Origin of the sequence: Paraglaciecola marina, assembly GCF_004360155.1 — a bacterium.
Taxonomy (GTDB): Bacteria; Pseudomonadota; Gammaproteobacteria; order Enterobacterales; family Alteromonadaceae; genus Paraglaciecola; species Paraglaciecola marina.
Genome location: NZ_SAIS01000004.1, coordinates 1 through 337045, shown reverse-complemented (window position 1 = coordinate 337045; position 337045 = coordinate 1). Strand labels below are relative to the sequence as shown.

The 337045-nt window shown below is 40.0% G+C and carries 304 protein-coding genes, 3 tRNA genes and 1 riboswitch; of the genes, 172 read left to right on the top strand and 135 right to left on the bottom strand.

Annotated elements, in window-relative coordinates:
- Positions 1 to 735: 735 nt before the first annotated feature.
- The gene (locus tag EOK74_RS10870) at positions 736 to 1314 is read left to right on the top strand and encodes a hypothetical protein (RefSeq protein WP_133470021.1); all 579 of its coding nucleotides are present in this window, start codon (positions 736 to 738) and stop codon (positions 1312 to 1314) included.
- A 243-nt stretch (positions 1315 to 1557) separates the two neighbouring features.
- Here the strand turns inward: EOK74_RS10870 and EOK74_RS10865 are convergent, their stop codons facing one another.
- The 3 genes from EOK74_RS10865 to rtcR form a co-directional block, all read right to left on the bottom strand.
- Entirely contained in the window at positions 1558 to 2577 is a 1020-nt protein-coding gene (locus EOK74_RS10865) for a patatin-like phospholipase family protein (RefSeq protein WP_133470020.1), read from the bottom strand.
- A gap of 127 nt (positions 2578 to 2704) precedes the next feature.
- A complete protein-coding gene (gene plsB / locus EOK74_RS10860; RefSeq protein WP_133470019.1) occupies positions 2705 to 5137 on the bottom strand; it encodes a glycerol-3-phosphate 1-O-acyltransferase PlsB in 2433 nt (810 codons plus the stop codon).
- Positions 5138 to 5252: 115 nt separating this feature from the next.
- Positions 5253 to 6842, bottom strand: a complete 1590-nt coding sequence (gene rtcR, locus EOK74_RS10855; protein WP_133470018.1) for an RNA repair transcriptional activator RtcR — start codon at positions 6840 to 6842, stop codon at positions 5253 to 5255.
- 256 nt (positions 6843 to 7098) lie between these two features.
- Here rtcR and EOK74_RS20840 point away from each other — a divergent pair.
- The 11 genes from EOK74_RS20840 to EOK74_RS10805 all read left to right on the top strand — a co-directional run bounded on the left by EOK74_RS20840 (position 7099) and on the right by EOK74_RS10805 (position 14085).
- Positions 7099 to 7168: transfer RNA gene (locus EOK74_RS20840), tRNA-Phe, on the top strand.
- Between the two features lie 2 nt (positions 7169 to 7170).
- A tRNA-Leu gene (locus tag EOK74_RS10850) sits at positions 7171 to 7240 on the top strand.
- Between the two features lie 2 nt (positions 7241 to 7242).
- Positions 7243 to 7309: transfer RNA gene (locus tag EOK74_RS10845), tRNA-Lys, on the top strand.
- Between the two features lie 183 nt (positions 7310 to 7492).
- Positions 7493 to 8647 (top strand): slipin family protein, encoded by a 1155-nt coding sequence (locus EOK74_RS10840; RefSeq protein WP_133470017.1) that lies wholly within the window; start codon positions 7493 to 7495, stop codon positions 8645 to 8647.
- 76 nt (positions 8648 to 8723) lie between these two features.
- Entirely contained in the window at positions 8724 to 9947 is a 1224-nt protein-coding gene (locus EOK74_RS10835) for an RtcB family protein (protein WP_133470016.1), read from the top strand.
- 28 nt (positions 9948 to 9975) lie between these two features.
- Positions 9976 to 11013, top strand: a complete 1038-nt coding sequence (gene rtcA, locus EOK74_RS10830) for an RNA 3'-terminal phosphate cyclase (protein WP_133470015.1) — start codon at positions 9976 to 9978, stop codon at positions 11011 to 11013.
- Between the two features lie 3 nt (positions 11014 to 11016).
- Positions 11017 to 11841 carry a nucleotidyltransferase domain-containing protein gene (locus EOK74_RS10825; RefSeq protein WP_133470014.1) on the top strand — a complete coding sequence of 275 codons (825 nt, stop codon included), beginning with the start codon at positions 11017 to 11019 and terminating at the stop codon, positions 11839 to 11841.
- A gap of 51 nt (positions 11842 to 11892) precedes the next feature.
- Positions 11893 to 12354 carry a hypothetical protein gene (locus EOK74_RS10820; protein ID WP_133470013.1) on the top strand — a complete coding sequence of 154 codons (462 nt, stop codon included), beginning with the start codon at positions 11893 to 11895 and terminating at the stop codon, positions 12352 to 12354.
- Positions 12300 to 12914, top strand: a complete 615-nt coding sequence (locus tag EOK74_RS10815) for a hypothetical protein (protein WP_166638754.1) — start codon at positions 12300 to 12302, stop codon at positions 12912 to 12914. Before EOK74_RS10820 ends, EOK74_RS10815 begins: the two co-directional genes overlap by 55 nt.
- Positions 12915 to 13055: 141 nt before the next feature.
- A complete protein-coding gene (locus tag EOK74_RS10810; protein ID WP_133470011.1) occupies positions 13056 to 13391 on the top strand; it encodes a PadR family transcriptional regulator in 336 nt (111 codons plus the stop codon).
- Positions 13384 to 14085 carry a hypothetical protein gene (locus EOK74_RS10805; RefSeq protein WP_133470010.1) on the top strand — a complete coding sequence of 234 codons (702 nt, stop codon included), beginning with the start codon at positions 13384 to 13386 and terminating at the stop codon, positions 14083 to 14085. The genes EOK74_RS10810 and EOK74_RS10805 overlap by 8 nt, the downstream gene beginning before the upstream one ends.
- 68 nt (positions 14086 to 14153) lie before the next feature.
- On the opposite strand, the gene EOK74_RS10800 is transcribed toward EOK74_RS10805, so the two are convergent.
- From EOK74_RS10800 to EOK74_RS10790, 3 genes are all read right to left on the bottom strand, one after another.
- Positions 14154 to 14486, bottom strand: coding sequence for a low molecular weight protein tyrosine phosphatase family protein (locus EOK74_RS10800; RefSeq protein WP_133470009.1), 333 nt, complete (start codon positions 14484 to 14486; stop codon positions 14154 to 14156).
- 73 nt (positions 14487 to 14559) lie between these two features.
- The gene (gene prfH, locus EOK74_RS10795) at positions 14560 to 15186 is read right to left on the bottom strand and encodes a peptide chain release factor H (protein WP_133470008.1); all 627 of its coding nucleotides are present in this window, start codon (positions 15184 to 15186) and stop codon (positions 14560 to 14562) included.
- Complete coding sequence (locus tag EOK74_RS10790) at positions 15183 to 16373, bottom strand: RNA ligase RtcB family protein (RefSeq protein WP_133470007.1); 1191 nt, start codon at positions 16371 to 16373, stop codon at positions 15183 to 15185. Before EOK74_RS10790 ends, prfH begins: the two co-directional genes overlap by 4 nt.
- A 349-nt stretch (positions 16374 to 16722) precedes the next feature.
- Here EOK74_RS10790 and EOK74_RS10785 point away from each other — a divergent pair, with 349 nt between their 5' ends.
- Genes EOK74_RS10785 through EOK74_RS10765 form a run of 5 tightly spaced genes read left to right on the top strand, consistent with a single transcriptional unit; the run spans position 16723 to position 20747 of the window.
- Complete coding sequence (locus EOK74_RS10785; RefSeq protein ID WP_239024085.1) at positions 16723 to 18198, top strand: FAD-binding oxidoreductase; 1476 nt, start codon at positions 16723 to 16725, stop codon at positions 18196 to 18198.
- Positions 18191 to 18856: a phytanoyl-CoA dioxygenase family protein gene (locus EOK74_RS10780; RefSeq protein ID WP_133470005.1), complete on the top strand. Its 666-nt coding sequence runs from the start codon at positions 18191 to 18193 to the stop codon at positions 18854 to 18856. Before EOK74_RS10785 ends, EOK74_RS10780 begins: the two co-directional genes overlap by 8 nt.
- A 12-nt stretch (positions 18857 to 18868) precedes the next feature.
- A complete protein-coding gene (locus EOK74_RS10775) occupies positions 18869 to 19564 on the top strand; it encodes a serine aminopeptidase domain-containing protein (protein WP_133470004.1) in 696 nt (231 codons plus the stop codon).
- The gene (locus EOK74_RS10770; protein WP_133470003.1) at positions 19564 to 20061 is read left to right on the top strand and encodes a metal-dependent hydrolase; all 498 of its coding nucleotides are present in this window, start codon (positions 19564 to 19566) and stop codon (positions 20059 to 20061) included. Before EOK74_RS10775 ends, EOK74_RS10770 begins: the two co-directional genes overlap by 1 nt.
- On the top strand, positions 20058 to 20747 hold the full coding sequence (locus EOK74_RS10765; RefSeq protein ID WP_133470002.1) for a penicillin-insensitive murein endopeptidase: 690 nt from the start codon (positions 20058 to 20060) through the stop codon (positions 20745 to 20747). The genes EOK74_RS10770 and EOK74_RS10765 overlap by 4 nt, the downstream gene beginning before the upstream one ends.
- Positions 20748 to 20905: 158 nt before the next feature.
- On the opposite strand, the gene EOK74_RS10760 is transcribed toward EOK74_RS10765, so the two are convergent.
- Positions 20906 to 21289, bottom strand: coding sequence for a hypothetical protein (locus EOK74_RS10760; protein WP_133470001.1), 384 nt, complete (start codon positions 21287 to 21289; stop codon positions 20906 to 20908).
- A 217-nt stretch (positions 21290 to 21506) separates the two neighbouring features.
- Here EOK74_RS10760 and lexA point away from each other — a divergent pair, with 217 nt between their 5' ends.
- The 5 genes from lexA (at position 21507) to EOK74_RS10735 (ending at position 26688) form a co-directional block, all read left to right on the top strand.
- Positions 21507 to 22130: a transcriptional repressor LexA gene (lexA, locus tag EOK74_RS10755; RefSeq protein ID WP_133470000.1), complete on the top strand. Its 624-nt coding sequence runs from the start codon at positions 21507 to 21509 to the stop codon at positions 22128 to 22130.
- A gap of 355 nt (positions 22131 to 22485) precedes the next feature.
- Positions 22486 to 23595, top strand: coding sequence for a cytochrome c oxidase subunit II (coxB, locus tag EOK74_RS10750; RefSeq protein WP_133470041.1), 1110 nt, complete (start codon positions 22486 to 22488; stop codon positions 23593 to 23595).
- Between the two features lie 11 nt (positions 23596 to 23606).
- On the top strand, positions 23607 to 25214 hold the full coding sequence (gene ctaD, locus EOK74_RS10745) for a cytochrome c oxidase subunit I (protein WP_133469999.1): 1608 nt from the start codon (positions 23607 to 23609) through the stop codon (positions 25212 to 25214).
- A gap of 19 nt (positions 25215 to 25233) precedes the next feature.
- Positions 25234 to 25791 (top strand): cytochrome c oxidase assembly protein, encoded by a 558-nt coding sequence (locus EOK74_RS10740; RefSeq protein ID WP_133469998.1) that lies wholly within the window; start codon positions 25234 to 25236, stop codon positions 25789 to 25791.
- Positions 25792 to 25809: 18 nt separating this feature from the next.
- A complete protein-coding gene (locus tag EOK74_RS10735) occupies positions 25810 to 26688 on the top strand; it encodes a cytochrome c oxidase subunit 3 (protein ID WP_133469997.1) in 879 nt (292 codons plus the stop codon).
- Positions 26689 to 26704: 16 nt separating this feature from the next.
- On the opposite strand, the gene EOK74_RS10730 is transcribed toward EOK74_RS10735, so the two are convergent.
- On the bottom strand, positions 26705 to 26914 hold the full coding sequence (locus tag EOK74_RS10730) for a DUF2909 domain-containing protein (RefSeq protein ID WP_133469996.1): 210 nt from the start codon (positions 26912 to 26914) through the stop codon (positions 26705 to 26707).
- Between the two features lie 32 nt (positions 26915 to 26946).
- Between EOK74_RS10730 and EOK74_RS10725 the strand changes: the two genes are divergently transcribed.
- The 6 genes from EOK74_RS10725 to EOK74_RS10700 are packed head-to-tail and all read left to right on the top strand — an operon-like array spanning position 26947 to position 31472.
- Positions 26947 to 27678 (top strand): SURF1 family protein, encoded by a 732-nt coding sequence (locus EOK74_RS10725; RefSeq protein ID WP_239024084.1) that lies wholly within the window; start codon positions 26947 to 26949, stop codon positions 27676 to 27678.
- Positions 27665 to 28234, top strand: coding sequence for a hypothetical protein (locus EOK74_RS10720; protein ID WP_133469995.1), 570 nt, complete (start codon positions 27665 to 27667; stop codon positions 28232 to 28234). The genes EOK74_RS10725 and EOK74_RS10720 overlap by 14 nt, the downstream gene beginning before the upstream one ends.
- 10 nt (positions 28235 to 28244) lie before the next feature.
- Entirely contained in the window at positions 28245 to 29222 is a 978-nt protein-coding gene (locus EOK74_RS10715; protein WP_133469994.1) for a COX15/CtaA family protein, read from the top strand.
- A gap of 9 nt (positions 29223 to 29231) precedes the next feature.
- Positions 29232 to 30143, top strand: a complete 912-nt coding sequence (gene cyoE / locus EOK74_RS10710) for a heme o synthase (RefSeq protein ID WP_133469993.1) — start codon at positions 29232 to 29234, stop codon at positions 30141 to 30143.
- A gap of 20 nt (positions 30144 to 30163) precedes the next feature.
- Positions 30164 to 30811 carry an SCO family protein gene (locus EOK74_RS10705; protein ID WP_133469992.1) on the top strand — a complete coding sequence of 216 codons (648 nt, stop codon included), beginning with the start codon at positions 30164 to 30166 and terminating at the stop codon, positions 30809 to 30811.
- A gap of 37 nt (positions 30812 to 30848) precedes the next feature.
- Positions 30849 to 31472: a GNAT family N-acetyltransferase gene (locus EOK74_RS10700; RefSeq protein WP_133469991.1), complete on the top strand. Its 624-nt coding sequence runs from the start codon at positions 30849 to 30851 to the stop codon at positions 31470 to 31472.
- On the opposite strand, the gene EOK74_RS10695 is transcribed toward EOK74_RS10700, so the two are convergent.
- Positions 31469 to 32512, bottom strand: a complete 1044-nt coding sequence (locus EOK74_RS10695) for a polysaccharide deacetylase family protein (RefSeq protein ID WP_133469990.1) — start codon at positions 32510 to 32512, stop codon at positions 31469 to 31471. The genes EOK74_RS10700 and EOK74_RS10695 overlap by 4 nt on opposite strands.
- Positions 32513 to 32613: 101 nt before the next feature.
- On the opposite strand from EOK74_RS10695, the gene EOK74_RS10690 reads away from it, so the two are divergent.
- Positions 32614 to 33888 carry an MATE family efflux transporter gene (locus EOK74_RS10690; protein ID WP_133469989.1) on the top strand — a complete coding sequence of 425 codons (1275 nt, stop codon included), beginning with the start codon at positions 32614 to 32616 and terminating at the stop codon, positions 33886 to 33888.
- 242 nt (positions 33889 to 34130) lie between these two features.
- Here EOK74_RS10690 and nfuA read toward each other — a convergent pair whose 3' ends face one another.
- A complete protein-coding gene (gene nfuA / locus EOK74_RS10685) occupies positions 34131 to 34709 on the bottom strand; it encodes a Fe-S biogenesis protein NfuA (protein WP_133469988.1) in 579 nt (192 codons plus the stop codon).
- 149 nt (positions 34710 to 34858) lie between these two features.
- On the opposite strand from nfuA, the gene EOK74_RS10680 reads away from it, so the two are divergent.
- On the top strand, positions 34859 to 37405 hold the full coding sequence (locus EOK74_RS10680) for a M14 metallopeptidase family protein (RefSeq protein ID WP_133469987.1): 2547 nt from the start codon (positions 34859 to 34861) through the stop codon (positions 37403 to 37405).
- Here the strand turns inward: EOK74_RS10680 and EOK74_RS10675 are convergent.
- Positions 37386 to 38060 carry a ComF family protein gene (locus EOK74_RS10675; RefSeq protein WP_133469986.1) on the bottom strand — a complete coding sequence of 225 codons (675 nt, stop codon included), beginning with the start codon at positions 38058 to 38060 and terminating at the stop codon, positions 37386 to 37388. The two genes, EOK74_RS10680 and EOK74_RS10675, sit on opposite strands and share 20 nt — an antisense overlap.
- 98 nt (positions 38061 to 38158) lie before the next feature.
- Between EOK74_RS10675 and bioH the strand changes: the two genes are divergently transcribed.
- The 3 genes from bioH to EOK74_RS10660 all read left to right on the top strand — a co-directional run bounded on the left by bioH (position 38159) and on the right by EOK74_RS10660 (position 40365).
- The gene (gene bioH / locus EOK74_RS10670; protein ID WP_133469985.1) at positions 38159 to 38929 is read left to right on the top strand and encodes a pimeloyl-ACP methyl ester esterase BioH; all 771 of its coding nucleotides are present in this window, start codon (positions 38159 to 38161) and stop codon (positions 38927 to 38929) included.
- Between the two features lie 134 nt (positions 38930 to 39063).
- Positions 39064 to 39387 carry a hypothetical protein gene (locus EOK74_RS10665; RefSeq protein ID WP_133469984.1) on the top strand — a complete coding sequence of 108 codons (324 nt, stop codon included), beginning with the start codon at positions 39064 to 39066 and terminating at the stop codon, positions 39385 to 39387.
- Positions 39388 to 39402: 15 nt separating this feature from the next.
- Positions 39403 to 40365, top strand: coding sequence for a putative metalloprotease CJM1_0395 family protein (locus EOK74_RS10660; RefSeq protein ID WP_133469983.1), 963 nt, complete (start codon positions 39403 to 39405; stop codon positions 40363 to 40365).
- Positions 40366 to 40435: 70 nt separating this feature from the next.
- Here EOK74_RS10660 and EOK74_RS10655 read toward each other — a convergent pair whose 3' ends face one another.
- The 3 genes from EOK74_RS10655 to fkpA form a co-directional block, all read right to left on the bottom strand.
- The gene (locus EOK74_RS10655) at positions 40436 to 42748 is read right to left on the bottom strand and encodes a Tex family protein (RefSeq protein WP_133469982.1); all 2313 of its coding nucleotides are present in this window, start codon (positions 42746 to 42748) and stop codon (positions 40436 to 40438) included.
- 144 nt (positions 42749 to 42892) lie between these two features.
- Positions 42893 to 43384 carry a transcription elongation factor GreB gene (gene greB / locus EOK74_RS10650; RefSeq protein ID WP_133469981.1) on the bottom strand — a complete coding sequence of 164 codons (492 nt, stop codon included), beginning with the start codon at positions 43382 to 43384 and terminating at the stop codon, positions 42893 to 42895.
- A 502-nt stretch (positions 43385 to 43886) separates the two neighbouring features.
- On the bottom strand, positions 43887 to 44633 hold the full coding sequence (fkpA, locus tag EOK74_RS10645; RefSeq protein ID WP_133469980.1) for an FKBP-type peptidyl-prolyl cis-trans isomerase: 747 nt from the start codon (positions 44631 to 44633) through the stop codon (positions 43887 to 43889).
- A gap of 107 nt (positions 44634 to 44740) precedes the next feature.
- On the opposite strand from fkpA, the gene EOK74_RS10640 reads away from it, so the two are divergent.
- The 5 genes from EOK74_RS10640 to EOK74_RS10620 all read left to right on the top strand — a co-directional run bounded on the left by EOK74_RS10640 (position 44741) and on the right by EOK74_RS10620 (position 48191).
- Positions 44741 to 45700, top strand: a complete 960-nt coding sequence (locus tag EOK74_RS10640; protein WP_133470039.1) for a WD40 repeat domain-containing protein — start codon at positions 44741 to 44743, stop codon at positions 45698 to 45700.
- Positions 45700 to 45912: a SlyX family protein gene (locus EOK74_RS10635; protein ID WP_133469979.1), complete on the top strand. Its 213-nt coding sequence runs from the start codon at positions 45700 to 45702 to the stop codon at positions 45910 to 45912. Before EOK74_RS10640 ends, EOK74_RS10635 begins: the two co-directional genes overlap by 1 nt.
- Before the next feature lie 56 nt (positions 45913 to 45968).
- A complete protein-coding gene (locus EOK74_RS10630) occupies positions 45969 to 46274 on the top strand; it encodes an NIPSNAP family protein (protein WP_133469978.1) in 306 nt (101 codons plus the stop codon).
- Between the two features lie 109 nt (positions 46275 to 46383).
- Positions 46384 to 47022: a LysE family translocator gene (locus EOK74_RS10625; protein WP_133469977.1), complete on the top strand. Its 639-nt coding sequence runs from the start codon at positions 46384 to 46386 to the stop codon at positions 47020 to 47022.
- A gap of 632 nt (positions 47023 to 47654) precedes the next feature.
- Entirely contained in the window at positions 47655 to 48191 is a 537-nt protein-coding gene (locus tag EOK74_RS10620; RefSeq protein ID WP_133469976.1) for a GNAT family N-acetyltransferase, read from the top strand.
- A 56-nt stretch (positions 48192 to 48247) separates the two neighbouring features.
- On the opposite strand, the gene EOK74_RS10615 is transcribed toward EOK74_RS10620, so the two are convergent.
- Both EOK74_RS10615 and EOK74_RS10610 read right to left on the bottom strand, forming a co-directional pair.
- Positions 48248 to 49546: a ribonuclease J gene (locus tag EOK74_RS10615; protein WP_133470038.1), complete on the bottom strand. Its 1299-nt coding sequence runs from the start codon at positions 49544 to 49546 to the stop codon at positions 48248 to 48250.
- Positions 49547 to 49678: 132 nt separating this feature from the next.
- Positions 49679 to 49885 (bottom strand): YheV family putative zinc ribbon protein, encoded by a 207-nt coding sequence (locus EOK74_RS10610; protein WP_133469975.1) that lies wholly within the window; start codon positions 49883 to 49885, stop codon positions 49679 to 49681.
- Positions 49886 to 50029: 144 nt separating this feature from the next.
- On the opposite strand from EOK74_RS10610, the gene EOK74_RS10605 reads away from it, so the two are divergent.
- The 4 genes from EOK74_RS10605 to EOK74_RS10590 all read left to right on the top strand — a co-directional run bounded on the left by EOK74_RS10605 (position 50030) and on the right by EOK74_RS10590 (position 56481).
- A complete protein-coding gene (locus tag EOK74_RS10605; RefSeq protein WP_133469974.1) occupies positions 50030 to 51940 on the top strand; it encodes an ATP-binding cassette domain-containing protein in 1911 nt (636 codons plus the stop codon).
- 43 nt (positions 51941 to 51983) lie between these two features.
- A complete protein-coding gene (locus EOK74_RS10600; RefSeq protein WP_133469973.1) occupies positions 51984 to 52190 on the top strand; it encodes a DUF3565 domain-containing protein in 207 nt (68 codons plus the stop codon).
- Between the two features lie 806 nt (positions 52191 to 52996).
- Positions 52997 to 54649 carry an ATP-binding protein gene (locus tag EOK74_RS10595; RefSeq protein WP_133469972.1) on the top strand — a complete coding sequence of 551 codons (1653 nt, stop codon included), beginning with the start codon at positions 52997 to 52999 and terminating at the stop codon, positions 54647 to 54649.
- The gene (locus EOK74_RS10590; RefSeq protein WP_133469971.1) at positions 54646 to 56481 is read left to right on the top strand and encodes an ATP-dependent nuclease; all 1836 of its coding nucleotides are present in this window, start codon (positions 54646 to 54648) and stop codon (positions 56479 to 56481) included. The genes EOK74_RS10595 and EOK74_RS10590 overlap by 4 nt, the downstream gene beginning before the upstream one ends.
- A gap of 299 nt (positions 56482 to 56780) precedes the next feature.
- Here EOK74_RS10590 and EOK74_RS10585 read toward each other — a convergent pair whose 3' ends face one another.
- Together EOK74_RS10585 and EOK74_RS10580 are read right to left on the bottom strand one after the other, a co-directional pair.
- The gene (locus EOK74_RS10585; RefSeq protein WP_133469970.1) at positions 56781 to 58169 is read right to left on the bottom strand and encodes a HipA domain-containing protein; all 1389 of its coding nucleotides are present in this window, start codon (positions 58167 to 58169) and stop codon (positions 56781 to 56783) included.
- Positions 58153 to 58473 (bottom strand): helix-turn-helix domain-containing protein, encoded by a 321-nt coding sequence (locus tag EOK74_RS10580; RefSeq protein WP_239024083.1) that lies wholly within the window; start codon positions 58471 to 58473, stop codon positions 58153 to 58155. Before EOK74_RS10580 ends, EOK74_RS10585 begins: the two co-directional genes overlap by 17 nt.
- Before the next feature lie 882 nt (positions 58474 to 59355).
- Here EOK74_RS10580 and EOK74_RS10570 point away from each other — a divergent pair.
- The 4 genes from EOK74_RS10570 to EOK74_RS10555 all read left to right on the top strand — a co-directional run bounded on the left by EOK74_RS10570 (position 59356) and on the right by EOK74_RS10555 (position 61678).
- Positions 59356 to 59814 (top strand): carboxymuconolactone decarboxylase family protein, encoded by a 459-nt coding sequence (locus EOK74_RS10570; RefSeq protein WP_133469968.1) that lies wholly within the window; start codon positions 59356 to 59358, stop codon positions 59812 to 59814.
- A complete protein-coding gene (locus EOK74_RS10565) occupies positions 59771 to 60574 on the top strand; it encodes a helix-turn-helix domain-containing protein (RefSeq protein WP_239024082.1) in 804 nt (267 codons plus the stop codon). Before EOK74_RS10570 ends, EOK74_RS10565 begins: the two co-directional genes overlap by 44 nt.
- A gap of 173 nt (positions 60575 to 60747) precedes the next feature.
- Positions 60748 to 61173: a GNAT family N-acetyltransferase gene (locus tag EOK74_RS10560; RefSeq protein ID WP_133469966.1), complete on the top strand. Its 426-nt coding sequence runs from the start codon at positions 60748 to 60750 to the stop codon at positions 61171 to 61173.
- Positions 61174 to 61210: 37 nt separating this feature from the next.
- Positions 61211 to 61678, top strand: a complete 468-nt coding sequence (locus tag EOK74_RS10555) for a DUF2314 domain-containing protein (protein WP_166638753.1) — start codon at positions 61211 to 61213, stop codon at positions 61676 to 61678.
- Between the two features lie 356 nt (positions 61679 to 62034).
- On the opposite strand, the gene EOK74_RS10550 is transcribed toward EOK74_RS10555, so the two are convergent.
- Positions 62035 to 63030, bottom strand: coding sequence for a hypothetical protein (locus tag EOK74_RS10550; protein WP_133469964.1), 996 nt, complete (start codon positions 63028 to 63030; stop codon positions 62035 to 62037).
- Between the two features lie 186 nt (positions 63031 to 63216).
- On the bottom strand, positions 63217 to 63900 hold the full coding sequence (locus EOK74_RS10545) for a helix-turn-helix transcriptional regulator (RefSeq protein WP_133469963.1): 684 nt from the start codon (positions 63898 to 63900) through the stop codon (positions 63217 to 63219).
- 125 nt (positions 63901 to 64025) lie between these two features.
- On the opposite strand from EOK74_RS10545, the gene EOK74_RS10540 reads away from it, so the two are divergent.
- Positions 64026 to 64412 carry a VOC family protein gene (locus EOK74_RS10540; protein ID WP_133469962.1) on the top strand — a complete coding sequence of 129 codons (387 nt, stop codon included), beginning with the start codon at positions 64026 to 64028 and terminating at the stop codon, positions 64410 to 64412.
- Positions 64413 to 64490: 78 nt separating this feature from the next.
- Entirely contained in the window at positions 64491 to 64907 is a 417-nt protein-coding gene (locus EOK74_RS10535) for a GFA family protein (protein ID WP_133469961.1), read from the top strand.
- A gap of 315 nt (positions 64908 to 65222) precedes the next feature.
- Here the strand turns inward: EOK74_RS10535 and EOK74_RS10530 are convergent, their stop codons facing one another.
- Entirely contained in the window at positions 65223 to 66842 is a 1620-nt protein-coding gene (locus tag EOK74_RS10530) for a di-heme oxidoredictase family protein (RefSeq protein ID WP_133469960.1), read from the bottom strand.
- Positions 66843 to 67153: 311 nt separating this feature from the next.
- Between EOK74_RS10530 and EOK74_RS10525 the strand changes: the two genes are divergently transcribed.
- Together EOK74_RS10525 and EOK74_RS10520 are read left to right on the top strand one after the other, a co-directional pair.
- Positions 67154 to 68191 carry a hydrolase gene (locus tag EOK74_RS10525; protein ID WP_133469959.1) on the top strand — a complete coding sequence of 346 codons (1038 nt, stop codon included), beginning with the start codon at positions 67154 to 67156 and terminating at the stop codon, positions 68189 to 68191.
- Positions 68188 to 68433, top strand: coding sequence for a YheU family protein (locus tag EOK74_RS10520; RefSeq protein ID WP_133469958.1), 246 nt, complete (start codon positions 68188 to 68190; stop codon positions 68431 to 68433). The genes EOK74_RS10525 and EOK74_RS10520 overlap by 4 nt, the downstream gene beginning before the upstream one ends.
- Here EOK74_RS10520 and EOK74_RS10515 read toward each other — a convergent pair.
- The 3 genes from EOK74_RS10515 to nudE are packed head-to-tail and all read right to left on the bottom strand — an operon-like array spanning position 68430 to position 70427.
- Entirely contained in the window at positions 68430 to 69011 is a 582-nt protein-coding gene (locus EOK74_RS10515; RefSeq protein ID WP_133469957.1) for a YceI family protein, read from the bottom strand. The two genes, EOK74_RS10520 and EOK74_RS10515, sit on opposite strands and share 4 nt — an antisense overlap.
- Before the next feature lie 7 nt (positions 69012 to 69018).
- A complete protein-coding gene (gene cysQ / locus EOK74_RS10510) occupies positions 69019 to 69864 on the bottom strand; it encodes a 3'(2'),5'-bisphosphate nucleotidase CysQ (protein ID WP_133469956.1) in 846 nt (281 codons plus the stop codon).
- Positions 69864 to 70427 (bottom strand): ADP compounds hydrolase NudE, encoded by a 564-nt coding sequence (gene nudE, locus EOK74_RS10505; protein ID WP_133469955.1) that lies wholly within the window; start codon positions 70425 to 70427, stop codon positions 69864 to 69866. The genes cysQ and nudE overlap by 1 nt, the downstream gene beginning before the upstream one ends.
- Before the next feature lie 87 nt (positions 70428 to 70514).
- Here nudE and yrfG point away from each other — a divergent pair, with 87 nt between their 5' ends.
- From yrfG to EOK74_RS20835, 4 genes are all read left to right on the top strand, one after another.
- Entirely contained in the window at positions 70515 to 71192 is a 678-nt protein-coding gene (yrfG, locus tag EOK74_RS10500) for a GMP/IMP nucleotidase (protein WP_133469954.1), read from the top strand.
- Between the two features lie 206 nt (positions 71193 to 71398).
- Positions 71399 to 71809, top strand: a complete 411-nt coding sequence (locus EOK74_RS10495) for a hypothetical protein (protein ID WP_239024081.1) — start codon at positions 71399 to 71401, stop codon at positions 71807 to 71809.
- A gap of 4 nt (positions 71810 to 71813) precedes the next feature.
- The gene (locus tag EOK74_RS10490; protein ID WP_133469953.1) at positions 71814 to 72131 is read left to right on the top strand and encodes a helix-turn-helix transcriptional regulator; all 318 of its coding nucleotides are present in this window, start codon (positions 71814 to 71816) and stop codon (positions 72129 to 72131) included.
- 46 nt (positions 72132 to 72177) lie between these two features.
- A complete protein-coding gene (locus EOK74_RS20835; RefSeq protein WP_166638752.1) occupies positions 72178 to 72336 on the top strand; it encodes a hypothetical protein in 159 nt (52 codons plus the stop codon).
- An 88-nt stretch (positions 72337 to 72424) separates the two neighbouring features.
- On the opposite strand, the gene EOK74_RS10485 is transcribed toward EOK74_RS20835, so the two are convergent.
- The 12 genes from EOK74_RS10485 to gspC all read right to left on the bottom strand — a co-directional run bounded on the left by EOK74_RS10485 (position 72425) and on the right by gspC (position 83890).
- Positions 72425 to 73168 carry a type II secretion system protein N gene (locus tag EOK74_RS10485; RefSeq protein WP_133469952.1) on the bottom strand — a complete coding sequence of 248 codons (744 nt, stop codon included), beginning with the start codon at positions 73166 to 73168 and terminating at the stop codon, positions 72425 to 72427.
- Entirely contained in the window at positions 73165 to 73644 is a 480-nt protein-coding gene (gene gspM / locus EOK74_RS10480; RefSeq protein ID WP_133469951.1) for a type II secretion system protein GspM, read from the bottom strand. The genes EOK74_RS10485 and gspM overlap by 4 nt, the downstream gene beginning before the upstream one ends.
- Before the next feature lie 5 nt (positions 73645 to 73649).
- Positions 73650 to 74846, bottom strand: coding sequence for a type II secretion system protein GspL (gene gspL, locus EOK74_RS10475; protein WP_133469950.1), 1197 nt, complete (start codon positions 74844 to 74846; stop codon positions 73650 to 73652).
- A gap of 110 nt (positions 74847 to 74956) precedes the next feature.
- Complete coding sequence (gene gspK, locus EOK74_RS10470) at positions 74957 to 76003, bottom strand: type II secretion system minor pseudopilin GspK (protein ID WP_133469949.1); 1047 nt, start codon at positions 76001 to 76003, stop codon at positions 74957 to 74959.
- Positions 76003 to 76635 (bottom strand): type II secretion system minor pseudopilin GspJ, encoded by a 633-nt coding sequence (gspJ, locus tag EOK74_RS10465; protein ID WP_133469948.1) that lies wholly within the window; start codon positions 76633 to 76635, stop codon positions 76003 to 76005. Before gspJ ends, gspK begins: the two co-directional genes overlap by 1 nt.
- A gap of 2 nt (positions 76636 to 76637) precedes the next feature.
- The gene (gspI, locus tag EOK74_RS10460; protein ID WP_239024080.1) at positions 76638 to 77015 is read right to left on the bottom strand and encodes a type II secretion system minor pseudopilin GspI; all 378 of its coding nucleotides are present in this window, start codon (positions 77013 to 77015) and stop codon (positions 76638 to 76640) included.
- Complete coding sequence (gene gspH, locus EOK74_RS10455; protein ID WP_133469947.1) at positions 77005 to 77634, bottom strand: type II secretion system minor pseudopilin GspH; 630 nt, start codon at positions 77632 to 77634, stop codon at positions 77005 to 77007. Before gspH ends, gspI begins: the two co-directional genes overlap by 11 nt.
- Positions 77635 to 77652: 18 nt before the next feature.
- Positions 77653 to 78108 carry a type II secretion system major pseudopilin GspG gene (gene gspG, locus EOK74_RS10450; protein ID WP_133469946.1) on the bottom strand — a complete coding sequence of 152 codons (456 nt, stop codon included), beginning with the start codon at positions 78106 to 78108 and terminating at the stop codon, positions 77653 to 77655.
- Positions 78108 to 79328, bottom strand: a complete 1221-nt coding sequence (gene gspF / locus EOK74_RS10445; protein ID WP_133469945.1) for a type II secretion system inner membrane protein GspF — start codon at positions 79326 to 79328, stop codon at positions 78108 to 78110. Before gspF ends, gspG begins: the two co-directional genes overlap by 1 nt.
- On the bottom strand, positions 79329 to 80900 hold the full coding sequence (gene gspE / locus EOK74_RS10440; protein ID WP_133469944.1) for a type II secretion system ATPase GspE: 1572 nt from the start codon (positions 80898 to 80900) through the stop codon (positions 79329 to 79331). It lies immediately after the preceding gene.
- A gap of 2 nt (positions 80901 to 80902) precedes the next feature.
- Positions 80903 to 82876: a type II secretion system secretin GspD gene (gene gspD / locus EOK74_RS10435; RefSeq protein WP_420818928.1), complete on the bottom strand. Its 1974-nt coding sequence runs from the start codon at positions 82874 to 82876 to the stop codon at positions 80903 to 80905.
- A gap of 72 nt (positions 82877 to 82948) precedes the next feature.
- Entirely contained in the window at positions 82949 to 83890 is a 942-nt protein-coding gene (gene gspC / locus EOK74_RS10430; protein WP_133469942.1) for a type II secretion system protein GspC, read from the bottom strand.
- A 140-nt stretch (positions 83891 to 84030) separates the two neighbouring features.
- On the opposite strand from gspC, the gene hslR reads away from it, so the two are divergent.
- A complete protein-coding gene (hslR, locus tag EOK74_RS10425; protein ID WP_133469941.1) occupies positions 84031 to 84429 on the top strand; it encodes a ribosome-associated heat shock protein Hsp15 in 399 nt (132 codons plus the stop codon).
- 18 nt (positions 84430 to 84447) lie between these two features.
- A complete protein-coding gene (gene hslO / locus EOK74_RS10420) occupies positions 84448 to 85338 on the top strand; it encodes an Hsp33 family molecular chaperone HslO (RefSeq protein ID WP_133469940.1) in 891 nt (296 codons plus the stop codon).
- An 85-nt stretch (positions 85339 to 85423) separates the two neighbouring features.
- On the opposite strand, the gene EOK74_RS10415 is transcribed toward hslO, so the two are convergent.
- Positions 85424 to 86128 carry a haloacid dehalogenase type II gene (locus tag EOK74_RS10415; protein ID WP_133470034.1) on the bottom strand — a complete coding sequence of 235 codons (705 nt, stop codon included), beginning with the start codon at positions 86126 to 86128 and terminating at the stop codon, positions 85424 to 85426.
- A 444-nt stretch (positions 86129 to 86572) separates the two neighbouring features.
- Between EOK74_RS10415 and EOK74_RS10410 the strand changes: the two genes are divergently transcribed.
- Complete coding sequence (locus tag EOK74_RS10410; RefSeq protein ID WP_133469939.1) at positions 86573 to 88195, top strand: putative bifunctional diguanylate cyclase/phosphodiesterase; 1623 nt, start codon at positions 86573 to 86575, stop codon at positions 88193 to 88195.
- 110 nt (positions 88196 to 88305) lie between these two features.
- Here EOK74_RS10410 and envZ read toward each other — a convergent pair whose 3' ends face one another.
- The 3 genes from envZ to EOK74_RS10395 form a co-directional block, all read right to left on the bottom strand.
- Positions 88306 to 89601: a two-component system sensor histidine kinase EnvZ gene (gene envZ, locus EOK74_RS10405; RefSeq protein ID WP_133469938.1), complete on the bottom strand. Its 1296-nt coding sequence runs from the start codon at positions 89599 to 89601 to the stop codon at positions 88306 to 88308.
- A 46-nt stretch (positions 89602 to 89647) separates the two neighbouring features.
- Complete coding sequence (ompR, locus tag EOK74_RS10400; RefSeq protein ID WP_133469937.1) at positions 89648 to 90373, bottom strand: osmolarity response regulator transcription factor OmpR; 726 nt, start codon at positions 90371 to 90373, stop codon at positions 89648 to 89650.
- Positions 90374 to 90553: 180 nt separating this feature from the next.
- Complete coding sequence (locus tag EOK74_RS10395; RefSeq protein WP_133469936.1) at positions 90554 to 90970, bottom strand: BLUF domain-containing protein; 417 nt, start codon at positions 90968 to 90970, stop codon at positions 90554 to 90556.
- Between the two features lie 101 nt (positions 90971 to 91071).
- Here EOK74_RS10395 and EOK74_RS10390 point away from each other — a divergent pair, with 101 nt between their 5' ends.
- Positions 91072 to 92862, top strand: a complete 1791-nt coding sequence (locus EOK74_RS10390) for a sensor histidine kinase (RefSeq protein WP_133469935.1) — start codon at positions 91072 to 91074, stop codon at positions 92860 to 92862.
- 5 nt (positions 92863 to 92867) lie between these two features.
- Here EOK74_RS10390 and EOK74_RS10385 read toward each other — a convergent pair whose 3' ends face one another.
- Positions 92868 to 93770 carry a phosphoribulokinase gene (locus EOK74_RS10385; RefSeq protein WP_133469934.1) on the bottom strand — a complete coding sequence of 301 codons (903 nt, stop codon included), beginning with the start codon at positions 93768 to 93770 and terminating at the stop codon, positions 92868 to 92870.
- Between the two features lie 251 nt (positions 93771 to 94021).
- On the opposite strand from EOK74_RS10385, the gene EOK74_RS10380 reads away from it, so the two are divergent.
- The 7 genes from EOK74_RS10380 to EOK74_RS10350 all read left to right on the top strand — a co-directional run bounded on the left by EOK74_RS10380 (position 94022) and on the right by EOK74_RS10350 (position 102156).
- A complete protein-coding gene (locus EOK74_RS10380; RefSeq protein WP_133469933.1) occupies positions 94022 to 96163 on the top strand; it encodes an FAD-dependent oxidoreductase in 2142 nt (713 codons plus the stop codon).
- Positions 96163 to 97008, top strand: a complete 846-nt coding sequence (locus EOK74_RS10375) for a DUF547 domain-containing protein (RefSeq protein ID WP_239024079.1) — start codon at positions 96163 to 96165, stop codon at positions 97006 to 97008. The genes EOK74_RS10380 and EOK74_RS10375 overlap by 1 nt, the downstream gene beginning before the upstream one ends.
- The gene (locus EOK74_RS10370) at positions 96989 to 98158 is read left to right on the top strand and encodes an ABC transporter substrate-binding protein (RefSeq protein ID WP_133469931.1); all 1170 of its coding nucleotides are present in this window, start codon (positions 96989 to 96991) and stop codon (positions 98156 to 98158) included. The genes EOK74_RS10375 and EOK74_RS10370 overlap by 20 nt, the downstream gene beginning before the upstream one ends.
- On the top strand, positions 98134 to 99774 hold the full coding sequence (locus EOK74_RS10365) for an ABC transporter permease family protein (protein WP_133469930.1): 1641 nt from the start codon (positions 98134 to 98136) through the stop codon (positions 99772 to 99774). Before EOK74_RS10370 ends, EOK74_RS10365 begins: the two co-directional genes overlap by 25 nt.
- Positions 99768 to 100424: an ATP-binding cassette domain-containing protein gene (locus EOK74_RS10360; RefSeq protein WP_133469929.1), complete on the top strand. Its 657-nt coding sequence runs from the start codon at positions 99768 to 99770 to the stop codon at positions 100422 to 100424. The genes EOK74_RS10365 and EOK74_RS10360 overlap by 7 nt, the downstream gene beginning before the upstream one ends.
- Before the next feature lie 12 nt (positions 100425 to 100436).
- Complete coding sequence (locus EOK74_RS10355; protein ID WP_133469928.1) at positions 100437 to 101066, top strand: CDP-alcohol phosphatidyltransferase family protein; 630 nt, start codon at positions 100437 to 100439, stop codon at positions 101064 to 101066.
- A gap of 118 nt (positions 101067 to 101184) precedes the next feature.
- Positions 101185 to 102156: an alpha/beta fold hydrolase gene (locus EOK74_RS10350; RefSeq protein WP_239024078.1), complete on the top strand. Its 972-nt coding sequence runs from the start codon at positions 101185 to 101187 to the stop codon at positions 102154 to 102156.
- Between the two features lie 118 nt (positions 102157 to 102274).
- On the opposite strand, the gene EOK74_RS10345 is transcribed toward EOK74_RS10350, so the two are convergent.
- Complete coding sequence (locus EOK74_RS10345; RefSeq protein WP_133469926.1) at positions 102275 to 104155, bottom strand: DUF885 domain-containing protein; 1881 nt, start codon at positions 104153 to 104155, stop codon at positions 102275 to 102277.
- A 286-nt stretch (positions 104156 to 104441) separates the two neighbouring features.
- Here EOK74_RS10345 and EOK74_RS10340 point away from each other — a divergent pair, with 286 nt between their 5' ends.
- Positions 104442 to 104639: a CPXCG motif-containing cysteine-rich protein gene (locus EOK74_RS10340; protein ID WP_133469925.1), complete on the top strand. Its 198-nt coding sequence runs from the start codon at positions 104442 to 104444 to the stop codon at positions 104637 to 104639.
- A 145-nt stretch (positions 104640 to 104784) separates the two neighbouring features.
- Complete coding sequence (locus EOK74_RS10335; RefSeq protein ID WP_133469924.1) at positions 104785 to 105774, top strand: YeiH family protein; 990 nt, start codon at positions 104785 to 104787, stop codon at positions 105772 to 105774.
- Here EOK74_RS10335 and EOK74_RS10330 read toward each other — a convergent pair.
- A complete protein-coding gene (locus EOK74_RS10330) occupies positions 105765 to 106583 on the bottom strand; it encodes a sterol desaturase family protein (protein WP_239024077.1) in 819 nt (272 codons plus the stop codon). The two genes, EOK74_RS10335 and EOK74_RS10330, sit on opposite strands and share 10 nt — an antisense overlap.
- Positions 106584 to 106688: 105 nt before the next feature.
- On the opposite strand from EOK74_RS10330, the gene EOK74_RS10325 reads away from it, so the two are divergent.
- The 7 genes from EOK74_RS10325 (at position 106689) to EOK74_RS10300 (ending at position 118570) form a co-directional block, all read left to right on the top strand.
- Positions 106689 to 107393, top strand: a complete 705-nt coding sequence (locus EOK74_RS10325; protein WP_133469923.1) for a DUF1499 domain-containing protein — start codon at positions 106689 to 106691, stop codon at positions 107391 to 107393.
- 231 nt (positions 107394 to 107624) lie between these two features.
- Positions 107625 to 108257, top strand: coding sequence for an OB-fold-containig protein (locus tag EOK74_RS10320; protein WP_133469922.1), 633 nt, complete (start codon positions 107625 to 107627; stop codon positions 108255 to 108257).
- A gap of 39 nt (positions 108258 to 108296) precedes the next feature.
- A complete protein-coding gene (locus EOK74_RS10315; protein WP_133469921.1) occupies positions 108297 to 110315 on the top strand; it encodes a flotillin family protein in 2019 nt (672 codons plus the stop codon).
- A 57-nt stretch (positions 110316 to 110372) separates the two neighbouring features.
- Complete coding sequence (locus EOK74_RS10310) at positions 110373 to 115454, top strand: DNA repair ATPase (RefSeq protein WP_133469920.1); 5082 nt, start codon at positions 110373 to 110375, stop codon at positions 115452 to 115454.
- Positions 115455 to 115515: 61 nt separating this feature from the next.
- Complete coding sequence (locus EOK74_RS10305; protein WP_133469919.1) at positions 115516 to 115923, top strand: hypothetical protein; 408 nt, start codon at positions 115516 to 115518, stop codon at positions 115921 to 115923.
- Between the two features lie 144 nt (positions 115924 to 116067).
- Positions 116068 to 116205 (top strand): hypothetical protein, encoded by a 138-nt coding sequence (locus EOK74_RS20830; RefSeq protein WP_166638751.1) that lies wholly within the window; start codon positions 116068 to 116070, stop codon positions 116203 to 116205.
- Positions 116206 to 116545: 340 nt separating this feature from the next.
- Complete coding sequence (locus tag EOK74_RS10300; protein WP_133469918.1) at positions 116546 to 118570, top strand: PAS domain-containing hybrid sensor histidine kinase/response regulator; 2025 nt, start codon at positions 116546 to 116548, stop codon at positions 118568 to 118570.
- Between the two features lie 115 nt (positions 118571 to 118685).
- On the opposite strand, the gene EOK74_RS10295 is transcribed toward EOK74_RS10300, so the two are convergent.
- Both EOK74_RS10295 and EOK74_RS10290 read right to left on the bottom strand, forming a co-directional pair.
- Complete coding sequence (locus EOK74_RS10295) at positions 118686 to 119633, bottom strand: alpha/beta fold hydrolase (RefSeq protein WP_239024076.1); 948 nt, start codon at positions 119631 to 119633, stop codon at positions 118686 to 118688.
- 221 nt (positions 119634 to 119854) lie between these two features.
- Entirely contained in the window at positions 119855 to 120397 is a 543-nt protein-coding gene (locus EOK74_RS10290) for a TetR/AcrR family transcriptional regulator (protein ID WP_133469916.1), read from the bottom strand.
- A 135-nt stretch (positions 120398 to 120532) separates the two neighbouring features.
- Between EOK74_RS10290 and EOK74_RS10285 the strand changes: the two genes are divergently transcribed.
- The 3 genes from EOK74_RS10285 to EOK74_RS10275 all read left to right on the top strand — a co-directional run bounded on the left by EOK74_RS10285 (position 120533) and on the right by EOK74_RS10275 (position 122618).
- Positions 120533 to 120967, top strand: coding sequence for a VOC family protein (locus EOK74_RS10285; protein ID WP_133469915.1), 435 nt, complete (start codon positions 120533 to 120535; stop codon positions 120965 to 120967).
- Positions 120968 to 120975: 8 nt separating this feature from the next.
- On the top strand, positions 120976 to 121917 hold the full coding sequence (locus EOK74_RS10280; RefSeq protein ID WP_133469914.1) for a pyridoxamine 5'-phosphate oxidase family protein: 942 nt from the start codon (positions 120976 to 120978) through the stop codon (positions 121915 to 121917).
- A gap of 110 nt (positions 121918 to 122027) precedes the next feature.
- Positions 122028 to 122618 (top strand): LysE family translocator, encoded by a 591-nt coding sequence (locus EOK74_RS10275; protein ID WP_133469913.1) that lies wholly within the window; start codon positions 122028 to 122030, stop codon positions 122616 to 122618.
- Positions 122619 to 122623: 5 nt separating this feature from the next.
- Here EOK74_RS10275 and EOK74_RS10270 read toward each other — a convergent pair whose 3' ends face one another.
- From EOK74_RS10270 to EOK74_RS10230, 9 genes are all read right to left on the bottom strand, one after another.
- Positions 122624 to 123454, bottom strand: a complete 831-nt coding sequence (locus EOK74_RS10270; RefSeq protein WP_133469912.1) for an AraC family transcriptional regulator — start codon at positions 123452 to 123454, stop codon at positions 122624 to 122626.
- Positions 123455 to 123617: 163 nt separating this feature from the next.
- Entirely contained in the window at positions 123618 to 125018 is a 1401-nt protein-coding gene (locus EOK74_RS10265) for an endonuclease (protein ID WP_133469911.1), read from the bottom strand.
- A 271-nt stretch (positions 125019 to 125289) separates the two neighbouring features.
- Positions 125290 to 126573, bottom strand: coding sequence for a phosphoribosylamine--glycine ligase (gene purD / locus EOK74_RS10260; protein WP_133469910.1), 1284 nt, complete (start codon positions 126571 to 126573; stop codon positions 125290 to 125292).
- Between the two features lie 11 nt (positions 126574 to 126584).
- Positions 126585 to 128195, bottom strand: a complete 1611-nt coding sequence (gene purH / locus EOK74_RS10255) for a bifunctional phosphoribosylaminoimidazolecarboxamide formyltransferase/IMP cyclohydrolase (RefSeq protein WP_133469909.1) — start codon at positions 128193 to 128195, stop codon at positions 126585 to 126587.
- Between the two features lie 117 nt (positions 128196 to 128312).
- Positions 128313 to 128606 (bottom strand): DNA-binding transcriptional regulator Fis, encoded by a 294-nt coding sequence (fis, locus tag EOK74_RS10250; protein ID WP_133469908.1) that lies wholly within the window; start codon positions 128604 to 128606, stop codon positions 128313 to 128315.
- Between the two features lie 31 nt (positions 128607 to 128637).
- A complete protein-coding gene (dusB, locus tag EOK74_RS10245; protein WP_133470032.1) occupies positions 128638 to 129651 on the bottom strand; it encodes a tRNA dihydrouridine synthase DusB in 1014 nt (337 codons plus the stop codon).
- A 227-nt stretch (positions 129652 to 129878) separates the two neighbouring features.
- Complete coding sequence (locus EOK74_RS10240) at positions 129879 to 130196, bottom strand: Mpo1-like protein (protein ID WP_133469907.1); 318 nt, start codon at positions 130194 to 130196, stop codon at positions 129879 to 129881.
- 158 nt (positions 130197 to 130354) lie between these two features.
- Positions 130355 to 133099, bottom strand: coding sequence for an ExeM/NucH family extracellular endonuclease (locus tag EOK74_RS10235; RefSeq protein ID WP_133469906.1), 2745 nt, complete (start codon positions 133097 to 133099; stop codon positions 130355 to 130357).
- A 146-nt stretch (positions 133100 to 133245) separates the two neighbouring features.
- A complete protein-coding gene (locus EOK74_RS10230) occupies positions 133246 to 134154 on the bottom strand; it encodes a LysR family transcriptional regulator (protein ID WP_133469905.1) in 909 nt (302 codons plus the stop codon).
- 168 nt (positions 134155 to 134322) lie between these two features.
- Between EOK74_RS10230 and EOK74_RS10225 the strand changes: the two genes are divergently transcribed.
- Positions 134323 to 134889 (top strand): FMN-dependent NADH-azoreductase, encoded by a 567-nt coding sequence (locus EOK74_RS10225; protein WP_133469904.1) that lies wholly within the window; start codon positions 134323 to 134325, stop codon positions 134887 to 134889.
- Between the two features lie 44 nt (positions 134890 to 134933).
- The gene (locus EOK74_RS10220; protein ID WP_133469903.1) at positions 134934 to 135773 is read left to right on the top strand and encodes a pirin family protein; all 840 of its coding nucleotides are present in this window, start codon (positions 134934 to 134936) and stop codon (positions 135771 to 135773) included.
- 67 nt (positions 135774 to 135840) lie between these two features.
- On the opposite strand, the gene EOK74_RS10215 is transcribed toward EOK74_RS10220, so the two are convergent.
- Positions 135841 to 137025, bottom strand: a complete 1185-nt coding sequence (locus tag EOK74_RS10215; RefSeq protein WP_133469902.1) for an alpha/beta hydrolase — start codon at positions 137023 to 137025, stop codon at positions 135841 to 135843.
- 302 nt (positions 137026 to 137327) lie between these two features.
- Here EOK74_RS10215 and EOK74_RS10210 point away from each other — a divergent pair, with 302 nt between their 5' ends.
- The 3 genes from EOK74_RS10210 to EOK74_RS10200 all read left to right on the top strand — a co-directional run bounded on the left by EOK74_RS10210 (position 137328) and on the right by EOK74_RS10200 (position 139433).
- Positions 137328 to 138173 (top strand): thioredoxin family protein, encoded by an 846-nt coding sequence (locus EOK74_RS10210; RefSeq protein ID WP_133469901.1) that lies wholly within the window; start codon positions 137328 to 137330, stop codon positions 138171 to 138173.
- Between the two features lie 16 nt (positions 138174 to 138189).
- Entirely contained in the window at positions 138190 to 138360 is a 171-nt protein-coding gene (locus EOK74_RS21280; RefSeq protein WP_133469900.1) for an SEC-C metal-binding domain-containing protein, read from the top strand.
- Between the two features lie 119 nt (positions 138361 to 138479).
- A complete protein-coding gene (locus EOK74_RS10200) occupies positions 138480 to 139433 on the top strand; it encodes a hypothetical protein (RefSeq protein ID WP_133469899.1) in 954 nt (317 codons plus the stop codon).
- A 162-nt stretch (positions 139434 to 139595) separates the two neighbouring features.
- Here the strand turns inward: EOK74_RS10200 and EOK74_RS10195 are convergent, their stop codons facing one another.
- Together EOK74_RS10195 and EOK74_RS10190 are read right to left on the bottom strand one after the other, a co-directional pair.
- Positions 139596 to 139805: a hypothetical protein gene (locus EOK74_RS10195; RefSeq protein WP_133469898.1), complete on the bottom strand. Its 210-nt coding sequence runs from the start codon at positions 139803 to 139805 to the stop codon at positions 139596 to 139598.
- A 10-nt stretch (positions 139806 to 139815) separates the two neighbouring features.
- Positions 139816 to 140598 carry a hypothetical protein gene (locus EOK74_RS10190; protein ID WP_133469897.1) on the bottom strand — a complete coding sequence of 261 codons (783 nt, stop codon included), beginning with the start codon at positions 140596 to 140598 and terminating at the stop codon, positions 139816 to 139818.
- A gap of 216 nt (positions 140599 to 140814) precedes the next feature.
- On the opposite strand from EOK74_RS10190, the gene arsC reads away from it, so the two are divergent.
- The 6 genes from arsC to EOK74_RS10160 all read left to right on the top strand — a co-directional run bounded on the left by arsC (position 140815) and on the right by EOK74_RS10160 (position 144447).
- Positions 140815 to 141231, top strand: a complete 417-nt coding sequence (arsC, locus tag EOK74_RS10185) for an arsenate reductase (glutaredoxin) (protein WP_133469896.1) — start codon at positions 140815 to 140817, stop codon at positions 141229 to 141231.
- 133 nt (positions 141232 to 141364) lie between these two features.
- Positions 141365 to 141652 (top strand): hypothetical protein, encoded by a 288-nt coding sequence (locus EOK74_RS10180; protein WP_133469895.1) that lies wholly within the window; start codon positions 141365 to 141367, stop codon positions 141650 to 141652.
- Between the two features lie 120 nt (positions 141653 to 141772).
- Positions 141773 to 142573 carry an alpha/beta hydrolase gene (locus EOK74_RS10175; RefSeq protein WP_239024075.1) on the top strand — a complete coding sequence of 267 codons (801 nt, stop codon included), beginning with the start codon at positions 141773 to 141775 and terminating at the stop codon, positions 142571 to 142573.
- Between the two features lie 45 nt (positions 142574 to 142618).
- Positions 142619 to 143110 (top strand): DUF7000 family protein, encoded by a 492-nt coding sequence (locus EOK74_RS10170; protein ID WP_133469894.1) that lies wholly within the window; start codon positions 142619 to 142621, stop codon positions 143108 to 143110.
- The gene (locus EOK74_RS10165; RefSeq protein ID WP_133469893.1) at positions 143103 to 143933 is read left to right on the top strand and encodes a hypothetical protein; all 831 of its coding nucleotides are present in this window, start codon (positions 143103 to 143105) and stop codon (positions 143931 to 143933) included. Before EOK74_RS10170 ends, EOK74_RS10165 begins: the two co-directional genes overlap by 8 nt.
- Positions 143934 to 144003: 70 nt before the next feature.
- Positions 144004 to 144447 carry a hypothetical protein gene (locus tag EOK74_RS10160; protein ID WP_133469892.1) on the top strand — a complete coding sequence of 148 codons (444 nt, stop codon included), beginning with the start codon at positions 144004 to 144006 and terminating at the stop codon, positions 144445 to 144447.
- Between the two features lie 9 nt (positions 144448 to 144456).
- Here the strand turns inward: EOK74_RS10160 and EOK74_RS10155 are convergent, their stop codons facing one another.
- A complete protein-coding gene (locus EOK74_RS10155) occupies positions 144457 to 145056 on the bottom strand; it encodes a LysE/ArgO family amino acid transporter (protein WP_133469891.1) in 600 nt (199 codons plus the stop codon).
- Between the two features lie 139 nt (positions 145057 to 145195).
- Here EOK74_RS10155 and EOK74_RS10150 point away from each other — a divergent pair, with 139 nt between their 5' ends.
- Positions 145196 to 146080 carry a LysR family transcriptional regulator ArgP gene (locus EOK74_RS10150; RefSeq protein WP_133469890.1) on the top strand — a complete coding sequence of 295 codons (885 nt, stop codon included), beginning with the start codon at positions 145196 to 145198 and terminating at the stop codon, positions 146078 to 146080.
- Positions 146081 to 146122: 42 nt separating this feature from the next.
- Positions 146123 to 146491, top strand: a complete 369-nt coding sequence (locus tag EOK74_RS10145) for a VOC family protein (RefSeq protein WP_133469889.1) — start codon at positions 146123 to 146125, stop codon at positions 146489 to 146491.
- 125 nt (positions 146492 to 146616) lie between these two features.
- On the opposite strand, the gene EOK74_RS10140 is transcribed toward EOK74_RS10145, so the two are convergent.
- The gene (locus EOK74_RS10140; RefSeq protein ID WP_133469888.1) at positions 146617 to 147471 is read right to left on the bottom strand and encodes a LysR family transcriptional regulator; all 855 of its coding nucleotides are present in this window, start codon (positions 147469 to 147471) and stop codon (positions 146617 to 146619) included.
- Positions 147472 to 147568: 97 nt separating this feature from the next.
- On the opposite strand from EOK74_RS10140, the gene EOK74_RS10135 reads away from it, so the two are divergent.
- The 5 genes from EOK74_RS10135 to EOK74_RS10115 all read left to right on the top strand — a co-directional run bounded on the left by EOK74_RS10135 (position 147569) and on the right by EOK74_RS10115 (position 150854).
- Positions 147569 to 147790, top strand: coding sequence for a DUF2798 domain-containing protein (locus tag EOK74_RS10135; protein ID WP_133469887.1), 222 nt, complete (start codon positions 147569 to 147571; stop codon positions 147788 to 147790).
- Positions 147787 to 148083: a putative quinol monooxygenase gene (locus tag EOK74_RS10130; protein ID WP_133469886.1), complete on the top strand. Its 297-nt coding sequence runs from the start codon at positions 147787 to 147789 to the stop codon at positions 148081 to 148083. The genes EOK74_RS10135 and EOK74_RS10130 overlap by 4 nt, the downstream gene beginning before the upstream one ends.
- Positions 148084 to 148257: 174 nt before the next feature.
- Positions 148258 to 149316, top strand: a complete 1059-nt coding sequence (locus tag EOK74_RS10125; RefSeq protein ID WP_133469885.1) for a YHYH protein — start codon at positions 148258 to 148260, stop codon at positions 149314 to 149316.
- A gap of 25 nt (positions 149317 to 149341) precedes the next feature.
- Positions 149342 to 150280, top strand: coding sequence for a hypothetical protein (locus EOK74_RS10120; protein WP_133469884.1), 939 nt, complete (start codon positions 149342 to 149344; stop codon positions 150278 to 150280).
- Between the two features lie 52 nt (positions 150281 to 150332).
- Positions 150333 to 150854 (top strand): DUF3750 domain-containing protein, encoded by a 522-nt coding sequence (locus tag EOK74_RS10115; RefSeq protein WP_420818927.1) that lies wholly within the window; start codon positions 150333 to 150335, stop codon positions 150852 to 150854.
- On the opposite strand, the gene EOK74_RS10110 is transcribed toward EOK74_RS10115, so the two are convergent.
- The 4 genes from EOK74_RS10110 to EOK74_RS10095 form a co-directional block, all read right to left on the bottom strand.
- Positions 150851 to 151780: a DMT family transporter gene (locus EOK74_RS10110; protein ID WP_239024074.1), complete on the bottom strand. Its 930-nt coding sequence runs from the start codon at positions 151778 to 151780 to the stop codon at positions 150851 to 150853. The two genes, EOK74_RS10115 and EOK74_RS10110, sit on opposite strands and share 4 nt — an antisense overlap.
- Before the next feature lie 152 nt (positions 151781 to 151932).
- A complete protein-coding gene (locus tag EOK74_RS10105) occupies positions 151933 to 152640 on the bottom strand; it encodes an AraC family transcriptional regulator (protein ID WP_133469882.1) in 708 nt (235 codons plus the stop codon).
- Positions 152641 to 152725: 85 nt separating this feature from the next.
- Positions 152726 to 153511 carry a type I methionyl aminopeptidase gene (gene map / locus EOK74_RS10100; RefSeq protein WP_133469881.1) on the bottom strand — a complete coding sequence of 262 codons (786 nt, stop codon included), beginning with the start codon at positions 153509 to 153511 and terminating at the stop codon, positions 152726 to 152728.
- Positions 153504 to 153710: a ParD-like family protein gene (locus EOK74_RS10095; RefSeq protein ID WP_133469880.1), complete on the bottom strand. Its 207-nt coding sequence runs from the start codon at positions 153708 to 153710 to the stop codon at positions 153504 to 153506. Before EOK74_RS10095 ends, map begins: the two co-directional genes overlap by 8 nt.
- Positions 153711 to 153918: 208 nt before the next feature.
- Here EOK74_RS10095 and EOK74_RS10090 point away from each other — a divergent pair, with 208 nt between their 5' ends.
- The 10 genes from EOK74_RS10090 to EOK74_RS10045 all read left to right on the top strand — a co-directional run bounded on the left by EOK74_RS10090 (position 153919) and on the right by EOK74_RS10045 (position 162633).
- On the top strand, positions 153919 to 154617 hold the full coding sequence (locus tag EOK74_RS10090) for a spondin domain-containing protein (RefSeq protein WP_133469879.1): 699 nt from the start codon (positions 153919 to 153921) through the stop codon (positions 154615 to 154617).
- Positions 154618 to 154627: 10 nt separating this feature from the next.
- Entirely contained in the window at positions 154628 to 155368 is a 741-nt protein-coding gene (locus EOK74_RS10085) for a spondin domain-containing protein (protein WP_133469878.1), read from the top strand.
- Positions 155369 to 155456: 88 nt separating this feature from the next.
- Positions 155457 to 156191 carry a response regulator transcription factor gene (locus EOK74_RS10080; protein WP_133469877.1) on the top strand — a complete coding sequence of 245 codons (735 nt, stop codon included), beginning with the start codon at positions 155457 to 155459 and terminating at the stop codon, positions 156189 to 156191.
- A 74-nt stretch (positions 156192 to 156265) separates the two neighbouring features.
- Positions 156266 to 156463: a DUF2065 domain-containing protein gene (locus EOK74_RS10075; protein WP_133469876.1), complete on the top strand. Its 198-nt coding sequence runs from the start codon at positions 156266 to 156268 to the stop codon at positions 156461 to 156463.
- A gap of 119 nt (positions 156464 to 156582) precedes the next feature.
- Complete coding sequence (locus EOK74_RS10070) at positions 156583 to 157881, top strand: adenylosuccinate synthase (protein ID WP_133469875.1); 1299 nt, start codon at positions 156583 to 156585, stop codon at positions 157879 to 157881.
- Positions 157882 to 158023: 142 nt separating this feature from the next.
- Positions 158024 to 159061, top strand: coding sequence for an energy transducer TonB (locus tag EOK74_RS10065; protein WP_133469874.1), 1038 nt, complete (start codon positions 158024 to 158026; stop codon positions 159059 to 159061).
- Positions 159062 to 159167: 106 nt separating this feature from the next.
- Positions 159168 to 160577 (top strand): aldehyde dehydrogenase family protein, encoded by a 1410-nt coding sequence (locus EOK74_RS10060; protein WP_133469873.1) that lies wholly within the window; start codon positions 159168 to 159170, stop codon positions 160575 to 160577.
- 8 nt (positions 160578 to 160585) lie between these two features.
- Positions 160586 to 161005 carry a VOC family protein gene (locus tag EOK74_RS10055; RefSeq protein ID WP_133469872.1) on the top strand — a complete coding sequence of 140 codons (420 nt, stop codon included), beginning with the start codon at positions 160586 to 160588 and terminating at the stop codon, positions 161003 to 161005.
- A 163-nt stretch (positions 161006 to 161168) separates the two neighbouring features.
- The gene (locus tag EOK74_RS10050) at positions 161169 to 161636 is read left to right on the top strand and encodes a Dps family protein (RefSeq protein WP_133469871.1); all 468 of its coding nucleotides are present in this window, start codon (positions 161169 to 161171) and stop codon (positions 161634 to 161636) included.
- Between the two features lie 25 nt (positions 161637 to 161661).
- Positions 161662 to 162633, top strand: coding sequence for a hypothetical protein (locus tag EOK74_RS10045; protein ID WP_133469870.1), 972 nt, complete (start codon positions 161662 to 161664; stop codon positions 162631 to 162633).
- 13 nt (positions 162634 to 162646) lie between these two features.
- On the opposite strand, the gene EOK74_RS10040 is transcribed toward EOK74_RS10045, so the two are convergent.
- From EOK74_RS10040 to EOK74_RS10005, 8 genes are all read right to left on the bottom strand, one after another.
- Positions 162647 to 163294 carry a YitT family protein gene (locus EOK74_RS10040; protein WP_133469869.1) on the bottom strand — a complete coding sequence of 216 codons (648 nt, stop codon included), beginning with the start codon at positions 163292 to 163294 and terminating at the stop codon, positions 162647 to 162649.
- 218 nt (positions 163295 to 163512) lie between these two features.
- On the bottom strand, positions 163513 to 164289 hold the full coding sequence (gene agaR / locus EOK74_RS10035; protein ID WP_133469868.1) for a transcriptional repressor AgaR: 777 nt from the start codon (positions 164287 to 164289) through the stop codon (positions 163513 to 163515).
- Between the two features lie 121 nt (positions 164290 to 164410).
- The gene (locus EOK74_RS10030) at positions 164411 to 164908 is read right to left on the bottom strand and encodes a TlpA family protein disulfide reductase (RefSeq protein ID WP_133469867.1); all 498 of its coding nucleotides are present in this window, start codon (positions 164906 to 164908) and stop codon (positions 164411 to 164413) included.
- 19 nt (positions 164909 to 164927) lie between these two features.
- Complete coding sequence (locus EOK74_RS10025; RefSeq protein ID WP_205964611.1) at positions 164928 to 167045, bottom strand: glycoside hydrolase family 36 protein; 2118 nt, start codon at positions 167043 to 167045, stop codon at positions 164928 to 164930.
- A 28-nt stretch (positions 167046 to 167073) separates the two neighbouring features.
- Positions 167074 to 167973, bottom strand: a complete 900-nt coding sequence (locus tag EOK74_RS10020) for a DMT family transporter (RefSeq protein ID WP_205964606.1) — start codon at positions 167971 to 167973, stop codon at positions 167074 to 167076.
- A gap of 67 nt (positions 167974 to 168040) precedes the next feature.
- On the bottom strand, positions 168041 to 168784 hold the full coding sequence (locus EOK74_RS10015) for a SapC family protein (protein ID WP_166638750.1): 744 nt from the start codon (positions 168782 to 168784) through the stop codon (positions 168041 to 168043).
- 1 nt (position 168785) lies between these two features.
- Positions 168786 to 170327 (bottom strand): tryptophan halogenase family protein, encoded by a 1542-nt coding sequence (locus tag EOK74_RS10010; RefSeq protein WP_133469864.1) that lies wholly within the window; start codon positions 170325 to 170327, stop codon positions 168786 to 168788.
- Positions 170328 to 170403: 76 nt separating this feature from the next.
- Positions 170404 to 173136, bottom strand: a complete 2733-nt coding sequence (locus EOK74_RS10005) for a TonB-dependent receptor (RefSeq protein ID WP_133469863.1) — start codon at positions 173134 to 173136, stop codon at positions 170404 to 170406.
- Positions 173137 to 173426: 290 nt separating this feature from the next.
- On the opposite strand from EOK74_RS10005, the gene EOK74_RS10000 reads away from it, so the two are divergent.
- The 6 genes from EOK74_RS10000 to EOK74_RS09975 all read left to right on the top strand — a co-directional run bounded on the left by EOK74_RS10000 (position 173427) and on the right by EOK74_RS09975 (position 184010).
- Positions 173427 to 174704 (top strand): D-tagatose-bisphosphate aldolase, class II, non-catalytic subunit, encoded by a 1278-nt coding sequence (locus tag EOK74_RS10000; RefSeq protein WP_133469862.1) that lies wholly within the window; start codon positions 173427 to 173429, stop codon positions 174702 to 174704.
- 27 nt (positions 174705 to 174731) lie between these two features.
- Positions 174732 to 175883, top strand: a complete 1152-nt coding sequence (locus tag EOK74_RS09995; RefSeq protein WP_133469861.1) for an SIS domain-containing protein — start codon at positions 174732 to 174734, stop codon at positions 175881 to 175883.
- Between the two features lie 29 nt (positions 175884 to 175912).
- The gene (locus tag EOK74_RS09990; RefSeq protein ID WP_133469860.1) at positions 175913 to 176875 is read left to right on the top strand and encodes an N-acetylglucosamine kinase; all 963 of its coding nucleotides are present in this window, start codon (positions 175913 to 175915) and stop codon (positions 176873 to 176875) included.
- A 468-nt stretch (positions 176876 to 177343) separates the two neighbouring features.
- Positions 177344 to 180226, top strand: a complete 2883-nt coding sequence (locus EOK74_RS09985; protein ID WP_133469859.1) for a TonB-dependent receptor — start codon at positions 177344 to 177346, stop codon at positions 180224 to 180226.
- 101 nt (positions 180227 to 180327) lie between these two features.
- Positions 180328 to 181539 (top strand): hypothetical protein, encoded by a 1212-nt coding sequence (locus EOK74_RS20955; RefSeq protein WP_205964603.1) that lies wholly within the window; start codon positions 180328 to 180330, stop codon positions 181537 to 181539.
- A gap of 260 nt (positions 181540 to 181799) precedes the next feature.
- Positions 181800 to 184010: a DUF4832 domain-containing protein gene (locus EOK74_RS09975; RefSeq protein ID WP_133469858.1), complete on the top strand. Its 2211-nt coding sequence runs from the start codon at positions 181800 to 181802 to the stop codon at positions 184008 to 184010.
- Between the two features lie 90 nt (positions 184011 to 184100).
- On the opposite strand, the gene EOK74_RS09970 is transcribed toward EOK74_RS09975, so the two are convergent.
- Positions 184101 to 185375: a DUF4832 domain-containing protein gene (locus EOK74_RS09970; RefSeq protein ID WP_133469857.1), complete on the bottom strand. Its 1275-nt coding sequence runs from the start codon at positions 185373 to 185375 to the stop codon at positions 184101 to 184103.
- 263 nt (positions 185376 to 185638) lie between these two features.
- On the opposite strand from EOK74_RS09970, the gene EOK74_RS09965 reads away from it, so the two are divergent.
- The 9 genes from EOK74_RS09965 (at position 185639) to EOK74_RS09925 (ending at position 196476) form a co-directional block, all read left to right on the top strand.
- Positions 185639 to 186268: a hypothetical protein gene (locus EOK74_RS09965; protein WP_133469856.1), complete on the top strand. Its 630-nt coding sequence runs from the start codon at positions 185639 to 185641 to the stop codon at positions 186266 to 186268.
- Positions 186269 to 186381: 113 nt separating this feature from the next.
- On the top strand, positions 186382 to 187953 hold the full coding sequence (locus EOK74_RS09960) for a DUF4832 domain-containing protein (protein WP_133469855.1): 1572 nt from the start codon (positions 186382 to 186384) through the stop codon (positions 187951 to 187953).
- A gap of 127 nt (positions 187954 to 188080) precedes the next feature.
- A complete protein-coding gene (locus EOK74_RS09955; protein ID WP_133469854.1) occupies positions 188081 to 189397 on the top strand; it encodes a sugar MFS transporter in 1317 nt (438 codons plus the stop codon).
- Positions 189398 to 189501: 104 nt separating this feature from the next.
- Entirely contained in the window at positions 189502 to 190410 is a 909-nt protein-coding gene (locus EOK74_RS09950; protein ID WP_133469853.1) for an ROK family protein, read from the top strand.
- A gap of 51 nt (positions 190411 to 190461) precedes the next feature.
- Positions 190462 to 191610: an N-acetylglucosamine-6-phosphate deacetylase gene (gene nagA / locus EOK74_RS09945; protein ID WP_133469852.1), complete on the top strand. Its 1149-nt coding sequence runs from the start codon at positions 190462 to 190464 to the stop codon at positions 191608 to 191610.
- A gap of 129 nt (positions 191611 to 191739) precedes the next feature.
- Positions 191740 to 193095, top strand: a complete 1356-nt coding sequence (locus tag EOK74_RS09940; protein WP_133469851.1) for a Gfo/Idh/MocA family protein — start codon at positions 191740 to 191742, stop codon at positions 193093 to 193095.
- 316 nt (positions 193096 to 193411) lie between these two features.
- Positions 193412 to 194302, top strand: a complete 891-nt coding sequence (locus EOK74_RS09935; RefSeq protein WP_133470028.1) for a dienelactone hydrolase family protein — start codon at positions 193412 to 193414, stop codon at positions 194300 to 194302.
- Positions 194303 to 194392: 90 nt separating this feature from the next.
- Entirely contained in the window at positions 194393 to 194608 is a 216-nt protein-coding gene (locus EOK74_RS09930; RefSeq protein ID WP_133469850.1) for a hypothetical protein, read from the top strand.
- 158 nt (positions 194609 to 194766) lie between these two features.
- Positions 194767 to 196476: a S8 family peptidase gene (locus EOK74_RS09925; protein ID WP_133469849.1), complete on the top strand. Its 1710-nt coding sequence runs from the start codon at positions 194767 to 194769 to the stop codon at positions 196474 to 196476.
- Between the two features lie 344 nt (positions 196477 to 196820).
- Here EOK74_RS09925 and EOK74_RS09920 read toward each other — a convergent pair whose 3' ends face one another.
- The 4 genes from EOK74_RS09920 to fadB form a co-directional block, all read right to left on the bottom strand.
- Positions 196821 to 198599: a GMC oxidoreductase gene (locus tag EOK74_RS09920; RefSeq protein WP_133469848.1), complete on the bottom strand. Its 1779-nt coding sequence runs from the start codon at positions 198597 to 198599 to the stop codon at positions 196821 to 196823.
- Between the two features lie 403 nt (positions 198600 to 199002).
- Complete coding sequence (locus EOK74_RS09915) at positions 199003 to 201144, bottom strand: TonB-dependent siderophore receptor (RefSeq protein ID WP_133469847.1); 2142 nt, start codon at positions 201142 to 201144, stop codon at positions 199003 to 199005.
- 265 nt (positions 201145 to 201409) lie between these two features.
- Positions 201410 to 202573, bottom strand: a complete 1164-nt coding sequence (fadA, locus tag EOK74_RS09910) for an acetyl-CoA C-acyltransferase FadA (RefSeq protein WP_133469846.1) — start codon at positions 202571 to 202573, stop codon at positions 201410 to 201412.
- Positions 202574 to 202591: 18 nt separating this feature from the next.
- Positions 202592 to 204742 (bottom strand): fatty acid oxidation complex subunit alpha FadB, encoded by a 2151-nt coding sequence (fadB, locus tag EOK74_RS09905; RefSeq protein WP_133469845.1) that lies wholly within the window; start codon positions 204740 to 204742, stop codon positions 202592 to 202594.
- 292 nt (positions 204743 to 205034) lie between these two features.
- On the opposite strand from fadB, the gene EOK74_RS09900 reads away from it, so the two are divergent.
- A complete protein-coding gene (locus EOK74_RS09900) occupies positions 205035 to 206963 on the top strand; it encodes a lytic transglycosylase domain-containing protein (protein ID WP_239024073.1) in 1929 nt (642 codons plus the stop codon).
- A gap of 103 nt (positions 206964 to 207066) precedes the next feature.
- Positions 207067 to 208386 carry a Xaa-Pro dipeptidase gene (pepQ, locus tag EOK74_RS09895; protein ID WP_133469844.1) on the top strand — a complete coding sequence of 440 codons (1320 nt, stop codon included), beginning with the start codon at positions 207067 to 207069 and terminating at the stop codon, positions 208384 to 208386.
- A gap of 94 nt (positions 208387 to 208480) precedes the next feature.
- Here the strand turns inward: pepQ and EOK74_RS09890 are convergent, their stop codons facing one another.
- The 6 genes from EOK74_RS09890 to EOK74_RS09865 form a co-directional block, all read right to left on the bottom strand.
- Positions 208481 to 209479 carry a zinc-dependent alcohol dehydrogenase family protein gene (locus EOK74_RS09890; protein ID WP_166638749.1) on the bottom strand — a complete coding sequence of 333 codons (999 nt, stop codon included), beginning with the start codon at positions 209477 to 209479 and terminating at the stop codon, positions 208481 to 208483.
- A gap of 37 nt (positions 209480 to 209516) precedes the next feature.
- Positions 209517 to 210842, bottom strand: a complete 1326-nt coding sequence (locus EOK74_RS09885) for an MFS transporter (protein ID WP_239024072.1) — start codon at positions 210840 to 210842, stop codon at positions 209517 to 209519.
- A 9-nt stretch (positions 210843 to 210851) separates the two neighbouring features.
- Positions 210852 to 211388 carry a peptidylprolyl isomerase gene (locus tag EOK74_RS09880; protein WP_133469842.1) on the bottom strand — a complete coding sequence of 179 codons (537 nt, stop codon included), beginning with the start codon at positions 211386 to 211388 and terminating at the stop codon, positions 210852 to 210854.
- A 13-nt stretch (positions 211389 to 211401) separates the two neighbouring features.
- A complete protein-coding gene (locus tag EOK74_RS09875; protein ID WP_133469841.1) occupies positions 211402 to 213057 on the bottom strand; it encodes a hydantoinase B/oxoprolinase family protein in 1656 nt (551 codons plus the stop codon).
- The gene (locus EOK74_RS09870; protein WP_133469840.1) at positions 213047 to 215128 is read right to left on the bottom strand and encodes a hydantoinase/oxoprolinase family protein; all 2082 of its coding nucleotides are present in this window, start codon (positions 215126 to 215128) and stop codon (positions 213047 to 213049) included. Before EOK74_RS09870 ends, EOK74_RS09875 begins: the two co-directional genes overlap by 11 nt.
- A 78-nt stretch (positions 215129 to 215206) precedes the next feature.
- Positions 215207 to 217477, bottom strand: coding sequence for a TonB-dependent receptor (locus tag EOK74_RS09865; protein ID WP_133469839.1), 2271 nt, complete (start codon positions 217475 to 217477; stop codon positions 215207 to 215209).
- Positions 217478 to 217692: 215 nt separating this feature from the next.
- Here EOK74_RS09865 and EOK74_RS09860 point away from each other — a divergent pair, with 215 nt between their 5' ends.
- On the top strand, positions 217693 to 220395 hold the full coding sequence (locus EOK74_RS09860; RefSeq protein ID WP_133469838.1) for a winged helix-turn-helix domain-containing protein: 2703 nt from the start codon (positions 217693 to 217695) through the stop codon (positions 220393 to 220395).
- A 106-nt stretch (positions 220396 to 220501) separates the two neighbouring features.
- Here the strand turns inward: EOK74_RS09860 and EOK74_RS09855 are convergent, their stop codons facing one another.
- Together EOK74_RS09855 and EOK74_RS09850 are read right to left on the bottom strand one after the other, a co-directional pair.
- Complete coding sequence (locus EOK74_RS09855; protein WP_133469837.1) at positions 220502 to 222823, bottom strand: bifunctional diguanylate cyclase/phosphodiesterase; 2322 nt, start codon at positions 222821 to 222823, stop codon at positions 220502 to 220504.
- A gap of 33 nt (positions 222824 to 222856) precedes the next feature.
- A complete protein-coding gene (locus EOK74_RS09850; protein ID WP_133469836.1) occupies positions 222857 to 223396 on the bottom strand; it encodes a hypothetical protein in 540 nt (179 codons plus the stop codon).
- A gap of 263 nt (positions 223397 to 223659) precedes the next feature.
- On the opposite strand from EOK74_RS09850, the gene EOK74_RS09845 reads away from it, so the two are divergent.
- Both EOK74_RS09845 and wecB read left to right on the top strand, forming a co-directional pair.
- A complete protein-coding gene (locus EOK74_RS09845) occupies positions 223660 to 224787 on the top strand; it encodes a hypothetical protein (RefSeq protein WP_133469835.1) in 1128 nt (375 codons plus the stop codon).
- Positions 224788 to 224901: 114 nt separating this feature from the next.
- Positions 224902 to 226029: a non-hydrolyzing UDP-N-acetylglucosamine 2-epimerase gene (gene wecB, locus EOK74_RS09840; RefSeq protein WP_133469834.1), complete on the top strand. Its 1128-nt coding sequence runs from the start codon at positions 224902 to 224904 to the stop codon at positions 226027 to 226029.
- Positions 226030 to 226044: 15 nt separating this feature from the next.
- Here wecB and EOK74_RS09835 read toward each other — a convergent pair whose 3' ends face one another.
- The 4 genes from EOK74_RS09835 to pmbA all read right to left on the bottom strand — a co-directional run bounded on the left by EOK74_RS09835 (position 226045) and on the right by pmbA (position 233904).
- Complete coding sequence (locus EOK74_RS09835) at positions 226045 to 226884, bottom strand: DUF4434 domain-containing protein (RefSeq protein ID WP_166638748.1); 840 nt, start codon at positions 226882 to 226884, stop codon at positions 226045 to 226047.
- Positions 226885 to 226936: 52 nt separating this feature from the next.
- Positions 226937 to 229969 (bottom strand): NfrA family protein, encoded by a 3033-nt coding sequence (locus EOK74_RS09830; protein WP_133469832.1) that lies wholly within the window; start codon positions 229967 to 229969, stop codon positions 226937 to 226939.
- Positions 229966 to 232179: a glycosyl transferase family protein gene (locus tag EOK74_RS09825; protein WP_133469831.1), complete on the bottom strand. Its 2214-nt coding sequence runs from the start codon at positions 232177 to 232179 to the stop codon at positions 229966 to 229968. Before EOK74_RS09825 ends, EOK74_RS09830 begins: the two co-directional genes overlap by 4 nt.
- Positions 232180 to 232578: 399 nt before the next feature.
- Positions 232579 to 233904, bottom strand: coding sequence for a metalloprotease PmbA (pmbA, locus tag EOK74_RS09820; RefSeq protein WP_133469830.1), 1326 nt, complete (start codon positions 233902 to 233904; stop codon positions 232579 to 232581).
- A 144-nt stretch (positions 233905 to 234048) separates the two neighbouring features.
- Here pmbA and yjgA point away from each other — a divergent pair, with 144 nt between their 5' ends.
- Positions 234049 to 234588: a ribosome biogenesis factor YjgA gene (gene yjgA / locus EOK74_RS09815; protein ID WP_133469829.1), complete on the top strand. Its 540-nt coding sequence runs from the start codon at positions 234049 to 234051 to the stop codon at positions 234586 to 234588.
- 133 nt (positions 234589 to 234721) lie between these two features.
- Here the strand turns inward: yjgA and tldD are convergent, their stop codons facing one another.
- The 14 genes from tldD to EOK74_RS09745 form a co-directional block, all read right to left on the bottom strand.
- On the bottom strand, positions 234722 to 236164 hold the full coding sequence (tldD, locus tag EOK74_RS09810) for a metalloprotease TldD (protein WP_133469828.1): 1443 nt from the start codon (positions 236162 to 236164) through the stop codon (positions 234722 to 234724).
- Positions 236157 to 236984, bottom strand: a complete 828-nt coding sequence (locus tag EOK74_RS09805) for a carbon-nitrogen hydrolase family protein (protein WP_166638747.1) — start codon at positions 236982 to 236984, stop codon at positions 236157 to 236159. Before EOK74_RS09805 ends, tldD begins: the two co-directional genes overlap by 8 nt.
- Positions 236977 to 240867: a YhdP family protein gene (locus tag EOK74_RS09800; RefSeq protein WP_133469827.1), complete on the bottom strand. Its 3891-nt coding sequence runs from the start codon at positions 240865 to 240867 to the stop codon at positions 236977 to 236979. Before EOK74_RS09800 ends, EOK74_RS09805 begins: the two co-directional genes overlap by 8 nt.
- 33 nt (positions 240868 to 240900) lie before the next feature.
- The gene (rng, locus tag EOK74_RS09795) at positions 240901 to 242364 is read right to left on the bottom strand and encodes a ribonuclease G (RefSeq protein WP_133469826.1); all 1464 of its coding nucleotides are present in this window, start codon (positions 242362 to 242364) and stop codon (positions 240901 to 240903) included.
- Positions 242354 to 242938: a Maf family protein gene (locus EOK74_RS09790; protein WP_133469825.1), complete on the bottom strand. Its 585-nt coding sequence runs from the start codon at positions 242936 to 242938 to the stop codon at positions 242354 to 242356. The genes rng and EOK74_RS09790 overlap by 11 nt, the downstream gene beginning before the upstream one ends.
- A gap of 2 nt (positions 242939 to 242940) precedes the next feature.
- Complete coding sequence (gene mreD / locus EOK74_RS09785; protein ID WP_133469824.1) at positions 242941 to 243417, bottom strand: rod shape-determining protein MreD; 477 nt, start codon at positions 243415 to 243417, stop codon at positions 242941 to 242943.
- Positions 243414 to 244268: a rod shape-determining protein MreC gene (mreC, locus tag EOK74_RS09780; RefSeq protein ID WP_133469823.1), complete on the bottom strand. Its 855-nt coding sequence runs from the start codon at positions 244266 to 244268 to the stop codon at positions 243414 to 243416. The genes mreD and mreC overlap by 4 nt, the downstream gene beginning before the upstream one ends.
- A 110-nt stretch (positions 244269 to 244378) precedes the next feature.
- The gene (locus EOK74_RS09775) at positions 244379 to 245425 is read right to left on the bottom strand and encodes a rod shape-determining protein (RefSeq protein ID WP_133469822.1); all 1047 of its coding nucleotides are present in this window, start codon (positions 245423 to 245425) and stop codon (positions 244379 to 244381) included.
- A 254-nt stretch (positions 245426 to 245679) separates the two neighbouring features.
- Positions 245680 to 246216, bottom strand: a complete 537-nt coding sequence (locus EOK74_RS09770) for a type II secretion system protein (RefSeq protein ID WP_133469821.1) — start codon at positions 246214 to 246216, stop codon at positions 245680 to 245682.
- Between the two features lie 282 nt (positions 246217 to 246498).
- Positions 246499 to 247029: a hypothetical protein gene (locus tag EOK74_RS09765; protein ID WP_133469820.1), complete on the bottom strand. Its 531-nt coding sequence runs from the start codon at positions 247027 to 247029 to the stop codon at positions 246499 to 246501.
- A 354-nt stretch (positions 247030 to 247383) separates the two neighbouring features.
- Positions 247384 to 247626, bottom strand: a complete 243-nt coding sequence (locus tag EOK74_RS09760; protein WP_133469819.1) for a hypothetical protein — start codon at positions 247624 to 247626, stop codon at positions 247384 to 247386.
- Between the two features lie 238 nt (positions 247627 to 247864).
- The gene (gene ssb / locus EOK74_RS09755) at positions 247865 to 248455 is read right to left on the bottom strand and encodes a single-stranded DNA-binding protein (protein ID WP_133469818.1); all 591 of its coding nucleotides are present in this window, start codon (positions 248453 to 248455) and stop codon (positions 247865 to 247867) included.
- Between the two features lie 12 nt (positions 248456 to 248467).
- Entirely contained in the window at positions 248468 to 249808 is a 1341-nt protein-coding gene (locus EOK74_RS09750) for an MFS transporter (protein ID WP_133469817.1), read from the bottom strand.
- Between the two features lie 124 nt (positions 249809 to 249932).
- A complete protein-coding gene (locus EOK74_RS09745; RefSeq protein WP_166638746.1) occupies positions 249933 to 251606 on the bottom strand; it encodes a serine hydrolase in 1674 nt (557 codons plus the stop codon).
- Between the two features lie 142 nt (positions 251607 to 251748).
- A riboswitch (TPP riboswitch) is annotated at positions 251749 to 251869 on the top strand.
- A 163-nt stretch (positions 251870 to 252032) separates the two neighbouring features.
- On the opposite strand from EOK74_RS09745, the gene thiC reads away from it, so the two are divergent.
- From thiC to EOK74_RS09705, 8 genes are all read left to right on the top strand, one after another.
- Positions 252033 to 253997, top strand: coding sequence for a phosphomethylpyrimidine synthase ThiC (gene thiC / locus EOK74_RS09740; RefSeq protein ID WP_133469815.1), 1965 nt, complete (start codon positions 252033 to 252035; stop codon positions 253995 to 253997).
- Positions 253998 to 254000: 3 nt separating this feature from the next.
- The gene (locus tag EOK74_RS09735; RefSeq protein ID WP_133469814.1) at positions 254001 to 255587 is read left to right on the top strand and encodes a bifunctional hydroxymethylpyrimidine kinase/phosphomethylpyrimidine kinase; all 1587 of its coding nucleotides are present in this window, start codon (positions 254001 to 254003) and stop codon (positions 255585 to 255587) included.
- Positions 255584 to 256447 carry a HesA/MoeB/ThiF family protein gene (locus EOK74_RS09730; RefSeq protein ID WP_133469813.1) on the top strand — a complete coding sequence of 288 codons (864 nt, stop codon included), beginning with the start codon at positions 255584 to 255586 and terminating at the stop codon, positions 256445 to 256447. The genes EOK74_RS09735 and EOK74_RS09730 overlap by 4 nt, the downstream gene beginning before the upstream one ends.
- On the top strand, positions 256444 to 256659 hold the full coding sequence (thiS, locus tag EOK74_RS09725) for a sulfur carrier protein ThiS (RefSeq protein WP_133469812.1): 216 nt from the start codon (positions 256444 to 256446) through the stop codon (positions 256657 to 256659). Before EOK74_RS09730 ends, thiS begins: the two co-directional genes overlap by 4 nt.
- A gap of 3 nt (positions 256660 to 256662) precedes the next feature.
- The gene (locus tag EOK74_RS09720; protein ID WP_133469811.1) at positions 256663 to 257433 is read left to right on the top strand and encodes a thiazole synthase; all 771 of its coding nucleotides are present in this window, start codon (positions 256663 to 256665) and stop codon (positions 257431 to 257433) included.
- The gene (gene thiH / locus EOK74_RS09715; RefSeq protein WP_133469810.1) at positions 257420 to 258538 is read left to right on the top strand and encodes a 2-iminoacetate synthase ThiH; all 1119 of its coding nucleotides are present in this window, start codon (positions 257420 to 257422) and stop codon (positions 258536 to 258538) included. The genes EOK74_RS09720 and thiH overlap by 14 nt, the downstream gene beginning before the upstream one ends.
- Positions 258539 to 258647: 109 nt before the next feature.
- A complete protein-coding gene (gene uvrA / locus EOK74_RS09710; protein WP_133469809.1) occupies positions 258648 to 261476 on the top strand; it encodes an excinuclease ABC subunit UvrA in 2829 nt (942 codons plus the stop codon).
- Between the two features lie 16 nt (positions 261477 to 261492).
- Positions 261493 to 261888, top strand: coding sequence for an acyl-CoA thioesterase (locus EOK74_RS09705; RefSeq protein ID WP_133469808.1), 396 nt, complete (start codon positions 261493 to 261495; stop codon positions 261886 to 261888).
- 121 nt (positions 261889 to 262009) lie between these two features.
- Here EOK74_RS09705 and EOK74_RS09700 read toward each other — a convergent pair whose 3' ends face one another.
- Positions 262010 to 263629: a methyl-accepting chemotaxis protein gene (locus EOK74_RS09700; protein WP_133469807.1), complete on the bottom strand. Its 1620-nt coding sequence runs from the start codon at positions 263627 to 263629 to the stop codon at positions 262010 to 262012.
- A 133-nt stretch (positions 263630 to 263762) separates the two neighbouring features.
- A complete protein-coding gene (locus EOK74_RS09695) occupies positions 263763 to 264221 on the bottom strand; it encodes a DUF3299 domain-containing protein (protein ID WP_133469806.1) in 459 nt (152 codons plus the stop codon).
- A 396-nt stretch (positions 264222 to 264617) separates the two neighbouring features.
- Here EOK74_RS09695 and EOK74_RS09690 point away from each other — a divergent pair, with 396 nt between their 5' ends.
- On the top strand, positions 264618 to 266468 hold the full coding sequence (locus EOK74_RS09690) for a DUF885 domain-containing protein (protein WP_205964601.1): 1851 nt from the start codon (positions 264618 to 264620) through the stop codon (positions 266466 to 266468).
- A gap of 209 nt (positions 266469 to 266677) precedes the next feature.
- Complete coding sequence (locus tag EOK74_RS09685; protein WP_133469805.1) at positions 266678 to 268264, top strand: methyl-accepting chemotaxis protein; 1587 nt, start codon at positions 266678 to 266680, stop codon at positions 268262 to 268264.
- A gap of 68 nt (positions 268265 to 268332) precedes the next feature.
- Here EOK74_RS09685 and EOK74_RS09680 read toward each other — a convergent pair whose 3' ends face one another.
- Positions 268333 to 269304, bottom strand: coding sequence for a class 1 fructose-bisphosphatase (locus EOK74_RS09680; RefSeq protein WP_133469804.1), 972 nt, complete (start codon positions 269302 to 269304; stop codon positions 268333 to 268335).
- Positions 269305 to 269541: 237 nt separating this feature from the next.
- Here EOK74_RS09680 and mpl point away from each other — a divergent pair, with 237 nt between their 5' ends.
- From mpl to EOK74_RS09665, 3 genes are read left to right on the top strand one after another with little or no spacing between them, the layout of a single operon-like run.
- Entirely contained in the window at positions 269542 to 270939 is a 1398-nt protein-coding gene (mpl, locus tag EOK74_RS09675) for a UDP-N-acetylmuramate:L-alanyl-gamma-D-glutamyl-meso-diaminopimelate ligase (protein ID WP_133469803.1), read from the top strand.
- Positions 270940 to 270953: 14 nt separating this feature from the next.
- On the top strand, positions 270954 to 271730 hold the full coding sequence (locus EOK74_RS09670; RefSeq protein WP_133469802.1) for a S1/P1 nuclease: 777 nt from the start codon (positions 270954 to 270956) through the stop codon (positions 271728 to 271730).
- An 18-nt stretch (positions 271731 to 271748) separates the two neighbouring features.
- A complete protein-coding gene (locus tag EOK74_RS09665; RefSeq protein WP_133469801.1) occupies positions 271749 to 273659 on the top strand; it encodes an alkaline phosphatase D family protein in 1911 nt (636 codons plus the stop codon).
- Here the strand turns inward: EOK74_RS09665 and hemE are convergent, their stop codons facing one another.
- Entirely contained in the window at positions 273660 to 274724 is a 1065-nt protein-coding gene (hemE, locus tag EOK74_RS09660) for a uroporphyrinogen decarboxylase (protein ID WP_133469800.1), read from the bottom strand.
- Positions 274725 to 274961: 237 nt separating this feature from the next.
- The gene (gene nudC / locus EOK74_RS09655) at positions 274962 to 275804 is read right to left on the bottom strand and encodes an NAD(+) diphosphatase (RefSeq protein WP_133469799.1); all 843 of its coding nucleotides are present in this window, start codon (positions 275802 to 275804) and stop codon (positions 274962 to 274964) included.
- Positions 275805 to 275994: 190 nt separating this feature from the next.
- Here nudC and EOK74_RS09650 point away from each other — a divergent pair, with 190 nt between their 5' ends.
- From EOK74_RS09650 to EOK74_RS09635, 4 genes are all read left to right on the top strand, one after another.
- Positions 275995 to 276447: a transcriptional repressor gene (locus EOK74_RS09650; RefSeq protein ID WP_420818926.1), complete on the top strand. Its 453-nt coding sequence runs from the start codon at positions 275995 to 275997 to the stop codon at positions 276445 to 276447.
- Positions 276448 to 276475: 28 nt separating this feature from the next.
- The gene (locus tag EOK74_RS09645; protein WP_133469798.1) at positions 276476 to 276940 is read left to right on the top strand and encodes a chemotaxis protein CheX; all 465 of its coding nucleotides are present in this window, start codon (positions 276476 to 276478) and stop codon (positions 276938 to 276940) included.
- A gap of 10 nt (positions 276941 to 276950) precedes the next feature.
- Positions 276951 to 277382, top strand: coding sequence for a secondary thiamine-phosphate synthase enzyme YjbQ (locus EOK74_RS09640; RefSeq protein WP_133469797.1), 432 nt, complete (start codon positions 276951 to 276953; stop codon positions 277380 to 277382).
- 86 nt (positions 277383 to 277468) lie between these two features.
- On the top strand, positions 277469 to 278587 hold the full coding sequence (locus EOK74_RS09635; protein WP_133469796.1) for an OmpA family protein: 1119 nt from the start codon (positions 277469 to 277471) through the stop codon (positions 278585 to 278587).
- A 96-nt stretch (positions 278588 to 278683) separates the two neighbouring features.
- On the opposite strand, the gene dnaB is transcribed toward EOK74_RS09635, so the two are convergent.
- Both dnaB and recQ (EOK74_RS09625) read right to left on the bottom strand, forming a co-directional pair.
- Positions 278684 to 280081, bottom strand: coding sequence for a replicative DNA helicase (gene dnaB, locus EOK74_RS09630; protein ID WP_133469795.1), 1398 nt, complete (start codon positions 280079 to 280081; stop codon positions 278684 to 278686).
- Positions 280082 to 280167: 86 nt separating this feature from the next.
- Positions 280168 to 281997, bottom strand: coding sequence for a DNA helicase RecQ (gene recQ / locus EOK74_RS09625; RefSeq protein WP_133469794.1), 1830 nt, complete (start codon positions 281995 to 281997; stop codon positions 280168 to 280170).
- Positions 281998 to 282242: 245 nt separating this feature from the next.
- Between recQ (EOK74_RS09625) and EOK74_RS21190 the strand changes: the two genes are divergently transcribed.
- The 4 genes from EOK74_RS21190 to rarD all read left to right on the top strand — a co-directional run bounded on the left by EOK74_RS21190 (position 282243) and on the right by rarD (position 284710).
- A complete protein-coding gene (locus EOK74_RS21190) occupies positions 282243 to 282377 on the top strand; it encodes a hotdog family protein (RefSeq protein WP_275404688.1) in 135 nt (44 codons plus the stop codon).
- A gap of 27 nt (positions 282378 to 282404) precedes the next feature.
- Positions 282405 to 282560, top strand: a complete 156-nt coding sequence (locus EOK74_RS21035) for a hotdog domain-containing protein (protein ID WP_239024086.1) — start codon at positions 282405 to 282407, stop codon at positions 282558 to 282560.
- 202 nt (positions 282561 to 282762) lie between these two features.
- Complete coding sequence (locus tag EOK74_RS09615) at positions 282763 to 283692, top strand: GGDEF domain-containing response regulator (protein ID WP_133469793.1); 930 nt, start codon at positions 282763 to 282765, stop codon at positions 283690 to 283692.
- A 127-nt stretch (positions 283693 to 283819) separates the two neighbouring features.
- Positions 283820 to 284710, top strand: coding sequence for an EamA family transporter RarD (gene rarD, locus EOK74_RS09610; RefSeq protein WP_133469792.1), 891 nt, complete (start codon positions 283820 to 283822; stop codon positions 284708 to 284710).
- Here rarD and EOK74_RS09605 read toward each other — a convergent pair.
- Both EOK74_RS09605 and uvrD read right to left on the bottom strand, forming a co-directional pair.
- Positions 284707 to 285945 (bottom strand): GGDEF domain-containing response regulator, encoded by a 1239-nt coding sequence (locus EOK74_RS09605; protein WP_133469791.1) that lies wholly within the window; start codon positions 285943 to 285945, stop codon positions 284707 to 284709. The two genes, rarD and EOK74_RS09605, sit on opposite strands and share 4 nt — an antisense overlap.
- A gap of 8 nt (positions 285946 to 285953) precedes the next feature.
- Positions 285954 to 288122, bottom strand: coding sequence for a DNA helicase II (gene uvrD, locus EOK74_RS09600; protein ID WP_133469790.1), 2169 nt, complete (start codon positions 288120 to 288122; stop codon positions 285954 to 285956).
- Positions 288123 to 288351: 229 nt separating this feature from the next.
- Here uvrD and cysE point away from each other — a divergent pair, with 229 nt between their 5' ends.
- Positions 288352 to 289131, top strand: a complete 780-nt coding sequence (gene cysE, locus EOK74_RS09595; protein ID WP_133469789.1) for a serine O-acetyltransferase — start codon at positions 288352 to 288354, stop codon at positions 289129 to 289131.
- A 37-nt stretch (positions 289132 to 289168) separates the two neighbouring features.
- Here cysE and EOK74_RS09590 read toward each other — a convergent pair whose 3' ends face one another.
- The 8 genes from EOK74_RS09590 to EOK74_RS09555 form a co-directional block, all read right to left on the bottom strand.
- Positions 289169 to 289885: an HAD-IA family hydrolase gene (locus tag EOK74_RS09590; protein WP_133469788.1), complete on the bottom strand. Its 717-nt coding sequence runs from the start codon at positions 289883 to 289885 to the stop codon at positions 289169 to 289171.
- 39 nt (positions 289886 to 289924) lie between these two features.
- A complete protein-coding gene (locus tag EOK74_RS09585; RefSeq protein WP_133469787.1) occupies positions 289925 to 290818 on the bottom strand; it encodes a tyrosine recombinase XerC in 894 nt (297 codons plus the stop codon).
- Between the two features lie 14 nt (positions 290819 to 290832).
- On the bottom strand, positions 290833 to 291531 hold the full coding sequence (locus tag EOK74_RS09580) for a DUF484 family protein (RefSeq protein WP_133469786.1): 699 nt from the start codon (positions 291529 to 291531) through the stop codon (positions 290833 to 290835).
- Positions 291528 to 292358, bottom strand: coding sequence for a diaminopimelate epimerase (dapF, locus tag EOK74_RS09575; RefSeq protein WP_133469785.1), 831 nt, complete (start codon positions 292356 to 292358; stop codon positions 291528 to 291530). The genes EOK74_RS09580 and dapF overlap by 4 nt, the downstream gene beginning before the upstream one ends.
- 177 nt (positions 292359 to 292535) lie before the next feature.
- Entirely contained in the window at positions 292536 to 293786 is a 1251-nt protein-coding gene (gene lysA, locus EOK74_RS09570; protein ID WP_133469784.1) for a diaminopimelate decarboxylase, read from the bottom strand.
- 1 nt (position 293787) lies between these two features.
- Positions 293788 to 293997: an LPS translocon maturation chaperone LptM gene (gene lptM / locus EOK74_RS09565; protein WP_133469783.1), complete on the bottom strand. Its 210-nt coding sequence runs from the start codon at positions 293995 to 293997 to the stop codon at positions 293788 to 293790.
- Between the two features lie 75 nt (positions 293998 to 294072).
- Positions 294073 to 295140, bottom strand: coding sequence for an MJ1255/VC2487 family glycosyltransferase (locus EOK74_RS09560; RefSeq protein WP_133469782.1), 1068 nt, complete (start codon positions 295138 to 295140; stop codon positions 294073 to 294075).
- 11 nt (positions 295141 to 295151) lie between these two features.
- Positions 295152 to 295661 carry a phosphatase PAP2 family protein gene (locus EOK74_RS09555; RefSeq protein ID WP_133469781.1) on the bottom strand — a complete coding sequence of 170 codons (510 nt, stop codon included), beginning with the start codon at positions 295659 to 295661 and terminating at the stop codon, positions 295152 to 295154.
- A gap of 185 nt (positions 295662 to 295846) precedes the next feature.
- Here EOK74_RS09555 and rraA point away from each other — a divergent pair, with 185 nt between their 5' ends.
- Positions 295847 to 296332: a ribonuclease E activity regulator RraA gene (gene rraA, locus EOK74_RS09550; RefSeq protein ID WP_133469780.1), complete on the top strand. Its 486-nt coding sequence runs from the start codon at positions 295847 to 295849 to the stop codon at positions 296330 to 296332.
- Positions 296333 to 296436: 104 nt separating this feature from the next.
- On the opposite strand, the gene EOK74_RS09545 is transcribed toward rraA, so the two are convergent.
- The 3 genes from EOK74_RS09545 to fldB form a co-directional block, all read right to left on the bottom strand.
- Positions 296437 to 296844, bottom strand: coding sequence for an ExbD/TolR family protein (locus tag EOK74_RS09545; RefSeq protein WP_133469779.1), 408 nt, complete (start codon positions 296842 to 296844; stop codon positions 296437 to 296439).
- A gap of 115 nt (positions 296845 to 296959) precedes the next feature.
- Positions 296960 to 297745 (bottom strand): CLCA_X family protein, encoded by a 786-nt coding sequence (locus EOK74_RS09540; RefSeq protein WP_133469778.1) that lies wholly within the window; start codon positions 297743 to 297745, stop codon positions 296960 to 296962.
- A 3-nt stretch (positions 297746 to 297748) separates the two neighbouring features.
- Positions 297749 to 298291 (bottom strand): flavodoxin FldB, encoded by a 543-nt coding sequence (gene fldB, locus EOK74_RS09535; RefSeq protein ID WP_133469777.1) that lies wholly within the window; start codon positions 298289 to 298291, stop codon positions 297749 to 297751.
- 250 nt (positions 298292 to 298541) lie between these two features.
- Between fldB and EOK74_RS09530 the strand changes: the two genes are divergently transcribed.
- Complete coding sequence (locus EOK74_RS09530; RefSeq protein ID WP_133469776.1) at positions 298542 to 299651, top strand: hypothetical protein; 1110 nt, start codon at positions 298542 to 298544, stop codon at positions 299649 to 299651.
- Positions 299652 to 299700: 49 nt separating this feature from the next.
- Here the strand turns inward: EOK74_RS09530 and msrA are convergent, their stop codons facing one another.
- Positions 299701 to 300237, bottom strand: a complete 537-nt coding sequence (gene msrA, locus EOK74_RS09525) for a peptide-methionine (S)-S-oxide reductase MsrA (RefSeq protein ID WP_133469775.1) — start codon at positions 300235 to 300237, stop codon at positions 299701 to 299703.
- Positions 300238 to 300414: 177 nt separating this feature from the next.
- Between msrA and EOK74_RS09520 the strand changes: the two genes are divergently transcribed.
- The 5 genes from EOK74_RS09520 to EOK74_RS09500 all read left to right on the top strand — a co-directional run bounded on the left by EOK74_RS09520 (position 300415) and on the right by EOK74_RS09500 (position 304760).
- Positions 300415 to 300747 carry a YciI family protein gene (locus EOK74_RS09520; protein WP_133469774.1) on the top strand — a complete coding sequence of 111 codons (333 nt, stop codon included), beginning with the start codon at positions 300415 to 300417 and terminating at the stop codon, positions 300745 to 300747.
- 32 nt (positions 300748 to 300779) lie between these two features.
- On the top strand, positions 300780 to 302006 hold the full coding sequence (locus EOK74_RS09515) for an RNA polymerase sigma factor (RefSeq protein WP_133469773.1): 1227 nt from the start codon (positions 300780 to 300782) through the stop codon (positions 302004 to 302006).
- A gap of 61 nt (positions 302007 to 302067) precedes the next feature.
- Complete coding sequence (locus tag EOK74_RS09510) at positions 302068 to 302475, top strand: thiol-disulfide oxidoreductase DCC family protein (protein WP_133469772.1); 408 nt, start codon at positions 302068 to 302070, stop codon at positions 302473 to 302475.
- A complete protein-coding gene (locus EOK74_RS09505; protein WP_133469771.1) occupies positions 302468 to 303205 on the top strand; it encodes an SDR family NAD(P)-dependent oxidoreductase in 738 nt (245 codons plus the stop codon). Before EOK74_RS09510 ends, EOK74_RS09505 begins: the two co-directional genes overlap by 8 nt.
- Positions 303206 to 303332: 127 nt before the next feature.
- The gene (locus tag EOK74_RS09500) at positions 303333 to 304760 is read left to right on the top strand and encodes a sodium-dependent transporter (protein WP_133469770.1); all 1428 of its coding nucleotides are present in this window, start codon (positions 303333 to 303335) and stop codon (positions 304758 to 304760) included.
- Between the two features lie 66 nt (positions 304761 to 304826).
- Here the strand turns inward: EOK74_RS09500 and EOK74_RS09495 are convergent, their stop codons facing one another.
- Positions 304827 to 305642, bottom strand: coding sequence for an NAD-dependent epimerase/dehydratase family protein (locus EOK74_RS09495; protein WP_133469769.1), 816 nt, complete (start codon positions 305640 to 305642; stop codon positions 304827 to 304829).
- 40 nt (positions 305643 to 305682) lie between these two features.
- Positions 305683 to 306465, bottom strand: a complete 783-nt coding sequence (locus tag EOK74_RS09490; RefSeq protein WP_133469768.1) for a DUF2884 family protein — start codon at positions 306463 to 306465, stop codon at positions 305683 to 305685.
- 250 nt (positions 306466 to 306715) lie between these two features.
- Here EOK74_RS09490 and EOK74_RS09485 point away from each other — a divergent pair, with 250 nt between their 5' ends.
- Positions 306716 to 306913, top strand: a complete 198-nt coding sequence (locus tag EOK74_RS09485) for a hypothetical protein (RefSeq protein ID WP_133469767.1) — start codon at positions 306716 to 306718, stop codon at positions 306911 to 306913.
- Between the two features lie 6 nt (positions 306914 to 306919).
- Here EOK74_RS09485 and EOK74_RS09480 read toward each other — a convergent pair whose 3' ends face one another.
- Entirely contained in the window at positions 306920 to 308161 is a 1242-nt protein-coding gene (locus EOK74_RS09480; protein ID WP_133469766.1) for a mechanosensitive ion channel family protein, read from the bottom strand.
- 39 nt (positions 308162 to 308200) lie between these two features.
- The gene (locus EOK74_RS09475; protein ID WP_133469765.1) at positions 308201 to 309115 is read right to left on the bottom strand and encodes an acyltransferase; all 915 of its coding nucleotides are present in this window, start codon (positions 309113 to 309115) and stop codon (positions 308201 to 308203) included.
- A gap of 215 nt (positions 309116 to 309330) precedes the next feature.
- On the opposite strand from EOK74_RS09475, the gene EOK74_RS09470 reads away from it, so the two are divergent.
- Positions 309331 to 312210, top strand: a complete 2880-nt coding sequence (locus EOK74_RS09470; RefSeq protein ID WP_133469764.1) for a M16 family metallopeptidase — start codon at positions 309331 to 309333, stop codon at positions 312208 to 312210.
- Between the two features lie 124 nt (positions 312211 to 312334).
- Positions 312335 to 314539, top strand: coding sequence for a DNA helicase RecQ (gene recQ / locus EOK74_RS09465; protein WP_133470022.1), 2205 nt, complete (start codon positions 312335 to 312337; stop codon positions 314537 to 314539).
- 59 nt (positions 314540 to 314598) lie between these two features.
- On the opposite strand, the gene EOK74_RS09460 is transcribed toward recQ (EOK74_RS09465), so the two are convergent.
- Together EOK74_RS09460 and EOK74_RS09455 are read right to left on the bottom strand one after the other, a co-directional pair.
- Entirely contained in the window at positions 314599 to 316431 is a 1833-nt protein-coding gene (locus tag EOK74_RS09460; protein ID WP_166638745.1) for a tetratricopeptide repeat protein, read from the bottom strand.
- A 5-nt stretch (positions 316432 to 316436) separates the two neighbouring features.
- Entirely contained in the window at positions 316437 to 316724 is a 288-nt protein-coding gene (locus tag EOK74_RS09455) for a hypothetical protein (RefSeq protein ID WP_133469762.1), read from the bottom strand.
- 334 nt (positions 316725 to 317058) lie between these two features.
- Between EOK74_RS09455 and dusA the strand changes: the two genes are divergently transcribed.
- On the top strand, positions 317059 to 318075 hold the full coding sequence (gene dusA / locus EOK74_RS09450; protein WP_133469761.1) for a tRNA dihydrouridine(20/20a) synthase DusA: 1017 nt from the start codon (positions 317059 to 317061) through the stop codon (positions 318073 to 318075).
- Between the two features lie 213 nt (positions 318076 to 318288).
- The gene (locus EOK74_RS09445; protein WP_133469760.1) at positions 318289 to 318570 is read left to right on the top strand and encodes a hypothetical protein; all 282 of its coding nucleotides are present in this window, start codon (positions 318289 to 318291) and stop codon (positions 318568 to 318570) included.
- Positions 318571 to 318792: 222 nt separating this feature from the next.
- On the opposite strand, the gene EOK74_RS09440 is transcribed toward EOK74_RS09445, so the two are convergent.
- Positions 318793 to 319038, bottom strand: coding sequence for a hypothetical protein (locus tag EOK74_RS09440; RefSeq protein WP_133469759.1), 246 nt, complete (start codon positions 319036 to 319038; stop codon positions 318793 to 318795).
- A gap of 765 nt (positions 319039 to 319803) precedes the next feature.
- Here EOK74_RS09440 and pspA point away from each other — a divergent pair.
- From pspA to EOK74_RS09395, 9 genes are all read left to right on the top strand, one after another.
- Positions 319804 to 320463: a phage shock protein PspA gene (gene pspA, locus EOK74_RS09435; RefSeq protein ID WP_133469758.1), complete on the top strand. Its 660-nt coding sequence runs from the start codon at positions 319804 to 319806 to the stop codon at positions 320461 to 320463.
- Between the two features lie 66 nt (positions 320464 to 320529).
- The gene (locus tag EOK74_RS09430; protein ID WP_133469757.1) at positions 320530 to 320730 is read left to right on the top strand and encodes a PspC domain-containing protein; all 201 of its coding nucleotides are present in this window, start codon (positions 320530 to 320532) and stop codon (positions 320728 to 320730) included.
- Between the two features lie 5 nt (positions 320731 to 320735).
- On the top strand, positions 320736 to 321068 hold the full coding sequence (locus EOK74_RS09425) for a hypothetical protein (RefSeq protein WP_133469756.1): 333 nt from the start codon (positions 320736 to 320738) through the stop codon (positions 321066 to 321068).
- A 110-nt stretch (positions 321069 to 321178) separates the two neighbouring features.
- Positions 321179 to 321610 (top strand): copper chaperone PCu(A)C, encoded by a 432-nt coding sequence (locus tag EOK74_RS09420; protein WP_133469755.1) that lies wholly within the window; start codon positions 321179 to 321181, stop codon positions 321608 to 321610.
- A 10-nt stretch (positions 321611 to 321620) separates the two neighbouring features.
- On the top strand, positions 321621 to 322613 hold the full coding sequence (locus EOK74_RS09415; protein WP_133469754.1) for a DUF2333 family protein: 993 nt from the start codon (positions 321621 to 321623) through the stop codon (positions 322611 to 322613).
- Positions 322614 to 322616: 3 nt separating this feature from the next.
- Complete coding sequence (locus tag EOK74_RS09410) at positions 322617 to 323384, top strand: TIGR04219 family outer membrane beta-barrel protein (protein WP_133469753.1); 768 nt, start codon at positions 322617 to 322619, stop codon at positions 323382 to 323384.
- Between the two features lie 111 nt (positions 323385 to 323495).
- Positions 323496 to 325301, top strand: a complete 1806-nt coding sequence (locus tag EOK74_RS09405) for an assimilatory sulfite reductase (NADPH) flavoprotein subunit (protein ID WP_133469752.1) — start codon at positions 323496 to 323498, stop codon at positions 325299 to 325301.
- A complete protein-coding gene (gene cysI, locus EOK74_RS09400) occupies positions 325301 to 327031 on the top strand; it encodes an assimilatory sulfite reductase (NADPH) hemoprotein subunit (RefSeq protein ID WP_133469751.1) in 1731 nt (576 codons plus the stop codon). The genes EOK74_RS09405 and cysI overlap by 1 nt, the downstream gene beginning before the upstream one ends.
- Entirely contained in the window at positions 327009 to 327758 is a 750-nt protein-coding gene (locus EOK74_RS09395; RefSeq protein ID WP_133469750.1) for a phosphoadenylyl-sulfate reductase, read from the top strand. Before cysI ends, EOK74_RS09395 begins: the two co-directional genes overlap by 23 nt.
- Positions 327759 to 327804: 46 nt before the next feature.
- Here EOK74_RS09395 and EOK74_RS09390 read toward each other — a convergent pair whose 3' ends face one another.
- Positions 327805 to 328701, bottom strand: coding sequence for a TIGR03899 family protein (locus tag EOK74_RS09390; protein ID WP_133469749.1), 897 nt, complete (start codon positions 328699 to 328701; stop codon positions 327805 to 327807).
- Between the two features lie 162 nt (positions 328702 to 328863).
- On the opposite strand from EOK74_RS09390, the gene EOK74_RS09385 reads away from it, so the two are divergent.
- On the top strand, positions 328864 to 331095 hold the full coding sequence (locus EOK74_RS09385; RefSeq protein ID WP_133469748.1) for a bifunctional diguanylate cyclase/phosphodiesterase: 2232 nt from the start codon (positions 328864 to 328866) through the stop codon (positions 331093 to 331095).
- Positions 331096 to 331112: 17 nt separating this feature from the next.
- Here EOK74_RS09385 and EOK74_RS09380 read toward each other — a convergent pair whose 3' ends face one another.
- A complete protein-coding gene (locus EOK74_RS09380) occupies positions 331113 to 331670 on the bottom strand; it encodes a uracil-DNA glycosylase family protein (protein ID WP_133469747.1) in 558 nt (185 codons plus the stop codon).
- A 60-nt stretch (positions 331671 to 331730) separates the two neighbouring features.
- Positions 331731 to 332867 carry an acyl-CoA desaturase gene (locus EOK74_RS09375; protein ID WP_133469746.1) on the bottom strand — a complete coding sequence of 379 codons (1137 nt, stop codon included), beginning with the start codon at positions 332865 to 332867 and terminating at the stop codon, positions 331731 to 331733.
- Between the two features lie 127 nt (positions 332868 to 332994).
- Here EOK74_RS09375 and fabR point away from each other — a divergent pair, with 127 nt between their 5' ends.
- Positions 332995 to 333639, top strand: coding sequence for an HTH-type transcriptional repressor FabR (gene fabR / locus EOK74_RS09370; protein WP_133469745.1), 645 nt, complete (start codon positions 332995 to 332997; stop codon positions 333637 to 333639).
- 1 nt (position 333640) lies between these two features.
- On the opposite strand, the gene trmA is transcribed toward fabR, so the two are convergent.
- Positions 333641 to 334738: a tRNA (uridine(54)-C5)-methyltransferase TrmA gene (gene trmA, locus EOK74_RS09365; RefSeq protein WP_133469744.1), complete on the bottom strand. Its 1098-nt coding sequence runs from the start codon at positions 334736 to 334738 to the stop codon at positions 333641 to 333643.
- Between the two features lie 169 nt (positions 334739 to 334907).
- On the opposite strand from trmA, the gene EOK74_RS09360 reads away from it, so the two are divergent.
- Positions 334908 to 336287 (top strand): DUF5610 domain-containing protein, encoded by a 1380-nt coding sequence (locus EOK74_RS09360; RefSeq protein ID WP_133469743.1) that lies wholly within the window; start codon positions 334908 to 334910, stop codon positions 336285 to 336287.
- Between the two features lie 91 nt (positions 336288 to 336378).
- On the opposite strand, the gene EOK74_RS09355 is transcribed toward EOK74_RS09360, so the two are convergent.
- The gene (locus EOK74_RS09355) at positions 336379 to 336828 is read right to left on the bottom strand and encodes an RNA recognition motif domain-containing protein (protein ID WP_133469742.1); all 450 of its coding nucleotides are present in this window, start codon (positions 336826 to 336828) and stop codon (positions 336379 to 336381) included.
- Positions 336829 to 337045: the final 217 nt, after the last annotated feature.

The following is a 337045-nucleotide window of genomic DNA, read 5'->3' as shown; positions in this document are numbered from 1 at the left end:
TTGGGTATTTTATTGCCATGCGTGTCTTAGTAAAATTTTTAGTTGGTTACCTAAAAGTGGTGTGCAAAGCGGTTAGTTTTTTAGCGCATTACGGTCGGTAAAAGTAGTTCACGTAAACAACAAGTTCTGGCAATATAAATCATCAAATGCTGACAAACCAAAAGGCAAGGATATGCATCTACTCAATTCAATAATGGAAGTCACAGTTTGTTAGTTCATCAACCAATTCAAACAGCAGCACGCCATGCGGCTGCTAACAAAAAGCTTAATCAGAAAACCACTCGCTGGCCTTCGGCCAAAATGCGTCGTGTTTTCTGCTTAGCTTAAGCGTTAGTGTTCTTGGAGAATTGAACTGAGAGTTAAGGCCAGTAAAAAGCTTAAAGGTAAGATGCTTAAAAGAGTATTAATAGCTTTTGGCCTCTTTGCAGTGCTGATTTATATATTAGCGTCCCCAAATGGTGTTTGCTTTGAAGTTTTATCTCGTGACCTTTGTAACGGAAAAGATAAATCTGTTTTATTATTTTGGTTTTTTATATTCGATGGGATTTTGTTGGCTTACGTAGCATCACCATTCGTATACTACGGAGCTATGAAGTTCCTATTGAAGGTTAAGAACACTAACAAATGAATTATGTTGTTCGTAAACTCACGGGGACAAATACTCGCTGGCCTTCGGCCAAAGCGCTCATATTTGCCCCATATTCAAAGCGTTAGGCACTAAAAGGAATTTTAAACATGTTTAGTTTTTTAAAGAAAAAAGAACCTCAGTACATTGTAGTAAACCTCAATGCAAGGCTTCAACCAATGCACCGAGGGGAACTATATGAAGAGGCTCTTGAAAAGTTGCTTAGGGAAAATAAACTAGGGGAAGTATCAGGTGGTGGCACATTACAGTCTCAATCTGGAGAGATCGAATCGTGCGACATAGAAATTGAGGTAAAAAACTCAAATTCATCAACCATAGAACAGATTCGACTTTCTTTAGAAAAAATAGGAACGCCGAAAGGCTCAAAAATAGTGGTTGAAAAAACAGAAGAAGAAATCCCCATAGGTGAGCTGGAGGGACTTGCGATCTATCTTAATGGAACAGATTTACCAGACAAAATCTACGAGGAAAGCGATTCAAACTTTGTCTATAACGAATTGGACAGACTTACGGAAGGTCATGGAAGTGTTGCAAGCTATTGGCAGGGACAATCAGAAACCGCATTTTATTTATACGGTAAATCCTTTGAAACAATGGATAAACTAATACAGCCTATAGTGGCGTCATATCCACTTTGTCAAAAATGTAGAATCGAACGAATAGCGTAAACGTGCCTAACAAGCGTTCAACGCTCGCCCTCAATCGGGCTGGACCTTCACTGCGTTGCTGAATAAAGGGGCCCTAGTTATTCCTTGTCTATCTGTAGAGTTTTCAGAGAAAATAAAGATTAATCTCTTTGATGCTAGCTGTCAGGCGATGGATTAAATCACAATCAATTGCTTCGTCCGTTTTTTGGGCAAAGCAATAATCCCATTGTTTACAAGTTGCTCATAGCAGCCCTAATTTAACAATTAAGGCTGATAAACAATCGGCTCGCCTGTTGTTGGATCAATCCTATCCAAAGACGGGCCATCATAACTATCGTTTAGTAGTTCTACCGTTGCATCGCCATAGCGTTTAAACCAAAAGTCCCCTAAAGCTTTTAATCTTTTTATATTGGTTTTACTAATATCGTCCATGGCGTCGTCAGGGGCTTTGAGGAGGCCGGGCTGGGTACGCATTTCTGCATTTACTCGAATATATTTACCTGGTTGGGTAATAGTAATGGCTTGGTAGGCGACGACTTTTTCGTCTGACAATAAATCTATAATTTGGCCCTTTAACATCCATTGTACTGCGCCCCATTTGCGTGAGTCTGGGCCATTAATTTTGCGAGTGTGGGTACCTGTGCCTATGGTTAATACTCGTTTTTCAAGTGTGGGCCATAAACGGCTTGCCTCTGCATACGCGCACATAGTGGGGTTGTTGGCTACCACACCGCCATCAATTAACCAGTGTTCTTCGTTATCAGGGGGCAGTAACAACTCCTTTGTGGGGAAATAGGTAGGTGCTGCACTCGATGAGTCTGCCACTTGGTAAGAAAGTAGTTTTTGATATTCAGGTTTAGTGGACTTAATCACGAAGGGGCGACGTTTTTCAACTCCATAAGTCACTGCAAGTACGTGTTTTCCTTCAGGCACATCACCCAAGGTTGCTGCGCCTAGCTTGTCTTTTAAGGTAGAAGACTTGCCCCTTGCTTCGTACTTGGGGGCGTTAATGCCATCTAGCTCGAACACGCCTTTGTTGTCGGTAAATATCTTTTTGGCATTGGTGACATTATATAAACTATTGATGTCATCCATAGACATATCTGTGGTGGCTAACGCCAAAGCAATGATGCTACCTGTGCTGGTGCCGGCATAAAAATCAACACAGTCACGTACCGACTTTTGATACTTGGCTTGTAGTTGAGCTTCTACTTGGCTTAAAAATTGTGTGGTGGCAGCACCGCGAATACCGCCGCCATCCAGTGATAAAATAAGTTTAGACATGGTGAAATCCTTTTGGTCGTTGAGCGCCAATGTAAATATTGACGCTAATAATCATAGTCAAAAAATACAAAGTTATAGTGTTGGCTTTGTATTCTTTATCTCACTCCTAGAGTTACTTTTTTACGCTTTATATTTGCTGTAGTCGCAGCGCGATTTCTGGCTCTATTAGCGCAGTCACCTCATTTTTAAGTAGGTCACTTTGTTTGGCATAGCTCAATTGCCCTTGTTCATCTGCTTCTACTAGGCCGTTTTCTTTTAACGCGTTAATAAAGGTCGCGAGTACTTTTTTGTCAAAAAACTCAGGAGAGTTAATGCCGTTCAAAGCTGACAACCGAGCTGCAAACTGTGTACTTTGTTTTTCTAGCTCTTTACGGTTTATTTGCTCTTCTTTGCACAGCAAAGTGAGTACAAGTGCGTAACGTTGCAGGGTTTCTTGAATGCTGCGATTAAGTAAATACACAGAGTAAAAGGCATGGCTTGAAGGTGTGGCGTGCTGAATTTTTCCATTTTCGTCAACTAACAAGCCCATGCTCAACATCTGATCGATAAGTGACTCTATGTATCCTTGTGCCTCTTGATGATCCATGTACATGAAAAGCTCTTGCTTAAGCAATGGGTAGAGGTTTCCGGTTAGTTTAACTATTTGTGATTTGTCTAGCTCGTCGTGTGCGAACACTATGGCAGCTATTAGTCCGGGTAAAGCGAACAAATGTAGAATGTTATTTCTGTAATAGGTTTGGGCCACGGCAGTGCTTTCTTTTAGAGAAACGATTTCGCCAAAGCTGTCTTCGGTCACTGTGAGCTTGTTGAGTTTTAAGGTATTGGCTAGTAACTCGGCTCCGCTTGTTTCTGGTATTGTTACCATTTCGCTGTATGGAGAGTCTTTGAGTAGCGCAATAAAATGATCCATTGCTGTTTCTAACTCTATCCTCGACATGGCATGTTTATTCGATGACAACAAACATAACGAGCAAAGTGCCATGCCATTTACCGCCGCCGCTTGGTTAATTCTGCTCATCACCTCTGTGGCAAGGCTGTTCACTACAGGTGTTAACCACTGAGGCTTTTTGTCGATATTGGCTTGTTGGTCATCACGCCAATCTGGGGCTTGTTGATCTAAAAAGTTTGTAAGGTTGATGGGTTCGCCAAAGTTTAAAAAACCAGTTCCATAATTTTTAAGTTTTTTAATGGCTGAGAATATTTGGAAAAAAGATTCTTTCTGCTTACTTTTTCCATGGAGCTCTTTAACGTAACTCGATACTTCCATTACGTGCTCGTAGCCAATGTAAACAGGCACAATGCTCACTGGGCGGTTTATACCTTTTGCCACGGCTTGCATGGTCATGGCTAGCATGCCCGTTTTAGGGGGTAATAAACGCCCTGTTCTACTGCGACCACCTTCAGGAAAATATTTCACTGAATTACCTTTTTTGAAAAGCAACTCAAGGTATTCACGAAACACTGCTGTGTATAGTTTATTGCCAGCAAAACTGCGGCGTAAATAAAATGCTCCAGCTTTACGCAAAATGCCGCCAACAGGTGGAAAGTTCAGATTAATCCCTGCAGCTATTCTTGGAGTCACTAATCCTTGATGGTAAATAACATAGGTGAGTAACAGATAATCCATATGGCTACGATGGCAAGGAACATAGATAATTTCGTGGCCATTTTGTGCTAGGTTTCGGACTTTTTCGGCGTGATTAACTTCTATGCCGTTGTAAATTTTGTTCCATATCTTGGTTAAGATCCTTTCGCTAAGGCGTATTAACCCTGGTCGGTAATCTGCGGCAATTTCATCTACATACTTTTTGGCTTCTAGCTTGGCTTTTTGCTGGCTAATATTTTTTGTTTTGGCGCGGTCATCTATGGCTTTAAGTACAGATTCAGAGCCTAACACGCCGTTATATAATTCGTGCCTTTCTAAAATATTTGGACCAGTAAGGGTTTGTTGCCTGCGATGAAAGTGAGTACCGGCGACTCTAATTAACTTATGGGCAATGGTATGGTCGTCGCCTTTGAGTTGCACCATGGAACGAGATGACACTGCTTTGCTGTAACAAACAAAGTTATCGCGCCCTAAAAACAGCACAATAAAGAATTTACGCAGCCAACTAGGTGATACCTGATTGGCAATAATATCAGACCAACTTGATAGTGTTCTGTCGGGCGCACGGCCCCACAGAATAGATACAGGGACTATTTGAATGTCTAATTCTGGGTTTTCTCTGTGTAATTTAAATAAGGTGCTGGCGTCTTCAAGAATATCGGTATTACTTTTTTTACGATTGAGTACTGACCTAGGCTTTTGTAAAAACAAACAAGAAGCATGGCTTTCCCCTGCGACTTCAATCGTGTCTGTTGGTTTAGGTAAGCCTAAAGTTTTTGCAGACATTTTTAATGCAAGGAGATCAGTAATTGAATGGGTACGCAGTAAATAAACAATAGGCTTAGACTTATCTATACCTAACTCACCTTCGATATCTGTTGGTGTACTGTTTGCTTTCACAAGCCATTTAACAGGAACCGCTATCACTGCAGATAACAATTTATGCAACCACATTTTTTATCTCAACTTGTAAACTCTAGAACAGGCAAAGGATACCACAGAGCACAACCACTTTGCTTTTGCTGTTTTATCTACACAGTAAAAAATTGTCGGTTTAAAGTCGATTTTGTTATGAAATATCACTCCACTTCAGTCCATATTTATTTAGGTATTTCTGCAATCGACTAGAATCATTAGGCTGAGATTTTAATGTGCGGCTGACATCAAATAACTCCCTACCAGCAGATGCCATAGTGTTATGCCGTTGACAGATATCTATTACATAACCAAGTTGATTACTATCAAAGCTATCGAGTTTGTCGAGTTGCTCTTTTGGTAGGTAATTTTGTAGATTATCCCCTGATGGTTCAAGAGTTGGCCTCCACGAGTACTTCAACCTTTCGATTTCATCTTTTACATCGTCTACTGTAACCCTTGATGAGTCAGCTAATGTACATAGCCGAGTAATTGCCGAGCTTAGGTCTCGAAAATTTCCAGACCACAAGGCCTCATTTGAGGTAGCAAAATCGATAAATATATTCTTTGCCTCCTTGTTAAATTGCACGCGATGGCCTGACTTCTGGGAAAATAAATCAAGTTCGTACTCAAGGTTGACAGGTATATCTTCTTTTCGATTTTTTAATGCGGGTAGTTCATATGTCCAAAGGTTGATACGGGCAAGTAAGTCTTCACGAAAAGCTCCTTTTTTTATCTCTTGTTTCAAATCTCGATTGGTGCCAGCGATTAATTGAAAGTCACTTGAAACTGTTGCGTCGCTGCCTACAGGGTGAAATTTTTTGTTTTCAATGGCATGCAACAACATGGCTTGTTCCTCTAAACCCAGCTCTCCAACTTCATCTAAGAATAAGACACCATTATGAGCGGTAAGCAAAAAGCCATCCCTAGATTTTAATGCTCCGGTAAAGGCTCCTTTAGTATGCCCAAACAGCGCAGCCATAGCATTTTCACCTTTTAAGGTTGCGCAGTTCACAGAAACTAAAGCGCCTTTTAACATCGAACGTTTCTTCTTTAATTGAAATATACGTGTTGCTAGTTGGCTTTTACCTGCACCTGTAGGTCCAGTAAGTAACATGGGATCTTGTGACCGTATCGCAACTTTCTCTATCTGAGTTATTAGCTTATTAAAGGCTTTATTTTTAGTTTGAATTCCACCTTTTAAGAAGTCTTTGCCTTCTTGATGTTCAATATCAAACCGTGTTGCCAACTGATCATATTTAGATAAATCTAAATCAATGATTTGTATTCGTCCAATCGACTTATTTTTATTGTTGTGGTCTGGGGAAGTCTGAATAAGGCGCCCTGGGAAATGGCGGCTTTCAGTAAGCAAATAACTACATATTTGTACAACATGGGTACCCGTTGTTATGTGAAATAAGTAATCATTTTTGTCGGTATCAAACTCTTGTTGTTGGCACCAATCAAACAGCTTGGCGTAAACCTCTTCAAAGTCCCATGGGTCTTTGAAATTTGTGGTGTGCAGGATCATCTTAGTTTCAGGAGAAATAGACGAAATATCCACAGCAACGTTGTTCGCTAGCCGGCTACTATGATTGTCATGGAGCATATGAAATTCATTGACAATTAGATCTTGTTGGCTGCACAAACTGACATTGGGTCGCCACTTAGCCCACCTATCTACCCTTTTACCTACATAGTCCAATTGGGTTCCAATTAAACTTACCACAACAGTATTTTTCATTTTTATATATATCCAAATGGATAGTTTTAATATCTATAATGCTATCAAATTTGATTTTTAGTTTCATCGAAAAGTATACATGAAATGAAAGTTTTCAATTTTGTTGTTTAATAACAGTGGTTTAGGTTTTATTTTGGGGTTGGTTTTAAAGTGGCACATGACTTGTAAATACCTAGGTGTCTGATTAATAAGAAGTGATTCAAAAAGTCACTCTGGTGCGCTGAACAATGTGACTGTGTATACCTAATCAAACAAATATTAAGTAGCTCAGAGGTAGAGCAGCAAAGAAATTTTGCCGGACATGGGTTCGAATCCCATCTTAATAACCGTTTAAGTAGCTCAGAGGATAGAGCAACAGTTTAGTGCTGTTGGCGAAGGTTCGAATCCTTCCTTAAATACGGGTAGCTCAATTGGTAGAGCATCGAACGTTTAATTCGATTGTTGTGGGTTCAAATCCCACCCTTTATACAAAAATGTATGTAATGAAATGTTAGTAAGTCGTTGGTACCAATGTTTGATAAACGCTAATTGAGAACAAGTTTTGGCAAGCTGGATGCTCCCCACAACTTTAGATTTTGAAGCCTTTACCAAATAAGTGCATAGCCCTTACCAACACCACCTCTAACGAGGTGAAAATAAGGAATTTAATAATGTTTAGAAAAACTAAGTTAGTAACAGAAAATCAAAGAGTTCTGGTATTCAAAAATCAAGAATTAGAAAAGGTATTAATGCCTGGAAAATACAAAGTTTGGGATATTAAAAACGAATTGGATTTTGCCACTTTTGATATTAATTCGCTGTATTTTTCAGAGAAAAATGCCGAACGTCTGTATCGAAATAACGAGCAATTAAGTAAACATATTTCTCACTGGAAATTAGATAGTACGGAAGTCGGCTTACTGTATGTCAACGATTTACTTAGAGGCATAGTTGCGCCGAGTGAGCATTTGTACCTTTGGAAAGATGCGGGCGAGATTAGATTGGAAAAAATGTCGATTGATGAAGACATTGCAATTGATGATAAAACATATTTCCTAATCAATCGTGCGGGAGCGAATACTTCTTCACGATTAATTAGAAGTGAACGTACAGTTGCGGTTAAGCCTGTTGCAGACCTAAATGTAGCAAAAAACCACATTGGTCTGTTGTATGTGAATGGTCAATTAACCAAAAGGTTGGAACCTGGTCAACATGGATTCTGGCAGTTCAACCATACAGTGGAACTAAAGTCATTTGATTGTAGAACGCAGTTACTTGAAATTTCTGGGCAAGAAATTTTGAGTAAAGACAGAGTTAGTCTTCGTATCAACCTTAGTGCCAGTATCAAAGTTAATGATGCCGAATTAGCTGCGCGTAGTGTCGATAAAGTTGAAGACTTTGTTTACAAAACATTGCAATTGGCTTTAAGAGAAGCGGTAGGCACAAAGTCGTTGGATGACATTCTATTAGACAAGTTATACGTCAACGAAACCGTAAAAGAGCTAGTGAAAGACAGATTGTCAGACATTGGTATCTCACTGTTAAGTGTTGGTGTAAAAGACATCATATTGCCAGGTGAAATGAAAGCGATACTGAATCAAGTGGTAGAAGCGCAAAAAGCCGCTGAAGCAAATGTGATTAAAAGACGTGAAGAAACCTCAGCCACTAGGAGTCTTCATAACACTGCAAAAGTGATGGAAAACAATCCCACGTTAATGCGATTGAAAGAACTTGAAGCCCTTGAAAAAGTGGCTGAGAGAATTGATAGCTTAACGGTTTATGGTGGTTTAGATGGTTTGATGAATGGTGTTGTGAAAATAGCCTAGTTAAAGATTCTGAAAGGGCTACAGAATAGGCTGTAGTCCGCTAATCGAACAAGTAAAAATTATAAAGGGAAAGATAATGTGTAGAAATTATAACGTTATTGAAAATGAAGGTAGAGCAACAATAAAAGCGTGGACTAAAGGAGTGCCGTTTGAGGAGCAAGCACAGTTACAACTAAATAATATTGCGTCCATGCCTTTAGTTCACTCGCATATAGCGGTAATGCCAGACGTACATCTAGGCAAAGGGGCAACAATTGGTAGCGTCATTCCGTCAGTTGACGCGGTGATCCCAGCCGCTGTAGGTGTCGATATAGGATGTGGCATGGTAGCTACTAAAACTACTCTAACAGCGAGTCAACTGCCAGATAACCTATCAGCTATTCGACATGCTTTCGAAGCAGCTGTACCCCACGGTAGAACCAGTAGTCGTGGACAGAGAGATCGAGGCGCTTGGCATAATATCCCTGAAGTGGTGTCTAAAGAATGGTTGAAATTGCAACTAAGATTCGAACGAATTTGTGAGAAGCATCCAGCCATAAGAAAAAGCAACCACGTAAATCACTTGGGTACTATGGGTACGGGGAATCATTTTCTAGAGCTTTGCTTAGATGAGAATGATGCAGTTTGGATCATGTTACATTCGGGAAGTCGTGGAGTAGGAAACCGAATAGGTACCTATTTTATCGAGCTTGCAAAAAAAGAAATGCAGCGTCACCAAATTAACTTGCCAGATACGAACTTGGCTTACCTAGAAGAAGGTAGTGAGTATTTTGATGATTATGTTGAAGCCGTTGAATGGGCACAAGACTTTGCGGCTAAAAACCGAGAAATTATGATGTTTAATGCAATAGCTGCATTAAGAAAGGAGTTGCCTGTGGAGTTTTCGACTGCTGAGTTAGCAGTAAATTGTCACCATAATTATATCTCTCGTGAGCGTCATTTTGGTAAGGATTGTTATGTCACACGAAAAGGTGCAGTGCGAGCTGAAAAAGGTGAGATGGGGATTATTCCTGGCAGCATGGGGGCACGTTCTTTTATTGTGAGGGGGTTAGGTAACCCAGAAAGCTTCAATAGTTGTAGCCATGGAGCGGGGCGAGTGATGTCGAGAACGAAAGCTAAAAAAGTGTATAACGTTGATGACCAAATTGCAGCGACTCAAGGCGTTGAGTGTCGAAAAGATGCGTCAGTTATTGATGAAATACCCCATGCCTATAAGGACATTGAAAAAGTGATGGAAGCGCAGAAAGATCTGGTGGAAGTGGTGTACACCCTCAAACAAATTGTATGTGTGAAAGGGTAAAAGCATAAATAGTAGTAAAGGAAAAATAATGTCGTATCTAACGATAGATGGCTCTCAAGGAGAAGGAGGTGGTCAGGTGTTAAGGACGGCACTGACACTGTCAATTCTAACCCAACAATGCGTTGAATTGATTAATATTAGGGCGGGCCGTAAAAAATCAGGGTTGTTGCGTCAACACTTAACTTGTGTGTTAGCCGCGCAAGAAATTTGTGGCGCAACTACTGAAGGAGTAGAGCTTGGATCTACTAGAATTTTGTTCTCACCTGGGCAGGTAAAATCTGGGGATTATCATTATGCCATTGGTACCGCGGGTAGTACGGTCTTGGTGTGCCAAACTATTTTTCCTGTATTAGCTTTAGCAAAAGGTAATTCAACTATCACGTTTGAAGGTGGAACCCATAACGGTATGTCACCTTCATTAAGTTTTTTTGAACACTCGTTTTTACCATTATTAAAAAGTATGGGTGTGAATGGAGTGGTAAATATTTTTAGTTTAGGTTTTTATCCTGCTGGTGGAGGAAAATGGCAGATAAAAATAGAACCTACTAATAAGCTGGCGCCGATTTATCTAACGGAAGCTGGCTGCAATTTTGCTAAGTTGAGCCAGAACTGTTCAGTACAGGCCCTGGTGAGTTTGTTACCAGAAAATATAGGGCAGCGAGAAGTGGACACGGCGAAAAAGATACTGAATTGGCCTGATGCACTGAGCGAGGTTCAGAGTGTAGTAACAACCGGCCCAGGTAACAGTTTGCAGTTAGGCATTAAAACTGACACTCATCGTAATATTTTTGAGCTTGTGGGTGAGCTAGGTGTTTCTGCAGAACGAGTCGCAAAACGCGCAGCTGGCCGAGTAAATAAATTTATTCATGCTGAGGCAGCCGTTGAGGAGCATCTAGCAGATCAATTATTAGTGCCCATTGCACTAGCAGGTGTGGGAAGCTTTACGACCACTAAACCTAGTTTACATACTACAACCAATATCGAAGTGATTAAGCTGGTATTGGGAGTTGAGATACAAACCAAGCAATTAAGTGATGTACTTTGGAAAGTATATTTGGAGAAGTAAAAAATGGAAACTAAACAAAAGAAAGGGAGTGTGGAATTAGCCAGCCCAATCTCCCTAGAGGTGCGAGTTGAGATCTTACGACGAATCAAAGCTGCAGAATCAGAGCATGGAGTAAAGGTACTCTACGCCATAGAGTCTGGTAGCCGTGCATGGGGTTTTGAATCACCTAATAGCGATTATGACGTCAGATTTATATACGTCCACCCTAAGGATTGGTATTTAACCGTTGATGTTGAAGATAAGCGAGATGTGATTGAATATCCGATAGTGGATGAAATTGATATTAACGGCTGGGATATCCGAAAAGCGTTAAAACTATTTTGGAAATCCAACCCAGCTTTTATCGAGTGGTTACAGTCACCCATTGTGTATGCAGATGATGGTCACTTTGCCAATAAAGCCCGTGAATTAATGCCTTCAATTGCATCTTCTCAAAAAGGGATTTATCACTACCTGCATATGGCAAAAGGTAACTTTCGTGAATACTTGAAAAAAGACTTGGTACCTCTGAAAAAGTACTTTTATGTACTGAGGCCATTACTGGCTATCATGTGGCTTGAAAAATTCAACAAGCCAGCACCAATCGAGTTTGAAGTGTTACGCAAACTAGTATCTGACAATAAGCCTTTAGATGATGCCATAACAGATTTGCTGCTTCGCAAAAGAGCAAGTTTAGAAAAAGAATATGCACCAGCAGTACCTGTAATAAATGAGTTTATCGAATCAGAATTAGCAAGGCATGAGAGTTACTCTGCGAAAATGAAAGGGAGGGAAGCAGATTTTGAATCTCTGAACATGTTATTTAAAGCTGTATTAGAAAGGTACTAAAAGCTGGTCAGCTAGGCCGGATAACTTATTAAAGATATTAAGGATTGAGTTGTGACTGAAAAAACAGAGCTAGAGCTCAAGGTATCTGTCGCACTAAAAGAATTCGTAGAAACGAATAGACCATCAAATAAAGTAAAGCCTAATTTATCTGCAGTTACTACGGCTACCTCTGAATTACCTTTAACAAAGCTAGAATACTGGGAAAGGTATATTCGAGATGAATATGATAATGCTTTAGCGTCTAGTCATTCGAATAAATGGGCCTTTTGGCAAAAAAATACACCACCAGTTACGCTGCTTGATTTGTGTAGCTGGGATGGATTCAGACGAGAAAAAGCACTAAGAGCTATTGGCCAAACAGTGCTAAATAGGTTCTTTTTAGCGCTTGTGCTTAGAAGGCTTAATGATTGGGTGCCCCAAGTAAGGCAAGCCAAGCTGCGCAAGGCATTCTTTCCAAAGTGCTTGTTAACTCTGAACCTTCTTATGTTGCGGATGCGATTTTTTTCACTCTAAGTCACTGGTCTTCTTGGAAAAGAATTGACGATTCAAATAGAAATACGTTACTCAATACTTTATCGAATAGAGAAATAACTAATCACCTTAAAATGAAGTTACTTTATTCAAGCTCTGGACCTTTAGTCTTAGTGATGTCTGAGATTGGTCGTACTTGCTTCTTAGATAGTAGCTTGGAGGTGATTGCTGTAAAAGCAATTCAACCTTCTTTGAGAGCTAAAGCTTATCGCAGTCTGTTTGAGGGGAAAAGTAGTTGGTTTGCAGGCAGAGAATGGGAATGGACAGACCGCAGGTACGGAGAAGGTCGTAGAAAGGCATTGGTTGCCACCCGCATATTAACAATAAAAATTCAGCGTTTACCGACCCTACTTTTGGCAGCTAATGACCGCTCCTCTTTGGTAAGAAGGGTGGCTGCTGAAATGCTTATTAAAGAACTGGATAATCTCAGTGATAATGAGTCATTAGGCTTAGCCAAGAAATTTTCAAACGATCCTTCTATCGCCGTTGCTGAAAGAGGAAATTTCGCACTGAAAAAACTGGCTGGTGGCACTCTTTTTTAAGTGAGCCGTGTCTATCAAGTTCTATTTTACCCCGTATTGCCCTGCATACCTTGGTATATATTAAAATTACTACAATGTAGTTATTTGTTTTGCAAAGCCTATTTTTAAAAACTACATTGTAGGAAATATCAGGAGGGTGTAATGAATCAGAAAACGTTAGGTGAATTTGAACAAGTTGTTTTGCTCGCATTGTTGCGCTTAGAAACTAATGCATATGGTGCGGCTATTCGTCAGCTTTTACAGCGCGAAATAAACAGAGATGTTGCTTTAGGGGCTTTGTACTCAACACTAGAGCGAATGGAGAAAAAAGGTTTGGTCGTGTCTAAACTCGGAGAGGCCACCGCGCAACGTGGCGGAAGACCTAAGCGCTTTTTTTCGGTAACAGCTGAAGGCAAAGCCGCACTTAAACACGCTAAGCAAACCATGGATACCATGTGGCAAGGTGTTGTACTTACAGTGGGAGGTGAACATGCTTAATACTCATTCATCTCAAAAACAGCACTCGACTATGCCCAAGTTGGCGACTTGGCTGTTGTCACGATTAGCTAATCCAACCTATCGTGACGAGCTAATTGGCGATATGGAGGAAGAATACACAGAGCGCCAGCAGACTAATCAAGATGCAAACAACTGGCTACTAAGACAAACCACATTGGCGATTTGGGATGGGCAAAAAGCGATGATTAGAACAACAGGTTTTGTAAAAACACTCAGCATTCTTTTATGTGTACTGGCGTTGCCAACCATTGCTTTATTTGTTGGTTGGTTGTCAAACATGCATATGCCTTCAGAGCATTTGTGGCAGCTTTTGATGGCGGGTGAAGTGCACTACATATTGTTTAATAGCGAATATTGGGGAATTGCATGGAACGAAAGTGGTGTATCTCGCCTAGAGGTTGACATGTTTATGCATATCCCATCCATACTTTGGGCAATGATATTTGCAGTATCGGCTTACTTGTTCTTGAAAAAATCAAACCCGTCTGTCTGGATGTTTAGTGCCTTTACCTTGGTGTATATATTGTTGCCTTATCTGTTTGGATACGGGGTGATTAGTTCGTTTGAGCCGCCTCCGCAAAAAGTAGGGCCGATTCTAGCTTTTATGATGTTGGCACCGTTTTTCACTTTACCTATGTCTGTTGGTTTTTTGTTGAAAGGGTTTGCAAAGTAAAGCTAGGTACTAATGAATTAGCACAGCCGGCAAATGCCGGCTTTGTGTTTAAGTTTGCGTAAATACGCTTACATCTTTAAACCCAAATAACTCCCCACTGTTTGCTCTACAATTTCTATTAACTCTTTACCCATATATTGATACTCATCTGGGATATCGAGTACTTGAGTTGGTTTATGGTCTAATAGCCTTGTAAATTGCGCCTTGAGTCTGCTTTTGTGTTTTTCTTCCATCACAAAAATCACGTCAGCCCATTGAATGTCTTTGACACTTACACTTCTTTTCGCTCTTGGGCTCGTACCTGCTGACCTGACGTTTAACTCTGGGCGATTCTTCCAAACCTTTTCAGCAGTTGGGCTGCGCCATTGGTTCCGGCTACAAATGAAAAGTATGTTCTTCATTTGATTCTCCTTAATCGATTGTTCTTGTTTTGAGGTTTGCCTCCACACTTTGCAGAGGCAACCAAAGTGTGTGTTAATGGTTTAATACAAAATTTTCGCCTTTAAACGTTTTTACTGGGTTGCCCCTTTGTACATCCCAGTGTTGTTGCCAACGGGCTTTTTCTTGCTGTGTCATTTGCTGTAACTTTGACTCTTCTAGTTTTTGAAACAACAAGGCTTTGGCAAGTCGCTTATTGGCATGTTGACTGCGCTCGCTTTCAACCCGAACTGAAATTCCTGTCTCAGTATGTACAGCACGAACAGCCGAGTCTGTGGTGTTTACATGCTGGCCACCTGCACCAGAAGCCCTGCATGTTTGAAATTTCACTGTGTTGTCTAGCTTGGCTTCGTTTACCTCATACATTTGCCCGCTAAAAAACCAGTTTTTGCGTTTATGTTTGGGACGAAACTTACTTTGGCACACCCACAACAAGGCACCTTGCCATGACTCAGCTAATTGTTTAGCTGAGTCATCTTGCTCTGAATCAAGTTGTACTATTGCTGATTTAAAGCAGCCTTGCTTTGCTGCCGAGATGGCTTCTACAAGGTTGAGGTTTATGTTGTTTTCGCGGCACTGCTTCTCAATGGTTTTTAAGGCTAAACCAACGGCGTAGCAGCATTCGATTGGGCCTTGCCCTGCGGACAGTTGCAGTAATATCATGATGAACAATCTCCATTTGTTTTAAAGGTTAAAACTGGTCGTAGCTTTGCGACCACTGTAATTAACCTTGCATCTACCATATCGCTGATCACAGTTTCACATTTTTTATATGCTTGCGGTGCCTCATCGTATAGCAGCTCTTTATTGCCACAGATCACACGGCTTCCAAGTGCTGTTCGATATAGGTCTTCACGTTTATATTTGTGACCTAATCGACCATGACACTCCCCACGTTTCCATTTTCTGCCTGCGCCATGGGCTAGAGAAAATAGACTTGTCTTGAGGTTTTCAGCATTGCTTTGGTCATCCAATAAAGGTTTGACTAGATAGCTATAGTCTCCCCGTGAGCCAGGTATCACTGCGTAACCTTTGTCACTGGGGGTTGCTCCTTTTCTGTGTAACCAACCATTACAACCATTAATATTTTTAGGTGAAACTAAGTTATGGTTAATGTCTAAAACACAACTGCCATTTGCTCGGATAGCGTCTAAAAATCGCTTGGCAATAAGCTCACGATTTAATTCAGCCCAGCGTACCGCTTCATCGTGCTTGGTTAGGTAATCTTTAAAGTCATAGTTACTGTTGTTTTCAGCATCAGTAACTAACCCGTCATGGTTGTGCATAGTTATATGCTCAACCAAAATAGACTGCCCTAACCCTCTAGAGCCAGAGTGAACAAGAAGCTGCAAATGCTTTTTATTAAGCCCTAACTCTTCTAGTACTGCTTGGTCATACACTTCATCAATAGCCTGAAATTCAGCAAAATGATTACCGCCTCCAATAGTGCCTAAAGCGTGGTCATAACTATTGTTAGAAATACATTTTTCAGATTTTCGTTGTTCAATTATTGCTGACCAAGTTTTATCTAATGGCTGCTCTACATGCTCAAATTTTTTGGCCAGTTTATCTAAATTAACCTTGGATACTTTTGCTGAGGTTTGCCAAAACGACATACCACAGCCAATATCATTGCCCACAAGCGCAGGGTATATTTTGTTTGTTGTAAAAAATGCCGCACCTATGGGATAACCTCTCCCTGGGTGCAAGTCAGGCATACCCGCAACGCGATGCATGCCATCTAATTCTGATGTTTTAATCAGTTGTTGAATTGCTAGCCCTTCGACCCACGTATCGGTAGATGCAATAAGGCTAACGTTTTCTGTAATTTTTTGGACGGATTTGCCCATAATACCAATTCCTTTCTCTTAATTAGAAAATTAGGATTTAAAACGTAATACGTATTGGCAGGTCTTTTTATACGGGGAAGTGACCGAGGCGCAGCTTTAAAAAGCTACAAAATAGTAGATAGCTTTTGGTTTTTAGCCGAAGCGGACAAGACCTGCAAAGGATAATAAAGTTAATTTCATGTTTTTTACTCCTTTACAGTTAGTGGTTGAATCCACCTAAAATATTTTAGGTGATGAATAATTAAGCGGTCGCATAGTAATCAGCTTTTAGCGGTAAAGCAAATAATTAGTTGAAGGCTCTGCATTAATGTGTGACTTTTTATGGATTAATTTTAAAAGGAAAAGTGTTTTGATTAAGTTGCTTACTAAGGTGTTATTTGTTTTTCTTTTATTTTTCTGCCTACTCTTCGCCTATATTTTTGTTGATTTAAAAGGCCCTGAGCCAGATCCTTATACTAGCCCAACGACTATTAACGACATTACTCAGTTAAATTCTATCGAAGTTGATCGTGTTATTACTCCCACAAGCATTGAAGACATTGTGACTGCTATTAAAACTACGTCAGGTCCAATTTCGATCGGTGGTGGGCGATATAGTCAGGGCGGACAAACGGCATATCCTGATAGCCTGCATTTAGATATGCGAGCATTCAATAAGGTTTTGAATCTTGATGTAGCCCAGAAACAAATTACTGTGCAAAGTGGGATCACTTGGCGTGATTTACAAGAGGTTATCGACCCACAAAACCTTTCTGTAAAAATAATGCAAACTTATGCCAATTTTACTATTGGCGGTTCACTAAGTGTCAATGTACATGGTCGTTATATTGGTGAAGGGCCTATTATTCGTTCCGTTGAATCAATAAAACTAGTGACTGCTGATGGAGAAATTAAAGACGCTTCTGCAACTGAGAATTCAGAAATGTTCTACAGTGCCATTGGTGGCTATGGTGGTATCGCTGTGATTGCTGAAGTTACATTAAATCTAGTGGATAATGTCAAAGTAAAACGAGTCACCCAAAAAATGACTTTGCATGAATATGCTGAATATTTTTCCAACAATATTCGTAATGATGAAAGCATTGTTTTTCACAATGCAGATATTTATCCTCCTAACTTTATGGATATACGTAGCGTAAGCTGGATAAAAACTGATGAAGAATTAACGATAAAGCAAAGATTAATTGCTAAAAACAAAGACTATACTTGGCAGCCCAAGTTGGCAGAGTTTGTGGCCGATTCTAATTTTGGTAAATGGCTACGCCAATATGTTTTAGAGCCAGTACTGTATTCGTTTGACGCTGTGCAATGGCGAAATTACGAAGCAAGTTATGATGTAAATGAGCTTGAACCCAAAAGCCGCCGTACTCATACGTATGCTTTACGAGAATATTTTGTACCAGTAGAAAGCTTTGACAGATTTGCAATAGAAATGGCTGATATATTTAAAAGGCATAATGCGAACATTATCAATGTTTCGGTTCGGCATGCATTACCTGATAGCGGCTCCTTATTAGCTTGGGCTAGAACTGAAGTTTTTGCTTTTGTTGTGTATTACCGACAAGGTATCAGCAATGGAGCCCAACAAGAAGTGAAACTCTGGAGCCAAGAAATGATCAATGCAGCGATAGCTGAACAAGGCGCTTATTATTTGCCCTATCAGTTAAACGCAACCACTGAACAATTTATGAATGCCTACCCAAACTATCAACAATTTTTTGAGCTTAAACAGAAAGTTGATCCGAACTATCGTTTTAGAAACAAGCTTTGGCAGCAACACTTTGAGGTGTATAAAAATGCAATTTCCGATTTGAAATATGAATAACTTAGAACAGGGTTTTGCATTTCATGACGAGTTTTTATCTCAAGTAGAAGTTGCAGCTTTGATTGATGATCTAACCTTAAGTGATAGCAATGAATCTATGCATGGGGTTCGTAACGCTGAAAAGAAATTTGCTTGTATTTCCAATCTTGTTCAGTCAGAAAAGGTGTTAGCCAAAGCCAGGTTATTTCTGGGTAAAGAGCCGCAACTTGTTAGGGTGATTCTATTTGATAAAACACCAGATAAAAATTGGTTAGTCAGTTGGCATCAAGATAAAACGGTATCGGTTAACAAAAAACAAGATATTGATGGTTGGGGACCTTGGACGGTAAAAGATGGTATTCATCATGTTCAGCCAAGTGTGGATGCTTTAAATGACATGATTGCTTTTAGGGTTCATCTAGATGATTCAAATGCTCAAAACGGATGTTTAAAAGTGGTCCCAGATAGTCATCTGCTAGGGGTATTAAGGCAAGGCGACATAGATGATGTTGTAAATAGAGATGAATCTATTGAGTGTGAAGCCAAAGCCGGTGACATGTTGATTATGAACCCTTTAATATTACATGCGTCAAGCAAGGCCATATCCCCAAATCACAGGCGAGTTATACATATTGAATTTAGTGGGCATAAATTGCCCGATGGTCTTAGCTGGGAATAAAAGGTCTATATTTTGAAATTAGTATTATTGCCAGGAATGGATGGTACAGGAGACCTATTTGAAGAATTTTTGTCATGTTATGACGGTGAGAAATTAGTTATTTCTTTGCCACAATGCGGTCCCCAAGATTATTTGTCTTTAGCTAGAGCAATAGAAATGCAATTACTAAATGAAGACTTTATATTACTAGCTGAGTCGTTTTCGGGTGGCATTGTGCCAGAGTTACTTAAGCGAAGCCCCTCTAATATAAAAGGTGTTATTTTCGTAGCTAGCTTTCTAAGTTGCCCTAACAGGTACCTACTACCAATAGTTAAGGTTTTACCACTAAAAGCATTGGCGTCAGCCCCGTTATCCAAAATTGGCCATAAAATTTTATTACTTGGTCAAAATGCATCAGAAGCACTTTTGTCAAAATTTATAACAGTAATTAAATCTATCCCAGAGCAAATTTTAAAAAGTAGATTAGCTGTTATGAGTCAACAGAGGCTCCCTCAGGCTAACTTTGAAGTGCCTACTGTTTATATTCAAGCAATGTCAGATAGGCTTATCATGCCAAGAAAAAGCCGAGAACTTTGTAATGTATTCAAAAATATTGAGTACATTGAAATTGATGGGCCTCACTTTGTATTACAAGCCAAACCTAAAGAATCATCACAACTAATTTCTAAAGCGGTTGCTTTAATAATGAATCATAAAGGAAATTCTTAATGCCTTTTACACCAATTCATATGGGGCCGGGAATTTTCATTAAATCATTGCTACGGGGTAGCTTTAGCTTGATGGTATTTGGTTGGACTCAGATTGTAATGGATATTCAACCCCTAGTCGTTTTACTTTCTGGTGAAGGTCATTTGCATGGTTTTAGTCATACTTATATTGGCGCCACTATCATTGCCATTCTTGCTGGAATATCAGGCAAATATTTATCTGAGTTTGGTTTGAAGGTACTCAGGATTTCGAAGTATGAAAATCCTATTTCAATTGCCTGGTGGGTGGTGTTTTTGAGTGCTTTCATTGGTAGTTTTAGTCATGTTTTACTCGATAGTATTATGCATTTAGATGTTGAACCCTTCTTTCCATTTACCTTAGATAATCAATTTTTAAGTTTAATATCGGTAACAATGTTACATAAAGTATGTCTGTACAGTGGCTTAGCCGGCGCGGCTATTTTTTACAGTGTTAGCTGGAGATTAAAAAGGCCATGAGAAAGGCTCTAAAATTTTTAGTGATGGGCTTGAGTCTATTTTCTTATGTTGCCTCTGCAGAAAAAAGCAGTTGTTATGGCACGACCGCAAAAGGGCGGCTGGAAAATGGTGTTGAGATGCCAAGTTCTGGAGATAATTATGTTACCTATAGCAGAGTAGCGCGTCTTGCTGGAAGGACATATGTTCACTCAGAAGTTATAAGTATTCTGGTAGATGCCTACAAATCTTTAGGTGAAGAGTTGCCCTATAAAGTATTCAAATACGCCGAAACTGGGTTTGCGGAGGGCGGTGTATTTAAACCACACAAAACTCATCAAAATGGCTTGTCGGTTGATTTTATGACTCCTGTTGTTAATGAGTTGGGAGAGTCAGTTCATTTACCTACACATGTCTTCAACAAGTTTGGCTATAACATTGAGTTTGATAACGACGGAAGTTACAAAAATTACTCTATAGATTATATTGCATTGGCTGCACATATTGTTGCTCTGCATAAAGCAGCGCTTGCTCACGGTGTAAATTTGTGGCGAGTGATATTTGATCCTAAGCTGCAACCTGAACTATTCAAAACATCCTATGGGCCATATCTAAAGAAATATATCCAGTTTTCTAAGACGCCCTCTTGGGTCAGACATGATGAACACTACCATGTTGACTTTGATATTCCATGTAAGGCTTTGCCGTAAAAAGTGTTGCCATCGGGTTGACAATTATTTCGCAGGGAAAGGTAATTGGCTTTCGCAGAGAGAGATTAAAAGAGGGGCAGAGGTTATCTGGCATTGGGTCATTTTCCGTAAGTAATCACATTCCCTGTGTCTCGTAAATGATCAACGCCAGCTCTTCTTCAAAAATAAGAATCAAAAACTTGACTGCCGTTTCCGCACCGAGCATATATACCATAGGGGAGATTATATAAGCTTGCGTCCATGTCACCAGTATCTTCATATGGTCTTAAATTGTAATACTTCTCAGTGCCGTCTTCGTTAGTCACTCGAGCTCGGCAATATTCATCGCCTGTGTTATCTAGCGAAAAGTATGCATAGCCGTTCCACACTCCTCTTATAAACTTGACGTCACCCGCATAAGAGCTATCACTTTGATTCGGATAGTATACTTCCTCACCATTTTGCTCTGCCATTGCATCCCTAACGGCCCTTAAGTGGCCCAAAGAGCATGCCTGTAGTGTGGAAACTAGTACCACTATTAATAAAATCTGAATAATACGCATCGCCAGTTCCGATTGGTAATTGATTAAACGAAAAAAAGTTAAGTTGTAAACAGAACTTTATTAAAAAGTGTTTTTATTTTCGGTATTAAATATTTAACTTTGGTATGTATTCAAAACAGCTTTTAGCTGTTTGTTTAAACTATCAATGTAAAACAAATTTGAGGTTTTTAAATAACTGTATATACTCACACTAACTGTATAGATAAACAGGCTGGTTATGCGTCCATTAACGAAACGACAAGAAGAAGTTTTACAACTCATAAAAGATACTATGTTAGATACAGGTATGCCCCCCACCCGAGCTGAAATTGCCAGAAACCTTGGTTTTAAATCAGCCAATGCAGCTGAAGAGCATTTAAAAGCTTTGGCACGTAAAGGGGTTATCGAAATTTTACCGGGAACTTCTCGCGGTATAAAACTCAACACACCTATTGAAGACCAACTTGAAGATCTTGGTTTACCACTAATTGGTCAGGTTGCTGCTGGTGAGCCTATCTTAGCTCAAGAGCATGTTGAGGGGCATTATCAAGTTGATCCTAGTTTGTTTAAGCCCAGTGCTGATTTTTTATTGAGAGTAAACGGTATGAGTATGAAAGATATCGGTATTTTGGACGGTGATTTATTAGCCGTGCATCGCACTACTGATGTCCATAATGGTCAAGTTGTTGTGGCTCGTGTAGATGAAGATGTGACAGTAAAACGCCTAGAGAAAAAGGGCCGTGAAGTGTTACTGCATGCTGAGAACGATGACTTTGCGCCTATTAAAGTTGATTTGGCTAATCAACCTTTCAATATCGAAGGTATTGCTGTTGGTGTAATTCGTAACGCTGATTGGATGTAAATAAGCTATTTTGGCGCAATTGCCCAGGTTGCGCTTTTCTTTATCTTTTGTTTTCCTCGCTATAATTCTTTGATTCTATTGAGCAATATAAGTTTTTTAACATTTAATTGTTTAAAAAATAACCATTAGATTGTATTTTATACAAAAAAGCTAGACTAACCCCCATAAAGTAAGTCATTCTTAACACTCTCGTATCAAGATGTAACAATAAATTAACGTATTATTAACCATTGTTCCGCGTGATTTTTCGCTTCTAATGTTTTTTACAATGAATAAATAGAAATACGTTTCCTGTTTGTGAGGTGTCAAAGTGAAGAGAATTTTACCCAAGGCTGGAGTATTGCTGTCCTTGTTAATGACCACTCCAGTGTTTGCAGAAGCCACGGATAATATTGATCAATATCAGTTAAATATGACTAAAGGCGTGACTGATATCAGCGCTGAAGTTTATGACATGCATATGTTGATGTTCATTATATGTATCGTCATTGGTGCGGGCGTGTTTATCGCCATGTTTATATCTATGTATTTTCATCGCAAATCTAGAGGGGCTAAGCCCGCTAATTTTCACGAAAGTGTGAAGGTGGAAATAGCCTGGACGGTTATCCCTTTTATCATTTTAATTGCTATGGCAGTGCCAGCCATGAAGCTATTGATCGACATGGAAGATGCGAGTGAACCCGGTGTCACGGTTTTGGTAACGGGATCTCAGTGGAAATGGCATTACAAGTATATGGATAATGATGTGGAATATTATTCAAAAATGGCCACCCAAGCCGAACAAATATCAGGAAAATTTGAAAAAGGTGAAAACTATCTTCTTGAAGTTGATAGGCCTTTAGTTATCCCCACAGGTGAAAAGGTCCGGTTTTTAATTACTTCTGATGATGTTATCCACGCTTGGTGGGTACCAGATTTTGCAGTTAAACAAGATGCCAACCCCGGGTTTATTAATGATGCATGGGCGTTAGTTAACGACCCCGGTATTTATCGTGGCCAATGTGCTGAGTTATGCGGAAAAGACCACGGTTTTATGCCTATTGTTGTGATTGCAAAAGAGCCAACTGATTATAAGAACTGGATTACAGAGCAAGAAGATATTCAGTTAAAAGCAAAAGAAGAAGAGCAAAGATTACTGGCAATGAATATGACCATGGCTGAAGCTATGGAGCAAGGTGAAAAAATTTACAATGCCAACTGTGCCGCCTGCCACATGCCAAATGGTGAAGGGCTACAAGGGGTGTTCCCAGCCTTAAAAGGCAGTCAAATTGCTATTGCTGACCAGCCTAAACATATCAGTATTGTGCTCAATGGTGTATCTGGGACCGCCATGCAAGCTTACGCCAAGCAGTTAACCATGTCTGAATTGGCTGCTGTTATCACATACGAGCGTAATGCTTGGGGTAATAACACAGGTGACTTGGTGCAAGCTAAAGATATTAACGCCGCATTAAACGGACAATAGGAGAGGTGACCATGACTGCAACAACAAATGACACTCATCATGATGGCCCTCATGACGAAGAGCACCATGAACATCATATTCCAACAGGTATAAAGCGTTGGTTATATACCACTAACCATAAAGACATAGGTACTTTGTATCTGTGGTTTGCGTTTATTATGTTTCTAACCGGCGGCGCGATGGCTATGGTGATTCGCGCTGAATTATTTCAACCCGGTTTGCAAATTGTAGAGCCGAACTTTTTTAATCAGATGACCACTGTTCATGGTTTGATCATGGTGTTTGGAGCGGTTATGCCCGCTTTTACAGGTTTAGCTAACTGGTTGATCCCTATGATGATAGGGGCGCCAGATATGGCTTTGCCTAGAATGAATAACTGGAGTTTTTGGATCTTGCCTTTTGCCTTTGCAATTTTGTTGTCTTCGTTATTTATGGAAGGTGGCGGACCTGCATTTGGTTGGACATTTTATGCACCTCTTTCAACCACTTACAGCAATGATGGCACCGCTTTGTTTGTATTTGCGGTGCATATTATGGGGGCGTCTTCGATTATGGGCGCAATCAATGTGATAGTTACAATCTGGAACATGCGGGCGCCGGGTATGACTTGGATGAAAATGCCCTTGTTTGTTTGGACTTGGCTGATTACTGCGTTTTTACTTATCGCCGTTATGCCTGTTTTAGCGGGTGCTGTAACTATGGTACTCACAGATAAGTTCTTTGGTACCAGCTTTTTTGATGCTGCTGGTGGTGGTGACCCTGTCATGTTCCAGCATATCTTTTGGTTCTTTGGGCACCCAGAAGTGTACATAATGATTTTGCCAGCCTTTGGCATTATTTCGCAGATCATTCCAACTTTTGCCAGAAAGCGTTTATTTGGTTATGCCTCTATGGTTTACGCCACAGCTTCTATTGCTTTGTTGTCATTCATTGTTTGGGCACATCATATGTTTACTACGGGTATGCCAGTGGCTGCCGAGCTGTTTTTTATGTTTGCTACTATGTTGATCTCGGTACCTACTGGGGTAAAAGTGTTTAACTGGGTTGCCACTATGTGGCGCGGCTCAATGACATTTGAAGTGCCTATGCTATTTGCCTTAGCCTTTATTGTGTTATTTACCATAGGGGGCTTGTCTGGCCTGATGTTGGCTATCACTCCAGTGGATTTTCAATACCATGATACCTATTTTGTGGTGGCTCATTTTCATTATGTATTAGTAACAGGTGCAATCTTTTCTATTATGGCGGCAGTGTATTATTGGCTACCTAAGTGGACTGGGAAAATGTTTGATATTGGCTTAGCTAAATGGCATTTCTGGTGTTCACTTATTTCAGTCAATGTGCTGTTTTTCCCTATGCATTTTGTAGGGTTGGCGGGCATGCCTAGGCGAATTCCTGATTACGCCTTACAGTTTGCCGATTTCAATAAATGGATAAGCATTGGTGGCTTTGCATTTGGTTTATCACAACTTATTTTCTTAGCCTTATTGATTAAAGCCTGTAAGAAAAAAGGTGAGCCTGTATCGGACCAGGTATGGGAAGGCGCTGAAGGGTTAGAGTGGGAAATCCCCTCTCCTGCACCTTATCACACCTTTGAAACTCCACCTGAAGTGAAGTAGACACAGTAGGGCAATTCCTATGGATAAGCAGCAAGCGCAACGCAAAAATAGCAAAATGGTAGTGAAGTTAATGGCTATCGTTCTGGGGATGTTTGGCTTTGGGTTTGCCTTAGTGCCGCTTTATGACGTGTTGTGTGATGCATTGGGGATAAACGGCAAAACATCCGAAGTAGCAGCGGTTTACGAGTCAGTTGAGGTAGATACAAGTCGGCTCATTACAGTGGATTTTATCACTCGTATAAATACAGGCATGCCCTGGGAATTTAAAGCCAAAACCAGACAAGTAAAAGTTCACCCGGGTGAAATGAGCCAAGTAAACTTCTATGTTCGAAACCCTACTAAGTCTTTAATTGTAGGGCAGGCTGTACCTTCTGTATCTCCTGGACCTGCAGCACTTTACATGAATAAAACAGAGTGTTTTTGTTTTGAGCAACAAACCTTACAGGCTGGAGAAGAAGTGCTCATGCCAATGAAGTTTTATGTTGACCCACAACTACCTAAAAATATTACTTATTTTACCGTTCAATACACCCTATACAACGTCACGGCTTCAGCAGAAGTTGTGGCGATGAATTAAGGGGTTAGGAGAGCAAAAATGTCAGAAAAATATGAAAAGTATTATGTACCAGCAGAAAGCCCTTGGCCATTTATGGGAGCTGTTGCTTTGTTTCTTATCGCCGTTGGTGCTGGAAATTTTGTAATTGAGACTACTCGAGATAAAGAAGGTTACGGCGGTTATATTTTGGCTGTAGGGTTAATAACCTTAGTGGTGATGTTATTTGGTTGGTTTAGAAATCAAATACATGAATCGATGAGTGGTATGTATAGCTCCCAATTAGGGCGTTCTTATCGGCAAGGGATGGCGTGGTTCATTTTTTCTGAAGTGATGTTTTTTGCGGCGTTTTTTGGGGCCTTATTTTACGCAAGAGTTATTGCGGTTCCATGGTTAGGTGGGGCGTCTAATAATGACATGACAGGTGAAGTCTTGTGGCCAACTTTTAATGCGATTTGGCCATTGATTGAAACGCCAGGTGGCATAAAAACAGAAGCTATGGGCTGGTATGGTTTACCTCTCATAAATACCATTATATTGATGGTTTCATCGGTAACTTGTCATATGGCTCATGTTGCCTTAGAAGAAAACAAACGAAAAAATCTAAAAATCTGGTTAAGCCTTACTGTGATTTTAGGTTGTATATTTTTAGCTCTGCAGGTTGAAGAGTATATCCACGCTTACACAGAAATGGGTCTTACTTTAGATGCAGGGATTTATGGCAACACTTTCTTTATGTTGACCGGGTTTCATGGGTTCCACGTAACACTAGGAACTGTCATTTTATTCATTATGTTACTTAGGGTCTTTAAAGGACATTTTACTCCAGACAACCACTTTGCTTTTCAGGCGGGTAGTTGGTATTGGCATTTTGTAGACGTGGTTTGGGTGATGTTATTTTTCTTTGTTTATATTTTATAAATTGATGAGGATATTTTTAATAGGGTGATGGGTTTGGTGTAATCAAACCTGTTGCCATAGCCACCAATATTAATAGGATAATAACTGCTGATATCATGACTCTGCGGCCAATGAATTTAGTCATTGAAGGTTGAGTCGGGTCGTTTTTTAACATGATCATCATGGCTTTAAATAGGTTGAACAACATAAACAACAGTAATGCGCCAATGAGAATTTTGATGATCATCCAATTACTCCTAAATATTGATTACTAAGGGTATGAAAAACTCTAAATTGAATTTTTTATCGGTAGCTAGCTTAGTAACATTCTTTGCAGTTGTCATTATGTTTACATTAGGTGTTTGGCAGATTCAAAGAGCACAGGAGAAAACTGACAGGTTGTTGTCAATTCAAGAAGCGGAAAATGCAGGTCAAATGACCTTACATAACCTGCTAAAGGATAACAGCAACAATATGCTAGATATGCCGATCTCCATGGAAGGTGAAACAGACCCCTTTAGGTACTTTTTAGTTGACAATAAAATTCACCAAGGTCGGGTTGGTTACCACGTTTTAGTTCCAATCAAAACTCTACAAGGTTGGGTACTGGCTAATTTTGGTTGGATTGCGGCGATGAATAGTCGCAATACTTTGCCCGCAGTAAAGCTGCATTCAGATTTAACAGAATATTTTGGCATGGTAGCCATCCCAACTAAAAACGTAATGGTACAAGAAACCGCAAAGCTCGATGGTGAGTGGCCAAAGCTTTTACAACAAGTGGACATAGAAATTATGCAGCAACATTTGCAACAGGATCTCTTACCTTTTGTGGTGCTATTAAACCAAGATCTAGAGTCCGGTTTTGAACGCCATTGGCAAAGGGTCGTGATGCCACCAGAAAAGCACCTTGCCTATGCAGCGCAGTGGTTTTTATTAGCGATTGCTGCAGTTGTAATATTTGTAGTGGCACATCGCAAAAAGCAACAAAGGAATACCTATGAGTCCCGTTAAAAAATCAACTAACAAAAGTACTATTTTTATCTTTATAACAGCTTTTATATTGCCGGTTATTTTAGCGAAAGTAGCTTTAGACAATAACTGGTTTAATCAAGCTGCAACAAATAAAGGTGAGTTAATTCAACCAGCTCTTGATATGACTAGCTTACAAGGCGGCTCTAAAGAGCCTAAATGGAAGTTACTCTATGTGTTACCAGAGCAATGCAAAGAAGCATGCGAAAATGCCTTGTATAGCGTAGCTCAGGTTCATAGCGCTTTAGGAAAAGAAAGTGATCGAGCTGAAGTGGTGGTGCTGGCCTATGACCAAAGTGATAGCGAGCAACTTGCATTGATAAAAGAGCAGCCTAATTATCGTTTACTAAATACTAACTTAGACAGCTTAAATCAAGTGTTTGATGGTGCTAGTACTCAAGGTGTTTTTATAGTTGATACTTTAAACAATATTATTTTGCGTTACCCCTTATACATTAACCCTGAAGATGCCATTTTACATAGTCGCGATATATTGTCTGACATGCGTAAAGTACTTAAGTTATCTCGCATTGGGTAAAGGAAAGGTGATGAAAAAGCTAGTAGTTGTGAGTATATTTTTAGCTTTAGTTGTTATTGTCTTAGGGGCCTATGCTCGTCTTACTGATGCCGGCTTAGGTTGTCCTGATTGGCCAGGGTGTTATGGGCACTTGAGCTTTAGTCAAACCACAAAAAACATAGAGATAGCTCAACAAGCCTTTCCCGATAGGCCATTTGAAAAACACAAAGCTTGGAATGAAATGATCCACCGCTACTTTGCAAGTGGCCTTGGTTTTATGATTTTGGTTATTTTTGTGACAAGCTTATTTAAAAGAGCTGAAAACGCCCCCGTTAAACTCCCATTTTTCCTGTTGTGCTTAGTGTGTTTTCAGGGTGCTCTGGGAATGTGGACTGTGACTTTAAACTTGTTGCCGATTGTCGTCATGGGGCATTTGTTAGGAGGGTTTACCTTACTTTCGGCTTTATTCTTACTATATTTAAAACTTAGCTCTTATCGAATACCTGGTGGTGACCATAGTGTTAAAGAGTTTCGAAAGTTTACTATTTTTGGGATTGCGATTGTAACAGTTCAAATTGCTTTAGGGGGCTGGACGTCAGCCAACTATGCAGCTTTAGCTTGTACTGAACTTCCAATATGTGAACAAGGCTGGCTACAACGGCTGGATTTTTCAGGAGCTTTTAGCATTCCTGATGTAGAAAATTATGAGTATGGTGCTCATGATTATAATGAGCGAATGACTATGCACATAATGCATAGAGTCGGCGCCCTAATTACCTTTATATACCTGTGCTGGTTAGGCATGCGTTTGTTTGCATTGGCCAGCTCTAAATTAATTAAACGGTTATCAGCAATAATGGTAGTAGTGTTAGGGGCACAAGTTATTTTAGGTGTGAGCAATGTGGTATTTAGTTTACCTGTGGTTATAGCGGTAATGCATAATGCAATGGCTGCATGTTTGTTACTGTCATTAGTGGCCATCGCATACACCTTATATCGAAAAATATAGGAGAAGGTTATGAGTAAAGTTATGACTGTGGCACAGCGAACTATCACATTTAATTTTTATGCTACATGTAAAGATTATTACGAAATGACTAAGCCTAAGGTTGTTTTACTACTGTTGTTAACTGCTTTGGTAGGTATGTGTTTAGCATCTGAAAGCTGGATTGAATGGCAGGTATTTACTGCAGGGTTATTAGGTATTGGCTTTTTGTCTTCTGCGGCAGCAGTGGTTAACCATGTAGTGGATCGTAAAATAGATAGTCAAATGGCTCGAACCTTCAATCGCCCTGTAGTTAAAGGAAAAGTTACACCCCAAAAAGCGTTGGTTTTTGCAGCTCTACTTACAATCGTGGGTTACGTTATTCTTGAGTTTTGGGTGAACCGTTTAACTGCAGTGTTAACTTTAGCTGGATTACTTGGTTATGCTGTTGTTTACACTATGTATTTAAAAAGGGCGACGCCACAAAATATTGTTATTGGGGGCTTAGCTGGAGCTATTCCACCTTTACTTGGGTGGACTGCAGTCACTGGGGAAGTGCATGCCAATGCTTTGTTGTTAGTTTTAATTGTATTTACTTGGACCCCCCCGCACTTTTGGGCTTTAGCTATCCATCGTGAAAAAGATTACGCCCGAGCTCAGGTTCCTATGTTACCTGTTACCCATGGAATTGAGTTTACGAAAACCTCTATATTGCTATATACGGTTTTATTGAGTGTAGTGTGTATGTTGCCCTACCTAATAGGTATGACAGGTATAATTTACTTGATAGGTTCGATAGTGTTAAATGCGGCATTTTTGTATTACGCTTGGAAACTGAAGTTCGACGCTAATGATAAAACTGCTATGGATACTTTTAGATTTTCTATCATTCACTTAATGGTATTGTTTGTAGTGTTATTAGTGGACCATTATGTACAATTTTAAAAATAGAGTAAGTTATAAAAATGAGTAAAGTTCAAGCAGGAGTGGTTGCCTTAGTTGCTTTGATAGTGGGGTTGGTTGCTTCTGTTTATATAGCACCACCACAAGTAGGGCCTCAAACCCAACATGTTAGTTTGTATCCCCAAGCTCGAGTATTGCCTGACTTTGAATTAGTGGCAAATGATGGTCAAAAAGTGACACCACTCACATTAAAGAATCACTGGAGTTTAGTGTTTGTAGGTTATACTTATTGCCCTGATATCTGCCCAACTACTCTGGCAGAATTAAAAGGTATTTATCCTGAGTTGCAAAAAATTCCTACCGATAACCCAATTCAAGTCATGTTTATTTCAGTAGATCCTAAACGCGACTCCACTGAAAGGTTAAATGAATATATTAACTTTTTTAATCCTGATTTTATTGCAGCTAGCGCCGAGCATGTGCAACTGTTTCCTTTAGTAAGAGCAATGGGGATGATGTATTCAATGTCAGAAAGTACCGACAACCCTAATTACTTAGTGGACCATAGCTCTTCTGTTGTGGTGGTAAATCCAGAGGCGCAAGTCATAGGACGATTTAAACCAGACTTTGAAGTGGGGAAATTACCTATTAGCGAAGGCCAAAAAATTCTAGAAGATATGCCCGCTATTATTGCTAGAGCCCAGTCCTGACTATGGGGTGTAAGGGTAGCCTAAGAAAACATAATAAGTGAACATTAGACGAGCTAGGCAATCTGATGCGCTAGCGTTAGCGCCCCTTATTCTTGCTTCTGGTCCTGAAACTCTTGCTGCTATCTTAGATATTAATACCGACCTAACCGCTTTAAAATTTTTATCTAAAAGTTTAACTGAGCCGGAGGGGCAATATGGTTACCTTAATCATTGGGTTGCTGTGGCTAATCTAGAAACGGTAGCTTGTGTCTCAACTTGGCATAACAAACTCAGTGCAGCTTTTCACCAAGCCACCCTTAGTAGTTTACTTGAGTTTTATGGGACCTCCCATGTTCATAATATTCTTCGCAATAGTTTAATTACCCAAGATTGTATTCCCAAGCCAGCTGCAAATGAATGGTGTGTTGGTCACTTATCTGTGACACCTAAACATCAAGGCCAAGGTTATGGAAAAGCGTTATTAGATTTCGTTGAGCAGCAAGCTGTAAATGCCAAAAAGACTTTTTTAAGTCTAGATGTGGCGGTTAATAATACCCAAGCTTTAGCGTTCTATGAGCGTCAGGGCTTTGCAAAAAGCACAGGGTCTGGTGTTACACAGCGTATGCTTGATTTAGGTATTGGTGCACATTGGCATTTGCTAAAGGAATTAAAGGTTTCTTAGTCTATCCATTTTCCATCTGTTGTAGCCATAAAAAACGGCTGTGAGAACCAGTAGTATCTTGAGTTGTATTTTTTACTAGGGGCAGTGCAATTTATTCTATGCCTACCTGCTGTACTTATTGGGTTAAGGGTTAAACGTATTTGTTTACCTATTACCTTTTTAGGCACTACTTCATTGCTTTGAAAGCAATTAATCTGCTGTGAGTTTAGATCTGCATCGTCTATATTAAATGTTAGGCTTTGTGGTGCTGAGATAATAACTGGATCATCAGGATTTACGTTAGAAACCGGCATAGCTAAGCTATTTAATTTGGCCTTTAGGGTTTTGATATTGCTGTAAATGCCTGCAGCAGGGAATCGTGGCAAGGCTGAAAAGTCACTATAAGAGGCAATCGCGCCACTATGTTGAGCAAAGCTTATATACCCTAATTCTGTTAACCGATTTTTAAGTTTGTTGTTGAACTCGCCATAAGGATAGGCAAAGTATTTCAGGCTATAGCCTAGTTTTTCAGTTAATTGTTGCTCAGCTTGCTGCACGTCTTGGACTGATCGTTGTAGCCAACTGTCCTCATACTCGTTGGCAGCACGTGTCAGCATATGGCTATGGTGATTACTATGGTTAGCAAAACTAACACCTTGTGTTGTCATCTCTATTACCTGCTCCCAATCTAGCTGATAATGGGCCTTGCCGATTAGTGGTGGGTTCACAAATATGGTGTAAGGAAACTTAAATTCTTGCATGATTGGGTGGGCATTATCGTAAATATTCTCGTATCCATCATCAAATGTAATGGCCACTGCTTTATCGGGTAATGGTTGATTATTTTGTAGGCTCTCTACAACCTGCTGTAGTGGCAACACTGTATGGTGTTTGTGTAAATAACTCATGTGCTCTCGGAAAGTCTCTGGTGAGACAGAGGTCACCGGTGGTGTAGAGGTACTTACATGGTGATACACCAAAATGACTGCGTTATCATTAGCCCATAACTGTATGCTAAACAAAGTGAATGTTATGCTGATTAAGAATGATCTTATGTCCATAAATGGGCCCGCAATAAAATGGTGTAAAAATTAAAGCACGTATTCTATCAAACTTCTGGAAGTTCAGCCTGCATAAGCAGATTTTGCTTATCGCATTTCCAATGATCCTTAGCAATATCACTACACCTTTAATGGGATTGGTAGATACGGCCGTTTTAGGTCATATGTCGGGTAGCTATTTTTTAGCTGGCGCGTCGGTTGCCACTTTGTTGATTACCCAAATTTATTGGGTATGTGGTTTTTTGCGAATGACCAGTACTGGTTTGAGTGCACAGGCTAAAGGCACTGCTAAAGTATCTCAAATTAACCAATCTTTGTTTCAAAGTATCTTGATTGGGCTGCTATTAGGGCTAGGAATACTTGTGTTACAGGATGTAATTTTGAGCTTAGGTTTGCGTTTCTCAGAGACAACCGAGCTAGTTGAACAAGCTATGACCGATTACTTTAAAGCGCGCATTTGGGGTGCCCCTGCCGCTATGTTAAACCTTGCATTAGTGGGCTGGATGATAGGTCAACAACAAACCAAACAAGTATTGGCAATTCAAGTGGCCGGTAATCTAATCAATGTGGCGCTGAGTTTATGTTTTGTGTTTGTATTTGGTTGGGGGGTTGAAGGCGTGGCATTAGCAACTGTTGCCAGTGAATACACCATCACCGTAGCAAGTTTATGGTTGGCCACAAAAAAATTACATAAATTGGAGTTCGATAAACACTGGTTAACTTTTTCACAGTTGAAGCCCTTACTACATTTAAATGGTAATACATTTTTTCGAAACTTAGCGTTACAGACCTGTATTGCATTTTTGATTTTTAAAGGAGTAGGGTTCAGCCCTACCAATGCTGCTATTAATGCCATTCTTATGCAGTTTTTTACGCTTATCGCCTTGGGGTTAGACGGTGTTGCCTTTGCGGCAGAAGCATTAGTGGGTGAACAAAAAGGCCGTAGTTCAAGGGAAGGCATTAAGCAAGTTACTCTGCATGGATTAATTTGGTCTAGTTTGTTAGCGATTGCTTATAGTTTAGTTTTTATAGTGTTTGGAGAAAGAATTGTTAGTTTACTCACAGATCAAAAACAGCTGCAATTGGCTATTACAAATTACCATTGGTTTATTTTTAGTTTACCTATTATCGCCCATTGGTGCTTTTATTTTGATGGGGTCTTTGTTGGCTTAACCCGCGCAGTAGCGATGCGAAACAGTATGCTATTTTGTGCTTTGGTTGTGTACTTTCCGTCTTTTTATATTTTTTCAGAGTGGCAGAATCAAGGCTTATGGATTGCTATGGCTTTGTTTTTACTGGCAAGAGGTATGAGCCTAGGAGGTTACTTTATTTATCTTTATCGCTATGATTTTCAAAGTCAGCAGACGGTGGTTTAAAGCTGACAGTCATACGGTGAGCGAAAATACCAAGGTAGCCTTTTATGGCGTATAGGCAACCTATTGCGAGAATTAATAAACCAGGTATTTGAATGAGAGCATTATATTTTGCCCCCACTAATATCAATACTGCCCCTACACAGAAAATCCCTAAACCCCGCTTAAACTCTGTCCAGCTTTTAGTGGGGTTTTTGGCTAGCTGTTGTAACCAGTTAATTGGGATATCCTTTGGTTAGGTGTTTTTAGTAATAAGAGTGTTCACCAGCTTGATGTTCTGTGGCATCTTTCACCGCGGTAAGCTCGCCGGGGAACTGATCTAGCATCTGTTTTTCAATACCGTCTTTTAAGGTGACGTCAACTTGTGCACAACCATTACAACCACCACCAAACTCCAGAATGGCTTCTTTGGCTTCAGTGATTTCAACTAACATAACTTTACCGCCGTGGCTGGCAAGTTGTGGGTTGATTTCAGACTCAATCATGTAAATCACACGCTCGTTTAATGGTGCGTCACTGTCGACTTTTCTGGCTTTCGCATTAGGCGCTTTAAGAGTCAGTTGTGAGCCCATCTGGTCAGTCACAAAATCGATTTCCGCTTCTTCAAGGAAAGGGGCGCTTTCTAAATCAACAACAGCATCAAAGCCGTTAAACTCTAAAACTGTATCTGAAGCTTCGATTGCATCTGGTGGACAGTACGATACTCCACACTCTGCACTGGGCGTGCCTGGATTGACCACAAATACACGGATATTGGTGTCTGGCTCTTGCTTCTCAAGTAGTTTGCCAAAATGGGCTTGAGCTGTATCAGAAATTGTAATCATTGATCAAATACCTTAAAAACATTAATGACTACAGGATAACAAAATTACTTGACTAAAACACTCGGGTAATAGCATTTCCTTATGTTAATTTTAACTAAAACGTGCGACCCTTTTCTAAAAACTTCTGCTTTTTCACCGGATCGAACTTTATGAATTTAATGCTGCGACTTTTCGCTTATTTCTTTTTAGTTATTAGTCACTACGGTTTTGCCGTCAGTGATAGTGCCTATTTACCTAGAGATACAGAGTATAATCCTAATATTACTTCACCCACACAAGCTTTGGGAGCCGAAGTAGGTGAATGGCATGTGCGTCATGATCAACTGGCAAATTATATGCAGTTACTGGCAGCTCAATCAGACAGGGTGAGTATTGTTGAAACAGGCCGAACCCATGAAAATAGACCGTTGTTTTTATTAGCATTTAGCTCTCCTGATAATCAGAAAAATCTAGCAGCTATACAAGCAAAGCACATGAAAAATCTAGGAAAATCAGCAAATGAAAATGATCCACTCATTCTTTGGATGGGGTACAGTGTTCATGGCAATGAGGCTTCAGGAAGCAATGCAGCATTGTTGGTGGCTTATTATTTAGCGGCTGGCGAAAGTCAAAAAATAGATGACTTATTAAATAATAACGTGGTGTTATTAGACCCAAGCCTTAACCCTGATGGCTTGTCTCGTTTTGCTCAATGGGCCAATATGCATAAAGGCAAAACCTTGGTGTCTGATCCACAAAATAGAGAACATCAAGAAGCTTGGCCATCAGCAAGAACTAACCATTATTGGTTTGACTTAAATCGAGATTGGTTGTTGCTCACTCACCCTGAATCTAGAGCAAGAATTACCCAGTTTCATCAATGGCGTCCACACGTACTGACCGATTTTCATGAGATGGGATCAAACAGTACTTACTTTTTTCAGCCAGGTATCCCCTCCAGAAAAAGCCCATGGACACCTAGAAAAAACGTTGAGTTGACTGCCAAGCTAGGAGATTTTCATGCTGCAGCGTTAGATAATACTCAGCAGTTCTATTTTAGTGGTGAGTCTTACGATGATTTTTACTATGGTAAAGGCTCAACTTACCCTGATGCACATGGAAGTATTGGTATTTTGTTCGAGCAAGCCAGTAGTCGCGGTCATGTTCAAGATACTGTAAACGGAGAATTATCATTTTCTGACACCATTCAAAATCAAGTGACGACATCCTTATCTACTTTCGAGGGGGCATTAGCCAATAAGAAAGCCCTGTTAGATTATCAAATTGAGTTCGTTGAGCAGACAAATGACTTAGTGAAAGATGATGATTTGGCCGGCTATTTGTTGCAGGAAAAGCTCGATAATACCCGTCTCAATAAAATGTTATCAATATTGGCAGCCCATAAAATTGAGTATTGGCCACTAGCTAGAAATACCAAGGTAGATGAGCAAACTTTTGAAGCACAACACAGTTATTTTGTGCCACTGAATCAACCCCAATACCGTCTGATTAAGTCCTTGTTCTCGACTCGTAAAAGCTTTGACGATAATACCTTTTATGATGTTTCAAATTGGAATTTACCACTGGCATTTAATATTCAATATGTCGAAGTAGAGAGAGTCCCAAGAATCAATAAACAAAGTGCTTCTGCGTCGCAAGCTATTTTACCTAAGTTACAATCAAGCGCGTATGCCTATGCTTTTTCTTGGGATGATTATAATGCCCCTAAATTATTACAGCGATTACTTGCCAACAATGTAAAAGTTAAAGTGGCTGGTGCGGCCTTTTTTGCTAAAACAGATCAAGGTGGCACTAGTTTTTCTGCAGGTGCGGTTATTGTACCTATGGCATTAAAGCAACCCGATAATGTGATGACTATTATCGAACAACAAAAAGCAGGTTTGGGGATTTCGGTTCATTCTATTGTTTCAGGCTTAACCACACAGGGTATAGATTTAGGTAGCCGTAAAATGCTCAATATACGCCAACCTAAAGTATTATTAATTGGCGGAAAAGGCACATCACAATATGAAGTAGGTGAGGTATGGCATTATCTTGATCAGTACGTTGATATGCCTGTGACAATTACGGATGTATATGAACTTGATTCATTTAACCTAGAACCCTATACCCATATGATTTGGGTTCAGGGGGCATATAATAACCTTTCTGACGGAGTGACTTTAAATATTGATACCTGGCTTCGTAAGGGCGGAGTTCTGATTGGGCAAAAATCAGCGGCGACTTGGTTTTCAAACAAAAATTGGCTTCAAGTTGCAGTTAAAAGTGCTAGTGAGATTAACTCAGCATTTGCAACAGACGATTTAACCTATAAAGATAAAGAAAACTTATCAGCTAAGCAGCGTATTGCAGGTGCCGTTTTTGAAGCTCAATTAGATTTAAGCCACCCACTTGCTTTTGGTTATCACACTAAAACTTTACCTACTTTTCGTAATAGTACTTTAGTGTTTCGTCAACCCGCCAAACCCTTTATTTCAGTCGCCTCCTATCCTCAAACCCCTCTTATGGCGGGCTATACTGCCCAAGAAATACAAAACCAAATAGGTGGGAGCGCAGCTGTTGTAGCGCATAATGTTGGTAAAGGAAAGGTTATTGCCTTTGCTAATAATGTTAACTTCAGAGGTGTGTGGTATGGCACAAGTAGGTTACTGACTAATGCCATATTTATGTCTCAATTTATCGATTCTCAAGGGTAAGGCAGATACACCAAATGTCTATCTTTAGGTGGGGGTAGGCTGCTTTTAAGGTGTTGTAGGCATAATTCATTGTAGTACCTGTAGTAATCACATCATCAAATAAAGCGACATGTTGATATTGCATTAAGTTATTGTTGATACTTATTTTAAAAGCATGTTTTAAGTTTTGCCTACGTTTAGCTGCACTCAAGTTGGTTTGTGCATGTGTGGCTTTGTGACGGTACATAATTGATGTATTTAAAGGAATATTCGTTAGTTTATTAATGTGCTTAGCCAGCTCAATACTTTGGTTATACTTTCGCTGCAAATAACGATTTTTATGTAGTGGTATGGGTATTATGAGCTGGGGAAAGGTATTACTTTCTTTAATACAATGCTCAACAAATAAGGTCGCCAGTGCCTTGGCATTGGGTATATAAGCTGAAAATTTCAGCCCAGTCAGTAATTTTGAAAGTGGCCATTGATAATCGCCCAAGGCCACTAAATGGCTAAAACTCGCCTTTGTTAGTCCCTTTTTTACTTTAGGGAATAACATTAGATTGTATTCATATGCTGCCAGTTCAAATAAGGCTAAGTCTTCTTTACAATAGCCACAAATAAGCTGGGTGGATGATTGTTTGCATATTAAACAATCTTGCTCAAAGGTTGTGAACATTTTCTGGCCATCCTTGGTCGGTTTTTGCTTCACTTTGATATCGCTCAATAATTCTAAAAAGAGATTGCTGTTAACCCTCAATTAAGTGTAGAAGAAATATGTCGTTTAGTTTAAATGTCACAACAGTTGGGCAAGGTCACAATATTGCGTTTTTGCATGGTTGGGGGGTAAACAGTGGCGTATGGCAACCTTTGGTAGATATACTTGCTAACGATTACTGTATTACTACTATCGATCTTCCTGGGTACGGGCAGAACCATGAAAGGATGCCAGACCCATACAATATAAATAGCGTATCTCAAATGATTGCAGAACATTTACCTAACAACTGCATATTAGTGGGTTGGTCGTTAGGAGGCTTAATTGCGCAGCAAATCGCTTTTGATTATCCCGATAAATTGAAACAGTTGGTTCTAATATGTTCTAGTCCTAAGTTTTCAAAAAGCCCCGACTGGCCGGGCATAGATACTGATGTACTGGCACTCTTTGCCAGTCAATTGGCATTAGACTTTTCTAAAATGCTGGAGCGATTTTTAATGATTCAAGCCATGGGAAGTGAAAACGCTAAATTTGATGTAAAGACAATTAAGCAGAATGTGCAACAGTATCCGAATCCTTCCAAAAAGGCCTTAGTTGCCGGCTTGAATATGCTTGAAAATGTTGATTTAAGGGAGCAACTTAAACAGCTAAAAATGCCTTGCCAGTTGTTTTTAGGGCGCCTTGATAGTTTAGTTCCAATTAAAATAGCTGATTTAATTAATACATATTCGTACTTAGCTAATGTTGAGATTATTGCGAAGGCATCACACGCACCTTTTATTTCCGATACAGAGGATTTTGCTAAACGACTACGGGCAGTTTTAATTTGATAGCCTTAAGCAGGTATAACTGCTTAATATAATTACAATCCTTTTCATTTAAACATAGGCTAAGTAAATGCTTTCATTATTCTGCTAAATGATTAATAATTGCACAGTTAAGGTTGAATTGTGGGGACGCGCCTGTGAATGTAAGTAATAATATTAATTCTGCTATTGTCAGTGGTACTTTCGGTATTCAAACTGCTTCTGATAATATCACGGAAAATGCCTATAATTTGGCTAGCCTTTCGGTTCAGTCTGCCCCATCAAGTGATCCTCAAGAATTTTTAGCGAATGCTACTGTTAATCAGCTCAGCAGTGTTAAACAGCTTCTACCAGAGAGTACATCTGGGATAACTTCCGATTTAGTGGGCATGTCGATTAGTGCAAGTAATGCGGAAGCGTCAGCTAAGGTTCTAGATGTTGCCAATGGTACAGTTGGGACCCTACTCGATATTTTTGCGTAATTACACTTTAATACCATGAATATTATTCCGCCGGTTCCTACCCCTACAATTTTTAATGCAGGCACAGTTAATACTGAATCTGTCCGTAGGGATAATATTCAACGAGAAACCGTTCCAGCCATTAGTTCGGCTGAAAACTCTGCGGCAGAATCTGGTGTGGGGTCGGACGCTGACAAAGTCAAAACGCCAGGGCAAGCTCCACAACCACTTACCTATGAAAAACCGACCCCTCAAGCCGGGCAACCACTCAATAATCAAAATGAATCTAACCAAGATAATGGGCAAGATCAAAGTGCTGGCAAAGAAAGCGCAGAACAAAAGCAACAACAACAGGCAGATGAACAGCAAACTAAAGAGTTAAAAGAACGAGATGCTGAGGTTCGAACCCATGAACAAGCTCATGCTTCTGTAGGGGGGCAATACGCGGGTTCGCCAAAGTATGAGTATGAAATTGGTCCAGACGGTAAGCAGTATGCGGTAAGTGGAGAGGTTTCTATAGATGTTTCTAAAGAGTCGACTCCTGAAGAAACTATACGTAAAGCCCAACAAGTTAAAGCCGCTGCGTTAGCGCCAGCAGAGCCAAGTGCTGCAGATTTGAGAGTAGCAGCAGAGGCCTCTCAAATTGCTCTTGAAGCCCGTACAGAAATTGCTTCTGAAAAATCTGAGCAGGCTCATGTCGCGTTTAGGGAGTCATCACCTAGCATTTCAGAAGAAAGTAACAGTAATATTTTTGAAGGGCCGGAGTTAGATGAAATTGTTGATGCTATCGATGAAGGACCTCATACTCGCGCTTTAGATAACAGCTCTGTTTTAGTCGACAATGAAAGTGGGCAGCAATCTTTTGAGTTTGTTCAAGATGCCGCTAATCAGGCTCTACAGAATAGAAGTTTAGAAATAATCCGTAGGGTGTCTGTGATTGAAAATTTTTATCAGCAGGTGAGTAATCCAAAAGGCGATAATTTACGCCAGTCAGCATAAAAATAAGCCCTCATGAAGAGGGCTCATTTGTTTTAGAGTTCTTAATATCTAAGACATTTATACGGAGGGATTATTTTTTAGCTTTAGCAAATGCATCTGCAAATGCGTTCCCCATCATTTGATTACTTTGCTTTGCGGGTTTAGATGATTGGTGACCGCCATTGGAACGCTGATTATTTTGTTTGGCTTTGGTGTGCTTAGGTTTGTTAGCCTGATTAGGGGTATCTCCCATACGCATAGTGAATGATACCCGCTTGCGATCTGCATCAACTTCCATCACTTTAACTTTTACGATATCACCGGTTTTTACAATCTCACGTGGGTCAGAAATAAACTTATCTGTCATCGCACTGATATGAACTAAACCGTCTTGATGTACGCCAACATCAACAAATGCGCCGAAGTTAGCCACATTACTCACTACGCCTTCCAAAATCATACCGACTTTCAAGTCTTTAAGAGAATGTACATCGTCTTTGAAGTTAGCTGTTTTAAACTCTGGGCGAGGATCTCGGCCTGGTTTGTCTAGCTCGTTAATGATGTCGGTAACTGTGGGTAAACCGAACTTGTCAGTGACAAAGGCTTCAGGTTGCAATTTTTTAAGGACATCTGAATTACCCACAATATCGTTTACCGCAATTGATGCATGTTCAATAATTGAATTTACCACAGGGTAAGCTTCTGGATGCACAGCAGAGGCGTCGAGTGGGTTATCGCCATCCATAATTCTTAAAAAACCTGCTGCTTGTTCGTAGGCTTTAGGCCCAAGCCTTTCTACCTTAAGCAAAGCTTTTCTATCTTTAAAAGCGCCACTTTGGTCACGGAACTGCACTATATTATTTGCTAAAGTACGATTTAAGCCAGAAACATGGCTAAGTAGTGCACTAGAGGCAGTATTGATATCCACACCTACGGCGTTTACGCAGTCTTCAATCACGGTATTTAGAGATTTACCTAGATTGCTTTGGCTGACGTCATGTTGATATTGTCCCACCCCAATGGCTTTAGGCTCTATTTTTACAAGCTCTGCAAGTGGGTCTTGTAAACGTCTAGCTATGGATACCGCGCCTCGCAGTGATACGTCCATATCTGGCAGTTCGTTCGATGCAAGCTCAGAGGCAGAATAAACCGAGGCCCCAGCTTCGCTTACTACAATTTTACTTACGCCAAGTTCTGGATTAGCTTTAATCATCTCTGCAACCAGCTTATCGGTTTCTCTTGAGCCAGTGCCATTGCCTATACTGATAAGTTGCACTTTATGCTGCTTGCATAAAGTGGCGATAGTGCGCAGTGATTTATCCCACTGATTTTGTGGTACATGGGGGAAAATAGTACTAGTCGCTAATACCTTGCCTGTTGCATCTACTATGGCTACTTTTACCCCTGTCCGTAAACCTGGATCTAAGCCCATAGTCACTTTAGGTCCAGCGGGTGCAGCCATTAAAAGGTCGTTTAAGTTTTTAGCAAATACGTTGATTGCATCTTGTTCGGCTTGCTCTCGTACTGCGCCAAATAGCTCGTTTTCCATGTGTAGTAAAATCTTCACACGCCAAGCCCACTGTACAACTGAGCCAAGCCATTTATCTGCTGGTTTATTAGCAAATTTTATATTGAAGTGCTCGGCTATGATTTGCTCACCGTAAGAGCTTCTATCGTTTTCGTCTTTTTCAGGATCGGCATCTAGGCTTACTTGCAGAATGCTTTCATTTCGCCCTCTGAACATGGCGAGTGCTCGATGAGAAGGAACCTTCTTCAATAACTCAGTGTGAGAAAAGTAATCTTTGTATTTGCTGCCTTCACTCTCTTTGCCTGCTACTAGCTGGCTCTTAATATGTGCATGCTTATTAAGGTACTGACGGACTTTTTGTAATAGCTGAGCATCTTCAGCAAACCGTTCCATTAGAATATATTTAGCACCATCTAAGGCTGCTTTAGTGTCTGCAATGGTATCTTTGTTTACAAAACTGTTGGCTTCGGTTTCAGGATCTAACTGTGGATCATTAAACAATTTGTCGGCTAAGGGTTCAAGCCCTGCTTCAATAGCTATTTGGCCTTTAGTACGACGCTTAGGTTTGAATGGCAGATAAATATCTTCTAGCTCGGTTTTGTTGTCAGCGGCGAGTAAGCTGGCTTCTAAAGCAGGTGTCATTTTTTCTTGGTCTTGAATCGATTTGATGATGACCTTTCTTCTATCTTCTAAGTCACGCAAATAGGTTAGGCGTTGTTCTAGCTTTCTTAAATCTGCGTCGTCTAGACCGTTGGTGGCTTCTTTTCTGTAACGAGCGATAAAGGGAACGGTAGAACCTTCATCTAACAAAGTTACGGCTGCTTTTACTTGTTGTACTTGCACCTGTAACTCTTGTGCGATTTTTTCCAATATCATATTTGATGACCCTAGTTGCCATTCATTTTTTATCTAGGCAACTATATAGGGTTTGAGTCGTCAAATTACTAGCAAAAAAACAAATAAAAATGAAAAATCAGGCTCTGCAAGGTACTTTAGTTAAGTAAACCTTAGTAACCATCATTAATTTTTATCAAAAGCCTCTTTATACTCAATGGAATTGATAAACCACTCTTTGGTTCCTGCTGGAGTTTTAACTTCAAACGCCTCATTAACACTCTTTTTAAGTAAGGCTCTTGCCATAGGTGAGTCGATCGATATAACGTCTTTTTCTTCGCCATAAATCTCTTCAGGCCCTACTATGCGAAAAAACATAATGTTGCCTTCTTCATTTTCAATCTCAACAAACGCACCAAAAAATACCTTGCCATCTTGTTGAGGTGAATGATGCACCACCTGTAATTCAGGAAGTAACTTTCGAAGGAAACGAACACGCCTGTCTATTTGTCGTAATAAACGTTTATTGTATTGATAATCTGCGTTTTCAGAACGGTCTCCTAGGCTTGCTGCCCATGTTACAACTTTGGTGATTTCTGGGCGCTGTTTAGTCCACAAGTACTCATGCTCATCATGGAGTTTTTTGTAGCCTTCAGGGGTAATTAATTTTGTTTTCAATTTGGTGGTGTTTACGTTAATTGATTCATTGCTAGTGATTTTCTAACGCTTTTGTCATTGCTACAAGAGGAATCGAGCAGTAGTTAAGTTCAGCTGTAAGTATCCTTAGTCAATATTCTTAAATTTGTAATATTAAGTTGTCATAAGTAGCGTTTTGTTAGCGCAATTTATTACAAGAAATGTTGTCTTTATAATTGGTATTAATGGATTGCTCGGCTAAGCTTTGAAGTAACAAATAGGGGTGGTTAGCAAGTAAATATTCAAGCTATCACGTAAAGTCAACTCCAACTTGAGGTAAGTTTAGTTATATCTAAAAGAATAGTTTTACAACCGACGAATAGTTGTTTTGATTCACCCGATTTAATCGGGATTAACGCTCTTTTTAAAGGGCAATAGTACTGAGGGAATAAGGTTTAGCAAGGAGATTAGCTAATATATCATTATGATAGTAGTAGGCCGAGCATGACAACATGTTCGGCTTTTTTATTAGGTACGCATTAGGTTAACCAGCTGGAGTAATTTCCAATAATTCCACTTCAAATATTAAGGTTGAATTGCCCGGTATTTTACCTGTAGTGCGAGCACCATAAGCTAATTCTGAAGGAATATAGAATTTAAATTTCGCTCCCTTTTTCATTAATTGTAATCCTTCAGTCCATCCTTTGATTACACGGCTTAAAGGAAAGCTAGCGGGGTTATTTCGAGCATAAGATGAGTCGAACTCTGTGCCGTTAAGTAAAGTACCTTTATATTGGACTTTAACAGTATCAGAGACGAGAGGTGAGCGACCTTCACCTTGCCTAAGTATTTCATACTGAAGTCCAGATTCTGTTTGAATAACTCCAGTACGTTCAGCATTTTCTGTTAGAAAGGCTAGCCCGGCAGCCTTGTTCTCTGCTGTTTGTTGTGCCCTAATCGCTTTGGTTTTTTCTCTCACTTGAGCATCTAATATTTGGTTTAGTGTTTTTACTTCTTTATCAGTTAACTGTGATTTACCCTGCATGCCAGCAATAAAACCTTGCACAAGTAATAAATGGTCTAGCTCAATTTCTACTGCTTTTTGTTTATTAAGCTTATCTTCTACAATTTGACCAATGCTGGCACCTAGCGCGTAAGAATGTTTTTCCAGATCTGACTCAAGGGGAAGAACTTCAACTTTTAACGGATCTTTGAGTGGTTTGGGCTGTGGCTGACATGCACTTAAGATGACAAAAGATAGCGTTAGCATGGTGAAAATAGACTTTTTCATTATAATTCTCGCAAATGTGAATGATTCGCTTAGGCCATGAGCATATACTATGTACCTCACTAGAAAAGAGAAATCCATTGAAGAAACTCCTTCCTAACCCAAGTGTTATGTTTGTCGTCATTATGTTGTTCATACTGGGTTGCAGTGGGACAAATGACACTCCTGTAAGTTCAGTTAGCCATGCTTCTGGTGGGTCTCATGCTGCCAACATTTCACCTGATAGCAGCCTTGCTGTGGTTTCGAGTATTGATAACGGTATTACGGTTTGGGATGTAACAAACAATAGCCAAAAATATGTGTGGCGTCATCAAGACGATGGTAATAATTCAGTGACCAATATCCATATTGCTTATGATAACTCTTATGTAGTGACTTCAGATAGAGAAGCCTTTGCTTTATGGAATATGGAAATTGGTGAGCCAGAGGGCTTTTGGCGCATAGATGAATCGAGCATAAGAGATGTTGCGGTGTCAAACCAAGGTCGTGGCATATTAGTGGGTCGTGGTAGTGGTAAAGTGATGTTTTTTGAGCCAAAAACTGGTCGCAGGTTAGAGTTTTTGGGTCATCAAGAAAAAATCAACAGTGTAGATATCTCACCTAATGGCTTTTATGCGTTAACTGGCGGTAACGATTATGTTGCTTACTTATGGGATACCCGTACCGCACAAGTTATTCATAAATTTGAACATTCTAGCCGTGTAACTGAAGTCGCACTTGATGATGAAGGTCGCTATGCTTTTACTGCAGATAGTAAACGAGCAGCTAGAATTTGGGACTTAACAACTGGTGAAGAGGTCAGCAGCTTAAAATACTTAGCGAGACAAAGAATATTCACCACTGCGATTTTTTCAGCAGATGGCAAATACCTATTAACAGGGTCTCCATCCAGAAGAATAAATCGTTGGGATGTCAAAACAGGGGAAGAATTAAACGAATGGCGCGTTACCCCCAGAGAAGGCAGTAAGCCTGCATCAGCAGTGGTGCATAGCGTTGGTTTTCTCAATGCGACTGAGATTATATCCGAAAGCAGTAATGGCAAATTAGAAAAGTGGAATACGGAAAATTAATGAGTATATTAGAAGCAGATATAGAACAATTACAAATGAAAGTGGCGTTTCAAGAAGACACCATAGAAAGCTTAAACCAAGCGTTAATTGAGCAGCAAAAACAAATAGACTCCCTGCAGTTTGCCCTCAAACGCCTAGACTCAAAAGTCAGTGCCATAGAGCCAAGCAATATGGCGTCAGAAAAAGAAGAAGCGCCACCTCCCCATTATTAACCCCCAAATTTTGGCCCGTAAATAGAGTTTTTGTTGAAGTAGAGAGGAATGCGAAAGTGGTAACCTGTTATCTCAGATATGTAATTGACCCAGAAAAATTAACTGAATTCGAAAAATACGCGAAAATGTGGATCCCATTAGTGAATAAGTTTGGTGGCATCCACAATGGGTATTTCTTACCATCAGAAGGGGCGAACAACATAGCTTTAGCTCTATTTACCTTCCCTAGTTTAGCTGCTTACGAGCAATATCGTGCCGATTCATTTGCAGATGCAGATTGCATGACGGCATTTCAATATGCAAAAGACACTAGGTGCATTATTAGCTATGAACGCAGCTTTTTCAGGCCTGTTTTTGAGTAGTGCTGTAAAACAAATAGCCTGTCAGGCTTTTAACTTTACTAAAAGCTATATTAGATAAGTCAAAATAACGGATTTATTTCGTTTCAGTCTAAAATATTAAGGAGTCAAAATGGATATAAATAACCTCATCACTTTTATTGCTGTGGCATCATTATTGGTGATATCTCCGGGGCCTAATGGATTTTTAATCGCTAAAACCGTGCCTTTATTGGGGCAAAAAGCAGGGTTTGCCAACATAGCTGGGTTTGTGGGCGCGTTTTATCTTCATGGAACACTATCTATATTCGGTATATCTATATTACTCGTGCAATCGGGAACGGCCTTTTTAATCTTTAAAATGCTCGGTGCGGCTTATCTAGTATGGATTGGTATTAAAGCGATAAGAAGTGCATTTAGTCAAACATACACACCTCCAATTGAAGCTCCTCAAGATATGCAAAAAAATGGCTCAATTCGTAGCGCGTTTTTCGAAGGTTTGATAACAAACACCCTAAACCCCAAAGTGTCTATGTTTTACCTAGCTGCCTTTCCTCAGTTTATCTCTCATGGTGACAGTGCCTTAAATGCGTACGTGCTTGTATCGGCCCACGCAATTGTTAATCTTATATGGTTTTCGATTATGGTAATGGCCCTGGCTCGTGTTAAAAATGTGGCTAACAGTACAAGCTTTAAAACTTGGTTAAATTCAATTACTGGTGTGGTATTCATAGGCTTTGGTGCAAAATTAGCCTTGATGAAAAGTAACTAACAAAACAGTTCTTAGCCCCCTGACTCGTGAAGTGTACTGATATAAAGTGCCTCAGAAGTTATATGTTGAATATAGGTGAAAATAAAAGTCGCAGGCGCTTGGTTTTTACTAAGCGCAAGGTTGAATGCTGAGCCTTTTACCGTAATGGTTGAGGCTAATGTTTATGTTTTAGCTCCTAGTGATTAATTAGTTTTTATTTTTTTAAAATCAAGACAGGACAATTGCCACAATTGAGACGCTTACGGTTCTTAATATTTATTTGTGTATTCGTTGGCTGTGATAACACTAATGTCGTAAATGACCGCGCACTTTATTGGAAGAACGAGCTAGAAACACTTGTTCCAATTGGCACACCCAAAGAGCATGCACTTAGGTTAATCTAAGAGGTTGATCCCACCGCGTCCGAAAATCTATTCTCAGGTCATATATATTCAAATTTAGAAATTTTAGAAAGTGATTCTCTATCATGTAAAAATTGGGCTATTACTGGTACCACTACAATCACTAATAATATTGTGTATGAGCACTCCATTGCGAGTGTTGGACGCTGTTTGTAGTTGAGAATTAACTCTTAATTTCAACCCTATTTGTTGTAGCATGATTTCTATGTTGTCTTGCTGGTTACTACACTTATGAATATCACCCCGTCAGAGCGTTTACATTATAAATTGATGACCAAGGCCGATGCTGAGCTTTTATTTCAGCTTGACCAAAACCCAGAGGTAATGCGTTTTATTAATGGCGGTAAGCCGTCTTCGATGCAAACTATCAATGAGGTGTTTATCCCGCGAATGGAAAGCTACACCAATATTCACAAAGGCTGGGGGTTATGGCAAGTCAATATCAGTGCTACCAATGAGTTTATCGGGTGGATATTAGTGCGGCCCATGCTGTTTTTTTCTGATACCCCAGAGTTTGATAATTTAGAACTAGGCTGGCGGTTTTTGCAATCATCTTGGGGTAAGGGTTACGCCACAGAAGCGGCACTGCACATTAAAAAGTCCTTAGCTAAAAACAAGGATATTAAGCACTTTTCTGCCATTGCCGATGAAGACAATTTAGGCTCAGTTGGGGTGATGAAAAAGATAGGCATGACTTACGTGAAACGTTACTTACACCAAGACCCGTTATTTGAGTGCGAAGTTGTTTACTATCAGGTGGAAAATTAAGCTTAATTGGGAGCCTGTTTAATACCGTCAATCACGATGAGCAAAAGCTAATGTCGTTAATTTTGCTGTAACGGGACTCTGCCTGCTTTTACCGCTTGTTTCACTAATTTTACTTCTGGTGCCAGTTTAAATAGGTCACCATTCAGGCCTGTTAGGCTTTGAGGAACATGGCTTTGACTTGCCATTTCAGCATTGGCTTTTAAGTGCTGTGCTTCGCCATGGGTTGGCACAGCAATGTCGGGGCGCACCCAGTTATACATTTGCTTGAGCTCTTCTTGGCAAGGATGCCCAGATGCATGAATAGGAAGTGGTGAATCTTCAGAAGTCAAAGTGTGTATTTTGCGGACTTTAAAAGCTTTTAGTAGGTTTTCTATTGGTTTTTCGTTACCTGGAATAACGATAGAGCTAAACACAACCCAATCCCCTTCATCTAAGGAGACATCTCTGTAGGTGTCTTTTGCTAATTGATTTAATGCGGCTCTTGGCTCACCTTGGCTACCGGTTGCCACTGCAAGTACTTCTTCGGGCAGTAAGTACCCAGTATTGAACGCGTCTAGTACGGGTAAATCGTCTGGCCAGTGCCCCGTTGCTTTTGCAGCGCCGACAGTATTTTGTAATGAGCGGCCAAGTAGTGAAAAGTATCGCCCTGTTTCTTTGGCGATTCTGGCTAAAATAATCAACCTTGCAATATTGCTACTAAAACACCCTACCACCACACGGCCTGTTGCCCCTTCTACCGCTTGCTTTAACCCTTGATAACAGGCTTGTTCAGAAACAGAGTATCCTGCCCGTGTCGCATTAGTGGAGTCGCAGACCATGGCTAAAATATTCTGTTTTGACAACAGCTTAAATGGTTGCGCATTAAAAGGGTTGTCAGTGACAGGTGCTAGGTCTATTTTCCAGTCGGCGGTATGAAACACATTGCCCGCTTCTGTTCTGATTACAAATGCATGAGCTTCCGGTAAAGAATGGGTTATTGGCAACCATTCCACATTAAATGGACCAATATCTATACGCTGGCCGCTATCAATTTCGATTATAGGTATGTTGTCACCAAGCCCGCCCCTGGCCAACTTACGTCTGAGAATTTCTGCAGTGTATTTAGTGGTATACACAGGGCATTTAAAGCGTCGCCATAAATAAGGTAACGCCCCTAAATGATCTTCGTGGGCATGGGTAATGACTATTCCGGCAAGGTCTTCTTTACGCTGACTAATAAACTTAGGGTCTGCGGCGACCACATCGTGCTTATGTTGACCCGGCAAGTGAGCCTGCGCCTCTGGGCACAGCGGGCTATTAAAAGTAATACCACAATCTAACATTAACCATTGCCCAGCATGACCATACAGGTTCATGTTCATACCTATTTCGCCTGTGCCTCCTAAAGGTAGAAACCACAGGTCTTTATCACTGGGAATGAGAGATTGAATACTTAACTCCGAAAATTAAAATTAAAATTGAATAGCTAAAAGGTAGGCCTTTGCTACTTACTCTGGCTTAAAAACACCAATAACGCTTTCGCTAGTGCGGGTGGCTTTAGTGACATTTTTATCAGTTTGAGACTCTGAATAATCACACTCTACGCACTGCAATTTTTCTACGTTGTTTTCAAAGTACAACATAATTGTGTCTAACGCCCGGCACTTTGGACAAGTTGCACCGGCGACAAAGCGTTTTTTTGTTTTGTTAACCATTTATTTTAACCATATTAGGGATTTTTTCGTGTTGCCATCTTGCTATGATACCTGCAATTAAAATGTAGTGTTATCCCTTGTTTTCACAAAGCTTTGATATATACGAGCAAAATAAACATAGGGGTCAGTCTTAAACAGGTTTTCATGATTCAATTTTCTGATGTTTCTTTAATGCGAGGTAGCAAAATGCTACTTCAAGATGCCAATGCTGTGGTGTACCCAGGCCATAAAGCAGGCCTTATTGGCGCAAATGGCTGTGGTAAATCTACCTTATTTGCCTTAATCAAAGGTGAATTACACACCGAACAAGGTGATTTTAATATTCCTAAAGATTGGCAAATAGTGTCTGTCGCCCAAGAAACTCCTGCCGTTGAACGCTCGGCCCTTGATTACGTAATAGACGGGGATAAACAGTACAGACGTTTACAAGCCCAACTAGCAGAGGCAGAGCAAACCCAAGACGGAGAAAAAATTGCCACCTTACATGGACTACTAGAACAAGCTGGCGGCTACGATATTGACTCACGGGCCGCAACCATATTGGCAGGCTTAGGCTTTGCTAACAACGCCATGAAAAACCCAGTATCAGCGTTTTCGGGTGGTTGGCGTATGCGCTTAAACTTAGCGCAAGCTCTGTTATGCCACTCTGACTTATTATTACTCGATGAGCCTACCAACCATTTAGACTTAGACGCCGTTATTTGGTTAGAAAAATGGCTACAAAGATACACTGGCACATTAATGCTGATATCCCACGATAAGTCTTTTCTAGACAGCACAGTAAACGAGATTATCAGCGTTGAACAACAGCAACTCGTTAGTTACACAGGTAACTATGATGCTTACGAAAAACAAAAGGCTGAGCGATTACGCTTACAAAGTTTGCAATATCAAAAGCAGCAAGACCAAATTGCTCACCTAGAGTCTTTTATTAATCGCTTTGGTGCCAAAGCCAGTAAGGCCAAGCAGGCTCAAAGCCGCGTAAAACAATTAGCCAAAATGGAAGCCCTTGCCCCTGTGATGGCGGCATCTGAATTTAGCTTTGCCTTTTTTACCCCTCCTAAGTTACCTAACCCTTTGGTGAAAATAGAACAGGTAAAAGTAGGATACGACAGCACCATCATTTTAGAAAAACTCCACTTAAACCTAGTGCCCGGCAGCCGCATTGGGCTGCTTGGTAAAAACGGCGCCGGTAAATCCACCTTAATCAAATTACTCGCCGGCGAAAAGTCCCCCATGGAAGGCATTTACGAAACCTCGGCAGGTTTACGTATTGGGTATTTTGCCCAGCACCAGTTAGAATTTTTACGGGGTGACGACACTGCCCTTGCCCATATGCAAAGGCTAGATAACAAAGCTACGGAGCAAAGTTTACGTGACTACCTAGGTGGCTTTGGCTTTAGGGGCGACAACGCCCTTAGTAAAGTCGCGCCTATGTCGGGCGGAGAAAAAGCACGGCTAGTATTAGCCATAACCGTGTACCAAAAACCTAACCTGTTACTACTCGATGAGCCCACCAACCATCTAGATTTAGAAATGCGCCACGCTTTAAACATGGCATTGCAAGGCTTTGAAGGCGCCATGGTACTGGTATCTCACGACAGGTTTTTATTAACCTCTGTGTGCGATGACTTTTATCTAGTAGACAGCGGCCAAGTGCAACCCTTTAATGGCGACTTAGACGACTACAAAGACTGGATCTTAAAAGGTGATAAAACCAAAGACAGTAACGATGAAAAGCCCGCCGCAAAAATCGACCGTAAAAATGTTAAACGCCTAGAAGCAGAATTTAGACAAGCCACTAAACCCATACGTAAAGCCATAGAAAAACATGAAAAAACCATGGCTGACGCCCAGAAAAAGCTCGCCACACTCGAAGAGCAACTAAGCGACACCGAACTGTATAACGCAGACAACAAAGAGCAACTTAAACAAGTCCTAGCTGATCAGGCCAAGCAAAAATCAACCCTAGAAGACGCAGAAATGGAATGGCTTGACCTACAAGAACAGCTTGAACAAAAGCAACAAGACTTCGATCAAAGTATGGCCGAATAACTCCGCTAGCTATTAGTAAATCAAAAGGTAAACAGACCAAACCATGGAACAAGCCATTGCGGGTTATCACAAAGATGAAGAAGATGATTGGGTGGCCGAATTAGCCTGCGGCCACTTTCAACATGTAAGACATAACCCACCTTGGACCAGCCGCCCATGGGTAACCACCCCTGAAGGCCGCCACGCCATGCTTGGCCATAAACTTAACTGCAAAAAGTGCGACGAAGGCCAGCCACCAGATAAACTCTAACCACAAATAAGGGAGTGTACCCCTTAACCCAAAGTTCTTTCCCCCAAAAAGAAGACTATAAAGACCTTGTAGATCGGGCTGTAAGCCACCAGCTAATTTTCTTGGATGCTCATATAAGTACCCTTTTGTAGGTCGGGCTTGAGCCCGTCAGCTTATCTAGCAGTAACCATTAACTGCTAATTCAACTTATCCGGTTGAACGCCCTAGGCTCTTAAACCGTTAATTATCTTGGAAGCTCATATAAGTACCCTTCTGTAGGTCGGGCTTCAGCCCGTCAGTTTATTTTGCAGTGACCATTAACTGTTAACTCAACTCCTCCGGTTGAACGCCCTAGGCTCTTAAACCGTTAATTATTTTGAAAGCTCATATAAGTACCCTTCTGTAGGTCGGGCTTCAGCCCGTCAGTTTATTTTGCAGTAACCATTAACTGCTAATTCAACTTATCCGGTTGAACGCCCTAGGCTCTTAAACCGTTAATTATTTTGAAAGCTCATATAAGTACCCTTATGTAGGTCGGGCTTGAGCCCGTCAGTTTATTTTGCAGTGACCATTAACTGCTAATTCAACTGCTCCGGTTGAACGCCCTTGGTTGTTAAACAGTTAATTTTCTTAACAAATTATAATTAGCGAACAAGCCGAAGAATAACACTTGGTAAAGGCTGGATAAATTTGATACAAAGGATACAAGGATAAAATGAGGCAAACAGCCAGTAGAAAAACAGGTAAATTGCATCATATTAAATCGTCTTGCATAACCTCAGCTGCAAACTGTGGCGAAATACTCTAACTAATAAGGAAGTTATAAATTGACAACATCATTAAGAGAAGATGCTTTAAAATTTGGTAAAATTAAAGAAGTTGACGGTGCCGCAATTATACTACATGCAGATGTTCTAGAGCGCGAGTTTCAAGGTATAAAGCACTGCGCTGAGGTTGGTGCTTATGTTAACTGTGGCGGAGCACACGGTAATACAATTTGTACCATAAACAAAGTTCAGATCACTGAAATTGAGAAAACAAAAAGATCAGTTGATGGGCTTGAAATTGTTAGGGAAGAGAGGAAAGTTGTAACTCTTTCGATATTAGGTTGTGCTATAGATGGGAGATTTAATAGAGGCACTAAACGGCTTCCTACGATAAATTGCAACACATACTTTCTTAGCAGTGACCAAGTAAACCAATTAATAGGAATAGATTTAAAAGAAGATAAAGAGCACTTTTGTGTTACCGACCCAAGTGATGACGACCAAACTTATTTAAACTTAGATAAGTTAATGGGGCGACATACTGCCATATTAGGTACAACAGGTAGCGGTAAAAGTTGCACTGTTGCATCGATAGTTCAATCGATTTTATCGAGTTATGAGTGCCCTAGAATATTATTTTTTGATATTCATAATGAATACCCTTCAGCATTTGGCTATAACGATAAAGCACCAAACGAGGACTTTAAAAATAAAACAAATGCAATTCCTTGGAATGAGTTTACGCTTCCATACTGGTTTTTAGATTTAGAAGAGTTCTTTGGTGTTTATAATCTTGAACCTGGATCTAATCAGAAAGCCATAATAAAAAGGCTTATTACGAAACAAAAAGAAAAAGAGGCTAAAAAGAAAAATATTGATGGCGTAGTAGTTTCTGCAGACTCACCAATATTTTTCAATATTGATACTCTTTTAGATGAAATAGTAATTGAAAGGGACTCTCAAAGTAATGCCACTGCCAAGAAGCCATATGAGAGTATTATCCTAAAGCTCCAAGCTATTCGATATGATACTCGCTACTCATTTCTTCATAGACAAATTGAGAATGAAACCTCAATAGTCGAATACTTTGAATTTATATTAGGCTTAGCTGAATCTGAAGCATACTTAAACATATTAGATTTAAGTGGTTTGCCAGCAGAAGTAAGAGCTGTATGCGTTGGTGTTATTTCAAGATTATGTTTCGACTTTAAATATTGGGATTTAGACCCTGAAAATATTCCTCTTAACTTAGTATTAGAAGAAGCTCATACCTATATTCCAGAAGAAAACGATTCAAAGTTCAATATAGCAAAAGAGCGGGTTGAGAGAATTGCGAAAGAAGGGAGGAAGTATGGTATTGGTTTGACCGTTGTTACTCAACGCCCATCCAATGTTTCAACGACTGTCTTATCTCAATGCGGAACATATATATCCCTTCGGCTTACTAATGATCTGGACCAAAACAAGATTAAAAGGTTGTTGCCAGATACATTAGCTGGTCAAGTTGACTTCTTGCCTAGTCTTAGAGACGGTGAGGCATTTGTTTCTGGAGACTCAATTAACTTACCAAGAAAAGTTCAATTTAGGGAGCCAAACCCAATGCCTAGAAGTAATGACGTTAGATATCATAAATCTTGGAAACTAGGGAAGCCTGAGAACTATTCATTAACAGCCTTAGTTGACTCTTGGCATAATCAGGACAAATCTAAATGAAGATTGACTCTATAAAACTTTGTGGTTGGCGCTCATATGATTTAAATGGCGTCTATATAAGCGGATTAAAGTCAATCAACCTAATTATTGGGCCAAATAACTCAGGGAAATCTAATTTAGCAAAATATTTTAATTACTTAAAAAGCATAGCTAGTGGTGAGTTGTCTTCTGGAAAACTTATTACAGTTGCGGCTGAGCTTGATGAGAGTCAAACATGGGCTTGGAGAAAGGACAAAATAAACTGCGAGATTACACTTTCTAGCGATAATGACTTTACGATGGATGATAAAGTTTCTTATAGAGTGGATGAAAATCAAGTTACTTTAAATTGCTCTCATGATGTTAGCTCTAACACATCTGTTTTAAACATGAAGGTTAATGATAAACCGATCTACGATGAACGTAATTTAATCTGTTCTGACTTGGATAACTGTAAATGGGTAGATCCGACTGATGATGTTGCAGGATTTAGTGATAATGAATTCTATTGGAGTCTTTTCTTAAGCTCTTTAGTATTTGTTGACCCCATTCGCCATCACTCTCGTAATTCAACTAATAAACAAAGCTACTATTTTGATGGCGCAAAAATAATTGAAGAGCTGGATAAGTTAAGACTTGATAGGGCAACACCATCAAACTGGGCTGGTTATAAAAAACAAATTAAGCAGTGGCTAACCGAAATTTTATCTGAAGAAGTAACCAATATTGAAATAGTGGATAAGGATTTAAGCCTTGATTTTAAGTCAGGATTATCCTTTTCTTTAGATCAGCTAGGTACTGGCGTAGCACAGATAGTGATGTTGCTTTCACACCTTTGGATTAACAAAGATATGAATTTAAATGTATTTCTGGAGGAGCCTGAAGCTAACTTACACCCTGAAGCTGTCGTCAAGCTTGTGAGCATATTCGAGAAAGAATTAGTTAACCATAGGTTCTTTATAACTACACATTCGCCATCCCTTATTGACTGTCTAAATGAAAACTGGGCTGTTTACAGAACTTTAAAATTACCAAATGGCGCAAGCTCAATTACTCCGAATGATAATGTAATCAAGTATTATGAAACATTAGATTCACTGGGCGTAAAAGCTTCTCAAATACTTCAATCTAATACCGTTTTATGGGTTGAGGGTCCAAGTGATAGGATTTACTTGAAAAAATGGATTGATATATATTCAGACGAAGAACTGAAAGAAGGAATAGACTATTCCTTCTTATACTTTGGTGGTACTAACTTAGCTTCTTTCACTGCACTAGATGATATTGATGACAATCTAATTAACATTTTGAGTACCAGTAGAAAAGCATACCTAATAGCCGATTCTGATTGTTCTTCACAAGTAAACCGAGATGATGGAGATTTTAAAGCCTATCTGGCTTCAATGTTAACTAGGCTTAAAGCAGCTAATACTGAGAATATAGGTTTAGATTCAACTGTAGAAGACTATGTCAAAGTCTGGATTACGGAAGGTCGCGAAATTGAGAATTATATTTGCAAAGATCTATTTTTTGATATTTTAACAAGTTCAGGATTCAAGCGTGAGTCAATTGGTAAGGGAAGTGAAAGGAAGGAGCTGGAGTTAAAATCAACCCAATCCTCTAATTTTAGTTTTGAAAAATTTGATTCGTTCGATAAAGCTATTTCAGATTGTTATCAATTTGGTGATGCTACTCAGCTAGATGCATCTTCATTGAATAATATTGCTTTAAGTTATGCAAACAAGAAGGTACCTATTGCCAAAGCGCTAGTGGATAAACTTGATAAAACACATTGTTCGATGTTTGACTTAGAGAATAAAATTAAACATTTAGTTGAGTTTATTCGGAAATAGTTTAGTTGGAATCGGCCATTTAATCGAATAATCGAGACTGTCTAGCCTACTGTACAATTAACACTGCCGCTTTAACCACTTCCCTACAGCTTTAAATTGCTTGAATAACGAAAACTAGTTATAAAACACCTTGCATAGGTCGCCTACTAATCTAGTTACATCTTTTAAGGAACGTTATGGTTCAGGAAATCACTGTAAGCTCAAACCATAAAGACTTAGACATAGAGTTAGTTCACTCTTTTCTAGCCAAATCTTATTGGGCTAAGAATATTCCTTTTCATACCTTGCAGAAATCCACACTAAATTAAGTCGCTCATTTCCGTTATTTGATCCACTTCTGCACTTAGCTCTTCAACTGATTCACCAATGATTTGAATACAGGTATCAAGATGCTGTATTTCAGAATCAGTTAACTGCTGTTTATGTACATCAGCTTTGGCTAAATCAACAGATGCTTGCACTTGCTTGATCATTTGCCTCATCAACAATTGCAGACGAGGGAGTGATATTCCAAATTCATGGGCAAAATCAGCCAACATGTAAGCAGTAAACGGGTAATTAAAATTACCGGCACTGCCAGTACCATATTCACCTATCGACATCGCGAAATGGTTTGCCATTGGCGCATTAGAGTTTTCATCAGCTTGCCTTGCCCGGATCTCTCGAATGATGGCCTCAATATTTACCAAATCGTAAAATGGCGTAAGACTTAAACCCTGTTTACCTACAAAGAAACTGATGTTCTTACCGTGAGCATCATAGTTACGCACTAAAATATTAAAAGTCATCCAGCGTATAAGTTGCGTTTGATACGCTTGGGCATTGGTTGTTTCTATATTAAATAGCTTCGAAAAAGACACACCATCACGAATATAAATACCGTCGCCTTCATCACCGTGTTGACGCTCGTATTTGTAGGAAGGGGGTAGGTTGGTTGCTTGGCAGCCATCGATCACGTGACGACGCATAACACGCTGTTGCTCAGCTATTAACTTACGGTCAAAACGGTCAATGACAAACGCGCTGACTTCTCCATATTTTCTTACAGCGACCTCTGGTACATCAATACCCGAATGTTTTGCCAATAACATGGTAAATAACTCATTCACGGCAATAAAAGGCGCTTTTCCCGTTTCAAACTTAAAGATCTTATTGGAGCAAAGCTGACCTTCACCAAAGCCTAATTTGCCATCTATTTCTAATAAGTTAAGTTTATCTTGTACACCCGCGACTGATAGCCTTGTTCGACCATCCCAATAGGTAATTGATTCTCCGGCATTCTTAAAACGAGCTAACTTTTCGATTAGTTCTTCATTAGTGACTTCTCGAAATGAAGTTTCGATTTCTTCATGGCTTTGACGGGTAAATGATAACGCGCCAGATGTATCAGCGCCGATGATCTTGATAAGCCCAAAGGTGTTATTTTTGGAGATAGTGGTATGACTAGTAATCTCTTCTAACCCTTTACCTTCAGGTAACAAGTTTTGTAGAAAGTTCCGAACCGCCCTGTGATCAAACTCACCATTCAAAGGCAGGTGGGGCGAGATAGCAAAACCCTCTTTAATCCAATCAGGCTCGTAAGTTAAGGTTAATTCGGTTTCGGAGCCTACAGGAATGGTTATTGCCGCAACTCTACGACCATGACCGATATAAACGTTCAGGATATTTAGATCAGTACCAGTCATCACTTACCCCTGCTTCTTCTTTGGAAGTAGCATCATCACAAAGAAGGCAGAATGAAAGACCAAGGTATTCCATTACCTTGAGAAGGTTCGCTAACTTTACATTGGTATCGCCTTTTTCTATTTTCACCAGTGTAGGCTTTGAAATAGACAATGCTTCAGATACATCTACGAGAGACATCTTCATACCCGTTCGCTTTGCAGTGATCGCCTCAGCGAGCTGACTAGGAGTGAAGCGTTCTGATAAGTTAGGCATCACTGTTGCTTTAACCGCTTTACCTGTTCTGTTTGTCTTGGCAAGATTACTCATATAAGTTAACTATTATTTACTTTTAAACATAAAATAATGCCGAAACATCTATAAGTCAAATATAATTAACTTATAGTTTCTGAGAGCATTTTTCTCATTAAAAGTCACTTATAATTTACTTTTAATGCTCTACATAAAAGTCTAGGGAAGCTAGTTCACTTTTAATAGCTCGCCTGACTTCAGCACTCTAATGATCTGTATAGCCTAACGAGTATTCTTGTATCCAATCATGCGCCTCTCCAATAGAAAGAACATGCATTGAATGCATGTCATCACGCAAAATCTCATAGGCTACATCTAACCAGGAAGGGGCATCATTTAACCGAAAATGTTCTACATTATTTCCATATGGGTCAAATGATGCTTCGATAACTTGACCGCTACAGCTCGAGCTCTAAGAAAATGTAAAGGCGTTGCTAGTAACGATGAAATACAAAAACTGATAAGTAACAATGAATTAGAGAGGCATTTTATTGAGTCTATTCAAGCCCATACTTCTTTCTGCTCAGGCCTCATAGAAGTTAAGACCACTTGGGAGCTAAACGAATGGGAGTTGGCTATTTGCAAAGTAAAAATGATGTGCAATCAAAATATAATGGAAGCTTACATTGAATATTAAAATGACTCAGCAACATTATACGCAATAAGAAAAAAGTCAGAGATTATTGCTGATGCTATTACAAATAAGGATAGAGAGTTACAAGAGTTATTTGAAAACCACAATTAACAAGTCATATATCGCTAATAACAAGACAGCCGCTTTTAAAAAAAGTAAAAACAGCGTCCCAGTGTCATTTTGAACTGGATAGGTGTCGAAAATATTCAATACCTGTTTTGAGTCATAACTTATCTTAGCTCTAACAACTATTATGGAGATAAGATATGACTTTACGTGCAAACTACTTCGAACTAGCATCCAAAGCAATGCAGATTCTGATAAATCAAGAAAGCTATTTGCGTGAACAATTTAGCATTTCAGAAACACTGACGGTCCAAACCTGGGAATTGGTTAAGTTAAGATTGTCACAAATAAACCAGTGCGCCTTTTGTATTGATATGCATAGTAAAGAAGCGTTGAGTCAGGGTGAAAATCAAGAGCGTATTATTGGTTTAAGCGCATGGCGTGACATGCCTTTTTACTCTGACACAGAGATTGCTGCACTGAATTGGGCTGAGCATTTGAACTCTGGTAAAGCAGTGGATGATAATAGCTATCAGAAAATAGTAGAGGCTTTGGGTGAACAAGCCGTAGTGGACTTGACTATTGCGATTAATGCAATCAACAGCTGGAACCGGATTGCTAAAACATTTAGGCCTGAGGTGGGAAGTTATAAACCGTAATAAATCAATTAAAACGGCGTTGAATTTAAAGCTGTCTCAGCCCTCGGGACAGCTGTCTGCTTTTATTCAGGGAATATGGTCAGCGTCTGTAGATCAATCAAATTCGGTTGTGAAACCACTGTATTCTGATGCTGGAAGCGGCATTATTTTTAATCTTTCTGGTGATGTCATGATTGGCAATAAAACTCTACCAGAAGGTGTGATCATGCTCCCAATACAGAAGAAAGCTGAAAACATTGTGCTGTTACCTAGTGCGCAACTCGCAGGTATTCGCATCCATCCGGCAATTGGTTATGGCGTTTTAGGACATCACTACGACAAGCCAACGTTACTATTACCCGAACGAGATAAGCTATATAACCTCTACCAAATTTATTATGAACTCAGAATGCAAAAAAACAGCGAAAGGCAAATTGAAGCCTTGTACTTATGGGCAGAAAAAAGCTTAAATTTTACCAATGTAATTCCAGATTCTCTGGAAAAAGCACTAGAATTTATCGAACAAAACGAAGTCCTTGGGCACCTAAATGAAAGCATTGAATTGAGTCAGAGACAAATAGAGCGCCTTTTTAAACTCTGGCTAGGGATGGCACCAAAACATTACCAACGCATTTTGAGGGTAAAGAAAACAATCAGCTTTTTACGGCTGCATAAAAACGTTAGTCTGGCAGATACTGCTCAACAATTCGGATTTAGTGATCAAGCTCATATGACAAGGGAGTTCCGCACTATTGCCTGTATTACTCCAGGAAAAGTATAAAGTGGGCTGACACCGACTAACGCTATGCCTCATTAATAACAAAGCCTCAATTTTAAAAAAGTAAAAAGCCGGGGTGAGTATTTTGCGAATTTTTAGAATGGGCGTCATGATTAGCTGATACAACACCATGTATAGGTCGCCTACTAATCTAGTCACATCTTTTAAGGAACGCTATGGTTCAGGAAATCACTGTAAGCTCAAACCACAAAGACCTAGACATAGAGTTAATTCACTCTTTTCTAGCCAAATCATATTGGGCTAAGAATATTCCTTTTCATACCTTGCAGAAATCCATCGAAAATTCGTTAGTATTTGGAGCTTACGATCAAAGCAAAAACCAAGTAGGCTTTGCTAGAGCAATTACAGATAAGGCAACATTTGCTTATCTCGGTGATGTGTTTGTCATTGAAAAATATCGTGGTAAAGGAATTAGTAAATTACTTATGGAAGCCGTTTCGTGCCACCCTGACCTACAAGATCTACGTAGGTTCATGTTGGCAACAAGCGATGCTCACGGTTTGTACTCAAAGTTTGGATTTGTTCCAGTGGAAAACCCTGAGAAACTCATGCAAATATTGAAGCCCGGTATTTATGAATAGCGCACTAATAATGCTAACAGGACAACCATTTAACCCTATGAAATATTTACTATTTATATTCCTTACTCTGTCAAGCGCTGCAGTATTAAGTGAAGATGATGACTTTTTTCTTAAAGAACGCAATGATCCAACGGTAGAGAATGCATTCGCAGCCGCGAAAGCAAATATAGATGTGTTTTTAGATGCTCTGAAGGCAAGGGGTTCTGACGGTTCTAAGTATAACTATTACGGCGCGTACCTTAAGTTCACTGAGGGTGATACCGTAGAGTTTTTGTGGTTGGCCGACGTGCAAGAGTATAAGGATTTTTATATTGGCGTCATTATTAGTGAACCCCAGCTATTAACCGATACCAAATATGGTAAAACTATTGGGTTCCATTCATCAGATATATACGATTGGCAGTTAAACGAAAAAGAATCAGGCAGGGTTTTAGGGACATTTTTGGCTTGTGCCACTTCCAGTGAAGACTACCTTAATGAAAACGGGTTTATCTGTAGCAAGTGATATTCATAACAAAGTTATCAACCCTTTCCAGCAAGCTAACCGGACCCCAACACCTTGCTTCATAGAAGCGCATAAAGGTGTCGAAGTCCTTTTAAAACCAAGCCAATAACACGGCACCCACTTTTAAAAAAGTAAAAAACAGCGTCTTAGATTCTAATTGGAAGTGCACCACCTAGTTCATTATAGACTCCCATATTACATCTCCGTAATTAATAGGTTAGCAAAGGTGGTGCACTTCTGCCTTGAAGCTGGGGCGAGTGTTTTGCCATTTTTTAGAGTGGGTGTCATGATTAACTTTCTACTTATTATTGTGTGTAGATCCAAAGCTGGCGGATAGTCGGCCTATGGTAGAGGTATTAAGGTGCTTTTCCCTTCCCAAAAGCAGGTGACTCACACTGTATGACCTGATAGCTATAGCCTACTTCTAATTCATCGTTGGGTTCGATTAATAATATTTCGTAGTTATTAATTTCGACAACGCGTGAATTTGCAGGATGGGCGCACCGCGATTTACTATCTGCTTCGTAGTTAAACAAAAAACTGGCCAGCAACTCTTGTTGAGCTGACTTATAGTTGGCGAATTTAGACAAAATACCGTTTAACGCTGCTTTTGCTTCTGATGATATATTTTCTTCAGTTAACGGTTCGGTTTGGCCCAACTCTCTGACGTCGGGCGTTGCTACTTGCATATCTACGTTTGTGTTAGGAAGGAAATCCAGCACTCCAGACTCTACTGAAACAACGGCTACTTTTACTAATAGTGCAATTAACCACGCATATCTGACTACTGCTGTGGTAAAAGGATATTTGTAATTGGCATCATGCCATAGCGCTCGGGAGCCAAAAGGTTTCAAAATCAATAAGATAATTAGATATATTGGCATGAATACTTGAACTAAGAGCAGGCCTAATAATGAAGTGATAATGAACCAGCCTGGGACCATTAAGATCATTGCATAGTTGTGTGTGTAAGGAAGGGCTTGTGCTGATATGCCTGTAAGTGAATTTACCATTGAACCGGCACTTGCTAGTGCAAAGTTTGCTACCACAGCGTATATAAACAATATTAGGGCTTTACCGGGAAGTAGATGCCACAAAGCCGCAAACTTCGGGAAAACTTCCTGAACTAAACCAAGAATAACCAGAGAAAATACGATAAAAAAGCTAAGGTTACTGGGAACACTTAGTATTAGACCAGCTAACCAAATAAGGATTGCTAAAAAATAACACTTTTGAGCAAAGCGCAATTCACTCAGTCTTTGTCTAATACTGTTCCAAGGGCCATAAAACTTGGTCTTAACACCTTGTGTAATAGGTGCAATGGGCAGAGTAATCCGTTGATACCACTTCATATTATCATTTTTCTTATTGAGTTATTTATTGCTGAAAGACCGGAGTTTAAAAATGATACCGTTGATCACCCTAAGGCTATTTTTTATCATAGTTCGATTCATAAACGCAAATTGCGCTCTTTGGACGAAATGGCAACTCGTTTTTACTATGGATACAGTGTTAACTGGACAGTCACTTTAATCGCTTCAATCGTGAGTAATTTGTGCTTGATAGGCAGTTAAATTTTTATCTCTATCATTTGGATAACGGATAGTTTGCGGAGTAAAGTCGGATATTCTGTCTAGCCTAAAATTGCGAAATGATTGCCGAAGTTCACACCAGCCCGCAAGTAACCATACCGGGCTAAATGAGATCAGTGCCAGCGGCCAAATAATTCGCTGGGTTGTATGGTTTTTTAAGTCCTGATAGGTGAATTGAACCTTTTTGTTACTCCGAATGCACTCTCTTACTTGAGTAAAGCTTACTTGCCATTGGGTTTTGTAATGGCTAGGGGCTGAGAATGTGCTGATTTGATGCAAATCGTGAATCAGCGGTGCGGGTAAGGTAGCTTGAATTTTTTTGTAAGCACTTTGGGCTTTAGCTGCAAACTGATCGTCGGTGCCGTTGCCGACCATACCAATCCCTAAAGCTATGGCTTCTAACTCGTCGGCATCAAACATGATCGGTGGTAAATGATAGGTCTTATCTATGACATAGCCGACACCCGCCTCCCCATTAATTGGTACACCAGAATCGACTAAGTTTTGAATATCTCGGTATATAGTGCGTAGCGAAACTTCAAAGGTGCCGGCCAAAGACTGCGCAGTCACTGCTTGGTGCATTCTTCGTAAATGATGGACAATTTCGTTTAGTCGCTCAGCTCGTTGCATGGCAAAACCCCCTTAAGGTGGTGATTGGCGTAGTGAGTAGTGTATTGAAACACTACTGACAAAGACTGTCAGTAGTTAAGCAGTAAGATGCTGGAGTTCTAACAATCAACCCACTGGAGAATATTATGATTGGTTACGTTACCCTAGGGACAACAAGTTTAGAGAAATCGGGGGCATTTTACGATGCATTACTTAGCACAATAGGTGCAACAAGGTTTATGGAAGAGCCGGGGTATTTTATCGCGTGGGCGACTGCTGAAAACGAGCCCTCACTTGGCGTGTCTATTCCTTTTAACAACGGACCAGCAACGGTCGGTAATGGCACTATGGTTGCTATTGCTTTGGAGACTTCTGCTCAAGTTACTGAGTTTTATAATAAAGCCTTAGCGCTAGGTGCTGCCTGTGAAGGTAAACCTGGGTTTAGGCCAGATGGCGCCTCTACAGGGTTTTATGGTGCCTACTTTAGAGACTTAGATGGCAATAAACTCAATGGTTTTTGTGTAGTGAAATAAATATACGAATACACATTATACACCGGATGAAAAGCGGTATCCGGTGTATATAAACAACTAAACAGGGGAATAAATTTAATGCTAAGTTCTAATGCAAGCTGTCTTTGTGGTGCTGTAACTATGTTAGCTCGTTCTATCAATCCTAAATTCACAGTGTGTCACTGTGAATCTTGCAGAGGATGGGGTGGTGCCCCATTTTTTGCTGTTCAATGTGGAACAAATATTGAAATAGAAGGGGCTAGCAAAATTAAAATGTACAATTCATCATCTTGGGCATCTCGCGGGTTTTGTACTGAGTGTGGTACCCATTTATTTTTTAAGTTTAATGAAAGTGGCGATTACAACATGCCTATTGGAATATTCAAAAATATTGAAGGCCTAGAGATGGACATGCAATATTTTAGCGACCAAAGGCCAGACTATTATTGCTTCTCAAATCAAACCAAAGAAATGACAAAAGCGGAGATCATGGCTCATTTTGCAGCGGCCATATAGCCGCATCCAGTATACCTGACATGACTTGATATGCTTTTCTATGTTCAGTAGCAGGACGGTCACTTTAATAACTTCAATGAAAAATTACAGGATGACCTAGTTTCTAAGAGGGAGTGCACCACCTTGTTCATTGCCGGTTTCAAGTATGTGCTAATCAAAAATAAGTCCATTTATTGCTCGATAATCAAGCCTGAAAGTGATTGCTCCGGAGATTTTTGAGATCTGCGAGAATTTAGTGGCTAATTTTTAGGTAACCATAGGGAGCAGGTATAGAGAATGCCTGCTCCCTTCATTATGTCGAATCAATTGAGGGGGTTATTCTCCTTCTAGATACAAAACTAAGCTGTTTAAAAATGCCAATAAGTCTTCTTGATTATCTTGGCTAGCGTTTGCAAATAGGTTTTTGCTATCTTGTGCATCGCCACCGTGATACATAATAGCCTCAGTTAATGTTGTGGCTCTGCCGTCATGGAGGTAAGGTGCGGTACTTGCCACTCCCCATAAATTCTCTGTTAAAAATACCGATGCACCTACATTTCCTTCATCAAAGTCTTCTGCTAAGGGTGCGCCCATATCATGACGTTTCATATCGCCATACAAACGAACAATAGCTGAGCCATTTTCATCTTTTTCGAACTCTCCTAAAGTTTGACCCGAAGATAACTCTAAAGGATTCACAAAAATATCTTCGGTAATATCAAATTCAATCGCGACATTGGGTAAAGGTATTTCTTCGCCAGCTGGGAATATTTCATCTCGATAATCAGTATGTAAAGAGGGTTCATAAAACCTAGGTGTATTTACAGTTAATGCAGGTGTATGGCAAGACGCACACTGCATGTCAGAAAATACCTCTGAGCCTCTTTCAATACTCTGAATCTCAGTTAGTGAGAGGGGTAAGCCATAGGTTTCACGTTCCTCAAGTGTTAATTGAGTGATGACTTGGTTGAGTTCTAATGTAGTCACTGGTCTTTGCTGGCCTGCAGAGTATATGGATAGCGCGGTAATATCCCCCACAGTAAATTCGTTTGTTATACCATCAAAATCTAGGTCTTTATCTGCAACTAGTTCTGTTGCTTGCATACCTAGTTCTTGGTGAGCAGCTCCTCTTACAAAGTCACGGGTAAAAGCGGTAAGACCTTTCCATTCAAAGGGCTTAACAACAAGATCTTTGTCAATACCAGCCAAGTCGCGGTAATTAATTCGTTTACATAAAACATGTAGGCTACCAAAATTAATGTCTTTGGCAGTCATAGATATTGATAACCTTGTTTTGGTTTTACAGCTATCAATAATGGCTTGATCTCGTAGTAACTGTAATTCTGTGGTCATTTCTTCTGCTAGTAATTGTAGTCCCCCTAAGCCAAATATATGTGGAGCTTGCCTTTCGATAAATCCACTTTGAATACGCTCAGGGTCGATACGTATTGTATTATCATTAACACCACCTGCACCATCAGAGATAGGCTGGTTATGACATGATAGGCATGAATTTCCATTGGGGCCTGTTGCTCTTGTAGGTAAAACGTTGGCCCAAGCCATATCACCAGTAAGATCTAAACGTGGAATAGATGAAAAGCGTTTGCCGTTACCTACATTTATGCCTACACCGTCGAGAGCATTAAACTCGATTTCAAACAGTTCATCCCCTTCTTCAAACGCTTCTGTGAATGCGTCAAGTTGCCCAAGAGATTCTAAGTCGGCCTGTTCAACATGTTGACCTAAATGTTCTTCAACAGCTCCTTGATTAAGAATATTTAAAAGAGTAGATACATCATTGTAATCGAATGGTGTTTCGTTAATTTGTGTAGTTGGAGTATTTTTATCTCTTTTATGTTTATCTTTATGTTTAAAGCCGATATCGGCATATGCGAAAGCTGATGCGAAGGTCATGGTAGCTATAGCGAGTGGGGTGATTAATTTTTTGTAATGCATGTGTTTCTCGAATACTTATTATGATGGGTGAGCAACACATCTATAGGAAGTTTAATGCCAAAATTTCAAAACTCTGAATTAAAATTTAAAATGCTTTTTATTTACTATTAACCCTTTGTATTTACGGAATATTATTGTAATACGCTGCTTTAAGAAAACTACAAATAGGTGTAATAAACAAACAGGTAGCAATGAGAGAGTGATGACCTTTTGTATCGAAACGAAGACAGCTGTAGCCATGTTTTGCGGTATTCGACTTTTATGTAGTTTGCGGTAAGATAAAGCAACCTTAGTTAAACATTTTGTAGTAAATGTCCGTACAAGCTCCCCCTGCCGATAAAGTCCGTTACGGTGAAATTGTTGAAAGTGATTTTGTTCCGCCTTGGTGGGCCAGAAATCGTCATGTGCAAACTATTTTTCCTCGATTTTTTCAAAAACGCGCCAAAGTAGATCTTCGTAAGGAGAAGTTGGCCTTGCCCGATGGCGATTTTGTTAATTTAGTTTGGCTTGGCGATGTAAAAAGGTCTTTAGGTTTAGTTGCTATGTTTCATGGGCTAGAGGGGTCGATACGTTCCCATTACAGTAACGATATGGCTGCCAACTTGGTAAAGCAAGGTTACGCTGTAGTGTTAATGCACTTTCGCGGCTGTGGCGGCGAAATCAACACTAAACCTAGGTCTTATCACTCTGGTGAAACCGAAGACGCATGGTACTTTTTAAATTGGTTAGAGAGAAAATTTCCAGAAACCAAAAAGACGGCTATAGGATTTTCCCTAGGAGCTAACATGTTGCTAAAGTTGTTAAGTGAACACCCTAAACAGCAGATCATCAGAGCAGCAATGGCAGTTTCTGCTCCTTTTAAATTGGATGTGTGCTCTTTGAGCATTAACCAAGGCTTTTCTAGGGTATATCAAGCTTATCTATTGAAAAGTATGGTTAAAAACCTTCTGCTTAAAATGGGAGCTATTGATTTTGGAAACCTAATAAAGGTAAATGAATCACAAATTAAGGCTTTTAAAAGCTTTAGAGATTTTGACCAACATGTGACCGCTCCATTACATGGCTTTAAAGATGCAGATGATTATTATAAGAAATCTAGTGCCGGCTTGTTTTTAGGTAAAATAGCGACCCCCACCTTAGTATTGCATGCCAAAGATGATCCTTTTATGCATGAAAGTATTCTTCCTGATGTTACGAATTTATCTCCTAGTGTGTGCTTAGAGGTAAGCAATAAAGGTGGTCATGTTGGCTTTATGCAAGGCGCTCCTTGGCGTCCTAGAATTTGGATGCATCAACGAGCTAACCGCTTCTTTGCATCTTTCATGAAGCTTAAGGAGTTAAACCAATGATTATCCCAATTGCTGATGTAGAGTTAGAAACGCTGTTAAATATTATTGAAAGCTTTGTGCTTCGTGAGGGTACTGAATATGGAGAAGCGGATGTATCGCTTGATGATAAAGTGCAACAAGTTCATGAGCAGTTAAAAATTGGCGAGGTGTTGTTGGTGTATTCTGAGTTACATGAAACTGTGAATATTATCCCCAAGCAACAGCTTGGGGAATTTGAGGCTGCAGAGGTTAATGAATCTTAGTTTGACTTAAAAACTAGGTTAAAAGTAACCGGAACCGTTAACCCTATTCCGCTTAATCCTGCTAACTTCTGTAATACTTCGATACCTGGTGCTAAATCATAGTCTTTCGCTGAAATAAGAATAGGTTTAGTGCTAGTGGCTACTATGCCATTGTCTGCCTTACGGGTAACTTGCACACTAACTTGAATTTCATTGCTGTGGCCAAATAAGCTTAATGTTGCCGGTAAGCTGACTAACCTGGTTTCACCTTTAGGTAGCGCTAAAACTGCTTTTGGTAATTGCGCGATTAACTTAGCTGTTGGGAATTTGTCTACCATAAATAGCTTTTCACGCATCCGTGTATCGCGGATTTCAATACCAGAGTCAATGCTCGCCAAATCGATATCAATGGCTAATTTTCCATCACTTCCAAACTCTCCATCAAGCTTAGTGAATTTTTGAACTTCGCTAATGTGTTGGTTTTTAGTGGATACAAAGTTTACGCTTGATTCATCTTCTACTAGTTTCCAATTTGCATTGGCGCTGCCACAAATAAGACTTAGGCTAATAAACGCAGAACTCAAAATTTTAGATTTCATAAGTCTCTCATTTAGGTTGGTTGTTGTTACCAAACTCTTGCTTGACAATATTTAGCCAATCAACATTTTGGTCTCCGGTAATAAAAAAGTCAGGGTTAATGATACTTTCTCTCTCGTTATAGCTTAAAGGCTCAAAGTTGCGGGATAAAATTTTGCCTCCGGCTTCAACAACTATGCATTGTGAAGCGCCAGTGTCCCACTCCCCTGTAATGCCAAAACGTAAGAAAACATCAGCTTTTCCTTCTGCAATAAAACAGGCTTTTAGAGAACAGCTACCGGCTGGTAGAGTCTGATAAATTCGATCTTCACTGAGGCTAGAAATAACTCTTTCTCTAGGTTGCCTGCGGCTAATTGCGATAATTAATGGGTCGTTACTTGGTTCATCTAATTTACGTACATGGATAGGTTTGTGTTCAAGTGGGCATTTTTTGAATGCTCCATGACCCTTTAAAGCAGAATATAAGGTTTCACCTGAAGGCCAGTAAATCACTCCCATAATAGGGACGTTGTTTTCTATTAAGGCAATATTCACTGCAAAATCACCACTACGGGCAATAAACTCTTGGGTACCATCTATGGGGTCGATTAACCAATAACGTGTCCACTTTTTTCTTCGTTCTAAGGTGCCTAAATCTGTTTCCTCAGACATAATAGGAATATCTGGGGTTTCCCGTTTTAATATATCTAAAATTACTTCATTGGCTTTGTAATCAGCGGTAGTTACAGGTGAATCGTCGTCTTTCTGGTAGCTGGTGAAATCACCACTGTAATAAATTTCTAGTACTACTTTTCCCGCCTCTACAGCCGCTTGCTTTGCTACTTCTAATAATTTCTGTGCGTCTTGGATGGGCATTACTGTCCTCTCTTCCACTTTTCCGCCAATAATAAGGCTGCAATACACCTTGCTTCAATAAAATCTGTACGGGCCATCAGTGCGTCTAACTCATGTATAGACCATCTGACCACTTCTAAAGGCTCAGGTTCATCGCCTTTTAAACTTTCAGGATATAAATTTTCAGCAATAAATATATGCATTTGTGCGTCAAAAAAAGCCGTCGCTAAACTTAGTTTCTGAAGAGGGTGTAAAAGCTCAGCCCCAAAGCCCACTTCTTCTTTTAATTCACGATTGGCAGCTATATCAGAGGTTTCTCCAGGATCAATTAAACCTTTAGGAAAGCCTAATTCGTAGCTATGTGTACCAGCGGCATACTCACGTACCAACAAAAATTCATGGTCATTAATAAAAGGCACTATCATCACGGCTCCTCGACCGCTGCCACACATCCTTTCAAATATTCGCGTTTCTCCATTCGAAAATTCAAGATCAAGTTGTTCAATCTTCATCAATGAACTTTCGGCAACGATTTTACGTTGATGGATTATTGGTAGTGTTTTATTTTTGTCTATGTTGCTCATCTGATGTTTCAAGTAATATAGCTAACTGCTTCATCATTAAGCAGTTTTAGTTAATTGAATATACCTGTTAAATAGAGGACTTGCCACTTGTCTACGCTTGCTTGGAAAGAAATTAATACTGTTTTATTAGATATGGACGGTACTTTGTTGGACCTACATTTTGATAATCATTTTTGGTTAGAGTACGTGCCAATTAAATTGTCTAAAAAACGGGGTATTTCTATAGAAGATGCAAAAGCGTTTATGGTTGCCGAGTATGAAAAAGTGATCGGCACCTTGAGTTGGTATTGCCTCGACTTTTGGGCTGAAAAGTTAGACTTGGACATCATGGAGGCCAAACGAGAAATTACTCACTTAATAAGTATGCGAGACGACAGTATTCCTTTTATTGATGCTTTAAAAGCCTCGGGGCGGGAAGTGATCCTGGTGACTAATGCTCACCCAGATGGCCTTAGCTTGAAGGTAGAACATACCCAATTAGATGCTCATATCGACCAGCTTATCTCTACCCATGAGTTTGGGGTAACCAAAGAATCCCAAGAGCTGTGGCAAAAACTGCAAGCTAAGCTTGGGTTTAACCCTGACACCACTTTATTTGTTGATGACAGTTTAGGGATTTTACAGGCTGCAAAAGAATTTGGAATTAAACACCTACTTGCGGTGAGTAATCCTGATAGTAAAAAGCCTATGCGAGAGATAACTAATTTTCCTACGGTACAAGATTATCGATATTTATTGGATGATATTAGTGCTACAGAACTTTAAAAATAACTATTTTATGTTTGTTCAAAACGACAGTTACTAATTTTAAATATCTATGTTGAAAAATTAAATAAATCTTATTAAACAATAGTTTAACTTCGCATGACAGTGCAATTGTCATACGACAAAACATCTACTGGCATACTGCTGACGGCGTAAAAAATAAATTTATAACGTAAATTAGCATCATCAACTGAACAAGGATAACGATGATGAAAAACGACATATTAAATACTAAAAAAATAGGCTACAAATTTTACTTTCAAGATGGCGATAATCAAATAGCTTGTTTTGGTAGTTTCTTCACAGGCAAGGAAGAAGTCTATATCAATGATGATTTAGTCAGTAGTAAACGTAGTATGGGATTGAAAAGTAAGCATCAATTTGAGTTCGCAGAACAAAGTTATCAAATTGAATATGAGATGATAAATATGCTTACTGGCAAGGTTGAGTGTAGCTTTTTTAAAAATGAGCAGCTTTTGGAGCAGCAACAACAAACACTGATATCCCTGATTAAAAACCCTACACAAGCTCTATTGTTTATTGGCGGAAGCTTTGCTATTGGGTTTTTGAGTGGGTTGGTTGGATATGTTCTCGTATCTACAATAATGGGAGGTTAATGGAATGCAGTTAAACCCCAACACCATAAAATTGCTTAGGCAAAAACATAACTGGACTCAACAGCTTTTGGCTGATGCTTGTGATGTAAGCCTGCGCACCATTCAGAGAGTTGAAAAAGAAGGTGCTGCATCTAAAGAAACCACTATGAGTTTATGCTCTGTATTTGAAGTTCGCCAAGGCGAGTTAATTAAACTCGACAATACCGAAACAGCCGTAAAAGCAGACCATAAGAAAGTACAAAAGCTATATCTGATAATCATTTTAAGCTCTTTAATTAGCTTTGGGTTGGGCATGAGCAGTGTGTTGCTCTTTGTAAAATAGACTAATAGATTGTCATAGCCGTTTGTTAAATAGGAGTTTCCAAATAATGAAAAAAATACACAATAATTACACTAACAGCGCTGCAATGCTAATTTGCTGTAGCTTGGCATTAAGCACTTCTACTCCCCCCTTCTATTTGGATATTGTTCTCGCTTTTATTGCAGTAATATATGGAATAGTTGGTTATCAAAAAGGTGAAAGCTAAGCTCGGTACTTAGTGTTACAGAGAGTAATGATATTTACGCCCATCCGAGCATTTTGTTAATGGGCGTTCTATATGGGGAGATGCAGGGTTACAATTTAATAGGGTAGTAACCGTTTGCGTCAGGCTTTCCGAAAAAAGTAGCGGCTTGATGGACTTCATTGGGTAAATCAGCATCAGGTTTAAAGCGCCCATTCACTTTAAATTTCATATTTGCCGGTAGTGTGACTGTAGCCGATAAACCAAAACTGTTGGGCTCTTTGACATCTACAATGATATTTTCATCTAAGCAGCTTAAGTCTGCATTGAAGTTACCTAAATTAATCACATCTTTAGGCCCAGTAAAACTGGCATTTAACCATTGCCCAGCACCATCAATAATCTGACAACTTTTAGTATAATCAAGGGATTTTAGCTGTACTTTAAAACGGCCATTTGCTTCAACTGGTATGGGTAAGGGTAAAGCACTCACTACAAACTCAGCAGGAACGTAAGCAACTAAATCTTCAGCCTGAACTCTTTGTTGAGAAATTGTGACCGAACCATTTAAGGATATTTGCTCTAAATCACGAATGCTTCCGGCGTTTATTTCTGCGCTAGCTTTACCTGTTAAAAGTGAAAAAAACGATAAAGACCAGTTTACGTCATTTAATGGAATACCATTTACAACCACTTGTTCTAGTTGCCCTTCCCAAATAGTGCCAGAAATACCACTTATTTTAAGATCCTTACCTAAATCTATCCGAGTAAGCACTTGCACTGCAGGCAATTTAACAACTAAAAAAATGGCATAAGCCACTAAAGCCAAGAGGCTCCACTTCAATACTGACTTCATGATTTTCCTAGTTTTAAGCGACGAATTTTAACATGACCGGGTAGGTCTGATTCAGCGATATCTATATCTAGAATGATAATTCCCATTTTTTCTAGGCTTTGTAACCAGCTCAAAACATCATTAAAAGGGGCTTGATCTACCCATACTTGGATTTCATTGTTCTGAGGTTGCATACGTGAAATAACAATTTTTAACCTATTGGCAGCCTGATTTACTGCTTGTGGTAATGAGCCAGAAAAGCCACTAACACGGCCCGAGCTACTGCGTAACTGTGCTGCTCGATTGGCATTTTTTTGGACCCAAGTTAGTAGGCTTCTTTGGCTATCTATGGCGGCTTGGCCTTTTTCAATAGAGGTGGTTAAAGGTGACCAAATACCCCAATAAAATATCGCCACTATTAGAAATACAGCAGATATTAAAACTAGACGCTTTTCTCGCTCATTTAATTGCTGATAAATGCTTTTGATTTTTTCCATAGTGTTTAGCTCCTCACCGATAAGGTGCCGACAACTTGGCTGCCTTTTTGATTAATGGCCCCTTGCTCTACTTCAAAACCTTGGGCTTCAGCTTGGCGCTTAAATTTGTCTAGTGCGTCAATGTTAGCGGCAATCACTTGGAGACGAATTTCAGTGCGTTTTTTATCAAATCGCAGGGTTTGTGGCTTAACTTTAGACTCTCCAAATGCAGACTCTAGCTGGTTCAGCATCACTAACATTGATGTTCCGCCGCCACCTTGTTCGAGGCTTTGCATTTGACGAGTCATAGTACGTCTTAAATCACGGTAAGCACCAGAGTTTGGGAAAGCGCTTTTGTAAGCTTTATCTGTTTGTTCTTTTAAACTGGCTAGCTCTTTAGAAACTCTTTGTTGTTCAAGGCTTTTGTCAATTAAGGTTGTGCTTAAAGCAATGATGGCTAATACCGCAGCAACACGCCATTTTCTCCACGAACCAGATTTTTTGTTATTAACCTTAAATTCGCCCTGTAACAAATTGAAGGTGCTATTTTTAGCACCGCTGGCGAGTACTTTCATGGGGAGGTCTAAAGGCTGGCTAGTGACTTCTAGATTATCAATATCTGCTAAATCTACACCAGAATAGTCACTGACTTGCAAAGGCGTTTCATTGCGTCTGGCCTGATGGTTTAGTGCTTGTTTTAACCAGGTTACTTCACCTTGCAGCCCGGCCCAGTCATCTTGGCGAATTAAAAGTTGTTCGCCTAGCTCCAAAATAGACCAAGCTTCTTTATTAGCTCTAGGTAAAGCTAGGATATCCGGCAACATTTGGTCGCAGTTTAGCCCAGCTTCTTGAATTAACTCTAACCAAGCGGTAATAGTGGTTTTTTGCATAATAGCGACAGCTTGTTTATCCCCTTTTTTGGGGCCTAAAGCAAAAAACTGCTCGTAAATGTCTCCGCTTATATCTTCTTCTAACATAAACGGGATGGCTGCAATGGCTTTACGCCCGGCTTTAGCAGGTAAAGTCACCCACTTAAGTAAAATATCACTAGTAGGTACTAAGGCGCATATTGGCCTGCCTCCCGCCCTGTCAGCTAAAGTGGCAAGATGCTCGGCTGAGGGTAACTCACCGGATGCAATAATCTCATTTTGTTGGCTGGACCACACAAGCCAATGAATTGGCTCTTGTGAGCTGGCACCTAAACGCACCACTAACTGTTCCATTTGGTTACATTACCTTTTGACTTATCATGTTAGTTTAACAATTTGAATATCCGATTATATACTCAAACCACCTCTAACTCGCGTACTTTGTAGTGGCTTGACTATATAGCTTAGAATCCGCTAAATTCTCTGCTAACAACTGTTACGCTGTTATCTTCATTTATTTTTAACACACTTTGCATTGCGAAAGTGGCGTTATTGTACTTAGTTCTGGTGTGCAACATAAAATACGAAGTTGTGACATCGAACCATTCTTTTTGTTCATCACTGAGTGACAAGGCTGTTATAGCAGGCTCTGCTAAAAAATCTGTAGCTTCTTGAAACCCCTCTGCCCCGCGGTTTGCTAAAACAGACTGGGCATCGGCTAAGCTTAACCCAGTTGCAGCCCCTATTACTGCTGCGTTTTCTTCGGTAACCGTATTTACATTGATTAAAAATAAACTATCACTCGGGAGCACGCATACCAGTTCTAGTAGTTTTTCTAACCATTGCACTTCAACACCGTGTATTAAACGTAATTCTGATTTATGGGCCATAAAATTATTGGCTGGTAAATATGGAAATTGACGGCTTTCATATTCACCATCTTCTGCCCCAAGTTGAGTAGGTTGGTCATCTTCATCTAACCAATCCAGTAAGGAATCACGAATGGTTTCTACGTTATAGGTGGGAATATCACCCTCAACCAATTCTAATAACCTTTGAAAGGCTAATACTCGATCTGGCAAAGCCGTTGTGGCAGTGGAAGCTGCAGTTGTAGTTGTATCGGAGTTCGCCTCCGCAGTTGTGCCGGTATTGTTATTTGATGTACCGCCAGGATCTCTCAAGGCATTCAGATTAAAGCAGCTTTGCATATCGACCAGTTTGGCTTCAATGCCACCACCATCAACAGGGAATACAAATTCTTGATTCCATGCCTGATCCAAATAAATTAAATCTCTGTCATTCTCGACTAAATCTTTTATTGATTTACGTGCGTATTGCTCTGCACTCATGGCATACCAATACGCTTGATTATTGTCTTTTATATTTGAGGCGCGTTTGATTTGCAGTTGTAATCTAGACCCCATTTCTGTGGCTAATATGCTTACTATCGCGACTATCATTAGCACTATAATAAGGGCTACTCCACCTTGCTTTGAAGGCCTACGATGCATTATTCACTGCCTCCCACCAAAAACTCTCGGCGTATTTCACCAAAGGTTTTACTAGAAATAGTGACAGATATTGCAAGTGGCAACGCCTCACTTGAGTATATCTCTTCCCAGTCTTCGGCATCTTCTAGCTTTGTTTCATCGGTCAAAAAGCTAACTTGAAAGTCCTCTATGTCTGACAATAGAACCCTAACTTTAGGTTCATATCCAATTACATTGTCAACATAGTTACCATAGACACGCTGCAACTCTTTTTCTTGTAAACGATAGCCGACACTTTGTAAGGTACTGCGGGGGAGTAACATCTGAGGGTTATGCCATCCAGATCGTACAAAGGCTAAACCTCCTGCATCACTAGACATTACATCTTCACCACCTGACACAACTACACTGTTTGCTTCACCATTAATTCTTACTGAGCGATTAGTCATTTGCATGATGTCCCGCTCTATGGTCAACATGGCCCGTTGTAATTCTTCTAGTTTGGCGAACCTCTCTTCTGATAATTGATCGCTCTCAATTACCGAGTTTAAAACACCAGTACTTGCTACCCCAATTAAGGCAAAAATCGCAATAGCAACCAGTATTTCAAGTAGTGTAAAGCCACGGTTACCTCTTAACTTAATAGCAGCCATGGTTAATCTTGTTTCGCTATAAATGTGACGGCAGAGCTAACAACCCCTTCGTAGTCTTCATCTAAACCAACTGACACTTCAACTTGAACCATTTCAGAATCACTGGTTTTTTCTACTGTTTGTTGCCAATACCAAGTACGACCGGCCATCTCTTGAGAGCCTTTCTTGTTGTTTTTGACAGGCCAGCTAGTATCAACATGCAACTGAGACAATCGATTATTAGCCACCCAAGTGGCAAAGGTAATATCCTCTATTTGAGAAACACTGGTTAAGTGTTCGCTGGCGGCTTTCATAATAGCAGTAGCGGTTAATGCAAATATAAGAAGTGCCACCATAACTTCTAGTAACGTCATGCCTGCAGAGCTATGTTTATAGCTCATTTAAAGGACCTTCCATATCGATTGGGCTTATATCTTGGCCATTAACTCTAAAGTAAACAGGTTGCTCATTACCAAAGTCAGCTTCGTAAGCTAACGACAGAGAAAAGGGAGTGATTTCGCCACTAGAGAAAATAAAAACTTGAGGTGGGTCGAGGGGTTTGTCTTCCTCGTTACCAATTTCAGTGCCATCTTCAGAAAGAGAAAAGTCTTCTTCAAATAGGTCGTCGTCACTAAATAAGCTTTGACCTGTATCCCAAGGTAAATCCGTTAGAGACAATTCAATGGAAAATTCTTGTGGCAAAGTATGGTCACTTAATAACTTGTCATCTTCGAGTTTTTGCCAAGCTTGCTCTTCATCTAAATACATAAAATAATATGTATTCTCGTCTTCTTCTATTCTCAACCCTAATTGTCTTTGATTCAGTACCGCGAAATCTGCGGCCATATTAAAGACAATCTGCAAACGTTGGGTTTGTTTTTTCAGTCTGTCCTGAGCGCTTTCACCTGAATAGTTGAGTACCACAGCCCCTACTGCCAAGCCCATGATAAGCAATACCAGCATTACCTCTATTAAGGTAAAACCAGTTTGCTTTTGATGCTTGGGGGAGTATTTGCACATAGAGGGCGCTCAAACTGATTAGTTTAAGTAGTCGTTAAGGTTCCAGTTACCAATATCGTCTTCTGTACCTGGTTCACCGTCTGGTCCGTTTGAAAAGATATCAAACTGACCTAATTCACCTGGACTTAAAAGCTGATAAGGATTACCCCAAGGATCATTAGGTAAACGTGTGATGTAGCCGTTTTGGCGATAATTACGTGGAATAGGGTCAACCGTAGGTTCAGTGACTAGGGCCTCTAACCCTTGTTCAGTGGTAGGAAATACATTGTTGCTTAACTTATATTGAGTTAATGCGTTTTCTAAGCTTTGAATATCAATAGCTGCTGTTTTAACTTGCGCTTCTTCTTGATTTCCTAATATTTGCGGCGCAATCATACCTGCCATAATGCCGATGATAAGCAGTACCACCATGACTTCTATTAATGTGAAGCCTTGAGATTTAAGAGATGCAATAGGTTTTAAGTGTTGTTTCATTAGATATTCACCATAGAGTTTAAAGCCATAATTGGTTGTAAAATTGCTACGACTATTAGCAAAACCACCACAGCCATAGTCACAATTAAAATAGGTTCAAATACTTTGAGTGAAACACTCACCAAAGATTCAAATTGTCTGTCTTGATTATCGGCCGCCCGGCCTAACATTTGTTGAAGTTCGCCACTACGCTCACCCGATGCAATCATATGCATCATCATAGGTGGAAACATTTTTGTTTGTTCTAAAGACGCGCGTAAACTAGAGCCTTCTTTTACATGGCCTGCAGCTTCTTTAATTGCTTCTTTGATATGTAAATTTTCTAACACATCACCGGCAATACGCATGCTTTCAAGTAAAGGTACTGCACTAGATGATAAAATACTTAAAGTGCGGGCAAACCTAGCGGTATTTAGGCCTTTAGATATCTTGCCTAGCATAGGCATACTCAAAATGGATTTGTGGTAACGCATTTTCATAGTGGGTTGTTGTAGCACTCGATTAATGATGACTATGATGAGTACCAAAGCGATAAATACAAAAATACCGTACGCCTGTAAGAAATCACTGACGTTAATTAATGCTTGGGTAATGGTAGGTAAATCTTGCCCCATATGCTGAAACTGCCCCACAATTTTGGGTACAACTTGCGTCAATAGTAACAACACAATTGCAAAGGCAAAAAACAGCATAATGCAGGGATAAACCATAGCTTGGGTAATTTGGCTTTTGGTTTGCTGGCGCTTTTCTGTGTAATCGGCTAAACGATTTAACACTGTGTCTAAGTGTCCTGACTTTTCTCCGGCGGCAACCATGGCTCTGAATAAGTCATCAAAAACATGAGGGAATTCTGCCATAGCGTCAGCCAGAGTATGACCTTCTACAACCTTACTACGAACCGCCATCATCATGTTTTTCTGACGTGGTTTTTCACATTGCTCAGCCACAGCTAGTAAGGCTTCTTCTATTGGAAGAGCGGACTCTACAAGTGTTGAAAGCTGCCTAGTCAATAAAGATAAATCAGAGGCTGAAATGGTATTTTTAAATAAGGTGAAACCTTGCTGAGACTTACGCTCTTTTTCAGCGACTTGGTCCACCTGCATGGGAATTAACCCTTGCTCACGCAACAATTGCCTTACTTGCCTAGGGTTGTCGCCCTCTAAAACACCATTTTTGGTTTTGCCACTTTTCTCCATGGCTTGATAAGCATATGCAGCCATTTAGTCTTCCCTAGTTACACGCAACACTTCTTCAAGTGATGTATATCCTAACAATACCTTATTACAGCCATCATCACGGATACTGGGAGTTGACTGGCGAATATACTTCTCTATCGCCTGCTCGCCATGGCCACTATGCATTAACTCACGAATACCTTCGTCGACTATTAGTAGCTCGTGAATACCTGTTCTGCCTCGGTAGCCTGTTTGGTTACAAGCAGCACAACCTTTAGGGGAAAATACAGTTTTAGCCTCAGCTGCGGAACTAATACCTAAAATTTGGCATTCTTGTTCGCTAGGTATGTGACTAACTTTACAATCTGGGCATAAGGTTCTGACTAGTCGTTGTGACAACACCGCTAGTAAACTGGACGATAACAAAAAGGGTTCAATACCCATGTCTTCTAAGCGTGTGATTGCACCTGCTGCTGTATTGGTGTGTAAGGTTGACATCACTAAGTGCCCAGTCAAACTGGCTTGAACACTAATCTGCGCGGTTTCTAAATCACGTATTTCCCCAACCATTACCACATCAGGATCTTGCCTTAATATTGCACGTAGGCCCCGAGCAAAGGTCATATCAACCTTGGCATTTACTTGGGTTTGCCCGATGCCTTGTAAATCAAATTCGATAGGATCCTCTACCGTGAGAATGTTTCTGTCCTTTGAGTTGATTTCACTTAAACCGGCGTACAAAGTAGTAGATTTACCAGAACCAGTAGGACCGGTTACCAGAATAATACCGTGGGGTTTACGAACCAAGCTTGAAAAATACTCTCGGTTTACCTTGGTCATACCCAAGTCTTCAAGGTTTAGCCTGACATTGTTTTTGTCTAACAAACGTAAAACCACCCGCTCGCCATGACTAGATGGCATAGTTGACACCCGCACATCAACGGCTCTACCAGCAATTCTTAAGGTAATACGACCATCTTGTGGCACACGTTTTTCGGCTATATCCATTTTAGACATAACTTTTATACGGGACACCAACATAGAGGCCATTTTACGATTAGGCCGTAATATTTCTCGCAGCACACCATCAACTCTAAAGCGCACCAATAGCTGGGTTTCAAAGGTTTCGATATGAATATCAGAAGCCCCTTCTTTAATCGCTTCACCTAACATGGCGTTGATTAATTTGATGATGGGCGCATCATCTTCACTTTCCAGTAAGTCTTCGGTATCCGGCAGTTCGTCAGCTAAGCTAAACAAGTCTGTCTCGTTGCCAATGTCTTCCATCAACTGTTTTGCGGCCGAGGAATCACGCTGAAAAGCATTAGTTAGCAAAGATTCAAACTGGTCAACTTCAATCTCTTTAAGGCGGAACTCGGCTCCCAAAAATCGTCTAACCTCAGCAAATACGGGGAATTGAGTTTCTAAGGTATGGTATAAAATTGCAGGCGTCTCGCCTGTATCTAGTAATACTTGATGCCTTTTTGCAAAACTAAACGCCAGTTGCTTATGCTCAGGCTCATCAATAGGGGCATTAATATCAGCCCCCGCTTCTAATAATGACTGCTCCTCTGCTTCTAAAGCACTTCGTTCTAAAGTTTCATCGACATCAGGCATAACTATTCGTCATCCTTTTCTAGATCTTTGCTTTCGATATAGTCGTTAAACGAAGGAGGCAAGCTTAATGAGTCGTCCCACTCTGGTAGTGACGGTGCATCACTAAAGGGCATTAAAGGAATGCCATCAGCTTGATGCTCTAATTGTTGAGCTCGTATGTATTGATATTTTTGCTTGCTGATTTCATTCATAGTCACGCCATCACGAATAATAGTAGGGCGAATAAATACCATTAAATTACGTTTTGCTTTGCTAGTGGTTGTAGACTTGAATAAGTGACCAATAATAGGAATATCCCCTAACAAAGGCACTTTAGACACACTTTCTTGTACGTCTTCATCTATCAACCCACCTAATACGATTGTGCCGCCATCATCTACAATAACCGATGTTTTGATCTCACGTTTATTGGTAATAATATCAACACTAGTGGCACCACTCAGGCTAGATACTTCTTGTTCAATCAATAATTGAACTGCATCACCTTCATTAATTTGAGGCGTCACTTTAAGTTTGATACCCACTTCTTGACGGTCAATGGATTGGAATGGATTAGCGTTATTAGTGCCAGTTGTTGAACCTGTGATAATGGGAACTTCTTGGCCAACAATAAAGTAAGCTTCTTCGTTATCCATGGTTGTTAGGTGTGGTGTGGCTAGGATATTGGCATTAGTATCGGAGCTTACTGCTTGTAACACGGCCCCCCAGCCATCAAATACTCCTCCTACTAGAAAGCCACTAACACTACTCATTAGAGAAGCTAGAGTAGAATAATCGCCTTCTGTCGTGGAGTCGTAAGAGTACGGGTCACCGTCATCATCGAAACCTGTGGTAGTGGTTGTGGTATCAGAAGCTTCTTCAACCCCTACCGCCAATGAGCCAATACCCACTACACCATTCGAAAATTGTGTGCCACCGTAATCTTCACTGGCCCATTGCACCCCTAGTGTGGTGCCGTCACCTTCGTACACTTCAACAATAATGGCTTCTACTTGTACTTGCGCGCGGCGTACATCTAGCTTGCGGATTACGTCTTCGAGAGAACGCATCATATCTGGCTCTGCAGTAATTACTAATGCGTTTGAGTCTTCGTGCGAGTCAATGCTGACTTCGCGATTGCTGGTTGACTTTCCTTTGGTGGCTCCGTTTTCTTCAGCCTGAATACTGGCACTCACACCTTGTAGAACTTTGACTAAATCTTCTGATTTTGCATAGTTCAAAAATATAACCCGAGTATTACCACTGGTTTCTAGCTCTTGGTCCATACGCTCAATTAAATTGACGATACGCTGACGGGCTTTTATGTCTCCACTGACAATGATGCTGTTAGTCCTATCATCGGCAACGACTCTTGGGTCAGACTTTCCTGAGGTATTGGCCTTACTTTGTGATTTGTTAATGCTTTCAATAATGCGCACTATTTCAGTGGCAGATGCAAATTTTAACTTAACAATTTCTACTTCTTCATCTCCGGCTTTGTCTACACGTTCGATGATTTCTACTAAACGATTCACCACCGCAGCACGGCCTGTAAGCATCATAACGTTTGATGCATCGTGACTTACAACATTGCCACCGCCAGCTGTATCATTAAGTTGGCGCAACAAAGGCGCAAGCTCACGAACGGGTACATTGTATACAGGCATAACACGGGTGATCATTTCATCACCATCGAAAGGACTGCCTTCTACTACCGGAATATTAGAAGCCTTGGCGTCTTTTGAACGAATAACTTTGATAACACCGCTTGGCATAGACACAGCTGAGTAGCCATACACTTGCAATACATTAAGGAAAAACTGGTAGTACTGCTCTTCGTTAAGTAAGTCGTAACTACGTACAGTGATTTTTCCCCTAACATTAGGATCAATAATAATGGTTTTTTGTAGGTTTTTACCCACAATATTAATGAATTCGCCAATATCTGTGTTTTTGAAATTTGGAGAGTAGTCGGCGGCTGCCACTAAGCTAGACATTGCATAGAAGGCACCACTCGCGATGGCGAGTAATGCTCTTGATGTAGCTAAGCGTATAATAGACTTCATATTTTATTGTTCCTCTTCCCGTTCGGGCAAATCAAGGTAGATGGTAAGTAACTCATCTTTACGTTGTATTGTCATTTGTAAAGACTCTAATTCTCTTAATAAATTCATTGCTTCAAGGCCTTGTTGAATATCTGTTAGATCTAAGCCGTTAATATCAGTGATAACGTCACCAGACTTTAAGCCTACTTCTTTAAATAAAGATGAGTTCTTACCTGGACTCACACGATATCCTGTTAGCTCTCCATTTTCTCTATTGGGGGCAACAGCAATATAGTCGGTAAAACTGCTGGGTTTTTGCTGTAATTCTCGCCTAGCTTGTAATGCATCTGAAGATAAAGTGCGCCGATTCTCATCTTCATCCATTGGAGACTGTGCTTGGGGTGTTGGGCGTGGTTTAGCTGCAGAACGACTAGATGGTTTGTTGTAATCTACGCCATCTAACATTAGGGTTTCATTTACCCCATTGTTACTAATAATTACTCGGTCAACGTGAACTTCTTCTAAGGTAGCATTGGTGCCTTCAATTTCATCATTCACACCATAAGTTTCTTGTTGGTTGCGGTTTTCTATAATTGCAGCACCGTGGCCTTCTTCGGTACTTGTCACCACACCTGTAAGGATTAATTTTAATCTAGTAACAGGAGCATCGGTTACTTTCTCTTTTTTCTCTTGAACTGGCTTAGTGGTTAAGTCGCCGAATAAATTCAATCTTTTTAGGGCAGCTAAATTAAGAGTTTGAGGACTATTCGAGCGAGTTGGTTTATTTGATGTAAGTGTGCTTTGGCCGCTAGTTTGTTCTGGGTGCGGCCATAATCGCCATGTTAATTCAGCCGCATAGGCTAGAAGAAAAATACTCAATAGTACAACCACCACAAAATTAATTTTATGTTGATTTTTAACTAATTGGAGCCATAGTTGATTGAAGTTATAATTTGCGACTGTCATTGTCTCTCGGTGGGACTGATTAAAATGTCAAAACATGCTTGCTAGATTATTAGTTAAGCAAATAAGTCCTAATAATAGCGAGTAGGGGCGAGCGCTACAACTCTAATCCCTAAACGTTACAAAAAAACGATAAATTTATCATGAAAAAAAATATTGATATCCCTGCAAGCATTCGTCTAGACAAATGGTTATGGGCCGCCCGTTTTTTCAAAACTCGCGCCTTAGCTAGAGATGCAGTGCAAGCTGGTAAAGTACATTACAATGGTCAGCGCAGCAAACCTAGTAAAATTGTAGAGCTTGGAGCTTCTATAAAAGTTCCCCAAGGTTTCGATTTTAAAGATGTGGTGGTGCAACAAGTAAAAGAGCAGCGACAAGGCGCGCCCGCTGCACAACTTATGTATCAAGAAACAGAAGACAGTGAAAAGCTGCGTGCAAGTAACGCTGAAGCGCGTAAACTTAGCGCCTTTCATAGTCCTAAGCCTTTACATCGGCCTGACAAAAAACAGCGTCGTCAAATTATCCAATTTAAGCAACAGTAATATTCAAGGTAAACATACATGGCATTTGATCAACTTCATCGTTATCTATTTAATCAAGGGAATGTCAGAGGAGAGTTAGTACGTTTGCAATCTAGTTATCAAGCTATTCTAGATTCTTACCCTTATCCCTCAGTGATTCAAAAACTATTGGGTGAGTTAATGGCTGCCACTAGTTTGCTAACAGCAACCTTGAAATTTAAGGGGGATATAGCCATTCAAATTCAGGGAAAAGGCCCTTTAAGTTATGCTGTAATAAACGGTACTGATAAGCAACAGATGCGTGGTGTGGCAAGATGGGATGAAGAGTTAGCCGAATTGCCAGAAGAGTTTGCTGAATTGGTACAAAAAGGTGTTTTAGTGATTACTATTACCCCTGAAAAGGGAGAGCGTTATCAAGGCATGGTGGCGTTAGATAAACCTACTTTAGCTGAATGTATTGAAGGTTACTTTGAACAGTCAGAACAGTTAGCTACTAAGGTCATTTTACGAACCCAGCTTTCTGATGACGCAGCTAAAGCTTGTGGCATGTTTTTACAGATATTACCCACTAGCAGTCAAACTACAGAAAAAACAGATACAGATTTTGACCACTTAAGTACTTTAACCGACACCATTAAAGATGAAGAGTTATTCTTGTTATCAGCCGAAGATATTTTACATCGCTTATATCATCAAGAAGAAATAGAGCTGTTTGAGCCTACAACTGTCATTTTCAAATGTAGTTGCAGTAAAGAGCGCAGTGCCCAAGCATTAACCAGCGTGAGCAAAGATGAGTTATTAGATATTGTGGCCAAAGATGGCGATATAAAAATGAATTGCCAATATTGCCAAGCAGAATATAGCTTCGATAGTATCGACGTTGAAAGTATCCACGCCGGTACTTATGGTCTTCCTGCTGGGCTGGCTTAATTCACTTAATGCTTTTAGTGTTTATAAACAAGCGGCCAGTATTTAGGCCGCTTTTTGGTATTGATTCGTGCTATCCCGAACGAATTTATTCAGGGTACGCGTTGTTTAACTCTTTAACTAACTCCAATAAATCATTAACCAAATAATCTGGTTGCGGAGCGAGTGGATAAAGTTGCTTATTTGGGCGAGCAATAAAAGCGGTTTGTAAGCCGGCAGATTTTGCTCCAGCTATATCCCAGCCATGTGCTGCTACCATAAGTACCTCTTCTGGTTTAACACCCATTTCTTTGAGTGCCCATTCGTAACTGCGTAAATCTGGTTTGTAGATACCTATATCTTCCACACTTAAGCGCTCAACAAAAAACGGCGTTAAGTTAGCGTGTTTAAATTGTGCTTTAACTCCCGCATTAGAACTATTGGTTAAGCTGATGATCTTATAACCTGCATCAGTTAACTGAGTTAAACCTTCACGAACATCTGGATGTGGAGGAAGAGATAGCAAGGGGGGCACTATGGCTTGTTTTGCTTGTTCGTCAGTTAAGATAATACCGTTGTTTTTAGCCACCATTTGTAACGCAGCAACACCAATTTTTCCAAAGTCATGAAACTCCCCTCTAGTGGTATCTACCAGTGAGTAATGCAGCATAGTAGAAAACCACAAAGGTAAAAGGCTTTTGTCATCATTCAGCGCTTTACCCACTGAAGTACGCATTGACTCAAGATCAAGCAAGGTTTCGTTTACATCAAAAATGATGAGCTTTGGTTTTTCGTTTGCTTGTAGGTTAGCCATGGTAGCTATCATTAAAAATGTAGCGATAAAAAAGCGTGTACAGATTTTCATTGTTACTCCTGTGAGTGATTTTAAAGGTGGCTTTAACACTTTGAATAAAACTGAGGTTTAGCTTCAGACAACATTGACCAGAGAAGTTAAAATAAGGTTTCATTATTTTGTAGTCTTTATTTTCAAACCTTTACTAAAACTGCATACTTAATAGACTAAAAGCATAAGTGATTAGCTTGAATTTACTTTAATATTTAATAACTATTGATTTAGCCGCAATGGGGTTTTACGACTTACATTCGTTAAAATTATTGAAGGCTGTGAAGTGATTCATTTTACATGATTTAAAACAAGGATGAGTTTCTCCTCTAAAAATACCTATGAAAAAAAGGTTATCCATCTAATAGCTATATTTATTTAAGTTTATACACCTGAAAAGAGATTTATGAATCCATGATAGAAGCTGCTTCAGTATTATTTGTTTTGTGTGGCTTAGTCTTTTTGGCGTTAGCGGTAAAGCCAACCTATCGAATTTGTCAAAATATTGAGTACCGAAGTTGGTATCTACTATTCATACTTATTTTGACTTTCATATTAGGTTACTCGTTCTTTTTATCAGTATTATTATCCAATCCAGTCACATTTTTGGAGTTAGGGCTTTCTGCTATTTTGGCTGCTGGGGGAGCTTTCGTCATTATAGTAATTCGTTTGAGCTTAAGTTCGATGACGCAAATTCAAAAGAATGCAGATGCCCGTTATGTAGAAGCTCGGAGCGACCCTTTAACTAAACTATACAACCGTTTGTATTTTTCAGAATACTTAAATCAGGCTATTTCTAAGGGCGCGCCTTTTGCGATTATTATGGCTGACTTAGACCGCTTTAAAGAAATTAACGACACCTTAGGCCATGCCGTTGGAGATAAGCTTTTAATTCAAATTGGTGACCGTATACAAAACAGCTTATTAAAATCTAATGTCATTGCTCGTTTAGGTGGAGATGAGTTTGCTTTAATTATTAATAACGTAGATGAAGGCTCATGTTTAAGTGAAGCTCAAAAGTTAACCGACGTCATGGAAGATGCTTTTGCTATTGATGACCACCTGTTGGTCATTGATATGAGCATTGGTATTGCTATGTTCCCTGAAAATGGCTTAGATAGTGAAGCACTATTGAAAAATGCAGACATTGCCATGTATGTGGCTAAACAGAATAATCAAAATTATGTATTGTACGACCCTTCAATTGACACTCTATCTCCCAAAAAAATAAGTGTGATATCTAAAATTAATGATGCGCTATTGGAGCAAGAGTTCGAATTATATTACCAACCTATCTTGAGTCCTGCTGACAACCGCTTGAAAGGTTTTGAAGCGCTTATTCGCTGGCCGCAAGCTAATGGTACTATTATTTCTCCCGCAGAGTTTATACCATTAATTGAGCAGAGTCGTTTCATTGGCAAAGTCACACGCTGGGTTATTTTACAAGCCATACAAAAGGCTTATGGCTGGAATCGAGATTACTTGCCGGTATGTATGAGTGTTAACCTTTCATCTTCAGATGTATTAGACAAAGAACTAGTACCTTATATTCGTGACTGCTTAGACCGCTACCCTATTTCACCCTCATTATTGTGTTTTGAAATTACTGAAAGTGCCATTATGTTGAATATGGAAAGGGCTAAATATGTAATTCATAGTTTAACTTCAATGGGAGTTACTATTGCATTAGATGACTTTGGGACTGGTTATTCTTCCTTGTCTTTGCTGCGAGAGCTACCTGCTCAAATCATTAAAATTGATCGCTCATTTGTTATGCAGATTACAGCTAACTTGGAAGACTTTTCTATAGTAAAGTCAATGCTAGAGCTCTGCCACAGATTAGGGAAAAAAGTTGTCGCTGAAGGTGTCGAAACGCAAGCTATATATGAAAAATTGCAGAATATTGGGTGTGACTTTGTTCAAGGATATTATTGTTCTATGCCAATAAATTATGATGATACTTGCGTTTGGTTAGATAGTTACATTAAAAATAATCAAACTGTAATTACTATGGGGTATGAACCGAATACTTCTTGATGATTAACTCATTTGCAAAAAGCTTTAGAGGCTGCTGGGTAACATTGCATATCGACATGTAATGTTACCCAGCTAATTGTTCGCGTTATGCTAGTAAGTAAATAAACTATCTAAACATTTGCACTTATAAATATAGTTGCGATAAGTCCGCCTTCAGGGTGGTTTTCTAAGGTGACATGGCCTGAGTGCATATCCACAATACGCTTAATAATAGCCAGTCCCAGGCCTGACCCTAAACTTCCTCGAGCCTTATCACCCTGAGTGAAAGGTTCAAACAGACTCTGGATACAATCATCTGGTATGCCTGGCCCAAAATCTCGCACCGAAAAATACAACTGATTATTTTTTTTATTATGAGCTGAGCTAATTTCGATATTGTTACTGCCATAACGATAGGCATTTTCGATAAGGTTATCTAACACTCTTTTTAATGCTACTCGTCTAATTAAGGTGTTAGGTAGTGGTTTCAAATTTAATTTAATATCATGATTTTCTTCGATATTTCTAGCTTGTACGGCTTCATTAATCAAATCATTCAAGTTGCCGTTTTCTAGGCACTCTTGTTGATCTTGACGCACATAATCAATGAATTGATCGATGATTTCGTTCATATCTTCGATATCATGCACTATGCCCTCTTTAATCCACTCTTGATCTTCCGGCAACATCTCTGAAGCTAACCTGATCCGTGTTAATGGGGTGCGTAAGTCATGGGAAATACCCGCCGTTAATAATGCTCTGTCATCTTCTAGTTGTTTAATACCCTTGGACATTTGATTAAAAGCTCGGGTCACAGCAATAAGCTCTGTTGAGCCTTCTTCTTTTAAAGGTTTAGGCACCAACCCTTTACCTACTAACAATGCAGCGTCTTGTAGGGCTTGTAATGGCCGATTAAGTCTTCTTACAAATATCAAACTGCCACCAACACTTAGGATACCTATCATTAATAAATACACTAGGTGAGGGGAGCCGTCTCCCTGTCCTAGGCCAACCATAGGGATGGTAATCCAAGTTGATGGGTTTTGAGGAGGGTTTATCCAATATAGATAAGGCGTATCTTGGCTGATCCTAACTTGCGCTTTGCCACCTAGAACTTCAGACATCTGATTAGACCAAGATTGATAATGGATCGCCTGGTCTAGCCCGTGTGCGATGGCTTCTTCTTGAGTATAAATTTGCATGCCAGCCACCTCATGTAATTGAGGCTGTAACGCTGAATTTTTAGAGTCTATACCAGCGACATATGCCATTTTTATTTGGTTAGCCAGTAGGTGGTTGATTTGCTTAACGTTTGGGCTGACAAAATAAAAAGTGACTGACACCAAAGACACAATTTGGTTAATTAGCAATAAAATGGCAATCAATAATACAGTTTGCCCAAAAGCACTTTTGGGGAGTAACTTCATAGTATAATTGCCTGCTTTTTAGATATTGAAATAAATATATTCAAAACTAACTTGCACTGCCACCATCGGGTACAAATACATAACCTAGTCCCCAAACTGTTTGAATATATCTAGGGCTAGTAGGGTCTTCTTCTAACATGCGGCGTAACCGGGACACCTGCACATCGATACTGCGCTCTAAAGCACTATAATCTCGACCACGGGCAAGGTTCATAAGTTTGTCTCTTGATAACGGTTCTCTGGGGTGGGTAACTAAAGATTTGAGTACTGCAAACTCTCCGCTTGTAAGTGTCATTGGCGTATCATCGGCAAGCATTTCTCTGGTACCCAGGTTAAGTGAGTACTTGCCAAAGTTTACTATTTGTTCTTCTAACGACGGTGCGCCAGGGGCTTCGGTAGTTTTGCGTCTTAATACTGCTTTGATACGAGCTAGTAATTCCCTAGGGTTAAATGGCTTAGGTAAGTAGTCATCGGCGCCCATTTCTAAGCCAATAATTCTGTCAACCTCATCACCTTTGGCTGTTAACATCACTATAGGTATTTGGTGTTCTTTTTGTCTGAGACGGCGGCAAATAGACAAGCCATCTTCACCAGGAAGCATTAGATCTAGGACCATCAAGTGAAAGTTCTCCCGTTCTAATAAACGGTCCATTTGTTCAGAATTGGCGGCAACCCTTACTTGAAAATCTTGTTCAACTAGATAGCGCTCTAACAAACTGCGTAGACGCATATCGTCATCTACCACTAGAATTTTTGTTGTTTCTTGTCCCATAACCTTTCCAGAAAGTGTTACATACTTAAACACACTATATGTGAAAGCCTATAAATTCAAAAGGTTGCAATCATGACTAAACGCTATGGATTGTTACAAAGTTTGTCATAGGAGGGTATGCAACCTAAGTTAAGGTTGCAGAGTATTGCTAATCTAACTATCTGCAAAAGGAGTGCTGGCTTACACTTCTGACTGAAATTTTGACATTTTTTGTAAAAATGTAAGTGCCTGTTGTGGTGTCATATCTGCTGGAGCAAAGTCTGTTTGCCCGAGCTCTTTTAACAAAGTCGCAAATTGAGCTGAACTGGCGGCATATCCCATTTTCCATTGTGGGAAGCTCGGCTGAGTCACTTCGTTATAACTGATAATGACTACTTCGTCATGTCTGGCGTCATCTGCTATATCTAAATATAACTCGTTGAGTGTTTCTCGCTCCCCTTCTAACGCTTGCAAAAAGTATTGTTTGTCGTAACAAAGCATGCCGCAAATGTTTAAGCTGTCGTTGTTATTTCTAGCGGTATCTAGAACATCTTTCAAATCTGCTAACGACATTTCTCGAGAGGCTCTGCTGTAATAGAGTAGTCTAACTAGCTTCATATATGTAATCTCCTGCTTAATGTCTAATATTAACAATAACTTGCGGAACAAAAAATCTAATCTAGGCTATATACTCTAGCAGGTTTTTTAGGATCCGTGAGATGGCAGAGGCGAAAAACATAGCAGCATTGGTTTTTAGTGTGGGTAATCTAGAGCTACACCAGAAAGCTTTAGGAAACTGGTGTGACTTTAAGCACTATGACAGCTTTCGCCAATTCAAAAAACAATTTAGGCATGCTAAACCAGCTTTGATAGTAGCAGGTATTGGTAGCGATAAAGATGAAGCATTATGTAAAGAAGCAACTCAGTTTGTCCGTAGCGGCTTGGCTAATCAAGATTCACGTATCGTTATCTTACGAGACCCTAGTTTTGATCTAGATGAAATACATTGGATGGAATCTTTACAAGTAAATGCTTGCTTGTCTGGTGAGACTGAAAAACAAAGTGTTAATATTACAACTCTTAGGCGAGAAATAGATACATTTCAATACATTGACAACCATAAGCGTCAGCACGACGCCGAAACAGAGATGTTAATGTGTATTACTAAATTTTCAAGGAGCAATGAATCACTTACTAGTTTGTTGCAAATGTTCTCTTCTTCCTTGTCTGCTTTGTGTTACGCATCTTGCGCATTTCATATAAAAATACTCAATGATAACCAAGGTGAGATTGAGTTTTGTGAAAGTAACGCAGGAGACATTAAGGTTGAATTAAACCTAGTGTTAGGTTTACCAAAAATTTCCCACTACTTAAAAAGTGCTCTTGATGAAAAACTGCCACAAATTAATCTTCTATCAGAAGACATTAATCTCACATCTTTAGAAGAAAAATTGCCAGAAAAAGTTGGTAGTTATTTAACCTTTCCCATCATTGTATACAACAAGCCCTTGTACCTACTTGTTTATTTTATTCCTGAGAGTGAAATGGATAAGGTGTCCATGAAACAAATCAATGTAATCAGTAAGGCATCTGAGCAGCTCACTATGTTGTTAGAGCGCAGGCAAGCTGAAACTAGCTTAAAGAAGCAATATACAAGATTAAAAAGTACATTAGTTGAACTAAAGACCACTAAACAAGCATTACAACATCAAGAAAAAATGGCCAGTATAGGGCAGATGGCTGCAGGTATAGCCCATGAAATAAATAACCCCTTGTCTTATGTTATGAGTAACTTTTCTTCTATGGATGATTACCTAGACAGTATTTTAAAGTTACAGGAGTTGCAGTCAGAGTTTTTAAGCTCCATTGATCTGGGGCAAGATAATAAGGTCGTACAATTAAAAAATAATATCTCAAAATTTGCTGAAGAAGAAAATATGGCCTTTGTCTTAGAAGATATTCGAGCTGTCATTAGTGACTCTCATAGTGGCTTAAAAAGAGTGAGGGATATCATTACTGATCTGAAATCTTTTACTTATAGTCAGTCCACTGAATTAGAAATTTGTGATTTACCAAAAGTAGTCGAAGATACCCTCAAAGTTTTAAGTTATGACCTTGGGCAGGCAATTGCAATAGATACACGACTAAATGAGTTACCAGAATTTATGGCTCACAATGGTTTAATGCAACAAGTACTCACCAATTTAATTAAAAATGCAGCACAAGCTCTAACTGAAGCGGAAACAGATAAGGCTAAAATTTCTATTAACGCTGAGCAAAAAGACCAGAGTATATACATTGTAGTAAGAGACAATGGTCCAGGAATTCCCGCTGATACTCAAGAAAAGATATTTGAACCCTTTTTTACAACTAAAACCGTTGGAGAAGGCACAGGTCTGGGACTGTCTGTAACTTTCAATATTATTAAAAAGTTGGGCGGGACGATTAACTTAAATAGTAAAGAGGGGGAATTTGCAGAGTTTGTAATTGTTTTTCCAATTGAGACTTAGGCTTGCTATTTTTCGCTAACCCAGTCCATTTGAAATCCCGCGCGACGTTTTTTATCGAGAATTTCCTCTAATAGTGGCATCAAAATCAGCTCCATGGCTAAACCCATTTTGCCGCCAGGCACTACTATGGTGTTGATCCTCGACATAAACGACCCTTCAATCATTTGTAACAGATAGGGGTAATCAACGTTTTTCATTTCACGGCGAAAACGTACCACAACAAAACTTTCATCTTGGCTGGGAATTTCTCTGGCACTAAAAGGGTTGGAGGTATCAACTGTAGGCACTCGCTGAAAATTAACATGTGTGCGAGAAAACTGTGGTGTAATGTAGTGAAAATAGTCGTCAAGACTACGCACTATACTACTCATTACTGCTTCTCGAGAATGGCCTCTGTCTGTGGTGTCTCGTACAATTTTTTGAATCCATTCTAAGTTTACAATTGGTACTGTACCCACTAATAAATCTACGTGTTTAGCTACATCCACTTCATCATTTTTTACACCGCCATGGAGACCTTCGTAGAATAAAACATCGGTTTTCTCAGGTAAGTCTTGCCAAGGTGTAAAGGTGCCGGGCATTTGATTAAAAGGCACGGCCTCGTCAAATGAGTGCAGATATTGCCTGTGTTTGCCCATGCCTGTTTCAGCGTATTCTTTAAACAGGGTTTCGAGCATTTCAAAATCGTTAGCTTTTGGACCAAAGTAACTTATGTGTCTACCTTGCTCTTGTGCTTTACGGATTTCTACTTCCATTTCTGGGCGAGTAAAACGATGAAAACTATCCCCGGCTACTACCGCCGCGTTCACCGATAAATTTCTAAAGATATGGCGAATAGCATTCGTGGTCGTAGTGGTACCGGCCCCAGAGGAACCAGTAATCGCAATAATGGGATGTTTTACAGACATTAAAAATTCTATGTGAAGAAAAGAGCATCATTTATAAGCAAGCTTGGCTACGGGGTCAAGTACAACCTAATATCCTTAAGGGTTTTTTATGTTAAATATAGGAACTAAAACGTAAGTGAAACCCTAAAGAACCCTAATTGTTTTGGATATGTAGTGAAATAAATAACATACTGCATAGGTCTTCAGTGAGCAGCAATGGTATTTATGCCATTAACATTGATTATTGTTTTGGAATAAGGTTTGTAAATACCATGAATGTAAAACGCGGAATTCTTTTCGTCCTGATATTAAGTTTAATAGGCGCTTTTTTTGTTTTTGACTTGGGACAATACCTAACTCTAGACAGTTTAAAAGCTAACCAAGAAACGTTAGCCGAATTTATTCAAGAAAATTGGCTGCAAGCTTTCGTTGCGTACCTTATTTTGTACATCATAGTGACAGCCTTGAGTTTACCTGGTGCAGCAATATTAACCTTAGGCGCTGGTGCTTTATTTGGCTTAGGCTGGGGCTTAGTACTCGCATCGTTTGCCTCAACTATTGGTGCTACTATTGCCTTTTTAGTGTCACGTTTTTTACTCCGAGACTGGGTTAAAAATAGTTTTAGTCAAAAGATTGCATCGATCGATGCTGGTATCGAAAAAGACGGGGCGTTTTACTTACTTAGCTTACGTTTAGTGCCTTTATTCCCATTCTTCATTATTAACCTAGTGATGGGGGTGACTAGTATTCGCATTATTACCTACTACTGGGTGAGTCAAGTAGGTATGTTGGCGGGGACCTTTGTGTTTGTGAATGCAGGTACTCAATTAGCAAATATTGAAACCTTATCTGGTATTGTTTCGCCTAATATTATCTTATCTTTTGTGTTGTTAGGTGTGTTCCCACTTATCGCAAAATTAATTTTAAACATCATTAAGGCACAACGTGTTTACAAAGGCTGGGAAAAGCCAAAAACTTTCGACCGAAACATGGTGGTGATTGGTGCAGGTTCAGCAGGTTTAGTTACGGCTTATATTGCAGCTGCTGTTAAAGCGTCGGTTACGCTTGTAGAAAAACACAAAATGGGCGGCGACTGTTTGAATACCGGTTGTGTGCCGTCTAAAAGTTTACTTCATGCGAGTAAGCTGGCCCATATGCACAAAGGTGCTGAAAAATCAGGTGTAAACTACCAAGCGCCAGAAGTCGACTTTAAAGCTGTAATGGGCCAAGTGCACAATGTTATAAAAGCCATTGAGCCCCACGATTCTGTAGAGCGTTATGAATCACTTGGTGTAAACGTAGTGACAGGTAGTGCAACCATAGTGTCGCCTTGGCAGGTTGATATTCAAACCGAAGATGGTGTGCAATCACTTACTACTAAAAATATCGTTATCGCCACAGGTGCCAGTGCCTTTGTGCCCCCAATTCCTGGATTGAAAGATGTCGATTATTTAACAGCTGAAAACCTCTGGAATCTAACCGAACAGCCTAAGCGTTTAGTGGTACTAGGTGGCGGCCCTATAGGTAGTGAACTTTCTCAAGCCTTTGGTCGTTTAGGTACGCAAGTTACACAAATTGAAAAACATAACCAATTGTTAAGTAAAGAAGACCCAGATGCAGCAGAGCATTTGTATAAACAGCTTATAAAAGATGGGGTTGATGTACGTCTAAATACCACAGCTAAAGCGATTGAAAAAACCGCCGAAGGACAGGTTATTGTACTTGAAAAAGACGGTGTAGAAGAGCGCGTAGCCTTTGATAAAATTTTAGTGGCTGTGGGCAGACAAGCAAACTTAAAAGGGTTTGGTTTAGAAAAACTAGGCATTGAAACGGATAGAACCATAGTCACCAACGAAATGTTACAGACTAAGTACCCTAATATTTTAGCTGCGGGTGATGTGGCTGGCCCTTATCAGTTCACTCACACCGCCAGTCATCAGGCTTGGTATGCTGCGGTTAATGCATTATTCAGAGGCTTTAAAACCTTTAAAGTAGACTACAGCGTGATCCCTTGGGCTACGTTTACTGAGCCAGAAATTGCAACGGTTGGCTTAAACGAAACCGCTGCGAAAGAGCAGGGTATAGAATACGATATAAGTCGTTACGATATTGGCGGTTTAGACAGAGCGCTTGCAGACGACCACGCTAGAGGTTTTGTAAAAGTACTCACTATGCCAGGCAAAGATAAAATCTTAGGGGCGACTATTGTTGGCGCCCATGCAGGTGAGCTATTGGCTGAATTTGTATTAGCAATGAAGCATAACTTAGGCATGAACAAGTTATTAGGTACTATTCATATTTATCCGACTATGGCTGAAGCGAATAAAAACGTGGCTGGGGTGTGGAAAAAAGCCAATGCACCAGAAGGCCTATTGAAGCTTGTAGAGCGTTTTCATAAATGGAGAAGGTCATAGTGTCTGACGTATACACAATTACTAAGCGAGCCACCAAAAATTCGCTACTAATTGCAGGGTTAATAATGTTATCAAATACAGTGCAGGCCTTTGAACATCAACACACTGAGTTTACAAAAGTACTAAAAAATGTCGTGGTGTCTGATGATGAAAAGCAAACACGAGTTGATTACGCCAAGCTGAGTGCTAATCCATCTTCGCTTAATGCTTATTTGGCAAGCTTGTCTGCGGTTTCTGAGCAAGAGTATGAAACCTGGTCTGATATGCAGCAATTAAGCTTTTTGATGAATGCATATAATGGTTTCACCCTAAAGTTAATTGTTGATAACTATAAAGATTTTGCTGCTGGTGAGGCTGAATCCATAAAAGATTTAGGTAGCATATTTAAAAGTCCATGGAAGAAAGAGTTCTTTACTCTCTTAGGTAAAGAACGCCATCTCGATGGTATTGAACATGGGATGATCAGAGAGTGGTTCACGTACCCGAGAATCCATGCCGCCTTAGTGTGTGCTGCTGTGAGTTGTCCGCCATTACGTAATGAAGCATTTGTAGAAGACAAGGTCATTGCCCAACTGGATGAGCAAATGAAGTTATTCTTAAGTGACGACTCCCGTAATAAGATTAACCTTAAAGAGAAACAGCTTGTGTTATCGCCAATCTTTAATTGGTACTCGGATGATTTTGAAAAGGGCTATCAAGGTTTTAATAAAATAGAAGATTTGATACAGACTTATCAACTAGATATTGCGAACGATCCGCAAGAAGTTGAGTTTTTAAAGACTCAAAAATTTACGATTGATTACTTTGATTATGATTGGCGATTAAATGATATCTCGACGTTTTAGCACTAAGCTAATCGGTTTAATTCTACTGGTTAGTTTGAGCATATCTAATGTTATGGCTGAAGATTTAGTCGCTGAAACGTTAGATGAAACGAGTGCTAAGTGGCAGCAAACCCTTAAAGTAGCAAAAGGAAAGTCGGTATACTTTTATGCTTGGGGTGGCTCTAAAGCCGTTAACGAATATTTACGTTGGGCTAAGCGAGAAATAGCAAAGCAGTATGGCGTGAGGTTAATACACGTAAAAGTTACCGACCCGGGTGAAGCGGTGGCTCGCTTGAAAGCTGAAAACGGCCGTACCAGTGCTATTGATTTAACCTGGGTGAACGGTGAAAACTTTGCCTATTTAAAACAACATGATCATTTGCTGGGTAATTTATGGTCTAGCATTCCTAATGTCGCAAATTTAGCCATAGATACTCTGCCTATTACTGTTGATTTTGGGGAGTCTATGGATGGTTATGAGGTCCCTTGGGGCATAGGCCAGTTCAATCTAATCGCTGAAGAAGCGGTGTTTTCTAATGCTCAGTTTAGTGCAGATGACTTATTAACTATTGCTCGTAATAACCCTGAAACCGTGACGTATCCAAGACCGCCTGAGTTTCATGGTTCTACCTTTTTAAAGCAGCTTTTGGTGAATTTAACCCAAGGAGATGAGCGTTTATATATGGCAGCTACTGAGGTTGCGCAACAGGATTTATTACCAAAACTTTGGGCCTACTTAGATACGTTACATCCATATTTATGGCAGCAAGGTAAGGCGTTTCCTACATCGTCTTCAGAGCAATTTTTGTTATACCAACAAAAGAGTCTGTCTATGGCGGTGTCTTTTAACCCTAATCAATGGATAAAAGAAAAAGCCACCAAACAGATACCAGAATCAAGTGTTAGACGTTCGTTTATCGATGGTGCTATCACTAACAGCCACAACCTAGCTATTCCCAAATTTGCTCCTAATTCAGAAGCTGCAAAGGTGGTGATTAACTTTATGTTAAGTGAGCAGGCACAGCAGCTGAAATTTGCGGGTGAATGGGGAGACCCTTCAGTTCTAAAGTCGATGTTTGATAGCCGTTCATCATTACCAGCCCATGGAGAGCCTCATAGTTCGTGGCAGTTAATTCTTGAGGATGCATGGCAACAACGTTACGGCGGTTAAGTCGAGTATTAGGCTGGTGGCTCGTTATGTGTATAGCCAGTTTACCTGTGTGGGGTATTTTATTTGGACTTTGGCCTGATGAAGATACCTCAATTGCTGACCTTTCAAGGTTACTCGCTTATCAAGGGTTAGGGTTATCACTTTCGCAGAGCATGTTTAGTGCGCTGTTTAGCAGTCTTGTGTCTTTGTACCTGGCTTTTTTAATTTATAGTCAATACCAGTCTCATTCAAAAGTCGGCGGCCCTTGGCTTGAAAAATACCTCTCGCCGTTACTGTCGTTACCTCACTTAGCAATTGCGCTAGGATTAGTTTTTTTATTTAGTGAGTCGGGTGTATTTTTTGTAAATGGTGATATTGGTCTGCCTCGCAAAGGGCTCTCTACCTTTATCATGGCCATTATCATAAAAGAAGTGCCATTCTTTCTGCTTATTTTGATTGCTGTGGGGCGGCAACTTCCCTTGCATGGTTGGTTATTGCAAGGACGAGCATTAGGCTACGATATAAGTACAAGCTGGTGGTTGTTGGTTTTCCCGAATATGTTGAAACAAATGCGTTTGGCGTTACTCGCCGCCTCTGCCTATACCTTGTCTGTGGTCGATATGAACTTACTGGTTGGCCCTAATATACCTGAACTGTTTGCTGTATCTGTGTATCGTTGGCAAGGCAGTTTTAGTGAGGGTGATCAAGCCTTAGGGTTTTGGGCTAATGTACTCCTGTTAGTGCTGTTGGCAGTATCCATTATTTTTTTATACTGCCACGAAAAACTGGCGATCAAAGTATTACAGCATTGGACGGTTTTGGGACGACGCATTCGTTTAGGTTTTGTAGATACTCTAGGTCAAGTGTGGCTGCCTGCTTCAGGGCTATTAATTTTGCTTATGGTGCTGGTATTTACTCTCTGGTCTTTAGGGTTCAATTGGCGCAGCGATACCTTTAGTTTACGTAATTTGAATACTCATTTATGGCAAGACGAATGGTTGTTTGTTGCTTTACCCCTTCAAAATGCCCTGCTCATTGGAGTAAGCGCTGCAATACTTGGTATTATGTTTACTTTGTTAGCCCTTGAGTTACAGCGACAAAAGGGTCGTTATTTACCAGATTACATTTGGTTATTAGGTATTTTACTACCGCAACTGAGTATGGTGCTAGGGTGGCAGGTGTCGCATATTTGGTTAGAGGGTGGATATCATAGTGGCTGGGTTGTTTTTGCCCATTTCCCCTTTACCTTTGGTTATGCTTATTTAGTATTAAAAGGGCCGTTTCAATCAATTGACGCTAACTATGAGTTAATTGCGGCAAGCTTTGGGTATTCGCCTTGGCAACGCTGGTGGAAAATACGCTTTAGATTACTATTTCCTGCTACTTTGTCAGCGTTTGCTATTACCTTTGCGGTGAGTATTGCTCAGTACATACCTACTTTAATGATAGGGGCTGGTCGAGTCACTACTATTACCACAGAAGCTGTTGCTATTGGCACAGGTAGCCAACAAGATGTGGCTGCACTTTATATTTTGTTGCAATCTTTATTGCCTTTAGCCGCTTTTTTAATTACTGCACTTTTGTCTAGTAGGGTTGCAGGGCCAAAACATTCAACATTGGAAATTTCTAGATGTTAAGTATTAAAAATTGCCTAATTGATAGTGAAACCTGGCAAATCAGATTTCCAGATATGCAACTAGACCCAGATGATTTATTAGTGATTATTGGCCCAAGCGGTATTGGTAAGTCAACCTTGTTACATTGGTTGTTAGGCAATCAGCCTAAGCATGTAAACATAAGCGGTCAGGTTTTGATTGATGACCAAGATGTGAGTCAATTGGCTGTGGAAAACCGCCATATCGGGTTACTTATGCAAGACGTTTTTTTATTTCCTCATTTAAGTGTTGAGGATAATATTAGCTTTGCTTTACCTAAAAGCCCTGATTTAAATTCAAAAAAGCAGCGCCGTACTAAAGCTCACAGTATGCTTGAACAAATTAATTTAGAACATCTCGGTAAGCGTTACCCACAATCTTTAAGTGGAGGGGAGCGCTCCCGGGTTGGCCTAGTTAGAGCGCTAGCGAATCAACCTAAGGTTATGTTGCTTGACGAGCCTTTTGCTGCTCTTGATCCAAGTAATAGAGAAAAAATTGGAAAATGGACGTTTCAACAACTAGCACAACAAGCTATTCCTAGCATAATGGTAACCCACGATCTTAAGGATATACCTATCTTTGCTAAACAACTTAATCTGGCTGATTATTATCAGTCCAAAGAAACGCCATAGAGTGACTGATTTATGATAGACCCATTGTTAAATAAATTACTAAGGCCACCCTTAGCTTTAGTGGTTAAACCTTTAATTGCCTCGGGTATTAGTGCAAATCAGGTAACAGTAGCTGGGTTTGTTTTAGGTATGTTAGCAGTGCCAGCGGTTATTTCTGAGCACTTTACCCTAGCCCTTACTTTAATTTTAATTAATCGAATTTGTGATGGATTAGACGGAGCAATTGCTAGGCAAACCCAAACATCAGATGCTGGTGGCTTTTTAGATATCAGCTTAGACTTTATATTCTACTCTGCCGTTGTCTTTGCTTTTGTGGTGAGTCACCCGGAGAAAAATGCCATTGCGGGTAGTTTTCTAATGCTGTCTTTTACTGCCACAGGAAGCTGCTTTTTAGCGTTTGCATCCATGGCCTGTAAATACGATATGCAAAATCCTGAATACCCTAATAAAAGCCTGCATTACATGGGCGGTTTAGCAGAAGGCTTCGAAACCATAGTTGTATTGTGTTTGTTTTGTATGTTCCCGCAATACTTTGTGCCAATAGCTCTGGTCTATGCCGTCATGTGCTGGATAACTACTGGAGTCAGAATTATCACTGGGTATCAGACTCTCAAAAAAGTTAACGTCACTGAATCAAACTGAAGGTAGCGAGTACGAATAGTAAGTTAATGGCGCTTCAACTATCTAAGCTCAGCTCAACCCTCTATTATAGGTGGCTGATTATAAGTCATTTGTAAGAGAAGTAGTCTTGAATTTAAGCTTGCCCCGGTTATTCCTATTTATATGTTTGTTAACAGCTTGCGAGCGAGCACAATTTAAAGACCAAGTTACCCAAACTTACGGTCTTGCTGATAGAAGTTCAGAATATCGTGATCTAGTAAGCAAAAACCCAAAGGAGCTCAGTGGTGAGCAGCTTTACAACCGCGCGCTTACCCTTTGGGATATCCCTTATCGTGAATTAAAGCTCCCCACTTCAAACGGCAGTGCCCACGTTTTAGTTTCAGGACCTGTTGATGGAAAACCTATTGTGTTACTCCATGGAATGAGCGTAGATTCTACTATGTGGTACCCCAATATTAAGGCCCTTTCAGAGCATTATAGAGTATACGCCATTGATGATATTTGGGGCGCCGGTAAATCTACACCTAGCCATGAAGATACAGAGATAACAACTTTAGTGGCTTGGTATTTTGAAGTATTTGAACTGCTACAACTGCAACAAATAAATCTGATTGGCGCATCTCAAGGGGGGTGGATAGCCACAAACTTAGCCCTTAGCGCCCCAGAACGATTTGATACTCTAGTTTTACTAAGCCCAGCTCAAACTATCACTTGGCTTGAACCCAGTTTAGATATTCTTGCTAATATGTGGTTTAAATTAAATCCAGACCGAGATGGCCTTGAAGATAATTTAGAAACCTTGTCTAGTCGCGCAGAGAATATTGATATTCTGTATAAAGATCGTTTTTTTAGCACCATTAAAAACGAACCAAGATCGCCTATCCTCTTGGATATGCAACCTTTTAGGGATGCGCAATTATCAAGGTTATCTATGCCAGTATTACTTTTAGTAGGGGATGATGATTTAGTTAACGATTTGGACACAGTGCAACAAGCCAATAAAATATTGCCAAATGTTCAGGCTGAAATCATTCAGGAAAGTGGCCATTTTATTAACGCTGACCAAGCAGATTTAGTAAATAAAAAAATCCTTACTTTTTTACAGAAATAACGGCTTTTACACGTTTGACTATGACAATAAACTTATAAATAGGGGCTGTGGATCTTTTGAGTATGAATGCAGCCAATTGACTGCAAACATTTCCTAAATCAATTGCCCCTAATTAAAGTTAACTTTTTAGTTTTGATGCAACCCAATCTTCTACCTTGGTTTGCAATACATTGAGTGGTAATGGGCCATTCTTAAGCACTTGGTCGTGATATTCACGAATATCGAACTTATCACCCAACTCTGCTTTAGCGTCTTCACGTAATTCGAGAATTTTAAGCATTCCGATTTTATAAGCTGTGGCTTGCGAAGGCATTACAATGTGACGCTCTACCATTTTCACACCATCTGAAACCGCATTAGGCGTGTTATCAGTGTAGTAAGCGATACCTTGTTCACGAGTCCACTTCTTAGCATGTATACCTGTATCAACAACTAAACGACAAGCACGCCATAACTCCATGGCTAAACGCCCGAAATCAGAATAGGGGTCTTGATAGGCACCAAATTCTTTGGGCAGATATTCTGAGTACAGTCCCCAACCTTCGGTGTAGGCTGTATAACCACCAAATTTCCTAAATTTAGGCACATCTTTTAGCTCTTGTTGAATAGCTAGTTGCATATGATGTCCTGGAATACCTTCGTGATAAGCAAGGGCTGCCATTTGATAAGTGGGCATGGCTTTCATGTCATACAGGTTGGCGTAGTACAAACCTGGGCGAGTTCCATCTTCGGATGGTCTCTGATAAAAAGCCTTACCTGCAGATTGCTCTCTAAAGGCTTCTACTGCTTTTACATTAAGATCTGCTTTAGGTTTAGTGATAAACATATCATCTAGCTGCCCCTTCATGTCATCAATCAAAGTCGTTGCTTCGCTCAAATAGCGGGCTTTTCCTTGTTCGGTGTTTAGGTAGTAAAATTGTTCATCATTACGCATAAACTCCATGAACGCTTTTAGGTCGCCTTCAAACTTTACCTTATCTTTGATAACGCGCATTTCATCATGAATACGAGTCACCTCGCTTAGACCTATTTGATGGATTTGGTCAGAGGTGAGGTCGGTAGTGGTGGTGCGTTTTAGTGCAACGTCATAATAGGCATCGCCATCTTTCCATTTCCAAATACCATCATCAGTTGTGGCTTTGGTTTCTAATTCAATTAAATGAGCAATTAGTTTTTCATACGCTGGTTTAACTGAGTTAGTCAGGGCAAGGCTAGCCTGAGACATTAATTGCGCTTTATTAGCACTGGTTAACGGGCTATCTGTTTTTAGGCTAAGTGCATCTAACTTTTTAGTGAAATCGACCAGTAATGCACTGGGCTCGCCATCGTCAAATGGCGCACCTTTGATAATGTTTTTGCTGTCACGTATTACATGGGGGAAAACAAACTTTGGAGGAATAATATTAGCTGCAGTGCGAGCTTCTATATTGGCGATTAGTTGGTCAAACAATTTTGGTACACCATTTAAGCGAGCGATGTAATTCTCTGCGTCTTTCACATCATTTATCCTGTGTTGATTAATCAACAAAGAAACAACGCCAGAATGACGACCGAACATTTGATTAACTGGATAATTGTATAGTCGCCATTTGTCGTCTGCGATTTGGTTTTCCATTGACTGTACTAATAAATCATAACTTAGCGCAGTGGCTTGATCTAATTTGGCTCGATCAAACGTAAGCAGCTCAGCAAGCTGTTGCTTGGTTATCTCAATCGTCTTATCAGCATAAGCTGGAGATAAATCGTTCCACTCATCAGCACGCTCTTTGCGCCCTAGAGCAGTTAAATACTCAGGGGAGCGAGCAATATTTTCTTCAAAAATACGTTCAAAAAAACCATTAACCCGTTCTGACTCTGACATCTCTGGTTTAACACTTGTAGTCTGTGCAACAGCTGTTGCTTCAGCATTTGCAGGTGATGTTGTTTTTGGAGTTGATGATTGATTACAGGCTGCTAGAAAAAAAGCAGCACTTATGGTTGCGATATATGGCTTGCGCACTCGTAGTACCTTTACTTATTAAGATTACAAAAATGATAAAATTTAGGCCTAGTTGAAGCAATAGACCTAGTCGTGTATCTGAGGAGGTCTACCGCAACTCTAAGGTGACTCGACTTAAAAATGTTATAATTACTGAGGTTTCGGGATTGTGAACGCTAATAAGTGCAGTTTGGATTAATATGGGGTCAATAAGTCAAGAGTTGTAAAACTCCAATATCAGACCTGATTTTAAACTAAGTCAGTCCTATCACATTGGGTATTAATAAAAGCATAGGAGAACTACATCTTGAATGAATTAACACCAAAATCTATAGGGTGCCCATATTGCGGTGAAACCATCAAAGTTCTACTAGACGCATCTGATGTTGCCGAGCAATACATTGAAGATTGCCAAGTATGCTGCAGACCAATTAGTTTTTTGGTTTATGAAAGTATGGATGGCGAGCTTGATGTTAATGTTTACAGTGAAGATGATGTGTTTTAGCACTACACCATTAATGCATTTACAAAGCCCACCAATTGACCCGCTTCTTTAATTATAAAAACCACTGGTACCATAACGGGTTACACCAGTTATCACTTTAGGTTAGAGTCTCTTGGCTTGTTTCTATTTTTAGGCTTATTTTAGCATGTCGCACGTTTTATCTGTAAAAGCTGTCTTACCAGGGCTAACTGTTTCAATCATTGTGGGCTTCGCAGCGCTATTTTTAAGTGAGCATTATGGCGCGCCAGCCATGTTATTTGCCTTATTACTGGGCATTGCCATGTCATTTTTATATGAAGACACCCAATGTAAGCAAGGTGTTGAGTTTGCTGCAAATCATGTATTACGAATAGGTGTTGCTTTACTAGGGTTTAGGGTTGCATTTGGTGACTTGCTAACACTAGGGTGGAAAACCGCACTGTTATTAGTGTTTGCTATCCTAAGCACAATTACCATAGGCGTAGTCTTGTCCAAAGCCCTAGGTTTAAATAAACGCTTTGGGGTGTTAACTGGCGGGGCTGTAGGGATCTGCGGTGCTTCAGCAGCTATGGCCATTTCGGCAATTCTTCCTAACGACAAACATAAAGACAGAGACACCCTTTTAACTGTGATTGGGGTCACCTCTTTATCGACCATATCTATGATTTTGTACCCAGTTATTGCCGATGCTTTAGGGTTAAACCATACCGAAACTAGCATCTTTTTAGGGGGAACAATCCATGACGTTGCGCAAGTAGTAGGGGCCGGGTACTCAGTGTCTGAACAAACCGGAGATCTCGCCACCTTAACCAAGTTAGTAAGAGTCTCTTTTTTAATGCCAGTAGTACTTTGTATATTGTTGTTATTAAAACTAAATTTAGATAAAGATCTTGAAGCTAAAAGCCCCAAACTCCCTGCTTTTTTAATCGTATTTGTATGCTTAATGACATTAAACAGTATGTTAGACATTCCAGCTTTTGTTACCCAAGCAGCAACTGATTTTTCTCGCTATGCACTGGTCATTTCAATTGCCGCCATAGGTATGAAGTCAAACTTAAGACAAATTTTAACCGTCGGCCTTAAACCTATTTTCTTACTGTTATTTGAAACTATTTGGATTGCCCTAGTGATTCTATTGGCGTTACCTTATTTGTAACCTGTAGGCTTATTTTTAAAAGGCATCAACAATAAATGTACTAAGTTGCTATTCGATTTTTGTGTTGGATATTCTTTCAAACCAATATTTATACCCATGTCGCCGTTTTTCGCAGTTTGGGTATAACTAGCAAATAACCTATCCCAAATTGATAAATTAAACCCAAAGTTGCTATCTGTCTCACTCACAATTTGGCTGTGATGAATACGATGCATGGTTTGCGTCACTATGACTTTACGAAGTAGCCGCTCTATATTTTTAGGAAGCGCAATATTTGCATGGCTAAACATAGCGGTGGCGTTGAGTAGCACTTCAAAAATTAGAATCGCCATTAATGGAGCACCCAGTAGAACAACCGCCACTAACTTAATGGCAATACTCAGCCCAATTTCTATTGGGTGAAACCTAAGGCCAGTAGACACATCAATATGTGGGTCGGCGTGGTGTACTCTGTGTAGTCGCCAAAGCAAAGGTACCCGGTGAAATAACCTATGTTGCCAATAAATCAGGCAATCAAATAACACCACAGTAATAGGTATAGACCACCACAAGCTTACAGAAAATTGATTCCATAAACCTATATTGTGCTGTTGTGCCCACAGAGCTACCGCCCCTAAACCTGCAGGTATGAGCAAGCGAACCACCAAGGAGCCAAGAAAAATTAACCCAAAGTTTGAGGTCCAACGTGCCAGCTTAGATACCGGAGATTTGCGGTTAGGTGTTAATGCTTCCCAGCACATCATCAGTGCTAAAACGCCAATAAACACACCTAGCCTGATCCAAACTTCTGTGGTGCTATCAATCATCATGTTTGTTTATGCCTCAACCTTAGTTGGAACAATTCGCATTGCCGCAACCATTTATATATTATCATCTGCATATATTGCTACTTATCATGACAGGACCGAGTTTTTATGAAAGTTATTACCTTAATTGCAGGTATTTTATCTGTACTTATTTTGATGTTATCTGGCCCTTTATATCAAGCCGAAGTTTTAGAACTACGACAAGCCTTTATGGGATTTCGTGTGGCACTTATTGTGGGCGCAATTGTTTTGGTCTTAGTGTTGATTCAAGTTATTTTTATGCGTAAAAATATAGTATGGAGTACCACTATTTTTTCAGCTTTGTTAGCACTTGTGGCTGTAGGTTTCCCCTTAGGTATGATGAACAAAGGAAAATCTGTGCCCGCTATTCACGACATAAGCACTGATTTAGTTAACCCTCCTAAATTTAATGCCATTCTTGCTCTACGCGCAGACGCCCCCAACCCTGCAGCCTATCAAGGTGAAGAAATTGCCAGTCAGCAACGTAGCGCATATCCAGAGTTACAAACGCAAACTTACTCTCAGTCTAGCGTTCTAGTCTTTGATGCTGCTCTAGCTTCTGTAAAAAGTATGGGCTTAGAAGTCGTTACCGCAGACAAGGCCACAGGGCAAATAGAGGCATATGACACTACTGCTTGGTTTGGTTTTATAGATGACGTGGTAATTAGAATTCAAAGCCAAGCAGACAAAACAATATTAGATGTGCGTAGTAAGTCACGTATCGGCCGCAGTGACTTGGGTAAAAACGCTGAGCGTATTCATGATATTTTAGATGGTATCGCATTAAACTAAACATTAGCAGTGTTTCTATAGGGGGATCATAGCAACACTGTTTTATATAAGATTTGTAATAAAAAGCTATGAAAAATGGGGAATTACCTTCTTCATATAAGCGAATTTTGTTACAAGTCTTCAGTACGAATAGAAACTCTTCTCATTGACAAATCTATGTTTTAAAAGTAATTTCAATCTTTAATGACCTGATTAGTTTGATTCTCAAACGTAGTTACGGAGCAGAACAAAATGGAACTTTTTTTAAACGAAGTGTTTAGCTTCCCCACCATCATATTCACAGTTCCTTTAATTGTTTTTATGCTGTTTTGGCTTATGGCTTTTGCAGGATTAATTGATATTGAAATTCTTGATTTTGATAGCGACAGTGATGCTGACGCTACCAGTGGCACTTGGATAGAAAGCCTTGGTTTAGACGGAGTACCGCTAACCGTAGCATTAACCCTTGTTGATATTTATGCCTTTGCCTTTACCTATTTGGCCCGCAAATATTTGATGCCCTTGCTCGATGGCGTGTTAACGGCCACTGCCGTAGGTTTTATTGTGGCGATATTTGCAGTAGTGATTGCTATTCCTTTTGCTGCGGTATGTTGTAAACCTCTTCGTAAAGTATTTCATACTCATGAAGCTCTCTCGAAGAAAGACTTACATGGTGTGATATGCACGGTTACCACACAGACAGTTACCGAGTCTTTTGGTCAAGCAACGGCAGATGACGGCATGGTATATAGCATCAGAGCGAATACCCCCAACGATTTATCTAAAGGCAGCCGTATCGTGTTATTAGAGTTTTCTGAAGAAACCGATAGCTATACAGTCGCCAGCGAAGCAGAAGTAATGGCAATGTCATCTTCTAGCCTGTAACCCCTTTCCCCAATAAAAAGTAGTTAATGGAGTCAACGTATGAATACTGAAAGTGATGTAATTTTTTGGATTTCTCTTGCTGTAGGCATTTTTGTATTAATTATGGGGGTCACGCTTATGCTTGCTCGCTTATACAAAAAAGTGGAGCAAGGCCGTGCCATGATCATCAACAAAATGGGTAACGAACCTACGGTTACTTTTACCGGCGGTGTGGTGATACCGGTATTTCATAAAATGGAAATTATGGATATCTCTTTGAAAACTATTGAGGTAGACAGAAGTGGCTCTGATGGCTTGATTTGTAACGATAATATTCGTGCAGATATCAAAGTTGGCTTTTTTGTTAAGGTTAATAAAAATCGCGATGATGTAATGAAGGTGGCACAAGCTATTGGTTGTGAGCGAGCGTCTAACATTGCCACATTAGAAGACTTGTTTAGTGCCAAGTTCTCAGAAGCTCTAAAAACCGTCGGTAAATCTTTAGAATTTGAAGAGCTATACGCCAAACGTGACAAGTTCCGCGACATGATTATCGATAACATTGGCACCGACCTAAACGGTTATGTACTTGAAGATGTTGCTATTGATTACCTAGAGCAAACGCCACTTGAAAAGCTTGACCCAAATAATATCTTAGACTCCCAAGGTATTCGTAAAATCACTCAACTTACCGCAGAACAACATATTCAAACCAATGTGTTTGAGCGCGACGAAGAGATGAAAATCAAGCGTAAAGACGTTGAAACCCGCGAAGCAATTTTAGAGCTAGAACGCCAGCAAGCTGATGCTGAAGCGAAACAAAAACGTGAAGTAGAAACCGTAATCGCACGCGAGACTGCTGAAACTGAGCGAGTACAACACGAAGAAAAGCTGAAGTCTGAACAAGCTCGTGTGCAAGCCGAGCAAGAAATTGAAGTGCAAGAGCAAAACAAACAGCGTGAAGTAGAAGTGGCTGAAAACAATCGTTTACGTGCTGTTGCCATTGAAGAAGAACGTGTCGTAAAAGCCCGAGAGCTTGAGCAAATTGAACGTGAGAAAGAAGCGTCGTTACAGCGTATTGCCAACGAAAAACTCCTAGAGCATGAAAAGCGTGAAATTGCCGATGTTATTCGCAGTCGAGTAGAAGTAGATAAAACGGTTGCCGAAAAAGAAGAAGAAATTAATGACGTACGTGTGGTTTCTGAAGCTGAACGCTTGAAAAAAGCGAAAGTGATTGCCGCCGAAGCAGAAGCTGAAGAAGCCTTAGTGAAAGACATTAAAGCTGCTGAAGCTGCTGAGAAATCTGCGGAGTACATTGCCAAAGAGAAATCTGTGATTGCGATGGCTGACCTAGATGTGGCCGAGAAACTTGCTTTGTCACAACGTAAAGAAGCAGAAGGTAAAGAGGCTCTTGCGGCAGCTACCGGGTTAGCAGAAGCTAAAGTGATGGAAGCCCAAGCTATTGCCAAAGAGCAAGAGGGCATGGCTGAAGTAAGAGTACAAGAAGCCTTAGCCGATGCCGTTGAAAAAACCGGTGTGGCTGAAGCAGAAGTCATGGCGAAAAAGGCAGCTGCTGAAGCAGAAGGTATGACCAAGAAATTTGAAGCTATGGGCACTATGTCTGACAGCCAGCGTTCACACGAAGAGTTCAGAATGCGTCTAGACAAACACCACGAAGAAAACATGGAGTCAATTACTACCAACGTAGAAATTGCTAAACAACAAGCACTGGTGTTATCCGAAGCGTTAAAAGAAGCCAATATTGATATCGTAGGAGGAGACACCAGCTACCTAGATAGCTTTGTTAAATCCCTATCTGTAGGTAAAGCCATTGATGGCACAATAGGCAAGAGTGAAACACTGCAAACTGCATTTGCAGACCACTTTAACGGCGATGCCAGCTTTGTTGAAGATGCCAAAGAGCTGATTGCAGGCTTTGGTGGTGCCAGCGGTAATGCTAAAGACACGGCTATTACCGCACTCGTAGCTAAATTTTTAAAAGAAGGCGGAGACAATCCCCAAATTATGGATTTAGTTGCCAAAGCGCTAAGTAAAAAGAGCGACAGCACTTCAAGCTAATAAACAGTGTGTGGGCAGTGATTTCACTGCTCGTTTTCATTAGCTGGGAGAGGCTTTATGGCAGAACAAGCTACAAGAGATCAAAACCAAGTTGACCAAGCGGTTGCCGAGGGCGGGGCTTATGAAGTTATTCGCGCTCGCTTAACCGAGCAAGCGTCAGCTCTTAAACAAAAAGTCGATGCCCTTAATCAAGCCCGCATTGATGAGTTTGGTCAAGCGAAATTAGATGTACTTAGTCGAGTACGGGTCAGAACCGAAAATAACTGTGTTGCTAGGGATATAGTGCCAGTTGGTGAGCATATTTTATTTGGCTACAACGTATTCATTGGCCTTAAAAAAGAAACCAAAGTACAAGATGTATTTGGTTTGTTTAAGCTCAAGCAAAGTGACGCAGGATATGATCTTGAAGCCCAAGACCTAGCAGGTAGTTTTTTAGCAGATGCTAACTTTGTTAAAGAATTCAGTGAGTTATACGTTTATTACAAAGAAGCTCGCTTAATTCAGCTTAAAGTACAAAATCAAACCCTTTTTGCTGTGTTTCAAATTGGCCGAAAAATTGAAGACACACGAGTTTTTCAATGGCGAGTAAACAAAGACGGTAGTGCTACCTACATAGATAACCGCGGTGAGCGGGTAATTAAAGTAGCTCCCTCACATGATTTTGAATGGCTAAAAGCTGGGCGCGAGCAACACGAAACGGGCCAACATCCCCACGTTAATATTCTTGATTCTGTGTTTGTTGAAACCCTAAGCGGTCAGCTCACTATCAAGATCGAAAATAATACCGAAGACGGTTTGGGGATCTATAACGAACCGGTAGACGATCAAACTCAAAGCCTAGCAGATGCCGATATTCACTACGCAAAAATTGGCACTTTGATTCTGCTAAAAATCCAACCTTACCGCGAAAAGCAGTATCGTTATTTGGTCTTTAACACTCGAACAAATCAGGTTAATCGTATTGATGCCATAGGTTTAGCTTGTGTGTCGTTACCAGAAGACCACGGCATTATTTTTCCCGGTGGTTATTACCTACAAAATGGTGAAACAAAGTCTTTCCCTGACGAAATAGAAGGTTTACGTTTTAAGCGTACTATCCGCTCACCTAATGGCGAGGATGTGCTTTACGTATTTTACGAGCCAGAATCTGGATTGGTTGGCTTGTATTCTTATAACCTTATTCGTAAAGAGTTACAAAACCCTATTTATGCTCATGGCTATAGCGTATTTGAAAATGGCACTATGGTGGTGTTTGTAGCTGAAGACGAAGCGACTCGAGTACACCCTATGCAAGTATGGGAAACCCCATACTTCAGCCAAGAGCATGCTGCTAAACAACCCACAACCGATAGTTTTTTTAGCCGCATTGGCAATAAAGAATTAGTGCGGGGTATTTCAGATTTGATTGCCATTAATCGCAGTGTGGCAAACCCAAATCCCAGTCGTAATTTATACGAAGACTTAATCAAAACCTGCCGCACTATGTTCGACAGTTATTATTGGTTATCAGAGCCAGAAGTTAACGGCCTAGGTGAGGTTATACAAAGTATTACTGCTACCGCTGAGCTGGTAATTGATGAGTTTATTAAGGTTGAGCAAATACGCTTGCAGGCTGACAAGGCCCTAGTTCACGCTGAGCAAAAACAAGCTGAAGTATTAGCGTCAGTTAAAATCAATGATTGGCAATCTCCCGAACAATACGTGAACTGTTTGACTGCATTACGTCAGCAGCGGGGCCACTTAATCACCTTGAAAGATCAGCGGTATATCAATAAAACGCGCATCGCCGAATTAGATGCTCAAGTAACTGAAAAATTCGAAGAGGTGAGCAGTGCTACCGTAGCGTTTTTAGCAGCTGATAAAGCGTTGCAACCATACCATGAAAAAGTCTCCGCTTTAGAAAATAGCGTGGCTGAAGTAACACTAGTAGTAGATATTAAGCCACTGATTGATGAATTAGACAGTTTATCTGTTGGCTTAGATTTATTGACCGAAATTTTAAATGGTTTAAAAGTAGACGACGCTACAGTAAGAATAAAGATTCTTGATGATATATCTGAAATATATGCCAAATTAAATCAAGTCAAAGCCCAAGGTAAAAATCGTCGTAAAGAGCTAGGAACTGGCGAATCTTCTGCCGAGTTTGCAGCGCAATTTAGATTGTTTTCTCAAAGCATCAATAGCGCCATTGCCATGGTTGACACACCAGACAAAGCCGACGAGCAGTTATCTCGCTTGATGATCCAGCTTGAAGAGCTAGAGTCTAAATTCAGTGAGTATGATCAGTTTTTATCCGACATAATGGATAAACGAGAAGAACTTCACAGTGTATTTGAAAGCCGCAAACAAAGCCTGATTGAAGACCAGCAACGTCGCTCACAAAATTTATATACTGCTGCAGAGCGTATTTTAAAAGGTGTATCTAGGCGAGCTGCTGGCTTTAACGATGCCGATCAGCTTAATACTTACTTTGCTTCTGACCCTATGGTTATGAAGCTAGCTGACTTAGTCGCACAGCTTCGTGATTTGAACGATCCGGTTAAAGCTGATGATTTAGAGGCTCAGCTTAAAGCTGCCAAAGAACAGGGTATCCGTAGTCTGCGAGATAAACAGGATATTTTTGAAGACGGTGGCGCAGTAATTAAGTTGGGTAAACATAAGTTTAGTGTGAATTCGCAAAATCTAGATTTAACTTTGTTACCCCGTGATGACGGCTTGTATCGACACCTGGTTGGCACTGACTATTTTGAACAGCTCGACAGTCAAGAATTAAACGAACTCAAACCCTATTGGCAACAGGCCTTAGTGTCTGAAAATGACCAAGTCAGCCGTATTGAATATCTCGCCTCTTTAATTATTCGTGATGCAGAGCTGCAACAGAATGGACAGTCTATTAAGGGTTTGTACGAGTTAGCTAATGATTCAAAAGCGTTATTAGATCTAGTACGCGGCTATATCTCTGAGCGTTACCAAGAAGGCTACGAAAAAGGTGTTCACGACTCGGATACGATAAAGGTATTACAGGCTATTTTGCCTGTGCATCAAAAAGCAGATTTATTGCGTTACTCACCAAAATCCAGAGCGTTGGCCATGATGTTTTGGGGGTTTTCTAGTCGAGAAAAAAACCAAGAAAAAATCTGGCAAAGCCATGCCTTTAGCGCCCAGCTGTTGGCTAATTCTTTTAATAGCCTTGAGGGTTTTGAGCAATTACAACAAAGCTTGCAACACAAACTACAAGAGTTTTGTAAGCGATTTGCTTTAACCTTTACCCACAACGAAATTGAGCAAAGTAGTCATTATTTAAGCGCTGAACTAGCTCAACCTAAATTGGCCTTTATCAGCAGCCAGCCTGCCAAGGGGTTAGCAGCAAACTTTGCCAAGCAATTGGACACTCTAGGTCATGGTCATGAATTCCAATCTGTCATGGCTCAGTTTAATCAATTAATTGAGAGTTCTCCGTCTAATGGTGTTGTTATATATGGATTAGAGGAGCAGTGGTCGCTTACTAATGCATGGTTAGCCGCTACTTTGTCAGAAAATGATAAGGCACAATTAGCCCATTATTTACCAGAGGCTGCTGCACTTATTATTTGCCAAGATAAGCTCAATACTCGGCCTAGTAAAGTAGACTTAAATATCACCATTGATGGGTTACTTAGCGATCATAAAAATATTAAAGATAGTCAGTTACACATTGCTTTAGATGAATATAGTGAAAGGCTTAATCAGTATCATGTGCAACATGTGGCTAACTTTCATCGATATCATGAGTTACGCCAGCAACAAATGCTGCTAAGCAAACAAGAGTTACAACTGGATGCCTACAAGGCTAAGCCGTTAAGTTCCTTTGTACGTAATCGTTTAATCAACGAAGTATATTTGCCCATTATTGGCGATAATTTAGCGAAACAAATGGGTACAGTAGGTGACAATAAGCGTACCGATTTAATGGGGTTATTATTATTAATATCGCCTCCCGGTTACGGTAAAACCACCTTGATGGAATATGTAGCCGACCGCTTAGGTTTGGTGTTTATGAAAATAAACTGTCCGTCTCTTGGCCATGATGTGACCTCTATTGACCCAGAGAATGCACCTAACGCCACCGCCCGCCAAGAACTTGAAAAACTCAATTTAGGTTTAGAGATGGGTAGCAATGTGATGTTGTACTTGGATGATATCCAACATACCCATCCTGAGTTTTTACAAAAATTTATCTCGCTATGTGATGGTACTAGGCGTATCGAAGGGGTATGGAAAGGCCAAGCTAAAACTTATGACATGCGAGGTAAAAAATTCTGTGTGGTCATGGCGGGTAACCCTTACACGGAATCAGGGGATGTGTTTAAAGTGCCTGATATGTTGGCAAACCGCGCTGACATCTACAACTTAGGGGATGTGTTAGGAGGCAAAGAAGAGCAGTTTGCACTGAGCTATATCGAAAATGCCCTGACGTCTAACCCTGTTCTTGCACCTTTAGCATTAAGAGATATGCAAGACGTTTATAAATTTGTCGCTATGGCGCAAAATGGAGAAAGCACTAGTGGTGACCTAAATCATCAATATAGTGGCGCAGAAGTAAACGAAATCATCAGTGTCTTAAAGCACCTTAGCGCCATTCAAAATGTGATTTTGAAGGTGAACTTACAGTATATTCAATCAGCTGCTACCGCAGAAGACTATCGCGAAGAGCCCCCGTTTAAATTGCAGGGTAGTTATCGAAATATGAACAAAATGGCCGAAAAAGTCTCGGCTGTGATGAATCAGGATGAACTGATGCAATTGATTGGCGACCACTATACGGGTGAAGCACAAACACTCACCTCGGGTGCCGAAGAAAACCTACTTAAACTGGCAATGTTAAGGGGCGTAATGAGTGCAGAGCAAACTGCTCGTTGGGAACATATTTGTAGCGCTTTTAGTAGTAAGCAAACCTTACAAATTGAAGGTGACCCCACTACCCAAGCAGTGCAACAACTTGGTCAAATGGCGAATTCATTAGAAGCCATCAAACTAGATATGCAGCAGTCAGATACTACAGACCTCATCAAACCGATAAATCGCGTTGCCACGGCTATGCATTTGTTAAGTAAAGTGTGGTCCGGAGCATCAGAAGAAGATTTTAAAAAGAATAAATAGTTTCAAAGCTTAAACAGGTTAACCAAGGTGTGTTATCACCTAAGAATAGAGAGTCTTAAATATGAATGGTGCAGGCGGCAGTTCTGGTGGTATTGGTCAGTTTTTTATTGGCGTGATTATGATGTGTGGTGGTTTTTATATGCTACTTAATGCCATTACTGTTTCGTCAAACTTCGGTCTTAGTTCAAGGTTGTTTGGTTTTGGCAACAACTTTGGTGTTACCGGGGGCATGATCATGATCCCCTTTATTTTTGGTATAGGTTTAGTGTTTTTTAATGCTAAAAATATCTTAGGATGGTTGTTAACCCTAGGTTCAATTACTGCCTTAATCTTTGGTGTGGTCTCTTCTGTTCGTTTTAATTTAAGAACCATGACATCTTTTGAGTTGATCGTCATTTTGGTATTAGCAGTGGGTGGGTTGGGGTTGTTTTTGCGGTCGCTTAAAAAAATCGATGCAAAATATAGTTGAGTCAGTAAATATTGTGTTTAGTGATGGCTATTGTTTCAGTATTCGGTAAAAAGTGCGGGTTAAATCACTCCTCCTAATGACCATAGGCTCCAGTAATAAAATGTCCCAATGAATATTAAGGCCTTTAAGAGCAATTATAAGGTGATGGCTGAAAGTGTTATTACTCACAAAGTGGCAGTTTGGTTAATGCCCAATAAAGTAAATAAAATACCCAATATTAAGCCTGTTTTATTAGTTATGTTGCGTGATGACCGCAGTACACCATCAATTATCCACGATTAACTTGAAATTCAATATAGTTTAAAATTGGCCGATATAATACTGGGCTATGGCATAGCATTCGATTAGAACAATTATAATATTTACGACTTCTACTCGCTGTTGTTCAGCTGTAAAGTAGTCTCGGTGATTAGGTATATTGGAGCCCGAGTGAAGCCTATTAAGTCTCTAATTATCTGTACGCTCAATTTTACTGTTAGTTTAAGTGCCAGCTACGCTAGCAGTTGTTGAGTTTAAAGTTACAGTATTGAGCACCAACATAGTTTCGTTTTACAGTTTATTTTAATGGGTAATTTATAATGAATTTTTTGCTCCAATGACGATATAAAATGGATATATTGAGATGAACGAGTCCGAGTACAGGGCGTTGGTAAATGAAAATAAGAAGCTAAAAAGTCAACTTAATGAAGTTTGTTTCGAAAGGGACAAATATAAAAAGCTGTTTGACATTTCTGCTGATGCCCTCTCAATTATTGATATGAGTACAGGTACTTATGTTGAATGTAACTCGTCTGCCATTGCTATGCACGGAGTTGATAGCCAAGAGAGTTTTCTTAAGTTAACACCAGCTGACTTATCTCCAGAGCTCCAACTTTGTGGTCGAAAATCTAACTACATGGCAATGGAATACATTCAAAAGGCCCTGCAAGGTGAGCCGCAAGTTTTCCAGTGGCAGTATGTAAAGTTAGATGGTTCGACATTTCCAAGCTTAGTGTCGTTAACTGCCATACCTCTTGGAGATAGGCCCCTTGTTCTTGTTGCCGGCAGAGATGTGTCTGATTTAGTAAAAACCCAGATAAAATTGGTAGATGCTCACCTTGATGCGAAAAACTTTGAACGAGCTTACTTATTAGAAAAAGAAAAATTTAAACAGTTTGTTAATTTAGCCCCAGTTGGGGTGGCCATAAATAGAGTAGAAGATGGACAATTTGATTATGCTAACCAAGAGTTAATTCGTTTTTCTGGTTATCAGCCGGAAGAGCTTAACAGGTTATCTTATTGGCAGCTCACCCCAGAGAAATATAAAGAATTAGACGAGGAACAGCATCGTTTATTAACAGTTACTGGGCGCTACGGACCTTATATAAAAGAGTATATTCACAAATCAGGACATAGCTATCCTGTACAATTATCAGGTGTAAAAATTAAAGGAGAGGATGGGAAAGATTATACTTGGTCAGTGATTCAGGATATAAGTGAGCGGCACCAGACTGAAAGCTTGCTGCGAGAAGCGAAACAACAGGCGGAGAGCTCGAATAATGCTAAAAGTTTATTTTTATCAAATATGAGCCATGAAATACGCACCCCTTTAAATGCAATTTTAGGCATTTTGCAGTTGTTGCAACGGGATATTAATAATCCTAAAAATCAAAAATTGATCCCTCAAGCTATTTTTTCTGCTAACTCTTTATTAAGGATAATTAACGATATTCTTGATTACTCTAAGATTGAAGCAAACCAGCTGACGGTAGAGAATATTGAGTTTTCTATATTGACTATAACTGAGTCAGTTATCTCGGATATGTTACCTGTTGCTCTGGAAAAAGATTTAGGCATTAATGTCTATTTTGAGGAAGACATTCCTAGGGTTTGGATAGGTGATCCGGTAAGAATTAGGCAAGTTCTGCTTAATTTGGTTTCAAATGCTATTAAGTTTACTGAAGACGGTGGGGTAACTATTGGCCTTAGCGAGACACATAAAAATAATATACCTGGTGTGGCAATTGAATTAACAGACACGGGTATAGGCATGTCTGAAGAAGCTTTAAGTGTGTTATTTGAAAGGTTTACACAAGCAGATGTATCAATAACCAGAAAGTTCGGTGGCACTGGGCTTGGTATGTCAATTACTAAAGATTTAGTCTCTCTGATGGGGGGGGACATCAGTATTAATAGCACCGAGGGAAAAGGAACTAAGTTTACTATTTTCTTACCTCTAAAAAAATCGACTAAGGTTGAAGGGCCAAAAACTCAAGTCATTAATATTGAAACTCCTAACCTTAGCGGTAAGCGAATTCTTATTGCAGAAGATAACATAATCAATCAAGAGATTATAAAGTCGATGCTAGAAGAAACGAATGCGGAACTTTATTTTTCTGAAAATGGAGAAGAAGCCGTTAGTATGTTTGGTTTATGTCATCCTGATATCGTTCTTATGGATATTCAGATGCCAATCATGGATGGAAAGCAGGCATTTAGAGTTATTAGGCAACACAACACAAGTGTTCCAATTGTTGCACTTACGGCAAACGTTATGTCAGAAGATATTGAAGAATATAAGTCCATGGGATTCACTGGCTTTTTAGGTAAGCCTTTTGATTTGCAGAATTTATATTCTTATTTGAAAGGTAGCTTTCAGAGTAAATAGATAAATTAAAAGGGTAAATTACATTTAGCTATATAAATGCTTGTGAGCTAATGAGTAGTTTAGTCATTTGCAAAGTATATTAGGTAGTCTATATAGACTACCTCTACGTTTTTGATTATGGCTTTGAAGTTTTTTGAGTTTCTAGAGACGTCATAAAAGCAGTTATATATTTGGCGACGACTACTGGTTTTTCTTCTACTGTAAAATGCCCTGAATCTAACAAGTGTAATTCTGCATTAGGTAAATCTTTTAAATAGGCTTGTGCACCAGCTGCGATAAAAGCTGGATCTTTTTTACCCCATATAATTAAAGTTGCTGGTTGGTATTGCCTTAGATAAGCCTGCCATTTGGGGTAATCTAGTAAGTTATTGTAATAATCTTGCAGTAGTTTAACTTGAATTAGCCTGTCTTTTTGAGTCTGTAAAAAATGTAAATCGTGGGTCCAGCTATCTGGGTTCATAATACTGGTATTACCGGTTACATCTCTTAGGTATTGCTTGTAGATGATTGCTTGCTCACCGGTGAACGAATAAAGTTTATCTAGTTGTGCTTGTGATCTGTCTAGATTGGCTTGCTTGAAAAATGCTTGACGTTGTGGTGTTAATCCTTCGAGATAAGTATTGCCATTTTGCACGATTAAAGCGTCTAGTTTCTCTGGATTTTTCAGTAACATTCTAAACCCAACGGGCGCCCCAAAGTCTTGAAGGTATAGGCTATATCTCTCTACTTTGAGGTGTTGAAGTAATGCGGTTACATATTTGGCTAATACCTCAAACGTGTAATCTTGTTTTGAAGGGGCAGGTCGGTCACTGAAACCTGATCCTAAATAATCAGGCGCAATCACATGGTAACGGCCAGATAAAAGTGGGATAAGTTCACGATAGGTATGCGACGATGAAGGATAACCATGCAACAAAACTATGGTTTGCTTATGTTGTGTGCCAGCTTCTCGGTAAAATATTTTTTGTTCTTTGATTTTAGCGTAATGGTACTGGGTCTTTGTAGGCCAAGTGGCATCAACTGCCTGTACGTTAAATGCAAATAAATATAATACGATGAGCACTAAACTACTGAAGGTTGAAAGCTTGTTGAATGCGTCCGTCGGGAGCCTTATTTGGTTAACAATAAAACTAGTGTGTGTCTTCACTAAAGAGAACGGTTTGATTGCTTTAAATTGGAGCATAAATTTTTTCTAAGAAAGTATTTAATGATTAAGACCAAAGCATGGCTTGTTTTAATTCAAAAACATTCCTTTATCTTTAGATAGTATGTAAGTATTTACTTCTAACTGGTGCTAATTAAATATTGAGCCATGATTTTAGCTGTTAAGGCTGAATTTTTAATACCTCTAGTGTGTGCCATGACAATCGCCCCCTCTATGAGCAAGCTAATTTGCTCTGCTTGATTTGTCTCTGTAGCAGTTAACTGTGTTTTGATAAGGTCGACAATTGCTTGTTTATGTTGCGCAGCAAACACATGAATAGGGTCTAGGGAGGCTGCATATTCAGCACTAGCATTTATAAAGTTGCAGCCATAAAATTCATCACTATTGAACCATTCATCTAGTGCGTCAAATATTCCAAGGAGTGGATGCGAGCCTTTAAGAGCTGCCTGCTCAACCTTGCTGTTGAACATGGCTAATATTTGGTTATGGCGCTGTTCTAATACCGCTAAAATTAACTCATCTTTACTTCTAAAGTGTTTATATAGGGTTGCTTTTGACACTTTTGATTGGGCTAAAATTAAGTCGATACCAGTAGCGTGATAACCATATTGATTAAATAAGGTTAATGCGGTGTCGACTAAGTGTTGTTTTCGTGGCTGCATTTTATCTGGTCTTAGTTTTTCTACTTTTATAAATTATAAACATTTTTGCCTTGACGTAAACAAGTCTGTTCACCTATCATGGGTGTACAGATTTGTTCACCCATGCAGATAACATTAATATTAAGGTCATTCTCTATGTGCAGTTCATCTACTCTAGTTGTTGTTGATACAACTCCAATTTCCACGTTGGGCATTCATCACTTAGGCCTAAACGTGCCAGATATTAAACAAACCGCAGCGTTTTTTATTGAGCAGCTGCAGTTTGAACGGGTAGGTGAAAAGCCTGATTACCCCGCAATTTTTGTATCTGATGGCACAGTCATGCTAACCCTTTGGCAGGTTGCTGATAGGGATAATATGGTGAGCTTTAATCGCAAACAAAATATTGGTCTACATCACTTTGCACTTAAGGTGGCAAACATAGAGGCTTTAAATAGTTTGTATCAAAGATTTAAGCTGCTTGATAATGTTGAAATTGAATTTGCTCCAGAGCAATTAGGTGATTTACCCATTCAACATATGATGTGTTTTATTCCTGGTGGGATCCGCCTCGAACTCATTACGGCATAAGATTTATCATGAATAACGATGCAGGAACGGTATGGCATAAGGGCGAAGTGAGTATACAAAAATTAGCTGGCACCTATGAGCGTATGGTTGATATTGGGCCTAAGTTTATCCGTGAGTTTATGCCGCAACAGCATCGAGATTTTTTTAGCGCTTTGACCATGATTTATATCGGCTATATGGATCATCGTATGCAGACACGGGCTAGTTTGTTGTTTGGGGTACCGAATTTTATCCAATCACCGTCAGAGACTGAATTAATTATCAATACTCAAAGCTCGTTAGGAGATTTCATTAACGATGACATCAAAATAGGTGATCGAGTGGGGTTATTGGGTATTGAATTTGACACAAAAAGGCGTAATCGTGCTAATGCTGTAATTACTGATATCAATCAGAAAAACATTCGCTTATCGATATTACAAAGTTATGGCAATTGTCCTAAATATATACAGCCTAAAACTTTGGTGCATAATCAAGGTTATGGTGATTTTTCTTTAACCACAGACTCACATCTTAATCAGGTAGATAAAGACTTTATATCTAGCGCCGATGCCTTTTTTATTGCGAGTCATTTTGATGATGGTCAACAAGGGAATGATCGTGGTGCCGATATTTCTCATCGTGGTGGCAGTGCTGGTTTTGTATCTATCAATCCAAAAGGACAATTGTTGATAGATGATTACCCTGGAAATGGCTTTTTTAATACGCTAGGTAACTTAATAGAAAACCCGCTTGCAAGCTTGTTATTTTGTGATTGGTACAGTGGCAATGCATTGCATATTAGCGTGTCGAGTAAAGTCATTTGGCATGATGACGAAAACCATCGCAGCCATTTATTGACGACAACAAAAGATACTGGCAGCGAACAGATTAAACGCACTTTATGCTTTACGCCAAGTAAGGTTGAGCGTTTTGTTAATGCCTTGGCTTATCGTACTGCTAGCTATTAGACTTTATTGGCGGTGGTTCAAAAGACTCTTAAGGTCATTTTTGTTCAATACTCTTAGCTGTCATTCATCCATGATTAACACTTCATCCAACTTCAATAAGTGTTTTAAAAATGACGGTATCTCTTCTTGTTTCCATGAGCCTATTTGCGCTTGCGGCTTCACTTTCGCCCGGACCTGTAAATATCTTATCTTTGAGTGGTAGTGCTCGTTATGGGCTAAAAGTTGGCCTAGTGTTTGTAACTGGAGCGACGTTTGGATTTATTGCACTATTTTTGTTTATTGGTTTTAGCTTACATTATTTAAATCTAGTATTGCCTTGGATTACACAAGCGATTCAATGGTTAGGTATTTGCTTTTTAATTTACCTTAGTTACCAGCTTTTTATGGATAATGGTGAACTTCAAGTTAACAATAATGGCCATGCTCCCTCTTTTATAACCGGCACTGTCATGCAATGGCTGAACCCTAAAGCTTGGTTAGCTTCGATGTCTGGTATTTCGGCTTATATTCCACAAACTAAACCAAATGAAGTACTGGTATTTGCCGGTATATATTTACCTATTTGCTGGTTATCGCTCGCTATATGGGTTGGAGTAGGCATTGTAGTGGGGCAGTATTTTCAAAGTCATCAAAAAATGCGCTTTATGAATAAAACATTAGCTTTATTGCTAGCGGGTAGTTGTTTTATGCTCTTGGTTTGAGTTTTTTAACAAACCGTGTGGCGGTATTGATTTGGCGTAGCCGCAACACGTTGTTTGAATACTCGTTGAAAATGGGCTTGATCACTAAAACCTGCATCATGTGCCACTTCAACTATGGTATTGCCTGCTTTTAAGGCTTCTTGAGTCGATTGAATTCGGCAGTTCAATCGATATGCATGAGGGGTCATGTTGAATTGTTGCTTAAATGTGCGGTTCAAATACCCAGTACTTAGTCCAAACTCTGCACTAAGACGTTTAATCGGAGTGTTTTCTAGGCAATATTGATTTAGGTAATTTGCTACTTTGTAAAGGGTATTAATAGGTGGAATAGGGGGAGGATTTTCTATTGTGTTATATAAATGGGTGAATAAGCTCAGCAAATAATTTTGCAGACTTTCATGCTTCTGATTGGATGAAAAACTCGTCGACATTAAGTGTGTACATACGGTTGTGAATTCCTCATAAAAACTGGGAATATCTAAGGTGTCGAGAGGCGTATCTTGCCATTCAGCTCTAGCTGTTACTTTCGTATTTGATAATAATGAACTAAGCCACTGTTTGTCTAAATGCATCATGTAATAGGCCCAAGGGGAATCTTGTAAAGGGTTGCAAGCGTGCACGACATTTGGGTTCATCATAACTAATGTCCCAGCTTTAACCTTATGCAAACGCCCTTCACATACAAATTCACTTTTACCCGCTAAAATAGCGCCAATTGACCATTCTTTATGAAAGTGAGGGGTATAACTCACATGACGACCATCTGCTACTTGCCGTAGCTCGACAAAGGGTAATGCTGTGTCACGCCAAAAAATCGGATGTGTTGAGGGTGGCATTTTGTAAAGTATGTCTAAAGAAATATGAATAAAGTAGAGAGTTTAACATAACCAATATTCTTGTTAAAAACCTCAAAAATTAAGGATTAAAAACTTTAAGGTTATTGATACATCCATTTAATCTTAAATTCAGATACTAATATGCTCAGTAGCTATTTTTCGCTTAGAAAGACTGGCCGTTATTTAACGAACCAGCTGTACTTGTTACGGCGGATTTCCAAATGAAGTCATTATAGTTTTGCCCTGTTCCAGACAACTGCAGAGAGTATCCTAAACGAGTTGAACTAGTTTCACTGACATTAATATCTATTGAAGTTAATCCATTCGCTTCACCACTGGTGGCGGTTAAGGTACCTTCGTAACTTAAGAATTGAATCACGCTACCTTTGCCATTGATTAAAGCTAAGCCGTCTGCTGAACCATTTTGTAAGCCACTTATATTGAATGACAAAGTGCCAAATCCGTTTTGTTGATTGCTGATGGTGCCAGACAAAAGAGTGGTCTTGTAAGGCTTGCCATTGTTGCCGTTGTAGGCCACTAATATCCAGCCATCTAGGTTGCTATTGGCAGTACCTGCAATCTCAACAAATTCATTTTGGTCTGTGCCGCTATTGTCATAATGAAGTTCATTTATCCATACATTGCTTGGACTTGTTGCTGTGATATCAAGAGCCGAGTTCGTTCCAGAACAATTGTTTTCGAATACACATATGACATATTCAGGGTGGTCGATAAAGGGATTGCGATTGCCTTGATAGGAATAAACAGTATCGTTGTGGCGGCGTTCAAAGTCATCGACTGGATCGTCTTTGTGCCATTGAATTAAGGTGCTTCTTAGTCCCATGTAGGCGATGGATAGATTATCCCCAGTATTCGACTGGCCAATTAAGGTGCGGTTATCGGTTAATCTAAGATCGGGCTCGGGTTTGCCTGTTACTGAATGTGTGCCGCCCTCGTACCTGACGGCTAAGTACATAAGAGCGCGAGCGGTGTCACCTTTACGTTCGCTCCATGTTTCCCAACTTCCTGTAAAACCTGAGCCGATAGTCCAATTAGATTCACTGTCATCACCCCCTCGGTTATGGTTTGCTGTGGTGACTTTTTCAGCACACCCAGAGTCACATTCGGCATAGGGTTTATTATTACGACTAGAGTTGTAACCGCTGTCTGCCAAAAATAGGTGGTGAGCATCCGTATATGGATAATTACCAGAGCTGTTATCAGGAAATCCATAGGATTTTGGCCAAGCATGTTCGCGGTTGTAATGGCTATTGCCTCCACCGGCTTTTGGGTAGGTTCTGTTGGTATAAATACTAATGATTTGCGCCTTGTCATCAGGGTTTTCATCTGCTTGTTCGAGTATGTCCCAAGTATCAGTGGCACTAGATGTGTACGGAAACCTTTGGTGATCATTAATTATCTGATGCAAAGAGCCTCTTAAGGTTTGTGCTGATTCCGTGTTGACTGAATCATAATAACCAATAGGTATAGCGGCGAAAGATGTACTTGATACGCCTAATGCTAAGCATATTAGCATTAACGTCTGACGTGTTTTTTGGAGCATGATCCGCCTAGTGGTTAGAAAACAATAATTCTTTATAGTGATTTTGAAGTGGTAAAAACAGTATTACAAGTTTACCTATTTACTAATCAGGAAATATACGTTCTTTAATTAAAAACTCAACAAATACAGTAGGTAAAGAGTCAAATAAGGGGGTAACTATTTTATGATACAAGGTAACTTATTTAGCTAAGAATAAATGTTTTACTTGTTGGGTAGATAAACAAAAAGCGCCGAAGCGCTTTTTGTTTATAATGAATTTACTCACTGGTACTTAACTTTGCTCTCGGGCAATAGCACGGTACGCAATATCATCACGATAAAACATGCCATCCCAGCTAATGGTTTTTACTAGTTCATAAGCGTTTTGTTGCGCTTCGGTCACTGTATTCCCTAAAGCGGTAGCACAAAGTACACGGCCACCATTAGTTGTGACCTTGCCGTCAATGTTTTTAGTGCCAGCATGGAACACCTTAGCTTCGTTATTACCTAGCTCTAGGCCAGATATCACATCGCCTTTGTTGTAACTGCCTGGGTAACCACCTGCGGCAAGTACCACACCTACCGATGCTCTGGGGTCAAAAGCGGCTCGAATCTGGTCAAGTTTGCCATCAAGGGCTGCTTCAACCAATTCGACCAAATCAGATTGTAAACGCAACATGATAGGTTGAGTTTCAGGATCACCAAAGCGGCAATTGTATTCAATGACTTTAGGTGTACCGTCAGCCATAATCATCAGGCCAGCGTATAAGAAGCCAACATAGGTATTTCCCTCTGCTGCCATACCATTCACGGTAGGATAAATGACTTCTTCCATTACACGTTTATGAATCTCTGGAGTCACAACGGGTGCTGGAGAATAAGCTCCCATGCCGCCTGTGTTTGGACCAGAGTCGCCATTACCGACACGTTTGTGATCTTGGCTAGTGGCAAAAGGTAAAACGTTTTTACCGTCAACCATAACGATAAAGCTAGCTTCTTCACCATCTAAAAACTCTTCGATGACTACACGGCTACCAGCTTCACCAAATACGTTACCCGCTAACATATCGCGAATCGCATCTTCAGCTTCATCTAGTGTCATCGCGACTATTACGCCTTTACCCGCTGCTAAACCATCAGCTTTAATAACAATAGGTGCGCCTTTTTGCTGCACATAAGCAATAGCTGGGTCTATTTCAGTAAAATTTTGGTAGTCGCCAGTGGGTATCTTATGACGTTCTAAAAAGTCTTTAGTGAAGGCTTTAGAGCCTTCAAGTTGTGCAGCGGCTTGAGAAGGACCAAAGATGGCTAAACCTCCAGCCTGAAACGCATCAACCACGCCTAATACTAAAGGTACTTCTGGGCCAACTATGGTTAAGTCCATGTGGTTTTCTTGAGCAAATGCTAGCAATGCAGGCACATCTTCGGCCCCTACATCAACATTGACTAATTTATCTTCAAGGGCCGTTCCAGCATTACCTGGTGCTAAAAATACTTGAGTAACTTTGCTAGATTGCGCTACTTTCCAAGCTAGAGCATGTTCGCGACCGCCGCCGCCAATAATCAATACTTTCATCAAAATAGCCTTTAATGCTTAAAGTGACGCATACCAGTGAAGACCATAGCAATGCCATGTTCGTCTGCGGCATCAATTACTTCTTGGTCACGCATTGAGCCACCGGGTTGAATGATCGCGCTAATACCCGCTGCTGCAGCGGCATCAATACCATCTCGGAACGGGAAGAATGCATCAGATGCCATAACCGACCCTTCAACTTGTAACCCTTCGTCAGAAGCTTTGATACCGGCAATTTTGGCTGAGTAAACACGGCTCATTTGGCCTGCACCTACACCGATTGTCATGCTGTCATTGCAGTAAACTATGGCGTTAGATTTAACGTATTTGGCGACTTTCCAAGTGAACATTAGGTCTTTAAGCTGTTGCTCAGTAGGTTTTACTTTAGTGACAACTTCTAAGTCTTCTTGTTCAACCATGCCAAAGTCACGGTCTTGAACTAATAAACCACCGTTAACACGTTTAAAGTCATGGCCTTCGGTTAATTGTCCTTGCCAATCACCACATGCTAGTAGACGCACGTTTTTCTTAGCTGCGACCACTTCAACAGCTGTATCACTAACCGTTGGTGCGATAATCACTTCAACAAACTGACGGTCAACAATTGCTTGGGCGGTTGCTGCATCTAACTCGCGGTTAAAGGCAATAATGCCGCCAAAGGCTGAGGTTGGGTCTGTCTTAAAGGCTCGTTCGTAAGCGGCTAATATGTCGTCGCCTAAAGCTACACCACAAGGGTTGGCGTGTTTAACGATAACACAAGCAGGTACATCGAATTCTTTAACGCATTCTAAGGCTGCGTCGGTATCGGCGATATTGTTGAAAGATAACGCTTTACCTTGTAGCTGAGTCGCAGTCGCAACCGAGGCTTCTTGAATGTTGTTTTCAACATAGAACGCTGCTTCTTGATGGCTGTTTTCACCGTAACGCAAATCTTGCTTCTTAGTGAATTGCATATTGTAAGTACGTGGGAACTGGCTGTACTCAGGCTCGCAACAACCTGTTTCACATTCGTTTTCTTCAATCATGGTGCCAAAGTAGTTAGCTATCATGCCGTCGTATTCAGCAGTATGCTCAAAGGCAGCTATGGCTAAATCAAAACGTGTGGCTTGGGTAACGGCATTGCTGTTGGCTTGCATTTCTTTTGTTACGCGTGCGTAATCTTTAGCGTTTACAACAATCGTCACATCTTTATTATTTTTAGCTGCGGCGCGCACCATAGTCGGTCCGCCGATATCGATGTTTTCAATAGCATCTTCTAAGCTACAATCGTCGTTAGCAACCGTTGCTGCGAACGGATACAAGTTTACTACCACCAAATCGATTGGCTGAATATTGTTATCTGCCATGACCTGTTCGTCTTGACCACGACGAGCTAAAATTCCACCGTGAATCTTAGGGTGTAAGGTTTTCACGCGGCCGTCCATGATTTCAGGGTGGCCTGTATAATCAGAGGCTTCAATAACTGTTAATCCGTTGTCGCTAAGTAACTTTGCGGTACCCCCAGTAGATAGCAACTCTACCCCTTGGCTCGCTAAAAATTGGGCAAACTCTAATAAACCTGTTTTATCAGATACGCTGAGAAGTGCTCTACGGATGGGTGTTACTGGTGAATCGTTTTGCATGCTGGTTCCACTATTAATTAAAGCCAAAATACGAAGATAGGGTTTACTTGACTATTTGGTCATAGTCTTTACAAACAAAAAGAGCACCATGAGGTGCTCTTTTATATACAGACTGACTTAGTTCATGCCGTACTGTTTTAATTTCTTGCGTAGTGTACCACGGTTGATACCTAACATGATTGACGCACGGGTTTGGTTACCGCGTGTGAAGGTCATGATTTCTTCTAGCATTGGCGCTTCTACTTCAGCCATAACTAACTCGTATAAGTTTTCGATGTTAGTGTTATCAAGTTGCTTAAGATATTTGTTCACAGCTTGTTTTACAGAATCACGCAAAGGTTTTTGAGCCTGAGTTTGCGAAGGAGTCGTTACCGTAGTGGTAAAAGGAGAAGTTACATTTTGTTCGAACATATAGAAATCTTGCTCTTTAAGTTAGTCGTTATCATACAGCAGTTGAAGCAAGCGCGTCCGAGGACGTAGTTGCTTGTTCATCTGCCAATCTATCAAAGTACACCGCCAATTCATCGAGTTGCTGCCTTGCATCTTCGATAACATTAAACTTTGCACGGAACAGCCGTTGCTGATCTTTTTCTGCCAAATACCAGCCCACATGTTTGCGAGCGATTCTGCATCCCATAAAATCACCATAAAATTGATGAACATTGGCGACGTGTTCTAGCAATACGCTACTCACTTCTTCAATGCTGGGGGCAGCCAGTACTTGACCTGTTTGCAGGTAATGTAAGATTTCTCGAAAAATCCAGGGGTGACCTTGGGCGCCTCGACCAATCATTACAGCATCTGCTTCGGTGTATTCCAGAACATACTTAGCTTTAAGGGCATCTGTAATATCACCATTGGCGACAACAGGTATCGACACAGCTTGTTTAATAGCCTTAATGGTGTCGTATTCTGCATCGCCTTTGTACATACAGGCTCGGGTGCGACCATGCACCGCTAATGATTGAATGCCGTTGTCCTGTGCAATTTTAGCTATTAACAAGCCATTGCGATTTTCGACATTCCAACCTGTGCGTATTTTTAAAGTAACCGGAACATTTACTGCTGCAACCACCGCCTGAATGATTTTTTCAACCAGAGCTGGGTCTTGCAATAAAGCTGAACCGGCTAACTTTTTATTTACTTTTTTAGCGGGACATCCCATGTTGATATCAACAATTTGTGCCCCGTTTTTAACATTAAATTGTGCCGCTTGTGCCATTAGCACGGGATCAGACCCGGCAATTTGCACAGAACGTAAGCCTTCTTCACCTTCATGGTCCATACGTTGTTTGGACTTATCTGTGTTCCAAACCTTAGGATTAGAAGAAAGCATTTCTGATACCACTAGGCCCGCACCTAAACGTTTACATAATTGTCTAAACGGGCGATCAGTTACTCCAGCCATTGGCGCGAGCATTAAATTGTTTTCTAACTTATGCGGACCTATCTGCATCATATAAGGAGTTGTTTGCCTTTATTTAAATCGTGCAAAAAATGTTCGTCATGTCAAAAAGGGGCGCAAGTTTACGGTTTTTTTGTGAGCTTGAAAAGGCTCCAAATCAAAGATATTTGTACTTTTTTTAGTCAAACCATATTGACTTTAAAAAAACACAGGTTTTTTGAGGGATTATTTGGTTTTATAGAAGGGCTAACTAAAGAAATGGCTAATCTCAAAATACCTTAAAACGGAATTTTTCCAAATAATATATCTCTGAACATGACCCAATCACCTAATAGGCTGTAAAAAGGATGTTTAAACGTTGCGGGTTTGTTGTGTTCAAAAAAGAAATGTCCAGCCCAAGCAAAGCCATAACCTAAAGCGGGTAAAAACCATAACAGTGACCACTGAGCAGTTACTAAAGTGTAAGCAACTAATATTAAAATTAATGCTGAACCAACAAAGTGTAAGCGTCGACAAGTGTTGTTTTTATGCTCTGACAAGTAATAAGGATAAAACTCAGCAAAGTTTGTGAATGGGGGTTGTGTGCGTGTAGTCATAATGAACTGTCCGTAAAAATACTAACATTAAACTAACATGTCGGGTTCAGTTCGAATGTCTAATTAGCGACAATTCATATAATCATCAGGTGAAAAAAAGCCACATCAGTCAATTTGATTGATGTGGCTTTTTTAAACATGATTCACATCATGTCATGTTAACGAGTTACTTTTCTACGAAGAAACAAGGCGGCTAAGCCTAGTAATAAGAACCCTAGGCCAGTTGAACCACCTGAACCATTGTTAGATGAGGTGTCATCGTCCTCAGGTTCCTCTTCTGGCTCGTCAGCGGCAAAGCTTACAGATACGATGAAAGGGTCGTGGTCTGAGCTTCTATATGGGCCAAGGTCAGTAAAGGCATAACCATCTTCAACACTGTAGTAGCTTAGAGCTTGGTCGTATTGCAGTTGGTAAACTTCAACTGAGTTAATGTTCCAGTGTGTGGCATCAACAATGTCATCCATAAATGCACTACTAGCTAAAATGTGGTCTAAACTGCCCACTTGCATAGAATCATAATACCAATAAGAGAAGCCATCGGCGTCAAAGGTTTCAGCTACGTTTTCATAACCATAGGTTGTGGTAACGTCTACCGAAGCACCTTCATCTAACTCTGTACGAGCTGCTGTGGTGATAGTGTATCCACGCTCTGCTGGATCGTAATCAGTTAGTACGGCAAGAGGATCTTCAGCTGAGTATGCATTCAAATCACCTAAAATCATCACTCTGTCTGGTAAATCAGCGGCTTCTAGGGCATCACCTAAAGTCACGGCTGCTGATACACGTAGCGCATTACAACTACCTTGAATGCTGTCAATATCTGTTGTTTCTACAGAATCTTCATAACATCCTGACCCTTTAGACTTAAAGTGGTTAACCACTACTGCAAATGACTCACCGCTTTCGTCATGGGTGAAACTTTGTAATAAAGATACGCGCATTTGTGCATAACTAGTGTCATCAGATAACAACTGTGATGGCATATCAATTTTAATTGCTTCGCTTGATGGCGTAACAACAGATGCACGGTAAATTAAGCCTACTGCAATGGCATCTGTACCAATTAAGCTATCGTCAGCAGTGGTGATGAAGCTATAGGCATTATCATCTGACTGTTCGGCGTTAACCGCATCAACCAAGGATTGAATTGCGCTATCGTCACCAAACCCATCGTTTTCAATTTCCATTAGGCCGATAACGTCCGCATCCATTGCAACAATTGCTTCTACGATTCGTCCTTCTTGTAGCTCAAACTCTTCTTCGCTCTCGGCACCGCGGTTAGCGTCATAATCAAATGTCACACCACCGTTACCGTCGTCGTCACCATTGAAGTAATTCAGTACATTGAAAGTTGCAATTTTTACGTCACCTTCATCAATGCTAGGAGATGCTTCACGGGCGCTTAACACTGTGAAGTCTGCTGCTGTGGCATTTATACGGTATTTACTGAATGAGTAGTTTAGTGGTCCAGTTGCTGTGACAGTATCACCTACACCAATGGCATTGGTATAACTAAAGTCACTGAAAAAGCTTAATGTATCTGGGTAACTGTTGGAGTTATCATCTTCAACATAAATAATGTTGGCAGCGTTATCTATAATTTGTTGTTCGTACTCAGCCGTAAGTGGAGCATTAAGATCAGTTGGTTGGCGTTTAAGCTCATTGCTCAATCCAAGCTCACCATATTGCCATAGGGTATCAGTATCGAAAACAGTGAGGTCGCTTACACTTACCATCATGCCTTCGTAATGCTCTAAGTCGTCTGTTTCAGCCATTGGAAAGGACACATTAGCTGTGGTAATAGATGCAGTGGTTTCGCCACAATCTAATAAACTAGTAACACTTGTTACTTGGGTAAGGTCGTAATATTCGTCTACTGTTCCTAATATTCGCACAGTGTGATTAACAGTCGGTAAAGTATCAGTGTAATAAACAAAAACTCCTTCAGATGTACTGCTATCTTGGTCTTCATCTGAGACTTCTTCTTGCATGAAGAATCCATTGTCACGAAGACCTGTCACAACACCTTCTACTATAACTTCTGAGCCATCCAATGGAGAAGCCGTATCAGAACCTTGAACCGCGCTGATATACGCTAAGCCTTCAGAGTCAGTGGCAAAACATGCGCCTATTTCAATTGGCTCTTCGATTTCTTCTTCATCTTCCTCTTCTTCAGAACTTAAAGCTGAAAATAGGACATCGTCAAAAAAGATGTTTTCATTACCAGAGTTGATGTCTGCACTTACCGTTAGAGTTAAGGTCTCACCTAAGCTGTTGGTAGAGATAAGATCATCCAAATCGACGGTTAATGTTTGCCATTCAGAGGCTACACCAGCGTCTCCATTAGATAAGTTTTGTAAAACCGTTTCACTAACAGAGTAAAGCTCTATATTAGATGTGCCATCTGAGATAGATACTGTAAAAAAGTCATCGCTTTCGAAGGTGTCTTCATTTATCCAATAGTTAATTGTAAGCTGACGGTTTTCGTAACCGCTTACATCTACTTCTTCGAAAACAACATCTAAGCGGCCATCTGTGTCATTAAATTCAAAGTTATGCTCTATCCCATCTGCTATAGGCACACCTGCTGCACTTACATCGGGTGAATTAGTGGCGTTATAACTATTCACACCGATAAAATCACTACCGTCTGAACCTTCAGAGGTATCAATTGGACCATCGCCTACACTGCGGCTGTCAAACCAATAGGTTTGAAAATCTAGGTCATCACCTCCAATATTAAATGCGCCAGTGTTACTTAAAGCGGTACCATCGGTTACGGCTTCTGTGGTGTATGTGCCATCTGAAGATAGGCCATTAAAATTTTGCTCTGCAATTATATCGTCAGCGTAAGCTAAAGGCGAAATAGCCAAAGCCAAGCAAGTTGGTATAGCTTTTAACATGTTCATCTCTCTTAAATATTATGTTTATTTTTTGTGTTGTAGCTAAAATTCTTAACAACTGCGTGAGCCATTAAGCACGTGAGATTAGATAAACTGAACCGTTTGGTCAAGTATTGGATGGGCGACAAAAAGTACTCCGAGAGTAATTAATTAACTCGCCAATAAGGAGTGTCTCCATAGTACTTAGCTAGGAAATCGATAAGTCCCCTGACCCTTTGCGATAGATGCCGAGTCTTAGGATAAACTGCATAGGCATTAACAGCCTTACCTTTTAGTTGCTCACGAAATAGCGGTATTAGTTGCCCGGCGCTTATGGCTTGATAACAAATAAAGTCTGGTCCTAACAGTAAGCCTCTGCCGGCAATGGCTTCTTCACATAAGTAGCTGCCATTATTTGAGCTCACTGTAACAGGGATTTTGATTGTCACTTCTGCACCATCAACTGAAGTAAACCGCCAAGCATCGGGGATCAGGTTGTACCTTAAGCGAACATGTCCATTATTTAAATCGCTAGGGACTTTAGGTTCACCATACCTTTTTAAATAAGCGGGGCTAGCGCATAAAACAGGGGTCATAGAGGTTATCTTTCTGGCTATTAGGCTAGAGTCAGCCAAATTAGAAATTCTGATGGCCAAATCGTACCCATCCTCTATTAAATCCACTTTTCGATCGTTAAAATCCACATCAAAAAATATATTGGGGTGCGCATCGTTAAATTGGCGTAGAGCTGGGGCTAGGTGTTTAAGCCCGAAGGAAAAGGGTACTGAAAGTCTAATTTTACCTGCGAATGAACAATGCTCATCTTTTATGCTTGATTCAACTTCGGCTAAGTCTTCTATGATACGAATACATTCTTGGTAGTAACTGCGGCCTGAGTCAGTCAAGGTTTGCGAGCGAGTTGTGCGGGTTAACAAAGTAACACCTAGACGCTTTTCTAACTCGGTTAACTTGCGGCTCACCGCTGATTTCACTATATCTAGTTGCTCTGCGGCTTTGGTAATACTGCCTGCCTCGACAATACGCACAAAGGTCTGCATATCTTCAAATTGATTCATTCGCACTTTATCCTGCTTTTTTCACCTAGCTATAATAAATAGCCTAGCACTATTGTTCATAATTTAAGAACAATGATTTTGATTTTAGATTGTTTTTCTTTCTCAAATCAACAGTAATATAGCTGTCAGTTCAGAATCATTCCTTAAACTTTATTGGAGAATACAAAAATGAAAACAGTTTTATCAATTAATTCCAGCGGTCGTTACCAAGATTCTTTAACCAGACAAGTGTCTGCAAAGTTAATCACAGAACTTAAAAATCAGCATACAAATTTGCAAATAAATGAACGGGACATAGCCTCTGGTTTATCTTTTATCGATGAGCAGTGGATTGGCGCAAACTTTACTGACCCAGAGCTAAGAGAGCAGCCTCAGAAGGAAGCGTTAGCATTCTCCGATGCTCTAGTGAAAGAACTGCAAGATGCCGATGAAGTTATTATCGGGTCACCTATCTATAATTTTGGTGTACCTGCCGTGCTTAAAGCTTGGATTGACTTAATTGCCCGTGCTCGCGTCACTTTTCGTTATACCGAAAATGGTCCAGAGGGATTACTAAAAAATAAAAAAGTGTATTTGGTTATGGCTTCAGGTGGTGTACCAATTGGCAGTGCAATGGACCTAGCGACTCCTTACTTAAAGCAGGTAATGGGCTTTATCGGGATCACAGACGTTACTGTCGTAGATGCGACTAAAATAGATTTAGTCAGCGATAACATACTTACCCACTCGCAATGAACTTAATCGTCCATACTTTTTAATTTGAAAAAAGGAGCCCCTAAATGGCTAAATTTAGAAATGTTCAACAGGTGTTTAGAGGGCTCCCAGCTTCAGATGGCGCTGGGGTGCAATTGACTCGTATTATTGGTACTCCTTATATCAATATGCTTGACCCTTTTTTATTGTTAGATGCTTTTGGCTCTGATCAGCCACAAGACTATATTGCAGGGTTTCCACCGCATCCTCATCGAGGCTTTGAAACTGTAACTTACATGTTAGCTGGCAAGATGCGCCACCAAGATAGTGTTGGCAATGAAGGCATAATTGAGGCTGGTGGCGTACAGTGGATGACTGCCGGTAAAGGTATCATTCATTCGGAAATGCCTGAGCAACAAGATGATTTACTAGCCGGGTTTCAATTGTGGGTGAATCTACCCAAGTCACATAAAATGACTGAGCCGGCTTACCAAGAGAAAACACGGAATGATATCTCAGTGGAAACTCGCCAAGGATTGAGCCTTACCGTGATTGCTGGGCAAACTCAAAATGGCACAAAGGGTGTTATTGATAACCCATTTGTGGACCCCATTTATTGGGATGTGCAACAACAGCCTGATAGGCTTTTCACAGAAAATATCCCAGCAGGACACAACAGTTTTATTTATGTATACCAAGGTGAAATTCAACTTGTTGGCTCTCAAGAAACCATTCTTAAGGGCCATCTTGTGGTGTTAACCGATGGCGATACAATTGAAATTAATGCTTTAAGTGCGGCTAAGTACTTATTGATTGCAGGTAAACCTTTGAATGAACCTATTGCTAGAGGTGGCCCTTTTGTCATGAATACCCGAGAAGAGATAAACCAAGCATTTGTGGATTATCAAATGGGAAAACTTGCTTGAACTCCTAGTTATTAAACTTTAGTGTACAGGTAAGTCGTTTTTATTGCCTGCGGCTGGTTTTATTTCATCAATGAGTAATTAAATAGTTCTTATTAAGCAACCAAAAATTATTTTCAATATTTATAAGGGGTCTTTTTACTGAACCAGGGTGAGCGTTGTATAAAATTAGATTAATTAAATCAGAGCTTACCGCAGGGTTACTATGAAAGTAGTCATGGCCAATTAAACTATTAGATGTGGGCACTTTGATTAGACTTACATTTCCCGCTGCTTTAAACACTTCCCTTTCGTTGAGGTTGATATCTTGCGTGTTTAAACGTCCAAAGCTAATAGTGTTAGTTAACCATTGAGATAACCCAAGTGCGCTATCTTCTTGAGAGGTATAAATGGTTATCTTTCCAAATGCAGGCCCAAATTGCTCTGCCATGAGCCGTTGTTTGATGATACCAAAATCTAAATCTGGGGCAGCGAGTATTAAGTTTTCAATACGTAAATCTTGTCTAGGGTTTCCGCCCCCAGCTCTATTTTGGATGATAAGCTCTCTTAGTGTTGTTGTGACTACATCGGTCCCGCGGCTGTGGGCAATAATATGTATATTTTCTACTTTTGGGTTGTTGAACAATGCCCGTAAGGTTTCTTTCAAATGAAAGATAGTAAACTGACCAGATTCTTTATCCGCAAGGTAGCCAGTTACACCACCAGCCGCAGCAGGCCATGAATACACAATAGGCACCCCTTGACGCTGTAAAAAATGCCAAATTCCTGCAAGGGTGAAAACAGACTCATCAAAAGTGTTATTAAACCCATGTACAAATAGAATAACGTCTTTCTTTGTCGACCCCTCTAATTGTTCATTGACTATTTGATTAAATTTATTTTCATGGTGTTGCTTTTTTTCTTTAACAGATTTATCAATCGCTAGTCGACCATGAACCTTATGAAACTTATATGGCGACACTGGATAGCGCCCTAACTCCTTCACTTGTTCTAATACATAACTTAAATCAACAGAACGTTTTGGGGCATTGCTTTGAGCCACTAGTTCATGCCAATGTAATGAGGGCTCTTCAAAATTAACCTTAGCTAAACCGTAAGCCATTGATGGTGAACGTTTTGCGTTATAGTTTTGCCCCGCTTTCTGAGAAATTGCACGGTCAGTGACATAAATTAACTTCATACTTGTTTCACGAAGTGAAACGGGGACATCACTTTCTAAATACGGTTTATTAAGAAATACATTAGGTGTAGGCATCAAGGAAGGCTTTGAAGTACAAGCAGATAGAAGCAAGACAAGTGCAGCAAAAAATATGTAAGAAGTACATTTACAATGACCAAGCAAGTTTTGCCCCTTAGTAACTCTATATTGTTATCTAATAGTGAAATATATAGATGTGAAAGGCCAGCTAGTTATTTTCATTCAACGAATGAGTAAATTAATTTTTAATTCACCACGCTTTTTGGTTAATGTTAACATTGAATATATAACTTCTTGTTCCTTGAAATCAGCGTTTTTGACCCCATCCCCTTTTCAACTGAATATCTATGGATACCAATATGAATAGTGTAATCAACATCACCCCAGAAAACTTCCAGCAAGTTATCTTGCAAGACTCACAAACTAAAGTTGTGATGGTAGAGTTTTGGGCGGAAGGTTACGAACCCAGCCAGCAACTAGCTCCGGTATTACAAAATGTAGCGGCAAAGTTTAGTGATAGCCTCATTCATGCCCGAGTTGATTGTCAAACTCAACAAGAAATTGCTGGCCAATTTGGCATTCAAAATTTACCTACGGTAATGTTGATTAAAGAAGGCCAACCTATTGATGGGTTTGCAGGTATTCAAACCGAAGAACAAATTATCGCCAGCTTTGAAAAACACCTACCTAAACCTGAAGATGGCTTGTATCAACAAGCTGTTGACTTGGTGACCAATGGTGATTACCAGCAAGCTTATACCGTTTTAAAGCAAGCCCATGAGCTTGACGATACCCGTGCTGATATCAAGTTATTACTTGCTGATTGCCAAGTAGAACTGGGTCAAATTAAACCGGCTAAAGCTTTGTTAGAGACAATCGGTTTAGTTGATCAAGACGCCCTGTATAATAGTATTTTAGGTAAAATAGAATTAGCCGAACAAGCCGCTGAGTCTCCTGAAATTAAAGCCTTACAAGCTGAGCTTGTAGCCAATCCTGATGACTTGGAGCTTAAAGTAAAATTAGCAGTGCAATTACATCAGGCCAATCAAACCGAAGAAGCGTTAGAGCTTATTGTTTCTGTATTGCTAAAAGACTTAAATTTTGGTGAAGCTAAAAAACTGACCTTAGATATGATTAATGCATTGCCAGATGGCGACCCATTAAAATCAAAATACCGCCGTAAAATTTATAGCTTGTTGTATTAAGAAAAGTGTTAAAGATATGAATGAAACAAATAAAGTAAATACACCGCAAGAAACAAGCACAGGTTGCACCAACACAAGTTGCTGCCCTCCTAAAACACCAGGTACTCGGGATACTCCAAAAGTTGGCCGTAACGATCCTTGTATTTGCGGTAATGGCCGTAAATTTAAAAAGTGCTGTGGAAGGTAAGAGCATAGTTTAATTAAAGCTAAAGCTAAAGCTTTACAAGCTATTGTATTAGGAATTCAAATTTATAATTGGTAAGGTATATTTTTTACACCAATTATAGATTTGAAACGACACGGATTATGTTAAAAGTATCAAAGGCAGTAAAACTAAGTTTACAGTTATTTTGTCTCTCAACGGCTTTCTTACTTGTCCCGCTAACCCAAGCAGTTACCTCAAAGCCTATAAAAATCGTGGTACCTATAGGTTTTTTAAAAAGCCTAGAAGGCTTGCTGGAAGAGCACCCTTCATTTACAGATGGTCGAGATTACTTATTACCAGTCAACAAATGTATTCCTATTTCCAAGATTAAAGAGTTTAATTTTGGTCGACCTGTATTAGATTTTTTGATCCATTGTGAAGTTGTCCGTTTCAATAAACTCGGAGATACCATTCAGGTTATACAAGCGCCTAATAATATTAGAGCGATTAAAATGCTCTCAGTGGGCGTTGCCGATGCCTTTTCTATGAGTGAATTCCCGTCGGTAATTAATCAGCTTAAAGAAACCAACCTGTCGCTCTCGGATCCTGTGCTGCGACAAGGTGAATTTGAAGTGGGTTTTTTCACTGCTCCCAATAGGCCAGAAGTATTAGCTATTACAAGTGTTTATGAGCTCATGAACCTTACGAGTATCACTGCGACCCAATGGATTAGAGACGACTCCGAGTTGAGTAAGTTAACAACTAGACCTCATGTTTTAGTTTCTAATCACCGTAAAATCCCCAATATGATTGCCAAAAAAAGAGCCGACTTTACGACAAACGCGCTAAATAAAAAATATGTTTACAATCTAGATGGTGAGGTAGTGTTAACGCGAATAGATGGGTTTAAGCTTAGTTTACCTGGTACTAGGGTTTTTGTGGTCAACTCAAAAAGTAAAGACTACTTTGATGCCTTGCAGGCATATATTCGTGGTCATAGAAATCAGACTAATAGTAATGAAGATGGAATATTTAATGCCTTTAAAGACATAGGCTGGATTTCGCCTCATTATAAAGACTGGATCCTTTTAAATGATTATTTTGAGAATAAGTGACCAACAAATAATTAAAGTTTACTCTGTTCTAATGACTAACTGCCCTTTCAAATCAGTGTTTTTAAAAATATTTTTTGCAGCCAAGTACTCCCAACCCATAGAAAAAATGTGGCTGCAAAGTTATCTGTAATTTATATATCTACATAAAACTTACTTTGATAATTAGGGCGTAGCGGGGGCAGCTTTAAGTAGGGTTACTATATTTGGCGTTTTACAATGCTCAGCCCACTTAATCAAATATTCTTTTTGTAATTCGTCAAAAATTATATTAGTTAAAAGCATTTTTAGTTTGCTTTCCTCGCCTTTAGCAATAGCGACTTTGATAGCTTCTATGTTTGATTCAGAATCTAGTTTTAGCGTGTTGTTAGCCATAATTTATTCCTTATTTAGTTTTTTGAGTTTGCTTATAAAGCATATTGACCATAGCCATTATTTTATAATGGTTGGCTTTTGCTGCGTGATGGAACTCTGCATGCTGTGCATGTATTTGAGATTCCTTTCTGTGCAGTGTTTGTAGTGTTTCATCTGCAATTTGTGACGTTTGATTACTTGGGTCTTTTTCAGCATCTGCGATAGCGATTTCATGCTTATGTTCTAAATTGCTATGAGCTTTAATAACCTGAGAATGCTCAAGTAGTGCCTTTTCATGTTGTTTTAATGCGGCTTCTATCATTACTAATTTCTTTAGGGCATTGTCATGGTCTTTTTTCCAAAGTTCGATTTCATCAAGCCACAGTGCGTGCTCTGAATTCCATTGATTATGCTTTTCATGGACAGACATATGTGAGTCTGCCGTTGCTGTTTGGGCTTGTTCTTTAAGTTTTGTTGTAAATTCAATTAATTGAGCTGTGTTTGAGTTAGCAATATTCTTGAATTTGTCTGAAAAAGAGCTACTTGCGAAGGCCAAATCAAAGTTAATTTCATCTTTATAAGCTTGATTAATTTCTTCAGCTGTTTCTACCCAAATACGTAAATTGTCTTTTAGATGCTTACTTGCTTCTCTTATGGCATCTAGGCTTATTTCTTTGGCATTCTCAAGTGTTGTTTCAGCAGTATGGATAGCCTCTTGCAAGCTTTTTCCTTCCTTCACTACAAATTTTTCAACGTTATTTACCATACCTTGATAACTTTTCTGTAATTCTTTCGCCCATGTTGAGGTTTTCATTGGGAGTATCCTTTAAAAAATTTCATAGACCTTTGAATTATCATTAATTAAAGTCTTAGCGGATACTATTCGGGGTTTTACCTAATTTGTTGTGGTAATTACTTAGCTTGTAAATGGTTTGGTGGTGTCCAAAAAAGTTTTTAAAGGTGTGACAAAAATGTCATTGTTGCTAGGTACTATGAAAGGAAAGTCATACATAAATAACAGGTCCCTAAGATGATAGTAATACACCATAACCCTGAATGTGGCACCTCTAGAAACGTACTTGCTGTTATCAAAGCGGCAGGTTATGAGCCAATGGTCATTGATTATTTAAAGCATGGTTGGACTCGGCCTCAACTACTCGCTTTATTTGCCACAGCTGGCTTAACCCCTAGAGCTGCATTGAGAAAGACTAAATCTCCCGCAAAAGAATTAGGTTTATTAGATGAAAAGGTAAGCGAAGATGAAATCTTAGAGGCCATGCTAGAGCAACCTATATTAGTAAATCGGCCTATAGTTTGTAGCCCCAAAGGTATCAAACTTTGTAGGCCCAGCGAAGTGGTACTCGACTTATTAGAGCAGTGGCCACAGGGGCCTTTTGCAAAAGAAGATGGTGAGTTACTGATTGATGCGCTAGGCAGCAAACAGTAACTAAAGCCGCATATCAGAGAGTTTTGTATGTAAGTTTAATTAGCTTGCTTAATAGCAGTAAACTATAAGCTTGTTCATTATAGTGAGTTTGGTTTTTTTACTAAAAAGCTATTCTATACGCCCCCTAAGTAACATGCTAAAACTGATCCTGCAGTATCGACTCAATGTCGTGTTTACTACTGAAACGTCTCAAAAATCAAAACTTACCATTGCTTTGTTAATTGCTCAAAAGGTTTTGATTAAAAAGGGGATGATGGTAGAAGCTCATTACTCAGCTAAGCAAAGGCTAGCTAATGCAAGCATTATTGCGGCCATTCCGTTTATTTGGGGAATATTGAGCAATCAATATTTTATGGTGCTTTTAGGTATTGGAATGGGTGTCGCCTGTTACCGTAGAGAATCATGGTACAAGTTTAAATAGCCCCAAGGAACAAAGCATAAAATAAAAAATTGTAGTGCTTCATTAAGAATGCAGCACTTTTTAGCTTGGCGGGTACTTTACTGCTCATTGGTGCTAGATATTTGAAAGGAATTATTAGTCTTGAACGTTTTTTTGTTATTACTATTTAGTCTTGTATCTATGGCGGTTGCCGCTGTTGATGTAGAAGTGACTAATGGCATATTTTCGGAAGTACTAAACGAAAAAACTAAGATTACCGTAAAGCTGCCACTTTCTTACACAAATAACAAAAACAAAACTTATCCAGTGTTCTATGTATTAGATGACGGCATCAATACTGAGCTTGTAGATAGTATGAACCGACATCTTCACAGCTCTAATGGTGCTAATGAACATATAGTGATTGGCGTAAACACTACAAACCGCTTACGAGATTTTGCACCTAGGGTAAATATGGATCCTAGGGGCCCTGTCGGTGAAGGTGGTGGTGCAGATAGATTTTTAGATTATATCGAAACAGAACTCATGCCTCACATCAATAAAGCTTATCGTACTAACAATCACAATGTTGTCGCTGGACACTCTATTGCTGGTCTGTTTGTAGTACACGCATTTCATTCACGGCCAAACCTTTTTCAAGCTCACTTGGCGTTTAGTCCTGCGGTGTGGTGGGGAGCAAGAGAAGCGGCTACAGCGGCACAGCAATCTGTTATAAAAGGTGTCAGTGTTGGCAGTTTTCTTTATTTTAATATTGGAACTGAAAGTGGCGAAATGCGAGAGGTATATGACAATTTAACGCAAACAATATTACGCAACCGTTCCAGTGATTTGATTCTCTATTTAGATGTGTTTGATAATGAGAGTCATGATTTTACTATGGCTGCTGGCTTATATAATGCCTTAAAAGGCTTATATAAATATCAACAAGATAAGGGCATGTAACTCGAGTATAGTCCTGTTGGTTTTGAATAAAAATAGAGGGTAGAGATGTCAAAACAAAGTCTAGCTGCACGTATTCCGACCTACAAAAAGGCTTTTGCAAGTGGTGAGATTCAGCAAACCTATCAAAGCTTGGTTGGTATAGTTCAAGCCCTTAGAACGGAGTTTCACAAACAATACAAAGGTGAGCTGTCGGTAGCTAATGTGCTGCACGGTTACATAGACTTTACTTATTTTTACCTGCAAAACGTTTATCTAAAACAACACAAACTCAAGTTGGCAATTGTACTTAATCATCATAAGGCCCACTTTGAGCTTTGGTTGCTGGGACAAACAAAAGGCGTGCAACTAAGCTATTGGCAAAAGCTAAAAGATGTAAAGTGGGTAAACAAAGAGGTAATGCCTGAGTACTCTATTTTTGAAATTGTGATGGAGCCTGATCCAGACTTTGATAACCCCAAACAATTATCAGGCTCTATTCTCAGTTCATATGAGACGCTATCTAAAGAAATTTTAGATACATTAAAGGCTTATGAGTAATATTTTACTGCTACTCATATCTTTGGCATTCAGTACTTTTGTGCTCTCAACTCCTATGGTTTCTACCTTAAAAGCTGACGGGCCTAATCAAGGGTTAACGGCCTACGAGTTAATTCAGAATTTTGGCGGCAAACGTTCGATTGAATCACCCGATTTATACCCAGATAATCATCCTAGTGAAAAACATATTTATGAAGATACCGACCATATAGTAGGTAATCACTTTGTATTTGTATTGCACCGCGATCTAGATAAAGACAGAGATAAATATATTAAATTTAATGACAGACAGCGTAATGAGATAAAAGCTTACGGGGGGTCTAAAGCTAGTTTAAAAGGCTTTGAAGGTGAAACCATGACGTACCGCTGGAAGTTCAAGCTTGAAGCCGATATGTCGCTTTCTAAAAATTTTAGTCACTTTTTTCAATTAAAGTCGGTGGACGATGGTATTGGTATGCCTATTTTAACGATTTCAGCGAGAAGTTATCGTGGTGACAGATGGTTAGCTTTGTCCCATGCGCCAATAAAAAAAGCCGTGATATTAGATAAGACTCTTTGGCCAGAGGTTGCAGAGGTATGGTTAGAGGCTGAGTGTACAGTGACTTATGGTAATAATGGCGCATTAGATATCACAGTTAAACGCATGTCTGATAGACAAATCGTATTGACTTATCAATCGGAAAATTTAGACATGTGGCGTGGCACACAAAAAGATCATTTTGTAAGGCCTAAATGGGGTTTTTATCGCTCTCTAAAAAGCAAGCATATGTTAGTTAATGAGCAAGATTCTATTCGCTTTGCTGATTTTGAAGTGATTAAATAAATTTACTTTGTTAACTCACAATATATGCCTTGAAATCAATTCACTTCTTTTCAACAAACGGAGATTGCATATGAAGCTCATTAGGTGCCTTTTTTGTTTTTTAATATTAACTAGTTGTACATCTTCATATCACAATAACCAAGAACAAGGAGAAAATCCGTTTGGAGGAGGATTTTCTGATTTTAAAGTAGATGATGGTCTTTTCTCTATTATTTCAAAAACCAATTTTGCACCTTGGACTGACTTTCCTGCTGCTCATGCAACGTTTACTAAAAGAGCAATGGAATTATGTAAAAGTCCTAATTTCAAGTCGATGAAACTGCGTGAGACCCAATATGAGCATGGCTATACACCTGCAGCAATTAAAAACATAATCTCACAAGTCGATGGCTATGTTAATTGTAACCCTATGATTTTATTAGATTACAAAGCTAATGAAAAAATTAAAGAATACGAGTCTAAAGTCAAAGCATCATCATCGTTCATTTTGAATAATACTAAACCACAATATTAATTCGCTGATCTAAGCCATGGTCCAAAGCTGTAGTGCCATGAATATTAGAATGATGGCCATTAGACTATCAAATATTCTCCAGCGTGTAGGTGAGCTAAGTAACACTTTTAGTTTTGGGGCAAAAGCCGCAAGGCTGCCAAACCAAAAGAGAGAAGCTACGCAAGCTCCCACTGCAAATAAAGCCGGACTGGGCTGTAAAGCCCCTAGGCTTCCTAGTAATACCACAGTGTCTAAGTAAACATGTGGGTTTAATAAACATATGGCAAAAGCTGCAAGGGCAGTTAGTTGCCAGTTTTTCGCCTTACTTTTCTGAAGTTTTAAACCAGAGTTACCTCTAATTGCACGCATTGCAGAACCAAATGCTATGTATAAGAGCACCCCTACGCCAGCATAGGTTAACCAGGGTATAAGTGATGGCATCAGTAGTTTAATTTCGTTGGCCGAAAATACTCCTACTATGATAAGCAAGGCATCACAAAAAATACATACCAGAGCAATGACTAAACGGTTGGCGCCCGACATACACTGACTCAAGACCCATACATTTTGCGCCCCAATGGCGACAATCAAGCTCAAGCCAAGCATGATCCCAGAAAAAAAAGAGCCCATTTAAATCCTATATTTAATTGTGTGGTAAATAGGGCAAGGAGTTAACCCGCTGCACCCAGAAGATATCAATGACAGCAATAATATCTTCTGTATCATCAGTAGTATAATGAATATAAATCCTGCTACATGAATTAAAATTATGATTGATTATCAACTTTTACAAGCATTATCTGCTGTTATAACTGAGAAAGGCTTTGAGAAAGCCTCTAAAAAACTCTTTATCACGCAGTCCGCTGTGAGCAGAAGAATACGCCAGCTTGAGTCTATTCTAGGAGAGCCAGTTTTAGTGCGCTCGCAACCTCCTAAACTAACCCTAACTGGGCAAAGGTTGTTGAATCACTTACAGCAAGTTATGCAGCTAGAGGTGGCGTTAGGCATGACGAGTATTGCTGAAGACTCACATTACGACAAACCGCTAACAGTGCGACTTGCTGTTAATGCCGATTCTCTCGCAACTTGGTTGCCAGAGGCTTTAGCTGTGCCAGAGTCTTCTGTGGTAGGTAAGTTGAAGTTTGAGCTGGTGGTAGAAGATCAGTCTATAACCTTAAATAGAATGAAAGCAGGTGAAGTGATGATATGTATATCCTCTAACCCAGAGCCAGTGAATGGCGGCTCGGTTGATAGGTTAGGGGCGCTGCCGTATAAGGCGGTGGCAAGCCCAGATTTTGTACAAAAATACGGGGTTGATGCAGACTTATCACAACTGCCATGTCTAGTGTTTGATGAAAACGATACCTTGCAGCATGACTTTCTAGAAGACTTTAAGTACGGCGAGCCTAAATACATTCATTCGTGCCCATCTTCTGAGGGCTTTAAACAAATGATAGTGGCTGGGCTAGGGTACGGTTTATTACCAGAGTTACAAATTGGAAATTCACTAAATAACGGTGAATTAGTAGACTTAAAGCCTAATTATGTAATAGAAACCCCATTGTTTTGGCATTATTGGCACACCGAAAGCCCTCAGCTAAAAGCGCTCCGGGAACATGCTTTGCGCATTGCCAAACAAAAACTTAAACACTAAATACGCAAAATTATAGTTTGCTTAATCACTAAGGAAGATAAGTTGAATCTAAACCAAGTTACCTTACCGGTGGCAGATATGCCCAAAGCCGTTAGTTTTTATAAAACGTTAGGATTTAATCAAATAGTAGATACGCCCCATTATGCACGGTTTGAATGCCCTGAAGGTGAGGCTAGCTTTTCACTAGTATTGGATCAGAACGCTGAAAATGGCGCAGTGATCTACTTTGAGCATCAAGCTTTAGATGCATGGGTAGAGCAATTAATAGCTAAAGGAATAGAGTTTAAGCAGTTACCCACAGACCAAACCTACCTCTGGCGCGAGGCCATATTATTTGACCCGTCGGGTAATAAAATTAAGTTGTATTGGGCTGGCGAAAACAGACTCAACCCACCATGGCGGGTGAATTGATCCTTGTTTTATAGGTATGTAACTAAGAAAGCCTGAACCTAGTAATCCATACAAGGTTTATTATGGCTTTTTTAGGCATTAATTCAGCTAATAAGCAGGTTTATAGTTGAATGTTATGATTTAGCTTAAAGCTTTAATAGTTGGCCGTTTAGCGCAGTAGGTTTACTCACACGTAACACATCTAATAATAATGATGCTGTCCCAGTGGGCACTTGGGTATTTGGCCAAAGTGCATATACGGGGCGGTTGAATAGTATGTCAGACATGTACTCATATTCGCCTTTTGAGTCTTCAAGCAATTGTTGTACTTCTGTCATGGGCAGTAAACCCACACCCATTTTATCTTGCACCATGAGCCTGGCGACTGTGATGTCGTTGGTTTTTATTGTTCTTGTGAAGTCGTTATATGTATTTTGTAAGGCTTTATTGTGTTCGGGAAACTTATCATAAGGGGTAACTAACACCTCCTTTGATAAACAAGCTTTTGAGCAAACTAATGCTACAGCTATTTCTCCAACAGCCTTTTGATAATAAGCAGAATCTTTCTGTTTACCTACGCGAATAGCCATATCAAACGATGTTTGACTAAGCAGTACATTGGCGTTTGCAGGCTCTAGAGTAATATCTGTAGCGGCAAGTTCTGGTAAGGCAACAAATTGTGATAAGGCACTATAGAGTGGGCCTTGCATTAGGTTTTGCGGACAATGTAGGGTAAATCGGCTAGGTAAAGAAGTATCTTTTACAAGCAATGCATTATTTATTTCGAGTACCTCATTGGCATACTTCTCGAACATATCTTGGCCGTAACTGGTTAATGATAAGCCCCTAGAAGAGCGAATAAATAAAGGAGTGCCTAAGCGGTCTTCTAAAAAGCTAATCCGTTTTGATAAGGTCGGTGACGTTAACCTAAGTACTTTGGCTGTTTTTGAAAAACTGCCCCTTCTGGCAACTTCTACAAACAACAAAAAATCATCTAACATGTCAAATTCCTCACACTTAAGTTTCCAAAAACCTTGTTCTAGAAAATTCTAATTTCTATAACCTAGCATCTATTCTATCGCTAAATAGGTACGAGCAATGGTTCGATTTATTTTTACATTTTTGTTTTCTTTTTGTTTGTCTTTACTGATGTCTGCGTGGGTGACCTTTATCAATCTAGGCTTGGTATCAGACTTTTTGAACTACTGGATGATAGCGTTCATCAACGCTTGGCCTGCAGCATTCTTTACAGCGCTTATTTTAACCAAACCCGTATCTAAGGTTACGGCTTTTCTCACTACAAAATTGAGGTTCTCATGATTGATATTGTTGCATTTATCCAACCTAAACCAGAAAAATTTGCACATTGCCGCAGGCTAATAACAGAAATATTAGCCCCCACTCTCCTAGAGGAAGGATGTAAACGCTTTGAATTATTTACCGAAAACAATAATACCCTAGTGCTAGTTGAAACGTTTGAAAGCCAAGAGGCATTGGATTTTCATTACAACCAAGATTATGTGAAATCTGTATTTACAGAGTATGAGTTTGCTCTCGAAAAAGAACCTGAAATACATAAATTGTTGAGAGTTAATGACGATTCTAAGCATTAAGTTCATGATTATTTAATCTTGTATGGGGTTTGTTAAAGCGTAAATAAATCGTAAAGCCCCTCGTATTAATTCATCGCCTTAAGCATCATAACGCTATCAACTAGATTTTGAATCTTTTGTGGGCTTTTGGGGCTGTTATTACAGAAGTCTGCTTAAATCTTTAAAAGAGAGCATATGAATTTTATAGGAGTATTTACGCCCATTGCACTGTTAGGGTTATTGTCATGTTCCCCTGCAAAAAATACTGTTGAGTTGGGTAATGAGCGGAGTTCACATAGCCATAAAAGCTTTTCTCACTTTAAACAGGTGAACACCAGCCAAGATGATGACTACTTTATAGTTGCATCAAATGGTATTCCGGACCACCCAGTGATGGAAGGGATAACCAATTGGCAGCAGCAAGTTGTATTGCCACAAGGTTATACTGCTAATAATGCTTGGAAAATCCCGCTGCACCCAGAACTTGCCGAAACACCATTGTTGACTCAGGAGCATTTTCATCGAGGAGCCATAGCGGTTGCGGTTAATGGCGTGCCCATATTTAATGCTATGAATAACAGAGGGGAATTTGCTACCGAAATTGGTGAGCTAGATCGTTGGGGCGGACATGCCGGTAAAGCCGACGATTATCACTATCACTTAATTCCTGAACATTTAGAACAGGTGGTTGGTGAAAATAACCCAGTGGCTTTTGCTTTAGATGGCTTCCCTGTATTTGGTCAAACAGATGCACAGCTTGATGAATATCTTGGTAGGTTTACTGAAAGTGGCAGTTATCAATACCATGCTGTTGATTACGCTCCGTATTTTATAGCAGGCCTAAGGGGTAAGGTAAGCACTGACTCACCAAGAAATGCCCCTGAGGATCAAATTGTTCCTCAGCCATTTACACGGCCAGTAAGAACGGCTGATTACGGCCCATTACGCGGTGCAGAAATCACCCATTTTATAAAGCATCAAGCCCACAGTTACTCTTTAGAGTATCAGTTAAATGGCCATAGTCATCGTATAAATTACAATTGGGATCAAGAGGGTTTATATCAATTTGAATATGTTGATGCCGACGGAAATATCACAACTGAAGTATATAAAAAGTCAGACTCATCATTGCAAGGGCAAAGTAAAGAGAGCCCTAACACTAATATCCGAGACGTTGATGCAGGTAAAAAATACTGTGGTGATGGTATCTGTGATAGCACAGAAACCTCACAACAGTGTCCGGCTGATTGTTAGTTTCATCATAGGAGTACAAGATCAAATGAAAATCACTCGCCTTAGTTACGTTTTCACTTTAGGTTTTTTAGGGGGCACGACTTTCAGTGTTTTAGCTGAAAAAGTGATAGTGATTGAAGGGCCTGCAGAAGTCCTTTCTAAATCACAATTTACCTGTGAACATGGGCGTTCGCGCTTGTCTCCCATTGGTATAAAAAAAGCGGGAGAGAAAAGTTATCTAGTCCCAGCACAAACCCTATATAAAGAGGAAAATTTTGTAACCAACCTATATGACCAATGTTCTAAGGTGGAGCCAAAGTCTCTGGCTGATGTAGATGTGGCTACAGTACCTATAATCGAGGTCGACAGCGATGGTGAGGTGATCACAGGTTACATATTCGCAGATAACTACTTTGAACTCTTTATTAACGGAAAATTAATAGGGGTAGACCCAGTGCCTTTTACGCCGTTTAACTCTAACATTGTGCGCTTTAAGGTTAAAAAGCCTTACGATATTGCTATTAAGGTGGTGGACTGGGAAGAAAACTCTGGTTTAGGTAGTGAGAATAACAGAGGTAAGCAATATCACCCCGGAGACGGTGGCTTAATTGCGAGCTTTTCTGACGGTACACTCACCAGTTCAGATTGGAAGGCTCAGACTTTTTATACCGCGCCTATATACGACTTAAACTGCGTTGAAGAAACAGGCCAGCAAAGGTTAACCAGCACCTGTGACACCAAAGGTGCTTATCAATATCAAACGACTTATTCATTACATTGGGATATTCCAAGTAATTGGATCTTAGATAATAGCTATCTAGATTGGCCTAAATCTTTAGAATATTCCGAAGATGAAATCGGGGTAGATAACAAGCCTGCTTATATGAATTTTCAAGAGCAATTTACCGGCGCTGGTGCAAAATTTATATGGTCGAGCAACCTTATATTAGATAATGTGATCTTGTTCAGGTACACAGTTAAATAATTCAAATTTAAGTTAGGTAATGTCATAAAATTTGGGAGCATGTGTGAGAAAAATAGCCGTTGTTATAGTGCTAATTGGATTGTTGGTTGCTTGTTCAAATACCAACTGGCGAGAAGCCAGTCGCGAGCCAGCGGGCCTAGCGGTAGACCCAGCCATTACCAAAGATGCAGTAATTGAGTTTTACGCCGCAGATGCGTTTAGCTGGCGAGGTTGGTTTGCGGTGCATACTTGGATTGCCATTAAACCTGCTGATGCAGCTGAATATACAGTCTATGAAGTTGTAGGCTGGCGAGTGAAGCATGGTCTGCCTGCTTTAAAACAATATCAAACCGCAACGCCAGATCGCTACTGGTACGGAGCTAAGCCCGATAAGCTGTTATCTATTCAGGGTGATAAAGCAAAACGGCTAATACCCGAAGTAACCGCAGCCATAAATCGTTACCCTTGGGCGAATGAATACACCTTATTCCCCGGCCCAAATAGTAATACCTTCCCCCAATGGGTGGGGTTGCAAGTCCCTGAACTTGAATTGGAGCTACCCTTTAGAGCCATAGGTAGTGGTTATGCTGATTAGGCATTGTTGACCTTTGGTGGAACTTTTAGCATTTGCAACATTAAACACACTAAAATTAACACCATACCCAACCAGCCCCAGCTATTAAACTTCTCACCTACCACTATTACCGCCAGCAAGGTGGCTAACACTGGCTCTAATAATGTAATCAAGGTCGCTTTGCTTGCTTCAATATGTCTTAAACCATAACCAAATAACAAGTAGCCAATGAACATGGGTACTACAGCCATGTAAATAGACACTGCAGTGTTTGTAGGGGTAGCAAACAAGTTATTCCCTGTAATCAGTAACGAGGGCAGTAATAACATAGAGGCAAAGCCAAACATACTCGCCATAGAGGCGTTTGAGCTAATGCCCTGAACAATCATTTGCTTGGCAGCCCATGCATATACAGCATAACTTAGCCCAGCGATAAGCCCCAGTATCACCCCAAAGTGCATGGTACTTAACCCTAAATACTCGCTGTTGTTGACAAGTGTTGGCTGCCCGTGAACTTGCTTGCCCATAGCAATTAAGGTAACACCCACCACTCCAAATATAAAACTTATGGTCCAGCGTAATGAAATAGACTTTTTGTTGATGAGACGTTCAAACACTATGGAGAAAAAGGGGGCTGATGCTAAAGACACGACTGTGCCTATTGCTACCCCTGCGAGTTTCATTGAGCTGTAAAATGCCAAGGGGTAGATGGCGATAGATATGCCACCAAGCACTAAAAGGACGGGCACCTTACTGAGTTTAGCCCGCTCTTTAATGACTGTTTTGGAAGCGGTTATCAATAATAATAAGCCCGCGACACCCATGGCAAAAGAACCTATGGCTAATGGGCTAATGCTAGGGGCTAAATTGGCGGCTGTGCCTGTGGTTGCCCACAGTGAGCAGGCAATTATGATACAGATAACCCCACCTGTGGCGTTGTTTCCCAAGATTAACTTCCTCTATTAAACATACTACTGAGCTTTTATAGCGCTATGATTTTATGTAACTAGTTTACCTTGGATAATAACTATAAATATTGCAGATAAGACGCTTTTGTGTGCCAGCTAGACGCAATTATATGTAATTCTAAAGGAGCTGGTTAATTAGAAATTTTAGAAGGGGGCAAACCAAAGTGCTGGGTAAAGCGGCGGCTAAAGGCTGTGTAATCAGAATAACCTACTTGTTCGGCAATGATCTGAGTGGGGTAGTCGGTGTGAATAAGTAGCGCTTGGGCTTTTTCCATACGCAGTTTAATTAGGTATTGCATGGGCGTGATCCCTAACTGGGCTTTGAATAGCTTTTTAAATTGGGTGGGGCTTAAACAGGCTATTTCTGCAAGAGCTTCTATGGGCATAACCTTAGTGATGTGCGCATCTATATGCTCAATAACACTTTTTAGTCGTTTATCTATTTGTTTAATCAGTCTTTGCTCGCCTAATAAAGCAAATAGGGTGTTGAAACACATGTGTTCTAATTCTGTATTTACTTGGTGTTGTAGTTGCGCTTCTACAAAGCTTAAAAAATGTAACAAAGGCGCGTTAATAGTAAATACACTGGATTGGCTGGTGGTGATATTTTTAGGTAACTCAGTTAAATCGGCTACCACAAATCTAGCTTGGGTTTCGGCGGTGAATTGATGCAGGCTGTGGGCTGTAATAACCACACACTCCCCTGGTGCTACTTTGCCTTTGTAGTCATCAATTTCAAGATGAATTACCCCCCGTAGCGGCAATACCACCTGATGAAAATCGTGGCTATGCTTTACTTTTTGGCGGCTGTAAGAGCGTATCGATAATGTGTTCTGCATACGTATTGCTTATGTAACTAAGTGACTGCAAAAATAAACTAGCTTAAAATTAAAAGCTAGCAAAGCCATTTTAGAAAGGGCGAATTTAAGTAACGATTGGTGGTGTTTCTTCTTGGCGTAGGGTGAGTACTTCAAAGCTTGATTCGGTAACGAGAATAGTATGTTCCCACTGCGCCGATAGTTTCTTGTCTCGTGTGATAACTGTCCAGCCGTCTTTCTTTTGCTTAGTACGATACGACCCCTGATTAATCATTGGCTCTATGGTGAATATCATGCCTGCTCGTAAGGCTAAGCCGGTATGAGGTGTGCCAAAGTGCAGAATTTGCGGGTCCTCATGCATTTCTTTACCAATGCCATGGCCGCAATATTCACGTACTACGCTAAAGCCGTGCTTTTCGGCATAAACTTGAATTGCATGGCCTATATCACCTGTAGTGGCGCCTGGTTTTACACACTTAATGCCTTGCCACATGGCATCATAGGTTGCATCTACTAACTTTTGAGCCAAAGGTAAAACCTCACCTATGGTGTACATTTTGCTGCTGTCGGCGATATATCCATTCTTTTCTAGGGTAATATCGATATTAACAATATCTCGTTCTTTTAACTTTTTGGCTGGTGATGGTACGCCATGGCAAACCACTTCGTTGATAGAGGAGTTTAGAACGTATTGATAGCCGTATTGCCCTTTACTTGCCGGCCTAGAGTGCAATTTGGTGACGATATAGTCTTCAACAAAGTCGTTAATCTCCATAGTAGACATGCCAACTTTGATTACCTTATCTAACGCCGCAAAAACTTGCGCCAGTAATTTGCCTGACTCTCGCATTAGCTCTATTTCTTGCGGTGTTTTTATAAGGGCATTACTCATTAACTAGCTTCACTGTGGTGACATTTTGAGTTTTCATTTCACGGCGCAGGATTTCTTCATAGGTTAAGGTTGGGTTTTGCTCCGCTAACCTACCTATTTTAAGCCAGAATTCTGCTTGAGAGTTGATAGAGCGCTCCATCACTGTGCTGTTTTTACGTACTTCTTCGTGAAGTTCGTCTGAAATTTTTACGATGCCCATAATGCCAATATATGTTTTGTAGTGATATGTATCATATCGTATGCTTGTGGGTCTTGCTACTGCATTAATCTTGTTTAAAGCATATAGGTATTTTCGATAATTTACTTACTTTAGAAATTTGTACTTTTTTCGTGATACTTTCGGGATACTTGTTTGTAAAACTTCTCCTCGTTCTAACAACAAATCATTCTTTAGCGAGGAAACATAAATGAAAACTTTACAAAAATTCTGTGCTGCCACTGCCTTGGCTGTGACTGCCCTACCAACAATGGCAGCCGATGTCACAGTTGAAATTCAAAACATTACTCAAGGGCTTTATTTTACGCCTATCGCAGCTGTTGCACACACTCCTGACACTAGTTTATTTGAAGTAGGTGAAATGGCCAGTGCAGAGATTCAAGAAATGGCAGAAGGTGGCAGTTTAGCCGGTATTACTACAGTAGCTACAGCAATAGGTGCTGACATGTTAGCGGAGCCTACTGCTGGACCTTTAGCGCCAACTGAAAAAGTTGCTGGGACATTTATGACCACAGACGGCAACAGCGTACTATCTGTCGTTGCAATGATTTTACCTTCTAACGATGGTTTTATCGGTTTAGATAATTGGGAAATCCCAACCGAAGTAGGCACGTACACTATTTACTTAAATGCTTACGATGCGGGTACCGAAGCCAATGATGAGTTGGTCGGTAGCGGTGAACCAGGTATGCCGGGTATGCCAGCTCCACCTTTCTTAACTCTAGGTACGGGTGGTTCGGGTGTAGCGTCTACAGAAGCTAATGCTACTGTACATATTCACCCAGGTAATATAGGTGATGATTCTTTAACAGATGGTGCCAGTGATGTTACTAACTCAATTCACCGTTGGTTAAACCCTGTTGCCAAAGTAACAGTAACCGTTAACTAAGGAGACTGTTATGTTAAATCAATTTAAGAATAAACCTTTTCGCTCAGCATTACTATTAGCCTTACCCCTTGCTATTAGTGCTTGTAGCGATGATGTCAGAGAAGTCGAAGTACCGGTAGAAGTTATTGTGGAAGTACCGGCACCTGAGCCTGTCCCTGTTGATGTAAGTTATGAAATTACCGTAACTAACTTGACTAAAGGGCAGCCGGTTTCACCAATTGCGGCTGTGTTGCACACTGATGATGATTCTATTTTTACTGTGGGCGAGGTTGCATCAGTTGAGCTAGAACAGCTAGCTGAAAGCGGTATGAGTGAAGGTATGTTAAGTTTAGGAATGACTTCTGCTTCAGGTACTGGCCCCATTTTGCCTGGTGAAAATGAGACAGTTACGATAACCATTCAAGATGTAACCGATGCAAATTTGTCAATAACCGCTATGTTGGGGAATACAAATGATGCGTTTACCGGTCTTAATGCTCTAGACTTAAGTACTCTAGAAGTGGGTGATACTTGGAGCGGAGTGGGTAGAGCTTATGATGCGGGTACTGAAGTCAATTCAGAGTCTGCAGAAACTGTTCCTGGTCCTGCTGCTGGTGGTGAAGGTTATAACCCTAATCGCACAGATACAGGTTATGTAGCCATGCATCCTGGTGTTGTTTCAAGTGATGACGGTTTATCAACATCTGTATTAACTGTTGACCATAAATTTGACAACCCAACTGTGAGTATAGTTGTAACGCGCACAGAATAAGGTATTGAGCAAACTAAAAACGCTCAATATTAAAGTATTGAGCGTTTTTTAGTTTTGACTCAAATAAAAAGTAGTAGGAGTGAATAATATGTCTGACACTGTGTTGTTAGTAGAAGATGACCGTGATATTGCGGAGCTAATTAGTGTTAATTTACAAGAGTTGGGGGTCGAAGTTAGCATTCAAGAAAATGGCGCTCAAGCATTAATGCTTGCGACACAAAATGACTACTCCTTGTTGATACTTGATGTAATGTTGCCTGGGGTGAGTGGCTTAGATATTTGCCGTCAAGTGCGTGATAAAAAGCCTTCACAAGCGATTATTATGTTAACTGCCAAAAGCTCAGAAACCGACAGAGTGTTGGGCTTAGAGTTAGGGGCTGACGATTATATGACTAAACCATTCAGCGCCCGCGAATTGCAGGCAAGGGTGCGATCGCAACTACGAAAAGTACATGTGATGCAAAATGTAACTAGTCAGGCTACACCAACTAGTGATGAAAAAATATTGACTATTGGTAACTTACAAATCAATCAAAAAAACCACCAAGTGGTGCTGGCAGATAACACCTTAGAGTTGACTGCCACAGAGTTTGAATTGTTGCATCATTTAGCGAGTCATCCTAATCAAGTATTCAATCGTAGCCAACTTTTAGAAACGGTTTGGGGTTATCACCATAGCGGTTATGAGCATACTGTTAACTCTCATATCAATCGGTTGCGCGCAAAAATAGAAGCTGATGCTACCTCACCACAAATAGTTCAAACCGTATGGGGAGTGGGATATAAGTTTAATCCTGAAGGAGTGGTTGATAGTCATATTTGAAAAAGTGATGCATTGGGCTTAATACATAGAATGGGTTAACCTGTGCCCTTCATTATTTTGCTGAGCACCATTTCATGAGTTACACCTTAACCGACACCCTACTAATAGCATTGGCTGCAGTGTTAGTGATTGAGGGGTTTGGGCCTATGTTATTTACTAAAAAATGGCAGCAATATTTATTGCAGATGTCATTGCAGCCCTCAAATCATTTAAAAACTACAGGGGGAGTTTTAGTCACAATTGGCTTGGTAAGTTTGCTGTATCTCATTTAGCCCTTTTTTATCCAGTCATATTTCCGTTAAATTGATTATAAGCTGCACGATTTAGCTATTTAGCTGCTCAATGTTTTTTGGTAGAATCCTCGCCTAATTTTTCTGACCCATCCAATTCCATGGCTAAAAATGTTGTTGTACTCGGAACCCAATGGGGCGACGAGGGTAAAGGTAAGGTTGTTGATCTACTAACAGATCAGGCAACGTATGTAGTGCGTTATCAAGGAGGCCACAACGCGGGTCATACTTTGGTAATAGATGGCGAAAAAACAGTTCTACATTTAATCCCTTCTGGTATTTTGCGTGAAAACGTAACCTGCGTTATCGGAAATGGTGTAGTACTTAGCCCAGAAGCACTCCTTAAAGAAACCGCTATGCTCGAAGAGCGAGGTGTTCCCGTTAAAGAACGCTTACGTATCAGTGAAGCTTGTCCGTTAATTCTGCCGTACCATATCGAACTTGACGTTGCCCGTGAAAAAGCGCGCGGTAACAAAGCAATTGGTACAACAGGTCGCGGAATCGGTCCAGCCTACGAAGACAAAGTTTCTCGTCGTGGTTTGCGTGTGGGTGATTTGTTTAATCCAGAAGATTTCGCTGTAAAACTTAAAGAGATACTTGAGTATCATAATTTTATGCTGACTAACTATTACAAAGTAGAGCCAGTAAGTTATGAGAAAGTTCTAGCAGATGCACTTGCAGTAGCCGATATTTTAAAAGCTATGGTAGTAGACGTAACAGACGTCTTAGACAAAGCCCGCGAGCGTGGCGACTGTATTATGTTTGAAGGTGCACAAGGTACTTTGCTAGATATCGACCACGGTACGTACCCTTATGTAACCTCATCTAACACTACAGTAGGTGGTGTTGCCACTGGTGCTGGTTTTGGTCCGTTAAACCTAGATTACGTCTTGGGTATTGTTAAAGCCTATACCACTCGCGTCGGTTCTGGCCCTTTCCCAACTGAACTAGACTGTGAAGTTGGTCAACACTTAGGTGTTAAAGGTCATGAATTTGGTGCCACTACGGGTCGTAAGCGTCGTACTGGTTGGTTTGATGCCGTTGCCATGAAACGCGCCGTACAAATCAACTCAATCACAGGTTTTTGCTTAACTAAGCTAGACGTACTTGATGGCCTTGAGAGCTTAAGCATTTGTACTGGCTACAAAGACAAGCAAGGCAATATTAGTGATGTACCGCCTATGGCCGCTGACGGCTATGAGTTAATCGAACCAGTATACGAGTCTATGCCAGGCTGGAGTGAAAACTCTTTTGGTGTAACGGAATACGACGAGTTACCTCAAGCGGCTAAGAATTATATTAAGCGCCTAGAAGAACTGACAGGTGTGCCAATTGATATTATTTCTACCGGCCCTGATAGAAACGAAACTATTGTGTTGCGTCACCCGTTTGATTCATAGTTAGTTAATACTCACTATTTAAAGAAAGGCTGCAACTTGCAGCCTTTTTTGTACTTGTATATAAAACAGTTCCTAGGGTATTGTGCGCCTGTCGTTACTTTGGTATTTTTTTATACAGTATTTAGTCAAACAAGGATTGCATGTGAAATATTCACTCTTAGGTTTATTGGTTTTACCTCTCTTAAGTCAGGCAGAAAGCCCTGTAAAAGCCGAAATCTTTGATACAGTCATTGTGGCTGAGCCCATTGAACGCGTACCTCCTAAATATCCAATGAGTGCTGCAAGGTTGAAGCAAGAAGGTTGGGTGCAAGTTAGCTTTGTGATTGGTGATGATGGCAAAGTGCTAGACCCGATAGTCACAGATTCTAGTGGCATTGCTAGTTTAGAAAAGGCAGCGTTGCGTTCTGTTGAAAAGTGGCAATATAACCCAGCCACGCGAGGCGGTGAAGCCATTGAACAGTGCCAAACTCGAGTGCAACTGGACTTTAAATTAGACAATAATAAAGAATCTGGCGTTCGTCGAAAATTTCGTAACAAGTATATAAAAATATCTAATGCCATTGCCGAGCAGGACTTTGAGAGTGCAGAGTTAGGTTTACAAGAATTTAAAGAAGATAAGTTATGGAATCGAACAGAGAGTGCTTGGTATTGGTTGCTAGATGCAAATTTCGCGAATGCGACGAAAGATAGCCACCGTGAATTAGCATCTAGTTTTCGAGGAGTGCTAAGTGGAGAAGATGCCTTAGGCACACAAAACTATCAGTATCTGCAATCTCGTTTGTTTATACTGCAACTACAAGATAACCAGCTTCCTGCAGCATTAGAAACCTATAAACATTTGGTTGAATCGAAAAATGGTGCTGAGGCTGCGAAACCTTTAGAGGTGTACGTAGCTAAAATTAAAGAAGTGCTCAATAGTGACCAACCAATTGCCCGAGCAGCCAGATTGCAAGGCAGCCGTAATTGGACCCATCAGCTAACTAGAAATAGCTTTTCCATGAATAATATTAACGGCCAGTTAGATGAAATGGAGATCCGTTGCGATAACAAGCGTTCTCGTAGCACCATAGCTAATGATTTGACATGGACGATCCCGGAAAGTTGGGGGCAATGTACTGTCTTTGTCAAAGGAACTGAAAACAGTAGTTTCACTCTAGTAGAGCAAGTCAATCAAGTGTGATTGGACTAAAAATTTTTCGTGGGCTATTCGTTAAGTCGTAAATTTCATCTAGCTCACAATGTGGGTTAACATGGCCACTTAAATGTACTTGAGACACAAGTGAGCTATGTTAACCGACTCCTCTTCCGATAGATGCACCACCAATTTATCTCTTATAAGCCCTAAAATTGAGGGCTTACGTCAGACCTTTGCTGCCGGCCATACAAAAAATATTGAGTGGCGCATAGCGCAGCTGCAACGAATCAAAAAATTGGTTGCTGAAAAGCAAGAGCCAATTTTATTAGCACTACAAAAAGACTTAGGTCGCTGTGATATGGAGTCATGGACTGCGGAGCTAGGTGGTGTGATAAGTGAAGTTGAGCATACAGTAAAGCATTTAAAAAAATGGATGAAGCCTCGCAAAGTCTCTACTCCTATTGCAGCCCAGCCGGGGAAAAGTTATGTATTACCTGAACCTTTGGGCACAGTTCTCATAATTGGAGCATGGAATTACCCTTTACTCTTGGTATTAGGGCCTTTGATTGCAGCCATTTCAGCTGGTAATTGCGCACTGATAAAACCATCAGAACTCTCACCAAATATCTCTGGGTTATTAGCGGAACAAATTCCTAAGTACTTAGATCAACTAGCTGTGGAGGTGGTTGAAGGGGCGGTAGATGAAACCTCTGAGTTATTGCAAAACCAATTTGATCACATCATATACACAGGCGGTGAAGTGGTGGGTAAAATTGTGATGCGTGCTGCTGCTGAGTTTTTAACTCCAGTTACCCTTGAGTTAGGGGGTAAAAGTCCTTGTATTGTTGATAGTAATACCGACCTTGAGGTAACGGCGTCACGGATTGTGTGGAGCAAGTTTATGAACGCAGGGCAAACCTGTGTGGCTCCAGATTACGTTTTGGTAGAAAAGTCTTTTGCACCTAAGTTAATCGACGCCATAAAAGTAAAGATTGCAGAATTTTATACTGCTAAGGTTTCAGCAAGTGATGATTATGGGCGCATTGTAAATGCACGACACTTTGCGCGTATTGTTAACTATCTTGATGGACAAAATGTTGTGTATGGTGGTGAAAGTGATGAGTCGACTAAGTATATACAACCAACCATAGTGCTGGAGCCAGCAGAAGATAGCCCTCTGATGGAACAGGAAATTTTTGGTCCTGTTTTACCCATTATCACCCTTGATAATATCGAGCAGGCAGTGCCCTTTGTGAGTAAAAGAGCTAAACCTTTATCTCTATATTTATATACAAAAAATAAGACCTTTGAACAAACTGTATTACAGCAAACGAGTGCAGGTATGGTTGGTATAAATGATGGTTTTATGTTTGCGCTTAACCCTAATTTACCTTTTGGTGGCGTTGGGGCCAGTGGTATGGGGGCCTACCATGGTAAAATTGGCTTTGATAATTTTAGCCATTTAAAAACGGTAATGAAGCGCAGTTTTTGGTTTGATGTCCCCCTTAGGTACCCGCCTTTTACATCGAAAAAATTTAAAATTCTTAAAAAACTACTCTAGGTGACCTTATGTCAGTTGCTCCTTTTCACTTGGCTATTCCTGTAACAAATTTACAAGATTCAGAAGTTTTTTATGGACAGTTATTAGGCTGTTCCAAAGGCCGTAGCTCGCAGCAGTGGATTGATTGGAATCTTTTTGGACATCAACTGGTAACCCATTTGGTGGCAGAAATGCCGAGTTTACCGCAGCATAATATAGTCGATAGTCATGCCGTGCCTGTGCCACACTTTGGGGTGGTGCTTGAGTGGCAAGATTGGCAAGCTTTAAGTGAAAAATTGCAGTCGGCCCTTGTAGATTTCGTGATAGAGCCCCATATAAGATTTAAGGGGCAAGTTGGCGAGCAAGCCACCATGTTTTTTCTTGACCCTTGTGGAAATGCCCTAGAATTTAAGGCATTTCAAGATATTGAGCAATTATTTGCAAGCTGAAGATCTTGCTTAATATGGAATACTCAGAATACCTTCAGTCTTAGTTAGCTATCATTTTTTGATTATTGATAGGTTTTATAGAAGCTGAAGTTTAATTTTATTCAATGGTTAAAAGACTCCGCAAGGTCTATGCTTTTATCCAATCAAATAAGAGGACAACACAATGAGTTCAATTAACATTGGTATTAATGAGCAAGACCGTGGAGTTATCGCCCAAGGGTTAAAGTGCTTACTTGCCGATTCATATACCTTGTATCTTCAAACCCATAACTTTCATTGGAACGTAACAGGTGCACAGTTCAGAGAGCTTCACCTAATGTTTGAAGAGCATTACACCGAACTAGCCGTTGCTGTAGATGATATCGCAGAACGTATTCGTACCCTAGACGTGGCGGCACCCGGAACATATAAAGAGTTCGCTAAGTTGAGTTCAATTGCAGAAGTTGATGGTGTACCTTCTGGTACTGAAATGGTAAAAATCTTATTAGCTGGCCACGAAGCTGTAGTGAAGACGTGCCGTAAAGTGTTAGTGTCAGCTCAAGAAGCTGATGATGAGTCTTCTGCGGCGCTTGTCTCTGATAGAATGCGAATTCATGAGAAAACAGCTTGGATGCTAAGAGCGTTAAGCTAATCGACCTCACTTAACTTGCAGGATCTTGTTTATTCAAATTATAGATGATTCCTTAACCACATTAAAACGGCCAAAGCAGGTCAAGCTGCTTTGGTCGTTTTGGTTTTCAGGCTTTTTATTTCTTAGTGTGGCTAATAGTGCTGAGTTTTCTGGAAAACTCGATACGCAGATAAGGCTAGATGAACGTTCTGGTAAAGACTTGCGTTATCAATATCGTGTTCGGGCTTATCCGTCGTTGGTATTCGGTGAAAACAGCGATTGGAGTGTTAATGGCTTTGCGGTAACCGGTGATAGTTTTTCGTCTAGTCATAATACTTTCAACCATAGTGTCAGTGACAATTTGTATTTACGGCGGTTATTTTTACGCTACGCATCCAAAGATGGTAAAACTGAGCTAGGGGTTTTGCCTACCTATAAAGGTAGGGTTTCATCTACTGGGTTATCGAAAGATGGTTGGATTAAAGGCTTACGCCACGTGCAAAATGTGGCTCATGGGCAGTTTGAAATTGTGTTTGGTGAACTTAAAAATACCCAAGCTAGCTCAGCTTTACATTTAGCCAAAGACCTTAATTTTTTTGAATTAGAATACTCAGGAAATATTAACTCCCATTTTAGTTTTGAGGTAAGCGCAGAGCATCTATTGACCGATAATTTTGCGTCTGGTGAAGTGCGTTACCAAGCAGGCATAGGTGTAACCTACGCAACAGAGCTTATCCATAACGTCTCGTCTGACGGATTAAAATTGGTGCTTAGTGCAGCAACTACTGTGGAGTTGTTTTCGCAACAGCTGGAGGTGTTTGGCTACTACAGCTATGTGTCTGAAAGCTTTGGAGCTAGAGCCGAACTCACAGAAGACTTTTTAGCTACGGGCCATGGTCTAGCTATAGAGGTTGAGTCTAGCTTAAATTTTGTACCTTTAGATTGGTTCGCTAAATTTGAAGTGCATGATGACAACACGCGGGCCCAATTGGGGATAAAATACGCCTTGAATTTCTAAGCCGTTTTAACGTCTAGGTCTGTGTCGCTGTGTCGGTTATTTTAGACTCGTTTTTAGGTTCAATGTAAGCCTGATAACGTCCCGGTTTATGATTAACGGCAACGAGTAGGTTTAAGGTTATTGCTCCAACAATAGAGAGAATGACCAAGTCAAAGCTAAAAATAAAAATCGATGAAGATAAAATCAATGCATCTATCAACAACCCAAATTTACCTGCGCGAATATTGAATTTATTTTGCAGGTACAGCGCTAAAATTCCTAGACCTCCTAAGCTAGATTTGTGTCTGAACATGATTAACACACCGACACCAATTAATATCCCGCCTACTATGCTAGAAAAGAGCGGCTCAATATGAGAAATAGTGATAAAAGAGCCCATTTTCTCTGTCATAACCGATACCACAGTCACTGATATAAAGGTGTTAATGGTGAAACGTTTACTTAAACGTGTCCATGCAATGTAGTAAAAGGGAATGTTCACTAGAAAAAATAACAGACCAAAACTAAGGCTAGTTAAGTGAGTACCTATGATTGCAATACCCGCAGTACCACCGGTAAGTAAGTTGTGTTTTTCAAATAAAACAATGCCAAAAGACACTAAAACTCCAGCACAAAACAATGCGATTAGATCTTCATAAAATCTGTGGCTTGGAAAATTCATGTGGGTATCCCTTCGTCTTTTCTTGAGTGGGTAACTTTGGCGCGGATTTTACACAAAGCGTTGTGGTTGAATAGCCTACCCCTAGAGATAGGTAAAAGGATTTTTAGCGGAAGTGTATAACTTTCTTTACGAATTACTGGTTAATAGTGGCACTAGCGTGATTTTTAGTCTGAGAGCATTTAACCCTCTAAATGCTTCCTTATTGACGACTAACAAATTTAGATTTCTACAATGGTGACTTCTATTCCTAGTCGTCTCAAGCCATCTAAATAGTCTTGAGGGATATTTTGGTCTGTCACTATTCTTCTAACACCTGCGGGTTCTAAAATTTTATGTAGGCAAACTTGGCCAAACTTTGAAGAGTCAGTGACGACGATTACTTCACTAGCCACTCTGCACATAAGTTTATTAAGTAGAGCTTCCGCCTCAAAATGAGTGGTGATCCCTCGTTCCATATGGAAGCCATCTACCCCTAAAAATAGTTTATCTACATGTAGATCTCTTAAGGTGTTTTCTGCACAACTTCCAAAAAAAGACTGGCTCTTACGCCTAAGAGTGCCGCCTAATAACATGACATTAAGTTTTTCATGATGGGATAGTTCATTCAAAATGTTTAAGCCGTTAGTCACAATAGTTACATTTTCTTTATTGGCTAAGTGTGTGGCTATTTGTAGCGTAGTAGAACCAGAATCTAAAATGATAGAGTCGCCATCTTTAACTAAGTCTGCCGCTACCGTTCCTATGCATGATTTTTCTTCAGCGTGTAAAGTTTGTTTATCATTGACAGTGACTTCAGTTTCGATAATACCGTTTTCTTTAAGCATCGCGCCACCGTATGAACGAGTGGCAATGCCTTGCTGTTCCAAGAACCTTAAATCTTTTCTGATGGTGACAGTTGATACGTTATATATACTAGCTAGGGCAGGCACTTGAACACTGCCTTTATCTTTGAGCATTTTAGATATTTCTACTCGTCTTTGGCTAGTATCGCGCATTAAATTTCCTTATGGTTCTTTCGGTGTTAAGTGTTTTGGTCGATATCATACCCACAATGAAACTTTTATTCAATAAAAGGTTTCACTTCGCTTGGCTGCCTTTCAACTTTATAAGTTTGAGTTACACTTCAGAAATTAATTTTTGTAAAACAGCTTCAATAAATGGCTTATGGTTTGGTTTAAATCCCCTATGTATAAGTCTTACCTTTCCTTTGGCATCAATGAATATACCGGTAGGCATGGCATTAACGCCATAAGTTTTGTCAACTTCGGAGCCAAAGCCACTAAGATGCTCAAAAGATACTGGATATTGTTGCAAAAATGCTTCGGCGAGCTTAGGTTTTTCATCCAGGTTAATCGATACGATTTCAAACCCCTGTGCGTGGTAATTTTGATAAAGTTTAGACAGAATAGGGAAAGAGGTTCGACAAGGGCCACACCAAGAGGCCCAAAAATCCAGATACACCACTTTTCCTGCAAAATCGCTTAGTTTAACAAGATTTTCATTATGCATAGATGAAAGCGAAAAATTGGGAGCGAGATCACCAACTTGCAACGCATTCACCTGCTTGCTAAGTCCTACACTAGTAAACAGTATTAATAAGATAGCTAACTTCATGGCCTTAATTCCTAATTATCTAGTGAGTGATGGGAATGAGTTCGAGTAGCAGATAATCATTAAACGCTACTTCTAACATTGCATTGGGCCCACTGACTGTACCTAGATCTTGGTCATTGATGTAATCATAGACTTGATAGTGACCGGTTTGTAAACCGCGCAGTTCAATATCACCATTCCACTGTTTGGCATAAAATCCATAGTATAGGCGCTCACCTTTGGTGATAGCGTGAGCTTCTGGTAGGTCAAAACCAATATCGTAAAGCTCACCTAGATATTCACCTTTAGGCAGCATTTTTTCGTTGTACAAAGCAATCCATTTACCCCACTCTTGTTCTTGCTGGGTATTTAATAGAAAAGCTTCAGCTGCCTTGTTTTCTGAAGGAATGGTAAACTTTGTGCCTACTACTGCCCCTATTCCTAATGATGAAGCAAAATCACTGGCGTTATCACTTAATTCGACATGGTCACCATAATAAGGGGCTGACTCTCCCATTAATCCTTTCAATGTTTTGCCCTTGAGACGAACTTGCCATGATGTCAGTGGGTCTGAGCTAACGGCTTGGTTCATGTAAGGTAAGTTATGAAACGCGTAAGAAGTGCCACATGGACATATTTCAACTACCGCTTGCTTGTCTATTTCAAGGGCAGTGTCGTACACCATTTTCCAAAACTCGGCTAATTTTTCTACAGATTCGTTTGGTGATGCATGATTGTGTTTAGGGTTATAACAAGGGGGAACCCCATTTAGGTGTTGGCCATCAATCTTTAACCCTGAATAACCCCAAGTTCCCATCATTTTCTTAACCAGTTCTTTGGTATATTCAATGGTGCCTTCATAGGCTGGGCAGAGGTAGAAGCTATTCCACCACGTCACATCATGCACTGCACCGTTTTCGTCAAGGAGTAGCATATCTGAATGTTCATGTAATAAGTCGGTACCTGGATCCACTGCTAATGGCGCCCACCATAACTTAGCTTTTAAACCTTGGTCGTTAATTGCTTTTACAAAGGCTTGCATATCTTTGTCGCCATTCGGAAACTTCTCTGGGTGTAAATACCAGTCACCTTCTGCTGTTTGCCAACCATCATCTAATACAGCCCACTTTAACCCCATTTCTTTGGCTTTAGGCAGAGTGGCCAGCACTTCGTCAACACTAAAATCTCGTTCGTAACCCCATGCACACCATATGGATTCGTAGGCTGAATCGGGAATGTCATCCATTTTTAAGCCTTTATCAGCCATAGTGTTTCGATAATTTTTGAGAGTGGCGTAGTAGTCGCCTTTGTGCACATTGACGAAGGTTTCAATTGTTTGAGTCGATTGTCCTGGAGCCAGCCGAACGGTTTGCTCTAGCTCTATGTGTAACTGCGCAGCGTGACTATTTTCTGGGTAGCTAACGGGAATCGCTACCAGTTTAGGGTCTACTTCACTATGACCTACAGCTAGCCCTATGTCTTTTCTCCATATATCCGAAATTGCTGTACCGCTACCATAATCTGAAGCATTCATGCCCATATAATTTTGTTGCGAAAAGCCAGGTTTTAAAGGCATAACCCAATCACGTCTGTCAGAGAATGAAGCCCCTTGGTATGACCAAAATGCAGCTTGTTGTGACGTATTATCTGAATCGCTAGTCAGTGCGTAGTGATTATTGACCCACTTTATAATTTTCATCGGTTGGTCTGAGGTATTGTCATAAATCAGGCTGAAAAATAGCATCGAAGGATATGCATCGAAACGTTTTATTGAGATTGTTTTTCGTAACCCTAAAGTCGAATCTCCAAGTATAGTAACTTGCTTTCCTGGGCCTAGTTCAGTGTCAATGTCATGTTCAGAACGACTTATAAAAGCAAACTCACTGATGACCTTGCCCCCTTCCAAAATTACATATTCACTGGCTTGAAAATTGCCAATCTTCTGCATGGTGCCATCTAGGTTAGAGATGACTCGGCTGTGTAAATTTTGGTCGAACTCAATGCTAATTAATTCGTTCGTGACTGTGTAAGTAGTTTGTGGCCTAGCGTGGTTTTTCTCTACTAATGATTGGCTGGTGTGAGTGCATCCAATTATGCTTAATGTCAGCAAACTGCTGAACAACAAAATTACCACATTCTTTTGCAGTGTCATCTTCATAATAACGTCCTATTGTAAAATCGTAAGATTAGTGTTTTTCAATATTGGTTTTGTCTTCGGGTTCAATGGCGAGAATAACAGCGGCAATGATTGCCAAGGCTATACCTAGCATTTTTGCGTCTGAGGGAACTACACCCATTAATATTATGGCCAGCACAGCTGATATAAGCGGAGCACCAGCATTTGTGAGGGGAGAAACTAAAATAGCTTTGCCGTGCCTAAACGCATAGACCAAGCAAAGCGCGCCAACCGAATTCAGGACTTGGATGCCTGCAGTGGTTAATAATACCGAGCCACTGGTGTTTATCTCTTGAGTGAAGTCCGTCATGGCATATGCCACTGGGATAAGCGCTAGTGCGGTGATTGTCATGTAAAAGAAAATACTTTCAGCACTCATGCTTTCATTTGAGAATTTCATAAAGAATGCTTGTAGCCCCCAAGCAGCCATCACAAATAAAGCTAAGGCAAACCACAGCAAGCCTTGACTCTGAGACTCTGCTGGCCCAGCCGAGTATTCAAATAAAGGTAAGGCAATGAGCGCTAACACTATACCTAATGCCCCAAATTTTCCGGTGCGTTCCCTTAATAGCCCAAAAGATAAGGCAATGGTGATAATGGGAGAAAGAGAAACAATGGGAAATATTAAATAAGCAGGGCCTACATTGACGGCTTGAAATAACAACATCTGGCCACCGGAGCCAAGTAAGCCAATTGAGCATCCAAGTATCACTGAGCGTTTATCATAATCTAGTTTCCAAGCAATGAGCTTTAGAGCAATAAGGCAGGGGGGGATCATCGTTAGTGCCCATATTGAATAGACCAAAGTAGAAGGGATGGTTTCATTTGCGAACAAGCCTGTCATCGCCCCCCATAAACCCCAAGATAAGGTGGTGATCAAGGCAAATACTAGCCACTTTTTTGATTTCATTTTTTTCTCCATAACATGCTATTTATTATCCGCTAAAAAATATAAACATCGTTTTATTATAAAATTTTCACTCGCTCTCAATAAGCTGTAGTGAGCTAATAGGTCGCTTTGAAAATGTTTTTTTAAGACGGATTAAGTCGTATAAGTTGTAATGAGATGCAAGTAACGCATATATAGGTGCTAGGTATCCATGCTTATGGCCCAAGCTTAGTGCGTCTGGTGGGAGTTGCTGTAAAGCGCTTGCGTCGATGCTGTACATCCCATTAATGATACTTTTTTCACCAGATAAATATTTCATACCTAAACGCACAGGTTTCAGCAATTTTAATTCTAAAAGCCATTCAACGAATGCCATGCTCTGCAATTTTTGTTGATAGGATTGCTGTAAACGCTGCAAGGTGGTGTTTAGTGTTTCACTAGGGCGACCGGACTTATAGAGTAGCTGCCCTTGATCATTGGATAACAGTGGGCTGCTGGTATCGATATGGGGTGACCATTGGTTGTCAGATGTTTTTGCCATAGTAAAAGGCCAACATTGCATACTTTCAGAAACATAACTTGCCCGCCATTGTGTATCGCTATAGAACAGGTTTTCTTTTTCTTCTAGTCCGAATAATGCCACACTAAACAGCTTTCCCGTTGCTCTATCCTTAATGAAGTAAATTGGGTAACAGGTGCTGGCTGGAGCAAATTCATTTACATGTAATGGAGTAAACTGAATAGTCTTAGTGTAGGTAAATAGAGGGTCGACATTTAATTTTAAGTCTTTGTGGGTGCTAGGATTTAGGGCTTGTATATGAGAATTTGCCATCTTAAATTTCCATGAATCCATACTGATGAATTTTATCTATTAATTCTCTGTGTTTAGGTAGCCTAATAGATAGTTTTTGTTGTTCCTGTTGTCTCAAGTCAAAAAACTTATTCGCAAGTTCTGAATTGTCTAATGTGTGCTTGGCGGCGGCAAAGTTAGTTTTAAACCCCATACCATAGAGTACATATTGGTAACTTGGGGCTCGAAATAGGTCTAGTTGGCTAGCAAAGTCAATATCTGAGGGAGGCATATGTTTCCAGTCTTCTAGTAGCGCTTGCAATGAGGTTGGTATTGAGCTGGCTTCGCGGTTATCACGCCAATATTGCTCTGAGCGTTGGCTTAAAACGTAATGTAGTTTTAGAAAATCAATGACTCTGTGCCATCGATAGATAAAAGCATGGTTGAACCGCTTGGCACAACTCGGCATAGACTCATACGTAGCCGGAAATTGATCAGCGAGCATAGTGGCAGCGGTTTCTACAAACATTAATGCCGATGCCTCTAAAGGCTCGAGAAAGCCAGCAGATAGTCCAATGGCAACGCAATTATTTTTCCAAGATACCTCCCTGTGGCCCGCTTTAAATGAAATTTTACGAAATTCAGTGGGTACTGATTGCGTACCTATATACATCTGTAACTGCTTTTTAGCTTGTGTGTCAGAGCAGTGCTGGCTTGAATAAACATACCCCACACCTCGGCGGTGGGGTAAACCGATATCCCATATCCAGCCTGCAGGTTGGGCGCTAGAACGAGTAAAGCAAGGAATAGACTGGTCTTCACTCGCATAGGGAACATGTGCGGTTATGGCGCTGTCGTTAAAAAGGATATGCTGTTTAGAGATAAACGGCACATCAAGTGCCTTGCCTAACAAAATACTTGAAAAACCACTGCAATCTATAAATAAGTCTCCGTGCACAGTTTGATGATGCTGGGTAACTACCGCGCTAATATTTCCTGCTATACAGGTTTTTACGTCGACGACTTGGTCTTCAATATGTTTGACATTAAGCTTGGTTAAACAGTGATTTTTTAAAAGAGAGGCAAATTTCGCCGCATCTAAATGGTACCCGTAATTAGCCAAGTCTTTGTATTCTGCGGTACTAATTAACTTGGGCGCTAAACCTTGTTCACATAATGATTCTTGGCAACTTACAGCCCTAGAGAATGAAGCGTCAATCTCACTATCTTGCCCCCAGAAATTAGCTAGATTAATACGTGGATATCCCTTAGTACTATTGAATGGGTGAAAATAAACATCTGATTTATCACCCGTTACCCATCCCTCAAATTTACTGGCTTGTTTAAAGGTAGCATCGCATTGGGTGATTAAATCAGTTTCGGTAATGCCTATACGTTTTAAGGTATTGCGCATGGTGGGCCAGGTCCCCTCACCCACTCCTATAGTAGGCACACTCTTTGACTCAATTAAGGTGACTTTAGGTGCTCCTTGGATTGAGGCGAATTTTTTTGCCAAAATGGCTGCGCTAATCCAACCTGATGTTCCGCCACCTACAATGATTATGTTATTGACTGATTTATTCATGACAAAGGAGGAAACTTTTATTGATTAACTCAAATAGCAGCAAAATGGGTGAGCATTTTGCTGCCAGCTATTGTTGTTAAAAAGTATAACGAGCGCCGAATTTTAAGGTTCTACCGTAGACTTGAATATTGCCTGGCAGATCGTTGCGACCTTGGAATGTGCGGTTTGACTCGCCTAATAGATTGTTTCCTTCAACGAACAATTGGGCATTGTCATTTACGTTATAATTAAAAGAAGCACTTACCATGGACACGGCATTCGTCGTACTTTGATAGTCATCTCCAAGAGGACTGAATGAATCGGCAACTAACTCACCCGTGTAGTCCAATGCTATTTGTGTACTGATTTTGTCTTTCTCGTAAATTAGAGATAATGAATAAGAATTGTCAGCCACCCCAACTAGTGCTCCGGCATCAACGCCATCGACTACTGTGCTAGAGTCGGTATAAGCATAACTTGCAGTTACACCAAAACCATTTTCAAAAAACTTCTGAATACCTAATTCAAACCCTTTAACTTTAGCCGTATCGCCATTAATTGGCTGAGTCACTGTAAAGTTTTCACCTGCAATAACTACATTGGTGGTATTCAAGGTGATAAAGCCATCTAAATCCTTCCAAAATAGAGAGGCGCTGAGTAAGCTGTTCTCTTCAAAATACCATTCTAATGCAGCATCGATTTGATTTGAGTAAACGGGCTCAATGTCAGGGTTACCGCTAATATTCATAGTGAATAATCCTGATTGAGCATTGTCTGTTGTTAAAGGAGCCATTTGGTCAATTGTGGGGCGAGATAGTGATTTTGCAGCAGCAGCTCTAAATAATAAATCTTCTTGCAGGTAAATGCCGAAGTTGGCCGCAGGTAAGAACTTTGTATAACCTCCTTTTGCAGTTTGCGCGGAACCATCAGAATATTCTACATCCCATGAAGGATTTGACGAGTCTGGATCAACAACGTCTATCGACAGAATGTTGTTATACGAATATGCGGCAGTCACATCGGTATCTATTACCCTTGCGCCAATATTTGCGTACCAATTGTCACCTTCTAAATTGGCTTGGGCATATAAGGCTGTTGTATCTTCTGTTATGTCATAAGAATTAACTGGGTTGTAGACTGGCTCCCAAAGAGCTGATTCATTTTCGCCAAATGTACGAGTGTTGCCGTTATAGTCTGTTAGTGTCATTCCGTCAGATGCAGCAAGTCCTAAAGCATAATCAGGAATACTGAAAATAGGAAACGATCTAGGAAAGTTGCCTGATTCGCCGTCGAAAAGGTTGTCGTAAGGAAAAGGTAATACAACATCAGCGCCCACTTCACCAAAAGTAAAAGGGTATCCACAATAATTACATGCTCCTGCGCTGTAGTTATCATAGGCTGTATTTGTTTTATTTCGACTGGTATATGCAATGCCAAAGTCTACACTCACCAAATAGTCATGACTGAATTGCCAATCACCATCCAAGGTATAACCAGTGACTTCATCTTCTATATCACTGCCATCACGTGCTGCCCAATGAGGTGAAAAGTCATCATTTCCAAAGTCATCGGAGCTACGGCCTTCGGTCCAGTTAGGGATGTAATCTGGTAAGCCACCCGCATTTAGGCTATATGTACCTGAGTGCGCACCAGGCGAACCCGCTACTACAAAGGTGTTTTTTCCTCCAGAATCACGCTCAGAGCTAGACCGGTAAATATCACCTTTAATGGTTAGATCATCAGTTACCATATACTCAGCACTTAAGGCGAACATACTACTATCTACTGTGCGGTGTTCATCTAATGTTACTACTTCCATAGTCACATCTGCGATATCCATTTGAGTGACTACGTTACCATCTAATACAATGTTGGTAAGGCGGTCTTGTGCAGCACTTGCATCTACCATATAAAATGATTGAGTGTAGCCTGTAGAGTCCGCTTCTAATTGAGTTATCATCATATCTGCAGTGACTTCTAAACGGCTATTTGGGCGCCACTGTAATGAAGAGGTTAGGCCATTGCGTTTGAAGTCTGTGGCATAAGCACCTAGAGCGTATGACCCCGGGATCACCAAATTTTCTTCATCTGAGCTAATCGTGCCGTCATTGTTGACGTCATAACTCAAACCATCATTTACGCCAAACACATAGTTGTCTATCATCTCATCAGCTCTTTCAGTACCTGATGACGAACTAAGACTGACAATAAAGCCAAGAGTGTCATCCGCAAAAGTGTTACTGAATACACCATTGAATTTTTTACCTACCTCTTCAGAAAGGTCATTGTAATCGCCTGTGACAGATACAACTCCCTGCATGCCTGGATTATCAAATGCGCGGGCTGATTTGAGGTTTACCGCACCACCAATGCTGCCTTCAACATTTTTAGCTTGAACTGTTTTCCATACATCTGCACCGCTTATCATTTCTGAAGGGATAACGTCGAAAGCAAAATTACGCCCTCCATCGTCGGTCGCTAAAATTCGGTTGTTGAGGGTAACGATACTAAACTCTGGTCCTAAGCCTCGAATATTAACGTACTGAGCCTCCCCACCACGGGTCCTACTTACTGTAATACCAGAAATATGAGAAAGAGAGTCTGCGACATTGTCATCTGGAAAGCGTCCTAACTCCTCAGCTGCTATTGAGTCTACAAGAGATTTTGCTTCCTTTTTGTTAGACAAAGATTCTGCCAAGCTACTTCTCACTCCAGAGACTGAGATGACTTCTGTATCATCCTGTGCAATAGCCTGTGGAACTGACATAACGGATACAACCGCTATGGATAGTGCTGTTCTTCTAAACTTTCTTTCCAGTATTTTTATCATCTCTTCACCCTCTCATTTTTATTTCAGTTTGTAATGTTGTTCTAGTAGTCAAACAAAATTTGATAAGCTGGAATTGATAATGAAGCCAAATGAAACTCAAGTCAAGGCAATAGGAAATAAAATGAAGTTGTATAGGTTTTTCGTTTCATTGATTGTTCTTATGTTTAGCTTTATTATACTTTTACTTAAAAAAAGTAAGCATATGAAACATTGTGTGTTATATTCTATTTGTTTTTGTTTCACTTTGATTCCTTTGGTGGAGTTTAATCGTTAGATAAGAGGTAAAAGATTTGGAAGCATTATTACAAATGGTGCAAAGGCACAAAGCAGGTGAGATAACCGGTGTTTATTCGGTATGTTCTTCTCACCCTTTAGTCATTGAGGCTTCAATGCGTCATGCGTTGAAGCAAGGCGAAACCTTAGTTATTGAAGCAACTTCTAATCAAGTAAACCAAGATGGTGGTTATACGGGTATGCGCCCTAATGACTTCTGTAATCTGGTTTTTTCGATAGCAGATACAGTAGGTTTACCACGAAACCGTGTCATTATGGGAGGCGATCACCTAGGTCCAAACTGTTGGCAAGATTTAACTGCCGAAGAAGCTATGCAGAAGTCAGATATATTAATTGCAGAGTATATCAAGGCAGGCTTTAGAAAAATTCACTTAGACTGTTCAATGTCATGCAGTGATGACCCTGTGCCTTTAGGTGATGATTTGGTTGCATTAAGAGCGGCTAGGCTTTGTGCGGTTGCAGAACAAACGTGGCAACAAGTGGGTGGCGAAGCACCCGTATATATTATAGGAACTGAAGTGCCAGTTCCTGGTGGTGCTCAGGAAGGTTTAGATGATCTGACTCCCACTTCAGTAGAGGCGGCAACCGAAACCATTGCAATTCATAAACACGCTTTTTTTGATGCAGGCCTTAAATTAACATGGCCGAGGATCATTGCATTGGTTGTGCAGCCAGGTGTTGAATTCGATCATCATAAAGTGATGGCGTTTAAGCCAGAAAAAGCCCAGGCACTCAGTCAAAATATTGAAAATGATCCCCTTATGATCTACGAAGCGCACTCAACAGACTATCAAACTGCTGAGCACTTGGCTGATTTGGTTAAAGGACACTTTGCCATTCTCAAGGTTGGACCATGGTTAACCTATGCTTTACGTGAAGCATGTTGGGCGCTAGATTTAATCGAGCAAGAGTGGATTGAGCAGGCAAACCGTGCAAATTTGAAACAAACTTTACTGCAAGCCATGCAGGACAAGCCTGTCTATTGGAAGAAGTATTATTCACAAGACACCAAAGAACAGGCATTGGATTGTCAATATAGCTTGAGTGACCGTATTCGCTACTACTGGCCACAACCGGAGGTCACAGCTAGTTTGAATAAACTGATTGAAAACTTAGATAACACTCCACCACCTCTTACATTAGTGAGCCAGTACTTGCCTAATCAGTATGGCGCTATAGTGAATGGAGAGATAGGTACCAGTACTCAAGAACTGATTTTTCATAAAATATCAGAAGTGTTAGCACAATATTCAGCTGCTTGTCATAGCAATTAAGCCGAACTACGAAGGAGGTGTAAAATTATGACCTATTTAGATTACTCAGAAGCAACATTACGAAGTATGGATGCTTATTGGACTGCCAAAGAAATTGAGCAGCAACCCGCGACATGGCAAAAAACTTATCAAATGCTAGAGGCTAACAAAGGCAAAATAGAAGCGTTTTTAAGGCCAGTGTTAGACACCAAAAATATTCGCATAATTTTGACTGGTGCAGGTACTTCAGCATTTGTAGGTGCCAGTATTGCCCCTGCTATTTTAAAAAGCTTTGGTGGCCGAGTTGAAGCCATTCCAACTACAGACTTGGTGTCTAATCCCCATGAGTTCTTTCAAGAGGATGTACCCACTTTATTAGTGTCATTCGCTCGTTCAGGGAATAGCCCAGAAAGTGTTGCAGCATTTGAGTGTGCAGAAAAACTGGTAAAAAACTGCTCTCAAATTGCGATTACTTGTAATGCAGAAGGGGCCTTGTATAAACGTTGCCAAGGTGACAATAAACTTGCGTTGCTTATGCCAGAAGAGACCAATGATAAGAGCTTCGCTATGACTTCAAGTTTTAGTTGTATGTTGTTGACTGCTCTTTACGTGTTTTGCCCCTCGGATGCTTTCGAACAGCACTTAACTGCAGCGATTAATGCGACCTCAGCATTATTGAAAACCTACAATATGATGTTGAAAAGTGTGGCAATGAAAAAGTTCGAGCGTGTGGTTTATTTGGGTAGCGGTGTATCTAAAGGCTTGGCTCAAGAGGGAGCTTTGAAGTTACTTGAACTAACAGACGGGCAAGCATTGTCTACCTTTGATTCACCTCTAGGGTTTCGCCACGGGCCGAAAGCAGTGGTTAATGATAAAACCTTAGTGATTATTTTTATTTCAAACGATCCATACACTCGACAATATGACCTAGAGTTACTCGCAGAATTACAGAATGATCAAGAAGTTGGGCAGATTTTATCAATTACGGCTAAAAGTGACCCAGTGTTTAAACAAGGTGAGTGTGTGATGTTGGATAATATGTCTGAGGTTGACGATACTTATTTAATGTTCCCATTTATTGCGTCTGCTCAGGTGTATGCCTTACAACATTCTTTGGCGATAAATAATACGCCAGATAATCCAAGTTCATCGGGTACGATTAATCGTGTGGTTCAAGGAGTGCATATCCACGCCTTGTAAGTGAGATATGGTTAGAAGAGGTAAGTCTCATGTTTTTAGGTGTTGATGGCGGGGGCACAAAAACCGCGTTTGTGCTCATTGATAAAAATGGTCACATTTTAGCTGAACATTCAGAGCCAACCTGCTATCACATCCAAGTGGGACTTGATGGAGCAAGGAATGTCATTGAAAGTGGCATTTCAAAGACGCTACATTTAGCTAAAAAAAACGTTAATGACCTTACTTACGCTTTCTTTGGGTTACCCGCTTTCGGTGAAGATAGTGAAGTCGATAACCGCATCTCCGAGTTGCCCAGTAGTATATTGTCAGCAAAGCAATACCAATGTGACAATGATATGGTGAACGGCTGGGCAGCTGCATTTGGTGGGCAGGACGGCATTAATATTGTAGCTGGAACTGGATCTATTGCTTACGGCGTGCGAAAAAATCAGCGTGCTCGTTGTGGTGGTTGGGGAGAACTGTTTAGTGACGAAGGCTCAGCATATTGGGTTGCCATAAACGGGTTGCGTGCATTCTCACAAATGTCTGACGGTAGATTAAAAAAAGGGCCTTTATACGAAGTCATTAAACAAGACTTAGCTATTGGGCAAGATTTAGATATTACCGGACTCGTATTGTCTAAGTGGCAAGGCGAGCGTAGCCGGATTGCAGCGGTATCAATTTTGGTGAGCAAAGCTGCGGGTTTAGGGGATTATGAAGCTTTGAGGATCATGGAAGAAGCCGGCAAAGAGCTAGCTAAAATTGTACTCAGTACCCGTGAAGTGCTAGGTTTTACTGAAAATGAGCATGTTAACCTTTCATTTTCGGGCGGTGTGTTTCGCTCGGGCTCATTGGTTTCTAAGCCAATGAAAGACGCCCTTAATCAAACTACATTGCGTTTTTCTATTTCATCACCTTTGTATAGCCCTGTAATTGGCTCGGCTTTGTATGCTATGCATTTATCAGGTGAAACTGCCTCTAAGTCATGCTTACATAAGTTGCAAAACCTCTAAATTCAGAGTCATGCTAGCCTATCAAGTAACAGTCAGAAAAGCATAGTAAATGGTCATAGGTAATTTCTGACATCTGACTTTATCAAGATGAATCTAATTCTATTACCCCCATCCAATATGAACCACGCTTTTAGGGTGGTTTGCGTTACGCACAGATGAGCCGCTCTATCACCAGAGTATGTTTGGAAACCTCAATAAATCTGCAGTTATGATACGTTTCTTGAATGGGATTTAACCTTAACTTTAACGATATTCCCTAATTGCTGCAAAATGAAATTTACTATGTCTTTTCTATATAAAAAATCATTTTTTAATGTCACTTTTTGTTTCACTTGCGTTTTTTTTGACTATTTATGTTTCGTTTCGATAATGTTTTGAAATTTCATTTGATTTCAGTGTTTCTTTTTGATAAAAAGTTTATGACATATTGATTACACATAATAAAAAACTAAATCGAGTGGTGAAAATATGAATAATAAATTTAGGAAAACAAGACTGACTCTGGCAATAAGCCTGCTATGTAGTTCGGCATTTACTTATGCTGCTGATGAAGAAGTCATGGAGGATGAATATGAAGTCATCACAGTGACTTCTTCTCAGAAAAGTCTTATCAAGGCGTTGGATGTGAAACGTGAGAGCGATTCTATTGTCGATGGCATTACAGCAGCTGAGTTAGGTGTTTTCCCTGATGCTAACGTAGCAGATTCGTTATCACACATCACAGGTATCACCATAGATAGAACATCTGGAGGTGAAGGACAAGGCGTGAGTATTCGTGGTTTGGGGCCAGAATTTAGTATTGTTACAATCAATAATCGTATTATGGCAACAGATTCATCAAGTCGTGACTTTGCTTTTGACGTTTTACCTTCTTCGGTTATTTCTGAAGCTTGGGTGCATAAATCAGTTACCGCTTCGCAATTAGAAGGCAGTATTGGTGGCGCTATCAATCTTAAAACTGCTCGACCGTTTGACAACGCTGGTACTCATGGTGCTTTCGGAGCTGAAGGTATATATCGAGAACAGGCAGATAAATATGGTTACAAGTTAACAGGCGTAGGTAGTCATACATTTAATGATGACACTATGGGTATTTTAGTTTCTGCCCTATATAGCAGAGCGCCAACTCGAACTGATGAATTGTCAGATAATTGGTGGGAGCCTTCAACCAGTACAAATTGGTCTTGGGATCGAAATGGTGATGGCCTAACGAACGACCCAGCGGATAACGAGTTAATTTTCCCAGGTACCATTGCCTATACTGCTCGTGAAGAAAATAAAGAGCGTACAGCGATTTCTGCCGCATTCCAATACAGACCTAATAGTGATTTAGATATTGTTGTTGACGCATTATGGACTCGTTTAGACACGCCCAGTAAAGGTTATACCGAATCTTATTTTTTCCCAGACGTTATCGCAAGTGGCACAGATGCTACATATGGTGGAATAAAAACTGAGTTGAATCCGCTAGGCACATTAGTTACCGGTCTAACCGTGCAAAATCTCTTACCGCAATTGGTGACGCTTGAAGAGCATCGTGTTGTAGACACTGTCAATTTGGGGGCAAACTTTACCTATAACGTGACTGAAAACTCAGTGTTAACCGGTGATGTATATATGTCTAATGCAACTCGCGAAGCCGGTGGCAAAGATAGATTTGTTGTTTCTGTGCCTGTAGTTGCTGGTGAGACAACCGCTAGGATGGAATTAACAGATGGCGGTTTACCAAGCATTACCTTAGATTTTGCTGATAATGAGGGGGGGATCACTGAAGTCAGTGACATTGTTGGAAATGGTCAATTTGGTCCTCATTTTACTCGGTTAGAAGGCATTAATATTGACGATGAAGTGATAGGAGCTTCATTGGAACATCAGATTTTTTTGGATTTGGACGTTATAAATAGTGTTGAATACGGTGTGGTATACAACAAACGAACTAAAGAACGTGAGCAGTATGACAATAGCGCCAACATGTCATTGTATAGCGGAGCGCCATTTACATGGGACGATGTTGATGCTGATGTAGTAAAAGCTTTTCCGTTTGATAATTTTCTTGATGGCGTAAGTGGAGATTTTCCTCGCGAGTTTGCGATATTTGATGTTGCCAATGCATTTGAAGCAATCAAGTCAGCAGATGGGAATGCGAATGTTATCAACCCTCTTACGGGTGAGCCCTATGTCGATGGCTACTCGGATACATTGTTTCCCGTTTTTAACTCTAATTTGTCAGGCGCTGTTGAAGAAGAAACTGTGTCTATCTTTGTACAAGCTAACTTTAGCACCGAATTCGATTTTGTGAACATCTCCGGTAATCTAGGTGTGAGGTATGTGCAAACTGATGTGACATCCACTGGTTGGGATAGACCCATTTTAAGCGTATCAGAGGCGCCTGAAACTATTTGGGCTTCTGTAGTTGATTATGGGCCTACCGTTGCAATTTCGGTCGAAAATGATTACGACAAACTATTGCCTTCTATGAATCTTCAGTTCGAATTTTCAGAAGAGCTACTTGTACGTTTGTCGTACGCCGAAGTGATGTCAAGGCCGGGCATAGACCAGCTATCAACACAGGTAGATCATGACGCCCTTACTTATAATCAATGGTACATCACTAATATTGGTGACCCCAATTTAAGCCCTGTAACCGCTCAGCAAGCCGATATATCTATTGAATGGTACTACAAAGAGGGTTCTTCGATTAGTGCTGCTGTATTTCAAAAAGACATTAGAGGCTTTGTGCAATCAGGTATAGATCTTTATCAAGATAATCCAGAAGATAAACCTACTTATCTTGTGGAGAACCCAGTACGTTGGGCCCCATCAGGTATGTATGAAGAAGTGGCCTTTACGATTGCAGGACCAAGAAATTTAGACCAAGCAAAAATCTTAGGATATGAATTTGCCTTGCAACACTTCTTTGATTCAGGTTTTGGTATTACATCTAATTATACTTATATCGATACAGAGTCTATCGTCAGTGGATTTTCAGTCGGTGTTTTAGAAAATATACCAGACACCTCTTACTCTCTCAGCCTGCTGTATAACAACGATAAGATGAGTTTAAATTTATCGGCTTATCATTCAGAGGCTTTTGTAACCAGTCATTGGTCGCCACTCAATGTTTATGATGCAGATGGTAGTGTTACCGATACCTATAAAAGTATGGCTTCGCCAACTACATGGGCATCTGCATCGGCAACCTTCTATGTGGCTGAAGGTCTAGAAGCTTACGTGCAACTAGATAACTTATTAGATGAAGGCTGGCATGGTTTCAGTGGCACCACTAACTTACCGGGTAGTTATGCTGAGTGGGGCCGAACCGCAAAAGCAGGTGTACGTTATAAGTTTTAATCAATATACCCGATCCCTTAAAAATCATGATGGACACCCATAAAAAGTTGGCGTCTATATTAGGCGCCCATCAATAAACATATACAGCAGAGCAATTTCTTATGAAGAGTTTAAAATATATATTTGTACTGAGTTTACTGTCTATAACGTTAAGCGGTTGCTGGGAGCAAGAGCTAGAAAGTAATGTAGAGCCAGTTGATGAAGCGCTTGTCGCTGCTATTGCAGAAGCAGAAGCAGAAGCCGCTGCACAGGCGGAAGCAGAAGCCATTGCCGCAGCAGAAGCTGCAGAAGCCGCAGCCTTAGCCGCCGCAGAAGAAGCCGCAGCAAGTGCAGAAGTCGCACTACTTACCGAAACCGATGATGATATTAGCCCACTTGGAAATGATATTGACTATGTGTCTTATAAAGTTGTCGATACTGACTTAGTCATAACACAAGCCCATAAAGCTGCTAAAGACGCATGGCATACCATTCGAGTATATGTAAATACCGATGACACCGATACCACAAGTACGCCGATAGCGGGCGGGGCGGCAAGCTTAACTGGCTTAGTTGCCGAATATGGATATAACTTTGAATATACTGGAGAAGGCTGGAACGCTTCGAAAAAAGACGTAGATCAAGGTGGTTGGGTTGATGCAGATACAACTGCAACAGCGACAGGTGGTGACACTGTAATTACGACTATCACAATTCCATTAAGTGAAATTGGCGAACCAGTGGACGTCGCAGCATTCGATATTATGTTTGTAGGCACCGGAGCTGGGTGGGGAACAGATCAAGCCCCCAATGATGCAATGTTTCAATTTGATAAACCAATAACCATTGAAATTGAGGAAGCAGATGATGATATTACCCCTCTTGGTAATAACATTGAGTCAGTGACCGTTAATATAGATGACAGCGACTTAGTCATTACACAAAAGCATAAAGCTGCCAAAGATGCTTGGCATACGATCAGTGTATATTTGAACACAGATGATAGTGATACCACTACTGAACCTATGGCTGGCGGTGCGGCAAGTCTAACAGGCTTAGTTGCTGAATATGGATATAGCTTTGAATATACCGGAGAAGGCTGGAATTCTTATAAGAAAGTTGTGGATCAAAGCGTTTGGGTCGAAGCAGAAACCACAGCAGCTGCACAGGGCGGTGATTCTGTTTACACGACCATGTCTATTCCGCTAAGTGAAATTGGTAATCCTACAGATATAACGACAATCAAAATGATGTTTGTAGGAACAGGAGCTGGGTGGGGAACAGATCAAATACCTGATGCTGGTATGTATGATTATACTGCTGAAGCACCTTAAATCTGTCTATTAAGCTAGATAAAACGGTGCCTTTGTTAGGTGCCGTTTTTCTCAAAGCTTAATTATGTTAATCCTCTTCTTGCGCTCAAAATATCACTGGTGTGCAAAGAAATAGGTTTTTTATCGAAAACAAAGACACCTGTTCGTATTAGCTTCAACCTAAAGTCTTTTACTCACTGGCTATTTTCATTGGCAAAATCACCGACCTTATATCTGCACTCAGGATAAAACTGATTTAAACAGACGTACATTAGGAACTTATGATAATTCTTCAAAATATATTGATATTTAGTTTATTGATCGCTGCTTTATCTAGTTGTAGCGGCAGCACTGGTTCTGGTCAAGAAGTAGGCGGCAATGAGACGCCAACTATTCCGAGTGTTTCTGAGCCTGAAACAGCACCAGAAGCTGAATTATTAGGGGGCTTCACTGTAACGAACAAATATTATATTAAATCTGATGAAGACATTGCTAACCCTAGCAGAGGTTTCTATCAGCACACAGAAACACAAACCAGTGCGTTTATACCTTTAAATAAAGACGATTTGGTCGCCAATAGAAATGGCTATCAAGCAGCTGATGCGAGTTATAGCGTTAATGCCACCATTATTTTAAGAGCTTTTATTTTAGATAACTACGTTGACAACGCAACGTTGTCGAGCCAGACCTTAAGCCAAACTCAAACTGATTTTGATACCGCCCGAGAAGCTGGCATTAAGATGGTGGTACGTTTTTATTATCATAAAAATGCTAGTGAGCCTTATGGCGATCCTGATAAAGCCACAATTCTTGCTCATATTGAGCAACTACAACCCATTTTGACCGAAAATGCTGATGTTATATTAACCATACAACAAGGTTTCATTGGTGCGTGGGGCGAGCAATACTACACCGATAACTTTAGTCCCGCCGGAGACGTTAGTGCTAGCTATACTGACCAAAATTGGCTTGATAGAAGTGAAGTATTGGCCGCGTTGTTAACGGCAACTGCTGAGTCGACTATGGTGCAAGTAAGAACACCACAAGCGAAACAAAAGCTTATATACGGCGCTGATGCGCCAATTACTGCTGGACTTAGTGGAACAGAGGGTAGTTTAACGGCTGATGGTGCTTTTAGTGGTGGAGATATTGCCCGGATTGGTTTTCATAATGACTGCTTTTTGACAGACGATTCTGATACTGGTACCTATGCTGATTATGGTACTGCCGGAGGAGAAAAACAGGGTAATGCAGTGGGTATTCTAAAGAGTTACCACCAAAACGATAGTCAATTTGTTATTGTGGGAGGTGAGACTTGCAAGGATGAGGATTGGGCTATTCCACCAGTGTCTTATGCAAATGATTGTAGTGATGATGTGGTTAATACCATGGATGAGCTTAATTATAGTTACCTCAATACTGATTATAATAATTCCGTCAATAACGATTGGACCGAGGGTGATGATGCCTGCATGGACGAAATTAAAAATAGATTAGGTTATCGCCTAGCGATGACTAGCTCTACAGCAGTGGCTACAGCCAATGCTGGCAATTATGTACCATTTTTGCTGACTGTTGATAATGATGGTTTTACGTCTGTCATTACTGCTATGGAGTTACGACTTATATTGAAGCATCAAATCACAGGACTAGAAACGACTATTGTTCTAGAGGCTACAGGCAATGATATACGCACTTGGCAATCCGGTACCACAGAAATAGGTGAGTACATTAAACTACCTGATAATTTGGCCATAGGTAGTTACGATTTATTCTTACATATTGCAGACGTGTCGAATCATGGTGTGATAGCCACACGCCCTGAATATAGCATTCAACTCGCTAATGTTGGCTTATGGGATGAGTTAAACGGTTATAATAATCTCGAGCAAACTATGACTGTCTCGGCATATGTGGAGGGGGAGGATAAAAACACAAGGCCAACAGAACCTTTAATTGAGCTTGAATCCGAACCGTCCATTCAGCCCGTGGTTGTGAATATTTCAATTGATGGTAATGCTAATGATTGGGATAGTATTTCGCTACTCGCTAGTGCCGAAAATCAACAAGTCACATCATTAAAAGTGATTGCTGATGAAACATATTTATATATAGCGATGGAGGGTAACGAGATGGGGCCTTATTTTGACTTGTTTATCAACTCTGACGGCGACAATTCTACAGGTTTCCAATCATCTGATTGGGCGTTGTCAGGTGCTGATTATTTAATTCAACAAGGCACTGGTGACATAGTTACTTTATATAAATCAACGGGTTCAGATTGGAGCTGGGAGCCACAAAATACACATAGTATTGAAGCTAACAGTTCAACTAACTTTATTGAGCTAAGTATAGAACAGAGCGATATTGACCCGATTAACTCGAGCATTAATATCGGGGTAAATGATGTTGATGTTATGTGGCAGGTTCAATCACGGTTGCCGCTGGCCGATGAAGTCATGTCGGCCTATAGTTTGCCTCTCACCGATTGAAATCAATCAGTGAACTATCGGTACCTTCAGAGGTTTTTAAATAGGGCGTCATCTTAAATTAAAACGTATTTTTAAGGCAATTTACGCCCTTTAATCTGCTGAAAATCCAATTACTTGACCCTCAACCAGATACTCACTTTCTATCGTGAAACTGGGTTTGTCACCCCCTGATTCTATAAGAAACTCTATAGTCTGATTTGGGAGTAACCCTTTTAATGATATGTTCGATCGCACACCATTAACAGCAGGGTAGGCGTCGTAATAGAAAGGAGCTACGCCAATATTGGAAATGCTGATGCGACTTTGCTCGTTAGAAGCCTCAAAGCTATTAACATGAAACTTGTAGCCCATTGACATAGAAGCTTCTCTAATTCGCCCTGGCACTTGGTAACGAAACTGATCATTGCCAATGATGTAGCTAAGATGAAATTGTGCGACAAAAGATTCAAAGCTTCTGCCCCAAGCACCATCGGGATAGGTAAGTACGCTTTTTTGGTCATAATCAGAGTAGTAACTGAATTCACCACCCATCATATTTTTTTTGTAGCGTTCAATTCCAAAAAACTTCCAAGACGATAGGTTGTATTCATCTTCAGTAACAGAGTGGGTTTTATGCATCATTGAGTCATCAAATAAACCAAAGTTAAGGTTTGCATGTTCAGCTTTTTTGGAAAATGGACCGTATTCAGAATTCGCTGCGTCAATAGACACTGACCACTGTGTTGTATCGAACTTGTCATTCATTGTTTTAAAAAAAGTCTTCTGAAATTTCTTTGTAGGGAAGGTTTTACCGAGAACTCTCGGCCCATTATATAAGTGGTATTCTGCGTAGGACCCAAAGCCTACTTGAATCATGGCCAACCTAGGATCACCGTCGAAGCGAGCTGCAAAATTGGCGAAAAATTGAGTGGTGAACGTCTCTAGTTCTTTAAAACTCCAGTCAGGCACAAAAGTCTTTTTATTTTCGATTGTTGCTGAGGTGCGGGCGTAATCTTCATCATTAAAGATATAAGCAGGTACTGATATTTTGACTTTACCGGGGTAAGTATAGTGAAAACGTAAGATTGCTTGATGTTTACGACTGGCAATATCATTGAGTAAATTGTCGATGACTTCCCATTTGTAATGACCTTTAGTTTCAATAACATCACTATAAGTTAAGTAAGAATACTCTAACTGTACAGTGTCTCCAAGGGCTTCAAGAGCTTTGTTGTTATTTGCCCAAAAGGCTATACCCGTCATGGGTTGAACTTTGTTTATTGATGTCGACAATCGAATTGGGCTAAAGGTGTTTTCAGTACCGTATAAAAAACCTTGATAAAACAATGCGATTAAATAAATCAGCTGGATATGTTTCTTTTTCACCTTTATCACTCTCTATGTTTGAATCAGTCTCTGTAGCTGTGGTCATTGCTAGTTTCACAGATTTATCTGGTTAATTTGGTGCACTTCTCAAATTAGAAATAGCGGTCTTATATTTCACTTTGGGTGATTTTTCTTTCAAGTGTTTGACTTTTTCAACCCTAAAGAGTTTCATTTGATTGCGTTTGGTTGGTTTTTAGGATTATAATATTTAAAAAGAAATAAAAGAAACATAAAAGTTAATTGTTTTCGTGAGAGTAAATATTATGTCGTCATTTTTTAACCTGAAAAAACTATTACTTCCAATCTTCATTGCTTTAGCTGTCATTGCTACGTTGACGGCTTCTTATCAAGTGAAAGCAAAGCAAACTCCAGTTAAAAACTCAGATCAGAATCTTTATTGGTCGATTTATACAGATGGTGATGATATTGCCGAAGGATACAATAATCTGTTAAAGAATCGCCTAGTGAATGACAGTCAATTTTTGTACTTCTCTTTTGATAACAAAGATAATATTGCTAGTTGGCACCGTCATGAATTGTATTTCAGTATGGATACTAGGGGGCGCACTGCCAATCCTTTACCCGCAGGAGCTACGAGTCTTAAACAGTTAGATGCAAGTTATGGTTTTCGTTTTATAACTAACGATAGCATGCAATGGGTGGTTGAGCGTTATGAGGCTCAGTCTGGTAGCTGGTCATCTGCCCTACAAAGCAATGCATTAACTTCAAGTGTTGTGGATACTCCTAGGCAAATTAAAGGAAGAATTCCTTTGAGTGAATTGGGTTCACCCGTTAAAGGTACTGCCATTAAAGTAAAATTTGTATCTACAGGAGAAGGCTGGGCGACCGATGAAAGTCCAGATAAAGCGATGGCAACATACACCTTTCAATAAAATTAGACCAAATCACTCGAAGAAAATATCTAAAAATGAAACCGTCGAGTCCTTATTTGGGATGAGGTGACCTTTACCATGCTCTCAAATTTTATATCAGAAATAGGTATTCTATGTTTAAAAAATTTTACGGCCCAGTTATAAACGCTGCTTGCCTAATCAAATCGCTTCTAGTTTTAGGTCTGTGCTTGGTGTTGTTCAGTTGTAGCTTAAGTAGCAGTACCGGTCCTACCCATCAAGTAAAATATACTGTTTCTGACGAAGATATCATGAACCCAGGTCGTGGCTTCTATTATCCTTATGCAACGAAGGCCAGTAGTTTTGAGGCGGTCACTGAAGAGGAACTGCTTAGGCTGCGGAATACGTACTCAACGCCCGTAGGCGGAAATTATCAAATCAGACATGGACTTTTTCTTAGGCAATACATTTTAGATAGCTTTGTTAACACTAAAGAGCTGTCAGAGACCTTTCTACAGCAGTTACAAAGTGACTTTGATACAGCCAGAAAAACTGGGGTTAAATTTATTGTTAGATTCTCCTATAACAATGTTCCACCAACGGGTGATTGTGGTTCCTGGATATGCCCTCCTTATGGTGATGCCAGTAAAGATATTGTCTTGGCGCATATAGAGCAAGTCTCGGAGGTGTTGAGTAAAAACCATGATGTACTTTTGACTTGGCAGGCTGGCTTTATAGGTACATGGGGAGAGATGATGTTCACCGATCATTTTGGTGACTTTGATGCACAAGGTAGGATTTACAATGAAAATTGGGATGACCGAGTTGAAATGGTTAAAGCAATATTAGACTCTGTACCAAAAGACATAACTGTGCAAGTTAGGAAACCTCAATTAATTCAAAAGTTTATGCATGGAGCTGAGGCTCCAGTCACTGCCGCCCCATTACGCGAATTTCAGGCATTTAATGGCTCTGATGCTTCTAGGTTAGGTTTATACAATGATTGTTTTCTTGCTACATCAGATGATTGGGGAACATTTGCCGACTACGGATCATCTGCTAAAGCCCCAGTTAATAACGAGAAAGTAGTAAATGCATTAAAAACTCATCAAGCTCAGCACAGTCGTTATACTATTGTGGGCGGGGAAACCTGTGATGACGGCTACTCTCCTCAAAACAACTGTAGTCATAATGTAGTCGATATTATAGATCGATTTAATTATACCTATTTAAACTCAGCGTATAACAATCAAGTCAATAATGACTGGCAGGACGAAGGCTGTATGTCGGATATCAAACGTCGTCTTGGTTATCGTTTAGCCATGGTGAAGGGTGAGTACTCTAGTGCTGCGAATGCTGGTGGACTTATGCTTTTCTCGTTAGATATAGAAAACCTAGGTTTTACGTCTCCAATGTTCCCAATGCAGCTTAGGGTTATATTTACTCATAATACTAGCGGGCAAGAGTATGCAGTTGTGCTCGATCCTGAACGTTATGATATTCGAAGCTGGCGTCCAGAGAGTAACGTTAGAATTGAAGAGACCTTGCAACTGCCTGCCTCTATGGAGAAAGGCCAATATCATATATCGCTGCACATAGCTGACGTGAGTAATGGTGGAATAATAAGTCATCGTCCTGAGTACAGTATTCAATTTGCTAATCAAGGTACATGGCAACCTCAAAAAGGGTATAACTCGCTACTTCAAAGTATACAGGTAAAAAATTGATTTCGTTTTCTTTCGTTATCCAGTCTTGTGAAAGATAATGAAGGGTGGTAAGGTTTCTTTCATTATGTATGTAGGTAATGATTACCATATTACCTTTTTTTATTTTATGACTTAATCGGTGTTCTCCATGACAAGCACAAATAATCAACCTTCTAGTAGTTTGCTCCCTATGCTGATTATCGGCATATTATTTTTTATGTTTGGCTTTGTGACTTGGCTCAATGGCTCTTTGATCCCATTTTTAAAAGTAGCTTGTGAATTGAGCCATTTTGAAGCTTTGTTAGTGACATTTGCTTTCTATATTTCATATACAGTGATGGCATTACCCATGTCTTATATTTTACGCCATACGGGTTTTAAAGACGGTATGGTGCTGGGATTGTTCGTGATGGTAGTGGGAGCCTTAATGTTCATACCAGCCGCTTATTTTAGAATGTATAGCATTTTTTTAGTGGCGTTGTTTATGTTAGGTGCTGGTCTAACGATTCTACAAACTGCTTCTAATCCTTATATTGTACTACTGGGTCCACGAGAAACTGCTGCTGTTCGTATCAGTATTATGGGTATTTTAAATAAAGGTGCAGGTATTGTCGCCCCACTTGTATTTACTGCATTTGTGCTAACAGACATGTCTCAATTTACCGAAACTAGATTAGCCTCATTGGATATGGAACAAAGAGCAGTGGAACTTGCAGAGCTGTCATCACGTTTGATCACGCCTTATTTGATTATGGCCGGGATGTTATTCGTACTTGGCTTGTTTATTAAATCGGTTCCTTTGCCTGATATCAATTCAGATGAAGAAGCAAGTGAAGATGACGACAGCAGTATTTTGCAAAAACCACAAGTCATACTTGGAGCTATTGCTTTGTTTTTCTACGTCGGAGTAGAGGTGCTTGCTGGTGATACAATTGGTTTGTTTAGTAAAGAGCTGGGTGTCACTAATTTTGGTGAGTTAACCTCCTATACTATGGGTTTTATGGTTGTTGGCTACGTGTTAGGTATGTTGTTCATCCCTCGCATGCTCAGTCAAAGCTTTGCTTTGGCAATTTCTGCAATCGCTGGGGCGACCTTTACAGTATTACTGCTTAACGCAAGCACAGTTTCAACAGACTTATGGGACTTACTGTTCGGTTGGACAGGTGTTCCGGCTATTCCAAATGCAGTGTTATACGTTGCCTTACTTGGTTTAGCTAATGCCTTAGTCTGGCCAGCTGTATGGCCATTAGCTCTTAGCGGTTTGAATCAGAAAGATACTAGTACAGCATCTGCATTATTAATTATGGGAATTGCCGGTGGTGCAATTATTCCTTTGATTTATGGTTATCTAGCTGATGGTTCGGGTGATTTGCAAAGCCCATATTGGATCATGGTGCCTTGTTATGTGTTTATTGCTTTTTACGCAGTCAAAGGACACAAGTTAACTCACTGGCGAGCTAGTTAATTGGCTTAAACGAGTACATTTTGCGACATAGCTATGAGTCACGTGTCAACTAGATTGGCAACTACAGTTACTCATATTAGAAAAATATAGGTAAGAAGAAAAATATGCATTACGGTCTGGACGTGGGAGGCACAAAAATCGAAATAGCGATTTTTAATGCTGACTTCACACTAAGCAACTCATGGAGAGTGGCGACACCTGGGGATAATTACCAACACCTTTTAGCAACCCTAGCTGAAATGGTTGATAAAGCGGATCAAACAACTGGTTGTCAAGGGTCAGTAGGTATTGGCTTCCCGGGTATTGTAGACAGTCTAGGATGTGCTGTTTCTGCCAATATTCCAAGTATTAATGGCCAGCCTCTGGTGGCAGACACCCTTAAAGTACTGAATCGTCCAGTGGGATTTGAGAATGATGTAAAAGCCTTTGTGTTATCTGAGGCCAATGGCGGTGCAGCACAGGGGCAGAAAAATGTACTGGGTTTAGTTTTGGGTACGGGAGTCGCAGGGGGGGTGTGCATTGATGGGCAACTTTTTCGCAGTAAGCAAAATGTGGCTTGTGAATTTGGACATATACCACTTCCTGCTATTTTGCAGCAGCGTTATCAATTCCCTCTGCGCCAATGTGGTTGCGGCTTACTTAGCTGCGTTGAAGAATATCTAGCTGGCCCAGGATTACTTTGGATGTGCACACACTTTGAGGCAGGTTATACATCTGTGCCAGCACTCATAAAAGGGTTACAAGCAGGCGAAAGTAAAGCCCAAAAAACCTTTGATGCTTACATCGACTGCTTAGGTTGTTATTTAGCACAACTAACCCTGATGTATGACCCTGACATCATAGTATTAGGTGGTGGTCTATCAAATATTAATGAACTCTATCCTCCTTTATCTGCGGTAATGAAACAGTATTTGTTTAAAGGGGTTATGCCTCCTAACGTTGTCGCCCCTATATTTGGAGACTCTAGTGGTGTTAGAGGGGCTGCGTATCTCGGGAAATGTGCAGGTGAGTAAAGCGACCGCGCTACAAAGAACAACCAATACACAAAAAAGAAAAAACAAGCTATGACTTCAGCACTTATTAATACTCAAATATTTACAGGGCAATCAGTACTTCAAAACCATGCCGTTATTGTAGATAGCGACAAAGTTGTTGCGGTCATGCCCCAAAGTGAACTGCCAGCTACGATAGAAAGACGATTCGACTTGTCGGGGCGTTACCTCGTTCCTGGGTTTATTGACCTTCAGGTTAATGGCGGTGGTGGTGTGATGTTTAACAATGCCCCTACTGTTGAAGGGTTACGAACTATCGCCAGTGCCCATAGGCGTTTTGGTACTACAGGCCTGATGCCAACCCTAATCACAGACAGTTTTGACGTAATGAGACAGGCCATTTCTGCGGTAAAGCAAGCTATTGATGAAGGGGTACCTGGTATTTTGGGTATTCATCTAGAAGGACCGTTCTTAAACCCTGAACGCAAAGGGGCACATGCAGAAGAAAAATTTTGCCTAATTGATGAAGAAGGCTTAGAAGTCATTAGTTCATTAAATGTAGGCAAAACCATAATCACCATTGCACCTGAATTGACTACCACGGATATGATTAAGCGAATCTGCGATAAAGGCATCACTATTTGTGCAGGTCATACAGGAGCGGATTATGAGCAGACGTGTGATGCATTAGCTGCCGGTGTAACAGGCTTTACTCATTTATATAACGCCATGACACCTCTTCAAAGCCGTGCCCCAGGGATGGTAGGAGCCGCACTTAACGACGAAAATAGTTGGTTTGGAATTATTGCCGATGGTTTTCATATGCACCCAGCTGCGTTTCGTGTTGCTGTTGCAGCGAAGCAAACTGGCGGGGCGGTATTGGTAACTGATGCGATGTCAACCGTGGGGGCAATTGATAAGTCTTTCGTGTTAGATGGTGAAACTATTTATGCAGTTGATGGGCGCTGTACTAATGCTGCGGGATCACTAGCTGGTTCAGACTTAGATATGAATGCGGCTATTAAAAACGCGATGAAATTTGCGCGGGTAAGTTGGGTCGAGGCGGTTCGCATGGCGTCTCTCTATCCAGCTCACGCTATCGGCTTAGAGCATCAATTTGGACGCATTAAATCAGGCTATCAAGCGAACTTTGTCGAATTAGATGAGGAACAAAATGTGATCGGCACTTGGATTAGCGGCCAGAGATATCTCAGCGAATGAACATTATGCTGTCATCTTTGATTAAAGAATAACGCTGATTTACCTGTTGTTCTCTTTAGAAGATGTTCTTGTTTTTTAATCTGCGTTGGGCTTTGGTCTTGCGTATTTCTCAACGGATAAATATTGATTATGAATAGAAGAAAATTTTTAGTTAACACCGCTGCTAGTGCAGCATTAGCCCTTTCAGCTACGCCATTTTCTTATGCTACATCATCGACTGCTAGCAAATTACGTTTAGGTTTTATTGGGATTGGTGCGCGGGGAACAGGGCAGCTAGCCCTTACCTTAAAAAGAAAAGATATTGTTGTAACTGCCGTTTGTGATGTAGACAAAGAGAGACTCGAAAATTCAGCAAAAATGGTTGAGAGTGCAGGCATGGCTAAACCTGCCATGTTTGGTGCAGGCGATGAAGATTATAAGAACCTTTTACTTAGAGATGATGTTGATGCAGTGATTATTTCAACACCTTGGGTTTGGCATACGCCTATGGCGATTGATGCAATGGAAGCTAAAAAAGCAGTTGGCCTTGAAGTAGCCGGTGCCTTTGATATTGAAGAATGTTGGGCATTAGTCGATGCTTATGAACGAACTCAAACGCCTTTCATGATCTTAGAGAATGTAGCTTATCGCCGTGACGTGATGGCTGTTTTAAATATGGTAAGACAAAACCTTTTTGGTGAAATTGTTCATCTTCAGGGGGGCTACCAACATGATCTTCGTCACGTTAAATTTAATAATGGTAAGCAATTGTATGGTGGTGGCGTAGAATTTGGTCAAAAAGGCTACAGTGAGGCGCGCTGGAGAACCAACCATTCGGTGCTTCGAAACGGAGATTTATACCCTACTCATGGGTTAGGTCCAGTTGCTAATTGTATTAATAATAATAGAGGTAATCGCTTTGAATATCTAACATCGACAGCTACTAAAGCTCGAGGATTAAATGAGTACATTGATGAGCATCCAAATGGAGGTGAGTCTCATCCCAATGCTTCTGTTGATTTTAGATTGGGGGATATTGTTACCACCGTTATTAAATGTGCCCAAGGTGAAACCATAGTGTTAACCCATGATACAAACTTACCTCGACCTTATTCTTTAGGGTTTAGGGTACAAGGCACTGATGGTATTTGGATGGATTTGAATAACAGTATACATATTGAAGGTAAGAGTCCTGCACATGAGTGGGAAAACGATGCTGCGTATATGGAAAAATACGATCATCCATTATGGAAAAAATATCAAGGCGATGCGCAAGGTGCAGGTCACGGTGGTATGGATTTCTTTGTTATCCATGCTTTTGTTGAGGCATTAAAAAGGAATGAGCCTATGCCGATGGATGTGTACGATCATGCGTCTTGGGCTGCGGTCACTTGTATGTCTGAAAAGTCTATCGCTAGTGGCGGTAAGCCTATGCACTTTCCTGATTTCACCCGTGGTAAATGGTTAACTAGACAACCTATATTTGGATTAGACGACAGGTATTAAATCTAAAAAATCGTGTGCGATTAAATACACGCTATGTTCTGTTACTTATATGCTTTTGTTAACAATAATAAGGGCAATTGAAATATCGTGGTGGCCTGAAATAAAAATGAAAGTAAATTTCAGGTTTTTGTATCTAATGGATGTTAACTGAACATTCGAGCAGCTATGAGTTACGCTTTAACATAAAAACCTAAATAAAAATGACATGAGGTTTTTATGTGTAATATTTTGAGTGGACGAATCTAAACTAACAGTAAATTTTAGAATGCCATGATATGTTTCTCACCTCTGAGAGATGACTATAAGGAACAAAATGATGACACACATTTCTAACGAACAGATCCCCCAGCAAGCATTTGATTGGTACGATGATTATGCTCATGGTGATATCGACCGCCGTACTTTTATGAGTCGTTTAGCGACATTGCCTATTGCTGGCCTAACATTTGGTGCGGTAGCGGGTGCACTCACTCCTAACTATGTATTGGCTGAGCAAGTATCTTTTAATGATTCAGCTATTAAAGCAACTTATGAAACGTTTGAATCTGCGAAAGGGCACGGTACTGGTCAGGGGTATTTGGTTGTACCTACTGAGCTAAAAGCTAAGGCTCCAGCGGTTTTGGTGGTTCATGAAAATAGAGGTCTCAATCCGTATATTAAAGATGTCGCTCGCCGTTTAGCTAAACAAGGCTTTATCGCCTTTGCTCCTGATGCTTTATTTCCGCTGGGTGGATACCCAGGTAACGACGATGAAGGTCGTACTATGCAGCGTGGAATGGACCGTTCTAAAATAGAGCAAGACTTTATTGCTGCGGCTGAATTTTTGAAAATAAATGAGGCTACAACGGATAAATTAGGAGTGGTAGGTTTTTGTTTTGGTGGTTATATAAGCAATATGTTGGCAGCCGTAGCACCAGAGTTAATTGATGCCGCCGTACCTTTTTATGGCACTCCAGCTAAAGGTGAGTTAGTGAAAAATGTCAAAGCACCTATTATGATTCAGTTTGCTGAAAATGATAAAAGGGTGAATGCAAGTTGGCCTGATTATGAAGCAGCATTAAAAGCTAACAAGGTGGACTTCATTGCCCATACTTACCCAAAAACACAACACGGTTTCCATAACGACTCTACTAGCCGTTACAATCCTGAAATGGCAGAGCTAGCTTGGTCTCGTACCTTAAGTTTTTTTAAAGAACATTTAAGCTAAAAATTCAAATGAAACCCTGTTATCAGGTACTCTGTGACAGGGTTATATAAATGAACACTATTAAGAAAAGGACAAAGGAGGAATTCACTGATGAGTAAAGAAATAAAAGGTATGTGTTTATTTTTGGGTATGATTGGATTGGCTTATGTGGCGATTTTAATCTTGGTGATGGCTTTTACAGGTGTGAAAATTTTAAAAAGCATCATATTTATCAGTGCTTTTTCTTCATTTTTGGTGAGCCTTGGTTTAACACCACAGGTTAAGCAGCGCCTTATGCAGGCTGTTAAAGATAAACTCATAAAATAGTTGTATTTTAGCTAGCGTTAAAAAGTTAGTTCTCTCATCTTCTTGTGTGGTTAATATAATTACCTATTAACATTGCGTTTTAGCAAAATTTTGCCTATTTTATTTTGGGGTATATTTATTACCCTAAATTTAAAAATAATAATTATCAGGCAGAAAAAATGAAACTATCAAAACTATCTACATTAATACCACTAACACTTGTTGCTCTCTCACTCGGTACATACTCTCATGTCGCTGTTGCTGAAGGGCTCAAGCATAATAGAGTGATTATTAAGTTCATAGAGAACGAAAATGATCTTAGTACAGAAAGCCAAAGAAGAACTTCAAGAGCACTAAAGGTTTCCAATTACCTATCAAAAAAAGCTAAACATTTGAAACGCACAGCTCTTGGATCTGACGTGTTTGAAATAGAAGACATGACAGACTCAGACATGCAAGAGATGATAAACAAGTTAAGCAGTATGGCTGGCGTCTTATACGCTGAAGAAGACAAGCTTATGCAGCATCAACTGCAACCCAATGACACCTTATATAGTAATCAATGGCATTATTTTGATTCAGGTACCAGCATCAATGTTGAACCTGCTTGGGACAAGGCTACAGGCAATGGCGTAGTTGTTGCTGTGCTGGATACTGGATATCTGGCTCATGCAGATTTGGCCGCTAATGTTTTGCCAGGTTACGATATGATCAGTGATTCCTTCATTGCTAATGATGGTGATGGCAGAGACAGCAATGCCTTAGATCCAGGCGATGCAACTGCCGCTAATGAATGTGGTTTTGGGTATCCCGCGTCATCTAGTTCTTGGCATGGTACTCATGTAGCAGGAACAATTGCAGCGGTAACTGATAATAATTCAGGGGTAGCAGGGGTCGCTTTCGATGCACAAATTCTTCCGGTACGTGTATTAGGCAAATGTGGTGGTTACACCTCAGATATTACTGACGGAATAATTTGGGCTGCTGGCGGCAGTGTATCTGGTGTGCCTACTAATACTACACCTGCACAAGTTATTAATTTGAGTTTAGGGGGATCTGGTAGTTGTTCACAGTCTTACGTTGCAGCGATTAGTTCAGCTAGAGCGAATGGCGCAACGATAGTCATTGCGGCTGGAAACTCAGGAGTTAATGCATCAAATGCAGTACCTGCAAACTGTGCCGATATTATTTCAGTTGCTGCAACTGGGCCGACTGGTGCAAGTGCTTATTACACTAACTATGGTAACGTAGTTGATGTAGCGGCGCCGGGTGGTGATTTATCTTTTGGTACCTCTAGTGGTGTATATTCTACTTTAAATACCGGAACAGGAAGCCCAGTTTCCGATACCTATGCGTATTATCAAGGTACGTCAATGGCAGCACCACATGTAGCGGGCATTGCCGCACTATTATATGAGGCCGACCCTAGTGCCACGCCAGATGAGATTGAAGCTGCAATTGTAGATTCTGCTGCTGCTTTTCCTGGAACATGTAGCCAATGTGGTTCTGGTATAGCCGATGCAAGTGCTGCAATCGATGAGTTACTAGATACAAATGATGATGGAGGTGGCGATGATGGTGACTTTGAACCTGTTACTTTTTCAGTAAATATTCCTGATTTGTCACGTCGTAGTTGGGCGCATTATACCTTGGATGTTGAGCCGGGTGCGTCGACATTGAGTGTAGATATTTCTGGGGGGACTGGAGATGCTGATTTGTATATACGTTATGGTGCACAGCCCACTGTAGGAAATTGGGACTACCGTCCATACTTAAATGGTAATAACGAATCAGTAACTGTGAGTTCCCCTCAAACGGGCACATGGTATATTAGTGTTAGAGCTTATAGAGCAACGACTGGAGTTACCTTGTCAGGCTCAGTTAATTAGTCAGTTTTAAGTGTTATTCTAAAGCTCCTAAGGGAGCTTTTTTTATAATAGCGCCTAAATGATGTGCTTTAATTCTCTTACGCTAACGGGGAATTTTACTCCGCCATCATGGCATCACTCAGGCAATATAATATATATTCTGACGGGTTCAATTTTTCCTTAAAAATATGCCTTTAATCGCCAATTATTCACTGTTACGCAATGAATAAATAGCAGGCTGATTTATATACTGACGCAGTGGCCAGTAGCAGGCGAATAGGGATAACAAGCCAATAGCAAGTCCTGAATTGGGACGGTTTATTGAGGGATAAATCCTAGTTTTTATTTGGATTAGGATGTGGCGACTAGGGAGGCATATCCTCTCGAAGTGTATCTGCCAATCGTAGGGCTAACGCGGCTAATGTTAGGCTCGGGTTTGCGGCAAGTGAGTTAGGGAAAACAGACAAATCGCAACAGTACAAGTTTTCATATTGATCAAATTTGAGCTGGGTATCAACCACACCTTGAGCATTTTCGCCTAGTCGCAATGTTCCAACTTCATGAGCAACTCCTCCCAATGGCGCTAGATTTAAAAAATGATTGTCATTTTCAAGTACGGTCGCATTTAGTTTGTTAAGGACTTCATTTTTTATTTGGGTCATTTCATCGATAAGGTTATTTGCAGACTGACTAGCCTGCATCGTTATGTCTACGTCTTCGTAATCTGGTCCATTTTGCGTGACTTCATTCTCTTCTACTAAAGGGCTTTCACATAGAAACACAATTTCACAAAGCATTTCATCGTTTCGATCTTGAGTATGTTTTTCAGCAAATTCGGGGTCAATGTAACGCCCTTGATTAAAATCGGCGCCGAGCTCAATAACAATTAAAAATCTATGGGCTGTGTCGTCATCGGTTACCGTCATCCTAGCTGTGATTTTAGAAGATGCTTGTCTGTCGTATAGCGGGTGGCTAACTGGGATAGCAAAGTGGGTGAAGAATATGGGGTGGTCGGTAAAACCTTTGCCCACTTTGTTTGATTCAGTTTGTAGACCACTAAGTTGTACTATTTTAGAACTTTCAATGGACCCTGCGGCCAATATGACCTTATCGGCTTGATAAGTCCTGTTTTGCCGAGCGATTAAATCATATGCACGAACGCCAGTTATTTTATCTTCATCGACTAATAATTGGTTTACAGCATGATTTAAATTTATGGTTAAATCAGTATCGTCAGTCATGGCTGCCTCCATTAACAATGAGGCTGTATTGAATACTCCTGCGGATAAAGTCCTTGCTTCTCCATCTCCTCGCTGCACGGCCATTGGGGCAGTGGTGACATGCCAATTAGGAAACTCTTGATTGAACCAGGTTTTAGCCTTTGATTGATATGAGCTTTCCAATCTACTTAATTTCATCAAGTTTTCAGCTTTATCGAAGTATACATCTTCTAATTGATAGCGAATTTCATCTGGCCATGGTTCCAGTTCCCACCAAGCTGGTCTGGGGATCAAGGCACCCCAAAAAACTGAGCGCCCACCTAAATTAAATCCAGCGGCACCTTGGTAAACGTGAGCCTCGGGATTTTTAAAATTTTTTGTTTGAAAATCAGGCCATAGTTGCCAAAGGTGCTTGTCGAATTTTCCAGAAATATGTCGACGTGGTAAGTTTCCTACATGAGTTGGAAACAAATAGGAACCAGCCTCCAGTACCAGTACCTTTTTACCAAAATCAGCAAGTTGTTCTGCAACTATGCCTCCACCCATACCAGAGCCGATTACTATCACATCATATTGTTCAGATTCATCTAAGTTGGGTTGCAGAAAGTGCCTTTGTAAACGACTATTTTCCACAAATATTTCGGTTGTAGCCGGAAAATTCACATTGGCCTCAGTGTAATCAAACACAGCTCCGTCGAAGGGAATTATCACGTTATTGTTTGCACCCTCTTGCCAATATTGGCAATCTAATCTGAATTTAAATTCGATCTGGTTAGGATAATTATCCTTTTCAAAGGTGAATATCCAGGCACCTTCTTGATAGAGTCCTGGAACGTGAATTCCCCAGTTATTGAATGCACTGCCGGAAATTGTTATTGAGTGATTGGGGCGAAACTGCTGCGTGTAAAATCGAATTGTAAACATTAGGTTGCCACCTTCGAGTTTTTCGAGCTTAGGAGATAGAAGTCTTACTTACTTTTTCAAACTCTCAACTTGAATGCAATGTTTTTTTGGTTAAAAAACATACAATTTATGTGTTTGTTTTTTCTATTTATTCCTAATTTAGGACGACTGTCCTCAAGTTCATTTGTTTAGGGTGTAACCAATATTTTTAAAATCTTATTATTATATTAGCAAGAGAGGAGTCGATATGTTTGTTAGTCTTTTGTTTTAAAGTTGTCTTAGTAACCTCAAGTTAGTTGCAAGGCTTACCCACAGAGCTAGGCAGAGTGACTAATTCCAATAGTATTGCAACAAGTATAGCGGCCAGCGACCAGTGGTGTTTGGGCTGCGTAATTAGAGCAACCCAAACGTGTCAGTTAGTCACTTAAAAATCATATGATGCTTGTAAGTAGATACGACGGCGTTCGCCAACAATGGCACCGGATACCTCATTGAAACCTGCAAGAGCAAATTCTTTATCAAATAAATTTTTGATATTCAGTTGAAGTTTCCAATCTTGCACTGCGGTCTGCCAAGACAAATCGTAAATAGTGTAAGGCTGAATAGTGAAAGGTGCGTCATAGCTGGTAGTTCGGTCGGTTCTTTCACCTACGTATTCAGCGCCAAAAGCGATAGAAGATGAAATAGCTGGGAACTCATAACGGGTCCATACCCCTACTTGATGATAAGGGTTGTTGGCTAAAATACGATAAACAGTGTTGTCTTCAGATATATCATCTGCTTCAACATCTGTATAGGTGTAATTGATACTAGCAACCCAGCGTGGGGTAATATCCATAAGCGCATCAACTTCAAAGCCTTGACTACGTACTTTACCAATTGCAGAGGTATTACCATCTTCATCTGCGGATATGGTGTTTTTGCGATCAATATGATAAATCGCAGCGTTCAGATTCAGGATGTTGTCTAACAGATAGCTACGCACCCCTACTTCAAACTGTTGCGCTTCCTCAGGATCAAATAGCTCACCATCTAGCGAGTCTTCTTGATCAGATGCAGTTTGTGGGGTTAAACCGGTAGAGAAAGAAGTATAAGGTTTGATCTGCGCGTTTAGATCATAAGTGGCGCCTAGACGAACTGAGTAACCTAAGTCATTGTATGAGGTGTTGTCGGCATTATCTTCATTATCGATATAATCTTCAGAAAAATAATCGAGTCGTGCACCGGCCAATACATTTAGTTTAGCTGTTGCTTGCCACTGGTCTTGAATGTAAACACCTATTTGGTCTAATTCAGTTAGCCTGTCTCGGTTTAAGGTTGCATTGTAAGCACTGATATCAGAGTCGTAACTTGGGTTTGTGAGGCTTAAATTAGACACGCCGTTATTTACACCATTAGCATAATAAAAGACTTCATCTTCACTAGCGAAATGGTAATCAGCACCCGCTACTACAGTGTGTTCACCTAAATCGGCAACAAGGTAAGATGCTAGATCTATCCCTTGGTAAATACGGGTTTGATCTTGGTAGCGGCGCGTTATTTCGTCGTAGACACCGTCATCATCGTTGTCTACCAAAGCCCTTGCTTGATGAAACTTGATCACTTCTTCCGTGTCGTAATAACGCACAGTAGAGTTACTGCTTAGCCAATCATTGAAAGAGTGTTCGAGGTTAACTTGAAAAATGTCTGACTGAAAATCTTGCTCATCGTCAGGTTCGTTGCTATTCCAAGATATATCCGTTAAAAAATTACCATTTTCATCAATGGGTACGCCACGTAAGCGCTCACCTAACTGGTCAAAATGTGTGTATTGAACCGTTAATGTACTATCGTTACTAAAATCCCAAGCATAGCCTAGGTCAAGAATTAGGTTATCTTCTTCAACATTGTTACGGTAAGAGTCTTCTGTGCTCGAGTAAACACCCACGCGATAACGCTGTGAGCTGTCTTCATTTACTGGCCCAGAAGATTCTATGCTGCCACTGAAGAACCCCTTGTTACCCAGTCTTAACTCAGCAGTATTTTCTTGCTCAAAAGTCGGCTTTTTAGTGACATAGTTAATGGCTCCACCTGCTTCCCCTGCTCCGTAAGCAGCACCAGACGGTCCTTTTAAGGTTTGAACTTGTTCAATATTAAAAAGTTGAGGAATAGTAAAGGTTCTAAAAGGGTCACCTTTTATGCCGTCATAAAACACTTGGCTTTCTTGCTCGAAACCGCGCATTTTAACAATGCCGTAATTTAAATAAGACACACCTGACATTGAACGGAATAGGTCGGATATTTCATAGGCAGCTTGGTCTTCAATGAGCTCTTGGGTGATGATTTGAACCGTTTGTGGGATTTTATCAATATCTGAATTAGTGCGTGTGGCAAATACAGCGCCATTGCCTTGATACAAAGATAAAGCTCGACCTTCTACAGTAAGCACTTCTAGCTCAGCGTCTTGGCTGGCTGAAGTTCCTTGGTTAACCGACGCATCTTGCGGTGTAGCTTGGCCAAAAGCCGAATTTGATATAAATAATACGCCACAGACTTGCATGGCTATTAACGTGATTTTTGCAGACACAGCACGGATTCTCCGAATAGAATTTGAGGCGCAGGACTATAATCTAAATAGTAATGATTATCAATAACCTACTTGCGCTCATTGACAATCTAAGTTAGTAACTCATAGTTTTTTGGTGTACACAGCAGAGCTACTTGACCTTGTATCGTGATGAAAATTTATAAGAGACGGTTGAAGTTACAAAAAGATTTGGCAATTTGATAATTGTATAAACTAAAAAAGCTCCGTAAGGAACTTTTTTAGTTTTTATTTGTTATTGGATTCTTTAGACGCGTTCAAACACTGTCGCAATACCTTGTCCTAAGCCAATGCACATGGTGGCTAGGCCAATTGATTTATCGTTAGCTTCCATCAAGTTGATTAGCGTAGTAGAAATACGCGAACCAGAACAGCCTAGTGGGTGACCTAGTGCTATGGCGCCACCGTTTAGGTTAACTCTGTCATCGTAATTATCAATCCAACCTAACTGTTTGATACAAGACAACGCTTGTGCAGCGAAGGCTTCGTTAAACTCAGCTAGCTCGATATCAGCCATGGTTAAGCCTGCACGTTTTAGAGCTTTTTGTGTGGCAGGAACTGGGCCAAAGCCCATAATTGCGGCATCACAACCAGCAACCGCCATGGCGCGGATTTTAGCTCGTGGTGTTAATCCAAGGGCTTTGGCTTTGTCAGCAGACATAATTAACATAGCTGAGGCACCATCAGACAAAGCGGATGATGTACCCGCTGTTACTGTGCCGTTAACCGGGTCAAAAACGGGCCTTAAGGCCGACATAGTTTCAACAGTTGAGTCAGGACGAATGACTTCATCTACGGTAATTGACTTTAATACACCGTCTGCATCATGGCCTTGGGTGGCTACGATTTCACTTGCCCAGCGGCCTTCAATGGTGGCTTGGTTGGCACGTTGGTGTGAGCGCGCACCAAAGGCATCTTGCATCTCACGGGTAATACCATTTTGACGACCTAGTAACTCGGCTGTCATCCCCATGCTACCAGACGCTTTTGCTGCGTGTTTGGCGATTCCTGGGTGAAAGTCTAGGTTAAAATCCATAGGCACGTGGCCCATGTGTTCTACCCCACCAATCATGTACACATCACCACGGCCAGACATAATACCGCTGGTGGCATCGTGCAGAGCTTGCATTGATGAACCACATAGACGGTTTACGGTTACTGCGGCTGTTGAGCGTGGGATATCAGTAAGTAATTGCGCATTACGGGCAATATTAAAACCTTGTTCTTTGGTTTGTTGCACACATCCCCAAATGATGTCTTCTATCTCACTTGGATCAAGGTTTGGATTACGTTCTACCAATTTTGACATTAAATGTGCAGATAGCGTTTCTGCACGGACATTTCTAAAAATACCGCCTTTAGAGCGACCCATTGGTGTACGAATACAATCGACTACTACGACTTCTTTCATGATCTTCTCCTTAGGCTATTATGCAAAGTATGATTTATTAGAGGCGGCCATGTCGCGCACACCATCTGATATTTGATAAATAGGACCTAAGTCTGCGTATTTATCTGCTAACGCCACAAAGTTGGTTAAGCCCATAGTTTCTATGTAACGGAATATACCACCTTTAAACGGAGGGAAACCTAATCCATAAAGTAACGCCATATCAGCTTCGGCTGCACTGGCGACTATGCCTTCTTCAAGGCAACGAATGGCTTCGTTAGCCATAGGGATCATCACACGTGCGATGATTTCATCTTTGTCGAACTCTTTTGTGGCAGCACAATGTGGAGCGAACAATTCATAGGCTTCTGGGGCAGCTGTTTTAACAGGACGGCCGCGCTTGTCTAAGCTGAAGTTGTAAAAGCCTTTGCCGTTTTTCTGACCAAATCGTTCTGCTTTGTATAGTAAGGTGACCGGGTCATTTGCAATTTTTTGCATACGCTCAGGAATGCCGTCAGCCATTACGCCTGATGCGTGATCTGCTGTGTCCATGCCTACTACGTCTAGCAAAAATGCTGGGCCCATGGGCCAACCAAATATTTTCTCCATGACTTTATCAACGGCAACAAAGTCGGCGCCGTCCATAACCAGTTTGCTGAAACCAGCAAAGTAAGGAAATAACACACGATTCACTAAGAAGCCTGGGCAATCGTTAACTACTATGGGGGTTTTACCCATTTTTAGGGTAGCGGCAACGACGGCAGAGATAGTGTCTTCAGTGGTTTTTTCACCGCGAATAATCTCAACTAATGGCATTTTGTGCACAGGATTGAAGAAGTGCATACCGCAGAAGCGTTCAGGCTTTTGTAAACTCTCTGCTAATTGATTAATTGAAATGGTAGAGGTGTTAGAACAGATAATGGCATCGTCAGCCACATGAGTTTCGGTTTCTGCCAACACTATGCCTTTAACTTTAGGGTTTTCTACAACCGCTTCAATCACAAGATCGACATCTTTTATGGCTGAATACTCAAGAGTTGGGGTAATGTTGTTTAGTGTGGTGGCCATTTTAGTGGCATCCACTTTACCGCGCTTCATACCTTTTCCTAGTATGGTGGCGGCTTCTTTTAAACCTAAATCTAATGCAGCCTGATTGATATCTTTCATGATAACAGGTGTGCCTTTAACCGCAGATTGATATGCGATACCGCCACCCATGATACCCGCGCCTAATACAGCGGTTTGCTTCACTGCTTTAGTGGCGGCTTTAGCTTGCTTTTTACCTTTACCTTTAACTAGTTGATCCGCTAAAAAGATACCCACTTGGGCCCTAGCTTCATCTGTTTTCGCAAGAGTTGCAAACCCTTGGTTTTCTAATTTAAGGGCGCCTTCTCTGTCTAGGTTTGCTGCTTTAGCTACAGTATCCACCATCATATGTGGAGCAGGGTAATGCCTACCTGCTTGAGCGGCCACCATAGCTTTTGCGGTTGAAAAGCTCATCATAGCTTCATTTTTGTTTAGCTTAAGGGGGGCTTTTTTCTCTGCACGTCGGGCTTGCCAATCAAACTCACCCGCAATGGCATCTTTAAGCATGCTGCTTGCGGCCTCTACTAGTTTGTCTGGAGCAACCACTGCATCCACGGCACCTTCTGCTAGGGCTTTCGCTGCCTTGCGATCCCGGCCAGTTGTCATCCACTCTAGTGCGTTGTCAGAGCCAATTAATCTAGGCAAACGAACGGTACCGCCAAAGCCAGGCATAATACCTAATTTGACTTCAGGTAAACCTAGGCTAGCCGTTGTATCGGCCACACGGAAGTCACAGGCTAGAGTCATTTCACAGCCGCCGCCTAGGGCAAAGCCGTTCACTGCTGCGATAGTAGGAAAAGGTAAATCTTCAAATCTATCAAATACTTGTGAGGTTTTAGATACCCAAGTTAATACCTCTTCATCAGGCATATCGAACAAGCCTGTAAATTCAGTTATATCAGCGCCAACTATAAAAGCTGGTTTAGCTGAACGAACTACTACACCTTTTACGTCAGTGTTATCTTTTAGTGCTTGAGTGGCGGCATCTAATTCGGCAACGGTTTGTTGATCAAACTTGTTGACCGAACCTGATGCGTCAAATACTAATTCTGCAATACCGTCTTGCAGCAAATTTACCGAGAGGCTGTTACCTTCGTATATCATTATCATCTCCTGTGATGTGAGCCAGAGCGCAGATTGCAACGCGCACTCTCGTTCTTAAATTTTTTGAGGCCAGTATTGTTAAAAATAAGTTTCACTTGAATCTAATTTTAACAATATTTACCAAGAATAATTACATGTGGGCAACTATACTGATTTCAACTGGTCATTCCAGTTAAACTTGAATGTTTTTGATAAATTTTCAGCTTTCTTTAATTAGCTACAAAAAGACCTAGGTAAATTTGTTACTATCATTACTTATCCTTGTTTAGTTTTTTTGTTGACTGTGGAATCTGTGATTACTCGCTATTTAATTTGGTTAGTCGTGTTTATTGTCTTGAAACCTCAGGTAAGTTTAGCTGCGTCGAAACTTACCTTGGAGCAGCAAAGAAATTTATTCATTGAGGCCGAAGCTTTCACTGATAAGCCTAATAGCAAGGCTTATCAAAGTTACATGCAGCAGTTAGATGGGTATCCATTAAAGCCCTATCTTGAGCTCAAGACGCTTACTAAATTCCCTTTTATGGCGAATAAAGCTCAGATTGAAGCCTTTCTAATCAAATATGAATCATCCCCCCTCGATAGACCACTCCGTAAAAAGTGGCTTAGCTATTTGCAGAAGCAAAATCATGATGACTTGTTTGTTGCTTCTTATCGTGACGTAGGTGATGTAAAACTGACCTGTCATTATGCGGAACTGTTAATAAAAGATGAAGACACAAGAGCCAAAGCGTCAAAGCTGGCAGAAACACTATGGGTGGTAGGAAAGTCACAACCTAAAGCTTGTGATCCTCTTTTTACTAAGTGGCAAAAATTAGGGCAACGCACTCCAGAGTTAATATGGAAACGATTAACTAAAGTAGCTATGGGAGGCAATCAAACCCTGATCCCCTATTTAAAAACCTTATTACCCCAAGAACAAAAGTATTTGGCTGATCTTTGGTTAAAAGTGCGCTGGGCTCCAAGTCAGGTGAGTCGCCTTTCTAACTTTCCCAATAAAATCTCTATCTTAGAAACTGAAATTGCTATTTACGGTTTAAAACGTTTGGTTTGGCAAGACAGGGATTTAGCGCTGCGTAGTTGGGATGAGCTTAGTAAACGACTTGTTTTTACTAAAGAACAGCAGCAACAAATATTTCATAGATTTGCTGTTGCTTTAGCTCTTAGCAATCATGATCAAGCGGATCTCTGGCTTGAGAAGGCCATTGAGTTTGGTGTTGATTCAGAACTGTCACGCTGGCATTTAGCTCATGTGATTAGAAAAAAAGATTGGCAGCATGCTCTGGTTGTGGCTGATTATGCCATCGAGCAAGGGGGCATAGATAATGTGTTTAGATATTGGCAGGCAATTGCTTATAAAGAACTGGGAGCTGATGAGTTAGCGGAGCAAGGATTTCAACACTTAGCCAAACAACGTCACTATTATGGCTTTTTAGCTAGTGCTCAATTATCGGTAAATACCAGCTTAAACAATAAGCCAGTTCAAATTCCCCAAGCAGAGGTTGATGAGCTGATGTCAGAGCCGGCGGCTCAACGGGCTTTTGAGTTTAGAGCTCTGGAGCGCAATTTAAGCGCTAGAAGAGAGTGGTATTACTTACAAGGTAACTTGAATGAACAACAAAAAGTGGCAGCTGCGGTATTAGCTGATCAACAAGGTTGGCACGCCCAAGCTATTTTTGGCTTTGCTAGGGTGGGTTATCTTGATGATTTAGATAAACGTTTTCCCATGCCCTTTGATAATGAAGTTCAAGTTAATGCTGAAAAAAATGATGTTGACGTGGCTTGGGCTTACGCCATTGCTAGAAGAGAAAGCTCCTTTATGGTTGATGCTGCCTCTGGTGCTGGAGCATTAGGTTTGATGCAACTGATGCCGGGTACTGCTCATTATTTAGCAAAGAAAAAAGTACAAAGAAAAGTGTTATTTGATCCACAGCAAAATGTAGAGCTAGGAACTCAGTACATGCGTTATTTGTTAGATAAAATGGATAATAATCCTGTACTCGCTACCGCTTCTTACAATGCTGGATGGCGTAAAGTTAAAGAGTGGCAACCTGAGACAGGTACTATGCCTTTGGATGTGTGGATTGAAACTATTCCCTACAAAGAAACACGAAACTATGTGAAGGCCGTTTTGGCATATCAGCAAATCTATCATCAACATCTAGGAAACAAAGATAATATGTTTCAAGACTGGGTGAAAATGCAAATAGCCCCTAAGAGTTAAGCTCCAGCTTATGGGAAGTCACAACTAACCCACCTGTTTAGGTAGTTTGGACATAAAGTACAGTGTGTTAATCTAGCCTATTATTTATTTTCGAGAGTAACTTATGTCTTTATTTGCGCAGACTTACCCTAGTCACCTAGCTGAATTACAAAAGCGAACACAGGAAGCCCTACAAAGAGAAAGCATAGATGGCTTAGTTATCCATTCAGGGCAAAGTAAGCGTTTGTTTTTAGATGACAATAATTATCCTTTCAAAGTAAACCCGCAATTTAAGGCATGGTTGCCTGTAATTGATAACCCAAATTGTTGGTTGATTGTAAATGGGGTCGATAAACCTAAATTAGTGTTTTATCGCCCTAAAGATTTTTGGCATAAGGTGCCAGATGAGCCTAATGACTTTTGGGCTGAGCATTTTGATATTGTGCTACTAACTCATGCCAATGCCGTTGAGAAGCATTTACCTTTTGATAAGCAAAAATATGCCTATATTGGTGAATATATAGAAGTAGCCAAAGCACTAGGGTTCGAGTTGGTTAACCCGGATAGAGTGATGCATTATTTGCATTATAAGCGGGCTTATAAAACAGATTATGAAATGCAATGTATGCGTGAAGCAAACCGTATAGCCGTAGATGGGCACAGAGCTGCCAAGCTAGCCTTTGATCAAGGGTTAAGTGAATTTGATATTAATTTAGCTTATCTATGTGCCGTAAGGCAGGGAGATAATCAGGTGCCTTATAATAATATTGTGGCCTTAAATAAGAACGCTTCAATATTGCATTACACCGAACTTGCGACTAACCCTCCTCAGAATTTAAAGTCATTTTTGATTGATGCAGGCGCTAACTTTAATGGCTATGCAGCAGATATTACTCGCACATATTGTCAGCAAGATAATCTGTTTGCAGAGCTTATCAAAGGCATGGATAAGGTGACCTTAGCTTTAGCGGATGAGCTAAAGCCTGGTTTGCCATATACCCGTATTCATGAGAGTGCTCACCAGAAAATTGCCCAAATTTTAACGGATTTTAAGATTGTTAATTTAGATTCTGCTGGTGTTTTAGAGCAAGGTATTGTCAGTACGTTTTTCCCCCATGGAATTGGGCATTTCTTAGGTCTACAGGTACATGATGTGGCAGGCCATGTGTCTGATGACAGAGGTACCCCAAACCCTTCACCTGCTGCCCATCCTTTTTTAAGAACCACAAGGATTATTGAATCTAGGCAAGTCTTTACTATAGAACCAGGGTTATATTTTATTGACAGTTTACTGGTAGATTTAAAAGGTAGCGAAAATTCCAAGTACATTAATTGGGATGTGGTCGATAGTCTTCGCCCGTGCGGCGGGATCAGGATTGAGGACAACATAATTGTGCATAGAGATAAAAACGAAAACATGACCCGTGAGCTAGGTTTAAATTAATATCATGGTGGTTGTTAGTTTTGGCCAATACACTCAAGTAATTGGCCTTTCTTATCTTAAATCTCAGATTGAGAGTTTAACCAATTTAGACGGATCAAAGCCCTGTTTTTACTACCACTTTACCATAACTACAGCGATTAGATGAAAGGTACTTCCAAGCCTCAATGTACTCTTCCATTTGGAATACCTTATCTACTTTGGGTTTTAACTTTCCAGACTTTAAGGCTTCATATACATAAGCCTTTCCTCGTTCGCAGCTCTCGGTGTTTTCCACATAGTTAAACAAAGAGTACGCATGAAACCACAAACTGTTTTGGATCATAGGTAAAAATGGAGGGTGGGAGTAGGTACCACTTAACCCCCCATATAAAATCAACATGCCTCCTTTGGCCATCGCATTGGCGTATCTTTCCATAAAATTGCCGCCCACGGGATCAAAACTTCCATGAATACCAACCGAGTGGGTGATTTCTTTCAAATATTGCTCAATATCTCCGCCTTCATCAACAAATACATGGTCAGCCCCGGCGTCATACAGATATTGCACATTCGCTTGAGAACGCGTTGTTGTAATGACGGTTGCATCTTGCAATTTCGCGATTTGAATCGCTGCCCAACCCGCAGTGCTTGTACCGGCAGGAATGAAAATGTTTTTTTCTGGTCCGGCTTTGCAAAGCTCTACGATAGGAAAATAAGCGGTCATAAATTGCATCCATACTGAAGATGCTTCGACGGCACTTAACCCCGATGGCGCTGGAGTAATGTACGCTTGATCAATGATGAGCGTCTCGCCGGATGCGCCAGAACGATCGTAGAAATGGGGGAGTGTGCAATATCGCTCACCAGTAGTCACTCCCTTCACATTACTTCCTACTGCTTCGACTATGCCGGCAGCTTCCATTCCAACTCGGGCGGGAAGCGATGAAAAGCTAAAAGAATAGCGGTCGTTCATCAAGTCGTTGTCTCCCCAGTTTAGGGCGAAGGCTTCTATTTTTAATCGCACTTCTGTTGCCCCTGGTTGTTCAATATTACATTCTGTTAAACGCAGGCCTTCGTAACCTACATATTTATCAATAACCCATTCTCTTGGCATAATCATTCCTAAATTGTTATATGTGTTCCAGTGGTATTTATTTAAGGGAAACACCTTCAGTTTCTTCTAAAAATAGCGTGGTGATTAATGTAAGAATGAAAAACAATGAAATAAACGCAACGGTAAAAGTAAAACTACTGCTGGCTAATATTGAACCAATAACTAAGGGTGCTATAGAGTTAGCGATGCGCTGAGAGACGACCCCTACTGCTGTGCCATTGCCTCGATTTCGAGTGTCGTAAATTTCTCCTACCCATGTATTCCAAACCCCCCATGCGCCTAGGCTAAAGAATGATAATGTGAAGTTCCATACATATAGTTCATTCACAGTAGCGGCATTAGCTAGTGCAAGCCCTGCTACGGCGGACATGAATACATAGGTCATCATGATCTTTTTTCTACCAAACTTTCCTGTTAGGTAACTTGCCGATATATAACCGGGAAACATGAAAAGTGCTGAAATAGCCAGAAAGCCAAGTCCTTCTGGGGTACTTAGTCCTTTTTTACTCAACAGCAATGGCATCCAGCTGGCCATTGCCCAATATCCCCATGAAAAACAAAAGTTTATAATAAGCTGTAAAAATGTGGTTTTAGCTACCACCCCTTTAAACAAATCTAAAAATGTACCTGACGCACTAGTGTGTGCGGTTTCTAATATTACCTTTGGCTCAACAAACTGCCCGTTACACAATGTTTTTAAGGCACTCTCCGCCCCTTCTTTATCATTGTTTTCAACTAACCAATAAGGTGACTCAGGGACAAATTTCCAAATCATTAATGCCCAAAGTGAAGTTAATGTACCCATGCCAATAATAACGCGCCACCCCATTGACTCCAGACTATAACTAATGCCAATGGCAATGAGCACACCAACAGGCCAGCCTGACGACAAATACACTGTGGCTCGGCCTCGAGAGGCAACAGGTACTAGCTCTTCAAAATAAGGGAAGGTAATGACTAGGCTTCCTACTAGGATCATGCCGCACATAAAGCGTGCTGCCCATAACATTTCAAATGAACTAGCAAAGGCACTGATAAGAGGAAAAATGCCATATAAACCTATACTTAAAATAAGGGATTTTTTACGTCCAATAACCCCCATTACTTTCCCCCAAATAAGCGCACCGGGTATCATGCCAAGGAATAGGGCGGAGATTAACGAACCAATTTGAGTGGTGGTCAGATTGAATTCTTTGGCTATCTCTGCGCTGTTATAAATGAGGATCATCATTTCCCAAGATTCCATGGCAAATGTGACGAAAAGACACAGGCCTATTAATAAATGTGCCCGATTAAACAAAATTTTTGTGTACCACTCACTTATTGAATGTTGCATGGTGTTGTTGGTCTTATTATTTAACATAGTGCCTACTTATTTCTTATTGATGGAGTCAGTTAAATGAAAGCTCTCAATCTTGATAGGTGGATTGAGGATTTCTTGTTGACCCGCTTGGGTGTAAAGTTTTTCAATTACATCATACCCACTGACTATTTCTCCAAAGCATGCAAACCCTTGTTTGTCTGGATGTCGTTCACCTTGGAAATCCAAACAAGGCTCATCTCGCATACAAATAAAAAAACTTTGGTAAAGCTCGCCTGGCGCATACCTTGCGGCAGATACACTCCATTTGCGATGAGCTAACCCTGTCATCTTTGTATGTTCATGGAGAATATGAGAACGAAACTCTGACAATGCATTATGACTCCCCATCTGCAAGGCGTGAATACGCGGTTCAGATGTTTGATTTTGGGCGGTTAGCACCCTAAATATCGTACCTTCTTCCAGTTTATTATTGTGAATAATATTCTGAAAATATTCACATGTATGAGGGGCCTCTTTTGCATTCAACTGAATGCAAAAGCTGCCTATTTTCGTGGATACTTTAATGTGGTGAATTTTAACATTCATGACTTGTATCTTTTTAAACCTTATAGATTTCTTTTGCCCGCTCCGGCGTGATGTAGCCGTTTTTCAAATCATTTTGAATAGCGTCTAACGACCGATTTTCAGGTTTACCATACCCACCACCATTGGCAGTGAATACTTCAATTACATCTCCTTTATTAAGCTGTAAGGCAGTACAAATCCGATAACGTGTTTTTTTACCATCTTTTTTGACTACATTAATGTAATTGTGTGAGCCTCTTAGCCCGCCGTCTAAGCCCCATGGGCCAACACAAGAGCGCACATAGGCCATAGTTATCCACCAGTTGTCAGCTAATATACGGTAGTAAAGCTTGATCCCTTTGCCGCCTATAAACTCGCCCTCTCCACCCGGTTCATCATTTAACTCCAAACGCTCGATCATGATCCCATTGCGTTGCTCGGTTACTTCTGCGGGGACGTTAAATGTATCCCCATGGTAACCTGTATATAGTGCATTCACACCGTCTCGACTGCGGCTTGCGCCCCATCCTCCAATTTGAGGCTCTACTATGCTCAGTGGTAAGCCTGTATCTGGATGAGGACCACCCAAGAAGGTGCCACATATTGAAGCGTAATGGCCAGCCGTTAAGGATTCAGGGATGGCCGGCGCTAGCGCTTTCCAAATTAAATCAAACAGCATAATACTGGTCTCGTAATAAACGCTCATCGCTGACGGATATTTAGCAGCAAACATTGAATTATCATCTACCAACAATTTAATTGGCTTAAAAGAGCCTGCATTAGCAAATGTCTGTGGGCTAGCAATGGCTTTAAAAATCATTTGTAAATCGACCATAGTCGCGTCATAGGAAGCATTCAATGCGTTGGCCTGCTGTGGAGGATTACCCGTTAGGTCAACTATAAATTCTTCTGGGGTAATGGTGACGGTCGCTTTGATATCGAGTCCGTCATCAGTGACTTCGTTTGCCTGATAGGTGCCCGCTGGCAATTTAGCAAGTGCATTTCTAGATATTTTCTCTGCAAGTTCAATATAGTCGGCTATGGCAAAATCTAGGGCATCAACACCATACTTTTTGGCCAAGTTGAGAAAGCGCTTTTCTCCTGCTCGCATTGACGCCACGCCTGCCCAAAAGTCACCTTGCGTGGTTTCTGGCTGCCTGCTGTTAATCATCATAATATCGAGCACGGCCTGATTTAATTCTCCTTTTGCTATGACTTTTACGCAGGGTAATTGCAGCCCTTCTTGATATATCTCAGTTGCTTCTGCACTAATGCTACCTGGAAATGAGCCGCCAACATCCACCCAGTGGGCTTTGTTGGCTAGCCAACCAATTCGTTTGCTTTGATAAAATACTGGGAGTATTAACACTACATCATTTAAATGGCTGACTCCCCCTTTGTGAGGAATATTGGTAATAAAAATATCACCTGGTGCAATCATGGTTTCATCGAATTTTTCCATAACGGATTGCACGCCTGGCTCCAACATACCGATAAAGCCGGGGATTCCTGATCCGGAGCTGGCGAGCTGGCCATTTGCGTCAAACATAGCCACACCAAAGTCGAGAACTTCATAGATAACAGAACTCATAGCAGTTTTTCGCATGGTCACAAACATTTCATCGGTTATCGCTTTCATCGAGCTTTGGATGATTTCTGTAGTAATGGGGTCTATAGACTTATTCATCATTATTTGCTCCTGTCTCTATATGCAAGTTTCCATATTCATCTACACGGACCTGTTGATTTGGTAATACGACTGTGGTGCTTCCTGATTCTTCGATGATTGCAGGGCCAGAAAAAGAGGCGTCTGCAAACAATAAATCGCGATTGTAAATAGGGGTAGGTAGTTGACCCAACTCATCAAAGTCGACAACACGTGTTTCTTTTATCGCATCACTGATGTTGCCATTAGTACTAATTTTGGCGAGCTCAGGTCGTTCTACTTTGGCGTAAGCCGTGACTTTGTAGCTGACAAGTTCGATTGGATTAGCTAATTGATAGGTGAATTTCTTTTTGTAGGCCTGATTGAAATCGTCTCTTAAATGACTCAAGTCTTGTTTACTGAGTTTATTGCCTCGTACATCTACCTGTACCGTATGCTCTTGTCCGACATAGCGCATTTCAAGGAGTTGTTCGAAATAGATATCTTGGCTGTCTACCCCTTCTGATTGGTAGGCCAATTCTGCTTCTTCACGCATTCTATCCAAAGTCGTTGAGATTGTTTCAATTTGGCTTTCATCTAATGCCATAGGTTGAGTACGAATATAATCTCTGCGCAAGTCTGACATGAGCATCCCCCATGCTGAAAACACCGAAGCACTAGCTGGAATAATGACTTTGGGTATATTGAGATCATCGGCTAACATAGCTGCGTGCATTGCGCCTCCGCCACCAAAGGCTAAAAGTGCAAAGTCTCTGGGGTCATACCCTTTGTTAATAGATATGAGCTTTAGCGCATTGCCCATATTATGGTTAGCTATTTGGATAATGCCTCTGGCTGCCTCAATGGCACTCAGACCTAATTTATTGCCTAATACCTCGAATGCTTGCTGAACGGCTTTCATGTCAGCTTTGATTTCACCACCAATGAAGTAATTTGGATTGATTCGACCTAACATTAAATTTGCATCTGTAGTTGTCGGCTCTGTTCCCCCATTTCCATAGGCGACAGGGCCAGGGTATGCGCCAGCACTTTGTGGCCCCACATGCATCTTTCCATAGTCATCGACCCAACCGATAGAGCCCCCTCCATTACCGATTTCTACAATATCCACTACTGGCGTCATAAGAGGATAACCAGCAGATAAACGGTCTTTTTCAATCATATATTGATTGGTGATATTGACGCGTCCATTGTCGATTAACGAACATTTAGCTGTGGTGCCGCCAATATCAAAAGCGATGATATTTTCTTCGCCAATGAGCTTTCCTAGGGATGCTGCACCTAATACACCGCTAGCAGGGCCGGATTCCACAATAGAAATAGGGGTCTTCTTAACCGACTCTACCGTATCTATGCCACCATTTGATTGCATCACATAGAAGGACCCATCGAATTTTTGTTCTTCTAATGCTGTTTGCATTTTGTCTAGGTATTTTGCGGCAATGGGTTGCACATATGCGCATAACGCGGCGGTATTAGAACGCTCGTATTCTCGCCATTCTCGGGAGATATTATGAGATGCAACTATGGCTACATCAGGCCAAATTTGCTGAATGTATGCCGTTGCTTGTTGTTCATGTTCGGGATTAATGTAGCTATGCAAAAAACAAATGCCGATTGCTTCTACGCCTTCCTTTTTAAACTGTTCAATAATGGGCAGCAGTTGTTCAAGATTGAGGGGGGTAATCACATTCCCCTTGTAATCCATCCGCTCTTCAATTTCCTGACGCAAATATCTAGGGATGAAAGGCTCTGGTTTTTGATACTGAATATTAAAAAAATCAGGTCTGTCACCTCTTGCAATTTCGATGACGTCACGAAATCCTTGGGTAGTAATAAATCCAGTTTTGACCCCCTTTCTTTCGGTTAGCGCGTTAATGACGACTGTTGAACCATGTGCGAAGAAGGCAAGTTCTTGCATGTCAATGGATGCTTTCTCAAAGGAATTTAACACGCCTTGTTGAAACTCTGACGGCGTTGTATGGGTTTTTACTGTCTGAATATTGGTGGCTAAACCAGTTTTTTCATCAACGGTGTAGTAAACCAAATCTGTAAAAGTACCGCCAATGTCGCTGGCAGCTCGGATTGACTTCATATATTTAACCTATTAGTGGCTGTAAAGGGGCGATGAGCGATGCGTCAAGCCCCTTTCGAGTTTTGATTGGAGAGTAAATTAGTCTAGGAAGTTATATCTAAAATCTAGACGCCAAATAGCAGGAGGTGCGGCAAATGCAAAGCCGCCTGTCACGTATTCTGCGTTGTATTCTTCGTCAAGTAGATTGTTGACTGAGGCTGTTAGGGTCCAAAGTCCTTCAGCATCTTCTACACCAACACGTACATTCACTAAGTTAACCGTGTCGCGTTCAGTTAAGTTGGCTGGATCCCAGAATTGTTTACCTCTAGCCTCGTAATCTACGCGGCTGAAAAAATCCAATCCCTCTGTCATGCTTGTTCTGTATTGAATACCGGCATTAATAGTTGATGAAGGAACATAAGGAGCCTTGTTTCCAATAGCAGTGGGATCAAGCTTGTATTGTTTTACCTCACTATCAGCTAACGCGTAACCAAAATAACCTGACAGGTCATCAGTGAATGCATAGGTCGCTTCGATTTCACCACCGCTAATATCGACTTCTTCAATACCGACTAATACTTGCGCGCCTAAATCACCCACAAAGACAAAGAAAGGAGCATTTTCAACAGAGGTTTGATACAAAGATCCTGCTGTTTTTAAGTCCCCTCCTAGGAAGTCTGCTTTAAAACCAATTTCTGCTGTTTCAGTGATTTCTTGGTCTAACACATCTGGGATCCCACTTAGGCCAAGTAATTCTGCAGCTTCACCCACGCCATTTTGATTAAACTGACCACTTCTAAAACCTTCACCCCAAGAAGTATAAATAGATGCTTCATCACTGAGTAAATAACGCAGGCTGACTTTCGGTTGAAAGTGAGAAAAGGTCGCTTTGTTTATAGCGCCCGCTTCACCAATCGCAAAAGCAAAATTGCCGTCTGCGTCATAACCACCTTGTAAAGGATCTACTCTTTGTTTTCTTTCATCTTTGTCATATCGCCCAGCAAAAGAAAATTCAAGTTCCTCGGTAATATCATAGGAAAAGTTAAAATAAGCGGCATAGGCAGTATTGTCGTTATCGTCTGCGGCAAAGGTGCTGGTGGGGTTGATTGAGCCGCCAAGTTCCGGGTCAGACATAATAGAAAGAATACCGTTGCCGTAATCTAGCCCTGTGGTTGATGCAATAAAGCGATCAGTGGTTAAGTAGTATGCACCAACCATCCATTTAAAAGCTTGATCATCATTAGATACAAAACGAATATCTTGGCTTAAGGTAGTCACATCTACATACTGTGTCTGAGTGCCATCAAAGAAAGAAATCCCCGGGTTAGCTGTGGTGTTGGCTGTATAAGGAAATTGGTCACCACCGTTTATTTGATCGATAGTATCGTAGGATGATACTGCCTGTAAGACCCCTAAATCAGTCTCATAGTTTACCCGTAAAGACAGTTGGCCAATCTCACGCTGATCAAAGCCTAGGTTATTGGCCGACAACCTTCTTTGCACTACATTTGAGTCAGCAATGCCGGTAAAACCATCTACTTCGCCAGTCGTTGGATCGGTTGAAACGCCTTGATAGGTGAACTGTAGAGCATCAGCAGTGGTATCTGTATAACTGGCTCTTAAATCGATCGTCAGGTCATCACTCATGATAAAACTTAAGTGACCGCGCAGGTTGAGTTCTTCTTTATAGCCAACATTTTGGCCAGTCGTCACGTTATTAAAGATGCCGTCAGTATCGTAATAACGCCCCGATAATCTAAATAACACATTTTCGCTAATTGGACCGGTAACCGAACCCTCAATTTTATACTCGTCCCCTCGGCCAATACCCGCTTCAACATAACCTTCAAGGTAATCTGTGGGTTTTTGGGTGTTGATAATAATGGCACCTTGGGTGGCATTTCTTCCATACAAAGCGCCTTGTGGGCCGCGCAATACTTCAATGCTATTTAAATCAAATAGCCCCTGATCAAATCCTCGTGCATTGGTTTGTATTACACCATCCACTATTACTGCGACAGGTGGTTCACCATTTCGTACCTGAGATACTCCGCGAATAGTAATAAAATTTGTACCTGCATCTTGAGAGTTGGCCATGGTAATGCCTGGCGTCAAGCCGATAAAATCATCTACCGCTTTAATTCTGGCATCAGAAATGTCCGCAGCAGAAAAATACTTTTCAGATAAAGGGACCTCTATGATCGTTTCCTTTCTTCCCCTAGCTTCAACAACAATTCGTTCGACTTCTTCGGTTTGTTCAGTCTCACTTGCTTCTTGAGCGGTGACATGCGCAGAAACGGGTAAAAGTGCCGCTGCAACTGACATTTTCAAAAGTGAATTTAACCTAGTAAATTTTGTTTTTGTTAGCATGTGTTTTCTCTCTTATTTTTTGTCATTACTTTGTTCGGTGACCTTCAAAATTATTGCGTTTTGAGTATTGCAATCTTCATCATAAGGAACAACTACCCAAAAGGGGGGGCAAATAAACTCTGGGGGGTAGTAGGTTGGGAACTGCGACAAATAAATTGCCAAATTCCCCCCTTTGATGTGTAATGAGTGTTTAGAAAGTGCCTAATAATTACCTTATGGCTAAACCGCAACAAAACTCCACTACCGAAGCTTGGTTTTTCGAGACAAAGTTAACTCCCCCTAAATCTACATCGTCATTGATGGACAGACGTGAGGCGTTATCGCGGGTAGAGGAAGCTAGCCGATATAAGTTAGGTTTAATTATTGCGCCTGCTGGATTCGGTAAGTCATCGATACTGGGGCAATGGTACCAAAATCGTATTCACGCAGATGATATTGTCGCTTGGCTATCTCTTGATTATGCAGATTCTGATGTGAAACGTTTTGCAAGTTACGTGATCATTGCATTAGATAGTGCTGGCGTTGATATGGGTACATTGCGATTTGCTGCGGAGCAATCCTTAATTGAGCTATCTATTCATGCCATTTTATCGAGGATGGTGCAGGCCTTAGTTAATACTAGTAGTCACACCTTCATCGCTTTGGATGACTTCTATCAAGCTGAGTGCCCTGAAATCATTGATTTTGTTACAAAGTTACTTGAACATGCCCCTGACAATTTACATATTATAATTAGTTCCCGTTCTCAACCAGACTTGCAGATTGGTTCTAGGGTTGTGAATGGAAGCGCGTGTGTGGTGGACAAGCAATCACTTTGTTTTAGCTTGCAAGAAATAAGAGATTACCTTGGTGATGGATTTAGTGAGGCAAGCGCTAACACTTTATTAGAACAAACAGAAGGCTGGGCCGTTGCCATTCAATTGGCAACAGTGGCTAATAAGGGGGAAACAGAAATTGTTAGTTTGTTCAGTGGCAAGCAGCAATATATCGTTAATTATTTTACTGAACAAATCCTTGATCGCTCCACTGAATTAGAAAAACGTTTTTTATTACTCACGTCTGTTCTAGATAAGTTCAATGGCAGTCTAGCCAAAGCCGTTACTGGGATCGAAAACGTATCTCAACTTATTTATGAGTCTAAAAATATCCAGTCATTGATTGTTACCTTAGATAAAGAAGAAACATGGTTTAGGTATCACCATTTGTTTTCCGAATTATTATTGACTCGTCTAAAAAGAGATGATGAAGATGCAATACCGGAGTTGTATAACAAAGCGTCTCATTGGTTCGAGCAAGCTAATAATCTTAATGAAGCAATCAAGCATGCTCGATTGTCTGGAGATGTTGATAGAGCCGCAGAATTATTTTTGGGAGCGGGTGGCTGGGAGTTAGTTCTATACGGCGGCGTAAGTTTAATGCGAACCTTACTCCGTAATTTTTCGTCAAAAGACCTTGAGCGCCACCCTGAGGTTCATATGGCCTATATTTATTTCATCTTGAAAGATGGAAATATTCAGGAAGCAGATGCGCGGTTTAGTAAGAGTAGGCCGTCTAAACAGGAATTACAGCAACATCCAGAGTTGAAGCGAACATACTATTTAGTTAGTTACTTTCTAAGAATTTATAAAGATGATTTCACTGACCCGTTTGAGTTTTGTTCTTTGGAGGAGTTGATTGATAGCTGGGATAAGAATGACTTCCTTGGTATCGCAGTATTACGTGCAGAACGAACCTTAAGTGCTATTACACAGGGGGATTTTACACAAGCGCATATTGCAGCGAAAGAAGGATTACGAGATATGCGTAAGGCGGGCTCAATTCTTGGGGAAAACTATTTATATATACATCTTGGGCAGATTGAATTGCATAAAGCCTGTTTAGATTTAGCCCAAGAGTATCTTTCAGAGGCCGCAAATATGGCTAAAGAAAACTTTGGTATAGATAGTCGTTTAAAAACTAATTGTGATATCAACTTACAATCGTTAAGTTTTTGGTGTTCTCCCGAACAGTTTGATGCTGAACAGATGTTAGGGTTGTTGACCAATGCGTGTGATACAGATGGCTGGTTTGAGATATATGCAGCGGGTTTTATATCGCTTGTAGAGCATGTGCGACTTTTTCAGAAAACAGAGCTTGCCGAAGACCTTATTGACTTACTTACGTCAGCGGCAAAAAAACGACAAATAGTCCGCTTAGAGCAATTGTCTATGCCTTTTGGCCTTACCATGGCCTTGAGTTCTAACGATAAAGCTAAGGCGTTGCAAATTATCGATAACATACAAAGTGACTTATTAGTGGAGGACAAGGATAAAGCACCAATTAATTGGCTACCTTTATGCGAAACCACTTTTGCACTGGGGGTGGCGAGTTTAAAAGGCTATGAAATTTCAGAGATAATGCCAAAAATCGATAAATGTATAACATTGAGTCAGTCATTTAATGCAAATATGTATCTTATTCGATTGTTAGTGTTAAAGGCGACCTTGTTCTTTAAGTGTGATCGAATAGAACCTGCAATAGCTACGCTTTTGCAGGCTGCAAAACTCGCTACTGCACAATCGATAAAAACGCCTTTCTTTGTGTTCCCTACCTCTTTAGCGTTGATGGAGAAAACAGTGAAGCAATACGCAGATTCAACAGACAATTTTATGGAAATCAACTTCCTAAAAAAATGTATCTTGCAATGTGCGCATTTAGATTTCATGCGATCAGCAATGAGTTCTGAGGATTGGTTAAGTAAGCGAGAAATGGACGTTATACATGAGCTGGCTAAAGGCATGTCAAATAAAGAAATAGCTAGAAACTTAGAAATGACAAATAACACAGTTAAATTTCACTTAAAAAATATATTCTTAAAATTTGATGTGGATAAGCGGATCAGTGCAGTTAATCGAGCACGTAGTCTAGGTTTGATTTAGCCCACTAGAGCAGTAATCATCTATCTTGCCTAAATTGCCTTAAACTCCCGCCAAATCAGTCTATATAGGTATAACTTGTAACTGCTTTTCTATAGATGTTAACTTGTTACAACCATTTTTTATCTTTGTTTTCATCCAACCATACAAGTAAATCATCTGCCTTGATTGGTCTACAAATGTAGTAGCCTTGGGCTAGTTCGCATCCCCACTTGGCTAAAAGGTGTAAGGATTCGAGATTTTCTACGCCTTCAGCCACCACATTCATATCAAAGCTGTGTGCAAGATTAATAACTGTTTGTACAATTTTTTTATCGCCTTCTTGCTCATGTAAGTTCAATACAAAACTTTTGTCTACCTTTAAGGTAGTAACGGGTAAGTTCTGTAGATAGGCCATTGATGAATAGCCTGTGCCAAAGTCATCAATGGCAAGCTCAAATCCAGCATCTCGGTAAGCTTGCATATGCGCAATCGCCTTGGCGTGGTCTTTAACTAAGTCTCCCTCTGTTAATTCGAAAGAAACACTCGTTCTGGGTAGACCACGAGCGTCTATTAGCTCAACTATTTGTGTAAGTAAAGCTGAGTTCATAATATCTTTGGCTGACAAGTTGATAGCCACTGATTGAGGGAATCCTCCATGATAAAATTTTGCGGCATCATTTATGGCTTGTTTTATCACCCACTGGGTAACATGTTGAATAAACCCTGCTTGTTCGGCAATGGCTATAAAGTCTTCAGGGGATACAAAACCTAAGTGTTTATTGGTCCAGCGAATTAGAGCTTCAACATGGGTGACTCTTCCTGTTTTAGTGTTTAATTTGGGTTGGTAATTAAGAGTAAGTTCTTGTGTTTCATTTTTAAGGGCATTTTTTAGCTCGGTAATGATAGCTAGGCGTCTTGAGTATCTAGCCTCTAAACTAGGGTCAAATGGCAAAATAAATTGTCGTGTTATTTGGGCTTCATCTAACACTATATTCATACTTTTGAATATTTCTTCAGGGGTTTTTGCATCTTTAGGACATGTCATTAAGCCTAATGCAACTTTAAGATCTATGTTGAATTCGCCAATGTTAACTGCGGTTTCTAACTCAGATTTCATTGCTACAATAAATGCATCACTAGGAATTTCATCTGGCAACCAAAGTAGTTCACCGCCAGTTAAGCGTGCAGATATGCCACCAAAATTGCTTAGTCTTTGGGCAAGTTCAGTTAAGCATTTATCTCCATTGTGGTAGCCAAAAATATCATTAATGCCCCTAAAGCCAAAAATATTGATACCAATAACTAAGAAGGAGCTACCAGTTTTAAACTTTTCTTCTATAAGGGTCTCTACAAACTGGCGATTGTATAATGAAGTTAAATTGTCATGACGGGCTTGAAAGGTGATCTTTTCTTCCCGTAATTGAATATTACCCTGCATTGAAGTAAACGCTTCTGATAACTGGTTTACTTCTTCGGTTGAACAGTGCATATCGATTGGATTGGAGTAATTTCCTACTGAAATTTCTTTTGCCTTGGTAGCCAATAAGGATAATGGCTTTGCCATTCGATTTGAAAATAATGCCCCTAATAAACTAGCAAGTAAAATGGCTAAGGTCCCGGTTATAAATAACCTTAGTTGTAAGTCTTTAAAGTCCGAAAATAGTTTCTGTACCTCTTCTGATAAGGTTAAAACAGTTTTATGGCCTAACTCATCGGCGAGTATGAATTGTCTCGAAATATAGGGAATATCATTGGAAATAGTGATAGATAACCAAGATGGTCGGGTTTCGACTTGTGATAAGGCTTGTTCCATCTGAGGAGCACTAAGGGTACTAATCTGATAGGTTTCTTGGTTATCGTTAATTACTTGAAGGCTAGTGTTTAATTTAGTTATTGCTGTTAACTCTTGCAGAGTGGCTATATCTAGTTTAAAGCCAATTAATGCTATAGCGATTGGCCTTGGCGCATCAACTGTTAACATTATTACTTGGTATAATTGCTGGTCTAGCATCATTAATACACTAGCGCCTCCACCCTTTACAATGTCATTGAATACAGACTTATATGGAAAATTTTTGGCTGGGGTTAATATTTCTGGAGCGCTGGTTATCGTCTTACCGTTTAGAGCGACAAGGGCCATAAGGTCAGCGTTTATTCTCGAACCATGGTTTTTCAAGGCGCTGTCTATGGTACCTTTGTCCTTAGAGGCAACGGCTTGCTTAAAGCCAAAGTCAGCGGCCAGTACATGGGCAGAGGTAAAGAGCAAATCCTCTCTACTTTTTAAAACTCGTTCTAGTACGTTTTGACCAATCTCTAATCCTGTATCAAGGCGTTTTTGGGTTTGCTCTATTGTTGCCAGCCAAACATTTAAAAATAATGTAATTGAAGTGAATACAATTAGACCAACCACGAGTCGAAATATACTTTTATTGAGGGATTTTCTAGCCAACTATTTATCCTTATTTACATCGTTAGGATTGCGTTAATACCATATAAATTTTAGCTGCTTGGCTAAAATTACAATTTCGTCAGCTTCCCGCTTTGGTGCAAAACCATTAATCTCGTCCAAGTTAAATAAAACTATATCATCAAATGAATTTATTAAGCTTTGCTTTATGGCTTTGATAATAGGTTCTGGTTTTTCAAAAGTGTTACTCTCTATACTGAACTTATCTTCATATAGCTCTTCAAATTGGTAGGCCTCAGTAAAGGAATCAAACTTTAAATTTCCCTTAAAACGAATTTTTGCTATGAATTTCGGGTTTTCACCCGAAGTTACCGTCATCATTAGTTTGATATTCTTATCAAGTACGTTGATTAATATCTCTGGCTCTGAAAAAGTGGCGCTAATGCCTTTAAAAGAACGAATTACAGGGAATTGAGTTTGTAATCCTTGATTGATCTTTTTAGCGGTTACAAGCTGGTATACCGATGATGCTTGACTACTGCTTGCTACAAATAGCCCCATTATTAGCAGTGAAATAATGGGTAAGTTAGCTATTAACTTTAGGCCTTTTTTCATTTTTCTCTCTTAGTTGCCCATCTTTATACTATTAAGAATGAGTCTTATTATGGTTACCATATCACTGTCCGATTAAAATCGCTAAATTTTGAATTTACTTGGTATTTATTCTAATACTTAAAAGTTGAAAACATCTAGTCTATTGATTGAGTAAAGACTCAAAGTATTGCTTTAGTTTCAAGTTATTGGCTCTTGTATTTCAGCGTTAAACCTCATATAAACGTCATAGCTCTTTTAATGAAAGTACAACCGTAGATTTTTAAATGGCCCGGCACAGACCCTTATTCAAACATATCAGAAATCATGACACCCTCTTTGCAGAGTTAGCAATTGTGAGAAACACTTATGCTCAGAGTTTAGGGTTAACCCATTACGATTATCATAAAACCCCTAAGTTTGTGACTGAGGATGGCCGAAGGCTTACAATCGAGCCAGAGCGCAGCATTGTAGTAAATAATTATCGTGATTTGCGAGGCGTGAGGCATGTCCTAGAGCGTCAGGTTCAAGGTTTGTATATCATTAATAATAGTGACATTGGGTTTCGTTACCCTACAGCTGCCATTGCTGGATTAGATGCACCGTTTATTAAACGCTTTCGGTCAGAGTTTTTTCACAAAGTAGATGAAGATAGAAGTATTTGTAGGCCTTTAAATCTGTCGTATGGTATTAAAAGTCGCGGTAAAGCTGATAATCGTCAAGAATATGAAGTTTGGGTGGCGAATGATAATTTGCAGCAAGACCCTTCACCTTTGTTTATAGATAAATATGGTGAAGACTTACCCGATGATATTCGTTTGTTTGCAGCCGAAAAACCAATCGTACATGGATGGATGGGAGTGAAGCGAGCTGCCTTTGAAGCCATCTATCAAGATAAGAAAAATATGGGGGATATTGCCATTAATATTGGGCTATCGGTTGATGCCTATAATATTGGGTCAATGCCTGATCTTTCATATTCGCCACTGACAGAAAGTTCTATTGCTGTTGGAAATGCAGAACTGGAATGGGAGGTTATGGGGTATTACGCACCCGCGGGTGTGCGACTTGAACATGACCAAGTATGGTCTGCTATTAATTATGCTATCGAAGCCATTGGTGGGCCAATGGGTGATAACTATGCAAATGTGACTTTAGCTATTAATGAAAGTAAAACAGAACGTATTCTAAGCACCATACGTGATCAACAAGTTACTAATGAACAGATTAGAGAGTTAGATTTGAAACCTTGGGAGTTTTTACAAACAGCAAGTGACCATAGGCGTAAAGCCCATGACCCATCACGAACTGTTAACCTGTTAGGGCGGCTCAATCGACTTTTTTATCAAGAATCTCATCAATTACCTTCGCTGAATGAAATCCATGACTTAATTGCTGATCCTATAGGTCGATAATCAATATTAATTAGGTTTAGTTACCTTTAAGTTCTTTATCTAACAATCTCAAAAGTGTAATGGAAATCACTTTATTTTAGGCTCTCATTGCCGTACCACAGGGCTTTCTAAGAAATGAAATTTAAGAAGATATTATTGGTATTTGGTACCCGTCCCGAAGCCATAAAAATGGCTCCATTAGTGCTAGAGCTGCAGAAACATTCAAAGTTGGATGTTAAAGTTTGTGTTACTGCACAGCATAGAGAAATGCTTGATCAGGTACTTGGTTTATTTGCAATCAAGCCTGATTACGATCTCAATCTCATGCAACCTGAACAGGATTTGTTTGATATAACCGTAGGGGCTCTGCAAGGGTTAAAAACTGTATTTGCCGAGGCTAAACCAGATTTAGTGTTAGTTCATGGTGATACAACTACTACCTTTTCAGCTTCTCTAGCCGCATTCTATCAAAAAATTTCAGTTGGCCATGTTGAAGCTGGCTTGCGAACGGGTGATATATACAGCCCATGGCCTGAGGAAATAAATCGCAAATTAACAGGCGCTTTGACTCAGCTTCACTTTACCCCTACAGAGCAGTCAAAATTAAATTTACTTAAAGAAAACATCAATAAAGATACTATTTTTGTAACAGGTAATACTGTTATTGATGCTTTGTTACAAGTTGTCAATCTTATAAAAACTAATACTAAGCTTAATGAAAGTTTGACTAAGCAGTTCGATTTTTTGGACTCAACTAAAAAGCTGATTCTGGTAACTGGGCATAGAAGAGAGAGTTTTGGTGAAGGATTTGAAAATATTTGCCAAGCTTTAAAGGCTCTAGCTATGCGAAATGATGTGCAAATTGTTTATCCGCTGCACTTAAACCCAAATGTGAAAGAGCCTGTTGAGCGTATTCTTGGTAATGTGACTAACGTGTTTTTGGTTAAACCAATAGACTATTTGCCTTTTGTTTATTTGATGAATCTATCTTATTTAATTTTAACTGACTCTGGTGGCATCCAAGAAGAAGCCCCTTCTCTGGGTAAGCCGGTGTTGGTGATGCGTACTACCACCGAGCGCCCTGAAGCGGTTGAAGCTGATACTGTGAAGTTGGTGGGGACTCAATTAGCTTGTATAGTTGAACAGACTGTTAACTTGTTAGATAACAAAGAAGCCTACAAAAAAATGTCAGTTGCACACAACCCCTATGGTGATGGCAGGGCCTGTAAAATAATTACCGAAGTCATTGTTTCGCAATGCTAGGCCTCTAAGCAACTTTCAGCCTAAGGGTAATGGACTATATGGCAAATATCGTAGTGAAAAAGTCAGAGATTTTTGACAGTGTTTTGAGTTATCACTAGGGCCTAAGTTGGGATTTTTTTTAGCTGTAAAGGTTTCATTATTTGCAGATGTTTGCAGAAAATTTTCAGAAATAACGCCGATATTACATCCAGTTTTTGCGATTACTTGATGGGCAATCGTATCTTTTGTTAATCCATTACCTTTCTGTAGCCATAACTTAAACCCCATGTTAGTTAATTGCTTTATGTCAAAAAGAGCGGCTTTGAGTGGTGTGCTCTCAGATAGAAAATAGCTAACGGCTATATTTTCATCAATGGTCAAAATGAAGGATTGTAAAGCATAGCTCAGGTCTGTCCGACTTTGGTTAGGGGGAGATTTTAGGTATTCATGGGTAAGCTCCATTGGGAGATACCAGCCAGCAAAGCTATCCTCATTAATTAAAGATAAAACCTCTAATAAACTAACTCGCCTGCTATTTTCTAATAATACTTTTTGGAAATATTCTTTAGAATCAGGCTTATTATTGCCCATTATTTGATAGTAGTCGTCAGGTAGGTATAGCCCTAGCCAAATACGAAAATGTTTATTTTCAGCTATGGTGAGTACTTCTTTTAAGAAATTGCCTTCGGTGACAAAGTTAGTAGGACCGTATTGGGTCCACTGGATCACGATTTCTCGGTAACCTTCTTCATAAACCTTATCAAGTAATGCATTCCATTGAGGAGCTGTTATGAGCGAGTCCTGGCTTAAGGGTTGATAAAATATGGTATTAGCAAATGTCTTATGAGAATGTAAACTAAAGCAAACTAACAGCACAAATAGACATTTGTTAAAGGAAGAAAGCAAGATGAGGTTGGTGGGTTTCATCCTAGTAAAAGTAACTACCAATTACAAATATGCCATGATTGTCATTGGTCAGGTTTCCTGAAACCGTTAGCCTCCATTCTAAAGCTAAGCTGTATGAATGCACTCTATCGTAGTAAAAATCTGGTGTGGTATACAAGTTCCATTTTAATCCTAAACCTAATGAGCTTTGATTATAGCTAGATAGAGCGCGTTGTGGGCCAATTTCCAGTCTACGAAAATCATATTGAGCCAACCCATAGTAGCTTATAGTTTGCTTGGATGAAGTCTTTAGGGCTTCTGTATGGCCAATGTCAAACCTGGCCAAACCTAATAATTGTTCTGATTTCGGAAGATATAAGACATCAAAATAGAACAGTCTTTGCCACCAAGCTTCCTCAAAGCGCCAACCATTGCGCCACTCTCCTTGATCGAACAAGCTACCATTTAATCGAACTATGGCTTCCCAGTCACCAGATACAAAGCGTTGCGCCCCTAAACTTGTTTTTATATTGTGTTGATCAAATATTTTGTAACTAACACCGAGTTCTTGGCTCCAATCACTCAATGGGCGAGAGTCACTACCGTTGGCTGATAGTTGAGCATATACAGACCATTTTTTATTAGTAGTGTTAAAAAAGTATTCAGCTCTGCTGCTAATATTGTTGGTCGGAAGCGAATCTACCCCTAAGTTACTATTTTCGTAAAACACCTCCCCTAATATGGCACCACTCCCCTGAGAGAAACTTGCACTGAAATGCCAATTTTGAGATAAATCTCGATAATATTGATGCATATTCCAGTTTAGTTCTGCTGTTTTTGGTTCACTACCTTGGGTGTTAGTTTCTATTCCTTTTTTTACATAATGGATGGCGGCATCTTGTTGATTATTTTTGGCTGCGATATACCCTAATTGTTGCCATATTATGGTGTCTATTTCAGCCTCTCTCTCAGACAGGTTTTGAAGAATTTTATAGGCTTGTTGAGGTTGTGAGTCAATTAAGCTATATGCCAAAGATAGTTGATAGGTTTCTTGTTCAGGAGCGAGTTCAGTGGCATTTTGCCAAGCTCGTATTTCTTTGTTTTTTTGCCCTGTACCCTGATAAATAATGGCTTGTCTGGCCCATTGCTGTTCATTAAATTCATTTCTTTGGTTAATAAGTTGAGTCGATAAAGCTTGGGCTTTAGTGTATTGCTTTTGCTGAATTGCTAGCTCAATACCAAAATCTAACCAAGTCTCAGTATCATTCTCTGCTAAGAGCCAGAATTCCTGGGCTTTTTGATAGTTTTGTTGTTGATAATACAATTGCGCTAAATACAGAAAATCAGCCTGATTCCAGTTCAGTTCACCTAGTTTATCTAGGCTGTCTATTGCTGCTGAATGTTTGCCTAAGTTACCTTGTGCATATGCTATGGCTCGCAATGTTTCATCACTTGGTGTTAGCTCATATGATTTTTGCCAATATTGCAATGCTAGTGCTGGGTCTTCGTTAGCACTACACAGTGCTCGAGTTGTCCAACTCAGGGCTGTATTTATATTAGCTTGAGTCAAGATCTCAACTGCACTATTACAATCTTGATTAAGCCTTAACATTTCTGCGACTGTATCTTGAGAAAAACTAACTTTGGCTAAGCTATCAATGGCTACAGAGGTGAGTGTGTTTGGTAGCTGTTGGTAGAGCTGACTTATACGTTCAACTAAATTCTGGGGCATGCTTTGGGGGGCTGCAATAAGTCGTTTTTCTAGCAGCGCTAAGGTTTCTGTATGTTTATTTTGTTTGAGCAAAAGGAAGCTAGCAGTGTCTAAATATTGGTCATCCTTAGCATCACGGTATAACGCTATGAATTGTTTTGTTGCTAAATCTAGTTGCCCTAATTTTTCATAACTAAAAGCTAGAGTTTCTATGTAGCTATCAGCCAGTTTTGCTTGATTTATTTGATTGACCGCTAGTTGATATTCTTGCTGTGCTACATATCTTGAAATGAGTATTTTAGATATGGATCTAGAGTACTTGGCTCCGCTGGTGATGAGATTCTGCAATTGTTGATTACTTAACAGTGTTGCTGCATAGCTTAACCATAATTCCTGTTGCATGGTGTTTTCACAGCTGAGCAAATCCAGTTTTGCTCTACTTATCCAATTAAAAGATAGGGCAAGATCAATACGTTTTTGACAGCTTTTATGAAGATGTGACATGACTGCAAAGGCTGTGACCTTATCTTTGGAGTGTATTGCATGTTCAAGTTTTTGTTCTAATAAGCTGGAATTCAGCTGATGATATTTTTCTATCCATGCAAAGGCAGTATTTGTTTCAGGTATATTGCTAGCGGCGATGTTAGCCTGTAAATATTGATAATAAATATCAAAACTAAGCTGTGATTTTGGATCTTCTTGGGCAAAATTAAGCGCCTCTTGAGTTTTACCTATCTTGAGTAATGTCAACGCATAAAGGCGTTCAGCATCTGCAGTGCGGTTCTCCAATGGAATTTGTAAAAAGTATTTCTCGATTTCATCAAACTCCCCTAATTTGTTCGCTAATCTCATTTGTACCTCTAGTAGCTCTGGAGGTAGGTTGTCAATTTCACTTAACCATTCATATGTTAAAGAGTCTTGCCCTTTTGCAATGAGTCTAGATGCAACAACTTGATAATGGTATTGACGTTGTTGTGGTGGAGTATCTTCAATTAATTGCTTAAGTTCATCAGTTAAATCTAAGTTATTGTCAATAATTTGAGCTTCGATTAGGCGGCTTAGTAAGGTACCTCTTGAATCTTTTGGTATTGCAGAATAGACAGCAAACGCTTCGTTAGTCTGACCATTCGCTAACAGTAATTCAAACAGTAATACTTGATAGGGTTGATGCTCAGGTGCAAATTCAATGGCAGATTTTAATTCTAAAATGGCAGAAGAGTACTTACCTTCAGCTTGCAAACGATAGGCTTTTTCAAGGTAAGGGTAAGATACAAATTGCTGATAATCGGTCAGTTTTGCAAGAGTAGTAGGGACAAATAAGAGTAACAAAATAACCGTAAGAGATTGGCTCGCTCGATAACTCATTCCTTCTCTCCTTGCAGGTTTTCATAATGGGAGATAAGAGAGTCGATGTTTTGCTGCCTCGATTTTTGGAGCTCAATAATATCTTTTACAACTTGTTCACTGATTATTTGTTGTTTTACTAAATAATCACCTAATCGCAGTTGACTAGAATAATCAAACCCTAAAATAATTTGATTGAATACCGCAGGTTCTATGAAGCCAGCTTGTTGTAGGGCATCACCAAACATAATTTGAGAGTTGTAGTATTGGTCTAATATGACTTGCTGCATATCACTGGTTAAGGTTCCAGCTGCAACTTTTTGTTTGATTTTTGCTGTTGGGTTACTTTCTGCATCACCTAGGTAGTGGTATCTAATGCCTACGGTACAAGCGCCTAGTTGGCACAGCTGATATTCTATTTTTCTGTCTAATTGCCTTTCAATTGAAGCTAGAGCAACGGGAGATAACCTATTTTCCCCCGTTAATATAAGTTGGTCTTGTTCTTCCCTTAAAGGGAGTATGCGATACTTAAGTACTATGTCTTTGGGGACCAATTTGATGATGTCGTCTGCAATATCGAAAGGTGCTATTCGCTGATACTTTTTGCTAGCTTGTTCAGCTAGTGCTTCACCTAAGGTATCCATATCAATAAAGGCTAAACGGATCAGAGACTGGCCTAATTTTTCATCTGGTAAACGTTTTTCTAGTGCTAGTGTAATTTGTTGTTCAGTTACCTGGTGCTTTGATTTGAGAATACTACCTAGTGATTGCGTGTAGACCCGCTCGCTGACAGTGGGGTATTCGTGATCGGTATTATCCCAAGCAACCCTTCTTGGGTTTCCACCTTGGGCTATTACCTGTTTGATTGCCCGACAGTTTGCCAAGAAGTTTATTAAATTCCCCCAAACTAACCTAAATGGGCTAACCAATGCCTCGAGCATACCGTAGTATCTTCTGACAAAAATTATCCTTTGTATTATGCGGTTTACAAAAAAGCAGAAGTTTATTTGTATTAATAAAACAGTTAATTCATCATCCATGAAGATAGACATGAATCGGTATCCGTCTTGGGTTGTGTGCTCAAAAAGCCAGATGACTATTGCTTGCAGCGAAATTAAGGTGGCTAAAAAACTAAGAAAATGTGCGATCACTCCTTTGCGATCTCGCCACAAAAAGTAATTGAGTTTCCAATCCTTTGACCATTTATGTACTAGGGTACCTTGAAAAACAATGCCTACTATCCAACGGCTTTTCTGCCTCACTGAGGTGCTCAGTGTTTTAGGAAAATATTCTCTTACGCACACTACATTTCCGTCTCGCTTATTTCTACTTATGGACTTTTCAGCATAACGCGCATATTTTTTATCAGTGACTGAAAAACGCACAAATATTTCTTCCATGCCCCAAGCTTTCATCCTAAAGCTAATATCGTAATCTTCGGTTAAAGATTGAATATCAAATGGTAAGCCATCCCCTTCTTCGGTTAGTTTGATAATCGCACGGCGGCTAAAGCAGGTGCCGACTCCGGCGCTAGGTACTTGGCCGACAAAAGATTCACGTACAATAATATCTTTGCCGTGCATTTCTGAAAACTCATCTAAATAATGCCCTGCGGTGAAGTGAAGGGGGCCTCTGGAGAAGGGATAAACTGGTAATTGAATAAGGTCTTTATTTTCTAATAGATGGTTAAAAAGTCTTAATTCCATGGCTGATACAACATCTTCAGCGTCGTGGATGATAAAACCGTCAAACTTAACTTTGGTTTTTTCTTCAAAAGATAGGATAGAGGCTATGACATTGTTCAGGCAATCGGCTTTACTGGTTGGCCCAGGACGAGCACAAACAACTTTGTGGACATTAGGGTACTGTTTACAGACTAGATCAACATCATTTTGCGTAGCTGGGTCGTTTGGGTAAGTGCCAACAAATATTTGGTAATTTTCATAATCTAACTCGGCTGCAGTAAATTCTGCCATCCTAGCTACCACGCCGACTTCCTCCCAAGCGGGCACCATAATCGCCAAGGGCTTCTCTTTGGCTTTTAATAGGGATTTTTCATCAAATGTGGGGCGCTTTCGGTATATAAATATAGCTCGCCAAGCTTTGCGAGACCAATAATATATATCGATGATCACATCATCTACAGCGGAGATTAACAGTAATACCATCAAGACAACGGCTATATAACGCAGCGCGAACAGATAATTCGCAAATATATCTACCCAACTCATTTAGGATTCAAAGGCCTAATGCCTATTTTATATGGCCAAAAATGTACAATCCATGAACTTTAGGCAAACTAAATCTACAGTGACTACATGTCAGCTATGTCTTATTACTATATTATTCATTGAAGCTAACAGGTTCGGCAATCTACTTGTCTGAGATGTTAGATAGTTAACTAACACTAAGTATAACTGCTACCAAATACAGAGTTTTACAAATATTTAGGCAGTGCATTAGTTTGAATCTAGCAAAGAACAATGAAATCAATACAGGTGTGTACTGAGCAGCCTAAATTAGCAAAATTATAGCTAATGAATTATTCTCTTTAATTGAAAAATTATGCCAAACTATTTAATAATTCAAAAGCTATCTCTTTAATTTTATTGTGGTTTTATGAAATAAAGCTATTCCCCAGCAATTTGCATTTCGTCAATAAGCACTGAACCGGTGTGGATACTTCCGCGGGTTTCTTGTACAGAACCTATTGCGACTATATTCTTGAGCATGTCGGTTAGGTTACCGGCGATAGTGATTTCGTGAACTGGGTATTGAATGATGCCATTTTCTACCCAAAAGCCCGCGGCACCACGTGAATAGTCACCCGTTACAATATTAACTCCTTGTCCCATGAGTTCGGTAACAAGTAAGCCCGTGCCTAGTTTTTGCAGTAAAGCTTGGTCTGATTCACCTGTGTGCTTGATAAACCAGTTATGGATGCCACCAGCATGTCCTGTAGTTTGCATCTTGAGTTTGCGGGCGGAATAACTCGTTAATAGGTAATGATTGAGTATTCCTTCGCTGATTACATTCATGTCTTGGGTTTTTACACCTTCATGATCAAATGGAGAGCTGGCTAAGCCTTTTAACAAGTGAGGTCTTTCGTTAATTTCAAACCAGTCTGGTAAAATTTGCTGTCCTAATTTGTCTAGCATAAACGATGATTGCCTGTATAAGCTGCCGCCACTAATTGCACTGATTAGGTGACCGAATAATCCCGAGGCAATTTCACGATCAAATAATACTGGGACCTTACAGGTTTTTACTTTACGAGCTCCCAAGCGATCTATTGTAAATTTAGCGGCTTCCTTACCAATTTGCTCTGGGCTAGCTAACGATGATATTTCGCGGCCAACTGTATAGCTATAATCACGCTGCATATCTCCGTCTTGTTCGCCTATGACGACGCAGCTTAAGCTGTAACGACTGCTGTTATAGCCAACGTTAAGGCCGTGACTATTCCCATAAACTTTGGCGCCCAAGTTGGCATTGTAGGATGCACCATCAGAATTGCTGATGCGCTCATCAGCTGCTAAAGCACTGGCTTCAGCTGCTATTACTTGTTTAATGGCGTTTTCGGTATCTAGCTCAATGGGGTGAAATAAGTCTAAGTCGGGTGCGTCAAAGGCCATTAATGATTTATCAGCTAAGCCTGAACAAGGGTCGTCACTGGTGTGTTTAGCTATTTCTATGGCTTTTTCAACTGTAAGTTGTAAGGCTTTTGGTGACAAGTCTGCAGTAGAAGCGCTGCCTTTTTTTTGGCCTTGATAAACGGTAATACCTAAGCCGCCGTCGTTAGTAAATTCTACGGTTTCGACTTCTTTTAGGCGAGAAGAGACTGCTATACCTTCTACCTTTGACATGCTGGCTTCGGCTTGAGTTGCACCTTTCTGTTTTGCTAGCTTTAATACGTCTTCTACTATGTTTTGAATTTCTGTTAATTGTTGTTGCATGAGACCTTCGTTATTTGGCTACCGCTATTTTTCAAAACTCCGCCTCGAAACAATGGATTGGCTGAGCGTTGATTGATTTTCTGAGTAGTTTATTCTTGCATAGGGGGTTACAATCTCCCCTAGTGTATCACTAAAGATAAAGTCATGGTTGCCCCGAGAAAAAACAAAGATGTCGAAAATGAATTCGACCTTGTAGATGAAGCTGAACAACTCAGTAAAACTCAAATTAAAGCCCAAATGCTAGAAAGGCAAAAACTAGGTGAATCCCTTGTGCATCTTGGGCAGTCGTCTTTAGCAAAAATTCCTATGGAAGCTGAACTATTAGATGCCGTAATGCTTGCTCGTAAAATTTTGCGTAAAAAAGAAGGTTATCGTCGTCAACTGCAATTAATTGGTAAGATTATGCGTCATCAAGATATTGCTCCTATCGAGCAGGCGATGCTAAATATTAAATCAGCCCATAAAAAGTTAAATGACGCTTTTCATGAACTTGAGTTACTTCGCGACGCTATTTTGGCCGAAGGAGATAGTAAAATTGAAGAGGTGATTACAGATCACCCAATACTTGATAGACAAAAGTTGCGGCAGTATGTACGTCAAGCAAGTAAGCAGAAATCTGAAAATAAACCGCCTAAAGCTTCAAGAGAGCTCTTTAAGTATTTAAAGGAAGAAATAGGCGCATAAACTAGTCGTTAATGCATCTTAGTCATTTTGAATAGGCAGGTTTTTCTGTTTTTCCAAAATGACTATAGTGTATAGCTTGAACTAGATACCGTCGCTTCGATAGAGCAAACCACCAAAACTTAGGGTAAATATATTAAGCCGTTCCGCCCACGGTTAACTCGTCGAGTTTTAGAGTGGGTTGGCCTACGCCAACTGGGACACTTTGTCCATCCTTTCCACATACACCTACACCTTTATCTAGCGCTAGATCATTTCCTATCATAGATATTTTCTGCATAGCTTCTGGGCCATTACCAATAAGTGTTGCGCCTTTTATAGGTGTACTGATTTTGCCGTTTTCAATTAGGTAAGCTTCTGAAGTAGAGAATACAAATTTACCTGATGTGATATCTACTTGTCCGCCGCCAAAGTTGGGGGCGTATATGCCTTTATCGATAGAGGCAATAATTTCTTCGGGGCTATGTTCGCCGCCCAACATGTAAGTGTTCGTCATTCGGGGCATTGGCAAGTGGGCATAAGACTCACGTCTGCCATTTCCTGTTGGAGCAACACCCATTAAGCGCGCATTTTGTTTATCCTGCATGTAGCCTTTCAGTATGCCATCTTTAATTAGTACATTGTATTGAGTGGGCGTGCCTTCATCATCAACACTTAGTGAGCCACGTCTGTTTTCAAGGGTGCCGTCATCAACTACGGTACACCCTTTAGCTGCGACTTGCTCGCCAATACGGCCACTAAAAGTTGATGCGCCTTTACGGTTAAAATCACCCTCTAAACCATGACCCACTGCTTCGTGTAATAACACACCAGGCCAACCAGAGCCTAATACCACAGGCATTTGACCTGCAGGGGCGGCTATGGCTTGCATGTTGACTCTAGCCATATGAATGGCTTCATCTGCTATTTGCTGATATCTAGGTTTACCGTCTTGGTCTGCTGCAAAATAATCATAGGCGTAACGCCCGCCAGCGCCAGAGCTCCCTCGCTCTCTACGGCCGTCTTTTTCCATTAAAACAGAGCAGTTCAAGCGGATTAATGGACGTATATCGGTACAAAAAGTGCCATCTGTAGCAGCGACTAATATTTCTTCGTAAACACCGCTAATGCTAATGATCACTTGTGTTAATGATGACTCTTGTTGGCGTATATAGCTATCAACTGAGCGAAGCAGGGCTATCTTCTCTTGATCTTGCATGCCAAGTAATGGGTTTTCTGAATGATAACGCTGAATTTGTGAACTTGGTGTAAGTGATTTTACTTTATGCTTGCCACCAGAGGCTGAAATACTGCGAGCCGCTTTTGAGGCTTTTAATAATGCACTTGGAGAGATTTCATCTGAATAAGCGAAACCTGTTTTTTCACCACTTACCGCTCGAACACCAACACCGCGCTCAATGTTATAACTACCCTCTTTAATGATGCCATCTTCGAGAACCCAAGTTTCATGTTGGCTGGCTTGAAAATATAAGTCAGCAAAATCGTTGTCGTGCTTGTATATGCTATCTAGTGCTGTTTCAAGGTTGGAACGAGTTAAATCTGACGCATCCAATAAATTTGTTTCCACTAGATTAGACAAGGTGACTCCTGAATTTGTTATGTTGGTAGACTGGCATGTTATTGCGAATTTCAGTCAATAAATTATGGTCAATTGGGCTTTGTATTAACCCTGTTTCGGTGGGGAGTTCTGCGAGTTTTTCACCCCAAGGAGAGATGATACAGGAGTGCCCGTAGGTTTGTCGCTTATTCCTGTGTTCACCTGTTTGATTTGCCGCCACTAAATAGCATTGATTTTCGATAGCTCTGGCAGTTAATAGCGCTTCCCAATGTGCGCTGCCGGTCTTCTTAGTAAAAGCAGCTGGTAGGGTTAAAATATCTAACTTGTGTATTTCAGCCATGGCCTGAAACATAGCTGCAAAGCGAATATCGTAACAAATAGCTAGCCCTAAGGTACCGAAAGGGGTGTCAACCACAACTAGTTTGTTACCAGCTTGGGTGTTACGAGATTCAAAGTAACTGCCTGTATTGTCGGCAACTTGTACGTCGAATAAGTGAATTTTTTGGTACTCTTCAACCAGCTCTCCTTCACTGTTAATCAGTAAGCATGAAGCTGTATATTTTTCCTTTAAGTTACAAGTGATTGGCATGCTGCCCGCCACTAACCAAACATTATATTGTTTGGCTAAGTCCTTGAGTTTACTTTGAATGGGCCCTAGGCCAAGATCTTCAGCAATGTCGAGTAGCTGATGTTCTTTACCTCCGAAACACGCAAAACACTCGGGCAAAACCACTAAACATGGTTGCTCAGCCTGTAAAATTTGTAATTGCTGCTCCACAAATTGCAAGTTTTCTTCAACCGTATCTGAAGAGGTCATTTGAATGGCTACAAGGTTACTCACTAATCGGCTCCTCTTCTGGCATATTGATATCTGTTGGGATATCCAGTTCTTGGTCTACTGGTTGTAAAGATTCAGGCACTTTTTGAGCCGGTAGTGCGACTTCGCGACTATCGCGGCCTAATTCTGTGATGACAGGTTCGTCTATGGTGCCCGTTAGTGAAAAGTTAATGTTAGATATGACTTTTGCAGAGGTTAACATTTGGTCTATGGCTAATGCGGCAATGGCTGTAGCTGGGTTAACCATCCAAGCGACGATTACCGGCAAGCTTGAGGTAATCTTTGGTGTAAATTCGATATTATAGTTTAGTTCTCTGGCCGTTAAGTCTGTGTATCCTTTCATAATGATTTCACCCGCCCCGCCATCAACTACTGTGTCTCTGGTGTCGGCTATACCATCATGAATTTGAAAACTGCCGTTAATTTCGTCGTAGAAAAAGCCTTTTGCGAATACATCTCTAAAATCCAGCTTTAATTTGCGGACTAAAGATTCAAAACTGAGAATACTAAAGATTCTAGAGCCTTTATCTGTAATTTCAGTGATGTAACCGTCACTCAAGCTCCAATCAATTTGACCATTTAGGGTATCGAAATTAAATTCGTAAGGCGCTTTTTGCCAACTTAAATCAAAGGTAGATTGAGCTTTTGAATCTTTCACTCCTGAGTTTACTTTGAAGCCTTTTAGTAGTGCACCAAAGTCTGAACTATTGAATTCACCTTGCAGCCTAGTGCTACTTTTACCGCCTGTTATAAACCAATCCCCCGTTCCAAAAAACAGGCCGTGGTCGTTATCCACACGAATATCATCTATTTTCATTCCTGTTGCAGCACGGGATAACTTAAGGTCTATTTTCCCTAGGTTATTTTCCATAAAGCTACAACGCAGACATGAAAAATTAATAGGCGGTAAAGAGTCGATCGAGTCTTCGATTGCTACTGTGTTTGTGGGGGGGTCTTCACTAGCCGCGGCAGATTGCCAAGTATCTAGGGCTATAAAATCAGCATTAATGTCTATGCCTTGCTCTAACCAATCTTTATGTAATGCGATGTCCATTCTGGCTTGCTTGGCATTGATATCTAACAACCAGCTGTCAGTGTTGTTTTTGGCCACAACCTCAAAATCGGTCAGTTGTTGCGAGGAGAAGGTGGCGATATCAGCATTAATAAAAATTCTCTTTGGTGCTTCAAGTATAGGTTTGTGGTCACTTGTTGATTTTTCACTCAATAAGGTTTGCATGGTGTTAAGCCAAGGTGTTGCATCAAACTCGGCTACGTCTGCTGAGATGCTGAAACCCAGCCCCATGCCAACTAAGTCACTTTTACCTATAGACAGGTGTGCCCGTGAAAACTGTTTATCTTGATGGGGCAATATGCCATTAAACTCAATTTCCTCTCCAAGGGTGAGCTTTATAGTTGAGGCTTGTTGATTGCCTTCGCTTGTTATAATTAAAGGTAAGGCTTGCTCAGCCTGTTTAGCAAAAGGCTTAGGTAATGAAGACTGTACTGCCATCAAGTCACTGCTGAGTTTTGCTGTAAATTGAAAACCTTGACTAGGGATAGTTAATGCTACATTGGCTTGCCATTCTCCGGTTCCGCTAAGGTAGTTGGCAAGCTGAGGATGATACTCTTCTAGTATGGGAGTGACTTTGCAATTTCCGGTTATATCTATATTTGTATGATAGCCAGAGGTTTGTTGGTCTCCAGATAGTGTAAGAGAAATGGGCTGCTTGAATAACAGGGCATCTATTTTTTCAATATTAATTTTGTCATTTACAAAGGTTAGTTGCCCCTGACTTTCAGATAAAGACAAATTCAAATTCGGAATGGTGACATCATTACCCAATAGGTTCACTGCGCCTTTTGCGACAATATTTTTGCCTGTCAAGGGGATGTTTAAATCTAAGTCTGTAGTGACAGGGCCTTCAACAATAACTTGTTGTAGGACTTTACCTAAGGTACTTGCCAAATTACTTTGTGATATCAGCAGGCTAGCTTCTTGCCCAGTGGCTTTTGCTTTTGCTGCTATCGTTAGCGTGGCATTTTGTGTGAATGAGGGAATAGATGCGCTTAAATCTACTAAAGCCGCATCCATTAAATTAGCCTGCTTGCTTTTAATTGTTAGGCTCTCGTTAGTAAATAGCAGGTTAGCGGATATATTGCTTAATGCTGGCCATTGCGGAGCAAATTTAAATTGTCCATCGGTAACATCAAACTGCGCTTGAAATACCCCCTGATTGTCTGTAAATGGAAAATCTGTCAATACGCCGTGCCACAATAATTGGGCATTGTTAATTTTTCCATCTTGTATGGCATTGACTAAGTAGGCTCTGGTTTTTTTGCCCATTTTCTCTGTCGGGTAGAGTTGTGTCAGAGCCTCAACATGCATAGTGTCAATGGTGGATTTGAATGCCAAATAACCATCCATAGTATTAAATGAAAAGTCTGGATTTAAGGTGATGAGCTCACTTTTAAATACTGCATTATCAGTGTCAAACTGTATCCCTTCAGAGGATTTTTGAATGTGTAAGTCAGCATGAAATCTTTGATAGTCTATGTTTTCAGGTAATAAGTTATCTATAAAGAGAGTGCCACTTTTACTTTTTATTGATACCTTGCCGCTGTCATTATTCCAATTAAAGTCTGCGTCTAAGCCACTCACCCCTGGTAGATAATTATTTTGCTGCCAAGATATATCGCTAATAGCGGCATGAATGGTTAAATTACCATTAAGCGTACGCTGGATAGAAAGATTATTTAAGGTCGCGTCTGGCTGGATTTTCTCGAGTCGCAGCATATCTTGGTGTTTGAGACTCAACGCTAACATAGGTAACAGAGTGTCAAGTTTAAGGGGCGTAAGGTGCTGTATCGACGCGGTACCTTGGGCGTCTATTTTTCCTTTCCAATTTGATACTGATACTTGATCGTTTACTTGCAAGGTTAGATTGTCAAAATTGAACACCCAATCATCATTAATAGGGCTACCATTGATTTGACCTTGTAATACGTTGGCTTCTAAAGTTTTAGATGGTTGGCTACCTTGGGGTGTTTGCCATGCAAAACGACTATTAGATAGATCCAGTTGCACAGATTGAATGGCTTTATTTTGTATGTCGGCCCACATCACAAAACTGCCTCTACTTTCAACTAATTCGTGTTTACTGGTTACCCATTGTTGAACCCATGGGGAAAGATCTACTTCTTCACCTTCAGCAAAAAAAGTCCCGTATATTTCGCTGCTTTTACCGTATAAGTCCAATACAAATGAAGCTGAATTTTTGGCTATTTCTTCAATTTGTAATTGACCTCTACCTTGGTGATGTTCCTCTCTATTTAACCAAGATACTTGGTCAATTAAGACAACCTGTTGTCCTTTTAGAGTATTGAGAATTATTTTACTGTCACTCACTGAAAACGATTGAAGTTGCTGTAAAAACAATTCTTCTAAAGCTTCTACTATAGGGTAATCGGATTTACCTGTTTTTAAGGTAGTTAGGTCTAAGGAGAGCTGCATATTACGCAAATCAAATTCATTTGATTTAATTTGCATAGCAAGTATAGATTGCCAAAAATCAACTTCAATGGCGGTTTCATCAATTAACAGGCTTACCGGAGATTGTTGATTTTGGGTTAACTCTATATTTCGCAATACTATTGCGGGCCCTAAACCTCTCCACTGAGCACTGATTTCAGCTATGGTAAGTTCAGCGCCTACCCTTTCAGACAACCAGTCTTCAAGGTGATGCTTTTGCTCATTCATGTAAGGCAAGGAATAACGCAACAAAGTAAGACAAACTGCAACCAACACAAGGCATAGAGCGGCTAAGCCCCAGAGCTTTTTCAATATGTATGCGACGTAAAATGACGCAGATTTTTGGTTAGTTTTCACTTTTTTTGATAGCGTTTTGGGTATTTGGTTTAATTACATCATCACCACGTCAAACTTGTCTTGGCTATACAAGGATTCTGTGTGGACTTTTATTTGTTTACTTACAAACAGTTCTAATTCAGCCAGCATATGTGACTCTTCACCTAGTAAAGCTTCTGTTACATTAGGTGCGGCGTATACAACAAACATATCAGCATCATAAGCACGATTGACTCTAACTATTTCTCGCATAATCTCGAAACAAACTGTTTCAATAGTTTTTACTGTGCCCCGACCTTTACAGACTGGGCACTCTCCACATAGTACATGCTCTAAGCTCTCTCGAGTACGCTTTCGAGTCATTTCGATTAGACCAAGGGAAGTAAAACCGTGAATATTAATCTTAGCCCTATCGTTAACAGTAGCAACTTCTAAGCTATGCATTACTCGTCTTTTGTGATCTTCGACTGTCATGTCGATAAAATCGATTAATATCATGCCTCCTAAGTTTCGGAGTCTTAATTGTCTTGCAATGGCCTGTGTTGCTTCAATATTGGTATTAAAAATGGTTTCTTCTAAGTTACGATGCCCCACAAATGCGCCGGTATTGATATCAATAGTCGTCATGGCTTCAGTTTGATCGATAATCAAATAACCTCCAGATTTTAGGTCGACTCTTCGCTCGAGTGAGCGTTGTCCTTCATTCTCAACATCGTATAAGTCAAATATAGGGCGGTCGCCAGGATAGTATTCAAGTAATTTATTAAGTTCAGGTACATAGTCCTTAGTAAACTGTTGTAACTCTTGAAAGCTTAGTTTGGAGTCTACCCTTATACGGTCAAGTTCTGTGCCTACAAAATCCCGTAAAACCCGCCTTGCCAAAGGAAGATCTTCATAGAGCATGTGTGTTTTATTTTTTAGTCGAGAGCCTATCTTTTCCCATAAGCGTCGTAAAAATTTGGCGTCTTGTATTAATTCTTGCTCTTTCACACCTTCGGCAGCTGTGCGTAAAATGAAGCCGCCATCTTCACTGCAAAAGTCTTGGACGATTTTTTTTAATCTTTCTCTCTCTTCTTCTTCTTCGATACGCTGTGAAATACCTACATGCTCAACACTGGGCATAAATACTAAATATCGTGAAGGAATTGTAATGTCTGTGGTGAGTCTTGCTCCTTTAGTACCAATCTGATCTTTTACCACCTGTACAACTATATTTTGACCATCTCGGACTAGTTCGCGTATATCAGGCTTTTCAATATCATTAGGTGAAACCGCTTCTTCTACTTCGTTGTGGAAGGCGATATCTGAGGCATGTAAAAACGCGGCTTTGTCGAGGCCTATATCCACAAACGCTGCTTGCATACCAGGCAGTACCCGACTTACCTTGCCACGATAAATGTTTCCTACTAAACCACGTTTAGTATGTCGCTCAATATGAATCTCTTGCAGAATTCCGTTTTCTATTAATGCCACCCTTGATTCAGAGGGCGTGACGTTGATTAATAATTCAGCACTCATGGGTGATCCCTAGCTCAGCTAATAAGGTTTTAGTTTGATACAAGGGTAACCCTACTACTGCGCTATAACTACCTTGAATATGTTTCACAAATTGTCCTCCCAACCCTTGGATAGCATAACTTCCTGCCTTATCTTTAGGCTCACCCGTTTGCCAATATTGCTTAATTTGTTTTTGACTCAAAGGGCCAAAGGTCACTTGCGTCGGTACCACTATATGTTTGTGTTGTGTCGCGGTGACAATGGCTACTGCCGTTAATACTTGGTGGGTATTATCCGACAATATACTTAGCATACGCATTGAGTCGGCTTGGTCTTTTGGTTTTCCAAAAATCTCACCTTCTATGGCAATTGCTGTATCTGACCCTAACACTACATCTTTACTTTCACCTATGTGTAAAGATGCTTTGGCCTTTTCTAAGGCCATCCTTAGCACATAAAGTTCAGGTTTTTCGTCTCCAATCGGTTTTTCGTCTATAGCGACAGCTCTTTGTATAAAAGGGATTTTAATCTGTTTTAGTAGCTCTACTCGCCGAGGGGACTGTGACGCGAGTATTAATGAAGGTTGATTTAGCATAGTTACTTTAATCTTAATTGACGGCGTATTTTACGTAATAGCCAGAATAGCCAAGGCCAAATGATCATTGAGCTCGCTACGGGCCATAAGTATTCGAACAAAAAGTAAATATCGGTAAGTAAGTGTTGAAACCAAAAAACCACTAGATTATACAAAGCAGACATGATGCCAATAATCATAGATTGCTGCCAAACTGAGTAGTTTCGTAGGCGCTGATAATTGGCAGCCAATATGTAAATACACAAGCACATAGCAAAACTGTGGATACCCATACTTGTACCAAGCAATATATCTAATATTAGCCCAGTGATAAATGCGACTCCGACACTGACTCTATTTGGGAGTGCTAAAGCCCAGTAACTTAACACTAACAAAACCCAATCTGGACGATATAGATCTACCACTGATGGCATGGGTGTTATTTGTAATACAAGAGCAATGATTATACTCAGTGGAATAGTATAGGTGCGTAAACTCACGGGTTAACGTCCTTTGTTGATTCGTCGCTGTCGGTTTCACTCCATAACAGTAAAAGGTATTTAAGTCTGTCTAATTGGGCTATTGGTTTAGCTTTTACTTGTAAAAAAGGGCGACCTTCATCACTGACGATAGAGGTGATTTCGGCTACGGGGTAGCCCTCAGGGAAAACTCTACCTAAGCCTGAAGATAATAATAAGTCACCTTCATTTAGGTCAGTACTGTGGGGCACATGTTGAATAATTAACTCATTTAAGCTACCTGTTCCAGATACAATCAGGCGCACATTATTTCTTGCAACTCTTACGGGGAGAGCGTGAGTGACGTCGGTAATGAGTAATACTCGGCTATTGGTAGACCCCACCTGCATAATTTGCCCAACTATACCTTTATCATCGAGGACAGGTTGGCTTTCATATACGTCATTTAATGTGCCTTTGTTTATAATTATTTGTAGGCTATAGGGGTTATTATCAACTGCCATTAGCTCTGCAACTTCTCTGTGGGTATTATTTTTTACAGGAGAATTTAATAAGCTTCGAAGTCGATCATTTTCAGCTTCCAAGAATCTAAATTTTTGTAATTGTTCACTCATTAAAAGTGCTTCGCGAGTTAACTGGGCATTTTCTTTGAATAATTGCTCATGGGAGACTAAACGACTAGCACTGACACTTAATAATTCGCCTGGAAGGTTAGCTAAATATTGTAATGGACTGACAAAAGAGTTGAGGTATACGCGAGTGGTCGCAAACCCATTTAATTTATGATCAAACAAGATAAGAAAAACGGAAAGCAACAAACCTAATACTAGACGATTAGGTAGTGAAGGTCCTTTGGAAAACATCAAGTTCATTTATGGGCCTTGATTAAGTACTTGTAAACTATCGCAGGTGATCACTGACTATAATGTAAAGTGATATTAGGTGGTATTACACCACCTAATTGTTTAAGACATGTTTAAAGCTACTCTTCGTAACTAAAGAGGTCGCCTCCGTGAATATCTATCATTTCGAAAGCTTTACCGCCGCCTCTGGCTACACAGGTTAAAGGATCATCAGCTATAACTACTGGTATACCTGTTTCTTCCATTAATAAGCGATCTAAATCTTTTAATAAGGCCCCACCGCCGGTTAGTACCATGCCTCGCTCTGAAATATCTGAGGCTAATTCTGGGGGAGACTGTTCTAAAGCAACCATTACTGCAGATACAATCCCTGTTAACGGTTCTTGTAAAGCTTCTAAAATTTCGTTGCTATTAAGGGTGAAACTTCGGGGTACCCCTTCTGCTAAATTACGACCTCGGACTTCAATTTCTTTAACTTCTTCGCCTGGGTATGCAGCGCCAATTTCATGTTTAATACGTTCGGCAGTTGCTTCACCAATCAAAGAGCCAAAGTTACGACGTATGTAGGAAATAATGGCTTCGTCAAACTTATCCCCACCGATACGAACTGATGAAGAATACACAATACCATTCAAGGAAATAATCGCGACTTCGGTAGTACCACCACCGATATCAACTACCATGGAGCCAGTGGCTTCAGAAACTGGTAACCCTGAACCAATTGCCGCAGCCATAGGTTCGTCTATTAGATAAACTTCACGAGCTCCAGCACCTAGGGCTGATTCTCTAATGGCTCTGCGTTCAACCTGAGTTGAACCACAAGGCACACATACTAGAACTCTAGGACTAGGGCGCAAAAAGTTATTATCGTGGACTTGTTTTATAAAATGCTGAAGCATTTTTTCGGTTACATAAAAGTCAGCAATTACACCGTCTTTCATTGGTCTTATGGCTTTAATGTTGCCTGGCGTTCGGCCTAACATTTGTTTTGCTTCAACACCTACAGCTGCAACACTTTTAGGACCGCCAGTACGCTCTTGACGAATGGCAACAACAGAAGGCTCATTTAGAACTATACCCTGATCTTTAATATAGATTAGGGTATTTGCTGTACCGAGGTCGATTGACAAATCGTTGGAAAACATTCCCCGAAGCTTTTTAAACATGAAAAAACCGCACTTTTATTGATAAGTTAAATATTGCGCTAACTGTACCAATGCACTGTGGTTTGGGCAAGTAGAGTAGATCAACCTCGCAATAAAAAAGAGGGTTTAGGGGGTAATTTAGATAATTGACTACAAAATCAACAATATTTCAGGGGTTTAGGGGCGTTAAATACTAAAATTAGTAATTAATTCAAAGTGTTTCTAAGTTTAGTCTTTAAGTGTGACTCGCAATACCACTTTAAATTAATGCATATTTAACAACTACCAGTAACGACTGTTACTATTGGCGGTGTGTATTCATTTGCAGCTTCTGTGTATAAAGCATGGCAGCTAAGGCCTGACTCACCTGTTGCTGTAAAATCTACATGAGCATTGCCTGTGGGGAAAAAGGCGACAGTACCGCTGGCTGGCGTCTCTTTTTGGGGATTTGATAAAGTTCCAGCTATGAGAGTCAATTGAGTCGAGTGAATATTTCCCCAAGACTTAACTGAGGTAAATGTAGCCGCTTCGGCATCAGGGTAGCCAAAATCTGTTTCGATAGGGTTTTTACCTAATGTTATTTGAGAGGAGGAATTGAAAGTTGATGGATTCTTTTGTTCTCCAGCGACTACTGACTTAGCATAAACTAGTTGAGAACCGACTTTCAGTGCAGCTTGCACGCCTTTTAGGGTTGCTGCATGTACATCACTCTTTGTATCAATAAATTTAGGTGTAGCTGATACCGCAGCAACCCCTAAAATAGTCATCACTATTATGAATTCAATAAATGTAAAGCCATCTTGTTGTTTCATTTTTATCTCAAAGGTAAGGTTTAGATTAAAACTAATCTTAGGTTGGTTGTTATTTTAACCTCGGGCAGGTTTGTAACAAGTTAGGTTATCTATACCTCTGTATATTCAAGTCTAATTAGCGGCACTTACTTTTGTTGGGTGAAATTTGAGTTGCCCTTAAATGGTGTTTTTTAAAATTTTAGCTTATACAGCTGTGTTGGAGCCTAAAAGTCATATCTGGCAAAAACAGAGAAAAGTTCCCATTTATGCCCTGTGACTTTAAAGCCTTTATGACTTCAATGCTTAAGACTTAACTTGCGATACTAGCCCTGAGTGCGGTTTGTATTCAAAATATGGACCGGTTGAAAGCCTAAACCTACAGGTCGAATCTAACGGGTTATTTGTCAGTTTCAATCCATCATAATATTCTGCAATTACTTTAAAACCTTCAATTTTCATAGGAGCATTGAGTACCATATCCCAAATTTTTGCACAGCCTTTTGACGTTGAGGCCGCTTTAGGCCAACCATCGTGAGTCATAAATATTGGTTTTCGAGAAGTCTCGGTTACCGTTTCTTTTTCACCTATTTGACTCGTATAAGACACTAACATTAATATTTCAGGCTTGCCTTCACCTTGCCATTGCCAATGAGCATTTTGGATATTTGTAGCAAATTGCTCGGCTAAGTTTTCTAATGCGATACGTTTTATGTTTGTTGAGCCCGAATACAAATAAACTATAATGCCCAGCATTATGCTACTAAAAACGACTATTGCGGAAATGCTTACAAACACACTTTGAGTATTTTTGTCAGGCTCTTGACCTTTCTTCATAATTTCGCTCGGGAATTAATGTAGCTCTATATCTTAAACAGAGGTAAATATACCCCAAGTTGAGGACAACACCAAAAAGGGTTACCGGGTAACTCGACCATTAGAAGAGCACCTTATGCCAATCTGTATGAGGATTTATCAAAAAATTACAACAGTAGGCATCCCAATCTGCACTTACGCTATTTTATGAGAATGAGAAAATTTAAAAGGTACATTTGAAAAACTGTTGGTTCGATCATAATTTTATTTTTTTTTTGGGGGGGGGGGGGATAAAGCGCAGCATTAAGAATTATTACTTAATAATAGGGGTAAGGGCAGATTTTTATGAAAGATAAATCTAGCCCTTAAGAAATATTACTTGGTAACCAATCCTGATTTCAAACAACCATCTTTGAGCTCTTCAAACATCTCGATGTTTGCTCGAAGTCGTTTAGCATGTTTAGGTGTAGAAGAACCTACTTTTTCACGGGCTTCCATTGAATCGAGTTTTTCTTCAACAATTTTGCAGTTATGTGCAGAAACAGGAAGTTGTGTTTTAGCGAAAGCACCTGTTGAGAAAATAGCTATACTGATTAAACCTACATTTATTAATTTCATATTTTGGCTCCTTGGGTTGAGAAGTAAATACTAGGCTAAATTTTCAGAAATGGTTATCAATTAATCCATACACGGTTACCCAAAACGATACCTTTAAATAAGTAGTAAATTGCTCTTGGTGTAAACATTGACTAATCAGCAATAATCTAAGTTATCCATCTCTAAAAAAGCCTCATTTAACTTAACAGCTAAAAGGGGCTTTAATTAAACTAGCAACAACTTAACATTTTGTCTTAGGTCAAAACGGAATGTCGTCATCAAAGTCAAAATCAGGCTCAGGTGCAGGATTCGGTTTGCCTTGAGCCGGAGCTTGATTAAACCCTTGGTTTTGAGCTGGTGCTTGATTGAAGCCTTGATTTTGAGCTGGCGGCTGTTGATATTGAGGCTGCTGTTGATAACCTTGGTTTTGCTGAGGTGCTGCTTGTGGTGCAGACCGCTGCTGTCCTTGGAAACCGCCTTCAGATTGTGATTGTCCGCCACTTTTGCCGCCCAACATTTGCATTACGCCATTAAAGGGGTCGAGAACAATCTCTGTGGTGTAACGGTCTTGACCTTGTTGATCTTGCCATTTACGGGTTTGTAATTTGCCTTCAACATATATTTGGCTGCCTTTACGTAAATATTCGCCAGCTATTTCAGCTAACTTGCCAAACATTGAAACTCGGTGCCATTCAGTTTTTTCTTGAATCTGACCACTTTGGTCTTTCCAGCTCTCTGAGGTGGCTAAAGTTAAATTAGCGACCGCTTTGCCATTAGGGGTATATCTGACCTCAGGATCTTTACCTAAGTTACCTACTAAAATTACTTTATTTACGCCTTTACTCGCCATTATGACTCCTAATTATTCTGGTATGTTCAACAAGTCTCTAGCTTGCTGAATATCGAAATGTTTACCATCTGCTTTTAAGTAAACAACTTGCTCACTAGGGACTAGGGTGATATCCATTACACCTTCTAATTTGGCAAGTTGTTGAAACGCTAGATCAGTGGTTTGATTTTGTGTTTTAAGTGTATATCTTTTTAAGCGATTAGTCGCCTGTAAACCGCGTATTAAAAATAGCCAAAGAACACATACAAGGCTGGCAATTACAAATACCCACTGCAGACCAAAATACTCGCTTATGCTACCGGATGTTACTCCACCTATGAATGCACCAAAAAATTGAAAGCTAGCATAAATGCCCATTGCAGAGCCTTTCTTTCCGGCAGGAGCAATATTAGACACCATAGCTGGAAAGTTGGCTTCAAGATAATTGAAACAGGTAAAAAACAAGCTTATTAATATTATTAAATAGACCAAAGAATGATGGCCAAAAATCATACATATGAATACTAGGGCGAGACCTAATACACTAATTTGTAATATGCCACTTGGGTGTTTAGCCGCTACCTTCATTAAACCTAATAATCCAATTATGGAGGCAACTAAGACCATTAAATAAACCTGCCAATGGCTAGCTAGGGGCCAGCTTAAGTCCACTAACAATATAGGAATTTGCACAAATACTAAGGTGATCATCATGTGTAGCAATAATACACTAATATTTAGACGTAGCAGTTGTGGGTGGATAAATAGGTTTTTAATATCATCAATAACTGGCAGTGTGTCTCCCTTAGGGGCTATATTAACCGCATTGGGTACCGCAAACATAACTAATAAAATACATCCTAAAGCCAAAAAGCCGGTGGCCATAAATATACCACTTAAGCCGAATTTACCCGCAATGATAGGGCCTAATAACAAGGCTAGATAAAATGAAAAACCAATTGAAATACCTATTACAGCCATTACTTTAGGGCGCTGGGGTTCGCGGCTTAAGTCACCTGCTAGGGCCATGATTGCTCCGGCAATTGCACCAGCACCTTGTAAAAATCTACCTATTACTATCCAAGTCAAACTTTCAGATAAACCAGCTAATACACTGCCTATGGAGAATAATATTAAGCCTCCTACAATTACAGGTTTACGACCTATTTTGTCTGAAAGTACCCCCATAGGAATTTGTAATATTGCTTGGGTTAGGCCATATCCACCAATAGCTAAGCCTACTAAAAATGCTGAGTAATCAGGGTAACTTGTGGCGCTTATCGCTAATACAGGCATCACCATAAACAAACCAAGCATGCGTAAAACATATACAAATGCTAAGGAAAATGCGGTGCGAAGTTCTATGGAGTTCAATGTAGAGAGTATCTGTGTTAGTTAATTTATAAGTGTGTTTAAACACGGGAAAAACTGGCCGAATAGTCTAACATAAGTTTTTGCATGACTCACCCAATTAGCGCTGTGCTAATTGGGTTGCAGTTTAGTCAATTTTAATAAAAAACATATCTAAGTACTCGTGGTTTTCAGGCTCTTCTACTTTAAAGGGCGCCAAAGTGAATGAGGTTACAACACTGTTTATGTCAGTATTAAAGTGGATAAATGCATTGCTAGCGGCATTTTGATTGTCCCAAACTATTTTAAAGCTATGTTCATTAAATGGTTTTAGTGTTCCTGTAAGACTCAGCATTCGGTCTGAATAAATACGTAATTTACCTTTAGTGTTTTCTATAATTATCTTTCCAAACCACTTGTCTTCAAAAGTACCCAGATAGTTTGATGGAGCTAACAAAACAGTGTTAGTGCCCTTGGGCTCTTGCCAATTCGCTAAGTACTCTTGCTTGCGAACTTCACGATACTCAAATTCATCTTGTACCCAATCATAGCCATCATTTGGACTTACAAATGCCTTTAATATGGTTTGCATAATCGATGCCCTAGCGCCTGAATTTGAGCCATTACTAAGCAAAACAATGCCTAACTCTAATTTTGGCACTAAAGTAACAAAGGCCTGAAAGCCTGATATGGTACCGGTATGTGAGACTAACTGTAGGCCGTCAGCATCAAATAATCGCCAACCTAAACCGTAGGTTTTAATGTGGGTTTGATTGTTCTCTCGCTCTCTTTTCGCTAAAGGTAATATGGTGGTTGGAGACCACATTTCTTTGAGTCTCTGGGGGCTAAATACTTGAGTTTCAAATACTTCATCTTCTGAATTAAGCTGTTCGTTTAGTGTTAATAAGTAATTTACCCATTTCAACATGTCTTGTGCATTACATACTATGCCGCCAGCAGCAGCTGACATTAATGTTTTGCCATTGATGCCATTACGGGGTATCTCATAAAAATCAATTGACGAGTTAACGTCATAGCCTTTGGCGACATTTTTAAGTGCTTGTGCAGCCATGTCTCCGGCATAACAATTCATATTCAGTGGCGCAAATATACGGGTATCTACGAAACGCTCCCAAGGCATTTGGGTTATCTTTGCAACGATTTCAGCAGCGGTTATATACATTACATTGCTGTAAGCATATTGGGATCTGAAGCTATATCTTGGTGTTAGGTAGCGTAGCTTAGAGATAACTTCTTGACGAGAAAAGCCTGAAGGCTCTGGCCAAATCATGCTGTCACCGGCACCACTCACTAAACCACTTTTATGAGTGAGTAAATCTCGAATGGTAAACTCAGCTGTTACCCAAGGGTCCATCATTTTAAACTCGGGCAGATGATCTGTGACCTTGTCTTCCCAGCTCAGTTTACCTTCATCTACCAATATCCCTAAGCTTGCCACGGTAAACGCTTTACTAGTGGAGCCAATACGAAATTGAGTGGTGGCAGTGACTGCTAAGTCATTTTTGATATCCCGTTTACCGTAACCTTCAAGATGAATTATTCTTCCCTTGTAGGCCACTCCTACTGCCATACCGGGGGTAGCAAACTTATCTAAGGCCTGAGCAACTTGTGCTGGCAAAGACGTTAAATCAACTGGTTCCGATAACTGCTCGTGAGCGTGAGTTTTTAATAGTCCAAGTGTGCTGATAATCAAAAAGAAGGTAATAGGTTTAAAGGTTTGGGTCATTGAAAATCCAGCTTGTTTATCATGAATAACGTAGGAGTCTGCGCTCAATATAGAGACGAATAATGAACTATTCATAGAGTAGAGTCTAACGTGAATTGTTCGATAGCAAATTTTTATTGCCACGGCTATTAAATTTGGTAAACACAGAATCACCCTCACTTTAGACATAGGGAATAAAAATACGCCTTGCACCTAAATTATTACTTTGTTTTAATATTCACTCTTGTCGGAGTGCGAGTATTTTTACTTAGGTAATGATGCAAGCTGAGACCGTTAATTCGGGATCCGTTGAACCTGATCGAGTTAGAACTCGCGAAGGAAACAAGCATAATCTTGTTGGATAAGGCTATTTTAGAATTAGCCTATCCAACAAGGTTACCGCCTACCAAAGTGTATTTTTATCCACAGTAGTCTCGTGGATATTACTCTTTGTTGGCGCTTATCAACATATAACCTCTCCAGACAAGCAACTTCATTTTTTAACACTATGAGAGATTGCTAATGTCAAACCGTCGTCAAACTCGTGCTAACGCACAACAATTTATTGATAATCTAAAACCACTGTTACATCCCAATTCTAACAAGGTACATCTGCCGGGGGCCTTGTATGACATCCAAGTAGGTATGCGGGCTATAACCCAAACCGATACTGTTTTGGGCGGGAGTGAGGATGCCCCCGTTACTGAACGAAATCCAGATATTATGGTATACGACTGTGCCGGGCCATATTCTGATCCTAATGCCAATATCAATGTGCGTCAGGGCTTGGTGAAATTGCGCCGTGACTGGATCATGCAACGTAATGATGTTGAGCAATTGAGTCACGCTAGTTCATGCTTTACTCAAGAACGAATGGCTGACGATGGCCTAGACCATTTACGTTTTGATTCTCTAGACAAACCCCTAAAAGCGAAAGCTGGCAAATGTGTCACTCAAATGCATTACGCCAAGGCAGGTATTATTACCCCCGAAATGGAATACATAGCCATTCGTGAAAACATGGCCCGCGAACAAATAACAGATGAAGTATTAACTCAAAAAGCCCCGGGTAATGCCTTTGGTGCTTTGGTTGGGCAAACAATCACGGCAGAATTTGTGCGTGAAGAAGTAGCCCGAGGCCGCGCTATTATTCCCGTAAATATTAATCACCCAGAAGCTGAGCCTATGATTATTGGCCGTAACTTTTTGGTGAAAGTTAACGCTAATATTGGTAACTCGGCGGTAACCTCTTCAATTGAAGAGGAAGTTGAAAAGCTTGTTTGGTCCACCCGTTGGGGCGCAGACACAGTAATGGATTTGTCCACAGGTCGCTATATTCACGAAACCCGAGAATGGATAGTACGTAATTCACCTGTACCTATTGGCACAGTGCCTATTTATCAAGCTTTAGAAAAAGTAAATGGTGTGGCAGAAGATCTTACATGGGAAGTATTTCGAGACACCTTAATTGAGCAAGCTGAACAAGGCGTTGACTACTTTACTATTCATGCTGGTGTGCTGTTACGTTACGTACCTATGACAGCTAAACGCTTGACAGGCATAGTGTCTCGAGGTGGTTCTATCATGGCTAAGTGGTGTCTGTTTCACCATAAAGAAAGTTTTTTATATGAACACTTTAAAGATATTTGTGAGCTATGTGCCGCTTATGATGTGTCGCTTTCGTTAGGTGACGGTATGCGCCCCGGTTGTATTGCCGATGCCAATGATGAGGCCCAATTTGCTGAGCTAGAAACTCTAGGTGAGTTAGTGAAAATTGCATGGGAGTACGATGTACAAACCATTATAGAAGGGCCTGGCCATATCCCTATGCAGTTAATTAAAGAGAACATAGATAAGCAATTAGACATATGCGGTGAAGCGCCATTTTATACATTGGGCCCGCAAACCACTGATATAGCTCCCGGTTATGATCATTTTACCTCAGGAATTGGCGCTGCCATGATTGGTTGGTATGGAGTCGCAATGCTTTGTTATGTGACGCCTAAAGAGCATTTAGGTTTGCCAAACAAAGATGATGTAAAGCAAGGTTTAATCGCTTACAAGATTGCCGCCCATGCTGCGGATGTAGCTAAAGGTCACCCCGGTGCGCAAATTCGTGACAATGCTTTATCTAAAGCCCGCTTTGAGTTTAGATGGGAAGACCAATATAACTTAGGGCTAGATCCCGATACCGCTAGGGCTTACCACGATGAAAGCCTGCCCCAAGAGTCTGCCAAAGTGGCACACTTTTGTTCTATGTGTGGACCAAAATTTTGCTCCATGAAAATAACCCAAGAAGTCCGTGAATACGCAGCCAAACAACAAATACAAGTTGAACAAGATGCTTCTCGTTTAGCAGTCAGTCGAGCTAGTTTGAGTTCGGTCGACATACAATCTGCCATGGCTGAAAAATCAGCAGAGTTTAAAGCCCAAGGTGCGCAAATTTATACTCCTGTTAGCAGTGAATTTACTACTGAATCCGAATAAAAAATGAACAATATAAGTAATGATAAGGGGCCAGTAAACACTGGTCCTAGTCGGCCCGTTGTTTGGAGTATAGCTGCGTCAGACAGTGGCGGTGGGGCAGGTATTCAGGCTGATAGTTTAACTATTCAAGATTTGGGTGGGCATGCTTGCAATATAGTCACAGCTGTAACAGCACAAAACTCTCAAAGAGTAGTCGAGGTAGATGCTGTTTCCACAAACATGCTGACCCAACAGTTAAATTGTTTACTTGAGGATATGCCGCCAAGAGCCATCAAAATTGGGGTGTTAGCTAATGTAGAACAAGTTAAATTAGTGCGGGATTGGTTAGCTGAAAACTTAGCGAGCTACAAGAAAAACCATGGTGTTGAGATCCCCATTATTTGGGATCCAGTCATGATGGCAAGTAGTGGCCAAGAATTATTGAGTGAAAACCAGAGAATACCAGCAGATCTATATTTAAGCTTGGCGAAGCAAGTCACTTTGCTAACGCCAAACCTACAGGAGTTGCAGGCCCTAACTAGTGATAATCATAACCAAGGTAATGGTGACCACGGAACTTTGGTTAATTTGAGCCAGTTAATAAACATCAACATCTTACTGACTGGGGGCGATAATCAAAGCTCATTGTCTGTGGATTGGCTTGCGGCTCATAATATTGCTCATACATCTTTGTACCACCAAGAGCAATTGCTTGGCTTTAAAGGCAGCAGAGTGGATACCTTTCATAACCATGGTACGGGGTGCACCTTGTCTTCAGCGATAGCCACGGCTATGGCATTAGGTCATCCGCTATTAGATGCCATTGTGATAGCTAAAGCTTATGTACATCAGGGGCTTGAGTATAGTTATGGTCTTGGCAAAGGCCCTGGTGTATTAGCCCGCAATGGCTGGCCCAATGATATGCGCTACTTTCCCGAAGTCATCATGCCTGCTTACCCTAAATTAGCAGTAAATAGTCAACTAGCGTATGCCAAGGTGCGTCAACCTTTGCAGGTGTATACAGTAACCCAATCGTTAGATGTATTAGAGCAGGTGTTAAAAGCAGGCGCCCGCACGGCTCAACTGCGCATAAAAGCGCCTTGTGATGAAAATCAGTTAGAGCAAGATATCCAACAAGCTGTGGTCTTAGGTAAAAAATATCAGGCTCAGGTGTTTATTAATGATCATTGGCAACTTGCGATTAAACACGCTGCGTTTGGTGTGCATTTAGGCCAAGAAGACATATTGCAAGCAGACCTAACCCAAATTGCTGCCGCAGGTTTAGCGTTAGGATTGTCCTCCCATGGTTATTTTGAAATGCTACTAGTCCAGCAATTATCGCCAAGCTATTTAGCAATTGGTCATATCTTTGCCACGCCCACCAAAAAAATGCCATCGCAGCCACAGGGCTTACTTAAATTGACTCGTTACTCTCAGTTACTGAAAGGCCGTTTACCCCTGGTGGCGATTGGGGGAATAAACCAAAATAACCTTGTTCAATTAAAAGCGACTCAAGTGGATGACGTCGCTATTGTCAGAGGGATTGAGCTAGCAGCAGACCCAGGTAAAAGCTGGCAAACATTACAACAAACATGGCAGGTAGCCCCATGACGATTGCTGCAACAGATATATTAACCAAGCAACAATTTATTCAGTACTACAGGCAAATACTCTTGCCAGAGGTTGCAGAGCAAGGCCAGAAAACCCTACTGAGCCAACATATTATGATAGTAGGTGTAGGAGGGCTGGGTACCCATGTGGCGCAGCAACTTGCGGCGGCTGGCATTGGTAATTTGTATTTGGTTGATGACGACAAGGTAGAAAATTCTAACTTACCTAGGCAAATCTTATTTAACCCAGAGTCTATCGGACAATACAAAGTGAGCTGCGCTGCTGCAGAACTTATTAAGTTAAACCCAGATGTAAAGGTTAATACTTACGCGGAACGTTTCAGCAAGGACTTTTCTGAAAGCTTATTTGCAGGTAACTCTGCCCTGAAACAAGCCAATGAAGATGAAAGATTTATATTACTTGATTGCTCAGACAATATGCCCACTAGGCAGTTGCTTAATCATTGGTGTGCCCGCCATTTTATTCCACTAGTAAGTGCGTCAGTTAGCGCTTTTTCTGGGCAACTTATGCTGATTGATGGCAAAAATACGCCTGAAGCAGGTTGTTACCACTGCGTGTTTTCAAGTTTAGACATACAACAAAACTGTCAGAGTATGGGCGTGCTTGGCACTGCAGTATCTTTGGTGGCCAGTATGCAAGCACTTACTGCGATGAAGCTAGTCTTAAATATAGGATCCTTAGATAAGTATTTACATATTTTTGATGGTGTAGCTATGTCGTGGCATAAGGTTATGAGACACAGGGATTTAAAGTGCCCAGTTTGCAGACACTGGCCCGAATCAAATAATACTGAGTCTGTGCACAGCTTGGCACTACCATCTGGGGAGACAAAATTATGATAAATGTTGTTGTAAATAGTCAAGTTCACCGAGTACTTGAAAACAGTAATTTGTTAATGACTTTACAGTTAATAGCAGAGTCTCAATCATTAGACCTGAGTAATATAGCAGTAGCACTCAATCAACATGTTGTGCCCAAAAGCCAATGGGCGGAGACGTTCTGTCAGCAAGGTGATCAGATTGATTTGTTTAATGCTGTGGCAGGAGGGTAGAAGATGTTAACCATTGCTAATCATCAATTTTCATCTCGTTTATTTAGCGGCACAGGGAAGTTCTCTAACAGTGTTACCATGCTAGATGCGTTACGAGCTTCTGGCACAGAGCTAGTAACTTTAGCCGTTAAACGTGTGGATTTAAAGCAGCGTACCGACAATTTGATGAAACCCTTAGACGACTTGGGCGTAAAGTTACTGCCCAATACCTCTGGCGCTCGTAATGGCAAAGAAGCGATATTTGCAGCCCAGTTAGCTCAAGAAATGTTTGCGACAAACTGGGTTAAATTAGAAATACACCCCGACCCTAAATATTTAATGCCTGATCCAGTCGAGACCCTAATCGCCGCGGAAGCCCTAGTTAAGTTAGGGTTTGTGGTATTGCCATATGTTCATGCGGATCCCGTTTTGTGTCACCGTTTAGAAGAAGTAGGCTGCGCAGCGGTTATGCCTTTAGCTAGCCCGATTGGCAGTAATCAGGGGTTACTCACAAAAGAATTCTTGAGAATTATTATTGAACAATCAAGGGTGCCGGTAGTGATTGATGCTGGAATCGGTTGCCCATCTGATGCAAGCGCCGCCATGGAAATGGGCGCAGATGCTGTGTTAGTTAATACAGCTATTGCTTCTAGCCCACAACCTGTGCCTATGGCTAAATGTTTTCAACAAGCAGTCATTACAGGTAGAGCAGCTTATCAAGCAGGTTTTGGGCAAGTGTCTTGTCAGGCCAATCATACTAGCCCACTCACGGGGTTTTTAAATGGCCTTAGTTAATAACTTTTCTGAAGTGTTCGCAGCATTAGACCGTGAGCATTTACGCTTGTCTATGTACAGCTGTACCGCTGCAGATGTAGAGCGAGCATTGTTGCATCCAACCGCTAATGTTGAGGCATTAATGGCGTTGTTATCGCCAGCCGCTGAGCATTATTTAGAACAAATGGCACAGCTTTCAATGCAAACCACTCAAAAGCGTTTTGGTCACAATATTAGTCTATTTGTTCCCATGTATTTATCGAACTTGTGTGCCAATGAGTGTGATTATTGTGGTTTTACTATGAGCAACAAAATCAAACGTAAAATTCTCAATTCACAAGAAATAGCGAATGAAATGGCAATTTTAAAAAGCCGAGGTTTTGATTCAATTCTGCTAGTGTCTGGTGAGCATGAAACCAAAGTAGGGGTAGATTATTTTGCTAAAGCTTTACCACAAATAAATAAGCATTTTAGTTATTTGGCGCTAGAAGTACAGCCACTAGAAACCTATGAATATGCAGAGCTAGCAGGTTTGGGGTTAGATGCAGTGATGTTGTATCAAGAAACCTATGCCCCTATAACGTATGCAAAGCACCATACTCGCGGTAAAAAACAAGACTTTCAATATAGGTTAAATAGCCCTGACCGAATAGGCCAAGCTGGAATTGATAAAACGGGCTTGGGGGTGCTACTAGGTTTAGATGACTGGCGCTTAGATGCTTTGTTGATGGGGCATCATTTAAACTACCTAGAGAATCGCTATTGGCGCAGTAAATATAGTATTTCGTTACCAAGGTTGCGACCTTGTACTGGCGGAATAGAGCCAAAGTCGCCGATTTCAGACAAAGGGTTAGTGCAAGTCATCTGCGCATTTAGATTGTTTAGTGAGCAATTGGAGATTAGCTTATCTACCCGAGAGCGCAGTGATTTCCGTGATAATCTGTTGCCCCTTGGAATTACCCATATGAGTGCAAGCAGCTCTACCCAACCGGGCGGGTATGCCAACCCGGATAGTCAATTAGACCAATTTGAAATCAGCGATGAACGTTCGGTATTACAAGTGGCAGCGGCGATAGAAAATAGGGGGTATACCTCTGTTTTTAAGGATTGGGAGACAAATTGGTAGTATATCTTTGTTACGTTGCAATAATTAACTTGCTTCATTAGCTTAATGTCCATAGAGCTAGTTTACAGATTGTGTAATACTTCTTCTTTTGCGGCGCATCTGGTAACCAATGGATAGAATAGAAGTACGTGGGGCTCGAACTCACAATCTGAAGAACATTAATTTAGATATTCCCAGAGACAAGCTGACAGTTATCACTGGTTTGTCTGGCTCAGGTAAGTCTTCTTTGGCTTTTGATACCTTGTATGCAGAAGGGCAAAGGCGTTATGTAGAATCTTTATCGGCCTATGCTCGTCAGTTTTTATCCATGATGGAAAAACCCGATGTTGATCACATCGAAGGGTTGTCACCCGCTATTTCTATTGAGCAAAAATCCACATCTCATAACCCACGTTCAACCGTAGGTACCATTACCGAAATATATGATTATCTAAGATTGTTATATGCCCGTGTAGGTGAGCCTAGGTGTCCGGAACATCATGTTCCTTTAGATGCACAAACGGTAAGCCAAATGGTCGACCGTGTACTAGACATGCCTGCAGATACTAAATTAATGCTACTAGGTCCAGTAGTGCAAGACAGAAAAGGCGAGCATGTAAAAACCTTAGAAAACCTAGCCGCACAAGGTTTTATTCGCGCCAGAATCGATGGCAATGTGTGTGACTTGTCTGATCCCCCTGAACTCGATTTACATAAAAAACACACTATAGAAGTGGTGGTTGACCGCTTTAAAGTGCGTGAAGACTTAAAGCTTCGTCTTGCTGAGTCATTTGAAACTGCATTAGGTTTATCTGGTGGTACCGCAAAAGTGGCTTACATGGATGAGCCTGAAAAAGATGAACTGGTATTTTCTTCAAACTTTGCTTGTCCGCACTGTGGTTATAGTATGGCGGAACTTGAGCCTAGATTATTTTCGTTTAATAACCCTGCTGGAGCTTGTCAAAGTTGCGATGGTTTGGGAACCAGACAATTTTTTGACCCACATCGTATTATTGCTAATGATGAAATTAGTCTATCAGGTGGTGCTATTCGTGGGTGGGATAAGCGCAGCTACTATTATTTTCAAATGCTGCAAGCTGTCGCGGACCATTATGATTTTGATTTGACTGTCCCTTTTGGTGAGTTAGATGAAGCTGCCCGAGAAATTGTTTTACATGGTAGTAAGGGCACATCTCTTAAGTTTAAATATATTAATGACCGTGGCGACATTATGGAGCGCAAACATCCTTTTGAAGGGATTATTCCGAATATGGAAAGGCGCTACAAAGAAACTGAATCTAATGCAGTCCGTGAAGAGTTATCAAAATACTTAAGCCAGCAACCTTGTTCTAGCTGTTCAGGCTCTCGTTTAAGATTAGAAGCGCGGAATGTTTTTATTGCTGATACCCCTTTGAACCTGGTGTCTGACTTATCGATTGCAGAAGCTTTAGACTTTTTCTCTAATTTAACCTTAACGGGGCAGCGAGAGAAAATAGCTGAAAAAATATTTAAAGAAATCAACGACAGATTGAGCTTTTTAGTGAATGTTGGTTTGAATTATTTATCCTTGTCTCGCAGTGCCGATACTCTATCTGGCGGCGAAGCTCAGCGGATTCGTTTAGCGAGTCAAATCGGAGCTGGGCTAGTAGGCGTGATGTATGTGCTTGATGAACCATCAATAGGCTTACATCAAAGAGATAACGAACGCTTACTTAAAACCCTTATTCACCTTCGTGATTTAGGTAATACAGTGCTGGTGGTAGAGCATGATGAAGATGCTATTCGAGCTGCTGACTTTGTTCTTGATATTGGCCCAGGTGCTGGTGTTCATGGGGGAGAAATTGTTGCCCAAGGAACAATAGATGACATAAAAAACAGTGAGCATTCACTGACGGGTAAATACCTTTCTGGCCGAGAAAAAATTGAAGTCCCAATAAAGCGAGGTTCGGTTGCTGACGACAAATGGTTAGAGTTAAAAGGTGCGTCGGGTAATAATCTACAAGATGTGACTTTTAGAGCGCCAATAGGTTTAATGACCTGTGTTACTGGGGTCTCTGGCTCAGGGAAGTCGACGCTAATAAATGATACCTTCTATAAAATTGCCCATCGTGACTTAAATGGCGCTACAACAGGTGAACCGTCTCCTTATACCTCAATTACGGGTATGGAGATGCTAGATAAAGTTGTGGATATAGATCAAAGCCCAATTGGCCGTACACCACGCTCTAATCCAGCTACTTATGCAGGTATTTTCACTCCAGTACGAGAATTATTTGCTGGTACCCAAGAAGCGAGGTCTCGGGGTTATAAAGCGGGTCGTTTTAGCTTCAATGTTAAAGGCGGTCGCTGTGAAGCTTGCCAAGGTGATGGCGTAATCAAGGTCGAAATGCACTTTTTGCCAGATGTTTATGTACCTTGCGATATTTGTAAAGGCAAGAGATACAACCGCGAGACTTTAGAAATTCAATACAAAGGCTTGAATATTCATCAAGTCTTAGAAATGACCATAGAAGAAGCCCGTCCTTTCTTCGATGTAATCCCTGCAATTGCAAGAAAACTTCAAACCTTAATGGATGTGGGCTTGTCATATGTGCGTTTGGGCCAGGCTGCTACTACTTTGTCGGGTGGTGAAGCTCAGCGGGTTAAATTGGCGAAAGAGTTGTCGAAGCGGGATACCGGACAAACCTTATATATTTTGGATGAGCCAACTACTGGTTTGCATTTTCACGATATTAAACAGCTTTTAGAGGTGCTACATAGGTTGAGAGATCATGGTAATACGGTTGTGGTTATTGAACATAACTTAGATGTGGTAAAAACTGCTGACTGGGTGGTTGATTTAGGCCCTGAAGGTGGTTCGGGTGGTGGGCAAATAATTGCGCAAGGAACGCCTGAGCAAGTAGCTGAAGTTGAAGGCTCTCATACAGCAAGATTCCTAAAACCTTTACTAAATAATTAGAGTGTAAGGGGCGAGTATGTATTCAGAGGAGTTTAATGTTCGATTTTACGAAACTGATGCATTAGCTCATGTTAGTAATACAGTCCTCGCTGGTTGGTTTGAAGCCGCACGAGAACCTATTTTTAGATTGTTTACTCCAGAACTAGACTTAAGAAATTGGCCGCTGATTTTAGCTAGCTATAAGATGGACTTTTTACAGCAAATTTTTTACGGCCATAAAGTTGAAGTTAGAACCACCATTTGTAGGATAGGGAGTAGTGCATTTGATGTTCACCAAGAACTATGGCAAAACCAAAATAAATGTGCAGTAGGGGTCACCACTTTAGTTCATTTTGATTTTAAGACAAATAAGTCAAAACCTATTTCAATAGACATAGTTGAAGCGTTGCAAAAACATATTAAAGAAACCTAAGCTTCTTAGCATTAGAAGGTGTCGATGAGTTCACATTGGTGGCAGGAAGATTCGTAACTTTATAAGACCCTTATCAGAAAACTTGATTGCTTTTTGATAAGGGCTAGCCCGATCCCGATATTTATACTTTAAATTGTGTGGCTATGCCTTCTAAGTGCTTCGCCAGTTGAGCTAGTTCGCCACTTGCCGAGCCAATCTCTTTAGAGCTAGTCGCAATTTCTTCGGTCTTCTGATGAATTTCATCTACATTTGAACTGATGGTTTGTGCCACTGCCTGTTGGTCCCCTGTAGAGAGAGCTATTTGATCATTCATATTAGTAATACGGCTAATAGTATCAGTAATAACCGTTAAGCTAGCGCCCGCTGTATTTGCTGTTTCAACACTAGTAGTGGCTCGCTCGGTTCCTTTTGCCATAGCACTCACCGCTGAACGAGCGGCATCTTGTAACTGCTCAATAGTGCTTTGAATTTGTTCAGTCGATTGTTGGGTTCTAGAAGCTAGGGTTCTTACTTCATCTGCGACAACTGCAAATCCTCGTCCTTGTTCGCCGGCTCTAGCGGCTTCAATTGCGGCGTTTAATGCAAGTAGGTTAGTTTGTTCTGCAATACCTTTTATCACATCAAGCACCACACCCACTTGATTAGAGTCAGCTTCAAGCTTGCTAATTACTTCTGCTGTTTCTTCAACATTAGTTGCTAATTCTTGAATACTCATAACAGTGTTATTGACAACGTCTTGACCGTCGTTAGCTGCAGTTGATGCATCTCCTGCTGCCGTAGCGGCTTCCGCTGCGCTCGATGCCACCGCACTAACACTATTTGTCATATCATCTACAGCTTCTTTAGCTTGTGAAGCGGAGCGTTGTTGTACAAAAATGGTTTGATTAGTGTCTTCTGTTAGTTTATTTAGATTTTGGGCTAATTGTGACAAAGGTAAGGTAGAGTCAACTATGTCTTTCACTACCCCCTGCAGCTTTACCATAAATTGGTTAAACCAGTTAACTAAATCGCCTATTTCGTCTTTATTTTTCGAGTTGAGTCTAACTGTTAAGTCGCCATCACCTTGGGCAATATCTTTTAATGAACTAACCACTTCTACTATGCTGCCCTTTATACCGTTTACAATTGGAATTGCCGTTGCAAATAGTAACACTATAGTAAATAGGGCTAAAATGAAGCCAATTAAAATCATGGATTCACCGTTTGAGCTAGCTTCTTGTATGTCAGTTTGAAATGAGTTGACTCTGGCATCTTTGAACGCTGTTAAGCCTTTGAATGCACTATCATAACTGTTGTTCATCTTAGTCGACATTTCGCCTAATTTAGAGTAATCAGCCGTGCCATCAATCATAGACTTTGATACTGTGAACGCTACCTCATAGTATTCATTAAATGAGTTGAGTATTTTGCTGATTTCAGAACTGAGAATAGGGTCAATTGATTTAATATCTTGCAATAATTTTTTTGTTTCAGAAGCGAAAGTCTGAGCATTACTTAAGGTATCTTCATCAGCGGTAGTAACCGCACTTGTTAATGCTTCTTTGACTTTTTCCATTTTAACCAAGGCAGTTTTGGATAAGTCAACTGAAGGATATTCAACTTCAATCACGTTCTCTAAAATTTTAACGTTGTTTAAAGCATTGGCTGTTGTAATGCCCAAGTATAAAATAAAAGCTACGGTTCCTATAATAGGAATAAGAAATAACTTTTGTGCAATAGACATGTTTTTTAAAAAGCTCATATTTTACCCTTGTAAGTCTTCGCACCTGATTTTTAGCCGTGCGCTTGCTCATTATTAACTAATATTGATGCTATTTAATATAGTAACCAATAAACTTAAGTGCTAATCATTAATTAGATTTTTTTCATAAATATTAATCATATACGTCAATATTTAGACCTTGTAACGTATATCCAACAGTGGCTAAATCACCCTGCCAAGTACTGGTTGATAAGGTTCCTGTTATCCATACCGCATCATATAAGTTGTTTATCGACACATCTTTAGAAAACTTCACATATACAATTTGATTAGGTGGCGGGGGGGGGACATGTACGCAGGCACCAAAGTAGGGTACTAACAAAAATTCTGTTATTTTTTCATTATCTCCTTCTAGTGGCACCACGAACCCAGGTATTTTAACAAGCTTTCCGTTTAGCTCTGGCACTATGGGCGCGTCAAGGTTTTGCTGTTGCATACTATTACTGTGAGCAAGTGGAATATCAGACGCAACATAGTCTTTAGGGATCATATCTTCCCAATACAATTCTAATGGCTCACCAAAACTCAATTGAGTTATTAACAGTAATGTTGAAGTAAATAATTTATACATTTTATCGTGTGTACTTATTCTGTTTTGTTGTTTGCCTATGATAAAGGGTTTTTAACAAGCTTGTTACTTATGATGCTTGGTATATCTGGGGTGTGAATTAACAATCATAGTGAATATACTGCAAACTTAGCCGAATATAAAATATCATGCTATGAGACTCTAGTGATATTAACCTTTAGTAGAGTAGCTTAATGAGAAGCCTGCTAATTACATACAATTGTAAGCGTGTTGAATAAAATTTATGTAATTGACTCTTGGTACTATTTGATATTGTCTATTAATCCTACTTTGCTGCTTATAGTCAGTACGCACTTTAAATACCTTCTAGCGATGCTGTCTTAAAAGCTATATTCTCAGATTTAAAAGAACAGAATAAAAATATGACAGGAAAACCTAATGATGACTAGATTAAAATTTATTCCCTTAAGTATACTAACTATCGCAATATCTGCGTGTTCTCCGCAGCCAAGTGAGCAAACAGAGAAACCAATTGTGCAAGCCGAGCAAAATGTCTTACAGACTGAATCTGAAAAGTTAGCCCAATACTTTGCGGATATGTTTGAACAAGATTTAAAACGTTCACCCATAACGCAGAGCTATTTAGGTTATAAATGGGATTACGATAAATGGAATGATATATCCGATGCCCATCAAGATGAGACGGTTGCTATTCAAAAGGCACGTCTAGATGATTTACAAAAATTTGATCTAAGTCAATTGACTGAGCAAGAGAAGTTAAGCATTGATGTCGCTATAACTGATATTCAGCGCCGTTTAGCGAATGATAAATTTCGTGACCACACATACATAATGCATCAGTTCAGAGCCTATCACACTATTGTACCTAGCTTTTTAATTAATATTCACAGAATCAAAAGCATAGACGACGCTGAGGCCTATGTGGCCAGGTTGAATAATGTAAAACCTCTATTTACTCAAGTGATTCAGCAACTGAAAAAACGTCAAGAGTTAGGGGTGTTTCCGCCTAAGTGGGCTTACGATCAGATGATCCAAGCGTCTCATAATGTGATTAGCGGTAATCCATTCGAAGAGTCACCAGAAAACTCAACTATTTGGGATGATTTCACCACTAAAGTGGATGCATTAGGGCTAACTAATATGGAGACCGTTGGTTTAATAGCCGAGGCTAGAGCGGCTATTGAAGAGTCTGTTTTACCAGCGTACAGAGAGCTCATTGATGAGTTAAAAATTCAACAAAGACTAACTCCTGAAGGAGATGGAGTATGGCGATTACCAGATGGAGAGACGTGGTATAAAAACCGTTTAGAGTGGTTTACGACGACAGATTTAAATGCCGATCAAGTTCATCAAATTGGTTTAGAAAATGTTGAACGAATTCACAACGCAATGAAAGCCATTAAGCAAGAAGTGGGCTTTGAAGGAGACTTAGCTGCATTTTTTGAGTTTATGCGTACCGATGAGCAGTTTTATTATCCTGCGACTGATGAAGGTCGTGCTCGTTATATGGAAGAGGCTAAAACCTTAATTGATACCATGGAAGAAAAAGTGCCTGAATACTTCGGGTTAACGCCAAAAGCGCGAATGCAGGTAAAACGAGTTGAAGCATTCAGAGAAAAGTCAGCAGGTAAGGCTTTTTATCAAAGTCCTTCTAAAGATGGTTCACGACCGGGTACTTATTATGCAAACCTTTACAACATGAAGGATATGCCCACTTATCAAATGGAAGCCTTGGCTTATCATGAAGGTATTCCTGGCCATCATATGCAGCGCTCAATTGCTCAAGAGCTAGAGGGAATTCCAGAATTTCAAAAGTATGTGAGCTTTACTGCGTATACAGAGGGGTGGGGCTTATATACTGAAGAATTAGCCAAAGATATGGGCTTTTATGAAAATCCTTACTCAGACTTTGGGCGTTTGGCCATGGAATTATGGCGAGCCTGTCGTTTAGTGGTAGATACAGGAATTCATGCTAAAAAATGGAGTCGCGACCAAGCCATTGATTATTTGATTAAAAATACCCCTAATCCTGAAAATGACTCTGTTAAAGCCATTGAGCGTTATATCGCCATGCCCGGGCAAGCAACGGCTTATATGATTGGTAAGTTGAAGATTATGGAATTGCGAACAAAGGCAAAAGAAAGTCTAGGAGATAAATTTGATATTCGTGGTTTCCATGATGAAGTGTTAAAAGATGGGCCGGTACCTCTGAATATTTTAGAAAGCAAAATCAATAATTGGATCGAGCAACAGAAGAACTTAATTTAATAGTAACCTTAGTTTTAGTCGTAACCTAACTAATGCCGTTTACTGTGAGTGAGCGGCATTTTTTGTTAAAGATATCTTATTGGGAAATTCGCTTATATTGTCTTGTAGGGTTTATTCCCAAGTACTGCGTGTAATACCGACCTTAGTCTTATTGACCAACTTGAAGAGTTAGCCAATGCTTTAAGGAAATATTTTCTCGGAAAATTCGTATGAAACGCCTACTACTGCTTTTTTGTTTTTTTCCTTATCATTGCGCTTCTGCTAGTCCTCAAGGAGCAGATATAGGCTACGGGATCTCCAGTATTATTTTGGCGTTTATATTTGGATTATTACTTGCCTTTATGAGTTTTTTAGCGATTAAATTTATTTCGAAAAAGCAGCACTTACCCGAGATAGATAAGGATGCAATAAGCGAAATAAGTGAGTTACACTCTCGGGCTGCTTTGGTCGGCTCGACTGTCGGAAAAATAGCTATCGGTGGAGCCAATGTCTCACATTTTATTGATAAACTTTCTATATTATTTGGTGAACAAGTTACTCAAACGGAACAAGCTCTTAAAGATATCCAAAGCCTAGAAAGTGCAAATGATTCATTAATAATACAAGCTGATTTAGCTATGGCGAAGATTGGTGTTTCAGATGATATGGCCTCAAATAGTAATGCCATGCTAAGAGATTTAATACCTAAACAGTCATCTTTGAACGAGCAAATTTCTTTATCAAAAACCTTACTTAATGGCTTACTAGCTCAAGCTGCATCAATTGGAAATATCATTACAACCGTAAACCAATTAGCTGATCAAACTAATTTGTTGGCTCTAAATGCAGCTATAGAAGCCGCCAGAGCTGGGGAGCAAGGACGAGGCTTTGCAGTAGTGGCTGATGAGGTTAGAGTGCTAGCTAAGCGAACCTCAGAAGCAATAAGTGGCATTGAAAATGTATTGTCTGAAATAACCTCAGGCACCTCTGAATCCGCCAAAACTATTGATTTGGTTTATAGTGAAGGCCAGAGTATGTCAAAGGTGATAGAGGATGTTTCTGAGTCGATTGAGGCAAGCACTTTGTCAACCAGTGAAGCGAGCGATGCTATGAAAACTGTAAAAATCACAGTGGATGGGCAAAAACAAACAAATCAGGGAATAACCGATACCATGAAGCAACTGCTTCAAACTTCTCAAGCGTTTCAGCAAGATTTTTCAGATGTTTCTAATAAGGTATTAGGTTTAAGCCATCATACTGAAAATATTTTTAGAGTACTTAGCGTATTTGATTTTGAGAACAGGAACACTTATGTACAAGAAATTGCAGAGCAAACTGCGTTAAAAATTGGGCGAGTGTTTGAACAAGCAATTGCTAATAATGAGATTACCGAATCCGCACTTTTTGATTTATCTTATTCAGAAATACCTGATACAAATCCAACTAAATTTACCACCAAATTCGATACCTTCACGGATAAGTGTCTGCCAGACATTCAGGAACCCATTTTAGTTAAAGATGATTTTATAGTGTTTGCTGGTGCTGTAGATAAAAATGGTTATTTTCCAACCCACAATAAAAAGTTTAGCCAACCTTTAACTGGAAATTATGAGAAAGATTTAGTTTCTAATCGTACTAAACGAATATTTGACGATTATACAGGTAGTCGTTGTGGTTCAAATACTCAAAGCTTTTTACTGCAGACCTACAAGCGAGATACTGGCGAAGTGGTGCATGACCTGTCGGCTCCAATATATGTAAAAGGCCGACATTGGGGAGGGTTTAGAATAGGCTATATGGCCGAAGTATCATCATAGCTTTGCCTAAAAATAAGAAACGAGTAAAGGTGAGCGACTGCTCACCTTTTTTGAATAAGTAGAGTTTACTATTTATTAACGTAAGTTAAACAAGTCTCTACTTCTTCTTTAGAGCCAATTAAAACTGGTACACGTTGATGGATTTCTGTTGGCATGACTTCCATTATACGGCCAGCTCCTGTATCTGCTAAGCCCCCAGCTTGTTCTACCAAAAATGCCATTGGGTTTGCTTCATATAATAAACGTAATTTTCCAGGCTTACTTGGGTCACGTTTGTCGTAGGGATACATGAAAATTCCCCCACGAGATAATACTCTATGAATATCACCTACCATTGCCGCTACCCAACGCATATTGAAGTCTTTTTTGCGAGGGCCTTCGGTTCCTGCAATTAGATCGCTTACATATTCTTGTATTGGAGCTTCCCAGTGACGCTGATTAGATGCATTGATTGAATATTCAGAGGTCTCTTCTGAAATTTGTATATTGGGAGTCGTCAGTAGGAAACCACCATGGGTCTTATCTAGTGTATACAAATGTGTGCCCTTACCTGTAGTAAGTGCAAGCATGGCTGATGGGCCATATAAAACGTAACCTGCAGCAACACTTTGTGTACCTGGTTGTAAAAATGCAGATGGATCATCGGCATCCATCCATTGTGGAGCGTGAGTGATAGAGAAAATTGTCCCTATCAAGCTATTAATGTCTGTATTTGAAGAGCCATCAAGAGGGTCAAAGCTAACTAAGTATTTACCATCTGGGTTACAAGCTACAACGTCATCTTCTTCTTCTGAGGAAATTGCTTTTACATAGCCTGATTCACTTAGGATGTCTTTCAATATTTGGTTTGAAATTACATCTAACTTTTTCTGCGTTTCACCTTGTACGTTTTCACTTAAGGTAGAACCTAACACACCTGCTAATGCTCCCTGACTGACCCTAAAGGATATTTCTTTACATCCCGCTAAAATAGTTCTCAATAGCAGGATTAGCTCCATTGGAGCACCGTCTTCTTGTAGTTGCGAGTTAAGTCTTTTCATGCTTTTTTACGCCTTGTGTTGTAGGAACAGAGTTGGTGACAAGTTTATTTTTTATTATTTTTGCCACCAGTTTCACAGATTGTACCTTCAAAAAGCAAGAAACTCAGCAACCGAAACGTATTCTTTATAACCGAATGTTAAGTCAGCTGAAAATGGCACATATTTTTACATTCAAGATTGGGTTCACCTTTACTGTTCTGGTAACCTAAGAATATTGATTATATTGAACGACGAACTATGCATATACACATTCTTGGCATTTGCGGTACTTTTATGGGAGGCATCGCTGCATTAGCGAAGTCAATGGGACATAAAGTGACAGGTGCAGATGCAAATGTTTACCCTCCTATGAGCACGCAACTAGAGTCTCTTGGTATTGAGTTATTTGAAGGCTGGGATCCAAGCCAATTTAAAGTTGCATTAGATTCAAGTGACGGTTCAGAGACTCAATACGGTGAGCCAGACTTTGTCATTATTGGTAATGCTCTGTCCCGTGGTAACAAAGCCGTAGAATACGTATTAGACAGAAACTTGCCTTATATAAGCGGCCCTCAATGGCTATTAGAAAATGTTTTAAAAGATCGCTGGGTACTGGCTGTATCTGGGACCCACGGAAAAACGACTACCTCAAGTATTTTGGCGTGGATATTAGAATATGCGGGGTTAGCACCGGGATTTTTAATTGGCGGTATACCACAAAATTTTGATGTGTCAGCGCGATTAGGTAAACACCCGTTTTTTGTTATTGAAGCCGACGAATATGATAGTGCCTTTTTTGATAAGCGCTCTAAGTTCGTCCATTATCGTCCTCGTACTTTGATCATGAATAACCTTGAGTTTGACCATGCAGATATTTTTGAGGATTTAGGCGCTATTCAAAAGCAGTTTCATCATTTACTTCGTATGGTGCCTAATAATGGACTCGTGCTATCGCCTAAGTCAGATAAAGATCTTTTGAGAGTATTAGATATGGGCTGCTGGACACCGGTTCAATTTACAGGGACAGATTGGCAAGCTAATAACTTGATTGCTGATGGTAGTAAATTTGAGGTCATGTTCAAAGGGGAGAAGCAAGGAATCGTAACATGGGATCTGGTGGGGGAACATAATGTTAATAATGCACTTATGGCGATCGCTGCTGCTCATCATGTTGGAGTGCAGTGCTCTATAGCTATTGAGTCGCTTGCCGAGTTTGTAAATGTTAAGCGACGCATGGAAGTAAAAGGTGTAGTAAATGAGGTTACTCTGTATGACGACTTTGCTCACCATCCTAGCGCTATTGCTACAACCATTAATGGATTAAGGGCAAAAGTAGGAAAGGCTCGTATTTTAGCTGTGCTGGAGCCTAGATCTAACACAATGAAAATGGGGGTGCATAAAGATACCTTGGCGAAGTCATGGAGTAATGCGGACCATGTTTTTATTTTTGAACCTTCCAATTTAACTTGGTCAATGGACGACTTATTAGCCGAGAGTGATGTCACAGCCATGTTGTATAAAGATATGGATGTATTGATTAAATCAATTTTATCTTACGTACAAGCAGGTGACCATATTGTGGTGATGAGTAATGGTGATTTCGGTGGGATCCATAAGGTGTTGCTAGAACAGCTTGCATTAATTAAAAACGATTAACTGAAGAAATAAATATGAAATTGAAACCAATAATTTTAGGTGTAATGGTTGCTGCAATGAGTTTTCAGGCATTGTCTTGGGGGCAAATAGGACACAGGGTAACGGGCGCTATTGCTGAAAATTACTTAACTGCCGAAGCAAAATTAGCTATAGCAAAAATATTACCAAATGAAACCTTAGCTGAAGCCTCTACTTGGCCCGATGAAATGCGTTCTAACCCTAGCGAGTTTTGGAAAAAAATAGCAGGTCCCTACCATTATGTAACTATCCCAGATGGCAAAGCCTATGGCGATGTAGGCGCGCCGGAACAAGGTGACGGTTTTAGTGCTTTGCAAGCTTTTACAATGCAGCTTAAAAACGACAAAACCAACATCGAGCAAAAGCAATTAGCATTACGTTTTATTATCCATATTATTGGTGATTTACATCAACCATTTCATGCTGGAAATGGCACCGACAGAGGCGGTAACGACGTAAAGCTTAAGTTTTTTTGGCAGGACTCAAACCTACATAGAGTATGGGACTCAGGGCTAATTGATAGTCAACAACTTTCATACACAGAATGGAGTGCGATATTACTTGCTAAGATCAGCAAGCAACAAGCACAGCAGTGGATGGGTGTAGATCCACATATTTGGATTGCTGAAAGTGCTAAGCTACGGGCTAAACTTTACCCTGATTCAGATGAAATCTCATGGGACTACCAATATCAGAACTTACCTATTGTTAAAAAACGTTTGCAAATGGGCGGCGTGAGAATAGCGGCTTATTTAAATGAGTTGTTTAAGTAGGATTGGGGTGCAGCTTAGTTGAGTCAGTCTACTTTTCAGCCTTTACCGGAAGTTTTAGCCGGGCCTATTGTTAGGCAGGTACATACAAAGCAAGTTAACTTTTGGTTAATGACCTCCAAACCTTATGAGTTTGAGGTGCTGTTACATAATCTAATTAATCAAGAAGTGCTGTTTGATGGGGCTGCTAGTACACCTGAATTATTCTCACAGGTACAGGTAGGAGAACATGCTTTTGTAAACTTATTGACAATACCTGTAAATGTTGACGTGAAGTGCGGTACCAGAATTTACTATGATATTAAATTATGCAATGAGAATGAGCTGCCGTTAACAATATCAGAGCTATTACCAGATTTACTTTATCAAGGGCAAACCCTGCCCAGTTTTGTGTTTAAACAAGCTGTCCGCCAGATTTTACATGGTTCTTGCCGCAAGCCTCACCATGACAGTGGTGATGGTTTGTTGGTAGTTGATTCACAGCTAGAAGCGGCGCTTGAAGATGCTCAGTGTAGCCCTGACTTATTAATGTTATCGGGAGATCAAGTATATACAGATGATGTAGCTGGCCCCATGTTAGTGGCTATTAAGCAAACCATTGGTCATCTTGGTTTGTTTAATGAAGCCCTGTCAGGTGCGGTAATCGAAAACAGCCTAGATGTCTTTGAGCACCCAGATTGCTACTACCAAAGACCTAAATTATTACCCGATGATCCAATTGCAGAGAACACTCAAAAAAAGTTTTTTGGCGCTAAAAAGAAACCTATATTCACTTCTGTTAATGCTAACAATCATCTTATTTCGTTTGCTGAAGTCATGGCTATGTACATTTTGACTTGGTCACCTGAGATGTGGCGCTTGGTTAATATTGATGACAAAGATATACCTATTCCTTTTCGCGCAACCTTTGCCAAAGAGAAGGTTGCAATCGACCAGTTTTCGAGAGGCTTATCAAGAGTTAGGCGAGCACTGGCTCATGTTCCTGTTTATATGGTGTTTGATGATCATGATATTACCGATGATTGGAATTTAACCCGAGGCTGGGAAGAGGCGGTTTACGGTAATCAGTTTGCAAAACGGATAGTAGGTAATGCATTAATAGGTTATTGGCTATGCCAAGGATGGGGGAATAATCCTCAAGGTTTAGCTGGGTTATATCAGAACTGTAGAGAGCATTTTAGTAAGACGGGGATAGTTGAACACGATAAATTAGTAGACCAAGTTTTAGGTTGGGAGCATTGGCATTATCATTTGGATACCTCTCCAAAAATTTTGGTGCTGGATACCCGAACCCAGCGTTGGCGTTCTGAGTCAAATAAGAATAAGCCATCTGGTTTGATGGACTGGGAAGCTTTAAGTGAATTACAGCAAGAGTTAATAGGTCAAGAAGCCGTTATTATGATTTCTGCGGCTCCTGTTTTTGGTGTAAAGTTAATTGAAACAATTCAAAAAGTGTTTACGTTTTTTGGAAAAGCACTGACCGTTGATGCTGAGAATTGGATGGCTCATAAGGGCACGGCTAGTGTCATCCTGAATATCTTTAGGAATCGAAAAACACCCCCTAACTTTGTGATTTTGTCTGGGGATGTTCATTATTCTTTTGTATATGACATAACTCTAAGGTTTAGGCACAATTCTCCCAACATCACTCAAATAACCAGTAGTGGCATTAAAAACCAGTTTCCAAATAGCTTATTGCAATGGTTCGACCGTTTAAATAGGGTGTTGTACAGTAAATATTCACCGTTAAACTGGTTTACCCAAAGGCGAAATATGTTGGTTAAACACCGCAGGCCAGATAACCATCAAATGCGAACCTTGTTAAACGGTTCAGGTATTGGCTTGTTAAAAGTGGATGGGGATTGTTCAAAGGTTGAGGCGCAACAATTGTGCGCCTCGGGTAAGGTAGTGACTTTTAAGAAAGGAGACTAATTACTGATGGTAAGGTTTACTGTATTTGTGAACCGCATCAATAAATATTTTGGCATTTTCTGGTGGAACATCTAAATGAATGCCGTGGCCTAGATTAAATACATGACCATTACCTTTTCCAAAGCCTTCTAGTATTGTTTGTACTTCTGTTTCAATTCGTTCTGCTGGTGCATACAACATTGATGGGTCCATATTGCCTTGCAGGGCGACTTTATCGCCTATTCGTTTTTTAGCATCAGCCATATCAACGGTCCAGTCTAATCCAACTGCATCACAGCCTGTATCGGCAATAGACTCCAGCCACAGGCCTGCGTTTTTTGTAAATAGAGTAACAGGTACTCGTCTACCATCGTTTTCGCGAATTAACCCATCTACAATTTTATGCATATATTGCAATGAAAACTCTTTGTAATCACGCCCAGACAACACGCCACCCCATGTGTCGAATACCATAACAGATTGAGCACCAGCTTTAATTTGCGCGTTTAAATATAAAATAACCGAGTCAGCTAATTTATCTAATAATAAGTGAAGCGCTTGAGGATCACTAAATGCCATTTTTTTGACTTTAGTAAAGGCTTTGCTTGAGCCTCCTTCAATCATATAAGTAGCTAAAGTCCAAGGGCTGCCAGAAAAACCAATAAGAGGTACTTGGCCCTGAAGGTTTTTACGAATGGTGCGTACCGCATTCATAACATAACCTAATTCAACTTCTGGATCTGGGTTAGGCAGTTTTTGTATGTCGGCCATACAAGTTAATGGGCGTTCAAATTTAGGACCTTCACCGGTTTCGAAATACAAACCTAAACCCATTGCATCTGGAATGGTAAGAATATCTGAGAATAAAATCGCAGCATCTAACTCAAATCGGCGTAACGGCTGTAATGTAACTTCACATGCAAGCTCTGCATTTTTACACAAGGACATAAAATCGCCAGCTTGTGCTCTAGTCGCTTTATATTCAGGTAAATATCGACCAGCCTGGCGCATCATCCATACGGGAGTGAAATCAACAGGTTGGCGCAATAATGCACGTAAATATCGATCGTTTTGCAGTTCTTGCATAGGTTACCTCAGATAGAAATTATTGATTATAGCGGTGTGGCTTAAAAAAACGGCTGTATTGTAACGACTTTCAGAATATAAAGCTGAGTAATTTTGACAAAGTTTTTGAAATATTTACAAAGATTAACTGATTTTAAAGGGAAGTACCTGTTCAAAAACGTCATATGAAAATTGAGATATAAAAATATTTCGAGCTTTAACCAACCCACACTAGATAATTTAGGTAGGCATAGTTAATTAATTTTTCTGATTAATTTCGAGTTCAGCGTCGTGTTCAATTTCCTTTAATGTATGTTGAATAAGCTGTCCAGAAATTGAGCCTGTAGGGGGAATATTAGGTAAGGCTTTCGGATCGAACCACTCTGCCTGGAGGATTTCTTTACCGTCTACTTGTATATTGCCAGAGTCAAAATCAGCTAAAAACCCTACCATTAGTGAATGGGGAAATGGCCAAGGTTGGCTAGAAAAATAGCGTAAATTTTTAACTTTTATACCCACTTCTTCGAATACTTCTCTGTGGACTGCTTGCTCTAGTGTTTCACCACTTTCAACAAACCCAGCAAGAGTTGAGAACATCTGTCTCGCTCTTTGTGGCTTGCCTTGAGCTAATAAAATTGTATCTTCATGGCGGATAGAAACAATAATACAAGGTGAAATTCTTGGATAGCAACGGTGTTGGCACCTAGAGCATTGCAGCGCCATTTCCCAGTCAATTTGTTGCATAACACTCCCGCATTGACCACAGAACCTATGGGTTCTTATAAACAATGCAACCTGCCAAGCTCTAGATATTATGCTGAAAAAAGAGACGTCTACCTGAAATAACAAGGTACGAATGCCTACTAAGGTATAATCGTAATTCTCTATACATTCGCTACCCATATCAATTAAAAAACAGGGTAAATTTTCGTGACTGCCTACCTGAATGATTTGTTCTTGATAATGGTGAGCAAAGTGTAATGTTTCCCAAGAGCCTACGATAAGATCTGAGTTATCTGCTTTTTGGAAGATTTTGTCGCCACTAATAATTAACCAAATTGCTTTTGTATCTGGGGTAACAGATATATTTTGTTCTATCATACTGAGGTCTAAGAAAATGCTTTCCGGTTAGGTTAACATATCTATTACATTGGGTGTTTATTGGTTAATAGATATCGTGGTTAATATTTACCTTTCAGTTGTTATTTATTTGCACATTTAAACTGGCTATAAGTGGGAATCGGAAATTAAAAAGTGATAGTATTTAGTCGTTCATTTTGAAGGAAGTATTGTGGCTATCACTGATCAAGAATGTATAACTAACCAAGTATATAAGGCGCGGCAATTTTGTGAAGATAAAGGCGCAAGATTTACCCTGCTAAGAGAAAAAGTATATGGCCTGCTATTAGAGCAAGGCGGGGCTGTTGGGGCGTATGAATTATTAGATACGCTAAAATTAACGGAATCAAATGCAAAGCCTGCAACTGTGTATCGTACCTTGGACTTTTTATTAGAGTTTGGGCTGATCCATAAAATTGAATCAACTAATGCTTTTGTAGCCTGTCATCATTTTGACTGTCTTCATCCTGTACAGTTTTTAATATGTGATACATGTGGTGAAGTAACTGAAATCCAGTCTGCAGGCCTTAAAGATACATTAGATAAACAAGCATTAAGTGTAGGCTTTAATGTCGTAAAACAAACCATTGAGGCACACGGTACTTGTTCCGATTGTAGGGATTAACTTAACCTCTAATAAAAGAGCTAACTAAATGAATGCTGAATTTATTAACCCTTTTGTAGCTGCGCTACTGAATGTATTAAAGACTATGGCTCAAGTTGAGCTGGTGCCGGGCAAGCCACGTAAAAAAACTGATGAGAAAGCCGGTGGGGATGTGTCTGGCCTAATTGGTATGGTTGGAGACAATATCCAAGGCTCTTTATCTATATCATTTGAAGAAAGTTTAGTGCTTGAAATTATGGAAAAAATGTTAGGCGAGAAGCCTGAAAGCATAGACTCAGATGTAAAAGATATGGTGGGTGAAATAACGAATATGATTTGTGGCGGCGCTAAAAGTGACTTAGATCAAAAAGGATTTGATTTTGGAATGGCTACCCCTATTGTCGTTTCAGGAAAAAATCACAGTGTAGACCACCAAGTTGATGGTAAAAAAATGGTAATGCCTTTTTCCCACCCATCGGGAAAATTATATTTAGAAATGTGTTTTAACAAATAGGCTTTTATACATGTCTGTTTGGCTGCAACAAGCTATTGTGCTGAGTAAGAAATCCCGAGGGTATCACCTGATTACCAGCGAGGTCATTAAGCAGCTACCTTATATCCAGGAAATAGAGGTAGGCTTGCTACATTTATTTATTCAACATACTAGTGCGAGTATAACTATCAACGAAAATGCAGATCCAACTGTTAGAATTGATATGGAAACCCATATCAATAAAATGGTGCCTGAAAATATGGCCTACTATATGCATGACTATGAAGGTGCGGATGATATGCCTGCTCATATAAAATCCAGTTTGTTAGGGAGCAATTTAACCATCCCTATTTCTGGCGGGCACTTAGCCTTAGGCACATGGCAGGGCATTATTTTAGGTGAACATCGTAATTCAGCTGGAAACCGTCACTTAATTGCGACAATTTCAGGTAAAAAAATGTAAATATGCAATAAAGCGGTTGCTTTCATTTTAATCATATATATGATCGCGCCCATTGTTATAAATTGAGATACATAGGAATAGTAGAAATGAAAAAATTATTGATTGCCAGTGTAGTAGCTGCTGCTATGAGTACTACAGTACAAGCAGAAGAAAAAACTACAGACAAATGGGTTGCTGGATTCGCTGAGTATTATCTAACAGATGAAAGTGAATCAGGAGCTCCAAATTTTTTAGATAATGGTACTGGGATCGGTGCTGAGTTTGGTTATAGATTTGCGCCAGAATGGGCTACTAGACTTGAAATTTCTCATTTAAACATTGATGCTTCGCCTGCTGATGAATCAGGTAACCGTGTTGGTATTGATGCATTGTATTTTTTACCAGAAGATCTTTTATATGTTTTTGGTGGTTTAAAATACACTAAAATCGTAGATGGTGGTTCTATGGTAAACCTTGGTCTTGGTAAGCATTGGTCAATAAACGATAGCGTTGCTGTTATTACCGAAGTGGCTGCTTACCAAGGTTTAGATGATAGTAATGAAACTCATGTTGGTTTTAAACTTGGCTTAGCATATACCTTTGGTGGCTCTGCGACTTCTAGTGCAAGTACTGATACTGACAGTGATGGTGTTGCTGATGGTCAAGATAACTGCCCTAGTACAGCTTACGGTACCACTGTTGACGCGTATGGTTGTGCACTAGTTGCAGATGTTGCGCCTGCATCAGTAGTAGCAACTGATACAGATGGCGATGGTGTTGCTGACGATCTTGACGAATGTGCTAATACGCCAAGTACAGATGTTGTTGATGCAACGGGCTGTGGTGTATTTATCGAAGAAGAAGTTTCTTCTAATATCAAAGTATTGTTTGCAAATAACAGTTCTGTAGTAACTAACCCTAATGATTCTCAGTTCCAAGATTTCGTGGACTTTATGAATCGTTATCCTTCAGCTGATGCGCTTATTGAAGGACATTCATCTGCTCCAGGTGCAGCTGATTATAATATGTACCTTTCTCAGAAACGTGCTGATGCAATCCGTACATTGTTAGTAGAACAATACGGTGTTGATGCTGATAGATTGACGACTCAGGGTTACGGTGAAACTCAATTGTTAGATACTGCAAATACAGCAGAAGCTAACAAAAAGAACCGTCGTATCATTGCAATTGTATCTGCAAGCGAACGTGTTAAATTACAAAAGTAGTTTAAGCTTTTAAATAAAAAAGAGATGCAATTGCATCTCTTTTTTTTATCTTAAATTTAGTAGTTAGATAACCTATGACTCTATTGTAGGCTTTAATTAATACTCGTCATCTAAGGCAGGGCCTGCATAGTTATCAAATCTTGAGAACTGCCCTTGGAAAGTAAGGCGAGACGTTCCTATTGGTCCGTTACGTTGTTTTCCAATAATTATTTCTGCTATACCTTGTTCGGTACTTTGCTCGTTATAAACTTCATCCCGATAGATGAACATGATTAAATCGGCATCTTGCTCTATCGAACCTGATTCCCTCAAATCTGAGTTAATAGGACGTTTGTCACTTCTTTGCTCAAGGCTCCGGTTTAACTGAGACAATGCTACAACAGGTACTTCAAGTTCTTTTGCGAGTGATTTTAAGGAGCGAGAAATTTCAGCTATCTCTAATGTTCGGTTATCACTTAATCCGGGTACTTGCATGAGCTGCAGGTAATCGATCATGATTAAACTTATGCCACCTTTATCCCTAGCTAGTTTTCTTGCTCTCGTTCGAACTTCCATTGGAGTCAGGCCAGAGGAGTCGTCGATAAATAGGTTATCTTTGTCTTTTAACATTGCCATGGTGTTAGACATGCGAGCCCAGTCTTCGTCATCTAATTGTGCAGTACGGACTTTGGTTTGATCTACACGGCTTAGTGACGCTAACATCCGCATCATGATTTGTTCAGAAGGCATCTCAAGACTAAATACTAAAACGGGCTTTTCTTCCAATAACATGGCATTTTCACACAGGTTCATGGCGAATGTTGTTTTGCCCATTGAAGGCCTAGCTGCCACAATAATTAAATCAGATGGCTGTAAACCACTGGTTTTTTTATCTAAATCTGTATATCCAGTGGAGACACCCGTTACTTCTTTGTTGCTTTTAACTAGTACTTCTAATCGGTCAATGGTTTTGGTTAGTACTGCTTCTACATTTTTTGGGCCTTCGTCTTTACCTGTTCTTTTTTCTGCAATTTCAAATACTTTGCTTTCAGCCATATCCAGGATTTCGCCTGAGTTTCGGCCTTCTGGGTTATAACCGGTGTCGGCAATTTCATGTGCTACGCCTATTAATTCTCGAGTAACAGCCCTCTCTTTAATTATACTGGCGTAGGCTGAAACGTTGGCGGAGCTAGGCGTATTTTTTGCTAATTCACCTAAGTAGGCAAAACCGCCTGCATCTTCCAGCTCGTCTAATTCTTCAAGGTTTTCAGAAACAGTAATAAGATCTATTGGCTGATTTTTTGTAAGCAGACGTATGATGGCAGCATAAATGATCTGATGAGAGCGGTTGTAAAAATCTTCAACTACTACGGACTCGGCAACTTTATCCCAAGAGTCAGGGGCAATAAGCATACTTCCCAAAACCGACTGCTCTGCTTCGATTGAGTGAGGAGGGACTTTTAATTTTTCGACTTTATCGTCCGAATTTTTCTTAGGAACTGCTTTTACAGGCATTGTTTTTTCAGTTGAACTACGGGCGAATAGTATGCGTTAAAAGCAGCTCAAAAGTAAACCTTGAGAGGCGAAAGTATGTAGACCATTTACTTATTAAGATGTGCCGAAATAGTAGAAATGAATCGCTCACCATAACGGCTTAGCTTTGTTTGCCCTACGCCATGGATATCTAAAAACTCGACTTCAGACTCAGGGCATTTATTAGCCATGTCGGCTAAGCTTGCATCACTGAATACCACAAAGGGTGGCACGTCGTCTTGCTCTGCGATTTTCTTACGTAAATGTTTAAGCTTGGCGAATAAGGCTCTATCGTAGTCGGGAGTTTGCCAAGATTTTTGGTTGCCAAAGTTCATATCAAGCCTAGGCACTGCTAATTGTACATCCTGAGATTTTTGAAGGATGGGTCTGGCTTCTTCGGTTAATTTCAGCACCGCATTCTGTGTTATGTCGACCCTAATAAATCCCCTATGTATCAATTGGTTTATAATATTATGCCAGTAGGCATCAGATTTATCCTTACCTATAGCAAAAGTACTCAGTTCATTATGTTGTTGTTCAATTATTTTTTTTAATTGTTTGCCCCGCAAAACATCAATTAAATATTGGCTAGCAACGCTTTGTTTTAGTCTGAGGATACACGATAGGACCTTTTGTGCTTCAACTGTACCCTCAAACGCCTTAGGGGGGTCTAAGCAAATATCGCAGTTACCACAATGCCCCGCTGAATATTCTGCAAAGTAGTTGAGCAATACTTGTCTACGACAAGTTTGTGCTTCTCCAAAGGCTTCCATTGCTGCAAATTTCTGTAATTCGATAGCATTACGTTCTGGGTTTTCACCACTGGATATCCATTGTTTAATTCGACTTGTGTCTTTTTCATCAAATAATAATAGAGCTTCAGCAGGCATTCCATCTCGGCCAGCTCTGCCAATTTCTTGGTAGTAAGATTCAATGCTTCTTGGTAAATCAAAATGCAATACAAACCGCACATTAGATTTATCTATACCCATTCCAAATGCAACAGTAGCTACTATGATATCGATTTTATCTTGAATAAAATCTCTTTGAATAATATCTCGAATATTGGGTTCTAAACCCGCATGATAACCCGCGCTGTTAATACCCTTACGTGCAAGAGCCATAGCCAAGTCGTCTACTTTGCTGCGACTATTACAATAAATTATTCCGCTGCCTTCTTGCTGCTTTACAAAGCTAATTACTTGATCAGTTGCTTTATATTTTGTGACTTGGTTATAGCGAATATTAGGGCGGTCGAAACTGCCTTTAAAAATAAATGGGGAATTTAAGTTAAGTTGCAAACTTATATCAGCACGTGTTGCAAGGTCTGCTGTTGCTGTTAGACCCATAACCGGTACGTCAGGAAAGTGGTTTTTAAGTTGCCCTAGTAGCCGGTAGTCTTTTCTAAAATCATGGCCCCAATGGGATACGCAGTGGGCTTCGTCTACCGCAATTAAACTGATGCATAAGCCTTTTAAGCGTGTAATAAACTCCAGTTGCATTAATCTTTCTGGTGCTACATAAATTAACGTGTATTGGTTGTCCTGCATCCCTTTATATATCTTGAAAATGTCCTCGTATGATAGATTAGAGTTAATGTATGCGGCATTGACTCCATAGGTTAATAGTCCGTCAACTTGGTCTTTCATTAATGAGATAAGGGGGGATACTACTATGGTTAGTCCCGGCAGTAGTAAAGCAGGTATTTGATAGCAAAGAGATTTGCCACCGCCAGTAGGCATTAAAACTAAGCAGTCTTGTTTATCTAGCACCCTAGAGATGACTTCAGATTGACCGTCTCTAAATTGGTCATATCCAAAAGTATTTTTTAAAATCTCTCTCGCTTTGTCTAAGGGATTAATTGATGATGGAGAGTGATTAGGTGCTTGCTCAGACAAAGATTTCTCAATGGGAATAATTTATCTAGCAAGTTTACGTGTTTTTAACTGAGTGTTCACTTGCTATCACTTAAAAAAGCACTTTGAGTTTATGAGCGCGGGATGAAGAACATGACAACAGAAGAATTGCGAGCCTCAGTTATCAGTTTCTTCAATACTAAAATGCCGTTCAATCATGAGGATTTGAGGTTGAGTATGTTGAATGAGATAAAGTAAAAATTATCCTTCAATGAGGTGATAGATCAATGGGTAATCCTGTTCATAAAATCTTACATGGTGGTGTAACCGCAGCTGTTTTAGATACGCTAGGTAATTTAGCAGTGTTAATATTTGGGGTAGATGATTTACAAACTAAAGTCGAGAGCACACAGTATTATTAACAGTTAGCTAATGGTGGCACTTTGGATATGAGGGCAGATTACTTGCGCCCAAGTAAAGGAGGTAAGTCTATTGCATCAGCTGAAGTAATACGTAAAGGAAATAAAGTCGCTGTCTGCAAAATGAACTTACATAATCAATCAGGTATGCATATAGCAACTGGTACAGCTGCCTATGTTATCTAAGGCTTTGAAAAATAGCGTAATAATATATTTATGCTAGAAAGTTATCAGACGGGCAGGCGGTTGAATGAAAACCTCGTCTCTTTTTTAAAAAGAAAACACTTTATTGTTGCTGAATATTTAGACAATATGCAGGTGAGCATTTAGTTAATCTATTATCAGTCAATCGTGATCGGTAGCTTGTAGATTAAATTTCAGGGAAGTTATGACGGTTTTTCAACAAAATCTTACATTGCTGATTATTGATGATGATGTTGTGAATATTTCAACACTTACGTCCCTGTTCGCTCAATTGTTTAATATTGAGGTTGCTCATGATGGAAAAGCTGGGCTACAAAGTATCTTATTAAAAGATATAGATTTAGTGTTGAGCAAAGTGCACGCGCCAATGATTAGCGGTCAAGAGTTATGTACATTCGTAAAAGACAATCGTTTAACATCTCATATCCCAATAGTTTTACTTACTCCAAATGCAACGGCTGATGAAGAGGAAGCGTGTTTAAGTATAGGTGCAATTGACTATATAGACCTAAATGCCCGTCCAAAAACGATACTATTTAGGATTAAAAACCATATGAATATGGTGGCTCAGCAGAAAAGATTAGCTCAAGTATCCTGCACGGATGGCTTAACAGGGTTAGCCAATAGAATGCAATTAGACACTATGCTAAATAAAGAATGGTATGCCGCTGTTCGTGGTAACCATTCAATCGCTATCTTGCTGATTGATATTGATAACTTTAAATTATTTAATGACGAGTTTGGCCATTTAGAAGGTGACAAATGTTTAAAAACTGTGGCATCGATTATTGCTAAAAGTAAAAGACGAGAAAGAGATTTTGCAGCAAGGTACGGGGGCGAGGAGTTTGTATTATTGTTACCATTTACAGATTTAGAAGGTGCAATTCAAGTCGCTGATAGTTTAATTTCTAAAATTAGAAATAGAAATATCAAAGCTGCTAAAGATGCTCATTTTCCCATGGTGACAATAAGTGTTGGCATTACGGCTTATGTGCCTAAACATAATAAAGGAATAATCAAGAACCCAATAGACCTTCTTAATTGTGCAGACAAACATTTATTTAAAGCTAAACAAAATGGCAGAAATTGTTATTCAGCGTCAGAAGAATACTAGACGTTAGTTAAGTTTGCCCCTAGTGTTCAAAGAATAATAAATATTCATCCACCCTTGATTGCAATTCCTTTTGGCATAACTCACACTGCGCCACTAAATTATCCTGTTTTTTATTCGGTAAGTATTTTTGAACCAAAAATCTGTTAAATCTGGTGTGCTATTCGCTATTGCAGCTTATGTGATGTGGGGCTTGGCCCCCATGTATTTTAAAGCATTGAATGAAATGGCAGCCCCAGAGATTATGATGCATAGGGTGTTTTGGTCTGTGCCTGTATTGTTTATTCTGTTATTGGCTAGAAGAAAACTTGGTCAAGTTATTGTCGCTATCCTAGCCCCTAAAATTTTAAAAACGCTGCTAGTTAGCGGGTTCTTGTTGGCTGTTAACTGGTTGGTGTTTATTTGGGCTATCAATAATGACCGTTTGTTAGAATCTAGTCTTGGTTATTTCATTAATCCACTCATAAATGTGGCACTAGCTAGGGCCTTTTTAGGAGAAAAACTGACCCGATTACAAGGAGTGGCTGTTGCAGTTGTGTTTATTGGAGTGGTGAACGTTTTGGTCGCTTATGGCGAACTTCCTTGGGTGTCTTTGGTTTTAGCTGGAACCTTTAGCTGTTATGGCTTATTGCGCAAGAAAGTTGCTGTTGAATCAATGCCTGGTTTATTTATTGAAAGTCTTTTTATGTTTCCGTTTGCTATCGCCTATTGGATAGTAGTTCAACCGGAACACAGTAACTTATTAACCAATGATATTGAGTTAAACAGCCTTATTGTTTTGGCAGGAGTGATCACTACCGTACCACTTTTATGTTTTACAGCCGCCGCCAGACGTATTCGTTATACCACTTTAGGTTTCTTTCAATACATAGGTCCAAGTATCATGTTTGTTTTGGCTGTTGGGGTCTATAAAGAACCAATTGATAGTACCAAGATTTTTACTTTTATTTGTGTTTGGGCCGCTTTGATTATTTATGTGTATGATCTACTTAGAGTATATAAACAAGCTCCCAAAATTTAATCTGATACTACTTTATTGCGCCCACTGTTTTTGGCTGTATATAAGAGTTCATCAGCTTTACGTATCATTCCTTTTATACCAGCACTATTACTGTGGGTAAGACCAATACTCACGGTACAAGACAAAGTTTGTTTTTCAAACGTTAACTTTTTATTGCTCATAGCAAGACGAAATTTTTCAATTGTTTCTGCTACTTCATCTTTAGGGATATTGGTAAAATATACACAAAACTCTTCTCCACCAAACCTTGCTGCAGTGTAGTCAGAAAAGTAGTCCGCCACTAATTTGGCTATTTCTTTGAGGGTGTAATCACCACAATCGTGGCCGTAGGTATCGTTTATATTTTTGAAATGATCCACATCGACAATCGCTAAACTTTCTAATTTAGGATTGATTTTTTGTAAGGCTTCAACTCGTGTAAAAAAATACCGGCGGTTAGGTAGTCCAGTTAAATAATCTGAATTGGCTACTCGTCTAATGGTTTCAATGTTTTCTAATCTTTCTATATTCTGCATCACCCTACAAAAAAATTCTTCGTGTGAGTATGATTTATGTAAGTAATCTGTGGCACCACTTTTTATAAATCGTGCCGACAGACCGCTAGTTGTATCAGCAGTAATGCCAATTATCCCTAAGTCTTCTTTAGAATGGGTGAGACGTAACTCTGAAATGAGCTGTATTGCAGAGGTGCTAGACAAATTTTCGTCAATAATCACTAGGCGAATATTCGAATTGTGGCGCAAAGCCTGAATACTCTGTTCTGAGTTTACGGCTTCAAATGTAATGAAGTTATGACGTTTAAGTAGGGCTGTCATAGCATTTCTGCTATTTCTAGATTGATTTGCGACTAATACTGCTATTTTTTTATTCTTGTCTAAGCGACTTAACAAGCGAGTTAAGTATTCGTAAACTTGGGCATTTTCTTTTGGGATATAATCCACGATATTCTTTTCAAGAATAATACTTCTTGTGGTTTCATCTAGGTTTTCAGTGACAACAATCGTGGGTAAAAAAGAATCAATTGTAAAATCGATTGCTTCTCCGTTAGGGGCATCTGCTAGGTTAAAGTCGACTACAGCGCATAAATATTCTTCAGGTGTTGAAGTAGAGAAAACATGCTTTGCCTCAACTAAGCTGGTGGTGCAAACGGGTTGTAAATTTGCATCAGAAATAAGACGTTGCATTACAGCCATACTTGCTCGGTTGTTTTCGACTATTAGAACTTTATGTTGCATTGATTACTTTACACCTTAGTCAATTTAGCGAAAGACATCACAAGCCATTTACTACCAAAGTCATCAAAGTTGACTTGAATACGAGCATGCTCTCCAGAGCCTTCGTAATTGAGCACGGTGCCTTCCGCAAACTTGGGGTGGCAAACTCTTTCTCCTAATTGAAAGGCAGATGAGTCAAATGTAGTATGCCCTGTTGCTGAGGTAAATCGATTATGTACAGGACGAGAGATAGTCGTGCGTAGTCTTACTTCTTCTATGTGTTCTGATGGTATTTCTTTAATAAACCGTGATGGTGTGTGGTATTTGTCTTGCCCGTATACTCGCCTGTTTTCAGCGTAGGTGATATAAAGCTTTTGCATAGCCCTAGTCATGCCCACGTAACAAAGCCTGCGTTCTTCTTCTATCTTGCCTGGCTCTTCATTACTCATTTGGCTTGGAAACATGCCTTCTTCTACGCCAACCATAAACACTAAAGGAAACTCTAAACCTTTAGCCGTATGGATTGTCATCATTTGTACTGCGTCTTGGTGGCTATCGGCTTGGGTATCGCCAGCTTCTAAAGAAGCATGTGCCAAGAAGGCTGAAAGTGGGGTCATATTGTCAGCTTCTTCTGGTACAACAAATTGTTTACATGCTGTGACCAGTTCTTCTAAGTTTTCGATTCTTGCTTGGGCTTTTTCGCCTTTCTCTGCTTTATACATGGCGTACAGGCCAGAGTGTTTTATCACATAGTCGGCTTGTTGCTCTAAAGGCAATTCAATAATATCTTGTCTTAATTGCTTAATGAGTTTCATAAAGGCGTCGAGAGCATTTGAGGCCCGGCCATTAAGCCTTTTTTCAGCTAACATTTTGGCACTGGCATCCCACATAGATAATTCAGAATCTCGTGCTAGCTCTCTTACTTGGGATAAGGTTTTATCTCCTAAACCTCGGGTAGGTGTGTTTACAATTCTTTCGTAGGCCGCATCATCAATAGATTGATTGATAATACGAAGATAGCTCAGTGCATCACGAATTTCTTGCCGTTCAAAGAATCGTAATCCCCCGTAAATTCTATACGGAATTGATTCTTGAAGTAGAGCTTCTTCCAAAACCCGAGATTGTGCGTTACTTCGATAAAGAATAGCACAATCAGTTAAGGCGTTACCGTTGTCACTCCATTCTTTTATTCGTGAAACGTTAAAACGCGCTTCATCAAGTTCATTGAATCCCGCATACAAGGATATTAATTCTCCTTGACTATCTTCGGTCCATAACTCTTTACCAAGGCGGCCGCTGTTATTATCAATCACTGCATTTGCAGCTTTTAATATATTGCCTGTAGAGCGATAGTTTTGCTCTAGGCGAATAGTACTTGCGCCCTTAAAGTCTCTTAAAAAGTGTTGAATGTTCTCAACGTTAGCACCGCGCCAGCCATATATAGATTGGTCATCATCTCCCACAATAATCATATTGTTAGTGGGTGCTGCTAGTAATCGTAACCATGCATATTGAATATTGTTGGTGTCTTGAAACTCGTCTACCAGTATCGCTCTAAAGCGTTTTTGATAATGTTGTAAAATGTGGGGGTTGTTTAACCATAACTCGTGAGCTCTAAGTAATAATTCAGCAAAGTCTACTAAACCTGCCCGGTCACATGTTTGCTGATAGGTTTGGTAAATTTCACGCATTTTCTGCTGAGTAGCATCACCATTTGTCTCAATATGTTGTGGGCGTAAACCTTCATCTTTATTGCCATTGATATACCACTGCACATGCTTAGGTGCCCAGTGCTTTTCATCAAGATTTAAACTTTTAAGTACTCGTCTTACTAATCGATATTGATCATCTGAGTCTAGAATAGTGAAGTTTTCGGGTAAATTTACATCGGCATAATGGGTGCGAAGTAATCTGTGGGCTATACCATGAAAGGTTCCAATCCACATTGAGTTGAGAGCAGACCCTTGCAGCTGCTCTACCCTGCCACGCATTTCTTTGGCGGCTTTATTGGTAAAGGTTACTGCTAAAATCCCATAAGGTGCAATATTTTCAACTTCCATTAACCAGGCAATACGGTGCACTAAAACACGGGTTTTACCACTACCGGCACCTGCTAAAATTAGCATGTCAGATGCGGGAGCTGCCACAGCATCCCTTTGTTTATCGTTTAATTGGTCTAGAAGTCGAGATACGTCCATTACACTACATGTCGTCAAAAAAATTATGTGACTAGTATATCAGTAATACTGTATTTAATTACACTAGACTATAAAATTGTAAATTTGTCCCAATTGTATTGAGTAGTGTCTTACAAATCACGTTTATCGTTATTTTAGTGTTAAGTTGGTAATATGAAAATTACTGAAATTATTGATTGTATAAATGGTTCTAGTGAGTATTAGCAAATCCCGAGCCGAGGAATAGCAAATGACGATAGAGTTTTGGCAGCGTTTAAAATCTGAAGCACAAACTTTGGTGACCAAAGAGCCGCTATTAGCAAGTTATGTGCACAAATGTATTTTAGCCCACCATAATTTCGAAACCGCATTGAGCTTTATTTTATCCACTAAGCTAGCGGATGACGTAATGGGATCTTTATCACTAAGAGAAATGTTTGAACAGAGTTATCTATTGCACCCTGAGATAGTTGAGGCAGTTGTTGGTGATGTTGAAGCTGTGTATAACCGTGACCCAGCAGTACATTCTTATTTAACTGTATTGTTGAATTTTAAGGGATTTCACGCTATTCAAGTGCACAGATTAGCCCATCAATTATGGTTAGCTGGTAGGCATGACTTAGCGCTGTTTATACAGAGTCGTAATTCTGAAGTGTTCTCGGTAGACATTCACCCCGCAGCACGTATTGGACAAGGTGTCATGTTTGATCATGCCACCGGGATTGTTGTGGGAGAAACAGCGGTAATTGAAAATAATGTATCTGTAATGCAATCGGTTACTCTAGGGGGCACAGGTAATGAAGCGGGAGACCGCCACCCTAAAATTAAAGAAGGGGTAATGATTGGTGCCGGTGCAAAAATTTTGGGTAACATTACTATTGGTAAAGGTGCTAAAGTTGGAGCGGGTAGTGTGGTATTAAATGATGTGCCAGCACATGTTACTGTTGCAGGCATTCCTGCTAAAATAGTAGGTAAACCAACCTGTCAAAGCCCCTGCGAAACCATGAATCAAAATATACTTGAAGACTAAATGTTTTATAGATTGAAATCAGTGTTAAATATCCTATTTATATAAGTAAAAGTAGCTCTTCAAGCTTATCAAGTTGTATGTGAGGTATAGTCGTTGCGTGTTCGTTCACTAACGCCATTGATCTATTTTCTGCATACCAAGCGGTTTGATAGCCAGATTTTAATGCGCCCCATACGTCTTTATGTAAGTCATCTCCCACATGCAAGATATTACTCTCTGGCAGCTTTAAAAATTGCTTTGAGGCTTCGAACATAGCGCTATTAGGCTTCATGGGTAAGGTTAATGACGCTTTAAGAGTTTTTGAAAAATAAGGCGCTATGCCAATTTGTTCGAGATCAACATTACCATTAGTAATAGCTACAAGAGGAAGCTTTGCAGACAGAGCTTCTAATAAAGAATGAATGTTTTTGGGTAATGAAAAGTTACTCCTCTGAGAATAAAAATAATCAAAACTATGCTGAGCAGCTTCTTTAGCCTCCTTTGGTAATAGTCCTAAGTGTATAAAACCAGAATGCATCGTTGAGTAGCGCAATTGTCCTATGTCATGTTTTAACATTGGCTTGCTTCTTAGGACATTTAATTGATGGGTTTTCCAAAAATATTCATCTATGTTTTTAGTTTCAGGATAGTTTTTTTCTAGCCATGCAAAGAGAGCGTGATTTGCTCTCACGATAATAGGGTAGTTGTTGTACAAGGTGTCATCTAAGTCAAAGGTAATAGCCTTAACTTTTTTTAGTTTTTTATAAAAAATCATTCGGGATTAAAGGTTCTTCTATACGTGTATGACGGCGCATTATTTATTCTTTTTAGCTCTAGGGTGGGCATTGTCATAGACAGTTGCTAAGTGCTGAAAATTTAAATGAGTATAAACTTGAGTCGTTGCAAGGTTAGCATGGCCTAAAAGCTCTTGAACACCTCTTAGATCAGAGCTTGATTCTAATATATGAGTTGCAAAACTATGCCTTAATTTATGGGGATTGACAGATTGTTTTAAATCTTGATTTGCTGCCCATAGTTTCATTCGCTTAGCAACTTGGCGGGTGCTGATCCTATTTTTTCGTTTACTTAGAAATAATGCAGGTTCAGCCTCATCGGCAAATTCTGGTCGTAATTTCAACCATTGTGATATTGCTAACATTGCCACTTTACCTATTGGGAGTAAGCGCTCTTTGCTACCTTTGCCTAATACCCGAAGTTGGCAGCCTGCTTCTATACTTTGCAAGTTGAGAGATGCTAATTCTGCCAATCGTAAACCACAACTGTACATGAGCTCCATTATAGCTTTATCTCTGATTGCCAGTATGTCGTCATTTTTGATATCGAGTAGTTGATGCATTTCATCAACGTTTAGTTGCTTAGGTAAGGGTTTACCTTGCTTAGGAGCGCTAATCGACGTGGCAGGATTTTGAGTTAGGACATTTTGTTGAATCAAAAAAGCACAAAAACCTCTGATTGCTGATAACCGTAATGCGATTGAACGGGGGTTAAGGTCTTTTCTTCTGGCTTGATTTAAAATATGCCGCACATTATGAGTGTCAAATAATGCCCAGCTTTCAATATTTAAGTTCTCGAAAGCAGCATTAAGCTGCCTTTGGTAGCTATCAATAGACTTACCTGCAAGGTGCTTTTCATACTTTAGGTATAACAGATATTTGTCTAACCAAGATTGCAAACTTGGCGCTAACATAATGATGCGCGCTGTTAGTAGGTAAGCATTTTAGGTAATAACACACCTAAAAACTGTTGTAACTGAGTGATTAGCAAAGTGTCCATATCAGGATTAAAATGACTAGCATCTCTGCTACCAATTGCTAATATTCCTAGCTCTCCGGTTTCACCAATAAGCAATAATGCCACTGAGTTGGCTTCTTGATCGCTGAACAACAATTTACGTTCGTGCTCACTTAAGCGGCCAAAGAAAAACTGGTTACGTTGAAAACGCTTTTCAATAAATAATCTACGTTGAATTTCAGGAAGTGCGTGGGGGCCTTTGAATGGCTTAATAGTTACAGCTGATAATTCGAGGTTTTCTTGGATAACTTCTTCTAGGGTAAATTTTATTTCATCTAAATCTTTGCATTTTAAGATACGTAGATTTAAGTCAGCATAGACTCGATATATGGCTTCATTCTGTTTGGCGATAGAAATCAATTGGTTTAGTTTATGATTTAATGTCCTGACTTTTTTACGCAACTGCTCACTTTGCAACTCAACTAGAGAAACACTTCCTTTAAGGGAGTGCGGAATATTTATTTTTTCAATTAAATGAGGATACAGTGCAAAAAAATCTGGGTTTTCAAGTAAGTAAGTGGCTACTGACTCATGGGATAAAGTGGCTGGTTCCTCAAAATTAGAGTTTATGTCTGTATTGTTCTTATATTGTTCCAAACTCTCACTCATATGTTTATATGTCCATCAAATACATGTTCAGCTGTTCCCGTCATTTTCAAGACATTATCTTTGCCTTGCCAACGTATTTTTAAACTTCCACCAGGTAAATCTACTCTAACATCTTTACTTAATTTGTTGTGTATTTGTCCAATAGCTACTGCGGCGCACGCACCACTTCCGCACGCTAGAGTTTCACCTGCTCCACGCTCATAAACCCTTAGCTTCACATGGTTTGGGTTGATGATTTGCATAAAACCGACATTTGCGCCTTCAGTAAACCTTTCATGTTTTTCGAGTAAAGGCCCCATGCCTTCAACATCTGCTTTTTGAACGTCGTCTACTAGTAATACACAATGAGGGTTGCCCATAGAGACGGCACCACAAAAAAATGTTTGCCCTTCTGCCCGCAGTACATAAATTTTTTCCTGCTTTTTAGCTTTAATGGGCACTATTTGTGGGTCGAATTTTGGTACGCCCATATTGACGGTGACTTGGCCATCTTTTTCAAGATATAAAACCATACGCCCCGCTTTGGTACTCACTACGATTTTATTACGATTGATCAAACCTTTCATTTTGACAAATCGTGCGAAACATCGAGCGCCATTACCACATTGTGATACTTCGGACCCGTCAGCGTTGAATATTCTATAATGAAAATCTTGCTCAGGGTCATAGGGAGGCTCGACCAACAAGAGTTGATCGAATCCTACTCCAAAATTTCTATCTGAGAGCTGTTGTATTTTCTCTTTTGAAAAGAAAACATTCTGGGTGACGTTGTCAATGACCATAAAATCATTGCCCAGACCATGCATCTTTGAAAACTGGATTTGCATTGTAATTACTTAGCTAAAATTGTTATCTAACCGCTTTAAGCAGGTCGTTAGATTCGTTGCTCACAGTTATATCATTTCATATAAAGACTGACCATGTCTTTAGCTAACATCAGCAAAAATAATCTAAATAACTTTCTGTTTTAACATCATTTTGTAGTAAACAAGTTTACCAATAAATTAGGTTGGTATGTGTTCACTCTCAAATAAGCTCTCGATAGTTTCTCTTTCTCTGATTAAGTGAGCCTCTGCATCATCAATTAGAATTTCGGCTGCACGACCACGGCTGTTATAGTTTGAAGCCATCACAAATCCGTAAGCGCCAGCGCTTCTTACTGCAAGGTAGTCATTGGGTGCAATTGCAAGCTCTCGCTCTTTTCCTAAAAAGTCACCTGTTTCACAAATGGGCCCTACTACATCATAGGTGGCCACTGCTCGGCTTAAATCTGTTTTAAGAGGAATAATATTTTGCCAAGCTGAATATAATGAAGGACGGATTAAGTCGTTCATAGCTGCATCTACAATTGCAAAGTTTTTCTCATCACCTTCTTTTAAAAACTCAACTTTTGTCAATAACACGCCGGCGTTTGCCATGATGGCGCGGCCAGGTTCAAAAATAAGTAATAAGTCTTCACGTCCTTGCATACGTTCTGCAATGGCTTGGGTGTACTCATCAGGGTGAGGCGCTTTTTCGTTATTGTAAGTGACCCCTAATCCACCACCTACATCTAAATGGTTCAGATGAATGCCGTTTTCTGCTAATTCGTCAATTAAGGCTAATAATATATCTAATGCATCAACAAAAGGTGATAGCTCAGTTAACTGTGAGCCAATATGGCAGTCGATACCAATTACATTTAAAAAGGGCAAACTTTTAGCGTACTTATAAATTTCCACTGCGTTTTGGCGGGCCACGCCAAACTTGTTGGCTTTTAGACCTGTAGAAATATAGGGGTGGGTGTTTGCGTCAACGTCTGGATTAACTCTGATTGAAATAGGAGCTTGTTTACCAAGCTGCTCAGCTACTTTGTTTATTCTTGCTAACTCACTGTGTGATTCGACGTTAAAGCATTTAATATCATGTTGTAATCCTAAAGCTATTTCTTGTTCTGTTTTACCTACACCAGAAAACACAACTTTGCCGGGATCGCCACCTGCCTTAAGTACTCGTAATAATTCACCCCCTGACACTATGTCGAAACCTGAGCCTAATTTCGCCATTACATTTAATACAGCTAGATTAGAGTTGGCTTTAACCGCATAACAAATAAGATGGGGCTGTTCACCAGCAGCTTTATTGAAAGCATGCCAATGACGCTCTATTGTCGCCTTTGAATAGACATAACATGGTGTTTTAAATTTTTCAGCTACGGCAGTCAAGGAGACATTTTCAGCGTAGAGTTCTTGGTTTTTATATGCAAAGTAATCCATATCAATTGGTTCCTATAGCAGGGGATTCGGTGGCTTCTGTAGTTGTTGTTTCTGCTTTATTGCTTTTAGGTTCTTCAGGAAGATAAAGCGCTCGCTTTTGACCACAAGCCGACATACCTAGTAGGCATGAAAGTAGTATGAGTTGTGATGCAATTTTTAGATTTTTTAGCATAACTACCACCGCAAAATAAATAGCTGGCAATAATGTCATTACCTAGCCAAAAAACAAGAGGTAGAGTGAGATGATTTGGCATTTTATGCAATAAGAAATAACTAAGTCTAAAATTTAATGGGGAATTTGACGTAGTTGATTTAGTACTGATTCGGGAAACTTCACTTGACGCCACAAGGCCGAACATAAACTTTCGGTATCTGACCATTGCTTATTTAGAATCCAGTCTATTAGTGTATCTGGGTTGGCTGAAAACCGAATCGTGTCCGGTGTATCACTTTGCAACCATTGCTCAATAGCATCTAAATCTAAAGCGCGCATAAATTGGCAAAGCCCTAATTCAGATAAGGTATGTGCGTTAGAAACCTGTTCGAACTGACCATTGAGAGGTTTTAATAACATGCGCTTCTTAAATTGTAAGCATTCACTAGCTAATTCAAATCCAGCATTGGCGATTACGCCATTACATTTGCTAAGCACCCTATGAAAAGGTGCTATGGCTGTAGGGTGCCAACATATGTTCTCATGTTTGTGGGCATATTTGATAGATGGATGAAAACTAATAAAGTCATGCTCAGCAAACGGACTAAGTGTTTCTTGTATTGTTGAAACATCTTCAAAAGGAAGATATACAAGTATGCTTTTATCTTGCCCTTCACTATGAAATTCTGGATCAATAAAGGGAGGAAGAATAGGGTAACCATAATGGTACCAATGTACTCCTAGCTGTATGTCGGCGGGAGCAAAATAACGAGTAATTAAGTTGTCAACAATATCGGCTTCTTGTTTGGGAATTGGGTGAGCGAAAGCTGCCTGGTGACTGATGGAAATTGAAGGCACCTTTTGTTTTTTAGCAGCCCAAGCTGTTACGGGCTCAAAGTCATTTAAAACAAGATCATAGTTTGTCACATCAAAATGTTTAATGTCATGAAAAAATTGTCTAATTTTCGCCGATTTAATGGTGTTCCAATGATTCACAGCGCCATTGTGGGTTGCGAAAGATAAACCTCGTAAGCTTTGGTATTGCCCAAAAACTTCCATATCAAAGTATTTATCTGGATCTCTACCAGAGAATACAAAATCTACATTCACATCAGCTCTTTTTGCAAATGCCTTCGCCATTATTCTTGCGCGGCTGATATGACCATTTCCCGTACCTTGCACACCAAAAAGAATTTTCATAACACCCTACCTTAGAAAAGCGACAAACTAAGTACTGATATACCTATTCCAAGAGCAGCTCCCGCTAAAATATCTCCAGGGTAATGCACACCTAATAAAACCCTAGAGCAGCCGATGCAGCAGGCCCATGTATAAACTGGAATAGCGATAATTGGATAAAAGCTGGTTAGCAGAGAAGCCATAAGAAAGGCTGCAGCTGTATGCCCTGAAGGTAAACTAAATTTATCAGAAGGGACGATATGTGCTGCAATATCGGTTTGTTGATTACATGGTCGTTGGCGACGTAAACTTTTTTTTAATAAAATATATAATGGCACTTCAAAAGCATAGGCAAGTAGAGCGGTATATAAAAAAAGATCCCCATGTTCAGGCTCTAAGTACCATAATAACAAGCCTATAATTAAATAGAGTTGTCCATCTCCGGTTTTAGAAAGCCACTTGATCCAGCGACAATCCCGATTGGCCGTTAAGTTAAACAACCAATGAAACAAGGCCTTGTCACTTTGTAGTAAAGATTTCATAGGGCTAGCTCGCACTCTTACATAACTGAGCTTATCTTATAAATCACCTATGAATCGTATATTACAGTTTTGCTAAAGCTTTATTACAGTGCATTTAAGTATTCCTAGAATATTGATGTAAATACACTAGATTTGAATTTCTCTAGCAGTATACTCGGGGTAAACCTAGCAGACTTGGAATTAACATGGACTACAACACATCTACTTTATGCGATATTTTTGCGGACAGCGTTGACGTGGTTGAACCCATGTTTATATCTTTTGGTGGTAGACCTTCGTATGGTGGTGAAATAACTACAATTAAATGTTTCGAAGATAAAGGTTTGATTGATAAAACCTTAGAAATGCCTGGTATAGGAAAGGTTTTGTTAATTGATGGTGGGGGCTCTATGCGCCGTGCCTTAATTGATGCTACTTCAGCTCAACTCGCATTTGATAATGGTTGGGAAGGTATAGTGTGTTACGGCAGTGTCCGTGAAGTCGATGAATTGGAAGATATAAATATTGGCATTCACGCAATTGCTTCAATTCCTGTTGGTGCTGACGATCAAGAGTTAGGTGAGGTTGATGTTGCAGTTAATTTTGGGGGGGTCACCTTTTTGCCAGAAGATCATCTTTATGCCGACCAAACAGGAGTGATACTGTCTCCTGACTCTCTTGACCTTGAATAACGTTTGAAGTGTTTAGCTGAACGCTTACTTTATTTAGGATAATAAAAAAGCCGTGCTTCACTGAAACACGGCTCTTTCAATTATGACAATGGTAAAGCTTTAACTTACTTGCCAACCAATACAGAAACGTTTGCGATACCAGCTTTCTTAACTTCGTTAATTACTTCAGTTACGTCACCGTGTTTTGCTTTAGGGTGAGCTTGAACAGCTGCAGCATCTTGATTGTTTTCAGCCAAGAAGCTTTGAATGTTTGCTTCTACGCGGCGAATATCAACCTGACGACCATTCACAACTATTGTTCCATCTTCTTCTACACGAATAGATAAAGATTTTACGTTAGTAGGAGGTGGTGGTGTATTAGAGTCTTTAGGGCGACTAACTTCTAAGCCTTTTTCTTTTACGAAAGAGGTGGTCACAATAAAGAAGATAAGCATGATGAACACTATGTCCAACATGGGAGTCATATCAATTGCAGCTTCGTCGTCTGCGCTGCCGTGCTTTTTTCTTTTCATCGGTATAAATCGCCAATTGGGTTAATACGAATACTGACTTAATAAAGACAGTTCATCTTCAGAGATCCTAAGTATTGTTAAACAATAATCAGAATGCTCTGTGGGTTAGTGTTTTTCACTTCCCTATAGCGTGCCCCAAATGACGAAAATAATCCAGTAGGTTTTTTGAAATTGTTGCTCTATGTTCATCTACCGGATAAATCCCCAACTTGGCCTCAGGGCTTTGTTTGGTTCCTTGTACTAGAAACGCATTTTTTCTGTAGTGATCTTGAATACAGGCCTCAAAGGCACGAGCACTAAGCTCTTGGGGCTGTGCGTAGTAATACATTTTGAGTGTTTTATCGGCAAATGCACTGCGGTTTACGTAGTCATTTGGTTGGGTTTTAGAGGGGGTTAAAAAAATTGCTTCAAAAACCCGGCTGAGTTTTATATTTAGACCGTGGGGCTTTTGTTGATGATCTTTTAACCAGCACTGCGATGCAAATTGATGGCTTTTAGTGTCTATAAATAATTTATTGCAAATGTAATGGTCAAACCCATGGAACCACTCGTGGGCTAAAGCGCCTCCACCGGCGTTTTTAGCTAAAGCCAATACTTTACGCTGCGAGTCGTAGTGGGCACTGCTGTGTTTTCTGCCGCCACTTCCAAATGCTAGCGACAAGCTGCTATTTAACGAGATGACTGTTTCTGACACCTCTAGGATTTCCATTAAGTCGCATAAGGCATCAAAAAATAAGTTGGCGGCTAGTTGTTGCTCTTCTTTGGTCACCCATTTACCTATGGTGACAGTACGAAACCCAAATATTTTAACTATGTCTTGAAAGCTAACATCAGCGCCGTCTCTGTGGGACGGACCATTTCTATAATAGGGTTGGTGAATACGTGATGGCTGACTTGGCACTTTTTACATGCCAGCTAGTTCATCTAGAATTTGCTTGCTCCATTGTTCAATGCGCTTATCTGTTAAGTCATATTGATTTTCATCGTCTAGGCTTAAGCCAACAAAAAAGCTGTTTTCTGCAATTAACGCTTTTGAATGGTTGAAGTAATACCCTTCGTTAGGCCAATAGCCTATAAATTCACAGTGCAGCACTGCAAGTTCATCGTGCAGCATACCCAGTGCATCTTGAAACCAATCTGCGTAGCCTAGTTGATCACCTAAACCATATAAGGCAACGGTTTTGCCTGCTAAATCTAAGGACTTAATATCTTGCCAGTTCGACTCCCAGTCTTCTTGCAACTCACCAAAATCCCAGGTTGAAATACCGAATATTAATACGTCATATTCTTCTGCTTTTTTTAAGTGGGTGTCTTTAATATCAAACAGCTCAAGGGTAGCGCTTTCAGACAAGTCTTGTATTTGTGTTTGAATTTTTTCAGCTGCCATTTCGGTATAGCAAGTTGTGGAGCCATAAAATAAGCCAATCTTTAGTTCTTTTGTGGACATGTGGGCCTTAATGAAAAATGTAGTCAGACAATATGTAAGTAACTTAAAAACTATCCACTGATATTATACATAACTCTTTGGGGTTTTTACTTACCAAGTGCGTCAACAAAGTGTATTAGAAAAAAATAAAGGGATATTATTTGGTTTTATTTTACATTGCTTTAGGTAATATTCGAATGCTTGGAAGCATGAGATTAGTTTTTCATTGCACCTTTTATCTAATTTCAACCTTATCTAGTTCGGAACATTTATGAAACTAATCTCGGCATTGGTCTTATCCAGTTGTTTTTTAATTTTTGGGTGCAGCACACCTTCGTCTACTGAAAGTACAGATGTATACGGCCATTGGGTAATAGAGAGCGACGGTAGCGTTATGCTTGACCCTCAGCCTTCAGGACTAAAAGCTTGGCAAGGCGGGTTATTAATGGTTAGCGACCGCAGTGCAGTGCCATCGCAACGCTTACGCCTTAGAAAAATATCGATTGATAATGCCCAGCTAAGGGGGCCTAACCTTTTAATGTCTCTATCGACTAAGCTTACTCAAAGCTGCTTTGCTGATTATATCAGTGGTAACCCTGATTTAGAGGCATTGGCAATTGATCCTAATGATGACAAGGTATTTTATCTGGTTACCGAAGACGCCAGCGGCGCGGATCCTATGCCAGCAATGTGCCAGCAGAAGTATGCTAATACTGGTTCTACTCATTATCCTAGGTTGTTAATTCGTTTAGAGTTACAAAATGAAAACTCTGTGTTGATGACCCATGTTCGCCCTATTAAATTTTCTGCAGACATGGAAGTAGGGAATTTCCCCAATGATGGTATCGAAGCTATGACCTTCGGTAAAAACCGCACTTTGTATTTGGGCATTGAGAAAGACAAGCACACCCAAGCTCGTATATTTTCTTTAAAAATGGATGACGATTTTTGGGAGTCAGAAGATTTTGCCCAAGTGTCGAACCTGTCTTTAAAATTACCCCATTATTCGGATGGTAGGCACCCAATTAATGGTATGGATTATTACCAAACTCCAACAGGTGGAGAGTTTCTTATCGCAGCGGCTAGAAATGACGAGAACCTATGGGTAATTGATATCTCTGGAAAAAAAGAAACTCGCGTATTGCCACTTACATTTTATGCAGAGCTAAAAAGTGAAAGCGAAAATTGTGTGGGGTATGAAAAGATGGACAATGCTTCAATTGAGGGCGTTGCAGTATTTAATGACACCCTTTGGTTGATAAATGATCCGTGGAAAAAAATGTATCCTAACAATATTCAATGTAATCAAAATAAAGAAAATTATGAAAATTTTTCACCTTTGTTATTCAGCCTAGATATTCAACAAGCTTGGTTTCAATAAGGGCTATTTGAGTTGTGCACCTAACACTAGGTGCACAAGATAAATCTTGCTATTTTAGCTTACTGGCAAATGTCTTTTTGAATTTTGCAAGCTTAGGTGCAACCACCATATTGCAATATTGGTTTTGCGGATTATTAGAAAAGTAATCTTGGTGATAGTCTTCGGCCTGATAATAATTATTGATTGAGGTTAGCTCGGTAACTATTGGGTCTGGCCAAATTTTTTCTTCTGCAATTTCGTTTAAAATCTCACTGGCTAATATTTTTTGCGACTCATCGTGGTAATAAATTGCACTACGATACTGAGTGCCCACATCATTACCTTGGCGATTTAATTGCGTTGGGTTATGTAGAGCAAAGAATATTTCTAGAATGTCACGGTAGCTAATTAAATCTGCGTCAAAATTAACCTGCACTACCTCTGCATGGCCTGTATTACCACTACAAACTTGCTCATAGGTTGGGTTATCAAGCTGCCCACCTGCGTATCCTGCATAGGCTGATACCACACCATTAACGCTGCTAAAAGCTGATTCGATACACCAAAAACAGCCACCACCAAGGGTTGCAGTTTGAATTGTTGCCATTTTTTACTCCAACATAATATGTTTATAGCCATAATGTGGTTGTTACAGATACAAAATTCAAGTTATAAAAAATACCAAAGAATTTTAAATGTGTGTCGGAATAGTCTTATCTTATTCGTCATTAGATTGAGAGGTTTATAAACAAACCTTTTTTAAACCATTTTATAGGGGAAAATTATGCAATATTTAGCTTTAATTTATGCCGGTGAAGGCGAAGACGATGTAGACATGGAAACCTTAATTGGCCAATACCGTGCCTTTGAGGAGCAAGCCGCGAAGGTTATATTAGGAGGCAATGCCTTAGAGGCAGTGAGTACAGCAACCTCTGTGAGAGTTAGAAAGGGAAAGTCTGAATTGATTGACGGGCCTTTTGCCGAAACCAAAGAGCAGCTTGGTGGCTATTATTTAATGGAGTGTAAAGATCTGGATGAAGCTTTACTGTGGGCAGCTAAAATTCCCAGTGCCCGTTATGGCACCATTGAAGTGAGACCAATTATGATGATTGAATAAGTTATTCATGAGTCATAGGGGTGTTTTAAGCCTTGGATGAGTTAACTAGGATTTTTCGTGCTGAATCGGGGAAACTTGTCGCGTCTTTGATGTGTTTTTCTCAAGATATGCAGTTAGCAGAGGATGCCTTACAAGATGCTTGCGAGCAGGCCAGTACCCATTGGCCTGTTCAAGGTATACCTGTTAATTGTGGTGCTTGGTTACACCTAGTTGCCAAACGCAAACTTATCGATAAATTACGCCAAGTAAATGGGCGTAATGAACAGCAGAAAATTGCCTTGATTGAGCAAGCCATGTATTGCCAACCGGAGCAGGTGTCTGAGCTTGACTATGATGTTCCCGATGAAAGGTTAAGACTGATCTTTACATGCTGTCACCCAGCATTAAATGAGGATGCTCAGGTAGCACTTACTCTTAAAACCTTATGTGGCTTAACGGTCAAAGAAATCGCTCGGGCGTATTTGACCTCTGAAGTGGCAATGGGTCAACGGGTCACTAGAGCAAAGAGAAAAATTAAAACAGCTGGTATCTCTTATGAAGTGCCTAGCCATGCACAGATAAGCGCTCGTTTAGCCAGTGTGCTTAAAGTTATTTACCTTATATATAACGAGTCTTACAGTGCATATGAAGGCCAAGCACTGACTCGGCAAGATTTAGCTCAAGAAGCGATAAGGCTAAGCCGCTTGATGGTCGAGTTAATTCCTAAGGCTGAAGTACTTGGAAATGCCGCATTAATACTATTTCATGATGCTAGGCGAAAATCTCGGACCACTAGTGTTGCGACTTATATCCCTCTAGAACTGCAAGATAGGAATTTGTGGGATATGGTTAAAATTCAAGAAGCGTCCATATTACTGAATAAAGCAATGAGTTTACGGCAGCCGGGTCCTTATCAATTACAGGCTGCTATTAGTGCTTTGCACAGCACTGCGGCAACTTGGGAAGAAACGGATTGGTATCAAATTCAGTTATTATATTTGCGATTACTAGACTTTAATGATTCAGCGGTTGTGGTGTTAAATTTATTGGTTGCTATGTCTTATTGTGGCGAACTAGAAAAAGCTTACCAGGAATTATTATTGCTGGAGCCTAAGTTAAATGACTATCAACCTTATTATGCGGCTAGAAGTGATATAGAAAGTCGCATGCAGCTAACCGCTGCTGCAATTCTATCGTTAGAAAAGGCAATTAAATTAAGTAAGAACGGTAGCGAGCGAGATTTTTTAATAAGAAAACGCGCAGTTAATCTTAAAAGTTGAACCTAGAGGTTAGTTGGTTCGTAACGAATGTATAAGCTAACCTAACCGGCGTGTTTTATTGATGACTCACGAACTCACTATATTTTATGATGGCTATTGCCCTTTATGTCTTGCTGAAATGCGCAAGCTAAAAGCGTTAGATACATCACAGGCTATTGCTTTTGTTGATATACAAGAAGATAGCTTTAATCAAAATTACCCTCACTTAAATTGGCAGGCTTTGAATGCTCGCATTCATGGTTATTTAAACGATGGCCGTTTGATAAGTGGATTAGATGTCACTCACTTAGCTTGGAAATTAGTTGGTAAAGGTTGGGTATATGCACCACTTCGCTGGCCTGTTATTAGGTGGTTCGCAGATTTGGCTTACAATGTTTTTGCAAAACATCGTTATACCATTTCATTCTTGTTAACCGGTAAAAAGCGTTGTTTGCCTTGTGAAACTGCTAAAAAGGGATCTAATGTTTAAAGGTAATGCTTTGGTAATCGGAGCTTCCGGTGGTATCGGCTCCGAATTAGTTAGTCAACTAATACAATCAAATTTATATCATCAAGTCCATGCCGTTTCTCGTACACTTCCTTCTGAGCCATTAAGGGAGGTTTGTTATCATAAGGTGGACTCTGAGGATGAAGGTAATATTGCTAGTTTATGCCAATCCCTTAGAGCTCAAAATATTCAGTTCACACTAGCGATATCTTGCATAGGGGCTTTACATGGGGTTAATGACGAACACCCAGTTACGCCAGAAAAACGCCTTGAAGATATTAACAGTCGTAATCTTGATTTCTATTTTGCAACAAACGCCATCATTCCCGCTATTTGGCTCAAAAATGTAGAAAGGCTGTTGAAAGGCAAACAAGCCGCAAAGTTGGTGTTTTTAAGCGCTAGAGTGGGCAGTATTAATGATAATGAGTTAGGCGGTTGGTATGGTTACCGCGCAAGTAAGGCAGCCTTAAATATGTTGATAAAAACGGCACAAGTTGAGTTGAAAAGGCGTGCTAAAAATGTCACATTAGTTAGTTACCATCCTGGCACTGTAGATACTAATTTATCTAAGCCTTTCCAGAGCAATGTTCCCCAAGGTAAATTATTCACTGCTGATTTCACTGTGTCACAATTGTTAAATATGCTCCTAGACTTAACAACAGAAGATGCCCCCCATTACTTAGATTGGCAGGGGAAAACGATTTCTTGGTAACCTTTTTTCGTATCGATACCTGTGATGATTTTTATGCTTAAGCCTACCGGTTGCCTAACAACAAAGACATTCTGAAATTCTGCTGGTAATATCTGCCCCCAATTATAAAAATAAAATAGGACTTGTTATGAGCGCACCTCGTGAACAATTTGGCTCTCGTTTAGGTTTTATATTGGCTGCAGCGGGTTCAGCAGTCGGTATAGGTAATTTAGTTGGGTTTCCGGTTGGCGCGGCTAAAAATGGTGGTGGAGCATTTTTATTGATGTACGCCATATTTGTTGTGGCAATTTGTGTTCCTGTGATGATTGCTGAAATGACGATAGGCAGAGCTAGCCAGAAAGATCCTTTAGGGGCACTAACATCTCTGTCCGATGGTCATAAAGGGTGGCGTTTTGCTGGTTGGTTATCCATAGTCACGCCTTTTATGATTGCGGTATTTTACTTAGTTATTACTATATGGATTTTTGGTTATTTATTTGAATCTAGTATAGGAAATCTAGACTTACTGGCAGATCCTGCAACTTTTGGAAGTTTTATTTCTGGTAATAGCATTTTTATCTATATGGCAGGTGTACTAGCGATTGTATATTTGATTTTACAAGGTGGTGTAAAACAAGGTATCGAAAAAGCAGCTAAAATATTGATGCCAGCCTTGTTTATCATGCTACTTGGCATGGTTGTGTTTGTGTTGACTCGAGACAATGCTATGGCAGGTGTTTCGTTTTATTTGGTCCCTGATTTTGACAAAATTAATGCTAGTGTCATTAATGGCGCGCTTTCACAAGCATTTTTCTCTTTGTCTTTGGGAATGGGGATAATGATTACCTATGGTAGTTATATTGATAAGCGCTCTAATTTACCTTCTTCTGCAAAGCTGGTGGCATTGACCGATACGGCTGTGGCTTTTACTGCTGGTTTAATGATTTTACCGGCAATTTTCTCCTTTAATCCTTCTGTCAATCCTAGTGAGCTAAGTGAGTCTTCGGTATCTATGATCTTTTCATTTTTACCGCAAATATTTCTAGCCCTGCAAGATACTCTAGGCTATACAGGGGCAAGCGTGGTTGCTAGTACCTTCTTTTTGCTGGTCTTTTTTGCAGCAATCACTTCACTTGTGTCAATCTTCGAGGTTCCAGTTGCCGCATTAATGAGCGAAAAGGGCATAGCGCGTAAACATTCATTATTGATTTGTGGGTGCCTTTTGATTGTATTTGCACTTATGTGTGCATTCTCATTTGGCTTTTTTGATTTCTTTACCTCATTTATGAGTTACGGAGGTTCAGATACTCCCAAGTCTTTCTTTGATTTAGTGTACGACGTTTTTTACGACACTATTTTACCTTTAAATGGTTTGCTAATTTGTTTGTTTGTTAGCTACAAATGGAAGACACAAGCATTTAATGATGAACTAGATCAAGGTGCGCCAGAGTTCAAGAGTAGTTTTCTTGAACGCTATGTGAATTTTGCTCTAGGTACCTTTATCCCACTGATTTTGTTAATTATATTCGCAAATACTGTGGCTCTAAAATTCTTCGGTAGTGCCCTAATAGGCTAAGTGTAAAGAGAGCATTTGATATGATTGGCTGGGATAACTAACGGGGCTGTTTAGCCGCCAGTATTGCTATCCAATCATATCATATGGGCTAGGGTACTTGAGTGTTAAGCCCAGCTCTTTCAGGCTTTGGTTTGCGTTTATCTCTTTTCCGGCTGGTGGTGTATCGCAATCGATAAAGCTAGGCTCTGGTAGGCCTAATTGTGCCGCTGACCAAGTATAATAGTCTTTTCTGGTGGGGTGCATTAATGCACTTAGGTGAAATGTTTGCCCCCAAAGCGCTTTTTCTATCACAAGCTCGATTGCTTTAATTACATCCTCTTGGTGTATCAAGTTAACCTTGGCATTTGGGCTCTGTAAATCTACTTTTCCGGCCAAATACTTCGCTGGATGTCTGTCACTATTGACTAAACCAGATAGGCGCATGACTGCGCTATTACTCGGAAACTGTTTGGTGATTAATGCTTCGATGGCAAGATTAATTTTGCCAGATAGCGTCTCTGGCTCTGTGAGGCTTTGCTCTGTTACGACTTTATCTTCGCTACCATAGACAGAGGTTGTGCTAACAAATACAACTTTGTTTATCTTTGCTTTATTAGCCCGTTCTAAAAAAGACTGTATGCCTAGGGTAAAGCTATCATGGGTTACGGATTTTCGCCCTACAGGTATGTTTAGTATGAGTATTTGGCTGTTAAAAATAGGGCTCAGGGTTGCAGCATCTAAGTTATCGCCCAGCTCAAATTTAATGGCTTCTAAACCCATCTTGCTTAGGGCTTGACACTTTTGCTCTGAACGGCTGGTGGCCACAATATTGTGACCACATTCTTTTAATCTTAAGGCTAATGGCTGCCCTAACCAACCACAGCCTACTATGGATATTTTCACAAAGTAAATCCAAATATCGAAATGTCGTAATACTAGGTTATCACATCAAGTTAGCCTTGTTACTTATGTGCAATACATCTAAATTACGGAGCTGGCGAATACTTTTCTGTAGTTTATTTTCTGCGATATCAACCTTAGTTAATGTTTGGCATAGGGCGTTCGCGTTTGCTTCTAAGGTTGCAGCTTGGGTTTCAAATTTATGCTCTATACGTTGTCCAAAATGTTCCATTTTGTGTTCAAATTCGTCTAAATCGCCCCCACCGAAAATAATTTGAGTGCCTAGTGCTACCATTATGTGACCTATAGACTCAGCAACCAGCTCTTCTATTGTCTCTTCAAACTCTTGCTCCCATTGTGTACCCAAAAACTCGCCATCTTCAAAGGTATTTGAGTTGATGTGTATGTTGCCGTTATCTCCATAGAAGTTGTAGTGAACCTGTTGTTCTAAGTCGTACAATTTATCGGATAGGTCTTGTATTACAGAGCTATCAGCGCCTAGTAGTTCGCCAAAGACTTCATTCATTGCGCTACTGGCTAATGCTATGGCATCGGTAGCTATATTCGCTGCTTGCGGTACAGCTTGGTTGATACCATTGTAATAATCATCAACCCATTCTTGTTGTTCACTAGTTAAGCTAATGGCTTGATTGTTGATGTAAAGGGTTTTGTCTGCTGTGATGGTTAGCTCGTTGCGTCTATCAACTTGGACTTGCAACACTTTATCTTCAAGTTGTAACTCTCCATCCAACTGAATATCGCACTGATTTGCAAAAGCTGATAGTGAAATAAAAGTGAGAGTGGTAGCTAAAATAATTGAACGCATCTTGGTCTCCAAATGTATTATTTTTGATATTTTCTGTACCAGAGCAAAGCCTACGCCATAAATATAAAGTCTATAAAAAACAAGTAGATATCCTGATTATGAAGAGGGTAAGCAAGAATGAAAATTAAAAGGTTAGTGACTGTGACTAATATTTCGTAATTTAGACCATCTAATTTTTGTATTTATGCTTTTCGTCTACGAGTTTTTTGGTGCATAATATATGGAGAAAGTAATAACTAGGAATTAGCTAATGAGTAACTGGTACGAACCCATTTTATTTGGATTCACATTAATCGCGTTTGTTTTGGGTATGACTAGCCTTATTATGAGCTTTTTACCTATTAAAGAAGGCGACGACCCTATGCAATCTAGAGTCGAATATGGCTTCTTTGGTGTGACAGGCTTAGTGCTTTTTGTCGTATTTATCTATGCTTTAGCCGTAGCCTAAAGTATATCAGGGCCTGTCACTAATACGTTGATAGGCTCTTAGCTTGAAGGTTGGTAAAATTGCCAACAAGTGATCAAAAATATCGCTTTGTACTCCCTCGTAGTTTTGCCATTTTTTATCCGCACAGAAACAATAAACCTCAATAGGTACACCTAATTCGGTCGCTGGCATTTGCCTGACTATTAGGGTCATTTCTTTGTTAATCATGGGATGGTTTTCTAGGTATGCTGCCATGTAAGCACGCAGTGTCCCGATGTTTGTAAGCCTGCGGCTGTTAACGAGATCTTCAGTATCAATATTTTGTTCTTTATGAAAATTTTGCAACTCTTCAAGTTTGTGCTGAATGTATTCTTTAATGTAACGTATTTTTGAAAAGTCATTTAACATCTGCTGATCGCAAAATTGAATGCTTTGTATATCAATATAGACTGAACGCTTAATACGCCTTCCACCAGACTCTGACATTCCTCGCCAGTTTTTTACAGAATCAGTGATAAGCGCATATGTTGGAATAGTAGAAATAGTTTTATCCCAATTCTGAACTTTTACAGTGGTTAAGCCTACTTGCAGAACATCACCATCTGCTCCGTACTTTGGCATTTCTATCCAATCGCCAGTATTTACCATACGGTTTGCGGCAATTTGAATACCCGCTACAAAGCCAAGTATGGTGTCTCTAAACAACAATAATAAAATAGCGGTTACTGCGCCTAAACCAGAAATCAGTAACAGAGGTGATTTATCTAATAAGTTAGAAATAATCAGTAGTGCGGCAACGACAATTATGAACAGTTTACCAACCTGTATGAAGCCAGTAATGGGGGCTTTCTTAGCTAAGTTCGAAGCATTGTAAGTATCTTCAACTGTATTGAGTATGGCACTTGCGGCTAGTACGGAGGCAACCAATACATAGACAACGGCTGATTTTTGTAAAAATGTTAGTAGTAGTGCGTTATCTATCAACAAAGAGCTTAATAAATATAGCAAGATAGCAGGAACAATATGGCCTACTCTTCTAAAAAAGTTATGTCTGTGTAACTCGTCATCAAAGGTATTTTTACTTTTACTTATTATTCGGCGAATACGGCTATGTAGTATACTTTTTGTGAGCCAATTGCTGGCCCATGCTAATAGTAAAATACCTGTTAGAGCAGTAGCTTGGAAAATCCAGCTTTGCTCAGATACATGAAAACCAAAATATTCTATCAGTGATAACAATTTTTGACTGAGGTACTCACTCTTTTCCATTTTAATCTCGATTTAGGTTTAATCGTTAGTCGCGGTTGATTAATCTGTGCCTTTGGTATCTGACATTGAATGTAAGCGCTGGTCTTTTTGTAACCAAAGATTTGTTAACCAGCGCTGAAATTTAACCCTCTGCTCTGGGTTATTAAAATAATCTGGTCCGTAGATATCATTTTTCAAAATGTCTTCAATTGCGTGAATTTGAATATCAACTTTGACATGGCTTACTTTACCGCATACAAAATCCCAGAAACTAGGGGTGCCTTCTGGATAGTGTATGGTAACGTCTAACAATTTATGGAGTTGCTCGCCCATAGCACCTAACACAAATGCCATACCGCCAGCCTTAGGTTTGAGTAAGTGTTGAAACTGACCTGAAAGCCTTTGTTGTTTTTCTTCTGTTAGGCGAGTCCCCTCAACAAAATTCATAATACTGACGGGTTTATATTTAAATTTTTCACAGGCTTTACGGGTATTTTCTAAGTCTTTACCTTTTAAGTGTGGTTTTTTAGCGATGAGTTTTTTGCTGTACCTGTGCATGAAAGGGAAATCTAGTGCCCACCAAGCAATCCCTAAAAAAGGCACCCAAATTAATTCTTTTTTTAAGAAAAACTTCAAGAAAGGAATTTTGCGGTTAAATACCCTTTGTAACACTAAAATATCTACCCAAGACCTATGATTAGATATGACTAAATACCAGTCTTTTTGACTTAAGCCTTCTAACCCAGTGACCTCAATTTTGGTTCTGCTAAATAGAAATTGATTAAAGCTGTTAACACTTATCCATAGTGTGGCACATCCATCTAACAGGTAGGACATAAAAGTTCGCCATATCTCAATGGGAATAAGTTTGAGAAATGAAAAAATCAAGATAGGAACTAACCAAAAAATGGTATTAAAGAAATAAATGATAACGGACAGTGCGCCCAACAATGAAAAAAACATGGTATTCAACATAACTACTACTCCAAAACTTGCACAAGTTTAAACTAAATTCCTTCCAAATATGTAGTAGTTCTTTATTAGGGATTTAAGAGTTATAAATGTTTTGTAACACTTTTGGGGGGGAACTATTAAGTAATAGCCAAGCCTGATGGGTATAAAGTCTTTTAAAGTGTGAGTTTGTATATCATTATTCCATTTGAAATTTTATTAGAAGGATATTTTTCGTAGTGAAAAAACATATTTTATTAACTGCTGGTATCGCAGCTATTTTGAGTTTAAACGCGTGCAGTGTGAAAGAGTCACATCTTGATTCTTCATCTACAAGCAATGACATTGTGGTTCCGGCTGGTTTTAAAAAAATTACTTCTGTGGTGAAAAACTCAGAAGAACTGATTATTCCTTTTAATAAATATGAGTTAGACAATGGTTTAACTGTGGTGTTACACCCAGATAAATCAGATCCCTTGGTGCATGTTGATGTGACTTACCATGTTGGCTCTGGCAGAGAAGAAGCAGGTAAGTCTGGTTTTGCCCACTTTTTTGAGCATATGATGTTTCAAGGTTCTGAAAATGTAGCAGACGAACAGCACTTTGCTTTAATTACCGAGTCTGGAGGTACGTTAAACGGGTCAACCAACACGGACCGCACTAATTACTACGAGACGGTACCAGCTAATCAACTGGAGCGTATGCTTTGGTTAGAGTCCGACCGCATGGGTTTTTTCCTTGATGCGGTAACCACTGAAAAATTTGAAAATCAAAGAGAAACCGTTAAAAACGAGCGGGGACAAAATTACGATAACCGTCCTTATGGTTTGTTAAGAGAGCGTATAAATGAGGCAATGTATCCAGAAGGGCACCCCTATTCATGGTTAACAATAGGTTATATTGAAGACTTAAACCGAGCTGATTTAAATGACCTTAAAAAATTTTTCTTACGTTGGTATGGTCCAAATAACGCTACGTTAACCATAGGCGGGGATATGGATGAAGCCCAAACTTTAGCTTGGGTAAAAAAATATTTTGGAGGTATTCCTAGAGGTCCCGAGGTGATTGATCCTACTTATACGCAAGTTACCTTGCCTGAAGACCGTTATATTTCAATGGAAGATAATGTTTCTTTACCTTTGATGTATATGGCATTTCCTACTGTCCATCTGAATCACCCTGATGAAGCGCCCTTAGACGTTTTAATGTCAATTTTAGGCTCTGGTAAAACTTCTCTTTTATATAAAAATATGGTTAAAAATGGCAAGGCAGTTCAGGCCCAAGCAGGCCATGCTTGTCAAGAATTAAGTTGCCAATTTAGTTTATACGCCTTGCCTACTCCTGGAACATCACTAGCTGAATTAGAAACCATTGCCCGAGCGTCGTTAGAAGAATTTGAGAGCAGGGGGGCTGAAGATGATGATCTTGAACGTGTCAAGGCTGGCATAGTATCAGGAATGGTATATGGCCTTGAAAGTGTTAGTGGTAAGGTCAGTCAGCTTGCTGCCTATCAAACATTTCGTAATAATCCAAATGGTATTGGTGATGATGTAGCTCGTTATGAGAATGTCACCAAAGACGATGTGATGAGAGTTTATAAAAAATACATCAAAAGCCAACATGCCGTTATCATGAGCATCGTACCTAAGGGGCAAGGGGATAGTATCGTAAAGCCTGATACGTGGCAGCGTTACGAACGTACAATTCCTAAAAGTGGTGCAGAAACTGAGTTAGCATTGCGTCCAGGAAGTTCTGATTTTGACCGTTCAGTTGTACCTGCTTCAGGTAAGAATCCAAGTATTAGTGTCCCCGAGATTTATCGGACACAAACTAAAAATGGTATTCATGTTTTAGGCGCAATTAATAATGAAGTGCCAACCACTGCAATTCGATTACTTATTCCTGCCGGGCAAACCAGAGAGACTGTTGAAAAGTTAGGGTTAGCTTCGTTAACTGCAGCCATGATGGGAGAGGCTACCTTGCAATCTAGTGCTGAGGATTTATCGAATCAATTGCAAAAGCTTGGCTCACAGGTAACTTTTAGTGCAGGAGACCAGTTTACAACCGTCAATATCAGAACATTAACTAAAAATTTAGAAGCGACAGTTGCACTCGCAATTGAAAAACTTACCCAACCAAAATTTGCTCAAGACGATTTCTTACGTTTGCAAAAACAGCAGATTGAAGGCTTAAAAAATGCCAAGAAAAACGCCAGTACCACTGCAACTAATACCTTTAACAAGCTAGTGTTTGGTGCAAATAATAGTTTTGCTTACGATGGAAACGGTATAATTGATACCGTTGAAAAGCTTACCTTAGATGATGTTAAGAGCTTTTACGATCGGCACTACGGCCCTGCAAAATCAGAGTTAATAGTAGTAAGTAATCTTGATGAACAAGGTGTTAAGTTTGCGATATCTCCTTTAGAGTTATGGCAAGGTAAGACGAGCGACAACCCTGAAATTAAGGCATTCCCAACCTTAGCCGCTGGAACTTTGTATTTTGTTGATAAACCCGATGCTGCACAGTCAGAAATACGTATTGGTAAGCGAGCTCTTAAGTATGACGCTACTGGAGAGTATTACCGAGCAGATTTAATGAATTACAATTTAGGTGGTGCCTTTAATAGTCGTATTAACTTAAACCTGCGAGAAGACAAAGGTTATACATACGGGGCCCGCTCGTTTTTTAGTGGTAATGACATACGTGGCTATTACAGAGCTCAAGCTGGCGTGCGTGCCGACACAACAGCGGATTCTATTGTGCAATTTAGAAATGAAATTGAAACATTTGCTGAGAAAGGTATGACTGCTCAGGAGCTACAATTTGTCAAAAATGCTATTGGTCAAAGAGATGCGCGTAGCTTCGAAACACCTAGACAAAAGTTAGGTTTTTTATCGACCATAATGAATTATGATCTAGATACTTCTTTTAAAGATGAGCAAAACGCTATTCTTGCTAATATCACTAAAGATGAACTCAACGAGTTAGCGGCAAAACACCTTGACGTAAACAACATGATAACTGTTGTTGTGGGTGATAAAGAGACAGTCTTTGAGACCTTACAACCTTTGTTTGATAAAATTATAGAATTGGATGCTGAAGGTAATCCTATATGATTAGTCGCTAGTCAATCGATACCTAGCCACCATTTTTCATCCATGGTGGCTATTTTGTTTGAAGTTCAGTCCTATATGCGACCCTTACGCCATAGAGATTAAAGATAAGCAAGGAAGAACTGCAATGATGAATCAAGCAAACACTATTCTAAACAACGTATTCGGCTTTGAGCAGTTTCGAGAGTCCCAAGAAGCGATTATCAGCAACGTGTTACACAAGCAGAATACCTTGGCAATTATGCCAACAGGTGGCGGTAAATCTTTGTGTTACCAAATCCCAGGTACAGTGTTTGATGGTTTGACCATTGTTATTTCACCCCTTATCTCTTTGATGCAAGACCAAGTTAGGCAGCTTAACGAACTCGCCATTCCATCTTGCGTGCTGAATAGTTCTCTTTCAGACATCGATTATCAAAACAATTTAGATGGCATCAAACAACAACAGATTAAGTTGTTGTTTCTAGCTCCAGAAACCGCGTTACAAACTAATATTTTAGACCTACTCAGCAATTGCGATGTGGCTTGTATTGCCATTGATGAAGCCCACTGTATTTCAGAGTGGGGCCACGACTTTCGCCCTGAATACCGTCAGCTAAATCGTCTTATTGAATGTTTTCCTACGGCCGTGTGTATCGCCTTAACTGCGACTGCTACGCCTAGAGTGCGAGAAGATATTAAGCGCCAGCTGAATATAGTCGACACTAGCGAGTTTATTTCAAGTTTTGACCGCCCCAATTTGTTTATTGGTGTTATTCCTAAAGATAATCCTTATCTACAGTGTAAAAAGTTTGTTGAGCAGCACCCAGAGCAGTCAGGAATTATTTATTGCCAATCGCGCAAAGGCGTTGATGAACTTACCTCCAAATTAAAGCTGGATGGTTTTTCAGTGTTGCCTTATCACGCAGGACTAAGCAGTATTAAGCGTAGTGAATACCAAGAACGTTTTATTCGAGATGACGTAAACATCATAGTGGCAACTATTGCCTTTGGTATGGGTATCAATAAACCCGATGTGCGTTACGTATTACATTACGATTTGCCAAAAAATATTGAAGGGTATTATCAACAAATTGGTCGCGCAGGTCGTGATGGTTTAGCCGCCGATTGTTTATTGTTATTTGGTTACGGTGATACAGGTAAAATTCGTTTTTTTATCGAACAGATGAGCAACGAGCAAGAAAAACGTTTGGCCAACGTACACCTCAATCAAATGTTGGCGCTGGCAGAAGCGGAAGATTGCAGACGCACACCTTTGCTGGCTTATTTTGGTGAAAGGTCAGTTAAAGAAAATTGCGCTAACTGTGATAACTGCACTGGTGAAAGCAAAGAGAAATCAGATTTAACCGTACCCGCCCAGAAGTTTTTATCCTGCGTGCATCGTACTGGTCAACGATTTGGTGCTAGCCATATTATTGATGTGTTGCGAGGTTCTAGTGCCGAGAAGGTATTACAAAACCAGCATAACTTGCTTTCAACCTACAACATCGGCAATGAGTTTAATAAAAAGCAATGGATGGCTTTGGCGCGGCAACTCATCCAAAAAGGTTTACTCAACCAAGAAGAGCAATTTGGCGGTTTAAAGCTCACTCAAAAAGCCGCAGACGTTTTAAAAGGTAAGGTGCCATTTTTTGCATTATTACAACAACCAGTCGCTGCAAGCTGTCATGCTTCAAAAATTCAATCTAATCCTGGTGATCAAAAATTAGTTGCGATATTAAAAGTCGATCGTAAACGTTTAGCCGATGAAGCTAATCTACCTCCTTATGCTATTTTCTCTGATCGCACACTTAACGAAATGGCTTATTACTTTCCCCATTCTCAAGAGAATTTGTTACGTATTCATGGAGTAGGGCAAGCTAAGTTAGATAAATACGGAGAGCATTTTCTCGCTCTTATTAGCGATTATTGCCAGCAAAATAATATTGATGAAGTTGCCAATACTCAAACGGCTAGTAAAGCTACGGTAAGTAAAAGTAAAAGTAAAAGTAGCAGTAGCAGTAGCAACGCCAGTAGCCGCAGTGCCGAAATTGTTAGTGCTTATCAGGCGGGGCAGTCTATTGGGTCTTTAGCCGAACAGTTTAAGGTAAAAAGTGGCACCATCCTTAATCATCTATATCGGTATGCGCAAGATGGGCATAAGTTTGCACAACCTACATTGCTGTTGGAGCAATCGGGTTTGAGTCAAGGTCAAATCGATTTAGCTTTAGCTGCATTTGCAGAGCATTCCCACGAGCGTTTAAAACCTGTTTATGATGCTCTGAATGAAAAAGTGAGTTATGACCAGTTACATTTACTGAGGATTTATTTTGTCAATCAGTTGGCTGAATAACGAGTTTTCTGACTGCCTCAGCAGCGCTATCGAGCTCTAACACCCCGAACGTTCAAGCCTTACTCAAATTCATACTTTTTGCGTAAGCGCATACGCTCGCTGTCAATTTTACTCAGCAGTGCCTGAATAACCGGTTTATCACTTATATCATTAAACTCATAGCGCACCTCTTCTAGGCCCCACAAACCAATGCCAGAACCTTCTGGCAGTTGTGGCAATAAGCTTTGCGCTTGTTCGAATTGACCTGCATATAGCGACAATATAAATTCATACGCTGGCATGTTTAGATAAAAATTATAAGATGCACGGTGGTCTAATTTATATTGTTCCAACAGCTGTAACATTTGCCCTGCTAATTTTTTTGCTTGATTTGTGTCACCCAGTTTGCGTAATACGCTAATGTACGAAGCCGTGGCATTTAATTGCTCTATTGAGGGGTTAGGCGGGTTCAATTGCTTGACGCGTTTTCTTAACTCGCCAAGCTGTTCACTCTTTCGCGCAATATCGATTAATACCATGGCGTCTTCTGAAAAAATATTGAAATATTGATTGGGTACCAGTGCATTCCATAACTCATCAAATGATTTGTTGGGCAAAGGGTAACCATTAAAATAAGCCGCGGTATAACTATAGGTCGCCCAGTATCCGTTACTGGTCATATCGATATTGTCTAGCAGCGTTTGGGCGCTCTGGTCTAGGCCTAGTGTGTTTAAGTAATAAAAATAATTATGAGTGTTGCGTTGGTTGGGGTTGTCCTGATAATGGCGTTGCGCGGTTAATAAGCCTAGCTCAGGGTTTATGTATGAGACATAACGAGATACGTCTTCTGTTGTGGCATTTTGTTTGAAATCTTGCGCGTCTGCAGGTGACAAACAAGCTAGCACAAAATATTGCAGGCGGTTTTTGTAGACTAACTCTAGCGCTGCAGGGGCAATATTATCGACAAACTTTTCAATATCCTCGCAGGGTGCAAAACGACTTGCAAGAGTATTAAAATAATGAAACTGAAAATCATAATCAAAGGGATAAGCCCGAATCGCCTTTTGGTAAAGTTGCACGGCTTTATCGGTTAGTTGGGCATAATCGTCGTAGCTTACGGCCAAGGATAAAATTGCATCGCGGTTTAAAGGGTCCAGCGCTAAAGCTTGCTCAGCAAAGCCAATAATCTGTACATCAGTCACATCATCATTTTCCGTATTCGACACATCAACAGCCCCCACATAGGCGGCTAGGCCCAAAATGGCTGATGTATCAGGGTATTGTTCAAGCAATGTATTTAAGATCAGTTTGGCCTGATTAATATCCGCGGTTGTTTGACGGTTTGCTAGAGCACGGGCGATAACCAACTGTTCAACGGCTTTATAATCTAGTTTATCTAGGGCCGCTGCATAGCGGTCATCCTGATGGATAAGTTTGAGTTTGAGTGCCGACGCCACTTGATTACTGACTTCTTCTTGTAATACAAATACATCTTCGAGTTTACGATCAAAGGTATCCGAGAAAAGGTGGGCACCCGATTTAGCATCAATTAGTTGTACTGTAATGCGCAGATTGTTGTGACTTTTGCGCACGCTGCCTTCAATTAAATAATCGGCTTTGAGCTCAGCAGCAATCAGAGTTAAATCTTTTTGCACATTTTTATAGGAAAAACTGGTGGTACGCCCCAGTACTTTTAAATCACGAATTCGTACCAGTGTATTGAGCAGCTCTTCGGTCAGGCCATCAACAAAGATGTCTTGCTCGGGCTCATTACTCAGGTTTAAAAACGGTAATACCGCTAGTACTTTGGTTTGGTTTTGGGTAATAACTAATTCTGCTTCCTGCACTGCTGGTGTAGGTGGAGAAGATAACCACAATTTATCGACCGCAAGATAAACAAGTAATACCACCACCACACTCACCAAAGGTTGATTTTTCGCCCGGTTTGGTTGGTGATGGAAGTGCCTTGTTCGACATCGTTGGTGGGGCGAATACCCTCAGGGGTCAATTCAAAGGCCCAAGCAAAAATACAAGCAATTGGAAAGCCTATCATAAACACCACAGTAACAATGGTGCCAAACATGGTGGGTAATTTTAGAAAAGGGGAAATTACGGAAATGATTTGCATCACTAACCAGGCGGTAACCAGATACACACTGGCGACTTTTACTACATTGCGGCGTTTAAGTTCCTTGAAAAATGACATGTTGTTCCGTGCTTAATTTTATCGTAAATTCATTTCACATTGCTCGCAACCGCAACCGCAACCGCAACCGCAACTGCATGGCCGACTCTTAAAGTGTTAGTGTTTGTTATATCACCAGTTATCTTTAAAGTGAATGCTTGATTAAGTGAAAAAAACGATTACCAGTGATGTGGGCCTAAAGTATTTTTACAATAGTTTCAATAAACAAGCGAACGACTAATAATGACTTTTACTTAGAATTTATTTGTTCAACAGTTGGTTAAATAACCCCCACTAGTGCTGGCTAACGAAATCAGCTAAAATGCGCGCCCTAAATTTCCACATTGGCAAATTAATGATGAATCAACCAATAAATCGCACTATCTCTATCGCGCCAATGTTGGATTGGACAGATAAACACTGTCGGTATTTCCTTAGACAAATTTCACAACATGCGCTTTTGTACACCGAAATGGTTACCACTGGGGCGATCATTTTTGGCAAAGGCGATTATCTGGCATATAGCCAAGAAGAGCACCCTGTAGCATTGCAATTGGGAGGTTCTTATCCTCTTGACATGGCGCGTTGTGCGGCTGAAGCGCAAAAGTACGGTTATGATGAAGTGAATATCAATGTAGGTTGCCCCTCTGACCGAGTACAAAATGGCAGATTTGGTGCGTGTTTAATGGCTGAGCCTGAAACCGTGGCTGATTGTATTAAAAGCATGCAGGCAGAGGTTGATATCCCCGTTACAGTAAAGTCCCGAATTGGCATTGACGAGATGGATGAGTACGAAGACTTAACCCGTTTTATTGATGTGGTTGCTGCGTCAGGCTGCGATACTTTTATTGTGCATGCCCGCAAAGCTTGGTTAAAAGGCTTAAGTCCAAAGCAAAATCGTGATATTCCGCCTTTAATGTACGATCGTGTTTATCAATTAAAACAAGAGTTTCCAGGTTTGCATATTAGCTTAAATGGTGGTGTGAAAACCTTAGATGAAGTAAGCGCTCATTTAGCTCATCTTGACGGCGTGATGATAGGTCGAGAGGTGTATAGTAACCCTTATATTTTGGCTGAAGTTGATAAACGTTTTTATCAAGATGCTTCTCCCATTAAAACTCGCTTTGAAGTGGTTCAGGATATGCTGCCTTATGTTGAACAACAAATGGCTGATGGTGCTAGGGTGTGGCATATCGCCAGACATATGCTAGGGTTATTTCAGGGCCAACCTGGGGGGCGTATTTGGCGCAGGTATTTGAGTCAAAATGGCACTAAAGCGGGTGCCGGTATTGAGCTGCTTACTGATGCGGTACATGTCTTACTAGAAGCTCAAACGAAGGCAAAATCATTTCAGTCTGAAATGCTCGATTAAATTAACCACTCGATTGGTCAAAATTACTACTTTTTAGCTATTTAAGAAATGGCCAGAGAGACTATGTTATCTAGAGTTAAATAAAAATATTAATTAAATCAAATAGATAAAAATAATGTTCTGATTGGCACAACTATCGCAAAGGATATTGCGACTTAACTATTAACTGGTACTAAATCAGTTAATCATTCAATTAACTAAAAGGAAATTATTATGTTTACTAAATCTAAAATCGCTGTTGTTGCTTTAATCTCTAGTTTTGCAGTTATATCTACAGTTAACGCTGAAGAAATGTCATTAGAAAGTTACGTAAGTGGCATGGTTAATCAAGCTATGGTGGTTGCTCAGCAAGAAATTAAAAATACTGTACAAGAAAATATATTAAATGTTGCCTATAACGTTAGCTTAGACGAAAGCCAATCTTATAACACTAAAGTGACCATCAAAGATATAAAAGTAAAAAGTGATGAGGCAAGTGTTAATAAAGCTAAATAAGGGGTGGTTATGTTTTATCAACTATCTTTATTTATTATGTTGTTAACACCGGTTATCGCTTATGTAGCAGGCGCTTTAATTTTTAGCTTTGTTTCACAACTGCGAAAAGGTTTTGTGCTAACAACACTTAATAGCAGCATCTTCCAATGCAGAAACGGTCACTAACAGATGTATTGACCGTTTCCCCTATCCATTTTACCCTTGAATTTAATCCTTATATCCTCATTTTTTTTCGCAAGTCTGTTTAGGGAATATACTGGCTTTGAGATGTTTTCTAATTGACATATCTAAGGCTCCAGAGTTAATAAATATAGCTATTTGTTCATTTATTTTAGCTTTTTCTAAACGTAAATCCTTACCCATTACAAACCCCAGGTTAACAAAAATTATGGCTTTGGGAGACTGGTAAAATGTAAATTCGCAAAACTCTGGGCCAGACATTATTGCCCAAGCATTCTCCTGACTCATATAAGCAAAGTCGCAGCGTCCTTTTTATAGCTATCAAATACAAAAGGTTCTTTAAACTTAGACTTGGAATACAAGAAACTAGTGTGAGGCATAAGGGGATCTGAATATATAAAGTGATTAGGATTTGATACCCAAACCGAACTCCCAAAAAAAGATCTGCTTGCTCTGTATAAACGAAGTGCTCATTACGAGACCGGCTAGAGTCAATATAGTCCACATTAAATTTGTCTGCTTCGTGAAAGCTATTAAAAAAATCAACAACTACACCTCGGTATCGAGCGTGCTCTATGTCGTAATAAATATAAGGTGATGACCCAGGCGAATTAATTACAAATCTTAAACTTTCTGTGCAGCAAAACTAAGTGTATGACTAAGTATTGCTAGTGTTACACACAACATTAAAGCGTAATTTCTAATCGCAGCTTTGTGTAATTCCATTTACCTTGGATATCCATGTCCGGCTTTATTATAAAATTATTTTACAGGTTTTCATTAATAAAAGAATTGCTCAATTAGACATCTTATAATTTATTAAATCGTAAAATATTTAATTTGTATTTTTCACCAATTACTTGGTGTATTTGACCATTTTATTGTTTTCTTTGAATTTATTAAAAACACTATTACCTGTTTATATTGAATAAAATCTAATATAAACAATTGGTTAGCTAACGGTGTTAAATTGGCACACCACTTGTAATAGTTATAGTACTAGCGCTGAAATCATTCAGCACAAGATACTTTAAATCTAACAGGAGAATTATTATGGGTATGTTTTCAAGAATGTCAGACATAGTTCAGGCCAACATTAATGCCATTTTAGATAAGGCTGAAGACCCAGCTAAAGTGGTGAAATTGTTGATTCAAGAAATGGAAGAGACTTTAGTGGAATTGCGTTCTGTTGCTGCCACAAACTTAGCTGAGAAAAAACAAGTTCAACGTCAGATTGCAAAACTAGAGCAGCAAGTGACAAGTTGGCAAGCTAAAGCAGAGTTGGCTCTAGAGAAAGGTCGTGAGGACTTAGCAAGAGCGGCACTTACTGAAAAGAATATAACGCAACAAAGCTTTGCTGCTTTATCAGCTGAAATGGAAACCATCGAAGAGTCGCTAACTAAGCTACAAGCGGATATGGGGAAATTACAAGATAAGCTGGTGGAAGCCAGGGCTAAACAAAAATCTATGATACTAAGAGAGCGCTCTGTATCTGTGCGTATGCAAGTTAAGAGTAAAGCTCAGTCAGTGAAGATTGATGACGCCATCATTCGTTTTGAGCAATATGAGCGTCGTATTGATGATTTAGAGTCGCAAGTTGATGCTTATGATTTGGTTGATGAAGCAAAAGGCTTAGACGCTGAGTTTAAAAAGCTTGAAGCTGAAAACAAAATTGAAGAAGAGTTAGCAGAGTTACGTAAAAAAGTTGCCTAATAAGCAGGATACCCACTAAGTGGCAATTTAATTTGCCACTGGTTCAGAATTTAACAGGAGAAGATTATGAGACAGTATATTGATGTAAATAGGTTATATAAGGATTCAGTGCATGGCAAAATATCTGGTGTTTGTGCTGGCTTAGCAAAGCATTGGAATGTATCACGGTTATTGGTTCGCTGTGTTGCTGTAGTGTGTTTGATAATGTTGCCAGTAGTAACGGCAGTAGCCTATGTAACAGCCACTGTTTTAATCCCTAACAGGTAATTATCATGTTAAAAAATCTCTTTTTAGCGGTATTGATTGCTGGGGTTTTAACATATTGTTTTGGTCATGTAGTGACGGAATGGTTCGATTTACATCTAGTTTTATCTGATTATGAAGTTGAGCCATTTACGTCAATTATTGCTGCCACTGCTATCGTTGCATTATTGGTATTTATTGGGTTCATTGTCGCTTTTAGTGTTATCGCTGCAATGGTACTTATTTTTGTAGCATGCGCTATTGGATTGTTTGTAGCAGGCTTGGGTATGTTTTGGCCGGTTATTTTAATCTCGATTGTGATTTATCTACTGGTAAGAGAAAAGCCTTCGGCAGCTTACTAATTTTGTTTAGAAAGTTGGAGGCTCAGGCACAAATATATAAACAAGTCTTGGCATGTCATGGTGATTGCTGAATAATCTAAGTCTGTTTGTAAATTAAGTATGGAATATCGATGCTTCGAGTCTTCACAGTTTTATTAGGAATTAGCTGTTTTTGGTGTCAGGCAGAATTAGTAGTGTCAGATGCAACAGTTAGGTTGTTGCCCCCTGGTGTACCTAATACTTCGGCATACCTTTCAATTGAAAACCTTTCAAATAAAGCAGAAATAATAGTTGCAGCCTCTTCGAATATCGCTAATAAAGCAGAACTTCATAATCATGTTTTAGTGAATGATATGATGAGTATGCAACAACAAGATTCAATAATAATAGAGCCTGGTCAGACAGTTTATTTCAAACCAGGCGGTTTACATATTATGTTGTTTGGCTTAAAGCAAACGCTAGTAGAAAACCAAGAGGTTAGCTTAAAATTAATTACTCAAGATGGAGACGCAATAGACTTTAAAGCGACTGTAGCTCGTCCATCTCATGCAACGCATCACTAAGGATATTGACATGCAAAAATATATCACTCCCAAACGATTACTAAGTGTAATCGCGATCCTTATTTTCTTATTGTGGATAGTGTCGATTTTCTGGAGCGTTGAGCCAGACCGTTTTGAACCTAGAGAGTTAGCTCAGCAGCAAGCTCTTGAAAAAAATGAAAAGGTAGTAGCAGGTTACACTATGACTACTAGCTTGATTGCCGTTGCTGAAGCCTTACTTAATAAGTCTGGTGGGTACTTATCAAATGATGTTATTCCGCCAAGTGTCATGATGGATAACATGCCCAGCTGGGAATTTGGCGCTTTAGAAATGACTCGTGATTTAGCACTAGCCATGCGTAAAGATTTTAGTCGTTCACAAAGTCAGTCAGTAGAAAACGCTTATCTAACTAAGGCGCAACCGCAATTTAATAACGATAGTTTAAGTTGGATTTTGCCTTCTGCTGAATCAAAATATCAAGAAGGCATAGACAATCTTTATCTCTATCGCGCTAGCCTCGCTGATGTGACATTACAGCAAGGTCAGTTTTACGCTCGAGCAGACAATTTAAGAGATTGGTTAAAACAAATGGAAAAACGTTTAGGTAGTCTATCTCAACGTTTAAGTGCCAGTGTCGGACAAGACCGCATTGACACAAATTTAGCGGGTGATGCAGAGGCTAGTCAATCAACTCCAACAGCCCATAAATTAGTTGATAAAACTAGCTGGTGGCGCCTAGATAATAATTTTTATGAAGCCCGTGGTGCTAGCTGGGCTTTATTACACTTCTTGAAAGCAGTAGAAGTAGACTTCTCGGATGTGTTAGAAAAGAAAAATGCAAAAGTCAGTCTACAGCAAATTATACGTGAGCTTGAAGCGACTCAAGAGTCCATCTGGAGCCCTGTAATTTTGAACGGTAGTGGCTTTGGTATGTTAGCTAATCACTCATTAGTTATGGCGAACTATATTTCTCGTGCAAATGCTGCTTTAATCGAGCTAAGCGAACTACTTAATCAAGGATAAACCATGAAAAAAACGGCAATTACATTAGGGCTTATTACATTATGCTCCAGCTTCTCTAGCCAAGCAGACACCTTATTGGGTTTATATGCAGGGGCTCAGGGGTGGAATATGGAAACGTCAGGTGGCTTCTCGGACGATGGGGATAATAGAGATTTTAATTTTGATACTCAGACCAATACTAATATTTACGTGGCCTTTGAACACCCAATCCCTCTGATCCCAAATATCAAATTACAAAGAACTGACATGAGCACGCAAGGTGATGTTAATTTTGATAGTAATTTTGAATTTAATGGTCAGTTGTTTTCTGTCGATTCGGATGCTAATACCGAAGTTGATTTAACCGCCACAGATATCATTTTGTATTATGAATTTTTTGATAATGACCTGATTAGTTTTGATTTTGGTATTAATGCTAAATATCTTGAAGGCGAATTTACAGTTACTGAAAAAGAAGCTCCAAACCGCACAGAAACATTAGATTTCTCAGTACCTGTTCCTATGTTGTATTCTAGATTGGCTCTTGGTATTCCATTTACTGGTTTTGGTGCTTATGTAGAAGGTAATTATTTAAGTATTGATGACAATACCTTGTCAGATTACCAAGCGGTTATTACCTATAGTTTAATAGAAAACCTAGCTATAGATGTAACTTTTCAAGTGGGCTATAGAGCTGTGACCTTAGAGCTAGATTACAGTGATGATAATAATAGAATTTATTCAGATCTAGAATTTAAAGGGCCTTTTGCAGGGATAGAAGTACACTTTTAACATTTTGTAATAATTTCATCTGATTTGGTTATAACGAATCAGCTTTTATTCTTTCCTGTTGTTTAGATAGATCGCTAACCTACCCTTGTATTAATAACGGTTAGCGATCTTATGACTTCACCTATAAATCAACCCTCAGGGTTTGCTGCTGGTTTAAATGAAAACCAGTGGGCTCAAATTAGTCAGGCTTCGGCCACTCTCAATCCACAACAGCTTACATGGCTAAGTGGATACTTTGCAGGTTTGGCACAAAATGGCCAGGCTAGCACTATACCAAGCGTGACGGCTGGTCCATCTCAATCTATGACTATCTTATATGGTTCACAAACTGGCAATGCCAAAGGTGTAGCCGAGGAATATAAAGCGAAATTAGACGCGCTAAACCTTCCTTCTAAGTTAGTTAGTATGGCTGATTATAAGCACAAACAACTTAAAACAGAAAGCCATGTGGCTATTGTTGTAAGTACTCATGGTGAAGGTGAAGCGCCTGATGATGCCGTAGAGTTACATAGCTTTTTAGGTGGTAAAAAAGCCCCTAAGTTAGACGGGCTAAAGTTTGCTGTTTTAGGACTAGGTGACACTAGTTATGAGTTTTTCTGCCAAACAGCCAAAGATTTTGACAATCGCTTACAAAGCCTAGGCGCTAAGCGAATTATTGATCGCGTTGATTGTGATGTGGACTATGATGAGGCTGCTACAGCTTGGTTTGAAAGTTTAAATCATGAAATTAAAGATGAGTTATTAGCCCCTAGCGCTGGTGCCGATCCGTCTTTAAATTTAGACGCGCAGTCTGTTGCTGCTACTCAGTACACTAAAAAAGCTCCCTTTGCGGCATCTTTACTAGAAAGTCAAAAAATTACTGGCCGAGATTCTGTAAAAGATATTCGCCATATTGAAATTTCGTTAGAAGAGTCTGGTATTCAATATCGTCCGGGTGATGCTCTAGGTGTTTGGTTCGAAAACGATGAGCAATTAGTAGCTGCTTTATTGGCTACCTTAGAATTAAATCCCGAAGAAAGTATTACATTTTCTGGTGAAGACTATTCTCTTAAACAAGTTTTGGTTAGTAAACTTGAGTTAACTCAAAGCTACCCTAGTTTTGTACAAGCCTACGCTGGTTTTGCTAATAATGTTGAATTAAACGCTTTGATAGAAGATAAAGCGGTACTTCGAGAGTATTTGGCAGAACGTCAAATTATCGATATTGTACGTCAATATCCAGCTAAACTATCAGCACAAGAATTAGTTGACGCTCTACGTGGTATGACACCTCGTTTGTATTCTATTGCATCAAGCCAAGCAGAAGTGGAAGACGAAGTTCACTTAACAGTAGCTTTAGTTGAATTTGACGCCCATGGTTCTGTACACCAAGGTGGGGCTTCTAGTTTCTTATCAAAACGTTTAAATGAAGGTGGTGAAGTGAAGGTGTTTGTTGAAACAAACGATAACTTCAGGCTACCTGACGACGGCAATACCCCTGTGATTATGGTTGGTCCAGGCACAGGTATCGCACCATTTAGAGCTTTCATGCAACAGCGTGAAGCTGAAGAAGCTAGCGGTGAAAACTGGCTGTTCTTTGGAAATCCAAACTATACCCAAGACTTTTTGTATCAGACAGAATGGCAACGTTTTGTTAAAGAAGGGGTAGTAAATAAAGTAACTTTAGCTTTTTCTCGTGACCAAGAAGAAAAAATATACGTGCAGCATCGTATGCTAGAGCAAGGCGCTGAATTGTATAACTGGTTAGAAAAAGGCGCACACTTTTATGTGTGTGGCGATGCTAATCACATGGCTAAAGATGTACAAGATGCATTGGTTAAAATTGTGATTGAGCACGGTGGTAAAACCGAAGAAGAAGCAGAGCAATACCTTTCAGACTTGCGCCGCGCTAAACGCTATCAGAAGGATGTATATTAATGAGCACTGATAATAAAAATTTCGTCGTTGAAGGCAAATTGGCAGACAACGAACGTTTGAAAACCGAAAGTAACTATTTACGTGGGACCATTGCAGAAAATCTTACTGATGACCTAACTGGCGCATTTGTTGGAGATAATTTCCAACTTATTCGTTTTCACGGAATGTATCAACAAGATGACCGTGATATTCGTGCTGAACGAGCTAAACAAAAATTAGAACCTCTACAGAACGTGATGTTACGCGCCCGTTTACCTGGTGGTATTATTTCTACTGAACAATGGCTAGCTATTGATAAATTTGCAGAAGAAAAAAGTATTTACGGCAGTATTCGTTTAACTACTCGCCAAACGTTCCAGTTTCATGGTGTGTTAAAACCTAACGTTAAACCAATGCATCAAATGTTGAATCAAGTAGGTATTGATTCCATTGCCACTGCAGGTGACGTAAACCGAAATGTGTTGTGTACCTCGAACCCTGTTGAGTCAGAGTTACATCAAGAAGCTTACGACTGGGCCACTAAAATTAGTGAACATTTACTACCTAAAACTCGTGCTTATGCAGAGATTTGGTTAGATGGTGAAAAAGTTGAAACCACTGATCATGAACCTATTTTAGGAAGTACTTATTTACCACGTAAATTTAAAACCACAGTTGTGATCCCTCCACAAAATGATGTGGATGTACATGCTAACGACCTTAACTTTGTGGCTATTGCTGAGAATGGTAAATTAGTTGGCTTTAACGTGTTAGTGGGTGGTGGTTTAGCAATGACCCATGGTGATACTTCTACTTTCCCCCGTAAAGCAGATGATTTTGGTTTTATTTCTCTGGAGCATACATTAGCGGTTGCAGAAGCAGTTGTCACTACCCAGCGAGATTGGGGTAATCGTGTAAACCGTAAGAATGCTAAAACCAAATATACCCTTGAGCGTGTTGGTGTAGAAAATTTCAAAGTGGAAGTTGAAAAACGTTCAGGAGCTATCTTTGCTGCAAGTAAGCCATATGAATTTACGTCACGTGGTGATCGAATTGGTTGGGTTGAAGGCGCAGATGGTAAGCATCACTTAACAGTATTTATCGAAAATGGTCGAATTCTTGATTACCCAGGTAAAACCTTAAAAACAGGTTGTGCTGAAATTGCAAAAATTCACCCAGGAGATTTTAGACTTACCGCTAATCAAAACTTGATTGTGGCTGGTGTACCTGCTGAGTTGAAAGATAAAATTGAAAAAATAGCCCGCGATAATGGCTTGATTGAAGATTCTGTTAGTAACCAACGTAAAGATTCAATGGCTTGTGTTTCACTTCCTACGTGCCCATTGGCAATGGCTGAAGCTGAGCGTTACTTACCTGATGCGGTTACTAAAATTGAAGGTTTTTTGGCAAAACATGGTTTGCCAGAAGAAAGCATCATTTATCGTATCACTGGCTGTCCTAACGGGTGTGGTCGCGCGATGTTGGCTGAAGTAGGCCTAGTGGGTAAAGGCCCTGGTAAGTACAATTTCCACTTAGGTGGCGATCGTCAAGGTACACGTATACCTAGAATGTACCGTGAAAACATTGATGAAAAAGAAATTATGGAAGAGTTGGATGGTTTAATTGGTCGTTGGGCCAAAGAACGCCAAGCCAATGAAGCATTTGGTGACTTCTTGATTAGAGTTGAAGTAGTTAAGCCAGTTATTAATTCTGCTAAGGATTTTCACGATGTCCCTAACTACGCAATCTGAGTTAGGTGTGAGTACTGTTAGACGTTTTTCTAGTGAAGAGTTAGCAGAAGTTAACTTGTCATTAGAAAAGCAGTCAGCAGAACAGCGTGTTACTTGGGCCCTAGAGAACTTACCTCAACAGTTCATGTTATCTTCCAGTTTTGGGGCGCAAGCTGCAGTAATGTTGCATATGGTGACTCAGCAATGTCCAGATATTCCAGTTGTGTTGACGGATACTGGGTATTTGTTTCCTGAAACTTACCAGTTCATTGAGCAGATGAAAGAGCAACTTAACCTAAATTTAAAGGTCTATCGTTCAGAGCTATCCGCAGGTTGGCAGGAAGCCAAGTATGGAAAAATGTGGGAACAAGGCATAGAAGGTATCGAGAAATACAACACACTCAATAAAGTAGAGCCTATGCAAAAAGCACTACAAGATTTGAATGTGAAAAGTTGGTTTGCCGGGTTACGTCGAAGCCAGTCTGATATGCGTGAAAAGTTGTCTGTTTTACAGCAGTTGAAAGATCAAACTAAGATTTACCCTATAATAGATTGGTCAAATCGTACTGTACATATGTACTTAAAGGAGCATGGTTTGCCATACCATCCGTTGTGGGAAAAAGGTTATGTTTCAATTGGTGACTGGCATAGTACTCGCTCACTGGAAGAAAGTTTGAATGAACAAGACACACGCTTCTTTGGATTAAAGCGAGAGTGTGGTTTGCATGAGTTTGGAGACGGTATCTAAAGCCTTGCCCTTTTCATTGGTCAGCCCCTTTTATATTCAACTGGGGTTAATCAATGTTAAATGCTCTTCCTAAAGTTGATAATATTGCATCTGTGTAAGCATCAAGTTTCTGTTTATTTACCAATTTGCATAATTCTGCACCTGTAGGTGTGAATTTATAATACAACAAAGTTGTACCTTCCTTTTTAGCGGCTAGTATTAGTTTGGAACCGGCACAGCGCCATTCTGTTTGCGTACTGGTATTTAGCTCTCCTGACTCAATCTCGCTATGATGAATCAAACCTAAATCCATCAAAGACAATAGGTCTGGGTAACTCAGACCATATTCGGCTAAGTTAAGTTGTTTATTCTTGAAGGTGTTAAAAAACGACCAAATATTGGATTTTTGATAGTAACCGATTAGAAGCCTAGGTGTAGATTCACCTTTTTTATAACTTGTTAGGTTAACGGCTTGTCGAAAGATATGTGCATCTTTTTGTGTAAGCTGTTTTAGAAGAGTGAGCGTTTTCAGAGAAAAACTTCCAGGTTTGGCAGTTTCTACTGCAAATATTTTCCCCCATAGTTCCTGCATAGCTGGTGAAAAAATTTCTTCTGCCATATTTACAAAACTGAAAAACCAATCAGGGTCAATGGATTCCTCTTTGCCGTCTTCTAAACAAAAATCTAACGCTCTACCGAGTATGTTTTCTAAATTGCTGACTTTACGACGAGCCAATATTTGAGCTTTGAGACGTACTTTATCATCTATACTTTGAGTCTTGGTATTATTGTAGCTACCTTGGATACCCACTTGTGAGAACCATTTAGTTATTTTTTTTTGATTGTGTTGTTTATTTACCTTATTCTCTGCGGATGATTTAGAAGTTACAGCTGTATTTTTCGAACCAGATTTCGCCCCCGCAACTTGAATAGGTTTAGGTGAATGATTTAATTCAATTTTCATAAAAATGTACGCTAAACTCTAAAAATATGGTCAAGGCCAGTATATTGCGTTAATTCATGTTACATGAGCAATGAAAAATGTTAAGTTTGGTTCACTTCGCTCAGAATTCCTTATTTACTCGGTGATAAGAGTTAGCATAGTTTAGTGTTTGGTGGAGAGTCGATGAGTTTAAACAAATATGAGAATGACGAATTAATCTTTCTATCAGAAGATAGTCCTTCTGCTGTGCAAAACCCTACTGGAATGTGGAACATTCTAGTAGTCGACGACGACAAAGAAATCCACTCAGTTACACGGTTAGCATTATCAGATCTTATCGTTAATGATAAATCATTAAACTTTATCCATGCCTATTCAGGCGCCCAAGCGCTAGAAATTATTGAGGAAATGGGCACTTCCATTGCGATAATATTACTTGATGTTGTGATGGAGTCTGATGATGCCGGTTTAACAGTCGCACGTAAAATGCGCGAAGAGCTACATATTATTGAACCTCGTATTATTTTAAGAACTGGGCAACCTGGATACGCCCCAGAAGAAAAAATCATTAAAGATTATGATATTAATGATTATAAAACTAAAACTGAATTAACTCGCAGTAAATTAGTTACCACTATTATTGCGTCTTTACGTTCTTATCAACAGATATTGTCAATAAACCAAAGCCGTCAAGGTTTACAAAAAATTATCAGCGCTTCTGCTAATTTAATGGAAGAGCATTCAATAAAAAGTTTTTGTAGTGATGTATTGGTACAAATTAACGCCTTAATTGGCGAAAACGCCAGCGGTTTCATATGTGCAGAGGCTGGAGTAGCCTTAGATAAGGAAGATGAAAATCTTTACGTACTAGAAGCAACTGGTGAGTTTTTATCCTGTATTAATGAAAAATTGGATAGTTTGGCAGATACAGATATTGTTAACTCTGTGCATTGTTGCTTAGAGGCTAAAGAGCATATATTTGAAAAATTTTTTACTGTTTTTTATTTGCACAGCGCTAATTATGAAGCGGCCATTTATTTACAAATTGGTAGTAAAATCAATATCATTGATAGGCAATTGTTGGAAGTTTTTCTATCCAGTGTATCTATTGGATATGAAAATGTTAATTTATTTCATCAATTACGAACCGCAGCATTTAAAGATTGGTTAACCAAGCTCCCCAATCGTAGTGAGTTCATTAATATGCTTGATGATTGTTGTTCTGGAAAACTAAGAGGGACTGATTTCATCGTTGCCCTAGTTGACCTTAATCATTTTGCAGACATAAATGACGGTTTAGGCCAAGATGCTGGTAATAGTACCTTGATGGCTGTAACTAAACGTCTAGAAGATAAATTTATTGAGAATGTACAGATAGCAAGAATCGGCTCGGATGTCTTTGGTTTGATCGGGTCTGAGTCATTTGTAAACCCTGAATCTTTGAATAAACTGTTTCTTTTACCCTTTAAAGCAGGTGAGCATTCATTATCTTTATCGGCTTCTTTCGGCTTTTGCCGTCTGGATGGAAGAGCTCAATCCGGGATTAATATTTTAAAGCAAAGTAATATTGCCTTAAATAAAGCGAAGAAAAACTTAAAGATAAACTATGAGTTTTATTGCCCAGAGATGGAGCAAGAAACTACTTGGCGTCTAGAAATGATTAGGCAGCTTACCCTGGATTTTGAGGCTAAAAAGTTACAACTCTGGTATCAGCCTCAGGTCGATCTTGTGACAGAAAAAATCGTGGGGATGGAAGCGCTATTGCGTTGGCCAAGTGCAGAGGGAAGGTTTGTTTCTCCAGCTATATTTGTACCTTTGGCAGAGTACTCTGGGTTAATAGTAGATATTGGTATCTGGGTGCTAGAAGAATCTTGTAAGCATCTTAACAAATTGAAAAGTAGAGGGTTTGACTCTTTACGCATGGCTGTAAATATATCAATGCCACAATTTAGAGACCCCAAGTTTGTAGAAACCGTTAAAACCATTATTAGTGAATACGGTATATCTCCTGAAAAAATTGAATTGGAGATAACTGAAAGTGTAGTAATGGATGAGCCGCATATAGTGATTGAAGCACTTCAAGAGTTAAAGAAGTTTGGTGTTAAAGTTGCGATTGATGATTTTGGTACCGGTTTTTCATCAATGAATTATCTACAAAAACTACCTTTAGACAGACTTAAAGTCGATCGCTCTTTCGTAAATGAAATAACTCCAGGAAAAACAGCTTTCATTGCTGAAACAATAGTTACCCTTGGTACAAAGTTGGGGCTGGCGACCATTGCTGAAGGTGTTGAAAAGCGAGAGCAAGCTAGCTATATGCTTAAGTTAGGGTGTGATGAGGCTCAGGGATATCTATTCGCCAAACCTATGCCTTATAATGAACTGCTCGAATTCTTAGACAATGATGGTGTTTAAGGTTGGCAAGTGGCTTGTTATAGATGGCTTGCAAGCACCTGCTGCATTTGTGGCAGTACTGTTTTTTCAAACCAAGCATTTTTTTTAAGCCAAATATTGTTTCTTGGTGATGGGTGAGGAAATACCATATATTTAGGTTGATAGTCTCCCCAGTTCTGTAACCTTTCCGTTAGTTTTCTGTTGTCAGTTAAGTAATAATCTTGCGCGTGTTTACCGATCAATATGACAAGTTTTGGCTTACTGGTTTTCAGTAACTCTCCATGCCATTTAGGTGCACATTCAGGCCTAGGAGGTAAGTCACCGCTTTTGGCCTTACCGGGGTAACAAAATCCCATTGGAACTATGGATAATATGCTTGGGGTATAAAACTGTGTTTCGTCTAGTTTTAACCATTCCCTTAAACGCTTACCTGAAGCATCGTTCCATGCTTTTTGGCTTTCATGTGCCTTAATTCCGGGGGCCTGACCTATGATGAGTACCTTTGCTAGAGGTGAAAATTGTAAAATTGGACGAGGTGGCAAAGGTAAGTGGTCTGCACATATTGAGCATCGGTCAATTGCCTTAATTATATCCATTTTCCTATCCAATAAAAAAGGCTTCAAATGAAGCCTTGATTGTCACTATTATTACCCAAATTAATCTGCACAACCTGGCATAAAATCAAACTGATTTAGTTGTAACCATTTTTCTTTTTGTATGGCTAATTTTTGTTTCAATTCTTTATATCTATAATGTACTTCTAAATTTTTGTAGCTGCGCTGCAAAGACAGTTTCTTGATTTCCATTAATTGCTTTTTCGCTGCGTAATATTCTGTCATTCGTTGTGCCAATAATTCATATTCTTTTTGAACTCGAATTAAAATCTCTTCTGCATTTTGTAACTTAGATACTTTTTCTTTGGCTAACTTTAATTGCATTGCTACTTTAGCTTTTTCGATACGCTCTTCAGGGCATCGACGCAAATTTTTTGCTAAACCTAAATATGCTAAACTCCTAATCAACCACTTTGTGGGATCAAATTGCCACCATTTTATGCCATTTCTATAATCATATTCAAAGATATGATGGTAGTTGTGGTATCCCTCACCAAATGTAAAGAAGGCCAACACGTCGTTGTCTCGAGCGCTATTTGCATCCGTATAGGGCTGTCTTCCCCAAATGTGGGCTAATGAATTTATAAAAAACGTGACGTGATGCACCACTACCAATCTAAATACCCCAGCTAGTAGTAACATGCCCCAGATATCTCCATTTAGCCAACCAAGTAGCATAGGTATACCAAAGTTAGCGGTAAGCATAATGGCTAAATAATTATTGTGTTGCCACATTACAACCTTATCTTTTTGTAAGTCTCGACAGTTATTGTAGTCAGCATATCTATGCCTTTGATATTCTCTCAACATCCATCCCATATGAGAGAACCAAAAGCCTTTCTTTGCTGAGTAAGGATCACGTTCGTTATCATCAACATTTTTGTGATGAACTCTATGATCAGAGCTCCAATGTAAGATACTGTTTTGAAGTGCCATTGCTCCGCCAATAGCCAAAACAGATTTAACTATGCTGTTAGCCTCAAATGCTTTATGAGACCAAAGCCTGTGATAACCGGCAGTAATCGACATTCCAGAGAAATAGATAAGAATAATGCAAGCTGCAATCTCAAACCCATCAAACCCATTTAGAATCGCCTCAATAGGGACCAGTATAAGTGCAATAAGTCCGGTTATTATAAATACCAATATGTTGGTAAGGATTAGACGTGGCTTTTTCATTTAATGTCAATTTCAGCTTACAAGTGTACGCTATTTTACTTTGCTCCCGCACTTAAGCAAGTTAATTGTGGTATTTCTAGGCTTTTATAGTGTCTATTTCTTATCTTTTCGCGTTAGAATCAGCGCTATGAAAGCTATTAAAGAATCTCCATTAAGTCGCCAAGACCAAAAATTACGAACCCGCAGAACTATAATTGACGCTGCGTTTTCCTTATTAGATGAGGAGCGTAGCTTATCGAGTGTAAGCCTTCGAGAGGTTGCACGAGCTGCAGGTATTGCCCCTACTTCTTTTTATAGGCATTTTAAAGACATAGACGAATTAGGTCTTACATTGGTGGATGAGGCTGGATTAGCACTGCGCCAGTTAATGCGTCAAGCAAGATTAAGAATTGCATCAGGTGGAGGTGTTATAAATACTTCTGTAGATACCTTTATGGAATTTATTACTGCAAATAATAATGTGTTTCGTCTGTTATTGAGAGAGCACACTGGCACATCTATGGCTTTTAGGGCTGCTGTACTAAGAGAAATAAAGCACTTTACAGTTGAGTTGACAGATTACACTATTGCCACTACTGGGCTCCCTTATAACATAGCTAATTTGCAAGCAGAGGCCATGGTTAAGCTGGTTTTTAGTGCAGGAGCTGAAGCCCTCGATGCAACCAAAGAGCAAAAAGAAAGTGTTGGACGTCGCGTTAAATTACAGCTCAGATTTGTTGCAAACGGAGCGTTACAAGCGTTGTCTGAGCAGTCATCTAGGCAGATAAAATAATTTATAGCTTTTGTAGGTATACTCCACATTCCGCATGGTGAGTATAAGGAAATTGATCAAATAACGCGAAACGAATAACTTTATGGGTTTCTAATAGTGTATCTAGATTGTGTTTTAACGTTTCTGGATTACAAGAAATATACACAATGTTCTTATAGTGTTTGATCATATCTAGGGTCGCATTGTCTAAACCTGATCTCGGCGGATCAACCAATACCGTTTTACATGCGTAGTCATCTAATTTGATACCATCTAGTCTGCGGTACTCTCTAACACCTTGTTGTGCTTGAACAAACTCTTCACTTGACATCCTAATGATTTTTAAGTTATTGACCTTGTTATCTTTTATATTTTGTTGTGCTGCTGCCACCGATGTCTTGGATATTTCTGTTGCTAGTACCTTACTAAAGTTTTGCGCTAAGGGGATTGAAAAATTGCCAGCGCCGCAGTAAAGCTCAAGTAAGTCATCTTCACTCCCCTTAGTGACATCTAAGGCCCATTCGATCATCTTAATGTTTACTTTGGCATTAGGTTGAGTAAAGCTATTTTCGATCTGTTTAAATGTGAAGGTTTGCTTGTTTATGAGTAAAGTTTCTGTCGCATAATCTTTATCAAGTACAATCTTTTGTTTTCTAGCGCGGCCAATTATATCTAGTTTGTAACTTTGCCTTAGTTTTTTAAGTATTGTTTGTATCTCGGTGACCCAGTCATCATCCAAAGTTTTGTGGTACAGCAAAGAGGCTACAATTTCACCACTTAATGTGGCTAAGTAATCTATTTGGAATAGTTTTCTGCGAGCGGCTTCGCTTACTTTCAGCTCTGCTATTAAATCTGTCATTAGGTCATTGATTAATTGACAGGCTGGAGGAAAGTTATGTACTTGATATTTCTCTTTAGTAGTTTGATCAAACATTACATGATGAAGTTCATCGCCGTCATGCCAAAGCCTAAATTCAGCACGATACCTGTAATGTGAAGCGTCTGATTCAAATGTTTCCAGTTCGGGCATTGAAAACTGTGCAAATGCTTGTTCAACAAAATGATATTTTTGCTGTAACTGTTCGACATATAAGTTTGGATTAATTTCTGTCGGTCGCATAGATTGCCCTACATATTGATATAAAAGCGGCAAGGTAATGGGTTTTGAGTGAGACTTCAACACATTATAAAACGCTACAAAACTAAGTTGGTGATATTTTATGCAAATACAGCTAAATGTTGCACACTAGCTGCCGATATTATTAGTTAAGGATAGTGAGGTATCTGAAATGAATATTAGTCAATTAAAAGCCTTTTTAGGTGATAAGCCCCAACATTTGGGCAGCGAGAATAGCCTTCAAAATCAGCTGAGAGATTCTGGTTTAGAGCAGGCCGCCCGTAATCAAAGTAATTTACAAAAGTTACAAAGTGATACTTTCAGTTCTAGTAGTAGCTTTGGTGTACGAATTTATTCAAACTCTATGAGTAGTTCTTTAGAAGTTAATAGGCAAAAGCCAAATTTTTCAGTACCTGAAAAAGATAAGGCTGAGGAGTCTTTATTTAATTTTGAGGAAGTCACAAAAAATGTACTTAACTTTGTAACTGGTGCAATTACAAATGCTCAAAATAAGGGAGCTAGTGAAGAGGCATTAAACTCCTTGTTTGATCAGGCATTGTCCGGAGTACTAAAAGGTGTTGACTTAGCTGAGCAAGATCTAGCTGGTTTTATGAATGAAGATATTGCGGAAGGGATAAGTCAGAGCAAAAGTTTAATTCAACAAGGCATTGAGCAACTTAGAAACAAAGTATTTGGTAATGAAACAGAATCGAGTAGTAGCGAAGAGTCGGATGTTTTAGTTTCTACTGATATTTCTAACTTTAAGTTACAGCAGGGGGAACTATATATCCGTACTAAAGATGGTGACCAAGTTCTGCTTACGTTTGACGACATAGAGCAGCTTGATATTAGTCAAAAAGAAATACTTGAAAAGGTTAAAGATGACAGTGCAGAAATAACTCCAATTATGCCACAACCTACCACAGAGCTTGAGAGTGAGACGACTGAAGATAATCTTGATAGTTTGGTTACAGAGGACACTGTAGTTGCTAACGTTAATGAGTCAGAAGAGTCTATAGTCCTTCAACAAAACTCAGTATATTTTCAAGAAAGCTCTCTCTCTTTTTCAGTTAAAGGTGAACTAGATGAAGCTGAGCTTGAAGCCATAGCAGATTTGGTTGCCAATACCTATGAATTGGCCGAAGAGTTTTTTAATGGTGATATTGAAACTGCTTTCAATCAAGCGCTAGAGTTAGGGTTTGATGAACAAGAGCTTACAGGTTTTGCTTTACAACTAACAAAGGTTGAAAACACTCAAGTGATTAAAACCTATGAGACTGTATCTCGCTATGATAACGAAAACACAGAAAACGAACCCGCCAAAGCGGTATCACCTGTTGCAGATTATCTCGATAAATTACTAAATGTCTTAGATGGTTCTAGATCGCAATTTGATAGGAGTGAATCCTATGAAAATGTAGTGAACGAGCTAATTAACCGATTAGGAAGTGAAGTCGCTACACCTGACTTGATTTCAGCAATTAACCGTTTTAATGAGTTTAATCAAAGGCTAATTAATAACTTGCCAGTTGGTTTTCAACCAGAGAGCTAATTAGTATTTTTAAAGTAAAAGCCCCCAATATTTGTGCTTTTCGCATATTGAGGGCTTTTTTGTATTACTGCGGTTAGAAATAGTGTCTGACTTAGTCCTCTACTTTATCTTTAGCAAGTCTAACTTTTAAGGTTCTTTCTTGGAAACTAGAGTCATTTAAATGCTTTATAGCTTTATTTGCTCCCTTAGCATCCATTTCCACAAATCCATAGCCTTTCCTTTTGCCTGTTCTTCTGTCTTTCATTAGACGAACCGAAACAACCTTTCCTTGCTGCTCAAAATACTCCTGCACGGCTTGCTCGTTCGCACGATAAGGAAGGTTGCCTACATATAAGGTAGCAATTTCATCCACAGTATCGCTTTCTTCATTTGATGTGTTAACTAGATTAGATAATAGAGGGGTTAGGATACCACCAATTAATACGCCTACAGACGCCGCCAAAGAGCTGGAAATATCAGCAGTGACAATTGGTAAAAGGAAATACATGATTACGGCAATGATAATAGTGATAACAATATTAAAAATAAAAGAGGGATTCATATGCTCTACCTAAAAAGTGTTTATGGTTAATTAAGATTAAATAGCGTCCACATGTTACTGATTTAATTAGCTTTCGCAAACAATTAGCGACAAGACTTGCCTATATATTTACCTTTACCATTCAAAAATGCTGTTTTTTTAAGTGCTTTGTCCGAAAAATAAGCAGTTGAAATAAAAAATGAAATAAAGTGTTGCATAGGAATGTGTTCTCTCTATA

Bases quoted from the DNA above. Each gene is read 5' to 3' on its own strand.
- EOK74_RS10870 (WP_133470021.1), top strand. From the start codon at position 736: ATGTTTAGTTTTTTAAAGAAAAAAGAACCTCAGTACATTGTAGTAAAC.
- EOK74_RS10865 (WP_133470020.1), bottom strand. From the start codon at position 2,577: ATGTCTAAACTTATTTTATCACTGGATGGCGGCGGTATTCGCGGTGCT.
- plsB (WP_133470019.1), bottom strand. From the start codon at position 5,137: ATGTGGTTGCATAAATTGTTATCTGCAGTGATAGCGGTTCCTGTTAAA.
- rtcR (WP_133470018.1), bottom strand. From the start codon at position 6,842: ATGAAAAATACTGTTGTGGTAAGTTTAATTGGAACCCAATTGGACTAT.
- EOK74_RS10840 (WP_133470017.1), top strand. From the start codon at position 7,493: ATGTTTAGAAAAACTAAGTTAGTAACAGAAAATCAAAGAGTTCTGGTA.
- EOK74_RS10835 (WP_133470016.1), top strand. From the start codon at position 8,724: ATGTGTAGAAATTATAACGTTATTGAAAATGAAGGTAGAGCAACAATA.
- rtcA (WP_133470015.1), top strand. From the start codon at position 9,976: ATGTCGTATCTAACGATAGATGGCTCTCAAGGAGAAGGAGGTGGTCAG.
- EOK74_RS10825 (WP_133470014.1), top strand. From the start codon at position 11,017: ATGGAAACTAAACAAAAGAAAGGGAGTGTGGAATTAGCCAGCCCAATC.
- EOK74_RS10810 (WP_133470011.1), top strand. From the start codon at position 13,056: ATGAATCAGAAAACGTTAGGTGAATTTGAACAAGTTGTTTTGCTCGCA.
- EOK74_RS10805 (WP_133470010.1), top strand. From the start codon at position 13,384: ATGCTTAATACTCATTCATCTCAAAAACAGCACTCGACTATGCCCAAG.
- EOK74_RS10800 (WP_133470009.1), bottom strand. From the start codon at position 14,486: ATGAAGAACATACTTTTCATTTGTAGCCGGAACCAATGGCGCAGCCCA.
- prfH (WP_133470008.1), bottom strand. From the start codon at position 15,186: ATGATATTACTGCAACTGTCCGCAGGGCAAGGCCCAATCGAATGCTGC.
- EOK74_RS10790 (WP_133470007.1), bottom strand. From the start codon at position 16,373: ATGGGCAAATCCGTCCAAAAAATTACAGAAAACGTTAGCCTTATTGCA.
- EOK74_RS10780 (WP_133470005.1), top strand. From the start codon at position 18,191: ATGAATAACTTAGAACAGGGTTTTGCATTTCATGACGAGTTTTTATCT.
- EOK74_RS10770 (WP_133470003.1), top strand. From the start codon at position 19,564: ATGCCTTTTACACCAATTCATATGGGGCCGGGAATTTTCATTAAATCA.
- EOK74_RS10765 (WP_133470002.1), top strand. From the start codon at position 20,058: ATGAGAAAGGCTCTAAAATTTTTAGTGATGGGCTTGAGTCTATTTTCT.
- EOK74_RS10760 (WP_133470001.1), bottom strand. From the start codon at position 21,289: ATGCGTATTATTCAGATTTTATTAATAGTGGTACTAGTTTCCACACTA.
- lexA (WP_133470000.1), top strand. From the start codon at position 21,507: ATGCGTCCATTAACGAAACGACAAGAAGAAGTTTTACAACTCATAAAA.
- coxB (WP_133470041.1), top strand. From the start codon at position 22,486: ATGACCACTCCAGTGTTTGCAGAAGCCACGGATAATATTGATCAATAT.
- ctaD (WP_133469999.1), top strand. From the start codon at position 23,607: ATGACTGCAACAACAAATGACACTCATCATGATGGCCCTCATGACGAA.
- EOK74_RS10740 (WP_133469998.1), top strand. From the start codon at position 25,234: ATGGATAAGCAGCAAGCGCAACGCAAAAATAGCAAAATGGTAGTGAAG.
- EOK74_RS10735 (WP_133469997.1), top strand. From the start codon at position 25,810: ATGTCAGAAAAATATGAAAAGTATTATGTACCAGCAGAAAGCCCTTGG.
- EOK74_RS10730 (WP_133469996.1), bottom strand. From the start codon at position 26,914: ATGATCATCAAAATTCTCATTGGCGCATTACTGTTGTTTATGTTGTTC.
- EOK74_RS10725 (WP_239024084.1), top strand. From the start codon at position 26,947: ATGAAAAACTCTAAATTGAATTTTTTATCGGTAGCTAGCTTAGTAACA.
- EOK74_RS10720 (WP_133469995.1), top strand. From the start codon at position 27,665: ATGAGTCCCGTTAAAAAATCAACTAACAAAAGTACTATTTTTATCTTT.
- EOK74_RS10715 (WP_133469994.1), top strand. From the start codon at position 28,245: ATGAAAAAGCTAGTAGTTGTGAGTATATTTTTAGCTTTAGTTGTTATT.
- cyoE (WP_133469993.1), top strand. From the start codon at position 29,232: ATGAGTAAAGTTATGACTGTGGCACAGCGAACTATCACATTTAATTTT.
- EOK74_RS10705 (WP_133469992.1), top strand. From the start codon at position 30,164: ATGAGTAAAGTTCAAGCAGGAGTGGTTGCCTTAGTTGCTTTGATAGTG.
- EOK74_RS10695 (WP_133469990.1), bottom strand. From the start codon at position 32,512: ATGGACATAAGATCATTCTTAATCAGCATAACATTCACTTTGTTTAGC.
- EOK74_RS10690 (WP_133469989.1), top strand. From the start codon at position 32,614: ATGATCCTTAGCAATATCACTACACCTTTAATGGGATTGGTAGATACG.
- nfuA (WP_133469988.1), bottom strand. From the start codon at position 34,709: ATGATTACAATTTCTGATACAGCTCAAGCCCATTTTGGCAAACTACTT.
- EOK74_RS10680 (WP_133469987.1), top strand. From the start codon at position 34,859: ATGAATTTAATGCTGCGACTTTTCGCTTATTTCTTTTTAGTTATTAGT.
- EOK74_RS10675 (WP_133469986.1), bottom strand. From the start codon at position 38,060: ATGTTCACAACCTTTGAGCAAGATTGTTTAATATGCAAACAATCATCC.
- bioH (WP_133469985.1), top strand. From the start codon at position 38,159: ATGTCGTTTAGTTTAAATGTCACAACAGTTGGGCAAGGTCACAATATT.
- EOK74_RS10660 (WP_133469983.1), top strand. From the start codon at position 39,403: ATGAATATTATTCCGCCGGTTCCTACCCCTACAATTTTTAATGCAGGC.
- EOK74_RS10655 (WP_133469982.1), bottom strand. From the start codon at position 42,748: ATGATATTGGAAAAAATCGCACAAGAGTTACAGGTGCAAGTACAACAA.
- fkpA (WP_133469980.1), bottom strand. From the start codon at position 44,633: ATGAAAAAGTCTATTTTCACCATGCTAACGCTATCTTTTGTCATCTTA.
- EOK74_RS10640 (WP_133470039.1), top strand. From the start codon at position 44,741: ATGTTTGTCGTCATTATGTTGTTCATACTGGGTTGCAGTGGGACAAAT.
- EOK74_RS10635 (WP_133469979.1), top strand. From the start codon at position 45,700: ATGAGTATATTAGAAGCAGATATAGAACAATTACAAATGAAAGTGGCG.
- EOK74_RS10625 (WP_133469977.1), top strand. From the start codon at position 46,384: ATGGATATAAATAACCTCATCACTTTTATTGCTGTGGCATCATTATTG.
- EOK74_RS10620 (WP_133469976.1), top strand. From the start codon at position 47,655: ATGAATATCACCCCGTCAGAGCGTTTACATTATAAATTGATGACCAAG.
- EOK74_RS10615 (WP_133470038.1), bottom strand. From the start codon at position 49,546: ATGAACCTGTATGGTCATGCTGGGCAATGGTTAATGTTAGATTGTGGT.
- EOK74_RS10610 (WP_133469975.1), bottom strand. From the start codon at position 49,885: ATGGTTAACAAAACAAAAAAACGCTTTGTCGCCGGTGCAACTTGTCCA.
- EOK74_RS10605 (WP_133469974.1), top strand. From the start codon at position 50,030: ATGATTCAATTTTCTGATGTTTCTTTAATGCGAGGTAGCAAAATGCTA.
- EOK74_RS10600 (WP_133469973.1), top strand. From the start codon at position 51,984: ATGGAACAAGCCATTGCGGGTTATCACAAAGATGAAGAAGATGATTGG.
- EOK74_RS10590 (WP_133469971.1), top strand. From the start codon at position 54,646: ATGAAGATTGACTCTATAAAACTTTGTGGTTGGCGCTCATATGATTTA.
- EOK74_RS10580 (WP_239024083.1), bottom strand. From the start codon at position 58,473: ATGAGTAATCTTGCCAAGACAAACAGAACAGGTAAAGCGGTTAAAGCA.
- EOK74_RS10570 (WP_133469968.1), top strand. From the start codon at position 59,356: ATGACTTTACGTGCAAACTACTTCGAACTAGCATCCAAAGCAATGCAG.
- EOK74_RS10560 (WP_133469966.1), top strand. From the start codon at position 60,748: ATGGTTCAGGAAATCACTGTAAGCTCAAACCACAAAGACCTAGACATA.
- EOK74_RS10555 (WP_166638753.1), top strand. From the start codon at position 61,211: ATGAAATATTTACTATTTATATTCCTTACTCTGTCAAGCGCTGCAGTA.
- EOK74_RS10550 (WP_133469964.1), bottom strand. From the start codon at position 63,030: ATGAAGTGGTATCAACGGATTACTCTGCCCATTGCACCTATTACACAA.
- EOK74_RS10545 (WP_133469963.1), bottom strand. From the start codon at position 63,900: ATGCAACGAGCTGAGCGACTAAACGAAATTGTCCATCATTTACGAAGA.
- EOK74_RS10540 (WP_133469962.1), top strand. From the start codon at position 64,026: ATGATTGGTTACGTTACCCTAGGGACAACAAGTTTAGAGAAATCGGGG.
- EOK74_RS10535 (WP_133469961.1), top strand. From the start codon at position 64,491: ATGCTAAGTTCTAATGCAAGCTGTCTTTGTGGTGCTGTAACTATGTTA.
- EOK74_RS10530 (WP_133469960.1), bottom strand. From the start codon at position 66,842: ATGCATTACAAAAAATTAATCACCCCACTCGCTATAGCTACCATGACC.
- EOK74_RS10525 (WP_133469959.1), top strand. From the start codon at position 67,154: ATGTCCGTACAAGCTCCCCCTGCCGATAAAGTCCGTTACGGTGAAATT.
- EOK74_RS10520 (WP_133469958.1), top strand. From the start codon at position 68,188: ATGATTATCCCAATTGCTGATGTAGAGTTAGAAACGCTGTTAAATATT.
- EOK74_RS10515 (WP_133469957.1), bottom strand. From the start codon at position 69,011: ATGAAATCTAAAATTTTGAGTTCTGCGTTTATTAGCCTAAGTCTTATT.
- cysQ (WP_133469956.1), bottom strand. From the start codon at position 69,864: ATGCCCATCCAAGACGCACAGAAATTATTAGAAGTAGCAAAGCAAGCG.
- nudE (WP_133469955.1), bottom strand. From the start codon at position 70,427: ATGAGCAACATAGACAAAAATAAAACACTACCAATAATCCATCAACGT.
- EOK74_RS10495 (WP_239024081.1), top strand. From the start codon at position 71,399: ATGATGAAAAACGACATATTAAATACTAAAAAAATAGGCTACAAATTT.
- EOK74_RS10490 (WP_133469953.1), top strand. From the start codon at position 71,814: ATGCAGTTAAACCCCAACACCATAAAATTGCTTAGGCAAAAACATAAC.
- EOK74_RS20835 (WP_166638752.1), top strand. From the start codon at position 72,178: ATGAAAAAAATACACAATAATTACACTAACAGCGCTGCAATGCTAATT.
- EOK74_RS10485 (WP_133469952.1), bottom strand. From the start codon at position 73,168: ATGAAGTCAGTATTGAAGTGGAGCCTCTTGGCTTTAGTGGCTTATGCC.
- gspM (WP_133469951.1), bottom strand. From the start codon at position 73,644: ATGGAAAAAATCAAAAGCATTTATCAGCAATTAAATGAGCGAGAAAAG.
- gspL (WP_133469950.1), bottom strand. From the start codon at position 74,846: ATGGAACAGTTAGTGGTGCGTTTAGGTGCCAGCTCACAAGAGCCAATT.
- gspK (WP_133469949.1), bottom strand. From the start codon at position 76,003: ATGCATCGTAGGCCTTCAAAGCAAGGTGGAGTAGCCCTTATTATAGTG.
- gspJ (WP_133469948.1), bottom strand. From the start codon at position 76,635: ATGGCTGCTATTAAGTTAAGAGGTAACCGTGGCTTTACACTACTTGAA.
- gspI (WP_239024080.1), bottom strand. From the start codon at position 77,015: ATGAGCTATAAACATAGCTCTGCAGGCATGACGTTACTAGAAGTTATG.
- gspH (WP_133469947.1), bottom strand. From the start codon at position 77,634: ATGTGCAAATACTCCCCCAAGCATCAAAAGCAAACTGGTTTTACCTTA.
- gspG (WP_133469946.1), bottom strand. From the start codon at position 78,108: ATGAAACAACACTTAAAACCTATTGCATCTCTTAAATCTCAAGGCTTC.
- gspF (WP_133469945.1), bottom strand. From the start codon at position 79,328: ATGGCTGCATATGCTTATCAAGCCATGGAGAAAAGTGGCAAAACCAAA.
- gspE (WP_133469944.1), bottom strand. From the start codon at position 80,900: ATGCCTGATGTCGATGAAACTTTAGAACGAAGTGCTTTAGAAGCAGAG.
- gspD (WP_420818928.1), bottom strand. From the start codon at position 82,876: ATGTCTAGCTTAGTGGCAGCCGCCGACTACTCTCCAAATTTCAAAAAC.
- gspC (WP_133469942.1), bottom strand. From the start codon at position 83,890: ATGACAGTCGCAAATTATAACTTCAATCAACTATGGCTCCAATTAGTT.
- hslR (WP_133469941.1), top strand. From the start codon at position 84,031: ATGAAAAAAAATATTGATATCCCTGCAAGCATTCGTCTAGACAAATGG.
- hslO (WP_133469940.1), top strand. From the start codon at position 84,448: ATGGCATTTGATCAACTTCATCGTTATCTATTTAATCAAGGGAATGTC.
- EOK74_RS10415 (WP_133470034.1), bottom strand. From the start codon at position 86,128: ATGGCTAACCTACAAGCAAACGAAAAACCAAAGCTCATCATTTTTGAT.
- EOK74_RS10410 (WP_133469939.1), top strand. From the start codon at position 86,573: ATGATAGAAGCTGCTTCAGTATTATTTGTTTTGTGTGGCTTAGTCTTT.
- envZ (WP_133469938.1), bottom strand. From the start codon at position 89,601: ATGAAGTTACTCCCCAAAAGTGCTTTTGGGCAAACTGTATTATTGATT.
- ompR (WP_133469937.1), bottom strand. From the start codon at position 90,373: ATGGGACAAGAAACAACAAAAATTCTAGTGGTAGATGACGATATGCGT.
- EOK74_RS10395 (WP_133469936.1), bottom strand. From the start codon at position 90,970: ATGAAGCTAGTTAGACTACTCTATTACAGCAGAGCCTCTCGAGAAATG.
- EOK74_RS10390 (WP_133469935.1), top strand. From the start codon at position 91,072: ATGGCAGAGGCGAAAAACATAGCAGCATTGGTTTTTAGTGTGGGTAAT.
- EOK74_RS10385 (WP_133469934.1), bottom strand. From the start codon at position 93,770: ATGTCTGTAAAACATCCCATTATTGCGATTACTGGTTCCTCTGGGGCC.
- EOK74_RS10380 (WP_133469933.1), top strand. From the start codon at position 94,022: ATGAATGTAAAACGCGGAATTCTTTTCGTCCTGATATTAAGTTTAATA.
- EOK74_RS10370 (WP_133469931.1), top strand. From the start codon at position 96,989: ATGATATCTCGACGTTTTAGCACTAAGCTAATCGGTTTAATTCTACTG.
- EOK74_RS10365 (WP_133469930.1), top strand. From the start codon at position 98,134: ATGGCAACAACGTTACGGCGGTTAAGTCGAGTATTAGGCTGGTGGCTC.
- EOK74_RS10360 (WP_133469929.1), top strand. From the start codon at position 99,768: ATGTTAAGTATTAAAAATTGCCTAATTGATAGTGAAACCTGGCAAATC.
- EOK74_RS10355 (WP_133469928.1), top strand. From the start codon at position 100,437: ATGATAGACCCATTGTTAAATAAATTACTAAGGCCACCCTTAGCTTTA.
- EOK74_RS10335 (WP_133469924.1), top strand. From the start codon at position 104,785: ATGTCGCACGTTTTATCTGTAAAAGCTGTCTTACCAGGGCTAACTGTT.
- EOK74_RS10330 (WP_239024077.1), bottom strand. From the start codon at position 106,583: ATGATGATTGATAGCACCACAGAAGTTTGGATCAGGCTAGGTGTGTTT.
- EOK74_RS10325 (WP_133469923.1), top strand. From the start codon at position 106,689: ATGAAAGTTATTACCTTAATTGCAGGTATTTTATCTGTACTTATTTTG.
- EOK74_RS10320 (WP_133469922.1), top strand. From the start codon at position 107,625: ATGGAACTTTTTTTAAACGAAGTGTTTAGCTTCCCCACCATCATATTC.
- EOK74_RS10315 (WP_133469921.1), top strand. From the start codon at position 108,297: ATGAATACTGAAAGTGATGTAATTTTTTGGATTTCTCTTGCTGTAGGC.
- EOK74_RS10310 (WP_133469920.1), top strand. From the start codon at position 110,373: ATGGCAGAACAAGCTACAAGAGATCAAAACCAAGTTGACCAAGCGGTT.
- EOK74_RS10305 (WP_133469919.1), top strand. From the start codon at position 115,516: ATGAATGGTGCAGGCGGCAGTTCTGGTGGTATTGGTCAGTTTTTTATT.
- EOK74_RS20830 (WP_166638751.1), top strand. From the start codon at position 116,068: ATGGCTGAAAGTGTTATTACTCACAAAGTGGCAGTTTGGTTAATGCCC.
- EOK74_RS10300 (WP_133469918.1), top strand. From the start codon at position 116,546: ATGAACGAGTCCGAGTACAGGGCGTTGGTAAATGAAAATAAGAAGCTA.
- EOK74_RS10290 (WP_133469916.1), bottom strand. From the start codon at position 120,397: ATGCAGCCACGAAAACAACACTTAGTCGACACCGCATTAACCTTATTT.
- EOK74_RS10285 (WP_133469915.1), top strand. From the start codon at position 120,533: ATGTGCAGTTCATCTACTCTAGTTGTTGTTGATACAACTCCAATTTCC.
- EOK74_RS10280 (WP_133469914.1), top strand. From the start codon at position 120,976: ATGAATAACGATGCAGGAACGGTATGGCATAAGGGCGAAGTGAGTATA.
- EOK74_RS10275 (WP_133469913.1), top strand. From the start codon at position 122,028: ATGACGGTATCTCTTCTTGTTTCCATGAGCCTATTTGCGCTTGCGGCT.
- EOK74_RS10270 (WP_133469912.1), bottom strand. From the start codon at position 123,454: ATGCCACCCTCAACACATCCGATTTTTTGGCGTGACACAGCATTACCC.
- EOK74_RS10265 (WP_133469911.1), bottom strand. From the start codon at position 125,018: ATGCTCCAAAAAACACGTCAGACGTTAATGCTAATATGCTTAGCATTA.
- purD (WP_133469910.1), bottom strand. From the start codon at position 126,573: ATGAAAGTATTGATTATTGGCGGCGGCGGTCGCGAACATGCTCTAGCT.
- purH (WP_133469909.1), bottom strand. From the start codon at position 128,195: ATGCAAAACGATTCACCAGTAACACCCATCCGTAGAGCACTTCTCAGC.
- fis (WP_133469908.1), bottom strand. From the start codon at position 128,606: ATGTTCGAACAAAATGTAACTTCTCCTTTTACCACTACGGTAACGACT.
- dusB (WP_133470032.1), bottom strand. From the start codon at position 129,651: ATGCAGATAGGTCCGCATAAGTTAGAAAACAATTTAATGCTCGCGCCA.
- EOK74_RS10240 (WP_133469907.1), bottom strand. From the start codon at position 130,196: ATGACTACACGCACACAACCCCCATTCACAAACTTTGCTGAGTTTTAT.
- EOK74_RS10235 (WP_133469906.1), bottom strand. From the start codon at position 133,099: ATGTTAAAAGCTATACCAACTTGCTTGGCTTTGGCTATTTCGCCTTTA.
- EOK74_RS10230 (WP_133469905.1), bottom strand. From the start codon at position 134,154: ATGAATCAATTTGAAGATATGCAGACCTTTGTGCGTATTGTCGAGGCA.
- EOK74_RS10225 (WP_133469904.1), top strand. From the start codon at position 134,323: ATGAAAACAGTTTTATCAATTAATTCCAGCGGTCGTTACCAAGATTCT.
- EOK74_RS10220 (WP_133469903.1), top strand. From the start codon at position 134,934: ATGGCTAAATTTAGAAATGTTCAACAGGTGTTTAGAGGGCTCCCAGCT.
- EOK74_RS10215 (WP_133469902.1), bottom strand. From the start codon at position 137,025: ATGCCTACACCTAATGTATTTCTTAATAAACCGTATTTAGAAAGTGAT.
- EOK74_RS10210 (WP_133469901.1), top strand. From the start codon at position 137,328: ATGAATAGTGTAATCAACATCACCCCAGAAAACTTCCAGCAAGTTATC.
- EOK74_RS21280 (WP_133469900.1), top strand. From the start codon at position 138,190: ATGAATGAAACAAATAAAGTAAATACACCGCAAGAAACAAGCACAGGT.
- EOK74_RS10200 (WP_133469899.1), top strand. From the start codon at position 138,480: ATGTTAAAAGTATCAAAGGCAGTAAAACTAAGTTTACAGTTATTTTGT.
- EOK74_RS10195 (WP_133469898.1), bottom strand. From the start codon at position 139,805: ATGGCTAACAACACGCTAAAACTAGATTCTGAATCAAACATAGAAGCT.
- EOK74_RS10190 (WP_133469897.1), bottom strand. From the start codon at position 140,598: ATGAAAACCTCAACATGGGCGAAAGAATTACAGAAAAGTTATCAAGGT.
- arsC (WP_133469896.1), top strand. From the start codon at position 140,815: ATGATAGTAATACACCATAACCCTGAATGTGGCACCTCTAGAAACGTA.
- EOK74_RS10180 (WP_133469895.1), top strand. From the start codon at position 141,365: ATGCTAAAACTGATCCTGCAGTATCGACTCAATGTCGTGTTTACTACT.
- EOK74_RS10170 (WP_133469894.1), top strand. From the start codon at position 142,619: ATGTCAAAACAAAGTCTAGCTGCACGTATTCCGACCTACAAAAAGGCT.
- EOK74_RS10165 (WP_133469893.1), top strand. From the start codon at position 143,103: ATGAGTAATATTTTACTGCTACTCATATCTTTGGCATTCAGTACTTTT.
- EOK74_RS10160 (WP_133469892.1), top strand. From the start codon at position 144,004: ATGAAGCTCATTAGGTGCCTTTTTTGTTTTTTAATATTAACTAGTTGT.
- EOK74_RS10155 (WP_133469891.1), bottom strand. From the start codon at position 145,056: ATGGGCTCTTTTTTTTCTGGGATCATGCTTGGCTTGAGCTTGATTGTC.
- EOK74_RS10150 (WP_133469890.1), top strand. From the start codon at position 145,196: ATGATTGATTATCAACTTTTACAAGCATTATCTGCTGTTATAACTGAG.
- EOK74_RS10140 (WP_133469888.1), bottom strand. From the start codon at position 147,471: ATGTTAGATGATTTTTTGTTGTTTGTAGAAGTTGCCAGAAGGGGCAGT.
- EOK74_RS10135 (WP_133469887.1), top strand. From the start codon at position 147,569: ATGGTTCGATTTATTTTTACATTTTTGTTTTCTTTTTGTTTGTCTTTA.
- EOK74_RS10130 (WP_133469886.1), top strand. From the start codon at position 147,787: ATGATTGATATTGTTGCATTTATCCAACCTAAACCAGAAAAATTTGCA.
- EOK74_RS10125 (WP_133469885.1), top strand. From the start codon at position 148,258: ATGAATTTTATAGGAGTATTTACGCCCATTGCACTGTTAGGGTTATTG.
- EOK74_RS10120 (WP_133469884.1), top strand. From the start codon at position 149,342: ATGAAAATCACTCGCCTTAGTTACGTTTTCACTTTAGGTTTTTTAGGG.
- EOK74_RS10105 (WP_133469882.1), bottom strand. From the start codon at position 152,640: ATGCAGAACACATTATCGATACGCTCTTACAGCCGCCAAAAAGTAAAG.
- map (WP_133469881.1), bottom strand. From the start codon at position 153,511: ATGAGTAATGCCCTTATAAAAACACCGCAAGAAATAGAGCTAATGCGA.
- EOK74_RS10095 (WP_133469880.1), bottom strand. From the start codon at position 153,710: ATGGGCATCGTAAAAATTTCAGACGAACTTCACGAAGAAGTACGTAAA.
- EOK74_RS10090 (WP_133469879.1), top strand. From the start codon at position 153,919: ATGAAAACTTTACAAAAATTCTGTGCTGCCACTGCCTTGGCTGTGACT.
- EOK74_RS10085 (WP_133469878.1), top strand. From the start codon at position 154,628: ATGTTAAATCAATTTAAGAATAAACCTTTTCGCTCAGCATTACTATTA.
- EOK74_RS10080 (WP_133469877.1), top strand. From the start codon at position 155,457: ATGTCTGACACTGTGTTGTTAGTAGAAGATGACCGTGATATTGCGGAG.
- EOK74_RS10075 (WP_133469876.1), top strand. From the start codon at position 156,266: ATGAGTTACACCTTAACCGACACCCTACTAATAGCATTGGCTGCAGTG.
- EOK74_RS10070 (WP_133469875.1), top strand. From the start codon at position 156,583: ATGGCTAAAAATGTTGTTGTACTCGGAACCCAATGGGGCGACGAGGGT.
- EOK74_RS10060 (WP_133469873.1), top strand. From the start codon at position 159,168: ATGTTAACCGACTCCTCTTCCGATAGATGCACCACCAATTTATCTCTT.
- EOK74_RS10055 (WP_133469872.1), top strand. From the start codon at position 160,586: ATGTCAGTTGCTCCTTTTCACTTGGCTATTCCTGTAACAAATTTACAA.
- EOK74_RS10050 (WP_133469871.1), top strand. From the start codon at position 161,169: ATGAGTTCAATTAACATTGGTATTAATGAGCAAGACCGTGGAGTTATC.
- EOK74_RS10040 (WP_133469869.1), bottom strand. From the start codon at position 163,294: ATGAATTTTCCAAGCCACAGATTTTATGAAGATCTAATCGCATTGTTT.
- agaR (WP_133469868.1), bottom strand. From the start codon at position 164,289: ATGCGCGATACTAGCCAAAGACGAGTAGAAATATCTAAAATGCTCAAA.
- EOK74_RS10030 (WP_133469867.1), bottom strand. From the start codon at position 164,908: ATGAAGTTAGCTATCTTATTAATACTGTTTACTAGTGTAGGACTTAGC.
- EOK74_RS10025 (WP_205964611.1), bottom strand. From the start codon at position 167,045: ATGAAGATGACACTGCAAAAGAATGTGGTAATTTTGTTGTTCAGCAGT.
- EOK74_RS10020 (WP_205964606.1), bottom strand. From the start codon at position 167,973: ATGAAATCAAAAAAGTGGCTAGTATTTGCCTTGATCACCACCTTATCT.
- EOK74_RS10015 (WP_166638750.1), bottom strand. From the start codon at position 168,784: ATGGCAAATTCTCATATACAAGCCCTAAATCCTAGCACCCACAAAGAC.
- EOK74_RS10010 (WP_133469864.1), bottom strand. From the start codon at position 170,327: ATGAATAAATCAGTCAATAACATAATCATTGTAGGTGGCGGAACATCA.
- EOK74_RS10005 (WP_133469863.1), bottom strand. From the start codon at position 173,136: ATGATAAAAATACTGGAAAGAAAGTTTAGAAGAACAGCACTATCCATA.
- EOK74_RS09995 (WP_133469861.1), top strand. From the start codon at position 174,732: ATGACCTATTTAGATTACTCAGAAGCAACATTACGAAGTATGGATGCT.
- EOK74_RS09990 (WP_133469860.1), top strand. From the start codon at position 175,913: ATGTTTTTAGGTGTTGATGGCGGGGGCACAAAAACCGCGTTTGTGCTC.
- EOK74_RS09985 (WP_133469859.1), top strand. From the start codon at position 177,344: ATGAATAATAAATTTAGGAAAACAAGACTGACTCTGGCAATAAGCCTG.
- EOK74_RS20955 (WP_205964603.1), top strand. From the start codon at position 180,328: ATGAAGAGTTTAAAATATATATTTGTACTGAGTTTACTGTCTATAACG.
- EOK74_RS09975 (WP_133469858.1), top strand. From the start codon at position 181,800: ATGATAATTCTTCAAAATATATTGATATTTAGTTTATTGATCGCTGCT.
- EOK74_RS09965 (WP_133469856.1), top strand. From the start codon at position 185,639: ATGTCGTCATTTTTTAACCTGAAAAAACTATTACTTCCAATCTTCATT.
- EOK74_RS09960 (WP_133469855.1), top strand. From the start codon at position 186,382: ATGTTTAAAAAATTTTACGGCCCAGTTATAAACGCTGCTTGCCTAATC.
- EOK74_RS09955 (WP_133469854.1), top strand. From the start codon at position 188,081: ATGACAAGCACAAATAATCAACCTTCTAGTAGTTTGCTCCCTATGCTG.
- EOK74_RS09950 (WP_133469853.1), top strand. From the start codon at position 189,502: ATGCATTACGGTCTGGACGTGGGAGGCACAAAAATCGAAATAGCGATT.
- nagA (WP_133469852.1), top strand. From the start codon at position 190,462: ATGACTTCAGCACTTATTAATACTCAAATATTTACAGGGCAATCAGTA.
- EOK74_RS09940 (WP_133469851.1), top strand. From the start codon at position 191,740: ATGAATAGAAGAAAATTTTTAGTTAACACCGCTGCTAGTGCAGCATTA.
- EOK74_RS09935 (WP_133470028.1), top strand. From the start codon at position 193,412: ATGACACACATTTCTAACGAACAGATCCCCCAGCAAGCATTTGATTGG.
- EOK74_RS09930 (WP_133469850.1), top strand. From the start codon at position 194,393: ATGAGTAAAGAAATAAAAGGTATGTGTTTATTTTTGGGTATGATTGGA.
- EOK74_RS09925 (WP_133469849.1), top strand. From the start codon at position 194,767: ATGAAACTATCAAAACTATCTACATTAATACCACTAACACTTGTTGCT.
- EOK74_RS09920 (WP_133469848.1), bottom strand. From the start codon at position 198,599: ATGTTTACAATTCGATTTTACACGCAGCAGTTTCGCCCCAATCACTCA.
- fadA (WP_133469846.1), bottom strand. From the start codon at position 202,573: ATGAAAGAAGTCGTAGTAGTCGATTGTATTCGTACACCAATGGGTCGC.
- fadB (WP_133469845.1), bottom strand. From the start codon at position 204,742: ATGATATACGAAGGTAACAGCCTCTCGGTAAATTTGCTGCAAGACGGT.
- pepQ (WP_133469844.1), top strand. From the start codon at position 207,067: ATGTCTTTATTTGCGCAGACTTACCCTAGTCACCTAGCTGAATTACAA.
- EOK74_RS09890 (WP_166638749.1), bottom strand. From the start codon at position 209,479: ATGCCAAGAGAATGGGTTATTGATAAATATGTAGGTTACGAAGGCCTG.
- EOK74_RS09885 (WP_239024072.1), bottom strand. From the start codon at position 210,842: ATGTTAAATAATAAGACCAACAACACCATGCAACATTCAATAAGTGAG.
- EOK74_RS09880 (WP_133469842.1), bottom strand. From the start codon at position 211,388: ATGAATGTTAAAATTCACCACATTAAAGTATCCACGAAAATAGGCAGC.
- EOK74_RS09875 (WP_133469841.1), bottom strand. From the start codon at position 213,057: ATGATGAATAAGTCTATAGACCCCATTACTACAGAAATCATCCAAAGC.
- EOK74_RS09870 (WP_133469840.1), bottom strand. From the start codon at position 215,128: ATGAAGTCAATCCGAGCTGCCAGCGACATTGGCGGTACTTTTACAGAT.
- EOK74_RS09865 (WP_133469839.1), bottom strand. From the start codon at position 217,477: ATGCTAACAAAAACAAAATTTACTAGGTTAAATTCACTTTTGAAAATG.
- EOK74_RS09860 (WP_133469838.1), top strand. From the start codon at position 217,693: ATGGCTAAACCGCAACAAAACTCCACTACCGAAGCTTGGTTTTTCGAG.
- EOK74_RS09850 (WP_133469836.1), bottom strand. From the start codon at position 223,396: ATGAAAAAAGGCCTAAAGTTAATAGCTAACTTACCCATTATTTCACTG.
- EOK74_RS09845 (WP_133469835.1), top strand. From the start codon at position 223,660: ATGGCCCGGCACAGACCCTTATTCAAACATATCAGAAATCATGACACC.
- wecB (WP_133469834.1), top strand. From the start codon at position 224,902: ATGAAATTTAAGAAGATATTATTGGTATTTGGTACCCGTCCCGAAGCC.
- EOK74_RS09830 (WP_133469832.1), bottom strand. From the start codon at position 229,969: ATGAGTTATCGAGCGAGCCAATCTCTTACGGTTATTTTGTTACTCTTA.
- EOK74_RS09825 (WP_133469831.1), bottom strand. From the start codon at position 232,179: ATGAGTTGGGTAGATATATTTGCGAATTATCTGTTCGCGCTGCGTTAT.
- pmbA (WP_133469830.1), bottom strand. From the start codon at position 233,904: ATGCAACAACAATTAACAGAAATTCAAAACATAGTAGAAGACGTATTA.
- yjgA (WP_133469829.1), top strand. From the start codon at position 234,049: ATGGTTGCCCCGAGAAAAAACAAAGATGTCGAAAATGAATTCGACCTT.
- rng (WP_133469826.1), bottom strand. From the start codon at position 242,364: ATGAGTGCTGAATTATTAATCAACGTCACGCCCTCTGAATCAAGGGTG.
- EOK74_RS09790 (WP_133469825.1), bottom strand. From the start codon at position 242,938: ATGCTAAATCAACCTTCATTAATACTCGCGTCACAGTCCCCTCGGCGA.
- mreC (WP_133469823.1), bottom strand. From the start codon at position 244,268: ATGAACTTGATGTTTTCCAAAGGACCTTCACTACCTAATCGTCTAGTA.
- EOK74_RS09775 (WP_133469822.1), bottom strand. From the start codon at position 245,425: ATGTTTAAAAAGCTTCGGGGAATGTTTTCCAACGATTTGTCAATCGAC.
- EOK74_RS09770 (WP_133469821.1), bottom strand. From the start codon at position 246,216: ATGAAACAACAAGATGGCTTTACATTTATTGAATTCATAATAGTGATG.
- EOK74_RS09765 (WP_133469820.1), bottom strand. From the start codon at position 247,029: ATGAAGAAAGGTCAAGAGCCTGACAAAAATACTCAAAGTGTGTTTGTA.
- EOK74_RS09760 (WP_133469819.1), bottom strand. From the start codon at position 247,626: ATGAAATTAATAAATGTAGGTTTAATCAGTATAGCTATTTTCTCAACA.
- ssb (WP_133469818.1), bottom strand. From the start codon at position 248,455: ATGGCGAGTAAAGGCGTAAATAAAGTAATTTTAGTAGGTAACTTAGGT.
- EOK74_RS09745 (WP_166638746.1), bottom strand. From the start codon at position 251,606: ATGAATAGTTCATTATTCGTCTCTATATTGAGCGCAGACTCCTACGTT.
- thiC (WP_133469815.1), top strand. From the start codon at position 252,033: ATGTCAAACCGTCGTCAAACTCGTGCTAACGCACAACAATTTATTGAT.
- EOK74_RS09735 (WP_133469814.1), top strand. From the start codon at position 254,001: ATGAACAATATAAGTAATGATAAGGGGCCAGTAAACACTGGTCCTAGT.
- EOK74_RS09730 (WP_133469813.1), top strand. From the start codon at position 255,584: ATGACGATTGCTGCAACAGATATATTAACCAAGCAACAATTTATTCAG.
- thiS (WP_133469812.1), top strand. From the start codon at position 256,444: ATGATAAATGTTGTTGTAAATAGTCAAGTTCACCGAGTACTTGAAAAC.
- EOK74_RS09720 (WP_133469811.1), top strand. From the start codon at position 256,663: ATGTTAACCATTGCTAATCATCAATTTTCATCTCGTTTATTTAGCGGC.
- thiH (WP_133469810.1), top strand. From the start codon at position 257,420: ATGGCCTTAGTTAATAACTTTTCTGAAGTGTTCGCAGCATTAGACCGT.
- uvrA (WP_133469809.1), top strand. From the start codon at position 258,648: ATGGATAGAATAGAAGTACGTGGGGCTCGAACTCACAATCTGAAGAAC.
- EOK74_RS09705 (WP_133469808.1), top strand. From the start codon at position 261,493: ATGTATTCAGAGGAGTTTAATGTTCGATTTTACGAAACTGATGCATTA.
- EOK74_RS09700 (WP_133469807.1), bottom strand. From the start codon at position 263,629: ATGAGCTTTTTAAAAAACATGTCTATTGCACAAAAGTTATTTCTTATT.
- EOK74_RS09695 (WP_133469806.1), bottom strand. From the start codon at position 264,221: ATGTATAAATTATTTACTTCAACATTACTGTTAATAACTCAATTGAGT.
- EOK74_RS09690 (WP_205964601.1), top strand. From the start codon at position 264,618: ATGATGACTAGATTAAAATTTATTCCCTTAAGTATACTAACTATCGCA.
- EOK74_RS09685 (WP_133469805.1), top strand. From the start codon at position 266,678: ATGAAACGCCTACTACTGCTTTTTTGTTTTTTTCCTTATCATTGCGCT.
- EOK74_RS09680 (WP_133469804.1), bottom strand. From the start codon at position 269,304: ATGAAAAGACTTAACTCGCAACTACAAGAAGACGGTGCTCCAATGGAG.
- mpl (WP_133469803.1), top strand. From the start codon at position 269,542: ATGCATATACACATTCTTGGCATTTGCGGTACTTTTATGGGAGGCATC.
- EOK74_RS09670 (WP_133469802.1), top strand. From the start codon at position 270,954: ATGAAATTGAAACCAATAATTTTAGGTGTAATGGTTGCTGCAATGAGT.
- hemE (WP_133469800.1), bottom strand. From the start codon at position 274,724: ATGCAAGAACTGCAAAACGATCGATATTTACGTGCATTATTGCGCCAA.
- nudC (WP_133469799.1), bottom strand. From the start codon at position 275,804: ATGATAGAACAAAATATATCTGTTACCCCAGATACAAAAGCAATTTGG.
- EOK74_RS09645 (WP_133469798.1), top strand. From the start codon at position 276,476: ATGAATGCTGAATTTATTAACCCTTTTGTAGCTGCGCTACTGAATGTA.
- EOK74_RS09640 (WP_133469797.1), top strand. From the start codon at position 276,951: ATGTCTGTTTGGCTGCAACAAGCTATTGTGCTGAGTAAGAAATCCCGA.
- EOK74_RS09635 (WP_133469796.1), top strand. From the start codon at position 277,469: ATGAAAAAATTATTGATTGCCAGTGTAGTAGCTGCTGCTATGAGTACT.
- dnaB (WP_133469795.1), bottom strand. From the start codon at position 280,081: ATGCCTGTAAAAGCAGTTCCTAAGAAAAATTCGGACGATAAAGTCGAA.
- EOK74_RS21190 (WP_275404688.1), top strand. From the start codon at position 282,243: ATGGGTAATCCTGTTCATAAAATCTTACATGGTGGTGTAACCGCAGCT.
- EOK74_RS21035 (WP_239024086.1), top strand. From the start codon at position 282,405: ATGAGGGCAGATTACTTGCGCCCAAGTAAAGGAGGTAAGTCTATTGCA.
- EOK74_RS09615 (WP_133469793.1), top strand. From the start codon at position 282,763: ATGACGGTTTTTCAACAAAATCTTACATTGCTGATTATTGATGATGAT.
- EOK74_RS09605 (WP_133469791.1), bottom strand. From the start codon at position 285,945: ATGCAACATAAAGTTCTAATAGTCGAAAACAACCGAGCAAGTATGGCT.
- uvrD (WP_133469790.1), bottom strand. From the start codon at position 288,122: ATGGACGTATCTCGACTTCTAGACCAATTAAACGATAAACAAAGGGAT.
- cysE (WP_133469789.1), top strand. From the start codon at position 288,352: ATGACGATAGAGTTTTGGCAGCGTTTAAAATCTGAAGCACAAACTTTG.
- EOK74_RS09590 (WP_133469788.1), bottom strand. From the start codon at position 289,885: ATGATTTTTTATAAAAAACTAAAAAAAGTTAAGGCTATTACCTTTGAC.
- EOK74_RS09585 (WP_133469787.1), bottom strand. From the start codon at position 290,818: ATGTTAGCGCCAAGTTTGCAATCTTGGTTAGACAAATATCTGTTATAC.
- EOK74_RS09580 (WP_133469786.1), bottom strand. From the start codon at position 291,531: ATGAGTGAGAGTTTGGAACAATATAAGAACAATACAGACATAAACTCT.
- dapF (WP_133469785.1), bottom strand. From the start codon at position 292,358: ATGCAAATCCAGTTTTCAAAGATGCATGGTCTGGGCAATGATTTTATG.
- lysA (WP_133469784.1), bottom strand. From the start codon at position 293,786: ATGGATTACTTTGCATATAAAAACCAAGAACTCTACGCTGAAAATGTC.
- lptM (WP_133469783.1), bottom strand. From the start codon at position 293,997: ATGACATTATTGCCAGCTATTTATTTTGCGGTGGTAGTTATGCTAAAA.
- EOK74_RS09560 (WP_133469782.1), bottom strand. From the start codon at position 295,140: ATGAAAATTCTTTTTGGTGTGCAAGGTACGGGAAATGGTCATATCAGC.
- EOK74_RS09555 (WP_133469781.1), bottom strand. From the start codon at position 295,661: ATGAAATCTTTACTACAAAGTGACAAGGCCTTGTTTCATTGGTTGTTT.
- rraA (WP_133469780.1), top strand. From the start codon at position 295,847: ATGGACTACAACACATCTACTTTATGCGATATTTTTGCGGACAGCGTT.
- EOK74_RS09545 (WP_133469779.1), bottom strand. From the start codon at position 296,844: ATGAAAAGAAAAAAGCACGGCAGCGCAGACGACGAAGCTGCAATTGAT.
- fldB (WP_133469777.1), bottom strand. From the start codon at position 298,291: ATGTCCACAAAAGAACTAAAGATTGGCTTATTTTATGGCTCCACAACT.
- EOK74_RS09530 (WP_133469776.1), top strand. From the start codon at position 298,542: ATGAAACTAATCTCGGCATTGGTCTTATCCAGTTGTTTTTTAATTTTT.
- msrA (WP_133469775.1), bottom strand. From the start codon at position 300,237: ATGGCAACAATTCAAACTGCAACCCTTGGTGGTGGCTGTTTTTGGTGT.
- EOK74_RS09520 (WP_133469774.1), top strand. From the start codon at position 300,415: ATGCAATATTTAGCTTTAATTTATGCCGGTGAAGGCGAAGACGATGTA.
- EOK74_RS09510 (WP_133469772.1), top strand. From the start codon at position 302,068: ATGACTCACGAACTCACTATATTTTATGATGGCTATTGCCCTTTATGT.
- EOK74_RS09505 (WP_133469771.1), top strand. From the start codon at position 302,468: ATGTTTAAAGGTAATGCTTTGGTAATCGGAGCTTCCGGTGGTATCGGC.
- EOK74_RS09500 (WP_133469770.1), top strand. From the start codon at position 303,333: ATGAGCGCACCTCGTGAACAATTTGGCTCTCGTTTAGGTTTTATATTG.
- EOK74_RS09490 (WP_133469768.1), bottom strand. From the start codon at position 306,465: ATGCGTTCAATTATTTTAGCTACCACTCTCACTTTTATTTCACTATCA.
- EOK74_RS09485 (WP_133469767.1), top strand. From the start codon at position 306,716: ATGAGTAACTGGTACGAACCCATTTTATTTGGATTCACATTAATCGCG.
- EOK74_RS09480 (WP_133469766.1), bottom strand. From the start codon at position 308,161: ATGGAAAAGAGTGAGTACCTCAGTCAAAAATTGTTATCACTGATAGAA.
- EOK74_RS09475 (WP_133469765.1), bottom strand. From the start codon at position 309,115: ATGTTGAATACCATGTTTTTTTCATTGTTGGGCGCACTGTCCGTTATC.
- recQ (WP_133470022.1), top strand. From the start codon at position 312,335: ATGATGAATCAAGCAAACACTATTCTAAACAACGTATTCGGCTTTGAG.
- EOK74_RS09455 (WP_133469762.1), bottom strand. From the start codon at position 316,724: ATGTCATTTTTCAAGGAACTTAAACGCCGCAATGTAGTAAAAGTCGCC.
- dusA (WP_133469761.1), top strand. From the start codon at position 317,059: ATGATGAATCAACCAATAAATCGCACTATCTCTATCGCGCCAATGTTG.
- EOK74_RS09445 (WP_133469760.1), top strand. From the start codon at position 318,289: ATGTTTACTAAATCTAAAATCGCTGTTGTTGCTTTAATCTCTAGTTTT.
- EOK74_RS09440 (WP_133469759.1), bottom strand. From the start codon at position 319,038: ATGAGTCAGGAGAATGCTTGGGCAATAATGTCTGGCCCAGAGTTTTGC.
- pspA (WP_133469758.1), top strand. From the start codon at position 319,804: ATGGGTATGTTTTCAAGAATGTCAGACATAGTTCAGGCCAACATTAAT.
- EOK74_RS09430 (WP_133469757.1), top strand. From the start codon at position 320,530: ATGAGACAGTATATTGATGTAAATAGGTTATATAAGGATTCAGTGCAT.
- EOK74_RS09425 (WP_133469756.1), top strand. From the start codon at position 320,736: ATGTTAAAAAATCTCTTTTTAGCGGTATTGATTGCTGGGGTTTTAACA.
- EOK74_RS09420 (WP_133469755.1), top strand. From the start codon at position 321,179: ATGCTTCGAGTCTTCACAGTTTTATTAGGAATTAGCTGTTTTTGGTGT.
- EOK74_RS09415 (WP_133469754.1), top strand. From the start codon at position 321,621: ATGCAAAAATATATCACTCCCAAACGATTACTAAGTGTAATCGCGATC.
- EOK74_RS09410 (WP_133469753.1), top strand. From the start codon at position 322,617: ATGAAAAAAACGGCAATTACATTAGGGCTTATTACATTATGCTCCAGC.
- EOK74_RS09405 (WP_133469752.1), top strand. From the start codon at position 323,496: ATGACTTCACCTATAAATCAACCCTCAGGGTTTGCTGCTGGTTTAAAT.
- cysI (WP_133469751.1), top strand. From the start codon at position 325,301: ATGAGCACTGATAATAAAAATTTCGTCGTTGAAGGCAAATTGGCAGAC.
- EOK74_RS09395 (WP_133469750.1), top strand. From the start codon at position 327,009: ATGTCCCTAACTACGCAATCTGAGTTAGGTGTGAGTACTGTTAGACGT.
- EOK74_RS09390 (WP_133469749.1), bottom strand. From the start codon at position 328,701: ATGAAAATTGAATTAAATCATTCACCTAAACCTATTCAAGTTGCGGGG.
- EOK74_RS09385 (WP_133469748.1), top strand. From the start codon at position 328,864: ATGAGTTTAAACAAATATGAGAATGACGAATTAATCTTTCTATCAGAA.
- EOK74_RS09380 (WP_133469747.1), bottom strand. From the start codon at position 331,670: ATGGATATAATTAAGGCAATTGACCGATGCTCAATATGTGCAGACCAC.
- EOK74_RS09375 (WP_133469746.1), bottom strand. From the start codon at position 332,867: ATGAAAAAGCCACGTCTAATCCTTACCAACATATTGGTATTTATAATA.
- fabR (WP_133469745.1), top strand. From the start codon at position 332,995: ATGAAAGCTATTAAAGAATCTCCATTAAGTCGCCAAGACCAAAAATTA.
- trmA (WP_133469744.1), bottom strand. From the start codon at position 334,738: ATGCGACCGACAGAAATTAATCCAAACTTATATGTCGAACAGTTACAG.
- EOK74_RS09360 (WP_133469743.1), top strand. From the start codon at position 334,908: ATGAATATTAGTCAATTAAAAGCCTTTTTAGGTGATAAGCCCCAACAT.
- EOK74_RS09355 (WP_133469742.1), bottom strand. From the start codon at position 336,828: ATGAATCCCTCTTTTATTTTTAATATTGTTATCACTATTATCATTGCC.